The organism is Pectobacterium polaris, from assembly GCF_002307355.1.
Lineage (GTDB): Bacteria > Pseudomonadota > Gammaproteobacteria > Enterobacterales > Enterobacteriaceae > Pectobacterium > Pectobacterium polare.
In genome coordinates this window covers 3,975,718-4,437,090 of record NZ_CP017481.1, presented here as the reverse complement: position 1 = coordinate 4,437,090, position 461,373 = coordinate 3,975,718, and the positions used below count along the sequence as shown (strand labels likewise).

Annotated in this window: 407 protein-coding genes, 8 tRNA genes, 1 other RNA gene and 16 pseudogenes (2 of these 432 cut by a window edge); 276 read left to right on the top strand and 156 right to left on the bottom strand. The window is 51.4% G+C overall.

Annotation, left to right across the window (positions count from 1 at the left end; all coding sequences use genetic code 11):
- Both BJJ97_RS20010 and dgcA read right to left on the bottom strand, forming a co-directional pair.
- Positions 1-698: the 5' portion of a D-amino-acid transaminase gene (locus BJJ97_RS20010; RefSeq protein ID WP_095995089.1), read on the bottom strand. The gene continues 163 nt to the left of window position 1, outside the view; the window shows 698 of its 861 coding nt (coding positions 1-698); the start codon lies at positions 696-698; its stop codon lies off the left edge, out of view.
- Positions 699-740: 42 nt separating this feature from the next.
- A complete protein-coding gene (dgcA, locus tag BJJ97_RS20005; protein WP_095995088.1) occupies positions 741-1,721 on the bottom strand; it encodes an N-acetyl-D-Glu racemase DgcA in 981 nt (326 codons plus the stop codon).
- 367 nt (positions 1,722-2,088) lie between these two features.
- On the opposite strand from dgcA, the gene alaC reads away from it, so the two are divergent.
- Both alaC and gspS read left to right on the top strand, forming a co-directional pair.
- Positions 2,089-3,330, top strand: a complete 1,242-nt coding sequence (alaC, locus tag BJJ97_RS20000; protein WP_095995087.1) for an alanine transaminase — start codon at positions 2,089-2,091, stop codon at positions 3,328-3,330.
- Positions 3,331-3,451: 121 nt separating this feature from the next.
- Positions 3,452-3,865 carry a type II secretion system pilot lipoprotein GspS gene (gene gspS, locus BJJ97_RS19995; RefSeq protein ID WP_095700124.1) on the top strand — a complete coding sequence of 138 codons (414 nt, stop codon included), beginning with the start codon at positions 3,452-3,454 and terminating at the stop codon, positions 3,863-3,865.
- On the opposite strand, the gene gspB is transcribed toward gspS, so the two are convergent.
- Positions 3,862-4,431, bottom strand: a complete 570-nt coding sequence (gene gspB / locus BJJ97_RS19990; RefSeq protein WP_095995086.1) for a type II secretion system assembly factor GspB — start codon at positions 4,429-4,431, stop codon at positions 3,862-3,864. The genes gspS and gspB overlap by 4 nt on opposite strands.
- 530 nt (positions 4,432-4,961) lie before the next feature.
- Here gspB and BJJ97_RS19985 point away from each other — a divergent pair.
- The 15 genes and pseudogenes from BJJ97_RS19985 to BJJ97_RS19915 all read left to right on the top strand — a co-directional run bounded on the left by BJJ97_RS19985 (position 4,962) and on the right by BJJ97_RS19915 (position 20,930).
- Positions 4,962-6,530: a pectate lyase family protein gene (locus BJJ97_RS19985; protein ID WP_095995085.1), complete on the top strand. Its 1,569-nt coding sequence runs from the start codon at positions 4,962-4,964 to the stop codon at positions 6,528-6,530.
- Positions 6,531-6,670: 140 nt separating this feature from the next.
- Complete coding sequence (locus tag BJJ97_RS19980) at positions 6,671-8,650, top strand: glycosyl hydrolase family 28 protein (protein ID WP_095995084.1); 1,980 nt, start codon at positions 6,671-6,673, stop codon at positions 8,648-8,650.
- A 50-nt stretch (positions 8,651-8,700) separates the two neighbouring features.
- Positions 8,701-9,564, top strand: coding sequence for a type II secretion system protein GspC (gspC, locus tag BJJ97_RS19975; protein ID WP_095995083.1), 864 nt, complete (start codon positions 8,701-8,703; stop codon positions 9,562-9,564).
- An 88-nt stretch (positions 9,565-9,652) separates the two neighbouring features.
- Complete coding sequence (gene gspD / locus BJJ97_RS19970) at positions 9,653-11,605, top strand: type II secretion system secretin GspD (RefSeq protein ID WP_167385230.1); 1,953 nt, start codon at positions 9,653-9,655, stop codon at positions 11,603-11,605.
- A pseudogene (gene gspE / locus BJJ97_RS19965) lies at positions 11,602-13,097 on the top strand (type II secretion system ATPase GspE). The gene gspD and the pseudogene gspE overlap by 4 nt, the downstream one beginning before the upstream one ends.
- Position 13,098: 1 nt before the next feature.
- Positions 13,099-14,325, top strand: a complete 1,227-nt coding sequence (gspF, locus tag BJJ97_RS19960; protein WP_095700117.1) for a type II secretion system inner membrane protein GspF — start codon at positions 13,099-13,101, stop codon at positions 14,323-14,325.
- A gap of 32 nt (positions 14,326-14,357) precedes the next feature.
- Positions 14,358-14,828 (top strand): type II secretion system major pseudopilin GspG, encoded by a 471-nt coding sequence (gspG, locus tag BJJ97_RS19955; RefSeq protein ID WP_095995082.1) that lies wholly within the window; start codon positions 14,358-14,360, stop codon positions 14,826-14,828.
- A gap of 100 nt (positions 14,829-14,928) precedes the next feature.
- Positions 14,929-15,495 (top strand): type II secretion system minor pseudopilin GspH, encoded by a 567-nt coding sequence (gene gspH / locus BJJ97_RS19950; RefSeq protein ID WP_095995081.1) that lies wholly within the window; start codon positions 14,929-14,931, stop codon positions 15,493-15,495.
- Entirely contained in the window at positions 15,492-15,857 is a 366-nt protein-coding gene (gene gspI, locus BJJ97_RS19945) for a type II secretion system minor pseudopilin GspI (protein ID WP_095995080.1), read from the top strand. The genes gspH and gspI overlap by 4 nt, the downstream gene beginning before the upstream one ends.
- A gap of 50 nt (positions 15,858-15,907) precedes the next feature.
- The gene (gene gspJ / locus BJJ97_RS19940; RefSeq protein ID WP_223806356.1) at positions 15,908-16,507 is read left to right on the top strand and encodes a type II secretion system minor pseudopilin GspJ; all 600 of its coding nucleotides are present in this window, start codon (positions 15,908-15,910) and stop codon (positions 16,505-16,507) included.
- On the top strand, positions 16,504-17,490 hold the full coding sequence (gspK, locus tag BJJ97_RS19935; protein ID WP_095995078.1) for a type II secretion system minor pseudopilin GspK: 987 nt from the start codon (positions 16,504-16,506) through the stop codon (positions 17,488-17,490). The genes gspJ and gspK overlap by 4 nt, the downstream gene beginning before the upstream one ends.
- Positions 17,487-18,764: a type II secretion system protein GspL gene (gene gspL, locus BJJ97_RS19930; protein WP_095995077.1), complete on the top strand. Its 1,278-nt coding sequence runs from the start codon at positions 17,487-17,489 to the stop codon at positions 18,762-18,764. The genes gspK and gspL overlap by 4 nt, the downstream gene beginning before the upstream one ends.
- The gene (gene gspM / locus BJJ97_RS19925) at positions 18,761-19,255 is read left to right on the top strand and encodes a type II secretion system protein GspM (protein ID WP_095995076.1); all 495 of its coding nucleotides are present in this window, start codon (positions 18,761-18,763) and stop codon (positions 19,253-19,255) included. Before gspL ends, gspM begins: the two co-directional genes overlap by 4 nt.
- On the top strand, positions 19,245-19,991 hold the full coding sequence (locus tag BJJ97_RS19920; protein WP_095995075.1) for a type II secretion system protein N: 747 nt from the start codon (positions 19,245-19,247) through the stop codon (positions 19,989-19,991). Before gspM ends, BJJ97_RS19920 begins: the two co-directional genes overlap by 11 nt.
- Positions 19,992-20,084: 93 nt before the next feature.
- Positions 20,085-20,930, top strand: a complete 846-nt coding sequence (locus BJJ97_RS19915; RefSeq protein ID WP_095995074.1) for a prepilin peptidase — start codon at positions 20,085-20,087, stop codon at positions 20,928-20,930.
- 145 nt (positions 20,931-21,075) lie between these two features.
- Here BJJ97_RS19915 and ypdK read toward each other — a convergent pair whose 3' ends face one another.
- Together ypdK and BJJ97_RS19910 are read right to left on the bottom strand one after the other, a co-directional pair.
- Positions 21,076-21,150 carry a membrane protein YpdK gene (gene ypdK / locus BJJ97_RS21935; protein WP_099606229.1) on the bottom strand — a complete coding sequence of 25 codons (75 nt, stop codon included), beginning with the start codon at positions 21,148-21,150 and terminating at the stop codon, positions 21,076-21,078.
- Positions 21,151-21,507: 357 nt separating this feature from the next.
- Complete coding sequence (locus BJJ97_RS19910; RefSeq protein WP_095995073.1) at positions 21,508-22,533, bottom strand: LLM class flavin-dependent oxidoreductase; 1,026 nt, start codon at positions 22,531-22,533, stop codon at positions 21,508-21,510.
- Between the two features lie 350 nt (positions 22,534-22,883).
- Here BJJ97_RS19910 and BJJ97_RS19905 point away from each other — a divergent pair, with 350 nt between their 5' ends.
- The 6 genes from BJJ97_RS19905 (at position 22,884) to BJJ97_RS19880 (ending at position 28,621) form a co-directional block, all read left to right on the top strand.
- A complete protein-coding gene (locus tag BJJ97_RS19905; protein ID WP_095995072.1) occupies positions 22,884-23,948 on the top strand; it encodes an ABC transporter substrate-binding protein in 1,065 nt (354 codons plus the stop codon).
- Entirely contained in the window at positions 23,945-24,982 is a 1,038-nt protein-coding gene (locus tag BJJ97_RS19900) for a FecCD family ABC transporter permease (protein WP_095995071.1), read from the top strand. Before BJJ97_RS19905 ends, BJJ97_RS19900 begins: the two co-directional genes overlap by 4 nt.
- 1 nt (position 24,983) lies before the next feature.
- Positions 24,984-25,754 carry an ABC transporter ATP-binding protein gene (locus BJJ97_RS19895; RefSeq protein ID WP_095995070.1) on the top strand — a complete coding sequence of 257 codons (771 nt, stop codon included), beginning with the start codon at positions 24,984-24,986 and terminating at the stop codon, positions 25,752-25,754.
- Complete coding sequence (locus BJJ97_RS19890; RefSeq protein ID WP_095995069.1) at positions 25,751-26,485, top strand: molybdate ABC transporter substrate-binding protein; 735 nt, start codon at positions 25,751-25,753, stop codon at positions 26,483-26,485. Before BJJ97_RS19895 ends, BJJ97_RS19890 begins: the two co-directional genes overlap by 4 nt.
- 120 nt (positions 26,486-26,605) lie before the next feature.
- Entirely contained in the window at positions 26,606-27,988 is a 1,383-nt protein-coding gene (dbpA, locus tag BJJ97_RS19885) for an ATP-dependent RNA helicase DbpA (RefSeq protein ID WP_095995068.1), read from the top strand.
- Between the two features lie 60 nt (positions 27,989-28,048).
- Positions 28,049-28,621 carry an alpha/beta hydrolase gene (locus BJJ97_RS19880; protein ID WP_095995067.1) on the top strand — a complete coding sequence of 191 codons (573 nt, stop codon included), beginning with the start codon at positions 28,049-28,051 and terminating at the stop codon, positions 28,619-28,621.
- 104 nt (positions 28,622-28,725) lie between these two features.
- Here BJJ97_RS19880 and BJJ97_RS19875 read toward each other — a convergent pair whose 3' ends face one another.
- Entirely contained in the window at positions 28,726-29,265 is a 540-nt protein-coding gene (locus BJJ97_RS19875) for a hypothetical protein (protein ID WP_095995066.1), read from the bottom strand.
- A gap of 525 nt (positions 29,266-29,790) precedes the next feature.
- On the opposite strand from BJJ97_RS19875, the gene BJJ97_RS19870 reads away from it, so the two are divergent.
- The 3 genes from BJJ97_RS19870 (at position 29,791) to BJJ97_RS19860 (ending at position 31,968) form a co-directional block, all read left to right on the top strand.
- Positions 29,791-30,057 (top strand): hypothetical protein, encoded by a 267-nt coding sequence (locus BJJ97_RS19870; RefSeq protein ID WP_095995065.1) that lies wholly within the window; start codon positions 29,791-29,793, stop codon positions 30,055-30,057.
- A 125-nt stretch (positions 30,058-30,182) separates the two neighbouring features.
- Positions 30,183-30,944, top strand: a complete 762-nt coding sequence (locus tag BJJ97_RS19865) for a hypothetical protein (protein WP_167385210.1) — start codon at positions 30,183-30,185, stop codon at positions 30,942-30,944.
- A 232-nt stretch (positions 30,945-31,176) separates the two neighbouring features.
- Positions 31,177-31,968: an NPP1 family protein gene (locus BJJ97_RS19860; protein ID WP_095995063.1), complete on the top strand. Its 792-nt coding sequence runs from the start codon at positions 31,177-31,179 to the stop codon at positions 31,966-31,968.
- A 253-nt stretch (positions 31,969-32,221) separates the two neighbouring features.
- Here the strand turns inward: BJJ97_RS19860 and BJJ97_RS19855 are convergent, their stop codons facing one another.
- Both BJJ97_RS19855 and BJJ97_RS19850 read right to left on the bottom strand, forming a co-directional pair.
- Complete coding sequence (locus BJJ97_RS19855; RefSeq protein WP_095995062.1) at positions 32,222-32,407, bottom strand: hypothetical protein; 186 nt, start codon at positions 32,405-32,407, stop codon at positions 32,222-32,224.
- Between the two features lie 206 nt (positions 32,408-32,613).
- Positions 32,614-33,546, bottom strand: a complete 933-nt coding sequence (locus BJJ97_RS19850; RefSeq protein WP_095700098.1) for a hypothetical protein — start codon at positions 33,544-33,546, stop codon at positions 32,614-32,616.
- 208 nt (positions 33,547-33,754) lie between these two features.
- Here BJJ97_RS19850 and BJJ97_RS22425 point away from each other — a divergent pair, with 208 nt between their 5' ends.
- Positions 33,755-33,901 carry an AsnC family transcriptional regulator gene (locus BJJ97_RS22425; protein WP_227003606.1) on the top strand — a complete coding sequence of 49 codons (147 nt, stop codon included), beginning with the start codon at positions 33,755-33,757 and terminating at the stop codon, positions 33,899-33,901.
- 136 nt (positions 33,902-34,037) lie between these two features.
- On the opposite strand, the gene BJJ97_RS19840 is transcribed toward BJJ97_RS22425, so the two are convergent.
- From BJJ97_RS19840 to BJJ97_RS19825, 4 genes are all read right to left on the bottom strand, one after another.
- On the bottom strand, positions 34,038-34,841 hold the full coding sequence (locus BJJ97_RS19840; RefSeq protein ID WP_095995061.1) for a hypothetical protein: 804 nt from the start codon (positions 34,839-34,841) through the stop codon (positions 34,038-34,040).
- The gene (locus BJJ97_RS19835) at positions 34,838-35,635 is read right to left on the bottom strand and encodes a lysozyme inhibitor LprI family protein (protein ID WP_095995060.1); all 798 of its coding nucleotides are present in this window, start codon (positions 35,633-35,635) and stop codon (positions 34,838-34,840) included. Before BJJ97_RS19835 ends, BJJ97_RS19840 begins: the two co-directional genes overlap by 4 nt.
- A gap of 22 nt (positions 35,636-35,657) precedes the next feature.
- Positions 35,658-36,278: a hypothetical protein gene (locus tag BJJ97_RS19830; protein WP_095995059.1), complete on the bottom strand. Its 621-nt coding sequence runs from the start codon at positions 36,276-36,278 to the stop codon at positions 35,658-35,660.
- A gap of 106 nt (positions 36,279-36,384) precedes the next feature.
- Entirely contained in the window at positions 36,385-36,837 is a 453-nt protein-coding gene (locus BJJ97_RS19825; RefSeq protein WP_095995058.1) for a GNAT family N-acetyltransferase, read from the bottom strand.
- Between the two features lie 1,028 nt (positions 36,838-37,865).
- On the opposite strand from BJJ97_RS19825, the gene BJJ97_RS19810 reads away from it, so the two are divergent.
- Positions 37,866-39,425, top strand: coding sequence for a GmrSD restriction endonuclease domain-containing protein (locus BJJ97_RS19810; protein WP_095995055.1), 1,560 nt, complete (start codon positions 37,866-37,868; stop codon positions 39,423-39,425).
- 5 nt (positions 39,426-39,430) lie between these two features.
- Here BJJ97_RS19810 and BJJ97_RS22345 read toward each other — a convergent pair.
- From BJJ97_RS22345 to BJJ97_RS19795, 3 genes and pseudogenes are all read right to left on the bottom strand, one after another.
- Positions 39,431-39,763, bottom strand: a pseudogene (locus BJJ97_RS22345) (tyrosine-type recombinase/integrase); the annotation flags it as partial.
- Between the two features lie 213 nt (positions 39,764-39,976).
- Positions 39,977-40,051, bottom strand: a tRNA-Arg gene (locus tag BJJ97_RS19800).
- Between the two features lie 76 nt (positions 40,052-40,127).
- Positions 40,128-41,066, bottom strand: coding sequence for a formate/nitrite transporter family protein (locus tag BJJ97_RS19795; RefSeq protein ID WP_095995054.1), 939 nt, complete (start codon positions 41,064-41,066; stop codon positions 40,128-40,130).
- A 412-nt stretch (positions 41,067-41,478) separates the two neighbouring features.
- On the opposite strand from BJJ97_RS19795, the gene mlaA reads away from it, so the two are divergent.
- Both mlaA and mqo read left to right on the top strand, forming a co-directional pair.
- Complete coding sequence (gene mlaA, locus BJJ97_RS19790; protein WP_095995053.1) at positions 41,479-42,240, top strand: phospholipid-binding lipoprotein MlaA; 762 nt, start codon at positions 41,479-41,481, stop codon at positions 42,238-42,240.
- A gap of 362 nt (positions 42,241-42,602) precedes the next feature.
- Entirely contained in the window at positions 42,603-44,186 is a 1,584-nt protein-coding gene (gene mqo, locus BJJ97_RS19785; protein WP_095995052.1) for a malate dehydrogenase (quinone), read from the top strand.
- A 189-nt stretch (positions 44,187-44,375) separates the two neighbouring features.
- Here the strand turns inward: mqo and fadL are convergent, their stop codons facing one another.
- Complete coding sequence (gene fadL / locus BJJ97_RS19780) at positions 44,376-45,677, bottom strand: long-chain fatty acid transporter FadL (protein WP_095700087.1); 1,302 nt, start codon at positions 45,675-45,677, stop codon at positions 44,376-44,378.
- Positions 45,678-46,058: 381 nt separating this feature from the next.
- Between fadL and BJJ97_RS19775 the strand changes: the two genes are divergently transcribed.
- Positions 46,059-46,355, top strand: coding sequence for a YfcZ/YiiS family protein (locus BJJ97_RS19775; protein ID WP_095700086.1), 297 nt, complete (start codon positions 46,059-46,061; stop codon positions 46,353-46,355).
- Between the two features lie 113 nt (positions 46,356-46,468).
- Here the strand turns inward: BJJ97_RS19775 and BJJ97_RS19770 are convergent, their stop codons facing one another.
- Positions 46,469-47,233 carry a class I SAM-dependent methyltransferase gene (locus BJJ97_RS19770; RefSeq protein ID WP_095995051.1) on the bottom strand — a complete coding sequence of 255 codons (765 nt, stop codon included), beginning with the start codon at positions 47,231-47,233 and terminating at the stop codon, positions 46,469-46,471.
- 168 nt (positions 47,234-47,401) lie between these two features.
- Between BJJ97_RS19770 and fadI the strand changes: the two genes are divergently transcribed.
- Positions 47,402-48,715, top strand: a complete 1,314-nt coding sequence (gene fadI, locus BJJ97_RS19765; RefSeq protein WP_095700084.1) for an acetyl-CoA C-acyltransferase FadI — start codon at positions 47,402-47,404, stop codon at positions 48,713-48,715.
- Positions 48,712-50,948, top strand: a pseudogene (gene fadJ / locus BJJ97_RS19760) (fatty acid oxidation complex subunit alpha FadJ). Before fadI ends, fadJ begins: the two are co-directional and overlap by 4 nt.
- Here the strand turns inward: fadJ and BJJ97_RS19755 are convergent.
- The 5 genes from BJJ97_RS19755 to BJJ97_RS19735 form a co-directional block, all read right to left on the bottom strand.
- A complete protein-coding gene (locus BJJ97_RS19755) occupies positions 50,941-51,951 on the bottom strand; it encodes a Csu type fimbrial protein (protein WP_095995050.1) in 1,011 nt (336 codons plus the stop codon). The pseudogene fadJ and the gene BJJ97_RS19755 sit on opposite strands and share 8 nt — an antisense overlap.
- A 4-nt stretch (positions 51,952-51,955) precedes the next feature.
- Positions 51,956-54,322 (bottom strand): fimbria/pilus outer membrane usher protein, encoded by a 2,367-nt coding sequence (locus BJJ97_RS19750; RefSeq protein WP_095995049.1) that lies wholly within the window; start codon positions 54,320-54,322, stop codon positions 51,956-51,958.
- Positions 54,323-54,380: 58 nt separating this feature from the next.
- Positions 54,381-55,154 (bottom strand): fimbrial biogenesis chaperone, encoded by a 774-nt coding sequence (locus tag BJJ97_RS19745; protein WP_095995048.1) that lies wholly within the window; start codon positions 55,152-55,154, stop codon positions 54,381-54,383.
- 35 nt (positions 55,155-55,189) lie between these two features.
- On the bottom strand, positions 55,190-55,726 hold the full coding sequence (locus tag BJJ97_RS19740) for a Csu type fimbrial protein (RefSeq protein WP_095995047.1): 537 nt from the start codon (positions 55,724-55,726) through the stop codon (positions 55,190-55,192).
- A gap of 183 nt (positions 55,727-55,909) precedes the next feature.
- Entirely contained in the window at positions 55,910-56,458 is a 549-nt protein-coding gene (locus tag BJJ97_RS19735) for a Csu type fimbrial protein (protein ID WP_095700078.1), read from the bottom strand.
- A 1,133-nt stretch (positions 56,459-57,591) separates the two neighbouring features.
- Between BJJ97_RS19735 and sixA the strand changes: the two genes are divergently transcribed.
- Entirely contained in the window at positions 57,592-58,074 is a 483-nt protein-coding gene (sixA, locus tag BJJ97_RS19730) for a phosphohistidine phosphatase SixA (RefSeq protein WP_095995046.1), read from the top strand.
- 87 nt (positions 58,075-58,161) lie between these two features.
- On the opposite strand, the gene smrB is transcribed toward sixA, so the two are convergent.
- On the bottom strand, positions 58,162-58,704 hold the full coding sequence (smrB, locus tag BJJ97_RS19725) for an endonuclease SmrB (RefSeq protein WP_095700076.1): 543 nt from the start codon (positions 58,702-58,704) through the stop codon (positions 58,162-58,164).
- 171 nt (positions 58,705-58,875) lie between these two features.
- Here smrB and prmB point away from each other — a divergent pair, with 171 nt between their 5' ends.
- The 6 genes from prmB to BJJ97_RS19695 all read left to right on the top strand — a co-directional run bounded on the left by prmB (position 58,876) and on the right by BJJ97_RS19695 (position 63,809).
- Positions 58,876-59,808 (top strand): 50S ribosomal protein L3 N(5)-glutamine methyltransferase, encoded by a 933-nt coding sequence (prmB, locus tag BJJ97_RS19720; RefSeq protein WP_095995045.1) that lies wholly within the window; start codon positions 58,876-58,878, stop codon positions 59,806-59,808.
- A 319-nt stretch (positions 59,809-60,127) separates the two neighbouring features.
- Positions 60,128-61,213 (top strand): chorismate synthase, encoded by a 1,086-nt coding sequence (gene aroC / locus BJJ97_RS19715; RefSeq protein ID WP_095995044.1) that lies wholly within the window; start codon positions 60,128-60,130, stop codon positions 61,211-61,213.
- A 6-nt stretch (positions 61,214-61,219) separates the two neighbouring features.
- The gene (gene mepA, locus BJJ97_RS19710; protein WP_095700074.1) at positions 61,220-62,065 is read left to right on the top strand and encodes a penicillin-insensitive murein endopeptidase; all 846 of its coding nucleotides are present in this window, start codon (positions 61,220-61,222) and stop codon (positions 62,063-62,065) included.
- Between the two features lie 52 nt (positions 62,066-62,117).
- Positions 62,118-62,918 (top strand): sulfite exporter TauE/SafE family protein, encoded by an 801-nt coding sequence (locus BJJ97_RS19705; RefSeq protein WP_095700073.1) that lies wholly within the window; start codon positions 62,118-62,120, stop codon positions 62,916-62,918.
- A gap of 27 nt (positions 62,919-62,945) precedes the next feature.
- Positions 62,946-63,491: an elongation factor P hydroxylase gene (locus BJJ97_RS19700; RefSeq protein WP_010285076.1), complete on the top strand. Its 546-nt coding sequence runs from the start codon at positions 62,946-62,948 to the stop codon at positions 63,489-63,491.
- Positions 63,492-63,524: 33 nt separating this feature from the next.
- The gene (locus tag BJJ97_RS19695; protein ID WP_014916053.1) at positions 63,525-63,809 is read left to right on the top strand and encodes a YfcL family protein; all 285 of its coding nucleotides are present in this window, start codon (positions 63,525-63,527) and stop codon (positions 63,807-63,809) included.
- Positions 63,810-64,218: 409 nt separating this feature from the next.
- Here the strand turns inward: BJJ97_RS19695 and mnmC are convergent, their stop codons facing one another.
- Positions 64,219-66,246, bottom strand: a complete 2,028-nt coding sequence (gene mnmC, locus BJJ97_RS19690) for a bifunctional tRNA (5-methylaminomethyl-2-thiouridine)(34)-methyltransferase MnmD/FAD-dependent 5-carboxymethylaminomethyl-2-thiouridine(34) oxidoreductase MnmC (protein WP_095995413.1) — start codon at positions 66,244-66,246, stop codon at positions 64,219-64,221.
- 173 nt (positions 66,247-66,419) lie between these two features.
- On the opposite strand from mnmC, the gene fabB reads away from it, so the two are divergent.
- Positions 66,420-67,637 (top strand): beta-ketoacyl-ACP synthase I, encoded by a 1,218-nt coding sequence (gene fabB / locus BJJ97_RS19685; RefSeq protein ID WP_039284831.1) that lies wholly within the window; start codon positions 66,420-66,422, stop codon positions 67,635-67,637.
- Between the two features lie 141 nt (positions 67,638-67,778).
- Here the strand turns inward: fabB and flk are convergent, their stop codons facing one another.
- Complete coding sequence (gene flk / locus BJJ97_RS19680; protein WP_095995043.1) at positions 67,779-69,035, bottom strand: flagella biosynthesis regulator Flk; 1,257 nt, start codon at positions 69,033-69,035, stop codon at positions 67,779-67,781.
- Positions 69,036-69,128: 93 nt separating this feature from the next.
- The gene (locus tag BJJ97_RS19675) at positions 69,129-70,112 is read right to left on the bottom strand and encodes a DMT family transporter (protein ID WP_095995042.1); all 984 of its coding nucleotides are present in this window, start codon (positions 70,110-70,112) and stop codon (positions 69,129-69,131) included.
- A gap of 190 nt (positions 70,113-70,302) precedes the next feature.
- Here BJJ97_RS19675 and pdxB point away from each other — a divergent pair, with 190 nt between their 5' ends.
- The 9 genes and pseudogenes from pdxB to purF all read left to right on the top strand — a co-directional run bounded on the left by pdxB (position 70,303) and on the right by purF (position 79,940).
- Complete coding sequence (gene pdxB, locus BJJ97_RS19670; protein WP_095995041.1) at positions 70,303-71,439, top strand: 4-phosphoerythronate dehydrogenase PdxB; 1,137 nt, start codon at positions 70,303-70,305, stop codon at positions 71,437-71,439.
- Between the two features lie 161 nt (positions 71,440-71,600).
- Complete coding sequence (locus tag BJJ97_RS19665) at positions 71,601-72,611, top strand: aspartate-semialdehyde dehydrogenase (RefSeq protein WP_095995040.1); 1,011 nt, start codon at positions 71,601-71,603, stop codon at positions 72,609-72,611.
- Positions 72,611-73,461: pseudogene (gene truA / locus BJJ97_RS19660) on the top strand (tRNA pseudouridine(38-40) synthase TruA). Before BJJ97_RS19665 ends, truA begins: the two are co-directional and overlap by 1 nt.
- Positions 73,462-73,654: 193 nt before the next feature.
- Positions 73,655-74,317, top strand: coding sequence for a DedA family protein (locus tag BJJ97_RS19655; RefSeq protein ID WP_095700065.1), 663 nt, complete (start codon positions 73,655-73,657; stop codon positions 74,315-74,317).
- A gap of 224 nt (positions 74,318-74,541) precedes the next feature.
- On the top strand, positions 74,542-75,459 hold the full coding sequence (accD, locus tag BJJ97_RS19645) for an acetyl-CoA carboxylase, carboxyltransferase subunit beta (RefSeq protein ID WP_039471294.1): 918 nt from the start codon (positions 74,542-74,544) through the stop codon (positions 75,457-75,459).
- Positions 75,460-75,561: 102 nt separating this feature from the next.
- Complete coding sequence (gene folC / locus BJJ97_RS19640) at positions 75,562-76,830, top strand: bifunctional tetrahydrofolate synthase/dihydrofolate synthase (RefSeq protein WP_095995039.1); 1,269 nt, start codon at positions 75,562-75,564, stop codon at positions 76,828-76,830.
- Positions 76,820-77,584, top strand: coding sequence for a cell division protein DedD (gene dedD / locus BJJ97_RS19635; protein WP_095995038.1), 765 nt, complete (start codon positions 76,820-76,822; stop codon positions 77,582-77,584). Before folC ends, dedD begins: the two co-directional genes overlap by 11 nt.
- 316 nt (positions 77,585-77,900) lie before the next feature.
- On the top strand, positions 77,901-78,401 hold the full coding sequence (gene cvpA / locus BJJ97_RS19630; protein ID WP_005969889.1) for a colicin V production protein: 501 nt from the start codon (positions 77,901-77,903) through the stop codon (positions 78,399-78,401).
- A gap of 21 nt (positions 78,402-78,422) precedes the next feature.
- Entirely contained in the window at positions 78,423-79,940 is a 1,518-nt protein-coding gene (gene purF, locus BJJ97_RS19625; RefSeq protein WP_095700062.1) for an amidophosphoribosyltransferase, read from the top strand.
- 104 nt (positions 79,941-80,044) lie between these two features.
- On the opposite strand, the gene BJJ97_RS22390 is transcribed toward purF, so the two are convergent.
- On the bottom strand, positions 80,045-80,170 hold the full coding sequence (locus BJJ97_RS22390; RefSeq protein WP_259391269.1) for a hypothetical protein: 126 nt from the start codon (positions 80,168-80,170) through the stop codon (positions 80,045-80,047).
- Between BJJ97_RS22390 and BJJ97_RS19620 the strand changes: the two genes are divergently transcribed.
- From BJJ97_RS19620 to BJJ97_RS19595, 6 genes are all read left to right on the top strand, one after another.
- Positions 80,157-80,729 carry a UbiX family flavin prenyltransferase gene (locus BJJ97_RS19620; RefSeq protein ID WP_010285043.1) on the top strand — a complete coding sequence of 191 codons (573 nt, stop codon included), beginning with the start codon at positions 80,157-80,159 and terminating at the stop codon, positions 80,727-80,729. The two genes, BJJ97_RS22390 and BJJ97_RS19620, sit on opposite strands and share 14 nt — an antisense overlap.
- Positions 80,730-81,144: 415 nt before the next feature.
- Positions 81,145-81,924, top strand: a complete 780-nt coding sequence (locus tag BJJ97_RS19615) for a lysine/arginine/ornithine ABC transporter substrate-binding protein (RefSeq protein ID WP_014916042.1) — start codon at positions 81,145-81,147, stop codon at positions 81,922-81,924.
- Between the two features lie 140 nt (positions 81,925-82,064).
- On the top strand, positions 82,065-82,754 hold the full coding sequence (locus BJJ97_RS19610) for a histidine ABC transporter permease HisQ (protein ID WP_095700061.1): 690 nt from the start codon (positions 82,065-82,067) through the stop codon (positions 82,752-82,754).
- Complete coding sequence (locus tag BJJ97_RS19605; RefSeq protein ID WP_039484021.1) at positions 82,747-83,463, top strand: ABC transporter permease; 717 nt, start codon at positions 82,747-82,749, stop codon at positions 83,461-83,463. The genes BJJ97_RS19610 and BJJ97_RS19605 overlap by 8 nt, the downstream gene beginning before the upstream one ends.
- Positions 83,464-83,480: 17 nt before the next feature.
- Positions 83,481-84,254 carry a histidine ABC transporter ATP-binding protein HisP gene (hisP, locus tag BJJ97_RS19600; protein WP_039471302.1) on the top strand — a complete coding sequence of 258 codons (774 nt, stop codon included), beginning with the start codon at positions 83,481-83,483 and terminating at the stop codon, positions 84,252-84,254.
- A 270-nt stretch (positions 84,255-84,524) separates the two neighbouring features.
- The gene (locus tag BJJ97_RS19595; RefSeq protein ID WP_095993303.1) at positions 84,525-85,544 is read left to right on the top strand and encodes an IS110 family RNA-guided transposase; all 1,020 of its coding nucleotides are present in this window, start codon (positions 84,525-84,527) and stop codon (positions 85,542-85,544) included.
- A gap of 318 nt (positions 85,545-85,862) precedes the next feature.
- Here BJJ97_RS19595 and BJJ97_RS19590 read toward each other — a convergent pair whose 3' ends face one another.
- From BJJ97_RS19590 to yfcG, 3 genes are all read right to left on the bottom strand, one after another.
- Positions 85,863-86,768, bottom strand: coding sequence for a TIGR01777 family oxidoreductase (locus BJJ97_RS19590; RefSeq protein ID WP_095995037.1), 906 nt, complete (start codon positions 86,766-86,768; stop codon positions 85,863-85,865).
- Between the two features lie 15 nt (positions 86,769-86,783).
- Positions 86,784-87,155: a dihydroneopterin triphosphate 2'-epimerase gene (folX, locus tag BJJ97_RS19585; protein WP_010278945.1), complete on the bottom strand. Its 372-nt coding sequence runs from the start codon at positions 87,153-87,155 to the stop codon at positions 86,784-86,786.
- Between the two features lie 125 nt (positions 87,156-87,280).
- Positions 87,281-87,907 (bottom strand): GSH-dependent disulfide bond oxidoreductase, encoded by a 627-nt coding sequence (gene yfcG / locus BJJ97_RS19580; RefSeq protein WP_095995036.1) that lies wholly within the window; start codon positions 87,905-87,907, stop codon positions 87,281-87,283.
- A gap of 262 nt (positions 87,908-88,169) precedes the next feature.
- Between yfcG and yfcE the strand changes: the two genes are divergently transcribed.
- Both yfcE and yfcD read left to right on the top strand, forming a co-directional pair.
- Complete coding sequence (gene yfcE, locus BJJ97_RS19575; protein WP_095995035.1) at positions 88,170-88,721, top strand: phosphodiesterase; 552 nt, start codon at positions 88,170-88,172, stop codon at positions 88,719-88,721.
- A gap of 123 nt (positions 88,722-88,844) precedes the next feature.
- Entirely contained in the window at positions 88,845-89,528 is a 684-nt protein-coding gene (gene yfcD, locus BJJ97_RS19570) for an NUDIX hydrolase YfcD (protein WP_095995034.1), read from the top strand.
- 72 nt (positions 89,529-89,600) lie between these two features.
- On the opposite strand, the gene BJJ97_RS19565 is transcribed toward yfcD, so the two are convergent.
- From BJJ97_RS19565 to ackA, 3 genes are all read right to left on the bottom strand, one after another.
- On the bottom strand, positions 89,601-90,461 hold the full coding sequence (locus BJJ97_RS19565; RefSeq protein ID WP_095995033.1) for a DUF817 domain-containing protein: 861 nt from the start codon (positions 90,459-90,461) through the stop codon (positions 89,601-89,603).
- A gap of 119 nt (positions 90,462-90,580) precedes the next feature.
- Positions 90,581-92,719, bottom strand: coding sequence for a phosphate acetyltransferase (gene pta / locus BJJ97_RS19560; RefSeq protein WP_039484035.1), 2,139 nt, complete (start codon positions 92,717-92,719; stop codon positions 90,581-90,583).
- Between the two features lie 78 nt (positions 92,720-92,797).
- A complete protein-coding gene (gene ackA, locus BJJ97_RS19555) occupies positions 92,798-94,000 on the bottom strand; it encodes an acetate kinase (RefSeq protein ID WP_039484037.1) in 1,203 nt (400 codons plus the stop codon).
- 441 nt (positions 94,001-94,441) lie between these two features.
- On the opposite strand from ackA, the gene yfbV reads away from it, so the two are divergent.
- The 4 genes from yfbV to BJJ97_RS19530 all read left to right on the top strand — a co-directional run bounded on the left by yfbV (position 94,442) and on the right by BJJ97_RS19530 (position 98,391).
- Positions 94,442-94,897, top strand: coding sequence for a terminus macrodomain insulation protein YfbV (gene yfbV, locus BJJ97_RS19550; protein ID WP_039484039.1), 456 nt, complete (start codon positions 94,442-94,444; stop codon positions 94,895-94,897).
- A gap of 165 nt (positions 94,898-95,062) precedes the next feature.
- Positions 95,063-95,557: a YfbU family protein gene (locus BJJ97_RS19545; RefSeq protein ID WP_039484041.1), complete on the top strand. Its 495-nt coding sequence runs from the start codon at positions 95,063-95,065 to the stop codon at positions 95,555-95,557.
- 21 nt (positions 95,558-95,578) lie between these two features.
- Positions 95,579-96,235, top strand: coding sequence for a sugar phosphatase (locus BJJ97_RS19540; protein ID WP_095995032.1), 657 nt, complete (start codon positions 95,579-95,581; stop codon positions 96,233-96,235).
- A 323-nt stretch (positions 96,236-96,558) separates the two neighbouring features.
- Positions 96,559-98,391 carry an SLC13 family permease gene (locus BJJ97_RS19530; protein WP_095995030.1) on the top strand — a complete coding sequence of 611 codons (1,833 nt, stop codon included), beginning with the start codon at positions 96,559-96,561 and terminating at the stop codon, positions 98,389-98,391.
- A gap of 28 nt (positions 98,392-98,419) precedes the next feature.
- On the opposite strand, the gene yfbR is transcribed toward BJJ97_RS19530, so the two are convergent.
- Together yfbR and BJJ97_RS19520 are read right to left on the bottom strand one after the other, a co-directional pair.
- A complete protein-coding gene (yfbR, locus tag BJJ97_RS19525; RefSeq protein ID WP_095700051.1) occupies positions 98,420-99,019 on the bottom strand; it encodes a 5'-deoxynucleotidase in 600 nt (199 codons plus the stop codon).
- Positions 99,020-99,161: 142 nt separating this feature from the next.
- Positions 99,162-100,376 carry a pyridoxal phosphate-dependent aminotransferase gene (locus BJJ97_RS19520; protein ID WP_039484049.1) on the bottom strand — a complete coding sequence of 405 codons (1,215 nt, stop codon included), beginning with the start codon at positions 100,374-100,376 and terminating at the stop codon, positions 99,162-99,164.
- Positions 100,377-100,878: 502 nt separating this feature from the next.
- On the opposite strand from BJJ97_RS19520, the gene lrhA reads away from it, so the two are divergent.
- From lrhA to elaB, 15 genes are all read left to right on the top strand, one after another.
- A complete protein-coding gene (lrhA, locus tag BJJ97_RS19515; protein WP_095995412.1) occupies positions 100,879-101,829 on the top strand; it encodes a transcriptional regulator LrhA in 951 nt (316 codons plus the stop codon).
- A 676-nt stretch (positions 101,830-102,505) separates the two neighbouring features.
- A complete protein-coding gene (locus BJJ97_RS19510) occupies positions 102,506-102,946 on the top strand; it encodes an NADH-quinone oxidoreductase subunit A (RefSeq protein ID WP_010278904.1) in 441 nt (146 codons plus the stop codon).
- A 17-nt stretch (positions 102,947-102,963) separates the two neighbouring features.
- The gene (locus tag BJJ97_RS19505) at positions 102,964-103,638 is read left to right on the top strand and encodes a NuoB/complex I 20 kDa subunit family protein (protein WP_005969846.1); all 675 of its coding nucleotides are present in this window, start codon (positions 102,964-102,966) and stop codon (positions 103,636-103,638) included.
- A gap of 98 nt (positions 103,639-103,736) precedes the next feature.
- Complete coding sequence (gene nuoC / locus BJJ97_RS19500) at positions 103,737-105,536, top strand: NADH-quinone oxidoreductase subunit C/D (RefSeq protein WP_039484051.1); 1,800 nt, start codon at positions 103,737-103,739, stop codon at positions 105,534-105,536.
- A gap of 2 nt (positions 105,537-105,538) precedes the next feature.
- Entirely contained in the window at positions 105,539-106,084 is a 546-nt protein-coding gene (nuoE, locus tag BJJ97_RS19495) for an NADH-quinone oxidoreductase subunit NuoE (protein ID WP_010295381.1), read from the top strand.
- Positions 106,081-107,430 (top strand): NADH-quinone oxidoreductase subunit NuoF, encoded by a 1,350-nt coding sequence (nuoF, locus tag BJJ97_RS19490; protein ID WP_039484053.1) that lies wholly within the window; start codon positions 106,081-106,083, stop codon positions 107,428-107,430. The genes nuoE and nuoF overlap by 4 nt, the downstream gene beginning before the upstream one ends.
- 187 nt (positions 107,431-107,617) lie before the next feature.
- Positions 107,618-110,344, top strand: a complete 2,727-nt coding sequence (gene nuoG, locus BJJ97_RS19485) for an NADH-quinone oxidoreductase subunit NuoG (RefSeq protein WP_095995029.1) — start codon at positions 107,618-107,620, stop codon at positions 110,342-110,344.
- Positions 110,341-111,315, top strand: coding sequence for an NADH-quinone oxidoreductase subunit NuoH (gene nuoH, locus BJJ97_RS19480; RefSeq protein ID WP_010278889.1), 975 nt, complete (start codon positions 110,341-110,343; stop codon positions 111,313-111,315). The genes nuoG and nuoH overlap by 4 nt, the downstream gene beginning before the upstream one ends.
- 17 nt (positions 111,316-111,332) lie before the next feature.
- Positions 111,333-111,875: an NADH-quinone oxidoreductase subunit NuoI gene (gene nuoI, locus BJJ97_RS19475; RefSeq protein WP_010278884.1), complete on the top strand. Its 543-nt coding sequence runs from the start codon at positions 111,333-111,335 to the stop codon at positions 111,873-111,875.
- Positions 111,876-111,884: 9 nt separating this feature from the next.
- Positions 111,885-112,445, top strand: coding sequence for an NADH-quinone oxidoreductase subunit J (gene nuoJ, locus BJJ97_RS19470; RefSeq protein ID WP_095700048.1), 561 nt, complete (start codon positions 111,885-111,887; stop codon positions 112,443-112,445).
- Positions 112,442-112,744 carry an NADH-quinone oxidoreductase subunit NuoK gene (nuoK, locus tag BJJ97_RS19465; protein ID WP_005969835.1) on the top strand — a complete coding sequence of 101 codons (303 nt, stop codon included), beginning with the start codon at positions 112,442-112,444 and terminating at the stop codon, positions 112,742-112,744. Before nuoJ ends, nuoK begins: the two co-directional genes overlap by 4 nt.
- Positions 112,741-114,588 (top strand): NADH-quinone oxidoreductase subunit L, encoded by a 1,848-nt coding sequence (gene nuoL, locus BJJ97_RS19460; RefSeq protein ID WP_095995028.1) that lies wholly within the window; start codon positions 112,741-112,743, stop codon positions 114,586-114,588. The genes nuoK and nuoL overlap by 4 nt, the downstream gene beginning before the upstream one ends.
- A 100-nt stretch (positions 114,589-114,688) precedes the next feature.
- Entirely contained in the window at positions 114,689-116,224 is a 1,536-nt protein-coding gene (gene nuoM, locus BJJ97_RS19455) for an NADH-quinone oxidoreductase subunit M (protein ID WP_039484058.1), read from the top strand.
- A gap of 6 nt (positions 116,225-116,230) precedes the next feature.
- Positions 116,231-117,688, top strand: a complete 1,458-nt coding sequence (nuoN, locus tag BJJ97_RS19450) for an NADH-quinone oxidoreductase subunit NuoN (RefSeq protein ID WP_095700046.1) — start codon at positions 116,231-116,233, stop codon at positions 117,686-117,688.
- A gap of 259 nt (positions 117,689-117,947) precedes the next feature.
- On the top strand, positions 117,948-118,259 hold the full coding sequence (gene elaB / locus BJJ97_RS19445; protein ID WP_039484060.1) for a stress response protein ElaB: 312 nt from the start codon (positions 117,948-117,950) through the stop codon (positions 118,257-118,259).
- Positions 118,260-118,339: 80 nt separating this feature from the next.
- Here elaB and treC read toward each other — a convergent pair whose 3' ends face one another.
- The 4 genes from treC to BJJ97_RS19425 form a co-directional block, all read right to left on the bottom strand.
- On the bottom strand, positions 118,340-120,031 hold the full coding sequence (gene treC, locus BJJ97_RS19440) for an alpha,alpha-phosphotrehalase (protein ID WP_095995411.1): 1,692 nt from the start codon (positions 120,029-120,031) through the stop codon (positions 118,340-118,342).
- Between the two features lie 76 nt (positions 120,032-120,107).
- Positions 120,108-121,526 (bottom strand): PTS trehalose transporter subunit IIBC, encoded by a 1,419-nt coding sequence (gene treB, locus BJJ97_RS19435; protein WP_095995027.1) that lies wholly within the window; start codon positions 121,524-121,526, stop codon positions 120,108-120,110.
- A 574-nt stretch (positions 121,527-122,100) separates the two neighbouring features.
- The gene (locus BJJ97_RS19430) at positions 122,101-122,661 is read right to left on the bottom strand and encodes a GNAT family N-acetyltransferase (protein WP_095995026.1); all 561 of its coding nucleotides are present in this window, start codon (positions 122,659-122,661) and stop codon (positions 122,101-122,103) included.
- A gap of 14 nt (positions 122,662-122,675) precedes the next feature.
- On the bottom strand, positions 122,676-123,572 hold the full coding sequence (locus tag BJJ97_RS19425) for a PhzF family phenazine biosynthesis protein (RefSeq protein ID WP_095995025.1): 897 nt from the start codon (positions 123,570-123,572) through the stop codon (positions 122,676-122,678).
- A gap of 117 nt (positions 123,573-123,689) precedes the next feature.
- On the opposite strand from BJJ97_RS19425, the gene BJJ97_RS19420 reads away from it, so the two are divergent.
- Positions 123,690-125,282 carry an ABC-F family ATPase gene (locus tag BJJ97_RS19420; protein WP_095995410.1) on the top strand — a complete coding sequence of 531 codons (1,593 nt, stop codon included), beginning with the start codon at positions 123,690-123,692 and terminating at the stop codon, positions 125,280-125,282.
- 54 nt (positions 125,283-125,336) lie between these two features.
- Here BJJ97_RS19420 and BJJ97_RS19415 read toward each other — a convergent pair whose 3' ends face one another.
- A complete protein-coding gene (locus BJJ97_RS19415; RefSeq protein ID WP_405083394.1) occupies positions 125,337-126,140 on the bottom strand; it encodes a heme/hemin ABC transporter substrate-binding protein in 804 nt (267 codons plus the stop codon).
- Positions 126,141-126,172: 32 nt separating this feature from the next.
- Positions 126,173-128,341 (bottom strand): TonB-dependent receptor plug domain-containing protein, encoded by a 2,169-nt coding sequence (locus BJJ97_RS19410; RefSeq protein ID WP_095995023.1) that lies wholly within the window; start codon positions 128,339-128,341, stop codon positions 126,173-126,175.
- A gap of 408 nt (positions 128,342-128,749) precedes the next feature.
- On the opposite strand from BJJ97_RS19410, the gene hutW reads away from it, so the two are divergent.
- The 7 genes from hutW (at position 128,750) to fdhE (ending at position 135,495) form a co-directional block, all read left to right on the top strand.
- The gene (hutW, locus tag BJJ97_RS19405) at positions 128,750-130,063 is read left to right on the top strand and encodes a heme anaerobic degradation radical SAM methyltransferase ChuW/HutW (protein ID WP_095995022.1); all 1,314 of its coding nucleotides are present in this window, start codon (positions 128,750-128,752) and stop codon (positions 130,061-130,063) included.
- Positions 130,064-130,077: 14 nt separating this feature from the next.
- Positions 130,078-130,578 (top strand): heme utilization cystosolic carrier protein HutX, encoded by a 501-nt coding sequence (gene hutX / locus BJJ97_RS19400; protein WP_095995021.1) that lies wholly within the window; start codon positions 130,078-130,080, stop codon positions 130,576-130,578.
- Positions 130,575-131,204 (top strand): NAD(P)H-binding protein, encoded by a 630-nt coding sequence (locus BJJ97_RS19395; protein ID WP_095995020.1) that lies wholly within the window; start codon positions 130,575-130,577, stop codon positions 131,202-131,204. The genes hutX and BJJ97_RS19395 overlap by 4 nt, the downstream gene beginning before the upstream one ends.
- 159 nt (positions 131,205-131,363) lie before the next feature.
- Positions 131,364-131,840 carry a YlaC family protein gene (locus BJJ97_RS19390; protein WP_227003544.1) on the top strand — a complete coding sequence of 159 codons (477 nt, stop codon included), beginning with the start codon at positions 131,364-131,366 and terminating at the stop codon, positions 131,838-131,840.
- A gap of 206 nt (positions 131,841-132,046) precedes the next feature.
- Entirely contained in the window at positions 132,047-132,769 is a 723-nt protein-coding gene (locus BJJ97_RS19385; RefSeq protein WP_095995019.1) for a glutamine amidotransferase, read from the top strand.
- A gap of 107 nt (positions 132,770-132,876) precedes the next feature.
- Positions 132,877-134,328 carry an aminotransferase-like domain-containing protein gene (locus tag BJJ97_RS19380; RefSeq protein WP_095995018.1) on the top strand — a complete coding sequence of 484 codons (1,452 nt, stop codon included), beginning with the start codon at positions 132,877-132,879 and terminating at the stop codon, positions 134,326-134,328.
- Positions 134,329-134,565: 237 nt separating this feature from the next.
- Entirely contained in the window at positions 134,566-135,495 is a 930-nt protein-coding gene (gene fdhE, locus BJJ97_RS19370) for a formate dehydrogenase accessory protein FdhE (protein WP_095995016.1), read from the top strand.
- A 104-nt stretch (positions 135,496-135,599) separates the two neighbouring features.
- Here the strand turns inward: fdhE and BJJ97_RS19365 are convergent, their stop codons facing one another.
- From BJJ97_RS19365 to BJJ97_RS22340, 7 genes are all read right to left on the bottom strand, one after another.
- Positions 135,600-135,920, bottom strand: coding sequence for a DUF202 domain-containing protein (locus BJJ97_RS19365; protein WP_095995015.1), 321 nt, complete (start codon positions 135,918-135,920; stop codon positions 135,600-135,602).
- A gap of 3 nt (positions 135,921-135,923) precedes the next feature.
- Positions 135,924-136,289 (bottom strand): YidH family protein, encoded by a 366-nt coding sequence (locus BJJ97_RS19360; protein ID WP_039471932.1) that lies wholly within the window; start codon positions 136,287-136,289, stop codon positions 135,924-135,926.
- A gap of 168 nt (positions 136,290-136,457) precedes the next feature.
- On the bottom strand, positions 136,458-136,562 hold the full coding sequence (cydX, locus tag BJJ97_RS19355; RefSeq protein ID WP_095995014.1) for a cytochrome bd-I oxidase subunit CydX: 105 nt from the start codon (positions 136,560-136,562) through the stop codon (positions 136,458-136,460).
- Positions 136,563-136,581: 19 nt separating this feature from the next.
- The gene (gene cydB, locus BJJ97_RS19350) at positions 136,582-137,721 is read right to left on the bottom strand and encodes a cytochrome d ubiquinol oxidase subunit II (protein ID WP_095995013.1); all 1,140 of its coding nucleotides are present in this window, start codon (positions 137,719-137,721) and stop codon (positions 136,582-136,584) included.
- 14 nt (positions 137,722-137,735) lie between these two features.
- Positions 137,736-139,313 (bottom strand): cytochrome ubiquinol oxidase subunit I, encoded by a 1,578-nt coding sequence (gene cydA, locus BJJ97_RS19345; RefSeq protein WP_095995012.1) that lies wholly within the window; start codon positions 139,311-139,313, stop codon positions 137,736-137,738.
- 546 nt (positions 139,314-139,859) lie between these two features.
- A complete protein-coding gene (locus BJJ97_RS19340; RefSeq protein ID WP_095995011.1) occupies positions 139,860-140,477 on the bottom strand; it encodes a tail fiber assembly protein in 618 nt (205 codons plus the stop codon).
- On the bottom strand, positions 140,477-142,474 hold the full coding sequence (locus tag BJJ97_RS22340; RefSeq protein ID WP_227003543.1) for a phage tail protein: 1,998 nt from the start codon (positions 142,472-142,474) through the stop codon (positions 140,477-140,479). Before BJJ97_RS22340 ends, BJJ97_RS19340 begins: the two co-directional genes overlap by 1 nt.
- Positions 142,475-142,773: 299 nt before the next feature.
- Between BJJ97_RS22340 and BJJ97_RS19325 the strand changes: the two genes are divergently transcribed.
- The 8 genes and pseudogenes from BJJ97_RS19325 (at position 142,774) to BJJ97_RS19285 (ending at position 156,606) form a co-directional block, all read left to right on the top strand.
- Entirely contained in the window at positions 142,774-144,063 is a 1,290-nt protein-coding gene (locus tag BJJ97_RS19325; RefSeq protein WP_095995010.1) for a nitrate regulatory protein, read from the top strand.
- A 669-nt stretch (positions 144,064-144,732) separates the two neighbouring features.
- A complete protein-coding gene (locus BJJ97_RS19315; RefSeq protein ID WP_095995008.1) occupies positions 144,733-145,992 on the top strand; it encodes a CmpA/NrtA family ABC transporter substrate-binding protein in 1,260 nt (419 codons plus the stop codon).
- Between the two features lie 12 nt (positions 145,993-146,004).
- Complete coding sequence (gene ntrB, locus BJJ97_RS19310) at positions 146,005-146,919, top strand: nitrate ABC transporter permease (protein WP_095995407.1); 915 nt, start codon at positions 146,005-146,007, stop codon at positions 146,917-146,919.
- A 10-nt stretch (positions 146,920-146,929) separates the two neighbouring features.
- A complete protein-coding gene (locus tag BJJ97_RS19305) occupies positions 146,930-147,724 on the top strand; it encodes an ABC transporter ATP-binding protein (RefSeq protein ID WP_095995007.1) in 795 nt (264 codons plus the stop codon).
- A gap of 19 nt (positions 147,725-147,743) precedes the next feature.
- Positions 147,744-151,931 (top strand): nitrite reductase large subunit NirB, encoded by a 4,188-nt coding sequence (gene nirB, locus BJJ97_RS19300; RefSeq protein ID WP_095995406.1) that lies wholly within the window; start codon positions 147,744-147,746, stop codon positions 151,929-151,931.
- Positions 151,928-154,635: pseudogene (locus tag BJJ97_RS19295) on the top strand (molybdopterin-dependent oxidoreductase). The gene nirB and the pseudogene BJJ97_RS19295 overlap by 4 nt, the downstream one beginning before the upstream one ends.
- Before the next feature lie 25 nt (positions 154,636-154,660).
- Positions 154,661-155,623: a uroporphyrinogen-III C-methyltransferase gene (gene cobA / locus BJJ97_RS19290; RefSeq protein WP_405083393.1), complete on the top strand. Its 963-nt coding sequence runs from the start codon at positions 154,661-154,663 to the stop codon at positions 155,621-155,623.
- 26 nt (positions 155,624-155,649) lie between these two features.
- Positions 155,650-156,606 (top strand): Rpn family recombination-promoting nuclease/putative transposase, encoded by a 957-nt coding sequence (locus BJJ97_RS19285; protein WP_095995006.1) that lies wholly within the window; start codon positions 155,650-155,652, stop codon positions 156,604-156,606.
- Between the two features lie 116 nt (positions 156,607-156,722).
- Here BJJ97_RS19285 and BJJ97_RS19280 read toward each other — a convergent pair whose 3' ends face one another.
- Together BJJ97_RS19280 and BJJ97_RS19275 are read right to left on the bottom strand one after the other, a co-directional pair.
- A complete protein-coding gene (locus BJJ97_RS19280) occupies positions 156,723-157,187 on the bottom strand; it encodes a YehS family protein (RefSeq protein WP_095995005.1) in 465 nt (154 codons plus the stop codon).
- Positions 157,188-157,271: 84 nt separating this feature from the next.
- Complete coding sequence (locus BJJ97_RS19275) at positions 157,272-157,793, bottom strand: 1,2-dihydroxy-3-keto-5-methylthiopentene dioxygenase (RefSeq protein ID WP_095995004.1); 522 nt, start codon at positions 157,791-157,793, stop codon at positions 157,272-157,274.
- 239 nt (positions 157,794-158,032) lie between these two features.
- Here BJJ97_RS19275 and BJJ97_RS19270 point away from each other — a divergent pair, with 239 nt between their 5' ends.
- The 5 genes from BJJ97_RS19270 to BJJ97_RS19250 are packed head-to-tail and all read left to right on the top strand — an operon-like array spanning position 158,033 to position 163,551.
- Positions 158,033-159,013, top strand: coding sequence for a sugar ABC transporter substrate-binding protein (locus BJJ97_RS19270; RefSeq protein ID WP_043901888.1), 981 nt, complete (start codon positions 158,033-158,035; stop codon positions 159,011-159,013).
- Between the two features lie 4 nt (positions 159,014-159,017).
- On the top strand, positions 159,018-160,565 hold the full coding sequence (locus BJJ97_RS19265; protein ID WP_095995003.1) for a sugar ABC transporter ATP-binding protein: 1,548 nt from the start codon (positions 159,018-159,020) through the stop codon (positions 160,563-160,565).
- Positions 160,562-161,554, top strand: coding sequence for an ABC transporter permease (locus BJJ97_RS19260; RefSeq protein WP_095995002.1), 993 nt, complete (start codon positions 160,562-160,564; stop codon positions 161,552-161,554). Before BJJ97_RS19265 ends, BJJ97_RS19260 begins: the two co-directional genes overlap by 4 nt.
- Positions 161,551-162,549 carry an ABC transporter permease gene (locus BJJ97_RS19255; protein WP_095995001.1) on the top strand — a complete coding sequence of 333 codons (999 nt, stop codon included), beginning with the start codon at positions 161,551-161,553 and terminating at the stop codon, positions 162,547-162,549. The genes BJJ97_RS19260 and BJJ97_RS19255 overlap by 4 nt, the downstream gene beginning before the upstream one ends.
- A gap of 60 nt (positions 162,550-162,609) precedes the next feature.
- Positions 162,610-163,551: a carbohydrate kinase family protein gene (locus BJJ97_RS19250; protein ID WP_095995000.1), complete on the top strand. Its 942-nt coding sequence runs from the start codon at positions 162,610-162,612 to the stop codon at positions 163,549-163,551.
- A 49-nt stretch (positions 163,552-163,600) separates the two neighbouring features.
- On the opposite strand, the gene BJJ97_RS19245 is transcribed toward BJJ97_RS19250, so the two are convergent.
- From BJJ97_RS19245 to BJJ97_RS19235, 3 genes are all read right to left on the bottom strand, one after another.
- On the bottom strand, positions 163,601-164,629 hold the full coding sequence (locus tag BJJ97_RS19245; protein ID WP_095994999.1) for a 2-hydroxyacid dehydrogenase: 1,029 nt from the start codon (positions 164,627-164,629) through the stop codon (positions 163,601-163,603).
- Positions 164,626-166,173, bottom strand: a complete 1,548-nt coding sequence (locus BJJ97_RS19240; RefSeq protein ID WP_095994998.1) for an FGGY-family carbohydrate kinase — start codon at positions 166,171-166,173, stop codon at positions 164,626-164,628. The genes BJJ97_RS19245 and BJJ97_RS19240 overlap by 4 nt, the downstream gene beginning before the upstream one ends.
- A gap of 180 nt (positions 166,174-166,353) precedes the next feature.
- The gene (locus BJJ97_RS19235; RefSeq protein WP_072012378.1) at positions 166,354-166,659 is read right to left on the bottom strand and encodes an ArsR/SmtB family transcription factor; all 306 of its coding nucleotides are present in this window, start codon (positions 166,657-166,659) and stop codon (positions 166,354-166,356) included.
- Positions 166,660-166,755: 96 nt separating this feature from the next.
- Between BJJ97_RS19235 and BJJ97_RS19230 the strand changes: the two genes are divergently transcribed.
- Positions 166,756-167,844 (top strand): NADH:flavin oxidoreductase/NADH oxidase, encoded by a 1,089-nt coding sequence (locus BJJ97_RS19230; RefSeq protein WP_095994997.1) that lies wholly within the window; start codon positions 166,756-166,758, stop codon positions 167,842-167,844.
- A 388-nt stretch (positions 167,845-168,232) separates the two neighbouring features.
- Here BJJ97_RS19230 and BJJ97_RS19225 read toward each other — a convergent pair whose 3' ends face one another.
- The 4 genes from BJJ97_RS19225 to BJJ97_RS19205 all read right to left on the bottom strand — a co-directional run bounded on the left by BJJ97_RS19225 (position 168,233) and on the right by BJJ97_RS19205 (position 173,328).
- Positions 168,233-169,390, bottom strand: a complete 1,158-nt coding sequence (locus tag BJJ97_RS19225; protein ID WP_095994996.1) for a trans-sulfuration enzyme family protein — start codon at positions 169,388-169,390, stop codon at positions 168,233-168,235.
- A 44-nt stretch (positions 169,391-169,434) separates the two neighbouring features.
- Complete coding sequence (locus BJJ97_RS19220; RefSeq protein ID WP_095994995.1) at positions 169,435-170,802, bottom strand: pyridoxal-phosphate dependent enzyme; 1,368 nt, start codon at positions 170,800-170,802, stop codon at positions 169,435-169,437.
- 1,024 nt (positions 170,803-171,826) lie between these two features.
- Positions 171,827-172,501: a glutathione S-transferase family protein gene (locus BJJ97_RS19210; protein WP_095994994.1), complete on the bottom strand. Its 675-nt coding sequence runs from the start codon at positions 172,499-172,501 to the stop codon at positions 171,827-171,829.
- Positions 172,502-172,581: 80 nt separating this feature from the next.
- A complete protein-coding gene (locus BJJ97_RS19205; protein ID WP_039484118.1) occupies positions 172,582-173,328 on the bottom strand; it encodes an SDR family oxidoreductase in 747 nt (248 codons plus the stop codon).
- Between the two features lie 136 nt (positions 173,329-173,464).
- Between BJJ97_RS19205 and BJJ97_RS19200 the strand changes: the two genes are divergently transcribed.
- Positions 173,465-174,367 carry a LysR family transcriptional regulator gene (locus BJJ97_RS19200; RefSeq protein ID WP_095994993.1) on the top strand — a complete coding sequence of 301 codons (903 nt, stop codon included), beginning with the start codon at positions 173,465-173,467 and terminating at the stop codon, positions 174,365-174,367.
- Between the two features lie 239 nt (positions 174,368-174,606).
- On the opposite strand, the gene BJJ97_RS19195 is transcribed toward BJJ97_RS19200, so the two are convergent.
- The gene (locus BJJ97_RS19195; RefSeq protein ID WP_095994992.1) at positions 174,607-175,179 is read right to left on the bottom strand and encodes a TetR/AcrR family transcriptional regulator; all 573 of its coding nucleotides are present in this window, start codon (positions 175,177-175,179) and stop codon (positions 174,607-174,609) included.
- A gap of 198 nt (positions 175,180-175,377) precedes the next feature.
- Here BJJ97_RS19195 and BJJ97_RS19190 point away from each other — a divergent pair, with 198 nt between their 5' ends.
- The 3 genes and pseudogenes from BJJ97_RS19190 to BJJ97_RS19180 all read left to right on the top strand — a co-directional run.
- On the top strand, positions 175,378-176,262 hold the full coding sequence (locus BJJ97_RS19190; RefSeq protein WP_095994991.1) for an SDR family oxidoreductase: 885 nt from the start codon (positions 175,378-175,380) through the stop codon (positions 176,260-176,262).
- Positions 176,263-176,313: 51 nt separating this feature from the next.
- On the top strand, positions 176,314-177,465 hold the full coding sequence (locus BJJ97_RS19185; RefSeq protein WP_221885947.1) for a hypothetical protein: 1,152 nt from the start codon (positions 176,314-176,316) through the stop codon (positions 177,463-177,465).
- Positions 177,466-177,519: 54 nt separating this feature from the next.
- Positions 177,520-177,663 (top strand): annotated as a pseudogene (locus BJJ97_RS19180) (winged helix-turn-helix transcriptional regulator); the annotation flags it as partial.
- Between the two features lie 358 nt (positions 177,664-178,021).
- Here BJJ97_RS19180 and BJJ97_RS19175 read toward each other — a convergent pair.
- Complete coding sequence (locus BJJ97_RS19175; RefSeq protein ID WP_095994988.1) at positions 178,022-178,888, bottom strand: arylamine N-acetyltransferase family protein; 867 nt, start codon at positions 178,886-178,888, stop codon at positions 178,022-178,024.
- Positions 178,889-179,473: 585 nt separating this feature from the next.
- Between BJJ97_RS19175 and BJJ97_RS19170 the strand changes: the two genes are divergently transcribed.
- From BJJ97_RS19170 to BJJ97_RS19160, 3 genes and pseudogenes are all read left to right on the top strand, one after another.
- Positions 179,474-180,043: a TetR/AcrR family transcriptional regulator gene (locus tag BJJ97_RS19170; RefSeq protein WP_095994987.1), complete on the top strand. Its 570-nt coding sequence runs from the start codon at positions 179,474-179,476 to the stop codon at positions 180,041-180,043.
- Between the two features lie 186 nt (positions 180,044-180,229).
- Positions 180,230-180,706 carry a nuclear transport factor 2 family protein gene (locus tag BJJ97_RS19165; RefSeq protein WP_095994986.1) on the top strand — a complete coding sequence of 159 codons (477 nt, stop codon included), beginning with the start codon at positions 180,230-180,232 and terminating at the stop codon, positions 180,704-180,706.
- Positions 180,707-180,807: 101 nt separating this feature from the next.
- A pseudogene (locus BJJ97_RS19160) lies at positions 180,808-181,140 on the top strand (helix-turn-helix domain-containing protein); the annotation flags it as partial.
- A 167-nt stretch (positions 181,141-181,307) separates the two neighbouring features.
- Here BJJ97_RS19160 and BJJ97_RS19155 read toward each other — a convergent pair.
- The 7 genes from BJJ97_RS19155 to BJJ97_RS19125 all read right to left on the bottom strand — a co-directional run bounded on the left by BJJ97_RS19155 (position 181,308) and on the right by BJJ97_RS19125 (position 188,456).
- Complete coding sequence (locus tag BJJ97_RS19155; protein WP_095994985.1) at positions 181,308-181,922, bottom strand: LysE family translocator; 615 nt, start codon at positions 181,920-181,922, stop codon at positions 181,308-181,310.
- 94 nt (positions 181,923-182,016) lie between these two features.
- Positions 182,017-182,613, bottom strand: coding sequence for a DUF1989 domain-containing protein (locus tag BJJ97_RS19150; protein WP_095994984.1), 597 nt, complete (start codon positions 182,611-182,613; stop codon positions 182,017-182,019).
- 409 nt (positions 182,614-183,022) lie between these two features.
- On the bottom strand, positions 183,023-185,050 hold the full coding sequence (locus tag BJJ97_RS19145) for a toxin-antitoxin system YwqK family antitoxin (RefSeq protein ID WP_227003542.1): 2,028 nt from the start codon (positions 185,048-185,050) through the stop codon (positions 183,023-183,025).
- 218 nt (positions 185,051-185,268) lie between these two features.
- A complete protein-coding gene (locus tag BJJ97_RS19140) occupies positions 185,269-186,186 on the bottom strand; it encodes an aminotransferase class IV (protein WP_095994983.1) in 918 nt (305 codons plus the stop codon).
- Between the two features lie 28 nt (positions 186,187-186,214).
- Entirely contained in the window at positions 186,215-187,081 is an 867-nt protein-coding gene (locus BJJ97_RS19135) for an amino acid ABC transporter ATP-binding protein (RefSeq protein WP_226308688.1), read from the bottom strand.
- A gap of 23 nt (positions 187,082-187,104) precedes the next feature.
- Positions 187,105-187,770, bottom strand: coding sequence for an amino acid ABC transporter permease (locus BJJ97_RS19130; RefSeq protein ID WP_095994982.1), 666 nt, complete (start codon positions 187,768-187,770; stop codon positions 187,105-187,107).
- 8 nt (positions 187,771-187,778) lie between these two features.
- Entirely contained in the window at positions 187,779-188,456 is a 678-nt protein-coding gene (locus tag BJJ97_RS19125) for an amino acid ABC transporter permease (protein ID WP_095994981.1), read from the bottom strand.
- Between the two features lie 150 nt (positions 188,457-188,606).
- On the opposite strand from BJJ97_RS19125, the gene BJJ97_RS19120 reads away from it, so the two are divergent.
- Positions 188,607-190,016, top strand: coding sequence for an MmgE/PrpD family protein (locus tag BJJ97_RS19120; RefSeq protein WP_095995404.1), 1,410 nt, complete (start codon positions 188,607-188,609; stop codon positions 190,014-190,016).
- A gap of 35 nt (positions 190,017-190,051) precedes the next feature.
- On the opposite strand, the gene BJJ97_RS19115 is transcribed toward BJJ97_RS19120, so the two are convergent.
- From BJJ97_RS19115 to BJJ97_RS19105, 3 genes are all read right to left on the bottom strand, one after another.
- Positions 190,052-190,885, bottom strand: a complete 834-nt coding sequence (locus BJJ97_RS19115) for a transporter substrate-binding domain-containing protein (RefSeq protein WP_095994980.1) — start codon at positions 190,883-190,885, stop codon at positions 190,052-190,054.
- 317 nt (positions 190,886-191,202) lie between these two features.
- Positions 191,203-192,465 carry a sensor histidine kinase gene (locus BJJ97_RS19110; protein WP_095994979.1) on the bottom strand — a complete coding sequence of 421 codons (1,263 nt, stop codon included), beginning with the start codon at positions 192,463-192,465 and terminating at the stop codon, positions 191,203-191,205.
- Positions 192,466-192,473: 8 nt separating this feature from the next.
- Positions 192,474-193,163, bottom strand: coding sequence for a response regulator transcription factor (locus tag BJJ97_RS19105; RefSeq protein WP_095994978.1), 690 nt, complete (start codon positions 193,161-193,163; stop codon positions 192,474-192,476).
- A gap of 153 nt (positions 193,164-193,316) precedes the next feature.
- Here BJJ97_RS19105 and BJJ97_RS19100 point away from each other — a divergent pair, with 153 nt between their 5' ends.
- The 3 genes from BJJ97_RS19100 to BJJ97_RS19090 are packed head-to-tail and all read left to right on the top strand — an operon-like array spanning position 193,317 to position 198,318.
- On the top strand, positions 193,317-194,132 hold the full coding sequence (locus BJJ97_RS19100; protein ID WP_095994977.1) for a MipA/OmpV family protein: 816 nt from the start codon (positions 193,317-193,319) through the stop codon (positions 194,130-194,132).
- Between the two features lie 26 nt (positions 194,133-194,158).
- The gene (locus BJJ97_RS19095; RefSeq protein ID WP_095994976.1) at positions 194,159-195,241 is read left to right on the top strand and encodes an efflux RND transporter periplasmic adaptor subunit; all 1,083 of its coding nucleotides are present in this window, start codon (positions 194,159-194,161) and stop codon (positions 195,239-195,241) included.
- A complete protein-coding gene (locus tag BJJ97_RS19090; RefSeq protein ID WP_095994975.1) occupies positions 195,241-198,318 on the top strand; it encodes an efflux RND transporter permease subunit in 3,078 nt (1,025 codons plus the stop codon). The genes BJJ97_RS19095 and BJJ97_RS19090 overlap by 1 nt, the downstream gene beginning before the upstream one ends.
- 58 nt (positions 198,319-198,376) lie before the next feature.
- Here the strand turns inward: BJJ97_RS19090 and BJJ97_RS19085 are convergent, their stop codons facing one another.
- The 3 genes and pseudogenes from BJJ97_RS19085 to nifJ all read right to left on the bottom strand — a co-directional run bounded on the left by BJJ97_RS19085 (position 198,377) and on the right by nifJ (position 204,863).
- A complete protein-coding gene (locus BJJ97_RS19085) occupies positions 198,377-199,558 on the bottom strand; it encodes a mandelate racemase/muconate lactonizing enzyme family protein (RefSeq protein WP_005969746.1) in 1,182 nt (393 codons plus the stop codon).
- A gap of 108 nt (positions 199,559-199,666) precedes the next feature.
- Positions 199,667-201,166, bottom strand: coding sequence for a SulP family inorganic anion transporter (locus BJJ97_RS19080; RefSeq protein ID WP_095994974.1), 1,500 nt, complete (start codon positions 201,164-201,166; stop codon positions 199,667-199,669).
- A 185-nt stretch (positions 201,167-201,351) separates the two neighbouring features.
- A pseudogene (nifJ, locus tag BJJ97_RS19075) lies at positions 201,352-204,863 on the bottom strand (pyruvate:ferredoxin (flavodoxin) oxidoreductase).
- Between the two features lie 490 nt (positions 204,864-205,353).
- Here nifJ and nifH point away from each other — a divergent pair.
- From nifH to nifM, 14 genes and pseudogenes are all read left to right on the top strand, one after another.
- Entirely contained in the window at positions 205,354-206,235 is an 882-nt protein-coding gene (nifH, locus tag BJJ97_RS19070) for a nitrogenase iron protein (protein ID WP_095699982.1), read from the top strand.
- An 18-nt stretch (positions 206,236-206,253) separates the two neighbouring features.
- Entirely contained in the window at positions 206,254-207,702 is a 1,449-nt protein-coding gene (gene nifD, locus BJJ97_RS19065; RefSeq protein ID WP_095994973.1) for a nitrogenase molybdenum-iron protein alpha chain, read from the top strand.
- Positions 207,703-207,760: 58 nt separating this feature from the next.
- Positions 207,761-209,329, top strand: a complete 1,569-nt coding sequence (gene nifK, locus BJJ97_RS19060) for a nitrogenase molybdenum-iron protein subunit beta (protein ID WP_095699980.1) — start codon at positions 207,761-207,763, stop codon at positions 209,327-209,329.
- Positions 209,330-209,401: 72 nt separating this feature from the next.
- Positions 209,402-209,620 carry a putative nitrogen fixation protein NifT gene (nifT, locus tag BJJ97_RS19055; protein ID WP_095699979.1) on the top strand — a complete coding sequence of 73 codons (219 nt, stop codon included), beginning with the start codon at positions 209,402-209,404 and terminating at the stop codon, positions 209,618-209,620.
- Between the two features lie 12 nt (positions 209,621-209,632).
- The gene (locus tag BJJ97_RS19050) at positions 209,633-210,295 is read left to right on the top strand and encodes a NifB/NifX family molybdenum-iron cluster-binding protein (RefSeq protein ID WP_095994972.1); all 663 of its coding nucleotides are present in this window, start codon (positions 209,633-209,635) and stop codon (positions 210,293-210,295) included.
- A gap of 153 nt (positions 210,296-210,448) precedes the next feature.
- Positions 210,449-211,822 (top strand): nitrogenase iron-molybdenum cofactor biosynthesis protein NifE, encoded by a 1,374-nt coding sequence (gene nifE / locus BJJ97_RS19045; protein ID WP_095994971.1) that lies wholly within the window; start codon positions 210,449-210,451, stop codon positions 211,820-211,822.
- 10 nt (positions 211,823-211,832) lie between these two features.
- The gene (gene nifN / locus BJJ97_RS19040) at positions 211,833-213,218 is read left to right on the top strand and encodes a nitrogenase iron-molybdenum cofactor biosynthesis protein NifN (RefSeq protein WP_095994970.1); all 1,386 of its coding nucleotides are present in this window, start codon (positions 211,833-211,835) and stop codon (positions 213,216-213,218) included.
- Positions 213,205-213,672, top strand: a complete 468-nt coding sequence (locus BJJ97_RS19035) for a NifB/NifX family molybdenum-iron cluster-binding protein (protein ID WP_095994969.1) — start codon at positions 213,205-213,207, stop codon at positions 213,670-213,672. Before nifN ends, BJJ97_RS19035 begins: the two co-directional genes overlap by 14 nt.
- Positions 213,673-213,897: 225 nt before the next feature.
- On the top strand, positions 213,898-214,737 hold the full coding sequence (gene nifU / locus BJJ97_RS19030; RefSeq protein WP_095994968.1) for a Fe-S cluster assembly protein NifU: 840 nt from the start codon (positions 213,898-213,900) through the stop codon (positions 214,735-214,737).
- Positions 214,738-214,767: 30 nt separating this feature from the next.
- Positions 214,768-215,975, top strand: a pseudogene (gene nifS / locus BJJ97_RS19025) (cysteine desulfurase NifS).
- 14 nt (positions 215,976-215,989) lie between these two features.
- Positions 215,990-217,165: a homocitrate synthase gene (gene nifV / locus BJJ97_RS19020; protein WP_095994967.1), complete on the top strand. Its 1,176-nt coding sequence runs from the start codon at positions 215,990-215,992 to the stop codon at positions 217,163-217,165.
- Positions 217,134-217,391: a nitrogenase-stabilizing/protective protein NifW gene (locus tag BJJ97_RS19015; RefSeq protein WP_095994966.1), complete on the top strand. Its 258-nt coding sequence runs from the start codon at positions 217,134-217,136 to the stop codon at positions 217,389-217,391. Before nifV ends, BJJ97_RS19015 begins: the two co-directional genes overlap by 32 nt.
- On the top strand, positions 217,388-217,831 hold the full coding sequence (locus tag BJJ97_RS19010; RefSeq protein WP_095994965.1) for a nitrogen fixation protein NifZ: 444 nt from the start codon (positions 217,388-217,390) through the stop codon (positions 217,829-217,831). Before BJJ97_RS19015 ends, BJJ97_RS19010 begins: the two co-directional genes overlap by 4 nt.
- Positions 217,831-218,628 carry a nitrogen fixation protein NifM gene (nifM, locus tag BJJ97_RS19005; protein ID WP_095994964.1) on the top strand — a complete coding sequence of 266 codons (798 nt, stop codon included), beginning with the start codon at positions 217,831-217,833 and terminating at the stop codon, positions 218,626-218,628. The genes BJJ97_RS19010 and nifM overlap by 1 nt, the downstream gene beginning before the upstream one ends.
- Positions 218,629-218,980: 352 nt before the next feature.
- On the opposite strand, the gene BJJ97_RS19000 is transcribed toward nifM, so the two are convergent.
- Complete coding sequence (locus BJJ97_RS19000) at positions 218,981-219,511, bottom strand: flavodoxin (protein ID WP_095994963.1); 531 nt, start codon at positions 219,509-219,511, stop codon at positions 218,981-218,983.
- A 385-nt stretch (positions 219,512-219,896) separates the two neighbouring features.
- Between BJJ97_RS19000 and nifL the strand changes: the two genes are divergently transcribed.
- The 4 genes from nifL to BJJ97_RS18980 all read left to right on the top strand — a co-directional run bounded on the left by nifL (position 219,897) and on the right by BJJ97_RS18980 (position 225,053).
- On the top strand, positions 219,897-221,384 hold the full coding sequence (gene nifL / locus BJJ97_RS18995) for a nitrogen fixation negative regulator NifL (protein WP_095994962.1): 1,488 nt from the start codon (positions 219,897-219,899) through the stop codon (positions 221,382-221,384).
- Complete coding sequence (gene nifA / locus BJJ97_RS18990; RefSeq protein WP_095994961.1) at positions 221,381-222,955, top strand: nif-specific transcriptional activator NifA; 1,575 nt, start codon at positions 221,381-221,383, stop codon at positions 222,953-222,955. The genes nifL and nifA overlap by 4 nt, the downstream gene beginning before the upstream one ends.
- Before the next feature lie 176 nt (positions 222,956-223,131).
- Positions 223,132-224,538, top strand: a complete 1,407-nt coding sequence (gene nifB / locus BJJ97_RS18985) for a nitrogenase cofactor biosynthesis protein NifB (RefSeq protein ID WP_095994960.1) — start codon at positions 223,132-223,134, stop codon at positions 224,536-224,538.
- Entirely contained in the window at positions 224,538-225,053 is a 516-nt protein-coding gene (locus BJJ97_RS18980) for a nitrogen fixation protein NifQ (protein WP_095994959.1), read from the top strand. Before nifB ends, BJJ97_RS18980 begins: the two co-directional genes overlap by 1 nt.
- A gap of 44 nt (positions 225,054-225,097) precedes the next feature.
- On the opposite strand, the gene BJJ97_RS18975 is transcribed toward BJJ97_RS18980, so the two are convergent.
- Positions 225,098-225,424 carry an EthD family reductase gene (locus BJJ97_RS18975; RefSeq protein WP_095995403.1) on the bottom strand — a complete coding sequence of 109 codons (327 nt, stop codon included), beginning with the start codon at positions 225,422-225,424 and terminating at the stop codon, positions 225,098-225,100.
- Positions 225,425-225,739: 315 nt separating this feature from the next.
- Between BJJ97_RS18975 and BJJ97_RS18970 the strand changes: the two genes are divergently transcribed.
- The gene (locus tag BJJ97_RS18970) at positions 225,740-226,651 is read left to right on the top strand and encodes a LysR substrate-binding domain-containing protein (RefSeq protein WP_095994958.1); all 912 of its coding nucleotides are present in this window, start codon (positions 225,740-225,742) and stop codon (positions 226,649-226,651) included.
- On the opposite strand, the gene BJJ97_RS18965 is transcribed toward BJJ97_RS18970, so the two are convergent.
- The 3 genes from BJJ97_RS18965 to BJJ97_RS18955 form a co-directional block, all read right to left on the bottom strand.
- Complete coding sequence (locus tag BJJ97_RS18965) at positions 226,652-227,770, bottom strand: alkene reductase (RefSeq protein ID WP_095994957.1); 1,119 nt, start codon at positions 227,768-227,770, stop codon at positions 226,652-226,654. It abuts the gene before it with no gap.
- Between the two features lie 110 nt (positions 227,771-227,880).
- Positions 227,881-229,185, bottom strand: coding sequence for a lytic murein transglycosylase (locus BJJ97_RS18960; RefSeq protein WP_095994956.1), 1,305 nt, complete (start codon positions 229,183-229,185; stop codon positions 227,881-227,883).
- Between the two features lie 330 nt (positions 229,186-229,515).
- Positions 229,516-230,988 carry an efflux transporter outer membrane subunit gene (locus BJJ97_RS18955; protein WP_095994955.1) on the bottom strand — a complete coding sequence of 491 codons (1,473 nt, stop codon included), beginning with the start codon at positions 230,986-230,988 and terminating at the stop codon, positions 229,516-229,518.
- An 86-nt stretch (positions 230,989-231,074) separates the two neighbouring features.
- Between BJJ97_RS18955 and BJJ97_RS18950 the strand changes: the two genes are divergently transcribed.
- The 4 genes from BJJ97_RS18950 (at position 231,075) to BJJ97_RS18935 (ending at position 237,319) form a co-directional block, all read left to right on the top strand.
- Positions 231,075-231,689 carry a TetR/AcrR family transcriptional regulator gene (locus BJJ97_RS18950; protein WP_095994954.1) on the top strand — a complete coding sequence of 205 codons (615 nt, stop codon included), beginning with the start codon at positions 231,075-231,077 and terminating at the stop codon, positions 231,687-231,689.
- A gap of 75 nt (positions 231,690-231,764) precedes the next feature.
- Positions 231,765-232,874, top strand: a complete 1,110-nt coding sequence (locus BJJ97_RS18945) for an efflux RND transporter periplasmic adaptor subunit (protein WP_095994953.1) — start codon at positions 231,765-231,767, stop codon at positions 232,872-232,874.
- Positions 232,871-235,960, top strand: coding sequence for an efflux RND transporter permease subunit (locus tag BJJ97_RS18940; protein WP_095994952.1), 3,090 nt, complete (start codon positions 232,871-232,873; stop codon positions 235,958-235,960). Before BJJ97_RS18945 ends, BJJ97_RS18940 begins: the two co-directional genes overlap by 4 nt.
- A 111-nt stretch (positions 235,961-236,071) precedes the next feature.
- On the top strand, positions 236,072-237,319 hold the full coding sequence (locus BJJ97_RS18935) for a multidrug effflux MFS transporter (protein WP_405083412.1): 1,248 nt from the start codon (positions 236,072-236,074) through the stop codon (positions 237,317-237,319).
- A gap of 70 nt (positions 237,320-237,389) precedes the next feature.
- Here BJJ97_RS18935 and BJJ97_RS18930 read toward each other — a convergent pair whose 3' ends face one another.
- Together BJJ97_RS18930 and BJJ97_RS18925 are read right to left on the bottom strand one after the other, a co-directional pair.
- Positions 237,390-238,577: a CocE/NonD family hydrolase gene (locus BJJ97_RS18930; protein WP_095994950.1), complete on the bottom strand. Its 1,188-nt coding sequence runs from the start codon at positions 238,575-238,577 to the stop codon at positions 237,390-237,392.
- Between the two features lie 405 nt (positions 238,578-238,982).
- Positions 238,983-239,058 (bottom strand) — tRNA-Asn (locus BJJ97_RS18925).
- Positions 239,059-239,437: 379 nt separating this feature from the next.
- Between BJJ97_RS18925 and BJJ97_RS18920 the strand changes: the two are divergent.
- Positions 239,438-239,707 (top strand): annotated as a pseudogene (locus BJJ97_RS18920) (LysR family transcriptional regulator); the annotation flags it as partial.
- 393 nt (positions 239,708-240,100) lie between these two features.
- Positions 240,101-240,367 (top strand): anti-adapter protein IraP, encoded by a 267-nt coding sequence (gene iraP / locus BJJ97_RS18915; protein ID WP_095994949.1) that lies wholly within the window; start codon positions 240,101-240,103, stop codon positions 240,365-240,367.
- Positions 240,368-240,538: 171 nt separating this feature from the next.
- Here iraP and cycA read toward each other — a convergent pair whose 3' ends face one another.
- Positions 240,539-241,951, bottom strand: coding sequence for a D-serine/D-alanine/glycine transporter (gene cycA / locus BJJ97_RS18910; protein WP_095699953.1), 1,413 nt, complete (start codon positions 241,949-241,951; stop codon positions 240,539-240,541).
- A 336-nt stretch (positions 241,952-242,287) separates the two neighbouring features.
- Here cycA and BJJ97_RS18905 point away from each other — a divergent pair.
- Positions 242,288-242,363: transfer RNA gene (locus BJJ97_RS18905), tRNA-Lys, on the top strand.
- A 467-nt stretch (positions 242,364-242,830) separates the two neighbouring features.
- Positions 242,831-243,118, top strand: a complete 288-nt coding sequence (locus tag BJJ97_RS18900) for a basic helix-loop-helix domain-containing protein (RefSeq protein ID WP_014915937.1) — start codon at positions 242,831-242,833, stop codon at positions 243,116-243,118.
- A 93-nt stretch (positions 243,119-243,211) separates the two neighbouring features.
- On the opposite strand, the gene BJJ97_RS18895 is transcribed toward BJJ97_RS18900, so the two are convergent.
- Positions 243,212-243,436: a DUF2594 family protein gene (locus tag BJJ97_RS18895; RefSeq protein WP_010279363.1), complete on the bottom strand. Its 225-nt coding sequence runs from the start codon at positions 243,434-243,436 to the stop codon at positions 243,212-243,214.
- Between the two features lie 643 nt (positions 243,437-244,079).
- Between BJJ97_RS18895 and uvrY the strand changes: the two genes are divergently transcribed.
- The 18 genes and pseudogenes from uvrY (at position 244,080) to dpdD (ending at position 271,066) form a co-directional block, all read left to right on the top strand.
- Entirely contained in the window at positions 244,080-244,736 is a 657-nt protein-coding gene (uvrY, locus tag BJJ97_RS18890) for a UvrY/SirA/GacA family response regulator transcription factor (RefSeq protein ID WP_010279369.1), read from the top strand.
- On the top strand, positions 244,729-246,561 hold the full coding sequence (gene uvrC / locus BJJ97_RS18885) for an excinuclease ABC subunit UvrC (RefSeq protein ID WP_095994948.1): 1,833 nt from the start codon (positions 244,729-244,731) through the stop codon (positions 246,559-246,561). Before uvrY ends, uvrC begins: the two co-directional genes overlap by 8 nt.
- 58 nt (positions 246,562-246,619) lie before the next feature.
- A complete protein-coding gene (gene pgsA / locus BJJ97_RS18880; RefSeq protein ID WP_095699951.1) occupies positions 246,620-247,168 on the top strand; it encodes a CDP-diacylglycerol--glycerol-3-phosphate 3-phosphatidyltransferase in 549 nt (182 codons plus the stop codon).
- Positions 247,169-247,307: 139 nt separating this feature from the next.
- A tRNA-Gly gene (locus tag BJJ97_RS18875) sits at positions 247,308-247,383 on the top strand.
- A gap of 51 nt (positions 247,384-247,434) precedes the next feature.
- A tRNA-Cys gene (locus tag BJJ97_RS18870) sits at positions 247,435-247,508 on the top strand.
- A gap of 8 nt (positions 247,509-247,516) precedes the next feature.
- A tRNA-Leu gene (locus BJJ97_RS18865) sits at positions 247,517-247,603 on the top strand.
- Between the two features lie 203 nt (positions 247,604-247,806).
- Positions 247,807-249,032: pseudogene (locus BJJ97_RS18860) on the top strand (tyrosine-type recombinase/integrase).
- Between the two features lie 438 nt (positions 249,033-249,470).
- Positions 249,471-250,427, top strand: coding sequence for a hypothetical protein (locus BJJ97_RS22210; protein WP_193438345.1), 957 nt, complete (start codon positions 249,471-249,473; stop codon positions 250,425-250,427).
- Positions 250,428-250,489: 62 nt separating this feature from the next.
- The gene (gene dpdA / locus BJJ97_RS18845) at positions 250,490-251,740 is read left to right on the top strand and encodes a tRNA-guanine transglycosylase DpdA (RefSeq protein WP_095994946.1); all 1,251 of its coding nucleotides are present in this window, start codon (positions 250,490-250,492) and stop codon (positions 251,738-251,740) included.
- Positions 251,737-252,864 (top strand): DGQHR domain-containing protein DpdB, encoded by a 1,128-nt coding sequence (gene dbpB / locus BJJ97_RS18840; protein ID WP_095994945.1) that lies wholly within the window; start codon positions 251,737-251,739, stop codon positions 252,862-252,864. Before dpdA ends, dbpB begins: the two co-directional genes overlap by 4 nt.
- Before the next feature lie 443 nt (positions 252,865-253,307).
- The gene (dpdE, locus tag BJJ97_RS18835) at positions 253,308-256,472 is read left to right on the top strand and encodes a protein DpdE (RefSeq protein WP_095994944.1); all 3,165 of its coding nucleotides are present in this window, start codon (positions 253,308-253,310) and stop codon (positions 256,470-256,472) included.
- Complete coding sequence (gene dpdF / locus BJJ97_RS18830) at positions 256,469-259,036, top strand: protein DpdF (protein ID WP_095994943.1); 2,568 nt, start codon at positions 256,469-256,471, stop codon at positions 259,034-259,036. The genes dpdE and dpdF overlap by 4 nt, the downstream gene beginning before the upstream one ends.
- Complete coding sequence (dpdG, locus tag BJJ97_RS18825) at positions 259,020-259,925, top strand: protein DpdG (protein ID WP_095994942.1); 906 nt, start codon at positions 259,020-259,022, stop codon at positions 259,923-259,925. Before dpdF ends, dpdG begins: the two co-directional genes overlap by 17 nt.
- Positions 259,925-262,963, top strand: coding sequence for a protein DpdH (gene dpdH / locus BJJ97_RS18820; protein ID WP_095994941.1), 3,039 nt, complete (start codon positions 259,925-259,927; stop codon positions 262,961-262,963). The genes dpdG and dpdH overlap by 1 nt, the downstream gene beginning before the upstream one ends.
- Positions 262,960-263,745, top strand: coding sequence for a hypothetical protein (locus tag BJJ97_RS18815; protein ID WP_095994940.1), 786 nt, complete (start codon positions 262,960-262,962; stop codon positions 263,743-263,745). The genes dpdH and BJJ97_RS18815 overlap by 4 nt, the downstream gene beginning before the upstream one ends.
- 15 nt (positions 263,746-263,760) lie before the next feature.
- Positions 263,761-268,290 carry a protein DpdJ gene (gene dpdJ / locus BJJ97_RS18810; RefSeq protein ID WP_095994939.1) on the top strand — a complete coding sequence of 1,510 codons (4,530 nt, stop codon included), beginning with the start codon at positions 263,761-263,763 and terminating at the stop codon, positions 268,288-268,290.
- Positions 268,287-268,829 (top strand): phospholipase D-like domain-containing protein DpdK, encoded by a 543-nt coding sequence (gene dpdK, locus BJJ97_RS18805; protein WP_095994938.1) that lies wholly within the window; start codon positions 268,287-268,289, stop codon positions 268,827-268,829. Before dpdJ ends, dpdK begins: the two co-directional genes overlap by 4 nt.
- Positions 268,826-271,066, top strand: a complete 2,241-nt coding sequence (dpdD, locus tag BJJ97_RS18800) for a protein DpdD (RefSeq protein WP_095994937.1) — start codon at positions 268,826-268,828, stop codon at positions 271,064-271,066. Before dpdK ends, dpdD begins: the two co-directional genes overlap by 4 nt.
- Before the next feature lie 54 nt (positions 271,067-271,120).
- Here dpdD and queD read toward each other — a convergent pair whose 3' ends face one another.
- A complete protein-coding gene (gene queD, locus BJJ97_RS18795) occupies positions 271,121-271,483 on the bottom strand; it encodes a 6-carboxytetrahydropterin synthase QueD (protein ID WP_095995401.1) in 363 nt (120 codons plus the stop codon).
- A 361-nt stretch (positions 271,484-271,844) separates the two neighbouring features.
- Between queD and BJJ97_RS18790 the strand changes: the two are divergent.
- Both BJJ97_RS18790 and BJJ97_RS18785 read left to right on the top strand, forming a co-directional pair.
- Positions 271,845-272,212: pseudogene (locus BJJ97_RS18790) on the top strand (IS110 family transposase); the annotation flags it as partial.
- A 122-nt stretch (positions 272,213-272,334) separates the two neighbouring features.
- Positions 272,335-273,356: pseudogene (locus BJJ97_RS18785) on the top strand (IS110 family RNA-guided transposase).
- 442 nt (positions 273,357-273,798) lie between these two features.
- On the opposite strand, the gene BJJ97_RS18780 reads toward BJJ97_RS18785, so the two are convergent.
- The 4 genes from BJJ97_RS18780 to BJJ97_RS18765 form a co-directional block, all read right to left on the bottom strand.
- Complete coding sequence (locus BJJ97_RS18780) at positions 273,799-274,410, bottom strand: inovirus Gp2 family protein (RefSeq protein WP_095995400.1); 612 nt, start codon at positions 274,408-274,410, stop codon at positions 273,799-273,801.
- Positions 274,411-274,797: 387 nt separating this feature from the next.
- On the bottom strand, positions 274,798-275,175 hold the full coding sequence (locus BJJ97_RS18775; protein ID WP_095994936.1) for a putative zinc ribbon protein: 378 nt from the start codon (positions 275,173-275,175) through the stop codon (positions 274,798-274,800).
- 9 nt (positions 275,176-275,184) lie between these two features.
- Positions 275,185-275,718 carry a secretoglobin family protein gene (locus BJJ97_RS18770; RefSeq protein WP_095994935.1) on the bottom strand — a complete coding sequence of 178 codons (534 nt, stop codon included), beginning with the start codon at positions 275,716-275,718 and terminating at the stop codon, positions 275,185-275,187.
- A 105-nt stretch (positions 275,719-275,823) separates the two neighbouring features.
- Positions 275,824-276,036, bottom strand: a complete 213-nt coding sequence (locus BJJ97_RS18765) for a helix-turn-helix transcriptional regulator (RefSeq protein ID WP_095994934.1) — start codon at positions 276,034-276,036, stop codon at positions 275,824-275,826.
- 495 nt (positions 276,037-276,531) lie between these two features.
- Here BJJ97_RS18765 and BJJ97_RS18760 point away from each other — a divergent pair, with 495 nt between their 5' ends.
- The 14 genes and pseudogenes from BJJ97_RS18760 to vapC all read left to right on the top strand — a co-directional run bounded on the left by BJJ97_RS18760 (position 276,532) and on the right by vapC (position 284,777).
- Positions 276,532-276,948, top strand: a complete 417-nt coding sequence (locus BJJ97_RS18760; RefSeq protein WP_095994933.1) for a hypothetical protein — start codon at positions 276,532-276,534, stop codon at positions 276,946-276,948.
- Between the two features lie 15 nt (positions 276,949-276,963).
- On the top strand, positions 276,964-277,242 hold the full coding sequence (locus BJJ97_RS22115) for a hypothetical protein (RefSeq protein ID WP_157910788.1): 279 nt from the start codon (positions 276,964-276,966) through the stop codon (positions 277,240-277,242).
- Between the two features lie 301 nt (positions 277,243-277,543).
- Positions 277,544-278,412 (top strand): annotated as a pseudogene (locus tag BJJ97_RS18755) (GTPase family protein).
- Positions 278,413-278,496: 84 nt separating this feature from the next.
- The gene (locus BJJ97_RS18750) at positions 278,497-279,318 is read left to right on the top strand and encodes a DUF932 domain-containing protein (protein WP_095994932.1); all 822 of its coding nucleotides are present in this window, start codon (positions 278,497-278,499) and stop codon (positions 279,316-279,318) included.
- 224 nt (positions 279,319-279,542) lie between these two features.
- A complete protein-coding gene (locus BJJ97_RS18745; RefSeq protein ID WP_095994931.1) occupies positions 279,543-280,241 on the top strand; it encodes a DeoR family transcriptional regulator in 699 nt (232 codons plus the stop codon).
- 97 nt (positions 280,242-280,338) lie between these two features.
- On the top strand, positions 280,339-280,992 hold the full coding sequence (locus BJJ97_RS18740; RefSeq protein ID WP_227003540.1) for a hypothetical protein: 654 nt from the start codon (positions 280,339-280,341) through the stop codon (positions 280,990-280,992).
- A 35-nt stretch (positions 280,993-281,027) separates the two neighbouring features.
- Positions 281,028-281,501 carry a hypothetical protein gene (locus BJJ97_RS18735; protein WP_095994929.1) on the top strand — a complete coding sequence of 158 codons (474 nt, stop codon included), beginning with the start codon at positions 281,028-281,030 and terminating at the stop codon, positions 281,499-281,501.
- 16 nt (positions 281,502-281,517) lie between these two features.
- A complete protein-coding gene (locus tag BJJ97_RS18730) occupies positions 281,518-281,751 on the top strand; it encodes a membrane protein (protein WP_039494636.1) in 234 nt (77 codons plus the stop codon).
- An 85-nt stretch (positions 281,752-281,836) separates the two neighbouring features.
- Positions 281,837-282,310, top strand: coding sequence for a RadC family protein (gene radC / locus BJJ97_RS18725; protein ID WP_095994928.1), 474 nt, complete (start codon positions 281,837-281,839; stop codon positions 282,308-282,310).
- Between the two features lie 39 nt (positions 282,311-282,349).
- Positions 282,350-282,685, top strand: coding sequence for a type IV toxin-antitoxin system YeeU family antitoxin (locus BJJ97_RS18720; RefSeq protein ID WP_095994927.1), 336 nt, complete (start codon positions 282,350-282,352; stop codon positions 282,683-282,685).
- Positions 282,686-282,754: 69 nt separating this feature from the next.
- On the top strand, positions 282,755-283,075 hold the full coding sequence (locus BJJ97_RS18715; protein WP_095994926.1) for a TA system toxin CbtA family protein: 321 nt from the start codon (positions 282,755-282,757) through the stop codon (positions 283,073-283,075).
- 117 nt (positions 283,076-283,192) lie between these two features.
- A complete protein-coding gene (locus tag BJJ97_RS18710) occupies positions 283,193-284,026 on the top strand; it encodes a DUF4942 domain-containing protein (protein ID WP_095994925.1) in 834 nt (277 codons plus the stop codon).
- A gap of 92 nt (positions 284,027-284,118) precedes the next feature.
- Positions 284,119-284,349, top strand: coding sequence for a type II toxin-antitoxin system VapB family antitoxin (gene vapB / locus BJJ97_RS18705; protein WP_095994924.1), 231 nt, complete (start codon positions 284,119-284,121; stop codon positions 284,347-284,349).
- Entirely contained in the window at positions 284,349-284,777 is a 429-nt protein-coding gene (vapC, locus tag BJJ97_RS18700) for a type II toxin-antitoxin system tRNA(fMet)-specific endonuclease VapC (protein WP_095994923.1), read from the top strand. Before vapB ends, vapC begins: the two co-directional genes overlap by 1 nt.
- Positions 284,778-285,308: 531 nt before the next feature.
- Here vapC and blaCAR read toward each other — a convergent pair.
- A complete protein-coding gene (gene blaCAR / locus BJJ97_RS18695; RefSeq protein WP_095994922.1) occupies positions 285,309-286,322 on the bottom strand; it encodes a CAR family subclass B3 metallo-beta-lactamase in 1,014 nt (337 codons plus the stop codon).
- A gap of 111 nt (positions 286,323-286,433) precedes the next feature.
- Here blaCAR and BJJ97_RS18690 point away from each other — a divergent pair, with 111 nt between their 5' ends.
- Positions 286,434-287,333, top strand: a complete 900-nt coding sequence (locus BJJ97_RS18690; protein WP_095994921.1) for a LysR family transcriptional regulator — start codon at positions 286,434-286,436, stop codon at positions 287,331-287,333.
- A gap of 54 nt (positions 287,334-287,387) precedes the next feature.
- Here BJJ97_RS18690 and BJJ97_RS18685 read toward each other — a convergent pair whose 3' ends face one another.
- From BJJ97_RS18685 to BJJ97_RS18675, 3 genes are all read right to left on the bottom strand, one after another.
- Positions 287,388-287,657 carry a hypothetical protein gene (locus BJJ97_RS18685; protein ID WP_227003539.1) on the bottom strand — a complete coding sequence of 90 codons (270 nt, stop codon included), beginning with the start codon at positions 287,655-287,657 and terminating at the stop codon, positions 287,388-287,390.
- A gap of 303 nt (positions 287,658-287,960) precedes the next feature.
- Positions 287,961-288,179 (bottom strand): KTSC domain-containing protein, encoded by a 219-nt coding sequence (locus BJJ97_RS18680; RefSeq protein WP_072012404.1) that lies wholly within the window; start codon positions 288,177-288,179, stop codon positions 287,961-287,963.
- Positions 288,180-288,455: 276 nt separating this feature from the next.
- Complete coding sequence (locus BJJ97_RS18675; protein ID WP_095994920.1) at positions 288,456-289,871, bottom strand: diguanylate cyclase; 1,416 nt, start codon at positions 289,869-289,871, stop codon at positions 288,456-288,458.
- Between the two features lie 210 nt (positions 289,872-290,081).
- Between BJJ97_RS18675 and dsrB the strand changes: the two genes are divergently transcribed.
- On the top strand, positions 290,082-290,285 hold the full coding sequence (gene dsrB, locus BJJ97_RS18670) for a protein DsrB (RefSeq protein WP_095994919.1): 204 nt from the start codon (positions 290,082-290,084) through the stop codon (positions 290,283-290,285).
- Positions 290,286-290,352: 67 nt separating this feature from the next.
- On the opposite strand, the gene BJJ97_RS18665 is transcribed toward dsrB, so the two are convergent.
- The gene (locus BJJ97_RS18665) at positions 290,353-292,068 is read right to left on the bottom strand and encodes a methyl-accepting chemotaxis protein (RefSeq protein ID WP_095994918.1); all 1,716 of its coding nucleotides are present in this window, start codon (positions 292,066-292,068) and stop codon (positions 290,353-290,355) included.
- Positions 292,069-292,377: 309 nt separating this feature from the next.
- On the opposite strand from BJJ97_RS18665, the gene BJJ97_RS18660 reads away from it, so the two are divergent.
- The 15 genes and pseudogenes from BJJ97_RS18660 (at position 292,378) to BJJ97_RS18590 (ending at position 308,940) form a co-directional block, all read left to right on the top strand.
- On the top strand, positions 292,378-293,322 hold the full coding sequence (locus BJJ97_RS18660; protein ID WP_095699945.1) for a DMT family transporter: 945 nt from the start codon (positions 292,378-292,380) through the stop codon (positions 293,320-293,322).
- Positions 293,323-294,127: 805 nt separating this feature from the next.
- Complete coding sequence (gene flhD, locus BJJ97_RS18655) at positions 294,128-294,478, top strand: flagellar transcriptional regulator FlhD (protein ID WP_010279486.1); 351 nt, start codon at positions 294,128-294,130, stop codon at positions 294,476-294,478.
- Positions 294,479-294,481: 3 nt separating this feature from the next.
- Positions 294,482-295,060 carry a flagellar transcriptional regulator FlhC gene (flhC, locus tag BJJ97_RS18650; RefSeq protein ID WP_005970730.1) on the top strand — a complete coding sequence of 193 codons (579 nt, stop codon included), beginning with the start codon at positions 294,482-294,484 and terminating at the stop codon, positions 295,058-295,060.
- 134 nt (positions 295,061-295,194) lie between these two features.
- On the top strand, positions 295,195-296,082 hold the full coding sequence (motA, locus tag BJJ97_RS18645) for a flagellar motor stator protein MotA (RefSeq protein WP_039485770.1): 888 nt from the start codon (positions 295,195-295,197) through the stop codon (positions 296,080-296,082).
- Entirely contained in the window at positions 296,079-297,134 is a 1,056-nt protein-coding gene (motB, locus tag BJJ97_RS18640; protein WP_039485767.1) for a flagellar motor protein MotB, read from the top strand. Before motA ends, motB begins: the two co-directional genes overlap by 4 nt.
- A 39-nt stretch (positions 297,135-297,173) precedes the next feature.
- Positions 297,174-299,174: a chemotaxis protein CheA gene (gene cheA, locus BJJ97_RS18635; protein WP_193438344.1), complete on the top strand. Its 2,001-nt coding sequence runs from the start codon at positions 297,174-297,176 to the stop codon at positions 299,172-299,174.
- 31 nt (positions 299,175-299,205) lie between these two features.
- Positions 299,206-299,703: a chemotaxis protein CheW gene (cheW, locus tag BJJ97_RS18630; RefSeq protein WP_039359892.1), complete on the top strand. Its 498-nt coding sequence runs from the start codon at positions 299,206-299,208 to the stop codon at positions 299,701-299,703.
- 135 nt (positions 299,704-299,838) lie between these two features.
- Positions 299,839-301,524 carry a methyl-accepting chemotaxis protein gene (locus BJJ97_RS18625; RefSeq protein ID WP_095994916.1) on the top strand — a complete coding sequence of 562 codons (1,686 nt, stop codon included), beginning with the start codon at positions 299,839-299,841 and terminating at the stop codon, positions 301,522-301,524.
- Between the two features lie 517 nt (positions 301,525-302,041).
- The gene (gene cheR / locus BJJ97_RS18620) at positions 302,042-302,914 is read left to right on the top strand and encodes a protein-glutamate O-methyltransferase CheR (RefSeq protein ID WP_039485757.1); all 873 of its coding nucleotides are present in this window, start codon (positions 302,042-302,044) and stop codon (positions 302,912-302,914) included.
- Positions 302,914-303,965: pseudogene (locus tag BJJ97_RS18615) on the top strand (protein-glutamate methylesterase/protein-glutamine glutaminase). The gene cheR and the pseudogene BJJ97_RS18615 overlap by 1 nt, the downstream one beginning before the upstream one ends.
- Positions 303,966-304,003: 38 nt before the next feature.
- A complete protein-coding gene (gene cheY, locus BJJ97_RS18610) occupies positions 304,004-304,393 on the top strand; it encodes a chemotaxis response regulator CheY (RefSeq protein ID WP_039485752.1) in 390 nt (129 codons plus the stop codon).
- A gap of 9 nt (positions 304,394-304,402) precedes the next feature.
- Entirely contained in the window at positions 304,403-305,047 is a 645-nt protein-coding gene (gene cheZ, locus BJJ97_RS18605; protein WP_010279523.1) for a protein phosphatase CheZ, read from the top strand.
- 242 nt (positions 305,048-305,289) lie between these two features.
- On the top strand, positions 305,290-306,441 hold the full coding sequence (gene flhB / locus BJJ97_RS18600; protein WP_095994915.1) for a flagellar biosynthesis protein FlhB: 1,152 nt from the start codon (positions 305,290-305,292) through the stop codon (positions 306,439-306,441).
- Complete coding sequence (gene flhA, locus BJJ97_RS18595) at positions 306,434-308,518, top strand: flagellar biosynthesis protein FlhA (RefSeq protein WP_095994914.1); 2,085 nt, start codon at positions 306,434-306,436, stop codon at positions 308,516-308,518. Before flhB ends, flhA begins: the two co-directional genes overlap by 8 nt.
- A gap of 5 nt (positions 308,519-308,523) precedes the next feature.
- Complete coding sequence (locus BJJ97_RS18590; RefSeq protein ID WP_405083392.1) at positions 308,524-308,940, top strand: flagellar protein FlhE; 417 nt, start codon at positions 308,524-308,526, stop codon at positions 308,938-308,940.
- A gap of 72 nt (positions 308,941-309,012) precedes the next feature.
- On the opposite strand, the gene BJJ97_RS18585 is transcribed toward BJJ97_RS18590, so the two are convergent.
- From BJJ97_RS18585 to flgA, 3 genes are all read right to left on the bottom strand, one after another.
- Positions 309,013-309,450 carry a flagella synthesis protein FlgN gene (locus BJJ97_RS18585; protein ID WP_095994912.1) on the bottom strand — a complete coding sequence of 146 codons (438 nt, stop codon included), beginning with the start codon at positions 309,448-309,450 and terminating at the stop codon, positions 309,013-309,015.
- 5 nt (positions 309,451-309,455) lie between these two features.
- On the bottom strand, positions 309,456-309,752 hold the full coding sequence (flgM, locus tag BJJ97_RS18580; RefSeq protein ID WP_011093279.1) for a flagellar biosynthesis anti-sigma factor FlgM: 297 nt from the start codon (positions 309,750-309,752) through the stop codon (positions 309,456-309,458).
- Positions 309,753-309,893: 141 nt separating this feature from the next.
- The gene (flgA, locus tag BJJ97_RS18575; protein WP_095994911.1) at positions 309,894-310,562 is read right to left on the bottom strand and encodes a flagellar basal body P-ring formation chaperone FlgA; all 669 of its coding nucleotides are present in this window, start codon (positions 310,560-310,562) and stop codon (positions 309,894-309,896) included.
- A 165-nt stretch (positions 310,563-310,727) separates the two neighbouring features.
- On the opposite strand from flgA, the gene flgB reads away from it, so the two are divergent.
- From flgB to flgL, 11 genes are all read left to right on the top strand, one after another.
- Complete coding sequence (gene flgB, locus BJJ97_RS18570) at positions 310,728-311,144, top strand: flagellar basal body rod protein FlgB (RefSeq protein WP_010279550.1); 417 nt, start codon at positions 310,728-310,730, stop codon at positions 311,142-311,144.
- 28 nt (positions 311,145-311,172) lie between these two features.
- Positions 311,173-311,577: a flagellar basal body rod protein FlgC gene (gene flgC, locus BJJ97_RS18565; protein ID WP_010279553.1), complete on the top strand. Its 405-nt coding sequence runs from the start codon at positions 311,173-311,175 to the stop codon at positions 311,575-311,577.
- Positions 311,578-311,592: 15 nt separating this feature from the next.
- Positions 311,593-312,276 carry a flagellar hook assembly protein FlgD gene (gene flgD, locus BJJ97_RS18560; protein WP_095994910.1) on the top strand — a complete coding sequence of 228 codons (684 nt, stop codon included), beginning with the start codon at positions 311,593-311,595 and terminating at the stop codon, positions 312,274-312,276.
- Positions 312,277-312,350: 74 nt separating this feature from the next.
- Positions 312,351-313,553 carry a flagellar hook protein FlgE gene (flgE, locus tag BJJ97_RS18555; RefSeq protein WP_095994909.1) on the top strand — a complete coding sequence of 401 codons (1,203 nt, stop codon included), beginning with the start codon at positions 312,351-312,353 and terminating at the stop codon, positions 313,551-313,553.
- A 21-nt stretch (positions 313,554-313,574) separates the two neighbouring features.
- A complete protein-coding gene (locus tag BJJ97_RS18550) occupies positions 313,575-314,330 on the top strand; it encodes a flagellar basal body rod protein FlgF (RefSeq protein WP_039485730.1) in 756 nt (251 codons plus the stop codon).
- Between the two features lie 27 nt (positions 314,331-314,357).
- Positions 314,358-315,140, top strand: a complete 783-nt coding sequence (gene flgG, locus BJJ97_RS18545) for a flagellar basal-body rod protein FlgG (protein ID WP_011093286.1) — start codon at positions 314,358-314,360, stop codon at positions 315,138-315,140.
- Positions 315,141-315,320: 180 nt separating this feature from the next.
- Complete coding sequence (gene flgH / locus BJJ97_RS18540) at positions 315,321-316,034, top strand: flagellar basal body L-ring protein FlgH (RefSeq protein ID WP_014915904.1); 714 nt, start codon at positions 315,321-315,323, stop codon at positions 316,032-316,034.
- A gap of 16 nt (positions 316,035-316,050) precedes the next feature.
- Positions 316,051-317,160: a flagellar basal body P-ring protein FlgI gene (locus tag BJJ97_RS18535; RefSeq protein WP_039485727.1), complete on the top strand. Its 1,110-nt coding sequence runs from the start codon at positions 316,051-316,053 to the stop codon at positions 317,158-317,160.
- A complete protein-coding gene (gene flgJ / locus BJJ97_RS18530) occupies positions 317,160-318,122 on the top strand; it encodes a flagellar assembly peptidoglycan hydrolase FlgJ (RefSeq protein ID WP_095994908.1) in 963 nt (320 codons plus the stop codon). Before BJJ97_RS18535 ends, flgJ begins: the two co-directional genes overlap by 1 nt.
- Before the next feature lie 125 nt (positions 318,123-318,247).
- Positions 318,248-319,942 (top strand): flagellar hook-associated protein FlgK, encoded by a 1,695-nt coding sequence (gene flgK, locus BJJ97_RS18525; protein ID WP_095994907.1) that lies wholly within the window; start codon positions 318,248-318,250, stop codon positions 319,940-319,942.
- Between the two features lie 31 nt (positions 319,943-319,973).
- Positions 319,974-320,927 (top strand): flagellar hook-associated protein FlgL, encoded by a 954-nt coding sequence (gene flgL, locus BJJ97_RS18520; RefSeq protein ID WP_095994906.1) that lies wholly within the window; start codon positions 319,974-319,976, stop codon positions 320,925-320,927.
- Between the two features lie 373 nt (positions 320,928-321,300).
- On the opposite strand, the gene fliR is transcribed toward flgL, so the two are convergent.
- From fliR to fliF, 13 genes are all read right to left on the bottom strand, one after another.
- Entirely contained in the window at positions 321,301-322,095 is a 795-nt protein-coding gene (gene fliR / locus BJJ97_RS18515) for a flagellar biosynthetic protein FliR (protein WP_039485716.1), read from the bottom strand.
- Between the two features lie 2 nt (positions 322,096-322,097).
- The gene (gene fliQ / locus BJJ97_RS18510; protein ID WP_039485713.1) at positions 322,098-322,367 is read right to left on the bottom strand and encodes a flagellar biosynthesis protein FliQ; all 270 of its coding nucleotides are present in this window, start codon (positions 322,365-322,367) and stop codon (positions 322,098-322,100) included.
- Positions 322,368-322,387: 20 nt separating this feature from the next.
- A complete protein-coding gene (gene fliP, locus BJJ97_RS18505) occupies positions 322,388-323,083 on the bottom strand; it encodes a flagellar type III secretion system pore protein FliP (RefSeq protein ID WP_174866306.1) in 696 nt (231 codons plus the stop codon).
- 77 nt (positions 323,084-323,160) lie between these two features.
- Positions 323,161-323,583 carry a flagellar biosynthetic protein FliO gene (gene fliO / locus BJJ97_RS18500; protein WP_039485708.1) on the bottom strand — a complete coding sequence of 141 codons (423 nt, stop codon included), beginning with the start codon at positions 323,581-323,583 and terminating at the stop codon, positions 323,161-323,163.
- Positions 323,583-323,996 (bottom strand): flagellar motor switch protein FliN, encoded by a 414-nt coding sequence (gene fliN, locus BJJ97_RS18495; RefSeq protein WP_010279616.1) that lies wholly within the window; start codon positions 323,994-323,996, stop codon positions 323,583-323,585. The genes fliO and fliN overlap by 1 nt, the downstream gene beginning before the upstream one ends.
- A complete protein-coding gene (fliM, locus tag BJJ97_RS18490; RefSeq protein WP_095994904.1) occupies positions 323,989-325,002 on the bottom strand; it encodes a flagellar motor switch protein FliM in 1,014 nt (337 codons plus the stop codon). The genes fliN and fliM overlap by 8 nt, the downstream gene beginning before the upstream one ends.
- A 5-nt stretch (positions 325,003-325,007) precedes the next feature.
- A complete protein-coding gene (fliL, locus tag BJJ97_RS18485) occupies positions 325,008-325,487 on the bottom strand; it encodes a flagellar basal body-associated protein FliL (protein WP_010301685.1) in 480 nt (159 codons plus the stop codon).
- Positions 325,488-325,642: 155 nt separating this feature from the next.
- Positions 325,643-326,938, bottom strand: coding sequence for a flagellar hook-length control protein FliK (locus BJJ97_RS18480; protein ID WP_095994903.1), 1,296 nt, complete (start codon positions 326,936-326,938; stop codon positions 325,643-325,645).
- Positions 326,935-327,381 (bottom strand): flagellar export protein FliJ, encoded by a 447-nt coding sequence (gene fliJ / locus BJJ97_RS18475; protein ID WP_095699926.1) that lies wholly within the window; start codon positions 327,379-327,381, stop codon positions 326,935-326,937. Before fliJ ends, BJJ97_RS18480 begins: the two co-directional genes overlap by 4 nt.
- 8 nt (positions 327,382-327,389) lie before the next feature.
- Complete coding sequence (gene fliI / locus BJJ97_RS18470) at positions 327,390-328,760, bottom strand: flagellar protein export ATPase FliI (protein ID WP_095994902.1); 1,371 nt, start codon at positions 328,758-328,760, stop codon at positions 327,390-327,392.
- A complete protein-coding gene (gene fliH, locus BJJ97_RS18465) occupies positions 328,760-329,482 on the bottom strand; it encodes a flagellar assembly protein FliH (RefSeq protein ID WP_039485695.1) in 723 nt (240 codons plus the stop codon). The genes fliI and fliH overlap by 1 nt, the downstream gene beginning before the upstream one ends.
- Positions 329,475-330,467 carry a flagellar motor switch protein FliG gene (gene fliG, locus BJJ97_RS18460; protein WP_039311714.1) on the bottom strand — a complete coding sequence of 331 codons (993 nt, stop codon included), beginning with the start codon at positions 330,465-330,467 and terminating at the stop codon, positions 329,475-329,477. The genes fliH and fliG overlap by 8 nt, the downstream gene beginning before the upstream one ends.
- Positions 330,464-332,182 (bottom strand): flagellar basal-body MS-ring/collar protein FliF, encoded by a 1,719-nt coding sequence (gene fliF / locus BJJ97_RS18455; RefSeq protein WP_095994901.1) that lies wholly within the window; start codon positions 332,180-332,182, stop codon positions 330,464-330,466. The genes fliG and fliF overlap by 4 nt, the downstream gene beginning before the upstream one ends.
- Positions 332,183-332,442: 260 nt before the next feature.
- Between fliF and fliE the strand changes: the two genes are divergently transcribed.
- Positions 332,443-332,757, top strand: a complete 315-nt coding sequence (gene fliE, locus BJJ97_RS18450; protein ID WP_010279635.1) for a flagellar hook-basal body complex protein FliE — start codon at positions 332,443-332,445, stop codon at positions 332,755-332,757.
- 283 nt (positions 332,758-333,040) lie between these two features.
- On the opposite strand, the gene fliT is transcribed toward fliE, so the two are convergent.
- From fliT to fliD, 3 genes are read right to left on the bottom strand one after another with little or no spacing between them, the layout of a single operon-like run.
- Positions 333,041-333,421 carry a flagella biosynthesis regulatory protein FliT gene (gene fliT, locus BJJ97_RS18445; protein WP_095699923.1) on the bottom strand — a complete coding sequence of 127 codons (381 nt, stop codon included), beginning with the start codon at positions 333,419-333,421 and terminating at the stop codon, positions 333,041-333,043.
- On the bottom strand, positions 333,421-333,831 hold the full coding sequence (gene fliS / locus BJJ97_RS18440; protein WP_039485679.1) for a flagellar export chaperone FliS: 411 nt from the start codon (positions 333,829-333,831) through the stop codon (positions 333,421-333,423). Before fliS ends, fliT begins: the two co-directional genes overlap by 1 nt.
- Before the next feature lie 30 nt (positions 333,832-333,861).
- Positions 333,862-335,250, bottom strand: a complete 1,389-nt coding sequence (fliD, locus tag BJJ97_RS18435; protein WP_095994900.1) for a flagellar filament capping protein FliD — start codon at positions 335,248-335,250, stop codon at positions 333,862-333,864.
- A 326-nt stretch (positions 335,251-335,576) separates the two neighbouring features.
- Between fliD and BJJ97_RS18430 the strand changes: the two genes are divergently transcribed.
- The 11 genes from BJJ97_RS18430 (at position 335,577) to BJJ97_RS18380 (ending at position 349,502) form a co-directional block, all read left to right on the top strand.
- Positions 335,577-336,404, top strand: a complete 828-nt coding sequence (locus BJJ97_RS18430) for a flagellin N-terminal helical domain-containing protein (RefSeq protein ID WP_095994899.1) — start codon at positions 335,577-335,579, stop codon at positions 336,402-336,404.
- Positions 336,405-336,588: 184 nt separating this feature from the next.
- Positions 336,589-340,023, top strand: a complete 3,435-nt coding sequence (locus BJJ97_RS18425; protein ID WP_095994898.1) for an O-linked N-acetylglucosamine transferase family protein — start codon at positions 336,589-336,591, stop codon at positions 340,021-340,023.
- A 112-nt stretch (positions 340,024-340,135) separates the two neighbouring features.
- Positions 340,136-341,293, top strand: coding sequence for a DegT/DnrJ/EryC1/StrS family aminotransferase (locus BJJ97_RS18420; RefSeq protein ID WP_095994897.1), 1,158 nt, complete (start codon positions 340,136-340,138; stop codon positions 341,291-341,293).
- On the top strand, positions 341,290-341,937 hold the full coding sequence (locus BJJ97_RS18415; RefSeq protein WP_095994896.1) for a NeuD/PglB/VioB family sugar acetyltransferase: 648 nt from the start codon (positions 341,290-341,292) through the stop codon (positions 341,935-341,937). Before BJJ97_RS18420 ends, BJJ97_RS18415 begins: the two co-directional genes overlap by 4 nt.
- Before the next feature lie 23 nt (positions 341,938-341,960).
- Positions 341,961-342,197 (top strand): acyl carrier protein, encoded by a 237-nt coding sequence (locus BJJ97_RS18410; RefSeq protein ID WP_095994895.1) that lies wholly within the window; start codon positions 341,961-341,963, stop codon positions 342,195-342,197.
- Positions 342,198-342,206: 9 nt separating this feature from the next.
- A complete protein-coding gene (locus BJJ97_RS18405) occupies positions 342,207-342,950 on the top strand; it encodes an SDR family NAD(P)-dependent oxidoreductase (RefSeq protein WP_095994894.1) in 744 nt (247 codons plus the stop codon).
- Between the two features lie 13 nt (positions 342,951-342,963).
- Positions 342,964-343,704 (top strand): SDR family NAD(P)-dependent oxidoreductase, encoded by a 741-nt coding sequence (locus BJJ97_RS18400; protein ID WP_095994893.1) that lies wholly within the window; start codon positions 342,964-342,966, stop codon positions 343,702-343,704.
- A 581-nt stretch (positions 343,705-344,285) separates the two neighbouring features.
- A complete protein-coding gene (locus tag BJJ97_RS18395) occupies positions 344,286-345,698 on the top strand; it encodes an AMP-binding protein (protein WP_095994892.1) in 1,413 nt (470 codons plus the stop codon).
- A complete protein-coding gene (locus BJJ97_RS18390) occupies positions 345,685-346,767 on the top strand; it encodes a LuxE/PaaK family acyltransferase (RefSeq protein WP_095994891.1) in 1,083 nt (360 codons plus the stop codon). The genes BJJ97_RS18395 and BJJ97_RS18390 overlap by 14 nt, the downstream gene beginning before the upstream one ends.
- Positions 346,742-347,953 carry an acyl-CoA reductase gene (locus BJJ97_RS18385; RefSeq protein WP_227003538.1) on the top strand — a complete coding sequence of 404 codons (1,212 nt, stop codon included), beginning with the start codon at positions 346,742-346,744 and terminating at the stop codon, positions 347,951-347,953. The genes BJJ97_RS18390 and BJJ97_RS18385 overlap by 26 nt, the downstream gene beginning before the upstream one ends.
- A 133-nt stretch (positions 347,954-348,086) precedes the next feature.
- Positions 348,087-349,502 (top strand): hypothetical protein, encoded by a 1,416-nt coding sequence (locus BJJ97_RS18380; RefSeq protein ID WP_095994890.1) that lies wholly within the window; start codon positions 348,087-348,089, stop codon positions 349,500-349,502.
- Between the two features lie 42 nt (positions 349,503-349,544).
- Here the strand turns inward: BJJ97_RS18380 and BJJ97_RS18375 are convergent, their stop codons facing one another.
- Entirely contained in the window at positions 349,545-350,597 is a 1,053-nt protein-coding gene (locus tag BJJ97_RS18375; protein WP_095994889.1) for a tetratricopeptide repeat-containing glycosyltransferase family 2 protein, read from the bottom strand.
- A 449-nt stretch (positions 350,598-351,046) separates the two neighbouring features.
- Between BJJ97_RS18375 and BJJ97_RS18370 the strand changes: the two genes are divergently transcribed.
- The 3 genes from BJJ97_RS18370 to phoH all read left to right on the top strand — a co-directional run bounded on the left by BJJ97_RS18370 (position 351,047) and on the right by phoH (position 353,808).
- Positions 351,047-351,769: an RNA polymerase sigma factor FliA gene (locus BJJ97_RS18370; protein WP_039485657.1), complete on the top strand. Its 723-nt coding sequence runs from the start codon at positions 351,047-351,049 to the stop codon at positions 351,767-351,769.
- Between the two features lie 203 nt (positions 351,770-351,972).
- The gene (gene fliZ, locus BJJ97_RS18365) at positions 351,973-352,488 is read left to right on the top strand and encodes a flagella biosynthesis regulatory protein FliZ (protein WP_010306119.1); all 516 of its coding nucleotides are present in this window, start codon (positions 351,973-351,975) and stop codon (positions 352,486-352,488) included.
- A 531-nt stretch (positions 352,489-353,019) separates the two neighbouring features.
- Complete coding sequence (phoH, locus tag BJJ97_RS18360) at positions 353,020-353,808, top strand: phosphate starvation-inducible protein PhoH (protein ID WP_095699912.1); 789 nt, start codon at positions 353,020-353,022, stop codon at positions 353,806-353,808.
- A gap of 86 nt (positions 353,809-353,894) precedes the next feature.
- Here phoH and BJJ97_RS18355 read toward each other — a convergent pair.
- The 3 genes from BJJ97_RS18355 to BJJ97_RS18345 form a co-directional block, all read right to left on the bottom strand.
- Positions 353,895-353,984 (bottom strand) — tRNA-Ser (locus BJJ97_RS18355).
- A 216-nt stretch (positions 353,985-354,200) separates the two neighbouring features.
- Positions 354,201-354,839: an RpiB/LacA/LacB family sugar-phosphate isomerase gene (locus BJJ97_RS18350; protein WP_010287191.1), complete on the bottom strand. Its 639-nt coding sequence runs from the start codon at positions 354,837-354,839 to the stop codon at positions 354,201-354,203.
- 216 nt (positions 354,840-355,055) lie between these two features.
- Complete coding sequence (locus BJJ97_RS18345) at positions 355,056-357,089, bottom strand: choline transporter (protein ID WP_095994888.1); 2,034 nt, start codon at positions 357,087-357,089, stop codon at positions 355,056-355,058.
- 352 nt (positions 357,090-357,441) lie between these two features.
- Between BJJ97_RS18345 and betI the strand changes: the two genes are divergently transcribed.
- The 4 genes from betI to BJJ97_RS18325 all read left to right on the top strand — a co-directional run bounded on the left by betI (position 357,442) and on the right by BJJ97_RS18325 (position 362,081).
- On the top strand, positions 357,442-358,029 hold the full coding sequence (betI, locus tag BJJ97_RS18340) for a transcriptional regulator BetI (RefSeq protein ID WP_095994887.1): 588 nt from the start codon (positions 357,442-357,444) through the stop codon (positions 358,027-358,029).
- A gap of 68 nt (positions 358,030-358,097) precedes the next feature.
- Positions 358,098-359,570, top strand: a complete 1,473-nt coding sequence (betB, locus tag BJJ97_RS18335) for a betaine-aldehyde dehydrogenase (protein WP_095994886.1) — start codon at positions 358,098-358,100, stop codon at positions 359,568-359,570.
- 19 nt (positions 359,571-359,589) lie between these two features.
- Entirely contained in the window at positions 359,590-361,269 is a 1,680-nt protein-coding gene (betA, locus tag BJJ97_RS18330) for a choline dehydrogenase (protein ID WP_095994885.1), read from the top strand.
- Between the two features lie 158 nt (positions 361,270-361,427).
- Positions 361,428-362,081 (top strand): tellurite resistance TerB family protein, encoded by a 654-nt coding sequence (locus BJJ97_RS18325; RefSeq protein WP_095994884.1) that lies wholly within the window; start codon positions 361,428-361,430, stop codon positions 362,079-362,081.
- Positions 362,082-362,175: 94 nt separating this feature from the next.
- Here BJJ97_RS18325 and fabA read toward each other — a convergent pair whose 3' ends face one another.
- Positions 362,176-362,694 (bottom strand): bifunctional 3-hydroxydecanoyl-ACP dehydratase/trans-2-decenoyl-ACP isomerase, encoded by a 519-nt coding sequence (fabA, locus tag BJJ97_RS18320; RefSeq protein ID WP_039480199.1) that lies wholly within the window; start codon positions 362,692-362,694, stop codon positions 362,176-362,178.
- 91 nt (positions 362,695-362,785) lie between these two features.
- Positions 362,786-364,555 carry an AAA family ATPase gene (locus BJJ97_RS18315; RefSeq protein WP_095699906.1) on the bottom strand — a complete coding sequence of 590 codons (1,770 nt, stop codon included), beginning with the start codon at positions 364,553-364,555 and terminating at the stop codon, positions 362,786-362,788.
- A 177-nt stretch (positions 364,556-364,732) separates the two neighbouring features.
- Between BJJ97_RS18315 and matP the strand changes: the two genes are divergently transcribed.
- Complete coding sequence (gene matP, locus BJJ97_RS18310; RefSeq protein ID WP_039471498.1) at positions 364,733-365,191, top strand: macrodomain Ter protein MatP; 459 nt, start codon at positions 364,733-364,735, stop codon at positions 365,189-365,191.
- 80 nt (positions 365,192-365,271) lie between these two features.
- Here matP and ompA read toward each other — a convergent pair whose 3' ends face one another.
- Positions 365,272-366,357: a porin OmpA gene (gene ompA / locus BJJ97_RS18305; RefSeq protein WP_095994883.1), complete on the bottom strand. Its 1,086-nt coding sequence runs from the start codon at positions 366,355-366,357 to the stop codon at positions 365,272-365,274.
- Between the two features lie 362 nt (positions 366,358-366,719).
- Positions 366,720-367,226 (bottom strand): SOS-induced cell division inhibitor SulA, encoded by a 507-nt coding sequence (sulA, locus tag BJJ97_RS18300; protein WP_095699904.1) that lies wholly within the window; start codon positions 367,224-367,226, stop codon positions 366,720-366,722.
- Between the two features lie 223 nt (positions 367,227-367,449).
- Between sulA and BJJ97_RS18295 the strand changes: the two genes are divergently transcribed.
- A complete protein-coding gene (locus BJJ97_RS18295; protein WP_095994882.1) occupies positions 367,450-368,070 on the top strand; it encodes a TfoX/Sxy family DNA transformation protein in 621 nt (206 codons plus the stop codon).
- Positions 368,071-368,086: 16 nt separating this feature from the next.
- Here BJJ97_RS18295 and yccS read toward each other — a convergent pair whose 3' ends face one another.
- Positions 368,087-370,222, bottom strand: a complete 2,136-nt coding sequence (gene yccS, locus BJJ97_RS18290; RefSeq protein ID WP_095994881.1) for a YccS family putative transporter — start codon at positions 370,220-370,222, stop codon at positions 368,087-368,089.
- A 20-nt stretch (positions 370,223-370,242) separates the two neighbouring features.
- Positions 370,243-370,689 (bottom strand): YccF domain-containing protein, encoded by a 447-nt coding sequence (locus tag BJJ97_RS18285; RefSeq protein WP_039480214.1) that lies wholly within the window; start codon positions 370,687-370,689, stop codon positions 370,243-370,245.
- A gap of 196 nt (positions 370,690-370,885) precedes the next feature.
- Between BJJ97_RS18285 and helD the strand changes: the two genes are divergently transcribed.
- On the top strand, positions 370,886-372,943 hold the full coding sequence (helD, locus tag BJJ97_RS18280; protein ID WP_095994880.1) for a DNA helicase IV: 2,058 nt from the start codon (positions 370,886-370,888) through the stop codon (positions 372,941-372,943).
- A 77-nt stretch (positions 372,944-373,020) separates the two neighbouring features.
- Here the strand turns inward: helD and BJJ97_RS18275 are convergent, their stop codons facing one another.
- A complete protein-coding gene (locus tag BJJ97_RS18275) occupies positions 373,021-373,479 on the bottom strand; it encodes a methylglyoxal synthase (protein ID WP_039480219.1) in 459 nt (152 codons plus the stop codon).
- A 137-nt stretch (positions 373,480-373,616) separates the two neighbouring features.
- Entirely contained in the window at positions 373,617-374,141 is a 525-nt protein-coding gene (locus BJJ97_RS18270; protein ID WP_095699899.1) for a DUF2057 family protein, read from the bottom strand.
- 194 nt (positions 374,142-374,335) lie between these two features.
- Here BJJ97_RS18270 and BJJ97_RS18265 point away from each other — a divergent pair, with 194 nt between their 5' ends.
- Positions 374,336-374,749, top strand: coding sequence for a CoA-binding protein (locus BJJ97_RS18265; protein ID WP_095994879.1), 414 nt, complete (start codon positions 374,336-374,338; stop codon positions 374,747-374,749).
- A gap of 81 nt (positions 374,750-374,830) precedes the next feature.
- On the opposite strand, the gene hspQ is transcribed toward BJJ97_RS18265, so the two are convergent.
- The gene (hspQ, locus tag BJJ97_RS18260; RefSeq protein ID WP_095699897.1) at positions 374,831-375,139 is read right to left on the bottom strand and encodes a heat shock protein HspQ; all 309 of its coding nucleotides are present in this window, start codon (positions 375,137-375,139) and stop codon (positions 374,831-374,833) included.
- 225 nt (positions 375,140-375,364) lie between these two features.
- On the opposite strand from hspQ, the gene yccX reads away from it, so the two are divergent.
- Positions 375,365-375,643 carry an acylphosphatase gene (gene yccX, locus BJJ97_RS18255; protein WP_095994878.1) on the top strand — a complete coding sequence of 93 codons (279 nt, stop codon included), beginning with the start codon at positions 375,365-375,367 and terminating at the stop codon, positions 375,641-375,643.
- Between the two features lie 12 nt (positions 375,644-375,655).
- Here the strand turns inward: yccX and tusE are convergent, their stop codons facing one another.
- On the bottom strand, positions 375,656-375,985 hold the full coding sequence (tusE, locus tag BJJ97_RS18250) for a sulfurtransferase TusE (protein WP_095699895.1): 330 nt from the start codon (positions 375,983-375,985) through the stop codon (positions 375,656-375,658).
- 164 nt (positions 375,986-376,149) lie between these two features.
- Between tusE and BJJ97_RS18245 the strand changes: the two genes are divergently transcribed.
- On the top strand, positions 376,150-377,325 hold the full coding sequence (locus BJJ97_RS18245) for an IS4 family transposase (protein WP_095994877.1): 1,176 nt from the start codon (positions 376,150-376,152) through the stop codon (positions 377,323-377,325).
- 61 nt (positions 377,326-377,386) lie between these two features.
- Here the strand turns inward: BJJ97_RS18245 and yccA are convergent, their stop codons facing one another.
- A complete protein-coding gene (gene yccA / locus BJJ97_RS18240) occupies positions 377,387-378,046 on the bottom strand; it encodes an FtsH protease modulator YccA (protein ID WP_095994876.1) in 660 nt (219 codons plus the stop codon).
- Between the two features lie 288 nt (positions 378,047-378,334).
- On the opposite strand from yccA, the gene BJJ97_RS18235 reads away from it, so the two are divergent.
- Positions 378,335-378,422: transfer RNA gene (locus BJJ97_RS18235), tRNA-Ser, on the top strand.
- 382 nt (positions 378,423-378,804) lie between these two features.
- On the opposite strand, the gene BJJ97_RS18230 is transcribed toward BJJ97_RS18235, so the two are convergent.
- Positions 378,805-379,059: a biofilm/acid-resistance regulator YmgB/AriR gene (locus tag BJJ97_RS18230; RefSeq protein ID WP_095994875.1), complete on the bottom strand. Its 255-nt coding sequence runs from the start codon at positions 379,057-379,059 to the stop codon at positions 378,805-378,807.
- A 519-nt stretch (positions 379,060-379,578) separates the two neighbouring features.
- On the opposite strand from BJJ97_RS18230, the gene BJJ97_RS18225 reads away from it, so the two are divergent.
- The 4 genes from BJJ97_RS18225 to BJJ97_RS18210 all read left to right on the top strand — a co-directional run bounded on the left by BJJ97_RS18225 (position 379,579) and on the right by BJJ97_RS18210 (position 381,666).
- A complete protein-coding gene (locus BJJ97_RS18225; RefSeq protein WP_095994874.1) occupies positions 379,579-380,001 on the top strand; it encodes an NUDIX hydrolase in 423 nt (140 codons plus the stop codon).
- A gap of 87 nt (positions 380,002-380,088) precedes the next feature.
- A complete protein-coding gene (locus tag BJJ97_RS18220) occupies positions 380,089-380,613 on the top strand; it encodes an isochorismatase family protein (protein ID WP_095994873.1) in 525 nt (174 codons plus the stop codon).
- 4 nt (positions 380,614-380,617) lie between these two features.
- On the top strand, positions 380,618-381,073 hold the full coding sequence (locus BJJ97_RS18215; protein ID WP_095994872.1) for a GNAT family N-acetyltransferase: 456 nt from the start codon (positions 380,618-380,620) through the stop codon (positions 381,071-381,073).
- A 164-nt stretch (positions 381,074-381,237) separates the two neighbouring features.
- Entirely contained in the window at positions 381,238-381,666 is a 429-nt protein-coding gene (locus tag BJJ97_RS18210) for a universal stress protein (RefSeq protein WP_039480252.1), read from the top strand.
- 54 nt (positions 381,667-381,720) lie between these two features.
- Here BJJ97_RS18210 and BJJ97_RS18205 read toward each other — a convergent pair whose 3' ends face one another.
- Positions 381,721-382,227, bottom strand: a complete 507-nt coding sequence (locus BJJ97_RS18205; RefSeq protein WP_095994871.1) for a DUF523 domain-containing protein — start codon at positions 382,225-382,227, stop codon at positions 381,721-381,723.
- Between the two features lie 83 nt (positions 382,228-382,310).
- Positions 382,311-382,496, bottom strand: a complete 186-nt coding sequence (locus BJJ97_RS18200; RefSeq protein WP_095699887.1) for a GhoT/OrtT family toxin — start codon at positions 382,494-382,496, stop codon at positions 382,311-382,313.
- A 155-nt stretch (positions 382,497-382,651) separates the two neighbouring features.
- On the opposite strand from BJJ97_RS18200, the gene BJJ97_RS18195 reads away from it, so the two are divergent.
- From BJJ97_RS18195 to BJJ97_RS18185, 3 genes are all read left to right on the top strand, one after another.
- Positions 382,652-382,942, top strand: a complete 291-nt coding sequence (locus BJJ97_RS18195) for a hypothetical protein (protein ID WP_095994870.1) — start codon at positions 382,652-382,654, stop codon at positions 382,940-382,942.
- 167 nt (positions 382,943-383,109) lie between these two features.
- Entirely contained in the window at positions 383,110-383,391 is a 282-nt protein-coding gene (locus tag BJJ97_RS18190) for a hypothetical protein (protein WP_039480258.1), read from the top strand.
- 863 nt (positions 383,392-384,254) lie between these two features.
- Positions 384,255-385,919 (top strand): methyl-accepting chemotaxis protein, encoded by a 1,665-nt coding sequence (locus BJJ97_RS18185; RefSeq protein WP_095994869.1) that lies wholly within the window; start codon positions 384,255-384,257, stop codon positions 385,917-385,919.
- Positions 385,920-386,028: 109 nt separating this feature from the next.
- On the opposite strand, the gene BJJ97_RS18180 is transcribed toward BJJ97_RS18185, so the two are convergent.
- Complete coding sequence (locus BJJ97_RS18180) at positions 386,029-387,555, bottom strand: PepSY-associated TM helix domain-containing protein (RefSeq protein WP_095994868.1); 1,527 nt, start codon at positions 387,553-387,555, stop codon at positions 386,029-386,031.
- 102 nt (positions 387,556-387,657) lie between these two features.
- Positions 387,658-388,140: a DUF2946 domain-containing protein gene (locus BJJ97_RS18175; RefSeq protein WP_095994867.1), complete on the bottom strand. Its 483-nt coding sequence runs from the start codon at positions 388,138-388,140 to the stop codon at positions 387,658-387,660.
- 442 nt (positions 388,141-388,582) lie between these two features.
- Between BJJ97_RS18175 and BJJ97_RS18170 the strand changes: the two genes are divergently transcribed.
- Both BJJ97_RS18170 and mdoH read left to right on the top strand, forming a co-directional pair.
- Positions 388,583-390,085, top strand: a complete 1,503-nt coding sequence (locus BJJ97_RS18170) for a glucan biosynthesis protein G (RefSeq protein ID WP_095995398.1) — start codon at positions 388,583-388,585, stop codon at positions 390,083-390,085.
- Positions 390,078-392,642: a glucans biosynthesis glucosyltransferase MdoH gene (gene mdoH, locus BJJ97_RS18165; RefSeq protein WP_095994866.1), complete on the top strand. Its 2,565-nt coding sequence runs from the start codon at positions 390,078-390,080 to the stop codon at positions 392,640-392,642. Before BJJ97_RS18170 ends, mdoH begins: the two co-directional genes overlap by 8 nt.
- Positions 392,643-392,760: 118 nt before the next feature.
- Here the strand turns inward: mdoH and BJJ97_RS18160 are convergent, their stop codons facing one another.
- Both BJJ97_RS18160 and BJJ97_RS18155 read right to left on the bottom strand, forming a co-directional pair.
- Complete coding sequence (locus BJJ97_RS18160; RefSeq protein ID WP_095699881.1) at positions 392,761-393,681, bottom strand: Kdo(2)-lipid IV(A) acyltransferase; 921 nt, start codon at positions 393,679-393,681, stop codon at positions 392,761-392,763.
- Positions 393,682-393,941: 260 nt separating this feature from the next.
- Complete coding sequence (locus BJJ97_RS18155) at positions 393,942-395,036, bottom strand: NADH:flavin oxidoreductase/NADH oxidase (protein ID WP_095994865.1); 1,095 nt, start codon at positions 395,034-395,036, stop codon at positions 393,942-393,944.
- Positions 395,037-395,271: 235 nt separating this feature from the next.
- Between BJJ97_RS18155 and trhO the strand changes: the two genes are divergently transcribed.
- Complete coding sequence (gene trhO, locus BJJ97_RS18150; protein WP_095994864.1) at positions 395,272-396,339, top strand: oxygen-dependent tRNA uridine(34) hydroxylase TrhO; 1,068 nt, start codon at positions 395,272-395,274, stop codon at positions 396,337-396,339.
- Positions 396,340-396,413: 74 nt separating this feature from the next.
- Here the strand turns inward: trhO and BJJ97_RS18145 are convergent, their stop codons facing one another.
- The 6 genes from BJJ97_RS18145 to pyrC all read right to left on the bottom strand — a co-directional run bounded on the left by BJJ97_RS18145 (position 396,414) and on the right by pyrC (position 400,272).
- Positions 396,414-396,989: a YceI family protein gene (locus tag BJJ97_RS18145; protein ID WP_161503050.1), complete on the bottom strand. Its 576-nt coding sequence runs from the start codon at positions 396,987-396,989 to the stop codon at positions 396,414-396,416.
- A 29-nt stretch (positions 396,990-397,018) separates the two neighbouring features.
- A complete protein-coding gene (locus BJJ97_RS18140; protein WP_095994863.1) occupies positions 397,019-397,573 on the bottom strand; it encodes a cytochrome b in 555 nt (184 codons plus the stop codon).
- Positions 397,574-398,042: 469 nt separating this feature from the next.
- Positions 398,043-398,297, bottom strand: a complete 255-nt coding sequence (gene bssS, locus BJJ97_RS18135; protein WP_095994862.1) for a biofilm formation regulator BssS — start codon at positions 398,295-398,297, stop codon at positions 398,043-398,045.
- Between the two features lie 239 nt (positions 398,298-398,536).
- A complete protein-coding gene (locus BJJ97_RS18130) occupies positions 398,537-398,794 on the bottom strand; it encodes a hypothetical protein (protein ID WP_095699877.1) in 258 nt (85 codons plus the stop codon).
- Between the two features lie 88 nt (positions 398,795-398,882).
- Positions 398,883-399,122 carry a DNA damage-inducible protein I gene (gene dinI / locus BJJ97_RS18125; protein ID WP_095699876.1) on the bottom strand — a complete coding sequence of 80 codons (240 nt, stop codon included), beginning with the start codon at positions 399,120-399,122 and terminating at the stop codon, positions 398,883-398,885.
- Positions 399,123-399,228: 106 nt separating this feature from the next.
- Positions 399,229-400,272, bottom strand: coding sequence for a dihydroorotase (gene pyrC / locus BJJ97_RS18120; RefSeq protein WP_095994861.1), 1,044 nt, complete (start codon positions 400,270-400,272; stop codon positions 399,229-399,231).
- Between the two features lie 184 nt (positions 400,273-400,456).
- Here pyrC and BJJ97_RS18115 point away from each other — a divergent pair, with 184 nt between their 5' ends.
- Positions 400,457-400,744 (top strand): putative quinol monooxygenase, encoded by a 288-nt coding sequence (locus tag BJJ97_RS18115; protein ID WP_095994860.1) that lies wholly within the window; start codon positions 400,457-400,459, stop codon positions 400,742-400,744.
- A gap of 57 nt (positions 400,745-400,801) precedes the next feature.
- Here the strand turns inward: BJJ97_RS18115 and rne are convergent, their stop codons facing one another.
- A complete protein-coding gene (gene rne / locus BJJ97_RS18110) occupies positions 400,802-404,083 on the bottom strand; it encodes a ribonuclease E (RefSeq protein WP_095994859.1) in 3,282 nt (1,093 codons plus the stop codon).
- Positions 404,084-404,677: 594 nt separating this feature from the next.
- Here rne and rluC point away from each other — a divergent pair.
- A complete protein-coding gene (rluC, locus tag BJJ97_RS18105; RefSeq protein ID WP_095994858.1) occupies positions 404,678-405,634 on the top strand; it encodes a 23S rRNA pseudouridine(955/2504/2580) synthase RluC in 957 nt (318 codons plus the stop codon).
- Between the two features lie 61 nt (positions 405,635-405,695).
- Here the strand turns inward: rluC and BJJ97_RS18100 are convergent, their stop codons facing one another.
- Positions 405,696-406,280, bottom strand: a complete 585-nt coding sequence (locus BJJ97_RS18100) for a Maf family protein (RefSeq protein ID WP_095994857.1) — start codon at positions 406,278-406,280, stop codon at positions 405,696-405,698.
- A gap of 140 nt (positions 406,281-406,420) precedes the next feature.
- On the opposite strand from BJJ97_RS18100, the gene yceD reads away from it, so the two are divergent.
- The 14 genes from yceD to ptsG all read left to right on the top strand — a co-directional run bounded on the left by yceD (position 406,421) and on the right by ptsG (position 418,753).
- Entirely contained in the window at positions 406,421-406,945 is a 525-nt protein-coding gene (gene yceD / locus BJJ97_RS18095) for a 23S rRNA accumulation protein YceD (RefSeq protein ID WP_095699871.1), read from the top strand.
- A 12-nt stretch (positions 406,946-406,957) separates the two neighbouring features.
- On the top strand, positions 406,958-407,128 hold the full coding sequence (rpmF, locus tag BJJ97_RS18090) for a 50S ribosomal protein L32 (protein ID WP_005970518.1): 171 nt from the start codon (positions 406,958-406,960) through the stop codon (positions 407,126-407,128).
- Positions 407,129-407,157: 29 nt separating this feature from the next.
- Positions 407,158-408,204 carry a phosphate acyltransferase PlsX gene (plsX, locus tag BJJ97_RS18085; RefSeq protein WP_095699870.1) on the top strand — a complete coding sequence of 349 codons (1,047 nt, stop codon included), beginning with the start codon at positions 407,158-407,160 and terminating at the stop codon, positions 408,202-408,204.
- A gap of 6 nt (positions 408,205-408,210) precedes the next feature.
- Positions 408,211-409,164, top strand: a complete 954-nt coding sequence (locus BJJ97_RS18080; protein ID WP_095994856.1) for a beta-ketoacyl-ACP synthase III — start codon at positions 408,211-408,213, stop codon at positions 409,162-409,164.
- 17 nt (positions 409,165-409,181) lie between these two features.
- Positions 409,182-410,111 (top strand): ACP S-malonyltransferase, encoded by a 930-nt coding sequence (fabD, locus tag BJJ97_RS18075; protein WP_095994855.1) that lies wholly within the window; start codon positions 409,182-409,184, stop codon positions 410,109-410,111.
- 14 nt (positions 410,112-410,125) lie between these two features.
- The gene (gene fabG / locus BJJ97_RS18070) at positions 410,126-410,860 is read left to right on the top strand and encodes a 3-oxoacyl-ACP reductase FabG (protein WP_010276180.1); all 735 of its coding nucleotides are present in this window, start codon (positions 410,126-410,128) and stop codon (positions 410,858-410,860) included.
- Between the two features lie 154 nt (positions 410,861-411,014).
- Positions 411,015-411,251: an acyl carrier protein gene (gene acpP, locus BJJ97_RS18065; protein ID WP_005970506.1), complete on the top strand. Its 237-nt coding sequence runs from the start codon at positions 411,015-411,017 to the stop codon at positions 411,249-411,251.
- An 81-nt stretch (positions 411,252-411,332) separates the two neighbouring features.
- The gene (fabF, locus tag BJJ97_RS18060) at positions 411,333-412,574 is read left to right on the top strand and encodes a beta-ketoacyl-ACP synthase II (protein ID WP_095994854.1); all 1,242 of its coding nucleotides are present in this window, start codon (positions 411,333-411,335) and stop codon (positions 412,572-412,574) included.
- A 126-nt stretch (positions 412,575-412,700) separates the two neighbouring features.
- The gene (pabC, locus tag BJJ97_RS18055; protein ID WP_095994853.1) at positions 412,701-413,498 is read left to right on the top strand and encodes an aminodeoxychorismate lyase; all 798 of its coding nucleotides are present in this window, start codon (positions 412,701-412,703) and stop codon (positions 413,496-413,498) included.
- Positions 413,499-413,512: 14 nt separating this feature from the next.
- Complete coding sequence (gene mltG, locus BJJ97_RS18050) at positions 413,513-414,532, top strand: endolytic transglycosylase MltG (RefSeq protein WP_095994852.1); 1,020 nt, start codon at positions 413,513-413,515, stop codon at positions 414,530-414,532.
- A complete protein-coding gene (tmk, locus tag BJJ97_RS18045) occupies positions 414,522-415,181 on the top strand; it encodes a dTMP kinase (protein WP_095994851.1) in 660 nt (219 codons plus the stop codon). Before mltG ends, tmk begins: the two co-directional genes overlap by 11 nt.
- On the top strand, positions 415,181-416,191 hold the full coding sequence (holB, locus tag BJJ97_RS18040) for a DNA polymerase III subunit delta' (protein ID WP_095994850.1): 1,011 nt from the start codon (positions 415,181-415,183) through the stop codon (positions 416,189-416,191). Before tmk ends, holB begins: the two co-directional genes overlap by 1 nt.
- A gap of 19 nt (positions 416,192-416,210) precedes the next feature.
- Positions 416,211-417,008, top strand: a complete 798-nt coding sequence (locus tag BJJ97_RS18035; protein WP_095994849.1) for a metal-dependent hydrolase — start codon at positions 416,211-416,213, stop codon at positions 417,006-417,008.
- 311 nt (positions 417,009-417,319) lie between these two features.
- Entirely contained in the window at positions 417,320-418,753 is a 1,434-nt protein-coding gene (ptsG, locus tag BJJ97_RS18030; RefSeq protein WP_095994848.1) for a PTS glucose transporter subunit IIBC, read from the top strand.
- 60 nt (positions 418,754-418,813) lie between these two features.
- On the opposite strand, the gene BJJ97_RS18025 is transcribed toward ptsG, so the two are convergent.
- Entirely contained in the window at positions 418,814-419,611 is a 798-nt protein-coding gene (locus tag BJJ97_RS18025) for a helix-turn-helix transcriptional regulator (RefSeq protein ID WP_095994847.1), read from the bottom strand.
- A 122-nt stretch (positions 419,612-419,733) separates the two neighbouring features.
- Here BJJ97_RS18025 and BJJ97_RS18020 point away from each other — a divergent pair, with 122 nt between their 5' ends.
- From BJJ97_RS18020 to BJJ97_RS17980, 9 genes are all read left to right on the top strand, one after another.
- Entirely contained in the window at positions 419,734-421,188 is a 1,455-nt protein-coding gene (locus tag BJJ97_RS18020; RefSeq protein ID WP_095994846.1) for an MFS transporter, read from the top strand.
- 228 nt (positions 421,189-421,416) lie between these two features.
- Positions 421,417-421,767, top strand: a complete 351-nt coding sequence (gene hinT / locus BJJ97_RS18015) for a purine nucleoside phosphoramidase (protein ID WP_095699860.1) — start codon at positions 421,417-421,419, stop codon at positions 421,765-421,767.
- An 84-nt stretch (positions 421,768-421,851) separates the two neighbouring features.
- Entirely contained in the window at positions 421,852-422,232 is a 381-nt protein-coding gene (locus BJJ97_RS18010) for a YcfL family protein (protein WP_095994845.1), read from the top strand.
- Positions 422,233-422,253: 21 nt separating this feature from the next.
- Positions 422,254-422,835 carry a penicillin-binding protein activator LpoB gene (gene lpoB / locus BJJ97_RS18005; protein ID WP_039480336.1) on the top strand — a complete coding sequence of 194 codons (582 nt, stop codon included), beginning with the start codon at positions 422,254-422,256 and terminating at the stop codon, positions 422,833-422,835.
- The gene (gene thiK, locus BJJ97_RS18000) at positions 422,816-423,697 is read left to right on the top strand and encodes a thiamine kinase (RefSeq protein ID WP_095994844.1); all 882 of its coding nucleotides are present in this window, start codon (positions 422,816-422,818) and stop codon (positions 423,695-423,697) included. Before lpoB ends, thiK begins: the two co-directional genes overlap by 20 nt.
- A gap of 90 nt (positions 423,698-423,787) precedes the next feature.
- Positions 423,788-424,816, top strand: a complete 1,029-nt coding sequence (nagZ, locus tag BJJ97_RS17995; RefSeq protein ID WP_095699858.1) for a beta-N-acetylhexosaminidase — start codon at positions 423,788-423,790, stop codon at positions 424,814-424,816.
- A 28-nt stretch (positions 424,817-424,844) separates the two neighbouring features.
- The gene (ycfP, locus tag BJJ97_RS17990; RefSeq protein ID WP_095994843.1) at positions 424,845-425,387 is read left to right on the top strand and encodes an alpha/beta hydrolase YcfP; all 543 of its coding nucleotides are present in this window, start codon (positions 424,845-424,847) and stop codon (positions 425,385-425,387) included.
- A 367-nt stretch (positions 425,388-425,754) separates the two neighbouring features.
- Complete coding sequence (locus BJJ97_RS17985) at positions 425,755-427,059, top strand: NAD(P)/FAD-dependent oxidoreductase (RefSeq protein ID WP_095994842.1); 1,305 nt, start codon at positions 425,755-425,757, stop codon at positions 427,057-427,059.
- Between the two features lie 457 nt (positions 427,060-427,516).
- A complete protein-coding gene (locus BJJ97_RS17980; protein ID WP_095994841.1) occupies positions 427,517-428,056 on the top strand; it encodes a glycine zipper 2TM domain-containing protein in 540 nt (179 codons plus the stop codon).
- A gap of 99 nt (positions 428,057-428,155) precedes the next feature.
- On the opposite strand, the gene BJJ97_RS17975 is transcribed toward BJJ97_RS17980, so the two are convergent.
- Both BJJ97_RS17975 and BJJ97_RS17970 read right to left on the bottom strand, forming a co-directional pair.
- Positions 428,156-429,349 (bottom strand): MFS transporter, encoded by a 1,194-nt coding sequence (locus tag BJJ97_RS17975; protein ID WP_095994840.1) that lies wholly within the window; start codon positions 429,347-429,349, stop codon positions 428,156-428,158.
- A gap of 39 nt (positions 429,350-429,388) precedes the next feature.
- Positions 429,389-430,594: an MFS transporter gene (locus BJJ97_RS17970; protein ID WP_095994839.1), complete on the bottom strand. Its 1,206-nt coding sequence runs from the start codon at positions 430,592-430,594 to the stop codon at positions 429,389-429,391.
- A 135-nt stretch (positions 430,595-430,729) separates the two neighbouring features.
- On the opposite strand from BJJ97_RS17970, the pseudogene BJJ97_RS17965 reads away from it, so the two are divergent.
- Positions 430,730-431,319, top strand: a pseudogene (locus tag BJJ97_RS17965) (TetR/AcrR family transcriptional regulator).
- A gap of 51 nt (positions 431,320-431,370) precedes the next feature.
- On the opposite strand, the gene yegD reads toward BJJ97_RS17965, so the two are convergent.
- Positions 431,371-432,723, bottom strand: coding sequence for a molecular chaperone (yegD, locus tag BJJ97_RS17960; RefSeq protein WP_095994838.1), 1,353 nt, complete (start codon positions 432,721-432,723; stop codon positions 431,371-431,373).
- A 217-nt stretch (positions 432,724-432,940) separates the two neighbouring features.
- Here yegD and BJJ97_RS17955 point away from each other — a divergent pair, with 217 nt between their 5' ends.
- On the top strand, positions 432,941-433,384 hold the full coding sequence (locus tag BJJ97_RS17955) for a lysozyme inhibitor LprI family protein (RefSeq protein ID WP_095994837.1): 444 nt from the start codon (positions 432,941-432,943) through the stop codon (positions 433,382-433,384).
- Positions 433,385-433,462: 78 nt separating this feature from the next.
- Here the strand turns inward: BJJ97_RS17955 and mfd are convergent, their stop codons facing one another.
- Entirely contained in the window at positions 433,463-436,915 is a 3,453-nt protein-coding gene (gene mfd / locus BJJ97_RS17950) for a transcription-repair coupling factor (protein WP_193438343.1), read from the bottom strand.
- 142 nt (positions 436,916-437,057) lie between these two features.
- On the opposite strand from mfd, the gene lolC reads away from it, so the two are divergent.
- From lolC to cobB, 5 genes are all read left to right on the top strand, one after another.
- Entirely contained in the window at positions 437,058-438,260 is a 1,203-nt protein-coding gene (gene lolC, locus BJJ97_RS17945) for a lipoprotein-releasing ABC transporter permease subunit LolC (RefSeq protein ID WP_095994836.1), read from the top strand.
- Complete coding sequence (lolD, locus tag BJJ97_RS17940) at positions 438,253-438,960, top strand: lipoprotein-releasing ABC transporter ATP-binding protein LolD (protein WP_039480363.1); 708 nt, start codon at positions 438,253-438,255, stop codon at positions 438,958-438,960. The genes lolC and lolD overlap by 8 nt, the downstream gene beginning before the upstream one ends.
- Positions 438,957-440,204 carry a lipoprotein-releasing ABC transporter permease subunit LolE gene (lolE, locus tag BJJ97_RS17935; protein ID WP_095994835.1) on the top strand — a complete coding sequence of 416 codons (1,248 nt, stop codon included), beginning with the start codon at positions 438,957-438,959 and terminating at the stop codon, positions 440,202-440,204. The genes lolD and lolE overlap by 4 nt, the downstream gene beginning before the upstream one ends.
- Positions 440,205-440,288: 84 nt before the next feature.
- Complete coding sequence (gene nagK, locus BJJ97_RS17930; protein ID WP_095699851.1) at positions 440,289-441,203, top strand: N-acetylglucosamine kinase; 915 nt, start codon at positions 440,289-440,291, stop codon at positions 441,201-441,203.
- Positions 441,204-441,214: 11 nt separating this feature from the next.
- Positions 441,215-442,045, top strand: a complete 831-nt coding sequence (gene cobB, locus BJJ97_RS17925; RefSeq protein ID WP_095699850.1) for a Sir2 family NAD+-dependent deacetylase — start codon at positions 441,215-441,217, stop codon at positions 442,043-442,045.
- Here cobB and BJJ97_RS17920 read toward each other — a convergent pair.
- Together BJJ97_RS17920 and BJJ97_RS17915 are read right to left on the bottom strand one after the other, a co-directional pair.
- Positions 442,042-442,308, bottom strand: coding sequence for a hypothetical protein (locus BJJ97_RS17920; RefSeq protein WP_157910786.1), 267 nt, complete (start codon positions 442,306-442,308; stop codon positions 442,042-442,044). The two genes, cobB and BJJ97_RS17920, sit on opposite strands and share 4 nt — an antisense overlap.
- A gap of 218 nt (positions 442,309-442,526) precedes the next feature.
- Complete coding sequence (locus tag BJJ97_RS17915) at positions 442,527-443,243, bottom strand: Crp/Fnr family transcriptional regulator (protein ID WP_095699848.1); 717 nt, start codon at positions 443,241-443,243, stop codon at positions 442,527-442,529.
- A gap of 116 nt (positions 443,244-443,359) precedes the next feature.
- Here BJJ97_RS17915 and BJJ97_RS17910 point away from each other — a divergent pair, with 116 nt between their 5' ends.
- From BJJ97_RS17910 to BJJ97_RS17875, 8 genes are all read left to right on the top strand, one after another.
- Entirely contained in the window at positions 443,360-443,701 is a 342-nt protein-coding gene (locus BJJ97_RS17910; RefSeq protein WP_095699847.1) for a cupin domain-containing protein, read from the top strand.
- A gap of 75 nt (positions 443,702-443,776) precedes the next feature.
- Positions 443,777-444,541, top strand: coding sequence for a class I SAM-dependent methyltransferase (locus BJJ97_RS17905; RefSeq protein ID WP_095699846.1), 765 nt, complete (start codon positions 443,777-443,779; stop codon positions 444,539-444,541).
- 136 nt (positions 444,542-444,677) lie between these two features.
- Positions 444,678-445,715, top strand: a complete 1,038-nt coding sequence (btuC, locus tag BJJ97_RS17900; protein WP_095994833.1) for a vitamin B12 ABC transporter permease BtuC — start codon at positions 444,678-444,680, stop codon at positions 445,713-445,715.
- A 65-nt stretch (positions 445,716-445,780) separates the two neighbouring features.
- A complete protein-coding gene (locus tag BJJ97_RS17895; protein ID WP_095994832.1) occupies positions 445,781-446,332 on the top strand; it encodes a glutathione peroxidase in 552 nt (183 codons plus the stop codon).
- Complete coding sequence (gene btuD / locus BJJ97_RS17890; protein ID WP_095994831.1) at positions 446,333-447,109, top strand: vitamin B12 ABC transporter ATP-binding protein BtuD; 777 nt, start codon at positions 446,333-446,335, stop codon at positions 447,107-447,109.
- A 143-nt stretch (positions 447,110-447,252) separates the two neighbouring features.
- Complete coding sequence (locus BJJ97_RS17885) at positions 447,253-447,747, top strand: C40 family peptidase (protein ID WP_095994830.1); 495 nt, start codon at positions 447,253-447,255, stop codon at positions 447,745-447,747.
- 38 nt (positions 447,748-447,785) lie between these two features.
- Positions 447,786-448,802: a lipoate--protein ligase A gene (locus BJJ97_RS17880; protein ID WP_095994829.1), complete on the top strand. Its 1,017-nt coding sequence runs from the start codon at positions 447,786-447,788 to the stop codon at positions 448,800-448,802.
- A 176-nt stretch (positions 448,803-448,978) separates the two neighbouring features.
- Positions 448,979-450,430 carry a protein adenylyltransferase SelO gene (locus BJJ97_RS17875; RefSeq protein ID WP_095994828.1) on the top strand — a complete coding sequence of 484 codons (1,452 nt, stop codon included), beginning with the start codon at positions 448,979-448,981 and terminating at the stop codon, positions 450,428-450,430.
- Positions 450,431-450,450: 20 nt separating this feature from the next.
- On the opposite strand, the gene BJJ97_RS17870 is transcribed toward BJJ97_RS17875, so the two are convergent.
- The 6 genes from BJJ97_RS17870 to ppsR all read right to left on the bottom strand — a co-directional run bounded on the left by BJJ97_RS17870 (position 450,451) and on the right by ppsR (position 456,413).
- Complete coding sequence (locus tag BJJ97_RS17870) at positions 450,451-451,248, bottom strand: heme ABC transporter ATP-binding protein (RefSeq protein ID WP_095994827.1); 798 nt, start codon at positions 451,246-451,248, stop codon at positions 450,451-450,453.
- A complete protein-coding gene (locus BJJ97_RS17865; protein WP_095699838.1) occupies positions 451,241-452,245 on the bottom strand; it encodes a FecCD family ABC transporter permease in 1,005 nt (334 codons plus the stop codon). Before BJJ97_RS17865 ends, BJJ97_RS17870 begins: the two co-directional genes overlap by 8 nt.
- Positions 452,242-453,060, bottom strand: coding sequence for a heme/hemin ABC transporter substrate-binding protein (locus BJJ97_RS17860; RefSeq protein ID WP_095994826.1), 819 nt, complete (start codon positions 453,058-453,060; stop codon positions 452,242-452,244). Before BJJ97_RS17860 ends, BJJ97_RS17865 begins: the two co-directional genes overlap by 4 nt.
- Positions 453,057-454,106 (bottom strand): hemin-degrading factor, encoded by a 1,050-nt coding sequence (locus BJJ97_RS17855; protein WP_095699836.1) that lies wholly within the window; start codon positions 454,104-454,106, stop codon positions 453,057-453,059. The genes BJJ97_RS17860 and BJJ97_RS17855 overlap by 4 nt, the downstream gene beginning before the upstream one ends.
- A gap of 235 nt (positions 454,107-454,341) precedes the next feature.
- Positions 454,342-455,388 (bottom strand): 3-deoxy-7-phosphoheptulonate synthase, encoded by a 1,047-nt coding sequence (locus tag BJJ97_RS17850; protein WP_095994825.1) that lies wholly within the window; start codon positions 455,386-455,388, stop codon positions 454,342-454,344.
- Between the two features lie 203 nt (positions 455,389-455,591).
- The gene (gene ppsR / locus BJJ97_RS17845; RefSeq protein ID WP_095699834.1) at positions 455,592-456,413 is read right to left on the bottom strand and encodes a posphoenolpyruvate synthetase regulatory kinase/phosphorylase PpsR; all 822 of its coding nucleotides are present in this window, start codon (positions 456,411-456,413) and stop codon (positions 455,592-455,594) included.
- A gap of 300 nt (positions 456,414-456,713) precedes the next feature.
- Between ppsR and ppsA the strand changes: the two genes are divergently transcribed.
- Positions 456,714-459,092 (top strand): phosphoenolpyruvate synthase, encoded by a 2,379-nt coding sequence (gene ppsA, locus BJJ97_RS17840; protein ID WP_095994824.1) that lies wholly within the window; start codon positions 456,714-456,716, stop codon positions 459,090-459,092.
- A 172-nt stretch (positions 459,093-459,264) separates the two neighbouring features.
- On the opposite strand, the gene apbE is transcribed toward ppsA, so the two are convergent.
- From apbE to ydiK, 3 genes are all read right to left on the bottom strand, one after another.
- Positions 459,265-460,311: an FAD:protein FMN transferase ApbE gene (gene apbE / locus BJJ97_RS17835; RefSeq protein ID WP_095994823.1), complete on the bottom strand. Its 1,047-nt coding sequence runs from the start codon at positions 460,309-460,311 to the stop codon at positions 459,265-459,267.
- Positions 460,312-460,402: 91 nt separating this feature from the next.
- Positions 460,403-460,514: antisense sRNA RprA (rprA, locus tag BJJ97_RS17830), an RNA gene on the bottom strand.
- 326 nt (positions 460,515-460,840) lie between these two features.
- Positions 460,841-461,373, bottom strand: the 3' portion of a protein-coding gene (gene ydiK / locus BJJ97_RS17825; RefSeq protein WP_095994822.1) for an AI-2E family transporter YdiK. Its footprint extends 577 nt past the window's final position; only the last 533 of its 1,110 coding nucleotides appear in the window; its start codon lies beyond the right edge, outside the window; its stop codon occupies positions 460,841-460,843.

The following is a 461,373-nucleotide window of genomic DNA, read 5'->3' as shown; positions in this document are numbered from 1 at the left end:
TCCGGCGTAAAAAAGCGTTCTTCCAGCGCAATGCCATCTTTTTCTGCCAGCTTGAGCAGCGACTGACGCGTAATACCGTGCAGAATAGCATTGCTGAGTGGGCGCGTTACAATCGTGTTGTCATGCAGGACGATGTAGCAGTTGCAGGAGCTGCCTTCGGTAATGAAACCGTCTTCAACAAAGAAAGCGTCGTCGGCCTGATTAGCATGGGCATACTCTTTTGCCAGGCTGGCGGCGAGCAGGCTGACGGTTTTGATGTCCCGGCGATGCCAGCGAATATCCTCAGTGGTGACAACGTGCAGGCCCGTTGTGGCTTTCGGGTTACCGACCAGCGAACGTGCCTGAGTGAATAACACCAGTGTGGATTTGACGTCAGCAGAAGGGAAATAGAAATCACGATCGCCAGCATTACCGCGGCTAAGCTGTAAATAGATCGCGCCTTCTTTCAGATTGTTTTTATTGATCAGCGCATCGTGAATCTCTCTGAGCGCCTCAGGTGTGACAGGCAACGTGAGCGATAGCTCGCGGCAGGAGCGTTGTAGGCGAGTGATATGATCGGCGAAATCAACCAGCTTGCCATCGATGACCGCTGTCACTTCATAGACAGCATCGGCAAATAGGAAACCACGGTCAAATACAGAAATTTTTGCTTCATTTTCTTCTAAATACTGTCCATCAACATAAACAAGACGTTGCATCACAACACTCCTTAATAGTTGCTCAATGCAGGTTAACGCGCGTTATCCCCACAATAATGCGTTGGGCGGTAATATTTCGCTACCGTTATAGTGCAGTCCGTTAGTGCGGTCGCGCTGCAAGAGCAGCGGGCCATCCAAATCGACCACGGCGGCACCTTGTGCCACGACAAATGCCGGTGCCATCGAGAGCGATGTACTCACCATGCAGCCGACCATAATTTTTAAACCTTGCTCCTGCGCATATTTTCGCAGACGCAGGGCTTCCGTTAGTCCGCCGGTTTTATCCAGCTTGATGTTGATCATGTCATAGCGGCCGACCAGAGCGGCCAGCGACTGGCTGTCATGACAGGATTCATCGGCACAGACGGGAATCGGGCGGGGCAAGTCTGCCAGCACATCGTCTTTGCCTGCTGGAAAAGGTTGTTCGATCATCGTTACGCCAAGCGCCGCGAGTTCAGGAACCAGCGTCAGATAGCGTTCGGCGTCCCATCCTTCATTGGCATCCACAATCAGGCGAGCCGATGGCGCACCTTCGCGCACGGCAGCAACTCTGGCCAGATCGTCTGAATCGGCCAGCTTTAGTTTGAGGAGAGGGCGACTGGCATGATGCATTGCGGCGTGGCGCATATGGTCTGGCGTATCCAGCGATAGGGTATAGGCTGTCTCCAACGCCGTAGGCGAAGGGAGATTCAAACGCTGCCAAATGCGCTGCTGATGCTGTTTGCACTCCAGATCCCAGAAGGCGCAATCGAGCGCATTGCGCGCTGCGCCTGCGGGCAGGATGGTTTGCAGCGTCTCTCGATCTAAACCGTTACGGACGTCGCTGTGCAGTGAAGCAATCTGTGCCATTACGCTGTCGAGGGATTCGCCATAGCGTGAATAAGGGACGCATTCGCCGTAGCCTGTCACGCTGCCGGACTGGAGCGCCACCACAACGACATCCGCCTGACGCTTGCTGCCGCGTGAAATGGTAAATGCGCCTTCTATTGGCCAACTTTCGGTGAAATATCGCATCTCAGTCATAAGCTTACTCTCGGATTAACCATCCTGTGCCTCACTGGCATCAGTGCCTTATTTGCAAGGTCTGAACGGGTCATCAAGTGTAATGCTTCTTCCGGTGCGTATTCTCCATTTTTCGCGATCGTAGCCAGAAATCGATGAGGCTTAATTCCGGGTTGGAAAAATTTATGAGCACGGTATCGACAGGGCGAATTATCTGAGATAGCTTGAATAAGCTCATCACACTTCAGGTCGCCTGTACCCTTGTAGTTAACGAAAGCTGTCGTCAACAAAAACGGGTTAAAGCGATTTGAATGATGTTGAGTAGAGTGCCTTTACAGGCACTGCGTCGCTCGGACGGTCCGGGCGCTCACGTTAATCTGAGGATGTTATGGCTGATTCTACTTCTCCGCGCCGTTTTACGCGCATCGATCGTCTTCCCCCGTATGTATTTAATATTACTGCTGAATTAAAAATGGCTGCGCGTCGTCGCGGCGAAGATATTATTGATTTCAGCATGGGTAACCCTGACGGCCCGACCCCTCCTCATATCGTGGAAAAACTCTGTACGGTCGCACAACGCGAAGATACTCACGGATATTCGACATCCCGAGGCATTCCGCGCTTACGCCGTGCGATCTCCCGCTGGTACGCCGATCGTTATGAGGTTGATATCGATCCTGAAAGCGAAGCGATCGTCACGATTGGTTCCAAAGAGGGGCTGGCGCACCTGATGCTGGCAACGTTGGATCATGGTGATACGGTGCTGGTGCCTAACCCCAGTTATCCGATTCACATTTATGGTGCGGTGATTGCCGGGGCGCAGGTGCGTTCAGTACCGCTGGTGGAAGGCGTTGATTTCTTTAATGAATTAGAACGCGCTATCCGCGAAAGTATTCCAAAGCCGAAAATGATGATTCTCGGTTTTCCGTCGAACCCGACAGCGCAGTGTGTCGAGCTGGATTTCTTTGAACGCGCTGTGGCGCTGGCGAAACAGTACGGCGTGCTGGTGATCCACGATCTGGCTTATGCCGACATCGTGTATGACGGCTGGAAAGCGCCGTCGATCATGCAGGTTCCCGGCGCGAAGGACATCGCGGTAGAGTTCTTCACGTTGTCAAAAAGCTACAACATGGCGGGCTGGCGCATTGGCTTTATGGTCGGCAACCCAGAGCTGGTCAACGCGCTGGCGCGGATTAAGAGCTACCACGATTACGGCACGTTTACGCCGTTGCAGGTGGCGGCGATTGCTGCGTTGGAAGGCGATCAGCAATGTGTGCGGGATATTGCCGAGCAGTATCGCCAGCGCCGTAATGTGTTGGTGCGTGGTCTGCACGAGGCGGGCTGGATGGTTGATGAGCCGAAAGCGTCAATGTATGTCTGGGCGAAAATTCCTGAAGCTTATGCGCATCTGGGGTCGCTGGAGTTTGCCAAGCGACTGCTGGCAGAAGCGAAGGTTTGCGTCTCCCCCGGCATTGGCTTTGGCGATTATGGCGATACCCATGTTCGGTTCGCCTTAATTGAGAATCAGGATCGTATTCGGCAGGCGGTGCGCGGTATTAAGGCCATGTTCCGTGCTGACGGTCTCTTACCAACCAGCAAATCCTTACCCGGCAAGGGCACGGCTGCCTGATAGTGATTTCCTGATAACTGTGGCTTCCAGTCGGCTGACTGGGAGCACATAAACATGCCGTGACAGCGGCTTATCATTTGCTAGAATGCCTACCGTTAATCTCAATCAGGATGAGTTTGTCATGTCATTATCTCTGTCTAAAATTTCTGCGTTAACGCTGCTTTGCGTCACGCTGGCCGGGTGCCAACAAACAGGAACGTCTGCCCAAAAAGGAACGGTGGCAGGCCAGTCTTCTGCGGTAACGGTTTCTCCTAACGATCAACTGAATCAACTGGCGTCGCTGGTTGCGGCTACCCGCTACCTTAAATCGAAGTGTAACCGCAGCGATCTGCCCGATGATGCGACGATTGCCAATGTTGCGTTGGCTGTAGCGAAACAACGAGGCTGGAATGTCGCGAGCTATCAGGCTTTACCGCAGCGCAGTGAAAGCCTGTATCAAGGGTTATTGAAAGACAGTACGCCAAAAGAGGCGCAGTGTTCGGAATTTAACCGTACGCTGACGCCGTTTATTGAGGCCATTCGCAGCCAAGGCTAAGGCGTAGCACTTCCACTTTTACCGTCGGCGGAACGTTCATTCTCGTTGAATTTTCCGCCCGGCCAATCTTCCAGTGCTTCCAAAATAAACACTTCACCTTCTACGCTGAAAATGGTCATATCCTGCTGGATCTGTTCTATGGTCAGCCCTTCTATTGGCGAATCCCCTTCACGAAATTGCAGGCCGTTGAGCGTGATGCTGCGCTTGGTTTCATCCGACGTGTAAACATGTGCGCTGTAGGCCAGCGGCGGAATCTCACCATTGCTGATGGCGGGTAGCGGCAGTGTGGTCTTCTTCTCTGAGGAAGCAGGCGTATCGGTATGGGCCTCACTTGGGTGAGGTGTAGCGGCGAGTGCAGCTGGCGTTTGCTCCTCTGTCGCAGGCAAGGTGGCAGCTTGAGCCGCTAACGTGGTCGTCGGAGAAGCAGGGCTACCCCAGCGCTGGTGGCTGAACCAGCCGAGTGCGGTAAAAAGCAGTGCATAAATAATCATCAGATAACCGGGCATCGGGTATCTGGCAAGCAGTGCTGGCTGTGAGTGTGTCGTTGCGTCCGGTGCGTTGTCCACGCGCTCATCCTTAAGTGTTTAGGGCATATTTTAGGTCGTGTAGCATCACATCATAAACCAAAGTCGGGCGAGTAGGATGGTGCCGTCTGCCTTATTTTGCAAAAAATAGAAAGAGCCAGAAAACTGAATCTCTCGGTTATGTGACAGTTCCTCCATTTTGATTAAAAACTATTACAGTCATAATAATCACAGATGGAATCTTGATGCGGGTCGCAAAAAAAACGTGTGAATTTGCTTTAATGAAACCATGTTTTACCATTGTAGGTATAACGTTTCTTTTTGGTGTTCGATAATCAATCAGCGTGGGGTGGTGCCATCATCATTTAATTAACAGTCCCGAGTGCTAAATGGGCAGTATTATTATGTGGTTTTTGACTACAGATCGTGTGCTGCTTTTTCATCAATAAGGGACGTGTCAATCTGCCACAACATTAAGAATAAAAGTACTTTTAAAGTATGCGATTAATATCGCAGGGTTTTGTGCGGATTTATTTTTCTATTTTAATAATTAAAAAATACTGAGGGATAACATGTTTAGAACGGTTATTGGGACTGGTCGTTTACGTACCTGTGCGGTAGCTATTGCCCTTTCCGGGCTTGTGCTCTCCGGGTGTGATAATAGTCAGCAGCCAGTGGCAGAAACGACCCCGCCAGATTTGCAGGTGAAAACGGCACCGTTTGGCTGGGCTGCGCAATATCATAATACGGATGGTAAATTTTATGCGACGACGGGGGGCGAAGGCGCGCTTGAAAATAGCATTTATGTCGTCACCAGTCGTCAGGAATTAAAAGACGCATTAAATAATATCCGCAGCCCCCGCTATATCGCCGGTGATGCCGATGCGGAATTGAAAGCAAAATTAGAACCAAAAATTATCTACTGGCAAGGCACTATCCGTGGTGATGACTTAGGCAATGGACGCTATGCCAATGCTGAGGATTATAAAACTAAACCGAATAAAACAACGTTTGATTTTGACTTATACGTCAAAGCATTCGATCAAAATTATATGGCGCAGTTGAAAGCGACGGTGGATGCGGGTGGAAGTGACGCAGCGGCGGCCAGCACACAGCTTAACCTTTTGAAAAAGCAGAATGGTCAACGTTCGCAGTATGCCAACAACCAGAAGGCGCAGATTCAATTTCAGGTACCGCCAAATACCACGATTTTAGGTGTGGGTAGTGAAGCCAAACTGGTGGAAGGCTATTTATCCCTCAATACCCTGAGCCAGACGTTCGGCAAAACGGATAACAGCAACATCATTATCCGCAATATTACGTTTCAGGCACCACGTGACTTTGCTCCGGCCTGGGATGCGGGCGACGGCGATAAAGGCAACTGGAATGCACGTTATGATTCCGTGTCGATTAATGCCAGCAAAAATGTCTGGATCGACCACTGCACGTTTACGGACGGTGAATATCCAGATCATTTAGAACCGGTGCTATTTGGCAAGCATATCCAACGCCACGACGGCTTGCTGGATATAGAAGACGGTGCCGATTACCTGACGATTTCCTACAACATCTTCGACCAACATGACAAAACGGTATTAATTGGCTCCGGCGATGGTGATAAAGGGGAATACCGAATCACGTTTGAAGGCAATTTATGGGACAACAGCGTGCAGCGTTCACCGCGCGTGCGTTTTGGTCAGGTGCATTTGCTGAATAACTACCATCGTGGGGCAACGGATACGAATTACCCCATTCTGTATGCCATTGGGATGGGCTTCGATTCATCCATTCTTTCCGAAAGTAACGTGTTTAATTTCCAGGGCGGCGGGGCGGATGAAAAGCTGATTATCGGTGCCTACAAGGGAAGCAAATTTAAAGACAACGGCTCCTGGTTCAATGGCAATCCGGCAAGCAATTTGAATCAAATCGCATTAGACAAATGCAGCACATTACAAGAAGCCGAGAAGGCAGCCGCTACAAATTCTGGGAAAGCCGTACCCGCATGGGCGCTGGAAACCTGCACCAATGAACTGGAATGGAGCCCGCCTTATACGTATAGCGCCGGGAAATCCATTGCCGCCGTTGAGAAATACGTCCTGGACAATGCCGGTGCGGGGAAACTGGATATTGCTCTGCCGTAGATCGTCTGATTCAACCCGTTATTTTTTTATTTGATTTTTATCTGTAAACCCATCTGCCGATGTGTTTCGCCTTGTGGCAACGATTCTGCTGTAGGGCGAAATACATCGGGAAAAATAATAGTAAAAATACAGGAAATGCTATGACTGACTTTTTACCTCGTACCCGTCTTACGCTCTGCGCAACATTAGTCCTGAGCGGCCTGATTGCTGGATGCAGCGATAGCGACTCAACGCCGGATGTCGGTGTTGATCGTTCCGCCGCACCACAAAATCTTAAAGTACCGACGTTGGCTTATGATGACCACAGCGTGGTACTTGCCTGGGAAAAACCGACCAAACCTGCCGCTGGTATTAAGGATTACCGTGTCTACATGAATGGAACCTTGCTGGGCGGAACCATTGATAACCAGAACACCCATTCACCGGCCAAGCCCTATATCGATAATTTCTACAATTCGATCGATACCGATAACTGGCATGTCCGCGTCAGCTTCCATAATTTCAAGGTCGCTAATCTGTCACCGGAAACGGAATACCGCTTCACGGTGCGTGCGCTTTATGACGACGGCAAAGAATCCGTTGATAGTGAAACCGTCGTGCAGAAAACGACGGCGACGCCAGCTTCACTGAATGTGACCAACTATGGTGCGAAAGGCGATGGCTTAACCAACGACACGGTGGCGATTCAGAAGGCGATTGATGACTGTACGCCCGCCGCGTATCCGAAAGGGTGTAAAGTCGTGGTTGAAGGGGGAACGTTTAAAACGGGGGCGCTGTTCCTGCACAGCGATATGACGTTTGAAGTCGCGAAAGGCGCCACATTGCTCGGATCGGCAAACGGTGACGATTACCCGCTCGCACGCGGCTACTATCTCTACCCTTACAGTTCACCTAAATTGCCGAAGCGTCCGCCTTCTCTGATTAACGTACTGGAAGCAGACGATCAGGGCAGCAGCCATGCAGGCACCTTTAAAAATATTCGTATCGTCGGGCAGGGCACCATTGATGGCAACGGCTGGACGCGTGGCGTTAAAGCCACCGATACAAACATTACTGAAATTGATGAGTTAAAGAATGAATTGCCGCTCTACCGTGCGAGTAAAGCCGCCAACGTTGGCAGCGACGGTATTCTGGCAAAAGACCAAACGGCAAAAGCCGTTTCTGAAGGAATGCTACTGGATGAGGCGTACAAAAACCGACGCTCCAGCCTGATGACGCTGCGCGGCGTGAGCAACATGTACCTGGAAGGGTTGACGATTCTGAACCCAGCTTTCCACGGTGTGATGGTGCTGGAATCCGAAAATGTGGCGATGAATGCGCTGGTACACACGACGTACGATGCCAATAATGCGGATGGCATTGAATTCGGCAATAGCCAGAACGTCATGGTATTTAATAACTTTTTTGATACGGGTGATGACAGCGTAAACTTTGCGGCGGGATACGGTGCCGAAGTGGCAACGCTGGGGCAAAAAGCGCAGAGTGGTGCCTGGATCTTCAATAACTACTTCCGCCGTGGGCATGGTGCGGTGGTCACAGGTAGCCATACTGGTGCCTGGATTGAAAAAATTGTTGCTGAAGATAACGTAATGAATAAGACGGATGTTGGCCTGCGCATGAAGAGCCGACCCTATTATGGTGGTGGCTCGCGTGACGTGGTATTCCGTAATAACGCGATGCGTGATATTGTCAACGAGCCGTTTGTGTTCACGATTAAATATAAAGCGGACGTGAACGATACCCAGCCTGCCGCTGAACCCGCGCAGTTCCGTGATGTGACCGTTTCCAACGTCACGGTTGATGGGACAGCGAAGAAAAACAGCATCCTGGTCGATGGGATGACCGTAACTGAAATGGCTGATGCGTATAAGTTCTCTTTTGGACGTGATGCCTATCACCAAGGCTTGCATTTTGAGAATGTAAAATTCAAAAATGTAAAAGCGACGGACATTACGTTCCTGAAGAACAGTGAATTTAAAAATGTCATTTTTGAGAATGTACCGGGAGCCTGGAATTTCGGACATATTGAAAATATCAGGCTCGAAGACCGTGTAAATAATGATGCCGCGCTGACGACCAGCGGTGATGAGACCATCACCCGGGAAGCCGCAACGGAATAAGGCATTTTCCCCACGCTAATCGGCGTGGGGAGTATTATGGATGATTACCTATGGCACGATTGCAAGCTTTCAAAGATCCGTCTTTTCATTCGTTGGTTGCCACTTTTCGGTCACTGCCCGCTCCGCTGATCCGACGTATTGCGTTGGGGCTGATTTTGCTGCTGATTTGTCAGCAGTTGGCCGTATTGACCTGGCGCTTTCTCCTCCCTGAAGACTCACGCATTGCTGGCGTGTCGGTCGCGCCTGCCCAGGCGAAAGAAAAACCCGCTACGCCGGGTGATTTTACCCTATTCGGCCATGCCCCCGATGCCGATGCGTCTGCGGTTAACGACGCCGCATTATCCGGCGATATTCCGCTAACCTCGTTAAATATCAGCCTGACTGGGGTGTTGGCGAGTGGAGACGCCAAGCGTTCGATTGCCATTATCGCTAAAGATAGTCAGCAATACAGTCGCAACGTCGGCGATGCCATTCCGGGCTATGAAGCCAAAATTGTGACTATCTCTGCCGATCGTGTCGTGCTCCAGTATCAGGGGCGCTACGAGGCGCTGCATTTGTATCAGGAAGAAAAGGCGACTGACGCGCCGTCGTCGTCTGGCGCATTTAGCCAAGTGAAAGACGAGATACAAAAAGATCCCTTCTCGGCGCAGGACTACCTGACCATTTCTCCCGTCACGGAAGAAGAAGTACTGAAAGGATATCAGTTAAACCCCGGCAAAAATCCCGATCTTTTCTACCGCGCAGGCTTGCAGGATAACGATCTCGCCGTGTCATTAAATGGCATGGATTTACGCGATGCGGATCAGGCACAGCAGGCGATGGCGCAGCTAGCCGGGATGAGCAAATTTAATTTGACCGTCGAACGTGATGGTCAACAGCAGGATATATATCTGGCACTGGATGGAGACCACTAATTTGTTTAGCAAGGGACAGGGATTTTTTAAGCGTCAGGTTTTTTCGAAGAATAAAAACCAGTGGCTTGGTCATTTACGCCGCAAGGGCATGTTGTTGCTCAGCGGGAGCGTTTTGCTGATGGCGTCATCATTGGCGTGGAGCGCCGAATTCTCCGCCAGTTTTAAAGGCACCGATATTCAGGAGTTTATTAATACCGTCAGTAAGAATCTAAATAAGACGGTCATTATCGATCCGTCGGTCAGCGGAACAATTACCGTACGCAGCTATGACATGATGAACGAAGAACAGTATTACCAGTTCTTCCTGAGCGTGCTGGATGTCTATGGATTCACCGTGATTCCGATGGATAACAACGTCTTGAAGATTATTCGCTCGAAGGATGCGAAATCGACGTCTATGCCGCTGGCCACTGATGAACAGCCGGGCATTGGCGATGAAGTGGTGACGCGCGTCGTGCCCGTTAGCAACGTCGCTGCCCGTGATTTGGCACCGCTGCTGCGCCAGTTAAATGACAACGCGGGTGCCGGGAGTGTGGTGCATTACGAACCGTCGAACGTGCTGCTGATGACTGGCCGCGCGGGGGTGATCCAACGGCTGATGACGATTGTCGAACGGGTTGATCAGACGGGTGATCGGAATGTGACCAGCATACCGCTGTCTTACGCTTCCTCAACGGAAGTGGTGAAGATGGTGAATGAGCTGAACAAGATGGATGAGAAATCCGCCTTGCCCGGCATGTTGACTGCCAACGTGGTGGCGGACGAGCGAACCAACTCGGTGCTGGTGCGCGGCGAGCCGAATTCACGCCAGCGCGTGATTGATATGGTCAAGCAGCTCGATCGCCAGCAGGCGGTACAGGGCAACACCAAAGTTATCTATCTCAAATACGCCAAGGCTGCCGATCTGGTCGAAGTACTCACCGGTGTCGGCGACAGTATCCAAACCGATCAGCAAAATGCGTTGCCCGCGCTGCGTAAAGACATTTCGATTAAGGCACACGAGCAAACCAACTCCCTGATTGTGAATGCCGCACCGGACATCATGCGCGATCTGGAGCAGGTGATTGCACAGTTGGATATCCGCCGTCCGCAGGTCTTGGTCGAAGCGATCATCGCGGAAATACAAGATGGTGATGGGATGAACCTAGGCGTGCAGTGGGCCAATAGAAATGCTGGCGTAACGCAATTCACGAATACGGGATTACCGATCACGACAATGGTGGCAGGGGCAGACCAGTTTAGACGTGATGGGACGGTGAGCACAGCAGCGACAGCAGCACTTGGCGGTTTCAACGGGATTGCTGCCGGTTTCTATCAGGGCAACTGGAGCATGCTGCTGACCGCGCTGTCCAGCAACAGCAAGAACGATATTCTGGCAACGCCCAGTATTGTGACGCTGGACAATATGGAAGCGACGTTTAACGTCGGCCAGGAAGTGCCCGTATTAGCGGGTTCGCAGACGACATCCGGCGACAACGTTTTCCAAACGGTGGAACGTAAAACGGTGGGTATCAAACTGAAAGTGAAGCCCCAAATTAACGAAGGTGACTCCGTTCTGCTGGAAATCGAACAGGAAGTCTCCAGCGTGGCAGATTCTGCCTCCAGCAGCAGCTCCAATTTAGGGGCAACATTCAATACGCGTACCGTTAATAACGCGGTGCTGGTCAGCAGCGGCGAAACCGTGGTGGTGGGCGGCTTGCTGGATAAAAGTACCAATGAGTCTGCAAGTAAAGTGCCCCTGCTGGGCGATATTCCCGTGCTGGGGTATTTGTTCCGTTCCAACAGCACGGAAACGAAAAAGCGTAACCTGATGCTGTTTATCCGTCCTTCCATTATTCGCGATCGCAGCCAATACCAGAGCGCCTCCGCCAGTAAGTATCACTCGTTCAATGCTGAAGAAGAGAAACAGCGAAATGTGAATGGCAGTGAGGGAGGGCTGTTGAGTAACGATTTGCTGCGCTTGCCGGAAGGTGGAAATGCTTATACGTTCCGTCAGGTTCAGTCCTCTATTGTGGCGTTTTATCCGGCGGGCGGGAAATGAGTGACGCTGCCTCCCTGATAATAGAATTACGCCCCATACTGCCTTTTGCCTATGCGCGGTCGCAGCAAATTCTGCTGTTACAGAGGGAAAATGACGCGAGCCTGCAGACGATTTGCGTCGCGCAAACGCCGCCATCCGCCTTGCTGGAAGCGCGTCGGATTGCGGGCTGTTCGCTCGGGATTGAACGCGTTACGGAAGAAGAGTTTGAACGGCAATTAGTCATTAGCTATCAGCGCGACTCGGAAGAAGCGCGGCGTATGATGGAGGACATCGGTAATGAGATGGATTTCTATACGCTGGTGGAGGAATTGCCAGACAGCGATGATTTGCTCGATGCCGACGACGACGCGCCGATTATCCGCCTTATCAATGCCATGTTGACCGAAGCGATTAAGAATAAAGCGTCGGATATTCATATCGAAACGTATGAGCGCTATTTGCTGATCCGCTTCCGCGTTGACGGTGTGCTCCGTGAGATTTTGCGTCCACAGCGTAAGTTGGCTTCGCTGCTGGTGTCGCGTATCAAGGTCATGGCAAAGCTGGATATTGCGGAAAAGCGTGTCCCGCAGGATGGACGTATGGCGCTGCGAGTAGGGGGACGGGCGATTGACGTTCGTGTCTCCACGCTGCCGTCGAACTACGGTGAGCGCGTTGTGCTGCGTTTGCTGGATAAAAACAGCGTTAAGCTCGATCTTGAACTGCTGGGCATGTCGGAACGCAATCGACAGCTGCTGGACAGCCTGATCCATCGTCCCCATGGCATTATTCTGGTCACCGGCCCAACAGGCTCGGGGAAAAGTACCACGCTTTACGCCGCGCTAAGCCGCCTGAATGCCTCGGAACGTAACATCATGACGGTGGAAGATCCCATCGAGTATGAACTGGAAGGCATCGGGCAAACGCAGGTCAATACCAAGGTCGATATGACGTTTGCCCGCGGGCTGCGTGCCATTCTGCGTCAGGACCCGGACGTCGTGCTGGTGGGGGAAATCCGTGATGGTGAAACGGCGCAGATTGCCGTGCAGGCCTCGCTGACTGGTCACCTTGTGTTATCCACGCTGCATACCAATAGTGCGCTGGGCGCACTGTCCCGCTTGCAGGATATGGGCGTCGAGCCTTTCCTGCTGTCAACTTCTCTGCTGGGCGTACTCGCGCAGCGTCTGGTCAGGACGCTGTGTTCTGACTGTAGCCAGCCACAGCCGGTCGATCCGGTTCAGGCTGAACAGATGGGGATCGCGCCCGGTACACTGCTGCATAATCCCGTTGGCTGTCCGCAGTGTAGCTTTACCGGCTACCGAGGACGTATCGGCATTCATGAGCTGGTGTTGATTAATGACGACGTCCGCGCCGCGATCCACCGCAGTGACGGTGAAATGGCGATTGCGCAGATTCTGGGGGAAGTCGAACCACCATCCGTCAGGATGGGTTGGATAAGGTACTGGCGGGGCTCACGACCTGGGAAGAAGTGATCCGCGTAACCAAAGAGGAATGATATGGCACAGTACCACTATCAGGCGCTGGATGCGCAGGGGAAAAAATGCCGTGGCGCTCAGGAGGCCGACTCTGCCAGACAGGCGCGTCAGCTATTGCGGGAGCGCGGGCTGGTGCCGCTGTCGGTTGATGAAAACCGAGGCGACCAACAGAAATCCGGTTCTACAGGATTCTCCCTACGTCGAAAAATTCGGATCAGCACCTCAGATTTGGCGCTATTGACTCGTCAGTTGGCCACGCTGGTGGCAGCGTCGTTGCCGCTGGAAGAAGCGCTGGATGCGGTGGCGAAACAGAGCGAAAAACCACAGCTGAGCCAGTTGATGGCGGCGGTACGCAGCAAGGTCATGGAAGGTCACTCGCTGGCCGATGCCATGAAATGCTTCCCCGGCAGCTTTGAACGGCTGTATTGCGCGATGGTCGCCGCAGGCGAGACGTCCGGCCACCTGGATGCCGTGTTGAACCGATTAGCGGACTACACCGAGCAGCGCCAGCAGATGCGCAGCCGCATTCAGCAGGCGATGATTTACCCGTGCGTATTAACCGTGGTCGCGATTGCCGTGGTCAGTATTCTGCTGTCTGTCGTGGTGCCGAAAGTCGTCGAGCAATTTATTCATATGAAGCAGGCGCTGCCGCTTTCAACCCGCGTATTGATGGGGATGAGCGATGCCGTGCGCACGTTTGGGCCGTGGATGCTGCTGGCATTGTTAGCTGGATTTATGGCGTTCCGCGTGATGCTGCGGCAGGAAAAGCGGCGCGTCAGTTTTCATCGACGCCTGCTGCATTTACCGCTGATCGGCCGCATCGCGCGTGGCTTAAATACGGCACGTTACGCGCGGACGCTCAGTATTCTTAACGCCAGTGCGGTGCCGCTGTTACAGGCGATGCGCATTAGCGGCGATGTCATGAGCAATGACTATGCCCGCCATCGGCTCTCTCTGGCGACGGATGCGGTACGAGAGGGCGTCAGCCTGCACAAAGCGCTGGAACAGACGGCGCTCTTCCCCCCAATGATGCGCCATATGATCGCCAGCGGTGAACGCAGCGGCGAGCTGGACAGCATGCTGGAGCGGGCGGCGGATAATCAGGATCGGGAATTCAGTTCGCAGATGACGCTGGCGTTGGGGCTATTTGAGCCTCTGCTGGTGGTCAGCATGGCGGCGGTGGTGTTGTTTATCGTACTCGCGATTTTACAACCGATTCTGCAACTGAATACGTTAATGAGTTCGTAAGAGAACCAACAATTGAATGAGGAAAAGTAAGGATGCAACAGTCTCAGCGTAGTTGTGGACAAAATAGTTATGGTCAGAGCGGTTATCGTCAGCGTGGTTTTACCCTGTTGGAAATTATGGTGGTCATCGTCATTCTCGGCGTACTGGCGAGCCTGGTGGTGCCCAATCTGATGGGGAATAAGGAAAAGGCGGATCGGCAAAAAGCCGTCAGCGATATTGTCTCTCTGGAAAGCGCACTCGACATGTACAAGCTGGATAACAACCGCTATCCGTCGACAGAGCAAGGGCTGAAGGCGCTGGTGACGAAGCCGACGGTACAACCGGAACCGCGTAACTACCCAGCCGATGGCTATATCCGCCGCCTGCCACAGGATCCGTGGGGCACGGACTATCAGCTACTGAACCCTGGTCAGCACGGCAAACTGGATATCTTCTCTCTGGGGCCAGATGGCATGCCGGGAACGGAAGATGACATCGGCAACTGGAATCTTGATAAGAAATAAAGGCATGCGGCGATCTGCCTGTCTTTATTGATGACGGCTGTGGATGACTGTTGTGGGTAGCTGCTATCGATGGCGGCGGGAAAAGGACGGCAAAAGCGCAATGAAGCGGTCAACGAGGAAGCAGCAGGGATTCACTCTGCTGGAAATGATGCTAGTCGTGTTACTGGCGGGCATCGCGGCTAGCATGGTTGTCATGGCGTTTCCTCCCGAGCGCCAGGATGACAGCGCCTGGCAGCTGGCTCGTTTTCAGGCGCAGTTAGAATTTGCCGCTGAAAGCAGTCAGATTAATGAATACATGCTGGGTGTTCGTATCCATCCCGATCGCTGGCAGTTTTATCAACTCCAGCGACCCGCTGCATCGGAAGGGATGCCGATCCCAAGCGGCGATCGCTGGCAGGGCTACAAGTGGCAGCCGTGGCAACCACATCGGGTGAGCGCATCGGCGTCGTTGCCCGAGGCATTACGGCTTGAGTTACTGCAAGCCGATGGGAAAAAAGTGGATAAAACGCAGAGTGGTGACGACCCCGATATCCTGATTTTGCCCGGTGGCGAAATCACGCCTTTCCGTCTGCTCGTTAAGTCTAAAGACAAAGCGCTCTCGAATTGGCTCCAGGTGGATAACACCGGGCGATTTGTGACGTCGATGAGTCAGGGTAAGAAACGATGAAACGACAGAAAGGGATGACGCTGGTGGAGGTGCTGGTCGCGCTGAGTGTTTTTGCGTTGGCAGGCATTGCCGTTTTGCAGACGACAGTCAGACAAGCAAGCAGCCTGAGTCGGCTGGAAGAGAAGACGTTTGCAGGCTGGGTGGCGGAAAACCAGCAGGTTCAACTGCGGCTGGAACAGCGCTGGCCGGAAGCGTCGTGGGTGAGAGGCGAAACGCAGTTCGCTGGCCTGCGCTGGCATTGGCGCTGGCAGGGCGTAGAGACTGGCGACCCTCAGACCAAAGCACTGGATGTGGAAGTGCGACGTAATAAAGACGCCTTTGCCGCCGATGCTTCCCTGCGCACCTATGTGGTGAAGCAATAATGTTTAGTAAAACAAGGATGTGTAGCCAAGTAAGAAGGGGGCGAGAGCCCGTGCGACAGAAGCGCCAGCAGGGGTTTACGCTGCTGGAAATGATTCTGGCGATCGCTATTTTTGCGGCGCTGAGCCTCAGTGCGTTTCAGGTGCTGAACGGCGTGATGCGTAATGATGAAATTTCGCAGCGTAAAGCTGAGCGTCTGGCCGAAATACAGCGCGCATTTTCACAAATGGACAACGATTTCTCCCAGATGATCGCACGCGGCAGCAGAGGAAGTACCTCGATGTTTTACGCCGGTCGCGATCAGTTAAAAAGTGATGACTGGGGCGTCAGCTTTATGCGCAATGGCTGGCAGAACCCGTTTGGTATTCTGCCGCGCTCTGAACTTCAGCCTGTGGCCTATCGGCTGCGGGAACACACGCTGGAACGGTTAACGCATGTGACGCCTGACCCGATTGAAGGGCTCGATCCCGGCGTAAAACCGCTTCTCACACAGGTTGATGGTTTCCGCCTGCGCTTTTTCAGCAATAAAACCTGGCGCGATCGCTGGGACAACAGTACGCAATTGCCACAAGGGATTGAAGTGGTGCTGACCTTAAGGGATTACGGCGAGATGTCGCGTATATTTTTGATTACCACCGGACCGGTTAAATGAGGCCGCGTCAGCGCGGCGCGGCGCTGCTGGTGGTGCTCCTGATCCTGGCATTAATGGTGACAATTGCCGCAGTGATTACGGAACGCACAGGCAAAGCGTTTTTGCGTACCGAAAGTCATTTGAGCCGTCAGCAGGCGAAATGGTACGCATTAGGGGCGGAAACGCTAAGCGGGCAGATATTACAGCGAGATGCGCGGAGTATGCCGGGGCGCACGTTTGCCGGACAGAACTGGTCGCAGCCGGGGCACCGTTTTCCCGTGGACGGTGGCGAAATCACTGGCCAGATTAGCGATGCGCGTACCTGCTTTAATGTGAATGCGATCAATCAAGGCGTGGATAACGAAAGCACGCTGGTGAAGACGCCTTATCCGGCGCAGGTTTTCCGTTTGCTATTGAAAAATCTGGGCGAGGAAACAGATCGTGCAGAAAAAATTACCGCGGCGGTGCGTGACTGGATTGATGCAGATAACTATCCGTCGGCGAACGGCGCGGAAGACGACGTTTATGCCACACTGCCAGTGCCTTATCGTACTGCGAATCAGAGAATGAGTGAAATTAGCGAATTACGCTCAGTGTATGGCATCGACAGCGATCTCTATCGTCGGCTATTGCCCTATGTCTGTGCGCTGCCGGTGGATGCGATGTCCATTAATATCAACACGCTAACCGAATTTGATGCCCCGCTGTTATCCGCCGTGTTCCTGAACGAAATGACGATGTCGCAGGCAAAAGCGCTAGTGCAGCAGCGGCCACGTATGGGGTGGGCAAGTATTGAAGTTCTGCAACAAACTGGGCTATTGCCCCCGAATAGTAAAAATACTGCGCAGCGAGTGCTGGCAGTAAAAAGTGAATGGTTCTTTGTAAAACTCCAGGTGCGTGTCGGCGACAGTGATTTCCATCAACGTAGCTTGCTTCATCTGAGTGGACAAAAGATAGAGGTCGTGCAGCGGCAATATGGAGGATATAGGACGGTGAATCCATGAAAATAGCGGGAAAATGGAAGCGAAAAGCCGCAAAAACCCCATTAAATCGAGGAACGATCGCTCGGCATCCGTGCCTCATTGTTCGTCTTCCGGTAGAGGAGCTGGGAGAGATCGAATGGCAGGTGCGCTCATCCAATGGGGAAAGTTTACTGAGTCAGGGGCGCGGTAGCATAGAGCAGGTTCGTCAGGCGCTGGCAGCCTATCCGTCCGTGACGTTTACCCGCGTTCTGGTTCCGGCCACTGACGTAACGTTTTATACCCTGACGTTGCCCCGACAGGCCCGGCGTCAGCTGACGCAAGTCGTGCCGTTTATGCTGGAAGACCAGCTGGCGACGGAAATTGAAAAGCTGCATTTTGCTGTGCTGGAAATTCATGGCGATGACGGCACGGTTGCCGTGGTGGAAAAAAACCGGATGCAGCGTTGGCTGGCACAGTGTGATGCGCTGGGCCTCAGCGTCGATACGTTATTGCCTGACGCCCGCGTATTGCCGAAACATCAGGATGGCTGGAGCGCGTTGCAGCATGATGACATGTGGCTGTTTCGCCAGCCGACGGGCCATGCCATGGCGGCGGAGTCCTCCTGGTGCGGTGATCTGCTGAAAGCCGCTATGCCGTTGCCTGCGATATACAGCTACAGCGCGGCATCAGTCGGTGGTGAGCTGTCGCAGTACGAATGGCAGGAAGAGGGCGAGTGGAAGGCGCAGCCGGAAACGGATCTCTTCACGCTGGCGGCAACGGCACACTTACCTGCCTCGGTCGATCTGCGACAAGGAGACTATGCGCCGGAGAAAGCCTGGCAAAACACCCTGCTGCCGTGGCGCGGCGTCGGGATCGCGTTTGCCTGTTACCTCCTGCTGGTTGCGGCAGATGCTGGCTGGGCGCACTACCAGCTTTATCAACAGTCTGAACATTGGCGACAGGAAAGCGTGCGCACCTATCGGCAGATTTTCCCTTCCGAGACGAATGTCGTTAACCCGCGCGCGCAGATGCAGCAGCACCTGCAACGTACGGCAACCGGAGGCGCAGGGAAAGCGCTGCTGGATCAATTAAACCCCTTACAGCAGCTCATGACACAGAATAGTGCGATCAAAATTCAGTCGCTGTCTTACGACGGCGCTGCGGGTGAATTCCGACTGGCGTTGCAGGGCACGTCATATCAGGAACTCGAGCAGTTTCAGCAGCAGGCTGCCGCTTATTATCAGGTACAGGCGGGAGAGATGCGGCAGGAAAACGATCGGGTTGAAGGCCGCTTAACATTAAGGAGCCAGCAATGAATGAATTACGGCAACGCTGGCAGGCGATGAGCCCGCGTGAGCGTCAGCTTATGGTCGTGTGCGCGGCGGTGCTTCTGCTCTGTCTGGTGTATTACGCTATTCTCCAGCCGTGGCAGGAGCGGGAAGATCTGTGGGAGCGCACGATTTCCCGCGAGCAGCAGACCGTCAGCTGGATGCAGAAACAGGCTTCATTGATTCCGCAGGGAAATCAGGCGCAGGAGGACAATAGTCAGCGCGACGTCAGTCTGCCGATTTTGATTTCACAAAGCACCAAGCGTTACGGACTAAACGTCGTACGTTTGCAGCCGCAGGGCAGTCAGGCATCGGTGACGCTGGGGCAGAGTGACTTTAATAGTCTGCTGCGTTGGCTTGGCGAACTGGAACAGAAAAATGGCGTAAAAGTGATATCGCTGGACGTGAATGGCGTCGAGCAAAGCCCCGGAATGGTGGACGTCACCAGACTGATGCTGGAACGGGCGGATGAAGCTTAAGTCCGGCATCGGCGTAGGTATCGCTCTGGTTCTGGCCTATGGGCTGTTCCTGGCGAGCTATGCGCCTGCCCGTTTGCTCACCGCCGTGCCGCTGCCAGCCGGAATGGTGGTTGCAGAGGCTGCCGGAACGCTGTGGCAGGGGAATCTACAACGGTTTAGCTGGCGCACGTTAACGCTGGACGATGTGCACTGGAACCTCACCTTCTCGGGTTTTATGCCCGCGCTGGAAATTGCGTTTAAAAACCCAGAAGGCATTGCAGGCCGCGGGATCATTCGCGGCTGGCAGCAGCCGCAGTTTTATCAATGGCAGCTTTCTGTGCCCGCGGGCTATTTATTCAGCCATCTGCGTTTTATCGTGCCCATCGGCGCAGAGGGAAACGTGCAGCTCAATCTACAAGAGGCGACGGTAGACCGTTCAGGCTGCCAGTCGCTGGACGCCAACATAACCTGGCCGGGGGCGCGAGTGAAAACGCCGCTGGGTGGTCTGGTGCTTGCGACACCTCAGGCCACGTTACGCTGCCAGCAAGGCGCGCTAGAAGCGAACTTGCGGCAGACCTCCTCACATCTGCAATTGTCTGGCAAAGGCAGCGTCACCCCGAAAGGCGAATACCGTTTTACGGGGCGGCTGAGCAGCGGAAATGACTTACCCGCGACGATGAAAAAACTGCTGGCAACCACCGGTAAAGCCGACGAGCAGGGTGCCAGAACGCTGAATTTTCAAGGGCGCTTGCTGTAATTAATAGAGGTAAGCGTTGTTATTTTTGTGCCGTCGTGCGCAGAAATAAACTGCTCATTCATACCGTTTCTTTATCAACAATCAGGGACTAACGTGGACGATTTAAGGGAATTCGCACAGCTGTTTCCGGCGTGGTGGTTTGGGGCGCTGGGCGTGTTGGGGTTGATTGTTGGTAGTTTTCTGAACGTGGTGATTTACCGCTTGCCGATTATGCTGGAGCGTCGCTGGCGGCAGGACATCGAGCTTGAAGCGGGCATGGCCGATTCCGATCCTGATACGCGCTACAACCTGTGTTGGCCGCCTTCGTCTTGCCCGCACTGCCAGCAGGCTATTGCAGTGAAAGATAACATCCCGCTATTCAGTTGGCTGTGGTTGCGAGGCCGCTCCCGCTGCTGTCATCAATCGGTGTCTGTGCAATATCCGTTAGTGGAAGTCATCACTATGCTGGCTTTTCTGACGGCGGGTTTGCTCTGGTTGCCCGGTATGGCGTTGTGGGGGGCATTGATTCTGCTGTCTTTCCTGCTGGTGCTGACCGTTATTGATATCAAAACGCTGCTGCTGCCGGATGTGCTTACGCTGTCGCTTCTGTGGATGGGACTGCTGTTTAATCTATCGGAGACCTTTGTCTCATTGAATGATGCCGTAGTCGGCGCGATGGCTGGTTATTTATCTCTATGGCTACTTTATTGGGTATTCAAATACGCAACGGGCAAAGAGGCGCTGGGGTACGGTGATTTTAAGTTGCTGGCTGCGTTGGGTGCCTGGCTGGGTTGGCAGGCATTGCCGAATCTGGTTTTGGTGGCAGCGTTGAGCGGGTTGGTCGTTACTCTTGTCTGGCGTGGGTTGCGTAAAGAGGATACGGCTAAACCGCTGGCCTTTGGCCCCTGGCTGGCAATGGGCGGCGTGTTCAGCGTGATAATGAACGGATTCAATCTGTAGAGAATAACAAAGGCAATACGAGTCATCGGCTGAATGCCGATCGGCAGGCATAAAAATAGGCTGAGGGTATAAATACCATCAGCCTTTTTTATCTTTATCTGTGTGTGCCCTTCAATGAATAAATCTTTGCCGGGCAAATGACAGGTTATTCTACCATCAGCATAAAGGTACTCACCCAAACGACTAAACAGAATGAGATACCCATAAAAAAATACTTCACCGATTTATTCTCCAGCAGAAACCACGCCAGCAACGATCCCGATTGTGCGTTTTATTATGGAAGGAAATAATTACGCTGCCGGTGATGTCACCGAAGGGTAATCTTTCCCGTTGTCATCACCAGAGTCACACCAGTTATGACGGGATCGGCGCTAAATCTACGCCGAGTGAGGGGGGGAATTCAAGAGGTCCAGAAACTATATTTTCAAAATAGCATTAAAAAGCGTTGAACCGTTTCAGGGACTGGGAAAACCGGGAGAATTCGAGTGAAAATAGCTCCTCAATCTTCCCGATTTTTGATGGTGTTATCGTTGGTTTGGCACCTATTGGATAGGCTTGAATGCGTTAGTCTGCTGGACTACGCTCGCCACCCCATCGCGGGTGCGACATGTTTCAGGATTGATTCGATCACATGCGCATTGTAATCCACGCCCAGTTGGTTCGGCACCGTGAGTAATAGCGTATCCGCTTCGGCAATCGCTTCATCCTGTTTTAACTGTTGGATGAGTGCGTCCGGCTCGGCGGCATAGCTGCGGCCGAAAATCGCGCGTGTGTTTTCATCCAGAAAACCCACCTTGTCGCTATCGTTACTGCTTCCGCCGAAATAGGCGCGATCGCGGTGATCCATCAATGCAAAAATACTACGGCTGACGGAGACGCGTGGCGTGCGCGTATGCCCAGCTTCAGCCCAGGCGGCTCGATAGGCACGAATTTGCTGTGCCTGCTGGATATGAAAAGGTTCGCCCGTTTCATCATCCTTTAACGTGGAGCTTTGTAGATTCATGCCCAGCTTCGCTGCCCATACTGCCGTGGCATTCGATCCGGCACCCCACCAGATTCGTTCGCGTAACCCATCAGAATAAGGTTCCAGACGCAAAAGGCCCGGCGGATTCGGGAACATAGGCTGTGGATTCGGCTTTGCAAACCCCTCGCCACGCAACACATCCAACAGCACCTCGGTATGACGCCGTGCCATGTCCGCTTCTGATTCCCCTTCTGTCGGCTGATAGCCAAAATAGCGCCAGCCATCGATCACCTGTTCTGGCGAGCCACGGCTGATGCCGAGCTGCAAGCGTCCGCCGGCGATCAGATCGGCGGCGCTGGCGTTTTCAGCCATGTACAGCGGGTTTTCGTAACGCATGTCGATGACACCGGTGCCAATCTCAATGCTTTTGGTTTTCGCCCCAATCGCGGACAACAGTGGGAAAGGTGAACCCAACTGGCGGGCAAAGTGGTGCACCCGAAAATAGGCGCCGTCAGCACCCAACTCTTCAGCGGCAACGGCAAGATCGATAGATTGCAGTAGTGCATCAGCGGCGGAACGGGTACCAGACTGCGGCGACGGGGCCCAGTGGCCGAATGATAAAAAGCCAATCTTCTTCATAGGGTATTTATCCTTATATTCAGACAAATATTTAGCATATTCGTCCTGCACAGCAAGGTTCTATAGATCAGTAATAGAAGCACTCTACGCGATTAATAGTGAGAATAAATATCATTTTTTTAACGTAATAATTCAGTTTATCTGACTAATCGTTCGCAGAATTAATAGTCTATTGAACGGGCACTTTCTGATTTGCGTGGGTAAATAATCCTGTTGTTATTTGGGATAGAGCGTCACTCGGACTTCTCTACCTCCAAGTTGGTATCCAAATATTATTATGAGCGAGATCAGTATTTTCTTTGTCGCTATCGCTGTATCATTTTATATATAGCGAAAATCAGGATACCAACATGATAAAGAAATTTGGCTACACGCTGTGGGTTGCCGGGCTGTTTTTGGTGTTTTCTAACGCCTGGGCGGCGCGTCAGGTGACCGACCAACTCGGGCGCAATGTCACGATTCCCGACCACGTTAATCGCGTGGTGGTGTTGCAGCATCAAACCTTAAATCTTCTGGTGCAGTTGGATGCACAAGAGAGCGTAGTGGGTGTGCTGTCCAGTTGGAAGAAACAGCTGGGTGAGCATTACTTGCGGCTGGCTCCGCGTTTGGCGGATTTGCCAATGCCGGGCGATCTCACTCAGGTCAATATTGAAAGCCTGCTGAAGCTGTCACCGCAGGTGGTTTTTGTCGCTAACTATGCGCCGCCGGAAATGATTGCGCAGATTGAGCGAACGGGTATTCCGGTCGTGGCGATCTCGCTGCGTCAGGATCAGCCGGGAGAAGCCGACAAAATCAATCCTACGATGGGTGACGAAAACACGGCGTATAACGAAGGGCTTAAGGCTGGGATTCGGCTGATTGGTGACGTCGTTGAGCGTCAGAAACAGGCGGAAGCACTGATCGACTATACGTTTACGCAGCGGCAAAACGTGAGTGCGCGTCTGGAGTCTATTCCAGAAGAGAAACGAATCCGCGTGTACATGGCTAACCCAGACCTGACAACCTACGGCTCAGGGAAATATACCGGCCTGATGATGTCGCATGCAGGGGCGCTGAATGTGGCGGCGGCATCGATAAAAGGCTTCAAACAGGTGTCGATTGAAAATGTGCTGGCCTGGAATCCAGAGGTAATTTTCGTACAGGATCGTTACCCAGATGTGGTGAAGCAGATCGTCAACGATCCGGCCTGGCAGGCGATTGAAGCGGTGAAACAGCATCGCGTGTATCTGATGCCGGAATACGCCAAAGCCTGGGGTTACCCGATGCCGGAAGCGTTAGCGATTGGCGAACTGTGGATGGCGAAAAAGCTGTACCCTGAGCGCTTTGCTGATATTGATATGCAAAAAGCGGCTGATGCGTATTACCAACGCTTTTACCGTATGGACTACCGTGCGGACGCCTCCGCGGCACAATGAGTTATCGCACCTACCGGATCACGCTGCTCACGGTGGTGGTGGTCACGCTGTTGATCGCCGTGTGCTCACTGGGGATAGGGCGTTTTAGCTTATCCCCGTGGCGCATCGTCCAGATACTTGCCGAACCGCTGTCTGGCAACGATCTGCTGTTTGGAAAAAAACCGCTGCTTGGCGATATTGAACGGCAAGTGGTGTGGAGCGTGCGCTTACCCCGCGTGTTATTAGCCTGGTGTGCAGGCGCGGCGCTGGCGCTGAGCGGGGCCACGCTGCAAGGCGTTTTCCGTAACCCGCTGGTCGATCCGCATATCATCGGCGTGTCTGCCGGCGCGGCTTTCGGCGGCACGCTGGCGATTCTATTAAGCTGGACGCCGCTGCTTTTGCTGCTGTCTGCGTTTACGTTCGGCATGCTGGCGCTCTTGCTGATTTTCATAATGGCCGCCGCATTCGGCAGGCAGAACGTGCTGATCCTGATCCTGGCCGGCGTCATCCTCAGCGGCTTTTTCGGGGCGTTGGTCAGCCTGATGCAATATCTGGCGGATACCGAAGAGAAGTTGCCGAGTATCGTTTTCTGGCTGTTAGGCAGCTTTGCCACTGCACACTGGAACTCGCTGATGACCATGGCGGTGCCATTAGCCCTTGCGGGCGGACTACTGCTGCGGCTGCGTTGGCACATCAACGTGTTGTCGATGGGCGAGCAGGACGCGCGTGCGCTAGGTGTCGCCGTACAGCCCTTGCGCTGGCTGATTTTGAGCTTGTGTGCCGCGATAGTCGCCGCTCAGGTGGCGGTCAGCGGGAGTATTGGCTGGATTGGGCTGGTGATTCCCCATGTCGCACGCATGCTGGTTGGGGCCGATCATCGTCGCCTGCTGCCGGTGTCACTGTGGCTGGGTGGCGGATTCATGGTGCTGGTGGACGATCTGGCGCGCAATCTCAGTGAAGCGGAAATCCCGTTGGGCATTCTGACGGCGCTACTTGGCGCGCCACTTTTTGCCGTGCTGCTGTATAAAACACAGCGACAGGAGAGAGGACGCTAGCATGCTGACCATCAGGTTATCGACAGAAGAGCTGGTGTACGGCTATCAACAGGGGCAGGGCTTTTTTTCACCGCTGAATTTGTGCTGTCGGGAAGGGGAAATTACGGCGATTCTGGGCGCGAATGGCAGAGGAAAAACGACGCTGCTGAATACGTTGATGGGGCATTTATCGCCGCTTTCCGGGACGATCCAGCGTGATGGACACATTGGCTTTGTGCCGCAGATATTCACACCGCCGTTTTCTTATAGCGTTCTGGATATGGTGCTAATGGGGCGTGCGGCACGTGTTCGGCTATTTGCCATGCCTTCTGCGCATGACATCACCGTGGCGCAGAATGCGCTGGGGATGCTGGGAATCGCATCCCTTGCCGATTGTGAGTTTAGCGCGTTGTCCGGCGGGCAGCGGCAGCTTGTCTTAATCGCGCGAGCGTTAGCCTCGGAGTGTCAGACGCTGATTCTGGACGAACCGACGGCGGCGCTTGATGTGCAAAATCAGGCGCAGGTGCTGCGGTTATTGACGCATCTGGCTAAAACGCAGCGCCTGAGCATCCTGCTAACCACACACGATCCCTCGCACGCGCTGGCCATTGCCGATCGGGCGCTGCTGCTGATGGGCAATCAACACTATCTTTATGGCCGCTGTGATGAGGTTGTGACGGAGGATAACCTGTCGCAGCTGTATGGTATTCCGATGCGGCAGGTTTGCGTGGACATCGCGCCACAGCCGTATTATGCGCTGATACCGATATTGACCATGACGGAGTCACCATGACCGATCCCCTTCGCCTGTATGCAGCGGGCAGCCTGCGCCTTGCATTTGCTCCGCTGTTGGCAACGTTCAGCGAACGTTATGCGGTGGACGTGATACAGACTTTTGGCCCTGCTGGGCTACTGAGTGAAAAAGTGATGCACGGTGACGCGGTAGATATTTTCGCCTCGGCAAACTGTGCGCATCCTTTACGCTTGAAAGCGCTGGGGCTGGCGGAAGAAACCAGCGTGTTTACGCGCAACCACCTTTGTATTGTGATGCGTAACGTGCCGGAACTCACCACGCAATCCTGGCTGATGGCGCTCCTTGACCCACGTTTTGTGCTTTCAACTTCGACGCCTGGCAGCGATCCCGGAGGGGATTATGCGTTTGAGCTTTTTGATCGCATCGAACGTCTGCATCGAGGCTGGGGAAATCAGTTGCGCGACAAAGCGAAACCGCTGGTGGGCGGCGGGCTCGACCATGCCATTCCGGCTGGCATGACGGCGGGAAGTTACCTGATTCGGACTGGGCAGAGCGATATGCACATTGGCTATGCGAGCTATCTGCCGTTATTGCTCAATCAACCGGATCTGCATGTGGTTCATTTACCCGATCCCTATCGTATTGATGCCGAGTACATGCTGGCTGTTATGAAACCTGCACGACGTGAGGCGCGGCTGCTGGCGAACTATCTTTTATCTCCTGAAGGACAAGGCTTTCTGGTGAACAAAGGATTTGCCTCACTGTTTTAGTCGCAGAACGGGAGGTAAATCGGTCAATGATGACGAACTCTGCTATGATTGCGGCATATCTGCGCCGCTTTTTAGCGCGGCGTCACCTTTCGTTATCTCGTCCTTGGTAGAGTAATCACTGTGAGTACAACCTCTTTTTCTTCCCTCGCGCTGCCCGCAGAGCAGTTATCCAATCTTAATGAACTGGGCTATACCGACATGACGCCCGTCCAGGCGGTGACGCTGCCAGCCGTTCTGAGCGGCGCAGACGTGCGGGCCAAGGCGAAAACCGGTAGCGGTAAAACGGCGGCATTCGGCATTGGGTTGCTGGATCGTATTGTCGTGAGCGACTTTACCACGCAGGCGCTGGTGCTGTGCCCGACGCGTGAGCTGGCCGATCAGGTCAGCAAAGAGCTGCGTCGTCTGGCTCGTTTTGCACAAAACATTAAGATTCTGACACTGTGCGGCGGTCAGCCGATGGGCCAGCAGCTCGATTCGCTGGTTCACGCTCCGCATATTGTTGTCGGGACGCCGGGACGTATTCAGGACCATTTACGCAAGCAGTCGCTGTCTCTGGATAGCCTGAAAGTGCTGGTACTGGATGAAGCGGATCGCATGCTGGATATGGGCTTCACTGATGCCATTGATGATGTGATTTCCTACACGCCGTCCGATCGTCAAACCCTGTTATTTTCCGCTACGTACCCAGAAGAGATCGAACAGATCAGCGCACGCGTTCAGCGTCAGCCGCAACGTTTCGAGATTGCAGATGGTGTGGAAGAATCGGCTATTGAACAACGTTTCTATGAGACAACGAAAGATCAGCGTCTGCCGCTGTTGATTGCCATTTTGGGCCATTATCAGCCTGCGTCCTGCGTGGTGTTCTGTAATACGAAGCGTGATTGCCAGAGCGTATTTGACGCGCTGGACATGCGCGGGATTAGCGTATCCGCGCTGCATGGCGATCTGGAACAGCGCGATCGCGATCAGGTTCTGGTGCGTTTTGCTAACCGCAGCTGCCGTGTGCTGGTGGCAACCGATGTTGCGGCTCGTGGCCTCGATATCAAAGAGTTGGAGCTGGTGGTAAATTTTGAGCTGGCTTTCGACCCTGAAGTTCACGTTCACCGCATTGGCAGAACGGGCCGCGCGGGTACGAAAGGTCTGGCGGTGAGCCTGTGTACACCACAGGAAATGAACCGCGCTAATCTGATTGAAGACTACCTCGGTATGCGCATTAAATGGACACCGGCGGATGAAGTTAGTCGCAGTGGCGAGGTTGCGCTTGAACCTGAGATGATGACGCTGTGCATTGATGGTGGCAGAAAAGCCAAAATCCGTCCCGGCGATATCCTCGGGGCGTTAACCGGCGATGCAGGATTAACGGCAGCGGAAGTAGGGAAAATTGATATGTTCCCGATGCATGCTTATGTCGCTATCCGTAAAGCCAGTGCTAAGCGCGCGTTGCAGCAGCTCCAGAAAGGCAAAATCAAAGGAAAAAGCTGCAAGGCCAGATTGTTAAAGTAACCGGTGGCTGATATACCAGACAGAAGGGGCACGGGTAACTGACAGGAGCGTTAAGGGCGGATGCAGACAATAGAAATCGATCGGCGGCTAACGGAAGTGAGCCAGCAGCTAACGATGGTGCTAGTACCGGGATTGCGCGACAGCGATGACGAACACTGGCAAAGCCATTGGGAACGGCGTTTCCCTCACTGGCATCGTATACGCCAGCGGGAATGGTATCAGGCCGATCTGGATCGCTGGGTGTTGGCGATCCGTCGTGAGCTTAGCGTCTGTACACAGCCCGTGGTTCTGATCGGCCATAGCTTTGGCGCACTGGCTTCCTGTCATGTGGTGCAGCAAGGTCAGGAGGGAATTGCTGGTGTGATGCTGGTCGCCCCTGCTGAGCCGATGCGCTTTGAGATTGACGATCGCATTCAGGCTGCACCTCTGTCGGTTCCGACGCTGACATTTGCCAGTCATAACGATCCGCTGATGAGTTTCACTCGCGCCCAATATTGGGCGCATGCGTGGAACAGCGAACTGGTTGATGTCGGTGAGGCGGGGCACATTAATGCAGAAGCGGGATTTGGTCCCTGGGAATATGGTCTGACAAGATTAGCTGAGTTTTCAGAAACGCTCATTGAGACTCGTTAATCGGCCAGTTTCCATCAAGTAGTCATATTACATTATTAAGATAACGTTATATTTTTCTTTAATGCCAGGGCAATGAATATAGTTGTCTTGGCATCTATTTTTTATTAAGCCAGCTCTTCCTGATCGCCTGAACCATGCAGCATTTCCTGAATCTGCTGATAAACTTCGGCAGCAGACAAATTGCTATATGATGTTTTGCTCTCAAAATGTAATACCTGTTCGCCACCGGAACTATGAAGTGCGCCCATGAGTGCCAGATCTTCTTGTGTGATGCGCTGTCCGGTAAAGGCATCGAACATTTCAGAATTACCATCTGGGTACTTAACCACGGAAATGAGCTTGCCGTTGTACAAGGGAATACCCGTCATCGCCAGCGAGTACTCGGCAGTGGCTTTCTGCTGTGCCTTAATCTGTTCAGGTGAGGGAGTATCGTTCTCTGCGGCCGCACGTTTCTTTTGGGAAGACAGCGTGACTTTGGTGCTCTCGTTCGAGCCCGGCATATTTTGTGAGTCGGAGTTTGCTGATGTGTCGGTTTTATTCCCCGGGCTGATAGCTGCAACCACGGTCGGGTTAGCCGCTGCGCCAATCGGAGGCATGGTTGCCGGGGTAGTCGCATTCACGAGTTGAATATCTGGAATCACCACAGTATAACTCCTTCTTATATCTATTTAATGCTGGTAATGGTTTTTACCAGTGAGTTACTTCAGTGTGTTAAAACCACATGCACTAATGCCACAGTCGTTGAAATTCAGGCTATCAACACAAGCAGGATAATTATCTTCCTTGGAAGAGGGATCAGTCTGCTGGGGATAATTTCCTATCATTCAACAATATGACATTAACGAAATGGTTCAGTGAGAACACAGTTAATGTAAAACAGTATTTATGCCAAACACTATTTATGCAAAATGCAATTGCATTAAAAACACCCTATCGTAAAAGGTATCGGCTGTTTTTTCTGCTTCATTAATATCCAAAAGGCATAAGATTTAACTTTTTGATTACCAATCGTGCGAGCTTATGTGACCAAACTTCTCCATTTTTAAAAAATAGAAAACTATCAAGGTATTAGCGTGATGCAGTGATAACTCTTACCCCATATGTGCTCTACAAGCGCGGGGTAACGCGATACACTGGTTTTCTTGTTTTTTCCTCTGTTAAGAAGTGCTATGCCCAGTATTAAACTGACGGTCAACTATTTGTATCGGCAATCCGACGAAACGCGTGAAGCCTCACAGGCAACGGCTCGCGTTTTTGTTGGTGATGAGCTCATCGCCACCGAGGTGATTACCGGGATGACAGAAAGCCCAGTCGAGAAGTATTTGCACCACTCAGGGCGAGAGGCGCAGGCCATACGTGTCGAATGGGATTGCGAAGACACAACAGCCATGACGGTGGCTGAGGTAGAAATCTGCCCCTGCTGCCACCATGATTAGCCTGATACGTTAAGCTGTTTTTGAACGCTTCGACTTCATGATTGACACACTAAAAACACAACGCGAGTTGCAGACAAACCAACGTATAAGCAGCTTGAAGTATGACGGGTAGACAAGGTGAATGTATGAGAGCAGCGGTATCAACCTTAATAGCCTGTGGACTATTTACGGCAACATGGGGAGCGCAAGCCGGCTGGTATGTCGTGAGCAATTACGAAGGTCACATTGGGCCTTATCCGGTGCATTTTTCATTGCAGAAATACAGTATTGACCAGGATAAGAATCTGCTTGGGAGCTACTTTTACGATAAATACAGAGCGCCGATCCCTCTGTATGGACGGCTCTCGGAAACGTCGCTTGAAATCTGCGAAATCCATACCCCGCAAGATTATGATAAATATATTGTTCAGGGCGTTAAGTCCGGCATCGATATGACGCACTGCCCGTTTAAATTGACCGATATGGGGGAAGAACTGCGCGGCGAGTGGTCAAACGGAAAGACGCGTTATGATGTTAGCCTACGGCGCGTGGCATCCTTTGACGATAGCGAGCAGCCCGCCAAGGTCGAAGGGCAGGTCGATATTCCGTTCTGGGGGCAAACAGCGACTCACAGTTTTGTCGGCGTGTATCAAAACAGTGATACGGGCATGGTTGTTGAGGGAGTCAAGGCGATTAACAAGAAGAGCGGCAATGTCGACCAGCTTCTCCAGCCTGATTTTCAACAATGCCAGTTTGGCTTTTTCATGACTCCGGTTTATATGAATATTGAAAATGGCGGAGATAATCGCAGTATCCTGCTGAACTGCTATTCCCACGGCGGAGGCGATATTCTGCTGGAATACCGTTTTGATGCGGCAAGCCAGCGTTATGGTGTGATCGGTGAGTAAAAATGCTAACGGATCAGGAATGTTAGCGATTTTTAATATATAAATCCTCTGCATTATTTTGCAGGCTAAATATATTGATGTTCATTGTTGGAAATAAATGATTTTTATTTCCACTCCTTTCTTGTTAAAAATAATCCCGCCTTCATTTTTTTATCAATATTACGTTTTATCTTCATTGTAACTGCAAGGGTACAAGTCCATAAAAGGGCTATTTTCTGCTAAAGGAGTGAAAATGCTTTCAGGAAAGAAAACGATCATGGCGATATCCATATTATGTGTCGCTTTTTCTGCGCATGCGGATAATTTCTCTAAGTTGGATCAAGCGCTACCGTCAGGCATTAATGCGCTTGCGATTGCGCCAGTATTTGATTTCGACAGTGATGGCTGTTTGCCCAGTGCCGGGGTTAGCCGAGGCGGGGTACAAAATGGGGGGTTGAAGCCGACAGGAAGTCTGACTGGCGGGTGCCGATGGGGCAATTTTCTCGACTCGTCAAATACATTGCACCGATACGCCTGTGTTGATTCCGCGGGTTCTCGCTATTGCGGTAGCTTCTATGCGCTCTATTTCTTAAAAGATCAGGTGTTGGGCGGTTTGAACACGGGTCATCGACATGACTGGGAGCATGTTGCCATCTGGACTAAAAACGGCGCGGTAACACACGGCAGCTTCAGTGCGCACGGCAAACTGACGACGGAAACCGCAGCGAATATCGATAAGCAGGGCGGCCATCTAAAATTCGTGTACCACAAAGACGGTGCCTTAACGCACGCTTTCCGGTTTGCCAAAACGAATGAACAGGCAGAAAATCCTTACGGCAATTTTGTCACGCCGGATATTGTCAGCTGGTATGCGATGTCGGGTGACGGTATCAGTAATGAAGCGCTGCGTAATCAATTAAATGCATTTGATTATGGTTCCGCTTCGATTCCGCTTAAAGACAGTAATTTCCTGACTAACCTGAATAATGGCCGACCGGCTGGTTATCCAGAATTTACGGCGGCGAGTCTAACGGCGTCGAAATAGTCATCATAAGAGAGGTATGGTCAGACATACCTCTCTCTGTTTTCTTATTTCCTGTCGATAGATTTTCGATATATGGAAATATTGATTTTTATAATAATCAGGGGCGATCTGTCCTTGGAATGATGCCAGCCTAATTACACTACCATTTATATCATTGAATTCTGCATGCATAGTTCGTTCAGGAAAATATAAGACGCGTCTTTTTATTCCAGTCATGTGGCAAGGAAATAATATTGTTTATACTGTGACGTTCTTAGCTTTGTGTTCGCTTCTCGTCGAACTGTTCACGGCAATATTCATCATTGATGTCGTCCACGATCACAAGCGCCGTTAAGGCAACATTGCGGAGGGTTTCAAGTTCGGTTGAATCGTCGCAACTGGTCATTAGGTCAATAATTCCACGGAGCATGGTCAGCTTTACTTCGATCCCTTCCTTCACTTGCCTGTCCCCTGTTCCTGCGATTCACGGACTTCAGTATGGATATCGCTGACGCTCCCGATAGGGGCAGTGAGTTGAGGGGAACGAGGTATCGAGGGGTGAGTCATTTACTATCTCCTGTAGGGGGTTGCGGTCTACAGGAGAATGTTGACAGTGCTAGGTCTCTGGTGGGGTAATCTTACAAAGAGAAAATGCAATATTACGATTTATTCTATGTCAGACAGCCAGTTTTCGATGGTGACTCCGCTAGGACAGTAAAGGCTTTTTGCCTCCAGATCGGTTCTAATTTGTGCCATCTTTCCATCGATATGTTTTCTTGGATGTTCAGCGACATCTGCGCCATACATCACAGTGAGTAGATTTTTAATAAACTTGGCTTGAGCATTCTCAGTTTTCTTTGACTGTTTTGGTGTTTTTGTTACTGGAGTTGCATTGAGCACCTCAACTAACTTATCCAGGTTGGCCGTTCGGGCAACAAAATAGATATCATCTGGCACGGATGGCACGGGTATATACCTCATGTGGGCATCAGCATCCCACATGCTAATCGTGCTGAGATTTTTGAATATTTCGATAATGCTATCGAACGCGGGATGATTGGCATCCCCGGCGGCTTCCGCGGCTTGGTTAAGCTCCTCAATCTCATCGTCAACGTCGATAAAATGCTGTAGTTGGTAAAGACCCGATGGGCCAGCAGAGATGGTTACACCTCGAATGAGGTCTTGCTTTCTTGATGGCTTGGGGAGTCCAAGGCTCTTACAGTATTGTTCTTCAGCAAATAAGCGCTCAATACCTAACAGTGGCGTGTCTTGGACCCCACTCAGGCTTGTTATCTCATTGCTTGTTGCGATAGCAAAGTCTATTTCACGATCTGGGGAGAATGATTCACCGATATACACTCCCCAATTTTCACGCACATACACTTCCACATTCGTCGCTGTTTCAGCCATTTTTACTCTTTTTATTTCAACCTTTTTAGCGATTTTAGGTGACTGTAGGTTCACTGATAAAATCAGATGCCCATCCAGAGCAAAACGTAAAATATCTGTTATGGCCACTTGCTCATTAATTTTTCTTTCGAGGTATTTCGCTGACTCGTCGAGACTGAGCCATTTCCGTAAATTGTTCAACTTTGACAAAGGTGTTCCCCGTTACCCTCCTCCCTATTTTTCAACTGGCACCAACCGGTTGAGGTATCGGCTTTTGGAACGATCCTAGATGCCAGTTTAGCTATTCTATCATGCAGTTATTTCTTGGCATTATCTTGGTGTTCGTTTCCTAAAATAAACCACGAGCGGGCTTCCGCTGTTCTTCCTGGGGGTCATAGCGCCGATATACCATTGAGGTATTTTTTTATTAAGGGAACTGGTTGATGATGCCACGCTGAGCTATGCCGAACTGGGGGAAAAGGTCGCGCTTTCCGCTCCTGCCGCGCATGAACGGGTCAAGCGGTTTCGGCGCGATACGAAAAATTGTGCTGTCCACCTATCTTGAGCGCCCTGTACAGCCGAGTGATAGCTGATTCGCTGACGATTTGGCTGGGCCAAGTAGGGTAAACTGGGCGAGAGGTTTATATTCAGGCCATTGCTAAGATAGCAGGCAATAGCCTGAAGCAATATCGGTGTGACTATCACCCTTCGTCTGGATTTAAACTGGATATTTGTTCACTCATCGTTGCATTATGGCAGCGATAAGCATGAATCTGCTCTTTAAGTGAAAGATTATTCGTCTCTAAGGATTCGGTATTGCCGCATTTTTTATTTCTTTCTTTAACCCATGTTGCTTGAGAAGCATGGAATTTACTCTTTATGTCTTTAGGCGCGTCTTCCAATATTCCATATACATCGGTGAAAAAGAAAAGATATTGTTCCTTTTCACTTTCAAGCGTTTTCTCTTGTGCGGTTTTTGTGATTTTTTCGGCATTTTCACTGAGCCAGGCTACGGCATAAATTGCTTTGGATAGGGCATCATAGGATTTTTTTTCTACTTTTATTTCCTTTTCATGTTCAAGAATACTGAGGTCGTAGGCAAAGGACGGAATGACGATCTTGTTATCGCTGAGTCTATTATCTATTTTTTCGCCTGTTTTAGTAAAAATGTTATTGCTAATTTTACCCATTTCATCTTTTGTATACAAAAATTCATCTTTATTAAGAATGATGTCGACGATTTCCTGACTTACGGGAATTTCAGCCCGCAAACTACACGAGAATGCTTTTCCCCAGCGTGGCTGAGTTGATATTTTAGAGTAAATCACGTTTACAGTATCAACAGACTGAGAAGGGGACTTATAGAACATTTCTTTTGCACGGTCAGCAAACGTTTTTTTAACGGCTTCAACCGCGTTGGGATCGCTGCATTGAAAGTCGTCCTTTGCATACGCTGACGTACAAGTAAGGATAGTTCCAATCATAACATAGAGGAGCTGTTTCATTTCTTGTCCTTGTTTTCAGTCAATCCAAGCTGCACCAGCCTTTCCCTCGTCATCTGCTGTTGGCAGGTATAAATTTTTGCCTGATCTTCCATTGAGCGGTTGTTATTCGCGATAGTTTCTATTGCACCACATTTTTTATTTTTATTTTTTATCCACTGTCGTGCATCCTCTTTCAGTTGCCCTTTAATATAATCGGGCAGGTTACTCCAGTAAATATTGAGCGCACTATCAGCCTCTCTGAATTCGACAATGGCTTTAATATATTTAAAACGTGGTGATTGTTCTTCCAGCCTTGCCGCATTTTCTTGTAACCAGGCCAAGCCATAAAGTGTGCGTGAGACTGACTCATCGTGTGGATACATAATATTGGTTTCTTGCTGATTATCAGCAATATGAACATTATAATAAACACGGTCTAATGCGATGTATTCATCGCTTTTTTTGTGGGGAGGGATATTGAGAAGGTAAATGCTTTTTGCTTTAGGATCTCCATTCTCCAGAATAGGATAGTACTTTAAAAAATTTGCCACATCGGATGGGATTTTTATCTTGGCTTTGCCAACGCAGCTTAGGTTATTTTTTGTTTTAAGTTTTGTGATAATGATGTCGTATTCAAATTCAATTTTTTTAATTGTCTCTAAAGACACGCGGTCGCTGATGGGTTGTGCTTTCTCTTGATCTTCTTTGATTAACGATTGAATGACGAGGGGGCTACGACATACAAGATTATTTGCATTAACATAGTGTGATAAAAGCATTATCAATAATAGAGTTTTTATTATGATTTTTATCATTTTCAATTCCATTGAAATCACGTTAGCAGGACATGCAGATTCGTTTGTCTGAAGATGAATAGGCGTTGGCACTGACCATCTTATAGGTCTCATTTATTTTTTTGAATTGGTAAATATAAGCGCCTTCGCCTGCTTCTTGTCTAAGTTCAGATTCCCTTTCGTTAAGTATATTGATGACAATTCCTTTGAGGCCAGGAGGAGACACGATGTCCATCTGGATATTAATAGTGCCTGATGACAGCGTATAGTAATTCATGACGAAGACCGATCCTGCATCCGTGTAGGATTTTTCAAAATATTTTTCTGACGGCGGTAGGTTTTTTATCTCTTGCAGAAATGAAATAAAGGCCGATTTTCCATTTGAACCATTAAAGATAAAGCTGGCGTCAGATTCCAGTTTTGGCATTATTTCATTGTTTTTATAACTTATTTTATCTTTTTTCGCTATGTTTACACCATAGCTAGCGGGAATAAAATAGGAATCAGTGAGTTCAATAAATTGGTTATAGTCTTTTTGTGATAGTTTACTTTTTTGCAACACCTTGGTGAAATCTGTCACAAAAGTGGGGAAGTCTTGCGCATGTGCCGCGCTGGAGAGAAAAAGAAAAGGTAAAACGACGCTTTTTATATAACTCCGTTTCATAATAAACACGCATTCCTTACAAATAGTGAATAAATCCTTTTGATATTATAAGGTTATTCATGGTTGTGCGTATATATTCTTTGTCATTCACATTGTTGTTGATGTTCTACAGACGATCTTTTCTGTTGCGTTTCATCTTTACTGCACCATCAGCACTATCAATGACCTTAAAACCTACGCGTTGGTAGAGCGTTATTGCCCTGTTGCCTTTCAAAACACTCAGAGTGACGGGAACGTTGGCTTCATCTGCCTGCCGCAGGAATGTGTGTAATAGCCACGCCGCGATCCCTTGACCCTGATAGGTTGGCAAAATCTGGATCTGTATAATGGTCCACTCGTTGGCACCTTTGTGCCGTTTGAATAACCCAATACGTTCAGATCCCATCAGCACAATATAAGCGTCGTTATAATGATATTTGATTCGCTGCCAGTGCGCCGAATCATCAGCAATAACGCCGGCCTTGTGAAGATGCTCATCCATCGTTGCGCGACGAAGCTTAAATAGGAACGCTTCGTCTTGCGGCGTAGCCAAACGCAGCGTGATATTGCGCCATTCCATATAACCCTCTGTATCGTGAGATGAACGTTGTGTGAGTATTCCCCTCTATATTGACAAAATCAGATAGTTATCATCAAATAATCTTCAGGAATATATATAAATCAAGGGAATAAGTATGAGGTATTTAGGTTTAATGCTGCTCTGTTGTGCTGTTCTTTTCTCGCCATTTTCCCTTGCCGTCGATGTGTCTAAGGTTTATGGCAGAATTCAAATTGTTGATTCGTTTCCAGACTATAGAGTGCAGATTGTCAGCGCGCACGAACACCTAAGAGTACAAGAAGTTACTGCGTTCGCTAACCGAGCAGGGGAATGGGAAATTGTTGATAATTTTCCCGATTTTAAGATTAAAATTGTCGACGTTCACCCTGACTTCAAAATTAGGCTCGTCGATAACTTTCCCGGCCCAACCCGACGACGATAAGTGCCTTTCTTATGCAGGAAACCCTCAAACGCCTGCATATTGCCGATTGCTTCACTCCCTGCCGCTGTTGCTCACACCACTATTTCCTGTTGGCTAGGTGCTGTACCAACAAAGACACGCAGATGTTGGTACGATATTGTCGTTTGTAGCACGAAAAATTACATCATGTTTTAAGTCAAAGAAATAGCGTAGTTTTTGCTGGTTTCAGCAGCAACAAAATGTGGAAAAACTGAAATTCTTTTCAATGATTTCAGTTGGCATCGAAGTGCACAAACCCAGATACGGCGCGGGCTGGCGGGTTAGTTTGTAGAAAAATAAAACTGAAAAATTTTTATGATCCGAAAACCGCAGGCGGGTGCGGTGTAGCGCCGATTTTGTCATGTGGGTGCTTATTTTGTATGGGTAGTAGTTGCATTGTAAGAGTGTGGTTGATATATCATTGCATATGATAATTGAAGAATGCATAACAAATAGCGTGATAGATATGCTCTAAGTTTTTCTCGTGATTCTTTGAATTGATATTTTTACATACAGTTATCAATTTTAATAATTGAGAGCGATATCTATTAAATCGGAAAAATTAAATTTTCTCTAAAAGGATACTGAAATGGCTAGTAAAGCTAATCTTGTGAACTTGGATGCTATGATAAAAAGATCTGATTTTGCATCTAAACCAGATGAGGATACAACATTCGATACTATTCATAATATATCTGTTCGAGATTTGGGCGATTTTACTGCGATTTTAAGGAAGCCTGATTTTCAAAGAGAGACAAATCATTGGTCTCCTGAGCAAGTTACATCATTACTTGAAAGTTTTGTCTCTGGCGATCTTATACCATCAGTAATCCTTTGGAAGTCGAGTTCATTTTTGTTTGTTATTGATGGTGGTCATCGATTAAGTGTTTTAAGAGCATGGGTTGAGGACGATTATGGTGATGGATTAATATCATTAAAATATTTTGGTGGGGAAATATCTAAGGAGCAGAAAGCTACGGCAGAGAAAACGAGAAAGCTTGTTAATTATAAAGTTGGGAGTTGGGCTGATTTCAATAAAAAGAAAAATGATGAAGATATTTCTGATCCTGAACGAGCAAAAATATCTACTATACTTACTAGAGGACTATCTATTCAGTGGGTAAAAGGTGATGTTGATAAGGCAGAAACTTCATTTTTTAATATTAACATGAAAGGAACGGCATTAGATGATGTTGAGGAACTTTTACTTAGAAATAGGAAAAAACCCACATCAATTGCTGCTCGTGCTGTTATAAGGGCAGGAAAAGGGCACAAGTATTGGTCTTCATTCAGTGCAGAAAATTCTGTGAAAATAGAAAAGGCAGCATCAGAACTTCACTCAACCTTGTTTGATCCCGATCTAAAAAGGCCAGTTAAAACTTTGGATTTACCATTAGGTGGCTCTAGAGGGGTTAGAATAGCCTTACAATTATTAATTGATTTTATTCTTGTAGCGAACCAAAATAGCCAAGGTAACCCTAGAACCATTAATGAGCAGATAGATGATGATACGGGAAATGATACAGTTCAGTATCTTCAAAAAGCCACGAGGCTTGCTAACCGTATAACAGGTAACGACAATGGGAGTCTAGGTTTACATCCTGCTGTATACTTCTATGGCCCGACGGGTAGGCATTCAAGTCCAATGTTTTTGGGGACGGTCTCTTTAATTGCGAAAAAAATTTCGGCCAATGATAGTGGTTTTTTTAAAAAGTTCACAAGTGTTAGACAGGAACTGGAAGATATATTAGTTGGTGATAAAGATCTAATTGCAACCATTATGCAAAAGCATGTAAGTGGAAAACGTGTTGAGAAATATTCAGAGCTTCTTTCTATTTTTATTGATAAGTTAAGTAAAGGTGAAGATTTATCTGAAAGTGTAATTATTGAGGAGTCGGGATTACAGGGAAAGGTTGTCGCTGGAAATGTAAAATCGAGTAGCAAAAGTTTTTCAGATGATAACAAAAGTCAAGTTTTTATAATATCAGCGTTGAGGTCTGCTATTAAATGTCCAATATGTAATGGATATTTAGATCCAGAAAAATCTATATCTTATGACCATATTGTCAGAGCGCAAGATGGTGGGAAAGGGGATGTGAATAATTGTCAATTAACACATCCATATTGTAATATGTCTATTAAAAATTAATTTTACTAAAGTTCAGTGATATTAATTAGATTAGAATACCACTGCAACATTTTCCTACGGCCTTCCAAATATTGCGCATGGTTATAAGTTCCACGGATGGAATTTTTATCAACATGCAGCAAACTGGGTTTCAATCCATGCGCTGTTATATCCGTGCACCATGCAAAATGGTGCTCATTGTATGCCGGAAACCATGACCGGTAAGCCTGCCATGATAATAACCCAAGCATCTTGATCACTTTATTAATCGCGGCATCGCTCATCTGCTTTCTGGTGTCATTTCGGCTGGGGAAAACCAGTGGGTAATAGCTCGTAAGCACTTTCAGTTCTTTCGAAATTAGTCTATTCCCTTTGTTCAGCACCCGTAAACCGATAGCGGAAACGCCACCCTTTTTCCCTTTGGAATTGAGTAGTAAAAAAGTGCCGTTGCCGCTATTGAGTGTGTATAGCTTCTACACGATTTTATGGTATTAACTAAGACAATGAATTGAGTATTCTTGTTGTTTTTAAAGGGTTTTTTAGACTTTTGGAGAGTGTGTAAGAGGGTGTGATGGTGTCCCCAGCAGGAATCGAACCTGCAACTAGCCCTTAGGAGGGGCTCGTTATATCCATTTAACTATGGAGACGTGAAGCCCGACTATTATACGCATTTTTGCTCTGAGAATAAGCACTTAACGGTGCGTTTGCTCAAAGTGTCGGCAATCAGCGTTTCTGCCGATGTTCTTTTTCCTCATTCCCTTGCACCTTTTGGAGTTTTCCGTGGGATGAACGACTCATGTCGTTGCGGATTTGTGCGTGGCTGATGAGTGCGAAAATAAAGGTGCCGCCGATAATATTCCCCGCCAGCGTGGGCACAGCAAACGGCCAAATGAAGTCCTGCCAGGGGATGTGGCCAATGAACACCAGATAGAAAATCTCTGAGGCACCGGCCACGATGTGGGTGAGGTTACTGAAAGCAATCATCCAGGTCATGATGATGATAATCCACAGCTTGGCGGAGTAGGCACGCGGCAGCATCCAAACCATAGTGGCAATAATCCAGCCAGAGACGACGGCATTGGCGAACATCTCCGTTGGTGAGTGTTTCATGACCTTCATGGCGATGTCGATCAAGGCCTCCCGCGTTTCGCCATCAAAAACGGGCATGTAGGTAAAGGCGAGGGCGGCCAAGGCTGTGCCGATCAGGTTGCCAACCAGCACGACAAACCATAACCGACCGAGCAGGTAGAAATTGCTGCGCGTGGGCTTATGCATGATGGGAAGCACGGCTGTGACCGTGTTTTCGGTGAACAGCTGCTGGCGTGCCATGATGACAATCACAAAGCCGATGGTGTAACCGAAGCACTCCAGCAGAAAGCCGCCGGGCACGCCAATCAGGTGGTTGTGGAGCATACCGACCGCCATGAATGAGGTTCCCATGGAGATCCCTGCCGCAATCGCCGACCACAGTAACGCCATTGCATCGCGTTCCAGCTCCTTTTGCCCTTCCTGACGAATCTCTTCATGGATTGCGGCGGCGGGGGAAGGCAAGTGATCTTCATCTACATCGATCGTTCTTCCCTGCGTGCTTTCCTCACTCTCTACCGCCACGTCCTTTTCTTTCTCTTGCCGGATTTGTCTGGATTCTGGAGGTGGGTTCATAGCGATTCTCTCGACGAGTGGGCCAGTTGGTGCCTTGCTAACGGTACTGACGCTGAGGGGCAATGACCGACAACCCCGCTGATAAGCGTAGTCAGTTTTTACAACATGGGGCGTTGCGTGACTCACTGATTTAGGCTGGCGGTGCTAAGCTGTGAGGGGAACAAGGGAATACCGTGCTGTCGCCCACGCTGGAGCGCGTGTCGCAACGATGCTGCGTGTTGTCCCCATAAGAAAAATGGCAAACCTCTGAAAATGCAGTAATGCGTAAGCCAACGTAGCGATGGAGCGATAAAATGTTACACTGTTGGCCGATATCCCGTCCTTGTCGCTCAGCCTGATAGGCTGGGGCTGATACTGGGAATACCCATTTTCGGTCGCGGGTATAGCACACTATAAATCAGGGAGAACAGATATGAATTACCGCCTGAGTGGGGTGGTGTTTGCCAGCGTGTTACTGATCGGCTGCGCCAGTTCCGGGGATCGAGCTCAAGAAGGACGTTCTGATCCGCTTGAAGGCTTTAACCGTACCATGTTCAGTTTTAACTATGACGTTCTGGATCCTTATCTGGTGCGTCCTGCTGCTGTGGCCTGGCGCGATTATGTGCCGACGCCCGCGCGTAACGGACTGGGGAACTTCTTCAGTAACCTGGAAGAACCTGCAACGATGGTGAACTACTTCGTTGAAGGCAAGCCGTATAAAGCGATGATTCACTTTAACCGTTTCTTCCTGAATACCTTGCTCGGGATGGGCGGCCTGATTGACGTGGCCTCAATGGCGAACCCGAAACTGGCGAAAGAAGAGTCTCGCCGCTTTGGTAGCACATTAGGCCATTATGACGTGGGCTACGGGCCTTATCTGGTCGTTCCTGGCTACGGTAGCGTGACACCTCGTGAAGACGGCGGTGGCGTAGTGGATACGCTGTATCCGATGCTGAGCTATCTGACGTTCTGGATGTCCGCGGGTAAATGGGCTATCGAAGGGCTGGAAACACGAGCACAGCTGTTGGATTCTGACGGGCTGCTGAGTAACTCTTCCGATCCTTATCTGATGGTGCGTGAAGCCTATTTCCAACGGCATGATTTCCTTGCCAGTGATGGAAAACTCACCCCGCAGACGAACCCAAATGCGGCAGCGATTGAAGACTCGCTCGACGAGATCGATTCAGCGAAATAGTGTTGCGTCACATCGCTCATTTTACAGGCACCTGCGGGTGCCTTTTGCTTTTATAAAACACTGCTAAACTTACTTTTACCATGATGATTCTGTGGTTTGTTTCTTAAAAGTTATGGCATTGTTGTTCATTTATTTACTTACTAAAATTTATTTCCTCCCGCCAGATAACAATAATGCTACGTCGTTAACCCGTACCGATGTCCATCATGGTTGAAATGTGTCTGCACGCTGATTTTTTTGTTAGCAAGGTTATTAACAAAAAGGTCATAAGAATGATGCCTTTTACTGATGATGGCGTGGCCGTGTGTTAATGAATGCCCGGAATTCTATTTACCTGCACTTATAAAAATAGAGATATAAGCATGAAAAAACTACTTGCTATGTTCTTCTGCCTCAGCGTGGTGGTTAACGCCCCACTGGTGATGGCTGAAGATGCTAAAACGACAGAGAAGACAACGGATGTGGTACTGATCGGCGGGGGCATTATGAGCTCTACGCTGGGCGTGTATTTACAGGAGCTGCAACCAGACTGGTCTATCGACATGGTTGAGCGGATGGATAACGTGGCGGAAGAGAGCTCTAACGGCTGGAATAATGCCGGTACGGGTCACTCTGCTTTCATGGAACTCAACTACACGCCGGATAATCCCGACGGCCCCATCAATATCAGCAAAGCGCTGGAAATTACCGAAGCGTTTGAAGTCTCTCGCCAGTTTTGGTCCTATCAGGTGAAAAACGGCGTGCTGAATAATCCGCACTCCTTCATTAACAGTGTGCCGCACATCAGCTTTGTCTGGGGTGACGAGAACACAACCTTCCTGAAACATCGTTATGACGCGATGCAGCACAGCACGCTGTACCGTGGCATGGAGTTCTCTGACGATCCTAATACGATCAAAGAGTGGGCGCCGTTGGTGATGGAAGGTCGCGATCCAGCTCAGAAGATTGCAGCGACTCGTATGCCTATCGGCACCGACGTGAACTACGGCGAAATTACGCGTCAGTTGGTTGGTGCAATGAAAACCAAACCCAACTTTGCGCTGCACCTGAATTCAGAAGTGCGTGATATCAAACGTAATGCGGACAACAGCTGGAGCGTGACTTACGCCGATCTGAAGAACGGCGAGAAAGAAAGCGTGATTAAGGCGAAGTTTGTCTTTATCGGTGCGGGTGGGGCGGCACTGCAACTGTTGCAGAAATCCGGCATTCCTGAGGCCGATCTGTACGGTGGCTTCCCGGTTGGTGGCGAATTCCTGGTGACAGAAAACCCGGAAATCGTGAAGCGCCACATGGCGAAAGTTTACGGTAAAGCCTCGGTCGGTGCGCCACCGATGTCCGTTCCTCATCTGGATACCCGTATTTTTGACGGTAAGCCAGTGCTGCTGTTCGGGCCGTTTGCCACCTTCTCCAGTAAGTTCCTGAAAAATGGTTCTCTGTGGGATCTGATCGGTTCCGTGACGTTCTCCAACGTGATGCCGATGACGCACGTCGGTCTGGATAACTTCGATCTGGTGAAGTATCTGGTTGGTCAGGTCATGATGGATGACGACGATCGTTTCGCTTCGTTGCAGGAATACTTCCCGAACGCGAAGAAAGAAGACTGGAGACTGACGATTGCTGGCCAGCGCGTTCAGGTTATCAAGAAAGATGATGACAAAGGCGGCGTGCTGAAGCTGGGTACGGAGATTGTCAGTTCCCAAGATGGCTCGATTGCCGCGCTGCTGGGTGCCTCTCCGGGCGCGTCTACCGCCGCGCCGATTATGCTGAGCCTGCTGGAAAAAGTGTTTAAAGATAAAGTTGCGACGCCAGAATGGCAGGGCAAACTGAAAGAGATCATTCCATCTTATGGTCAGAAGCTGGACGGTAATATTGAAATGACCAATAAAATCCGCAGCTATACCAGCAGCACGCTGGACCTGGACTATATTGAGGTTAAGCCTGAGTAATCGGGGTTAGCTGGAAATAACGATGCAAGGCCGCGAAAGCGGCCTTTTTTGTGCCTTTTCGTCTGGTAGATACAGGCAATAAAAAAGCAGGTAAGTTGCCTTACCTGCTTTATCACGTTCTGACTGGTAGCAATGAGAACGTGTGCTTTATTTATAAACTCGTACGTTACTTAGAACGCCATTCTTTATTTAGAACGCATAGTTAAAGTTCACGCCGTACAGCCAGGCTTTACCTTTGGAGCTGAAGTTGTAACTTGGAGAACCTGCTCTATCAGAGATCGGTTCGCTGATATCAACTTGCTTACCATGCATGTAAGACACGCCAACATCCACAGACGCGTCTTTATTGAAGGCGTAGGTGGTGCCTGCGCTCAACCAGAAACGGTCCTGATCGGGGATAGAGATAGAACGTCTGTCGGCTGGTACCGGGCTGTCATCAAACGCGATACCGCTACGGAACGTCCAGTTATCGTCATGATAGTAGGTGGTGCCGAGTGCGATACGGTAGGCATCACGGAAGCCTTCCTCTTTCTGGAACAGCGTGTTGCCACCGTTACCTGTCGCTTTCAGTTCCTGGAAATGGCTCCAACTGGTGTAGGTCAGGCTGTAGTGAACTGCCCATTTCGGCGCTACACGGTGGTAGGCAGATGCTTCCCACATTTCTGGCAGATTGAGTGTTAACTGACCCGGCACTGTTGCGCCATTGAGGGCACCAGGTCCAGCGGTGCGTTGGTTACTGTAATCGCCATTGAAATCGATATCGACTTTGGAACGATAGGTCAGGCCGAGCCGATTATTTTCATCCACTTCATACAGAATACCGGCGTTCCAGCCGTATCCCCATTCTTTACCTTCTAGACGAGCCATCTCTGAAGACGGGCCAGCAACTGCACCCTGAGCGCCACCCGCACCGGCAGGAACATTAGCCAGTTCACCCGCGCGTCGGATAAATTTGGCATCGGCATAAACCGCGTTAACCCCTAAACCAAAACTGAAATGTTGGTTCAGGCGATACGCGGCGCTCAGGTTCAGGTTTGACGTCAACAGGTCGGTTTCTCCGCCGATAGAACCTGCTGCATAGTTATCATTAAATTTAGTCGCCAGACCATAGTTAGTGGTGGCGGAAGCACCAATCGCCCACTGTTCATTCAGCGGCATGATGAAATGCAGGTTAGGTACCCAAGCATGTGGTGCGATGTTTTTAGCGCTGGTATCTTGCCCGGTCAGGGAGTTTTTCCCCTGAACATCGATATCTGGGTTGATATAGGTGACACCACCGGAGAAGGACGGGCGGTCAAACATGGTCATGGTCGCCGGGTTACGGCTACCGGAGGTCGCATTATCGGCTACGGCACCTTCACCAGAAAACGCGCGTCCCAGACCAGATGATGAGTATTCATTTAGCTGGAAACCAGCCGCGGACACATTTGCTGAAAACAGGGCCACCGCAACAGCAATTGTGGATTGTTTGAACAGGTTTTTCTGGTTCATGACCAAAACCTCTTTATATGCTTGTTATTTAACTTTGTTACACGAAGTAACAAGGGACGCGCATTGTAGGGGGCGCACTCAGCCTGACAAATCAGACCAGTTGCCAAAGTATAAGTTGGGAATCCGACAATGTTGCGCTGGTGTGTTAAAAATATGTCCAAAATGATGCGAAATTTAGATCTGCTTAACGTTTTGGTTAATTTGTGTGAAGAGATATTACTCAGTCTTTACTGCTGTATAACACCGTAATGTGATTGATATCACTAAAATTACTGGTCAGCATGAAGTGCTGGCACTGCTTCGGGATGAGGGAGTAAAATATAAGGAAGATAAAAATATTTGAACTGGATCATATCTCCCGCGTTTTAAGAGGAAATAGGCATGACGAACGTAATCAACAAATGCAGTGCTGAAGAAACCGCAGCCTGCTGCTGTGTCGATGTCGGCACAATCATGGATAACACGGATTGCACGGCGTCTTACAGTAACGTTTTCGGCGATCGTGCTGAGGCGGAAGCGACTCTCGCCGCCCTGACGGAAAAAGCGCGTGCGGTAGAATCCGAACCTTGCGAAATCACCAGCACGCTGGAAGACGTAGACGGCGGCGTTAAACTGGACATTGATTTCACGTTCAGCTGCCAGGCTGAAACGATGATTTTCCAGCTCGGCCTGCGTTAAGTCTTCCTTCTGGCAGGCATTGCGTTATCGCAAAGTCTGCCAGACTCGCTTTATTTCTCTTTCGTTGTTTATTTCCCCTTCGCTGTTTATATCCACCCCTGTCGGTGGTGTTGTCACTTTTCAATTCTCCCAATGCGCATGTTAATCGGCCATAGAATCGGTCGGCATGTTGTCGGCGTTCCCCAGAGCGTCGCAATGTCTTCATAAAAACGGCACAGCATTTCCTCTCGCCCTGCTTCTCGGGCACTGGCGACGGCAGACCAGGTCGAAATATAGCCAATTAGGGCGTCTAGCGGCCATTCAAGGCGGATGTTCAGGGGAGGCGCGGCAATTTCATCAAAGGGAAAAGGGATGTCTCGATATCCATTGTCAACCAGGTGGCGTTCAGCAGGCCAAAACGGGCCAATCTCTTCGTAATAAAACTGACGAAATCTGTCGTTCAGATCGTCATCAAGCTGCATAACGCCATAGCTGATGAGAGCCAATATTCCCTGAGGGACTGCCACTCTGCGGACTTCCTGATAAAACGCGTCCAACTTGAACCAGTGCGCGGCCTGCGCTGCGGTAATCAAGCTGTAAGAGAGTGGCTGTCCGGGCAAATTTTCTGCGGGGGAACATGTGTAGTCGATACGATGGTGTGCAACGGCGTTGCCTAGCTGACTCGCGCTGGGATCGATACCTTTTACTGCGTCGAAATGTTCAGCCAACTGTCGCGTAAGCTGCCCAGTCCCGCATCCCACATCCAGCGCGTTTTGGGTATTTGGTGCGAGGCTGGAAAGGTATTCTGCCAGTTCGGGCGGATATTGCGGTCGGTAGCGAGCATAGCTCTCTCCACCTGAGGAAAACCAGTTCCTGCTTTCTTCGGTTGCGTTAGTCATCTTTATCACCTGAGTCTTGTCATAAGGTTGATGGTATCAGGGCTGACAATCGCATGCTCTTCACACTTTTGTGTTGCGCAGCTTTGCGTAATGTAACTATCTGGTTAACAATGAAATCAGGTCTGACCTGTTGTGCGCGTACTTTATTTTCGGTTAACAGGAGCGTTTATGAGCGAGGTATTACCTCTGATAACCCGCCGTGGCGATCGCATTGCGTTCGTGAGCGGATTACGCACCCCATTTGCCCGGCAGGCAACAGCCTATCATGGTGTACCAGCTATCGAATTAGGAAAGCTCGTCACCAGCGAATTACTGGTTCGCACGGGGATCGATCCTGAATTGATCGAGCTATTGGTGTTCGGACAGGTGGTTCAAATGCCTGAAGCGCCGAATATTGCCAGAGAGATCGTGCTCGGTACGGGCATGAGTGTGCATACCGATGCCTACAGCGTGTCGCGCGCCTGTGCTACCAGCTTTCAGGCGGTCGCCAATGTGGCGGAAAGCATCATGGCAGGCACGGTGGAAGTCGGCATTGCTGGCGGGGCAGATTCCTCTTCTGTGCTGCCGATTGGTGTCAGTAAAGCCCTGGCCAGAACGCTGGTGGATATGAACAAGGCTCGGACGCTGGGCCAGAAATTGAAACTGTTAAGCGGCCTGCGCCCGAAAGATCTGCTGCCGGTTGCGCCCGCCGTGGCGGAGTATTCCACCGGGCTGCGCATGGGCGATACCGCCGAGCAAATGGCAAAAACCTACGGCATCACGCGTGAAGAGCAGGATGAACTGGCGCACCGCTCGCACAAGCTGGCGGCTCAGGCCTGGGAATCCGGCGTGCTGCGCGATGAAGTCATGACGGCTTACGTCCCACCTTATGACAAGGCGCTGAGTGAAGATAACAACGTGCGCCATGATTCCGCACTGGATCAGTATTCCCGCTTACGCCCGGCGTTCGATCGCCGACACGGTACGGTCACGGCGGCGAACAGTACGCCGTTAACGGATGGCGCGGCGGCGGTGCTGATGATGAGTGAATCCAAGGCCAAAAGTCTGGGGCTCACGCCGCTAGGCTATCTGCGCAGCTATGCATTCAGCGCCATCGGCGTGCAGCGTGATATGTTGTTGGGGCCGGCTTATGCCTCCCCGCTGGCGTTGGCAAGGGCCGGTGTGACGCTGGCCGATCTCACACTCATTGATATGCACGAAGCCTTTGCAGCCCAGACGTTGGCAAATCTCAAACTGTTTGCCAGCGATGAGTTCGCTCGGAATCAATTAGGCAGAAACGCCGCGCTGGGCGAAGTGGATCGCGACAAATTTAATGTGCTGGGGGGATCCATTGCCTATGGGCACCCCTTTGCCGCCACCGGGGCGAGGATGATTACCCAAACGCTGAATGAACTGCGTCGTCGCGGCGGCGGGCTGGGATTAACCACCGCTTGTGCGGCTGGCGGGCTGGGTGCGGCAATGGTACTGGAGGTGACGCCATGAACGATCAACAGCCTTTCTCCGTGACAACATCGTCTGCAACGGAAAAAACATCATCTGCAACGGAAAGAACAGCGCCCGTAACAGAAAGCCCGACTGCTTTTTCCCTCACCATTCGGCCGGACAATATCGGTGTTATTTGCATTGATGTTCCCGGTGAGAAGGTGAACACGCTAAAGAGCGAATTTGCAGAACAGATTCTTTCGGTCTTCGAGCAGGCGCGGCAGCATGCGACGCTCAGAGGGCTGATTTTTATTTCCGCCAAGCCTGATTCGTTTATCGCCGGTGCGGATATCACCATGTTGAACCAGTGCAGCAGCGCCGAACAGGCAGAAAATCTGGCGAAGCAAGGGCAGGAAACGTTCGATCAGGTGGCCGCGCTGCCGTTCCCTGTGGTGGCCGCGATACACGGTGCCTGTCTGGGCGGTGGGCTGGAGCTGGCATTGGCCTGCGACTATCGCGTCTGCTCGCTGGATGAAAAAACGGTGCTGGGGTTACCGGAAGTGCAGCTTGGCCTTCTTCCCGGTTCAGGCGGAACACAGCGTTTGCCACGGTTAATTGGTCTGGATAGCACGCTGGATCTCATTCTGACGGGTCGACACCTCCGTGCGAGTCAGGCACTACGACAGGGGCTGGTTGATGAAGCTGTCCCGCACGATATTCTGCTGGAGACGGCGGTCGAGATTCTCAAAAAAGGAAAACGCAAAGCGGTGCCGCTGGGCTGGCGTTCGCGTTTGCTGAGCAGTCCGGGTATTCGCCATGTGCTGTTCAAAATGGTGAAACGCAAAACGCGTGCGAAAACACACGGCAACTATCCGGCCACGGAAAAAATCATTCAGGTGGTGCGGCGTGGCATAGAAAAAGGCCGTGAGGAAGGGTATCGGCATGAGGCGAAAGCGTTCGGAAAACTGGTGATGACGCCGGAATCGGCCGCGCTACGCCATCTGTTCTTTGCCTCCAATGCATTAAAGAAAACCTCCGGTGCGGCTTCTGAAGCGAAGCCGATCCACCGCGTCGGTATTCTCGGCGGTGGGCTGATGGGCGGTGGGATTGCCAGCGTGACGACGACGCGCGGGCAGTTGCCGGTGCGTATTAAAGATATCAATGAACAGGGCATTAACCATGCGCTGAAGTACAACTGGGAGCTGCTGACCAAGCGCGTTCAGAGTAAGCGGATGAAGCCGACGGAGCGCCAGCGGCTGATGACGTTGATTTCCGGTAGTACGGACTATCGTGGTTTTGAACATGCGGATATCGTCATTGAGGCCGTTTTTGAAGATCTGGCGCTGAAACGGCAAATGGTGGCGGAGATTGAAGATCATGCTGCACCGCACACGATTTTTGCGTCGAATACGTCCTCGCTGCCGATCCACCAGATCGCAGAGGGCGCCCGCCGCCCGCAGCAGGTTGTGGGTCTGCACTACTTTAGCCCGGTGGATAAAATGCCGCTGGTTGAGGTTATTCCCCACGCTCACACCAGCGCAGAGACGGTCGCAACGACGGTGGCTCTGGCGAGAAAGCAGGGGAAAACCGCGATTGTCGTGGGCGACAGCGCCGGTTTTTATGTGAACCGCATATTAGCGCCTTATATCAACGAAGCCGCTTATTGCCTGCTGGAAGGGGAGCCGATCGAATCGATTGACTATGCGCTGGTGCGTTTTGGCTTCCCCGTCGGCCCGCTTGCGCTGCTTGATGAAGTCGGTATTGATGTCGCGACCAAAATTGTGCCAGTGCTGAGTGAAGAACTGGGCAAGCGCTTTACCTCCCCGCCAGCGTTTGATGCGATCCTGAAAGATGGGCGCAAAGGGCGCAAGAATGGGAAAGGGTTCTATCGGTACAATAAAACGCGCCGTTTCTGGCACGCGGGCAGAGAGGTAGACAGCTCGGTTTATCCGCTGCTGGATGTGACACCGAAGGCCCATATCGACCCCGCGCTCATCAGCCAGCGTGCTGTGATGATGATGCTGAATGAGGCCGCGCGTTGTCTGGATGAAGGGGTGATCCAGTGTGCCCGCGATGGCGATATCGGCGCGGTATTTGGCATTGGCTTCCCCCTTTCCTCGGCGGGCCGTTCCACTATATGGATCGTCTGGGAGTGGAAACGGTAGTGAAAACGCTGCTGGTGTTGCAACAACAGTATGGCGATCGGTTCGCGCCGTGTGAACGTCTACTCGCGATGCGGGAAGGTCGGCGGACGTTTTATCCGCCAACCGATGAAGACCAGCGCGCTAGTTGATCGTGACGTTAATCGTGACGGTATCTTTATACGCGCCCTCCGGCTTGCTGGCCTGACTGGCGTTAATTCGGGCGGTATATGGGATATTCTGTGTGATCCCCGTCCCCGCCCCGCTGTAATCGTTAGTCTCGGTCCAGGCGATGTTCCCCGTGCGGTAGAGCTGATATTGCAAATAGTAAGGCGTGCCGCCGACGGTGGCCGTCATTCTACGCCAGTTGGCATCGTCGGGGTGGGTACTGACCAGCTTGACGGTATAGGCACCCAGCAGCGTACAGCGAACGCCGAGGTTATTGTTGACCGCCGCAAAATCGGCAGGGAACGCCGCCGTACCAAAACTGATATTCGGCGCGCTGGTGATCTGGCAATCATTGGTGATGTTCATGGTGATATTGAGGGTTGAGGTGGTTGTTCCCTGTTCGTAAACGCAAAGACCTAATGCCCCCAGCGAACAAAGTCGATAATCCCACTTGATGGTCACCGTATCGGTATAGGTTCCAGCGGCAACGTTGTTGCCGATACTGGTGCGGATATAGATCGGTATGGAGCCATCCGCTGAATTGAACAGACCTAAGATGCCCAGAAACGTAGTCCGAGACCAGGTGTAAGTTGAACCGATGTTATAGAGCGTCCCGCAGCTAGAATCGATACACAGACTATAGGGAACGTAGTCTGTGCTCGCCCCTCTGCGCATCCGCATGGCGGTATCGCTGGGGTTACTGTCATCGAGTATTGTGACGGTAATCGTATTGGTACTGGCTAAACTCAACACACTCCCTGTACAGCGGAATCCACTGCCTGATGTCACGATCTGGGGTGTCCCGTTAACGCCGACAACGGAAGAGGCATAAGGCCCCAGCGTAGTGGAACTCGGTGGCGTCGTGCAGGCGGCGTAGCTAAAGGGCGCGTAATACAGCGCCATCGACAGGAAGGCCAGACGTAGCCAACGGGCAGCTCGCCGGTTGGCAGGGAAGAAGTGCTGGATTTTCGGTATCGGGGTCAGCATCGTTTTATCCTTTTGAGTCAGTCTGGCAGGTAAGCGGGCCGATGGTCGCCATCATGGTTTGTGATTCCGGCAGTGAAAATTCCACTCGGCAAAGCCGCCCGTCTTCTTGTTTAAAGCGTAAGCGGTTCGAGGTTCCCAGATTGGTGAAATAGACCAGGCCATCGTAGCCGCTGATGGTGGTGTCCCCGCTGACCTCGTTTGTTATCCAAGTGCCGATGGTGAGTGAGTTGCCATCCGTATTGCGTAGCTTAATGTTGGCGGATCGCACAGCATGAACGGGGAACGTAACGATGGTGCCGCTGCCTTCTTTGACCGCCACGCGCGATTCCACCTGTGGCGTGGTGACGTTGGCTGGCAGTTGTAGTGTGTCGATTTCCACTTTCGCGGGGTAATTGGACACGACCCACGGCACAAGCAAATGACCGCGTTTGTTGGTTTTTCCTACTAACTGGTTTTCATATTTTACCGGGACGTCAGGGTATCCCTCGGTATCGACCACAATAAAAGCATCGTTGATACGGTTACTGGCGAAAAGCCCCCCGTTCATGTAGATCAGCGAGCCACTCAGTTCACCCCATTGCGTGGTGTTTCCTTCATTGCCATACGTACCACCAGCAACCATGGCATAAGGGCCGCGCCAGTTCAGCGAGCCTTGGTGATAAGGATTTTCCCCCGCGCCATAGGCCGCATTCCAGCCTAATCCACCTTCTGTCGGGGCGGTACGGTTCACCCCGACACGCGGTGAATAATCGCCATTGTTGTCGCGCTGAACGCCGGCATTGATGCTGCCGTTTGTACCAAAAGGCATCACGAACTGGATCTGGGCGCTGTAGCCGTTTTCTCCCAGCGCTTTGTTAAAGGCGAGATAAATAGAGCTGTCTTGCCAGACCTGACGGCTGAAAGAGAAGTTCAGCAGGCGAGTACGGGTGGAATCGTACGCGCGGATATCGAAATAACCCACGCCGAATGAACCGTTGCCTTCGCCGAACAGCTGGCTGCTGAGCGTTGCCTGATAGCTTTCTCGGCTGAGGCGGCCTTCTGCGAGTACGGCCGTTAAATCGCGGTATTCCTCACTGCGTTTGGCATGTTGAACATTCAGGCCAAACGCGGAAGCGTAGTAAGAGTAGCCCGTGGTGTACTGGTGTCCGGTGGCTTCCTTTTCGCTCTGACTGTAGGACGAACTCAGGGTGCCCCAGCGGCCAAGGGTAAAATCGGCTCCTGCACCGAGCAGATAGAGATCCTGTACGGCTTCGCCATGCACTGACACGGTCAGCTTATTGGTCAACCCATAGCGATAGATGCCGCTGACAGCAGGATCGTCAGTGTAGGCATTATTCTTTATGCCATAGTCCTGACGTAACACGCCAACGGACAGATCGAAATCGCTTAACCCCTCTCTTAACAATGCGTTGGAGACGTAAAACGGGATCGTGGTAGAAATCTGCCGCCCCTGAGCGTCAGTGGTAATGACGGTGGCTTCCCCTGCGCCGTTCAGGTAAGGCGTATTCGTGAGGGTGAAGGGGCCAGCATTCAGGCTGGTGCTGTTTGCTTTATACCCGTTGATAAACAGATCAAGCGTGCTGGGCACGGCGGCCGTACCGGTATATTGCAACATCGGATAGGTGACGATATCCGGGCGAAGGCCGAAATTGCGGGCGACGCGCAGACCGCCCATACGCACCGAGTTGCTCCACGTCAGCGAGTTGCTAATCAGGTCACCAACCTGATAGGTGAGCATGCGTTCGTTATCGTTATAGCGCCAATAGGTATCGAAACGCTGATAGCCATCTTGCTGTGCGGTATCGCTGCCCGAGGTGAAATAGTAGACCCCCGTATTGGATAAGGTACCGTAAGGGCTAAAAAAACGCTGTTCCATCCAACTGTTGAGTGAGTCTGAATTGCCGCGGGGTGAGGTGTAATAAAGGTTATAGTTGAACAATAACCCAGGGCTGCTGCGGGCGGGAAAGCGCATCATGTCCTGCCCGCCGCCTTCAACAGATTGCTCGGGTAGCCAGAGTGTAGGCACGGTGATTTTTAGCTGCTGTATGGCCTGATCGTAATCGGCGGTGACTTCTGGCAGGGCGCTGACATTCACCAGCCCCACGCTTTGCTCCGATAGACGGACATGATTCGAACGCAGTGTTGCTGCATCCACATAATAGTTTCCCTCACGATACGTGACAGGCACGACCAGATTATCGCTCTGCCCGTTGACGGAAATCGTTAAATAGTAAACGGATTCGCTGAGTGAGGGCATGGCGCTGGGGGGCGGGGGAAGATCGGTATAGTCTTCCGCGAGAATCGTCGCAGAATAAAACAGCGTAAACGGGGCATAGATGAGCAGGGGGAACATACCTGTTTTACTCTTCATGCCTGACCTCATCCTAGCGGTACGGTCAATAAACACGCCGCTGTCGTTAATCGACCCATCATTCGCGTTTTATCAAAATGGGGTCGGTGATATCGATCAGGCTGGTGAAGAGCTGCATTGCTGCACCCGGTGTGGATACGCCCGCAGGCAGCGGCCAGCGCATCTCTTGTCCCGGTAGCACATAGCCTAAAAAGCCGTCGGTTACCTTTATCCGGCTTCCTTTCCCGCTTTGGTCGGCTGACCAATAAACGTTGCTTAAGCGGGCATGGACGACGCCACGATTGCGGACATAAAGATAGTTTTTCCCCCCAACTGCGCTAACTCGCCAACTGAGCACGGGCAGCGTAGGCTCGGCGGTGGCGCGTCGTTTGTCCGGGCGACTATGTGTCCAAATGCCTGCACCATCAAGAAACAGCGGCAGCAGATAGCGCATCTGGAATTGCAGCCCCATCTGTGGTGCATCTTGTTGGTAGGGCGCGGAGATTTCATCAACGATGATGCGGTAAGCCTGTTCGGTATTGGCGGGGGCAGGGTTGACGCGAATCAGGCGTATCATATTGCGCTTGCCCGGCTCCAGCGTCATGAACGGCGGTGTGGCAATCACGTTACTTTGCTCGGCATAACGATCCTGAAAATCTATTTGCTTCCAGGACACAATACGAATTTGTAAGCCAACGGGCGCAGTGCCTTTATTTTCCAACCAGAGCGCTGAGCTGTTCTCATCGGACTCAATGACCTGATAAATCGGCCAAACGAGAATAGAACTGGCGGCAAAGCAAAATGCGCTGAAACCGCTTAATAAAAAAAACATTGCCCGAATAAAAAACGTCATTTTCCTTTTCATCCTGTGTTCACCCTGTTGTGTTTTTAATAAGTCAGGCTGACGGTCACGTTATCGGTATAAACCCCCGCAGGAGGCAGAGGCGTGCCGCCAAAATAGCGGGCGTAAACGGTGTAGGTCTGGGTTGTGGCGGGAAAAGAGACAATGCTGAGCGCCAGACTTCCCGTTCCCCAGACCTGTGTGCGTGCCGCATCGCGGTAAAGCTGGTAGGCCAACAGGCGTGTCCCGGCCGCGTTCTTCAGATAACGCTGCGCGCTGCTGCCGCCATTGGTACCGTAGCCCAGTTCAATGATGGCGTTAGTGCCAGGTGTACAGGTGGCGATAATCGACCCCCCGCCGCTGGTGCTGGCGACATCCACGTTGGTCGCCGTGGCGCTGCGCGTCCCAAAGTTAAGCGTTCCCATATTGGGCTGGCTGCTTGCTGTGCTGGTGCCAAATACACAGCCTTTTTGTATCGTTGCGGTGACATCGAATGTGCTGCTCACGGTGAGCGCCATCGCCACCGTGGGAACGATGGAACCAGACAGCAGGAACGAGAAAATCAATGCCGATGGAAAACGCATCGCAATACCCGCGGCTATCGAGCCTGAATAGCCGCACGGGAAACGCCCAAAGCCAGACAGAACGGCAGGGCGTAGGTAGTCAACGCGGAATCGCGTATGAGATGTAGTGACATAACGGCTCCTTTTCTTGTGGATCAATGACCCTAAAGAGGCTGGCATGCGAACATGCCAGCCTGTAAAAAATTACCATTCGATCGTGGCAGTGACGGTGTCGGTATAAGCCCCTGCGGTGGGCGATAGCACGGTCTGATCTGACGGCAGGATACGGGCATACACCGGAACCGGCTGTGGGTTGCCCGTTGCAACAATGGCAATGCCGGTTGTAGTACTGAGTGTGATTTCGGTCGTGCGGGTTGAATCACTGTATAAACGGTAAGGGACGTTGTAGGCTCCTGTGCCCGGCGCTAAGCGGCGTAGCGAGGCGGTGGCGTTTGCACCCGCACCGATGTACAACGTCGCCGGTGTGCCAACAGAGCAACTGACGGTAATCCCGTTGCCCGAGACACTGGTAACCTGAGAGTCAATACTGGCTGTCAGATCGGAATGAGAGCCAAAGTTGATTGTTCCCCATGTAGTGCCTGCGCCTCCCCCGTTGTTGACTGTGCAGGCGGAAGTAATCGTCAGTGATACAGGGATCTGACCACTAATCGTCACGCTGCTTGCGGTGGGGGATAGGCCGAATGTGGTAAATAGTGTGGCCAGAATAGGTAATGCTATACGTTTAGAATTCATAATGATTCCTTTATATGCCTCTCACTTATTTTCATCGAATGTGTTTTCACGACAGCACATTGATTTTCGTGAAAACAGCTCGTCAAGAATGACTATTACCAAAGTAATCATAACGAGTCGTTTTAATCAGTACGGATATTTATATGGCATAGATTAACCGACCGGGAAAATACAGAGCGTTTATTCTCTTTCCTGATTGGCAGAACCACTGACACTAAAATGTCGCACTACTGAAATATATCGCTACTACTTTCAGTACGTTCCGTATGGTGAAGGTAATGCTATAAAGAAAACGTATGACTAATTTTATCTTCCGTGGCGTGAATAATTGCGGGCATATAAATAACAGAGACGTTCTTCGAGCTTTATCCTGAATTGCACATTCGTCCATAAATAGAAGAGCAATCTATTTTAATTATATGGCGTTATATTCTGTGTAATGACCTTGTTTATAAAAAACGAATAGTAAAAAAAGATCTATTTAAGATAAAGATAGAACCAGAGTGGTTGTTTAACAATGTCGCAAAAATTGATATGCGTTAAAAAAGTGCAAGAAATCGACATTTTTGATTTTATCAGTGTTTTATGCTGATTTTTTGTTCATTGTTGAATTCTGTATCCTATTTTTTGATTTTATTGTAAGCGATCATAATGACCATTATAAAGATATGGTTATGTATTTCGAGTGGGTAGATTCTGCCGTATATCTATAAATTTTTTATTTATCATGTAATTAATGATGAGAAATGAGAGTGGACGAGTCTCATAACTTTGCTGATACATTACAATTACTGACCCATTAGCGATAGATGTGCTAACAACGCGTTTTCAGAATGGTTAATGTTATAACAGTATTGGGTTGCATTCACGGCAGATCTCAGTGGGTAGTCTGTGGTTGGGAAGCAAGTATGATGACGTTTTCTACCTAAACCTGACCTCAGGTGAGTTTACATAGCGAGAAACTCAGGTAACCTACAGCAATAAAGCGGTTATACCCGTCATACTTGAGTGATTTAGGGTATATACCTTATATGGCTTACATTGCAGGTATGCCAAAATGGCAGAGAAGCCAATGCTCATACAGCACTAAGTATGAGGATATATCATATATTTCATTAACATAGCGGTGTAATATGCAAGTGTTGATAATGCGTCATGGTGATGCGGTACTTGATGCAGCGAGTGATGCCGTCCGGCCGTTGAGCGACGCTGGTCGTGATGAATCCCGCCAGATGGCGTGTTGGTTGAATGAGCAAAATATCGATATTGAGCGCGTTCTGGTGAGCCCTTATTTGCGCGCCCAGCAAACGCTCGAGGTGGTGAAAAAAGCGCTGCCGTTGCCGGAAGAAGCGGATTGCCTGAATGAGCTGACGCCCGGTGGTGACGCCCAGCTTGTCAGCTATTATCTGCAAACGCTGGCGAGAGAAGGCGTGGGGGCGGTACTGGTTGTGTCGCATCTGCCGCTGGTGGGCTATCTGGTTGCTGAATTATGCCAGAATGAAACTGCGCCGATGTTCGCTACATCTGCTATTGCCTGCGTGAAAGTGGAAGCGGAATCCGGTCATGGCGTTCTGCACTGGCAAGTCAGCCCGGCCCAACTGAACGCGAAATCCTGATACGACTAACTCCACATTCCTGAATTCATACGGTATGAGGCGTGTAATGAACTTACACGCCTCATCGTTTTTTGAAGAAGGATGAGCTTATTCAAGCGAAGGGGCTTCCAACGCCACCAACACCAGCAGCGCGGCACTCCCACCAAATTCTTTCGGTGCCTGATGAAAAGCCAGCACGTCAGGGTGCTGTGCCAGCCAGAGTGGCGTTTGTTGCTTAAGTATATGTTTGCCGTGCCCGTGCATCACACAGGCGCAGTAAACATACTCCCGCCGACAGGCCGCTAGCAGCGCGCCCAATTCCTGCTTCGCCTGAAGCTGCGTCAGGCCATGCAAATCCAGAAACAGCTCCGGTGAATAATCTCCTCGTCGAAGCTTCTTCAATTCATAGGGGCTAGCACCCGGACGGATATAGCGCGTCGGGCCTTCTGCATCCAGCTGTGGCTGAAATTCATCCGAAAAATAGAAACTGGCATCAACCTGCTCCTGTAATGCCCGTTTGGCGGGTAATTCGCCCGGTTTTTTGCGCAGCGGTTTATGGGTATAGGTATCCTGACGCAATTTTTTTGTGCCAGTGATTGACGTGCGAAAAAGCTGTAATTCGTCGTCATTCAGCGAAAATTTATTACTCATGTTTCATTCATCTTGCGTCAACATTCGATCAGTTTACCTTGTCTCCCCGCTGTCGCTAAATAAAAGTCTGTATCGGGGCGCGTTCAGTCGGTTATATCTGCTGATTTGTCGCGGGCTTCATGGCAAACTAAGCGCCAATTTCCCATTCAGAACTGTCTGCGGAGGACACCCTTGGACAAAATTTTCGTCGATGAGGCCGTCAGTGAACTTCATACCATTCAGGATATGTTGCGCTGGGCTGTTAGCCGGTTTAACGCAGCCAACGTCTATTACGGCCACGGGACGGATAATCCCTGGGATGAAGCCATACAGCTGGTATTGCCTAGCCTGTATCTGCCGTTCGATATTCCTGAAGATATGTACACGTCCCGTCTGATCACCAGCGAACGGCAGCGCATTGTTGAACGCGTGATTCGCCGCGTCAATGAGCGTATCCCGGTTGCCTATCTGACCAACAAGGCCTGGTTCTGCGGCCTGGAATTCTACGTGGATGAACGCGTGCTGGTGCCGCGCTCTCCTATCGGTGAGCTGATCAACAACTATTTTGATGAGCAACTGCCAAAAACGCCAAACCATATTCTGGATCTGTGCACGGGCAGCGGCTGTATTGCTATTGCCTGCGCTCAGGCGTTCCCAGAAGCGGAAGTCGATGCGGTCGATATCTCCAACGATGCGCTGGCGGTAACCGAGCAAAATATTCAGCAGCACGGTCTGGAATACCGCGTGACGCCGATTCGCTCTGATCTGTTCCGCGATTTACCGGCGATTCGCTATGATTTAATCGTGACTAATCCACCGTACGTGGATGAAGAAGATATGTTCGATCTGCCGCAGGAATTCCGTTTTGAGCCTGAACTGGGGCTGGCGGCGGGTAACGACGGTCTGGATCTGGTGCGTCGTATTCTGGCCTGTGCGCCAGATTATCTGAGCGACGACGGCGTGCTGATTTGCGAAGTGGGCAACAGCATGGTGCACCTGATCGATCAATACCCAGAAATCCCGTTCACCTGGCTGGAATTTGATAACGGCGGTGACGGCGTGTTTATGCTAACGCAATCACAGCTGGTCGATTGCAAAGCGCACTTTAGCGCTTACCGTGATTAGGATAGTTGATAAACCTATTTGCGAAGTGGGGGCGGAAGTAACGGAATAGAAGAGTAAAGCGTTTGCGCCAGGGACAAAAACGTCAGGAGCGTTTTTGAACGTCGCTTGCGACGGCCCTGCAAGGGTGAATCTCAGGGATGAGATTCATATCTGCGCAATCCGAGCTTACAGGGATGTACTTGCAGCGTCTTTACGATCTATCCGTTACTCCCGCTCAACGACCTCTGTCAGCAGCCGTGATTAAACGGTCATAACGATATTTATTCGCCTTACCGTTTAGACGGTAAGGCAGAAACAGAACACATGCGAAGGAGTTGTGATGGCAGGCAACAGTATTGGGCAATTTTTCCGCGTCACTACATTTGGTGAATCCCACGGTATTGCTCTGGGATGTATTGTTGACGGCGTACCGCCGGGCATCCCGCTAACGGAAGCGGATCTGCAACACGATTTGGATCGCCGTCGTCCGGGGACCTCCCGTTATACGACGCAGCGCCGCGAACTCGATCAGGTCAAGATTCTGTCCGGCGTTTTTGAAGGCGTGACAACAGGGACCAGTATTGGCCTGTTGATTGAAAATACCGACCAGCGTTCTCAGGATTACGGTGCGATTAAAGACGTCTTTCGCCCCGGCCATGCCGATTACACCTATGAGCAAAAATACGGTCAACGTGATTACCGTGGTGGTGGCCGCTCTTCCGCGCGTGAAACGGCGATGCGCGTTGCCGCGGGTGCGATTGCGAAGAAATACCTGCAACAGCAACATGGTGTGAAGATACGTGGCTATCTGTCGCAGATCGGCGATGTCACCTGCGAGCTGAAAGATTGGGAACAGGTTGAGCAAAACCCGTTCTTCTGCCCGGATATCGACAAGCTGGAAGCCCTGGATGAACTGATGCGGGCGCTGAAAAAAGAAGGCGATTCCATCGGGGCGAAGGTCAGCGTCGTGGCGGAATCGGTGCCTGTCGGATTAGGCGAGCCGGTCTTTGACCGTCTGGATGCTGACTTGGCTCACGCACTGATGAGCATCAACGCCGTAAAAGGCGTCGAAATTGGCGATGGCTTTGCGGTTGTCACCAAGCGTGGCAGCGAAAACCGAGATGAAATCACGCCGGACGGTTTCCAAAGCAATCACGCTGGCGGCATCTTGGGCGGGATCAGCAGCGGTCAGAATATCGTTGCGCATCTGGCGTTGAAGCCGACCTCCAGCATTATGGTGCCGGGGAAAACGATCAACCGTCAGGGTGAAGCGACTGAAATGGTTACGCGTGGGCGTCACGATCCGTGTGTGGGTATTCGCGCGGTGCCGATTGCCGAAGCCATGATGGCGATTGTGTTAATGGATCACCTGCTGCGCCAACGCGCACAGTGTGGGGATGTGAACAGTCAGGTACCTCGCTGGTAAAAAATAATGAAACAAGGGTTAATCGGGGTTCTCGCGCTGGCACTGAGCGCGCCGTTGTTGTCGAATGTCGCATGGGCGAAAACGCCCTGGCAGGAGATAACGCATCCGGTCGCGGGTACGTCACAGTCAATTGGTAGTTTTTCCAATGGCTGTATCATCGGTGCCCAGCCGCTGCCATTGCAGTCGCTGGATTATCAGGTGATGCGCGTCGATCAGCGCCGCTATTTCGGTCACCCCGATCTTCTGGCGTTTATTCACCGCCTGAGCAACGAGGTTAAGCGTACGACCTCCGGTAATGTGCTGGTGGGGGATATGGGCATGCCTGTCGGTGGACGTTTCAGCAGCGGCCACGCCAGTCACCAATCCGGGCTGGATGTCGACATCTGGCTGCAATTGCCCAGACAGCGTTGGAGCGAGCAGCAGTTGCTGAAGCCGCAGCCTATCGACTTGGTTAACGCCAGCGGACTGAACGTTAATCCGCGCGTTTGGCGACCGGAAATCACCACCCTGATCAAAACCGCTGCGCTGGATAGCGACGTAACGCGCATCTTCGTTAATCCGGCGATTAAAAAACAGCTGTGTGTTGAAGCGGGTCACGATCGTGACTGGCTGCGCAAAGTTCGCCCTTGGTTTGCACACCGTGCACATATGCATGTGCGCCTGCGCTGCCCGGCGGACAGCCTTGAGTGTCAGGATCAGGACGAACCACCTGTCGGTGACGGGTGCGGTGCCGAGTTAACCAGCTGGTTCCAGCCAAAACAGCCGAGTACCGAAGCCCCGGAAAAAACCACGCCGCCGCCGTTGCCTCCATCTTGTCAGGCACTGCTCGACAGACATTTTGCCGCGAGATAACGAGTCACTATGCGAGATAACAGATAACTATGTCGCGAGATAAAAAATAATTATGGACTGGTTAGTTCTTGGGCCAGAAATGCTGGCCGTACTGTTTTTTGTCGGGGCATTGGCAGGGTTCATTGATTCGATTGCGGGCGGGGGCGGCTTATTGACGATCCCTGCCTTGCTGGCGGCGGGTTTATCCCCGGCGCAGGCGCTGGCAACGAATAAACTTCAGGCCGTCGGCGGATCCTTTTCCGCCAGCCTGTATTTCATCCGCCGCCGTGCGGTGAATCTAGGCGAGCAGAAGCTGGCGATTGCGCTGACGTTTGTCGGCTCGACCTTTGGTGCCTGGCTGATCCAGCAGATCAATGCTGATTTTCTGCGCCAACTGCTGCCATTACTGATTATTGGCATCGGTCTCTACTTTTTATTAACGCCAAAAATCGGCGATGAAGATCGGCAGCGTCGTCTGTCGCCACTTCCGTTTGCGATTGTGGCAGGCAGTTGTGTCGGTTTTTATGACGGTTTCTTCGGCCCCGGTGCCGGATCGTTTTACGCGCTGGCCTTTGTCACTCTGTATGGTTTCAATCTGGCAAAAGCGACGGCGCATGCCAAAATCCTGAATTTTACCTCCAACTTCGGCGGGCTGCTGTTTTTTATGCTCGGCGGAAAAGTGGTCTGGGTGGTCGGCGGCGTCATGCTGATCGGGCAAATCCTCGGTGCGCGGCTGGGGGCCAAAATGGTGATGACGAAAGGGCAAAAGCTGATTCGTCCTATGCTGGTGCTGGTTTCCGCCATTATGAGCAGCAAGCTGATTTATGACAGCCACGGGCACGAAATTGCCGTTTGGCTGGGACAGTTTTTATAACAACAAATTATGATAACAACAGATAACATGACAACGACGCACCATTATCAACAGCTGATTGATATTTTTAATGATTGCTTTGGCGATGAATACAATACCCGTCTGGTAAAAGGCGATGATGAGCCGATTTATCTGCCAGCGGATGATGATATTCCGTATCACCGGATTGTGTTTGCCCACGGTTTTTATGCCAGCGCGCTACACGAGATTTCTCACTGGTGCATTGCGGGTGCCCAGCGGCGCTTGCAGGTCGATTTCGGCTACTGGTACTGCCCAGATGGCCGCGATGCCTCGACGCAAAGCCAGTTTGAAGTGGTGGAAATCAAACCGCAGGCCTTCGACTGGCTGTTCTGTGTCGCCGCAGGCTTTCCGTTTAACGTCAGCTGCGACAACCTGAACGGCGACTGCGAGCCGGACCGTATTGATTTCCAGCGGCGCGTGCATGCACAAGTGATGCAGTATCTGGAAGAGGGGATTCCCGCGCGTCCGGCCAGCTTTATTCGTGCATTACAATCGTTTTACAATACGCCACCGCTGACGGCGGCGAGCTTCCCGTATCCAGCCGATCTGTGATGCGCGGGAACCGCAAAAATTTGAGGATAAGAAATGATCGCAGAATTTGAAACGCGCATTCTGGCGCTGATTGATGACATGGTAGAGCATGCCAGCGACGATGAACTGTTTGCCGGCGGCTATTTGCGTGGTCATCTGACGGTGTCGGTGGCAGAAGCGGAAGAGCATGGAGAACACACGCTTGAAGCACTGCATCTGCGCGTTAGCGACAGCATTAATAACGCCATCAAAAACGGTGAGCTGTCACCACCGGATCAGGTACTGGTTAACGGGATGTGGGAACGTCTGTTCCAGCAGGCGCAGAATAGTACCCACTAGCTTGAATTGTTTAGAATGAGTTTAGCCGAACTCGTTATGACCGCTCCCTACTCACTGTCTCTCAGTTACATTCCTATGCAGACTCAGAGACAGTTTCGTGCGCCACACTGCTGCTATTCATATGCGATACCGTATATGCGCCCGACGCATGGCGCTCAGTCGCCGCCGCCCTGCGAACCCAGGCTCCCGGCTAAATTATGCCGCTTCGCGGTGCCATCGGTGTTCATGACCGCTAATCGAGCCACCAGTGACGCGTTCCCGACGCGGCACTGGTTTTCGCGACGTCCTGTCGCTCACTCGGCGGCCAAGCTCACCGCTGCATAATTTTTTAAGCCGGATTCTGGCAAAAACTATTACAAGTCGTGGCATTTGTGCACAAGAGGCCGTTTGTCTGTGAAGAGATAGTTTATTAATCCTGAGCTACGGGTTTACCTTTCAGCAGTTTTCTTATCCAGAAACGATTTGGGTTGAGTGCGGCGAGCGTATCGCGGTCCAGCGGTAGCGGTTCGCCATACATCTGTGAGGCCAAAATTTCTGCTGCGAGTGGAGCAGAGCACAGGCCGCGTGAGCCTAACGCACCGATAATAAACAGATCCTGCCAATAGGGTGCGTTTGGCACCGCGTCGGTACGGTGTTGAGGATGCAGTCGGTCTTCATACTCGGTTAGCGTTTGTTCATAGTCTGGCACCGCGCCTAATAGCGGCAAATGGTCGCGCAGCGCGCAGCGGACGCCCTGACGCGCCTGCGCATCGCTGACATCGACCGTTTTCGCCCAGTCTGCGTCAGGCAAACAATTCAGCAGCCGTTGGCGGTTGTCTTGCTGCTCGTTTTCTCGATAATCACAGTGTGTTTCACCCCGTAAATAGCTCGCCCCGATGCAGTGCGTCTGATGCTGCGGACTCACCGGTGTCAGATAGCCGTCGTAGCATAGAACCTGTTTGAGCTGCCCTAGCACCGGGTTGGTCGGAACATGGCTGACCTGCCCGCGCACGGCATAAGCAGGTAAGTGGGAGGTCTGTGGCCAGTCGGTAATGTGATGACCATTTGCCAGCACCACGACCGCATGGTTTACCTGCTTGCCAGTACTCAGGGTGAGCGCCCAGCCGCCGTCCGTTTTGTCTAATGCGGAAACGGTAGTACTCATCTGTACCGACAGACCGTTCTGCTCTGCCTGCTTCAGTGCAGAAGCTGTCAGTTCTGCTGGGCACAGCCAGCCGCCGTCAGGATAAGTGATGCCGTTTACGCCGGGATTCAGGCCGCTCTGATTTTCCAGTTGCTGCGCATCTACGCTGACGACCAGCGCTTCCGGCCATTCGCCTTGCAGAATCTGCTCGATTTTACGCGCACTTTTTTCATCCCAGGCGAGCTGGCTGACGCCGCACCACTGATGCTCAAACGCCAAACCCTGCTGTGCCAGCGCGGTATAGCTGCGGTGGGCAAAGTCAAAGGCGAGAGAGAAAAAGCGGGACACGGCATCGTGCCGGTTATTCAGCAGAGGATACAGCGCCCCCTGACGATTGCCGGATGCGCCCGTAGCAGGCTGTGCTTCCGCGCAGTAGAGCGTGACGTTTGCACCGCGCCGTTGCAGAGCCAGTGCAGTGAGCACACTGGCGATGCCGCCGCCGATAATCGCAATATCGTCAGTCGTGCTGGCGGCAGGGCGCGAATACCACGGCGTCGGCGAGGTGACGGGAAGCGTGTCGGGAAGAATGCCGCTCAGCATCTCACGCTTCTGCCCGAATCCTTTGACTTTACTGACCTGAAACCCCGCCTGTTGCAGACCGCGACGCACAAATCCTGCGGCGGTAAAGGTGGCGAACGTACCTTCTTTACGGCACAGACGAGCCATTGCCTGAAACAGGTTATCTGTCCACATATCCGGGTTCTTGGAAGGCGCGAAGCCGTCCAGAAACCAGGCGTCGACCTGATGATTCTGAGTCTCATCCAGCTCAGGCAGTAAGACGTTAACGTCACCGAACCACAGATCGAGCGTGATAGTGCCTTGCGCCAGAATCAGACGATGACAGCCCGGCAGCGCTAGCGGCCATTGCTCACGTAGTTCATCTGCGAATGCGGCCAGCTCCGGCCACTGTGCGTGTGCGGCAGCCAAATCATGCCGACGCAGAGGGAATTTCTCGAAGCTAATGAAATGCAGGTGTCGCAAGGTCGCCTGTGGCTGTTGTTGACGAAAGTCGGCAAAAGCCTGCCACAGCGTCAGAAAGTTCAGGCCAGTGCCAAAGCCTGTTTCCGCTATCACGCAGGCTGCGCGCGGGTGCGTGGCGAAACGCTCAGGAAACTGATTGCCCTTTAAAAACACATAACGGGTTTCTGCCAACCCATCCTGATTCGAAAAATAGACGTCATCAAACTGTTGCGATACAGGTGTACCCTGAGCGTTCCAACTTAACGACGCGTGTTGGATGGGGAGGTTGGTCACGACAAAAAGCTCATTATTCAAGTGATGATGAGATTCTATCGGGCTGAATATTGTGGCGCAAATTTAGCAATGATTTCGCGATAGTTTGGCTGATCGGACTTGTTCAGCTTACAACTGTACGCTAAAGTGCGAAGCGAAATCCCAAACTCTATAAGTGGAAGAAGAGGTATTAAATGAAACGTGCAGTGATTACTGGCCTAGGGATCGTATCAAGCATCGGTAATAACCAGCAGGAAGTTCTGGCATCATTGCGAGAAGGCCGCTCGGGCATTACTTTCTCTCAAGAGCTGAAAGATTCCGGCATGCGTAGTCACGTCTGGGGGAATGTCAAACTGGACACCACTGGCCTCATCGACCGCAAAATTGTGCGTTTTATGAGTGATGCATCGATCTATGCCTACTTATCCATGGAGCAGGCGATTCAAGATTCTGGGCTGTCTGATGAGGTTTATCAGAATAACCCACGCGTTGGCCTGATTGCCGGTTCCGGCGGTTCTGCGCGCTATCAGGTATTCGGTGCTGACGCGATGCGTAGCCCGCGCGGTCTGAAAGCCGTTGGCCCTTATGTGGTAACCAAATCCATGGGTTCTGCGGTATCCGCGTGTCTGGCAACGCCATTCAAAATTCACGGCGTGAACTACTCCATCAGCTCTGCCTGTGCGACCTCTGCACACTGCATCGGTAACGCGGTTGAGCAAATCCAGATGGGCAAACAGGACATCGTGTTCGCTGGCGGCGCGGAAGAGCTGTGCTGGGAACTGGCCTGTGAATTTGATGCGATGGGCGCACTGTCGACCAAATACAATGAGACGCCAGAAAAAGCGTCCCGTACCTATGACGCCGGCCGTGATGGCTTCGTCATTGCAGGCGGTGGCGGTATGGTCGTCGTAGAAGAACTGGAACACGCACTGGCGCGTGGCGCACACATCTACGCGGAAGTAGTCGGCTACGGCGCGACGTCTGACGGCGCGGATATGGTAGCCCCATCAGGTGAAGGTGCCGTTCGCTGTATGAAGATGGCGATGCACGGTGTGGATACGCCGATCGATTACCTGAACTCTCACGGTACTTCTACGCCGGTTGGCGATGTGAAGGAACTGGGTGCGATTCGTGAAGTGTTTGGCGACAACTCGCCAGCTATTTCTGCGACCAAAGCGATGACTGGTCACTCTCTGGGCGCGGCTGGCGTTCAGGAAGCCATTTACTCACTGCTGATGCTGGAACACAGTTTCGTTGCACCGAGTATCAACGTGGAAAATCTGGACGAGCAGGCTGCTGGCCTGAACATCGTGACTGAACCGACGGAACGTAAACTGACTACGGTGATGTCTAACAGCTTCGGTTTCGGTGGTACGAATGCGACGCTGGTCATGAGAAAACTCGATAAATAATCGGTTTATCAGTCAAACATTCTCATTGAAACGTTCTCATTGAAATAAAGAAAACCCCGCTGGCGCAAGCCGCGGGGTTTTTTGTTGGCGCGGGTTTGTTTGATGATAGTCAGTCAGCGATAGTCATGAGCGGTATTGACGCTAGATCAATACCCAGAGCAAAAATGCGGCCACGCAGGTGCTGACAATCACCAAAAACATCGGCTTATGGAACAGGGATTGCCAACTGAGCGGCAATGACGCAATCAGCGGGTTAAACAGCGGATGCAGCAATTGTGAAGTCGTGGTCCAGTCCGTTTCCTGTGAACGCTGAATGCGCTGCGTAAACAGGAATGTCAGCAGATCGCTAACCTGCATCGGCGTCAGCGGGGTTTGCAATCCGATATTGAAGCGATTCTGCGTGTAATCCATCAATAAGTGCTGTTCCTGTGCGGTCATAGGCTGTTGCAGCAGAGCCTGCAACGGCGCGAGATTCGGGGAAAGCAGCGTGTTCTGTGCCGATAGCGGCTGTGATGATAGATTCGCTGTGGATGACGAATTCGCGTTAGCCGTATTGGTGGTGTTGGCTGTCAGCGGTTCTGGCGCAGCGCCTGTCGCGCCTGCATGGGTCGGTGTTCCCTGCTGCGCTGGTGGGGTGGCGCGCAACAGCGTCTGCGTCTGTTGTAGCTCAACTTGAGCTTGCAGGAACTGCGTGATCAGCGGCAGATGTTTTAACGGGATGGCGTCACCCGGGCTAAGATTCTGCATCATCATCAGATTGTTCAGCACTCTTGCAGGCTGTTCCCCGGTCATGGTCGCTAAGCGGGTGACTAACTGATTCAAGCCGCGTTGTTCCGCAGGAGAGAGCGGACGATCGGGCGAGTTGGCGGCCTGAGTGGTTTGCGATGCTGTGGCTGATGCCGTTGATTGCGGGATTTGCCCGTTTTGCAGCAGCGTAACAACCTGCTGTAGCTGCGTTTTATTCAGCGCGCTTAGCGTAGTGCTACCGAACTGTTGCTGGATGAAATTGCTGACCGCCTGACGATTATTTCCCTGAGACAGCATATCCGTCAGACGCTGAAGCAACTGCTGACGTCCACCGCTATCTTGTGCCTGCGTTAAACGCGTCTGAAGTATCTGCTCGGCAGGCTGGTAATGGCGGGACAGCAGTTCATTATTTTCTGCCAGCCCTAATCCCTGTTTTACCGTTGTCCAGACCTCCGCTGCCTTTGACGTTGTCAGTGCGGCAACTCTAAGCACCAGATTTTCTAACGTCGTACGCTGCGCCAGCGTCAGCGGGCGATCGCCGTTGGAGGAACCTGCGACGTTAGCGGATGAAGTAGAGGTTGACGATGTGGTGGTTGGCGTAACCGAGCGTTCGCCGGGCAGCGGGGCACCTGGGCCACTTACAGGTTGCATATCGGTTATCCTCACTGCCGTCATGATTGAGTTGAATCATAGCAATCTCCCGTGACGGCCGATAGTCAGACGTCGCCTAAAACGGCACTAATCTCATGGGGGGGCTGATGAGCTACGCGCTAGCGGGATGCGCAAACGCTGGGCGAGGATCACGCCGAGTAGCGTGATGCCACCGCCAACCAGATGATAATGATGCAAAGGCTCGTGCAAAAAGCCAATTGCGATCATCGCCGTAAAGATCGGCGTCAGATTCATAAAGATGGAAGCTTTGCTGGCTCCGAGGCGCATAACCCCCTGAATCCACAGAAAAGGCGCAAGGATTGAGGCCATGATGCCAGCGAAAATCACCAGCGGCAGATTTTCAGCATTGAGCTGCACATTGTCCGTCAGCAGGAAATTCGGAATCAGCACGACTACGCCAAAGGCAATTTGCACATAGAGCGACACCCAGTTGGGCAACGGGATGCTCCAGCGTTTGGTCAGCACGCCATAGAGTGCATAGGACAACGACGCACAAAACATCATGAGTTCACCGGGGCCGATGCCCTGCGCCAGAATTTGTTCGGGATGTCCCTCACCGATCAGCCAGACAATCCCGACCAGCGACAGCAGGCTACCGAGCAGCACGCCCAGCGTGGGAGCCAGGCGCAGCAGCGGAATGCTGAGCAGGACGGTGAGTAGCGGCACGAGTGACCCCATGATCCCCATCATCACGGCGCTGATCGAGTGCGCCGCGTAATAGGCCAGACTTTGGTACAACACCATACCAAGCAGACCCAACACCAGCAGTTTCCAGGCGTGTTGACGAATGGTCGCCGCGTGCTGACGAAGGGTTGGCAGCATGAACGGCGTCATGACGAGGAACGCCAGCAGCCAGCGATAAAACGAGATAGCGGCTGGGTCAATAACGCTTGCAGAGAGCTTGTTGACGATGACGTTAACTGACCAGATCAGGACGGCAATGGTAGGAAAGAGGGCGTTCAACGTTGGGTTTCTCATAACAGACCAGACGAAAAACGCACCAATTGCCTGTCTGGTCGATAAAAATGGGGCAAGTGCGGCAATGGCAAACAACATAACAGAGCCATGTGACGACTATCAACCTTGTATGGCGTCGGCTTTCTATAGCAACCATCTTGTCAGATCCTCATGGGTGCGAACCGATAACGGAAAGATATCGCGTCGTAATTGCCTTGGGTTTCTGCCCCATTCGGTGGCAAAATATCTCCCCGCTTTTTTTGGCTGGCTACCGATGTCGGAGAAGACAATGAAGATTCTGGTTGATGAGAATATGCCGTATGCCCGCGAGCTATTTAGCCGTCTGGGGGAAGTGCAGGCCGTACCGGGACGTCCTTTGCCGCGCGATCTGCTGGCGGACGCGGATGCGTTGATGGTGCGCTCGGTCACGAAGGTGAACGCGGATTTAGTGGCTGGTTCGGCGGTAAAATTTGTCGGCAGCGCGACAGCAGGCACCGACCATGTTGATGACACCTGGCTTAACGCCAACGGGATCGCGTTTTCTGCTGCCCCAGGCTGCAATGCCATCGCGGTAGTGGAATACGTATTTTCTTCTTTGCTGATGCTGGCCGAGCGTGATGGTTTCCAACTGCGTGATAAAACCGTAGGGATTGTCGGCGTGGGCAACGTTGGCAGACGTCTGGATGCGCGTCTGAAAGCCTGGGGCGTTAACACGCTGCTGTGCGATCCGCCGCGTGCCGATCGCGGTGAGGCGGGGGATTTCCTGCCGCTCGACACGCTGGTGCGTGATGCCGACATTCTAACGCTGCATACGCCGCTGTATCTTGATGGACCGTACCGTACTCACCATCTGGTTGATGCCGCCGTACTGAACGCGTTTGCGGACGGACGTATTCTGATTAACGCCTGTCGTGGCCCGGTGGTGGACAATGCTGCACTGCTTGAGGCGCTGCAACAAGGTAAAAAACTCAGCGTCATTCTTGACGTATGGGAGCCAGAACCCGCGTTATCGACCGATCTGCTGGCGCGGGTAGACATCGGCACGGCGCATATCGCTGGCTATACGCTGGAAGGGAAAGCGCGCGGCACCACGCAGGTGTTTGAGGCGTGGAGCGAGTTTATCGGAACCCCGCAGCAGGTCGCACTTTCGTCGCTTTTGCCTGCACCAGAGTATGCCGAAGTGACATTGACTGCGCCGCTGGATGAGGCGCTGCTAAAACGTCTGGTGCATCTGGTGTATGATGTGCGCCGGGACGATGCGTTGTTGCGCCACGTTGCGCATCAGGAAGGCGAGTTCGATCGCCTGCGCAAACATTATCAGGAACGACGCGAATGGTCGTCACTCCATGTTATCTGCGCTGATGCTGATAGCGCAGATTGCCTGAACGCGCTGGGGTTCACGGCGTCAGTGCGGGATGCACGTTAACGGAGCACCGCTGAGGTTCTCCGCTGGCGGATGCGTCGCATAAGCATACTATTTATTCATTAATAGACAGTTATTTATTCATGAACTGACAGACGGTGTCGCTATCGTCTGTCAGTTCCATTCATGATTTGTGTTTCATTCAAAATTTGGGAGAGAACCAAATGTCTGACGGCTGGAATATTGCTCTGCTGGGCGCAACGGGCGCAGTAGGCACGGCGTTACTGGAATTATTGCAGGAACGCGAATTCCCGGTGGGTGAACTGTATCCGCTGGCCAGTGAACGTAGCGCGGGTGAAACCATACGTTTTAACGGCAAATCCTGCCTGGTCACCGATGTGGCTGATTTTGACTGGTCACAGGCGCAGCTGGCGTTTTTTGTTGCTGGTCAGGACGTCAGCGCCCGCTATGCGGAAGACGCGGGGGACGCGGGCTGTCTGGTTATCGACAGCAGCGGTCTGTTTGCGCTGGAGCCGGATGTCCCGCTGGTGGTGCCTGGCGTGAATACGCATACGCTGGCAGATTATCGTAACCGCAATATTGTCGCGGTGGCTGACAGCCTGACCAGCCAACTGCTGACGGCGATTAAGCCGTTGACCGATGCGGCTGGGCTCTCACGCCTGCATGTCGTCAATATGCTGTCCGTTTCCGCACTCGGTAAAGCGGCGATAGACGATCTGGCCGGGCAAAGTGCGCGTCTGCTGAATGGTGTTCCGCCTGAGGCCGGGCTTTTCCCGAAACAGCTGGCATTCAACCTGTTGCCTTTACTGCCCGATGATGCGGGCAGCGTGCGCGAAGAACGCGCGCTGGTCGATCAGGTGCGTAAAGTCTTGCAGGATGACGGATTACCGATTTCAGTGACCTGCATTCAGTCTCCTGTGTTCTATGGTCACGCGCAGGTTGTTCATCTTGAATCACTGCGTCCGCTGTCTGCGGAAGAAGCGCGCGATGAACTGCTCAATGCTGGGAATATTGAGGTAAGCGACGAGCAGGATTACCCGACGCAGGTTGGCGATGCGTCCGGTAACGGGCACCTGAGCGTCGGCTGTCTGCGTAATGATTACGGTATTCCTGAGCTACTGCAATTCTGGTCGGTCGCCGATAACGCTCGTTTTGGCGGCGCGTTGATGGCGGTGGAAACGGCAGAATGCCTGGTGCAGGAGTATCTCGGGTAATGTCGGAAACCACTCAGGCAGAGGCTACTCAGGCCGATGCCGCTGCGGAAAACGAACGCGCCCCGCTGAAAATCGCGCTAGGCATTGAGTACGACGGCAGCCTCTATTATGGCTGGCAGCGTCAGATTGATGTCGCTAGCGTGCAGGCCTGTCTTGAAAAGGCGCTGAGCAAAGTCGCGGATGAACCGATAGAGGTGTTTTGCGCCGGGCGAACCGATGCTGGCGTTCACGGCACCGGGCAGGTGGTGCATTTCACCACGCACGCGATCCGAAAAGATGCTGCCTGGACGATGGGCGTGAATGCAAATTTACCGCCGGATATCGCGGTGCGCTGGGTGAAAACGGTAGATGAGGATTTCCATGCGCGCTTCAGCGCCACGGCACGTCGCTACCGCTATGTCATCTACAATCACCGCTATCGTCCTGCGGTGCTTTCGCGCGGCATGACGCACTTTTATCACCCGTTAGACGTAGAACGCATGGAGCGAGCCGGGCAATGCCTGTTGGGGGAGAATGATTTCACCTCTTTTCGTGCAGTGCAGTGCCAGTCACGCACGCCATGGCGCTATGTAAATCATTTAAAGGTTACACGTCACGGTGACTATATCGTGGTAGATATTAAGGCCAATGCGTTCGTTCATCATATGGTGCGTAATATCGTTGGTAGCCTGATGGATGTCGGCTGTGGCAATCGCCCAGAGTCGTGGATTGCCGAGCTGCTGGCGGCCAAAGATCGTACGCTGGCTGGCGCAACGGCCAGAGCCGAAGGGCTGTATTTGGTGGCGGTAGATTATCCGCGCGTTTTGCTTTGCCGCGGCCTACGATGGGGCCGCTCTTTTTAGCGGATTGACGTTTTTTGTTGTAACGAGTGCGTTTTTTACCTGTTGCACGCTGCCAGATGGCCGTAGGCCAAAGGTAGGGTGCGATGCGTATTAAGGACGAGGCTATTCAGCGTGCTATACGCAAGGCAACACGGAGAGTGCGGCTGCCTTGCGTATATCGACCGCGTGCGTTCGATAGAGACTTTGGGAGAAGAAGTTGTGATGGAATTTATACAGTTTATTATTGATTTTATTCTGCACATTGACGTTCACCTGGCGGAACTGGTGGCGCAATATGGTGTCTGGATTTATGCCATTTTGTTCCTGATTCTGTTCTGTGAGACCGGGCTGGTGGTGACGCCGTTTCTGCCGGGAGATTCGCTGCTGTTTGTCGCAGGGGCGCTGGCGGCGTTGCCGTCGAACGATCTGAATGTACACACGATGGTATTCCTGATGATCGTTGCTGCGATTACGGGTGATGCAGTGAACTACACTATTGGACGACTGTTCGGTGAGAAGCTGTTTAGCAACCCGAACTCAAAGATTTTCCGCCGCAGCTATCTGGATAAAACGCATGCGTTTTACGAGCGTCACGGTGGTAAGACAATAATTCTGGCGCGCTTTGTCCCGATTGTGAGAACATTTGCGCCGTTTGTCGCCGGGATGGGGCACATGAGCTATCGGCATTTTGCAGCCTATAATGTCATTGGTGCGCTGCTGTGGGTGTTGTCGTTTACCTATGCGGGCTACCTGTTTGGCGATTTGCCGGTGGTGCAGGAAAATCTGAAATTACTGATTGTTGCAATTATTTTTCTCTCTATCCTGCCGGGCATTATTGAGATTGCCCGTCACCGTAGAGCGGCCTCGCGCGGCAATGTGAAATAAGTGAAGTATTTTAACATCCGGTTTGACCAGTTTTTTATCCACAGTACCGGAACGTTATGGTTTAATGGGCAGCATTTATGGTCTGTTCTTGGGAACATCCTTGGTGCCGATGCCTTTGTACCGCGATTGTCGTGCGTCTCAGGCATTTTTTCATTGGCAATGTTGTCAGGGAATAACATGAACAGCGGACTGGCATTTGCCAGGTTCAAGCAGAAAGGTTATCAATGAGCTGGATTGAACGAATTCTTAACAAAAGCAATATCACACCGACCCGTAAAGCGAACATCCCTGAAGGGGTCTGGACAAAATGTGATAGCTGCGGCCAGGTTCTTTATCGTGCCGAGTTGGAGCGCAATCTGGGTGTCTGCCCGAAGTGCGATCACCATATGCGCCTTTCCGCGCGTGCCCGTCTACAGGCTTTTCTGGATAAAGAAAACACTGTCGAACTGGGAAGCGAACTGGAGCCGAAGGATGTCCTGAAATTCCGGGATTCCAAAAAATATAAAGATCGTCTGGTTTCTGCACAGAAACAGTCCGATGAGAAAGATGCGCTGGTTGTGATGAAAGGCACGCTATACGGCATGCCGATTGTCGTCGCGTCATTTGAGTTCTCTTTCATGGGCGGTTCAATGGCGTCTGTTGTGGGTGCGCGCTTTGTGCGTGCCGTTGAGCAGTCGTTGGAAGACGGTTGTCCGCTGGTGTGCTTCTCCGCCAGTGGCGGTGCGCGTATGCAGGAAGCGCTGATGTCGCTGATGCAAATGGCGAAAACTAGTGCAGCATTGGCAAAAATGCGCGATCGCGGCTTGCCTTACATTTCTGTGCTGACTGACCCAACCATGGGTGGTGTTTCCGCAAGTCTGGCGATGCTGGGTGACCTGAATATTGCCGAGCCGAAAGCGCTGATCGGTTTTGCTGGTCCACGCGTTATCGAACAAACCGTGCGTGAAAAACTGCCGCCGGGCTTCCAGCGCAGCGAATTCCTGATTGAGAAAGGGGCGATCGATATGATCGTTCGTCGTCCGGAAATGCGCTACAAGCTGGCCACGATTCTTGCCAAACTGACGAACCATCCAGAACCGGGCAACGATGATGTGGAAATCCGCAGCGATGCGCCGTCTGAATCATCACAGGATGACGCATAATTGACATGATGGGCAGGACGTGTGGTGCTCGACCACGTCGTTCTCGACCGAGTAGCATGCACGCTCTGCCCGCAATGAACCGTAAGCTAGTGAACGGGACTCATGGATACTCTTCAAATACCTCAAGCCACGTCACCTTTGGTCACGTGGCTTCATTATCTTGAGCACCTGCACGCTCAGGCCATTGATCTAGGCCTGGAGCGCGTTAAGCAGGTTGCTGAACATCTCCAACTGCTCCAGCCTGCCGCCACGATTTTCACTGTCGCGGGGACAAACGGCAAAGGAACGACCTGCTGTACGCTGGAATCCATTCTGTTAGCCGCCGGGCTACGGGTAGGCGTGTACAGTTCTCCCCATCTTGTTCGCTATACCGAGCGAGTGCGTATCCAGGGCAAAGAATTGCCTGAAGCACAGCATACGCAGGCGTTTGCGGATATCGAAGCAGGGAGAGGGGCGGTATCGCTCACCTATTTTGAATTCGGTACGCTGTCGGCACTGCAACTCTTCAAGCAGGCGAATCTGGATGTCGTCATTCTGGAAGTGGGGCTAGGCGGGCGTCTGGATGCCACCAATATTGTGGATGCGGATGTATCCGTGGTAACCAGTATTGCTATCGACCATACCGACTGGCTAGGTAACGATCGGGAAAGCATTGGCCGCGAGAAAGCCGGGATCTTCCGACAGGGTAGACCTGCCGTCGTTGGTGAACCGGATATGCCGGGCACGATTGCCGATGTTGCCGCAGAGAAAGGTGCACAGCTGCGCCGTCGTGGTCGCGACTGGGAATATTCCGTTCAGCGTGAGACGTGGAGCTGGCAGGATAAACAGCGCGAGTTGTCACGGCTGCCGTTGCCCAACGTCCCATTAGCCAATGCCGCCACGGCACTGGCTGCATTGCACTATTCTTCACTCAACGTGAGTGAAGAGGCGATTCGACAAGGCTTGCAGCACGCCGCATTACCCGGTCGTTTTCAGACCGTGCAGGCGTCACCGCGATTGATTCTTGATGTTGCACACAACCCTCATGCGGCGGCGTATCTGGCAAACCGTTTGGCCGCGCTGCCGAAAACTGGAAAAGTGCGAGCTGTCGTCGGCATGCTGTCGGATAAAGACATCGCCGGTACGTTGGCCCACTTAACGCCGTCAGTGGATGAGTGGTATTGCGCACCGCTGGAAGGGCCGCGTGGTGCCACGGCGCAGCAGATTGCCGAGCACCTGACGCGCAGCCAATCGTTCTCCAATGTCGTTGCCGCTTGGCAGCAAGCAATGTCCGAGGCGACGGAGCAGGATATCGTCATTGTGTGTGGATCTTTTCATACGGTAGCGCATGTGATGGAAGCGCTGGATGAGGAGAAGGCGAATGGCGAGTAAATTTCAGAATCGACTGGTCGGTACGGTTATTCTGGTCGCGCTGGGCGTGATCGTCTTACCCGGCCTGCTGGACGGCAAGAAAAAGCACTACGAAGACGAGTTTGCATCGATTCCGCTGATCCCTAAACCGGGTGACAGCAATGAGATGGAAGCGCTGCCTGCGCTGAACCCGTCGCTGCCGAGTCAACCGCCGGAAGGGGCGGAAGCGGCGATGCAAAACAGTGCGGAAGCCGAAGCCGCTGAAGCGAGATCGTCTGCATCATCTACAACGACAGGATCTGAAACCACGACGCAGACGCCGCCATCGTCCCATTCTGGCACGAATACGCCAGCCATGACGGCACCGCCAGTGGTGGTTGAACGTCCGCCGGTTCAGACGCCAGTGCCGGTAACACCGAAGCCTCAGCCAAAGCCTGAGGTGAAGCCAGAAGTGAAACCGAAGCCAGAGCCTAAACCGGAACCCAAGCCGGAAGTGAAGCCTGAAACACAGCCGACGCCGCAAGCGCCTGTCGGGCAGGCCTATATTGTGCAGCTTGGTGCGCTGAAAAACGCCGATAAGGTGAACGAAATTGTCGCTAAGCTTCGTCTCTCTGGCTACCGCGCGTATACCGTGCCATCAACGCCGGTTTCAGGCGAGATCACCCGTATTTACGTGGGGCCGGATGCATCGAAGCAGAAGCTAGAGTCTTCACTGGGCGAGTTGAAACAGCTCAGCGGGCTAAGCGGGCAGGTGCGAGCACATTCCGTTCGTTAACGGTCGTCGAGCGTGATGATTACGTGACGGATAGTTCGCCGTCGGCCACGTAAATAAGCAAAAGCAGGCAGCGGGGATGAGGTTCACATCAGTGATACGTTGCCCCGCAGCTGTTTTAAGATGCCTGTTGTGAGTTTTGAGATGCCGAGAGTTAATAGAATCAGGCATGACGTGTTGTCGGTTTTTTCGCCTGATTATCTATCGATGAAATCGGCGGAAATACGCTACGCAAACGTTTTCTTTTTCTGTTAGAATGCGCCGCGAACAGGATGACGTAGCGGCTTATCGGTAGCATCGTTCATTATTAGGATAGTTCATGGTTTGGGTTGATTACGTCATTATTGGCATCATCGGATTTTCGGCTCTGGTTAGCCTGATCCGGGGGTTTGTTCGCGAAGCGCTGTCGTTAGTAACCTGGGGATGTGCTTTTTTTGTTGCCAGTCATTACTACGCTTACCTCGCGGTCTACTTCACCCGTTTTGATGATGAGCTGGTGCGTAACGGCATTGCGATTGCCATTCTGTTTATTGCAACGTTGATTGTGGGAGCTATCGTCAACTATGTGATTAGTTCACTGGTTGAACGTACCGGATTATCCGGCACCGATCGCGTTCTGGGCATCTGTTTTGGTGCGCTGCGCGGGGTGCTGATCGTTTCCGCACTGCTATTCTTTCTGGATACGTTCACCGGTTTTTCACAAAGTGATGACTGGAAGCAGTCCCAGTTAATCCCGCAGTTCAGTTATATTATCAGGTGGTTTTTTGACTACCTGCAAAGCACGTCAAGTTTTTTGCCGCAGCATTTATCGCTGCGGTAGCGCTGATGAGGAAAAGACACCATGTGCGGTATTGTCGGTATCGCCGGTTTTACACCGGTCAACCAGTCGATTTATGACGCGTTAACGGTGTTGCAACACCGTGGGCAGGATGCTGCGGGTATTGTGACCATCGATGCCTTTAATTGTTTTCGCCTGCGTAAGGCCAATGGCCTGGTGAAAGATGTGTTTGAAGCGCGGCACATGCAACGCTTACAGGGCAACATGGGGCTTGGCCATGTGCGTTATCCGACCGCGGGCAGTTCCAGCGCCTCGGAAGCACAGCCTTTCTATGTTAACTCACCGTTCGGTATCACGCTGGCTCACAACGGTAACCTGACTAACGCCCACGAACTGCGTAAAAAGCTGTTCGAGCAGGAGCGTCGTCACGTTAACACCACGTCTGATTCTGAAATCCTGCTGAATATTTTCGCCAGAGAGCTGGACCGTTTCCAACACTACCCGCTGGAAGCCGATAATGTTTTTGCGGCCGTTGCCGCAACGCACCAGCAAATTCGCGGTGCCTATGCCTGTGTTGGCATGATTATCGGTCACGGTATGGTGGCTTTCCGCGATCCAAACGGGATTCGTCCTCTGGTTATCGGTAAGCGCGATCTGGAAGATGGCCGCAGTGAATATATGGTGGCGTCAGAAAGCGTCGCGCTGGATACGCTGGGCTTTGAATTTTTACGCGATGTGGCGCCGGGAGAAGCGATCTACATTACGGAAAAAGGGCAGCTGTTTACCCGCCAGTGCGCAGAGAATCCAAAGAGCAATCCGTGCCTGTTCGAATATGTCTACTTCGCGCGCCCGGACTCTTTCATCGATAAAATCTCGGTCTACAGCGCACGCGTTCGTATGGGCCAGAAGCTTGGTGAAAAAATTGCACGCCAGTGGGAAGATCTCGATATTGATGTCGTGATCCCAATTCCTGAAACCTCTTGTGATATCGCGCTGGAAATCGCGCGCATCATCAACAAGCCGTATCGTCAGGGATTTGTGAAAAACCGCTATGTTGGCCGCACGTTTATCATGCCGGGACAGCAGGCGCGTAAGAAATCGGTACGCCGTAAGCTGAACGCCAACCGTGCTGAGTTCCGTGACAAGAATGTGCTGCTGGTGGATGACTCCATCGTGCGTGGTACAACGTCAGAGCAGATTGTAGAGATGGCGCGTGAAGCAGGAGCCAAGCGTGTTTATCTGGCCTCAGCGGCACCGGAAATTCGCTTCCCTAACGTGTACGGCATCGATATGCCAAGCGTCAATGAGCTGATTGCCCACGGTCGTGAAGTGGATGAAATCTGTAAGATTATTGGCGCTGATGAGCTGATATTCCAGGATCTCGAAGATTTGATCGATGCGGCGCGTGAAGATAACCCGGATATCGCTCAGTTTGAATGCTCGGTGTTCAACGGGATTTACGTGACGAAGGACGTCGATCAAGGCTATCTGGATTATCTGGAAGTCTTGCGTAACGACGATGCCAAAGCGCTGCGTAGCCAGAATGAAGTTGAAGATCTGGAACTGCACAACGAAGGTTAACAGCTAGTCGTACATTAAGGCTGTATTGAAGGGGAGGACGCGAAAGTGTCCTCCCCCTTATTTTTTATGTAGAGAAAATTTTGTATGTAGAGAAAAATGGCATATCAAAAACAGGCTTTCGGCGCTTGCCCTTGCTTATCGCTAATCAATGCGGCAAAGTTTGCGCAGATGATTTTTCCGCGTTTCTGCTGACGCGGCCAGCCAGAGGCAGTATGAATGAAGCGACTCATTGTAGGAATTTCCGGTGCCAGCGGCGTCATTTACGGCATCCGACTGCTACAGGTTTTACAGACGCTGGAAGGTATCGAAACGCATCTGATCATGAGTCAGGCCGCCCGGCAGACGCTGGCGTTAGAAACGGATTTTAGCCTGCGTGACGTGCAGGCGCTGGCCGATGTGGTACACGACACGCGTGATATTGCTGCCAGCGTTTCTTCGGGGTCGTTTAAAACGGCGGGGATGGTGATTCTACCCTGTTCGATAAAAACCCTTTCCGGCATTGTGCACAGCTACAGCGATAATCTATTGACCCGCGCGGCTGATGTGGTGCTGAAGGAGCGTCGTCCTCTGGTGCTGGGGGTGCGTGAAACGCCGCTGCATTTAGGGCATTTACGGCTGATGACCACCGCCGTTGAGCTGGGCGCGATAATCATGCCGCCGGTGCCAGCGTTTTATCATCGCCCAGAAAGTGTGCAGGATATTGTCGATCAGACGGTGAATCGTATTCTGGACCAGTTTGACATCGACCTGCCAAAAGATCTCTTTATCCGCTGGCAAGGTGCGTCGTAGCAGGATAGAGACTCAGGCACGCTATTTTTTTCTCTCGGGGCGGTAAACGTTTACTGCCCTTTTTTTGTGCCTTTTTATCACATTGCACTAATTTTGTGCGTAAAGGCACCAAAATGGTGCGATTGAGTTTTTGTATTCATGCCAATGTTATCTATCCTTATTGTTACGCGCCAAAAAATATCCTCTGAAAATATTGCAGAATCAAATGGTTAACCCTTATTTTCTGCGCGCTTCGCTCATGGGGTTTTTACGACGTCCCTACGTTCATTGTGGCATGAAAACTGCTACAAAAACGATAATAGTCGGCGCAGAAAACAAATAGCACTCATATCGTTCATTTTTAAAGCAATAAATCGATAAATCGTTCCGACATTGACGACACATGACATCAATCACTCATGATAAGGGTAGCAATATGAAGAAACTGATCAAAGTCTTACCGTTGGCACTCATTCTGGCTGCGGGTAGCGCGATGGCGGAGATTCCTAAGAATATTAAAATTGGTACCGATCCTACCTATGCTCCCTTTGAATCCAAAAACGCCAGCGGCGAACTGGTTGGGTTTGATATCGATCTGGCGAAAGAGCTGTGCAAGCGTATTCAGACTAACTGTACGTTTGTAGAAAGTGACTTTGATGCGTTAATTCCGTCCCTGAAAGCTAAAAAAATCGATGCCATCATTTCTTCTCTGTCTATCACCGAAAAACGCCAGCAGGAAATTGCCTTCACTGAGAAGCTGTATGCAGCCAATTCACGCCTGATTGCGAAGAAAGGGACGAGCATTGAACCTACGTTGGCTTCTCTGGGCGGCAAACGTGTTGGCGTATTGCAGGCATCAACACAGGAAGCCTTTGCTAATGCTAACTGGCAGCCGAAAGGCGTTGACGTTGTCGCTTACCAAAATCAGGATCTGATTTATGCCGATCTGGCCGCAGGCCGTATTGATGCCGCTTTTCAGGATGAAGTCGCCGCAAGTGAAGGTTTCCTGAAGTTGGACGCGGGTAAAGACTATGAGTTTGCCGGCCCGGCGGTAAAAGATGACAAATTCTTCGGTGTGGGTACCGGTATGGGTCTGCGCAAAGCGGATACCGAGCTGAAAGCCGCGCTGGATAAAGCTTTTGAAGAAATGCGTAAAGACGGTACCTACGATACCTTCGCGAAAAAATACTTCGATTTTGACGTCTACGGCGGCTAATGTCGCCAAGGTGACGCTCATTTCTTTATCACATATGTAGCGGGATCGTAGGGCATGCGGCACGGGATCGTTCCTCCCGTGTCGTGTTCCTGACTGATGACGCAGCGTGCCATTAACCGCTATTTCAACGGATATCATTGATGCTCTATGGCTATTCCCAGCTAATTCTGGATGGTGCCATCATGACGCTGGAGCTGGCTGCAAGTTCGTTACTGCTGGCGCTGGCTATCGGCCTGATTGGTGCATCGGCGAAGCTGTCTTCCAACCGTCTGCTGGCGGGGTGTTTTTCCTGCTATACCACGCTGATTCGTGGCATTCCCGATCTGGTACTGATGCTGCTGATTTTTTATGGTCTGCAAATTGTCTTAAACGGCGTGACGGAATCGATCGGCCTGGATCAGATTGACATCGATCCGTTGACTGCCGGGATTATTACACTGGGCTTTATTTACGGCGCGTATTTCACGGAAACCTTTCGTGGTGCCTATCTTGCCGTGCCGCGCGGGCAAATCGAAGCTGCCGTCGCGTTTGGTTTCTCTCCCATGAAGGTGTTCCGTCGTATTCTGTTTCCTTCCATGATGCGTTTCGCGCTGCCGGGCATCGGCAACAACTGGCAGGTGATCCTGAAAGCGACGGCGCTGGTGTCACTGCTTGGCTTGAACGATGTGATTAAGGCGACGCAACTAGCCGGCAAGGGCACACACGAACCGTTTTATTTTGCGCTGGTTGCCGGGGCGATGTACCTGATTTTTACCACCGTTTCTAACGGCGTGTTGTGGTGGCTGGAAAGGCACTATTCGCAGGGAGTCAAAAAAATAAATTATGAGTGAGATCCTGCAACAATATTGGCAGCCGCTACTGTGGAGCGATGGTTACCGCCTGACCGGGATGGCGATGACGCTCTGGCTGCTCATTTCCTCGGTGGTTATCGGCGGGCTGATGGCGCTGCCGCTGGCGATTGCTCGCGTATCGCCGAGACGCCGATTCAGCTTTCCGGTTTGGCTGTTCACCTATGTGTTTCGCGGCACGCCGCTCTACGTACAGCTTCTGGTGTTCTATTCTGGCGTGTATAGCCTGGAGATCGTGCGCGGCACCGACATGCTGAATGCCTTTTTTCGCAGCGGACTAAACTGTGCCATTTTGGCACTGGCACTGAATACCTGTGCGTACACGACAGAGATTTTTGCGGGAGCAATCCGCTCGGTACCTCATGGGGAAATTGAAGCGGCCAGAGCATACGGCTTCTCCCGCTTTAAGCAGTACCGCTGCATTATTTTGCCGAGTGCGCTGCGTATTGCGCTGCCCGCCTACAGCAACGAAGTGATTTTGATGCTGCATTCAACGGCGCTGGCCTTTACCGTAACGGTACCGGATATTCTGAAGGTTGCCCGTGATATCAACGCGGCAACCTACCAGCCGTTTTATGCATTTGGCATCGCGGCGGTCATCTATCTGGCGATCTCGTTTGTATTAATTGGGCTGTTCAGAAAGGCGGAACGGCGCTGGTTACGTCATCTTTATACCCGTTCATCTCATTAAACGCAGGAAAAAAGAGTATGTCGAATAACAAATTGATGGTGACGGAACTGCGTAAACGTTATGGCCAGCATGAGGTGCTGAAAGGGATCTCATTACAGGCGAAAGCGGGTGACGTTATTTCGATTATTGGATCGTCTGGTTCCGGGAAAAGTACCTTACTGCGCTGCATTAATTTTCTGGAAAAGCCCTGTGAAGGGGCGATTTACGTCAGCGATCAGGAAATTCGCATGGTGCGCGATACTGACGGACAGCTGAAAGTTTTTGATAAAAAGCAGCTTCAGATGCTGCGGACACGCCTGACGATGGTGTTTCAGCACTTCAACCTGTGGAGCTTCATGACGGCGTTGGAAAACGTGATGGAAGCGCCAATTCAGGTGTTAGGACTCAGTAAAGCGGAAGCGCGTGAGCGGGCGGTGTTCTATCTGAACAAGGTCGGGATCACGGATGCGGCCCAACAGAAATACCCGTCAGATCTCTCCGGTGGTCAGCAGCAGCGCGTTTCCATTGCACGGGCGCTGGCGATGGAGCCGGAAGTCTTATTGTTTGATGAACCTACGTCAGCGCTGGATCCCGAACTGGTCGGCGAGGTGTTGCGTATCATGCAGCAGCTTGCGGAAGAAGGGAAAACGATGGTGGTGGTGACGCATGAAATGGAGTTTGCCCGCCACGTTTCGAGCCACGTTATCTTTCTGCATCAAGGCGTGATTGAAGAAGAAGGGCCACCGGATCAACTTTTCGGTAGCCCGAAAAGTGCGCGTTTGCAGCAGTTTTTGTCAGGTGCGTTGAAGTAGGTTTTGGGGCTGATGGTAATAAGCCACGGACGTTTCTCTCAAATAGAACGGTGATAATGGAATAGAAGAGTAAAGCGTTTGCGCCAGGGACAAAAACGTCAGGAACTTTTTTGAACGTCGCTAGCGACGGCCCTGCAAGGGTGAATCTCAGGGATGAGATTCATATCTGCGCAAGCCGAGCTTACAGGGATAATGAGATGGACGCTCCATCTTTACGGCATCAGATGTGCCAAAGTTTGAGTGTCAAATCTCAAAAGAAGGAGCGTCCAAATGCAAGTATCAACGATGGGTATTGATCTCGCAAAAAACCTCTTCGTGCTTCACGGCGTAGATCACAATGGTAAAACCGTCCTGCGAAAAAAGCTTTCCCGCAGCCAGTTTGTCCCGTTCATTATTCAGCTTCCGGCCTGCTTAATCGGTATGGAAGCGTGTTCATCCAGTCACCACTTTGCCCGCCTGTTCAGCAACGCCGGACATCGGGTAAAACTCATTCCACCACAGTATGTTAAGCCTTACGTTAAAACCAACAAGACGGATGCGGCTGATGCAGAGGCTATCTGCGAAGCAGTCACACGACCGAACATGCGCTTTGTTCAGATTAAAACAGCGGAGCAGCAGGGTGTGCTTGCCCTTCATACCGAACGCAGTTTTCTGGTACGCGAGCGGAACGGCTGCGCCAACAGCCTGCGGGCGATGCTCGCCGAGTTTGGCTGTGTGATGGCGACAGGATTCAGTGCACTTTATAAAGCGGTGCCTGAGATTCTGGAAGATGAAGAAAACGAACTGCCTCACTTTGTACGTGTCAGCGTACAGCGTCAGCTTGAACATCTTAAAGCGCTGGAAACGAGGATACGACAGACCGAACATGAGCTGAGTGACTGGGCACGGACCCAGCCGGCCTGCCAGCGGGTAGAAAAAGTGCCGGGCGTGGGGCTGATGACGGCAACATATCTGGTCGCATCCGTCGGCAATGGCAGGCAATTCGATACTGCGAAGCAGTTTGCTTCATGGCTGGGCCTGACGCCACGGGAGCATTCAAGCGGAGGCAAACAGAAGTTCGGCGGCATAAGTAAGCGCGGCGACAGTTATTTTCGCTGTCTGTTGGTTCACGGGGCAAGAGCCGTGCTGAGGCATATCAGTAAAAATGAGAAGACGATGCCGTGGCTGGCCGCGCTGGTCAGGCGTAAACACCGCAACGTCGCGGCCGTGGCGCAGGCGTGTAAAACCGCGCGTATTTTATGGTCAATGCTTTTCCATGAAACAGAGTATCGTCCACTGACGGGAGCCTGAGGACATCAGCACCAACGTTAACGATGTCATGTTGTCCGGTAGTTGCATGTGAAATCAGTAAGATGGCAAAACAGGTAAGACCGCAGGTGAGATATTCTGAGCGAGTACGAGGGCATCACAGCCCGAAGGGATGTTGAGAACTCACCTGGCGGCTTTCATCATGGTCGGGGAGCCCGAAGGCTCCCACAAGAGACCGGATATATGGTTGCAATACCTGCCCGCTTTTTTACTGAAAAACATTGCGATTTATGGGAGCGTCCATATATGTACTTGCAGCGTCTTTACGATCTATCCATTATCACCGCTCTCAGCACTGAGTCAGCTCGGTTTTTTGATGACGTCCTGCAGGGCTTCTTCTAGCTCAATGAAGCGGAAATTAAAGCCTGCGGCCTCTAACCGCTGCGGAATGGCGCGCTGTCCACCCAGTACCAGCGTCGAAGCTTCTCCCATCAGTAGTTTGATCACAAAAGCGGGAGCCCGCAGAAAACCGGGGCGATCCAATACGTGTGCCAGCGTGGCAGAAAATTGTTCATTATGAACCGGGTAGGGCGCAACCATATTGAAAGGGCCGCTCAGTATCGGCTGGTTCAGCAGGTAAATAATGCCGCTCACCATGTCATCAATATGAATCCACGGCATATATTGCTTGCCGGAACCCATCGGCCCGCCAAGCCCGAGGCGGAAAATCGGCAGCATTTTTGCCAGCGCGCCGCCCTGTGCTGAAAGAACAATGCCAGTGCGCAGCAGGCAGACGCGGGTTTTATCGCTTTCGGCGGACTGCGCCAGTGCTTCCCATCGGGCGCACAGATGATGTGTGAATTCATCGACTGGGGATTCATCTTCCGTGACTAGCGCTTCCCCCTGATCGCCATAATACCCGACAGCGGATCCCGAGATAAAAACTGCTGGCGGCTCACTGCTGGCCTTAATCAGCGTTGCAAGCTGCTCGGTGATGTTCCAGCGGCTCTTTGCCAGACGCTGCTTTTGCTGTGGCGTCCACCGTTTGTCGGCGATAGGTTCGCCCGCCAGATTGATGACGCCGTCAAAGTCGTTCAGTGAGGTGATATTACTCAGCGTGGACCAATATTCCACCTGATTACCGAGAACGCCTCGGGCGCGCTCAGGATCGCGTGTCAGTACCGTAATGTCATGGGAAAGCAGCTGTAATCGCTGGATAAGGTGACGGCCAATAAGGCCAGTGCCGCCTGTTATAAGTAGTTGCATCGCTCCCCCTTATATTTATGCCTTGTGATAACGCAGGGTCATGGAAACCGAATCGGCGTATCGCAGGGCAAACGGTTTATCGACTTCTACTTCAGCATAGGTGATCCATTCGTGATCGCTGGCGATGTTGAGCACATCCTGCGTTAATTTTTCCAGCAAAGCGAAGCGGTTATCTTCCACGTGGCGAATAATGCTTTTGGTGATGGTGCGGTAGTTCAGCGCATCAGCAATATTCTCGCTATTGCGTGCCTGTTCTGCTGGGTAGTGAATCACAACGTTGATGATCACATCCTGCTTATTCGTGATTTCCTCATCTTTGATACCGATGAAGGTGCGCAACCGCAGATTTTTTATACGAATAATGGCGTCAGAATAGTGATGTGGCATTGCTCGGCCCTCGGTTGCTTCTGTTACTGCGATTAAACCGCAGCGTCAGGGGGTATCGTTAACGACAATATGTTGATTACCATAGCAGAAGATACCCAAAGGCCGAATGAGATGATGCCAGAATTTTATTGCTCGGCGAGCTGGTAAGCCCGTTGCGTTGCCGGACGCTCACTGATGCGTGTATACCATGCCTTCACCGCTGGGTAGTCATCAAGATCGACGCGTTGACGGGCATAAGAAACCACCCACGGATAGGTTGCGATATCAGCGATGCTGTAATTTTCTCCTGCTAGCCAAGGGCTGTCTTGCAGATGTTTATCCAGCACGCGGTACAGGCGCTGCGTCTCCTGCTGGTAGCGTTCAATGGCGTAAGGCACGGGCTGAGGCGCATAGTGGTTAAAATGATGATTCTGCCCCAACATCGGCCCGAAACCGGCGACCTGCCAGAACAGCCATTGCAGTGTGGCTGTACGCTCACGTAGTGACGAACTCAGCAGCACGCCGTGTTTTTCCGCTAGATAGAGCAGGATCGCGCCGGATTCAAACAGGCTAATCGGCGTATCACCTTCCGCGGGCTGCGTATCGACAATCGCGGGGATTTTGTTGTTAGGTGAGATAGCCAGAAACTCCGGTCTGAACTGTTCGCCTTTGCTGATATTCACGCGGTGGAGCTGGTAGGGGAGATTAGCTTCTTCCAGAAACAGAGTGATCTTGTGCCCGTTAGGGGTTGGTGCGTAATACAGGTCAATCATGAATCAAGTCTCCGTTTTAATTCAGAAAAACATCATGGACTGTATGGCAGTTGATCGCTTCAGAGAGCGATGCGCTGTCAGAATAGCGTATTGAGGAACGGGTTCTTACCCTACCACTTCTGCGAGTGAAAAATAAGCGATGACGCACCTCGTTGCACGATCTTTACCGGAAGCGCGTTGCCAACTTTGGTAGACTACGTCCGATAAAGGATGCGGGTGTTGTAGGTGTAATATTGTTGATATAAACGTTGTGGAGATAACGATGAAGTTGATGTTTGCGTCCGACATACACGGTTCTCTCAGCGCGACGGATCGCGTGCTGGCGATCTTTGAGCAGAGTCATGCCGACTGGCTTATTTTGCTGGGCGATTTTCTCAATCATGGCCCGCGCAACCCGCTGCCGGAGAACTATCAGCCTGCGGATGTGGCTGCCCGACTGAACGCTTATGCATCACGCATCATTGCCGTACGAGGGAACTGCGACAGCGAGGTTGACCAGATGCTGTTGACCTTTCCGATAACGGCACCCTGGCAACATGTGCTATTGCCGCAGAATCGCCTTTTCCTGACGCACGGTCATCTTTATCATCCAGAGAATATGCCGCCGCTACACGCGGGGGATGTTCTGGTATATGGTCATACCCATATCCCGGTTGCTGAGCAACGCGGTGAATATTATTTTTTCAATCCCGGCTCAGCGAGCTTGCCGAAAGGGGGATACCCCGCGAGCTACGGTTTACTTGAACAAGACGAGCTGCGGGTTCTGCCGTTACACGGCGGCGAGCCTATTGCACAGGTCGCGATTAGGCACTAATTTAGCGTATACCCTGTTTTTGACCTTGAATAACGGCAAGGCAGCAGGGAATATTCACAGCAAAGTTCGATTATTTAAAACAGACGCGCGTAGCAACGTGCCAATACTAAAGGGTTTCAGAGGATGGCGGAACAAAGTCAGGCAGCAGGCACAGAGTGGGTTGATATCGTCAATGAAAACAACGAGGTAATTGCTCAGTCAAGTCGTCAGCAGATGCGTGCGCAGAGTCTTCGTCATCGTGCCACTTACATTGTTGTGCATGATGGAATGGGTAAAATTCTGGTGCAGCGCCGGACGAAAATCAAAGATTTCTATCCAGGCTGGCTGGACGCGACCGCTGGCGGCGTAGTGCAAAGCGGTGAGCAAATGCTGGAATCCGCACGTCGTGAAGCTGAAGAAGAGCTTGGCATTGCGGGCGTGCCGTTTGCAGAGCATGGCTTGTTCTATTACGAAGGCGAAAATTGCCGGGTGTGGGGCGGGCTGTTTAGCTGCGTTACCCACGGGCCGTTTGCGCTACAGGAAGAAGAGGTTGATGAGGTCAGTTGGTTGACGCCGCAAGAGATCACTGCACGCTGCGATGAGTTTACGCCAGATTCGCTAAAAGCCCTGTCGTTGTGGTTGACGCGTCATAGCGATCAGGAATATGGCAAGCCGATTTCACGTAAGCTGAACGAGGCAGTCGAAGCCGCTGCAACACCTGCTGTTAATGATAAAAACATTCATGACGAAAATTCTCATGATGAAATTGCTCATGATGAAAACGACAGCAATATCGTCACTTCATCAGACGCTGATTCGCAGAAGTAATACCGCTTCTCTCTTGCCGCTGCTTTTCCCCGCAGCGGCGTCTATTTTTTCCGAGTGATCAACTGCGGGCGATCACTCGGGAACATGAATACTCTTCTTAATGTCCTTCAGGTAAATCACGATGGTGAACGTCATGATCACCAGCAAAGCCCACGAGCTCCATTTCCCTACGTGAACCATCGACCAGGCTCCGAGCTGTTCCGGGTAGTTCCAGATACTGAAAAACGTACTGATATTTTCAGCTAGCCAGATGAAAAAGCCGATCAGAATAAAGGCCAATGACAGCGGCATCCGTCGTTCCCGATCGTAAGGCGTGAAAATGACGGTGGTACGCGCATAGAGCCCGACGGCCAGTGCAGCAATGTACCAGCGGTAGTCGCCGATGTAGTGGTGGGTGAAGAAATTGGCATAAATGAGTAGCGCAACCAGCGTCGCCAGCCAGTAGGGCGGGTGATGGCGAATTTTCAGATCGAATAGCCGCCAGGACTGAATGATATAGCTACCGACAGAGGCGTACATGAATCCGGCAAACAGCGGCACACCCAATACCTTGGTGTAGGCGAAATCAGGGTAAGACCAGGAACGAATACCTGATGAGGTTTTAAACACCTCAAGCGCAAAACCCACGAGGTGAAACAGCGTAACGGCTTTTAACTCATCCCAGGTTTCCAGCTTGCTGGCGATCATCCATCCCTGAATCACAATGGCAAATATCAACAGCAAATCATAGCGCGGAATAGAGAACCAGCCGGCTTTCGGCACGCTGAAAACGGCAAGAAAGAACAGGCCAACGAAGATACAAGCGCGGGCCTCCTTGACGCCGAAATAGAGAAATTCAATCAAAAAACGGGTTAACCCTTTTGGCGATGAAGGCGTGATTCCTTTTTCCAACTGCTGCTGAAAGTGTTGATCCAATAATCGTATTACAGTCATCCATAGACCCTGTTTATGGTTATTCTTGAGCCTGCTCAGTGTGATTTTTTGTGCGGAGAGCAATAAAAAATGCCAGCGCTGAGGCTGGCATAGAAGATAACAGAATTAATCTGGATAGATTAGAGCTGTGTAGCCTGAATTGCGGTCAGGGCAACGGTGTAAACGATGTCGTCTACCAGTGCGCCACGAGACAGGTCGTTAACCGGTTTGCGCATGCCTTGCAGCATTGGCCCGATGGAGATCAGGTCGGCAGAACGCTGTACCGCTTTGTACGTGGTGTTACCGGTGTTCAGGTCAGGGAAGATGAACACGGTAGCTTTACCCGCAACTGGTGAGTTCGGCGCTTTGGACTGTGCAACGTCAGCCATGATAGCGGCGTCATATTGCAGCGGACCATCGATGACCAGATCAGGGCGTTTTTCCTGCGCCAGACGGGTCGCTTCACGCACTTTCTCAACATCGCTACCCGCGCCGGAGTTACCGGTAGAGTAAGAGATCATCGCAACGCGTGGGTCGATACCAAACGCGGTAGCGGAGTCCGCAGATTGGATAGCGATTTCAGCCAATTGCTCTGCAGTTGGATCTGGGTTGATGGCGCAGTCGCCGTAAACCAGAACCTGCTCAGGCAGCAGCATGAAGAACACAGAAGATACCAGCGAGCTGCCCGGTGCAGTTTTGATCAGCTGCAACGGCGGACGGATGGTGTTTGCGGTGGTATGAACAGCACCAGAAACCAGACCGTCAACTTCGCCCTGTTCCAGCATCAATGTACCCAGAACCACGTTGTCTTCGAGCTGTTCGCGCGCAACCACTTCGGTCATGCCCTTGCTCTTACGCAGCTCAACCAGACGCGCCACATAGCGCTCACGCACGACAATCGGATCGACGATTTCGATGCCTTTGCCCAGTTCTACGCCCTGAGCGGCAGCAACACGTTGAATCTCTTCTGGGTTACCGATCAGCACACAGTGAGCAATGCCGCGTTCAGCACAGATAGATGCTGCTTTAACGGTACGTGGTTCATCGCCTTCTGGCAGAACGATACGTTTGCCTGCTTTACGCGCCAGCTCGGTAAGCTGATAGCGGAACGCTGGCGGAGACAGACGACGTGAACGCTCAGACGCTGCGCTCAGGGAATCGATCCATTGGGTATCAATGTGGCGTGCAACATATTCCTGCACTTTCTCAACACGTTGACGGTCATCAGCCGGAACTTCAAGGTTGAAGCTTTGCAGGCTGAGTGACGTCTGCCAGGTGTTGGTGTCGACCATAAATACTGGCAGGCCAGTCTGGAAGGCACGTTCGCACAGCTTGGCAATGTTCGGATCCATTTCGTAGCCGCCAGTCAGCAGCAGGGCACCGATTTCCACGCCATTCATGGCAGCCAGACAAGCGGCAACCAGAACATCAGGACGGTCAGCGGAGGTCACCAGCAGTGAGCCTGGACGGAAATGTTCCAGCATGTGAGGGATGCTGCGTGCGCAGAAGGTTACAGACTTAACGCGACGCGTCTGAATGTCACCTTCGTTGACGATACGCGCATTCAGGTGCTTCGCCATATCGATAGCGCGCGTGGCGATCAGGTCAAAGCTCCACGGGATGCAGCCCAGTACCGGCAGCGGGCTGTTAGCAAACAGCTGCTTCGGATCGATGTTGGCAACGCTGGCTTTCGTGGAGTCATCAAAGATTTCAGACAGGTCAGGGCGAGTACGTCCCTGTTCGTCTACTGGCGCATTCAGTTTGTTGATGATCACGCCAGTGATGTTTTTGTTTTTGCTGCCGCCGAAGCTGGAGCGTGCCAGTTCGATACGGTCTTTCAGCTGTGCTGGGGAATCGTTACCCAGCGCCAGTACGAAGACGATTTCTGCATTCAGCGTTTTGGCGATTTCATAGTTCAATGCGTTAGCAAACTGGTGCTTACGCGTAGGAACCAGACCTTCAACCAGAACGACTTCAGCGTCTTTGGTATTTTCGTGGTAGCGCGCGATGATTTCTTCCATCAGCACGTCTTGCTGGTTGGAGCTCAGCAGGGCTTCAACGCGGCTCATCGCCAGCGGCTCGGCGGCGCTGATGGCGGAATTAGCACGAATAATGGTGGTCGTTTGATCTGGCGTATTGTCGCCACTGCGCGGCTGAGCGATAGGTTTGAACACGCTCAGGCGGACGCCTTTCTGTTCCATGGAGCGGATGACACCCAGGCTGACGCTTGTCAGACCAACGCTGGTGCCAGTTGGGATCAACATGATTATACGGGACACGGCCGAACCTCTTTACGGTTGCTCGTTAGTCAAAACAACACCGTCAGCCTTGGCTGACGGTGTTGGGCGTTACGTGTTTTACGCGGTCAGACGGTAAGCGTCTTCGGCGATGACCAACTCTTCATTGGTCGGGATAACTAGCGCAGGGCGGGTGCCATCTTTAGCGATGTTGCCACCTTTACCGAAGCGTGCAGCCAGGTTGCGTTCGTGATCGATGTCAAAGCCCAGCAGGCCCAGTTTTTTCAGCGACAGTTCACGAACCATTGCGGCGTTTTCACCGATACCACCAGTGAAGATGACGGCATCCAGACGGCCTTCCATCAGTGCAGCGTAAGAACCGATGTATTTCGCCAGACGGTGGCAGTAAACGTCCATTGCACGTTTAGCGTCAGCTTTCGTCTCGTAGTTATCTTCAACGTAGCGGCAGTCGCTGGTCACTTCAGTCAGACCCAGCAGACCAGATTCTTTGGTCATCAGGGTGTTGATGCGATCAATGTCCATGCCCAGTGCATCGTGCAGGTGGAAAATCACAGCTGGGTCGATATCGCCGCAGCGCGTACCCATGACCAGACCTTCCAGCGGCGTCAGACCCATAGAGGTGTCAACGCATTCGCCATTACGGATTGCAGTAACGGAACCACCATTGCCCAGGTGGCAAGTGATCACGTTCAGCTCTTCTACTGGTTTGTTCAGCACTTTAGCGGCTTCACGAGAAACAAAGTAGTGGCTGGTACCGTGGAAACCGTAGCGACGGATGTGGTTTTCTTTATACAGTTTGTACGGCAGTGCATAAAGGTAGGATTCTTCCGGCATGGTCTGGTGGAACGCGGTGTCGAAAACAGCAACGTTCTTATCAGCCAGGTGCGGGAAAGATTTCAGTGCTTCGTCGATGCCGATCAGGTGCGCCGGGTTGTGCAGAGGTGCAAAAGGTACGGAATCTTTGATACCCTGAAGAACATCATCAGTGATGATCGCGGATTGGGTGAACTTCTCACCGCCGTGAACGATACGGTGACCAATAGCAACCAGTTGAGCTGACAGCTCAGGCTTCTGAGACAGAATGGTATTGACGATGAAGTTCAGCGCTTCGCTGTGAGCTGCACCGGCACCCAGTTCGGCGTCTTGTTTACCGCCGTCCATTTTCCATTTGATGCGGGCTTCAGGCAGGTTGAAACACTCGGCTAAACCAGACAGGTACTCTTCTCCGTTAATCGCATCGATGATCGCGAATTTCAGGGATGAACTACCGCAGTTAAGAACCAGTACTAACTTACTCGACATGGAAGTACCTACTTGTTATACATGGTTAAAAAAATGTCATCAGGGCATAGCGTATCGCATGCCGCCGCTGGCATTTATGATTAACATCATACCTTGGTGTGATACACCAGACACGATGATGAAATAGGGTCGATACTATGACGTAGGTTATATCGGATAACCGATACAACTAATCTCTACAACAACGTGACATCGACCTGATGTAAACCGCAGCTTTTAAAGCGATGGATAACCGCGTTATGGCCGTTGGCTGCGCTTATGTCGCGAAGGGAATTATACTCCTTGCGTGTAGTCATACTACTTTAGGTATACAGCGGCCAAAAGGCCGATCTAGGATACCGATAGCGTAGGCTAAACACAAAATATATTTTAACCTTATCAACTTGAGTTGTTGATTTGTGCAAAAGTTTTATTTTTTATCTGTAAAGTTGAGGTGTGGCTATGGCGACGAAACCAGACAGTAGAATCAGTTGGCTACAGCTACTCCAACGTGGGCAGCATTACATGAAAACGTGGCCAGCAGAAAAACGGCTGGCGCCGGTATTTCCTGAAAACCGCGTGGCGCGAGCGACGCGGTTCGGTATCCGCATCATGCCGCCGCTGGCGGTGTTTACCTTAACGTGGCAGATTGCGCTCGGTGGTCAGCTCGGTCCGGCTATCGCCACCGCGCTGTTTGCCTGTAGCCTGCCGTTGCAAGGGCTCTGGTGGCTGGGTCGCCGTTCTGTGACGCCTTTACCGCCGACGTTGGCACAGTGGTTCCATGAGATTCGCCATAAACTAGTGGAGTCAGGGCAGGCATTAGCACCATTGGAAGAAGCGCCGACTTATCAGGCGTTGGCGGATGTGCTGAAGCGTGCGTTTAACCAGCTTGATAAAACCTTCCTGGATGATTTGTGATCGGCGTCAGGCTGTGTGCGGGTTGATGGCTATTTTGTTCTTTCCCCTGTTTCAAATCAAAGAAGCGGTGGCTACCGCTACCGTGACACGATTCAGTATGCGATTCTGAGGCCAATACCTATTTAGCGATATTGGCTTACCCCAAAAAGGGTTCAGGAGAGCAACATGGAAATGACAAATGCCCAGAGATTGATCCTTTCAAATCAATATAAAATGATGACGATGCTCGATCCCGACAACGCCGAGCGCTATCGCCGGTTACAAACGATTATCGAGCGTGGTTATGGTTTGCAGATGCGCGAACTGGACCGCGAGTTTGGTGAGCTGACTGAAGAGGTTTGCCGCGCGATTATTAACATCATGGAAATGCATCATGCCTTGCAGGTGTCGTGGACCAATCTGAAAGATAAGCAGGATTTGGATGAACGTCGCCTGACCTTCCTGGGCTTTGATGCCGCAACGGAAGCACGCTACCTCGGTTTTGTACGCTTTATGGTACATGTCGAAGGTCGCTATCCCCACTTTGATGCGGGTACGCATGGGTTTAACGCTCAGACAAAAATGTGGGAAAAATACAACAGAATGCTGGCTGTCTGGCAATCCTGCCCGCGCCAGTATCACTTGAGTGCGGTTGAGATCGCACAGATCATCAACGCCTGATTAATGAAAAAGGGGCTTTCTGTGGAGTGTAAAGGTTTTCTGTTCGACCTCGATGGTACGCTGGTTGATTCACTGCCTGCGGTAGAACGTGCGTGGATTAACTGGGCAAAAGATCACGATATTGAACCACAGGAAGTGCTGGATTTTATTCATGGCAAGCAGGCAATCACATCCCTGCGCCACTTTCTTCAAGGGCAAAGCGAAGAAACGATTCAACAAGAGTTTGATGCGCTGGAGAAAACAGAAGCGTCTGATACGCAGGGCATTGTTGCCATGCCAGGGGCGAGGGCGCTGTTGGAACGTTTGGATGCACTGGATATTCCCTGGGCGATTGTGACATCGGGTACAGTGCCGATTGCCAGCGCACGCCATCATCGTGGAGAACTGCCTGCTCCCCGCGCCTTTATTACCGCGGAGCAGGTTGCCAAAGGTAAACCTCACCCTGATGCCTATCTACTTGGTGCACAGCAGCTAGGGCTGAAGCCGGAAGAGTGTGTCGTCGTTGAGGATGCGCCAGCGGGTGTGTTATCGGGCCTGGCGGCTGGCTGCAAGGTTATTGCGGTGAAGGCACCTGCGGATACGCCGAAACTGGAGCAGGTCGAGCTGATTCTTGATTCGCTGGAGCAGATAGAAATAGAACCATTACCGAACGGTGCTAAGGTGCTTCTGCGCCAGTAGGTCGTCTGTAACATAATGACAAAACTGTGACTAAATATGATCAAACCTCGCATCTGCGAGGTTTTTTTATGGCAGACTATACCCGTCATACTTCAAGCTGCATGTGCGTTGGCTTCCCTTACTCACCCCAGTCACTTACTTGTGTAAGCTCCCGGGGATTCGTGCGATTGCCGCCTTCCTGCAACTCGAATTATTTAGGGTATACCAATGTCTGCCACCCTTTGGGCCACCGCTGTGCGGTGTTGAAAAATGCTCCTGCATTTTTTTATGGCATGCTGAACTTTCACCTCTCAATATGCATTTTTTCCGTCAGGGGAACCGTTTTGAATAGCGAACTTCTCTGGGTTTTATCCCTGTTGCTGATCGCCATTGTGTTGTTTACCACCAATAAATTACGCATGGATGTCGTAGCGTTGTTGGTCATCATCGCGTTTGTACTGAGCGGCACGCTGACGCTGTCTGAAGCGTTGGTGGGGTTCAGCGATCCTAACGTGATATTGATTGCTGCCCTGTTTGTGATTGGTGAAGGGTTGGTTCGTACCGGTGTTGCTTATCAGGTCGGCGACTGGTTGGTTCGCGTGGCGGGCAGCAGTGAGATGAAAATGTTGATCTTACTGATGGTTACCGTTGCGCTACTGGGAGCTTTCATGAGCTCCACTGGCGTTGTCGCGATTTTTATTCCCGTGGTGCTCAGCGTTTCCGCACGGATGAAAATTTCCCCCGGAAGGCTGATGATGCCGCTGAGTTTTGCCGGGTTGATTAGCGGCATGATGACGCTGGTGGCGACGCCGCCGAATATGGTGGTGAGCAGCGAGCTGATGCGCGAAGGCGTTGCGGGCTTTGGATTTTTCAGCGTGACGCCGATAGGGATGGTGGTATTGCTGCTGGGCGTGGCGTATATGATGGTCGCGCGTTACTGGCTTGGCGACGCCGAGACGGCAACAGCAAAAGAGATGTGGAAGAGAAGAACGTTTCGAGATCTGATTCGTGATTACCGACTGACGGGCAGGGCGCGTCGGCTGGCGATTCGGCCAGGATCGCCTTTTATCGGTCACCGTCTGGATGATTTACGCCTGCGTCAGCGCTTTGGGGCGAACGTAGTCGGGATTGAGCGCTGGCGTAAATTTCGCCGCGTGATGATCAGCGTGGCGGGCAATACCGAACTTCGCCTGAATGATGTCTTACTGATCGACATGTCGGCCTCTGAGGTGGATTTACGCGAATTTTGCACTGCGCAGCGGCTTGAACCGATGGTGCTGCGTGGTGAGTATTTCTCCGAGCAGGCGCGTGATGTAGGGATGGCAGAAGTCTCTTTGATCCCTGATTCCGAGCTGCTGGGGAAAACGCTGTACGACGTCGGATTCCGAAGCCGCTACGGCCTGAGCGTCGTGGGGATTCGGCGGGCAGGTGAAACGATGGAAGGTATCCTTGCCGATGAACCACTCCAGCTCGGTGATATTCTGCTGGTGATGGGTGACTGGCGCATGATTCGACAACTGCACACGCAGAAAAACGACTTCCTTTTACTTAATCTCCCTGCCGAAGTAGATGACGTTGCGCCCGCGGTGAGTCAGGCGCCACACGCGCTGTTTTGCTTGGCGCTGATGGTAGCGATGATGCTGACGGATGAAATACCGAATGCGGTCGCCGCGCTGATCGCCTGTTTGCTGATGGGGAAATTCCGCTGCATCGACATGGAAAGCGCTTATCGAGCCATTCACTGGCCGAGTATTATTCTTATCGTCGGGATGATGCCGTTTGCGCTGGCGTTGCAGCAAACGGGTGGTGTGGCGCTGATTGTTAAAGGGCTGATGGACGTTGCCGGGAACGCCGGGCCGCATGTGATGCTGGTGTGTTTGTTCGTACTGTGTGCCGTGATCGGCCTGTTTATTTCCAACACGGCGACAGCGGTGCTGATGGCACCCATTGCGATTGCTGCCGCGAAACAGATGGGGGTATCGCCTTATCCTTTCGCAATGATCATCGCCGTGGCGGCATCTGCCGCCTTTATGACCCCCGTGTCGTCACCAGTGAATACGTTGGTACTGGGGCCGGGCGGCTATAAATTCGGGGACTTTGTGCGCATTGGCGTCCCCTTTACCATGCTGGTGATGTTGGTCAGCGTGGTGATGGTGCCGTGGCTGTATCCGTTCTGACGGTGTCTTTCCGTTATAGCGGAGCCCGTTATAAGGGAGAATCCTGACTGATTTCGTCAAGCGACAGGCTAAAGCTGGGCACGAAGACTGTCATGAAATAGTCCATTTCCGGGCTGTGGCGCAACTGCAATGTTTTTTCCAGTCGTGCTTTGGCAAGCGTGAATTCCGCATTGCCTGCCGATAACTCTTCCAGACATTTCAGGTAGGCGCACAGTGCGTCTGCCTGCTTAACGATAGCGCGCTCTTCTTCGCTGGTGTAGTTATCATCCAGCAGCATGCGATAATCCTGCTGTAACTCTTCCGGCAACATTTCAATCAGTTTCTGCTGTGCAATCTTCTCTATCTTCTTGTACTCATGTGCGATCTGCGCGTTGTAGTACTTGATCGGCGTCGGCATGTCACCAGTCAGCACCTCGCTGGCATCATGGTACATCGCCAGTAGCGCGATGCGTTCTGCATTTAGGCTACCGTCAAATTTGCGGTTTTTGATGACTGCCAGCGCATGGGCGACAAAGGCGACCTGCAAGCTGTGCTCGGAGACGTTTTCCGTGCGCACGTTGCGCATGAGCGGCCAACGGCTGATGAGTTTTAGACGAGATAAATGGGCGAAAAAGTGGCTCTGATTCATGGCGATCTCTCAGACAACAGCGCGGTGAAATAGCAATATCGTGGGCATCTATTGTGGGCACTTGCCAGAGATTATGCAAACGGAGGTGAAGTATTCGCCGAGCGGTGATTGCCCGGCGAGGATAGGCTCGGTGACTGCTGGGCTATTGGTGATAGTGCCCCAGAAAACGCCCTAACTTGTGGATTGCCATGTCCAGTTCATCAATACGCGGCAGCGTGACAATGCGTACGTGGTCCGGGTAAGGCCAGTTAAACGCGGTTCCCTGAACCAGTAACACTTTCTCCTGCAACAGGAGATCCAGCACCAGTTTTTGGTCGTCGTGGATATTAAAGCGCTTCGCATCAATGCGTGGGAACATATACAGCGCGCCGCGTGGTTTTACGCACGACACGCCGGGAATCTGATTGATCAGCTCCCAGGAACGGTTGCGCTGCTCGTACAGGCGTCCGCCGGGCTGAATAAATTCACTGATGCTTTGATAGCCACCTAGCGCGGTTTGAATCGCATGCTGCATTGGCACGTTGGCACACAAACGCATGGAAGCCAGCATTTCCAGCCCTTCAATGTACCCTTTGGCGTGCTTTTTCGGGCCGTTCAGTACCATCCAGCCTTGACGGAAACCCGCCACGCGGTAGGTCTTGGAAAGTCCGTTGAACGTAACGGTCAGCAGATCCGGCGCGAGAGCGGCAATAGAATGATGCTGCGCATCGTCATACAGAATTTTGTCGTAAATTTCGTCGGCGAAAATGATCAGGTTATGTTCGCGTGCAATCGCTACGATATCCAGCAGCAGCTCTTTGCTGTAGACCGCACCCGTTGGGTTGTTCGGGTTGATGATCACAATACCGCGAGTATTGGACGTGATCTTTTTACGGATATCATCGAGATCGGGGAACCAATCGGAGGATTCATCGCAGAGATAGTGAACGGCATTGCCGTTAGACAGGGAAACTGCGGCGGTCCAAAGCGGGTAATCCGGCGCAGGGACCAGCATTTCATCACCCGGATTAAGCAGCGCCTGCATGGATTGCACGATGAGTTCGGAAACACCGTTACCGATATAGACGTCTTCGACCGTCATATCGCGCATATCCCGCGCCTGATAGTGCTGAACGATAGCCTTACGGGCGGAATAGAGGCCTTTGGAATCACAGTAGCCCTGTGCCGTTGGCAGGTTACGGATGACATCGACCAGAATTTCGTCCGGTGCCTCGAAGCCGAAAGGGGCAGGGTTGCCAATATTCAGTTTAAGGACTTTATTGCCTTCTTCTTCAAGCCGCTTGGCTTCCTTTAAGACTGGGCCACGGATGTCATAGCATACGTTCTCCAGCTTCTTGGATTTTTCAATCGGAGACATAAATAGTACGAACCTTTTGCAGAGAGCGCATATTCCCAGACGGAATAGCATAACCTGCTTAATGTACTCCTCCTATAGTACCTTTTGAAGAATGATTATCGCTTTCGCTGCAAATGATTGCGCATCTGCACTATATAGTTGTGTACTCGTTGGATGGTGCGATATGGTAGGGGTGCGGACGACTGTTCATGCCGCACTTTTTTAGCGCCAAAATAGGGTGACAGGGAGATCTCGTTTATTTAAGTGTGGAGCGTATTTATTTCGCAAGATGAAATAAAGGGAAGGTGCCGTTGTTATTGAATTAAGGATTAAGGCTGGTGAGCCATTTAATTACATGATGTCTTACCAATGGAAAGGCGATAGTGGTAACGAAATATAAGTATTTTTTTGCCCTTATCGTGCGTCTGCGATAGTGTCTTTAAATGTATCGGTCATTACCTGTACATGTAATAAAACACCAGGAATATTTTGTTAAAATTAAAATAGATAAGTGAAAAATCGTATGACCAGTGCAAATCGACCAGTACTTAATCTCGATCTTGATTTACTGAGGACGTTTGTTGCCGTTGCAGATTTAAATACGTTTGCAGCTGCGGCGGCGGCAGTTAATCGAACTCAATCGGCTGTCAGCCAGCAGATGCAGCGGCTGGAGCAACTCATCGGAAAGGAGCTTTTTGCTCGACACGGGCGTAATAAACTGCTGACCGAACATGGTATTCAGTTTCTGGGTTATGCCAGAAAAATATTACAATTCAATGATGAAGCCTGTATTTCATTAATGTACAGCGATATTCAGGGTACGCTGACCATTGGGGCGTCTGACGATACTGCAGACACTATCCTTCCTTATATTTTACACCGAGTGACATCTGTATTTCCTAAACTCTCCGTCAATGTCAGCGTAAAACGTAGCGCTGAAATGATGGAGATGCTGAATGAGGGAAAAATAGATCTGGTCATTACCACAATGAACGGCGTGGTGTTTCCTCATGTGTTATTGCGTAGTTCTCCGACGCTATGGTACTGCGCCGCGGATTATCAGTTCCGAGCGCAAGAACCCGTGCCTCTGGTTGTTCTGGATGAACCGAGCCCTTTCCGTACGCTGGCTACGCAGCAGCTGACGGCCGCAGGGATCCCCTGGAGAATTGCTTATGTGGCTTCAACGCTGTCTGCGGTGCGGGCTGCGGTGAAGGCCGGCATGGGTATCACCGTGCGTTCAGTAGAAATGATGAGCCCGGAACTGCGGGTATTAGGCGAGGAGGAAGGGTTGCCGAGATTGCCTGAAACACGTTATTTCCTCTGCCAGAACCCTAACCAGGAGAACGAACTGGCGACGGCAATTTTCAATGTGATTGAATCAGGGAAGCCCTCTCACATTACGCCTGTCAGCATGTTAGCAAACAGCGCGAATGGAAAACTGTCTTCCGATCCGTCACTGAAGGACGCGATCTAATCGTAATGGGTAGTTAAGTATCATTCGGGAGGGTAGGGATGCACCCCGAATGATGATGATTTATGACTAACGTGTTAAACCCACATCGGCAGCGCCTTCTTGGCCTGATTTTTTCACGCCGATCCCACTTTGCATTTTCCATTTCACATCAATAGGCTAGGCGTGGCGAGATTAATGACCCTTTCCATTTTATAAAACGCCGGTTCTATTTTTTTAAAATAATGTTATGGAAAATAGCGTCAAACCTTGTCCAGCATCATCTTGATTTTTTTACTAACTAAATTGGTAAAAATGTGTGCTGGATCAAAAAATACCCCTAATAACCACATGGGGGAACAGGCATTTTCTGTGAAAATGGTATAGTGACGCAGTGAACTTGCTTCCTGTGCTGCTGCACATTGGTTAACTGACAAAAGTACTGACTCGATTTAGCTGCGGGTGAGAACACAAAATGTTAACAAAACAGCGTGCATGTAAAGTAATGTACTGTTATTTTTAGTAAGGTTGAAAAAAAGGTTACAAATTTAGGGGCTCAACCATACCAAGCAAGGCTTACCTGATACGTTTCCGTGCTTTTTTGTGGTTATTAATCCTTCCTTTTAATCGATGTGGCGCATTAACTGCCGATAATAGAGCAGAGATGTTACCCGCCACTTTTGATGAGTAAGCAAAGAGAATGTCAACAACTACTGAAATCCTCGCCCATCATTGGGCATTTGGGCTATTCCTTATCATTGCCGTAGGCCTTTGCGTCTTCATGCTGACCGGTGGATTCTTGCTGGGGGGAAGAGCAAAAGGCAGGGCCAAAAACGTACCTTATGAATCCGGTATCGACTCCGTAGGTTCAGCGCGGTTACGCCTGTCTGCTAAATTTTATCTTGTCGCTATGTTCTTCGTTATCTTCGACGTTGAAGCCCTCTATCTTTACGCTTGGGCTGTGTCTATCAAAGAAAGCGGCTGGATTGGCTTCATTGAAGCAACCATTTTCATTTTGGTGCTGTTGGCTGGTTTGATTTACCTGGTTCGCGTTGGGGCACTTGACTGGACCCCGGTACGTTCCAAGAGACAAGTCGTTAAATCAGACATCATCAACACTACCAACAATCATCCGCAGTAACAGCGAGGCATTTTAAGATGGACTATACGCTCACCCGCATAGAGCCGGACGGTGAGAATGACCGTTATCCCCTGCAACGTCAGGAGATCGTTTCCGACCCTCTGGAGCAACATGTTCACCGCAGTGTCTACATGGGCAAACTGGAACATGCATTACACGATACGGTGAACTGGGGTCGTCAGAACTCCCTGTGGCCGTACAACTTTGGCTTGTCCTGTTGCTACGTAGAAATGGTGACGTCATTTACCGCTGTTCATGACGTGGCGCGTTTTGGTGCTGAGGTTCTGCGTGCGTCGCCACGTCAGGCCGACTTCATGGTGGTAGCGGGAACCTGCTTTACCAAGATGGCCCCTGTTATTCAGCGTCTGTATGAGCAAATGCTTGAGCCTAAATGGGTTATCTCCATGGGTGCATGTGCTAACTCCGGCGGTATGTACGATATTTATTCCGTCGTTCAGGGCGTAGATAAATTCCTGCCTGTTGATGTGTATATTCCGGGCTGCCCTCCGCGTCCTGAAGCTTACATGCAAGCGCTGTTGCTGCTGAAAGAATCCATCGGTAAAGAACGCCGCCCTCTGTCATGGGTGGTGGGTGAACAGGGCGTTTACCGCGCCAACATGCAATCTGAGCGTGAGCGCAAACGCGGCGAACGAATCGCTGTGACTAACCTGCGTTCGCCTGATGAGATTTGACCTGTAGATGATAAACCCGGTGGCCGTGTAATACCCCGATAATAGTGTGCGGTCATTATCAGCTACAGAAATAGCACATTTAATGTGGTGACATATTTATGACAGATTTAACGACACACGATCTCGCTCAGCCAGGCTGGCAAACCCGCGATCATCTTAACGATCCGGTCGTTGGCGAACTGTGTAACCGTTTTGGACCAGATGCATTTACTGTACAGGCAACCCGCACAGGTATCCCTGTTGTGTGGGTCAAACGTGAGCAATTACTGGATGTTGTCGCATTCCTGAAAAAACAGCCAAAGCCTTATGTGATGCTGTTTGACCTGCACGGTATGGATGAGCGCCTGCGCACCCATCGTGAAGGTTTACCTGCCGCCGACTACTCCGTCTTTTATCATCTCATTTCTATCGAGCGTAACCGCGACATCATGCTGAAAGTCGCGTTGGCTGAAAATGATATGCATTTGCCGACCGTGACCAAGCTGTTCCCGAATGCCAACTGGTATGAGCGGGAAACGTGGGAAATGTTCGGTATGACCTTTGATGGTCACCCGCACCTGACGCGCATCATGATGCCGCAGACGTGGGAAGGGCATCCGTTACGTAAAGATTATCCGGCGCGTGCGACCGAATTCGATCCTTTCGAGCTGACCAAGCAGAAAGAAGATCTGGAAATGGAATCGCTGACGTTCAAACCGGAAGAGTGGGGAATGAAGCGCGGTACTGAAAATGAGGACTTCATGTTCCTCAACCTCGGTCCGAACCACCCATCTTCACACGGTGCGTTCCGTATTATCCTGCAATTGGATGGCGAAGAAATCGTCGACTGCGTGCCTGATGTGGGTTACCACCATCGCGGTGCGGAGAAAATGGGCGAGCGCCAGTCCTGGCACAGCTACATTCCTTATACTGACCGTATTGAATACCTCGGCGGCTGCGTTAACGAAATGCCGTACGTACTGGCCGTGGAAAAACTGGCTGGCATTGAGGTGCCGGATCGCGTCAAGACGATTCGCGTCATGCTGTCTGAGCTGTTCCGTATTAATAGCCATCTGCTGTATATCAGTACCTATATTCAGGACGTCGGTGCGATGACACCGGTGTTCTTTGCGTTTACTGACCGCCAGAAAATTTACGATTTGGTTGAAGCGATTACCGGCTTCCGTATGCACCCGGCGTGGTTCCGTATTGGCGGTGTGGCGCACGATCTGCCACGCGGTTGGGAACGTCTGCTGCGTGAATTCCTTGACTGGATGCCGGCTCGTTTGGACACCTATGTCAAATCTGCATTGCAGAACACCATTCTGAAAGGCCGTACTCAGGGCGTTGCTGCCTACAATGCGAAAGAAGCATTGGAATGGGGCGTAACGGGTGCAGGTCTGCGTGCTACTGGTATCGGTTTTGACGTGCGTAAATGGCGTCCGTATTCCGGCTATGAAAACTTTGACTTTGAAGTGCCAGTAGGCGACGGCATCAGCGATTGTTATAGCCGCGTTATGCTGAAAGTTGAAGAACTGCGTCAGAGCTTACGTATTCTGGATCAGTGCCTCAAGAACATGCCGGAAGGCCCGTTCAAAGCGGATCACCCGCTGACGACGCCGCCGCCAAAAGAGCGCACGTTGCAGCATATCGATACGCTGATTAACCACTTCCTTCAGGTTTCCTGGGGACCGGTTATGCCTGCCAATGAATCATTCCAGATGGTTGAGGCAACGAAGGGCATTAACAGCTATTACCTGACCAGTGACGGCGGCACGATGAGCTACCGTACCCGTATTCGCACGCCGAGCTATGCGCATCTGCAACAGATTCCTTCTGTAATTCGCGGATGTCTGGTATCCGACCTGATCGTTTACCTCGGCAGTATTGATTTCGTAATGTCAGATGTGGACCGCTAATTATGCATGATCACAACAATCACGATCATATTGACGCTCAGGGACAACCTGCTGCCGACTCGCTGACAAAAGACAATGCTTTTGTATTGAGTGACGCCGAACGTGACGCTATTGAGCACGAAAAACATCACTACGAAGATGCACGCGCCGCGTCAATCGAAGCACTGAAAATTGTGCAGAAAGAACGCGGCTGGGTGCCTGATGGTGCTATCCACGCGATTGCCGACCTGCTGGGTATCCCCGCCAGTGACGTGGAAGGTGTAGCAACGTTCTACAGCCAGATTTTCCGTCAGCCTGTCGGGCGTCATGTTATTCGCTATTGCGATAGCGTCGTGTGCCACATCAATGGCTATCAGGGCGTTCAGGCTGCGCTGGAGCGTAAGCTCAGCATCAAACCGGGACAGACAACGTTCGATGGACGTTTCACGCTGTTGCCGACCTGCTGCCTGGGGAACTGTGACAAGGGGCCGTCAATGATGATTGACGAAGATACCCATACCCATGTGACGCCGGAAGGAATTGAATCGTTATTGGAGCAGTATCAATGAGTAAAGACATTGTTCTGACTGCTGAGCAGCATCCTCTGACCTGGCGTTTACGTGCAGACAAACAGCCGGTATGGCTGGATGAATATCGCAGCAAAAACGGCTATGTCGCCGCGCAAAAAGCGTTAACCGGCATGGCGCAGGATGAAGTGGTCTCACTGGTTAAAGACGCTGGCCTGAAAGGGCGTGGCGGCGCGGGCTTTTCGACGGGCTTGAAGTGGAGCCTGATGCCGAAAGACGAAAGCATGAATATCCGCTACCTGCTGTGTAACGCGGATGAGATGGAGCCCGGTACTTATAAAGACCGCCTGCTGATGGAGCAAGAGCCGCATCTGCTGGTTGAAGGCATGCTGATCAGCGCCTTTGCGCTGAAAGCCTACCGTGGCTACATCTTCCTGCGCGGTGAATATATCGAAGCTGCCGTTCACCTGCGTCGCGCAATCGAAGAAGCGAAAGCGGCTGGCCTGCTGGGCAAAAATATTCTGGGCAGCGGATTTGATTTCGAGCTGTTCGTGCATACGGGCGCTGGGCGTTATATCTGCGGTGAAGAAACCGCACTGATTAACTCACTGGAAGGCCGTCGTGCCAACCCTCGCTCCAAGCCGCCTTTCCCGGCATCTGCGGGCGTTTGGGGTAAACCGACCTGCGTCAACAACGTGGAAACGCTGTGTAACGTACCGGCGATTATCGAACACGGTGCGGCGTGGTATCAGGGGCTGTCTGCGGGTAAAAGTAAAGATGCAGGCACGAAACTGATGGGCTTCTCCGGCCGCGTCAAGAACCCGGGCCTGTGGGAACTGCCGTTCGGTACGACTGCGCGTGAAATTCTGGAAGACTACGCGGGCGGTATGCGCGATGGTCTGAAGCTGAAAGCCTGGCAACCGGGTGGTGCCGGTACGGATTTCCTGACGGAAAGCCATCTCGATCTGCCAATGGATTTTGAGCACATTGCGAAAGCCGGTAGCCGTATGGGTACCGCGCTGGCGATGGCCGTCGATCACGAAATCAATATGGTTTCGCTGACGCGCAATCTCGAAGAATTCTTCTCCCGTGAATCCTGTGGCTGGTGTACGCCGTGCCGCGATGGCCTGCCGTGGAGCGTGAAGATTCTGCGTGCGCTGGAGAATGGCGAAGGCCAACCTGGTGACATTGAAACGCTGGAGCAACTTTGCCGTTTTCTCGGTCCGGGTAACACCTTCTGCGCGCATGCGCCGGGTGCGGTCGAGCCGCTGCAAAGTGCCATCAAGTATTTCCGGGAAGAATTCGAAGCGGGTATCTCTAAACAGTATTTAGGCAATCTTAAAGCGATTGGCGGTATTCAGCCTAACCTGTTGAAAGAGCGCTGGTAAGCTATCGATCAACACGTGCGAGATGCAGTGAATGTATCCGCAGGGTGGCGCAAATAAGCCACCCTCATAAACCCAATAGATTTCAAGGCGCAGGTAGCCAACGCATTTGCGGCTTGAAAGATGAGGGTATACAGAATTTTTGATTAGCGCTCGTGGTAACACGGGCCATTATGGAAGCATGCTGACTATGGCTACTATTCATGTAGACGGCAAAGAGTATGAAGTAAACGGAGCAGACAACCTTCTGGAAGCTTGCCTGACTCTGGGACTTGATATTCCTTACTTTTGCTGGCACCCCGCGCTCGGGAGCGTCGGATCCTGCCGCCTCTGTGCGGTAAAACAGTACCAAAACGCGGAAGACACCCGCGGTCGTCTGGTGATGTCTTGTATGACACCGGCAACCGAAGGAACGTTCATCGCGATTGAAGATGAAGAAGCGAAGCTATTCCGTAAGACGATAGTTGAGTTTCTGATGACCAACCACCCGCACGATTGTCCGGTGTGTGAGGAAGGCGGTAACTGTCATTTGCAGGATATGACGGTGATGACGGGGCAGAATTTCCGTCGCTATCGCTTCACCAAACGTACCCACCGCAATCAGGATCTCGGGCCGTTCATTTCTCATGAGATGAACCGCTGTATCGCGTGCTATCGCTGCGTGCGTTACTACAAAGACTACGCGGATGGCAAAGATCTCGGCGTTTACGGCGCACATGACAACGTCTACTTCGGTCGTCCGGAAGATGGCACGCTGGAAAGCGAGTTCTCCGGCAACCTGGTTGAAGTGTGTCCGACCGGTGTATTCACCGATAAAACGCACTCTGAGCGCTATAACCGTAAATGGGATATGCAGTTTGCACCGAGCGTCTGCCAACAGTGCAGCATCGGCTGTAATACCAGCCCCGGTGAACGCTATGGCGAACTGCGTCGTATCGAAAACCGTTTCAACGGTAGCGTAAACCACTATTTCCTGTGTGACCGCGGCCGTTTTGGTTACGGCTATGTCAACCAGAAAGATCGTCCGAATCAGCCGCTGCAACGTCGTGGTAATGACTGGATCGCGCTGAATGCCGATCAGGCATTGCAAGGTGCGGCGGATGTGCTGCGTCAGGCGAAGAAAACGATCGGTATCGGTTCACCGCGCGCTAGCATCGAAAGCAACTTCGCGTTGCGTGAACTGGTGGGTGCTGAGAACTTCTACACCGGTATCGCGCAGGAAGAACAAAATCGTCTGCAACTGATCCTGAAAGTGCTGCGTGAAAGCGGTGTGAGAACGCCAGCGCTGCGTGAGATCGAAGGCTACGATGCGGTTCTGATCCTGGGTGAAGACTTGACGCAGACGGGTGCGCGTATCGCACTGGCTGTGCGTCAGGCCGTGAAAGGCAAAGCTCGCGAAATGGCAGCCGCGCAGAAAGTGGCTGACTGGCAGATTGCGGCGATCATGAACATCGGTCAGCATGCCAAGCACCCGCTGTTTGTCACCAACGTCGACAACACCCGTCTGGACGATATCGCTGCATGGAACTACCGTGCGCCGGTTGCCGATCAGGCACGTCTTGGTTTCGCTATCGCACACGGTCTGGATAACAGCGCACCAGCAGTTACCGATCTGGCTGCGGGTCTCGACCAGAAAGTCGATATCATCGTACAGGCACTGGCCGGTGCGAGAAAACCACTCATCATCTCCGGCACCAATGCTGGCAGCGAAGACGTGATCTCTGCTGCTGCAAACGTTGCCAAGGCGCTGAAAAATCGCGGCTCTGACGTTGGCATTACCTTTGTTGCGCCTGCTGCTAACAGCATCGGGTTGTCAATCATGGGTGGCGGTTCGCTGGATGACGCGCTGACGCAGTTGGAAAACGGCGACGCTGACAGCGTGGTGGTTCTGGAAAACGATCTCTACCGTCATGCCCCAATCGCTCGCGTTGACGCGGCGCTGGAAAAAGCTGAGAACCTGATTGTGGTTGACCATCAGCGTACTCGCATCATGGATAAGGCCAGCATCATTCTGTCTGCCGCCAGCTTTGCTGAAAGCGACGGTACGTTGGTGAATCAGGAAGGCCGCGCTCAGCGTTTCTTCCAGGTTTATGACCCAACGTATTACAACGACAAAATTGTGATGCTGGAAAGCTGGCGCTGGCTGCACTCGCTGTATATCACCTATAACAGCCGTCAGGTTGACTGGACGCAGCTGGATAACGTGATTGATGCGTGTGTTGCTGAATTGCCACAGTTGACTGCAATTAAAGATGCCGCGCCTGATGCCTCGTTCCGTATTCGTGGTCAGAAACTGTCGCGTTCACCGATTCGCTCCAGCGGCCGTACTGCGATGCGTGCCAATATCAGCGTGCATGAACCGCGTCAGCCCGTCGATAAAGACACTATGTTTGCCTTCTCAATGGAAGGGAACAACAGCCCGACAGCTAATCGTCAGCAGATTCCGTTTGCCTGGGCGCCAGGCTGGAACTCACCGCAAGCCTGGAACAAATTCCAGGACGAAGTGGGCGGACATCTGCGTCATGGCGATCCGGGTGTGCGTATGATCGAAGCCGGAGAAGGTTCGCTGGCGTATTTCGACAACATTCCTGCGGCTTTCGTCCCACAAGCGGGTCAATGGCGCGTTGCGCCGTACTATCACCTGTTTGGTAGTGATGAAATGTCACAGCGTTCTGACGTGATTCAGCAGCGTATGCCAGAGCCTTACGTGATGGTGAACCCGGCTGATGCGGCAACGCTGGGCGTGAACGCCGGTACGTTGCTGGAATTGACCTGTGCAGGACAAACGCTACGTCTGCCACTGCGCTTAAGTGCGGCATTGAGTCAGGGACAGGTTGGTTTACCGCTGGGCTTACCGGGTATTGCACCGATGCTGGCGGGTGCAACCGTTGAAAATCTGCGGGAGGCCGCACAATGAGTTGGTTAACACCGGAATTAATCGAGATTCTGATCTCTGTCGGAAAAGCGATCGTGATTCTGCTGGTTGTGGTGACCTGTGGCGCATTCATGAGTATGGGTGAACGTCGACTGCTCGGCCTCTTCCAGGGACGTTATGGACCGAACCGGGTAGGTTGGGGCGGTTCATTGCAGCTTGTCGCTGACATGATCAAAATGTTCTTCAAAGAAGACTGGGTGCCGAATTTCACCGATAAGGTGATCTTCACACTGGCGCCGATGATCGCGTTTACGTCAATGCTGATTGCCTTTGCGATTGTGCCGATCACGCCAACCTGGGGTGTCGCCGATCTGAACATCGGTATCCTGTTCTTCCTGATGATGGCGGGTTTGGCCGTTTACGCGGTGCTGTTTGCCGGCTGGGCGAGTAACAACAAATACTCGCTGCTCGGTGCGGTACGTGCTTCTGCTCAGACCGTAAGCTACGAAGTGTTCATCGGCCTGTCGCTGATGGGGGTTGTCGCGCAAGCGGGCTCGTTCAACATGCGTGACATCGTCGATTCTCAGGAACACCTGTGGAACGTGATCCCGCAGTTCTTCGGCTTTATTACGTTTGCCATCGCAGGCGTGGCGGTGTGTCACCGTCACCCGTTTGACCAGCCTGAAGCTGAACAGGAACTGGCAGATGGTTACCACATTGAATACTCCGGTATGAAATTCGGTCTGTTCTTTGTCGGGGAATATATCGGGATCGTGACCGTTTCCGCGCTGATGGTGACCTTATTCTTCGGTGGCTGGCATGGTCCAATCCTGCCTCCGTTTGTCTGGTTTGCGCTGAAAACAGGCTTTTTCATGATGATGTTCATCCTGATTCGTGCTTCGTTACCCCGTCCGCGTTATGACCAGGTGATGTCTTTCGGTTGGAAAGTCTGTCTGCCGATAACGCTTTTGAATCTGCTGGCGACAGCGGCCGTCATTTTGTACAACGCTTAAGAAGGGGTGAATAAACCATGACATTGAAAGAGTTAGTGGTTGGTTTCGGCACCCAGATACGCAGTATCTGTATGGTGGGATCGAACGCTTTTAAGAAGCGCGAAACCAGAATGTATCCAGAAGAGCCTGTGAATCCACCGCCGCGCTACCGTGGTCGTATCGTGCTGACGCGCGATCCTGATGGTGAAGAGCGTTGCGTTGCCTGCAACCTGTGTGCGGTGGCCTGTCCGGTCGGCTGTATCTCATTGCAGAAAGCGGAAACCAAAGATGGTCGCTGGTATCCGGAGTTCTTCCGCGTCAACTTCTCGCGCTGCATTTTCTGTGGCTTCTGTGAAGAAGCATGCCCGACAACCGCTATCCAGCTGACGCCGGATTTCGAGATGGGCGACTACAAACGTCAGGATCTGGTGTACGAGAAAGAAGATTTGCTGATATCGGGGCCGGGTAAATATCCGGAATACAATTTCTACCGGATGGCTGGTATGGCAATCGATGGGAAAGACAAAGGCGAAGCTGAAAACGAAGCCAAACCCATTGATGTCAAAGGCCTGTTGCCCTAAGGAGCTAGCATGGAATTCGCTTTTTATACCACAGGCTTGATTGCGATACTGGCGACGTTGCGCGTCATTACGCATACCAATCCTGTGCATGCATTGTTGTATATGGTCACCTCGCTCATGGCGATTGCGGGCGTATTTTTCTCGCTGGGGGCTAATTTTGCCGGCGCGCTGAGCATCATTGTGTATGCAGGTGCCATCATGGTGCTGTTTGTGTTCGTGGTCATGATGCTCAACCTCGGTAATTCCGTAGAAGAACAAGAGCGGAATTGGTTGAAACCCAGCGTCTGGATTGGTCCGAGCATTCTTTCACTGGCGTTACTGGTGATTGTCGTCAATGCCATTCTTAGTCTGAAAGATCAGGGCATCACGGGTACGCCAGTTGAGGCGAAGGCCGTGGGTATCAGTCTGTTTGGGCCTTATGTGCTGGCCGTTGAATTGGCATCAATGCTGCTGCTGGCGGGATTGGTTGTCGCTTTCCACATTGGTCGTGAAGATAAACGTGGTGACGTTGTCAATAAAGAAGGCGCGAACCAGGACGTTGAGAAGAAAATAACGGGGGAACGCGCATGATTCCGTTACAACATGGGTTAATTTTAGCCGCTATTCTGTTTGTTCTCGGGCTGACTGGTCTGTTGATTCGTCGTAACCTGCTGTTTATGTTGATCAGTCTCGAAATTATGATCAACGCTGCCGCGCTGGCTTTTGTTGTCGCAGGCAGCTATTGGCAGCAGCCGGATGGTCAGGTTATGTACATTCTGGCGATTACGCTGGCAGCGGCCGAGGCCAGTATTGGTCTGGCACTGTTGCTGCAAATGTATCGTCGTCGTCAGACCCTGAATATTGATACAGTCAGTGAGATGCGCGGATGAACTTACTCTATTTAACAATACTCTTCCCGCTGCTCGGCTTTCTGTTGCTGGCATTTTCCCGCGGTCGCTGGTCGGAAAATACGTCCGCGACCGTCGGTGTTGGCTCGATTGGTCTGGCAGCGTTGGTTACCGCTTGGGTTGTGGTCGATTTCATGGGCCAACAGCACGGTGGCGTGACCTTCTTTAATCAACATCTGTGGACATGGATGACCGTTGGCAACTTCGACATCAGCGTAACGCTGACGCTCGATGGCCTTTCGGTGACGATGCTGTCCGTTGTAACGGGCGTTGGTTTCTTTATCCACCTGTTTGCTTCCTGGTACATGCGTGGGGAAGAGGGATACTCCCGCTTCTTCGCCTACACCAACCTGTTCATCGCGAGTATGGTTGTTCTGGTACTGGCGGATAACCTGTTGTTGATGTACCTCGGTTGGGAAGGGGTGGGGCTCTGCAGTTACCTGCTGATCGGTTTCTACTACACCAATCCGAAGAACGGTGCGGCGGCGATGAAAGCCTTCATCGTTACGCGTGTGGGTGACGTCTTCCTCGCCTTTGCCCTGTTCATCCTTTACAAAGAACTGGGTACGCTTAACTTCCGCGAGCTGATGGTATTGGCACCGCAGAAACTGGCTGAAGGTTCACCGGAAATCACCTGGGCTACGCTGATGTTGCTGGGTGGTGCAGTCGGTAAATCGGCACAGCTGCCGCTGCAAACCTGGCTGGCGGATGCGATGGCTGGTCCAACACCAGTATCTGCTCTGATCCACGCCGCGACGATGGTTACCGCGGGCGTTTACCTGATTGCACGTACAAACGGCCTGTTCCTGATGGCGCCGGATGTTCTGCATCTGGTCGGTATTGTGGGTGCAGTCACGCTGGTGCTGGCGGGTTTTGCCGCTCTGGTTCAAACCGACATCAAGCGCGTCTTGGCTTACTCTACCATGAGCCAGATTGGTTACATGTTCCTGGCGCTGGGCGTTCAGGCATGGGATGCCGCGATTTTCCACCTGATGACGCACGCGTTCTTTAAAGCGCTGCTGTTCCTCTCGTCTGGTTCGGTGATTCTGGCCTGCCACCACGAGCAGAACATCTTCAAGATGGGCGGCCTGCGTAAAACGATTCCACTGGTTTATGTTTGCTTCCTGGTCGGGGGCGCGGCGCTGGCTGCACTGCCGCTGGTTACCGCAGGCTTCTTCAGTAAAGACGAGATTCTGGCTGGCGCATGGGCAAATGGTCACGTCAATCTGATGGTGGCTGGCTTGGCCGGTGCTTTCATGACCTCGCTGTATACGTTCCGTATGATTTTCATCGTGTTCCACGGTGAAGAGAAAACCAAAGCGCATGCAGGAAAAGGCATTTCTCACCACTTACCGCTGGTTGTGCTGATGATTCTGTCCACCTTTATTGGTGCGATGATTGTTCCGCCGTTGCACGGTGTATTGCCGGCGACGACTGAGCTTGAACACGGCCAGTTGATGACGCTGGAAATTACCTCTGGCGTGGTGGCGATTGCCGGTATTCTGCTTGCTGCTGTGCTGTGGCTGGGTAAACGTCAGGCGGTGAATAGCATCGCGAAGAGTGCTCCGGGTCGTTTCTTCTCGACCTGGTGGTTCCACGCGTGGGGCTTCGACTGGTTGTACGACCATGTCTTTGTTAAACCGTATCTGGCTATCGCGAAGCTGTTGCAGCGTGATCCGTTAAATGCATTGATGACGCTTCCGGCTACGGTTACCCGTTGGGGTAACCGTGGGCTGGCGCTCAGTGCGAATGGTCAGTTGCGCTGGTACGTTGCTTCCATGGGCTTTGGTGCCGTACTGGTGCTGGCCTTGTTACTGCTGGTCTAAGGCAGTATCTGGTAACGTATAAAAGGTAGGGCATTCCGCAGATAGGGATGCCCGCCACGGCAAGTTTTCAGATTTCTTTAATTTAGGGACACAAAACGCCATGCTACTACCTTGGCTAATTCTTCTCCCCTTTATCGGCGGTCTACTGTGCTGGCAGTTAGAGCGTTTTGGTACGAAAGTACCGCGCTGGATAGCGTTGATTGCAATGGGGCTGACACTCGCACTGTCTCTGCAACTGTGGTTGCAAGGCGGTTACTCACTGACGGCGCCGACAGGCGTACCACAATGGCAATCCGAGTTTTATGTGCCATGGATCCCACGCTTCGGCATCGGCATCCATCTTGCGCTGGACGGCCTGTCGCTGCTGATGGTGGTGCTGACTGGTTTGCTGGGCGTGTTGGCAATCCTCTGTTCCTGGAATGAAATTCAGCGCTATCAGGGTTTCTTCCACCTGAACCTGCTGTGGATTCTGGGCGGCGTTATCGGCGTGTTCCTTGCCATCGACATGTTCCTGTTCTTCTTCTTCTGGGAAATGATGCTGGTACCGATGTACTTCCTGATTGCACTGTGGGGCCATAAAGGCTCTGACGGTAAAACCAGAATTACGGCGGCAACCAAGTTCTTCATTTATACCCAGTCAAGCGGCCTGATCATGTTGATCGCGATTCTGGCGCTGGTCTTTGTGCATCACAATGCTACCGGTGTTTGGACGTTCAACTATGAAGACCTGCTGAAGACGCCGATGTCATACGGTGTTGAATATCTGCTGATGCTGGGCTTCTTCATCGCGTTTGCTGTAAAAATGCCTGTCGTGCCGTTGCACGGTTGGCTGCCGGATGCACACAGTCAGGCGCCAACTGCGGGTTCTGTTGACCTGGCAGGGATCCTGTTGAAAACAGCGGCCTATGGTCTGCTGCGCTTCAGCCTGCCGCTGTTCCCGAACGCATCCCATGCCTTTGCCCCGATTGCTATGTGGCTGGGTGTGATTGGTATCTTCTACGGTGCCTGGCTGGCGTTTAAACAGACGGATATCAAACGTCTGATTGCTTATACCTCTGTGTCCCACATGGGCTTCGTGATGATTGCCATCTATTCTGGTAATCAACTGGCTTATCAGGGCGCGGTGATTCAGATGATTGCGCACGGCTTGTCCGCTGCTGGTCTGTTCATTCTGTGTGGTCAACTGTACGAACGTCTGCATACCCGTGACATGCGTGAAATGGGTGGCCTGTGGTCGCGTCTGAAGTTCCTGCCTGCGCTGTCTCTGTTCTTTGCTGTGGCGACCTTGGGTATGCCGGGCACAGGTAACTTTGTCGGCGAATTCATGATTCTGTTCGGCAGCTATCAGGTTGTGCCGGTGATTACGGTGATCTCAACCTTCGGTCTGGTCTTTGCGTCGGTCTACTCACTGATCATGATTCAGCGTGCTTATTACGGTACGCCTAAATCTGATGAACCATTGAAGAGTATGTCGCTCCGCGAATTGTCTATCGTGATGCTGTTGGTGGTATTACTGGTGTTGTTAGGGGTTTACCCGCAACCGATTCTGGATACCTCCAGTGCCGCGATGTCAAATATCCAGCAGTGGTTTATGTCGTCTGCTCCAGATTCAATTATTTCAACAACAAGGCCGTAATTCGCCATGACAATAACTCTTCAACAACTAATTGCGCTATCGCCGCTGTTGATCGTCGGATTGACGGTAGTGGTTGTGATGCTGTGCATTGCGTGGCGACGCAACCATTTTGTCAACGCAACCATGACGGTTATCGGCCTGAATATTGCGTTGCTGTCACTGTACTTTGTCGGCCAGGTTGGCCCAACGGACGTGACGCCGCTGCTGCGTGTTGATGGCTTCTCGATGTTCTATACCGGACTGGTTCTGCTTGCCAGTCTGGCAACCAGCACGTTTGCCTATCCGTGGCTGCAAGGCTACCCAGACAACCGTGATGAGTTCTACCTGCTGGTTCTCATCGCGGCGTTAGGTGGAATTCTGCTGGCGAGTGCTAACCATCTGGCTTCGTTGTTCATCGGGATTGAACTGCTTTCTCTCCCACTGTTTGGTCTGGTCGGCTATGCCTTCCGCCTGAAACGTTCGCTGGAAGCCAGTATTAAATACATGCTGCTGTCGGCGGCGGCGTCTTCCTTCCTGCTGTTTGGTATGGCGCTGATTTATGCTGAATCAGGCGATATGAGCTTTGCCAGCCTCGGTAAGAGCCTGAGCGATCATCAAATCCATGAGCCGCTGTTGCTGGCAGGCTTGGGGATGATGATTGTCGGTCTGGGCTTCAAACTGTCTCTGGTTCCGTTCCAGCTATGGACGCCTGATGTGTATCAGGGCGCGCCTGCACCAGTGTCTACGTTTCTGGCGACCGCCGGTAAAATTGCCGTTTTCGGTGCCGTCATGCGTTTGTTCCTGTACGCGCCGGTGGCTGACAGCGAATCTGTCAGAATCGTGCTGGGTATTATCGCGTTCGCGTCGATCCTGTTCGGTAACGTGATGGCGGTATCGCAAACCAATATCAAACGTCTGCTCGGTTACTCTTCCATCGCGCATTTGGGCTATTTGCTGGTTGCCCTGATCGCGGTTCAGAGCCATCAATTGGCGTTGGAAACCGTTGGCGTGTATCTGGTGGGTTACCTGTTCAGCAGCCTGGGCGCGTTCGGTGTGGTTAGCCTGATGTCCAGCCCGTACCGTGGCCCGGATGCCGATTCACTGTTCTCTTACCGTGGTTTGTTCTGGCATAAACCGATTCTGTCTGCGGTGATGACGGTGATGATGCTGTCGCTGGCCGGTATCCCGATGACGCTGGGCTTCTTCGGTAAATTCTACGTGCTGGCTGTCGGTGTTAACGCTGAGCTGTGGTGGCTGACTGGTGCGGTCGTGCTGGGTAGCGCCATTGGCCTGTACTACTATCTGCGCGTGATGGTCAGTTTGTTCCTGAATGCGCCGCAGGTGTTGCAGCGTGATACCCCAAACAACTGGGCTTTAACCGCTGGTGGTGTGGTCGTACTGATCTCCTCCATCGCAGTACTGTTCTTTGGTTTGTATCCGCAGCCGCTTATCTCTCTGGTGCAATTGGCGCAGCCAATGATGTAACCGCTGACGAGAGTCTACTTGAGTAATGAAGCGCCGTTGATGAGAATCAACGGCGTTTTTTATGGCGAGCTTCCTGCCCGCCCCCCTTCGGGCCGCCACAAGCGACGTTGAAAAACGCTCCCTGCGTTTTTTATGGAAGCAAAATACGTTTTAGGAATGATCTGGTCTGTTGAAGCCGTAGGAACGGCGCAAAATTGTCTATAGTTAAGAAGGCAACGACTTATAACTCATGACTTTTCATAACAGAAGGAAGCACTTTATGGCAGCGACAAAAAAACAGCCTGAAGATATTCGTGTTGATGATGACTTAAAACTTCTGTCTGAAACGCTGGATGAGGTATTGCGCTATACGGGCGATCAGGCAGACCAAGCCTACCTTGATTTGAAGAAGGGCGCGGAAAAAGCGCTGCTGGAAGTCAAAGCCCGCATTGGCGTCACTGACAGCTATTATGCACGCGCCAAGCAGGTAGCCGACAAAGCCGACGTCTATGTGCATGACAAACCCTGGCACGGTATCGGTATCGGTGCCACCGTGGGTCTGGTGTTAGGATTACTGCTGGCTAAGCGCTAGTTCTGCCAATCTCGTTTCTGGTAATTTAGTTTCTGGAAATATAATGTAGCGGGGTTGCCCGCTACATCTCTCGATATCCTCTAGTCCTGAATCTTATCCTCTTTCTCCGCCATTCCTTGTACCCAATAGATAGCTTCGAACGGGCGTAGCGCCAGTATTGCGGGCTGAGGCTGTGCGTCAGGGTAATTGCTGAGTAACAGTCGCCAGCGGCGGTCATGAGTATCAATGGGAGGCTGCCAGCGTTGAGGCTGCTTGCTGAGGTTTGCCAGAACCAGAAGCCGCTGTCCTTCCCAGATGCGCTGATAACACCAGACAGTAGGATGGTCTGGCAACAGATCCTGATAGTCGCCGTGCGTCAGCAGCGGAAGCGCTTTACGCATAGCGATAAGCTGCTGGTAGGTATAGAAGACAGATTCTTTATCCGCCAGCGCTTGCCCCGCGTTGATGTGGGTGAAATTCTGGCATGGTGTTATCCACGGTGTACCACTCGTAAATCCAGCATGCTTGCTGGCATCCCATTGCATCGGCGTACGGCCGTTATCGCGCGATTTGCTGGCGAGGATTGCTAAGGTTTGTGCATCTGGCTGGCCGCGATCGCGTTGTTCAGCAAACTGATTCAGGCTTTCAATATCTCGGTATTGTTCAATCTGCGTATAGCCGGGATTGGTCATACCCAGTTCCTCGCCCTGATAGATATAGGGCGTGCCCTGCATACCGTGAAGCACCATCGCCAGCATCTTGGCAGACTGCACACGGAATTCGCCTTCATCCCCAAAACGCGACACGATGCGCGGCTGATCGTGATTACACCAGAACAGCGCATTCCAGGCGTGGTTGTGCATTCCCTGCTGCCAGTGATTAAAAATCTGCTTGAGCTGGATAAAATCAGGTTCCGCCAGCGTCCATTTTTCCCCATTGGGATAATCGACTTTCAGATGATGGAAATTGAACGTCATGGAGAGTTCGCTGCCGTCCAGCGCGGCGTAGCGGCGGCAGTGCTCCAGCGAGGTAGATGACATCTCACCGACGGTCATCAAGCCACGGGGCTGAAAAACATCCTGACTGAATTCCTGCAAGTAATCATGAATCAGGGGGCCATCGGTATAGAAACGACGTCCATCGCCCTGAGCATCAGATGGGAAGTCTTGCTGCTTGGAGACCAGATTAATGACATCCAGCCGCAGCCCGTCGACGCCTTTATCCGCCCAAAATTCACAAACCTGTTTTAATTCATCCCGTACGCGTGGGTGTTCCCAATTCAGATCGGCCTGTTCGGTGGCAAAAAGGTGCAGATAATATTGTTTGCTTTCCGCGTGCCACTGCCAGGCTGGCCCACCAAATTTTGAACGCCAGTTATTGGGCAGTGCACCGTCATTACCATCACGCCAGATATAAAAATGACGGTACGGGCTGCGGCGATCTTGCGCGTTCAGGAACCAGTGATGCTGCGTCGAAGTGTGGTTGAACACCATGTCCATGACGACGCGGATACGGCGCTGATGCGCTTCCGCGATCAACGTTTCCATATCGGTCATCGTGCCATAGGTCGGATCGATGGCGCAGTAGTCGGCGACGTCATAGCCGTTATCAACCTGAGGAGAAAGATAGACTGGCGTCAGCCAGATCGCATCGACGCCCAGCTGTTGCAGGTAATCGAGTCGGGCGGTGACGCCAGCGATGTCGCCAATGCCATTTCCGGTACTGTCCTGAAAGCTCTTCGGATAGATTTGATAAATCACGCCGTTTTGCCACCAGGGAAGCGAGGCGTTCATCGTCATGAGGTCGCTCCTTTATTACAGTGGACCGTGTTTACACGGCCTGAGTTGAGATAATAATGATATGTCGCCGCTATGCAGGGTCGAGTGTGCCATTACGGATTTTGCGCTTATAGACCAGCGACGTCAGCACAATTGGAATGACGGTGGCAACCAGCGTGGCGATAGCGAAGATTCCCCAAAACTGTGGCTTGATGGAGAGGATGCCCGGTAGCCCACCTACGCCGATGCCATTTGCCGTTACGCCGTACAGGCCGCAAATCAGCGCGGCGGCGGCGGAGCCGATCATGGCGCACAGCATCGGAAAACGGTATTTCAGGTTGATACCGTACATCGCCGGTTCGGTCACGCCAAGAAAAGCGGAAATCGCCGCGGGAACAGAAATTTCGCGTTCGTTAGCTTTCCGGCTGACGAGAATCACCCCGACAACGGCAGCTGCCTGCGCAATGTTGGACAGCGCGATAAGCGGCCAAACTGGCGTGCCGCCCATACTTTGAATCATCTGCATATCAATCGCTAACGTCGTTTGGTGCACACCTGTGATGACCAGCGGTGCATACAGGAACCCAAACAGCGCTGCACCAACGGGGGCGAAGCTGCCAGTCATCACTGCCTTAACGGCCCAGGCGACGCCATCACCAATCATACGACCAAACGGACCAATTAAGGTATGTGCAAGGAACACGGCCAGAATGAGTGAGGTTACGGGCACGACCACCAGATAGAGGTAATCCGGCACGATTTTTTTCAGCCGTGTCTCTATTATCGCCAGCGCCATCCCGGCCAGGACGGACGGAATGACCTGTGCCTGATAGCCTATCTTCTCAATCGTGAACCAGCCGAAATTCCACACTTCAGGCGTTTGTTGGCCGATGAGATAGGCGTTCATTAGCTGCGGCGATACTAGCGTGATGCCCAGCACGATGCCGAGGATGGGCGTGCCGCCCATTTTGCGTACGGTTGACCAGCAGACCGCAACGGGGAGATAGAAGAAGATGGCTTCACCCAACAGCCAGAGGAAATCGTAGATGGTTTGCCAGGTTGGGTAGAGCTGTACCAGCGTTTGCCCGTCGCGCATCGGGATATCGCCAATCACGTTACGCGCCCCGAGGATCAAGCCCCCGCTGATGAGGGCCGGAAGCAGCGGAAAAAAGATCTCGGCAAAATGTGAAATGCTGCGTTCAAACCAGCTCATGTTTTGGCGAGCGGCGACTTTGGCTTCTTCCTTATTCATCTCGCCTTTGCCCGTGGTGGCGAGCAGCGCTTTGTAATACTCATCCACGTTGGTGCCGATCACGACCTGAAACTGTCCGGCGTTGGTAAAACACCCTTTAACAATACGCAGTTCTTCGATGTTCTTGGGATGGGCTTTGGACGAATCATGTAAGACGAAGCGGAGACGAGTGATGCAGTGCGTGACCGCCGCGATGTTCTCACGCCCGCCGACCAGTTCGATCAGACGGTCAATATCCTGTTGTTTAACTTTACTCATAGTCATGTCCTTTTTATCTTTTAGCGCAGACGTCGGGGACGCGAAGCAAGTACAGCTAGAGAAAAGCATAGTCTGTTAACGGTGGTTTTGCCGTGAAAGGAAAACGCATTGAGCTGTTTTTAAAAGAGAATGTTCAGGCATGCGGTGTGCTGCACAAATCTGCGACGTATGGGTAGACAAAAAGGAAAGGGGGATGAACAGAGTGAGAGAGAGGCTGAAAAAACAAAAGCCGCCTGTAGGAGGCGGCTTTAGAGATTGTTTATATCACAATCAGAACGGGCTGATGATTGACCCAATACGTTCACAGTAACTGACATAAACATCTCCCATTCTTTTAAAGAATTTGCTGATTTTACGAAACGTTTTCATTATCAGACTCCTCTAACGGGTTAGTTAAGTGTGATGTTCATCACGTTTTTAATGGTAGCGAAGATGAGAACGGATTTCAACATTTTTGTGATGTCAGTCACAAAAATATAACGATATGGAAAAGGAAATGCGTCGTGGAGCGAAAGAACCTGATGCGCAACCGGAAGGTCAGCGCATCAGGTGATGAAAGGCATGCGGAGTAATATCAGGCGGGATAGTGATAAATATTGTGATCGAACCACTGCTCGCCAATCTGCTCGGCGTCTTTCTCCGTGTGGTGAAAACGGAAGCCAAGCCGTTGAGCGACAGCGTTGCTACGCGTGTTGGCGGTTGAGGCTCTGATAACGCAGCGCTCAACGAGGTTCGCATCGGTATAGGCGGCTATCAGTGTGCTGACAGCCTGAGAAACGATGCCTTTGCCTTCAAAGGTTTCGGCGATCCAATAGCCGATGACGCCTTCTTTATCCTGAATCGTGTTGAAGGAAATAATGCCAGCCAGCGCATCGTCCCAGCGGATAACGTAGACGGCGGCTATTTTGTCGAAGAATGCCTTTCTGTTGGCGCGAATGGTTTCACGCGTGTCATCGACGCTCTTGACGGAATCCGGCCAGGGTAACGTACGTCGCAGACGCGCTTTTTCCTGCTGAATCAGAGTAAAGAGCGCATCGGCATCGCTTTCTTCCTGGATCGTTAGGCGCAGATGGGGCTGATGACGCAATTCATACAGTGCATCTATAAATGGCGTATCGACAACTGACGCTTCCATAAAATCGCACCCTTTTACCGCTGCAACGTTCCATCAACGATCGTGACGCTGTGTCCGCCGATCCACGGTTCATCATTCAGGTAGGTCACAGTAATGCGGCCATCGCGTTGCAGCATGGTGCCCTGTCGCGCACGGTAGCTGAGTGGCGCGGTGACGTTATTGATAGAATGCTGCTGACGAAGCAGTACCGCCAGGCAAGCATTGGCACTGCCGGTAACCGGATCTTCCTTGAGATGGCCGCGTTCGATGTAGAAAGCACGAACCTCATAGTCGGCAGGCGTTGCGCCATCGTGCGGGCCATAGACAGCGATGCCGTTGGTCTGGCTGAGGTTTTGCACGGCTGAGAGTGCTTCAGCATCCGGTGTGATGTTCAGACAGGTATCAGCGCTGTCTACGCGAATCACAAGCCAACGAATGCCCATCTGTACGGCAGTAGGCGGGTAGCGTTTATCGATACAGGGACTATCAACGCCGGTAATACCCAACGTTTTTTCTAGCAGTGGCGTGTGCTCATCGCCAAGCGGAACGAGGGTGGCCTGGGGCGCGTGAAAAGCGAGGCTCTCATCATCACCGATGTTGATCGGTACCAGACCAATACCACATTGTTGCACCAGTTGGCCCGGAGACTTAGGGCGCAATCCTTCTTCCAGCAGGGCATGTGCTGTGCCTAGCGTAGGGTGTCCGGCAAACGGAATTTCCGATTCTGGCGTAAAAATACGGACATGGTAATCCGCTAAAGGGTCGGTGGCTGGCAGGACAAACGTGGTTTCTGACAGGTTCGTCCAGCGAGCGATCTCCTGCATTTGCGCATCGGTTAATCCCTTCGCCTCCATAATGACGGCAAGCGGATTGCCCTTGAAAGACTGCTGGGTGAAAACGTCGACCTGTTTGAAACGACGTACTATAGGCATCGCATTTTTCTCCTGTATGCGCTATCGCTTAAATATTACTCAAAACTAACCGCGATCCTATCGCGCGCTTGTGGCATAATGCGCGCCAAATCACATTCCGACTCGAGTATAAGTGCTGTGTTAAGTACCAACAATATCACCATGCAGTTCGGCAGCAAGCCGTTGTTTGAAAACATTTCCGTTAAATTTGGCGGCGGCAACCGTTACGGTTTGATTGGCGCGAATGGCTGCGGCAAATCCACCTTTATGAAGATTCTCGGCGGCGATCTGGCGTCGAGCGGCGGTAACGTCTTCCTCGATCCTAATGAACGTCTGGGTAAACTGCGTCAGGATCAGTTCGCTTTTGAAAAATACAGCGTGCTGGATACCGTTATCATGGGCCACGGCGAGCTGTGGGCGGTAAAAGAAGAGCGCGACCGTATCTATTCATTGGCTGAAATGAGCGAAGCCGACGGCTATAAAGTTGCCGATCTGGAAGTGCAATACGGTGAGATGGATGGCTACAGCGCAGAATCACGCGCGGGCGAACTGTTGCTGGGCGTGGGGATTCCCGTTGAGCAGCACTATGGCTTGATGAGTGAGATTGCTCCCGGTTGGAAACTGCGTGTCCTGTTGGCGCAGGCGCTGTTTGCCGATCCTGATATCCTGCTGCTCGACGAACCGACGAACAACCTGGATATCGATACGATCCGCTGGCTGGAGCAGGTGCTGAACGAGCGTAACAGCACCATGATCATCATCTCGCATGACCGTCACTTCCTGAACATGGTTTGTACGCACATGGCGGATCTGGACTACGGCGAGCTGCGTATTTATCCTGGCAACTATGATGAATACATGACGGCAGCGACGCAGGCTCGTGAGCGTTTACTGTCCGATAACGCTAAGAAGAAAGCGCAGATTTCCGAACTGCAATCGTTCGTCAGCCGCTTTAGCGCCAACGCCTCTAAATCTAAGCAGGCGACATCGCGCGCACGTCAGATTGATAAAATCCAGCTGGATGAAGTGAAAGCGTCCAGCCGTCAAAACCCGTTTATCCGTTTTGATCAGGATAAGAAACTGTTCCGTAATGCGCTGGAAGTTGAAGCGTTGAGCAAAGGTTTTGATAATGGCCCGCTGTTTAGCAAGCTGGGTCTGATGATCGAAGTGGGTGAGAAAGTCGCTATTCTGGGTGCCAACGGTATCGGTAAATCGACATTGCTGAAAACGCTGGTCGGTGATGTCGAGCCAGATAGCGGTACAGTGAAATGGTCAGAAAACTCAAAAATCGGCTACTACGCGCAGGATCACGAATACGAATTCGATGAGACGCTGACCGTTTTTGACTGGATGAGCCAGTGGAAACAGGAAAAAGACGACGAGCAAGCCGTGCGCAGCATACTCGGCCGTTTGCTGTTCAGCCAGGATGATATCAAGAAGAAAGTGAAGGTGTTATCCGGTGGTGAAAAAGGCCGCATGCTGTTCGGTAAGCTGATGATGCAGCGTCCGAATATTCTGGTGATGGATGAACCGACCAACCACCTTGATATGGAATCCATTGAATCGCTGAATATGGCGCTGGAAATGTATGAAGGGACGCTGCTGTTCGTCTCTCATGACCGTGAATTTGTCAGCTCGTTGGCGACCCGCATTCTGGAAATTACGCCAAATAAAGTGATCGATTTCACCGGCAACTATGAAGATTACCTGCGCAGTCAGGGTATTCAGTAAGCGTTGTGATACGGCCTCATTATTGAGGCCGCATTATTTAGGGGATGTATTCGCTTAGTCAGGATAAAAGCCACGGTTCAGCGCTTCTACCGCTTCGGCGACGCGCGGCCCCATTCCCAATAAAATCGCCTGATCAAGCGCGATAATACGCTGGTTTTTCCAGGCTGCGGTTTGCGTTAGACCGGGTACTGTTGCCAGCGCCTCCACGCCGTTTTCCACACTTTGCGTTGTCACTACAACCACCTCAGGATTCGCCGCAATCATCGCCTCGCCGCCGTAAATACGATATTGGCTATGCGTGGCAATATTCTTTCCGCCTGCCAGCGCGATCAGGCCATCCACCACGGTATTTTTCCCCGCGACCTGCGCCGCATTGCTGCCAACACTCAGCAGAAACACGACGCTGACGTGATCTTTCCGCGTAGCCAGCCGCTCTGATACCGCACTCAACTGCTGAGAAAGGCGAGTGGCCAACTGCTCAGCAGCTTCAGCGCGATTGAGCAGCGCACCAGCCTGACGAATATTGCTAAGCAACTGCGCTGGCGTGCTGGGTGTGCGGGTAAAACGCGCTACCGTTACACCTGCCTGCTCAAGCTGATTGAGCACCTGCGGCGGGTTGGCATCTTGCCAGGTCATCAACAGTGTTGGGTGCAGCGACAAAATGCCTTCGCTCGTCAACTGTTGCCAGTTACTGACCTTTGGCAACGTTGCCGTTTGTGGCGGATAGGTGGTGGTCTGATCCACGCCGACCACCGTACCGTCTGCGCCGAGTGCATAAACGATTTCTACCAGCGAGCCACCGGCAATCACCACACGCGGCTCAGCCGCGCAGGTGAAGGAAGACAGCCCGAAAAGCATTAACGCAATTATCGCCTTCATCATCATGATTCTTAGAATGAGAACGCCGCACCAATCGCGGTGCTGAAGCCGGATGCAGGAATGCTTTCATGCGCGGTGGTATAGCGCTTATCCAGCAGGTTATTCAGCGCCAGCGTGATCTGATACTGATTCTCGCTACCGAAGGTGCTGGTAAATTCCAGATTGGCCGTTGCCCAACCGCTGTGTTGGACGGCGGTATCTGCCGTTTCATCCTTCGCGCGTGAGGCAGCCCGAAGGTAGAGATCCGATTCCAGCTCCATGCGATCAAACAGCATGATGTTTTTGACCCCGACGCGTCCGGTAAAGGTGGGTTCACCGGTGCGATAGGTGCTGCGCGTCGGCAATTCCAGCTCACGGCGGATGATGTTGCCGTTAACGTAAGGAGACAGCGTCCAGCCGAGGTATTCCGCATACATTTCCATCCCGTACGTGGTCGCACGGTTGGCGTTGGCGTAGTAGCGGCTGCTGCTGTCCGTACTGCCGGAACAGACGGCGTTACCAGCGCAGTTCAGCGTGGTGATGTAGTCTTTGGCGCGTGAATGGTAGATCGCGCTGTCCAGCAGCCAGCTATCGTCTTTATAGCGCATGCCGACTTCATAGTTATCCGACTTTTCCGCCTTTAGATTGGCGTTGCCGTAAGTGGTGCTCCCGCCTGCTGCCGTGTCGTAAAACTTATGCGTCAGGGTAGGGTAGACATAACCTTGTGCGAAGGAGGCGCGCAGCTGGATATTATCAAAGCCGGAATAGCGCAGGCTGCTGGCGGTGACTAATGTGCTGTCACTTTCCTTCGCGGCGGCGGACGTACTGTTGTTCGGCATCACCATCCCGTTCATTCTCACGGTGCCTGTCTTCTGGCCGCCGTAGGAGAGCGATTCAACCCAATATTGGCGAGCGCCCAACGTCCACGTCCAGTCCGGCGTTATTTTCCATTCATCCTGTGCGAACAGCGCCCAGCTATTCTGTCGCCAGTGGTTATTGGATATTGAGCTTGGGTTAACCGACAGAGAAGGCATTCCCATGGGCGATAATGATCCCGTTACCCGGACATCGGAGAAGGCATTTTGCTTCACGACATCGGAGAGCCATTGTCCCCCGGCGATCAGCGTGTGTCCGGCTAATGGCGTGATATCCGCTTGTAAGGTCAATCCCCGACTGGTCTGCTTGTCGTCGGTGCCTGTGCTCATCGCCATTTTGCCTTGATAAAGCGCCATGCCGTTATAGCGTAGCGGATTGCCGCTCTGCGACAGATCGTTACGGAATTCGCGTTTGATATTTTGCTGATAGGCATCCAGATGCAGGTTTTTCAGCACATCGCCGCCGATCTGCCAGTCATAAAACAGGCCGACCTTCTTTCTTTCCAGTTCAGGAATGCGCACGCTGAAGCTGTCGTATTCATCCGAGTCGGTGTAGGTCTGCGTGCTGAGCTTGAAGCTGTCCAGCGACAGGCCGAACTTATGCTCGCCAAGACGATAGCCGAGCCAGGCGGACTGTCCACTGTTGCGGAAGTGGGTATCCGGCAGACGGCCATCCGGCGTACTGCGGTTGCCCTGATCGCTATAGCTGCCGCTGAGGCGATAGTCAAAATTGCCGATGGAGCCGTAGGCTAACCCCGATTCCTGCCAGCCTGCGGTCGCGCTGTCATAAACGGCTTTGATTTTGCCGCTCAGCGGTTTATCTCCGCCTTTGCGGGTAATAAAGTTGATCACGCCGCCGATAGCCTGCGAGCCATATAATACCGAATGCGGGCCTTTCACGACTTCAATGCGTTCAATATAAGAAGGATCAATTAATAATCCGAGGCTGTAATTGGGTCCGGCGCGTTGATAGGTGACTTCCTGTCCGTCAATTAACACTAATACGCGTGAGGCTTCTTCGCCGCGAATACGTATTTGTTTCCGACCGGCCAATGCGGTATCGGTAATATCGACGCCGGGAATATCACGCAGCGCTTCAGCAATAGAATCACCCGTATATTTACTCAGCTTTTCATTATCGACAACCTGCATCGTGACCGGACTTTCCCATAAATTCTGTTCCGTTCTCCCTGCACTAATAACGGTTATTTCATCGCTGTTTGTGGTCGAATGATTCCTGGATGAATCGTTTGGGGCTGCATTAATTGCGCCGCTATAAATAGCAGGCAGCATAAAGAGAGCCCAGTGTGTGGCCTTTTTATTCATGGCTTTTTCTCTGAAAAGTTAATGATTATCATTAACGTTATCATTTGGGCGGGAGCGGCGATAATTAAATTTGAATGAATATTAAGAAATGTGACTGCAATCTCATTTATTATTAAATAAGGACTTGCAATATTTTATTGGTTGTTAAGTTAACGAATTTTAATGTAGTGATTTTTGTTTTCATTTATTTAACATTTAAAGTGGGTGCAGTGGATTAATGCTATGAAAGTAATGAGAAATAACCGTGTTTATTTATATCTGCTATTTTAACCAAAATAAGCAAATCGGTTAATTTAAAGAGAAAATGACGCGAAAAGAATAACCCGCCTCCTTTCTGCCTGCCGGGCAGGTTGCCAAATAAAAATAATTATCATTTAATTTATTTTATTGATTATTTGGGGGCTGTTAATGAACATCGATTTTACGCCGTATTATGCCGAGCCCGGTGAGCAGCCTTTTGGCGCCCGACGTATGGCAATGCCGTGGCGCAACCATGTGCCGCTTTCACCAGAACAAATTCCGGCCGGTTGGCAGGCGCTGAAGCAGCAGACCGTGCCTGCGCGTAAGCGCCTGCTCTACCTGCACATTCCTTTCTGCGCCACGCACTGCACGTTCTGCGGTTTTTACCAAAACAAACTGCGTGATGACAGCACGGCGACCTATACCCGCTATCTGTTGCAGGAGTTGGCGATGGAAGCGGATAGCCCGCTGCATCAGTCTGCGCCGATTCATGCGGTGTATTTTGGCGGGGGGACGCCAACGGCGCTGGCGGCCGATGAGCTGTCGCAGATCATTCGTGCGATTCGTACCTCTCTGCCGCTGGCACCGGACTGTGAAATCACGGTAGAAGGGCGGGCGATGGATTTCGACGATGAGCGAATCGATGCCTGTCTGGATGCGGGAGCGAACCGCTTCTCTATCGGGATTCAGACGTTCGATACCCGTATTCGTCAGCGTATGGCGCGTACGTCGGATAAGCAGCAGTCAATTCGTTTCCTTGAGCGCCTGTGCGAGCGAGACAGAGCCGCCGTAGTGTGCGATCTGATGTTTGGCCTGCCGGAGCAAACGCCGGAAATTTGGCGCGAAGATCTGGCGATCGTCAGCGATTTACCGCTAGACGGCGTCGATCTGTATGCGCTGAATCTGTTACCAACTACGCCGCTGGCGAAAGCGGCCGAAAACCAGCGTGTCGCGCTGCCTGATGTGGTTGCCCGCCGTGATTTTTACCGGACTGGCGCGGCATTTCTGGCCGACGCTGGCTGGCACCAGCTTAGCAACAGCCACTGGGCGCGCACCACGCGTGAACGCAACCTGTACAACCTGCTGATCAAACAAGGTGCGGACTGTCTGGCAATGGGAAGCGGTGCGGGCGGCAATATAAACGGGCAAGCCTACATGATGGAACGCAGCCTGGAGCGCTACTACCAGCAGATCGATCAGGGGCAAAAACCGATCATGATGATGACGCCAGCCAGTCCTACCGGGCCGTGGCAGCATCAACTTCAGGCGGGTATTGAGGTCGGTCGTATCAAGCTGCCTCAACTGACGCGACATGCCCGTGAACTTCAGCCGTTGCTCAGCCAATGGCATCAGGCCGGGTTGACCTGTGACGATTCCACCTGCCTGCGCCTGACCAATGATGGCCGCTTCTGGGCGAATAACCTGATGCAGGCATTACAACAAATTATCCCCCAGCTTAATGCCGAAGAGCATGCGCACTAACCGGAGACGCAACCATGACTATGACACTGAATGAATTACTGGCAACCAACCCTGATGGCACACTGGAAGAGATTGCCGGAAAATATAATACCTCGCTGTTTGCTGTCGTAGAGGCCTTGCCTGCGGGGCAGCGTACGCTGGCAACGGGCGATCGTTTCGATCAGGTGTGGGACACGATTGCGACCTGGGGTGAAGTGACACTAATCAGCCACACGGCGGACGCGATTTTGGAATTCAAGAGCGAGCTGCCAACCGGTACGCACCGCCACGGTTACTTTAACCTGCGCGGCAAAAATGGCCTGAGCGGACATATCCGCGCAACGAGCTGTCAGCACATTGCGTTTATTGAGCGTAAGTTCATGGGGATGGACACGGCGTCCGTGGTGTTCTTTAATGCCAGTGGTGCGGCGATGTTTAAAATTTTCCTTGGACGAGACAGCCACCGTCAGCTGCTGAGCGCTCAGGTTGAGGCGTTCCGCGCGCTGGCGAGTGAATTACAACCGGAGCAGGTATGACGTGGTTACTTTTCGGCGCGGGCAATGGGGTCGGCGCCTGCTTATTACAGCGCGCGATTGAGTGCGAGCAGGCGGTCGTACTCGTATTGCGTAATCCTGAACAGGCCAAACACTGGCGTGAGCAGGGAATGACGGTAGTGGAAGGCGATGCCTGCGACCCAGAAACGGTCGCAGAAGCCTGTCGTGTGGCGGGGCCTTCTGCCATTGTGGTATCGACAATGGGCGGCGGCACGGTAAATTATCAGGGCCACCGCTCGGTGATTGATGGCGCCGAGCAGGCAGGCCTTAAGCGTATGCTGCTGGTGACGTCATTGGGCTGCGGCGATAGCTGGCCGTTGTTGTCGCCACGCGCTAAAGCCGCGTTTGGTTTCGCCGTACGTGAGAAATCGCTGGCAGAAAGCTGGTTGCAAAGCAGTACGTTGGATCACTGTATTGTTCGTCCCGGCGGTCTGCTGGACGTGGTTGCGACGCACAATGCGAAACTGACACAGGGTGCTGCTACGCTGGGATTGGTGTCACGTTGGGATGTCGCGCTGGCGGTTGATCAACTGTTGCAGCAACCCGTGTTTGGCAATCACATCTACAATCTGATCGATCCCGATCTCACGATGCCCGCCATTCCATAATCTCACCATTCTGTCACCGCTGTTGCCGGGGTAATCCATCCCGGCATCCGGCAAACTGTTATAGTTAATCTGTCGAAAACTGTATCTGTTATCTCTCATGGGGCTATGTTCTAATCGATGCCAGCAGTGTTGTATTCCTCAAGCATGATGGTGATGACGATGGATGAAGTAAAACGCCTTCTGACCGAAGAGATCGAACGTATTAATCGGGAAGAAAAACGCGACAATAAAATACGTTTTAGCCGCAAATTCATGCAGTCACACCCCTATCTGTTTGCCGCGATGCTGGTGAGCTACGTGCCAGTTGCGATCATCCTCTTTTATGCCCCTTATTTCGGTTTGCCCTACCTGATTGGCTTCACTGTTTTCCTGCTGGTGATGACGCTGGCGCTCTCGGTAGATATCAACCCGACCTATCGCTTTGAAGACATTGATACCTTGGATCTCCGCGTTTGCTATAACGGCGAGTGGTTTACTGTCCGCCACGTATCGCAGGACACGCAGGATAAGCTGTTGTGCAGCGAGCAGGTGCCGTCAGCCGTGAAAGCAGGGATAGAGCAAATTCGACGCACGAAAGGTGACGTTGATTTCTACGATGTCTTCTCGCTGGCCTACCACCAACAGCCTTCCCGTTAGCAGACTCTTCCTGTCCTCAAACCGTCTCATTTCGCGATGATAAAATAATGCGCATGGCTTTTCCCATGCGCAGATTTTCATGGTGGCTGGTTTTCATGAAAGCATAGTGCTACGTTCGTTAGCAGCAGCGAGTGCCGCATTCTTGTGGTTTTTCAGACTGATGATTTTCAGGTTGATGGTTTTTCAAATACGGGCAGAACAGGACGATGAGCGAAAAGGTATTGCTGGTAATTCAGTTGGGCCAACCGCCGGAAGGCATTGCGTCTCAGGTTGGGCAACAGGGGAAGTGGTTTACCGATGCGGTTCAGGGTAACACGCTGCCGGTGCAGGTGGTCCGTCCCGATCTTGGGGAGCCGCTGCCGTCGTTTGATACGCTAGCGGCGGTGGTGATCTCCGGTTCCTGGTCGATGGTCACCGATCGACTGGAGTGGAGCGAGTACACCGCGGGCTGGCTGCGTGAAGCATATTACGCCGGTGTCCCGCTGCTAGGCGTGTGCTATGGGCACCAACTGCTCGCCGATGCGCTGGGCGGCAAAGTAGGGGATAACTCGAACGGCAAGGAAGTGGGCGTTCAGGTTGTAACAACCCATGAAGCCGCGGCGCAAGACACCTTACTGCGTGATTATCCGCAGCAGTTTGGTGCTTATCTGACCCATCAGCAATCCGTGCTGGAACCACCTGAAGGCGCGCAGGTGCTGGCAAGTTCCGAGATGGATGGCTGCCAGATTATCCGCTATAGCGATAAAGTCCTGACCGTGCAATTCCACCCGGAATTCAGCGCGGACATCATGCTGACGTGCCTGCGTCATAATGAAGCAGCACTACGACAGGGCGGCTGGGATGTCGATCGGATGATGGATATCCCGCAGGAACCTATCTGGGCGCGCAAGATTCTGCTGGATTTTGTGCAACGCTACGCGGCGAAATAGCCCTCGATCAACGTGTTGTTCTCGATAAAACATCCTTCTCGATCACGACCTGTCGGTGATGGTCGAGCTAAAATCATGACAGACTCACCTACCGAAACCGTAGCGCTATGGCAAAGTTTGAACAGCTCGCTCACCAGATCCGTGAGCAGCTTCAGGAAGGGATCTGGCAGCCGGGCGACAAACTGCCCTCGCTGCGGGAAAAATCACTGCATTCGGGCATGAGCCTGATGACCGTGCTGCACGCCTATCAGCTGCTGGAAAGTCAGGGGCTGATTGTGTCGCGTCCACAGTCGGGTTATTACGCGGCACCACAGCTGTCCGCGCTACCAGCAGACAGCCTGCATTCGCCCGTGGGACAGGAGCGCGTTCAACTGACCGAAGACGTGGACGTCAACGCGTTCATTTTTGATGTGCTTCAGGCCAGCAAAGATCCGGCGGTCATGCCGTTCGGATCGGCATTTCCCGATCCACAGCTCTTTCCACAGCGTCAGTTGACGCGCTCACTGGCCTCGGTGGCACGTCATATGCAGCCACATAGCGCGCTGGATAATTTACCGCCGGGTAATGAGAGCCTGAGGAAGAACATCGCCCAGCGCTATGCATTGCAGGGGATTGCCGTCTCGCCCGATGAGATTGTGATTACGGCGGGCGCGATGGAATCCCTTAATCTCAGCCTTCAGGCGCTAACGGAACCGGGCGATTACGTGGTGATCGAATCTCCCGCTTTTTACGGTGCGCTACAGGCGATTGAACGCCTTAAACTCAAAGCGATTGCGATTGCAACCGATCCGCAGCAGGGCATCGATCTTGACGCGTTGCAGCAGGCGCTGAACGACTACCCAATCAAAGCCTGCTGGCTGATGACCAATTTTCATAACCCGCTCGGCTGTACGCTGTCCTGGGAGAAGAAACAGCGGCTGGTGGCGATGCTGGAAAAACACGGCGTCGGGCTGGTTGAAGATGACGTCTACAGTGAGCTTTATACCGGCCTGCAACGTCCGTTACCCGCGAAGGCGTTGGATAAAAAAGGGAGGATTCTGCACTGTTCCTCGTTTTCTAAAAATCTGGTGGCGGGGTTCCGCATCGGCTGGGTGGCGGCAGGGAGCTATGCGGGCAGCATTCAGCGTTTACAGCTGATGAGTACATTATCAACTAGCGCACCGATGCAGCTGGCGATTGCAGATTATCTGGCGACCAGCAGCTATGACAGCCACCTGCGCCGCCTGCGCCGGGCGCTGGAACAGCGTAAACACGCGGCATTACAGTCGCTACGCCAGCACTTTCCGGGCGACGTCCGCATTAATCATTCTCAAGGTGGTTATTTCCTCTGGCTGGAATTGCCTGAAGGTGTCAGCAGCACGGAGCTATATCGCCGCGCGCTGGAGCGAGGCGTCAGCATTGCGCCGGGGAAAATGTTCACTACTGGCGACAAATACGATCGCTACTTCCGCTTCAACGCATCCTATGAATGGGACGAGCGCTGCGAACAAAGTGTGATCGTATTGGCATCGCTGATTCGGGCGCAGATAGGCGAGCGTTTGACCCGATCACCTCTTTAGAGGTGTGGAGATGTTTGCTGTTTTTCTGCTACTGTTCCCGTCATGGCGGAAGGTGACGGCATCGATGGCGAAAAACAGCCATAACCTTGCCGGAAATCAGGAAGTCGATAGGCACGATGCGTATAATCCCCGGCTAAAGGTGAGCTATACCCGCTATCTTTCGGACCGCGCTGGCGGCCTTCCTGCACCCCGAAATCTATCGGATAGACAACGTAAACAACAGGAAAAACCACCCTGATGAGTATTCGCATTGTTCCTCAGGAACAGTTAGAACAGAACGAAAAATCGATGCCGGAAGGGAACATCCCTCCGCTGCTTTTTGCTAATCTGAAAAGCTTGTACAGCAGTCGCGCGGAGCGTCTGCGCCAGTTAGCTGAAGAGCACCCGCTAGGGGATTATCTCACCTTCGCCGCAGGCGTGGTGGAAGCCCAGCAGAAGGTATTGCACGATCATCCGTTGAAGCTTGACCTGAGTGATGTGCTGAAACAGTCCGGCGAACGTCCGCCGCTCGATATCGCGGTGTTCCCGCGTGATGCGCACTGGCACACGCTGCTGCGTGCGCTGATCGAAGAATTAAAACCGGATGCCAGCGGGCAGGTGTTATCCACGCTGGAGAATCTGGAAAAAGCCTCGGAGCAGGAGCTGGAAGAACAGGCAACTGCACTGCTGCAACATGAATTTCGTGCCGAGAGCAATGATAAAGCCCCGTTCATCTGGGCGGCGCTATCGCTGTTCTGGGCGCAGATGGCAAGCCAACTGCCCGGTAAAGCGCGTGCCGTACCCGGCGAACATCGCCAGTTCTGCCCCGTGTGCGGCAGCATTCCGGTATCAGGCGTGGTGCAGTTAGGTACGTCCAGTGGGCTGCGTTATCTTCACTGTAATCTGTGCGAGAGCGAATGGCACATGGTGCGCGTGAAATGCAGCAACTGTGAAGAGTCGAGTGAGCTGAATTACTGGTCGCTGGATAGCGAAAATTCCGCTATCAAAGCGGAAAGCTGTGGCCACTGCGGCACGTATCTGAAGCTGCTATATCAGGAAAAAGATCACCGTGTAGAAGCCGTCGCCGACGATCTGGCTTCGCTGGTGCTGGATGTGAAAATGGAGGAAGAAGGCTTTTCTCGCAGTAGCATCAACCCCTTCTTGTTCCCGGAAAGTTCGATCGAATAACCCGCCTAATCGGTGAAGCGCGTTTGGGCTTCACCGCCTTTCTTTCAAAAAAACTTTCTTTCAGAAAACCGTTCTTTTCATAAAAGAGTACAGAAAATCGGGGCTTACCACACGCCGCTGAAATGCAGCAGCAAGACCAGCGCGGTGATGACAATCGATGATGATGTGAGCACGATCAGCCCGTGGCTGGCGCGTGATAGCACCGGTTGACAACGAGCATTAAAGCGGTAGCGCAGAATCGCCAGTATCGACATCAGGGCAGAAACACACAAGAGCAGAATAGCGCAGGCAAACACCACTCGGCTGCCGTCCACCATACTCAGACGAAAACACAGCAGGCTGTTGATTAGCATCACAAACAGCGTACGTGACCAGGCCATGCCGGTTCGCTGTGGCTGTAATCCCGGATCGCGTGTCGTGTCCATGCGCTACCCGAACAGAATCATCGCGGCAAGTGCGATGGCAATGAGGGTGATAAACAGCGTCACGATCAGCAGCATTGGCGTATACGGCATATCGCTTTCCTGACGCATCGCTTTCTCATTGCTGACCCAGCGACGATAGGCCAGACCGCCGAGCAATGCCGCACAGACGACCAGCAGTAGAGCCAGCCCCTGACGCACCAGCGGATCGATATGAACGGTGAATTGATCGATACCCACCGCACCCGCGAGAAATGCCAGCGCGGTGCGAATCCACGCCAGAAAGGTGCGCTCATTCGCTAATGAAAAACGGTAGTCCGGGGTTTTCCCCTGACTCCACCACGGCGTTTTGTCCTGTCTGGGTGTTGTCATGTCGTCGTCTGATTTCAGGTTAAAGGGGGCATCCGATTGGGCGCAGCGTCTGCATTCTAGCGCCCTTGGCGGGTTTCGTCTGCCCTGATGGCGGTATCAGCGACAATTGTTTTAGTGATGCTGTCTCAGCAAAGAATGATGAAGCGCCCGGTGAGGCGCTTCGTTTTCTCAGGAAGCGTCTTTTCCCGCTTCATGGTTCTCTACTGCCAGCGCGGTAACCAGCGCGAACGAGCAAGCCAGCAGCGTGCCAAGTATCCAGGCGAAATACCACATGCTCTTTCTCCTCAAGTCGTTAGTAAACGGAATGCTTATTGGCTTCGATGTAGCGTGCATCGATCCGGCCAAACATTTTGTAATAACACCAACTGGTATAAAGCAGGATGGTGGGGACAAAAATACAGGCCAGAATGGTCATCACCTGAAGCGTAAGTTGGCTGGATGTGGCATCCCAGATGGTCAGGCTGACGTTGGGATCGAAGCTGGAAGGCATCACGAACGGGAACAGCGTAATGCCTGCCGTCAGAATCACGCAGACAATCGTCAGTGATGAGGTCAGGAAACCCCAGCCGCAGCGGTCTACGCGAGAGAAGAGACAGGTGAACCACGGCAGAACCACACCCAGTGCAGGAATCGCCCACAGAGCAGGGTGAGCTGTAAAGTTGGTCAACCACGCCCCGGCCTGCTGGACCACTTCTTTATTCAGCGGGTTAGACGGGGCTGCTTTATCCAGCGTGGAGGTAATCAGGTAGCCGTCGATTCCGGTTAGCACCCAGAGGCCAGCCAGTAAGAAGGTGATGCTCATCATCGCGCTGGCGATCAGGACGGTTTTTTGCGCGCGACGCTGAAGCGCCTCTGTGGTACGCATTTGCAGGTAAATTGCACCGTGTGCGACGATCATGGCGACACTCACAACGCCTGCCAGCAGCCCAAACGGGTTCAGCAGGCCAAAGAATCCGCCGTGGTAGGTGAGGCGCAAATACATATCGACGCTCAGCGGCACGCCCTGCAACAGGTTGCCTAATGCGATGCCGAACACCAGCGTGGGGACGAAGCTGCCGATGAAGATGCCCCAGTCCCACATATTGCGCCAGCGCTGGTTTTCCAGCTTGGAACGATAATCAAAGCCAACCGGGCGGAAAAACAGAGCGGCCAGCACCAGAATCATGGCGAAGTAGAAACCGGAAAAAGCGGCGGCATACACCATCGGCCAGGCGGCGAACAGTGCGCCCGCTGCGGTGATCAGCCAGACCTGATTGCCGTCCCAGTGCGGGGCGATCACGTTAATCATCACCCGCCGTTCAGTATCATTCTTGCCCAGTAGACGCAGCAGAATGCCCACACCCATGTCAAAGCCGTCGGTGATGGCGAACCCGATAAACAACAGGCCAATCAATCCCCACCAAATCAGGCGTAATGTTTCATAATCCAGCATTATTATGGCTCCCGTTACGGTTTTGCAGGTGTCGCTAATGGTTGTGTTGTTGGTTGTTCAAAGTGGTAGCGGCCGGTTTTCAGGCTGCTTGGCCCCAGTCGGGCAAACTTGAACATCAGATACATTTCCGCGACCAGAAATAGCGTATACAGTCCGCAAATCAGCCCCATCGACAGCAGGATGTCGTGTGCTTCCAGAGACGAATTGGCGATGGCGGTAGGCAGAACCTCACCGACTGCCCATGGCTGGCGACCGTACTCGGCGACGAACCAGCCAGATTCAATCGCGATCCAGGGCAGGGGAATGCCGTAGAGCGCCACGCGATGCAGCCATTTACGCTGCCCCATGCGGCCGCGTATGACGCTCCAGAACGACAGAACAAAAATGCCGAACATCAGCACGCCGCAGCCCACCATCAGACGAAAAGCGATATACAGCGGCGCGACGCGAGGGATGGAGTCTTTGGTTGCCTGCTGGATCTGGTTTTCGCTGGCGTTGGCGACGTCATCGGTATAGCGCTTAAGCAGAAGGCCGTAGCCAAGATCGCGCTTGGCAGCCTCAAATTGCGCGCGAACGGCGGGGTCGGTGTTACCTGATCGCAGTTCCTCCAGCAGACCATAGGCCGTCATGCCGTTACGAATACGTATCTCATGTTGCGCCATCAGGTCTTTGATGCCGACGACAGGTTTGTCGAGCGAACGCGTGGCGATGAGCCCCAGAAGATAGGGAACGTGGATCGCATAATCGTTCTGCATCGTTTCCTGATTGGGGATGGCGAACAGCGTGAAAGAAGCGGGGGCGGGCTGCGTTTCCCATTCGGCTTCGATCGCTGCCAGCTTGGTTTTTTGCACATCGCCCATCACATAGCCGGATTCATCGCCCAGTACGATGACGGACAGCACCGAGGCCAGACCGAAACTGGCGGCAATCGCGAACGAGCGCTTGGCAAAGGCAATATCACGGCCTCTCAACAGATAGTAAGAGCTGATCCCGAGGACGAACATCGCGCCAGCGGTGTAGCCTGCTGCCACGGTGTGGACGAACTTCACCTGTGCGACTGGGTTCAGCACCAATTCGGCGAAGCTCAGCATTTCCATGCGCATGGTTTCGTAATTGAACTCAGCGGCAATCGGGTTCTGCATCCAGCCGTTGGCGACCAGGATCCACAGTGCGGAAAAGTTGGAGCCCAGCGCGACAAACCAGGTCACCAGCATATGCTGGACTTTGGTCAGGCGATCCCAGCCGAAAAAGAACAGGCCAATTAGCGTGGATTCGAGGAAGAACGCCATGAGTCCTTCCATCGCCAGCGGTGCACCAAAAATATCGCCCACGTAGTGAGAATAGTAAGACCAGTTGGTGCCGAACTGGAACTCTAGCGTTAGTCCGGTCGCCACGCCCAGCGCAAAGTTGATGGCGAACAGCTTGCCCCAGAATTTGGTCATGTCCTTATAGATTTGCTTGCCGGTTAACACATAGGTGGTGTTCATAATGGCGAGCAGGAAAGACAACCCCAGCGTCAGCGGGACGAAAAGAAAGTGATACATGGCGGTCAGGGCAAATTGCAGCCGCGACAGCTCAACGACATCAAACATGTTAGGCTCCTAGCTTCAGGCAGGAAAATGCACGCCATATTGTTATTCCGATGCTTGCCGGAATAAATCGTGACGAATAAAGCGAAAATAAATTACTATCGACGGTATTTGCATCCGTCAGAAATTAATTTCACTGATTGAGGTGAGATAAGAATGAATAGTGAATAAAACGTGCGGGGATTATAGCGTGCAAAAATGGAAGGATAAATAGTACAGTTTGTTGGTTTGGTTTTTTTATCTCTAATGTCATTATTTTGTTTTTATATTTCAATTTAACTTTGTTTTCTGGTTGTTAATTTTATTTAAATTTAATTATTGGTTTTTTATTCTGTATTTCTATCTGTGTTGGAAATTGAATTTAATTAAAATAGTACAGATCTGAGATGTATAAATATAACAGTTTCATTTTTTATTTAATTTTACATTTGGCGATGAAAAATAATTGGGAATTATCAGGCTCTCTTGCCTAAAGAGAGGGATATGAGGCGTGTGTGCCGTACGCTAAAATACGGCACACCTTATATAATGAAGTACTGGTACCGGCGATTACGCGGAGGGCGCAACTGGCCACACGATAGATGCAGCGGTGAGGTCAATGCGGTTCAACGTAACCAGATAAATTTTCCATTGGGTTAGCCGTTCTCGCTCTTCATCCGTGGCAATCGCTAAGTCCACTGCGTAGCTCAGTTCGGCAATTTGGGTATTTGCCGTCGAGCGCCGTGCCGCCAGTTCCTGCTGTAGGTTTTGGGTTGCGGCAAGCTGTTGCGCTTCCGGGTTTGTCACCCAGTTCGCTCCATTCCACTGATCAAACTCGGTTGTTGGAGCCTGAAATGTCATATTTTCCGGCAGTTCGCCGAACTGCATCACCGACTGCGCCTGTCGTGTTTCCGTACTGTAAACGGTCCGACCGCGATAGTCTGGCACCTGTTCCCATGCCTTACCATCTGCACTACGGCGCAAGGCTTGGCCGACAGGCGGTAATTCCGGTTCGTCTGCGTAGCTGTCGGCGGGCAGACCAACACCTTGCATCACATATTCATAGCTGGCGCTCTGATATTCCCGCGTAGCCGGATTCACGTGATAAACGGTAATCCATCCTGTGTTGATGGCTAATCCGCGTTCGTTCAGTTCTGCGTTTTTAATTTGTGTTGAATAGTTGCTCATTATGCTGCTCTCACGATGTAGTTAAATGCGATATTGCGGGGGCGGTTTTCTTCTGCTGTGGGTACAACTCTTGACGCATCAAATGTAAAGCGTGCTGAATCAGAATTAGCACCACCAGATGAACTCTGTCGGCCTACGTCGTACTTGAACAATGCTCCATCCCCGTAGGCACCGTTTCCTCCGGGGTTGAGGTACCCAGTTATGTTTCTGATCGCATCACCCTGTGCTGACATCAACGCACGCCCCGCATCAACCCCACGCGCATCATCCCAGCCGCGCACGAATTCGCCGCGTAAATCGGGTAGGAAACCGCTGGGATAGCGAGAGGTCAGAATAGGGTATCGCGCTTTGTCGAACTGTTGGCCGTTGCATTTCAGCCAGCCAGCAGGGGCAACAGCGCCGGGGAATGGGAGAGGGATGCCTGCGATATCACTAGCTGAAACAGGTGTGATTTCAGCGCTCCCCGGCGTCTTATAATACCCATTTGCATCTGTTACTGCGTTGACATTACGGATGAGGATGGGATTAGTCGTCACTACTGCGTTAGGGTTACCCGCAGGTGACGAAGAAACTGTAATACCATTTGATGTTATAGACAGAATATGTGAAGCGTTTGCTGCGTTTGACTTGTACCAATTGGTACCAGTGTAACCGCAGTTAACGGTAATGTATGCGTCAGTAGGCGAGCGTAAAAACAATGAGCTTATGTTAGCAAATAGCTCAGTTTTAGACTGGTCAGCTGGCAAACCACGCCAATATGAAACGTCCCTCGGCTCGGCTTCGTTTGTCCTGATGTGGTAGCCCGGCGCTCGCGGATACTGCGTAAACGTTTTTACGCCTGTAATTGTCTGCGCTGTATCGGTGTTCATCGGGTGAGGCAAATTGTTTTGTCCCCACAGCGAATACCAGCCAGAGTCAGTATCTGGGCGGATAGTAATAAATTGCATCCCCACGCCCATTGTTGTGCTAAATGCGATGACGTTGATTGTATTCGCATCCCAATGCTGTACTAAAAAATTCCACGCAACAGGCGATGGGGCACGCATGGTATTTGCAGGGCAGCGATAAAAACCATTTCTAGCTGAGCGAAGTTGAACAACAATATCGCTATTCTCTAACATAACTCCTGCACTACCCAGCCCAAACGGCCCCCCTCCTGTGTTCTGAAATTTCAGCACTCTACCCGCAGTACCATCCGTGTCAGATGATTGCGTCACCAGCCCCACGTTTTCACGGAATTTCGCCTTATCTGAAATATCCGCGCCGTTCTGATCTTTTGCCAGTTTCCCCGCCAGTGCATTCAGCACCGTTGTGCTGAAGTTCGGGTCATTACCCAGCGCTTTAGCCAGCTCTTGCAGTGTATCGAGCGCCGCAGGAGAACCATTAACCAATGCTGCTATGGCGGCTTTCACAAAGGCCGTTGTCGCCAATTGTGTGTCATTAGCACCGGATGCAGCAGTCGGTGCTGTTGGCGTGCCCGTGAATGCCGGACTCGCTTTTGGGGCATATTGAGGGTGCGCATCGAGGATGGAAGCATGGGCATTCAGCTTATTGGCTACGTCAGATTTCACATCAGCAATCGCCTTCAATACGGTTGTGCTGAAGTTAGGGTCATTACCTAACGCATTCGCCAACTCTTGCAGTGTATCCAGTGCTGCCGGAGAACCATTAACCAATGCTGCCACGGCAGCTTTCACAAATGCTGTGGTGGCAATTTGCGTGTTGTTTGCCGTTTGCGCGGTCGTTGGCGCGGTGGGCGTTCCTGTCAGCGCCGGACTATTTTTGGGGGCATATTGTGCATGCGGATCGCTGGCGGCGAGATGCTTTTGCACACTATCGCCAGTAGTTTCCTGCATTTTTTTCAGGTAAGCCGTGCGGCTGGCTAACTGCTCTGCCTGACGGTTGGAGATACCTCCAGGGCCTGCGACAACGGGATCCGATGTCTCAAGTTGATAAATTCCATCAATCCAACTTTCTTGTTCAGATAAATTCGCCATGCTCATGCGTTCCTATGGTTGTGACGTCGCTACGATGCGGCTTTTACAGCGATCCTTTCTGTTTCCATGCCGATGCCAGCATCATGCCGATGGCTATAAAACAGTTTTAGTAACGATGAAGAGAGTACCTTTTGCGATGGGGCTGGTTTAGTAACGCAGTTTAAAAATTGAGGTGAAACGTGTGCAGAGCGGCAGTAACCGTGCGGATGCTATGTCCTTGCTTCCTGATAACTGTGAGCTGATGCAAATGGCGCGCTAATTGCATATTCCTGATTGTGGTTTTTTCAGGAGAGAGAGCAATGGTGGCGGAGCCTTCAACGACAATTCGATTTTTACTTGCCTCGCGCCAGTGTGAGCTGAACAGCTTGCGTTACCTGCTGCAAAGCGGTGAGCTGGTGGGAAAAATTAGCCAGCTTGTCCATCTATTGCAGCGTGAACGGGGAACGGCCAACCTGTTTCTTTGCTCCGACGGCCGCTTGTTTGCCGACGAGTTGGCGCTACGTGAGAAAGACGTGCAGGCGGCGCAGACGCATTTGATGACGCATCTGGCAGGGTTGGAAAAAATGACGGCGGAATTGCCGCAGGCGAGCCGTTTATTCAGCCGCGTTGCCAGCGTGGTTTATGCGCTAAGTCTGCTGCCCGCGCTGCGTCAGCAGATTCGCCAGCGCTTGTTGCCTCAGCCGCAGGCGATGACGTTTTTCAACGACATTGTCCGCAACCTACTGGCGCTGGTTTTTGAGGTCTCGGACACGGCGGCCGATCCGGGAATTTCCCGCGCGCTGATTGCCATGTTCAGCTTTATGCAGGGGAAAGAGTTGGCGGGGCAGGAGCGGGCTATCGGTGCGGCGGCCTATGCGGCGGGCAGCGTCGATGAGGAAACCCGGCAAAAGCTGCTGGACTTGATCGAGCGGCAGGATCGCTGTTTCGATACCTTTCTGAATTTTAGCGATGAAGAAAATCAGCAGCGCTGGCGTGCTATCGCGGTAGACAGCGAGTTTGAGCGCCTGCGCCGCATTGTGTGCACCCGCAGCCCGATAGAAAAGCTATCTGAAGCGGATAGCCTGCACTGGTTTTCGATTGCCACTAAGCGCATCGATGAAATGAAGCAGATGGAAGATGAGTTGGAGCAGACACTGATGCAGCGCTGCCGTACCCGTATTGCGGCAGCGGAGAAGGCATGCAGCGATCAGCGCGCGGATCTCGACGCGCTGATGGTGCAGCAGGAGCATGACGATCCGGGCTATTCGATATTTATCGCCGGTCATGATCTGGAAGGGCAAAGTGCGCCGCCCGGCTGGCTGAATAGCGATGGCGTCAGTCCACAGCTGGGGCGATCTCTGTTGTCGCTGGTGCAGCAACAGTCGAGGCGCTTACAGGTGCAGGATCATGAACTGGCTGCGCTGCGAGCCACGTTGAATGAAAGAAAGCAGATCGATCGTGCGAAGGGTTTACTGATACAGCACCGTGGATTAAGCGAAGAAGAGGCCTACAAAACCCTGCGCCGCATGGCGATGAGTCAGAATAAAAAGCTGATTGACATCGCGACGGCGATGCTCGCGGTGGCCGATGTATTCGGAGATAACCCTTAAGAGGTATATGCACATGAACTGTGCGTGTTCTGCTTGCTCGCGGTGCAAGACTCCGTCTTGTTAGAGGGAAAATAGCAGAGCAACTGACAGTGTTAAGTGGTTTCGTGCGTAAAAATATTGGCTGGCTCCCACTGTTGTTGTGCTGTGATGAGCGTAAATAACGCTGAAGAAAAAACAGGCTTAGGATGAGCGGCAGGGAAGCCGCGAAAGTCGTTGCCGCGTCGGGAACGCGTCAACGGCGGTCCGTTAAGAGACTGTTTTTTCTGAAGGTATCGCGTAGCGACGTTATTTCTCGCGAAAAAGCCACGGGTCACGGGGCGGCGGCGACTGAGCGCCCCGTGTCGGGCGCGTGCTACGACGTAGCAGAGAAATGGCAATATTCTGGCGCACGAAACAATAACCTTAAATTACATATTGTTACCTAAATTTTAGTTCACCTCACGATTAAACCACTCCCCTCGGCAATATGTAAAACTGTGACATCTGGCACAAACCTTGCTTTAACTCATTAGCAACAACCAAACATTCATAATGCGTTTCGGGCCAACGGCGGTACGGAAGGTGTTAATCGGACAACGGCGTCCATAAGCGTGCAGATTCTGCATGGGCTTGTGGACGCCGTTTTTGTTTTTACCACCTGAAAAGGTGTTTTGCGCAAGGGTGTCGTTGATGAGTGATTCCAAAACCAAAAGCATGACCGTCTCTCGCCGCCAGTTTCTGTTGGGGAGTGCTGCACTGGGCGGCAGCCTGATGCTGCCAGGGTTGATGAATAGCGCCTGGGCCGCGGGTTCCGACGCACCGGAGAAAAAGGAAATTCGGGTTGGGTTTATTCCGTTGACGGACTGCGCCTCGGTCGTGATGGCCGCAGTGAAAGGCTTCGATAAGAAATACGGCATCACAATCGTTCCTAGCAAAGAAGCCAGTTGGGCTGCTGTACGCGACAAGCTGGTGTCGGGCGAATTGGATGCCGCCCACATTCTGTACGGCCAGCTGTACGGCCTGCAAATGGGGCTGTCTGGATCGCAGAGCAACATGGCGGCACTGATGACGCTCAACCAGAACGGACAAGGGATCACGCTGGCGAACCAGTTGCGTGCAGCCAACGTCACGGATCTCGCTGCGCTGCAAAAATATGTTGCCGCTAGCCCGGCGGGCACCTACACCTTCGCGCAAACCTTCCCAACGGGTACGCATGCCATGTGGCTCTATTACTGGCTGGCCTCCGCCGGCATTCATCCGCTGAACGACGTGCGCACCGTGGTAGTGCCGCCGCCGCAGATGGTGATGAACATGAAAATTGGCAACATGGTCGGCTATTGCGTTGGTGAGCCGTGGAACCAGCGTGCCATCAGCGAAAACATCGGTTTTACCGCTGCCACTTCACAAGACATTTGGCCGGATCACCCGGAAAAAGTGCTGGGTACCCGCGCTGACTGGGTGAACGCCAACCCGAATAGCGCCCGTGCGCTGACCGCCGCGATTCTTGATGCGTCGCGCTGGATTGATGCCTCGGACGACAACCGCCGCGAAACGGCAGGCGTCGTTGCCGGACGCGCGTACATCAATGCCAAAGAAGAAACCATCGTCGGACGCATGCTGGGCCAGTACGAGAACGGGCTGGGGAAAAGCTGGAAAGACGAACACGCGATGCGTTTCTACCACGATGGTTCCGTGAACTATCCGTATCTGTCCGACGGCATGTGGTTCCTCACTCAGCACAAACGCTGGGGCTTGCTCACCGAAGAGCCGGATTATCTGGCTGTCGCGAAGCAGGTTAACCGTATTGATATCTACAAGCAGGCGGCCGATGCCGTGGGGAATGTGCCATTGCCCGGTAGCGACATGCGCAGCAGCGTGCTCATCGATGGCCGTCGCTGGGATGGTAGCGATCCAGCGGGTTATGCCAACAGTTTTAGCGTGAAGAAATAAGTGAGGTTGATGATGAAAAACCAGGCCCAGGTCATTCCAATTACCGCGGATAACGCCCCGGAAACCGTGCGCAGCGCTGACATTACGCCGCTGCCAACTAAACCCGTCACGCCCGCAAAAGCACCCGTGGCTCCCACTTTCGCCTACCGTTTGCTGCTGCGTAAGCTGTTTCAGCAACTTTTCCCTGCGGTTCTCGGACTGGGGCTGCTGGTTGCGGTCTGGCAAATTGCCGCGCTTAACAGCGAAAACTTCCCGACGCCGTGGACGACCTGGCTTGCCGCGCTCAGTCTCTTTGCCGATCCGTTTTACGTCGCAGGGCCGAACGATCAGGGCATCGGCTGGAACGTATTGGCTTCGCTGCAACGTGTTGGCATTGGCTTCGGGCTGGCGGCACTGGTCGGCATTCCCGCTGGCTTCCTGATTGGTCGTTTTACGTTTCTGGCTAACATGCTTAATCCGATCATTTCGCTGCTGCGCCCAGTCAGCCCGCTGGCCTGGCTGCCTATCGGCCTGCTGTTGTTCCAGCGTGCCGAACCTGCATCCAGTTGGACCATTTTTATCTGCTCCATCTGGCCGATGATCCTCAATACCGCCGAAGGCGTGCGCCGCATCCCGCAGGATTACCTAAACGTGGCGCGAGTCCTGAAGCTCTCCGAATTCACCATCATGCGCAAGATTTTGCTGCCTGCGGTGCTGCCTAACGTGTTGACCGGCGTGCGCCTGTCGATTGGTGTCGCCTGGCTGGTGATTGTTGCGGCGGAGATGCTGACCGGCGGCGTCGGTATCGGCTTCTGGATTTGGAATGAGTGGAACAACCTGAATGTGGAAAACATCATCATCGCCATCGTGGTGATTGGCGTTATCGGTCTGCTGCTTGAGCAGGGACTGGTGTGGATTGCTAACCGTTTCAGCTATGACAACCGCTAAGGAGCCGACGATGCGTACAACACCGATTATTCAAGTGCAGCAGGTGAGCCAGCGTTTCAATACCGCCAGCGGTGAGTTTCTGGCGCTAGATCAGGTGAGTTTTGATATTCACACCGGTGAGACGATCAGCCTGATCGGCCATTCCGGCTGCGGCAAATCTACGTTACTGAACCTGATTGCCGGCCTGACGCTGCCGAGTAGCGGCGGCCTGCTGTGTGACAACCGTGAAATCGACGGCCCGGGGCCGGAGCGTGGCGTGGTTTTTCAGAACCACTCGCTGCTGCCGTGGCTGACCACCTATGAAAACGTTGCACTGGCGGTACGCCAGGTATTTCGCGGCCAGATGAACAAACGCGAAATGCACGAATGGATTACCCACAATCTCGAACTGGTGCATATGGAGCATGCGCTGAACAAGCGGCCGAATGAGATCTCTGGTGGGATGAAACAGCGTGTGGGGATTGCTCGTGCGCTGGCCATGAAGCCGAAAGTACTGCTGATGGATGAACCATTCGGCGCGCTGGATGCGCTGACCCGTGCACATCTTCAGGATGCGGTGATGGAGATTCAGCAGCGCTTGCAAACCACGATTGTGTTGATTACTCACGATGTTGACGAAGCGGTGTTGTTGTCGGATCGCGTGTTGATGATGACCAACGGCCCGGCGGCGACGGTCGGTGAAATCATGAAAGTCGATCTGGAACGTCCGCGCTCACGCGTCGTGCTGGCCGACGATCCGCGCTACCACCACTACCGTCAGCAGGTGCTGCATTTCTTATATGAAAAACAGCCTAAAGCAGCCTGACAGCGAGGCCGGAACGATGATGAAACCGCATCTGATTGTGATTGGTAACGGGATGGCGAGTGCGCGATTCGTCGAGGTGCTGCGCCAACTGGACGCAACGCGTTACCGCATTACCGTGATTGGTGATGAACCGCGCGCCAGCTATAACCGTATCCTGCTGTCGCCAGTATTAAGCGGCGAGAAAGCGTTTACGGATACGCTGCTGACGCCTGCGACTCTCGACGACGATGCGGCGCTGACGGTGAATTATTTGCTGGGTGAGCGGGTCACGCATATCGATCGCCAGCAGCGTGAGGTGACAACGACGCAACGGCAGCTGCATTACGATCATTTGGTGTTGGCAACCGGTTCCACGCCGTTTATGCCACCGATGCCGGGCATCGATCTGGCGGGCGTGTGCGGTTTCCGCACGCTGGATGATGTCGAACTGATGTTGGCGACGATTGGCCAGTCCGTTCCTGCGGTGGTGATTGGCGGCGGTTTGCTCGGCATTGAAGCCGCCGCGGCGCTGCAACTGCGCGGTGCTGACGTCACGTTGCTGCATCGCGTTCCGGTTCTGATGGAACGTCAATTGGATGCCACGGCGAGCGACCTGCTGTGCGACAGCCTGCGTGCTCGCGGTATTGCCTGTGAGACGGATGTGCAGGTAGTCGCGCTGCATGGCGATGACAAAGGCGTAACGGCTGTTGAATTGGCCGATGGCCGTACGATTCCGGCCGGGCTGGTGGTGGTGACTGCGGGTGTGATTCCTGCTAGCCAGCTGGCGCGCGACTGCGGCTTACCCTGTAACCGCGGCGTGCTGGTGGACGGACAGCTGCAAACTGCTGACCCGCATATCAGCGCAATCGGCGAATGCTGTGAACTCAATGGCGAAATCTTCGGGCTGGTTGCCCCGTGCTTCGCCCATGCCACGCTGGTGGCACAGCGCCTTGCCGGACACACACCGAAAGACTATCAGCGTGAACAGGCGGCAACGCGGCTGAAAGTCACAGGAATTGGCGTGGTCAGCGGCGGCGATATTAACGTGGCACCGGATGATGAGGTGTACACCCTTTTTGATCCGCAGACGCAGCACTACCGTCGTCTGCTACTGCGCGACGGGCGGCTTAGCGGTGTCCTGCTGTATGGCGACACCGACGACAGCCAGCGCCTGCTGGCCGCGATGGAGAGCACCACCGAAGGCGAGATGATTCCGCCTGCCTCGCTGCTTTTCGGCCTTTCTTCCCCTGATTCTGACCCACAGCCTGAAGCTGTAAGGATTCCTGTCATGAGCAAACCTATTTTGGTGGTTGTCGGCCACGGTATGGTCGGCCACTATTTTCTTGAACAGCTGGTTGAACGTGACCTGCATCAGCATTACCACATAGTTGTATTCGGCGAAGAACGCCATGAAGCCTATGACCGCGTTCACCTCTCCGAGTATTTTTCTGGCCGCAGCGCCGCCTCTCTGTCACTGGTAAAAGACGGCTTTTTTGCCGAGAGCGGCATTGAGCTGCGCAGTGCCAGTGAGATCGTGGCTATCGACCGTGAACGTCAATGCGTGTGTGATGCGCAGGGCCGAGAAACCGCCTACGACAAACTGGTGCTGGCGACCGGCTCTTATGCGTTTGTTCCGCCGATTCCCGGCAATACGCGCCCCGGCTGTCTGGTTTATCGCACGCTGGACGATCTGGACGCGATTGCAGCACAGGCGAAAAAGGGCAAGTCTGGCGTGGTGATTGGCGGCGGCCTGCTGGGGCTGGAAGCGGCAAACGCCCTGCGTCAGTTGGGGCTAGACACCCATGTGGTGGAATTTGCGCCGCGCCTGATGGCAGTGCAGTTGGATGACGGCGGTGCCACCATGCTGCGGCGCAAGATTGAGGCACTGGGCGTACAGATTCATCTCAGCAAAGAAACGCGCGAGATCACCGACGGCGAGCAGGCGTTGCACCGTCTCTGCTTTGCCGACGGCAGCGTATTGGAAACCGATTTGGTGCTGTTTTCCGCTGGGATTCGCCCGCGCGACAAGCTGGCAGACAGCTGCGATTTAGAGAAAGGGCCGCGCGGTGGCATCGTGATTGATGACCGCTGCCAGACCTCCGATGACGCGATTTTCGCTATCGGCGAGTGTGCGTTGTGGAAAGGGCAGATTTTCGGGTTGGTGGCACCGGGCTACCAGATGGCACGCAGTGTGGCGGATACGCTGGCGCAGCGCGATACGCCATTTACCGGCGCGGACATGAGTACCAAACTGAAGCTGCTGGGTGTTGACGTCGCCTCGATTGGCGATGCGCATGGGCGCACGGCGGGAAGCCAAAGCTACCAATGGACGGACGGCCCGAACGAGGTTTACAAGAAAATCATCGTGTCTGCCGACGGTAAGCGTTTACTGGGGGCGGTACTGATTGGCGACAGCAGCGATTACAGCACGCTGCTGCAAATGATGCTCAACGATATGCCGTTGCCTACACAGCCGGAAGGGCTGATTTTGCCCGCACGTTCTGGCGATGCGCCGAAAGGATTGGGCGTGGCGGCATTACCGGCTAGCGCACAGATTTGCTCCTGCCATAACGTCAGCAAAAGCGATATCTCGGCGGCGGTGGCAGGCGGCTGCGGCGAACTGGGCGCGCTGAAAACCTGTACCAAAGCCGGTACGGGCTGTGGTGGCTGTGTGCCGCTGCTGAAACAGGTGATGGAGTACGAACTGACGCAACTGGGCGTTGAAGTGAAGAAGGACATTTGTGAGCACTTCGCCTATTCGCGTCAGGAGCTGTACCACCTGATTCGTGTGCATGAGATCCGCTCGTTCGATAGCCTCCTTGAGCGTTACGGTCACGGCTTGGGCTGCGAAGTCTGTAAGCCGCTGGTGGGCTCTATGCTGGCCTCCTGCTGGAATGACTATCTGCTGCAGCCACAGCACCTGCCGTTGCAGGATACCAACGATCGTTTCTTTGCCAACATCCAAAAAGATGGCACGTATTCCGTCGTGCCGCGCGTTCCGGCGGGGGAGATCACACCGGAAGGACTGATCGCGATCGGTCAGGTGGCGCAGCGCTATAACCTGTACACCAAGATCACCGGCGGTCAGCGGGTGGATTTATTCGGTGCGCGCTTAGAGCAGCTTCCCGCAATCTGGCGCGAGCTGATCGATGCCGGATTTGAAACCGGTCATGCCTACGGTAAATCGCTGCGTACCGTGAAATCCTGCGTGGGATCGACCTGGTGCCGCTACGGCGTGCAGGATTCCACCGGGTTGGCGATCCAACTAGAGCACCGTTACAAGGGGCTGCGCTCACCGCATAAAGTCAAAATGGCGGTTTCCGGCTGTACCCGAGAATGTGCTGAGGCGCAAAGCAAAGATATCGGCGTGATTGCCACGGATAAAGGCTGGAATCTGTACGTGTGCGGCAATGGTGGTATGAAGCCGCGCCATGCGGATCTCTTCGCCAGCGATCTGGATACGGAAACCCTGTTGCGCACCATCGACCGGGTCTTGATGTTCTATATCCGCACTGGCGATCGTCTCCAACGCACCAGCACCTGGATGGATAATCTGGAAGGCGGTATCGACTATCTGCGTCAGGTGATTCTGGAAGATAGCCTGAATATCGGTGAAGAATTAGATAAAGAGATGCAGCGCGTGGTAGATGCCTACCAGTGCGAATGGCAAACCACGCTGGAAAGCCCGGAGCGTCTGGCGCTATTCCGTGGCTTCCTGAACAGCGATAGCCCGGATGAAGCGGTGGTGATGGTGCCGGAGCGTGGACAGATTCGTCCGGCGCAGGATCATGAGAAAGCGGTCTCGCCAGAACCCGTTGCTCTGAAACCCGCCGCGCATGAGGCGGAGTGGGTACAGGTGGCGACGCTGGGCGATATTCCGCGTCATGCTGGTATGGCGGCGCGCCTCGGACAGCAGCAGATCGCGCTGTTCCACCTGCCGGGGAGCGAGCAACAGGTGTACGCGTTGGAAAACCACGAACCGGGCAGCGGGGCAAATGTGCTGTCGCGTGGGCTACTGGGTGATGTCGCCGGTGAACCAGTGGTGATTTCACCGCTGTACAAAAAACGCTTCAAGCTGCGGGATGGTGTGAGCCCGGATGACAGCGCGCTGTACGTGCGTGCCTGGCCAGTACGCGTGGAAGACGACGAGATTTGGGTATGCCGGCAACCGCTGGCCGTGCCTGAAGGCGTCGTTTTGGCAGACACTGCCATGGCAAAAGCATCATGAACGCGCGCATCTGTCGGACAACCTGCCCCTATTGTGGCGTCGGCTGTGGCGTGCTGGCAGAACACGATGGACAAGGTGGGGTAAAGATCAGTGGCGATCCGGCGCACCCGGCAAATTTGGGTCGCCTGTGCGTCAAAGGCTCCGCTCTGGGAGATACGCTGGATTTGAAAGGTCGGCTCTTGTGGCCGCTGGTGGAAGGACGTCGCGTTAGCTGGGAGCAGGCGCTCGATACGGTAGCTGAACGGCTGCTGGCGACCATGCAGCAACACGGCCCGCAGTCGGTCGCGTTTTATGGTTCAGGCCAGCTGTTGACGGAAGATTACTACGTCGCCAACAAGCTGATGAAAGGCTTCATTGGCGTCGCCAATATGGATACCAACTCTCGGCTGTGCATGGCGTCTGCGGTGATCGGCTACAAGCGCGGGCTGGGGCGGATGCCGTTCCCTGTAATTATGAAGATATCGAGCTGGCGGATGTGGTGGTGCTGGTCGGTTCTAATACTGCCTGGGCGCATCCGGTGGTCTATCAGCGGCTGGTGCAAGCGAAACAGCAGCGGCCACAGATGCAGGTGGTGGTGATTGACCCTCGACGTACCGCAACCTGCGATATTGCCGATCTGCATTTACCGCTGCAACCCGGCAGCGATGCCGGGCTGTTCAACGGTCTGCTGCATTGGATTGCACAAGATCCACGCATCGATCGCGCCGAATTGGCCGAGCGTTTTTCCGGCGTGGAAGAGGCATTAGAGTCAGCGCAGGCGTGGTCGGTGGCGCAGGTCGCAGAGTTCTGTCGGTTAGATGAAGCCGATATCGAGTGCTTCTATCACCTGTTCAGCACCAGCGATAAAGTGGTCACGCTCTATTCGCAGGGCGTAAATCAATCGTCCTCGGGCAGTGATAAATGCAACGCTATCATTAATGCGCATCTGCTGAGCAGCAAAATCGGCGTGTCGGGTTCCGGCCCCTTTTCGATAACCGGACAGCCAAATGCGATGGGCGGACGGGAAGTCGGCGGGCTGGCCAATCAGCTTGCCAGCCATATGGGTTTTACGCCGCAGGACATCGACCGCGTAGGGCGCTTCTGGCAGAGCGATAATGTCGCGACGCAGCCCGGTCTAAATGCGGTGGACCTGTTTCGCGCGGTTGAACGCGGCGATATTAAAGCGGTGTGGATTATGGGCACTAATCCGGTGGTGTCGATGCCAGATGCCGACCGAGTGAAACAGGCGCTGGAACGCTGCCCGCTGGTGATCGTCTCCGAGGTGATGCGACATACCGATACCGCAGAAACCGCTGATATCTTACTGCCTGCGCTGGGTTGGGGAGAAAAAGACGGCACGGTAACCAATTCCGAACGCCGGGTGTCTCGTCAGCGAGCCTTTCTGCCCGCGCCGGGGGAAGCCAAAGCTAACTGGTGGATGCTGAGTCAGGTGGCGCAGCGTATGGGATTTGCTGAAGCCTTTGCTTATCAGCATCCGGCGGAAATTTTTCGTGAACATGCGGCGCTGTCCGGATTTGAGAATAACGGTAGTCGCGCGTTTGATATCAGCGGGCTGGCGACGCTCAGCAATCAGCAGTGGCAGCAGTTGGAACCGATACAGTGGCCGGTGAATGCGACATACCCACACGGGCGCGCTCGACTGGGTGACGATGGTCGATTCTGGCATGCCGATGGCAAAGCGCGGCTGGTGTCGGTAACGCCGTCGCTGCCGCAAAGCCCGTGGAGTGCGGCGTATCCGTTGGTGCTGAATACTGGGCGTATTCGCGATCAGTGGCACACCATGACGCGGACTGGCAAAGCGGCTCGGCTGATGCGTCATATCAGCGAACCCTACTGCGAGCTGCATCCACAGGATGCGCAGACGCATGATATTCAGGCGGGCGACTTGGTGCGCTTGTCGTCGGTACACGGCTGGATGCTGGCGCGGGCGCGACTCGACGCCGGACAGGCACGCGGCAGCGTATTTGTACCGATGCACTGGAATCAGCAGTTCAGCGCTCAGGCGCGGGCTGACAGTTTAGTTGCGCCGATTACCGATCCGTATTCCGGCCAGCCGGAAAGCAAGCACAGCCGGGTACGTATCCAACCTTGGCATACCGCCTGGCAGGCCACGCTGTTTTTTGCTGACGAACCGCCGACTGCACCATTAACGTTACCCGCAGAGCATGACGTTCTGCCGCCGCCCGCCACCTACTGGAGCAAAGTGCCTCATGAGGGCGTGACGCAGTATCTGTTTGCTGACCGCGTGCCGGTAGACGACTGGCAGGCATGGCTGACCGAGCATTATGGGTTGGAAAACATGCAGTGTCAGGTTGCGCAGGGCAGTGGCGTATTTCACCTGATTGGCTGGCGTGATGGCCGCGTGGCGCTGGCCTGCTATGTCAGTGCACAGGCGCTGCGTATTGACAGCGATGCGGTGCGTCAGGCGTTTATCACTCCACCGCAGCTCCCGCACGAACGCCACGCGCTGCTGGCGGGTCAGGCCCCACAGGGGCAAGTGACGCAAGGGGCAACGATTTGCAGTTGCTATAGCGTTGGCGAAGCGATCATTGTGGGTGCGATTCGTAAAGGCTGCCACAGTGTGGCAGCCTTAGGCGGCACGCTGAAATGTGGCACCAACTGCGGTTCCTGTATCCCCGAACTGAAAGCGTTATTGAGCCAGCATGTGCCGATAACGGTCAATGAATTGAAAAAAGCAGGTTGAGCGCCACGGCGTAATGAGGTGTGACATGATGACAACACAATCAATATTGGCGAAGGGCCAACGGCGTCAGCCTGTACTCGGCGGTGAAATCTGGCTAGTGGGTGCAGGGCCGGGTGATGTAGAACTGCTGACGCTGAAGGCGCTGCGGGCAATCCAGCAGGCGGATGTTGTGGTCTACGATCGGCTGGTGTCGGCGGAGATTATGGATTTGGTGCCCGAACAGGCACTGTGTATCGACGTCGGAAAAACGCGCGGCTGTCACCGTCTGTCACAGGAAAAAATCAATCAGCTGTTGGTCGAACTGGCGCAGGCCGGGCAGCGGGTGATCCGTCTGAAGGGCGGCGATCCCTTTATTTTTGGTCGCGGCGGCGAAGAGATGGATTATGCCCAACAGGCCGGAATCATCTGCCACGTCGTGCCGGGTATTACCGCTGCGACAGGCTGTGCGGCGGCTGTGGGGCTACCGCTGACGCACCGGGCCTGTGCCCAGTCGGTCCGCTTCGTAACCGGTCATTCACGCGATGGCGAGCCGCAATTGGACTGGCCAACACTGGCCGACAGCCAGCAAACGCTGGTGTTCTATATGGGGCTGAGCCACAGCAGTCGACTGTGTCAGCGTCTGATCGAACACGGGCTGTCCGCGCAGACGCCCATCGCGATTATCGAACGCGGCACCCAGCCGGATCAGCGGTTATTAACCGCGACGCTGGCGACCTTACCGGCACTGCTGGCACGCTATCAACCACAGTCGCCTAGCCTGCTGGTGGTCGGTGACGTCGTCCGCTTCTGCCGTCATCCGGCGCTGCAGGTCGACGCAGCCCCAACGCGGTTGACGATGGAAAAACATGAAGCCGCCCGACAGCAACGGCTCTCTGCCTACAGTCAGCGCCTCGAAATAAAGCAGTTTTTCTTCGAGGCGCTTTCCACTTTCTACGCTGTTTTCTGCTTTATTATCGTGTCCTCGTTACCCTCCCTACTGAATTTTTAGTCATGGCCTACAGGGAAGGGGACGAGATGCCATCGCATGATGCGATCTTCAAACAGTTTCTGAGCGACATCGCGGTCGCACGGGATTTTCTGACTATTCATCTGCCGGATGAAATCCGCAAACGATGTGATTTCAGCACGCTGCAATTGGAATCCGCGTCGTTTATTGATGAAAAGCTGCGTGCGCGGATATCGGACGTGCTGTACTCGCTACGTACCACCGCAGGCAAAGGGTATATTTACTGTGTGATTGAACACCAAAGTCGCCCGGAAAAACAGATGGCTTTCCGGCTGCTGCGCTATTGTCTGGCTGCTATGCAGCAACATCTGGATCAGGGACACGATCGCTTACCGCTGGTGGTGCCGCTGCTGTTTTATCACGGCAGAGCGCGTCCTTATCCTTACAGCCTTCGCTGGCTGGACAGCTTCGCCGATCCTGTACTGGCACAAGCGCTGTATGAACAGCCTTTCCCACTGGTGGATTTAACTGCTATTTCGGATGATGAGATTCGCACGCATCGCCGCATGGCGTTACTGGAACTGGTACAGAAGCATATTCGTACCCGTGATATGCTGGAGCTGGCGCGTGAGATTGGGTTACTATTTGAACGCTGGTCGGTGCCGCTGACGCAGCGTCGGGCGCTGTTATTTTATATTGCACAAGCGGGAAACACATCCAAACCCGCAGATTTCATTGACGCACTGGCAGCACCGCTATCAACCGGTCAGGAGGACATTATGACGATTGCAGAACAATTGAAAAAAATGGGATTCGACGAAGGAATCCAACGCGGTATTCAGCAAGGGTTAGCACAAGGATTGGAGCAGGGCATTGAACAAGGGATGAAAAATAGTGCCAGGCAAATTGCCCGAGAATTGCTGTTAACGGGTATGGATAAGGAAAAAGTGCGGCAAATTACCCGACTTGAAAACGAAGAGCTCGAGCAATTGGTCATGGCTATCCTGCATGACACACAGCACTGATACTGTATTAAACAATACTGTATTAAAATATACCGTACTAAAAACCGAGCGTTGCTGATGCCTTTACAAGAAAAGGTCAGTCAGGCAACGCTCCTGTCGTGTCGTTAACGGTGCTTTTAGCCTTTGCGTACTCGCGCCGTCAGCCCTTTCAGGAAGTAGCGGATCACCTGATCGCCGCAGGTGCGATAGTTTTTATGATCAGGCGCGCGCATCATCGCGGTGACTTCCGGTACTGAAATGCGAAAATTTTGTGCCAGCAGGATCGCCTGAATATCATCCGTTTTTAATGAAAATGCGATACGCAGCTTTTTCAGAATAATATTGTTGGTCATCTTGCGCTCAAACTGCGGTGCAGGCTGGTTTTCATCTTGCCCACGTTTTTGCAGAATCAGCCCATTCAGGAAATAACTCATCACGATGTCTGGGCAAGGTTGATAGCCTTCCTCTCCCTCTTTTTTGACGTAGCTCGCCAACTGCTGGGGAGGGACGGTCATCTCCACCAGCGCCAGGATTTTCAGCAGGTGGTCATTATTCAAATTCAGCATATAGCGCACGCTGCGCAGGACATCGTTATTCATCATTACGGAAGGGGTCTCGCCGTTCGTCTTGGTACAAAACGCACAGTATAAAGGGAACGGCGGAGAAATGCAGAAACGATCGTGGAATTAGTGAAACGTCTCCCGTCCGGTAAAGTGCCCAACCCAGCCTTCTGGATTAGTAAAAATGCGGATCGCGACAAAATCAGGAAATTCGCCGCAGTCAAACCAGTGCGGTGTGTTAGCGGGAACGCGTAAGAGATCGCCGGCCTCACAGGTAAGCTGGAAAACCTGTTCGCCAATCGGCACAAAGAAGCTTCCGCTGCCGCGCACGAAGAAGCGCACTTCATCTTCACTGTGGGTGTGTTCCTGAAGAAATTTTTCCCGCAGCGCCAGTCTCTCGGCATGATCCGGCGTCAGGCTGATCACATCGGCAGAGGTGTAGCCCTCCTGCTGTTTGAGACGTTCAATATCGGCATGATACTGCGTCAAAATGATTTCGCTGCTGGCGTCGAGCGGTGGTGCGTCGGTCTGCCAGTGTTCTAGCTGGATCCCAGCGCTGGCGAGCAGGGAAGCGATGTCATTAAACGTGGTGAGTTGCTGAACGGGTTGCGTGATGTGCGGACGGTGGTAAATCGATAATGTTGTCATGTCTGCTTTTCCCTTAAGTATAGAAGAACCTTAACCATTCCCTTTATAGGGATAAAAAACAAGATGCGTTTTTTATAACTTATTCCTGTAAATTCAATAAGTAAAAATCGCTACATCTGTTCATCAATGCTATTTCTATTTATTCACTAGCCATTATCATTTTTGTTATTTCGATTTAACTTTTCCCGTTGCTAATCTCTTTTCCTGCTAATTATTTTATAAAAATCGGGATAAAAATGATGAAGACTCGCTTTTCTCGTCTGGCTGCATGCGTGCTGGCTACAGGGGTAATGACCTCTGTTCAGGCAGCGGATGAGACACTGTCATTGAAGGGAAAAACCATTGGCGTTGCCGTGGTGGGAACACAGCACTTTTGGGACCGTGAGGCCTACAAAGGGGCGACCGAAGAAATTGAGAAACTCGGTGGGCAGGTCGTGGGGGTGGATGGGGGGCGTGATAATCAGGTTCATGCCAATAACCACGACATCCTGCTGGCGCGTAAGGTCGATGCGGTGATCAGTATTCTCGGTGACAGCGCGGTAGAACCGAAGTTTAAAGCGCTGCGTGAGGCAAAGATTCCGGTTTTCACCGTCGATCATGTTTCATCGTATTCCATCAATAACACGACGTCGGATAACTACGCGATCGGTTCGACGATCGGTCGCTATACCGCGGATGCGCTGGGCGGAAAAGGCAATATCGCGGTTTTCAATGCGTTCTCCAACGCGCTGCGCATCTGCGGTATTCGCTATGACCTGTGGAAATACGTTCTGCAAGATTATCCGGGGATCAAAATCATTCAGCCTGAGCTGGCTGAACAATATTCCAACTCGCCGGAAGACGCGCGCAAGAAAACCCTTGAGTTGCTGAGCCAGTACCCGAAAGGTACGTTGGATGCAATCCACGTTGCCTGCTGGGATCAGCCGGCCATCGGTGTGGTGCAAGCACTGGAAGAAACCGGGCGTGATAAGGATGTGAAGGTCACGGCGATTGATGCCGGGCCAGAAACGCTGGAAATTATGGCGGAGAAAGGCAGTCCATTTGTTGCCAACGTTGCGCAGCAGCCGCGTTTGATCGGCACCACATCGGCGAAAAACGTCGCGCGCTATTTCGCGGGTGCCACACTGCTACCGCAGACGTTTGTGCCAGTCTTGCCTGTCAAAGGGGAGGCGGAAGCCAAGGCAGTCTATAAACAGCTTGGCTATGGCGAACTGAAATAAGGCTATGGTGGCATATCACTCAGCCCCGTCGCCGTCCGGCGGCGGTCTGGCAATGACGCACATCAGCAAGCAGTTTGCAGGGATTCCCGCACTGGACAACGTATCACTAACGGTTCGGCCGGGAGAAATTCTCGGCCTGATCGGGGAAAACGGCGCGGGGAAATCGACCTTAATCAAGGTGCTGGCTGGCGTTTATGCCGCAGACGGCGGCGAGATCGCTGTCGATGGGCAGCGGTTGACCGCCGTGACGCCCGCGGTTATCCACGCGCACGGCATTCGTTTTATCCATCAGGAACTGCATCTTATTCCCCATTTTACCGTGGCGGAGTCGGTGTTTCTCGGTCAGGAACGAGTGAACTATTGGCGAGGCGTCGATCGTCGGACGATGCGGCGTGAAACGGAACAGTTCTTTCAGCACACGTTCAATCTATCGATAGACGCCAATCGACTCATCCGGGAGTTAAGCCTGGCGGAACGCAAACTGGTGCAGGTCGCTCGAGCACTCATTGACGGCAAGGCGCGGCTAGTGGTGTTTGATGAACCGACCGCGCCGCTGGAAGCGCGGGAAGCCACGCAGCTACTGCATACGCTCCAGGCGCTGAAACAGCGTGGGATTGCGATTATCTATGTCTCTCACTATCTCAATGAAATTGCAGATATCTGCGACCGCGTCACCGTGTTACGCAATGGTAAGGGCGTGACGACGCTGGACGATCCCGAAACAAAGGATATCGATGGAATGATTCGCCTAATGGTGGGGCGAGAGATTGCCAGCCTGTTTGACGGGAAACGCAAGACAGAGAAAGGTGGAATCCCGCTGCTACAGGTCGAACAGCTCACGGATCGGCAGCATTTTCAGCCAATCCGTTTTCAGGTTGCCGCGGGAGAAATTGTTGGTATTGCAGGGTTGTTAGGATCGGGACGTGAGGCGCTGATTGATGCGCTCTATGGTATTACGCCCGCCCGTGAGGGACATATTGTGATCGATGGTCAGACGCTACGACCGCGTTCTCCGGTACAGGCCATCGCGCAGCGAATGGCGCTGGTGCCGCGCGATCGTCGCCACGACGGACTGATTTTACCGCTATCGGTGGCAGACAATATCAATCTGGCTTCCTTGTCCGCTGTTGCCTGGCGCGGGTGGCTGCGGCGTAAGCAAGCGGTAGCACAGGCGAATCATCTGGCGCAGACGCTGGATATCCGGCCGCGCGATGTCAGCATACCCGTGCGCAATTTAAGCGGTGGTAACCAGCAGAAGGTGATACTGGCGCGCTGGCTAAAGACCGATACTCGCTTGTTTATTCTTGATGAACCGACGCTGGGCGTCGATATTGGCGCGAAAGCAGAAATCTATCAGCTTACCCGGCAACTGGCGGCGGAAGGGCGAGCGGTTATCGTTTCTTCCAGCGATGACGGTGAACTTCTGGGGCTATGCGATCGCATTCTGGTGATGTGGCGCGGTGAACTCATCGCCGATGTGCCGACGGAACGCCTCTCGCTGGATAGTCTGCTGGCGTTGACCAGCAGCGGTCGAACGCAGGAGGCGGTATGACTCGTGCCTTACAATCCCCCCGAGCGACGCCGCGTTTAGCCGGGCTTTTCAATCATATTCCCTTACTGCTGTTTGCGGCGCTGCTGCTGTTCCTCTGCCTGAGCGCACCTTATTTTCTCAGCTGGCAAAATATCACCATTATTTTACGGCAAAGCGCGCCGCTGGCGATCCTGTGCTTCGGGCTGGTCTGCGTCATTACGGGCGGCGGCGACGATGTTGTTTCCGGCGGTATCGATCTCTCGCTGCCCGCGATTGCGGTACTTGCGGTGGCGATAATCAGCGACGGTTTGACGAACGCAGGTATCAGCTACCCGTGGTTGATTGTGTGGATAGTGGGGGCTGCGCTACTGGCAGGTACGGTGAATGCGGCACTGGTGGTGGCGATTCGGCTACCGCCGCTATTGGCGACGTTAGCCTGCTCTGTGGCGGTTATCGGACTCACTAATTTGCTGACCCAGCAGCGGCGCATCAGCGTTAGCGATCCGCTGATTGTGGCGTTTCGTGATAGCAGCCTGCTCGGGTTGCCACTGGCGGTCTGGTTTATGCTGCTGGTCTTCCTCTTGTTTCAATTTATCGTTCACCATAGCCGATGGGGCCAGCACTTGCAGGCCGCAGGCGGAAACCGAGAAGCGGCACAGCTGTCAGGCATTTCCCACACCCCGCTGGTTATCGGTTCGTATCTGTTAGGTGCGCTGGCGGCGGCGCTGGCCTCGCTAACGCTGGTGGCACAAGGATCGGGTAGTTCGCCCGGCACGGCAGAGCCGTTGTTGCTGGAGATGGTATTAGCGACATTTCTTGGCGCGGCATTCTCTCGCCGTCGGGTGGTCACCATCTGGGGCGCATTGCTGGGCACGCTGCTGGTTAATGCCTTATCGAACGGTCTGGCGCTGCTGAGAGTCGATATCTTCTGGGTCGGCGCGATTAAGGGTGTACTGATTCTGGTGGTGCTCGCCGCCGCCTCGCTACGCAGGCAAAGGAGTCACGCGTGAAACCTTCTTCTTTGGCGGCGCAGCCTGCGTTGCCGGGCGGCAGACTGGGGCTGTCGTTCTTTATCCGCTATGGCTTTCTGGTCATCCTGCTGGCTTTTTTGGTGTTTTTCTCGCTGCAAAACCCAATATTTTTGACGTTAGGCAACGGGGCAAATCTGCTACAGGGCAGTGCGGTACTGCTGATTGTCGCGCTGGCTATGACGCTGGTGGTGACTGCGGGCGGAATCGATCTGTCCGTGGGCGTTGCGCTGGATTTTGGCGCCGCCTTCGCGCTGGTGGCGCTCAAAGTCTATGGCCTGCCGTGGCAGGCAGCGGTGCTGGCCGCATTAGCGGGAGGCGCACTGATTGGTTTGCTTAATGCGGTGCTGATTATTCACTGTCGAATTAAGCCGTTTTTGGCGACGCTAGGGACGTGGTTTATCGGTAGCAGCATCGAACGTATCTACACTGAAGGCGGTGGGCCGATCGCTTACCGCCGGATGGCACCGCAGTACCATGAGCTGGCCGTGGGCGACCTGTGGGGCATTCCGGTGCCGATCGTGATTGTGGCGGTGCTGTTGCTGGCTTATTACCTGTTATTTGAACGGACGATTGCGGGTAAACGTATCCATGCGATGGGATTGAATGCGCCAGCGGCACTGATTGCCGGCGTTAACGTACGGCGTACGATGTTCTGGCTGCTGATTGTCACGTCGGTGACGTGTGCCATCGGCGGCGTGGTGTTATCCGCCAATCTGCGGCAGTTTACGCCGTTGGCCGGACAGGCTTACCTGATGGACGCCATTGCCGCTGTTTTCATCGGCACCGCGTTTCATGCGCAGGGGCGACCCAACGTAGCAGGGACGCTAATCGGCGTGCTGTTTCTCGGTATGATCGCCAACGGTTTGAACCTGATGGGGCTGAACTTCATCGTAAAAGATGCGCTGAGCGGCGTGATTTTGGTACTGGCACTGGCGCTCTCTTTCCTGCAAGGGCGGCTGCGTCAGCGGCAATAAATGTTCAAGCATGAATAAAAGACAGAACATGAATAAAAAAACAGAGCGTAAGGAGTCAGCGTGAGCCAATTTGATGCGGTTTTTGTTGGATTAACCATTCTGGATGTCGCGGGTCGGCCGGTGACTGGTTTGCCCGAAGGCGGCGGCGTCCACTTTATCGATGAAATCCGCCTTAATCCTGCTGGGACGGCCAGCGGCGCGGCAATGAATGCCGCCAAACTGGGCATTCGCACGGCGACGGCGGCCTGTCTCGGTGAAGATGAAAAAGCTGATTTTATTCTGGCGGCCTATCGCAAGCTGGGCATCGACTGTTCGCTGGTACAGCGAACGACGGCGGCATCGACCTCGGCGACCATTCTGACTATTCGACCGGACGGCGAGCGTCCGGCGCTGCATTATCGCGGGGCGTCAGATCATCTTTTTATCGACGAGCAGGATTTTGACGCTGTGTGCAATGCGCGTTTCTTACACCACGGTGGCACGGGGCTGCTGGCGAAAATGGATCAGGGGCAGAGCGCGCGTCTGCTTCGACACGCCAAAGCAAAGGGGCTGACGACCAGTTTCGATCTTATCGCGCCAAACGCGGAGACGCTGTCGTTGCTGATACCGCTGCTGCCGGATGTGGACTACTTTATGCCCTCGCTGGACGAGGCGGCGTTTATTTCCGGCCTGACTAAACCCGCAGAGATTGCGGCTTTCTTTCTTGATCGCGGCGTCGGCACCTGCATTTTCAAAGCGGGAGCGGCTGGATCTTACGTGTTCGGCCAGGATGTCACGCTGCGCATTCCTGCCTATCGCGTGGCGGTATCGGATACGACGGGCTGCGGCGACAGCTACTGCGGCGGCTTTATTGCCGGTCTGGCAAAAGGCTGGGATCTGGAGCAGGCCTGCCAGCTCGGCTCGGCCGTTTCAGGGCTGGTGGCTACCGGATTGGGTTCCGATGCGGGCGTGATTGACTGGGAACATACGCTGCGGTTTATGGCAGAAGCGCCTACCTATTAGGAAGTGCTGACCTATTAAGAGACGCTGACCGACTAGATCAGTGCCGCGTCTATTTCCATTCGTAAAGCAGCGGTTCGCCGCGGATGAAGCGTTGCAGGTCGGCGGCGATCATCGCGGTGTGTTTCACCAGCGTCTCCCGCGTCGCGCCAGCAATGTGCGGCGTGAGTACCACGTTATCAAATTCGGTAATGAACGGGTGATGACGCCAGAGCGGTTCGCTGTCGTAAACGTCAAGTGCGGCACCTGCCAGCCACTTTTCGCGTAGCGCCGCAATTAGATCGGCTTCGACAACCACGGCAGCGCGCGAGGTGTTGATCAGATAGGCGGTGGGACGCATGGTTCTGAGCCTGTCGAGGTTGACCAGTCCTTTGGTCTGCGGTGTGCTGTTCAGGTGCAGGCTGACGAAATCGGACTGCAAAAACAGCTCGTCCAGCGTGGTTTTACGAATGCCCGGTTCGTCGATCTCTTCGGCGGCGACATACGGATCGGCAATCAGCAACTGCATTCCAAAGGCGCGCGCCAGTCTTCCGACCCGATGACCAATGCTGCCATAGCCGATGATGCCTAGCGTCTTATTACGTAGTTCGCCGCCTTTGAAAACCTCATATGGGCTGTCTTTGTCTACGTCCCACACCACATCTTGCCGTAACCCATTTTGCGTCTGTAACGCGGTGTCGGTTTCGCGCGTGAACTCCCCACGCTTCAGCGCGCTATGGGCTTGAGGGATGTGGCGTGCGGCATTCAGCATCAACGCCAGCGTTAATTCTGCGGCGGCATCGGCATTGCGTCCGGGCGTGTAGAGCACCGGAATTCCTCGGCGGCGTGCGGCCTCGATATCGATGTTGACCGGGTTGGCGCGGGTACAGGCGATAAGCCGTAGGTGAGGGCAAGCCTCAATGACGCGGGCGGTAATATCATCATAGCTGGTGATGATGACGTCAGCGTTCTCCGCCAGACGAGTTAGCGCCGCTTCGCTCAGTTTGGGCTGGCCGATAGCCCAGCCGTCCACAACCAGTTCTCCTAACGCCTGAAAGGCATCAAGGTTGCCGCCATATTCGGCGGTAAATACGATCTTCATGAGGCAAGACTTTCCTGTGAGGTGGGAACCGTGTGCGAATGCGCCGCGTTGTGATTGTCGAGTGCATTAAGCGCCTGAGCCCGCGCCTGCCAGAGTGGCTGTAGCTGGTCGCGCAGTTGGCGAAAAACCGGAAACAGTGTCTGGTACTGCCGATGGGTGTCGGCATCGGGGAGAAACGTTGACGCCTGTGTATTGGCGGAAGGAACCATGTTGGCGCTTTCGCCGATGGACAGAGCAGCAAGGCGCGCGGCACCGCATGCGCTCAACTCTTTGACCGAACTGGCGATCACTCGTCGCCCGGTGCAGTCCGCGATGATTTGCAGCCAAATCGCTGAGGCGGCACCGCCACCAGCAATGTAGAGATCGCCGTGGGCAGGGTAGCCGCTGAGCGAATCGGTAATCGCATACGCGAGTCCCTCAAAGACCGCGCGCAGTAGATGCGCGTTAGTCGTAGATTGCTCGATGCCAAAAAATCCCGCTCGTGCCGATGTACTGTAAAACGGTGCGCGTTCGCCATTGAGGTAAGGCTGGTAGAAGACGCCACCGCTGCCGGGTGGCACACGGGCAATGCGTGCATTGATCGTCTGAAAATCGGCATCGTCAGCCAGCGTGCTCAACGCCCAGTCAATATTCGGCGTGCCAGATTGCATGGCGAACAGGTTGAGATAGTGGCCCGGCCAGGCGTGGGCGACAAACCGGGTTTGCAGGCTCACCTGCGTTAAACCACGGCACACAATGCCGGTGCAGCAGGTGGTGCCGAGAATGGTGAAAATGTCGCCGTCGTGAATAGCGCCGATACCCAGTGCCGCAGCAGACACATCCAGTGCGCCCGCACAGACGGGAATGCCTGCTGGCAGACCTGTCTGTGCAGCGACGGCATCGCTGAGCGTGCCGGCGATGTCATCGGGATAAAGCAGCGGCGGAAAAAGCGGCCTAATCGCGTGTAAATCCAGTTTATCCAGCACGGTTTTTGACAGCGTCTCGCTATGCAGGTCCAGCAGCGACGTACCGGCATCCGTCAGTTCCAGATTCGCCTGTCCTGTCAGTCGAAAACGAATCCAGTCTTTGGCAAAAAAGAAGTAATCGGCATCGCTCAGCGCATCCGGCTGATGCTGTGCCAGCCAGCGTAACTGCTGCGCGCTGTTACAAGGGAGCAGGGGAGAACCGGTTTCGGGAAAGAGCGTCGCTTCCAGATTCGGGCGCTGTTTAAGCCGATGAACCTGCTCCGCCGTGCGGGTATCACTCCAGAGGATGGCTTGTCGTACCGGTTGCCCGAGGCGATCGCTTAGCCAGACCCCTTCACCTTGTCCGGCCAGCCCGATGGCGCGCACGTGACCCTGTTGTAGCAGTGGCGAAGTGGCCAGCGTTTTCAGGGTAGCGATCACGGCATCCCACACCTGAGACATATCTTGCTCGGCGTAGCCGGGCTGCGGGGAATAGGTCACGGTGTTGGCTGACGCAATCAGCAGTTCATTGAAATCGGCATCGAATAGCACCGATTTGACCTTTGAGGTCCCGATATCTATGCCAATGTAGTAGTCCATCCTGTTCTGATCCTGCCTCGTAAAACCCGTATCAGCATCAGAATAATGGAAAAATGGCGGCCGCTATATTCATAGAAATGCAAAGCAAAGCAGCAATATTGGAATAGCAGAGAGTGCGAAAGGGAAGGGGAATGTGCAATCAATATGCAATGGCGGAAAGCCGCCATTGACGTGATTATTTTACTCGGCGGGTTGAGACAGAATGGCGTCGAGTAGGCCGGGGAAGCGCTGTTGCATGTCGCTGCGGCGCAGCCGGTTGATGTGCGTGGTGCCGATGTTGGTGGTATGAAGCAGACCCGAGTCACGCAAGACGCGAAAATGGTGCGACACGCTGGATTTTGGGCGACCGCCGTCAAGCTCGCTGCATGTTGCTTCGCCCTGCATGGCCAGATGGCGGACGATTTCCATGCGCAGGGGATCGCTCAGGGCGTACAGGACGCGCTCAAGCGTAAACTCATCGGGGGTAGGGTGCTTAAAAGGTCTCATGGGCGAATTATAGCGTCAGGGTTGTCTGAAATCTATTATTCGAATAATATCGAAATATCGAAATATCGAAGTAACCTGACAAGGTAGGAAAATATTATGTCCGCACTGTTTCAACCCTTCAAACTGAAAGACATTACGTTACGTAACCGCATCGCCGTTCCACCGATGTGTACCTATTCCGCGAATGATGGCCTGATCAACGAGTGGCATCAGGTGCATTATGCATCTTTGGCGCGCGGTGGTGCCGGGTTGGTTATCGTGGAGGCGACTGCTGTCGCGCCCGAAGGGCGCATCACGCCGCACTGCGCGGGTATTTGGAACGATGAGCAGGCGCAGGCGTTTGCCAAGGTCGCTAAATCTATTAAAGACGCAGGCTCCGTGCCGGGAATTCAGATTGCACACGCTGGACGCAAAGCCAGCGCCAATATTCCCTGGGAAGGTGACGACCATATCCCCGCTGGCGACTCCCGCGCCTGGCAGACCATTGCCCCTTCCGCAGAGGCTTTCGGTGCGAATCTGCCAAACTTGCCGCAGGAAATGACGCTGGAAGATATCGCCCGCGTTCGTGATGATTTTGTCGCTGCGGCTCGCCGCGCGCTGGAAGCCGGATTTGAATGGCTGGAGCTGCACTTTGCTCACGGCTATCTGGCACAGAGTTTCTTCTCCGTTCACTCCAACAAGCGTGCCGATCAGTACGGCGGCAGTTTTGATAACCGCAGTCGTTTTCTGCTGGAAACGCTGGCTGCCGTTCGCGACGTGTGGCCGCAACACCTGCCGCTGACCGCCCGTTTCGGCGTGATTGAGTTTGACGGTCGTGATGAAGAAACTTTGCAGGAATCCATTGAGCTGACGCGTCGCTTTAAAGCCGCAGGGCTGGATATGCTGAGTGTCAGCATCGGTTTCTCTACGCCGGCAGCGAATGTTCCGTGGGCACCCGCCTTTATGGGACCGATTGCTAAACAGGTACGCGAGCAGGCCGATCTTCCTGTCTCTTCCGCCTGGGGCTTCGGCACGCCGGAACTGGCTGAACAGGCTGTGGCATCGGGTCAGTTGGATCTGGTGATGGTGGGTAAAGCGCATCTGGCGAACCCACACTGGAGCTATCAGGCCGCCCGCGAACTGGGCGTTGAACGCGCCTCATGGACACTGCCAGCGCCTTACGCTCACTGGTTGGAGCGCTATTAATCCCTGTTAACGATGACTGGCGGCGTTTGTTAGTTAAGACCACTGACAAACTTAAGCCAAATCGTATTGTTCATCGTATTTCTCAGCATGGCGTAAAAAATTATGCTGAGGTGAACATGAACGCCGAGTGAGCGACAGGACGTCGCGAAAGTCAGTGCCGCGTCAGGAACGCGTCACTGACGGCTCGAAGGGCGGGCATGGTCGCCGAAGGAACCGCGTTAGCGGCATAATTTCCGCTAAAAGCCTGGGTTCTTAGGGCGCTGGCGATTGAGCGCCCTAAGTCGGGCGTGGCATCAATGCCACAGAAAAACTCTGCTGCTTACCACGCACGAAACCTTGTTGCTTTCTTGCACTGGAATGTGTTCTGCATGAGCTAGGTTGTGTACAGTTAACTCACTGCGCTCGCATTCAGTGCCTGATACAGGTCGTCAATGAGATCCTGCACATTTTCAATCCCTACCGATAAACGCAGCAGCTGTGGCGTGATCCCTTTTTGCAGCCTTTTTTCCAACGGGACGGAAGCGTGAGTCATGGAGTAGGGCTGGCTAATCAGGCTCTCCACTCCGCCCAGACTTTCTGCCAGCGTAAATAACCGCGTGCGCTTAATGACGTCACGCGCATAGTCCTCATCGCCTTTCAACCGTACAGAGATCATGCCGCCAAAGCCGCGCATCTGCTGCTGCGCTAACGCGTGCTGCGGGTGATTCGGTAGCCCCGGATAGTAAACCTGCTCGACCTGAGGCTGGAGTTCCAGCCAGTGCGCGAGTTGAAGGGCGCTCTGATTGTGACGTTCAATTCGCAGTGCCAGCGTGCGGATACCGCGCAGCGTTAAAAAGCTGCTGAACGGATCGAGCACGCCGCCAATCGCATTTTGCAGATAGGCTAACTGTGAAGCGAGTTCGTGGTTATCTCCAACCACCGCCAGCCCGGCAATCACGTCTGAATGACCGTTGAGGTACTTGGTTGCGGAGTGCACCACGATATCAAACCCGACATCTAGCGGACGCTGAATCGCTGGTGAAGCAAAGGTGTTATCCGCCACGCTGATGAGCCGATGTTTTTTGGCTAACGCAGCGATGGCCGCCAGATCGGCCAGCTTCAGCAGCGGGTTGGTCGGCGTTTCCACCCAGATCATTTTCGTCTGCGGCGTAATGGCATGTTCCAGCGCGCGGAGATCGGCTGGGTCAACGTAAGTCACCTGTAATCCGGCAGTGCGTTTTCGGACATTTTCTAACAGACGCCAGGTGCCGCCGTAGAGATCGTCCACGGCCACAATATGGCTACCCTGATTGAGCAATTCCAGCAACGTGGAACTGGCAGCCAGGCCGGAAGCAAAAGCGAACCCTCGCGTTCCACCCTCCAGTTCGGCAATCGCCGCCTCCAGCACCGCACGCGTTGGGTTGCCGCTGCGTGAATATTCGTAGCCGGTATGCTCACCGGGGGCGGGCTGGGCAAACGTTGATGTCGCATAAATCGCAGGCATCACCGCACCGGTGCTATCCGGGGTATAGCCCGCGTGAACGGTTTGGGTATCGAATTGAGACATGGTCACTCCTGGATGAATAAGAAAAACGAAGCGTGGAAAACGTATCAGCGAAGCGTCTGCCGCCAGTGGTTCAGGACGTCTGTACGCGTAATTAAACCGAGAAACCGATCGCCGTCGAGAATCACGGCGACAAATCCCTGGTCGAAAATCGCCAGCAGATCGTCAGGTGATGCCTCTTTTGGCAGCGTCTTGACCTGATCGGACATCGCCTCGCGCGCCGTCAGTGAAAAATGCTGGGTATCATTTTTGAGGCTGTTGAGGAGATCCCATTCATCGATCACGCCGACGACGCGGTCGTTGTCCAATACGGGTAGCTGGGAGATGTCGTAGAGCCGCATACGTGCATGCACTACGCTGAGCGTGTCGTCGGGCGACACCGAAACAGTGGCCCCTTCATCATGGCGATAGGTGATGAGATCGCGCAGATCGCCGTGCGGCGGGCGCGTGATAAGTCCTTTTTCGATCATCCAATAGTCGTTGAACATCTTGGACAGGTATTTATTTCCGCTGTCGCAAACGAGGGTGACGACCCGCTTGGGCTCGGTTTGTGCCCGACAGTAGCGTAATGCGGCGGCCAGTAAAGTGCCGCTGGACGATCCCGCCAGTACGCCTTCTTTACGCAGTAATTCACGCGCGGTGTGGAAAGATTCGGCGTCATCAACCGCGTAGGCGTGGGTGACCTGAGTGAAATCGGCCAGCGCAGGCACAAAATCCTCGCCAATTCCCTCCACCAGCCAGCTTCCGGCCTCGCCATATTCACCGCGTTGCAGGTAGTCGGTCAGGATCGATCCTGCGGGGTCGGCCAGCACAAAGGCGGTTTGAGGGGATACCTCGGCGAAGTAGCGGCTCAGGCCGCCCAGTGTACCGCCAGAACCCACGCCGACGACGATTGTGTCAATCTGCTCCTCCATCTGCTGCCACAGTTCAGGGCCGGTAGTTCGGTAGTGCGCTTCCAGATTGGCCGGATTATTAAACTGATCGATGTAGTACCCATCAGGCGTTTCTTCTGCTAATCGACGGGCATAATCCTGATAATAGTCAGGGTGACCTTTGGCGACGTCAGAACGGGTGAGTTGAACCTCTGCGCCCAGCGCCCGCAGGTGAAAAATCTTCTCGCGGCTCATCTTGTCTGGCACCACCAGAATCAGGTGATAGCCCTTTAGCGCGGCGACCAGCGCCAGACCGAGCCCGGTATTGCCCGCTGTGGCTTCAACGATGGTGCCGCCCGGCTTCAACCAGCCCTGACGCTCCGCGTTTTCGATCATGGAGAGCGCGACGCGGTCTTTAATCGAGCCGCCGGGATTCTGGTTTTCCAGTTTGACGAACAATCGGCAGGGGCCGGTATCAAACTGGGTGAGCTCCAATAGCGGCGTATGGCCGATGAAGTCGAGAACGGATTCAGCACGTTTCATAGCATTTCACTCTGGCGATAATGTCGGATGCCACATAGTAGATCTGCTGCAAATTGAAATTGAACGAAGTAAATCACCAAAGAATATGCATTTAAGTAATATAATATTCTGATTGGCCGTAAGGATGTGCGGAGGCGTAGCGGTGTGGGTGTATAGACTGCCAGCGAAATGCTTAACAAATCGCTTTGTGACTGCAAACGTATTTCTGAGTTGTGTATCTCGCTCACGTAAGACTAAAAATCTACGTCATAATGCCGACACCTTTGTTCCTTAATTGATATATGAAGGAACATGTATGTACTGTCTTCGCCCTTTAATACGCCCTTTAATACGCCCTTTAATAAACATTGCGTCTACACGTCAGGTTGGCTAACGGGTATGTTGCCACCCGGTGCATCACTTGGTGGCAAGTCAGTACAAAACGCGTTGCGATTTTAATAGATTCAGAAATATTCCGTTTCGTGATTAGAAATCCAGATGAGGGTTGAGCCGTGATAGTCGTCATTAGTGGAGGTTATCAGTGAGCGTTTATCGGCGTTGCCATCAGCGGTGTAAGCACAGCTCTGCTTAACCCGGACAGTTAACTCCCCTCGTTTTGATACTACCTCTGAGTCAAGAAATTGCGCGCTTCCGGATGGGTAAAAGATGCGCTTGTCCTTTTGATTTTTGTAGTTTCTTATGCGTACAGGGAATTGACTATTATGATATTCATATCGTTCTACAACTTCGCCCGTGTTTCTGTCCACTATAGTTTCAAGTAACCCACGGACATTTATTAGTAGGATCGCATTCTAAGGTAATGGGGACTCAAGTTATCAAATTCTTTTCGAATAGCCATGAATAATCGAGATGCCTCTTATTCCGCAAGCTAATATTCGCTTCACGCTGTGAGTTAAATGAGTATTAAAGCATTCTTGGTACTATTGTCGACAGGTCGGTTGCTAATGATTAATCTCCAACTGAAAAATGCGTTTGGGCAACTTGCCGAATTTATATGTACACAACGGTTGCCCAGTTAATATCTTCAAGCGGCGAGAATTGCTGAATGCTGACGAAGATGATTTTGGAAAAGTTGTGCATAATCTGCTGGTACGGCAGCTTTTACGCTTTCCCTTTTTGCAAGTAATGCTTTCCATGCAGAAACACGCGGTAGTCCTTCAAAAATCGACTCAGATACTGAGGCATCGATGATTGAGAAGTAACGGAAAATCGGAGCGTATACCGCATCTACCATACTGAAGTTAACACCCGAGAAATAAGGCCCCGAGCCCAACTCAGCTTCAATACGTTCAAGCTGGTTACGGAACGACGCACGTTTGTTGTCAGCCACAGCTTGATCTGTGGCATTTAAAAATTGCCATGCATTACCAAGTATCGCTGTAGCGAATTCGATCCATCCGCGCTGTTTAGCACGTATTAATGCATCGTCTGCGTACATTGAAGTACCGCCTTGTGTTTCATTGAGGTACTCGCAGATCACCATACTTTCGAAAATAATGGCATCTTCACCGCTTGCTTGATGCACTTTCAGTACTGGCACCTTGCCAGTCGGTGACAGGGCTAGAAACCAATCAGGTTTCGCTGATAGGTCTACATTTATGCGTTCAAATGGCACATTTTTTTCGAGCAACACGATTTCTGAACGCTGTACAAAGGGACAGAGTGGGTGGCTAATAAGTGTTAGGTCATGGTTAGGCATTTCAAACTCCAGATAAAATAAAAGCCCGCCGCCATAGCAAGGTGGCGAGCTTGAAGAACCATATCGCTTATTTAGATGGCTTAGATTGAAACGCCGCCGTCAATGATGATTTCTGAACCTACGGTCCAGGCAGACTCATCAGATGCGAAATAAAGCACCGCTTGCGCGACTTCTTGAGGCTTACCAAAACGACCTGCTGGGATGGTTGCAATGATATCTTTCATCACTTGATCATGGTATTCCACTGGAATCCCTGCCTTATCGTAAAGCGGTGTGTCAACTGGGCCTGGGCTCACTGCGTTGATACGAATTCCACGAGAAAGTAATTCGTTAGAAAGTGTTTTTGACAGGTTCAGCAATGCCGCTTTGGTTGAGCCATAAACGGAAGAGTTCACGGGGCCGGTGTGAGCATTTACTGAGGTATTAAAAACCACTGATGCCGAGCTTGCGAACACGGGCAGCAGTGCCTGCATTAGGAAGTAAGGACCTTTAACGTTGATATCATAAATGCGGTCGAACGTCTCTTCTGTCCATACCTCGATTGGCATATACATTGATATACCCGCATTCAGGAAAGCGATATCCAGTTCACCAAAGTGTTCTTTAACCGTTTGAGCCAGAGCTTTCTGCGCATTCACATCAGCGGAATCAGCGCTCACGACTAACACATCATTACCCAGTTCTACTTTCGCCTTTGCGATAGAATCAGGGTTAACACCAGTAACAATTACGCGTGCACCTTCTGCAACAAACAGCTTCGCTGTTTCAAGACCAATACCACTTGTACCACCCGTAATCAGTGCGCGTTTACCTTGTAGTCTAGACATTTCAAATCTCCAAATAGTGTTATCAAGGAATCGGCGAATGACCGATTTGATAGCCACTATAAGTTCATGCGCATATGGTGATAAGATTGTATTTTTAAATATGTTTCATGCTTTAAAAGCATAGATGGGTTTTAGGATGGACAGATTACTTTTGATGACATGCTTTGTCCGTACCGCTGAAACAGGCAGCTTTTCCGCAGCCGGTAGGGATTTAGGCTTAGGGCAACCGAACGTGAGTCGCCATGTTGCCACCCTCGAAGAGCATTTGCAGACCAGATTACTTCACAGATCAACCCGCAAGCTTTCCCTAACTCCTGAAGGAGAACGTTATTATTTGGAAGCAAGGCGTATTCTGGAAGCCGTTGAAGAGTCAGAGTCTTCTTTCAGAGAAAATGTTACACCCACAGGGCTATTACGTGTTGCTTGCCCCACAGCATTAGCTCACACATTCTTAGTCCCGCACATCCCCGATTTTTTAGAACGCTATCCTGAGCTAACACTCGAACTACAGATTAATGACCGCTATATCAATCTCGTTGATGAAGGGGCTGAACTGGCAATCCGCATTGGACACCTGGAGGACAGTGCTATGCGTGCCCGCAGACTTGGCATGTATGAGCGAGTCTGTGTTGCCAGTAACAAGTATTTAGCTAAACACGGAACCCCTAATACCCCAGAAGATTTAAAAAAACATGATTGTTTGATCTATACCTTGCTAACAACAGGAGCTACCTGGAGATTTCAGGATATCAATGTCCCTGTTTCTGGTCGGCTCAGGGTCAATTCACCGGAAGCAGTACAGAAGTTTGTTAATGCAGGGGTTGGGATCGCACAAGGCCCAGAATGGCTGTTCGAGGAGGGACTGGAAAATGGCAACTTACAGCTATTACTGACTGATTACACTGCACCGCCCGTTCCCATTCAAGCCGTTTATGTTGCTAATCGACTTTTACCAAAACGGGCGATTGTGTTCATGGATTTTGTTGCTGAAATCTTTGAAAAAAATCCCGCATTCAAAGTTTACAACGCAATGAAATGAGCCTGAGATAACGGACATATCTGAATCATTAGTAAAATCTAGTCAATCTTAGGCTGTATCCCTTAAATGATACCAACCTAGTTTAGCAAGGACCGTACATATTGACTTTCATGAGCTTGTCGTCGCTCAGACAGAAACTTAACGGCAGACTTCATCATGATTGCAGTGCAAGGTTCCGGTTTCCATTGTGAGTCCTACAGCAGGCAGCTTCATGCCAGGAGCGGACACTGCAGGCTCGGTCAATGGGATCTGGTCAGCAGAACCGGTTTCATTTCCATCATCAAATCACTAAAAGCCGTGTATGAGATTTTTTCAGGCTGTCTGCCCTGAAATGCCTGCAGACAAGAAAAAGCCGAACGGATAAGTGCATTTACGGTATGCCAACTGAGGGAATCGTTATGCTGTGATACATACCAATCTGTAGCCTCAGACAGCAGGCCTTCAAAGATTTCAAACTGACGTGTAACCAGCGCGGGCGTTGCCCGGATAAATGCCTGTATGTCACTTTCCTGACTACTGGCACAGTTCAGCGCATACTCAGATAGCAGATTTTTCATGGCATCCCAGATGTCCTCAGACTCCAGTTGCTTCATAAATCCTTCGATAAAATGCTCTCGGAACTTATTAGTCTGCTCCATAAGCACGTCTTCTTTGGTGGGGAAATACCTGAAAAAAGTCCGTGTCGACATTCCTGTCGCGATGGCAATCGCTTCTACAGTGGTTTTGTCATACCCGTTTTTTTGAAACAGATCATAGGCTGCAAGAGCAATCTGCTCTTTAAGGGCTTTTTTAGCCAGGGTTCGAGTGTTCATTACTAAGCTCTGAAAATTTCACTGGAATCATTTTATCTATGTCACTCAATGACACAAATGTCATTGAGTGACATAATTGCGTCCTGACGCTCTGTACGCAGTCATAACATACCGTAAAGAACGTCATTACAGCTAGGCGGTGCACAGCACTACCCATCATAAACCAACATTCGTGATATTGATAAAGTGAGGTCAGCGATGGTTTCAAGAGTATTAATCCTGGGCGCTTCCGGTCGCGTTGGTTCCTGCGTGGTTCAGGCTTTAAAAGCAAATGATGACGGTATTGAACTGCGGGTGTCGACAAGCCGGGAAGAACTCGCTCAAAAATGGCGCAGTGAAGGTCGCGACGCCGTCGTCCTTGATCTCAACAGGCCTGAAACGTTTGCAGGGGCGCTAGAAGGTATTGACCGCGTATTCCTTTTGACAGGCTATACGTCAGACATGCTTTTCCAGAGTAAAAAGTTTGTCGATGCCGCGCGCGACGCAGGCGTCAGTCACCTTGTCCATCTGGGGGTATTTACGTCCCGCCGCGATGATATCCCCCATTTTGCCTGGCATGACCTGATCGAGACCTACATCGAGGCCAGCGGAATTGCCTGGACGCATCTGCACCCTAACGTCATAACAGATTCCGTGCTGGTCACTGAGCCTTCTATTAAGGAAACAGGGGCGTTCACCGTTTTCTGGGGCGACAGACCGCAGGGGTGGGTTTTTGCCGAAGACATTGGCCGCGTCGCTGCTGCCGTTTTACGTGAGGGGCCGGAAAAACATGGCAGTAATAACTACTGGATGAGCACCGAACTACTGACAGGCCCTGAAGTTGCGGCGATGCTGGCAGAAGCCGCCGGAAAGGAGATCCAGTGCAACATACTTGATGCCTCCGTACTTGAAGGGATGCTTGAACACATTCCTTCGGCCTCTGACCGCGCCTATATGGAAAGCGCCGTAGTGACAATGAAACTTGGCGCTGCAGGTAAAATGCAGGCTCAGACGGTGGTTCGTGATGATGTTAAAACCGTAACAGGATGTCCTGGAAAAACGATTTCAGAGTGGGCCCGTTCTTATTTCGACGCGGGTAGCTAAAGCCAACTGACTCACACTCAAAATGACCAATAACGCTAAGCCAGCTGAACCATGATGACACGCAGAACCGCCATAAAAATCACGGCAGCCGCAGCCGCCCTGGCTGCGCTTGCACCTTTATCACCCTTTACCTATGCAAAAGGAACCAACGCGATGAAATATCGAGGAGTTGTTTACGATGTGGGACTGAGATTTACCGAAGGTCTGCCCTATTCTGTTGAACATTTTGACCCTAAGCTCGTTGCCTACGATATCAAAACGATTGCCACCCAATTGCACGCCAACGCCATTCGCATCGAAGGCGAAGACATTGATCGTTTAGTGACTGCCTCGCGTCTGGCGCACGAAGCTGGTTTGACCGTCTTTTTCAATCCCTGGAAGATGAATGTACCAATTACGGAATTGCCAGCTTATTTTTCGGAGGCCGCACTTGCCGCAGAGCAACTAAGAAGTGAAGGGGTTGATCTCATTTTCGTGGCAGGCTGCGAGATGAGTTTGTTCAATCAGGGAATTTTCGCTGGATCGACACAATCAGAACGAACGCAAAAAGGGTTGATGCCGCTCGGAAACCTCCCTCAGGCTGAAGCATTAGAAATATTAGCCACGAAATCAGAGCTGTTGAACGAGGAACTTCATAAAATTGTGGTTTCGATCCGCGAAAAGTTCAATGGCAAGGTCACGTATTCGGCGGGAATATGGGAGCGGGTCGACTGGAGTTTGTTTGATGTTGTTGGCGTTGACCATTACCGCAGTAACGAGACAGCAGAAGCTTATGTCAAAGCGCTTGATCAGTATCGCGTCGGTAAGCCACTCATTGTCATGGAGGTTGGGGCATGCACATATGAAGGTGCTGCAAAACTGGGCTCTTCTGGCTATATGATCCTTGAAGGCATGAACCCCGACGGCACAGGAGTCTTTAAGGACGGTGTTGTGCCCAATCGTAGTGAGCAAGAGCAGGCTGATTATATTGAAGAACAGGTTCGACTGTTAAGCACTTCGAATGTTGACGGAATATTCATTTTTCTCTTCTCGTTCCCGTCCCTGTATCACGGCGAAGGTGCGTCTGATTTAGACATGGTCAGCTTTTCGCTGGTCAAGAACCAACCACAGAATCACCCTAAGTCACGTCAGATGCCGCCATGGGAACCTAAGGAAGCGTTCCACCGTCTGGCCAAAATCTACCAAGAGATGGAGACTCAGTAGTCGACGAAACCCTTCTTCACAATGCTCGCGGAAAACTTCCAGCTGTAGCAGATGCAGCATCTGCTACAGCTGGAAGCTGACGGGATTGTGTATCCCCAAGTGCCACCGAAAGTGGAATATCGACTAACCGAGTGGGGGCAAGCGCTCTATCCAGCTCTTAATGCAATGCTCAAATGTGCAGAAAAACGAGAAGTTTAGATATCACTTTCATTTTTGTCGCTTAGCAAAATGACGGCGGTCTGCTTTTCGCTCACAGCGGCCCATCACTCGATTCATAACGTTTTCAAATAATTCGTCACGGGCCACAGTCTTTCATACTGGCAGTTCACCTCAGATCCGAAGCGAGATACCACACTGACAGATTGCTCAGCGCTTATGATAGGTCTACTAAGCAAATGTCGACGACGACGTTCAAGAATGCCGCTCCGGCCACCTGTGGCCGACCACATCGTCGCTCACAGGTGGCATACACCAACTTCTTAGCACTCAGCTTTCCGCCAGATGCAATACCGATTTAGGGTGTTAAAGTATCAGGATCAACGAACAGATTACGGCTTTACCCATTATCACGGGACTGAAGCCATTCCTCATGGATCTTCTGTACTCTGGACCACAATGTTTTGAGTGATTCATCGGAAACATTGTCAAAAGTCAGGCCAAACTCTTCCCTCAGCACGTCCAGCCATTCCGGTAGAGACGCGGAGGTATGCGTGGTCACGACGTTGCCGTCAGTTTTGGTAAGAACACAACCCCGCATTACCGTTTTACCGTTAGGCTGTCGAAGTTGAGCAGTGACAACTTTGGCATAACCAGACTCTGGCGAAAACACATTAAAGTGATGGCGGTCTGATAAATTCCCCATATCAGTAGGCTCATCAGCCATACTTACACCTGCAATCCAGCAAGATGGATCGGCAGTGAGATGCCAGTCACCCACACCATCCTCACCAACGGCCTCCATTCCAAACTTCATTAATCCCTGGTGGACGGTTGCATTTATAAGAGGCATTTGTTCATGCAGCGCGTCGCCGAGGCCGATATCAACCCACCATCGGCCATTAGGGTTGCTTTCACACGGCATTCCCTCAGCGATAATGGCGACATGATTTTCCAGCTTAATCCGTTCAGGGCCTTCAACACCATGGACGTTTGCAGGGTTGAGACTCACACGATAACCAAGCTGGGTGAGTAATGTGTATAAGCCGCCATTCAACTGAAAACAGTAACCGCCTCGCCGCGTGGTCGCTGCTCTTCTGAAACTTTCAAGTGGATCAATTCCCCATCCTTCTTTGAGGTGAATCCAGAAGGTTTCGTAAGGTATCCGTTCAACGTGAGCTCGATGAATTCGGGTCAGTGCCTGTAGGGAGGGTGTCTCGGCATCAAGGCCAAGGCGATCCAGGTAAGCTGTTACTAATTGATTCATTCTAGATAAATTTCCTGTTCAGACCAAAAGTGCTTGCGAGTCAACTGGCTCGGATAAACCGTCAGTTCCAGGGGGAAGCTGTGCCAGCGCCTGCCATGCTTGCAGGATTTTTGTGCAAAGCCCTCCGGACTGGTGCTTGGGCGAGATGTTGTGACTCTTCATTCGATTTCGCGTCACTATCAGCAGGTACAACAATCACAACGTAAACCCTTTCACATTTGGTAATGAATTTGAAAAGATCCTGCGTAGGTTTTCAAAAGGATACCAACGCCATAAATAATGGTAACTTATTGTATTTATGTTATTTACATAACAATAAGCCCGTTATTTATTGAAAGTGGTTATATTCTAACTTCCTGTTATGGCTTGGTGTAGAGCCTAAAATGGAAGTGGTGTTTTCATATTTGAGAGGGTATGGCATCACCTTTAAGTGATAGCTCTGCCAGACGCGAACGTTCTCATGTCACGGTCTATCTATTTAGAGGGGCAGGGCGCTCTCCCGCACGGACTTCGCTTCTTCACTTTCTGAAAAATGTTTTCAGGCTGACGCTTGACTTGGTAGAACGATCGTTCTACCATTAATTCATGAACAAAAAGCCGAACGATACCCGAGAAAAAATCCTGGCGACCGCCGAGCAACTTATCTATCAGAACGGCATTCATGCCACAGGCATGGACCTTCTGGTTAAGACCTCTGGCGTCGCAAGGAAAAGTATTTATCGCTATTTCGCGACCAAAGATGACGTGGCAGCCGCCGCGTTGAATGCACGTGATGAACGCTGGATGCACTGGTTCAGAACTGAATGTGATAAAGGCACTACCCCTCAGGAGCGTATCCTGAATATGTTCACTGTACTCAAAGGCTGGTTTGAGTCAGATGGCTTCCGTGGTTGTGCCTTTATTAACACGGCTGGAGAAGTGGGTGACCCTGCCGATCCCGTTCGCCAGATCGCAAAGCTTCATAAACAAAAATTGCTGGATTACACGCTGGAACTCACCACGCAATTAAACATCGAGCAACCATCAGCCTTGGCCAAACAGTTGCTGATTCTGATGGAGGGCGCTATCACCATGTCACACGTGATGGGCGATGACAGTGCGGCCGATAGCGCAAGAGAAGTGGCGCAACTGTTGTTGAAGCAGGTCTCTCACTAGGGCCTGAGTTTCAAAAAAACCTCGTTCTACTGATATATACCCCAAATAATTCGAGTTGCAGGAAGGCGGCAAGAGAGTGAATCCCGATGAGCTTACTCAGGTAAGTGATTCGGGTGAGTGAACGCAGCCAACGCACATGCAGCTTGAAGTATTACGGGGATATCCAAATTTCCTGGAGGCTCTACCATGTCCGATAAACAGACTCGCCCGCCACTTCCTCCTTTTACTCGCGAAACGGCGATTGAGAAGGTGCGACTCGCTGAAGATGGCTGGAACAGCCGAGATGCCGAAAAGGTATCGCTGGCCTACACGCTGGACACCAAATGGCGTAATCGCGCCGAGTTTGCAACCAATCGTGAAGAAGCCAAAGGTTTCCTCACGCGGAAGTGGAAAAAAGAACTTGAGTATCGTCTGATTAAAGAACTATGGGCGTTTACTGACAACCGCATCGCCGTGCGGTACGCCTATGAATGGCATGATGATTCGGGCAACTGGTTCCGCTCTTATGGCAATGAAAACTGGGAATTTGAAGCAGATGGCCTGATGCAACGTCGCTTCGCCTGTATAAACGACATGCCGATTAAAGAGAGTGAACGCAAGTTCCACTGGCCACTGGGTCGTCGTCCGGATGATCATCCTGGTCTGTCGGAGCTGGGCCTGTAAGGTTCTACATTTTCTTCCGCTAAGCCCCCGACGACTGTCTCTCAGCCGGGGGCTTTTTCTCAACCTAAAAATGACGGCATATATTTCTCGCACTAATGATGCCATTCTTGCCTGCGGAACTCCCTATGCCGCGTGATGAACGTTTATTTCGTGCGGCAAGAGAACTGATGCTCAGCCATCGGTGGGAGGCGACCTTAATTGACATGGCTGATATTGCGAATATGTCGGGACGTACTTTTTCCCGCCATTTTTTACGTGACACAGGTTTCAGCTTCAGAATGTGGAAACAGAGAGCCAGGATATATACCTCATTAGACCTTCTATCTAACGGTGTATCCGTTAAGCAGATCGCTTATCAACTCGGTTTTTCCTGTCCTGCCGCGTTTTCTGCTGCATTTCGTTCAGTGATAGGGACAACCCCAAGCGAGTTCTAATCTGGCTTTGAGTGTTTCTACTTAATAGATTCACTCACTGTGGATACAGATGTCTGCTTTCGCTCTTAACTGACGGAGCGGTCCTTTTACCCGACTGCTAAGTGCCAAAGCGGACGTTGCGGCCTAAGAAATCTGCTAACCAATGGCCAGCAGATTTTTTTAGGATATTAGTTACGCGCAGCAATAACCGCAGCGGCACCGCCCATAGCAACAGCGCCAAGACGATTAGCAATTTTCACAGCTTTAGGAGTACGTAATAAAACTCGGGCCCTGTGTGCCATGAAAGTCCAGGTAAGATCAATTGCCGCTAATGTAACCAGCGTAATGCTTGCTAGGATTGCCCATTCACTTAAACCTGCTTTTGGCAAATCGATAAATGACGGAAGAAGCGCAAGGTAGAAAACCATGATCTTAGGGTTGCCCAAAGTTAATGCCATACCAGCGCTAAACATTGACCATGAAGATGTACGTTGCGGTAATTCGTCTGCCTTTTCATTTACAGGCTTACGCCACATTTTAAACGCAAGCCAGCAGAGATAGATGATGCTGACCCATTTCAGAATATAAAAGCCTGTCTGGAATGTTTGCGCAAGGGTTGTAAGACCTGCCATAGCCATAGAGAGCCAGATAACCTCACCGATCCACATTGCAGCGATGAAAGGTATTACATTGCGCCAGCCATTGGTAATCACCCTGGAAACAAGGGCCGCGATACTGGGACCAGGTACTCCTGCATTTAAAAAGAGAGCACCGGCAAATAGAAAATAAGGAATTAATTCCACAGTGACCTCGACTGATTGCGCCTCTAATGGCTAATTACACCCTAATTGCATAGTAAGAGAGCAGGTAAATGCTCGGTAATGAACTATCTGGAACTCAACCGACAATAATCTGGATACCAGTACATTGGCCCCCGTTGGTCGGATGGAAGTCAACAGAACAGGCTGTAACCACGACATATAGATCCGTTTCTGCCAGCAATATCACATTCCCTCCCGGGGGGTTATCAGAAGCCAGTACTTCAAGCTTACCGTCTGCCTGCGGTTCAGAACGCTGGAAGAAATTAACCGGGTCCGGGACGACAGGAAGTGAGATGTCCACCTTTTGAAGTGCTGAAAGCATGTTGTCGCGGCAGTTAGGATGATCGAGCAGGCCAGCACGTTCGTAAAGGCCAGGGTTACACGCTGGAAAAAGCATATCATGCGGGCACGGTGAATTATCCTGCACAAAGGTGAGAAAAGGTCTGCCTTTCTCGCTATAAAAAGATTCGCCGGTGGCGGGAAATAATCGCTCAGTTATGTCTCGTGTCTGTGATGTGCTGAGCCAGTCTTTTTCTCCAGCTTCAACGGAAATGGCCCACAAGTCAGCAACCTGCTGACCTTCTGGATCAATAACACAGAACGTTTGACCTTTAGTAACCCAAAAGCCCCGGCCTTCCTGTGCAGGAATATCAATCTTTAACTGCTCATTCATTTTCTAAAATCCATTCTGGTTATAAGCGTGAAAGATTAACAAAACTGATGTGGCATGCCTAATAAATGGTTAGGTAAGGTAAAAGCCAGCTTGGCAAAAACGAATTTGCCTTCAAAACGTCCGCACCCACCCAAAGCAGACAATCCCAAACGAGCTCTTAAATCTGAGGCGTCGCTGAATAATACCTCTGAACGACCCATAAACCCCGGCGGCTAACTCCCCGAGCAGACGTTGGGACTTATCGTTATCCCATTGAGTGGGTAATGGAAAGCACTTGCCTCCATATAACCTCACTCAATGCGGAGCCACTTTCGAAAGGATATGAATCACCCGCATACCCGTGCAGAATCATCGATTACTGAGCGTTTCTCCTGTGTGGGATATCAGCGTTCATACTCCCATTTCGGAATCACGCAGCCTTTAGGGCCGGGGCGGTCTGTTTTCCGTTCTCATCGAAACGGGTTTCACAGCTGGTGGTCAGCCTGCCGTCTTTCCAGACTCCGCTGCTTTTGACTTTGCCATCGGGGTAATAACAGGCGCTTTCGCCCTGGCGCAGCGCGCCCTGATAATCTTTGTACTCTTTGCCATCGACCACCAACGGTTTGAAACCCTGCGAGCGACTAATGCATTGCATCTGGCCGTTAGGGTAATAGCTGATTTGGGTGTAGCTGTCATCGGTGCCGATACGCGTTTCATCCTGACGTTGACCGTTCGCATACCAGGTATTATTGGTTTGCTGGCGGTTGAACAGATAATCGGCTTCGGTGAGCGGTGTGCCGTCAGGGTTGAAGGTTTGCTGTTTACCGCAGTAGCCGCGGCCGCTCATCGACCGAGGGCAGTAATTGCGCTCGGTAATTTTGACGCCAGTGGCGGTAAATTCCTGCATCAGTCCGACTTCATAACCGTGGTCATAGGTCGATACGGACTTCGGTTTTCCGTCAGGGAAATTATAGATATACAGGCCGTCGAGTTCGCCATTGCGGTAGCCGCGATCGGCGCGCAGAGTGGTGCCATCGTCATAATATTCGACTTCACGGCCCTCCAGTTTGCCCATGACATAGTCAGCCTGATAAACCATTTTTCCGGCAGCGTTGAACTTCTGGTACAAACCGTGAGGAAGATTATCTTTATAATGAATGATTTGTGTCAGACGGCCTTTCTCATCACTCCAGCGCAGTTCTCCCTGCTTTATGCCAGCCATCAGTTCGACCTGCTGGATCTCGCCGTCAGCCGTCTTTAGTTTCCACATACCGTTAGCCACGCCTTTCACAAACGGGCCCTCGCCGTTTTCGGTGATCCACATGCCTTCAGGCTGGTCATCAACATAATCGCCCTTCGAGCGCAGCACACCCGCCAGACGGCGCTCGCTGGGGCCATGACGCTGTCCATTGAGGTAGGTATCGAAGCCACCCAGCTCTGGTGTATTGCCATCCATTCCGTCGGTGATTTCCCAGCGGCCTTCACGCTCATCGTCTTTCATCAATCCCGTTGCCGTTTCTTGCCCATCGCTGATGGTCCACTGGCCTTGCTGTTGTCCCGCTATATAGCTACCTGAACTGCCGAAGTTCTCGCCGACGGTGGTCCATTTTCCGTCAGGAACGCCACGCAGGAAAAAACCTTTTACTAAGCCATATTGTGCCGAGTAATAGACATAAGGCCCATTCTCGCTGCCGCTGAATTTAGCCGGGTCAGCTTGCCAACTTATGGCTGTCACGCGAAATCCGGGGGTTGCGCTATCTTCCACGCGACGGAAAGTTACGGTGAGGAATAAACCGTCTTTTTCCGCAAAGGTTTTTTTATAAGCGTAGACGTTGTCTGCTGGCTGTTTCGCAGCATGAGAAGGTGTGCCATCGTCAAGATACCAGCCGACAACGTTGCCCTGAGTAAAGTCGATGTTATCGAAATCGTGATTATCGAACTTAGGGTACTGCGCGCTGTAGTCATAAGGTGGAAGCTTGCCGAGTGCGCGTTTCACCAGAGTTGAATTGAGATCCTTATTCTCGCGAACCAGCTTGTCGAGAACCGGCTGTAAACTTAGCAGCGGAATATAGCTGCCGTCTTCAATGTAACGCCAACCGCGCAGGGCGAACTTGCCGTGGCTTTTACTCAACACCAGCGTGATTTGACCAGCCTGGTCTACGTCGGCATAAAACACGGATTCAATGGTGGAATCGGGGAAGGTACCGAGCAGGTGGGGAAGGTGATCGACACTGTCATCCTCTTCACTACAGAAGCAATAATAGCCTTTGACCACCTGGTTTTCCTGAATGAAAACCAGAAGGGCGCTGCTTTCGCGTGCGCCCGAAATGATCGGATGCGCCAGCGTTTTACCCGCGTAAAAAGGGTGTGCGGTGTCGTCCGGGGCGGCGATAGCCGTGCTGACCCCTATGACCATATTCAGTAGTAGGATGCCAAACAGTAACTTTACGGCTTTCATTCCCTGACCTGCTCTTTTGAAAAAGTGGCGCTTAGGTTACATGAAATGTTTCTGACGGTTAATATTTCGTTGAATCAATTCGTTGATAAACTTAGCGCATTAAACCGCCGCGGTGGTCACCCACGTTTACGTCGAAGACATTCAGCAGGCAGAACAGGGGCATAACGAGGTTATCGCGTTCTTCTGGGAACGCCTTGTTTCACGACGATGCACCGCTATCACTGCGCATACAAATACGCCTCATACCAGCGGCTGAGCTGTTCGGTTACCGGTCGGTGCTCGGGGTTAAATGGGCGGCCGTCCAGCGCTTTTACTGGGGTGATACCCGCCAGCGTGCCGGTGACAAAGGCTTCGTCAGCGGTGAGGGCTTCTGCCAGCGTAAAATCTTGAGTCTTAACCTTCAGCCCGTTGGCCTCTGCAAGGTTGATAATGGTCTGGCGGGTGATGCCGTTGAAGCAGTAGCGGCCTGATGACGTCCACAGTTCACCGCGGCGGACGATAAAAAAGTTGGTGGAGTTACAGCTGGCGACAAAACCGTGCGGATCCAGCATCAGCGCCTCATCAGCACCGGCCTGCAACGCCTGTAGCAGCGCCTGAATCAGATTGAGTCGACTGTGCGAATTCAGCCGCAGATCGAAGACGTCTGGCGTACTGGTGCGATAGGTTGAGGTAAACAGCGTCAGCCCGCGTTTTTTCGCCGCCGTATCGACGACTTTATACTCCGCCACGCACACGACCGTTGCGCCGCCGATAATAAAGCGGGGATCCTGATTCGGCGTATGCTTTTTCCCTCGGGTAATCATCAGGCGAATATGCGCACCATCGGTCATACCGTTGATGGCGAGCGTTTGATAGAGAATATCGGTCAGCGCTTCCCGGCTATGGCCGATATCCAGCTGGATCGTGGCGGCACCGTCGAACAGGCGATCCAGATGCGAATCCAGCGCAATCAGGCGGCCGTTAACCAACCGCAGGCCTTCCCATACGCCGTCGCCGCACACGTAGCCGGAATCAAAAATTGACACCACCGCGTTGTCGCGATGAACAAACTCCCCATTCACATACACCTGTACGTCGCTGTTACGCGGATCCTGCAAATAGGCCTGGCTGCTCTGGCTGGATAGTGTGGGTTGCATCGTGCTGTTCCTGAATGTGAATGATGAGTTAAAAGGAGCGCTCGGCAAAGCGGGCAAGAAAGGCCTGGGTTCGGGGCTGCTGCGGGTTTTTGAGTACCTGTTCGGCGCTGCCCATTTCATGGATCACGCCATTCTCGATAAACACGACGCGATCGGCGAAGTGATAGGCAAACCCCAGTTCATGGGTGACCAGCAGAAGGGTGCGGCCTTCCTCCGCGAGCGCTCGGATGGTGTGCAGCACTTCGCCCACCAGCTCTGGGTCCAGTGACGATGTCGGTTCATCAAACAGCATGACTTCTGGCGACATCGCCAGAGCCCGAGCAATCGCCACCCGCTGCTGCTGACCACCGGACAGGCTGGCGGGGCGGGCGTCTTGTTTGTTGCCCAGCCCGACCTTTTCCAACTGCGCTTTGGCGATGATATCCGCGTCATGCCGTGGCATTTTCTTCACCGACAGCAGCGCTTCACGCACGTTTTCCAGCACGGTCATATGGGGAAACAGATTGAACTGTTGAAACACCATGCCTACGCGTTCCCGCACGGCGCACAGCTGCTTTTCCGGGTAGTCGCGCTGGCCTTTCGCATTGGTTTTTCCCAGTACCACGTCATCCAGTTCGATAGTGCCGGCGCTGGGGATCTCCATAAAATTCAGGCAGCGCAGCAGGGTGCTTTTTCCCGATCCGCTGCCGCCGATGATGGCAATTTTTTCGCCGCGACGTACATCCAGATCGATCCCTTTCAATACCTCAACGGCACCGAAGCGTTTCTGGAGCCCGCGAATGCGCAGGACGATATCGTCGTTCAGAGCTTCATTTCCACTCAACGTACTATTTTCATTCAACGTACCGTTTTCATTCAACGTACGATTTTTATTCACACTAATAGCTTCACGCATAGCAATCCTGTGGCACTGTCAGACTAGGGGGTTGAACGGAAACGACGTTCAAGTCGTGCGGCAAGGTAGCTCCCCGGCCAGATCAAAATGAAATAGAGCAGCGCGACCACCGTCAGGATTTCCAGCGGACGATAATAGGTACTGCTCAGCAGTCGTCCCTGATACATCAGTTCGTTGACGGCCAGTATGGAGGCCAGCGAGGTTACCTTGGCCAGTTCGATCATCCGGTTGGTGAGGGCGGGCAGCATGTTGCGTAATACCTGCGGTAGAACCACGCGCCGCAGGATCACCGTCTGCCGCATGCCCAGCGCTTTTGCGCCTTCCCACTGTCCGTGGTCGATGGATTGCAGCCCAGCGCGGAAAATTTCCGTACAGTACGCGGCGCTATACAGCGTCAGAGCCAGCGTGGCGGCGGCAAAGGTACTGAACTGCACGCCGACCAGAACCGGGAAAGCGTAATAAAACCAGATCAGTTGGATCAGAACGGGCGTATTACGGAAGATTTCGACAAAGACTCTGGCGGGCAGCGACAGCCAGCGTTTGCCAAATACGCGAAACAGACCGAGAACCAGCCCCAGCGCGGTGCCTAGTACACCGGCCAGCAGCCAGAGTTCGAGTGTGACGCCAAGGCCTTTCAGCAGCACGGGAAGGTTGTGCCAGACCAGCGAAAAATCCCATTGATAGTGCATGATGTTCCTTACGCGAGCCGGCGATCTGCCAGCGACAGCCGTTTCTCAATATGTTGACTGAACAGGCTAATCAGCAGCAGCAGGGTGAAATACATCACCGCCACCAGACTGTAGACTTCCAGCGGTCGGTAGGTCTGGCTGTTGATCTGCATCGCCTGATAAAGCAGTTCGCTATAGGCCAGTGATGACGCCAGCGACGTGGATTTGATGAGTTCAAACGAGCGCTCAATAAAGGGCGGGATCATCCGGCGTAACGCCTGAGGAAGAATAACCCGACGCAGTGCCGTTGATTTCGACATGCCCAGCGCTTTTGCGCCTTCCCATTGCCCCGCGTGAATAGAGGAAATCGCGCCACGGTAAACTTCGGCATAAAAGGCACCGGACTGGGCGGACAGCGCGATCACGGCAGCGGTAAAAGGCGAAAACGTTAAGGGCGTAATGACGGGCAGGGCGTAGTAAATCCAGAAAAAATGCACCAGCGCGGGCGTATTACGATAAAAGCCAATCAACATCGCGGCAGGCAGGCGCAAGAGTCGCCGAGGCGACATTTTCATGGCGGCGAGCACCATGCCAGCCACCATCCCGATCAGTATGCTGGTGGCACCGATCTTTATCGTTCCCCATAGCCCTTCCAGCAGCAGTTGGTGATAGGGCCAGATGGCGGAAAAATCCCACTGATACGACATAAAATAGCGCCCCTGGAAAATGCATAATTAGGAAATACGTTTCTTATTTTGTTAGAACTGATGCATCTTAGCAGGTCGAAAAAATGATAAATAAATAATAAAACGTGGTGTTAATATTCCTTTTATTTATAAAAGAATGGCGGAATGCTGATGCCTCACGCTGCTGAACTTCCTCTGACGTTGCGCCTCGCGACCTTTGCCCACCGATTGACGATTCAGGACATTCCCGCCGCGTTAAGACGAAAAATCGTGCTGCATTTTATCGACAGTCTGGGTTGCGGTATTGCCGGTGCGAGTAGCCAGGTGGTGCAGGACTGCGCGCGCGTCACCCGCCTGCACTATGCGGCGGGCAACAACCCAGTATTGGATGGCGGCGCGCCGCTGGCCGCCATTGGTGCGGCATTTTTGAATGCGGCGGCGATCAATGCGCTGGATTACGATGATGGCTATGAGGTTGCCGGACGTGGTATGGGGCACCCCGGTGCCACGCTGGTTGCCGCCGCGCTGGCGGCACTTGGATCGCGCCCGATCGACGGCGAAACGCTGATCTGTGCGCTGGCCGCCGCGTATGAAATTAATGGTCGGATCATTCAGTCTCAGCAGCCGAGTCAGGCGCGTTTTCAACAGGTTTATGGTGTGTGCCAGCATGAATCCATCGGAGCGGCGGTGGCTTACGGATTGCTAACGGGATGTGATGCCGCAGGACTAGAGAATGCCATCGGTCTGGCGGCGTCGCTGACGCCGTTGCCTAGCTTGCACAAATACAACTGGCAGCAGCGGCCGCTGGTGTCTTTCAAGGATTACAACGCCCCCGCGGCGGAGTCGGGCGTCCGTGCCGTCGAGTTGCACCGTGGCGGGATTATCGGCCCAAGAGATGTGCTGTCCGGCGAGCAGGGATTCTGGCGCATGATGGGATCTGACCGCTTTGATGAAGCGGCATTGATTACCGGATTGGGAGAGGCGTGGGCGATCCAGCATGCCAGTTTCAAGGCCTATCCGGCCTGCCGCTGGATACATACCGCGCTGGAATCCTTCGAACGCGTACAGCACGAACTGGCGCTGTCGCCGCAGGCTATTGACCTGATTCGGGTCAAAGGAAGCCAGAGGCTGGCCGCTGATTTTATGGATGCACGGCCGCAAAATGCGACGGATGCGCAGTTCAGCCTGCCGTTTACGCTGGCGTGTCTGGCTTATCGTATTCCGAGGCATCGCTGGAGTGCGGACGATACCTTAACCAACCCAGAACTTCTGGCGCTGGCCGATAAAGTTCACGTCGAGGTTTCTCCCGAACTTGACCAACTGATGGCGCAGGTGCGTCGGCCGGTGTTGCAGGTTGATGTCGTTACGAGTGGAAAAGTGGTGAGCGGTGAGCGTATTGCCTTCCCGCTGGGATGCGCAGAACACCCGCTGGCGGAAAGCCGCATCATGGCGAAATTTACGGAGAATCTCTCGTCCCGATTTGCCCCAACAACGGTGGCGGAGGCAACGGCGGCGTTATCCGAACTGGAACAATGTCAGGATGTCGCCGCGCTGCTGACCCCGCTAATGCAGATGTCCTGAATCCGTTCAGGACTGTCGTTTTAACCGTTTCCGATTTATTTCCAATCTTCTTTAATGACCGACGGCACTTTGCTGACGTCCACGCCGCGCAGTTTGAGAGCTTGTTCATAGTAGTGCTGCGTCTTGCCGGATTGATACAGCTTGGCAAATTCGTCATTCAGGAAGTTATGGAAGGTCTGGTCGGCTTCTTTACGGATTGCCCCGCTGGTGCTGACCTCAATAATCGGCTTCGGCAGAATCAAATTGCCCTTGCCGACTTTAGCCTGTTGCAGCGCCAGCGCCGGGTGGAAATAGGACAGCGCATCGACCCGACCCGCGTAGAACGCCGCCACGCCTTCATCCATATTCGGGAAGCGTACCAGCTGTGCTTTTGGCAGACGTTTGGTCAGAATCAGGTCCGGGCTGGAGCCCAGCGTGACGCCGATTTTAATATCTTCCCGATTGAGGTCGTCCCAGTTGGTCACTGCAATGCCATCGCGAATCAACACGCCTTGCGCATACCAAAAGAAAGGCTGCTCAGGAAAATCGACCGCTTTTTTCCGCTCTTCCGTTGGGTCGAGCACCAGCATGGTATCGATCTGACCGGTTTGTAAGGCTGCGATGGCGTTGCCCCACGTGGTTTCCACCGTCACCAGTTTTACCCCCAGATCGTTTGCCAACTCTTTACCGATGTTATAGCCGATGCCGTCCCATTCTCCGGTCGAGGGATTTTTAAAATACCAGGGCTCGCCCTGTGCCACGCCGATGCGTAACTCACCGGTCTGTTTGATATGTTGCCACGTCGAGGTTTGTGTTTCGGCGGCCTGACTAAAGAAGGAGGCGCTAATCAGCGTTATCGCCATGAATGCCTGGTGAAGTGAACGTTTCATGATAATTACCTTGGTGATTGAGTTTTAATCGAGGCGATATATTTCGCTCATGCAGAGTAGCGAAATACTTATAGCGAAATTAGTTCTTTTCGCCTTATCTCATTCCAGATAAATATAACGATTCATTGAGAGAAAAATCGCGGCGGCGCGCGGTTTGCCCCGCGGTAGGGCGCGGCGTCTGGGGTTGTTCTGTTTATCTCGTCAGGTAGCCGATGAGGATTGCCACGATTTACCGTGTTTTCCCCCCGCGGCAGGGCATAGCAATAATTTCGCTATGCTTTTTAATAATAGGCAATTACCCCGCGGCATGCGGCGTATTAGATGCTACGGGGCAGCGTCATCACGATGGTAAGACCGCCGTGATGATCGTGTTCTGGCGTATCGCTTTCTGCATGATTTTCTGCGTAATTTTCCGCATAAGCAGAATTTTCAGTACAGGCATAAATCGTGCCGCCGTGTGCCGTGATAATAGCTGAGGCGATGGACAGCCCCAGTCCGCTGCCGCCGGAGTGCCTTCCACGTGAATGCTCGGCGCGCCAGAAGCGGTCGAAAAGCAGGGGCAGCGATTCTGGCTCAATGCCCGGCCCGCGATCGGAGACGGTAATCTGCCAGCACGGTACGTTTTCACGCAGCGTCGTTTCACGCACCTCAATCGCCAGATAGCGACCATCGCTGGCGTAGCTTAAGGCGTTCTCGATCAAAATAGAGAACACCTGTCCTAACCGTTCGCGGTCGGCAAGGCAGAAGTCGTGTTGTTCGATATGCGTCTGTGTCTGAAATCCGGCCTGTTCTAACTGTGGCCGATACCAGGTTAGTCGCTCGGTGATGAGCTCGTCGAAGTAGAAAGGGGTCTGGACTAACTGCAATTGCCCGGCTCTGGCTAGCGACAGAAAATGCAGATCCTGAATCACGTGATTGAGCTGTTCGAGCTGTTTGATGACCATCGTCAGCTGTGCTTTATCTCGCGGGAAGACGTCATCAAGCATGCCTTGAACGCGACCCATCGCCGCATTTAACGGGGTACGCAGTTCATGAGCCAGCGCCGCGCTGGATTCACGCAGCTCTCGCTCGTAGCGCTCCAGTTGTGCGGTCATGTTGTTAAAGTCGTCCGCCAGCGTCACCAACTCCATCGGTGCCTGCTCGACCAACTGCGTGCGGGTATCGAATTTCCCTTGAGCGACATCGCGTGCGGCGCTGGCGATGTTGGAAAATTGCTGTGACAGCGGTCGCGCACGCCACAGCACCACGACCACCATGGTGGGCAAGGCGATCAGTACCATAATGGCGAGCACCAGCCAGTCGCTGCTGGCAATATTCGGCACAAAGAATTCCGGGCCGTAATACTGATTGATAATCTGTTGATAGCGCGGGTTGGCGTAGTCTTTCTGTTCGCTTAATTGCTGAAATTCGGTCCGTATCTCGACCGACATGTGCTGCTCGACGTAGAGATTGTTGACGGCGAAACGCAGCCACATGAGGCCCGCGATAATGACCACGGCGGCAAGCAGCAGAGAAATAATGCGAAAGCACAGCCAGCGCCACAGCGACATTTTTTCTGACAGAAAGATCGATTTTTTCATCGCAACATTTACCGGAATCGATAGCCGACGGAGCGGACGGTGACTAACACATTGATGATGTCGTACTGATTGAGCTTCTTCCTGAGGTTGTGAACGTGGGTATCCACCACACGCTCCAGCGCGTCACTTTCCGGTAGGCTGGCTTCCAGCAGTTCACCACGGGTAAAGGCGCGGTTGGGCGCTTTGAGCAGCGTCACCAGAATGTTGAATTCGGTCGGTGTCAGATCGAGCACCACGGATTCTGACGGCGATACCGCGATGCTTGCCGTGACGGAAGTTGGGTCAACCGACAAATTTTCGAATGTCAGGACTGCATCTTCTCGGATCGCATAGCCGGTACGTCGCAGCACGGCCTGCACGCGAGCCACCACTTCCTGTGGGTTATACGGCTTGACGACATAATCATCCGCGCCGTAGCGCAGCGCACCGATTCTTTCCGGTTCGTCGCCGATGGCGGTGACCATAATCACCGGAATATTACTGCGTTGCCGCAGGGCGGAGAGCACCTCTGAGCCATTCATCTTCGGCAGCATTACGTCCAACAAAATCAAATCGGGTTTACTGGTCAGCGCCATGTGCAGACCCCGTTGCCCATCAGACGCGATAGACACCTGATAGCCGTCGCGTCGCAGATAGGCCTCAAGCACGCTGGCGGCATCCATATCGTCTTCAATAATCAACACCCGTTTTTCTGCCATCGCACCCTCTTGATGAAATCTTAAAAAACCGCAAAGCGTTTCTTGACTAAACGTCAGCATAATCCGCCACGATGCTGAAAAGCCAACACCAATCACGCTGTACCCGTCGGGGAAACGCCACGGTGCAAGATTACCGCGTAAAAGAGGGGATGTATGAACATAACAAAAATTATTTTATCCACCTGCCTGTCCGCTGCCGCGCTGTCCAGTGCGGCCGTTGCCGAAGCGGCAGAAGACGCTGCGCCTTCATTCTGGGGTGACCACACGGATGTTGTCGTGGGTGTCGCTGCCCAGAATGCGCCGCGCTACAGAGGGAGTAAAGATCGTCAAACTACCGCGCTGCCTGTGCTGACCATTCAACGCGGCGCGCTTTATATAGATTCTACGCACGGTATCGGCTGGCAATACCAGTCGCCCTCCGGTTTTTATCTCGACCACGCGATTGGTTACGACCTGGGAAGGGATGACAAAAACAGCCAGTGGCGCGCGGGTTCAAACCGTCTGAAAGGGATGGGCAAGGTTAAAGGATCGGTAACGACCACTCTAACGGCGGGGTATCAGTTTGCGCCCTGGCTGGCGCTGGAAGCGAGCGGCGAATTTGCGCTGAGCGAAAGAGATAGGGGAAATCAGTACCGCATCGGAGCAAAGAGCACGGTGTGGCAGTCCGCGACAAAAGACGATGTGCTGGCGCTGTCGGCAGATGTGCTGATGGGGGATGCCCGCTTTAATCAAACCTACTACGGCGTAACGCAGCAGCAGAGCACCCGCTCCGGGTTGGCGGCCTATCATGCCGGAAAAGGCGTTTACGGCTATGCGCTGGGCGCGAACTGGACGCATCAGTTTAGCCCTGCGTGGTCAACGAACGTCGGGGTAACCTCAACCTGGCTCACTGACAAAGTTGCGGACAGTCAGGTTGTGGAACGACGCAATGATACCGGTGCCACGCTGGCCGTTCTGTATGCGTTCTGAGGCTATCTGATGAGTGAGAGGACGTAATGATGGTCAGCCGTTTTGCTTTCTGTCTGCTGTCGGCCGTGTTGCTTAGCGGCTGTGACAGCGCTGATGATGCGCCCGCGTCACCGCCCGTCAGGCCGGTGAAAACGCTGGTGGTCATGCCGGCGATGAGCCGGGAACCGGTGACGTTGACGGGGGAAGTTCGCCCGCATGAAGAAACCGCGCTAGGTTTTCGGCTGGATGGTCGCATCCTGAATCGTCTGGTGGATGTCGGGGCGTCGGTGAAGCGTGGCGATGTGATTGCGACGCTTGATGCCCGGGACAGTGAAAACCAACTGCGCAGCGCGCAGGCGGATTTAGCCAGCGCAATCTCGGCGGAACGGCTGGCAAAAAGCAACTTTTCCCGCATGAAGGCGCTGGCACCGGGCGGCGCGATTGCGCGCGTGCAGCTTGATGAAGCGCAGGCAAATTGGGACGCAGCGGTTTCCCGCCGCGAAAGTGCGCAGGCGACGGTGAAAGGCGCGCAAGAACGCTTCGGCTATACGCAACTCACGGCTGCGCAGGATGGGGTGATCACGACGGTCAGCGCCAATCCCGGTCAGGTGGTGAGCGCCGGACAAGAGGTGGTGAAACTGGCCTCCCTCGGCGGGCGCGATGCGGTGTTTGATGTGCCGGAACGGCTGGTCAATCAGTCGCTTTCCACGCGCGTGATCCGCGTTTCACTGCTGTCTGAGCCGAGCGTTCAGGCTGAGGGGCGCGTGCGGGATATCAGCCCACAGGCCGATCCCGTTACGCGAACCTTCAGGGTGAGAGTCACGCTAACCTCGCCACCCGCCGCGATGGTATTAGGTGCCAGCGTGAATGGCGCGATACAGCAGTCCGACGCGGCTGTTATTGAACTGCCTGCGTCTGCGCTCACGCGGCAGGGAGATCAACCTGCGGTCTATGTCGTAAATACCACAACCCAGACGGTACGTTTGCAGCCGGTTAGTGTGGCGCGCTACAGCGATACGGCAATCTTCATTGCTGGGGGACTGGAGCAGGGCGATCGCGTGGTGATCGCTGGCATCAGTAAGCTACGGCCGGATGAAAAAATTCGGCTGGATGAAGAGGAGCGTCGCTGATGTCACCAGAACCGCAATCGACCGCACGCTTTAATCTGTCCGCCTGGGCACTGGCGCATCAGCAACTGGTCGCGTTTATGATGCTGGTGATTATGGCGGCAGGCGTGATGAGCTATCAACGTTTGCCCCGTAACGAAGATCCGGCATTTACCATCAAGTCTGCCGTGGTGTCTGCCGCCTGGCCGGGCGCGACGGTGAGCGATACGGTCAATTTCGTCACCGATAAACTGGAGAAAAAATTACAGGAAACGCCGTATCTCAATTATGTCGAGAGCTACACCCGAGCCGGGGAGGCGGTGGTTTTCGTCAACCTGCGTGATGACACACCGCCGTCTGCCGTGCCGAATATCTGGTATACGGTGCGTAAGAAAATGACGGACATCGCCAGTTCGCTCCCTGATGGCGTCAGCCCGCCGGCTATTAATGACGAATTTGATGATACGTTCGGAACGATTTATGGCTTTACCGCCGACGGCTTTTCGCCGCGAGAGCTGCGCGACCGCGTCGAGGATATTCGCTCGGCATTATTGAGCGTGCCGGATGTCGGTAAGGTCGACATGCTGGGCGTGGAAGAAGAACAGATTGTGGTGACGTTTTCTCCCCGACGTCTCGCCGGGCTGGGGTTAGATCCGCAGCAGGTTATCGATTCACTGAAAGCGCAGAATGCGGTCACGCCCGCCGGTATTATTCGCACCAAGGACGATAAGATTGCCGTGCGCGTCAGCGGGGCGTTTACCTCCGAGCAAAGCCTGCGTCAGATTACGTTGCGCATCGGCGGCAAGTTTGTCCCGCTGGTCGATATCGCCACGATTAACCGTGAAACGGCAGATCCGCCGTCGCCGACGTTTCGGGTGAATGGCGAGAAGGCCATTGGGTTGGCGATCTCGATGGCACCCACCGGCAATATGCTCAATTTCGGTCAGGCGATTCGCGAAAAAATGAATACGCTTTCTGCACAACTGCCGCATGGGATCGAAATGACGCGCGTGGCCGATCAGGCCGAGGTGGTGAAAGGTGCGGTCGGCGGCTTCGTGAAAGTGCTGCTGGAAGCGGTGGCGATTGTGCTGGCGGTGTCGTTCGTCTCCCTCGGCAGCCGGGCCGGACTCGTGGTGGCCGCCTCTATCCCGATTGTACTGGCGATGACCTTTATTGGTATGGAAATCACCGGTATCGGGCTACAGCGCATTTCGCTGGGCGCGCTGATTATTGCGCTGGGGCTGCTGGTCGATGATGCCATGATTACGGTGGAAGCGATGGTATCGCGGCTGGAACAGGGCTGGGATCGCAAACGGGCGGCGGCCTGGGCCTATGAAAGCACTGCGTTTCCGATGTTAACGGGGACGCTGGTGATGATCGCCGGGTTCATTCCGGTGGGGTTTGCCGCATCCAGCGCGGGGGAATACTGCTTTTCGCTCTTCGTGGTGGTTCTGATTTCGCTCCTGAGTTCCTGGATCGTCGCGATTCTCTTTTCGCCGCTGCTCGGCGTCTGGCTGTTGCCAAAAACGTTTAGCCACCATTCCGACGAACCGGGACGCTTGGGACGCCTCTATCGTCAGTGGCTACAGCGCGCACTGGCAAACCGGGGGATGACGCTGGCGATCACGCTGCTCCTACTGGTCATTGCCCTGTTCGGTGCGACGCGGCTGGAAGGCGAGTTCTTTCCGGCTTCCGACAGGCCAGAGCTGTTGGTTAGCTTGACGCTACCGGCGAATGCCTCACAGGCGGCGACGGAAACGCAGGCGAAACGGCTGGAAGCCATGCTGAAAAACGATCCTGACGTTGACCATTTTTCCACCTATGTGGGGTCGGGCGCGGTGCGGTTTTATCTCCCGATGGATGTGTTGCTGAGCCATGAGAATATTGCGCAGCTGGTGGTGGTGGCAAAAAATCTGGCGGCGCGGGACGCGCTGGCGGCCCGGTTGAATCAGGTGCTTGAGCGGGATTTCAGTAACATTGTCGCGCGGGTGTCTGCGCTGGAGCTGGGACCACCGGTAGGTTGGCCGCTGAAATACCGAGTGGCGGGGCCAGATAGCCATCGTGTCCGCGATATCGCACAGGGGCTGGCGAGCCTGGTGGGGAAACAAGCTGATGTGCGTGAGGTGAATCTGACGGCGGGCGAGCCAGAACGCACGGTGAACGTGGTGCTGAATCAGACCGAAGCGCGCGCCGTTGGCATCAGTTCGCAGGATGTGGCCAGTATGCTGGCGGCGATATTTTCTGGTTCTACGCTGACGTCGGTACGCGATGGCAATCGGCTGGTGGACGTAGTGATTCGTGGCACGCCGCAGGAACGCAGAGACGTTGCGACGATCGCCAATCTGCAAATCCCGATTGCGGAGGGGCGCTCCGTTCCGCTGGGGCAGATCGCGACCGTGGCGTATGGCGTCGAGGATCCGATTATTTGGCGGCGTCAGCGCGAGCCGTTTATTGTGGTGCAAATGGATGTCGCGTCGGGCGTGCGGGCACCTGCGCTGTCTGAAAAATTGGCACCCGAGATTGAACGCTATCGCGCCGCGTTACCGGCGGGTTACCACATCACAGAAGGCGGCGTTGCGGCGGAGTCTGATAAGGGCAATGGCTCCGTGTACGCGGTACTGCCGGTGACGCTGTTGGTGATGCTGGTGCTATTGATGATTCAGCTACAGCGTATTTCCCGCATGGCGCTGGCATTCCTGACCGCGCCGTTCGGCCTGATCGGTATTGTCGCGGCGATGCTGCCGACTGGCACGCCGATGGGGTTTGTGGCGCTGCTGGGGGCAATTGCGCTGGCGGGCATGATCATTCGTAATGCGGTTATCCTGATTGGCGAGGTCGATCTGAACGTGAAAAACGGACAGCCCGCGACAGAGGCGATTGTGAATGCAGCCAGCCATCGATCACGCCCGATTATACTGACGGCGCTGGCAGCGATTCTCGGCATGATCCCGATTGCGCATCAGGTGTTTTGGGGGCCGATGGCGTACGCGATTATCGGCGGATTGATGGGGGCGACATTGCTGACGCTACTTGCACTGCCTGCGGCGCTGAGTTTGCTCATGCAGTGGGAAGGGCGGAAAACGGAAAACCCTACGGTGTAGGTGAAACGTCGGCAGGCCGTGGCGCGACGAGTGATCGCTACGGCCTGCCGACACACCGTTATTGATCGACGACGGAACCGTCGACGTGCAGTCGGGTTTTCAAGCCGCGGCGGCGATAAGGGAAGCGGTTCTCCAGATCGTCCGCCAGCTCGATGCCGATGCCAGACTGCGTCGGTATCTCCATGAATCCGTCCACGCATTTGAAGGTGTTCTTCACCACGTCTTTCTTCCGCACACCGTTTTCCACGCCTGTCGCGCCAAATTTTTCCGACAGCGCTGGCTGGTCATCGCCCGGATATTCCAGCAGCGCAAAGTTCGGAATACTGACAGCGATCTGCAAGCAGGCTGCGGTGGACACCGGACTGAGCGGGTTATGCGGCACCACCATCAAATCGTTGGCTTCTGCCAGCGCGGCCACTTTTTTCGCACCAGTGATCCCCCCGCACATGCAGACGTCAGGGCGCACATAGGCGACGGCGTTGCGGCGAATCAGCATCGCAAACTCCTGCGGGTTATTCAGGCGTTCACCGGTGGCGATAGGAATATTGATTTTGTCGGCCACTTCCGCCATCGAATCGAAGTTATCCGCGCCGATAGGATCTTCAATAAAATAGGGATAAAACGGCTCAATACCGCGAGCGAACACCACCGCATCGGCGGGTTTCAGACGGCGGTGGATTTCGATACACAGATCGACATCGTTACCGACCGCTTCCCGATAGAGGCCGATGCGTTCAATGGCTTCGCCGATCTCTTTGGCGTGAGTGGTGAAGTAAGGAGTATCGCGTGATTCATCGAGAAATGGCGTGAGGTGACCAATCGCGGTAAAACCGTCGGCTTTGGCTTTTTTCAGATTGGCGATGGTTTCTTCTGTAGTGCGACCGCCTGCATGCGCATAAACACGCGCTTTGTCGCGGCAGCGTCCACCCAGCAGGTTATAAACCGGCGTATCGTAATATTTGCCTGCGATATCCCACAGGGCGATATCAATGGCGCTGATGGCACCCATGATCGCGGCGCCGCGGAAATGCCAGCAGCGATACATATACTGCCAGTGGTGTTCAATACGCAGCGGATCTTGCCCAATCAGATACGTGCGCAGTGCCTCGACGGCACCTTTGGAGGCATCGAGAAAGCCCCAGGCACCGGATTCGCCAATGCCCGTCAGCCCCTCGTCAGTGGTGACCTCAACAAACATATATCGATTCGCGAGAATCACGCGCACGTCGGTAATTTTCATCAATGCTTTCCTTAAGTTAGCCTGCTTAGCATTGAGTCTAATCACAGAGGCGTGCGGGTTGTCAACGCTGGCGTCCGAGACGGTAGCCGTCTTCGAACGCCGGATGACTTAGAGATGCCCCGACAGGCGCTGGTGGATTTTGGTGCTATGGGTATCCAGCCCGACGATTGTGACTTTTGCATCGTATCGATGATAACGGGTTTCGATCGCGTCGAGTGCCGCCACGCTGGAGGCATCCCAGATTTGGGCGTGCGTCAGATCGATGGTGACGTTTTGCGGGTCTTGCGCATAAAGAAAGTGCTCGAAGAGATCGTTACTGCTGCCGAAGAAGAGCGGCCCACGTACCGTATAGTGCACCGACTGCCCGTCTTCGCTCACCTGACGCTCCGCGTGAATGACGTGTGCCACGCGGCGGGCAAACAGCAGGATGGCAAAGATCACGCCACCCGCTACGCCGATAGCCAGATTTCCCGTCGAGACGGTCGCGACAACCGTCACGATGACCACCAGCGTTTCCGACAGCGGCATACGCTTCAGCGTCGTCGGGTGCAGGCTATGCCAGTTCATCGTTTTCAGCGCGACGATCATCATAATGCCCGCCAGCACCACCATCGGAATCTTCGCCATGATGTCGCTCAGCCCCGTCACCAGCAGCAACAGCACCAGCGCGGCGGCGAGGGTGGAAATACGCGTGCGCGCTTTACCCAACTCCACGTTGACCACGGTCTGCCCGATCATCGCGCACCCGGCAATGCCGCCATAAAATCCCGCGAAGATATTGGAAATGCCGAGCCCCCAGCATTCGCGACGCTTGCTGGAGGGCGTATCCGTGATGTCGTCGACCAGTTTGGCGGTTAACAGCGATTCCATCAGCCCGACAAACGCGATACTCAGCGCGGTCGGCCAGATGATGTGCAGCGTTTCAAAATTGAACGGCACCAGCCACTGGGTGAAACCCGGCAATCCAGGCTGCATAGGGCCAGCATCGCCGACGTTAGGCACCGTGATACCAGTAAATAGGGCAATCGCGGTCACCGTCACAATGGCAACCAGTGGCGCGGGAATGCTTTTCACCACATAAGGCAGCAGCAGAACAATCGCGAGCGTCAGCGCAAACAGCAGCCAGACGAGTGAGGATTGCCCGTAAATATGCGGCACCTGCGCGGCAAAAATCAGGATGCCCAGCGCATTCACGAAACCGATCATTACCGAGCGCGGAATGTAGCGCATCATCCTTGCCAGCCCGGCCAATCCAAACAGGATCTGGATGATCCCTGCCATGATCACCGCTGGCAGAATATAGGCCACGCCGTGCGCGTGTACCATCGGGCCAATAACCAGCGCCACGGCACCCGCCGCCGCGGTCACCATTGCTGGTCTGCCGCCGAGAAAGGACATGGTGAAACACAGCACGATGGAGGCGAACAGGCTGACTTTGGGGTCAACCCCCGCAATGATGGAAAATGAAATCACCTCTGGGATAAGTGCCAGTGCGGTGATGGTGCCTGCCAAAACCTCGCGCATCAGCAGCGAGGGCGAGCGTAATACAGCAAGCGTTGACGTCGCAGAAGGCGCTGGCGTCGGCGTGGCGTCGGGTGATGAAATCATAGGTGCAGGCTCTTACTTTTTCTTATTTATCGGTCAATGACGAAAGGCGGGAGAGGATAAATTATCGGCAGTATAAAAGATACTGTCCGTCATCAGCAGGCAAGGAAAAGTCAGTAGGGAAACGAAGGGGCGGATAGCGCGTTGTTCTATCCGCCCGCTCGTTGTTTTTTCTGCTCTTGCGACGATCAGCCGCCCGCTAAACGTCGGTAACGTTCATATCGCTCTTTGGCATCCCGTTCGGTTTGCTCAAACAGGCTATTGGCGATGGCAGGATGCTGACGTTTTAAGGACGCATAGCGGACTTCGCCCATCAGGAAATCCTGGAAACTCTCTTCCGGCTCGTCCGAGTCGAGCGAGAAGGGATTTTTCCCCTTATCCACCCGCTGTGGATCGAAGCGATACAAATGCCAGTAACCGGCATCCACGGCGCGCTGGGTTTCACGCTGGCTGCACCCCATTCCGGCTTTCAAGCCGTGATTAATACAGGCGGCGTAGGCAATGATCAACGACGGGCCCGGCCAGGCTTCCGCTTCCGCCATCGCGCGTAGGGTTTGTGTCTTATCCGCGCCCATAGCGATCTGTGCCACGTACACGTTGCCGTAGCTCATGGCCATCATGCCGAGATCTTTTTTGCGCGTGCGCTTCCCTTCGGCGGCAAATTTGGCGATGGCGGCTACCGGTGTGGATTTGGACGATTGCCCGCCCGTGTTGGAATACACTTCGGTGTCAAACACCAGCACATTGATGTCTTCGCCGGAGGCCAGCACATGGTCTAGCCCACCATAACCAATATCGTATGCCCAACCATCGCCACCGAAGACCCACTGCGAAGGCTTGGTCAGGTAGTCACGGTTATGGTAGATATGGATAAGCAGGGGATCGTTACCGTGCTCTTCTGCCAGCATATCGATCACCGCATCGGCGCGTTCCCGTGAACCTTCGCCGCGATCTTTTAGTTCCAGCCAGTTGCTGAGTGCGGTATTCAACGCGGGGGTAATGGGTAAGGCCAGCGCAGCGTGAACATCCTTGGCAAGCTGATCGCGGATGGCGCGGCTCCCCAGCAGCATACCCAGACCAAACTCGGCGTTGTCCTCGAACAGTGAGTTAGCCCAGGCAGGGCCTTGCCCTTTATGGTTGGTGGTATAAGGAATCGAAGGGGCGCTGGCTCCCCAAATAGAGGAGCATCCGGTGGCGTTTGCCACCAGCATGCGATCGCCGAATAGCTGAGTCAACAGCTTGGCATAGGGCGTTTCGCCACAGCCCGCGCACGCGCCGGAAAATTCCAGCAGGGGCGTTTCAAACTGGCTGCCTTTTACCGAGATTTTGTTAAACGGGTTACCTTTTGGCGCAAGGGAAAGCACATGTTCCCAGAGCGGAACCTGATGACGTTGGCTATCGAGCGGCTGCATTGCCAGTGCTTTGCCGCGTGACGGACAAATATCGACACAGTTGCCGCAGCCGGAGCAATCCAACGGCGACACGGCTAGATGATACTCGTAGGCTTTTGCTCCCTGAGCCACCTTACTGAGCAGCGCCGTCGGGGCGTTACTTCGCTCTTCCTGACTGAGTAACGCGGGGCGAATGGCGGCATGAGGGCAGATAAAGGCGCACTGGTTACATTGAGTACAGCCTTCGGGTTGCCACTCGGGCACCTGAATCGCGATACCGCGTTTCTCATAGGCGGCCGTACCGAGAGGGAAGGTGCCATCCTCCATGCCGATAAAGGCGCTGACGGGCAGGCTGTCTCCCTCCTGACGATTCATCGGTTCCAGAATGTGGCGGATAAAATCGGGCAGGGCGCGTGCCGCTTTCTCCTCCACCTCCGGCAGCGTTGCCCAGGCGGCGGGGATGATCACTTCGGCTAGCGCCTGCATCCCCTCGTCTATCGCGGCGCTATTCATATCCACTATGTTTTGGCCTTTACTGCCATAGGATTTAACGACCGCCGCTTTCAGATAGTCGGCGGCGGTTTCTGGCGCAATGATCGCAGCCAGCTTGAAGAATGCCGCCTGCATAATCATGTTAAAACGGCCTCCCAATCCAAGACGCTGGGCAATCTCGACCGCGTTGAGGGTGTAGAAACGGATGGCGTGCTGCGCCAGATAGCGTTTCATGGCGTTGGGCAACTTCACGTCCAGTTCTTCCGCCGTCCAGGCGCAGTTCAGTAAAAACGTCCCGCCCGGTTTTAGCCCCACCAGTAAATCGTATTTCTCCACGTAGCTTTGTTGCGAGCAGGCGATGAAATCCGCGTGGTGAATCAGGTAAGGGGAGGTAATCGGGCTCTGACCAAAGCGCAGATGGGAGACGGTAATCCCGCCCGATTTCTTCGAATCATAGGAAAAATAGGCTTGAGCATAGAGCGAGGTGTGATCGCCAATAATCTTGATGGCGCTTTTGTTGGCGCCGACGGTGCCATCGGAACCCAGCCCCCAAAATTTACATGCGGTCGTTCCCGCCTTCGAGGTGTTGATCGACGCCGTTGAAACTGGCAGTGAGGTGTGGGTCACGTCGTCGATAATCCCCACGGTAAAGCCATCCTGCGGTAACGGGCGCTTGAGGTTATCGAATACGGCAACCACGTGAGCTGGCAGCATATCCTTTCCCCCAACGCGTAGCGCCCCCCGACAATCAGCGGCGGTTGCTCGTGGCGATAATAGGCGTTTCTTACATCGAGGCATAAGGGCTCCGCCTGAGCCCCCGGCTCTTTGGTGCGGTCGAGTACCGCGATGCGTTGCACGGTTTTCGGGATGTGGGCAAAGAAATGTGACAGTGAAAAGGGACGATAGAGATGTACCGTCAGCAGCCCCACTTTCTCGCCTTGTTGATTCAGATAGTCGACCGTTTCCTGAATGGTCTCGCATACCGACCCCATTGCGATAATCAGCCGTTCCGCATCCGGTGCGCCATGATAATTAAACAGATGATATTCACGTCCGGTGAGCTGGGTGATTTGCGCCATATAGCCTTCGACCATCTCCGGCAGCGCATCATAGAAGCGGTTCACGGCTTCGCGTTCTTGAAAGTAAATATCCGGGTTTTGGGCGGTTCCCCGAATGACTGGATGATCGGGATTCAGGGCGCGACGGCGAAAGGCATCCAGCGCATCGCGATCCAGCAGCGGTGCCAACTCTTCATACTCCAACAGTTCGATCTTTTGGATCTCGTGTGAGGTGCGAAAGCCATCGAAGAAGTTGATGAAGGGGACGCGGCCTTTGATGGCGGTCAGGTGTGCCACGGCGGACAGGTCCATCACCTGTTGCACGCTGCTCTCCGCCAGCATGGCGCAGCCCGTTTGCCGTACTGCCATGACATCCTGATGGTCGCCAAAAATGTTCAGCGAGTTGGCCGCCAGCGCGCGGGCGCTGACGTGAAACACGCCCGGCAGCAGTTCGCCGGCAATTTTGTACAAATTGGGGATCATCAACAGCAATCCCTGCGAGGCGGTGTAGGTAGTGGTCAAGGCTCCGACTTGCAGGGCACCGTGCACCGCGCCAGCCGCACCGGCTTCGGACTGCATTTCTATCAGACGAACCGGTTGACCGAACAGGTTCTTTTTCCCCTGAGCGCTCCATTCGTCTACGTTTTCCGCCATTGGCGTGGAGGGGGTGATGGGATAGATGGCTGCCACATCGGTGAAGGCGTAAGAGATATACGCCGCAGCGGCATTCCCATCCATCGTTTTCATTTTACGGGTCATGCGGGATTCCTCTTTATTTGGCGTGGATGAAAAGTCGGGCACAGGCGATAACGGAGCAACGACGGCCTGTACCGCTTCTTCACCGTCTCAGCGAGTCAGTAGCACAGCCTGTGCCATTTCACGGCACTGAGAAAATGATATTAATTTTTAACGAGTTATCTTCATGTGTCGTTGTGTGCCTCGCTGGAGGCGGTCGGAGAATTGCGCGGAATAAGACAGAAACGGCCACATCCTGTCGGGCTGCCAACAAACTGTCGTGGTGATGCGGGCTGAGCAAGCGCGGCGGCACAGTCTGTCGCTTCACCAGCCACAATTGTTCTCTTTACAACAATTGGTTCGCCGATTGTCTTGTGTTTGTCTCGCCCTCGGTGCCCGTTTTTTTATTAACGTGATTAAATTCAATGAATTAATGATGTTGGCCCGGCTGGTATGTTCCCTGCAACGGTTAGGGGGTGCATCACGCATTCAACCCGAAACAGGAGAAGACACCATGGCTATGCGTCAATGTGCCATTTATGGCAAAGGGGGGATTGGCAAATCCACCACCACTCAGAACTTGGTCGCCGCATTAGCGGAAATGGGCAAGAAGGTCATGATCGTTGGCTGTGACCCGAAGGCGGATTCAACCCGTTTGATTCTGCACGCTAAAGCGCAGAACACCATTATGGAGATGGCCGCAGAGGTCGGTTCAGTAGAAGACCTTGAACTGGAAGATGTGCTGCAAATTGGTTATGGCAACGTACGTTGTGCCGAGTCTGGTGGCCCAGAGCCAGGTGTCGGCTGTGCCGGTCGTGGCGTTATCACTGCCATCAACTTTCTGGAAGAAGAGGGCGCCTATGTGGAAGACCTCGACTTCGTGTTCTATGACGTGCTGGGTGACGTCGTGTGCGGCGGCTTCGCTATGCCGATCCGCGAAAACAAAGCGCAGGAAATCTACATCGTGTGCTCTGGGGAAATGATGGCGATGTACGCCGCCAACAATATCTGCAAAGGCATCGTGAAATACGCCAAAACCGGCAAGGTGCGTTTGGGGGGCCTGATCTGTAACTCACGTAACACCGACCGTGAAGATGAATTGATCATCGCACTGGCCGAAAAAATCGGCACCCAGATGATCCATTTTGTCCCGCGCGACAACATTGTACAGCGTGCCGAAATTCGCCGTATGACCGTGATCGAGTATGACCCGAACTGTAGCCAGGCCAACGAGTATCGCGAGCTGGCGCAGAAAATTGTCGCTAATACCATGAAGGTTGTACCGGTGCCCTGCACCATGGATGAGCTGGAAGAGTTGCTGATGGAGTTCGGCATCATGGAAGAAGAAGACACCAGCATCATCGGTAAAACGGCCGCTGAAGAGAAAGTCGCCTGACGCAGAAGGAACACTGGAATGACAAATGCAACGAGTGAACGCAATCAGGCGATCATCCAGGAAGTGTTGGAAGTTTTCCCTGATAAAACGCGTAAAGAACGTAAGAAACACATGATGGTGACCGATCCGACGCAGGAGAGCGTCGGAAAGTGTATGGTTTCTAACCGTAAATCCCAACCGGGGGTGATGACGGTTCGCGGCTGTGCTTATGCCGGTTCCAAAGGCGTGGTATTTGGGCCAATCAAGGACATGGCCCACGTTTCCCACGGGCCGATTGGCTGCGGTCAATATTCCCGTGCCGGGCGTCGTAACTACTACACCGGCGTTAGCGGCGTTGACAGCTTCGGTACGATCAATTTCTCCTCCGATTTTCAGGAGAAAGACATTGTGTTTGGCGGTGATAAAAAACTCACCAAGCTGATCGAGGAGCTGGAACTCCTGTTTCCCTTAACCAAAGGTATTTCGGTGCAATCGGAATGTCCGGTGGGGTTGATTGGGGATGATATCGAAGCGGTCGCGAATGTGAGCCGTGAGGCGATTGGCAAACCGGTGGTACCCGTGCGTTGTGAAGGCTTTCGCGGCGTGTCGCAGTCGCTGGGGCACCATATTGCCAATGATGTGATCCGTGACTGGGTGCTGGATAACCGCGAGGGCCAACCCTTTGAGTCAACGGCCTACGACGTCGCGATTATCGGTGACTACAACATCGGCGGTGATGCCTGGGCCTCACGTATTCTGCTGGAAGAAATGGGGTTGAGAGTTGTGGCGCAGTGGTCCGGCGACGGCACGCTGGTCGAGATGGAAAACACCCCCTACGTGAAGCTGAATCTGGTGCACTGCTATCGCTCCATGAACTACATCTCACGCCATATGGAAGAAAAGCACGGCATTCCCTGGATGGAATACAACTTCTTCGGGCCGACCAAGATCGCTGAATCGCTGCGCAAGATTGCGCTGCAATTTGACGAGACGATTCAGAACAATGCCGAAGCGGTGATTGCGCGCTATCAGGCGCAAACGGATGCGGTGATTGCGAAATATCGTCCGCGACTGGCGGGGCGCAAAGTGCTGCTGTACCTCGGTGGCTTGCGTCCACGCCACATTATCGGGGCGTACGAAGATCTCGGCATGGAGATTATCGGCACCGGTTATGAGTTCGGTCATAACGATGATTACGACCGTACCCTGCCGGATTTGAAAGAGGGAACGCTGTTGTTTGATGACGCCAGCAGCTATGAGCTGGAAGCGTTCGTCAAGGCATTGAAGCCGGATCTGGTCGGGTCAGGGATCAAAGAAAAGTACATCTTCCAAAAGATGGGGGTGCCGTTCCGCCAGATGCATTCCTGGGACTATTCGGGCCCTTATCACGGCTATGACGGTTTCGCCATTTTTGCCCGCGATATGGATATGACGCTCAATAATCCGAGCTGGCAAGCGTTGACGGCCCCGTGGCTGAAATCAGCCTGATACTTATTATCCTGACAGCCCGTTAGTTCACAGATGAGTGGCGCGGGAGGAGAACACCATGAGCCAAACTGCAGAGAAAACCCAATCCTGCTATCCCTTGTTCGAGCAGGAAGAATACCAAACGCTGTTTCGCAATAAACGCCCACTAGAAGAGGCGCATGATGAACAGCGGGTACGTGAGGTCTTCGAGTGGACCACCACGGAAGCGTATCAGGAACTGAATTTTAAGCGCGAAGCGCTAACCATCGATCCGGCAAAAGCCTGCCAGCCTCTAGGGTCTGTGCTGTGCTCACTCGGGTTCGCCAACACCTTGCCCTATGTGCATGGTTCACAGGGGTGCGTGGCCTATTTTCGTACCTATTTTAACCGTCACTTTAAAGAGCCAATCGCCTGCGTTTCCGACTCAATGACGGAAGATGCCGCCGTGTTCGGGGGGAATAACAATTTAAATGCCGGTCTGGAGAACGCCAGTGCGCTCTACAAACCGGAGATGATTGCGGTGTCGACTACCTGCATGGCAGAAGTGATCGGTGACGACCTTCAGGCGTTTATTGCCAACGCCAAGAAAGATGGCTTTGTGGATGCCAACATGCCGATCCCTTACGCCCATACGCCCAGCTTTATCGGTAGCCACATCACCGGCTGGGACAACATGTTTGAGGGTTTCGCGCGTACCTTTACCGTGGGGGAAGATAAACATTATCAGCCGGGCAGCCTGCCGCGCCTGAATCTGGTGACCGGATTCGAAACCTATCTGGGTAACTATCGCGTATTGAAACGCATGATGGCTGACATGGGCGTGCCCTGTGCCATTCTGTCCGATCCTTCCGAGGTGCTGGATACGCCTGCCGACGGTCACTACCGCATGTATGCCGGGGGAACCACGCAGCAAGAGATGCGTGATGCCCCGAACGCCATCGATACGCTGTTATTGCAGCCGTGGCACCTGACCAAAACCAAGAAAATGGTTCAGGACACATGGAATCAGCCTGCGACCGAGGTGTCAGTCCCTATCGGATTAGGCGCAACGGACAAACTGCTGATGACCATCAGTGCGCTGACCGACGTGCCGATTAGTGAGTCGTTGACGCTGGAACGTGGGCGTCTGGTGGACATGATGCTCGATTCGCATACCTGGCTGCACGGTAAGCGTTTCGGTTTGTATGGCGACCCAGACTTTGTCATGGGGCTGACCCAGTTCCTGCTGGAGTTGGGATGCGAGCCAACGGTGATCCTCTGCCATAACGGTAACAAACGCTGGCAGAAAGCGATGAAGAAAATGCTGGAAGCATCGCCTTACGGGCAGGACAGTGAGGTGTATATCAACTGCGATCTGTGGCATTTCCGCTCGCTGATGTTCACCAAACAGCCCGATTTCATGATTGGTAACTCTTACGGCAAATTCATCCAGCGTGACACGCTGGCGAAGGGCGAGCAGTTTGAAGTACCGCTGATTCGCCTCGGTTTCCCGCTGTTTGATCGTCACCATTTGCACCGTCAAACCACCTGGGGGTACGAAGGAGCTATGTCGATCCTCACCTCGCTGGTGAATGCGGTATTGGAGAAATTGGATCGCGACACCATGAAGTTGGGCAAAACCGACTACGGCTTTGATCTCATCCGTTAATGGCGTGGTTATGTTGACCGTCATATCGGCCCGGCTTTGTCCGGGCCGTCACGTGTAGCACAGGAGGACGCGATGCCGATGGTGATTTTTCGTGAACGTAATGCACAGCTGTATTGCTATATCGCCAAGCAGGATCTGGAAGCGAAAGTGACCGGAATTGAATTTGATAGCCACGAACGCTGGGGCGGTGAGGTTGAACTGGAAGGAGGGAAACGCTACTACGTTAACCCGCAAGCGGAGAAGCCCACTTTTCCGATCAGTTTGCGCGCCACTCGCCCCGATCTGGTATGAACAGGAGGGAGCATGTCTGATGATGATCGTCTGTTCTGGCGGTTGTTTGCGCTGATCCAATGCCTGCCCGAACTCTCACCGCCGCAGTTATTACACTGGCTGAATCAGGGAGAGGATATCTCGCTGGATGTGGAATTTCTTACGTCCCTTAATCAGCCGCAGCTGGCGGCCACATTTCCCGGCGACCCCGCTATCCTGACGCGTAGCCGTTGGCAGCGTGTGATGGCGTGCCTGCGTGGCGAACTGCCGCCACACCTTGCCGTCGTCTCGCTAAAGGGCCGTCAGCCACAGTTACTGGCGGCGTTTTCGTCACAGGATGGCATGACGATCAATGGGCATTTTGGTCAGTGTCGGCTGTTTTTTATCTATGCGTATGATGATGCAGGCTACTGGCTGCATGGGCTACGTCGTTACCCCAGCGAGTCAGGAGAAATCGAGGGGAATGAAATACGGGCGCAGCTGCTAACAGGCTGCCATTTGCTGTTTTGTGAAGCGATTGGGGGGCCGGCGGCGGCACGCATTATTCGTCATAATGTACATCCGATGAAAGTCCCGCCGGGCACGTCTATCCTGTCACAGTGCGAGGCGTTGCAGGCGCTGATGGCAAATCGTCTGCCGCCCTGGCTGGCGAAACGGTTGGAAAAAGGTAATCCGCTGGAGGACCGCGTGTTTTAACCCATCGTGACGGCCCTACCCCTCACTATTCCGCTATTGTCGCCTTTGTTACAAAGGCGACAAACCTATCTGATTGAAAATATTAAATTAATTTGTGGCCCGCGAATTGCAAAAATACCCGGTAAGGTCAATCGACTCGACGAGGGCAGCAAGATGAAGGGAAATGAAATTTTGGCGTTGCTTGATGAGCCCGCCTGCGAACATAACCATAAACAGAAATCGGGATGCAGTGCGCCCAAACCCGGCGCGACGGCGGGCGGCTGCGCGTTTGACGGCGCACAGATTACGCTGCTACCGCTGGCGGATGTTGCCCATCTGGTTCACGGCCCTATCGGCTGTGCGGGCAGCTCCTGGGATAACCGGGGGAGCCAAAGCTCCGGGCCCGCGATCAATCGACTGGGATTTACCACCGACCTCAACGAGCAGGATGTGATCATGGGACGCGGGGAACGGCGTCTGTTTCATGCTGTGCGTCATATTGTGGAGCGCTACGATCCCGCCGCCGTCTTTATCTACAACACCTGTGTCCCCGCGATGGAGGGGGATGATATTGACGCGGTGTGTCGGGCTGCATCAGTCGCAGTAGGCGTGCCGGTGATTGCGGTGGATGCGGCGGGATTCTACGGCAGCAAGAATCTGGGTAACCGACTGGCGGGGGAGGTGATGGCAAAGCAGGTGATTGGGACGCGTGAACCCGCCGCCTGGCCGGATGACACGCCGTTTTCCCCTGCCCAACGCCACGATATTGGCCTGATTGGCGAATTCAACATCGCTGGCGAATTTTGGCATGTGCAACCGCTACTCGATGAGTTGGGCATTCGCGTGCTGGGCAATTTGTCCGGCGATGGGCGTTTTGCCGAGATCCAGACGATGCATCGCGCTCAGCTCAACATGCTGGTGTGCTCGCGTGCGTTGATCAACGTAGCCCGCACATTGGAGCAGCGATATGGCACACCGTGGTTCGAAGGCAGTTTTTATGGTGTGCGTGCGATGTCCGATGCGCTGCGCCAGATCGCGGCGATGCTGAATGACCCTGACCTCAGCCTACGTACGGAAGCCCTGATTGCACGGGAAGAAGCCTCGGCGCAAAAGGCGTTGGCACCGTATCGCGCCCGTCTGCAAGGGCGCAAAGCTCTGCTCTATACCGGCGGGGTAAAATCCTGGTCGGTCGTCTCCGCCTTGCAGGATCTCGGCATGACCGTGGTGGCGACCGGAACACGTAAATCTACCGAGGAAGACAAACAGCGCATCCGTGAACTGATGGGGGAGGACGCCATCATGCTGGATGAAGGCAATGCGCGAACCTTGCTGGACGTGGCGTATCGCTATGGTGCCGACCTGATGATCGCCGGTGGGCGCAACATGTACACCGCGTATAAGGCGCGACTGCCATTTCTCGATATCAATCAGGAACGCGAGCATGCCTATGCGGGCTATCGCGGCATTGTCACGTTGGCAGAGCAACTGTGCCTGACGCTGGAAAGTCCGATTTGGGCGCAGACCCATCAACGTGCCCCCTGGCATTAAGGAGAAAACGATGGCTCAGGTTATTCGTAATAAAAAGCCGCTGGCGACCAGCCCGATTAAAAGCGGGCAGCCTCTGGGGGCGATTTTGGCTAGTCAGGGCATTGAGCACTGTATTCCGCTGGTGCATGGGGCGCAGGGGTGCAGCGCGTTTGCCAAGGTCTTTTTTATCCAGCATTTCCACGATCCGATTCCCTTGCAGTCCACCGCGATGGATCCCACCACGACGGTGATGGGGTCGGACAGCAATATTTTGACGGCATTGACCACCTTGTGTCAGCGCAATGCGCCTAAGGCGATTGTTATCATCAGTACCGGTCTGTCGGAAGCGCAGGGCAGCGATATGACGCGGGCGGTCAGTGAATTCCGCGCGGACAATCCGCGTTTTAAATCGACGGCGTTGCTCACGGTCAATACGCCAGACTTCTATGGATCGCTGGAAAATGGGTACAGCGCGGTGCTGGAGGGGGTGATTGAGCAATGGATCCCGGAAAAACCACCAGCAGGTATGCGCAATCGTCGCGTTAATCTGCTTCTGAGCCATCTGTTTACGCCGGGGGATATCGAGCTTATTCGCAGCTATGTCGAGGCATTTGGTCTGCAACCGATACTGCTGCCGGATCTGTCGCAGTCGCTGGACGGCCATCTCGCCACGGGTGACTACCAGTCCGTTACCCAAGGCGGGGCGGTGTTACGTAACATTGAGCAGATGGGGCAAAGCCTGAGCACCATTACGCTGGGCGTGTCGTTACAGCGTGCTGCGGGTTTGCTGGCGCAACGCAGCCGTGGAATGGCATTGAACTTGCCGCACCTGATGACGCTGGCGAGCATGGATGCCTTTATTCAGCACCTGCAACAGCTCTCCGGGCGTGAGGTGCCTGCGTGGATCGACCGTCAACGAGGCCAGTTACAGGATGCGATGATTGACTGTCATATGGCATTGCAGGACAAAGCCATCGCGCTGGCAGCAGAAGGCGATTTGCTGGCGGCCTGGTGTGATTTTGCCCTGAGCCAAGGCATGGTGCCGGGGCCGGTGGTCGCTCCCGTGAGCCAGCCGGGGTTATTGAGTCTGCCGGTTGAGCAGGTGCTGATTGGCGATCTGGAAGATATGCAGGATTTACTGATCAACACGCCTGCGCATCTGCTGGTCGCCAATTCTCACGCCGCCGATTTGGCTGAGCACTATGGCATTCCGCTGATTCGTGCGGGTTTTCCCATCTATGACCGGTTGGGTGAGTTCCGTCGTGTGCGTCAAGGGTATGCGGGCATACGGGATACGCTGTTCGAACTGGCGAATCAATTGCTGCACGAGCATCATCCTGTGCCCGCCTATCACTCGCCGCTGCGTCAGCAATTTCCGGTGGTTAGGCGTCAGGAGGTGGAACATGTCGCATGTTAACCGCAATCTCAGCACCATCAGTTCGGCAGTGTGGTCGATGCAGGTCGCCTTCGCCAGCTCGGATTATCACCATGTAGACCAGCATTTTGGTGCCACGCCGCGGCTGGTGGTTTATGGCGTCAAACAGCATGAGGTCAAGCTATTGAAGGTGGTGGATTTCAATGTGGAATACGGTCATGGCGAAGACAAACTCGCCAGCCGTATCGATGCGTTGGACGCGTGTGTCACCCTCTATTGTGTGGCGATTGGCGAGACAGTCTTTCGCCAATTGTTGCAGGTCGGCGTCCGTGCCATCCGTGTGCCAGAGGCGACATCGATTGCACAGCTGTTGCAGCAAATCCAACAATGCTGGGCGGATAGCGAACACGCGACCCGACGCCGTCAGCGCGATCCAGATCGCTTCCAGCAATTAATCGTGGAAACCGAGTGGCGTGAGGAGGATGACGCCTCCTGAGTCCTCACGGTCTACGGCGTGACAATGTCATCTGTACGACAAAACCGACATAAACCGCGACATTGATCGCGGTTTTTTTATGGGTAATTTTGCTATTGCTTTGATTACAAGGTGTTTTTGTGAATGGCATCACATTTGCTTGTTCTGAGTTACCCCGTCCATAACGCCTGTGTGGGAGCCGGAGCTTCAGAGTTCCGTCTCTCTGTATTGTAGGGAGCTGAGAGCATGTGGAACTATTCCGAGAAAGTGAAAGACCATTTTTTTAACCCGCGTAACGCCCGCGTGGTGGAGCAGGCGAATGCCGTCGGTGATGTCGGTTCGCTGAGCTGTGGCGATGCCCTACGGCTCATGCTGCGGGTGGATCCGGGAACGGAAACCATTCAGGAAGCCGGTTTTCAAACCTTCGGCTGCGGCAGCGCCATTGCTTCCTCTTCGGCACTGACTGAGCTGATTATCGGCCGCACCCTGCATGAAGCCGAGCAGGTCACGAATCAGCAAATCGCAGATTACCTCGATGGGTTACCGCCAGAAAAAATGCACTGTTCCGTGATGGGGCAAGAGGCACTACGCGCGGCTATCGCCAACTATCGCGGCGAGACGCTGGAAGACGATCATGAAGAAGGCGCACTGATTTGCAAATGCTTCGCCGTGGATGAAGGGCAGATTCGTCGTGCGGTGGTGACCAATGGCCTAACGACGTTGGAGGACGTGATCAATTACACCAAAGCTGGCGGAGGGTGCACCGCGTGCCATGAAAAAATCGAGCTGGCATTGGCGGCCATTATTGAAGAACAGGCGGCCTTGCCTGAAACAGTCAAAGCACCGGAAGCCGAGACGTCGACGTGGCGGCAGGTAGCCGATGTTGTGGCGGAACTGCGTCCGTACATTCAGGCCGATGGGGGCGACATGACGCTACTCAACGTCAGCGACCATCAGGTGACGGTAAGCCTGTCGGGCAGCTGTCAGGGTTGCATGATGACCGACATGACGCTGGCCTGGCTGCAACAAAAGCTGGTGGAACGCACGGGGCGCTATATGGAAGTGGTTGCGGCACAGGCCGCGTGAGCTTATTGACTGTTCAGCGAGGCAGCGCACATGAAAAACATCTATCTCGATAACAATGCCACCACCCGTCTCGATCCGATGGTGCTGGAGGCCATGATGCCGTTCCTGACCGATTACTACGGTAATCCGTCGTCGATTCACGATTTTGGTGCCCCTTGTCGCGGCGCGCTGGAGAGAGCACGTCAGCAGGTTGCCAGCCTGCTGGGCGCACGCTATGACAGCGAAATTATTTTCACCTCATGCGCCACCGAGGCCACCTCCACCGCGATCCATTCCGCCGTGGCGCTGGCACCGGAGCGGCGTGAAATCATTACCAGCGCGGTTGAACACCCGGCCACGCTGGAAGTCTGCGAACACCTCGCGCGGCAAGGTTATACCATCCATCAGGTCGGCGTTTCTGCGCAGGGTGAGCTGGACATGGCGCAATACCGTGCCCTGCTGAGTGACCGCGTGGCGCTGGTGACGGTGATGTGGGCCAACAACGAAACGGGCGTGCTGTTTCCGGTACGCGAAATGGCGTCACTGGCGCATGAACAAGGCGCGCTGTTTCACTGTGACGCGGTGCAGGCGGTTGGGAAAATCCCCATCGTACTGTCGAGCTGCGATATCGACATGTTGTCGTGCTCGGCGCACAAAATTCATGGTCCGAAAGGCGTGGGGTGCCTCTACCTGCGCCGTTCTACTCGGTTTCGCCCGCTGCTGCGCGGGGGCATCAGGAGCGCGGACGACGCGCTGGTACTGAAAATATCGCCGGTATCGTCGGGATGGGCAGCGCCTGTGAACTGGCGGATGTGCATTTACCGATGATGAGTGCGGCGGTGGAACCGCTGCGTGACCGTTTACAAAAGGGACTGGAACAGGTCATTCCCAGCGTGATCGTGATGGGCGAAGGGCAGCCGCGTACGCCCAATACGCTCAATATCGCCTTTGAATTTATCGAAGGGGAAGCCATTCTGCTGCTGCTCAATCATACGGGGATTGCCGCATCCAGCGGCAGCGCCTGCACCTCTGGCTCGCTCGAACCTTCCCATGTGATGCGCGCGATGAATATTCCCTATACGGCGGCGCATGGCAGCATTCGCTTTTCCTTGTCGCGCTATACCCGTGAGAAAGAGATCGATCAGGTGATTACGGCACTGCCGCCAATTGTTGAGCGGCTGCGCACGCTGTCGCCTTACTGGCAACAGGGCAAACCTCAGACGGTATCGGGCGGCGAGTTTTTGCCGACCTATGGCTGATAAAGGGAGCGGCAATGGCGGATATCATCATTAATGACACCACGCTGCGCGATGGTGAACAGAGTCCCGGCGTCGCGTTTCGCGCCAGTGAAAAGCTGGCGATTGCGGAGGCCCTGGTGGATGCCGGTCTAACTGCGTTAGAGGTAGGGATCCCCGCGATGGGCGGCGATGAGCGAGCGCGAATTGCCGTTATCCGTCGCCGCCTGCCGGACACGGAACTGATGACCTGGTGCCGGATGAATGCGCTGGAAATCCAGCAAAGCGCCGATCTGGGGATGAATTGGGTGGATATTTCTATCCCCGCGTCCGATCGGCTGCGTGAACAGAAGCTGCGCCAGCCGCTCAAGGCATTGTTGCCACAGCTTTCCACGCTGATTGAACAGGCTCGTCAGCAAGGATTACGCGTGTGTGTCGGCTGTGAAGATGCCTCTCGCGCTAGCGACGACACGCTGCGTCAGATAGCGACTACCGCCAGTGCGGCAGGCGCTGAACGGTTGCGCTTTGCGGATACGCTGGGCGTGCTTGATCCGTTCTCCACCTTTGCCCGTATCAGTACCTTGCGGCAAAACTGGGGCGGTGAGATTGAAATGCATGCGCATAACGATCTTGGGCTAGCCACGGCCAACACGCTGGCGGCGGTAGAGGCCGGGGTTTCCCATGTTAACACCACGGTGCTGGGGTTGGGGGAACGGGCAGGTAATGCCGCGTTGGAAACCGTCGCGTTGGCGCTGGAACGTTGCCTTGGCCGTGATAGCGGTATCCACTTTGCTCGCCTGCCCGCGCTGTGCCAGTTGGTCGCCAGCGCCGCGCAGCGCACGATCGATAAGCAACAGCCACTGGTGGGTGAGCAGGTGTTTACCCATGAATCCGGCGTACATGTCGCGGCCTTGCTCAATGACAGCTTCAGCTATCAGGGGATCGATCCGGCGCTGATGGGGCGCGAGTTCCGTCTGGTTCTGGGCAAACACTCGGGGCGGCAAGCCGTAGAGGGGATTTTTGCTCGTCTGGGCTATCAGCCGCAGGCGACCGAGACCGAAGCGCTGCTGCGTAGCGTCCGCGCTTTTGCGGAAAACTGGAAGCGTAATCCCCTGGATTATGAATTGCTGGAAATGTATCGGGAACTCTGTGGCAGCGATGCGGCAATGGGGAGGGCAAGCGATGGAATGGTTCTACCAGTTACCCGGCGTTGATGAGCTAGACAGTGCGGAAGACTTTTTTGATTTTTTTGCCGTCCCTTACGAAGCCCATATCTTGCAAACCTGTAGCTTATCGGTGTTGAGTGATTTCCACCGCCGCTTGCGTGCGGCAGTCCCTCTGCGTAACACGCTGGAGGCATTACAAGATGCGGACTGGCAGCTTGCGCGTCGGCTGTTGGCGGAAAGCTATCGCTGCCATCAGCGGGAGGTGACGTCATGATACCGCGCTTTGCATTTGGTGATGCGGTGCGCGTGGTGCGTTCACTGCGTAACGACGGCACGATGGCGGGCATGAAGCGGGGCGAACTGCTGGTGCGGCGCGGCACGGTAGGATATGTGCGTGAATGGGGCGTCTTTCTTCAGGACCAGCTGATCTATCAAGTGCATTTTCTGGATGACGATCGGGTCGTGGGCTGCCGTGAGCAGGAGCTGATCGCCGAGGCCGTGCCGTGGCACGCTGGGACTTTTCAGTACGGTGATGGCGTCCACAGCAGGCAAGTGCTCTCTATCAACGGTGAACAGGTGGTGGACGTCGGTCAGCGTGGACAGATTTTCGCGACGGGCCAAGGGGATCGGGGAGATTGTTACACGGTGATGTTTGGTGAGCGTTGGTTTCAGGTGCCGGCTAGTGCACTGGAACTGGCGGAGGAGGATCGCTGATGTTGGCCTGGCAGCGCTTCAGCGAATGGCGTCTGGCGCAAAAAATGTGGAACACCACACCGACGCAATTGCCGGTAGATCGCCAGCGGCTTCTCCAGCAGCAATTGGCTCGCCAGTTGCTGCTGGAACAAGCTGTGGTGGAGGCGGCGCAGAAAAGTGTCGCAGCGGTGACGCCAGAACTGGTGCAGGCGGTCACCCACGAGCTGGAACCTGATTTGCGGCAGTCTGGATTGTCTGCGGCCGATCGTACCGCGGTCATTCAACATCATGTGCTGATGGCAGGGCAGCTTGCGAGTATTTCCGAGCAGGTGCCGCTGCCGACCTCCGCAGAGGTTGAGCGGTGGTATCAGCGTCATGCCGCACGTTTTTGTCGCCCAGAACAGCGTTTAACCCGGCATATTCTGCTGACCACGGGGGACGACGATGCCGAAGCCGTCAACAGGCAGCTTCTTGTACTGCGTCGCCAGCTACAGTCGGATACCGCCGCGTTCGCGACGTTGGCCGAGCGCCATTCCCAATGTCCGACGGCGTTGGAGGGCGGTTTGCTGGGATGGGTTAGTCGTGGGCTGTTGTTTGCCCCACTGGAGCAGGTACTGTTTACGCTACACGAAGGAGAACTCAGCGCCCCCGTTGCGACTGACATAGGCTGGCACCTGTTGTTGTGCGAAGCGATTCGGCCGGAAATGCCGATGGAGCAAGAGGACGCGCTGGCAAAAGCCTATGACCACCTGTTGTTGCAGCGCCAGAAGGAACAGCAACGCCAATGGCTGGCGCAGTTGGTGGTAAATCGTGAATAGGAATAGAACGTGGTAAGTCGTGTGCCAGTGGTTTACTGAGGGAAGATAAAAAGGTGGAGAGCTGAAGATCTCCACCTCCTACCGTTAACGAAGCTATTTACCGAATGAAAACGGGAGTAACGGAATAGAAGAGTAAAGCGTTTGCGCCATGGACAAAAACGTCAGGAACGTTTTTGAACGTCGCTAGCGACGGCCCTGCAAGGGTGAATCTCAGGGATGAGATTCATATCTGCGCAAGCCGAGCGTACATGGACGTATTTACAGCGTCTTTACGATCTATCCGTTACTCCCGCTTTACGGACTTTGTCAGCAACCTCACGTGGAGAGCCGAAGATCTCCACCTTTTAGCCGATCAGCCGATTGCGGGTTTGAGTGTTTCCAGCCAGCTATCGAGCCGTTCATCGGTGAGGTCATACTGGTTATCCTGATCCAACACCAAGCCGACAAACTGGTCATCCACCAAGGCGGCAGAGGCGTTGAAGTCATACCCAGCATTCGGCCAGGCTCCGATAACCTTGGCACCGCACGCGGTGACCACGTCGTATAAGGTTTTCATCCCGCTGGCAAAATTATCAGGATAGCCTTGCTGATCGCCCAATCCGAACAAGGCCACCGTCTTGTCCGCCAGTGCTTCACCCGGCAAATCAGCAATAAACTCTTGCCAGGACTCATTCTCACACCCTGCCTCCATGCCTGGTAATTGGCCTTCACCCAGCGTCGGCGTGCCTAACAGCAGAACCGAATAAGAGAGAAAACTGTCCAGAGAGGTTCGGTTGATATTGACCGGCGAATCCGCCGCGTCACCCAATTTTTGATGAATCATTTTGGCGATCTTGCGGGTTTTTCCCGTATCGGTGCCAAAGAAAATACCAATGTTCGCCATAGTTCGCTCCTGACTGATATTGAGAAGGATCGCCGCCGTCGGCAGCCGGTATCTGTACAGGGCGTTGCGAATATCATGCCAGATTTAGCAATCCGTATTCTGGCGATATTTTGCACGTTTTTAGCGCAATACTGCACTATGGATGATCTTATTGGGGAGGTTGAGCCGTGAGTGAATCGTGATTTTTACCTGATGAAACAAGAGTTCTACGCGGATTAACGTGAAAACAGGGGGTACGATCAATGTTTAGTCAGGTTAATGAATAAAGGGCGTAATGTTTGCATGGTTATTGGGTGCCGGTAATCGACCGGAATAAGGATGTCGGTACGTGGCACAAATTGTTGCGAACCTGACATGGCGGCATCTGATGTTGTAAGGGTAGACCATGACCATAAACCTGATAATGGAGTCTTTCCCGCCGGGGGAGATTGTCAGTCATTTATCGCGCCAGCATCCGGCGCTGTTCTCTACCGTCGTGGAGCAATCGTCAGTGGCGATCTCTGTGACCGACCCACAGGCACGTATTGTGTACACCAATCCGGCCTTCTGTCGTCTGACTGGTTTTTCGCTGTCCCAATTATTAGGGCAAAACCACCGTATTCTCGCCAGTCAGCAAACGCCCGGGGAAGTCTACAGCGATATGTGGCAGACCTTATTACAGGGATCGGCCTGGCGAGGGCAATTGATTAACCGCCGTCGCGATGGCTCCCTCTATCTGGCTGAGATTGATATTACGCCGATCGTCAACGCGCAGGGCGAGCTAGAGCATTATCTGGCGATGCATAAAGACATTAGCGCCAGCTATGCCCTTGAACAGCGTTTGCGTAACCACATGACGCTCATGACCGCCGTGTTGAATAACATCCCCGCGGCGGTCGTGGTGGTTGATGAGAAAGACCGCGTCATTATGGATAACCTGGCCTATAAAACGCTGTGTGCCGACTGCGGTGGTAAAGAGCTGCTGTCAGTGCTGGATTATGGCAAGAATAAGGACACGCTGCGTGAGGGAAGGCCGTTGCCGGTGATGGTTCGTGGCGCGGTACGCTGGCTGATGCTGGGGAGTTGGGCGTTGCCGGGCGTGAACGAAGAGGCCAGCCGCTACTTCACCGATAGTGCCTTACCGCGCACCTTGATTGTCATTACCGACTGTACTGAACAACAGCAGCAGCAACAGCAGGGGCGATTGGATCGCCTGAAGCAGCAAATTGCGAATGGCATACTGCTGGCGGCTATCCGTGAATCTCTGGGGGTCGCCATGGTGCAGTTGAACTGTCCGCTCAATATGTTGGCGGCGGCACGGCGTTTAAACGGCGAAGATCGCAGCAATGTTGCGCTGGAATCGGCATGGCGTGAAGGGGAAGAGGCGATGGCGCGACTACAGGCGTGCCGACCTTCTCTGGCCTTCGAAACCGAGGATGAGTGGTCGGTAAAATCTGTGTTGGACGATCTGACGTCGCTATACCATTCTCGCCTGAGTCGTGACGACCGTTTGCAGTACGACGTGGCATCACCACAGCTGACTGGCTTCGGCCAGCGAACGCAGGTGCTGGCGTGCCTGAGCCTCTGGCTGGATCGCACGCTGGCGCTGGCGGCGGAAATTGCGCCTTTTCAACTGACCATACAAATTTACGCGCGCGAAGAACACGGCTGGCTGTCGCTCTATCTCGAAGACAATGTGCCTATGACGCAGGTTCGCTTTGCTCCCGCACCAGCAACGCTGAGTTCGCCGGGTAAAGGCATGGAATTGCGCCTGATTCAAACGTTGGTCGCGGACCATCAGGGCGCCATTGATCTGTCGGCAGGCGCACAAGGCGGAACCTGTCTTATCCTGCGCCTCCCTCTCTTATCTCCTCTGGCTGGAGGTGCAAAATGACGCAGGCTCCTGAAACAAACAATCTCGTTTGGCGATTTGATCTGTCGCAGCAGTTTACTGCCATACAGCGGATTAGTGCGGCATTAGGCCGAGCGACGGAGATTCGCGAGGCGCTACAGGCCGTATTGCGCGTGTTACATAATGATGCGTTCATGCAGCACGGCATGATTTGCCTGTATGACAAAGAGAATGGCGTACTGGCGGTGGAGGCGCTGCATGAAGCCGATGAAAAACTCATCGCCAGCGGAACGCACGTCCGCTATCGCCCCGGTGAAGGCCTGGTGGGGACGGTATTGTCACAGCAGCAACCGCTGGTTTTGCCTCGGGTGGCTGACGATCAACGCTTCCTCGATAAGCTGGGCCTGTACGATTACAACCTGCCGTTTATTGCGGTGCCGTTGTTTGGCGTTGAATCTCAGCCGATAGGCGTACTGGCTGCACAGCCGATGGCGCGCTACGAAGAACGCTTACCTGCGTGTACGCGCTTTCTGGAAACCGTTGCCAACCTGGTCGCGCAAACGGTACGTCTGATGCAGCCCGCTCGCCCACGGCCCGCGCCAGACCCTGTTGCGCCGACGGCGCGGGCGCGAACCTGTACCACGCCACCGCGTCCTTACAGTTTCGACAATATGGTGGGAAAGAGTCAGGCGATGCGCCAGACGATGGAGATTATCCGTCAGGTTTCACGTTGGGATACGACGGTGCTGGTTCAGGGGGAAAGCGGCACCGGCAAGGAGCTGGTGGCCAATGCTATCCATTACCACTCGCCGCGTGCCGCCGCGCCATTCGTCAAATTCAACTGCGCCGCGTTGCCGGACAATCTGTTAGAAAGCGAACTGTTTGGCCATGAGAAGGGAGCCTTCACCGGTGCCGTACGTCAGCGTAAAGGGCGTTTCGAACTAGCCGATGGTGGTACGCTGTTTCTCGATGAGATCGGTGAAAGCAGCGCGTCATTTCAGGCTAAGTTACTGAGGATCCTGCAAGAGGGGGAAATGGAGCGCGTGGGGGGCGATGAAACTATCCGGGTGGATGTCCGTATTATTGCAGCGACTAACCGCAATCTGGAAGAGGAGGTGAGAGCTGGTCATTTTCGTGAAGACCTCTACTACCGCCTGAATGTGATGCCGCTTGCGCTGCCACCGCTGCGTGAACGGCAGGAGGACATTGGCGAACTGGCGCATTTTCTGGTGCAGAAAATCGGTCAACATCAGGGACGCACCTTGCGGATCAGCGATGGCGCTATCCGTTTGCTGATGAGCTATAGCTGGCCGGGCAATGTACGCGAGTTAGAAAATTGTCTGGAACGATCCTCTGTGATGTCAGAAAGCGGACTGATCGATCGTGATGTGATTATGTTCAACCACCGTGAGGTTGCGCCAAAAGTGACGCATACCGCGCCTGCGTCGGATGAAGGCTGGCTCGATCCGTCATTGGACGAGCGGCAGCGGGTGATTGCGGCACTGGAAAAAACGGGATGGGTGCAGGCCAAAGCCGCACGTTTGTTAGGTATGACGCCGCGTCAGGTGGCTTATCGTATTCAGACGATGGATATCAATATGCATCGCCTGTAAACCGGTGACACAGGATTGTGGCATATGTCACATTGTCGGCCTACTGCCACAATCCTGACAAATTTAATAACGTGTGTTTTCTCTATCATGCTGTTTTAACTGATTTTTAATCGTTCTGCTAAACGGTATGGTCTTTGCACCTCTCTGCTTATGACTTCGCAACCGTAGGCACTATTATGGCATCTTGTTCCTCTGCATCCGGCACCACAGGCTGTCGGTCAGCCCCGACTGATGGGATTACCCCGTTGCAGGCCAGTAAAGCGGCACACCATCCTTGCTATTCGGTGAGCGGTCATCACCGCTTTGCCCGCATGCATCTCGCGGTCGCCCCTGCCTGTAATGTGCAATGTAATTACTGCAACCGTAAATACGATTGCAGTAATGAATCGCGTCCCGGCGTGGTATCGACACTGTTAACGCCGGAACAGGCCGTGGCGCAAGCGCGACAGGTTGCCGCCGCTATTCCCCAGCTTTCCGTCGTGGGGATCGCCGGGCCCGGCGATCCGCTGGCAAATATGAAGCGAACTTTTAGCACATTGCGGTTGCTGCGTGAGCAAATGCCGGACGTGAAGCTATGCCTTTCCACCAATGGGCTGATGTTGCCGGAGGCTGTGGCTCCGTTGCTGGATATTGGCGTGGACCACGTTACGGTGACCTTGAACACGTTAGACCCGGCGGTAGCCGCGCGTATTTATGCCTGGCTATGGCTGGAGGGAGAGCGCTACACCGGGTTGGAGGCGGGTAGAATCCTGCTCGCCAAGCAGGAAGAGGGCATTCGCCGCCTGACGGAGCGTGGCGTGTTGGTCAAGATCAATTCCGTTCTGATCCCCGATATTAACGAGGCCTCGATGCTGGCGGTGAGCGAGAAAGCACGCCACTGGGGCGCGTTTCTACACAATATTATGCCGCTTATCGCCCGGCCAGAACACGGCACGGTATTTGGCCTTGAAGGGCAAAGGGAACCTGATGCCGATTGCATGACGCGCGTGCGCGCAGAGTGCGGTCAGGTGATGCCGCAAATGTCGCATTGCCAACAATGCCGCGCGGACGCTATCGGCATGTTAGGGGAAGATCGCAGCCAGCAGTTTCCCCTCTCGGCGCTGCCGGAAAAGCCACAGCCGTATTTGCCTCTGCTGCATCAGCGGGCTCAATTGCATGCCAGCATCGCGTCACAGGGCGAATCTGAGGAACCGGAAGCCTGTTTGGTTGCCGTGGCGTCTTCACACGGTGAGGTTATTGACCAGCACTTCGGCCATGCCGAGCGCTTCCAGATCTACAGCCTGTCATTGGCCGGCGTGGTACTGGTGAACGAACGTTTTACGCCCAAATATTGCCACGGTGAAGGAGCCTGTCCTCCTGAAGAGAATGCTGAGCGACTGAGTGCGCTGTTGGCGCTGCTGGCCGATGTTGATGCGGTATTTTGTGCCCGCATTGGTTTCGGGCCCTGGAATCAGTTGGAGCAGCAAGGGATTCAACCCTGTGTTGAAGGTGCCTGGCAAAATGTCACAGACGTACTGGCAGCCTGGTGGCAACAGCGACAGGGCGAACACCGGAATCAGCACAAGGATAAGGGAGCGGCCTGATGGCACAGGCGCAACGCTGGCTACGGCGCTTATTGGATCGATATGAGACGGGAGCGGCCTGTTTTGCACACCACATGGGATTGTCGCTGCCGGAATGGCAGCGTCTTCTTGATGGTCTGGCGATGGTACCGCCAGCCTGTGGGCTCGAACGTGAGCAGCGCTATACGCTGTTAAGCGAATTGCAGTCGCATCGCGCAGAAGAGCGGGAGCAACTGGCAGACTGGCTGTTTGAGCATATGTCCGGTGATGCGGCCCCTATGCACCGAATTATCGCCAGCACGTCGCTGGGGTTTAATCATCTGTGGCAGGATTTAGGGTTAGATTCGCGCGATGAACTGCGTGAGTTGATGACCGACTGTTTCCCCGCGTTAGTGGCGATGAACGTCAATAACATGCGTTGGAAGAAATTCTTTTACCGCCAGCGTTGTCTGCACAGTGAAGGGGAACTGATCTGCCGTTCCCCGAGCTGTGATGACTGCTGTGAATGGGCGCATTGCTTTGCGCCCGAGGTGTGAACCGGTCGGCAAAGCGAAGGGGAAACGCGACGCAATAACGTCTCTCAGCGCTTTCTTATTTCCGTGATGTACGTGACGGCAACGTGGTCAGCAAAATTGGGAACATCCTCAAACGCTGCTTTACCCGTTGGCGAGTTGAAGGCTGTCATCGCGTCTTCGATGGAGTCAAACCACAGTTCAGAGAAGCCATCCACCGGCGAGTCTGGGTACTTTTCCCGATCGATAGGGTTCAGGACGTATCCCTTTAAGCCCGGCAGGCGCAGGGCGATTTCGGTATGCACCTCATTCCAGTGTTTCACAAACTCGTCAAAGCTCTGACCCTGCTTACGAGTAATAAAACCCACGTGTTTAAAACCTGTTACTGCTGCCATAACGTTCTCCGGTGTCGATGCCTTCTGGGTTATTCCCGCGATAACTGAGGCTGTCGAGCCTTTCATTGTTGCTGTTGCCTCACGGTTTTTCGCTTTGAGGCATCGCGGTAAATTCGGGCATCACTATGATTGTTTTTTATTTCATGATAAACCGGCTTTCATTCGCCTCTCTGTAGACATAAATTCAACAATCACGGCAGGAAGTAAACGGTATCGTGATGCGGAATGCAGTCTGGAGCCCGCGACGCTCGCAGGACGTTATCTTTCAAATCAGGCATGCGGGCTGAGCCTGATACGCTTAATGGACAATTGAGTATGCGTACAACCGATCATCTGGGCGGTATCAACGCCTTTGTTACCACAGCACAGCAGGGCAGCTTTACCGCTGCGGCCGAGCGGCTGGGCCTGACAAAATCTGCGGTGGGGAAGAGTGTCGGCCGTCTTGAGGAGCGGCTCGGGTTAAAGCTGTTTCAGCGATCTACGCGTCGTCTCAGCCTCACGCCGGACGGCGAACGCTTTCTGATCAGCTGCCAGAGCGCCATGGATATTCTTGAGCAGGCAGAAGCCGAGCTGACGTCTCACATCTGCCAGCCTGCGGGGCGGCTCAGGGTGGATTTGCCTGCGGCATTCGGCAGGCAGCGCATTCTTCCGGTTCTGCTGAACATCACCCGCAGCTACCCTGAATTGGCGTTAACCGTGACCTTCAGCGAACGGTTTGTTGACCCAATTGAAGACGGGATTGATCTTGTCATCCGCATCGGTGAACTGGCTGACAGCAGTGGTCTGGTGGCGAGGCGGCTGACAACCCAGAAGCTGGTTATTTGCGCTGCACCGGACTACCTGCTTCATCGCGGTGAACCGATATCGGTGGATGAATTGAGTCAACATCACTGTGTGGTGGGGTTTCGCCGGAATCAGCCTATCACCTGGCTTCTGAAGGACGATAACGGACAGACGACGCGTTATACGCCACCGGTAACGCATGAGTTTGCTGACGGTGACGCGATGCTGGCCGCCACGCTCGCCGGATGTGGCCTGTCTCAACTGCCACGGTGGCTGGTCGGTCAATATCTTGAACGTGGCGAGTTGAAAGAGGTGCTTGCCCGCCACGCTGGTGGTGAAATGCCGATCAGCGCGCTATGGCCTAAAAGCCGCCAACTGCTACCCAAGATACGTCACGTGGTGGATACGCTGATTAAGGCGGCAGAAGACGGCCAGTTGGACTGATTACTTTTTGTTGTCGGCGGCGTCAGAATAGAACGGATAATCGGTATACCCTTCCTCAGTGCCGCCATACATGGTGGCCCGATTGACGTCATTCAACGGCCAGTCGTGTGCCATACGCTCGGCGAGATCGGGGTTGGCAATGTACGGCCGACCAAACGCAATCAGGTCAGCTTTTCCTTCTTGCAGGTAGGCTTCGGCGCTTTGCTTATCGAAGCCGCCTGCGATAACCAGCGTGCCGTCATAGGCTGCCCGGAATTTCTCGACGAACCCGTCAGGAATAGCCTGTTGGCCGAGCGTTTTCTGATCGCTGAGATGCACATACGCGAGCGCACGTTCACCGAGTTTGTTTGCCAGCTGTAGCCATGTTTCTTCTTCACCCTCAAAGGCGTGCATATCGAAGAGGCGTCCGAAGGGGGCCAGCCGGATCCCCGTTTTCTCTGAGCCGATAGCGCGTGACACCGCATCGGTCACTTCCAGCACGAAGCGCAGGCGGTTCTCAATAGATGCGCCGCCGTATTCATCATCACGGGTATTCAGTCCGCCATTGATGAACTGTTCCAGCAGATAGCCATTGGCCGCATGGATTTCAATGCCGTCAAACCCTGCACGGATGGCATTCTCTGCGGCGGTGACGTAATCCTGTACCACGGATGTAATCTCAGTTTTTGTCAGCGCGCGCGGGGTTGTGACCGGCACAGGGCCGGGCTGACCGTTTTCATCCCAGGCGTAGCAGGTTGAATGCTGTGCTCTGACGGCAACGGAACTGACCGGCGCATTGCCATCATTCTGCAAACTGGTATGAGAAATGCGGCCGACGTGCCAGAGCTGAATGAAGATTTTGCCATTGCGCTCGTGAACGGCTCGCGTCGTTTTTTCCCAGCCTTTCACCTGCTCGTCGTTATAAATGCCCGGCGTAAAAAGATAGCCCTGACCCTGAACGGAGATCTGCGCGCCTTCGGTAATAATCAGCCCGGCGGAGGCGCGCTGCTGGTAATAGGTCGCCGTCAGTTCGTCAGCGGTGTCGCCCTGGCGTGCGCGAGATCGGGTCATCGGTGCCATCGCAATACGGTTAGTGAGTGCCGTATCGCCGACGATGAATGAGGTAAATAATTTGTCCATGTTTCGGTCCTTTTATTAAGTACCGACCATGATGGGGAAAGGAGGCGGAGGAGGGAACACCTGTCTGTTCCGAACAGATGTTCCATAAATTCTACCTGTTTTCACGGCGTTTACTGGCAGCGCAGCCTGTCAAGCAAGGCATGGTCGGGGTAGCCATCCGGCGGTAGCCCTTCCTGTTGCTGGTAGGTGCGGACTGCCTGCGTGGTACCGCGGCCAATGTTGCCGTCAATTGCGCCCTGATAGAGCTGCTTTTCCTGTAGCAGAATTTGCAGCGCCTCGCGTTCTTTGCGTGTTAACGGCGTTTCCTGACGCGGCCAGGGTTTGCGTACTGGCGTATCGTGCTGGTAGTTATCCGACAGCAAGCCGACAGTCAGCGCATAGGACACGTCATTGTTATACCGCAGAATGGCGCGGAAATTCCCCGTTACCAGAAACGCGGGGCCATTCTTCCCGACCGGCAACAATATCGAGGCTTTCTCCGAAGACAGCGATGTCAGATCTCTAGGTACAGCGGTTTTTACCCCGAGCGCCTGCCAGTCAGCGACGGTTTTCTGGTTATCCATACCGGAAAGAGAATAATCAAAACCGCTGGGCAGATTCACTTCAATCCCCCAGGGGACGCCCGCCTTCCATTTGGCCTGCTGCATATAGTTTGCCACCGACGCCAGCGTGTCTGGGAAAGAGGTCCAGATATCAGGGTGACGATCGCCATCAAAATCAACGGCGTATTGCAAATAAGAGGCCGGTATGAACTGAGGCATCCCCATGGCTCCGGCCCAGGATCCTTTTATCTGCTCTGGCCGCGCATTGCCGTTTTGAATCATACGCAACGCCGCAATCAGATTCTGCCGGTTAAACGCCCGCCGATAATTGTAGTAATCCAGCGTGGCCAGTGAGCGGATGACCGCTTTGTTGCCAGTATTGGCACCATAATGACTTTCAATGGAGAGGAAGGCGAACAGCAGTGGCGGATCCACCTGATAGCGCTGATTGATGCGCGTCACGACGTCCGCGTATTGCTTAAGCAGTGATTTCCCCTGCGCAATATTTTCCGGCGTGACCCGCTGTTCGAGGTAGGTCCACACGGGGGTGACCAACTCAGGCTGTTTTTGTGTGGCCGCTACCACGTCGCTGTCCGGCGTCAGATCAGCCAACGCCTTATCAAAGGTCTCCGCCGTGATGCCCTGAGAAAGTGCCGCCTGGCGCAGTTCCGCTTTCCATTGCTCCATGCTTTTGTCGGGCGTGGGAAGACCCGTGGACGTGTCAGTGACGCCGTGTGATTGTAGTAACCCGCTAATATCCTTGCATTCATGAGGTGTGTGAGCGCATGCACTTAACACACCGGAACCGATCATCAACACCATGACTCTCGACATCACCAGCATGGATGATGCCTGCGTTCTGTTATTGACCATGTGACTGTTCCATAAGAGAGATACCCATCACACCGCAACGCGAATGATGTAGGGTACAGATGCGTGTCGAAAGCAGGCCCGTAACGTCACTACCTAATCACCGTTGTCGGGCACCACCATGAAATCGTGCAACCTCTCTTAGAGTAATAATGCAGCAACACGTCAGAATATACAGACAACCATTGACACAAGTGTCACTAACCACACTCATCCGTAAGCATTACTTCTGTTTTCGTAACGGCGTATTACCGCTGGCTTTGCTCCCCGCCGCGACACTCGGTTTCGTGTAGCAGTGTCCACCTTTTGAACGATCTCAGGTTGGTGTGCATCTTATTCTGTCTTTGCTGTGTTTTCTGGCAGCTGCCAGCCGCCGCCGAGCGCCTTGAATGTGGCAACGGCCGCTCGTGCCGATTCGGTTTGCGCCTGAGCCCGGGCATCGGAGGTTTGTAGCAGGGTTTCATCGGCGTGAAGGACGTCAATCAGGCTGCTTGTTCCTTTCTGGTAGGCGATGAAAGACGACTGCCGCGCGCTGGCTAACGCGGTCTCACCGGCGGTTAGCGTTGCGGCTTGCGTCTCGCGATTAACCAAAGCCGAGAAGGCGTTCTCAACATCTTCGGTCGCACGGAGTACCGACAGGCGGTAAGCCGCCAGCGCTTCGGCTTCCTGTCCCTTCGCCTGATCGATCTGGGCGTTAATCCGGCCGAAATCGAAGAGTCGCCAGCGCAGTCCTAATATGCCCGTCGATTGACTGGCACCGTTGGAGAATAGATTGCCGCTCGACACCGATGTTGCGCTGCCGAGTAAGGCGCTGAGCGAGAATTTAGGATAGTACTCGCTGATGGCTACCCCGATGCGGGCGTTGGACGCCGCGAGATGGCGTTCGGCCACGATAATATCGGGTCTGCGGCGCAGCAGGTCGGCGGGTGTCCCTGTTGCTATGAGCGTCGGAGGTTGTGGAATGGCCTGTGAGGTGGACAGTTGGGCTCGATGGGTGCCGGGAGGCGTGCCGAGCATAACGTCTAATGCGTTCATCGCGGCATCAAGCCCTGTCTGGAGAATCGGCACGGTGGCCTGAACCTGCGCCAATTCCCCTTCGGTCTGGCGTACCTGATACTCGGGAGCCAGTCCTTTGCTGTGGAGTAACTGTACTTTATCCAGCAGTTCTTGCTGCGTATTGACCTGTCTAGTGGCGATCGCCAGACGCGTTTGTAATCCGCGCAGAGTGATATAGATATCGGCAGTCTGAGCGGCGACGGCCAGACGTGTGGCCGCGACGCCTGCCTCGGAAGCCTGATAGTCAGCCAGTGCCGCCTGACGACCGCGTCTCAGGCCACCGAATACATCAAGCTCCCAACTGGCGTTAAGGTCGGCTTCATAGGCATTGCCGTAGCGATTATAGCCAGGAACCGCGTTAAGTAACCGGCCCTGTGACGTTTCAATCGACTGATAGGCGCGAGCGCTTTGTCCGCTGATATTGCCCGATGGCAGCAGCGCCGCCGTTGCTGCGCCAAGCCCCGCTTGTGCCTGACTCATGCGTGCGGACGCCTGGGCCAAATCAAGATTCTGTGCGAGCGCACTTGAAACTAACTCGCTCAGTAAGGGATCATTGAAGCTTTCCCACCAGACCGCCACGTCGGCAGCCTGGGTCGCGTTCCCTGCCTTTGTGACAGATCGTTCTGCGGCGGATTGCGTTTGATAACGCGCCGATAGCGGCGCATCTGGGCGGTGATAATCCGGCCCAACGGCGCAACCTGCCATTAAGCTCGTGGTCACAACCAAGGAAAGGGTACGGAGGGATAACATAGGAATTCCTTGAGTCAAAAAGTGGTGACCATATTACCAATTGGTCACTTGTTGTCAATCAGGGCTCGGTGAGCTAAGCTTCAAAAATGACTAAACATACGAATACACATCCCCCACGCGGGCCGTCGGACCATAGCGTTCGAGATCAGGTCGTGGAAGCGGCCAAAGCGCACTTCGGACACTTTGGATATGAAAAGACAACGGTGTCTGATTTAGCCAAGGCGATTGGTTTTTCTAAGGCATATATCTACAAATTTTTTGATTCCAAGCAGGCGATTGGCGAGGTGATCTGTGCCAGCCGACTGGCGATGATTATGGATATTGTCAATTCAGCGATTGCCGATGCACCAACGGCATCAGAAAAACTGAGACGCCTGTTTAGATCCTTGACGGAAGCGGGCAGTGACTTATTTTTTCACGATCGTAAGCTATACGATATTGCTGCTGTCGCCAGCCGCGATCGGTGGCCTTCGGCAGCGGCACATGAAGAAAGACTACGCCAGCTTATTCAGCAAATTCTTCTGGAGGGACGGCAGTCTGGGGAGTTCGAACGCAAGACGCCACTGGATGAGGCGGCGGATGCTGTCTATCTGGTCATGCGCCCTTACATCGTCCCCGCCCAACTGCAATACAACCTGGATGAGGCGGCGTCTGCTGCGGTGTTACTGTCGTCGTTGATATTGCGTAGCCTGTCACCTTAAAAAAGTGACCATTGACAATATTGGTCACTAGTTGGAGAATGCGGTTTCTGTCCTGTTCATTTAAGAAGGGAACCCATGCTTCGGCTCAAATCCACCACTCTTGCTGTTTGCTTGTTGCCTCTCGCCCTGGTGGCGTGCGGCGACGCTACCAATATTGACGATCCACGCAATCAGCCTCCTTTAGTGAGAACGGCTACCGTGGTGAGTGCCGCCGAGACGTCGCGTTCGTTTACTGGCGTCGTTGTTGCCCGCATTCAAAGCGACCTTGGTTTTCGGGTGCAAGGCAAAATACTTGAACGTCTGGTCGATACCGGCGAAAGCGTCAAACGTGGTCAGCCTTTGATGCGTTTGGACCCCATCGATCTCAGTTTACAAGCACAAGCCCAACAGCAGGCGGTTACCGCTGCGCGGGCTCGTGCCAAGCAGGCTACCGATGATGAAGCACGCTATCGAGGTCTGGTTGCCGCAGGTGCCATCTCCGCGTCAGCGTACGATCAGATCAAGGCAACTGCCGAGACGGCGAAAGCGGAACTGAGCGCCGCACAGGCTCAGGCCGATGTGGCACGCAATGCGACGGGGTATGCCGTTTTGATGGCTGACGCCGATGGCGTAGTGGTCGATACGCTGGCTGAACCGGGGCAGGTGGTCAGTGCCGGGCAGCCTGTTATCCGGCTGGCGCGTGCGGGACAACGGGAAGCTGTCGTACATTTGCCTGAGACGCTACGCCCCGTGGTTGGGAGCGAAGCCATGGCGATGCGATACGGCTCTGGTCATCCTGCCATTCCCGTGAAACTGCGGCTGCTGTCCGACGCTGCCGATCCTCAGACCCGCACGTTTGAAGCACGCTATGTTCTTGAAGGCGCGCTGGCGAACGCGCCGCTCGGTTCCACCGTCACACTCAATATTGCAGAAGATAAGCTATCTGAGAAGGTTCTTCAGGTGCCTATCGCCGCGCTTTATGATGCGGGGAAAGGGCCGGGCATATGGAGTATTTCTGGTGAGCCCATGAAGGTGTCGTGGCATCCCGTCAGCGTGCTTGGGTTAGGTGATGACACGGCAAGAGTCACTGGCGGCCTACAGCCCGGTGAACAGATTGTGGCTTTGGGCGCGCATCTGCTGCATGAAGGCGAAGCGATCCGCATGGCAGAGTCGCGTGCTGCCGACACGGCGGGGAATCGACCATGAGTGAGCCACGCTTCAACCTTTCGGCGCTCGCGGTGCGCGAACGCGCCATCACACTCTTCCTTATTATCCTGATTACCGTGGCCGGTATTCTCTCGTTCTTCGAACTGGGGCGGGCAGAAGATCCACCGTTCACCGTCAAACAGATGACCATTATCTCCGCATGGCCGGGGGCGACTGCTCAGGAAATGCAGGATCAGGTGGCCGAACCGTTAGAAAAGCGGATGCAGGAACTGAAGTGGTACGACCGCTCAGAAACCTACACGCGTCCGGGACTCTCCTTCACCATGCTGTCGCTGCTCGATAGTACGCCGCCTTCGCAGGTACAGGAGGAGTTCTATCAGGCGCGTAAAAAGCTCGGCGATGAAGCCAAAAACCTGCCGGCGGGCGTTATTGGGCCGATGGTCAACGATGAGTTCTCGGATGTGACGTTTGCGCTCTTTGCGCTGAAGGCGAAAGGCGAGCCCCAGCGTTTGTTGGTTCGCGATGCCGAATCGTTGCGTCAGCGTCTGTTGCATGTGCCGGGCGTGAAGAAGGTCAATATTATCGGGGAGCAGTCTGAACGGATCTTTGTGTCGTTCTCGCATGACCGACTGGCGACGCTGGGGATTTCTCCTCAGGACATTTTCTCTGCGCTGAACAACCAAAATGTACTGACGCCTGCTGGTTCGATTGAAACAGACGGCCCGCAGGTCTTTCTTCGTTTGGACGGCGCCTTCGACACGCTGGAGAAAATTCGCAACACGCCGATTGTCGCACAGGGCAGAACACTAAAACTGTCGGATGTGGCGACGGTTAGCCGTGGCTATGAAGATCCCGCGACCTTTTTAGTCCGTAATCAAGGCGAGCCAGCGCTGTTGCTGGGAGTGGTGATGCGTGAGGGGTGGAACGGTTTAACGTTGGGGAAAGCGCTGGATGCGGAGACCACCAAGATCAATGAAGGCATGCCGCTGGGGATGACGCTGTCGAAGGTTACCGATCAATCGGTGAACATTAGCTCGTCCGTTGATGAATTCATGATCAAATTCTTCGTCGCATTGCTGGTGGTGATGGCAGTGTGTTTCGTCAGCATGGGCTGGCGTGTGGGGGTTGTTGTCGCGGCAGCGGTACCCTTGACGCTGGCGATTGTTTTCGTCGTGATGGAAGCGTCCGGTAAGAATTTCGATCGCATTACATTAGGATCGCTGATTCTGGCGCTGGGGCTGTTGGTGGATGACGCTATTATTGCCATCGAGATGATGGTGGTGAAAATGGAGGAGGGCTATGGCCGAATAAAAGCCTCAGCCTATGCCTGGAGCCATACGGCTGCCCCGATGCTGGCTGGTACGCTGGTAACCGCCGTCGGGTTCATGCCTAACGGTTTCGCGCAGTCCACCGCCGGTGAGTACACCAGCAACATGTTCTGGATAGTCGGCATTGCCCTGATTGCTTCCTGGGTGGTTGCGGTGGTCTTTACACCTTATTTAGGCGTGAAGATGCTGCCGGAAATCAAAACCGTGGAGGGGGGACATGCCGCTATCTATGACACCCGCCATTACAACCAATTTCGCCGCTTATTGACGCGTGTTATCGCGCGGAAATGGATGGTTGCCAGCACCGTTATCGTCTTGTTTGTTGTGGCTATTCTCGGGATGGGGATGGTCAAGAAACAATTCTTCCCAACGTCCGATCGTCCTGAAGTGCTGGTGGAGGTGCAGATGCCTTATGGCACGTCCATTGAACAGACCAGTATCACGACGGCGAAGATCGAAGACTGGCTGAAACAACAGGACGAAGCAAAAATCGTCACGTCCTATATCGGGCAGGGCTCACCGCGTTTTTATTTGGCGATGGCACCTGAGTTACCCGACCCGTCGTTTGCGAAGATTGTCGTGCTGACGGACAGTCAGGAAGCGCGTGAGGCGCTTAAATTCCGTATCCGTGAAGCCGCGGCTGGTGGGCTAGCGCCTGAAGCGCGTGTCCGCGTGACGCAACTGGTGTTTGGCCCGTATTCACCTTTTCCTGTTGCCTACCGCGTCATGGGGCCGGATCCTGCCACCTTGCGTGAGATTGCCGATAAAGTGAAAACGGTGATGCAGGCCAGCCCGATGATGAGGACGGTCAATACCGACTGGGGCCCGCGGGTACCGACGCTGCATTTCACGTTGGATCAGGATCGGCTGCAATCCGTAGGGCTAACATCAAGCACGGTGGCTCAGCAACTCCAGTTCCTGCTCTCTGGCGTCCCGATTACGTCTGTGCGTGAAGACATTCGTTCTGTGCAGGTCGTGGGGCGCGCCGCAGGGGATATTCGCCGCGATCCCGCCAAAATAGAAGGCTTTACGTTAGTTGGAGCGGCTGGCCAACGTATTCCTCTGTCGCAGATCGGTGAGGTCGAGGTACGAATGGAAGATCCTGTGCTTCGGCGTCGGGACCGCACACCGACGATTACCGTTCGTGGTGACATCGCCGAAACGTTGCAGCCACCGGATGTGTCCGCGGCCATTGTGAAATCATTGCAGCCCATCATTGATACGCTGCCCGCCGGATACCGTATTGAGCAGGCAGGCTCGATCGAAGAATCGGCAAAAGCGACCAAAGCAATGGCACCGCTGTTTCCTATCATGATTGCCATCACGCTGTTGATCATCATCCTACAGGTGCGCTCAATGTCGGCGATGGTGATGGTCTTCCTCACCGCACCGCTGGGGCTGATTGGCGTGGTGCCAACGCTACTGCTCTTCAACCAGCCGTTTGGTATTAATGCGCTTGTCGGACTGATCGCGCTATCGGGCATCCTGATGCGTAACACGCTGATACTGATCGGACAAATCCACCATAACGAGAAGGAAGGACTCGATCCGTTCCATGCGGTGGTGGAAGCAACGGTGCAGCGAGCCCGGCCCGTGTTGCTGACGGCGATGGCGGCGATTCTGGCGTTTATTCCGCTTACCCATTCCGTCTTCTGGGGCACGCTGGCGTACACGCTGATTGGCGGGACGTTAGGGGGAACCATCATGACGCTGGTCTTCCTGCCGGCGATGTATGCCATCTGGTTCAAAATACGCCCTGATAATCAGACGCATATCGATAAACCCGTATCGGTATAAGCCGCAATCCGTATGACAAGCCCTCGCGACACAGTACACCGTGTGGCGAGAGCCATCCCGCCTGCTGGCGTGGAACGTATTCCCACGCCAGTCACCGCCGTTGAGGTTACCATGAGTACTGAAAGTACATCCGCTGGAATGATGGCAAAACCCCATTCCTCCGAAGGCCCGCGACTGACCGGAAAAATAGTCGCGTTATTGGCTGGCCTTTCGGCTATTAGCATACTGTCTACCAATATCATTCTTCCGGCATTTCCCGATATTGGGGAGCAGCTTGGGGCGTCGGCGCGTGAACTGGGGTTAACACTCTCCTGCTTTTTTATCACTTTCTCGCTAGCTCAACTGGTCGTCGGGCCGTTGTCGGACCGCTACGGACGCAAGAAACTGGTATTGGGCGGCCTCTCGCTATTCATCGTGGGTACGGTAGTCGGTGGTTTAGCCGGTTCGTTTGAAACGCTGATCGTTGGAAGAGTGATTCAGGCGCTGGGCATCTGCGCGGCGGCAGTGTTAGCACGCGCAATTGCACGCGATCTGTTTGACGGTGAAACGCTGGCGCGAGCGCTATCGCTGACGATGATCGCAACAGCGGCGGCCCCCGGATTTTCACCGCTGGTGGGGAGCGTATTGACGATCACATTGGGGTGGCGAGCGATCTTTATATTGGTGGGGCTGGCCGCTTTTGTCATCGCCGTCTTCTATGCTAATGGGCTGGGGGAAACGCATCCCGCTGAGCGTCGCGCACCGAACTCCCTTTCGAGCGTCATCGTGGCGTACGGCAAGCTGGTTGTGGATGGGAAATTTATCCTTCCGGCACTGTCGATGAGTCTGTTGATGAGCGGCTTGTTTGCCTCTTTCGGGGCTGCACCTGCGATTCTGATGAGTGGGATCGGTCTATCTTCACTACAAGCTGGGTTCTATTTTGCCTCCACCGTGTTCGTGGTCTTTGGTGCTGGAATGGCCGCGCCGCGACTGGCTCGCCGTTATGGCCCGAGAAGGATTGCGTCGGTGGGGCTCGCTACCGCGTTAGCCGGTGGGTGCTTGCTCCTGCTTGGGCCAGAAGCGCCAAGTCTGAGTGGGTATACCTTGTCGATGATCGTATTTCTCTGGGGAATGGGCTTAGCCAATCCACTGGGAACAGCCATTACGATGGGACCTTTCGGGAAAGAAGCAGGCTTGGCATCCGCGCTGCTTGGCTTTTTGACGATGGGAATGGCGGCGATAACAACCTGGCTGGGCTCGGTACTGACGTTTCCCGCGGTCACAACGCTGGGCGGTATACAGGCGACAGCCTGTCTGATAGCGCTGATATTGTTTCTCAGCGGCTCACAGACGAGAGCAAATGGGCGCTCAAAGGCGTAATGCTGTAAAAAAACCTGCTTAATTAACTCGATGCGGAACCCCCGAAGGGGTTCCCGATGCCATGACAGATCTACTTTGCGACAACCTCATCATTGATGGCATAGACCGTGCAACTGGCTGCCCCTTTGCGCTGGAATGTTTCACAGCTTTTGACGGCTGCCGCAGCGGCCTCACGACCAGTTCGCGCCCAGTATGCCGTTCCCCATGCTCCGTCCTTGCCTGTCGCAAACGCTTTTTCATAAAGCCGCGCCGCTTCGTATTTTTTGAACGCCTTTTTGCCTGCGCTGTTATTAAGGTTTGCGGGGGAGGCAAGATGCATTACTGGTAAGGTGACGACTTCCTCGTATGGCAAGTGTTGCTGTGCAAGGAAGCCAGCCACGGTTTTCCACCAGAAACTTTCTGGAGCGGTATCCATAAAGACGTGTCCATTCTTGCCAAACGCAGGCATTTCAATAAATTCCGCTTTACCTCCTCCGCTGCGATAGGCCTCAGAAAAGGCTCTGCCCATTTCCGGGCTGAACGATTGATCATTGCTGGAATAGAGCCACAGAGAGGGGATGCGTGCCGTGAGGCCATACGTGGTGAATGCGTTAATCAAACCGGATCTATCACAAAGTGATTTGCCGTCGATGGAACCCCGGCCTCCGTCAAAATTGATGATAGCCTGAACGCCGGGTGGGTTAACCGCGCTGGTTGCCAGCACGGCAAAGCCGCCTGCGGACATACCGGCCAGCACCGCTTTATCCTGAGAGGCCCAGGGCTGGCGTCTTATTGCCGCAAGCGCGGCCAGCATATCTCGGGTGTCTTTTTCACCTGCCAGCTTATGCAGCGGCTGCTTACAGGAACCGCCTAAATACTCAGCTCCGCCGCTTGAATAACCGTATCCCTCCCGCAGGACGGTAACCGCAGCATAACCGTGGCGTGCAAAGGCAAGCGCTGTCGACGATGCGCGGTTTGGGTTCATTTCCCAGCGATCAAATTCGGCAGTACCTACGGTTCCATTCGTGATCACGACCACAGGGAGTGTTGTCTGGCTGACTGGCCGCGTGACAAATGCATCGAGTATGGCGGGCTTGCCATTATCCAGCGTGACCTGCAACGAAAGCGGCTCTCTGATCAGGCCGTCGAATTGCTGGTGTTGTAGTGAAGCATGTTGTAGTGAAGCATTCGGTGGTGCGGCGATGGAAGAGAAGGTGAGACCAAACAATGCAGTAATGACGGTTACTCTGGTAAAGCTGGCTATAGAGTGATGTCGCATTTTTGTTACCTTGGCTGGTGTTTGATGAGGTCTTTTCATTCAAAACTGCCGGATGAATATCAGGTATTCACTCCGGCCTCAACGGCAACAGAAGGTCTATTGAGCTGTGGTTTAACTTAAAGGTACAGCCCGTGTGAGTCGGACAGTTTTAGGGGTTATCAGAAGGTCTGGGCGCTGTGGTTTTTTGCGTTTTTACGAGACAGTTGTTACGAGACCGTCGCTAAGAGATTTTTTGGGGTCACTCCGTCATCGAACCAACGTGACCCCGAATCTGACCACCATATTCTTCCGATGCGAAGGAAAAGCAGAATGTGTACCGGAAAGACTTTTGCACGTGAAGGCATTGAATAAAGTGATAAAAACAAAAATCCCGCTTAAGTTTCCTTAAGCGGGATTTTCTAAATTTGGCTCCTCTGACTGGACTCGAACCAGTGACATACGGATTAACAGTCCGCCGTTCTACCGACTGAACTACAGAGGAATCGGTTAAGTGCGACGGATAATAGCGGGAGTGTTTCAGCTTGTCAAAGGCTGTTATCGCTTGGTGCGTTTGATTGCCGAACTAATAACCAACATATTGAAATTATTGCTCAAGTTGAGCACTGGAAAGCAATAAAATGCGCTGATTAACGGGCAGGCTTGCACTCTAAAATAGCAGGGACTGCTTTAAGATGGTGCAGGTTGGCATTGGCTTGATGACAAGTTTCCCAGACAAAATCGGAGGCGTTGGTTAGCAGAATCATTGCTTTTCCTTATTTTACCTGTGTCTTATCAATGAGGTATCACTTTTTCTTAGACATAGAGACATAATATGGCGCGCTTTTTGCTACCTCTTTAGGGTAACTACTCAGGAGGCAGACATGAATCTTAGACGGCTCAAGTATTTTGTGAAAATCGTTGATATCGGTAGCCTGACACAGGCTGCTGAGTTGTTGCATATTGCACAACCGGCGCTGAGCCAGCAGGTCGCGACGCTGGAGAGTGAACTCGAAAAACAGCTGCTGGTACGGAGTCGGCGTGGTGTGACGCCCACTGAGGCGGGGAAAATTCTTTATTCTCATGCACAGACGATATTGTCACAGTGCGAACAGGCAAAGGATGCGGTGAGTGGCGCACGGCAATCAATGAGTGCCTAAGCGTTAGCCATAGAGCCAGCCATTTCCCGATGGCTGGCTACTAATCAGACTTTGTGTCAGATGTTCTATCAAAACGGTGCTCTTTCTTATTTATTTTGTGAAGATCATCACAATTCATAGCCTTATCGATCTTCCTCAAAACAGAGATTTTTGCTCTTAAAAATAAAATGGTTTTTTAGTTTTTTTATTTATTTGGTTTATTTATCTGCAACTTCATTTTATTGCTGCCGTGTGAATATGATTTCCTTAAAATGGTAATAGACACTAGCGGTCAGGCCATTCACAGTGTTACATTAATCTTCGTTATGTTTTCTCTAATCCTGTGCACCAAGAACAGGTGTTGCCTTATGGGTGTATGACGGTTATTTTTTTGATTAAGGAGTTCAAATGAATAATATCCTCTCTCATCTTTTAATAAAGTTGGCAGAAAAAGAAGTTGGAGAAAAAGCGCTTAATGCGAAGGTTGAATCGTTAGAGATGCTTATTTCCGCTATTGTTTCAACACTTGATGACAGTAAAATCAATGAGTTAAACAGAAAAATAGAAGGTGTGGTTGCTGATGCCTCACAGCGGAAGGATGACCATAATTACTTAGCTTTCGAACTATTGGCAAAAAACATCAATCGAATCACAACCGTTTCATTGCGGGAATAACTTTCTTATATATCAATGGTGACGACATTAATTGTTCGCATATTAATTTTCGTATATCCAATTGAGAATTGTTTATATCCAATAATAGAGAATACTTGTGCTATGCGTGATTTTGCTGAAAAAAATTGAAGGCGCCGACGTTTGTCCGCGCCTTTCTTGCGTTTATACCTTTTACTTCACATCAACAGCCTGCTTCTTCCGACGAATAAACTGATAAGCAATAGCCAGAACAATAAACCACAGCGGCGTGACAATAAGCGCCTGCCGTGTATCTGGCTGTAATGTTAACAGTACAATAACAAAAGCGAAAAAGGCCAGGCATATCCAGCACATGAAAATACCCAACGGCATTTTATAGGATGATTCGGCATGTAGCTGAGGGCGCTTTTTACGGTATGTCAGGTAAGAGCACAGGATGATGCTCCAGATGAACATGAATAAAATCGCGGAGACAGTGGTCACCAGCGTAAAGACCGTCATCACGTTCGGAATCAGGTAGATCAGCACCACGCCCGAAAGCAAACAAATGCAGGAAAACATCAACCCAGTCGAAGGAACCGCGCGTTTAGAGAGCCTACCGAAACTTTTCGGCGCATCACCTTGTTTCGCCAGGCCAAAGAGCATGCGGCTGGTGGAGAATACGCCGCTATTGGCTGAGGATGCCGCCGACGTCAGGACAACAAAGTTGATCATACTGGCGGCTGCAGGTAGGCCAACCAGTACGAACATTTCCACGAAAGGACTGCGATCCGCCGTAATTGCCGCCCACGGGGTGACGGACATAATCATGACTAATGCAAAAACATAAAACATGATGATGCGAATCGGGATGGCGTTAATTGCGCGGGGCAGCACGACTTTCGGATTTTTAGTTTCAGCGGCAGTGGTACCAACCAGCTCGATACCGACAAATGCGAATACGGCGATCTGGAATCCGGCGAAGAAACCGCTTATCCCTTTAGGGAACATGCCACCGTCATTCCAGAGGTTGGTAAAAGAGGCGACGTTTCCTGATGGGGAAGAGAATTGCATCATCACCAGCGCGACACCGACCACGATTAACGCAACGATAGCGACAATTTTGATCATCGCGAACCAGAACTCCATCTCGCCAAACAGCTTCACGGTTGCCAGATTTAGCGTCAGTAATAGCAGAACGCAAAGCAGCGAAGAGACCCACTGCGATAAATCAGGGAACCAGAACTGCGAGTAGGCACTAATGGCTACGACATCGGCGATCCCGGTTACGACCCAGCAGAACCAATAAGTCCAGCCAGTAAAGAAACCCGCCCATGGCCCAAGGAGATCAGCAGCGAAATCGCTGAATGACTTATAGTTGAGGTTGGAGAGTAATAGTTCCCCCATTGCGCGCATGACAAAAAACAGCATAAAGCCAATGATCATATAAACGAAGATGATCGAAGGACCCGCCATGCTGATTGTTTTGCCCGAGCCCATGAATAACCCAGTACCGATTGCTCCGCCAATGGCGATGAGCTGAATATGACGATTAGTCAGATTCCGTTGCAGTCCCTCTCCCTGTTCAGAGGCAAGGTCTGCGGCTTCTTTTGATTGTTCGACCATGTAAGTACACTTTCCTGTTTCTGTCTGTGATGTTTTTTTGAGCTCTTTGGCGGCTCTCGTTTGCGAAAATCTAAACAAATAAGATAGCGCAACCGCAGTACTTATTACAGCGGATGTCTGAGATAGCCAGGCATAAAGAGGGCAGATAATGATGTAAGGTGATGCTGTATGTTTTTCGCCCTAAAATGAAGAGGATATAAAACGATGAGAGGCAGAGATAAATAGGTTGAGCAGGTTAACAAAATTACCAATCGCTAACAATGCTATTATCACGCATAAAAAATTAATATGAAGTGTTTGACAGGCGCGCCGGGGAGGAGAATAATCCTCCCCGTTGGGTCGTTAGCTCAGTCGGTAGAGCAGTTGACTCTTAATCAATTGGTCGCAGGTTCGAACCCTGCACGACCCACCAACAATTTCAATGGCTTACGATTTTTATTTCAGTTTGTTATTATTTTGTTTTCTTTGGTTAATTTATTTTTAATTATATTTTTTTTAACGTTAATCGTATTTTCTGCATTAATTTATACTCTCTTTTGCTTTATTCATCTCACTCTCATCACGATCTCCCTTGCTTAATAAATGTGACATTTCCTAGCATATTTTTATTCATATAACGCGTTAACGCTAAGTGGATAGATAAGATGGTTGATGATATCGCTGAACGTTATCACTTTTGATGGCGAGAATGTGCCTCATACGTCCTGAAGAGTGGCGAGAAGGTGCTATGCTTAACCGATGGAATCGTTGACAGATCGTTTATGATGTGACGAGTTGTTTGCACAGGGTTGTGTTCATATCCACTGGGGCGGCGTTTAGAGGTAGCTGGAGTTTCCTGGTTAGCCATAAGCAAGTTTCTGCTTGATTTCGGAGGTTCATATGGGATTCGAAAAATTACTGGCTGTCATAGAAAAAAGTCACCAGGATCCAAAATCGGTTATCTCATTGTCTGAACTGAGCCAGGCAATCCATGAGATAATTTGTACGGAAAGTTCAAAAGAGTACAAAATAAATGAATGCTTCACCGAGCTGAGGGAACTGGTTGATGAAAGAAAAGCACTTTCCAGAAAACAGTTCCTGGATAAAGCGCTGGTGATGGAATTAACGCTTTATAAAAAGAAAGAAGAGGCGCTGCTTTTGAAACTCATCAGTATCGGAAATAAATAGACTGGCGTCTCTATTTTTTAAATTAGGAAGGCAATACTAAATACTACTACACCGCCAGATCAAATTATTAAGATGGCGGTGTAGCAAATAGTGCTATTTACGGTAGCTGGTTTTGATTTGTTTAATCGTGTTATCAAAAACAGCGGCTTGCTCGGCATCTTCCAATTGAGCAATATATCTTTCCATATTGATGATAACTTTACCGGCATCTGCCTGGCCGATTGCTTTTAATAACAGCGTAACCATAGCCTTCAGGCAGGTAACCTCGTGGGCCAGTGTTTCAGCGGATGCAGCAGTAGAAAAATCTGCGTTGCTCATGTTTTCTCCTCAACAAGAAAAAGATGTTTTCCTTCGCCTGCTGCGGGCGTTACCGCTGACGCGACAGGCAAAACCAGATGGGCGGGAGTATAACATAAAGCATATTGTGGATTGATATTATTCGCGGATAAAGCCATTTTAGTGACTGTTTTTTATGCATTTAACTTATATAAATAGCGTCTATATTTTGGATGTTTTTTTGTGGTAAAGGCTATAGATGTGTTTCGTTTAATACATATGATGTTCACTATGGACGTTTTTCACTGAATATATTATTTGTATAATACAGTGGCAGACGATGATAAAATTTCTAATCACATCCTGATTACAATAGTGACTTTTTATTGACAATCAAGATGTAAAGCCAATTGCATGCCATTTGATTTGCCTTGTTTTTTATACATTTTGTGCCAGTGAAGTGTTTATACTGTGTGGCGTATTTGAAATGTTAAGAATGTGATCAGCATACACCATCAGGTTAACGATATATTGTTATGATCGGGAATGCGCTTTATTCCTTCTCGGCATATTTTAAAATAGATATTCATATAAGTCTGTGTTCATTATTTTTTGAAACCAACGTAGTATCACCTGCAAGCAACTTTTTATGTAAGTGTTACTCCCTTTTTTGGAGAATTATTCTTTGATTAGCGTTTTTCTTGTTGATGACCATGAACTGGTGCGGGCAGGGATACGACGCATTCTTGACGATATCAAAGGTCTGAAAGTGGTTGGTGAGGCATGCTGCGGTGAAGATGCCGTCAAATGGTGCCGAAGCAATGATGTGGATGTTGTCCTGATGGACATGAGTATGCCGGGTATCGGTGGGCTTGAAGCAACGCGCAAGATCCTGCGTTTTACGCCAGATATAAAAGTCATCATGCTCACTATTTATACTGAGAATCCGTTGCCCGCTAAAGTGATGCAGGCCGGTGCTGCGGGATATGTGAGTAAAGCTGCCGCCCCTCAGGAAGTGATCTCCGCCATTCGCGCTGTGCATGCTGGTAAACGGTATATTGCTTCTGATATTGCTCAACAGATGGCACTAAGTCAGTTAGAGCCGCAGACGGATGCGCCGCTTGAGTGTTTGTCTGAACGCGAATTACAGATTATGCTAATGATAACGAAGGGACAGAAAGTGACTGAAATTTCAGATCAGCTCAATCTTAGCCCTAAAACAGTGAACAGCTATCGCTACCGTATGTTCAGTAAGCTGAATATCAACGGCGACGTAGAGCTGACCCATCTGGCTATCAAGCATGGGCTTTTTACCGCGGAGACATTGTTAAGTAGTGAGTGAGAGTTTCGATGCTTCGGCATTTTTAAAAACGGTAACGAGCCAGCCTGGTGTCTACCGGATGTATGACGCCGGTAATACGGTCATCTACGTCGGTAAGGCAAAAGACTTAAAAAAACGACTTGCCAGTTATTTCCGCAGCCATGTCGCCAGCCGTAAAACCGAGGCATTAGTCAAAAGCATCAAGTATATTGATGTCACGATCACGCACACAGAAACTGAAGCCTTACTGCTGGAACACAACTACATCAAGCTTTATCAGCCGCGTTATAACGTCTTGTTGCGCGACGATAAATCCTATCCCATGATTTTCCTGAGCGGCGATGCTCATCCACGTCTGGCTGTTCACCGCGGCGCTAAGCATGCAAAAGGCGAATACTTCGGCCCGTTTCCTAACGGCAATGCCGTACGTGAAACGCTGATATTGCTGCAAAAACTGTTTCCGGTGCGCCAGTGTGAAAATAGCGTCTATCGCAATCGCTCTCGCCCCTGCCTGCAATATCAAATTGGTCGCTGCCTCGGGCCTTGCGTTAGCGGTTTGGTGAGCGAAGAGGATTATCAACAGCAGGTTGACTATGTTCGCCTGTTTTTGTCTGGCAAAGATCAGCAAGTACTGAATCAACTCATTTCCCGAATGGAAGCGGCCAGTCGCGATCTGCATTTTGAAGATGCAGCCCGGATTCGCGATCAGATCCAGGCGGTTCGGCGGGTGACGGAAAAACAATTTGTTTCCGGCGACGGCGACGATCTGGATGTGATCAGCGTTGCTTTTGATGCTGGCATGGCCTGCGTCTATGTCCTGTTCATCCGACAGGGAAAAGTGCTTGGCAGCCGCAGCTATTTCCCCAAAGTACCTGGCGGTACGGAATTGGGGGAAGTCGTGCAGACGTTTGTCGGGCAATTCTATTTGCAGGGAAGCTTAGGTCGAACGCTTCCTACAGAAATTCTGCTCGATTTCACTCTGCCCGATAAAGATTTGCTGACGGAATCTCTGACAACGGTCGCGGGAAAAAAAGTACAGATTCAAACCAAACCCCGTGGCGATCGTGCTCGTTATTTAAAACTGGCGCGAACAAATGCTGCCACGGCGCTGGTCACAAAACTGTCTCAGCAGTCCACCATTCACCAGCGTTTGGCTGCGTTAGCTAACGTCTTGCAGTTGCCAGAAATCCACCGAATGGAGTGTTTTGACATCAGTCATACCATGGGGGAACAGACTGTGGCATCCTGCGTAGTATTTGATGCCAACGGTCCGTTACGTTCGGAATATCGCCGCTATAATATCAGTGGCATTACGCCAGGCGATGATTATGCCGCCATGGCGCAAGTCCTCCGACGCCGATATGGTAAAGCGCTGGATGACAGCAAAATACCGGATGTCATTGTTATCGATGGCGGGAAAGGGCAGCTCGGTCAGGCTCAGGCCGTGTTTGACTCGTTGCAAGTATCATGGGATAAAAACAAGCCTCTGTTACTTGGTGTCGCGAAAGGCAGCGATCGTAAAGCCGGACTGGAAACGCTGTTTTTTGAGTCGACGGGCGAGGGTATGGCACTACCGCCTGATTCTCCCGCGTTGCACGTTATCCAGCATATTCGCGATGATTCGCATGATCATGCCATTGGCGGACATCGTAAGAAGAGAGCAAAAGTCAGAAATACCAGTACGCTGGAGCTTATCGAAGGTGTCGGCCCTAAACGTCGTCAAACCCTGTTGAAATACATGGGAGGGCTGCAACCTTTGATGAATGCCAGTATTGAGGAGATTGCAAATGTTCCAGGAATTTCGCATGCATTGGCAGAAAAAATCTTCCATGCATTGAAACACTAGGGACAATGTTGCAACATACTCTTAGTATCCACTCCAGCCAGATAGTTACCTAAGCGCTATGCAATTTAATATACCGACGTTGCTTACCCTGTTTCGTGTTGCTCTTATTCCGTTTTTCGTGCTGGCGTTTTATCTTCCATTCGTCTGGGCACCGCTGCTCTGCGCGTTGATTTTCGTGTTTGCTGCCGTAACGGATTGGTTTGATGGTTTCCTCGCCCGCCGCTGGAAACAGACCACGCGTTTTGGTGCCTTCCTCGATCCTGTTGCGGATAAAGTGATGGTGGCTGTCGCGTTGGTGCTGGTTGCGGAATACTATCATTCTTGGTGGATTACGCTGCCTGCAGCGACAATGATCGCGCGGGAAATCATCATTTCAGCATTGCGCGAGTGGATGGCTGAAATTGGTAAGAGAAGTAGCGTTGCCGTGTCGTGGATAGGGAAGGTTAAAACCACGGCTCAGATGATGGCGCTTTTTGCTTTGCTATGGCGCCCGGAAAGTATTGTTGAAGGCATTGGTGTTGTGGCGTTGTACATCGCCGCAGTACTGACTTTCTGGTCCATGTTTCAATATTTGAATGCTGCGAGACACGATCTGCTTGAACCTTGATCGAAGCGCCGCAAAAACCAGCAAACGAACACGGCTGCTTGATAATTTTATTGACTCACTGCGTCATGTCAGTAGAATGCACCGCATCAACAGCAACGCTGGTTTGTAAGAAGTTAAGATAATCAGTGAGTTCTGTGTTGCGGGAATAGCTCAGTTGGTAGAGCACGACCTTGCCAAGGTCGGGGTCGCGAGTTCGAGTCTCGTTTCCCGCTCCAATTTAAAACATCGGCAATTGCGGATGTTGGTCACTAAGACCTGAATATTTTGGCGCGTTAACAAAGCGGTTATGTAGCGGATTGCAAATCCGTCTAGTCCGGTTCGACTCCGGAACGCGCCTCCAATATTTATGCCCGGGTGGTGAAATCGGTAGACACAAGGGATTTAAAATCCCTCGGCGTTCGCGCTGTGCGGGTTCAAGTCCCGCCCCGGGCACCATTGATAAATCAATAGACGTCAACCGACGTCTATTTTTTTGCCTAAAATCCACGGTGTTACTGGCTTCCCCTTCATTCCATACTCTTCCTACGTCAACACAATTCAACTGACATCAACTTGCTTGTGCGGGTACAATTGCGGGTATACTTCAGTATGGTAAATCCTTGTACCCTCAATAACGCATTTATTGAAGGAAAAGCATTATGGCACTCACGGACATCAAGGTACGTTCAGCAAAACCGGAAGAGAAGCCTTATAAACTTACCGATGGAAACGGTATGTTTCTTCTGGCTCATACCAACGGGTCTAAATATTGGCGCTTACGCTATCGTTCGGATGGCAAAGAAAAGACGCTGGCGCTAGGTGTCTACCCTGAGGTTTCCCTTTCTGAAGCGCGAAAACTTATTGCTGCTGGCGTTGATCCTAACGAGCATAAAAAAGCAGTCAAAACTCAGCAGCAAGATGATGAGCAAACCTTCGAGGCTGTGGCTCGCGCTTGGCATACTGATAATAAGAAGTGGTCGGAATCCCATGCTGAACGTATCCTGAAAAGTCTCAGCGACAATATTTTCCCCGCCATCGGCAGCACACATATCGCAAGTCTGAAAACAAGCGACTTGCTGACACCGATTAAATGCGTTGAACGCTCTGGACGTTTAGAAGTGGCTAAGCGCTTAAAACAACGCGTGACCGCCATCATGACCTATGCCGTACAAAATGGACTGATTGACTACAATCCGGCGCAGGATATGGCAGGGCAATTATGCCAGGCAAAGTTGAACATCGCCCGGCATTAGAACTTGAACGTTTGCCTGAACTTCTTGGCCGCATTGACGGTTACAAAGGTCGTGAATTTACCAAGTGGGTTATTAACCTCTCCCTACTGATTTTCATTCGTTCCAGCGAGCTCCGTTTTGCTCGCTGGCCGGAAATCGACTTTGAACGAGCGTTGTGGACGATTCCTCCTGAACGTGAACCGATCCCTGGAGTGAAATTCTCCGAACGCGGTTCAAAAATGCACACACCACATCTTGTTCCATTAAGCCGTCAGGCGCTGGAGATCCTTAAAAAGATCAGAGAGGTGAGTGGGCATTGTGAGCTGGTTTTCATTGGCGATCACTCATCACGAAAACCTATCAGTGAGGGAACGGTAAACAAAGCGCTGCAAACTATGGGCTACAACACTAAAACGGAAGTGTGCGGTCACGGCTTTCGCACCATGGCCTGTAGTTCGTTAATTGAGTCAGGGTTGTGGTCTAGGGATGCGGTAGAGCGACAGATGAGTCATCAGGAACGTAACGGCGTCCGAGCTGCGTATATCCATAAGGCGGAGCATCTGGATGAGCGTCGGTTGATGTTGCAGTGGTGGGCTGATTTTCTTGATGCGAACCGGGAGAGGGAAGTAAGCCCTTATGACTTCTCTAAGTAGCTTTATAGATTTGGATATGCCAATGGGCTAACGATGAAATGCATTCTTGAATAGCAATCAATACTTTTTTATAAATGTATCATGCCGACTACTCTGAGGTGCACGATGAAAACTTTCGATACCCAACTTGCTATGAGGATTGTATCGCATTCGACTGGAGGTTTTAGTCACGACACTCTTGCTAGAGCTTTGATTTCTAATCATAAAAATGATATTCCGGAAGGTTTTCTTGAATTATGTCGAAATTTTTGCCTTTCTCTGGAGAAGAAAGGAATCTTGAGAAGATGTCATAAATGCTCGAATTCACAAGATGAGTTCTTCGAGTATATATCTCATTGAGATTTGCCCTCGAGAAAATTTTCTCGGGGCATCAATTCGTTTCTTGCAACATCTCTTTTTCTGAGGTAGCTTTGGCTACACAGTTTCAGGAGAACGATTGTGAGAAACATACACTTAATAACAACCTGCACAAATGGCAAAAATAGTGATGGCAATAATATATTGAGTTTAGCTCAGTATTCCTCAGTACGAATACCTTCAAATGTACTGGTGAGTTCTTGGTGTAATGCTCTAAATGAGGCTATGTCAACATCTGCAACTGTATGCGCTGTAGACCTTTATAAAGGTGGTCACTGGGCGACGGCGAAAGCAATTTTAAAAAAATATCCTGTTGATTTATGGATTCTTTCGGCCGGTTTAGGACTTCTGCACTATAAAGATAAAATCGTACCTTACAAAGCAACGTTTGCAGTTGGATATGATGAATCTATACCTTTGTACTCTCACGAGTATGTAGGCAAAACTTTCCATAGAACATGGTGGAAAGAAATATCCGAGAGATCTTTTTTAAAACCTCGCCACCCTACATCTATTGCAGAATTAATGAAAGAAAACAAGAAGGACTATTACATTTTTTGTGGTTCCCCCGATTATATTAATGCAATCGAGTTAGATATTATTAATGGTCTTGAATATCTGGTTAGTCCAAAAAAGCAGTTGTTGATTATAACTTCGAAAAAAATTAATGATAGGTTGGCGAGATATTTGTTTAAAACTAATAAAAATATGGCTCATTGGTTGAGGTGTAATATGCTTATGCTTAATATTAGTATGGCAAAATATATTGTTGGTGAATTCACTGATAAAAAATTAAATGATTTAAATGAGTTGTCTCTACAATTGTCAGATAAGTTAAAAGAATTACCAGAACGTGAAGCAAAAAAAGGGATTCGACGTAGTCCTGAAGAAGTTAATTATTTTATTTTAGAGATTATGCAACAAGAACCTAGTATCAGTGCAACACATGCCCTGCGTGTGTTTCGTGATTCTGGCAATTCATTCGAGGAAAAACGGTTCCGCACTGCTTTCAAGGCACTGTCTAATGGCAAACCTTAATGCTACTTGCTGGGTTTTCATGATAGAATCCTCCGTTTTTTAAGGCGTTGCAGGAGAGTACGTTGTCGAAGCTAAAATATTTTTTCCCGGATAGTCAGGATTTTATCGATCCTAGTTTCGACTTCTTCCGCGAAACGCGAAACGAACACCGCGTTCGCCAGCGTGACGATCATTATCCACATGAGGTATTCTTTCGTCCTTATGATGGCATGCTAGTTTCTAAAGCGGTAGTTGACGGCCTTGGTGGCGGGGAGAGTAAGTATACCCGCGCTCAACGCTTACGTTACTTCCGTAATGGTATGAAGCATTTTTTCCGACTGCCAGACGATATGGAAACTATGGGCGATTGCGGTGCATTCACCTACGTCAATCAGGATGCGCCGCCATATAGAGTAGAAGAAGTTATCGAGTTTTACGAAACTTCCCGTTTTAACTATGGCGTTTCCCTAGACCATATTGTATTTGGTTATGAGAAGCCTGGGGAGGTATTTAGTGGCGAAGTGTTGGCAGAATGTCGCCGCCGCCAAGATATCACGCTTACTCTCGCTCAGGAGTTTCTAAGCAAGTCGCAAAAGAGTTGTTTCACTGCATTTGGTGTTGCACATGGATGGAGCAAAACATCTTACCGCCAGTCGGTAGAATCACTACTGGCAATGGGTTACAAAAATATCACTATGGGGGGGATGGTGCCACTGAAAACGGTACAGATCCTCGAAACATTGGAAGAAATTAAACCCTTACTAAAGAATGACACTCGCGTACACTTGCTGGGAATTGCCCGCCCAGAGAGCTTTGTCGACTTTATCCAATTGGGCGTGACAAGTATCGATTCTACTACTCCGCTGCAACAGGCTTTCAAGGATCGGAAGAACAACTACCATACGACAGATGGGACGGCCTATACCGCTGTGCGTGTTCCCCAGTTTGATGCGAATCCAAGTTTGAGCCGGAAAATTAAGTCTGGCGTGATTGACCAAGACATAGCGCGGCATTTGGAAAAAGATGCACTGCATGCACTGTTTGAATACGATAAAGGCTCCATGCCACTTGCGCAAACATTGGAGGCCGTATTGGCCTATGAACGTCTTCATGCGGGTGAGAAAGAAGCTGATAAAATACGTTTAGACTACGAACGCACATTGGCCGAGCGGCCATGGAAGAAGTGTCAGTGTAATATCTGCAAGGCCATCGGCATCAATGTCATCATTTTCCGCGGCGCAGAACGCAATCGTCGTCGTGGTTTCCACAATATTCAGGTGCTGTACAGTCGCTTACAGCGAACTTTGTCACAACGCTCAGAGGAATTGTCATGAGTGAATATCGTGTTCCTGCCTTGCGAATCAGACAAGGGGAAGAGAGGCAGCTTTATAGCCTCGCGATAGAAGGTAAGCAGATTAGTAAAATCGCCGCGATATCTCGTATTCGCCGCGGCGAGGAGAGTCTGATTGGCTATCAACGTCCAGAAGTACGTAACCATATTCGCGAAATTCAGCGCTATATTGAGAGTGCTAACCCAATGATCCCTAATCCGGTGATTATCGCTTTTGATAGGCGTGTGAGTTTTGAGCCGCTATCAGAGAACAGCGATATGGGGTATCTCGTGATCCCATTCTCCGAAGATAAGGATTTTGAGAAGCCTGGCTTTATTGTGGACGGACAACAACGCACAGCTGCTCTGCGAGATGCGGAGATTGATTCTTTTATGATGCCGGTCTCAGCATTTATTGCCAATGATGCTGAAGAACAGCGTGAGCAATTCATGCTGGTCAATTCTACCAAGCCGCTGCCCAAAACGCTGCTGTACGAATTAGCACCACATACACACGGACGCCTGCCTTCTGATCTGCAGTTACGTAAATTCCCTTCGCTGCTGACCCAACGCCTTAATTTTGGTGAAGGTCCGCTGGCCGGCCGTATTAAAACTGCGACCAATCCGGATGGGGTTATTGCCGATAATTCGATGATCAAAATGATCGATGCGAGCCTTCGGGAAGGCGCGTTGTATCGCTTCCGTGATCCTGCTACAGGATTGGGGGATGAAGGTAAGATGGTCAGATTGCTCAATAATTTCTGGTCAGCTGTTGAAATCGTTTTTACTGACGACTGGGATAAGAAGCCTCGTAATTCTCGATTGTTGCATGGTGTAGGGATACTTTCTCTTGGCAGTTTGATGGATGAGATCGATCAGGTACATCAGGAGTATCGTGGTGAATCTGACTGGACGGACATACCCACAATCACTCGTTTCGTTGTAGAATTGAACCGAATTAAACAGTACTGTGCATGGAGCAGCGGTAACTGGAATTTGGGTAAAGATATCGACGGTCAGCCTATTATTCGCAAATGGAATGAAATGCAGAACCTTTCCAAGGATATATCGTCGGTCACAGATTACTTGGTGACGAATTATATTAAGGCTGTTAATGCAGAAATTTAAAAAAGGGTGAAAACCTAATCGGTATTAGGCGTATCGAGTGTCGATATATCAACATGAGAGTTACCGGATATGGTATGGGAGTTTAAATTCTGTACAAAAATAAGGTAACTTTCATGTTTTCAATCCTATCACCAAACGTTAAACTGGTTTACGATACCTCTTTAAGCTCAAAAAACTTACAAATCATGAGTCTCGCACTTTTGCCGTTGTCGGGACCTGAGTGTTGAAAGTCAGTGGATGAGTGATAAATCGTACTGGCATGCCTCTGGTCTCAGTAGACTAGCAATCGTGAGCGACCTTCTTGACAATCATCTGGATGGGTAGCAGTGTATGGCATTGCCCTTGCATTCAGTGATATTAAACGTATAAAAATTTAAAAAGAAAGCTAATAATCAATAAGCTTTAAAAGCTCTATTACGCACAGCTAAAATATGGATGGATATATGCCCCTTGAAGCAGGCGACCTCGTTGACTCGCCTTATGGAATTGGCAGACTTATTCGCATTAACCATGATGATGCGCTTATTCAGTATTTTGACTCTCCCGTAAATTATGAAGGTATAGAGCAAACTGTCGACGTAAAATATCTTAAAAAAGCCGAACTTTATACGGAGAGTCTGGTTTATCACTATGACTACGAACTTGCCCGCTGGCAGATTGCTCGTGTTATTGGAGTTGTCCCCGGTGGTGTACGTCTGCATTTTCCTAATAAACAGCAGGAAGATGTCATCATAAATGACATCTTTGTACGCTGGGATCGCCCCATCAGTGATGCTGCGGCCCTCCTGGCCGAGCGCATTACTTATACTCCCTTTTGGCAGGACGCGCGCTTGGCTTATCAGCATCAGATGCTGAAACAGCGAAACGCATGCGCTGGGATTACCTCTGCTCTGTCGTCCAGTATTGAACTTGAACCTTACCAGTTAGCAGTTGCACGCCGGGTGTTATCTGATCCCATTCAACGTTATTTGTTGGCTGATGAAGTCGGCCTCGGAAAAACCATCGAAGCTGGGCTGATCGTGCGTCAACACGTCACGGAAAATCAGTTCACCCACTGCGTGGTGATTGTGGCGCCCGGAGTTCTGCACCGCCAGTGGCAGCAGGAACTTTCTGCACGTTTTCACCTGGAGGAACTGCTTAATAAGTCGATCCATATCATTGATATGGCCGCCTTCAGCACAGAGGACCTCCTGCCGTTCCGCCCCGATATGCTGGTGATTGACGAAGCTCATCAGGTCGGTGCCTGGGCATGGGATGCAGAGCACGAGCAGCGCTACGCTAGTGTGAACTACTTGGCGCAGCAAAGTGAAAAATTGCTGTTGCTATCAGCGACGCCCGTAACTGGCAATGAAAAGAACTTCCTGGCCATGCTGCATCTGCTGGATGCTAAAAATTACCCACTGACTGACACTGGCTTACAGAAATTTCAGCAGCGTATCCAGCAGCGCGAAGAAATAGGTTCACTGTTCTACGCGTTTAACTGTGATAACGACAACATGACGCTGGAAGAGAACCTGGAAGCGTTGACCAGGTTGTTTCCTGAGGATGAAGTACTAAACGGGATGGCTTCACAGTTGCTTCCCCATTTAGATATGATGCAACCGCTGCGGAGTGAGGCGCGTGATCTGCTGATCAATAAAATCCGCCACTACATTGGTAACCGTTACCGCCTGCACCACCGGCTGCTACGCAACCGCCGCAGCAATCCCGCCATTAGTGTCCTGATGCCTGGTTTGTCCGGTCTATCACTAAAAAAATACACCACGGCGAACGCCAGCAACGACATGATGATCGCCTGGCGCGAATCGGCAATAATGATGCACCCACAAGACCCGACGCTGGCGGCAATTTATCAGTTACTGTTTGAAGCCGCTATCGCTACGCCGGAACTGCTGGCCCGGCTTGCAAACTGTCGCTTACAGCAGGAGTCACCTGGTGCCGCGCAGGGCTTTCTCTATAGTGATTCACAGCTCGCGCTGTTGCAGCATCCGCTGTTTGATGGCGAGAAGGAGATCCTGCTTGAGTTGATAGACCGCTGCAAAATGGAGTGTGACAGCAAGCGCCAGCGCTTAATTGAAGTATTGGAAAAACTTCTGGATAGTAACGTCAGAGAACTCCCTTATATTGTGGTGTTCTGTGACCAGCCATGGGTAGCCGACCAGGTATTTACCGACCTGATGATACCATTTATTGGCAAAATCCAGCGCCATAACCCCGACAAAGAAGTGCGCTTTGGCAAGGGAAGCAAATGCCAGATCTTAGTGTGCGATCGCCGGGCTGAAGAAGGTGTCAATCTGCACGGCGGGCGCAAGATAGCGCTGCATTACGACTTGTTGCTGTCGCCTAACCGTATGGAACAGCGTCTTGGCCGCTTGAATCGCTACTGCGCGACTGAGAGTGCGACTACTATCCTCAGCATGGCGCTGGTGAGTGAAGCAGAGGGGCTGCAAAATCAGTGGCTGACTATTCTCAATGAAGTGTTCGATGTCTTCGAAGAGTCGATTGCAAGCCTGCAATACCTGATTGATGAGGAATTACAGCGGCTTATTTCCAATCTTTACCCTCTGGGTGAAGAGAGCATGATGCAACTCAGCGCGCGTCTGGCTGGTGAAGATGGCCGCCTTACGGTGGAAAAGCAGCGAATCGAAATGCAGGAAGTCCTGCTGCAAATTGATGGCGATATAATCGAAGCCAGAGAGTATGCCGATGCACTGGCAGATATCGATGAGTATGAAGAGGAATTTCGCCGCTGCGCTCGTAATCTGATAGGTAAGGTACTGAAATTCGATTTTATTCCAGATGAGAAAGATCCAGCGATATTCAGCTATCGCTTCAACCCTGGTGAGCGAGGGACGGGCACCTTAGTCAGCCCACAGCGCCTACAAAAACACTGTCTGCTGGGCTTTGATCTCAACCAATCTAGCGGAAGTTCGCCCATGACTTGGCCGCTTAGCTACTACCGGGCTGATACCTCTCAGGGTAAAATCCGCCCGGCTCGCTTGGGAGAACCTTTCCATGATGCCATCCTACAAATGCTGGATTTTGAAGAACGCGGTGTTGCCAGCGCGGTTATCCGCATCACACCCGGCATGGGCGATGAGAATATTTTTTTCCGCTACGATTTTCTGATTGAAGCTGAAGTCAATACACCAGCACTGCAACGGCTGGCCGACCATCTGATGCCGCCTGAAACCATTATCTTGTGGCTGGACCAGGCTGGCGAGCTGGTCACCAACGCAGAGGTGTTGATGATACTTAATGAAGACTATAAACCGAAGGATAAGGGCGGACGCCACCTAAATCTCAATGAGGAACGCTGGGCGCAGATTTCCCATTGCATCAGCGCTAAAGAGTGGCGCACCTGGTGTAACGATAGCTATAGCATAGCCCAGCGACTGGCGGTGGAACAGTTCGCCACACAACAGGCTCTCAGCTTGAGCCGACTGGAGCATTATCTAAGCAGCGCCGTGCTGCATCATGCTAACCAGCAGGAGACGGGGCAGACGCTGCGCCAGGGTATTGCACAGCCGAAAATGACCTGCCTGGCGACGCGTGCCTTAATCATTGCATCAGAAGCCATATTGGATGAGGACTCACAAATCGGATGAATCTGGCACAACTTATTGATAATGATGGTATTTCATCAAGATTGAGGGAGTGCCTGTTGCCGGAGGCGACCGCCGGGCGCCTCGACCGCCGGGCGTTGATCCGTGACTGGCTGTACCGGGAAAAATATGCCCACCACAACGATAACGAACTGACCGTCCCTGATGACAGCCATCCTGGCTGGCCAAGACAGGAGGAGTGGGAAGCCAGCGGTATTAACTGTCAACGACTAGGTCAGACCTTTCTGCTCAGCGCTGGCCCTGCTTGGTGTCCGCAGTGGCTGGAGCAGGGAAACGGCATGCCTTTTCTCGCCAGCGATCAGCACCAACTCTGCCGCCAGGACACTCGAGTACCGATGGACTATGTCCTGCGCCGTTACTTCAAGAAGGACAGCTATATCAGCTATCAGGCACCGGGCCAGCGCGATGCGGTACGCCGGGCTCTGTTCGCCCCATCGGGCAGTACGTTGTTGGTCAATTTGCCCACTGGCACCGGGAAAACACTGGTAGCGCAAGCATTAGCTCTGACAGCCCCAACTCCCGGGGCACTTTGTGTACTGATTGCCCCGACCACAGCGCTAGTTTTTGAACTGGCTCGCCGTTTCCGGAAGTTGCTGATTGAAGCAGGGAAAAAAGCAGAATCGGTCACCGGCTGGTATAGCGGCTTACCGGCGCAGGATAAATACGATACGTACATGCGTATCCGTGTGGGTGAGCAGCGGCTGATCGTCACCTCTCCTGAAGCGACCTGCAGTTCCCTGCAGTTCGCCTTATTTGAAGCAGCAAAACAGGGAGGGCTGCGCCATGTTATTGTTGATGAAGCGCATATTGTCGCCAGCTGGGGCAACGGCTTTCGCCCGCATTTCCAGCAACTTGGTGGCTTAATCCGCGGGCTGAAGCGCATCAGTCGTGAAGCGAATCTTACGCCGTGCTCAACACTGCTGATGAGCGCGACTATCACCGAAGCCAGCCGTAAAATCCTGCGCGATACCTTCGATCAGGAGATGAGCGAAGTCCATGCCAGCCATCTGCGCCCGGAACCAGCTTACTGGTGTTATCGGGCAAAAGACCACAGCGACAAATGGGATAAGGTGCTGCAATCGCTGGCTCATGCGCCACGCCCGCTGATCCTCTACGTGACGCGACCGAAAGAAGCTGAAGAGTGGGCGCAACAGTTGCGTTTGCAGGGGTATCAGCGTTTGGCAACATTTACCGGTGATACGCCGAATGACGTACGCCGAAGCCTGCTGGAAAAATGGGATAAAAACCAGCTGGATATCATGATTGCGACCTCGGCATTTGGCGTAGGTATGGATAAAAACGACGTGCGCACAGTGATCCATGCCACAGTGCCGGAAAACATGGACCGCTTCTACCAGGAAGTGGGACGTGGTGGACGCGATGGCTATGCCTGCACCTCACTGCTAATTTACAATCATCAGGATGTCAAACAGGCAGAACATCTGTCCTCACAAAGGTTGATTGGTCTTGAGTTGGGCCTGGAACGCTGGAAAAGTCTATGGGACAGTGCCGAATTGGTGGGCGATAACCTGTATCGTATTGATATAGAGAGGATCCATAGCGGCCTTAATTTCCGCAGCAAACAAAATAAATTATGGAACCTGCGTACCGTACTGATGATGGTGCGTGCAGGAGTGCTGGAACTGGATACCGACCTACAAAACCCGCCTGACAAAAAAGACTTTGCCAATGTTAATCGCTACGAAGCTGCAAAAGAGCAAATCATCCGACAGAACGGAAACTCACTGGTAGTACGCATCCTGAGCAGTCACCACACCGGAGAAGAATTGTGGAAAACACGTATTATCCCCTCCCGTGAAGAGACGCTGCAAGCTGCAAGGTCTAACCATAATGCATTAATCAACTGGCTGCATACGCCACTGAGCAGACCGCTGTGCGAGGTACTTGTGGATCTCTACTCCATGGCGGAATTTATTCCGGGTCACGCCTGTGGTGGTTGCCCTGCCTGTCGCGATAATCAGGCGCTTACTAGTAATTATCTGAGCCCACCGCCGCTGTTGCTTAACCCGCCAGCGTCGGTGGCACAGCAGGCGTTGAGCCGCTGGCAGGCGCTCAGCGGCCTATCTTACTCCAGTTGCTTTATCACCTATCCGCCAGTTAACGACGATGAGTGGGAACGTGAGAACTGGTATCACCGCGTCGCGACGCTACTGGTGCAACTGCATCATAGAGGCATTGTCCAGCGCGTCTGGGCAGATCCTGCCTTGTTGCATAGTATATTTAGCGCCATTCCGCGCGGCGAGCGCCTGATCTTGTTGAGTGACGAATTGCCTGCACGTGATGAGCCTGCGCCGGATAACGATGTAATGGCCGAGTTGGCAGAGTTGGTACTTCCCACGCAAGAGTCCTGCGCCAACGGTTATCTGCCGCCGTTAAACCCAGCACCATTACAACTGACGCTGATCCCGCATGATATGCCCTATCCTCACCATCCCGGCGGGGCGCATTACGTTCTTCTCGATAATCACAATTGGATCACCATCGAACAACTTCAAAGGAAACTAGACAGTGTCGATTATCAATAATGCCCATGGTGGCAGTCAGTATGCCGTGCTGGCCGCATTTTATCAGGTGCTGAAAGCCAGCCCGAAGAACCAACTACCGCGTGAAAAACTGATAGCGCTCTGTGCACCGGAAACATTGCAAACCGGCGACTCACAAAATGCACGTGGTAAAGCGCCTCAGGAATTAAGAGCATGGCTGGACTTGGGGTTACTGATGGAAGAAAAAGTAGAAGAGACAACACAAATCAGTTTCAACGCGAACTATTTCAGCACAAAAAGTATGCCGCTGCGCCAGGCTGCACGCCGCTGTTTACAGGCTCAGGAAAATAACAGTGACCTGAGCTCACGCGATGAACGCGCCGTCGACCTTACCCTTTTGGCTGCGTTGCTGCTGGCGCTGGATGTCTATCAGAACACAGAAATCAAATCGGGCAACCTTGAAGTGCTGGTGAACACGTTTATACCTGATTTTCGTATCAACAGTAATGAGATTGCTGTCGTTCCGGGTTATCTCAGTTGGCTGGGCTTTGCTCAACAACTCACTCGCGACAGTTACGCCATTGACCCCACCGATTCTATTCGTGAAGAGTTACCGTTCCTTATGCGTGTTGGCGAACAGCTTTCCATCGGCGAAGTGCTGCAACGTCTTAATCGGGCGCTCCCGGTGCTAGATGGTGGCAGTTATCGCCAGCAGGTCGAGGAGCGTATCAGTCTGCATGGCTGGCACTCTCTTAGCCCTAACCGCCTTTCCACCTCGCTGTCGCGTGCGCTGCTGCGGCTTCAGCTTTCCGGAGTAATCAACATGAAGGCTGAGTCTGACGCCAGCGGCGCAATGCAGTTAACCGGCCGGAACGGCAGTGTGCTGCGTACCGTAACCCATCTGACCTTAAATGATGCGGGAGTCCACTAATGCCACAACTACAGAGCTACTGGCCCAGCGAGCAGAACGTTACTGCCTGCATCCTAACCGAGGCTGAGTCACTGGCCGACAGCCAGTTGCTGGCGGTGCATGAACCGATGCGTCTCGACCGCATTGAGTTTCAAAGTGGTAAGGTCACGCAGGTAGGAGAGGGGGCGCTGCTGGACTTTCTGCTTGAACATAACCGCCCGCTGCCGCTAATTGGCGCTTCTGGCGTGGGGAAATCCCACCTGGTACGCTGGGTTCATGCTCAGCTCAAACGCCGTGAAGATCATGCGAAATACCACATTATCCGCATCCCAAAAAATGCTTCTCTGCCACGTGTACTCACCGCCATTCTAGAAGGTCTTGAAGGCGAGGAGTATCAGAGTATTCGTGAAAAGGTTAACGGAGTTGGAAAGCAATTAATCCCCGAAAACGTCGCCGAACATATTGCTCTTAAATTGCGTCAAGCGCTAAACGCAGCATATACAGATGCCATTGAAGAGCTTCGCCAAGAGAAAATGGGAAAAATTCAGCTGGAAGAAAGCAGAAAAAAGCAGCTGGAAGAAATCCAACAACACGCAGCATCATCCCGACTGCCCGCGCTGTTTTTTGACAGCGTGATGACGCAGTATTTCACTGCTCATGGCGCCTGTCTTCACAATATTGCGCAGCGCTTCTGCCAGGGAGCTAACGACGACAGTATTGCCAACTTGCGGTATGAAATGTCTGCGGAAGACTTCACCTTCAATGGACTGGACTTCAGGCAGGTTTCACCAACAGTGCTTCCCTACCTGCGCAATCAACAGTTGCTTACCAGTGATGAAAAAAAGCAAGCAGCAGCTCGCGTTGTCAACGTGGTGCGCAGCCAAGCGTTAGAAGACACCTTCGTCGAACTGTTTAGCTTTAACCGGGCCAATTTCCAGGATCTGATGCGTATGATCCGCCGACAGTTGCTGGCAGAAGGTCGCGACCTGATCCTTCTTGTGGAAGATCTTACCGCCACCTCGGCGATTGAAGATGTCCTGATCGCCTGTCTGATAGAGGAAGATGAGTACGACGGCAAAAAGGTTTTATGTACTCTGAGATCGATTATTGCGGTTACTGAGGGTCACGACAGCTTTAAGCGCCTACGTAATACGCTAGGCACCCGCGCCCGCTACGAATGGGTGATCCAGCAGCATGCCAGCGAAAACGATGTCGCGCTGAAAAAACGCGTTATTGACTTTTGCGGCCGCTATCTCAACGCTGCCCGTCACGGCGCTGCTGCGCTGGAAACTTATCACCACCAGCAGGACGCGCAGTGTTATCAGGAGATTCCGGTATGGCAGGATCAGGAGGTGCTGGAGAACGAATCTGCTGCGCCAGCGCTGGCCAGTTTTGGCAGCAGTAGCATTGGTCATCCGCTGTTTCCCTTCAACCCAGCAGCCATTGGGCAGTTGGTAGAACGACACTGCAAAGTTAAAGAGCAAGGCCTGGTATTTATCCCGCGTAATATTTTGCATGAAATTTTGCGCGAGCCACTGAAAAAGTATCGCCAGAGTTATCTTGACGAGCAGTTCCCGCCGTCACAATTTGCTGAGATTGTATGCAACTCGGCATTACAGCAGCGGGTACGCCTGGAAAGCCTCAGCCAGCCTGAGCGGATTAATTCACTGCTGGCTGTTTGGGGGGGAAATAGTACAAACCTGGCAGGTCTGACGCCCGCCATCTGTAAAGAGTTTGGTCTGCCGGAGTCGGTAGTACTGTTGGGTGGCGGTCCACCGCCACCGAAACCGAAACCGGAACCAGAACCAGAACCAGTACCGGAACCACCATCACCACTTGATGAATGGAAACTCGTGCTGGATAAATGGCACCAGAGCAAGACGCTCGAGCAAACCAGAGCCCGCGACATTCGTAAGTGGCTCTTGGAAGCGCTGAATGCCCGTATCGACTGGTCAACTGAGCTGATCCAGACCTCTCTCATGGCCAGTTCAGCAAAAACTCAGGGTAGGATCCACTTGCCCGGCGTGCTTGTGGGGAATCAGTCACATCCGCTGGTGAAGCTTGAAGATACTCCCGAGTTACGTAGCGCCTGTCTGGCGATGGCGCACTTCAACCATTATCAGAGTTGGGATTATGACGGCAGTGAGATCGACTACGCCGCCTTTCATAGTTTTATGGATCGCATTGAGCACGAAGTAAAACTCAAGGTGCTGCAGGAAGAACGCGAGGAGCTTTCCAGTATCATCAAAGATCTGCAGTTAAGTGGTGCATTCCTCGGGCAGGATGGATTATCGGCATCCCACCCGGCCACGCTGGTGCAGGCACTGTTAACGGAACCGCAAGTCGCAAACAGCAACCATCCACTGCTGGATGAGTTCTTAACCCAGGCGCGCGATACCGTGATTGATGAGCATCAGAAACGTCGCGAGCGTTTAATCGCGCTTACGGCGGCGAAAAAACCGGGTGCTCAGCCGTATGCTATTAACGGCTTAATGCTGGTGGAGGCGTCTAAGAAACAACCGCCAGACGCTGGCAAACAACCGGGCAAGATCCATGAAGTCAAAAGTAAGCTCGGTGGCTACCGCACCCTGCTATTGAAGACCCAAGAGAGCATCACTGAACGCCTGAGCGACGGCAACAGCGCCAGCCTGGCAGCGGTGAACCTCTGCGACATCATGAAGGAGATAGTCGAACTGGCGAATAGCGCGGACGTCGCCCGTCCAGTGGGTGAAACTGTACCGGTACTGCTGAAGTTGCTGAAGAGCTGGAAAGATCCAGAGCTGAAAAAACTGATCAGACAACTGGAAAAACTGACGTTGCCAGCCGATAACTCGCACATGTTGATGAGAGAACTCCTTGCCATCAATGGCGAGCAGTTTGAGGCGTTTCAACAGTTATTAGAGACTTGGGGCAAGTTCGAAGACGCCACCGACAAGTATGTGCAACAGCGTATAAGCGATAAGGGCGGAGACCAGATTGAGGATGCAGAAAACCAAGTTACAGATACCTTGGCAAACCTGGCTGAACAGTTAACGCTGCTGGAGGCGGACTTATCATGAGTGAAGTAAGCATCAGTGAAGTGGTAATCTCCAGCGCGTCGGAAGAGATTAGCGTTTTTGCACGGCGCAGCGGCGAATTTAAAACGCGCCTTGAGCGCCATCAGCAACTGGAAAAGGCTCAGGAGATACGCAATCGTCTGCTGCAGGTGGCGCAAAAAATCGATGCCCCGGCGAAAAAACTGGCGCAGATCCTCACGAGCTATCTGCTGCTACGACAGGTTTGCGATAGTGAGAGCGGTAATCCAATTGTTGGCCTGTTTGACCGCGAAACATTTGGCAATCCGCAGGCCCTGCTGGCGGCCTTTCTTCAGCAGTATGGGGCGCGTACATACGATGTTGCTCAAGCCCAGGAGTTTGGTCTGCTAGTTCTGGAAATTGAGCGCTTAGCCAGTACTCTCAATGAACATACCAGCACTGCGTGGCGTGAATACATCCGTACGTTAAAAGCGCAGTGGGAAGTGGACCAGAGACTTTTCAGCAACCTTGCTCATCAGGAAGGACAACGAAAAGTACAACAGCACTACTGTGACCTTGTCGCTCAGTTCACCAACAGTAGTCGTGGGCTGCCAAAAACTGCTGACGAAGTTGAGGCCATAATCGACCTGCATGAGCAACTTTGCCACCAGCGCGACGCGCTCAAGCTGAACGTGCCGGAAGAGGTCAATCTCTTCCTCAAAGCCGTATCCGGGCAAGGTGCCACGCTCGATATGTTGACGCCTAATGTACTCAGTTGGCTGGCTGAAGAAGACGACCCGACGCGCTATCGTATAAGACGCCTGTAAGGAGCCGTAGTTTCAATGGAACAGATTATTCGCGCAGTACTTGATGGGCTGGAGTCGCAGGAGGCGGTACTGCTCACTTGGGGTAACACACAAGGTTTTTTCACTGAGACCGAGTTCCGTAATACTATTTCTCAGGTCCTACAGAACCACCCGCTCGACGCCAACGGCCTAACTAGTTTTGGCATAGCGAAAGTCATGATCGATCGCGGATTGCTGCTGCGCCACCAGCAAAATGGCGTTTCGGTGTTTCGTACCCGCATGGCTGAGTCAGTGCGACTTTACAGCCAGTTGCGCCAGATGTTTCCTAAACACGGCCTTAATGATAACTGGCGTACCGCACCGACGTTGGTGTCCGACTATCGTTTCCTCCGCCGCCAGCGCAAATACCCGCTACGCAACATTCAGGCTGCTGAGGTTCTGCAGCAACTTGATGAAACTTCCGGTTTTACTCCTACGCACCACCAACTACTGTCGGCCCTGATAAGCCACTCGAGCGGAATGTACAGTCTGGCTCGCTTTCAGCAGGATGCCTGCAAAAATGTACTGCGCGGGGTGCAGCAGAGCCAGCACCGCTCGACTGCTACCATTGTCTGCGCCGGAACCGGGACAGGTAAAACACTGGCGTTCTATTTGCCCGCACTGACCTTTATCGGCAGTGAACTGGTCGCCAAAAGAAAAGACGCGGTGAAGGCTCTGGCTATCTACCCGCGCAACGAACTGCTGAAAGATCAGTTTATTGAAACGCTGCGGCAGACGCGCAAATTGAACACTGAACTGGCAAAGAAAGGTGTGCGCAAAGTGCGTATCGCCGCACTGTTTGGTATGGTGCCAACTAATAAAGAGGCGATCCATCGCGACTACATGAAAGATGCCTGGTGCAGGCATCGCAATGGCATGGCCTGTCTGTACATTCCCTGTCCGACAGAGAGTTGTCGCGGTAAAATGGTCTGGCACACCGCCGATTATGACAAAAACCTTGAACGCCTGCATTGCGACGGTTGTAGCCAGACCATCGAGCCTGACGAAGTGATCCTGACGCGTAAGCGTATGAAAATCGAACTGCCTGACATTCTATTCACTAGCACCGAAATGCTGAATAAACAGATGGGCAACCCGTTTCTGGCATCGCTGTTTGGCATCGGCAAAAACGTCGTCCCGCCGTCGATGATGCTGCTTGATGAGGTGCATACCTATTCCGGCGTCAGCGGTGCACAGAACGGCATGCTGATCCGCCGCTGGCGGCATCTGTCCGGTGGCACACCGCACTTTGTTGGGCTGTCTGCAACGTTGGAGCAGGCGACGCGCTTTATGGCTTCGTTAACTGGGCTGGAAGAGTACCTAGTGGCAGAAGTTAGTCCGATTGAAGACGATATGGAGACAGAGGGCGCGGAGTACATGCTGGCTCTACGTGGCGACCCGGCGTCTCGCTCAAGCCTTTTGTCCACCACTATTCAGGCCTCCATGCTAACCAGACGTATGCTCGACAACGCCGCAGTGCCAGTCAGCAACGGTATGTACGGCACGCGCAGCTTTGTATTCACAGATGATATTGACGTCATTAACCGCCTCTATTTTCAGCTGCTAGATGCCGAGGGGCGTTACTCGAACGGCAATATCAATGCCAAAAAAGAACCGCTGGCGATGCTGCGCGGCGACGCTCCAAATGAAGAGAAATTTACCTTTGGTCAGCAGTGGCCGCTGGCCAAAATGATTGGCCATACGCTCGATTCCGCTGACCGGAGCAACGTTAAGCGCACCTCTTCGCAGGATGCTGGCGTCGACCATGCTGCGGATCTGATAGTCGCTACCGCGTCACTTGAGGTCGGATTTAACGACCCGAACGTCGGTGCCGTTATCCAGCATAAAGCCCCGCGCGATAACGCCCAATTCCTGCAGCGTAAAGGGCGTGCTGGACGTCAACGAACCATGCGCCCGTGGACCGTGGTTGTGCTGTCCGACTATGGTCGTGACCGCATGGCATTTCAGTGCTACGAAAACCTGTTTGAGCCGGTACTAAAGGCACGCCAACTGCCGGTCGGCAACAGCTACGTACTGCGTATGCAGGCGGCCTTTGCCACTATGGACTGGCTCTCCAGCCGTAACGAGTATCTTAATCAGTGGAATCGCGGTATCTGGGATGACCTATCCGTCCCGCAGGACAAAGGTAAGCCATCTGAAGCTCAGTCAAAGCTGGCCGATCTGATTGAAGGCCTTCTGAACAGCCAGAAAACCCAGCAGGAGTTTAACTCATGGTTGGCTGAAGCTCTGGGGATTAAGGACGAAAAACTGCTGCAGTCATTGCTGTGGCAACCACCGCGCGCGATTATGACCGCGTTTCTTCCTACGGTACTTAGAAGACTGCGCTCCAACTGGTCGCGCCTTGGCATTGAGCAGGCCGATAACTGCCGCAAAAGCACGCCGATGCCTGATTTTATACCGTCCGCGTTGTTTAACGACCTCTGTCTGCCGGAGTTACAGATTAACCTGCCAGGTGAAGTCGGTCAGGAACCCGATGCGCACAGCATGCCGATTTTGCAGGGGATGAAAGATTTCGCCCCGGGGCGTATTAGCAAGCGCTTTGCCATCAAAAGCATTCGCGAATGCCACTGGCTAGTGCCGAAAAAACTCGAGCTGAAAGATGGTTCGCATCCATTCCCGATTGATGATTACTGCCCGCCAGACAAACGGGAGTCCATGCCCGATTGTCACATTACCACTCGCACTGGCATGCAGGTTATCCCTTGCTTCCGCGCCTGGGAAGTGACTGCCAGCACGCCGCCAGATGACCTTAAACTGAGTGAAACCTCAAACGCGTTTCTTAACTGGCACAGCGAGATCCGTCCACCTCAGAACGGCATCCCTGCGGAAGTGCCATCCAACAATGTCTGGCAGAATATTTTCCAGCATGTGGAGTTTTACAGCCATCAGCAGCACTGTCCGATCGAAGCCGTGCGCTTTGCTACCGGATCACGTGCCAATATTAAATTCAGCGACCAGCGTGAAGACCTGCAGATTGACTTCAAATTTGAACACCAAGACGAACCCGCTGCGTTTGGCTTCTCACTATGGGTAGATGCGGTAAAATTCCAGTGTCGGCTACCTAATTTTGATTTCGCTAGCATCAGCAACAACCGTGAACTGGTGGCCGGATTGCGCACGGCGCGCTTCCTGTATGAGGTCAGCCACGACGAGGCCATCTGTGTTAATACTTTCCTCGGCGGTTGGCTGGCAGAAACTGTCCTGGCAGGTATTGGCAGCGAAGCAGTATTGAAAAACTGCACCCTGGAGCAGGCATTCCGCGCAATGGAACACAACAGCGCAGGGATCGCCTTGATTGACGTTCCTGCACGAATCTTCCAGACGTTGTATGATGCGCAGACCGGTAAAGAGATAGAGCAGGATCTACAGCAAAGCTTGCGTGAACTGTTGGCCCAGGCTCCGGTGATGGCAAGAATTGCCGACTGGGTGGAACTGCTGTGGCAACCGCTGGATAACACCTGGCTGGAGTGGTTTACCCTCAACTTCACCAACACGCTGGGTGCGGCGCTGCTGCAAACCGCTATGCAGTTGTGCCCGGATGCCGACGACAACGACCTAATCCTTGACCTCAACGGTGGGCCGGTGCGCACTGCGCTGCTCGCGCCTGACCAGCGCGAAATCTGGCTGTCGGAAACCACCGTGGGCGGTGGCGGCATCATTGAGAAGATCCAACAAATTTACCGTGAAGATCCGCGCAGTTTCTTCGAATTACTAGACTTTAACCTCAGTCCAGGCAACTACGAAACAATGGACAATAATGTCTGGCACCTGCTGCAAACCATGGTAAACCCGGCATCATCCCTGCCTGCGTGTATGAACGAAATGCGCCTTGCCAACAATCATGCCAGCCAGGTTCAGGCGCAGCGCAACTTGCTGGGAGAATTGCAGCGCAGCGGCTTTATGACCAGCCATAGCTTCCTGTCGGCGATCAACACCCGCCTATTACGGCCGGGGACCGATGCCAGCAGCGACGTCTTTTTACTACAACTGCAACAGGATTGGCGACAGCAGGAGCAGCGACTGGGCATTGAACTACCACAGCGTGTCTATGCCTTTACCTGTAGTCAGTCCAGCGCGCTTGACCAGCAACTACAACAAGCGAGCCAAGGGCAGCACAACTTGGAGAGTTGGCGTTTAAATACCTGTAATGGCCTACTGTGGCCACGCGGCCATACCATTCGTGATAGCTGGCTAACTTGGTACAACCCTTACAGCTTTGCCGGGCCAACCGAGCGCCTCCTGCTGGCCCATGTGGTGCAGCACAGTTGTGCTCAGGTGGAGCTCAGCCAACCAGACTGGATGCAGCAGTGTCACCAGCATCTGGAAAATAATGGCAAATGCGAGTTAGTGGCCGAACCGGGCAATGCAATAAATGAGGCCATCGCAACTCTATTAGTCACCCCAGTAGAAATGTATGGGTTGTTCTTCTACCCGCGCGTCAGTGCCCTGCGCCGCCACAACAATGACACCTTCGCCATGATTGAAATTCCGGAGGCGATCCAATGAATACCCGTCGTATCTTTAAATCCAGAACCTCACGCCAGAGTGAAGTTCTTGATGTACTCAGCTCCTTGTTGGTAGCGGAGATCGCTCAGCCCAGCGCGGAATTGTGGATTGTCTCGCCGTGGATCACCGACCTCGACCTGCTGGATAATCGCACCGGCCGTTTCGATTACCTCGAACCGGCCTGGGGACAGCGTCAGGTGCAGACCTCAGAACTGCTGGCGCGTGCGGTAGCCAACGGCGGTACGCTTAAAGTGATGACCAACGAAACCCAGCATAATGCACGCTTTATCCGCCAGTTAACCGAACGCGTCGCCAACTACGGCATGCTGGGTAACCTGTACATTGGCCAGAAAGAAGTGCTGCATACCAAAGGGTTCCTCGGAGATCATTTCTTCCTAAGCGGCTCAATGAATCTGACGATCGGCGGGATCGTGATCAATGATGAACAGATTAACTTGACCACAGACAAAACCGCCATCGTGCAGGCGTTGTTAGCATTTAACGACTTTTACCAACCGGCACAGGGAGGTGTGCAATGAACAGCGCTGATAGCGAACAGTTCCTGCGAACCTTTTTCCATAGAGAAAACAATATTATCTCTTGGGAAAAAATCGCGGGTGGCCTGCTAGAAGCATCAACCCAACAGCGGTTGACCCCCTGGCTTGACGATGTCCGCAACGGATGCTTCCCGGTGATCCTCCCAGTAAAGGGCAGCAACGATAAAGTCACTTGGTATGCAATGGCCGATGAGGAACGAGACTATGCGGAGTTGCGCGAGTTATTAAACGCGCACGTAGGCACCTCGTGGTCAGACTTTAACCGCCAGCGCACGATGCTGGATCCGAGCGACCCGGTGGAAAAAGCGTTGATAGACCACTATAGCGATAGAGTATATAAATTTAGCTCGCTTTCTCAGTCGAGGATCCCGGAGATTTTCAATGGCATAGAGCGCTTGCGCCAACAACTCGCCAGCCGCCCGAATCACCAGCTCATACTTCTGCGCCCGCGTGGCCGTATTCTGCGTGATGTCCGTGCCGCCTTGCGTCGTCGTGATGTGCCGCAGACTCGCCTCTATCTGCAGGAACTACGTGAAGCTGGTGGCATAGGCCATATTAACGAACTGTTTATCGAACTGCGCTGCATGGCTCTGGAAGGTGATGCCAAAAGCCTGCTAGATTCGACTCAGTTGCGACAGGTCTTGGATATGCCGCACCCGTTGGTGTTGGCTGAAGAAGTGATGACGGTCTTCTATCAGCAGTTTCTGCTGAAGTATGAGCAGTTGAGCGACCTCGCCGCCCAACTACAAGCATTTAATAATTTGCTGGTGAAGAACGTACCGCGCCTGTTCCAAGTGACGCAGGGTATCAACACACCATCGGCGATCAAAAATATCCTACTGTGGTTACTTTCTGACACACAAAGTGATCCGGCAAGACTGAGGGAACAGGCACAACAAGTGGTTGCCGGTATGAAGGGTGCAACAGACGATGACCGGCACTGGGTGGGCCAGTTGCTAGCATCTATCCCTCCAGTTGCTGTTCCAGTCATGTTACCGGCCACCATTGATGAGTTGCTCATTAGAACTGATGAACATCCCGAAAGCGTGTTGGAAGAAATACTGTTGTTGCCGATCAGCATGAGCACAGTCGCTATTGCTTTAAAATGCGCATGGATTGTGGGCAGTGTAGAAGCAGCAATTAGAACCATTAATTACTTTCAGAAGTTATCCGAACAGGAGCGAGAATCGCTACTGGCTAAACCTGCTTTCCAGCGTTACTACACATCACTAAAAGGGCCTTTACCTGCTACACGTGTTGCTGGACTCAATAACTGGCAGGAATGGCTACAGGAGGTGTTGGATAATCCACAGTGGCCAGGTGCAATCGAGGCCGTAGAACAGGCCAGCCACCAATGGTCCGCTGCCGCTTTCCAACCAGAAGCTTTCGTTGCGCTAATTGATAAAAGTGATAGCCGCACCAGCATGGTGATGCGGGATGCCATTCCGATATTGCTGGAGTGGTTGGATAACCATCAGGCCAGCGACTCATGGCAGTCAGTTCGTTTAGCGTTGTTGCAGCAATTGACGCTGGATGACAACAGCTCACGTGAAGATATCTTCATTGCCTGCGATCTGACTCGCGGATATTTAAGTGGCAATAGTACTGCGAAAGACTATTGTGAACTCGTAGAATACTTAAAGATGATGATCGAAAATTCCGGTACTTCTAGCGCGAGCGCTTGGCTGGATATGCTGGAACTGTTCCTGATTCATCCTACTGCTGATCAATCTGCTAGAGAACGCTTGTTCAATCTCGTGCTCGGTATGTTTTACACTAATCCTGCTCGTTACAGTACTCTGCAGTGGTGCTTGCTGGCGCAGTTTGCCGAAGAGTGCGGTCTGAGTTGTGATATCCCACCGCAGGTAGTCGAAGACGGTGATGATGGAGTAGAAACCTTTCGCACAGGAGCAACACTGAATGACAAGGTTGTAGGCATTTATACTCTGACTGACTCAGTGGCGCAGCGCGTAAAGCAGCAGTTGTTGGCTGAATATCCTCAAGCTGATATTCGCCTCAATAATGATAAAGGAGGATCGGTCATGCTGCGTTCACTGGCTAAAGAGGCTGATATCTTTGTCTTTGCTTGGCTGAGTTCCAAACACTCTGCTTATTACGCAATAAAAGAAGAACGCGGGGTAAAACCTTTACTACAGCCTTCTGGAAAAGGAAGTACTAGCATGCTCGATTGTATTCGTAATTATATTGAAGAGTCATAAAGTGATAATTAATTTTAGGTGGCGCGGGCACGCCACCTAGCAACTCATTTTTGGCTATTCGCCTCGGTAAATGCATCCAGCTGTGCACGTTTCTTTTACGACAACAGCACTCAGAATCGGCAATAGTGGCTTGATCTGGTTCCATATCCATTCGGCTAGCACTTCGCTAGTAGGATTATCAAGACCGGGAATGTCATTGAGATAGTAGTGATCAAGTCGGTCCAGAGTCGGTTTGAAAATTGCTTTCAGTTCGGCAAAATCCATAATCCAGCCGGTATCTTTATCGACCTTCCCAGTGATCTCAATGCGTACCACGAAAGAGTGCCCGTGCAAGCGGCCGCATTTGTGCCCATCAGGTACGTTAGGGAGTCGGTGGGCTGCTTCGAATGTAAAATCTTTATACAGAGTCGTTTTCATTGTTACCTCGTTTTTGTTATACAGTAACAATAAGATGCAGGGTTTCATAGCTTTTCCCAACTAACTTGTCCATTGGTCCATGAAAATTCACTTTTTGTCTCAGTAGTAAAAATCTGTTTTCATAGAAGGCGGCATTGATTACGCCCCTGAAGGGCGTACTAAAACGGTAATAAAGAAGCCCCTTGTATCTTGAAGTTTAGGTATAATTGACATGTAACAGGTTTGGCTAAGTTCATGTAGCTTGTTCGCCCCTGGGGTTTTTGAAGCCCGTCCCGAAACTGATAACACATGAATTGCGCCACTCATCAGAAACCCGAACAGATGTGCGACCTTATTTCGTATAAGCCAAGGAAGGGTAATAATGAGTCTGCCAAATCCTGTTTGTGTGGGTATTGATGTGTCCAAAGCCACACTGGATGTTGCCATTGGTACAGGAATCCCCTCGTTTACTGTCAGTAACGACCTCGACGGCTTTGATGCTATTATCGCTGAACTGAGAAAGCATAACGTTTCTCTGGTATGTATGGAGGCGACCGGTGGGCTGGAAGTGACTATTACCTGTTCGTTGCAGTCAGAGGGAAGTGATGTCGCTGTCGTGAACCCAAGGCAAGCAAGGGACTTTGCCCGAGCGATGGGGTATCTGGCGAAAACAGACCAGATGACGCCAGAATGTTATCTCAGTTAGTTGAAGTGATTGATCGGCACCCAGAGTGTGAGCGATTTATACGTGCTCAGCACGCTCTGGCTAAAGTGGAGCGATAATATGCGATAATGAAATGGACACCTCCCCATACTGGCTTCAGTGAACCATGCTGTAAGTGCAAACCAACAGCAAAATGAAGAGGTGTCCCATGGAACAAATTATCGGAATTGACCTGGCAAAGCGAGTTTTCCAGGTACATATCGTTTCTATACAGGGTGAAAAGAAAGCTAACAAAATGATCACCCGTGAAAAGCTGATGGCTTTTATTGCTCAGCAACCCTCGTCCAGAATTGTGATGGAAGCGTGTGGTAGCGCAAATTACTGGTCCCGTCAGTTTAAAACATTCGGACATGACGTCAGACAAATCAGTCCGCAGTACGTGTCGCCCTTCCGAATGGGAAATAAAAACGACAAAAATGACGCTACCGCTATCGTTGAGGCTGACAGTCGTCCGGGTATGCGCTATGTACCGGGAAAAAGCATTGAGCAGCAGGATATTCAGTGTCTGCACCGGGTTCGTCAGCGGCTGATGAAAAACAGAACGGCGCTGATTAATCAGATCAGGGGACTGAGTCTGGAATATGGTATCGCCATACCGGAAGCCGCCCATAAAGTCATGGCCTGCCTACCCGATTATCTGGAAGATGCGGAAAATGAACTCACCACGCTCAGCCGAGAACTATTCCAGGAGATGTTGCTGGAGCTTCAAGACTGCCAGCAACGAATTAAAACGCTGGATGTACGCTTGAAGCAGATGAGTGCACAAAACGAGGATACACGCCGGTTGGAGAATATTCCGGGTATCGGGTCACTGGGCGCATCGGCACTGACGATAGCTCTGGGCGACAGTAGGGATTTTACTAATGTTCGGCATTTTGCCAGTTATCTGGGATTAGTGCCCGGTGAGCACAGCAGCGGCGGTAAAACCAGACTTCTGGGAATAACCAAACGTGGTGATGGCTATCTGCGCGGCTTGCTGATTCATGGTGCCGCTCCGTGGTTTATCGTACGGTTAATCTTCCAGATGAACGGTGTAGTGCAATCCAGAGGTGGCTGAAGGGTATTATTGTTCGGAGCGGTGTGAATAAGGCCGTAGTGGCGCTGGCGAACAAGAATGCCAGGGTAGTCTGGGCTCTAGTGAACCAGAGAACAGATTATGTTGCCAGGTAACAGTATGATTTATAATAAGTCAAAAGTGTTGATGTACTGACAGGTAGAACCGACTCTCTGTAAACCTGACAAATAGCTGGGCCATAGCAGGCCATTGCGATAATGAGGCCAGAGAGTACGGATGTTCATCAGGGCTCACGAAGCCGGATATATGTGTGTGACTACTTTGTCAGAAAAAGATCTGCCCATGCTTGCACTAGGTCGGTGTCCATATAGCTATTTAGTTCTATTAGATTTAAATCTAAAGACAATAAGCCAGAGCCGAAATCAGTTGATGACCACACCATAGGACGTGGTTTTCAGTTATCAATAAAATGTTGCTTGGTAGGTTCATCCGATTAAGATCAATGACGGTGGACTTGGTTTCCTGTGCAGCATACTCTTAGATACTTTATTCATAGCCACTTACCAGTAATTCAACTACGGAGCCTATTTCTGTGCTTCAACGCTGACTGCACCCAAATGACCGTTCTTCCCTGCAATACGATTTGGTTCGCTCTTTGGCGAAGTAGCTAACTCTGAACGTCAGTCGATCATAAATCGTTTGATAATCTTTAGCGTTGATATCCAGATAATAGAGCGGGTTTTCAGGGAAGTGTACCAGCGTCCGGTAGCCTGGGCAGTTACTAAGACCTAGCCCACTAAGCCATGCGGCCTGTATCAACGATGCTAACCCCGTGCCGCTTTCGTCATAACTTCCAAGACAATTAAAGGTATCGTTGTTAACGAACAAGACTACATGATAATGCGACTTCTGGTTTTCCTCTCCTACCTCCCGTACCCAGATATGACGCAGGTGATTGGGATAGGTTCGTTTCCCTTGTTTCTGCTTACTCCGATATCGCGCTTCAATCTTTGCATCCAGTGATTCAATGAAACGGGACATCAAACCCTGACGTGCATTGCATTCATCATCTGGCAGGCGTAAATCTACCCGCATTGCCATGGTGCGCGGATGCTCGGCTACTGCGTTATTTATCACGTCAATCATGCGTTGCAGATAAGTCTCGTTAAACGGAGCATGGCTCTGATCGATACGAATGTTATTTATCATGGTTTTCACTTATAAGAAGATTGCTACAGGCAGAGCATAGCCTTACCTGTAGTGGGCTGATGAATGGGTTGAGTAATTTGCAGGGATAGTGCTGAAGTAGCAGTAAGAGGAATTACACCTGTATTATGTGAATGACTATCTTCCTGATAATCAGGTTGATAGATAATATAATTATATCAGTTAGTTAATAATACCAACCCGTCATCAAACACACCCGACAGATGCCTGTGGCGTATGGTGTTACCCGAGAAAATCAGGTCAATTTTTACTCCGAAGTTATCCTGCTCATACTATGGCTTGTTAACGTACCAAAACGTCTGAAGACGATTCGGTACGTGTTATGTTTGAGGGGCCTCTGTAGAGCCTGTATTTCAGCCTTTCAGGCAATTATATTTCCCGACTGTAAATGCCTGTCTTGCACAGTGAACACTGTTTCTTCCCCCGGGAGTGGCTACCACACATTGTGCATCGCCAGTGGGTAACCCGCTGAACGGGTGTTAGCTGTGCAATAAGCCTTTGCAGTTGCTTCATACTTGAGGACGTTTGATCCTTTGAGACAAGGTAAGTGCAATGTAATAGCGCTTCGGGATCACCAGCAGTAATGACATGCTCAAACCATGCAGACGACATTACCGTTGCAGGATGAAATATCAACGGACACCGACAGTGATGGCAGCACCACTCATCGTCAGCAGAGTCGACCTGACGGGCTGCAATGATTTCACCGGTATTCCTCTGTGCGAGGTGGCATTTTTCTATACGCATAGCTCACCTTCACAATGGCTGGGTGGCATCAATGTAATCCTTCGTCAGTGTTGCCAGCCCCCGGTAAGTTTTTTGTCGTACTGATATCCACTGTTTTAACTCGTCAGCATTAGGCAAGTGTAGTGAATACCATTCATCCAAATCGCTGCCAGTGGTGAAATCACACCAGCACAACAGTATTAGGGCATGACGCATCTCCAGTTGCGTATGCAATCGGAATAGCATTTTTAATTGTTCTGCCAGCTTTCTTTTTCCCAACCGACAACATTCACTAAATAGCACGCCTGGAAGCAAGGGGTAATAAATATGCTTAATCAGTTGGGGAATAATATTGCAATCTACTACCTGCTCCGTGCGTATAACCTGGAGCAGAGGCTGTGGAATGAAAATAATGGATATGCTGCCATCTTCTTGTTGGCCTGATGTAATCGTCAGTTTGTGCCAGTGCTCTATTTTCTGCTGACACAAGCCATGCCACAAATTTATTCGAGTAAAATCATCAAGCCAAGTTTGATAATGGTTAAGTAATGGGGCCTTTGTCATTATTGTATTCCTTCAATGCTGGATTTCAGGCAGCAGAAAACCGCCGCTGGCGCGGATAATGGTTATAGCTGACTAAAAAGGTGTTATTAGTGGATAAAAGGAGGGTTAGCGTTGCTTACGAGATTTGGCAATGCTCTCTTGTAACCAGGCCTCAACTTCACTCTTTAGCCAACGTGAACTCCGGCCAAATTTAACAGGTGCAGGGAAATAGCCACACTGAATCAGCTTATAAAACCATTTATCCGTCATCTCAGTGAGTGTGGTGATAAATTTCATATCGATAAACTGATCTTCCAGTAAGGTTGGTTGTGTTGCCATATTGATATTCTCCAGTTGGTAAATAGATATCAGAGTCGGGGGGGGGGGCTTATCTGCCGACTCCGCTATACCAACTGATCCATCTGTAAAAATGTTCGGTAGCCAACTAATATGCGTAAGCCTTACATCCTCTCAGATATGAAGAACTACCCATGATTGATTTTTCACCTAGCTTCACTTGGTTATACTGTCATACTTCAAGTTGTTTTTGCGTTGGCGATATTCTTTCACCTGAATAACTTTCCTGAGTAAGTTCATCGGAATTCTCTCCTTTTCCGCCTCCCAGACATTCGAATTACTTGGGGTATATATACTAATGAAAGAGATAATGAGAGTTAGACGTCTGCATAAATTGTCTCTTATGGTATTTTTGTAGAGGGGTTGTCTGTACTCTGCCTATGATCATCTACATGAAATCATCTAGTATTCATTGTGTTTTATGCGTAAACTTGCCAGAATTGCACATAAAATCACGTAGTGATAAGGGTGGCATATATGGCTAGGCTTCTGGATGGTAGAGATTCTGTACTTTTTTTGTTCTCGGCCTTGAAGGCGAAGGGAGAAATATTTCCTCCAGAATCTGGAGAGACTGATATAGGCAGTTATGAAAAAAGGGTAAAAAGATATCTTCTGAATAATGGGGAGGATGAAATTAAGGTCGATTATTTCCTCAACCGAGTCCGTGTTGATAGAGAAAATTTACTACCTGCTGAAAATGAATTGACATGGCTTAAAAATGACTCTCGAGCTAGTTGTTGGTTTCTTCTTAAAATTGATAGACCTAATTATAACGGTGAAAGCAATTTACTTCTGGAGAAAAATGAACTGGTATTCTTTGAGCCATCCTTAGGCCAAAAAATTCCCCCGGAACATGATGCAAGAATAAATTTTATTAAAGAGAAAATTCGGTAAAACATACCAAGAGCAGTGAAAGGATATTCAACCAAAGAATTAGTTATTAATGCACATAATGAATGGATTGATTTAATTTCCCATGATGATTTGTTTAGTGATATTAATGGAAGAACAGGCGTTACCATTGAATGGTTACTAAACTACCTCAGAGATAACGACATTGCAATTTTAAATTATCGATGTGGGGATAGTATAGATGAAAAAATAGCATATTGCTATGCGGTTTACTTTCATTGGTGCAATATAGTCACCTCGATTTCAATGACGCAAGAAAAAAATTATTCATACTGAAATTCAAAAGCGCATTAAGCACGCAGAAGTCTAGAGTTAAGAAAAAAAGCCGGTAAATATAAAGAGTTGAACGTTACTGCCTCACAAGAAACACATGATAAAATACGCGAGATTTCAGTAATGGAAGGGATTTTAAATTCGAAAGTTATTGGGTATGCTATTCATGTTTCTTGGCAGAAAAAGAAAACTCGGCAATTAAAATAATTTAAGATAGATATTATTCTCTTGAATATCCACCATCTACACGACGAATCTGCTGGTTCGTCGTTGATGTTTTATTTTCTATTCGAGGGAGTAATCGTTGAATAAGCAAGCTGGCATTAATGCTATCAATCAATCTCTATCCTTATTACCTGAGCATCTTTCCGACAAGATGTTGCAGCATATCTGTGAATTGATTGATTACGAACCCGTCATCGGCATTATGGGGAAGACCGGTGCAGGTAAATCCAGCCTATGTAATGCACTGTTTCAGGGGGAAGTGTCCCCGGTCAGTGATAGCCATGCCTGTACCCGGCAAGCTCTTACGTTCCGGCTGTCATCAGGACAACGCAGCATTCTGTTTGTTGATTTGCCCGGTGTCGGTGAGAGTGAGGAGCGGGACCATGACTATGCTGCGCTCTATCAGCACTGGTTGCCACGTGTTGATCTTGTTCTCTGGTTGCTCGAGGCCGATGACCGGGCGCTTGCCATTGACCAGCATATTTATCGCACTGTTATCGGTGAACGCTACCGTGACAAGATACTGTTTGTCCTGAATCAGGTTGATAAGCTGGAGCCCAGTCACGAATGGGACCGGGACACGCAGCAACCCTCATTAAAGCAGTCCGGTAATATCTATGCCCGGCGCGTCGCCGTGCGTTCCACTTTCTTTCCTGCCCATCCAGTTTGTGCCGTGTCGGTGAAAACCGATTGGGGTATGGCAGCAATGGTGGAAACGTTGTTTCAGAGTTTACCGCCAAAGGCCAGCAGTCCGCTCGGCTACGGCCCAACTGGCGGTCAGTGGCTATTGCGAGCCGGGCTCGGGATGATTTTACCCAGTCGGTCGGCGACATACTTGATAGCGTGATTGCACTGCCTGCTATTCCCTCACCGCTAGAAATATTTATCGGCAGCCTCAAACAAACAGTGCTGTCACTCGCCCGTTCATTGTGGTCACTGCTGTTCTAGGCAATACCTACGCTTTCCCATCCCGTCCGGCCCTGTCGCTTTTGCACCAGGGCTTTTGTTTATTCTTTTTCTGAGGACATTCCTATGGTTCGTTTAGCTTCCCGCTTTGGTGCTGCCAATGTTATCCGTCGTGACCGGCCGTTAACACGCGATGAGCTGTTTCGCGTGGTCCCCAGTGTGTTTAGTGAGGACAAGCACGCGTCACGCAGTGAACGCTATACCTGCATCCCGACCATTACCCTGCTGGATAATCTGCAACGTGAAGGGTTCCAGCCTTTCTTTGCCTGCCAGACTCGTGTTAGGGATATCGGCAAACTCGAGCACACCAAACACATGTTACGCCTGCGTCGGGAAGGACAAATCACCGGCCAGCAGGTGCCAGAGATTATCTTGCTGAACAGTCATGATGGCTCAAGTTCGTATCAGATGCTGCCGGGGCTGTTTCGCAGCGTGTGCCAGAACGGCCTGATTTGTGGTGAATCGTTGGGTGAGGTGCGGGTGCCACATAAAGGTGATGTGGTTGAAAGGGTGATTGAAGGGGCTTATGAGGTGCTGGACACCTTTGAACGTATCGATGAGAAGCGGGATGCCATGCAGTCACTGCTGTTGCCACCACCGGCTCAGGTAGCGCTGGCAAAGGCGGCACTGACCTACCGCTTTGGTGAAGACCACCAGCCGGTCACAGCGGCTCAGATACTGGCTCCACGCCGCTGGCAGGATGAATCCAACGACCTGTGGACCACCTATCAACGGGTACAGGAGAACCTGATAAAAGGCGGGTTGACCGGTCGCTCCGTGCAGGGCAGGCAGGCCCGGACACGTGCCGTCAAAGGGATTGATGGCGATATCAAGCTCAACCGTGCGCTGTGGGTGATGGCAGAAACCATGCTGGCGACATGCCTGTGATGGATAGGCCAAGTGTTATCACTCTGTAACCACCTGGACAGGGTGTGTCCGACAGTTAGCGTTTGCCCTCATAGCTTGTTTACCTCAATCGCCCTCAGGCCGCATCCCACCGGCTTTCTTACTGAAAATAAAAATATTTTTCATAGTGTCCATACCCTGACCACGCCCCTCTTTAAAGTAATCACAGGACTTTCATTCCGTTAACTGCCTCAGGAGGCTGCACCATGACACAGGCTGACCGCCGATATGACCGGCTGGCCGTCAGGCTGTCATTGATAATCAGCCGATTACTGGCAGGCGAAACACTGAGCGTTAGAAAACTGGCGGCAGAGTTCGGCGTCTCTACCCGTACCTTGCGGCGAGATTTCCGTGAACGGCTGATGTATCTCGACCTAGAATACCGCAACGGTCTTTGCCGTTTGCCGGAGCACCATAACCCGGCGCGGCATGGGCAGGATGTGCTGATGTTTGTCCGACAAACCGGGATGGAGAACGTGTTTCCCGGTCTGGATAACCGGCTGGTTAGCACCCTGCTGGACAGCGGCGAGGATGCGCCCTGCCTGGTCTGGCATCCTCCCTTGCGCGGTACGCCGACACTGCCGGGGCATTTTTACCGTCTGACTCGGGCAATTGGTGAGCAGCTACGTGTCACGCTTCTGGCCGACGGTCAGCGCTATGACGGGTTATCGCCTTACCGGCTTATCTGCCTGTATGGCGAGTGGTATCTGGTGGCCGAATCACTGGGGCATCTTCTGGTCCTGCCGCTGCATGAGATTCATGGGGTGACGGTCTCTACCGAGTCCTTCCAGCGCCGTGATGATATCAGTCACCTGACCACACAATCCGGCTTCATCACGGCATTGCCGCACTTTCGCTTTATTCACGATGTACTCACCACCTTCGGCACGTCTCCGGCCACATAAGTCAGGGACGCGATGCCAACACCAGAGAAAACCAGAAAGACGGATAAAAAAGGACAGTACCCGTAGCGGCACACAGAAGCCGTTACCGGGCAGTTCAGTGAAGAGCCACACCAGACGTCACAGGCAGACACCGTTCTGCCTGGACGATTTTCATAATGACTTCAACATAAAGGATACGATGATGTTTACATACCTTCCGGGCAAACGGGGATGGCTGATAATCGGGCTACTGGCAACCTTCTCCGCTCAGGCAGAAACCGAGCTTCCTGCTCAGGTCACCTGGCTTACCTTCAAAAGGCTTGGCTGGACCAACCCTGATGGGCTGAGTGATGACCAGTTAATCCGCATGACCTATAGAGGCAGAACGATTTTTAACTATCCCTGGACTGAGCAGTTTTTTGTCAGAGATGGCTACGGGCCACTGTTTCTGGCGAATAAAAAGGCCAAAACCCTTTCTCGGGTAAATATGAGTACGCGGTCAAAAACATCAGGTGACCTGGAGGTGGTCTATCGTGGTAACAAAACCAGCAACTGTACCTATGAAATTACCGACACAAAGGTCTATTTCAACGCCAATTTTGCCGACGGCAAGCCCGAGCAGCCGACGTTATTGCTGAGCATTCCAGAAAAGTGCATCGACCAGAAAAAGATGGCGGAAATTAAGGCGCAGAAACGTGAACAGGAGCAGAAACTGGGTAAATGGCTGGCAGACGGCTTCAACAAAGAGCACCACCGCCGTTACGGCTACTAACCCTGAGACAGATCCATTCACACAGAGGAACCCGCATGAAACACATCCCTTCGCTTCTGCTTGCAGGCGCACTGCTGTTGCCGTTATCCGCACAGGCCGTACCGAACCTGTGGAGCGCCGATTCTGGTCAGGGTGTCACCGAATATCGGATAGCCAACACTGAGGGTAGCGTCTTTACCGTTAACTGCACCGGTAACCCTGACGAAGACAACACGTTGCAACACAGCGTGGCGGTGTTGCCCGTAGGGAGACAGGGTGTCGATTCCCATTTTTCCACCGAGGTGTCTATCGTCGTCGTTATCGATGACCAGCAATACGGTATTCCGTCCTCGTTAGGATGGCGCAATGCGGATAATGCCTGGTTCGCATTTATTGAGGCGATTGGCAGCGCAACACAGTTTGACGTTTATCTCAATGACCAGCATGTGGGTACCTGGGAGCCGAGGCAGAAAAACGTGCAGAAGGTGCTGGCTGATATCTCGTCGTGTGTCACGACACACCGGGAATAATCGGGAGAGATAACCCATGCCCATTATTGCCATCATCGTTATTGTCGTGGTTGTCATTGTATTAAGTAAAACCGGTATCTCAGACAGCCTTATTGGACTGGTTATCGCCACCGTTGCCGGACTGCTAACTGGCAGCGGAACCGCAGGCGTTGCCAGCGTGGTGCTGACACCGTTTCTGGGTATCCCGATAGGACTGTTTATCGGTGTAACCGTATTCGCCAAAGTATTGCGCTGGTTTTCCCGACGCTAGTGATAGCGTTAACCACACAAAGTAAACCCATCCCTGCCCCTGTTGCTTATGCAGCGGGGGCATTTTATTTTATTAAGGAATCACTATGTCATGTAATTCATTGGCAGGCTGCGTTGCGTCCAGAGAGCAACGCATCATCCAGATGGCGCTGTGCCTGCTGGAAAAACGGGTGCGTAAAAATGCGCGGCAGTTCAAAACCTCGGAGGACACCAAAAGCTGGTTAATGCTGGAACTCAGTAGTCTGGAGCGCGAAGTTTTTATGGTGCTGTATCTGGATAACCAGCATCGCCTGATAGAAAAGGAAGTTATCGCGCTGGGCGGTATCAACAGCACCGAAGTGCATCCGCGAGAAATTCTCAAATCAGCACTACGTCATAACGCCGCTGCCGTAATACTGACGCATAACCATCCCTCCGGCTGGGCTGAGCCCAGTCAGGCCGACCGCCACATCACCGACAAGCTGAAGGACTCGCTCTCACAGCTCGACGTCAAAGTACTCGATCATCTGGTGATCGGTGGCGCTGAGGTGGTGTCGTTCGCTGAACGCGGCTGGCTGTGATGACTGCATTTACTACCGTGCTTTTATAAGGAAACAATCATGCCATCATCGGATACCCCGGAATGGGGACTAAAATGTGCCATCACGCCACGGTTCGGAGCCCGACTGGTTCAGGAAGGTAACCGTCTGCATTATCTGGCAGACCGGGCCAGCTTTATCGGTACTTTTAGTAAGGCAGAAGCCCGTAATCTGGAACACGTCTTCCCTGAGCTGATTAAACAGTTAGAGCAGAAAATGCGAACGGGAGAACTGAATCCCCGTCAACAAGGCTGCATCACGCTGCATTGCAACGAATGGACCTGTGAAGCCGATACGCTGGGCAGTTTTGGTTATGTGTATATTGTTATTTATCCCACTTCTGCTGCAACACACTAATCCACAGTTTCTCTACTCACCTTGTGCATTTCACTGATTTCATTGATCTAATCTGAAGGGAGTATACCCATGCAAACATCACCTGCAATCCCGCCACGGGAGGATATCCCTTGCCCGTCACCTGTAGCCGTTTGGCAGCAACTTCTGACCTATCTGTTGGAAAAGCACTACGGCCTCACGCTGAACGATACGCCCTTCTGTGAGGAAAATGTGATTCAGGAGCATATCGATGCTGGCATCACGCAGCTCAATGCCGTCAATTTTCTGGTGGAAAAATACGAACTGGTACGTATCGATCGCAACGGTTTTAACTGGCTGGAGCAATCGCCGTTTCTCACTACTGTCGATATCCTTCGCGCCAAACGTGCAACGGGCTTACATCACGCATAAAGACTCAGAACTGTTTTCCAGTAATCCCACACCAAACTTATTTATCTTTCTCCCCAATGCATAATGCGCCAGCCCTTACCGGCTGGCGCATTTGCTTATAGGTATGGATCACAAACTATGCAAACTGAACCCGAGGTTTTAACCGAACACACCGAGCTGATTTGCTCGACCAATATCGAACGCATCGTTACCGGACGTGATGCTGCGCTGCAACAGATAGAACAACTCCTCAAACAGCTACAGGCGATCTCAACACTTACAGCGACTATCGGTGGCGGCACCGCTGAAGACTGGGCGTTAAAGCAAGGGCACCGCTACGACTGCTGGCTAACGGAAACGCCAGACAAGGCGATGCCAGCCATCATCCGCACGCTGGATCGCAATATCTGGCGCGACCTGATGCTGAAATCCGGCATGTTATCGCTGATGGACGCTGAAGCCCGCAGCCAGTGGCACAAGAATCTGGACGAGGGCGACCTACCGACCATCAGCGAAGCCAATATTCTCAGCACGTTTGAGCAACTTCACCAGAGTAAACAAGAGGTATTCGAGCGCGGGGTCATCAACGTATTCAAAGGGCTGTCCTGGGATTACAAAACCAATCACCCTTGTTACTTCGGCAAGAAAATCATCATCAATAATCTGGTGACATATAATCGTTGGGGCTTTGGCCTGAACTGGGGTTGGCGGCGCGATCAACTGGCCGATCTGGAACGTATGCTGTATCTGTTGGATGGCAAACCCATTCCTGACAACCGAGGCGATGTCACCATCCGACTGATGGACCATATCCGCGATAATCCTCACAAGCAGGAATACGAGGATGAGTTCTTTAGTGTGCGTTACTTTCAGAAAGGCACTGGGCATCTCACTTTTAAACGCCCTGACCTGATCGAGCAGATGAATGACATTATCGCCAAACATTATCCTGGGATGTTGGCGGCAAGGTGATTAACCAATTAATTCAGATGGTATATCCCATTGACATATCCCATTAATATTCTATGCTATCGATAGTCCAAAATTTCTCCAAGGAGACTGCTATGGAAAAAACTACAGTATTTAAAAGTAACCGCAGCCAGGCGGTACGGCTCCCTAAAGCCGTTGCGCTTCCCGATGATGTGAAGCAGGTTGATATTGTTGCGATTGGTCGCACACGTATCATCACGCCAGCAGGGGAAAGTTGGGATAGCTGGTTTGAAGGGGAGGGTGTAACGTCTGATTTCATGATCACCAGAGAGCAGCCTGATGATCAGATCAGGGAAGATTTTTGATGCTGAAATATCTGCTCGATACCAATATCTGTATTTACACCATCAAGAACAAACCGCAGGAAGTCAGGGACGCTTTCTATCGTCATTACGGGCAGTTTGCTATCAGTTCTATCACGCTGATGGAACTGATCTATGGTGCGGAGAAATCGGTAAATCCAGAAAAGAATCTTGCCGTGATTGAAGGATTTTCTGCGCGTCTGGAAGTGCAAACTTATGGTTTTGACGCTGCCGTACATACCGGTCAAATTCGGGCGGAACTGGCAAGACAAGGAACACTCATCGGCCCGTATGATGTAATGTTAGCAGGTCATGCGCGGTCAGCAGGTTTGATACTGGTCACGAACAACGTGCGTGAATTTGAGCGTGTGCCTGGGTTACGAGTAGATAACTGGGTCGGTAGATCGGCCGACAATAACGAGCCTTTGTAATCATTTTGAATGATGGGCGGAAATCTGCGGGATAGTGAATAAAACGAAAGGGTAGCGAAGTTTGATCTCTCATCACTGCATGGGTATCATGCTGCCGTAGTTTAACAACTGGCGTTACTACTTGGTATTGTAGCGAACGGCAGGGTAGGGAATGAAGCAATGTGGGTTGTGGGTACATACACGTTATATTTTAAGTTAAAACCTTTAAATTCAATGCTTATGGCATGTTTTTCAAGTCCCGCCCCGGGCACCATTGATTTAACACGAATTAAAACAAGCACTTATGTGCAATGTCGTAGACCGCCGAAAGGCGGTTTTTTTGTGCCTGAAAATCCCTTTCCTAATATTCTTCCTAATATGATTTTTGCATTAGTGCTAGATATGCACTATTTTGGCTTTATTATTCTGACCACCAATCATCGGAGTTTTACGGCAGGTATTATCTCGCCTGGCTGATGGTCAGGAGTTTAATCTTTTCTTTTTTCGGCTTATTCCCCTTATCTATAAGGGCTATTTCTTTCCTCTAAACGCTTACTTTTTAATCTGAGCTTGTTCAGCCGCGAGTCTTTCTACAGCACTAGCGCGGAGCGTAGCTAGCTGTTCGAGAAGTCCTTTTGCATCCACCATAGGGTGAGGCTGGTCAGTCTGACGTACTTTTAGCTGATTTTGCACTTCAATTTGACCGTTACTGAAAGGATGTGCGGTGAGATGAACTGTAATGGGGAGTTTGGTATCTTCTACCATCGCTTTTATGCGATCTATGCTTTGAATATAGGCTTCAACCTGCTGTGGACTATCGATAGCGTTTAGACCTAATCCACCAATGGTAATTGCGCGGTAAGTGTTATTTTCCTCTTTGACATCGAATACATAAGATGTAGTTCCCCAAGTGTGACCGGGTGTCATGTAGGCGTGAAATGTCGTATCACCGATGGTCAACGCGCTACCATCTTTCACCAAAATATCTGTGGCAGCAGGAGCAGGTATCGTCCACGCGTTAGGTTTTCCCTGTGTACTTTTTGCATCCAACTGTGCTTCCTTCCAGCCTTCCTCAGACATGACAAAGCGTGCATTGGTTAGCGCTTTGAGTTTAGAAACGCCACCTACATGATCAAAATGCCCGTGTGTCAGCAGTACCATTTTGATCTCTGCCGGGTTGACGCCGATTTTCTTAATATTATCGATCAGTTGGTCCGTAAATTCACCATACAGCGTATCAATCAGTACCGGGCCCTCACTGGTTTTGATAAGCCAGGCTGAGACCCAACAAATGCCGACATAATAAACATTGTCAAAGGCTTGGTAGGGCTCGATAGTCTGTGCCTTTGTATCATTCAGCCAACGTCCAAGTTCCGTAGGCATTTTGCCGCTGCTTCCAAATTGGCTGAAAAGTTGGTTGATGGTTGATGATGGACCGCATCCTGTCAGTGTGGGGATGGTCGTGCTAGTTATTTCTGCATCCGGTGAGGGGAGTGAGTGAGCCGTAGCAGCCATATTGAATAAAAGTAAGAAAGTAGCCAGAGGTGTAAGACGTTGGTTCTTCATTCTTTATCTCTTGTCTAGATAATAAAGCCCAGACTATAGTTGCGAAATTCGGACGAATAAATACGAAGTAATGCAAATTAACGTTGCATATTTCGAACAATATGAGGGCTTATGGACCGCTTTGTTGCCATGCAGGTATTTGTGGATGTGGTTGAGTTAGGGAGTCTAACTGCCGCAGCGAACAAGTTGGATATCTCGCGTGCCATGGCTACGCGCTATATTGCGTCATTGGAGAAAGCATTTGGCGTTCGTCTATTGCATCGCTCCAGTCGTAGTTTGGGATTGACGAGTGCTGGGAGCGAGATTTTGTCCTATTGCCGACAAATTTTAGCGTTGAATGATGATATTGGCGCTGCCCTTGAGAGTAAAAGTCAAGAGCCTAATGGCTTGATCCGGGTTGCTAGCAGTATTTCATTTGGCCAATCCTATCTAGCCGATGCGCTGAGGCGCTACTCTGCCCAATATCCCAAAATTTCCATTGAGATGGTGTTAAAGGATGCGTCATTGAATCTGGTGGAACAGCGTATTGATCTAGCTATTCATGTCGGTGACAAACTCGATCCGACGGTGATTTCACGCCAGCTGACCCGCTGTGCTTCGGTTGTTTGCGCAGCGCCCGACTATCTGGCACGCAACGGAACGCCCCAACGGCCAGACGATCTCAGGCAACACAACTGCTTGTACCACACGCGTTTTGGTCGTGTCTGGCGCTTCCAAACTCCAGCGGCTAACGGTGTAGATCTGGTAATGGATGAAGTGGACGTTACGGGCAACTTTGCAGCGAATGATAGCATGGTGCTTCTGCATGCCGCGCTTGCGGGTGAGGGCATCGTTCATTTACCCGCTTTTACGACGGATCCTTACCTTCGTACCGGCGCACTGGTTCGCGTTCTGACAGACTACGCATTGCCAGAGCTAGGGGTCTATGCGTTATATTGTTCACGCAAATACTTACCCACCAGCACACGTACGTTACTGGATTTTTTGCTTAATGACTTGTCGAGCGGCTAGATTTATGGCGCTAAGAGGCTAACTATATCTCTGTAACAGGCGTGTTTATTGTCATTACGCGAGTTGTTGACCTTGTTCCGCCATTTCTTTTATACGTTCTTGTACTTTGAGATCTAACGCCATGCGTTCTTCTGCTTGCATTGCCTCGTATTGCTCCTTGGATATTCCCATGGAGGCGAGCACGGAGAAAAATAATCTTTCTTCATGAGACATGGAGACCCAATCCATAAACTCCTGTGCTGCTTTCGAGCGTTGAGGCTCAACTTTAGCGCTGGGTTCGTGTCTGGATATCTGGCCGCTATCCTTTGCTTTCTCAAGAGCCATTTTGAACGTATCTTCACTTGGCGCAATAGCATGCTTACTGGTCTGGGCAAATAACAGATTAGCCCCTGAATATCCGATGCGATCATATGAACTCTCCTTAGTTAGATAATATAGATACTCACACAGTCTGAAGGGGACTATCGAGGAGATACCATCTGGATATATGTTTAATTCACATGATTAGCTGTGATTTTGGAAGGCGGTTGGAGGATTAAGTGGCAAGCTGATGTGGCATAAAGCGATGTTTTCATCGCCGTTAAGGAACGGCGATAAATACCGATATTGTTATTGGTTAATTTTTATCTATCTGATTTTTCGGCATAAAAACTTATCTTTTATCACGCCATCAAAGAAACGACCTTTAGAGACGACAGCGTCAGAAATAAATTTTTTATAGATAGATTCAGGCACGCTAACATATTGATAGATATCTTTATTATTAAATTCTATCTCAAGGTTGTGCGTCTTTGGATCGTACCCAATGGAATAAATTCGTGACGATGATACCTGCTGTCGCTGCAATGTTCGTTCCTCCCTTGTGCAAAATAAGATCAAACTATAAAAAGATTCACTGCATGACATATTGTCGACGATCATGCTTATTTATTGAATATGTATCAAATTTTTGGCGGGTTGGTTAGTAAAATCGTTGGTTTATCGTTTTCATGCTATGAATTTGTTCAATGGAGGGCAATTCATCTGTTTGGCTAGGGGAATGATGCAAACCTGCGATGATGAATAGCGAGCTATTCTTTTCGGCTGTGAGCTGAAGTGCAGGCTTGCAACAAGCTAAAATGATTATTCTTCCGGCGCGTATTCGATCCTGTTTCTGCCGTTGGCCTTGGCCTGATAGAGCGCATCGTCTGCTGCTTTTATCAAGCATTCATAATCGGGATGACCGCTATAGACGGCGATGCCGGCGCTTATGGTCATCGTAACGCTTTCACCGTTTTGAAGATAAATAGGGTGATCCTGGATTTTCTTTCTCAGCCGCTCGATGATGGTATAGGCGGCGACTTTAGGCGTTTCAATAAGCACGATCATAAATTCTTCCCCGCCGTAGCGGAAAACATAGTCGCTGTTCCTCGTGCTTTCATATAGCACTTCTGCAATCCTTTTCAGGATGCTATCACCAGCGGCATGGCCATAGGTGTCATTCACAGTTTTAAAATGGTCAATATCAATCATGGCGATGCTGAGCGAGGTGCTTGAGTGCATTGCCAGCGATATTTCATGTCTAAGAATGGTTGGCAGGAAGCGACGGTTTAACAGAAGAGTCAACGTATCCTTACCGCTTTCCAGTTTTTGGACTTCGTCAAATAGCGATCCCAGCAGCATATTTATTTTATAAATTTTGCTTCTGACCGTTTTAAGTAGCGGGGCGTAATCCTGCTGTGTCAGTAGTACGGTAGTGCTATGGCTGCGAATGTAGTCATCCGTTTCTGTCATGATGGAGGCGATAGTGCGTATTCCCTGAATGTTGCTGAAACTGGATTTCCCCTTATGGTTAAACCACAGGCCAAATTCCGAATCACTCAGATCCTGGATGCTGGAAAGAGGCGTACCAGTGGCAACACTAAAAATAAAGGCATTTTCCCAATTTAGCAGCGATGCATTTTGGCGCTCTCTCTCCATGCTGGCATTTTCCAGAATAGAAAATAGCCGATAGGATTCTTCATTTTTAGCAGCCAGATCGTGCGATTGTGAATAGGTTTTGCTCATTATCTCTATGGCGATATCCATAGAGATAGAGGCAAAACGCATGGAATCAAAGCATAGCGTTTTATCCTCTGCCACCTGTGCGATGTCTTCATAAAGGTGCCATTTTAGACGCCGAGCTCCGCGCTCAACGAGATCGACGGGAATACCAATACGTGCATGAATCTGACCTATTTTCTTTTGGTGGTTAATCAGGTCAGCCAGACGATCTCCCGTATTCGTTAAAATGTCCGCTATCCATTTGCTCATCGATCCATGGAGTCGATCGTGGACTTGCTGACTGGAAAGAAATAGGGAGGCTTCTTGATCTTTGAGCATGTAGGAGTAGAACGCGTCAGCAAAGTCGGAGGCTTTCTGATCGGCGAGGGTTCGCAGTAGAGTAAAAGATTTCTGTGAGGTTGTAGCTATCAGTTGCATCCATTCTGATGTTATGACTTGATTGTAGTCTGACTCACCGTTATCTCTCTGTTCATTAACGTTCAATAGTTCGTTCAACTTTTAATCTCTTTTGCGAATATGTCGGATGTACTAGGATAGAAACGATCAATTTTTTGCCTGAATAATTGATATGTAATGACAGAGAGGGTCAATATGGCGTTGTTAAAAACAAATAAAATTAATCATTTCATACAGCTACTATTCCTACCGTAGTTGTAAATGATAATGCTGTTTTTTTGATGTTAGAAGCTATTTTGAGATAAATTTATGAAAGTTAATGATCTGGTTACGGTTAAAACCGATGGAAAGACGCGGCGGGAAGGGACGATTCTTGCTGTAGAAACGTTTCAGGAAGGGATAATGTATTTAGTTGCATTAAAAGATTACCCAGCTGGTATCTGGTTTTTCAATGAGGTTGATAGCAAAGACGGTACGTTTGTTGAGCCAAAGACCTTGCCAGAAAAAGAGTAAAGCGGAACGCCGCAGTATACGAGCATTGTCCGAGTGAACAATGCTCGCAGTGGCTTTGGTATCAGTATTAGAACGTTTCCCAGTTACCGTTTTCGGTATTAGCCTGACGGGGTAGGGCGAGTGATGAACGGCCCTTGGCGGCGAGAGCGTTCGGCCGAGCAGGAGCTGAATTTGATAAATGGCTGGATAGCTTAAATGTCGCAACGGCACGGGTAAGCAATGCTGCTTGCTCTTCTAGCGATGCCGCGGCAGCACTAGCTTCCTGAACGAGCGAAGCATTCTGCTGCGTCACGCTGTCCATTTCAGATATCGCCTGACCGACCTGAGTAATTCCCCGGCTTTGTTCGTCAGAAGCAGACGCAATCTCACCCATGATGTCGGTGACGTTAGTGACGGCATCGACGATCTCTTTCATCGTTTGACCCGCGTTATCAACCAGAACAGAACCACTGCTGACCAGATTTACCGATTCAGAAATCAGCGTTTCTATCTCTTTTGCGGCTTGAGCACTGCGCTGTGCGAGGCTGCGAACTTCACTTGCTACGACGGCAAAACCGCGACCTTGCTCTCCCGCTCTAGCTGCTTCAACTGCCGCATTGAGTGCGAGAATATTCGTTTGGAAAGCAATGCTGTTAATAACGCTGGTAATCTCAGATATTTTCTTTGAGCTACCTGAAATACTGTTCATCGTGTTCACAACGTTTGCAACGATCTCACCGCCTTGCTTGGCTTTTCCTGAAGCATTTGCCGCGAGCTGGCTGGCATGGTGCGCATTTTCTGAGTTTTGCTTCACGGTTGCGGTTAATTGCTCCATGCTTGCCGCGGTCTGTTCAAGCGCTGCGGCTTGCTGTTCGGTTCGTGAGGAAAGGTCAGTGTTACCGGATGAGATCTCCGTCGAACCTTGGTAAATAGAGTCTGCACTTTCTCGAACGGTAGTGACGGTCGTGACCAGAGAAGACTGCATTTGTTGAACGTTGCTGGCTAGCGTGCCAATTTCATTCCTGCCATAACGGTCCGACATTTGAGTCAAGTCACCCTGCGCAATGCGCTGAATTCTCAGGACCAATTGATTTATTGGTTTGATGAGGATCCCGCGCAGCAGGAAGAACGTCAAAAGCGTTAAAATGGTGGCCAGCGCAAAGCTGCCGCCCATCAACGAATATCCAAGCAGTGCATTTTTATGTGCGGTTTCGTTTAAGTCTTTCGCTCTTTGTGTGCGGTAAGCGACAGCCTCTAGCAAAAATTTGTTATAGGCCAAATCTAAAACCCGAGTTTCTTCGGATTCGAGAGTGATAACCTCTTCAAACAAGCCTTGTTTTGCCGCGGTGAGCATCAGCATAAGACCTTGGTTGACGTACGCGTCATAGGATTTACGCAGATCGCCGTCCAACGCCATATCTTGAGGTGTTTTAACTGGGCGTTGTTCATAAACAGTGAAGGCTTTTTTTGATTGTTCCAGGCGCTGCTCAGCCTGTTTCAGGTTGTCATTGAAGACCTGCGAATCACCAATACGAGCGGCTGCTGCGGCCTGAATGAGCAGCAGACGTGCAGTGCGAAGGTGGTTGGAACTGTTTGAGATCCCCATTCGGGTATCGATTTCTTGTGTGACGTCGTCTAATGACTGATTGCTGCTTTGTAGAAAATAGCTGGATGTGCCGATAGATGCTGCAAATAACAGCATGATACCACCCAGAATAATGATGAATAAGGGAACTAGCCGTAAATTGCTCAGCATGCCGGCCTCGGCGTGCTGCTCAGACCTTGACGTTATTTTCATATCCATTCGCTCATTCTCAGGAATTTATGATTTACCATGCCACTCGCTGCGGCATTGGCGTTTAGGTTTTAGTGTCTACATTAATGACAATTCATTAGCTAAACAACCAATGTAAAAGATAATCGGCATATATTGAGAAACCTTAATCAAATTCGATGCGATCCCGATCACGTTTTTAACTCTTTAAAAAGAAAAGAGAAATACGTGATGCGAAATCATACAGATTGATAATAAAAAATAAAGAGTCTACCTCCTAACTTTATTTGTCTGAGGTTCAACGCTATTATGGCGAGTCTATCTTCGGAGGGATTTTTCTTGGAAAAGCGTACGCATTTTTTTTCTGATAAAAAAGTTGTTTTTTTTATCGCCACATTATGCTGTTTGCTCTGGGGAAGTGCTTATCCGGCAATTAAAAATGGCTATGAGCTGTTTCACATTGCAGATAATGATATCCCTGGAAAACTCGTTTTTGCAGGCTACCGGTTCGCGTTCGCTGGGCTGTTGCTCTTGGTACTTGCTGTGTTAAGCGGACGCTCCATCGGGCGCTTTCAGCGTGGGCAGTTAGTTCAGTTAACTACCCTGGGAATATTCCAGACATCGCTACAGTATGTTTTTTTCTATATCGGTCTGGCTTATACCACCGGTGTTAAAGGTTCGATCATGAATGCAACCAGTACTTTTTTCAGCGTACTGCTAGCTCATTATCTATACCAAAATGATAAATTAAATATCAATAAACTCATTGGTTGCATATTAGGTTTCGTCGGTGTGATGGTCGTTAATATCAACAGTAACGGAATGAACATTGGTTTTACGCTGTTAGGTGATGGATTCGTTGTTATTGCCGCATTTATTTTGTCTGCATCGACTATATATGGTAAGCGAATATCACAAACGATGGATCCAACCGTTATGACAGGTTATCAACTGGCTATTGGCGGGATTATTTTGACCATATCCGGATACTGTACCGGCGGGACACTCATCATACCTGATTGGAAAGCGGTGCTGATGCTAGGCTACCTTATTTTGCTTTCTTCAGTCGCTTTTTCATTATGGAGCCAATTGCTGAAATATAATCGGGTCGGTATGGTCGCACCATTTAATTTCCTTATCCCTGTCTCTGGTACGCTGTTGTCAGCATTGTTTCTTAATGAAAGCATTCTGGAGTGGAAATATTTCTTTGCACTTGTCCTGGTATGTTCAGGTATTTGGCTGGTTAACCGAATGGTGAAAAGCGATCGGAAAACGCCTCTGTGATCCAACGCATCTATTGTCCTGAAGGCACTGTTTGTAGCGTGATTTTTGAGCTCGTTGAAGCCGCGAACCACTTCATGCTGCAGTGCCTGCACTCAATCCCAGAAAATCACTAATTTATTTAATATCAATGAGCTAACTCTTTACCTACCTTTTGCTAGTAGTTCGATTGCTTTGTTGCCATTGGTTTGTATTCTGATAGGGATAGATAAATATTGCTTCATAACATGAGGTTAAGAGTTTTTTGGGTAAAAAGTGTAAGTTTTTCGTGAAAGGTATAAACTTACATAAAGGAGTGTGTTCTGGGCTCAAGGGATTTTTTGTATATCTATCATTTATATAGCAAGCAAATTGTTTCTTTTTTATTATTTTCAATGCTCTTTTTTGTAACGTTTAGTGTGCGATTTTGGCGGGAAAATAGGCATAAAAGTGATCAGACCAGACAGGGTTTAGCTCATAATGCTTTCATTTGTGTGATCTGTGTCACATAATGGCCAAAATCATTCTTTAGTCGCGTTGTATGTGCTACGGATTAGGCGGTACAGTTGCGCTGTTTTAGGATTAATCCTATGCTTTGGTTGAAGCAAGTCTTCAGGGTGGAACTAGAAAGCAACGGATGAACGGATTCGCAGCGTGATGCGTAAAGTTGGCAAGTAACGATTGCCCGAATAAGAAATGATAAAGTAGTAACTCGCAGTATCTGGCACCGATAGTTTTTTATGCCATCAATGGAGAGTGATTTTCGAACTGGGCGATATGGTCTATCACCTAACTTATGTTTTAAACATAGCCTGTCGGGATGGGAAATATGGGTACCTCTGAATTACTCAAACACATTTATGACATTAATCTGTCTTATTTGTTACTGGCGCAACGCTTAATTAATGATGAAAAAGCTTCTGCAATGTTTCGTCTGGGAATCAATGACGAGATGGCAGATATCTTGATGCAACTGACTTTACCGCAGATGGTGAAATTGGCAGAAACTAACCAACTGATATGCCATTTCCGCTTTAACGATCACAATACAATCAAAGTCTTGACTCAGGAATCACGTGTGGATGATTTACAGCAAATTCATACGGGGATTTTGTTGTCGAGTAACTTATTACAACAGTTAACTTCGAAAGAAGAAAACCTGCCTAAGAAAAGGGCATAAGTAATGGCGGAGAAAAGTATTGTTCAGGAGGCGAAAGACATCCAATTGGCGATGGAGCTCATTTCGCTCGGTGCTCGTTTACAGATGCTGGAAAGTGAAACTCAGTTAAGTCGCGGACGTTTGATTAAACTGTACAAAGAACTTAGAGGAAGTCCGCCGCCAAAGGGAATGCTACCTTTTTCAACGGATTGGTTTATGACCTGGGAACAGAATATTCATTCATCAATGTTCTACAACGCTTACAGCTTTTTAATCAAGAATGGGCAGTGCAGCGGTGTTGAAGCGGTTATTAAATCTTATCGACTTTACCTGGAACAGTGTGCGCCGCAGAGTGATTCTCCACTGTTGGCATTGACGCGTGCCTGGACATTAGTCCGGTTTGTTGACAGCGGTATGCTGCAACTATCGTCATGCAATTGCTGCAAAGGGATGTTCATTACCCACGCTCATCAACCTAAAAACAGTTTTGTTTGTAGTTTGTGCCAACCCCCTTCCAGAGCGGTAAAAAGGCGTAAACTTTCGCAAAATCTTGCCGATATAATACCTCAACTGCTGGATGAACAGGTAAAACACGCAGTCTGAGCCTGTAGCGATTTGTGAATCTATCACTGTGTGTTGTGAAGGCGGTGATAGATTTCTTCCTCTAGAACGTCCTGGCTACGGCTCCGCAGTTTTATCTCTCTTTCCGCCCACCTTTTTTATTATAAGGATTTCTTGTGCTGGTTATATTGGGTTATATCGTAATTGTGGCCTCGATACTCGGCGGTTATCTCATGGTCGGTGGGGCCTTGGGTGCGCTTTATCAACCTTCGGAGCTGCTGATCATCGGTGGTGCGGCGGTAGGTGCTTTCATCGTTGGTAACAATGGAAAGGCGATAAAAGCAACACTACGTGCACTCCCTCTTTTGGTCAAAAGTTCCAAGTACAATAAAGCATTGTATATGGACCTCATGGCCTTACTCTTTCGAGTGATGGCCAAATCCCGCCAGCAAGGCATGCTTTCCCTGGAATTTGATATTGATAATCCTCGGGAGAGTGAAATCTTCTCGAGCTATCCGAATATTCTTGCTGACAATACCGTCGTTGAGTTTATTACCGATTATTTGCGTTTGATGGTCAGCGGTAACATGAATGCGTTTGAGATTGAAACGCTGATGGATGAAGAGATCGAGACAATTGAACATGAAAGCGAAGTACCCGCGTCCAGCTTGACGATGATGGGTGACGGTCTTCCTGCATTTGGTATCGTCGCTGCCGTTATGGGGGTTGTTCACTCACTGGCCTATGTTGACCGGCCTGCTGCTGAGTTGGGTATGATGATCGCTCACGCCATGGTGGGTACCTTCCTGGGTATTCTACTTGCTTACGGCTTTGTCTCCCCATTAGCCGCGTTACTGCGTCAGAAAAATGCAGAAAAAATCAAAGTACTGCAGTGCATTAAAATCACATTATTGTCGAGCCTTAATGGCTACGCTCCACAAATTGCCGTTGAATTCGGTCGTAAAACGCTGTACTCAACGGAGCGTCCTTCCTTTACCGAATTGGAAGAACACATTCGTCGTGTGAAATCGCCGACTCAGCAAGCGTCGGACAGTAACGCATGAAACATCAGCATCCCATTATTCGCAAAAAGCGTAAGTCTGGACATGGGGGCCACCATGGTGGCTCCTGGAAGATTGCCTACGCTGACTTTATGACAGCAATGATGGCATTGTTTCTTGTAATGTGGCTTATCGCAATTTCTACGCCAATGCAGCTCGCCCAAATCGCAGAGTATTTTCGTACCCCGCTAAAAGTTGCATTAACTTCTGGCTCTAAATCAAGCGACAGTTCCAGCCCGATTCCGGGTGGGGGGAATGATCCCACCCAGCAAGATGGTGAAGTGAAAAAGGCCATCAAGACAGATAACGTAGAAAAGAAGCTGGATCAGGTTCGACTCAATAGATTGCGTGAACGCCTTGATCAGTTAATTGAAGCCGATCCTCGCTTACGTGCACTCCGTCCCCATCTGTTAATTGAAATGATTGAGGAAGGGTTACGTATCCAAATCATCGATAGTCAAAATCGCCCCATGTTTAAAACCGGGAGCGCGCAGGTTGAGCCCTATATGCGAGATATCCTGCGTGCGATAGCGCCTATCATGAACGATTTCCCCAATAAGCTGAGTATCTCCGGCCATACCGATGATGTTCAGTATACGACAGGGGAGCGTGGTTATAGTAACTGGGAATTGTCCGCAGATCGTGCCAATGCATCACGTCGAGAGCTTATTTTTGGGGGCTTGTCTGATGGAAAAGTTTTGCGCGTTGTGGGCATGGCTGCGACAATGAGCCTCAAACAGGCGGCAGGTGGAAGTGATGCGATTAACCGACGTATCAGTTTGCTGGTATTGAGCAGACAAGCTCAAAAGGATATTGAAGAAGAAAATGCAGAAAGCTCTGCTGTAAATATAGACAAGGTGGAAAATTTACAAAATATGGAGTTGGATAAGCCTAAACCTACCACTCCGGCTGCCGAAAATAGTGATAACAACAATACGAGTGGAAGTGGTGGGGCATCGCCACAACCAACTAATGGAGTTCCTGCTCCAGAGCGTCAACAGCCAACCACCGCGTTGCCTGCTGCGCCCGATAGCCAGGCGACGCCTTCTCAATAAGCCGCGATTCACAGCAGAGGTGACCACGTGAGCATGGACATGAGTGCTTTCTATCAAACGTTCTTTGATGAAGCAGATGAATTACTGGCAGATATGGAACAACACTTATTGTTGTTGGATCCGTCAGAACCCGACACCGAGCAATTGAATGCGATTTTCCGTGCAGCGCACTCCATAAAAGGAGGTGCTGGCACATTCGGTTTTAAAGCATTGCAGGAAACTACGCACCTGTTAGAAAACTTACTCGATGGGGCAAGACGTGGCGAAATGCGTCTTAGCACTGATATCATCAACCTGTTTCTGGAAACAAAAGACATTATGCAGGATCAGTTGGACGCTTATAAAACCGCACAGGAACCCAATGCTGAAAGCTTTGAGTATATCTGTCAGGCCTTGCGCCAGCTTGCTCTGGAGTCTAAAGCTGATGGTGACGCAGCCCAATCTGATACGTCGGCTGTAACACAGCACTCTGCTAGCCCAGCATCTAATGGTAAAGGTGAAATGCGTATCGCATTAACCGGCCTGAAGTCTCAGGAAATACCTCAGATGCTGGAAGAGCTTGGTAATCTGGGGACGGTTAAAGATCCGCACCAGACTGACACTAGCGTAGAAGTGACATTAGTGACGTCTGAAAGTGAAGACGATATTAGTGCGGTGCTGTGTTTTGTTCTTGAGCCAGAGCAAATCAGCTTCAAGTCTGCCGTAGCCAGCCAACCTGCCGTCGCTGAAGTCGTAGAAACATTGGCTGTTGTTGAAGCACCTGTCGCCGTCGCTGCTCCAGTTGCGCCGTCTGCACCCGTTGCTGCAAAACCGCAAGCTGCACCGGAAAATGGAAAAAATAAAGCAAAAACCGGTGATACCAGTATTCGTGTAGCGGTTGAGAAGGTTGACCAGCTTATCAACCTCGTCGGTGAGTTAGTGATTACGCAATCCATGCTGGCACAACGCTCAAGCGAACTCGATCCTGTGGCGCACGGCGACCTGCTCAATAGTATGGGTCAGTTGGAACGCAACGCCCGAGACCTGCAAGAATCGGTTATGTCCATCCGTATGATGCCGATGGAATATGTATTTAGTCGTTTCCCTCGATTGGTTCGTGATCTGGCTGCGAAATTGGATAAGCAGGTCGAACTAACGCTGATGGGGAGTTCGACTGAGCTGGATAAGAGTTTGATCGAACGTATTATCGATCCTCTGACACACTTGGTGCGTAACAGCCTCGATCACGGTATCGAATCTCCAGATAAACGCGTTGCTGCAGGTAAAGCTGCTGTTGGTAACTTGACGCTTTCTGCGGAACATCAGGGTGGTAACATCTGTATTGAAGTTATCGACGATGGGGCCGGGCTCAACCGCGAGAGAATTCTGGCTAAAGCCTTGTCTCAAGGGCTAGCAGTAAGTGACTCGATGTCTGATGAAGAAGTGGGCATGCTGATCTTTGCTCCAGGCTTCTCAACCGCTGAGAAAGTCACGGACGTCTCTGGCCGTGGCGTCGGCATGGATGTGGTGAAGCGGAATATCCAGGAAATGGGTGGTCATGTTGAAATCCACTTCCAGGCTGGAAAAGGCACGACGATCAGAATCCTGTTGCCATTAACACTCGCCATCCTCGATGGCATGTCCGTTAAAGTTAACAAAGAAGTCTTTATTCTCCCGCTTAACGCTGTGATGGAATCCTTGCAGCCGCAGTCGGAAGACCTGTACCCGTTAGCTGGCGGAGAGCGAGTATTGCAGGTTCGTGGTGAATATTTACCTCTCGTTGAACTGTTCCATATCTTTGATGTGGATGGCGCTAAGACGGATGCTACTCAGGGTATTGTCGTTATCCTGCAAAGTGCGGGTCGACGTTATGCCTTGTTGGTTGATCAGTTGATTGGTCAACATCAGGTCGTCGTCAAAAACCTGGAAAGTAATTATCGCAAGGTACCAGGCGTTTCAGCCGCTACCATCCTTGGTGATGGCAGCGTTGCGCTGATTGTGGATGTTTCAGCGTTACAAGCGCTTAATCGTGAAAAGCGTGCGGTTGAAACTGCTGCTTAATAAAACAGATTGTTAATAAAGGGTGGAAAACATGACTGGACTTGCAAGCGTCACGAAATTAACTGGCGAAACAGTAGGACAGGAATTCCTGATTTTTACGCTGGGTGACGAAGAGTACGGCGTTGATATTTTAAAAGTACAAGAAATTCGCGGTTATGACCAGGTAACGCGTATTGCCAACACACCTTCCTTCATTAAAGGTGTCACCAACCTACGCGGTGTCATTGTACCGATCGTTGACTTGCGCATTAAATTTGCCAAGCAGGATGTTGAATACGATGACAACACGGTTGTTATTGTTCTGAACCTTGGCCAGCGTGTTGTCGGTATTGTCGTAGATGGCGTGTCTGATGTGTTGTCATTGACTACAGACCAAATTCGTCCTGCGCCGGAGTTTGCTGTAACACTGTCAACAGAGTACCTGACTGGTTTAGGCTCTCTGGGCGAGAGAATGCTGATTTTGGTTGATATCGAAAAACTGTTGAGCAGCGAAGAAATGGCGCTGGTTGATAGCGTTTTGAAAGCCTAATACATCGGCCTTCAGGGGCTACGAAAGTGGCCCCGAAAACCTTCCTTAGCTGTATCCTTGTCAGTTCAGAAATTCGTAAAGATATCCAGAATAGTGCCGATATCATCGGTGGTTGGTCTACTCAAAAGGCGTTATATGTTTAACCGTATAAAAGTTGTTACAGGTTTGATGCTTGTACTCGTGTTGTTTGGGGCACTTCAGCTTATTTCTGGTGGTTTATTCTTTAGTGCATTAAAAAATGATAAGGATATCTTCAGTTCAACGCAGGTGATTAACCAAAAGCGTTCCGAGCTGGATTCAGCATGGTCATATTTATTACAGACCCGTAATACACTTAACCGTGCGGGTACGCGTTTTGCACTTGATGCAAGCGGTACGGGCGCCGGTGCTGGCGGTAAAGAGCTTCTGGTTTCTGCTCAAAGGCAACTGTCTGTCGCAAACGATTTTTTCTCCCGTTATGAGAAAGTACCGCAGGATGCGCATCAGGATGAAAATGTTACTCGGAGCGTAAAAGAAAATTATGTGGCTCTGAATGGCGCATTAACTGAATTAATTCAGTTTTTGAATGCAGGGGAATTTAAGAAGTTTGTTGAGCAGCCAACACAGAGTTTTCAGGACAACTTTGAAAAAGCGTATTACGCCTATAAAGCTGAAAGCGATAAACTTTATCAGGCTGGTATAGCTAAAAATGATGCAGCTTACGATTCGGCGCTCTGGATCCTTGGCTTCATTATCGTGTTGGTTTTTGCGTTAGCCCTGATTTCCTGGATTGGTATTCAACAGCTATTAATAAGGCCGCTAAATAGTATTGTTGAGCACATTCGTCATATTGCGAAAGGCGATCTGACAAAAACCACTCACTTTCACAGCAGCAATGAAATGGGCATTCTGGCTGACAGTATCCGCCATATGCAAAGTGAGTTTGTTTCAACGGTTAGTGCGGTTCGACAAGGTGCTGATGCCATTTATACCGGTGCTACAGAAATTAGTGCTGGAAATAACGATCTTTCTTCGCGTACTGAGCAACAGGCTGCTTCACTAGAAGAAACGGCAGCAAGTATGGAACAGTTGACCGCAACAGTTAAACAGAATGCGGAAAATGCTCGTCAGGCCAGTCAGTTGGCACTGAGTGCATCAGAGACGGCGCAGAAGGGCGGCAAGGTCGTCGATAATGTCGTCAAAACCATGCACAATATTGCTGGAAGTTCGCAAAAGATTGCCGATATTACTAGTGTGATTGATGGTATTGCTTTCCAAACCAACATTCTTGCACTGAATGCGGCGGTTGAAGCAGCGAGAGCAGGTGAGCAAGGTCGCGGGTTTGCGGTTGTTGCTGGTGAAGTTCGTAATTTGGCACAGCGTAGTGCTCAAGCTGCGAAAGAAATTAAAAGTTTGATTGAAGATTCTGTAAGCCGAGTTGATGAAGGTTCTGTACTGGTTGAAAGTGCGGGCGAGACGATGGGAGAAATCGTCAGTGCAGTCACTCGTGTAACGGATATCATGGGCGAAATTGCCTCTGCTTCTGATGAGCAGAGCAAAGGTATCGATCAGGTTGGTCAGGCTGTTACTGAGATGGATCGCGTGACGCAGCAAAACGCCTCCTTGGTTGAAGAGTCTGCGACCGCAGCGGTTGCTTTGGAAGAACAAGTGAAAGTGCTGAATCAGGCGGTTGCTGTATTCCGTCTGTCTGAAGATGCCGGCTCGTTTAGAAGGACGACACCGGCGACAGCGGGTCAAAAACCTGCATTGTTGGCTTCATCAGCGAATGGTGGTAAGAAAGCGAAAGAAGGTTCACCAAATGATAATTGGGAAACGTTCTGATCAAAACCGTCGTATAAGCTATAAATAACCCAAGCTGTAGGGATATTGTTACTGAGCTAATCCCCAGCCGCTTACATGTAGGTGGCTGGGTGATGGTTTACTCGCCATAATTTAAAAAATGAACATGCGAGTAATCGATCAATGCACTCTTGGGGGTTGTAAGTGATACAGCACCTGGTGCTTTGAAGTAGGGTAATTCATGATATTGTTCAATCTGTAACGTATGTTATGGATATGATGGGGTGAGGTTGGCTTTGGTATTAAAGCCAAAGAATAAAGCAGGTAGCACAGCTGTGATGAGAGGGACAACGCCACCCGACAGCATGTGGCTTTGGTAGAACGAACATGCTGGCCGGTTCAGTTTGCAGAACTTGCAGTGTGTATTACCAATACAGTGTCAGTTTTAATCGTAATGCGATGAGTAATTGACGAATGACAATAAAAACCTGCGTTAGCTGTAAAGGAAAGTTCAGATTGAAAAAAACCATAGCAAAAAACACTATTCGAGCGATTTGATATGAAAAGCACACCGTCGCAAAATCGCCCTGAATCTGCCTCTATCCTGACGCAGATGGTTGACAGGTTGCCGTTGTCGGATACCCATTTCCGTCGAATCAGTCAATTAATATACCAGCGTGCCGGCATTGTTCTAGCCGACCACAAACGTGAAATGGTTTATAACCGTTTGGTTAGGCGTCTCCGTTTGCTCGGAATCAATGATTTCGGCCAGTATTTAGCATTACTGGAGTCAGATCTTAACAGCGCCGAGTGGCAAGCCTTTGTTAATGCATTAACCACTAACCTGACGGCATTTTTCCGTGAAGCCCACCATTTTCCTATATTGGCCGAGCATGTCAGAAAACGTCCAAATGGCTACACCATCTGGAGTACAGCGGCTTCTACAGGGGAAGAACCTTATTCGTTGGCAATGACACTTGCTGAGGTTTTAGGTAATAAGGCGAGTGGGTGTCAGGTATGGGCCAGTGATATTGATACTCAGGTGTTAGAAAAGGCAACGGCTGGCATCTATCGGCAAGAAGAATTGCGCTCTCTTTCTCCACAACAACTACAGCGGTTTTTTTTGCGCGGCACCGGACCACATAGTGGTTTGGTTCGTGTACGTCCTGAGCTTGCATCAATGGTGCATTTCCAACAACTAAATCTGCTTGCACCCGATTGGTCCGTTCCTGCACCATTCGATGCTATTTTTTGTCGTAATATAATGATTTACTTCGATAAAGAAACTCAAGAGCGTATTCTTCGTCGATTCGTCCCGATGCTTAAACCGGGCGGATTGTTATTTGCCGGGCATTCAGAGAATTTCAGCCAGATTAGTCGTGAATTCTATTTGCGTGGGCAAACTGTATATGGGCTGGCTAAGGAAAGATAATGAGCAAGATAAGAGTATTATGCGTTGATGATTCTGCCCTAATGCGCCAGATCATGACTGAAATAATCAATAGCCATCCTGATATGGAAGTTGTTGCAACTGCGCCAGATCCATTAGTTGCTCGTGATTTGATTAAAAAATTCAATCCCCAGGTATTAACGCTGGATGTTGAAATGCCTCGCATGGATGGACTGGATTTTCTTGAAAAACTTATGCGCTTGCGACCGATGCCTGTTGTCATGGTGTCGTCCCTGACGGGAAAAGGCTCAGAGATTACGCTTCGCGCGCTGGAGCTTGGTGCGATTGATTTTGTCACCAAACCGCAGTTAGGTATCCGTGAGGGAATGCTGGCATACAGCGAACTGATTGCGGAAAAAATTCGCATGGCAGCGAAGGCGCGACTTCCGCAACGTAGTGCAGCGGCAGAACCGACAAGAATTATTCAGCATATGCCGTTGCTCAGTAGTGAGAAATTGATCGCGATTGGTGCATCGACAGGGGGAACGGAAGCGATACGGCATGTATTACAGCCCCTGCCGCCGACAAGCCCTGCATTACTGATCACACAGCATATGCCACCGGGCTTTACGAAGTCTTTTGCCGAGCGTTTGAACAAGTTATGCCAGATTACGGTGAAAGAAGCAGAGGATGGTGAACGTGTTCTTCCTGGTCACGCCTACATTGCTCCAGGAGCACGCCATCTTGAACTGGCGCGTAGTGGGGCAAACTATCAAGTACGTTTAAATGATGGGCCCCCGTCAATCGGCATCGTCCATCAGTTGATGTGTTATTCCGTTCGGTTGCGCAATACGCCGGGCGAAATGCTGTAGGGGTAATCCTTACTGGAATGGGGAATGATGGGGCTGCCGGCATGTTGGAACTCCATCAGGCTGGTGCTTATACTCTGGCCCAGAATGAAGCAAGTTGTGTGGTTTTCGGGATGCCGCGCGAAGCGATTGCGATGGGTGGCGTCGATGAAGTGGTGGATTTGCACCAGGTGAGCCAGCGTATGTTGGCACAAATCTCTGCCGGACAGGCATTACGTATATAAGCAGCTCTCGGTGAGCAATAAATATTTTAGGAGTAGGTATGGCCGATAAAGAACTCAGATTTTTGGTAGTGGATGATTTTTCGACGATGCGCCGAATTGTCCGTAACCTGCTGAAGGAACTGGGCTTTAATAACGTAGAAGAGGCAGAAGATGGTGCTGATGCACTGAACAAGCTTCGCTCCAGTACTTTTGATTTCGTCATTTCTGACTGGAATATGCCCAACATGGATGGACTGGAGCTATTACAGACTATTCGTGCTGACGGCGCGCTTTCCAGCCTTCCCGTGCTGATGGTAACGGCAGAAGCGAAGAAAGAGAACATTATCGCTGCGGCACAAGCAGGTGCTAGCGGCTATGTAGTTAAACCATTTACTGCAGCTACCCTTGAAGAAAAACTGAGTAAGATTTTCGAAAAATTGGGTATGTAAGGGGATCTTATGACGCCACATATGCCGTCCGTGAACGACACAGCTTCAGCAACCGAGATCATTTCGCGTATCGGCCAATTGACTCGTATGCTGCGTGACAGTTTGAAAGAGCTGGGTCTGGATAATGCGATAGCAGAAGCAGCAGAGGCAATTCCTGATGCCCGCGATCGTCTTGACTATGTTGTCCAGATGACTGCGCAAGCGGCAGAGCGTGCTCTGAACTGCGTAGAAGCTGCACAGCCACGTCAAAACCAACTAGAAGCTGATGCCAAGTCTCTGAAAACTCGTTGGGATGAATGGTTTGAAAATCCAATCGAGCTGGCTGATGCGCGCGAATTAGTGACGGATACGCGTAGCTATCTTGAAGATGTACCACAGCATACCTCGTTTACCAACGCCCAACTGTTGGAAATTATGATGGCGCAGGATTTTCAGGACCTTACTGGTCAGGTAATCAAGCGTATGATGGATGTTGTCCAGGAGATTGAAAAACAACTGCTGATGGTATTGCTGGAAAATATCCCAGAAAAACCAGACGCGCCTAAGCGTGCAAATGATGGTCTGCTGAACGGACCTCAGTTGGATAAAGGTGCAGCAGGTATCGTCGCCAATCAGGATCAGGTTGATGACCTTCTGGATAGCCTTGGGTTCTAATGAATCTTGCTTCAAAAAAGGGAACTATTCCCTTTTTTGAAAGAATGATGAACACCATCGCCCGGTTATTTATGGCCAGTATTTATGGCCATAAATAGCTAAACTCGACTTTCCCGCCTGTGTATCCTCACTATTCGTTAAAGAAGCGTCGGTTTTTCTCTTTGTTCCAGCCATAAAACTTTCTCGTATTTGTCATGCTAGGCAGCAAATTCCTATCCTGAAAGTCGTAACAGGAACACATCGTGGCTGAAGATAGCGATCTAGAAAAAACAGAAGCCCCCACTCCCCAAAAAGAGGAAAAGGCACGAGAAGAAGGGCAAATCCCGCGATCTCGAGAGCTGACTTCTGTTGTGATGATGGTCGCAGGATTGGCTATTTTGTGGATAGGAGGTGATGTCATGGCTGGCCGATTGGCCAGAATTGTCTCACAGTCGTTAAATTTTGATTACGCAACGATTGGTGATGACACCCAAATGCTACGGCATGTTGGCTCATTACTGCGTCAGGCAGTATCGGCATTGATACCAATCATGCTAGGGGCTGTGTTGGTTGCGCTGTCTGCGCCGATGCTGCTGGGTGGGGTACTCTTTAGTACTAAGTCATTAAAAGTTGACTTCAAAAAATTAGATCCTATTTCTGGGCTGAAACGTTTATTTTCCGCTCAATCACTGGCTGAGCTCTTCAAGGCAATATTGAAATCAGTCATGGTCGGGATCATTAGTACCTTGTTCTTGATTCATAACTGGCCGAAGATATTGCATCTGGTATCCGAAGCGCCGATTGCGGCGATGGGGGATGCGCTGGAACTGGCCGTGATGTGTGGTTTCCTTATTATTATGGGGCTCATTCCCATGGTCGCTTTTGATGTGTTTTGGCAAGTGTGGAGTCACATCAAAAAATTACGGATGACGAAACAGGAAATTCGTGATGAGCATAAACAGAGTGAAGGCGATCCCCACGTTAAAGGCCGTATTCGTCAGCAACAAAGGGCAATGGCCCAACGTAGGATGATGGCTGATGTCCCTAAAGCCGATGTGATAGTCACTAACCCGACGCATTATGCGGTAGCATTACGCTATGATGAGAAAAAAATGAATGCGCCGAGAGTGTTGGCTAAAGGGGCTGGTGAGATCGCGTTACGTATTCGTGAGTTGGGAACCGAACATCGCGTTCCTATTTTAGAAGCCCCACCGTTGGCGCGAGCGCTATTTCGTCATTCAGAGGTCGGGCAGCATATTCCGGCCGCGCTGTATGCCGCCGTTGCAGAAGTCTTAGCCTGGGTTTATCAACTGAAACGCTGGAAGCGGGAAGGTGGATTAATTCCTAGAAAACCGAAACATCTACCAGTGCCGGATGCACTGGATTTTGCTAAAGAGAATACTACTGATGGCTAATTTGGCCTCTTTGCTTCGTTTACCGAGTAATATGAAAGGTACCCAATGGCAAATATTAGCCGGACCAATACTGATCCTGCTGATACTTTCCATGATGGTATTGCCGCTGCCGCCATTCATTCTGGATCTGTTATTTACCTTTAACATTGCACTGTCCATCATGGTATTGCTGGTTGCGATGTTTACGCAGCGGACGCTGGAGTTTGCTGCGTTCCCTACGATTTTGCTGTTTTCTACCTTATTGCGTCTTTCGCTCAACGTCGCTTCTACCCGTATCATTTTGCTGGAAGGGCATACAGGGACGGCTGCCGCAGGTAAAGTTGTTGAAGCATTTGGTCACTTTCTGGTAGGCGGAAATTTTGCCATTGGTATCGTGGTCTTTATCATCCTTGTCTTAATCAACTTCATGGTTATCACCAAAGGTGCCGGACGTATCGCTGAAGTCGGTGCCCGCTTTGTGTTAGATGGTATGCCAGGTAAACAGATGGCGATCGACGCCGATCTTAATGCTGGGATCATTGGTGAAGAAGAAGCGAAAAAGCGCCGTACTGAAGTTACTCAGGAGTCAGATTTCTACGGTTCAATGGACGGTGCCAGTAAGTTCGTGCGCGGTGACGCTGTCGCGGGACTGATTATCATGGTCATCAACATTGTTGGTGGATTGATCGTCGGTGTTGTACAGCACAATATGCCGGTAGGGCAGGCCGCTGAAAGCTATACGCTGCTTACCATCGGTGATGGTTTGGTTGCCCAGATTCCTGCTCTGATTATCTCTACCGCAGCGGGTGTGATTGTTACTCGCGTGAGTACCGATCAGGACGTTGGCCAGCAGATGGTCACTCAGTTGTTCAATAACCCACGAGTGATGGTACTGAGTGCGGCGGTTATTGGGCTTATTGGGATGGTTCCTGGAATGCCCAACTTTGTCTTTCTGTTATTTACCGCATCTTTGTTAGGGCTTGCCTGGTGGATGCGTGGTGAACAGCAAAAAGAACCTGTTATGCAGCCTATACCAGCATCAATGGAGAAACATCAGATTATTGAAGCCAGCTGGTCTGATGTACAGCTTGAAGATCCGCTGGGTATGGAAGTTGGCTATCGATTGATCCCAATGGTTGACGCACAGCAAGATGGCGAGTTACTGGGCAGGATTCGTAGTATCAGGAAGAAGTTTGCCCAGGAAATGGGATACTTACCGCCGGTGGTTCATATCCGGGATAATTTGGAACTTCAGCCTGCCAGCTATCGCATACTGATGAAAGGTGTCGAGGTGGGTAGCGGTGAGGCTCATCCCGGTCGTTGGATGGCGATCAATCCGGGCAATGCGGTTGGCTCTTTATCTGGCGATATCACGCAGGATCCTGCGTTTGGGTTGCCAGCAGTCTGGATTGATAATGCCCTGAAAGATCAGGCTCAAGCTCAGGGATTCACGGTAGTAGAGGCAAGTACCGTGGTGGCAACGCACCTGAATCACTTAATTGCATTACACGCCAGTGAACTGTTTGGACGACAGGAAGCTCAGCAACTGATGGATCGCGTTGCGCAGGAAATGCCAAAGCTGACAGAAGATTTCATTCCGGGCGTAGTGACGTTAACGACCTTGCATAAGGTTTTGCAAAATCTACTTAGTGAGAGAGTTTCGATTAGGGATATGCGCACCATCATGGAGACATTGGCTGAACATGCGCCAGTGCAGCCAGACCCTTATGAGCTCACCACAGTGGTGAGGGTTGCTCTGGGACGTGCGATTACCCAGCAGTGGTTCCCAGGAGACAGCGAACTTCAGGTTATCGGTCTGGAAGGATCGTTGGAGCGCCTTCTGTTACAGGCGCTTCAAGGCGGTGGTGGCCTCGAACCGGGACTTGCCGATCGTCTGCTTGAACAGGCGAAACAAGCGCTACAGCGGCAGGAAATGTTGGGTGCTCCGCCGGTGCTGCTTGTGAACCATGCTTTACGCGCTTTACTTGCTCGATTCCTGCATCGTAGTCTGCCAAACATGGCCGTACTGTCTAATTTAGAAATCAGCGATCATCGCCAGATTCGCATGACATCAGTTATTGGGGAAGCTCAGAAGTGAGGAAGATGGTGTGTACTCTGGCAGCAGCGGTGCTGCCACTGGTACTCCCGTTCTGTGCTATCGCGACGCCAGGTAGTTGGAACGGAAGCATGCCAGGAATAAAACTTGATCATCGTGGCGAAATGGTTACGACGTCAGCTTTTGTTCCTAACATAGCGGTTAATCCAGATGAAACGATTACGACAATATATTGGCGGCACGTGATTGATTCTGCGATACCTGTGGGGCTTGTTGTGAAACTGTGTTCACAATCGCCGCAGCGCTGTGTTGACTTAGACGGAAGTGGTGACGGGCAAACTCGAGCATTTGACGGATTAGCGGCTAATAATGAGTTTCGTTTTGTATACTACATTGAAGGGAGTGGACGTATTAATCATTCGTTCAGCGTGCGTACGATCGATATTGCGGTAAATTACAGGTAGGCTTTTAAACAGTAATTTAAATAACTGGCTGTTTTAAATGATGAAAAGTCTCTGCCAGAAATGCAGAGACTTTTAGAAAGTAATTTTTCTACCACCAACTGTCACGCCTTTCGATTGACCATCCGGACCATACAGTCCCTGACCATGGCGAGGCTTCAATATATTGATGGCTTCATTCGTGTAGGCAATATGTCGGTTAAGCAGAAGACCATTGTGCTGATTCTGGTCATTCAAACGTCTGGTTAACTTTTGCACTTGCTGCCAGTAAGCCGATAGTTTTTCAATACCGTCATAAGGCGCTTGCAGCTTAAGAGTCGACTCAGTCTCATGGCGCCGTGTTTCCAAATGCTGCATTGTCGCCAACAGAGAAGTTTTCTTCTCTGTCACCTGTTGCAGAGCAATGCTGTTAATGTGACCAGCGCAAAGCAGCGTTTGCTCTTCGGACATAACAACATCGAGCTCACGTAGGCTGCTCAGCAGTTGATCCAAAATCGATTGCAGATTTTCCATAAATATTAATTACCTGCTAAAAAATCCTGCGTCTCTTTAAGCAACGCATCCGCGATTTTTCCGGCATCAATTTTAAGTGAGCCATCACGAATTGCCTGCTTCAAGGTTTCAACGCGGTTCATGTCTATGTCCTGCGTACCCGGCTGCATCAATTTTGCCTGCGCGTCGCTCAGTTTTACCTGTGTTGCGCTAACTTCAGACTGAGCCTCAGCCTGTTTGCGTTTGGTCTTAGCGACATCACCAGATTCGCGTTGCTGAACTTGACTGACCGGCTTCAGTGACTGGGTGCGATCAATACTCATAATACATCCCTCTAATTTGAGGATAAGTGGTTAATCATCAATGTGTTAAAAAATATACATCACATTGGTGTTCAATTTTAAAACGTCGTCAGTAATGACTCTGTAACTATCATCGGCAAACATGAGCAAATCTTTAATTAATTACTGTGAGATCAGAATAATCCCATCTTCGTTTGTGATTCCGCTGACTATTTGTCCATTTGCCGTTCTGACTCTGACCGCTTGTCCGGCTGCCGCGTTGTTCATGGCCTTTCCTTCGCCATTAATTGTGAAGCCTTCCCCTTGGGCGATAATCTGCACTAACTGACCTGCCTTTACGACCCAGGCACGTCTGATCATGGAGGCGGTAATAACCTGACCAGGTGTGAGATCGCGCAAAAGGACTGCGCCCTGTGCACCAGGTAACGTCAGTATAGGGCGCAACGGTAATAAATCGAGCCTGCCTTTTGTCAAACGAATGTCTTTTTCCGTCAGCGTGGTTCCACGATTTATAGGCCGAGCACTGGTGACATAATTCCCTGTTACCTGAACTTCTGTTTGAATGAAGCGACGCTGTTGCCCGCAACGTATGGACAGGCTCACATTACCCCACATTTTCGTATTTCCGGGCAGTGTGATTTGAGGCGCTTCGCACTGTGGCCATTGCGATTCTGGCGATTTTACCACAACGTTTACTGTATTCGTGCTTCCCTGAAAGCGTGAGGCAAAAAATTGATTGATCTGCGCAGGAAGGTCGTTCGCATTGACAGGGGTACACAGGATAAAAAAACAGGACGCCGCCAGATAGAGGTAATAATGTATTGTTTTCATTCCTGTTCGGCTCTCCTGATTCAGATTATATCGGGCGTTAAGTGTAACGATGTCAGCGTGAGGTTAAGGCAATAAATAGCGCTGCATTTGGTGTCTATTCGTTCGATGGCATAGCCACCATGAGAATTATCCTACTCACTCCAAATTCTAACTTGCGGAGGGAGCATGCTTGATAAATTAGACGCCTCGTTGCGGTTTCAGCAGGAAGCGTTGAACTTGCGTGCCCAGCGGCAGGAAATCTTGGCCGCGAATATTGCTAATGCGGATACGCCAGGCTATCAGGCCAGGGATATCGATTTTGCCAGCCAGCTCAGTAAAACAATGGAGCAAGGGCGGGTGAACGGTACGGGTATCGCGCTGAAAACCACATCTGTACGGCATATACCGGCACAGAATTTTCAGCCGCCGGAACTTGATTTGCTTTATCGCGTACCCGATCAGCCTGCGTTGGATGGCAATACGGTCGATATGGACCGCGAACGCACTAATTTTGCCGATAATAGCCTGAAATATCAATCCAGCCTGACCGTTCTGGGCGGACAGATTAAAGGCATGATGTCAGTCCTGCAGTCAGGTTCGTGATCGTAGCGCGATAGGAAGGTAAAGATTCATGTCGTTATTAAATATATTCGAAATTTCAGGCTCAGCGCTTTCTGCGCAATCTCAGCGTCTGAATGTGAGCGCCAGTAACCTGGCTAACGCAGACAGCGTGACGGGCCCTGATGGCGAGCCTTATCGCGCCAAGCAAGTTGTATTCGAAGTGAATGCCGCTCCCGGGCAGTCTACGGGGGGCGTACGCGTTTCCAATGTTATTGAAGATCCATCACCTGCTCGTCTGGTTTACGAACCGGGTAATCCGCTGGCTGATGGGCAGGGATACGTTCGCATGCCGAATGTTGACCCAGTGGCTGAGATGGTAAACACCATTTCTGCATCGCGCAGTTATCAGGCAAACGTCGAAGTGTTGAATACGACAAAATCGATGATGCTGAAGACGTTAACGATCGGGCAATAATCGGGAGACGAAATAGTGTCTGTAACAATTAATGATACGTCCTCGGCAACGAGAACGCAGAGTACATCGAATACTTCGATATCTGCACCAGTAGAACAAAATAGCAGCGCCGATTTACAGAATCAGTTCCTGACGCTTCTGGTTGCGCAGTTGAAGAATCAAGATCCGACGAATCCGATGAGCAACGATCAGCTTGTAAGTCAGCTTGCTCAGCTCAATACGGTCAGCGGCATTGAGAAATTGAATACCACACTGGGTTCTATCTCTGGTCAGATCAATAACAACCAATCCATGCAAGCCACAACGCTGATTGGTCACAGTGTCATGATCCCTGGAAAAGACATTCTTGTTGGCAAAGAAACCAGTACTCCCTTTGGCGTGGAACTGGAAAAAGCAGCAGAGGTTGTTACCGTCACCGTTAATGATGCAACAGGTAAAGCTGTTCGTACGATCGAACTGGGCACGCTTTCTGCTGGGGTTCACTCATTCAACTGGGATAGTAAACTTTCTGATGGCACGGTTGCGCCTGATGGGGCTTATACCTTCACTGTTGCCGCCAGTACTGGCGGCGCACAGCAAGTTGTTCAGCCATTGAGCTATGCGGTTGTAAATAGTGTCGTTCGCGGCGATAACGGTGCATTACTGGATCTAGGGCTGCGCGGCAGAGCCACCATGGACGATGTCCGGCAGATTCTGTAACGGTGTAAATTTCATGTTATTCCAGTGAAATTCACTATCTGGAATATGACTTAATCAATTCTCTGGAGAGCGACATGGGTTTTTCTCAGGCGGTCAGTGGTTTAAACGCGGCATCTAACAACCTGGATGTTATTGGTAATAACATCGCTAACTCAGCGACAGTGGGTTTTAAATCCGGGACCGTCACATTTGCGGATATGTTTGCGGGTTCTAAAGTCGGTATGGGTGTGAAGGTTGCATCGGTATTGCAGGATTTTGGTAATGGTACTGTGACTTCGTCCTCACGAGACCTGGATATTGCGATTAGCGGCGGTGGTTTTTACCGTCTGCAGGACACCAACGGTTCGACTTATTACAGCCGTAATGGTCAGTTCATGCTGAATGGTCGTAATATCGTCAACGCACAAGGTATGCAACTGACGGGTTATCCGGTCGCCGGTACGCCGCCAACGGTGCAAACGGGGGCCGATCCAGTACCGTTGACTGTTCCTGATGGCGACATGCTGGCGAGTGCAACGACAGTCGCATCAATTCAGGCTAACCTGAAATCTTCAGACCCAGTTCCTACAAACGCCTGGGCTACAACGCCTGGTGCGGAAGGCACCTACAATAGCAAAACTGCACTAACAACCTACGATAGCCAAGGTAATGTGCATAACTTCACCCTGTATTTTGTTAAAACGGCAAACAATACATGGCAGACGTATGCTAAGGATGACTCCATTACTCCAGCCACGTATCAAAATGCAGGAGCATTGAACTTTGCTTCTAATGGTGCATTAACGGGGCATACGCCTTTCAACCTCAACCTTGTTGGGACGAATGGTGCTGCTACCGGTACATTCACTCTCAATTTGACTGGCAGCGTGCAGCAAAATACAGAATATAGCTATAAGAGCCCAACCCAGAACGGTTTCGCTCCAGGATCGCTGACCGGTTTTGCTATCAATGACGACGGCACGATCGAAGGCAGCTACAGTAACGGTCAGAAGCAGGCGCTGGGTCAGATCCTGCTGGCTAGCTTTGCCAACCCAGAAGGTTTATCGCCTGAAGGGGATAACGCCTGGTCTGAAACTGCGAGTTCTGGTCAAGCTGTCGTTGGTCTGGCAGGTACCGGAAGTCTGGGGAAACTGATCGGCAAATCTACCGAAAGTTCAAACGTTGACCTGAGTAAAGAGCTGGTCAGCATGATTGTTGCGCAGCGTAACTACCAGTCAAACGCGCAAACCATCAAAACGCAGGATTCCATTCTGCAAACGCTGGTTAGCCTGCGTTAATTATCCTAACGGGGACATTGCATGGATCACGCGATTTATACGGCAATGGGTGGCGCGAGTCAGTCATTGGAAAAGCAGGCAATTACTGCGAACAACTTGGCTAACGCCTCAACGCCGGGTTTCCGGGCACAGCTTTCCGCACTGCGTGCTGTACCGGTAAATGGGTTGACACTGCCCACCCGAACGCTGGTTGTCGCTTCAACGCCTGGCGCTGATATGACTGAAGGCGTGATGAATTATACTGGCCGTGCAATGGATGTCGCTTTACCGAAAGAGAGTTGGCTGGCAGTGCAAACGGCTGACGGCGGTGAAGCGTACACCCGTAATGGTAATATGGAGATCAGCGCTGATGGGCAGTTGACTATCCAGGGGCGTGTTGTGATGGGCGACGGTGGACCGATTGACATTCCTCCGCAGGCTCAGATCAGCATTTCTGCTGATGGTACAATTTCTGCGCTTAACGCTGGGGATCCACCGAATACGATTGCCCAGTTGGGGCGCTTAAAGCTTGTTAAGGCTACCGGACAAGAAGTTGAGCGGTCTGATGACGGATTATTCCGCTTGACGCAGCAGGCTCAGCAACAACGTGGTAATGTTCTGCAAAACGATCCTACCGTGCGTATTATGCCGGGTGTGATCGAGGGCAGTAATGTGAACACGGTCGATACTATGGTCGATATGATTGCCAATGCTCGTCGCTTTGAAATGCAGATGAAAATCATTAGCAGCGTCGACGATAATGCACAACGCGCTAATCAGATATTAGCAATGGGTTAAGCGCCGAGTGCGCACAGGAGTGAATAAATGATCCGTTCTTTGTGGATTGCAAAAACCGGCTTGAATGCTCAGCAAACCAATATGGACGTTATTTCCAATAACTTGGCAAACGTCAGCACCAATGGTTTCAAGCGTCAGCGTGCGGTATTTGAAGACTTGATGTATCAAACAATTCGTCAGCCTGGGGCTCAATCTTCAGAGCAAACCATGCTACCGTCCGGCTTGCAGTTGGGTACAGGTGTTCGTCCGGTATCAACAGAGCGTATTCATACTCAAGGGACCTTTTCCGAAACGGGTAACTCTAAAGACGTTGCGATTAAAGGTCAGGGATTCTTTCAGGTTCAGCTGCCTGATGGGACAACGGCTTACACGCGTGACGGCGCCTTCCAGCTTGATGGTAACGGCCAGTTAGTGACGTCCAGCGGTTATCAGGTTCAGCCCGCGATTACTGTTCCGGCGAATGCGACCGAACTGAATATTGGTCGTGACGGTATTGTCAGCGTTAAAGTGCAGGGACAGGCGGCAACAAACCAGATTGGCCAGCTGACACTGACGACCTTTATTAATGATAGCGGCCTTGAGAGCATGGGTGAGAACCTGTATCTGGAAACCGCGAGTTCAGGTGCGCCGAATGAAACAAACCCAGGTTTGAATGGCGCGGGCCTGCTGTATCAGAAATATGTCGAAACCTCCAACGTCAATGTGGCAGAGGAATTGGTATCGATGATTCAGACTCAGCGTGCCTATGAGATCAACAGTAAAGCAATTTCCTCTTCTGACCAAATGTTGCAGAAATTGACTCAGCTGTAATGGGTGACCCGCTAATTTCAGGAGCGAGAGCGGGTGCTCTGGCTGCCTGATAGTAGCAATGTAGACAGTGTTTAACGGGGTAATGATGACCATAGGCACCCGATGAGTGGGCCAGTATGGCTTTGATTTACCCCGTGAATATGTGAAATAGATTAATTTAAGGCGATATCCGCAGTGATAATGAATGCAAAGTCGGTTATCAAACCACTCCGCCGACACCGTCTGTTGGCATTGATCGCGATGTTAGCACTTAACGGTTGCGCCTATATTCCGCATGATAAAGTTGTCACTGGGCCTACGACTGCTCAGCCTGGATCGCCTGTATTAGCGGGTCCTAATGGTTCTATCTTCCAAACCGTGCAGCCGATGAATTATGGCTATCAGCCAATGTTTGAAGATCGTCGCCCACGTAATATTGGCGACACATTGACGATCGTGTTGCAGGAAAATGTGAGCGCCAGTAAAAGCTCGTCAGCCAATGCTGCTCGTAATGGTTCGTCAACGTTCGGTGCAACGGTGGTACCGCGTTATCTTGACGGGCCGTTGGGTAATAATCGTGCGTCTCTGAATGCGACAGGAACGAATGACTTCACTGGGCAGGGCGGTGCGAATGCGAACAACACCTTCAGTGGCACGATTACGGTCACGGTTGGTCAAGTATTAGCTAATGGCAATCTGCAGGTCGTTGGCGAAAAACAAATTGCAATTAATCAGGGAACAGAGTTTATCCGTTTCTCTGGGGTAGTTAATCCGAGAACCATTAGTGGTAACAACTCGGTACCATCAACCCAGGTTGCGGATGCGCGCATTGAATATGTCGGTAATGGCTATATTAACGAAGCGCAAAACATGGGCTGGTTACAGCGGTTCTTCCTCAATGTTTCTCCGTTCTAAGCTTAAGAGGCCTGCCATGCGGATTGCATCATTTTTCACTGTACTGCTGACGTTACTGACGCTGAATATTGCCCCTGCGTCGGCAGAGAGAATTCGCGATCTGGTGAATATCCAGGGCGTACGCGGTAATGCGTTAATTGGTTACGGTTTAGTTGTTGGTCTGGACGGCTCTGGTGACCAGACCATGCAGACGCCGTTTACCACGCAAAGCTTAACTAACATGCTTTCCCAGTTAGGGATTACTGTGCCTGCCGGTACCAATATGCAGTTGAAGAATGTGGCGGCGGTGATGGTAACGGCGGAACTTCCGCCTTTTGGCAGAACAGGCCAAAATATTGATATCGTGGTGTCTTCACTCGGTAATGCGAAGAGCTTGCGTGGCGGGACGCTGTTGATGACCCCATTGAAAGGGGTCGATAACCAGGTATATGCCCTCGCTCAGGGGAATGTTTTGGTTGGCGGAGCTGGCGCTTCTGCCGGTGGAAGCAGTGTTCAGGTTAACCAACTTGCTGGCGGTCGAATCAGCAATGGTGCCGTCATCGAGAGAGAGTTGCCAAGCACGTTTGGCACGTCAAATACAATAATGCTGCAACTGAAGAACGACGACTTCTCGATGGCGCAGAAAGTCAGCGATGCAATTAATCGCTCTGGATACGGTGGTACAGCGACCCCGCTGGATTCTCGTACCATTCAGGTACTTGCTCCGCATGGCAACAGTTCTCAGGTTCGCTTTTTGGCCGATGTCCAGAATATTGAAATCAACGTTGGTATTCAGGATGCCAAGGTGATTATTAATTCTCGTACCGGATCTGTCGTGATGAACCGTGATGTCACGCTGGATAGCTGTGCTATCGCCCAGGGTAACCTCTCTGTGACGATCAATCAGCAGGCCAACGTCAGCCAACCTAATACCCCATTTGGCGGTGGTCAGACGGTGGTTACGCCGCAAACAGAGATTTCGGTTCAGCAAGCGGGTGGGGCTTTACAGCGTGTCAATTCCAGCGCCAACCTCAACAATGTCGTGCGTGCATTGAACTCTTTGGGCGCAACGCCGATGGAGCTGATGTCTATTCTGCAGGCGATGCAAAGTGCTGGCTGCTTGCGTGCCAAACTGGAAATTATCTGATGGGTGATATGCAGACGCTGAATAACGCGGCCTATGATGCGCAGTCCCTGAATACGCTGAAGCGTGAAGTTTCAGGCAATCCTCAAAGCAAAGAGGGTATCAGGGCGGTTGCGCAACAAATGGAAGGCGTGTTTGTACAATTGATGATGAAAAGCATGCGTTCTGCGATTCCGCAGGATGGGCTTTTCAACAGCGATCAGACGCGTCTGTATACCTCAATGTATGACCAGCAAATTGCTCAAGAGATATCGACTAAGGGCAAGGGGCTTGGGCTCGCGGATGTTATGGTTGAGCAATTGACCCGACAATCGCCAGATGCTACGGCGGCTAAAGCCGCTGTTCCATCTGTTCCATTAACATTTGATGGTGATGTGCTTAAAAGCATGCCAATCGCAGCCGTGGAACAGATGGTACGTAAAGCGCTGCCCAAATTGCCCACTACGGGTTCAGCGTTGCCGCTATCCAATAGTAATTTTGTGTCTCAGATTTCCTTACCCGCTCAGATTGCCAGCCAGCATAGCGGTATACCTCACCACCTCATCATCGCTCAGGCTGCGCTTGAGTCTGGCTGGGGGCAGCGTGAAATCCCTACCGAAGATGGGCGACCAAGTCATAACCTGTTCGGTATCAAAGCAGGCAGTAGCTGGAATGGGCCGACAACAGAAATAACGACGACAGAGTATGAGCAAGGCGTGGCCAAAAAAGTAAAAGCCAGCTTCCGAGTATACGATTCCTATATTGAGGCTATTGGCGACTATGTGAAATTGTTGACCAATAACCCACGCTATTCTGCTGTGATGAGCGCCGGAACGGCTGAGCAAGCCGCTCATGCGTTACAAAAGGCGGGTTATGCGACCGACCCACAATATGCCCAGAAGCTGGTTAGCATGATCCAGCAAATGAAGAGTTCTGGCGAGAAAGTGGCGAAAGCTTACACTCACGATTTGAGTCGGCTATTTTAATTTTTTATTCAAGATTTGCGCTTCCTGACCGATAAAGTAATTAACTTATGTAGCGTATTTGCTGCTTTCAGCATTTGGTTAATCGCGCAGGGCGACAAAAGCCTGTGTAAAAGGAACAACACCCTATGTCCAATTTAATTAACACCGCGATGAGTGGCTTAAAAGGTGCACAGGTTGCGCTGAGTACAGTGAGTAACAACATTAGTAATCAGGCTGTTACTGGCTACAGTCGGCAGAATGCGATACTTGAGCAAGCTATTAGCAGCACCACATCGGCTGGGTATATTGGTAACGGTGTCAATGTTGTTAGCATTAATCGTCAATACAATGAGTTCATCACTAATCAGCTGCGTGCGGCACAAACGACAAGCAGCTCGGTTTCTGCTTACTACGAGCAAATCTCCAAGATCGATAATCTTCTGGCTAGCAGCACAACGAGCCTTTCATCAACGATTCAGGGGTTCTTTTCTAACCTGCAAAACCTCACCAGTAATCCAGGCGACTCGTCGACTCGCCAAACCGTACTGGGCAAAGCTGAAGGGCTGGTAAACCAATTTAAAGTTACAGATAAATATTTGCGTGACATGGACAGTGGGCTGAATACACAGATTCAAAGTACTGTTGGCCAAGTTAATACGTATACCGATCAGATTGCGTCTTTAAATAATGAAATCACGAAGTTAATGGGCGCGAATAGCGGCACGATGCCTAATGATTTGCTCGATCAGCGCGATCTTCTTGTCGATCAGCTTAACAAATTAGTAGGCGTTGACGTTACCGTTCAGGATGGAATCGTCTATAACGTAGCATTGAAAAATGGTACCAATCTGGTTCAGGCTGGAACAAGCAATGAACTGGTAGCCATCGGTTCAAGCAATGATCCAACGCGTCTGACTATTGGATATAAAGACCAGACAAACGATGTTGTCTCATTAAATGAGAGTACGTTAACTGGTGGTTCATTAGGCGGTTTACTTTCTTTCCGCACTGAAACGCTAGATGAAGCACGTGGCCAGTTAGGGCAGTTAGCGCTGGCATTTGCCGATGCGTTCAATACCCAACATCAGCAAGGTTATGACCGTGATGGTGTTAAGGGCGGCGATTTCTTCTCTTTTGGTAAGGCTGTCGTTCTGAACGACAGTAAGAACGGGGGTAACGCGACGTTAACTCCGTCTTACACCGATACCAAAGATGTGCAGGCAACTAATTATGCGATTAAATACGATGGCGCTAATTGGCAAGTAACCCGTTTGTCTGATAATTCAAAATTCACGGCGGCGGTGGATACCTCTGATAACAGCCTGAACTTTGATGGCGTTAAAATGGCTATCACAGGGACGCCGGCAACGAATGACAGCTTCCTGCTTAAGCCGGTTAATGACGTCATTATCGATATGGCAGTAGCTGTTTCAGATCCTAACAAAATTGCGGCGGCATCCGTTAAGCTTGACGAAAATGGTGCTCCGGTTTTGGACGCAAGCGGTAATCCTGTCTTTGGTGGGGTAGGTGATAATACCAATGCTAAGGCACTGCTTGCTCTACAAAATGAGAAAATTGTAGGCGGGAAAGCGAGCGTTTCCGGAGCCTATGCTAGTCTGGTAGGTACAATTGGTAACCAAACTAGCACGTTGAAGATAAATAATACATCGCAGCAAAACGTTGTTAAGCAGCTGACTGCAGAACAGCAATCCGTATCCGGTGTAAACCTGGATGAAGAGTACGGCGATCTGATGCGTTATCAGCAATATTATATGGCAAATGCTCAAGTCATCAAAACAGCACAATCTATATTCGATGCGCTTTTAGCTGCTCGTAACTAGTTTGACCATTTGATTGAGAGGAATTAATACCATGCGTTTAAGTACCAGCATGATATATCAGCAAAATATGCAAGGCATTATTAATGGTCAGGCAACGTGGCAAAAAACAGGTGAGCAGTTAGCAACGGGCAAACGTGTCGTAAACCCATCAGACGATCCGATTGCAGCAGCGAATGTTATTATGCTTGACCAGGCTCAGTCGGAGAACAGCCAATATACGCTAGCGCGTACGTTTGCTAAGCAAAGTATGTCTCTGGAAGAGTCTATTTTAAGCAAAAGTACTATTACGATCACTAGCGCATTAAGTGAAGTAATTAAGTCTGGTGGAACTAATAATGATGATAACCGCAGCTCAATCGCAGCATCGTTACGTGGCATGAAAGCTGAATTGCTTAATATGGCTAATAGTACCGATGGTAATGGTAATTATATTTTCGCCGGTTATGAAACTGATAAAACTCCCTTTGTCGAAGGTGCATCTGGTATCGAATATCAAGGTGGATATCAGGCTATTTCACAACAAGTGGACTCTTCTCGTTCTATGACGGTGAGCCATATTGGTTCTGACGTATTTATGCGCGCAACTGGTGGTGCAAAAACTGAACCTGATGGTAGCGTACAGGCTGATTTGTTTGAAAGCCTCGATATTGCTATCAAAGCGCTAGAAACTCCGCTTGATGGTGCAGATGATGCAACAAAGGAAAGTGTTGCTGCTGCAATGAATACGGCAAATCGCGGTTTAAATAATTCATTGAGTAATATTTCGTCTGCCCGTGCTGAACTGGGCATTCAGCTCAATGAAATTGATAATCTTGATGCTATTGGTAAAGATCGCGATGTAGCAAACAAAACGACATTGTCGCAATTGCAGGATACTGACTGGGTTGAGGCGATTTCTTCTTACATGATGCAGATGTCTTCTTTGCAAGCTTCTTACACAACGTTTCAGAACATGCAGGGAATGTCGTTGTTCCAGATGAAATAGTAGTAATAGAGGATATTCATCTATTCTACTTTACGATTTGAATACGCTTAAACCGGGCGTATTTTTTAGGCGTGTCACTCCTTTCATTATATTGAATGGATGACATGCCATTTTTTATTCCTCCGATCGTCCCCCACTTCTCTCTGGCATCTCGTTTATATAACACCTGTTTCTTTAGCGCATAGATTGTTTTAGTATATCGATTGTTCTAGTGCATCGATGTCTGGCGCAACTTCCTACGCGTGATTTGGCAAAGTTACAGCTTTGCATAGCCATATGACAAGTCGCGATAGGATGTTAACGTGAGGAATAAATATACGCGCACGATATCAGTATTGGCCTAACGTCGACCACTACGGATTTCTTAATTTTACTATTGGGAGCTAGGACTTGATAGCTGAGTGAGAATATCAGCGAGTAAGTCGAATACCTCGCTGAATAAATGCTCTGCAAAGGGGGGGACGAGTGGGAGTAATAAACCCAGCGTCATAATTCCCACCGTGAGGGTAATCGGGAAACCAACGACAAATATCGAGAGTTGAGGTGCCATACGGTTAAGCATACCTAATGCCAGGTTAATGGTCAGTAATAAGGTTATGATTGGCAACGCTAACATCAATCCATTAATAAAAATCAGCCCACCGGCACGTGCAAGAGCGAGAAATGCATAGCTGTTGATAGGGTTAGCACTGATAGGCAGGGTATAGAAGCTATCAGCTAACAGCGAAATCAGCCAGAGGTGTCCATCGAAGGTTAAGAACAATAAAATCGCGAGAATATTCAGGAAACGAGCGATTACCTGCATATTCGGGCCACCGGTGGGATCAAAGAAGGTCGCAAAAGCGAGCCCCATTTGTAAGCCAATAAGTTCGCCAGCATGGCGAATAGCAGCAAATGCTAACTGCATTGACAGGCCTAGCGTAACGCCGATGAGTATTTGCTGTATTAAGAGCCACACACCTGCGACGGAAAAAATAGGCGTGGTGTTTAACGGTAAATAGGGCGCAACGAGCAGGGTAATTAGTACACCCAGACCGATCTTCACCCGATTACCAATCGCTCTTTCGTTAAAGACAGGTGCGGTACTGATCAGTGCAAGAATTCTGACAAAGGGCCAAAAAAACTGGCTAACCCAATTCACCATGTCCCAACTGTTAAACGTCAGCATGCTTACCCAATAATATTAGGTAACTGGCCGAATAGCGTACGCATATAGTCCAGCATGAGGTTTAACATCCAGGGACCTGCGATCACTAAGGTAAGGAACACCGTTAGGATTTTAGGGATAAATGACAGTGTCATTTCGTTTATTTGGGTAGCAGCCTGCAAGAGGCTAATAGTCAATCCGCTGAGCAGTGCCGCCATCAGGGGAGGCGCCGCCAGTGCCAATGCTACTTTCATTGCTTCATAGCCAAGCGCCATCACCGATTCTGGTGTCATAGTCGCATTCCTCTATCCGTCTAACTATAAAAACTTTGGGCTAATGAACCGAGTAGCAGTTGCCAGCCATCGACTAATACGAAAAGCATGAGTTTAAAAGGCAACGAAATTGTCGCCGGAGGAACCATCATCATACCCAGCGCCATCAATACACTGGCAACAACGAGGTCGATGATAAGGAAAGGAATAAACACGGTGAAACCGATCTGGAACGCGGTTTTTAGCTCACTTGTCACAAATGCGGGGAGAAGTACACGCATGGGTACTGCTTCAGGCCCCTGAATCTCTGGAATTGCTGCCAGCCGGGTAAATAACGCTAGATCGGTTTCCCGGGTCTGCCGCAGCATGAACTCACGCACGGGTTCCGCGCCACGTTCTATGGCGACTTCCATGCTGATTTGATCCTGACTGAAGGGAAGATAGGCTTCGTCATAAACGCGGTTGAATACTGGCGACATGACAAAAAATGTCAGGAAAAGCGTCAACCCGAGCAATACCTGGTTCGGTGGTGCGGTTGGTGTACCCAGCGCATTACGTAACAAACTCAGTACAATAATGATGCGGGTGAAGCTGGTCATCATTAGCAATGCGGCAGGAAGAAATGTTAATGACGTGAGGAAAACCAGTGTTTGTACTGATAGCGTCCAACTCTGTCCACCGTTAGGTAGCGGCTGCGTCACAATTCCGGGAAGCTGTGCCCATACGGATGGTGCCATGAATAATAAACCGATAGCTAAACCATTGCGCAGTGTGCGAAGCAGGGCGGTGATACGAAAATAATTAGGCAAGACACTCATTCCGATTTTTCCGGACGCTTTAAAACTTTCTTTAACAGTTGATTGAAATCTACCGGCTTGGTATCGCCAGTGGAGGAACTGTCGTTGGTTGGTTGTGCCGGAAGTGTATGCAGCGGTGTGATTTGCTGAGCCGTAACACCTAACACCAGCCAGGTATTATCAACCTCTACAATGACGACACGTTCACGCTGCCCGATAGGGCAACTGGATACCACTTTTAGCAACTTGTTTTGCTTGGCTTGGGGAGCAAAGCCGAGTTTGCGAGCCAGCCAGGCAATCAGCAGAATAAATAATAAAATACCAGCGAGCACGCTACCAACCTGTGTCAGTAACATGCTGCCGGTAAGTGGTGGCTCAGTAACAAGTGTTGACTGCTGACTTGCTACTGGGGCCGGGGATGATATCGAGGCTGTTGCCATTAACGACTCAGGCGGCGCATACGTTCGGATGGTGTGATGATATCTGTAATACGAACACCGTATTTGTCAGATACAACAACAACCTCACCCTGAGCGATCAGATAGCCGTTAATCAGGATATCCAACGGTTCACCCGCTAAACCATCAAGTGCAACAACAGACCCCTGGGTCAGACGCAGCAGTTCTTTTATCGTCATTTTGGTTCGGCCAAGCTCAACGGTGAGTTTGACAGGAATATCCAATATCAGATCGATATCCTGCAGGGCACCCAGCGGATCATGACCGTCTAGCGACTTAAAAATGCCTTCCGTTGTCGCGGCCGGTTTTTCTGCAGCCTGCTGCTCGTTAAATGCATCAGCCCACAGATCGTCCACTGATTCCTTATCGTCGGACGGTTTCTTGGTGTCACTCATGGGGCTGTTCCTCGTTATCCAGAGAATTCAATATAGGGTTAATCAAATGTTCAACACGTAGGGCATATTGCCCGTTTAATGTGCCATATTGGCTGGTCAGCACAGGCACGCCGTCAACATGAGCAACGATTTTGTCAGGTTTGTCGATCGGTAAAACGTCGCCGGGCTGCAGCTTCAGAATCTTGGACAATCGCAGCGGAATATCAACAAAGCTTGCAACGAGTTCCAATTCGGAATGCTGTACCTGCTTGGCTAGGGTGTCACGCCAGCTCTGGTCTTCCTGACGAGAGTTTTCCAATGGCGGGTTCGCGAGCAGTTCGCGAAGCGGTTCGATCATTGAAAAAGGAATACAGATGTTAAATTCGCCAGTCAGTGAGCCGATTTCAACATGGAACGGTGTCGTTACGACGATATCGTTAGGCGACGTCGTGATGTTGGTAAACTTGACCTGCATTTCTGAACGTACGTATTCGATGTCAAGTTTGTAAATCGCATTCCAGGCTTCGCCATAGGCTTCCAGAGCCAAGCGCAACATACGCTTAACTACGCGCTGCTCTGTGTGGGTAAATTCACGTCCTTCAACTTTCGTCGGGAAGCGCCCATCACCGCCAAAAAGGTTATCTACGGCGATAAATACCAGGCTTGGTGAAAATACAAATAATGCAGTACCACGTAGCGGTTTTAAGTGAATCAGATTCAGGTTCGTCGGTACCGGAAGGTTTCTGGCGAACTCATGGTAAGGCTGGATCTTGATTCCACCTACGGTGATATCAGGGCTACGGCGCAACAGGTTAAATAATGACATTCTGAACTGGCGAGCAAAACGTTCATTAATGATCTCTAACGCCTGTAAACGCTCACGGATAACGCGTCGCTGAGTATTCGGATCATAGGGCTTAACGCCGCTATCCGTTTTTGATGCTGCATTTGCGTCAGCATCACTATCGCCGCTGTCGCCGTTTAATAATGCATCAATTTCTGCTTGTGAAAGAATACTATCGCCCATAATGGTTACCGCAGTATAAAGGCCGTGAACAGAACATCAGTAACGACCTGGTTAGGTTGACCAGGAACTAATGGTGGGCTTAGCACTTGCTTAATTTGCTCTATCAGCTTCTGTTTACCTTGCTCATTGGCAAGTGCAATCGCGTCCTGACGAGAAAGCAGTAATAACAGTCTGCTGCGAACTTCTGGCAGATAATTAGTAAACCGTGTACGCGTGGCTTCATCTGGTAAACGCAGCGTGAATCCAACATACAACACGCGGTCAGGGTCATTATCTGCATTGACGAGATTAACGGTAAAGGTATCCAGTGGCATGAAAACAGGCTCTGGCGGTGGCGGTGCTTCCTGCTCAGCCGTTGCCGCATTTTTCTGACTTAATAGCCACCACGCGGCGCCCGCAGCACCAGTTGCAGCGAGAGCAACGATAATCAGTAGTATTAGCCAAATAGACCGTTTACGTCCTGGTCGAACTTGCATATCAGACATAGCCAAAGATAGTTCCCGTTACTTATCGATATTTATTGCTGGATGAAACCAACAATAAATAAATGCGTAATGTCGATGATTATCCTGCCTATTGCAATGTTCAATACAGAGAATAGGCAGGGAAAATCGTGCTAACTTATTCGTTTACTTCACTTTCAGGCAAAGATATCAACGCCGTTGACCGATGATGCCATTGATCTTAACTGTTCTGGTACGTCTAATAATTCACTTGTGCTGTCTGATGAATGGCCAAATTGTTGTTGGTAAGACGGGCCACGGTTGTTGCCATCGTTGTTATTACCCGCCATTTGCTGCTGCCAGGCAGAGGAATCACTACCTACGCTGCTCTGGCCAAGGTTAATTCCGCTCTCTGCCATCGCATTACGCAGGTGAGGCAGCGCAGCTTCCAGCGCTGAACGAACCTGACCGCTTGCTGAAGCCAGATGAATTTGAGCTTGGTTATCATCAATTTTTAGACTGATGTGCAGGGCACCCAATTCCTGTGGGTTCAAACGTAACTCTACGGTCTGTTGACCATTACGGCTGAACATAATGATTTGCTGGCCCAATGCATCTTGCCATTGCGGTGAACCGAATGGTGCATTCAGTTGTGCGCTAGTTGCCTGAGGGGCTGGGGTGGTTGTTCCCACCGATGTCGGTTGAATATGCATCGCTTGTGCGACAGGCGGCGTTGTTTGAGACGCGCCGTTGCCTAACGTAGAGACTGATTCAGACACATTGCGATCGCCTGCAAGGGAGTTTGGCGTCGTTAGCGCAAACTTTGCAGCCTCATCCGCAGATTCGGTTGTTGCTGATGAGGTTTGCTTGGCTGCATGATGTAGATCGCGTGATAGGCCTGCATCTTTATCTGGCATCACTGACGTGTCGAGTAATTTTGCCAGCGTGCCTTTAGCACTTTCGCCCGTATTGCTTAGTACCGATGCGGACGCCTCATTCTGGCGTTTAGCGTCAGTAAGCCCCGGAATCATTAACCCTGCATTTACGGCAGTTGCTGCAATACTATCAGCGGCAGGTTGTGTAGGAAGCGGCGCTGTCTGCAACATGGCAAGCAGTGCCTGCATGGCGATAGTGTCATTTGCCGTGCTGTCACTCTCTTTTTTGTCCAGATTCTTAAACTTCGCCTGCCCTATAATTTCTGGATTTTGCTTACCCGCTGTAATCGTTGCTCCCGTGAGAGAACTGAAGGAAGAAAGCAGGGCATTTAAATCGTCACGACTCAGCGAAGCATTATCTTTCCCTAACGCGCTTAGCAGGGCTTCTTCGTCTACTTTATCGAGCGTTTTTTTACCCGAAGTATCGGCTACTTGTGATATGCGTTTGCTCAACAGATCAACAAAATCTTTTGGCAGCTCACCCTGTGTCAGTAACGAAGCGGAAGAACCGCTTGTATCACTGGCAGTGGTAGCTATAGGTAACGCGGACAGATTCATGATTCTGCTTTCCTCTGTGAGGCCCGTTGGGCAAATTCATCCATTTGTTTTTGTTCTATTTTGTTCTCTTTGGCAAGCTGTCTTGTCAGTTCGCGATCCTGCAGTTTTTCAAATGCGTTCAAGCGTTGCTGTTTTTCTTGCCAGGTCTTCATTGCTAAATCTAAACGTGATGTCCACTGCGAGAGCTGTTGCCTGTGTTGCTCAATTGCACCGTCTAACGTTCGGATGAACTGCTGATAATTTTGCCAGCTATTATTTGCCATACCAGAGGACATCGTCGAGTTCAATTTTTGACGATAGTCATCCTGATAGTTTAACAGCATATTGAGCTGCTGCTCGGCCTGTTGATGTGCCTGACGCACTTGACCCAACTGGCCTGCTGCTTTCTCAACGTCCTTCTGCGCCAGTTCGCGTAGTGTAACCAGCGGTGACTGGGTTTTCATCTGCTCTCCTACTCGTTACGAGGGAAAATAGTGTGCAACGCCTGGCAGGACTCTTCATAGTTACTTTGTTCAAACATACCCTGCTGCAAGAAGGCTTCCAGGTGCGGGTAAAGCCGAATTGCTTTATCAAGCATAGGGTCGCTGCCTGCGGCGTAGGCACCAACACTGACTAAATCACGGTTACGTTGGTAGCTGGATAGTAACTGTTTAAACTGCCTTACAGAAGCATAATGACCTTCATCGATCAGCGCTGTCATCGCACGACTAATCGATGCTTCAATATCAATTGCCGGATAATGGCCTGATTCAGCTAATTGACGTGACAATACGATATGCCCGTCAAGGATGGCACGAGCGGAGTCAGCGATAGGATCCTGCTGATCGTCACCTTCTGTTAGAACAGTATAGAAGGCGGTGACTGAACCACCTCCATGAATACCATTTCCTGCGCGCTCTACTAGCGCAGGTAATTTAGCGAAGACAGAAGGGGGATAACCCTTGGTTGCTGGCGGTTCGCCAATCGCTAAAGCAATTTCACGCTGTGCCATGGCATAACGTGTGAGCGAATCCATGATGAGTAGAACGTGATGCCCGCGATCGCGAAAATCTTCAGCAATACGCGTGGCATACGCGGCACCCTGCATCCTTAATAATGGAGAAACATCAGCCGGTGCGGCAATAACGACGGAGCGCGCTCGTCCTTCCGTGCCCAAGATATTCTCGATAAAGTCTTTCACTTCTCGGCCACGTTCACCGATAAGTCCAACAACGATGACGTCAGCCTGAGTATAGCGTGCCATCATACCCAACAGCACACTTTTACCCACCCCGGAACCCGCAAACAGACCCATTCGCTGCCCCCGACCCACGGTAAGCAATGCGTTGATGGCTCGAACACCTACATCCAGAACACTGTCGATAGCCGTTCTTTGTAATGGGTTAAACGGTGGCGTAATCAGCGCTGCGCGATATCCTGTATCCGGCGCAGGTAAACCATCCAGCGGTTTTGCGCTACCATCCAGTACTCGGCCCAGTAATTCAGGGCCTAATGGTAATTGCTTCCCCTGGCTGCTGCTGTCTTGGCCGACGCGGGCGTAGACACGTGCTCCGGGGGTAATACCTTCAACTTCTTCCAGCGGCATAAGAAAGAGTTTTTGCCCGTTGAAACCGACAACTTCACTTTCGATTTCTTCAACCTGTGAGCCATTCTGCCGCTCAATGAGGCAGGTGGCACCCAGTGGCATATGTAACCCTGTCGCTTCCAATACCAAACCTGTCGCCCGGGTTAAGCGGCCGTAACGACGCACCGAAGGCGTGTCATCAATGCGCTTCTCAAATGAATCGAGAGAAGAAAGCCAGCGTCCGAGGCGCGAAGTCATCATAGTTCTCCTGGTGCGGCTAAACGGCAAAGTTCGTGCCAGCGTGTTGCCAGACTGGCATCCAAATCGCCTTCTTCCGCGCTGACTTTACAACCGCCAGGGTGAAGTTGGCTATCGGCAAGCAATCTCCAACCATGTAAGCTGAGTGTTGGGCCCAAAAACTGTTCAACACGTTCCAGATCTGAAGGGTGAACGCGCAACTGCGTTCTACCTGAAAACATAGGCTCTTGCTGAATCAATTGCTGTATCTGACCGAGCAGCGCATTACCGTCGCATACCGGAGGTTGCCCCAGAATCTGCTTGGCTGCGGTCAACGCCAACTGCATCAAACGAGCGGGGATCACACTGTCGAGTGTATCCAGCGTCTGTTGGAATTCGGTGACCATGTGCTGCATTTGTTCGATGATCGGCTGCTGCTGCTGCAAGGCGTTTTGTAAGCCCTGCTGTTGCCCTTTGGCTAAACCCTCCTGATAACCTGCGTCATAACCTTGTTGGTGGCCTTGCGCAAAACCCGTTTCTCGTGCCTGTTGCATCGTGCTTTCACGCAGAGAGGCGAGTTCGTCCTCTGCGGTAGAAAGGACGTTTTCTTCAGAGAAATTCTCGATGTCCGACAATTCAGGTTCATCACTTACCTGATAGGTTGGAACGGACTTTGAAACGGGTTCAGCCAAATCGTTAGGCTTCCAAGGCTGCCAGGCCAGGTTTTTGGGAGCGTTAGACATAAGCATCCTCGCCGCCACCGATAATCATCTCGCCGCTGTCTGCCAGTCGACGGACGATAAGCAGAATGGCTTTCTGTTCGTTTTCAACCTGCGACATACGTACTGGACCGCGAGTTGAAAGGTCGTCGCGAAGAATCTCTGCAGCACGCTGAGACATATTGCGCAGGAATTTCTCGCGTAAAGGCTCTTCGGCACCTTTCAATGCCAACAGCAGAGACTCGGACTCGACTTCTTGCAGAAGGCGCTGGATACTGCGGTCGTCCACGTCCACCAGATTTTCGAACAGGAACATTTCGTCGATAATTTTCTGTGCCAGTTCGCCATCGAATTCGCGTACAGCATCGATAACCGCTTCTTCCTGCTGGGTTTTCATCAGGTTGATAATCTCAGCCGCAGTACGAACACCACCCATTTTGCTGCGTTTGAGATTCTGACCATCCAGCAAGCCATTCAGAACGTCTGTCAATTCTGCCAGTGCGGAAGGCTGAACGCCGCCGAAGGTCGCGATACGTAGCATAACGTCATGACGAAGACGTTCGTCAAACAGGGCTAAGATATCGGCAGCCTGAGCACGCTTCAGGTGCACCAAGATTGTTGCGATAATCTGCGGGTGTTCGTCGCGAATAAGGTCTGCGGCAATCTGCGGCTCCATAAAGTTGAGTGTTTCCATTCCACTCGTAGAGTCGCGGCTCTCCAGAATATCTTCCAGCAGGCTAGACGCTCGCTCTTCACCAAGAGCTTTGACAAGCACTGAACGAAGGTAGTCACCCGCATTCACGCTGAGAGCGGCATATTGCTCTGAGTCAGCCTCAAATTCTCTCAGAATTTCGAGCAACTGCTGTTGTGATACCTGTCTCATGTTCGCCATTGCAGAACTCAGGTGCTGCACTTCTTTAGTCGAAAGATGAGTAAACACTTCCGCGGCGCGGTCTTCACCAATGGTCATCAATAAGATGGCGCTTTTTTCTGTTCCTGTGAGGGTCATAGTTCAGTACTCATCCATTGACGGATTACCAGAGCGACAACGCGTGGATCGTTCTCTGCCATTTCGCGTATGCGGTTACTTTGCATTTCTGCATTGACGCGTTGCTGCGATTTCCGCTGCTGTTCAACTTCCGAGCTACTCAAGTTGACCATAATATCTCTGTCTGTACCTTGAGATAGGGCCGCCGCCGCCAGCGCCGCTTCTTGTTGCTGTGCTTTTCTCTGCAATTGTGGACGAACCAGTTTACGCCACAGAATCCAGGCAACGATCAGAACCAGCAGCCAGCGACCAGCTTCCATCAGGAGATCGAAAAATGCCTGTTTTTGCCAGAAGGGGAGTTCGCCAGAACCGTCAGTGCTATCCATAAATGGCGTATTCACGACATTTAATGTATCGCCACGTTCAGTGGAGAAGCCCATTGCTTCGCGTGCTACTGTTTCAATCTGTTTGATCTGTTCTTCCGTCAGTGCAATCGGTTTGCCGTCCTCACCAGGAGGCTGGTAGTTAACAATAACGGCTGCAGACAAGCGCTTCACACCACCCGAACTGTGTTTGGTATGTAAAATCGTCTTGTCGACTTCATAGTTGGTTGTTGCATCGTTACGAACATTTGATGTCTGAATAACGGTATTTGCATTTGCCGCATTAGCTTGCGCACCTGCCGCATTGTTTTGGTTCTGCTGACCAGCCTGATTGTTCGCATTGGCATTATTTGGCGGTGTCGCGATAGGGGCTGTAGGTGCCGGTGCGGGTTGATTGGTTAATGCACCTGGAACGCCACCGACGTTCGGGCCACCTTTTTGCTCACTCTGGCTGGTTTGCTGAGAGCGAACAGCCGCTTTGTCTGGCGGTTGGTTAGGTTGATACTGCTCGTCAGTTTGTTCGCGAGCAGAGAAATCGATTTGCGCGGTGACCTGAGCATGTACGTTACCCATGCCAACCATCGGCGCGATGATTGACTCTATGCGGCGTTGGTACATCGCCTCGACTTCGTTGCTGTACTTCAGTTGCGCAGCATTCAGATCGCGGCTGCTGCCGCCTGCCTGGGTTAACAGGCGTCCTGTCTGATCGACGACCGTAACATTATCTGGTGGCAGGCCAGCAACGCTGCTGGAAACCATATAAACGATGGAATTGATTTGACCTTCATCTAATGCACGACCCGGCTGTAATGTCAGGGTGACAGAAGAAGAGGGGGCTTTTTGTTCACGAACGAACAGTGAAGGCTTCGGTATGGCAAGGTGAACTCGCGCATTCTGGACAGGGCCGAGCGTTTCTATCGTTCTGGACAGCTCACCTTCCAGCGCACGCTGGTAATTTATCTGCTCACTGAATTGGCTGATGCCAAATTTTTCCTGATCGAGCAATTCAAAGCCAACAGCACCGCCTTTTGGCAGCCCCAATTGAGCAAGTCGGAGTCGGGTCTCATAGACATTTTCGGCGGGAATCATGATCGCGCCGCCGTTCTCCGCAAAACGATAAGGAACATTCAGCTTTGTTAGTTCGCTGACAATCGCACCGCCGTCTCGGTCATTGATGTTGCTATAAAGAACCCGATAATCTGGGCCTTTGGCCCATAGAGTCAACGCAACGACGATGGCAATGGCCGCAGCTGCTGCGATCAATAGTGGGATCTTCGGATTGGCGCGTAACCGGTTGAGTATTTCGCCAAAGCTATTTTTACCGGTAGCGGAGCCGGTTAATGAGGCGTTCATACTCTATCTCTGCTTGGTTGTTGAACGATATACTTAACGTTGTGACGTGACAAAACAGAACTCCCTGATTGCGCAATCAATAAAACATTTCGCCTACATTTATCGGCATGTCATTATTTTCCGTAAAAGAAAAATCGATGGGTCGATAAGGTGGCATTTTTCGCGCTAATTGTGCGATTTATCTGAAAAGCTGTGTGGTAGGGTAATGCTGTCATAGAAAATGCATAAGCAGTCTACTCTGTATGATGTAGTGAGGTGTTATGTCAGTTCAAGGTATTGATGGTGTTTTACAGCAAATGCAGGTCAAAGCTCTGCAGGCTGCTGACACGCCAATAGCCAGACCATCGGTAGAGCCTGGTTTTGCCAGTGAGCTGAAAGCCGCGATCGATAAGATCAGCGACACACAGCAGACGGCTCGTACGCAGGCTGAAAAATTTACCTTGGGTGTGCCAGGCGTAGCATTGAATGATGTGATGGTGGATTTACAGAAATCATCCATTTCAATGCAGATGGGCATTCAGGTGCGTAATAAGCTGGTATCTGCGTATCAGGAAGTGATGAATATGTCTGTTTGATGTCGTTTAATGGCATCAATCGGCAACCAGTAAAGCCATTGTGCGTAATCTCACTGTTAATGCAATGAAATTACGCACAATCTTTATTTGTGCTGAGTACCCGCCTGTTTACTCCTTGTCTTCAAACCCTCCAATCTTCAAATTCTTAACGCGCACTGATTTTGTTATGCCAGATACTCTGAGCATGCAGAGTAAAAGCACCAGCACCGTTTGTGGATAAAAAACGCGTCTCGTATAAAACCAAAGACGCGCTGAAGACGGCATAACCTTAATCTATAGTACGTTATGAGTGTGTTTCGTCAGGAAAGGGTTCACCAGGTAGTAGTCGCTGCCCTGCAAATTCGCTATAAGTCGTATTAATTGACTTTTGCTTCAGTGATTGCCCCATTAACGAACTTAATTCGTCCATTCGCTTCTGCAGAAGTTGTTTTACTTTTGCTTCATTATCCATCACTTCCTGCAAAATTTGTCGCAGATGCAAACGCATCATACTGTCAATTTCATCAGGAATTGGCGTGTTAACTAAGCCTTCAACGGACTGAACATAAACAATCTCTTGCTCAACCAACGTATCCCATTGGCCGCTGACGGCCAAATGAAGAATTTTTTGACTCAGAGACAAAAGCTGTTGGTAATCTTTTAGAAGCCGATGGGGGGAGGCCATTAACGTACTTCCTGCTCTGGTTTGTAATTAGGGCCGATTTGCCGCCAGGCATCAGCGATATTTTCCAGTAATACTTCGACTTCTTCTATCGCTTTGGGATCGTTATGTAGATTAGCAATCAACAAACGTTGAGACATGTAGTCATACAGGGCGGACAGATTTTCAACGAGTTCCCCCCCTCTTTCCATGTCTAATCCCGCTTTTAGTCCGTTATTGATAATATTAATTGCTTTAGATAACGCCATGCCTTTACCTGGTATATCACCTTGCTCCATGAGGATGCGTGCGCGCACCATTGCACTACGCGCACCATCAAACAGCATGACGATAAGCTGGTGCGGGCTTGCGCTCATCACACTGCTTTCAAGGCCTACCTGAGCGTAGGCCTGGCTGCCTTTCATGTTGTACATCAGATTACCTATATGTCTTTCATCGAGAATTTAGAGTTTAGAGAACATGCTGGTCAACTGGTTGACGGTGCTGCTCATATTAGACATGGCTTTATCCAAGTCAGTAAACTGCTTCTGGTAGCGAGCAATTGTCTGTTCGATACCGTCACTGACTCGTTTGTACTGAGTATCTAACGATTTCAATGTACTGTTTATACTATCTTCTTTAGTCTTAATCGTTCCCTCTTTCGTATCGAGAACTTCTTTCAAATAACTCCGGGTCTGTGTTGCAAAACCGGTTTTATCATTGTTCCCTACGAAAAATTCTTGCACTTTTCCTGGCTCTTCTTTCAGCGCCTTGTCGAGAACCGTATTGTTTATTTCAAGCTTGCCTGTCTTAAAGTTTTGTGTAATGCCTAAATCAGCAAGAATGCGAAATTCGCCGCTTGAGCTCTGAACGGTCGTCAACTGGGATTTGAGTTTATCCTGGATACCACGGACGGTTGAGTCGCCTATCAGGGCTCCGTTGCTAGTGGACTGAGCTTCCCCTGCGTCAACGGCGGTGTATTTGGTTTGTGAAATAATGGTGTCTTGTAGAGCATTATAGGCATCAACCCATGCCTTAACCGCGTCTTTCATCCCAGTAATATCTTGATCGATGGTCAAGGTTTCAGGTTTGCCTGTTTCTGTTTTTGCTTGCAACGTTAGTGTGACACCTTCGAATGCATCATCGATCGTATTACTTTGGCGTTCAATTTCGATACCGTTTGCAATAATTACTGAGTTTTGTGCCGCGACTTTCTCGGTTGTTGAACCCAAAACATTGCCGCTATCAGTTAATGTAATCTCACCTTTTTCACCGCTATTTTTAGCGGTTAACATCAAATAGTACTCGTTATCTTTCGCCTTCACTACGCTGGCGGTCACTCCACCATTCGCTTTGTTTATCGCATCACGGACACCATTGAGTGAGGTTTCTCCTCCTTTAATGTCAATGGTCAGTGATTTTCCGTCAGCTTGAGCAATCTTAAGCGTAGTATCCGTTGCGCTTAATGCGGCTGTTGCACTGGTTTGAACCGAAGACGTAATCGAATGTGCTTGCGCTAATTGTTTTACTTCTACGCTATAGCTGCCTGCAACTGACTTGCTGGCTGTTGTAGCAGTGAAAGCCTTATTGGTGCTGGAGACCTTGGTATTAGTAATGCCATCAATAGAACCCGTCACGATACCAAAAGACTCGGACTTGGCTAAGGTGTTGTTAGCGGTATTGAATTTGTCGAGGGCACTTTTGAGTGAGCTAACACCCGTAAGTTGAGCTTTGTAACTACTTTGCTGACTGGTAATTGGTGTTAGGCGCTGGTTTTCAGCAGTCCTTAAATTAGTTAACAATGTTGATAAATCCAGACCTGAGCCTACACCTAATGAGGAAATGCTTGCCATGATCGAATCCTTTTATTCCGAGTTTAGCTGTCTATGTGAGAGTTATCGGCAGTATCAGTAATAAGTTTAGCAGGTAAGCTGACGTAGCTTTTACTGTGCCATACCGTCCCTTGGTGGGGCATCCTCATCATGCCGTAATTCCGATTGTGGATGAAGAAAAATCACAAGATGGCCTGGGCACTTATTAAAAGATGAGAACCTGTTTAAAAATAAATGTGGCAAAAAAAATTAAAGCTTCTGAAAAGCGTTCCGATAAATGTTAGCGACGGGGATGAACCCGTGGGTCTAACCCGAAACTTACACCTCATCGATTAAGGAATTCTATTATGGCCGGTATTAACACTAACGTAATGTCTCTGCTGACTCAGAACAACCTGAGCAAATCTCAGTCTTCTCTGGGTACTGCTATCGAGCGTCTGTCTTCTGGTCTGCGTATCAACAGCGCTAAAGACGATGCTGCTGGTCAGGCGATTGCAAACGGTATGACTGCACAGATCAAAGGTCTGACTCAGGCTTCTCGTAACGCCAATGACGGTATTTCTCTGGTTCAGACTGCTGAAACTAACCTGAACGAAATCAACAACAACTTGCAGCGTATTCGTGAGCTGTCAGTTCAGGCTGCAAGTGACACCAACACCACTGAAAACCGTGAATCAATCGCACTTGAAATCTCTCAGCGTGTTTCTGAAATCGACCGTATCACCAATACCGCTAAATTCAACGGTATCGATCTGCTGAAAGGCGATGCTAACCTTTCTATTCAGGTTGGTGCAAATACCGAAGCGGACGATGCCATCACTATCGGTTCAACCGCGCTGATTGGTTCTTCTTCTGGCGATCTGGGTGTTACTGGCCTGGATGTTTCAACCGCTGCTGCTGCAACAGCATCAATCAGCTCAATTGATGCTGCGTTGAAATTGGTTGACACTGCTCGTAGTAACTTGGGTGCGATTCAGAACCGTTTTGAATCTACCATCACTAACCTGAACAACACGGTTAACAACCTGTCTGCTGCTCGTGGTCGTATCGAAGATGCTGACTATGCAACTGAAGTGTCCAATATGAGCAAGGCTAATATCCTGCAACAGGCTGGTACTTCTGTATTGTCTCAGGCTAACCAGGTTCCACAAAACGTGTTGTCTCTGCTGCGTTAATTTTTCGACATACACCTTTATCATTACAATGATAATGCTGAACCAGCCCTCGGGCTGGTTTTTTTATATGTATTGCAGTGATGCTGATAATTGCCCTGCGAAGGCAGTGCTGTTCTTTCGATTGTTATTCCTGATTTTTGTTAGGTTAATAAGTTATTGTGAATAGAGATAGGTCTGCTCCCTAATGGTTCGTAATGCGCCCTCGTCTGTTGGTATTCCTTCATCTGCCAATAGTGCTGCTGTTTCTACTATCCTTCCTTATACCTCGCCGGCACATCTACAAGCCGTTGCGTGGTTACACGGCGTAAAATGTGCTGCACCTGAAAATGCAAGGGTGCTAGAGCTTGGGTGTATGGCTGGGGAGAATCTTCTTCCTTTTGCACTAGCCTATCCTCAGAGCTCGTCTATTGGCATCGATTTGGACGTGGAAAAGGTTGAAGAAGGGCAACAACTGCTGAGTGAACTCGGCGTTGAGAATCTCCAACTTGCGGCGACTGATTTAAACACCCTGCTGGAAAGCGAGTTAGGGCAGTTCGATTATATTATTGTGCATGGCATTTTTGGCTTGGTGAGCGGTGAAGCTCGAATTGCATTACTGCAATTTTGCCAGAAGCATCTTTCTCCTGTTGGTGCGATAAGCTTCAAATACGCTACGTATCCCGGCGGGAAAACAGCGGAGGTATTGAAGGATGCATTAATCCTTCATACAAGCCTGGCCGAAACAGTGGAACAACAGCAAGAAAGTGCCAGAGCTATGCTGACTTATCTGTCACTAGGGCTGTCCCCCAATAATGCTCAGGAAAAGGCGCTACGGAAATGGGTTGAACAGGCTGAACAGCAGAGTGATGTTCAGCTAGCGCTGAATTATCTACAGGGCCTGAATGAGCCATGCTATCTGCTAGATTTTAACACGTTAGCCACTGGAGCTGGCCTGACTTATGTCGGCGATATTCAGCCACATACAGAATTAGCTGAACATTACGGTGAAAATGTTTCTAGCATGCATCAGGTCATTTGTGCGTCGATGCACAAAGTGTTGAAGCAACAATATCTTGATTTTGCTGTTGGAAGAGAAAGTAGATTTACTTTACTTGTGGCACAAGAACGTTCAGAAGAAGTCTTACCTGAGCCGGATTGGTCTCGGTTGGCCGATTTTCACTGGGCTGGCAGTTTCCTTCCGTTTTATACAGAGCAGGGGACAAGCACTAACGGATGGCGTTCTGCCTCTGGCGTCATGGTTACAACCAGCCATCCTCTGACGCAGCGTGTGTTAACTACGTTAGGTGAATCTTGGCCATTAGCTCAGTCTTTTCAGCAACTTTTATTTAACACTCGTGAACCAGAAAAACCTGAAACAGATGAACGAGTTAACTTGCAGAATGCATTGAGAGCTTTGTTTGTCAAAGGGTTAGGTGAGTTGCATTTTAGACTTGGTGAATGTGTTTATCAGAAGAGTTCATTGCCTGCGCTCTGCCTGTTGCCTGGTGTCCTAAAGGTAAAAGACAACTTTAACTTCTGGCATGAACCCGTATCGCTAGAGTTGTCGGATGCTGAAAAGATATCTCTGGCTTCTTGGGATTTGTGGGGTTGTCAGCAAGATGAAAATTACTTCCCTGTTATGCGGCGTTTGCATCAGCACGGTGTTTTACAGGGGAGGGTTCGTGCATGGCACCGCTACTTCCAGGATGCATTACTAGCAAGTTCCGGCATAAAGGAGATTATGTCGTATATCGGTGCATTAGTGTTTTATGTCAGCGATCCTAAAACTGGTGGTGTGTACAAATCACCCTTACTCACAAATGGGAATTCGGTAAAAGCGATTAAAATTGCTGATAAAACGGTGAAGGAGATTGCTTGGTTAATTTCCAATGGTGACTTCATTCAGGCAAGGTATATTGCAGAGAGATTGACACAAAAAGATCCTGAGAATATTGAAAACTGGAACCTACTCGCCGACACATTAAGAAAAACAGGGGACGCAGAAGGCGCTTCCTTAGCATTAGTACAAATTATCTCCAGACATTTGTTCAGTTGGAGTGTCTATTACGATCTGGCAACCCAAAGCCAGGACGCAGGGCTAAAGCGCGAAACATTGAATTTGGTACGAAAAATTATCCGATGCGATCCAGCAAACGCACAGGCCTGGAATCTTTTAGCTGTTGTGCATTTAAGTTACTATAACTTAGAACAAGCGGAATTTTGCGGAAAAAAAGCTATTGGCCTGAATGAAAACGATGTATCTATATTGAATAGCATGGCGGCTATTTATGAGTCAAATTCTCAACAGGACGAAGCAAATAATTATTATCGGCGTATTATGGAGCTTTCTCCTAACGCTTCGAATCTGCATAGTAACTTTCTCTTTGGCTTAACGCATAGTAGTACGATTTCACCAGAAACCCTTTTCCAGGAACACCGCGAGTTTGGTCTGCGTACTGAGGCTAAAGTAGCGAAATTGAAGCTACAACTCCCTGAGCGCCAGTATGATAAAAATCCTAATCGGGTTTTACGTATCGGTTTTGTCTCTGGAGATTTAGGGCTACATCCGGTGACTAATTTTCTTGAACCAGTTTGGAATTCAATTAATCTTGACTGTTTTTCATTATATGTCTATGCAACATCAACATTGAATGATGAAGCCACCCAGCGTTTAAGAGAAAAAACTGCGGCTTGGCATTTTGTAAGAGATAAGAGCGATGTTGATCTGGCAAAGCTGATTGGTGAAGACAAGATAGATATCTTATTCGATCTTTCGGGCCATACTGCGTATAACCGTTTACCTATGTTTGCGTTGAAGCCAGCACCAATCCAGATTAGCTGGATCGGCTATCCGGGGACAACGGGGTTACAGGCCATGGATTATTTTATGAGTATTAATCTTGCTCCGCAGCCTGAAATTTTCGAAACCCAGTTTATTGAAAAAGCACTTTATGTGCCATTCACTCAGCAATTCAAACCAATCACAGACAGCCCTGATGTCGGGAAACTGCCGGCTCTTGATAACGGCTACTTTACATTTGCCAGTTTTAATCGCCCGAAAAAAATCAATGATCAGGTTTTAACGGTATGGTCAAAAATTTTGACGGAATTACCTACCAGCAAGATGATTATTGGCGCACTTTCAGGTCAACAGGTTATCGATAATATTCGTAATAAGATGGTGTCTATGGGGGTGCTAGCTGAGCAATTAATCTTCCGTGGAAGAACTAATGTAACGGGATATTTAGCGATGCACAACGAGATCGATCTTCTGTTGGATACCTTTCCTTATACTGGCGGAACGACGACAAACTATGCTTTGTGGATGGGTGTTCCTACGCTGACGATATCGGGTAAAACACTTGCTACCCGTCAAGGCGTTGCAACATTGAGTGCAGCTGGGTTATCCGAGTTCATTGCAACCTCCGAAGAGGATTACATCCGGCGGTCAACCAACTGGACTCAGCGTTTAGACGAACTCGCGTTAGTTCGTTCTAATTTGCGTGCTCAGCTAACGATAGACGGCAATGAAAAAATAACACCAGCAACCTACTTTGAGCGTGCTTTGCGGATAGTTTGGCAGCGCTATTGCGCAGGAGAGGCTGTGACAAGCCTTGCTATTGAACACGATATTGTATGAGTGATGCGGGCACAGGGCAGCAGCTGTGCTCTTTATTCGTCGGATTATGTTTTACCTGGCTGATTGGTTGTTTGTCTCAGTGCTATGACTATTAATCTTTGCGAGAACGATAATGAAAAGTCCAGTATATGTAACAAGCCCATTGCTTCCACCGTTAGATGAGTTCACGCCATATTTGGAAGAAATTTGGCAGAACAAATATTTGACAAACAACGGTGCATTCCATCAACAATTGGAAAAGGAACTGGCGCAATATCTGGGTGTTGAATACCTGAGCCTATTTAGTAATGGCACATTGGCACTGCTTACTGCTCTTCAAACACTACGAATCACTGGTGAAGTCATTACAACGCCTTATTCCTTTGTTGCAACGTCTCATAGTCTGTTGTGGAATGGTTTAAAACCGGTATTTGTCGATATCGATCCTGTTACCTGTAACCTTGACCCAGATAAAATTGAAGAAGCGATCACTCCTGCTACCTCTGCTATTTTACCTGTGCATTGTTATGGTATCCCCGCTAACGTCGAGCGTATTCAGCAAGTGGCTGATAACTATGGATTACGTGTAATCTATGATGCTGCCCATGCTTTTGGCGTTAAAAAAGAAGGGAGTAGTGTTTTAAACCATGGCGATTTGTCTATCCTCAGTTTCCATGCAACGAAAGTATTTAATACCATCGAAGGGGGCGCAATTATTTGCCGTGATGCTAAAACCAAGAAACGTATTGATTATCTAAAGAATTTTGGTTTTGCTGATGAGCTAACCGTCGTAGCTCCTGGTATCAATGGTAAGATGAATGAAGTACAGGCCGCCTTTGGCTTGTTGCAGTTAAAACATATTGACCATGCGTTGGCAAAACGACGCAGTATTTATCAACGTTATCGTTCTGCATTACAAAACATTCCAGGCCTACGGTTGATCGAAGTACCTGAAAATATTGATTGGAATCAGGCGTACTGCCCTCTGTTTATTGAGAAAACCTTCCCATGTACGCGTGATGAGCTTTATGATCTGATGAAGGGCGCGGGAATTTTCGCTCGCCGTTATTTTTATCCGCTCATTAGTGCGTTTTCTATGTATCGTGGATTAGACAGTGCTGCTGAGTCTAACTTACTGAATGCTAATAAAGTTGCTGATGCAGTACTTTGCCTACCTATCCATGCTGAACTGAATGAAGAAGATCAAGATAGGGTTATTGCAATTATCCTTGCACAAGTGGAACAGGTACAGCCGCCTGTGGGTATTGCTTCAATGGGAACTGGATCATGAAACTGGCTATCTATGGCGCAGGTGGATTAGGTCGAGAAGTCTTAATGTTGGCGCAACTCATTAATACACATCAGTCTCGGTGGAATGAAGTTGTCCTTATTGATGATTTTAATCCTGGGCGTGAGCTTAAAGGCATTGCCGTCAGGGATTTTGAATCTATCAGTATGGCTTGTGATGTTGAAGTTGTTATCGCTGTAGGCGAACCTTCTGCCAGAGAAAGCTTGGCAGATAAAGTTAAAGCTAGCGGGTTAACGCTGGCTACGCTGATTCATCCCAGTGTTTATCTGTCGGATTGTACGGTGGTAGGTAAAGGCAGTGTATTGTGTCAGGGAGTATATGTATCCTGCGATGTGATTATTAGAGATAATGCATTTTTGCAGCCGTATGCCAGTGTCGGTCATGATTGCGTGATTGGTGAGCATGCTGTGTTATCTACCTTTGTTACGTTGGCAGGGCATTGCACTATTGGTGAAAGAACATTTGTTGGGATGAGCGCGGCGGTCAAGGAAAACACTTCGATTGGCCATGATACTATTATTAGCATGGGAGCCGTGGTGTTTAATGAGATCGAAAGTGGTGTTATTGCGTTGGGTAATCCTGCCAGAGTAATGAGAAAAAATGATCTCGGCCGTGTTTTTAAATAATTTTAATAGTGAAGGTAATAGTAATGAGTAATTTAGAAAAGTATAACCATGTTTTTACTGAGGTTTTTTCTGTCGCAGAGGAAGCTTTACCTGAGTACAAGTATCAGGACTCGGCTTCTTGGGATTCAGTAGGGCACATGGCGATGATCGTTGCACTAGAAGAAACATTCGATATCATGATGGATACTGAAGATATTATTGATTTCTCCTCCTATGAGAAAGGCAAAGAGATCCTGAATAAATACGATGTGGAAATTTAAGGTACCGTTATGCTTCTGACAGGGAAAAACGCAGTGATTACTGGCTGTCTACAAGGCATCGGGAAGTCAACATTGGAAACATTTGCTAGCCAAGGTGCGAATGTTTTCGCCTGTTGTCAAGCCGAAGACGAGTCATTTACTCAGTACATTGCTGAGTTATCGGATAAGTATGGTGTTGAGATTCTCCCTGTCTATTTCGACTTACTTGATGAAGATGCTATAAAGAAAGGCGCTGGAGTGATCCAAAAAAGCAAAAAACCTATTGACATTTTGGTTAATGTTGCAGGTGTGACGCTAGATGCCTTTTTTCATATGGCAACGATGGAGCAAATGAAAAAGACGTTTGCTATTAACTTCTTTTCGCAGATGTTCTTTACCCAATATATCACCAAGTTAATGCTTAGAAATAAAAAAGGTAGTGTGGTTAATATTTCCAGTATTTCGGCTCTGGATGGCAACTCTGGACAACTCTCTTATGCCTCTTCCAAAGCAGCTTTGATTGCTGCGACTAAAACGTTGTCCGTAGAACTGGCGCCGCAAGGAATTCGTGTTAACGCTGTGGCCCCAGGAGTGATAGAAACGGCAATGACGGAAGGTTTGGCGCAAGAGGTAATAGAACGTCAGATGGCCCGCTGTAACCTTAAACGTCTCGGGACGGCGGAAGAAGTTGCGAAAGTGATCCTTTTCTTATCATCTGACAAAGCTAGCCATATCACGGGGCAAGTAGTGCGTATCGATGGCGGTATAGGGTGAGAACGAGGAATCTATGTTATTACAACACAAAAATGTATTAATTACTGGGACGCGACGTGGATTGGGGCGCGCAATGATTGATGCATTCGCTGCCAATGGTGCCAATATTTACGCTCATGCGCGCGAAGAAGACGCTGAATGGTTATCTGAACTGTCAGCAGTGGCGGAGAAGTATAACGTCAATATTTGGCCACTTTGTTTCGATATGACGGATTATGTAGCTATGAAATTGGTTATTAAACGTCTCGCGGCGGACAAGCGGCCTATAGATGCTGTTGTCAATAATGCAGGTATCATTCTTAACTCGTTATTCCAAATGACTACTGAAGAGGCACTGAGAAAGCAGTTTGAAGTGAATTTTTTCTCTGTTTTCTTGTTTACTCAGTATATCGCTAAGTTTATGGCGCGCCAAAGACAGGGCAGCATTATTAACATAGCTTCTACAGTGGCATTAGATGGTAATCCAGGTAAATCGGCTTATGGCGCTTCTAAAGCTGCTGTGATCGCAATGACGAAATCTATCGCAGCTGAGATGGGTGAGTTCGGCATTAGAGCGAATTGCATTGCACCAGGTGTTACCGACACAGATATGCTGGATACCTTGCCTGCACATATTTTGGCAGACACAAAAAACGCGACTGATTTACGCAGGGTTGGACAACCGATGGAAATTGCTGATGCCGCTGTTTTTCTTGCCTCTGAACTTTCCAGCTATATCACTGGGCAGGTTATTCGAGTGGATGGAGGTTTGTGACATCAGAAGACAGATCATTGACTGATATCGTGACAGCGTTTGGGGGCACCAAAAATGAATTGTTTTGTTCGCGCGGTAGTGCAGTTTGATTGAGACTGCTTTTCTACAGTAAAGACTATGTGCTGCTAGTTCTGTGTGGCGCATTATATTATTTTTTGATTGTGACTAAATGAGTGGCTCGATTTCTGATATTGATAAGTCTGTTTTTTGAACATTAATTCCTATCCTGATTGGATTGGATTGGATTGGATTGGATTGGATATCGATGTTTCTCAAGGCATTTGATATTTGGATTATTTATGGTGTTGGTATTGTTTTAAACAATGTGCATGGCACCTTTATACTTGCACTCGGTGTACTACTCGAGTGCAGAGATGGTTCTATTCGGGAACACAGTTTGCTTTTACAAACAGTTAACATGCAGCATAGGGCTTCATAAGCGAAAAACAAAGACAAAAGAATGATGAGTATCTGCATTACTCAACGGTATATTACCGTCTATGGCTATTTACTCACACTGTGTGGGTCGACGATCGATGAATCGTCGATTCAGTTCTACGACATTACGGATAACTGCAGTGATGTTTCTTAATCTGGATCAACATGATAAAGCGGCTTTGGCTGCCATTGATGAACAAGGGCGCCAACTGAGCTATGGTGAATTGTGCACTCAGGGAAAACTGTTGAGTGCACAGATTCCGGCTGGCTCTCTGGTGTTTTTATTCAGTGAAAATACGTTTGGCTCGTTAATTGGATATGTAGGTTTTCTAAACCATGGCATTGTTCCTCTCATGCTGGATAAAAATCTGGATAAGGAACTTTGTGAACGCCTGCTGTCCACCTACCGTCCTGCTTATCTTTGGCGCCCGCAAGGTGAAAATGGCCAGTGTCAGGATGCCATATTTAGTCTAGAAAATTATGAGCTGGTGCCGACGGGGCTAGTGCAATACCCGTTGCATCAGGATCTGGCATTATTGGTGTCGACATCTGGTTCGACGGGCAGTCCGCGTCTTGTACGCCAGAGTTACCGCAATATCTTGAGTAATGCGCATAATATTGCCGAGTATCTTGCCATCGACAGTCGAGAGCGCCCAGTGCTCAATTTGCCAATGAATTACGTTTATGGCATGTCGATAATTAACAGCCATTTGTTGCAAGGTGCTACGCTGCTACTGACGACGCGTAGCATCATGCAGAGAGAATTCTGGTCTTTTATAAAAGAGTATGAAGCTAGCTCTCTTGCGGGCGTTCCTTATACCTATGAAATGCTGAAAAAGTTGCGTTTCATGACAATGAAACTTCCTGCATTGAAAACGTTAACGCAGGCTGGCGGAAAATTATTGCCTGAGTTACATGGTGAATTTGCTCGTTATGCCCAAGATACTGGCCGGGATTTTATCGTTATGTATGGGGCAGCGGAAGCGACGTCCCGCATGGGGTATTTGCCTCCCGAGAAGGCGTTAGAGAAGTGCGGTAGTATGGGGATCCCCATTCCCGGTGGACGTTTTGACATCATTGATGAGAACGGTAACTCAGTTGAACGCGATAACTATGTAGGCGAGCTGGTCTACTATGGTGATAACGTAGCCCTAGGCTATGCTGAATGTGGTGCAGACCTGCAACAGGGCGATGAGCGCTGTGGTCGCCTAAATACTGGCGATATGGTTAAACGAGATAAAGACGGTTATTACTATGTCGTTGGCCGTAAAAAACGCTTTCTGAAGATTTTTGGTAATCGCGTTGGGCTTGATGAAGTGGAACTCATGATTCGTGGCGCTTTCCCTACGTTGGACTGTGCGTGCGGTGGTACTGACGATCGACTTTATATCTTTATTACTGACGACGCTTTCTCGGAACAGATAAAGCAGTTTATTGCTCTGAAAACACAGCTGAATCACACTGCTTTTCGGGTGAAAGTATTACCGTTGTTACCCCAAAACAACGCAGGGAAGATCTTGTACGCCAAATTGGAAGCTTACTATGATCCCCTATGATGACATTTTGAAACTGCAGCCTTATTCACTCGCCCAGGCTGACAAAAACTCGTTAATGCTTCAGCGTCTTGTAGGACTCACTCGGCATCACTATGCGCACTGTGAGTCTTATCAACGCATCTTGGATGCACAGGGAATTGTTATTGAGTCTATTCAGACCGTATCAGAAATCCCCTTTCTGCCAGTTTCCTTATTCAAGGAACGCGATTTATTGAGTATTACCACGGATCAGGTGGTAAAAACTATGACCTCTTCTGGTACCACCGGACAAGCAGTGTCCAAAATCTATTTGGATAAAATTACGGCGGCCAATCAACAAAAAACCTTGGTGCGAATAGTGAGTGATTTCACTGGTCCGTCACGTATGCCGCTGTTAATCATAGATTCTTCAGCTCTGATGAAGAATCGGACCATGTTTTCAGCACGAGGTGCGGGTATTCTAGGGTTTTCAATTTTTGGTGCAGATAAAGCTTATGCACTGGATGAAAATATGGCGCTGGACCTCCCGGTAATTCGCGCATTTTTGGATAAACATCAGGGGCGTAGAGTCTTGCTGTTTGGTTTTACTTTCATGATTTGGCAGCACTTCTATAAACAATTATGCGCCACTGGTGTGACGTTAGATCTATCTAATGCATTGCTGATTCATGGCGGTGGTTGGAAAAAACTTCAGTCTGAAGCCGTATCGTCAACTGAGTTTGCACAAGCGTTGCATCATGTTTGTGGCTTGCCATATATCTATGATTATTATGGCATGGTGGAACAAACTGGATGTATCTACATGCAGTGCTCAGAAGGGCATTTACACGCCAGTATATTCTCTGATGTCATTGTCCGCGATCACCGTGATTTCTCTGTGTGTCAGGTGGGGAAACCAGGCATTATCCAAGTGCTTTCTTTAATTCCTGAGTCCTATCCCGGTCATTCTCTGCTTACCGAAGACCAAGGTATCCTCCTTGGTGAGGACGACTGCCCTTGTGGGCGTTTAGGTAAATATTTTAAGGTACTGGGCCGATTAAAAAGTGCTGAATTGAGGGGATGCAGTGACACTTACGCCGTACAGTTTTGACGGTATTTCCTTTCTGGTCGGAAATGCTGTTTCACTACAAGAGATGCATCATCGTAAGGCGTTGAAACCATTTGATGGTAATGTGGTTTCATTCTTGGATCATTTCGCTAAACGTCTTTTTCGGCATCCACTCACCAAAGCGTATCCTGATGTCGCCAGCCTGGCTTTTTGGTGTCGTAGGGCTTCGATTCTTCAGATGCAGCAGCATTATCCCAACCTTGATCAGCGTGTGGGGCGTGGGCTAATTTTCCATATTGCTCCCTCCAATGTAGCGGTCAATTTTGCTTATTCGCTGGTTGTGGGCCTATTAAGCGGTAATAGCAATATCGTCAGAGTTCCCTCAAGGGATTTCCCTCAAGTGGAAATAATCTGTGAGGCGCTTACTGCATCGCTTGTTGAATGGAATAATGTTGCGCCTTACCTGTGTCTGGTCCGTTACGGGCATGAGAAAAGCATTAATGACATGTTCACCGCATGGTGCCATACACGCATCATTTGGGGCGGAGATGACACTATCGCTACGCTGCGTCAGTCTCCATTGCCAGCGCGTGGTTTGGATTTGGCATTTGCTAGCCGTTATTCTCTGGTATTGATCGATGCGGTCTCTTATCTAGCCATGAGTGATAAGGCATTAATTGCCGAACGTTTTTACAATGATACATTTTTAACTGATCAGAATGCCTGTACTTCTCCAGGGCTGGTGGTATGGCTGGGTGATGCACCGCAGATAGAGCAAGCGCGAATGCAGTTCTGGACGGAGTTTGAGCAATTTTCGCAAAAAAAATATGAACTTCAACCTGTGGTTGCAGTACGAAAATTGCTTGAATTTTGTAAGCTAAGCGCAGCGAAAGAGGGGGTATATAAGGCCTCAGGGGATCAGAATTTGGTCTACCGTGTGCTGGTTGACAGCTTGAATAACGATACGATGACCTATGCTTGCGCAGGAGGGTATTTTCTCGAATATCTAGCTGCCGATATCAGTGATATCTACCCAGTGTGTAATAGTCAGTGCCAGACCCTCGCGTTATTGGGTGTTGATAGAGATTTGGTTACTCAGTTTTTAGATGATTATCAACCAGCGGGTATTGATCGTGTTGTTCCTGTAGGACGCACATTAGATTTCGGTTTGCAGTGGGATGGCTATGACTTGATTTATTCATTGACTCGCACCATTGCACAGTTTTGAGCTTGCTATCAGAAGAGCCAGTTCACTAGTGCCACAATTTACGATCACCTTCAGGTTTTTAACCCGATTTTTCATATGTTTGTGGTCGAACGTGATTTTAATTTAGTAATATTTTCATCTAGGAGTATGGTGTATGACTGAGTATAAATATGCAAAATCCATGTCTCAGTTTTATCGTGATGTTTTTTCCCGTGAATTGGATCTAGGGGATATTGGGAGTTTACCCCAAGAGTTTGTTGCCGCTATTATTGAGGGAAATACAGATACTCTGTTAATTAATAAAAAAATTTATAGCTATGATAGTGGATTAGAAACAAACCATGATGAAGCCTTAAAGCAGTTATTACTTACTATATCACTGGCAAATATAGTGCTTGATGGGAAGTTTGAAGGGAGAAACGTAAGGTTACCAGTGGATTACATTGCAAATATACAAAATTCATTGGTGGAGATAATAAACCTTAAACCTTGCGTGGAATATCTTGTTGTTGCTATTCAATTACTATTTAGAATCGGTGCTGTAGAAGCAACAGTCACATTAATCAATAATAATTTCTCCGTCCTGAGTGATTCTCCCGCTGCATTTAGAATACTGCTCATGATTTGTATGATTGAAGAGGATTATGATCTGGCACTTCCATTAGTGCAAGAAATGACAACCAAGCAACACCTCATTGGCGATCACTGGTTTACGTTATTAATGGTGACTTGTGCCATTTATAAACTAGGCGGCCACCCTGACTCTTATATAGATTTCCGACCACTTTTAAGAGTCGATGAATTTCCTTCTGATGATGATTATAAGTGGCTAATTAAGCAGGAAGTAAGTAATGGAAAGGTAACGGTAATTATCTCGTGTGACATACGGTATTATTATGAACATGCTATATCAGCCTTGTATTCAATATATGAGACTAATAAAGATAATTTTAATGTACATTTCCATATTTATAATATAGATGATGAAACTTATAGTGATGTATTAAAGAAAAAAGCCTCTTTCCCTGAGTTAAATATATCGTGTACCACCGAGTATTTCCCTGGAATGAAGGGCATGAATGTTCACTACGCGTCAAGGCGTTTTATCTTTGCTCGTCATGCACTATCGGTGTTAAATTCACCAGTTTTAATCCTTGATGCCGACTGTTTATTTCGGAAGAATTTGTCAGACACCATTAAACAATGGCATTTATCAGACCTCGTCCTGACAGAAAGTGAAAGTGCACCGTTCTGGGAAAAAGCCCTTGGAGGGTTCGTTTATTTGGGCGGAGGGCTAACCTCAAAGATATTTATCGATAAGGTTGCATCTTTTATCCACAGTAATCTGCTAAGTGATAATAGTGTCTGGTTTTTAGATCAGGTTGCACTTTCTGCTGCCATTGACGCTGTCGGTACACCAGGTGATATTTCTAGAATAGATTCTGCTATCGTTTATGATGTCAACCATGTAGGTTATTCACTACTATGGATGGTAACGACAGTGAAAAATGCAAATGGGAAATATTCCGATTATAAAAAACAGCTGATTGAGAAATACCATAGCATTTAATACTTCTTATGAATAAGCAAGGCCGCTGTGCCTTGCTTATTCTTATTTTAATATTCGAGATATCCCAGCTTGCGCTGGCGCATAGTCCCCACACTTTCTATAAAATGTAACCGCTTCATTTAGCATGTTATGGCATTCTAGAATGACTGCAATATTGTGATTGGCTTTGTAAGAGTTGACACCGCTTTTTCTTCCGGAAGGCATGCTAATACATTTGTGGAAGTGATCCAATGCCCCCTGAAAGTCGGAGTTATTCATAAGCACTAAAGCTTTTAAAAAAACAAAATCAGTAGATGAACAGTATTTTTCATATTTTAATATATCTAATGACTTTACATACTCACCAATATTTATAAGGCTATATCCATAGCATTCAATTAAGTTTTCATTATAGGCAGGGAAGGCGCTTTCTTGGATTTCTAGTGCGATGGAGAAGCTTTTTATAGCAGCTAAATAATCTTTATTCAGGTAATGACTTTTCCCTAACTGATAATGAAGGTACGGTTCTTTTGGTGCGTCGCTAATCGCTTTTTCTAACATGCTAATATTTCTTTCTATTTTATTTGTTTGGCGCAGAATCTCTTGCTTATAACCAACGTGATTTAATACTATGGGAGCCATAAATCGTTTTACTGTACGCGATTTAATTTTTCTGGGGATAATTTGTTCGTGAATAATCCCTTCATAGTGATAGATTTCTTTTCTAAAAAGCCGATTAAAGCACTCTTTAACAACACTCTCCTCACCATCTTCGTCTAAATAATCCAATCTTTCTATGTTACCGATATGGGTCGTATGTTGGTGTATTAGCTTAGATAACATTGCTATATCAACTGATTGAATTTCTTCATCAGCATCGACAACTAAAACCCAATCATATTTGGCAAATTGTAGTGAGTAATTTCTCGCAGCGGAGAAATCTGATATCCATTCAAAGTCATAAACTTTATCAGTAAATTTTCTGGCAATATTTTTGGAGTCATCGGTTGAGCCGGTGTCAACGACAACAATGTCGTCAAAATATTTTGCGATTGCTTTCAGTGCGTTGCCTAAGTGCAAAGCTTCGTTTTTCACGATCATGCAGACTGATATCATTTATTATGTACCGCATTTTAAAGGCTTGATATTAATCAATACTATATCAATTTGTCAGTAATAACAATTTGATGCTTGCTTGCCATCGGCAGTTGAGAAAGGAGATGAATGCGTGGCAGTAGGGCGTTATATTATCGGCTATAATGCTTTCGGTATCATTAATATTTATATTATTGGCACTAAAAATTTCATAGGGCCTTATGAGCCCATAAGGAGTAAAAGTGGTTGCGTTAGAATTTTCTCCTTTCGGAAGAGATATGCGTCACAGATTTGCTGTCGCATTGCACCATCTGTACGTGCCATTTGTGTTTCTCTCCGCAGGCTCCTTACTCAATCCTGTCATACATGGCATGAATAACCCTCCTTTTTTGACGCTATTCAGGCGATTGGCTACCCTACCTAAAAGCATAATAGTGTCGATAACACTATCATCGTAGGTATTTGTCACTGTGAGCGATTTGTATACCGCCGAAGGCACAATGGATAAAAATTCCCTTTGGAAGCGCTATGTACCACTAGTGCGCCATGAAGCCTTGCGTTTACAGGTTCGTCTCCCCGCGAGCGTCGAGCTTGACGATCTGCTACAGGCTGGCGGTATCGGCTTGTTAAGCGCAGTTGAACGTTATGATTCGTTACAAGGTACGGCGTTTACCACCTATGCCGTCCAACGAATTCGCGGTTCAATGCTGGATGAATTACGCAGTCGTGATTGGGCTCCACGCAGTGTACGGCGTAATGCGCGGGAAGTGGCACAAGCAATGCAACAGGCTGAACAGCAGCTCGGTCGTACTCCAACGGAGCAGGAAGTTGCGCAGACCTTGAATATCACGCTTGAGGATTATCGTCAGATACTGCTGGATACGAACAATAGCCAGCTTTTCTCTTACGATGAATGGCGTGAAGAACATGGTGACAGCGCAGAGGCGTTACTGGAAGGCAATGAAGATGCGAACCCATTGCATCAACTGATGGAAGGCAATTTGCGCCATCGTGTAATGGATGCGATTGAAAATCTGCCAGAGCGCGAGAAGTTGGTGTTGACGCTTTACTATCAGGAAGAGTTGAACCTGAAAGAGATCGGTGCCGTTCTTGAAGTCGGAGAGTCGAGAGTCAGTCAGTTGCATAGCCAGGCGATAAAGCGCCTGCGCGTGAAATTAATGAACGATGTTTAATTGCGCTGCGTAGGAATACTGTTATCAAAGTATATCTTCAGTCACTGAAGCAGCAGGCCATGGCAATGTTTGAATATTGATGCGCCCCTTACATCAGTATTTAGATGATTAATGTCACCTGTTTTTAGCACACCAGATTCTCTGGCGTAATGAACGATGCTATCGCTTTACATTGAAGTTATATATTGTCATGGAATGGATTCATGCACCCATCAATTCGGAAGAAACAGCTCCTAAGCCGTTATCTGAAAGACTTCAAACACAGACAAACCAACTGTTCCCAGTGTGATAAAGAGCTCGACCGCGTTTCACTGGTATTTCGCAATCAGCTTATCAATAAAAAATCGATCGGCAGCATCGACAGGCTTATCGATGATGACATCTGGTCCGGTCTGCAACAGGAATTAATCCCACTTTGCCGCTTTTGTAGCGAAATATTATGCAATACCACTGCTAGCTATTTCGATATTAAAGCTTTCACACAGTATCTGATTGAGCAGACTGAAGTCCGTCATAGCACGATGCGCGAATATGTCATTCGTCTTAGACGCCTGGATGAGCTGCTGGCCGCCAATAATTACCCTGCAGAAACCTTTTCTCGGCACCGTGATGGAGTGCAGCAGCGCGTATGTGATTACCTTCCCGGCATTGAGCAAAATATTTACCGCAGCGCCTTACGAAAATACGATCAATATCTGGACTGGCAGCGGCATTTCTGACGTGCATCATGCGTCGTTTTCAGGCTGACATTGCCAAACCATGGGATACTGACTATAGGTAAATGTTATGACAGTGTAAAAAATGCTTGCATTGCAGAGGCAAATTATTGCACTGTCATACTACTGAAATCATTCGGCACTAATTTTTAGGCAATGGTTAGCAGTAGTTCTACGATGCGATCAATCATTATTCAGTGGAATAGTCGTTGTCACAGTGAGGAACGCGAATGGTAATGTCCTTTTCTGGACTTTGTAGTCGATGCCAAGATTCTACGCCGCTGACTCGCCGATGCGAGGGATGTTCCTCCCACTTATTTTCAACACTGCGCCATTCTCTCTTTACCCAAACTCTCCGTTTATTTTCTTTTTCTATCCATGAATGCTCGGCCCGTTTTTCACTCCGTTCGTGGATGAATCATGCGTATTCTCTGTCCGCTATTGGCTTAATAAGGAAGCCTAACCTCGTTAGTGAGTTAAACGTCACGCGCTGTAGAACAGTGCGGTAAGTGAAACAAACTGTAAGGTGCCACTATGGGAAGACAAAAAGCAGTGATCAAAGCTCGTCGTGAAGCCAAACGCGTTATCCGTCGTGACTCGCGTAGCCATCGTCAGCGTGAGGAAGAATCGGTCACTTCTCTGGTACAGATGGGCGGGATTGAAGCAATCGGAATGGCGCGCGAAAATCGTGATAATTCCGTTATTCAAGCACGTACCGTTGCCCAGGAACATTACTTGTCTGCGATAGAAAACAAACAGTTGATTTTTGCCACAGGTGAAGCTGGCTGCGGTAAAACGTATCTGAGCGCTGCGAAAGCGGCGGAGGCACTAATCCATAAAGAGGTTGAGCGTATTATTGTTACGCGGCCAGTATTACAGGCCGACGAGGATCTTGGCTTTTTACCCGGAGATATTACAGCGAAATTTGCGCCTTATTTCCGCCCGGTTTACGACATACTTTTGCGTCGGCTGGGGGCCTCTTTCATGCAGTACTGTTTGCGGCCGGAAATCGCCAAAGTAGAAATTGCGCCATTTGCGTATATGCGCGGACGGACATTTGAAAATGCGGTTGTGATTCTGGATGAGGCGCAAAACGTGACAGTGAACCAAATGAAAATGTTCCTGACGCGTTTGGGCGAAAATGTCACGGTTATCGTGAATGGTGATATCACGCAGTGCGATTTGCCATCTGGGGTTAAATCCGGCCTGCGCGACGCACTGGAGCGTTTTGTAGAGGATGACATGATTGGCGTGGTCTCTTTCGGTAAAGAGGACTGCGTGCGCTCGGCGCTGTGCCAGCGTACGCTCCATGCCTATGGCTGATGTCTGTGTAGCATGGGGATAAAAGTTCCTGTGATATCACAATAAAAAAACGCCCCTGATTTGTATCAGGGGCGTTTTCTTTTATATGGCGGTGAGGAAGGGATTCGAACCCTTGATACGTTTTCACGTATACACACTTTCCAGGCGTGCTCCTTCAGCCTCTCGGACACCTCACCGGGGGTTGCCTACAAGGGGCAACGGGGCGCTACTATAGGGAGTCGCTTAGCTTCGGTCAAGCAGTATTTAGCGCAAACGGTGCGTATGGCTAAGCATTGAACGGTAACGGATAGTCGGCGTAACTGGGTCGTTAAAATGTAGACAAACTGCATGGGGAATTGGCATAAAAAAACCACAGACCGCAATGGCCTGTGGTTTTTTTCAGCTATTGACGATTATGCCAGCAGCGTTTTGATGTAGCTGGTCAGTGCTTCGTCTTTGCTGTTAGCGAAGAAGTATTCCTGGAATTTAGGACCAGCAATCGCACCTTTAACCAGATCCTGATCGAGGCCTTTCAGGATGGTGATCAGATCGTTGTAGGTCACTGCTTTTACAGCATCCAGGATTTTCTTGTTACGTTGTTGAGGAGCAACGCGATCGCTCGGATAGCCTCGGCCGCCTTCTTCTTTGAACAGCTGGGTAAACAGGTTTTCCAGGTTCAGTTCAGCGCCCCAGCCAAAGCCTTTAGCGTAAGGAACGGATACAGCGTTACCGTTGTTGATCTGAGAGAACAGGTAAGCATCAGATGGGTCAACAACCAGACCGCAGATTACGCCTGGGAAAGAGTTACAAGCCAGCATTGCGCCCTGGCCAGTACCGCAACCGGTCACAACGAAATCAGCCGCGCCAGAGTTCAGCAGGATAGCTGCCAGAATACCGTTCTGGATGTAGGTCAGCTGCGCTGCATCTTCAACGGCGTATTGGCCGTAGTTGTGTACAGTGTGTCCCAACGGTGCAACCGCTTTGGTCAGAGACTCGGCGATGATGGCGTTTTTGGCAGCTTGGCTGTTCTCGTTAATCAATGCAATTTTCATGTTCGTTCCTTTTCTGTGACGGACAAATACATTTTTTAAAACTGTATTTCAATTTGTTGTGTGCAGTATACCGTTTCAAAAATAAAGCGCAAATCGTGGAAGCAAAGAATGCGGCACAGCCCATAGATTCAGGAAAAATACGATGCAAGAAAAAGAGAGAATAAAAGCATAACATATTGAAAATGGCGCTGTATTTCAGCGCCATAGGGGAGGGGATTATGCGTCAGGGAAGGTCAGCGTATTGCCCGGTGCCTCTCGATTAAGATGAAGAAAATTCAGGTGTCGTTCGTACTGATCCAAAATGTCGTTAATCACCTGTTCTTTGCTGTAATCCATCAGGTCATTCCCCTGACTTCCTTCTAACAGGAAGGTTTCAAGGCGGTAATAATCTGATTTACCCGAGCGGGCGCGGTAGGTAAACGCCGGGACGCTATAGCGCTGTGGCCAAATTTGGTAAAGAAAGTTCTGTTCATCACCCAAATCAACCAACAGTTCTAGATGATTCAAGCGCTCATCTTCGACAGGCGGCAAGTCGTTGACTTCAACGCTGGCACCGCGCAGGCGCAGTTCGCGCGCGACGTCATCCATGGCTGCTTTACAAACGTTATCCAGCATTTTTTGCGTATGGGTTGTACCGGGGAAATTCATTACACGTGAGATGCGTTGCTTCCAGTTCAGACGATCGTCGCCTGATATTGGCATCGGGGCTGATGTTTGTAAGGAGCTGGCTTTACGGTAATCCTCAACCCGCAGTGATTTGTACAATCCCGCCATAATAAAGAACATCACAAAGCTAAACGGTAATCCCATAATGACGGTGGTGTTCTGTAAGGCTGACACACCGTTTGTCATCAGCATGCCCAACGTCAGCAGGCCAATGGCGACTGACCAGAAAATTCGCAGCCAGTTTGGCGCATCATTGTTGATGTCGCCAAGACGAGAGGTGAAGTTGCCCAGCACCAGCGAGCCGGAATCGGCAGAGGTGACATAAAACAGTAAGCCGGTGATGGTCGCGACAGAGGCGCTCAGGCTGAAGCCGGGGTACTGTGCCAGCAGGCTGTAGAATCCGCGCTCTGGGTGCTGCATGACTTCATTGGCAAAATCCAGATTACCGTGGAGCACCTGATAAAGTGCGCTGTTGCCAAAAATGGAGAGCCACAGCAGCGTAAAGACAAACGGAATGATCAACGTGCCGACGACGAACTGTCGAATCGTTCTACCGCGTGAAATACGCGCCAGAAACAGCCCGACAAACGGTGCCCATGCGACCCACCATGCCCAGAAGAACAGCGTCCAGCTATTCATCCACTCGGTTGGGCGATCGAACGCAAAGCTGTTGAGCGTCATGCCTGTAAAGCGATTGATGTAATCCCCGACGTTAAGCACCAACGCGTTTAGCAGAAACTCGGTATCACCCCAGAAAAGCAGAAAGAGAATCAAGCCCAGTGCGAGCAGGACGTTAAGCTCGGAGAGGAAACGAATGCCGCGATTGACCCCGGACGTCACGGAAACGGTCGCCATGACGACGGAAAGCAGGATGAGCGAGGCCTGAACGGTGAGATTCTCTGGGATCTGGAACAGGACTTTCAGCCCATAGTTAAGCTGAACGACGCCAATGCCCAGCGTGGTCGCAATACCGAAGATGGTTCCGAGTACGGCCGCGATATCAACGCTGTGGCCAATTGGGCCATTAATACGTTTACCAAAGATAGGGTACAGAGCGGAGCGAATCGTCAGCGGCAGATTATACCGGTAGCTGAAGTAGCCTAGAGCAATGCCCATCAGCGCGTACATTGACCAACCCGTTAACCCGTAGTGAAACAGCGTCCAGACCATGGCCTGCCGTGCCGCTTCTATCGTCTGGCCCTGTCCTTCCGGTGGCATCATGTATTGCGTGATCGGTTCCGCAACGGAAAAGAACATTAAATCGATACCAATCCCCGCCGCAAACAGCATGGCTGCCCAACTCATCAGGCTAAATTCAGGTTTCGACTGTTCTGGCCCGAGCTTGATCGATCCAAATCGAGATGACGCAATGAAGATGACGAAAACGATGTAAAGCGTGGCGGCTAGCAGGTAGTACCAACCAAATGTGGCAGAAACCCAGTTAAGCGCGTGGGTAATCCAGGCATTCGCTTCTTGGTTAAACAACATGGTCATCAGCGAGAAGGTCAGGATGAGTCCCGCTGATGTGTAGAACACGACAGGATTCAGGCGATCCTGTTGGGTGGTCGTTTCTGATGCTGGCATGGTTATCCCTTGCGTGACGTGAACAGATACTCTGATTCCTCTCTCCACGAAGCGCGCTTAGCGCATATAAAGAATATGGCGCAGGACATCCGCTGAGTACGCTTTCCGTTGAAGAAGGTTGTCAGAACAAAAAAGAAATTATTCTTTTTAAGGCGGAGTTATCGTCTGAGCTCACACCATTTTTCATGATAATTGATACGAATTTTTAACCTTTCAGCAATAAAAGATATTCATTTTTTATTGAACGTTCAATCAAAAAAAAGTTTAATAGGACAAATCGGAGCATGAATCACCGTCGTTTACCGTGATTCATCAGGCAAAAATGAAGGGAAGAAAATGAAGAGGAAGTGCGGTGCCTAAAGTCGGAATGCAGCCTATCAGACGGCAGCAACTCATCGAAGCGACGCTGGCCGCGATTAACGATGTGGGGATGCATGATGCCTCAATCGTACAGATTGCCCGACGTGCGGGAGTGTCGAATGGGATCATCAGTCATTACTTCCGCGATAAAAATGGCTTACTGGAAGCGACGATGCGCTATCTGATTAGTCATCTGGGGCTGGCGGTAAAATCAAGGTTGCTGAACCTGACAGAAAATACGCCTCGCGCACGTTTGCGGGCGATTGTTCAGGGGAATTTTGATGATAGCCAGACGAATAGCGCGGCGATGAAAACTTGGCTGGCGTTTTGGGCCAGTAGCCTGCATTCCCCCATGCTCCATCGGCTACAGCAGGTTAACGATCGGCGACTTTACTCCAACCTGTGTGTCGAGTTCAGCCACTGTTTGCCGAAGGATAGCGCGCGTGTTGCAGCAAAAGGGCTGGCAGGTCTGATCGATGGGCTGTGGCTGCGTGGTGCGCTAAGCCATGAGGCCTTCAACCGCGAAGAAGCACTGAGCATTACCTACGACTATATCGAACAGCAGCTCGTCCGCACGTAACCCTTCCTTATCATTTTTGCCTTTTCTGCCCGGACGTGCGTTCGGGCTGCCATCAGACAGGAGAATTTATGTCTCACTACGGTTTACAACAGCTTTATATCAACGGCGCTTATGTCGATAGCACGGGTGACGATACGTTTGAGGCGATTAACCCCGCGAATGGCGACATCATTGCTCACATTCAGTCGGCCACTGCTGCTGATGTTGACCGTGCGGTCAGTGCAGCAACCGCAGGGCAGAAAGTATGGGCGGCGATGACGGCGATGGAGCGTTCGCGCATTTTACGCCGCGCCGTGGATATCCTGCGTGAGCGTAACGATGAACTCGCTTTGCTTGAAACGCACGATACCGGCAAGCCGCTCTCAGAAACCCGAACCGTCGATATCGTGACTGGTGCGGATGTTCTGGAGTACTACGCAGGGCTGATTCCTATGCTGGAAGGTCAGCAGATCCCGCTGCGTGATACTTCATTCGCCTACACCCGTCGTGAACCACTTGGCGTGGTCGCGGGTATCGGTGCCTGGAACTACCCCATTCAGATCGCATTGTGGAAATCCGCCCCTGCGCTGGCGGCAGGTAATGCAATGATCTTCAAACCCAGTGAAGTCACGTCGCTCACCGCGCTAAAACTGGCGGAAATCTATACCGAGGCTGGGCTACCGGCTGGCGTATTCAACGTGCTGACAGGAACGGGGAAATCCGTTGGTCAGGCACTAACCACGCATCCAGGTATTGCCAAAGTCTCTTTCACCGGTGGGATCGCCAGCGGGAAAACGGTAATGGCCAATGCCGCGGGCTCGACCCTGAAAGACGTCACGATGGAACTGGGCGGAAAATCGCCACTGATCATTTTTGCTGATGCCGATCTGGATAAGGCGGCGGATATCGCCATGATGGCGAATTTCTTCAGCTCAGGTCAGGTGTGTACTAACGGGACACGCGTCTTCATTCCGCAGGCATTGCAGGCGCAGTTTGAGGAAAAAATTCTGGCGCGTGTTCAGCGTATCCGGATTGGTGACCCGACTGACGAGCAGGTGAATTTTGGTCCGCTGGTCAGCTTCCCGCACAGAGAATCCGTACTGCGTTACATCGAAAGCGGGAAGCGTGAAGGTGCTCGCGTGCTGGTGGGCGGCGAACCGATGGCTGACGAGAAGTATGCGCAAGGCGCGTTCGTTGCCCCGACGGTGTTCACCGATTGCCGGGATGATATGAAGATTGTGCGCGAGGAAATCTTTGGCCCGGTCATGAGCATTCTGACATATCAGAATGAGGATGAGGTTATCCGCCGTGCTAATGATAGCGAGTATGGGCTGGCGGCTGGCATCGTGACCAGCGATCTGAATCGGGCACATCGGGTTATTCATCAGCTTGAGGCCGGGATTTGCTGGATCAACACCTGGGGTGAGTCTCCGGCTGAAATGCCTGTGGGCGGCTACAAACATTCGGGTGTCGGACGTGAAAACGGCATCACAACATTGGAACACTATACGCAAATTAAATCGATACAGGTTGAACTGGGTGAATTCCGCTCGGTATTTTAAACGAAGGGGAGAAAGCCTAATGGAATATGATTACATCATTATCGGCGCTGGTTCTGCCGGCAACGTGCTGGCAACGCGTTTAACAGAAGAAAGCGACGTAAGCGTGCTGCTGCTTGAGGCTGGTGGCCCGGACTATCGGCTGGATTTTCGCACGCAAATGCCTGCGGCATTGGCTTTCCCATTGCAGGGGAAGCGCTATAACTGGGCTTATGAAACCGACCCAGAACCTCACATGAATAATCGCCGTATGGAATGTGGTCGCGGCAAAGGGCTGGGTGGTTCATCGCTGATTAACGGCATGTGCTACATCCGTGGCAATGCGATGGATTTTGATAACTGGGCGACCATGCCGGGTCTGGAAGACTGGAGTTACCTTGACTGCCTGCCGTATTTCCGTAAAGCGGAAGCGCGGGATGTGGGATCGAATGACTACCATGGCGCAAGCGGTCCTGTTTCAGTGACAACGCCGAAGATGGGAAACAACGAACTGTTTCACGCGATGGTTGAGGCGGGCGTACAGGCGGGTTATCCGCGTACGGACGATCTTAACGGCTATCAGCAGGAAGGCTTTGGGCCGATGGACAGAACCGTCACGCCGAAGGGACGTCGCGCCAGTACCGCGAGAGGTTATTTGGATCAGGCAAAAAGCCGTAAGAATCTGACCATCGTGACGCATGCCTTAACCGACAAGATTCTCTTCGACGGAAAACGTGCCATTGGCGTGGCTTACTTTAAAGGGGAAAGTGCGCAGACGGCGAAGGCTCGCCGTGAGGTGCTGCTGTGTGCAGGTGCCATTGCTTCGCCGCAAATCCTGCAACGTTCCGGCGTGGGACCGAAAGACTTGCTTCAGCGTCTTGATATTCCCGTGGTGCACGATTTGCCCGGCGTCGGTGAGAACTTGCAGGACCATCTGGAAATGTATTTGCAGTATGCCTGCAAAGAGCCAGTATCGCTGTATCCGGCGTTGCAGTGGTTTAACCAGCCAAAAATCGGCGCGGAATGGTTGTTCAACGGCACTGGTGTTGGGGCTAGCAACCAGTTCGAAGCGGGGGGGTTTATTCGTAGTCGGGATGAGTTCACCTGGCCGAATATTCAGTACCACTTCTTGCCCGTCGCGATTAATTACAACGGCAGTAATGCGGTGAAAGAGCACGGATTTCAGGCGCACGTCGGCTCCATGCGCTCACTCAGCCGGGGGCGTGTACAGGTGCGATCCAAAGACGCCCGTGAGCACCCGAGCATCTTGTTCAACTATATGTCGACGGAGCAGGATTGGCAGGAATTTCGCGATGCGATCCGCATTACGCGTGAAATTATGGCGCAGCCAGCGCTGGATAAATACCGTGGGCGAGAGATCAGCCCCGGCCTGGAAGTTCAGACTGATGAGGAACTGGACGAGTTTATCCGCAATCACGCCGAGACGGCATTCCATCCCTCCTGTTCCTGTAAGATGGGTGAGGATGAGATGGCGGTGGTTGATGGGCAAGGCCGAGTTCATGGTATGGAAGGGCTACGCGTAGTGGATGCCTCCATCATGCCGCAAATTATTACCGGTAATCTGAACGCGACAACCATCATGATTGCCGAGAAAATTGCTGACCGAATCCGCCGGCGTCAGGCGCTGCCGCGCAGCAAAGCACGCTACTATGTTTCCGGCAATACCCCAGTGAGAAAAGCACCGCTGAAGCCAGCTTCGTAATGTTTCCTACATAGTAAGATGGAGCGCCAGATGGACCGTAGAGAAAGCGCGGTCCATACTTTTCATTGCTATACACAATCTGACAAACAAACACCTTCTGCACCATTACTATGAGTGACATCGCCATCAGTGATGTCACTTTTCCTTGAGGAATGAAAATGAATAATTGGCTGCAACAGATTCAGGGCTTATTAGGTTCCGTTAGCAAGCAGGGGAATCAGCATCAAGGGGGAAAAAACGGCAATTTGGGCGACATGCTGAAGCCTGCTGCGCTGGGTGGTTTGGCGGGTGTGTTGTTATCGAATAAATCCACGCGGAAAATCATGGGTTCATTGGGTAAAAATGCGTTGATCATTGGCGGTAGTGCAGCGGCGGGTGTGGTGTTGTGGAACCAGTATAAAAAACGCGTTCGCGACACACATCAGGACGATCCACAGTTTGGTACCCAGTCCTCAGCTGACAATATCCGCGCCCGTCGCCTGATTCAGGCTCTGGTTTTTGCTGCCAAGAGTGACGGCCATATTGATGCAACCGAGAAACAGCGTATTGATGAAAATATTCAGCAACTGCAACTGGGCAGTGAAGCTCACCGCTGGGTACAGGAAGCCATAGAACAACCGCTTGACCCGATTTTGCTGGCGAAAGATGTGAAGAATGAGGAAGAGGCGCTTGAGGTTTACTTCCTGAGCTGCGCGGTCATTGATGTCGATCACTTCATGGAGAAAAGCTATCTGGATGCGCTAGCGACTGAATTGAAGATACCGCAAGACGTACGGCAGTCGATCACCAATGAACTGAAAAGTCCATCATGATAGGGCGAGTGATTTAGGCTGTGGTGAGAGAATATCGGATAAATAAATGGATAACGCGGGCGAAAAGGTTTTCGCCCGCAGTGCTATCTGCTGCTTAGAAAGCGCTGGTGTCTTTGAACAGACCCACTTTCAGTTCGTCAGCGGTATAGATTTGGTGACCGTCAACCCACACTTCACCATCAGCAATACCCATCACCAAGCGGCGATTGATCACGCGTTTGAAGTGAATGCGATAAGTCACTTTTTTCGCTGTCGGCAGCACTTGTCCGGTGAATTTAACTTCACCTACGCCGAGCGCGCGGCCTTTGCCTTCGCCGCCCAGCCAGCCCAGATAAAATCCGACTAATTGCCACATCGCATCCAGACCGAGACAACCTGGCATCACCGGATCGCCGATGAAATGGCAACCGAAGAACCACAGGTCAGGCGTGATATCCAATTCGGCTTCCACATAGCCTTTGCCATACTTACCGCCGTCTTCCGTCATTTTAACGACGCGGTCCATCATTAGCATGTTAGGGGCAGGTAACTGAGGGCCTTGCGGGCCGAACAGTTCACCACGACTGGAGGCAAGGAGGTCTTCTTTTGTATAGGATTCGCGTTTATCTACCATGGTCTCTGTAAGCCTTGTTTTAATGAAGCACGCAGGTTAGCGTACACCTGTACGCTGGGCAAGTCTGTTGCGTCTGGTTGAACCAGTTGGTTTAACGGAAAAACCAAGGGAAACGTCTACGCTCTTGCGGTGAAATCTGTCCAATTCGCTCACGAATGGCGGACAACAGGTTTGGCTGCTGTTCATCGTCATAAGCGAAATTGGTCAATAATGACACCGCTTCCGGCGCAGTTTCTACCGGGAACAAATGGAATTTCCCTTCGCGTACCGCTTCAACGACATCTTCCTGTAAACAGAGATGGCGTAAATTAGCCGCAGGTAAAATCACGCCCTGCGTTCCCGTCAATCCACGACGCTGGCAGACTTCAAAGAAACCTTCGATTTTCTCATTCACGCCGCCAATCGGCTGCACATGACCAAATTGATCGACGGAACCGGTCACGGCGAACTGCTGATTGATCGGCCGCAAGGAGAGGGCGCTAATCAGCGCACATAGCTCTGCCAATGAGGCACTGTCACCGTCAACTTCGCTGTACGATTGTTCGAAGACCATAGACGCTGAGAAGGGAAGCTGTTGATCAAGTTCCAGTTCCGTAATCAGAAACGCCTGCATGATCATCATACCCTTGGCGTGCAAATTGCCAGCCAGTTCGGCTTTGCGCTCAACGTCGGTGAATTCACCGTCGCCAGCGTGAACTACGCAGCTGATACGCGTCGGCTCGCCAAAGGCAACGGGGTAGCCAGGGAATTCCAATACGGAAAGTCCATTAATCTGGCCGACAACTTCGCCTTCCGTTTCGATCAGGATCTGGCCTAATTCTATTTCATCCTGCATGCGCTCGCGGAGGTAGCCTTCACGCCATTGGCGGGCAGCAACGGCGTCAACCAGCGCCTGCTCCGTGATCTGACCATCTCTGGCGTACAGAGACGCATATTTTAACTGGCCGATTAGCCAGCGCGGACATAATGGCAAATTGCCCTGATCGCCGCTGTAGCGCACTGCAATGTTGACCAATGCAGGCCAGGCATCTGCGTCCAGCAGCGGTAGTTGATTTTCGCTGCACAGTGCATTGATGTAGGTACACCAGCGCGCCATATCATCCGTTTCAATCAGCTGCAATTGCGCTTCGAACTCGCCGTAAATAGCGTGTTCGCCTAATTCCGGTTCCATATCATGAATATCTGCCAGACTTTCGCGGTCACCGAGAATAATTAGGCGAATATCAAGCGGCATCGGTGGCACATCAACAGGAAGCGGCTTGCGCTCGTCTGGTGACTGCCAACGATAGATGCCTTCAGCCATAATCTGCTTCAGACGCAGCCACATCAGAGGCTGAGCCAGCAGTGCTCTGGCTGACAGGATCAACGTACCGCCATTAACCTGATGAATCAGCCCTGGGTGCAGCGTGATTTCATCGTGAAAACTGCGTACGCAGCCGAAGAGCTGTTCAGATTCAATCCATTCCTGATAGCCACAGAGCTGCTGTGCGGCAAAGTTGTCCGCAGGCTGTGTGGCGGGTTCGACCCGAATATGACGACCCTCAATGATATATTTACTGCCATGTATCGCCCCGGAGTCTGGCCTGATGGCGCTCAGCGCACGGGCGATCAATGCCATATATTCATCATTCTCTTGCGCTTTCAACAGCATAAAGCGCGAAGGAGATCGAGGGTGGCAAAAGAGCGTCAGGCTGTCTGCCAGACGCGACTGAATAGCGGAGAATTCAGCAGGAGCAAGTTGAGCTGCCTGAGTGAATAGCGTTTGATAAGGCGTATTATTAGGCAGTAAATGCTGCCATGAGAGTCGGTTACTGGTCAAAGTATCAATGTAATCGTCTGAAGGAAAAGCGTGATTATACAAGAATAATGCGCACTTCGCATAAGGAGAGTCATCTCTCCGTCATCTTTCATATATTGAGGCTTAGACTGCGTTTGGTTAATCGTCTTAAAAGCTGTCAGAAAGCCGCCAGAAAGCGGTCAAAATCAGGGAAAACTGTTATGCTGAAAGTCACGTTACGCGGTCACTGAAGAATTTAATATGAAATATCAACAACTAGAAAATCTTGAGTGCGGGTGGAAATGGAAATACCTGGTGAAGAAGCATCGGGAGGGAGAAGAAATTACGCGTTTTCTTGAGCAAAGCGCTGCGGATGACGCGGTACAGGCATTGCTTAAAATGGAAAATCAGCCGGTTAAAGTGCTGGAGTGGATTGCGCAATGCATGAATCCCACCTTAGAAAACCGGATGAAGCAAACGATTCGTGCACGGCGTAAACGTCATTTCAACGCAGAGCACCAGCATACACGCAAGAAATCGATCGATCTGGAATATCTGGTCTGGCAGCGCCTTGCTGCTCTCGCTCAAAGACGCGGAGTGACCTTATCAGAAACGATTGTGCAGTTAATCGAAGACGCTGAGCACAAAGAAAAATATGCCAGCCAGATGTCGCTGCTTAAACAGGATCTTAAAGCTATTCTGAATAAAGACGAAACGTGATTGGTTTTTTGTCATTTATCGCGCTGATAAACACGCAAAAAAAAACCTCGCAGGAGCGAGGTTTTTTTTTCGTTAATAACTTAAGCCTGAGGCTGAGTTACAACGTCTTTGATGCCTTTAACTTCGATCTCTACGCGACGATCCGGTGCCAGGCAATCGATCAGCGCAGCACGAGGTTTCACGTTGTCACAGGTAGAACCCGTAACTGGTTGAGATTTACCCAGACCACGAGCAGAGACTTTGTTCGCAGGGATACCTTTAGAAACCAGGTAATCAACTACGCTCTGTGCACGTTTTTCAGACAGGCCTTGGTTGTATTGCTCTGAACCTAAACGGTCAGTGAAGCCCAGAACAACAACGGAACCGTCTTTCGGATCCAGAGAGCTCAGCTGGGTGTACAGTTGATCCAGTGATTGCTGGCCTTCTGGTTTCAGCGTTGCTTTGTTGAAGTTGAACAGGACATCAGATTTCAGTGTGAAACGCTTGGTTTCAACAACTGGAGCTGGAGCTGGGGTCGGAGCCGGAGCAACAACTGGTGCTACGCGGTCATCCTGGCCGAAACGGTAAGACAGGCCAACGCTCATCAGCAGGTTGTCTGGACGGGCACCAACGGTACCAGCATCACCAATGTTGCTTACCCATTGGTAGTCAACACGAGTAGCCCAGTTTTTGTCGATAGCGTATTCAACACCAACTGCAGCCAGCGGGGAAACGCCAGTGTCGTCGTTGTTGATGTCGCCGCCACCGATAGCCGCGTGGCTGTCAGCGCGCCATACCATACCGCCCAGACGAGTATAAACGTCCAGATCAGGCATAACAGGGTAGCTCAGTTTGGCAGCCAGTTGGATGCCCTGTGCTTTGAAGCTTGCGCTGTCTGCTGCGTTAGCAGTAGAACCTGCATACTTCATGCGGCCCAGCCAATCGTAGCCCATTTCAAAGCCCAGGTACGGGTTGGCTTGATAACCAACAAATGCACCAGCGCCTAACTTGCTTTTGATCGGGTTATTGTTGATACCGGTGTAACCATTGCCGTAGAAACCAGTATCGTGGAATTGAGACACACCCAGTTTACCACCGGTGTACCAGGTATTGTCTTTAGGAGCTGCTTGCGCGACGGTCGCGAAGCTAGCCAGTGCCACTGCAACTGCGATAGCTGTTTTTTTCATTTTACGCCTCATTATCATCCAAATCGGCAATTAACCCGGAGGGCTAATAAACCTTTGGTTAAAATCCTTTGGTCGGAGACTTTGCCCTTATTTATGACTCACTGTCAGTCAACTGACGTTATAAAAGAGCAACTCCAGCGAGTTAAAGTCTACAACGTGATGAGAAAGTTACAAGTATGATGTGATTTACGTCATAAGAAAATCGCACGATTCATACATACTTGCTAACAAATAGTAGATGCTTTTGACAGATCTTACGCCTTTTAGCTGTATTAAATATACCCAAAAAGCCCGCAGAATACCGCTCTGCGGCGATCGACAAGACATATAACCTGAAGGGGCTGAGAAAATTCTTAATTTACTTAATGATACAATGTCGAATGAATTTTAAGGCTAGGAAACAGTCTATAGGCGTCACCGCCAGCACTTTCTGGCCGCATAATAAAGCCATACGTATTTCCTGCCTGTGCGGCGTGCCGCAACCGAACCTTCTCTTCTTCCGTCAATTCGTGCGGTAACCAGCATAAAACAGCGCTGTAATTCCCTGTCAGCAAGGCTCTTTCCATGGCATCAACCGTAAACAGCGGATTGATGTGATGGAGTTGCACCATTTTATCCAGCGGGAGCCCAGATTGCTGTACCCAAGGGCGGCTCAATTTTTGCTGAGGGGAAAGCCATAACAGCCACCGAGACTGCGTGCCTAGCTGCTGTAAGAGCGGTAATAACAGGTGTGTGACTATGGGCTGATCGGCGTTGTACACGATTTCGCTGATAATTCCACCTGTGGCAACCGAAGGCTCCGCAGCGTGTTGATTTGCAGAAAACGATGATGGCTCGATGTTGTGAGAGCGGATTGATTGCGTACGCATAATGAGTTCTACCCATAGTATTACTGTATGAACATACAGTATATGCTGTGTGCGTGAAAATCAACCTGATTTTTTGAAAGCGCTTCGCATATTCCTTATGCAAGAGACAGTAAACACATTTACTGTTTGAAGCCGCATCGGGGCTGTGGTTAATTATTTGTTCCTGCTACAGATATTTTTAATTGTTCAGGAAGAGATCATTTCAATACTAAGGATTATGGCAATGAAGCAATTATGCAAAAAAAGGATTTTGCAATCTCAGCAGTCTTTTTCATCTTTGGGGGACATCACTTCGCGTTCCCAATTTGGTGGCTACAGCATCGCAGCAAATAAAACGATTTTTGGACTGGTATCGGAAGGGGAGCTTTATCTTCGCGCCAGTAAGAAGGATGAAAAATATTTTCAACAGCGTGATATGCCTAATCTGATTTATACCAAACGCGGCATGCCTGTTCCTTTGAATTACTTTCTTGTCGATGAGGCATTATGGCAAGAATCTGAGCAGCTACTGTATTTCGCCCACCTGGCGCTGGGAGGCGCGCAGTATGATAAGGCAGTCAGAAGTACCAACGGGCGGTTAAAGGATCTTCCGAATCTTAACCATGATATCGAACGGCTGCTGTGGAAAGCGGGAATCAAGAATGTCGATGAGTTACAGCATTTCGGTGCAAAAAACAGCTATCTCAAGTTGCGGAAGGTTCGCGCTAATCTGAGCGTCAACGTGTTACTAGCGCTTGCTGGTGCCATTTGTGGTACGCATCAGGCGGCACTCCCTCGCGGTATCCGCAATGAACTGTTGGAATGGTATAAAAACAACGCCGTCTCCAAAGGGCCAAAGCACTAAGAGATACGTCATATTTTTACCGTGTCATCATGTCATTTTTTAGCTGTACGAGTTCAGGTAAGAGACCGATCAGCAGGCCGATTTGCTGAATAATTAATGATTCTTTACTGTCTGACTCGGGTGAAAGGGATTGAAGGCTGGCGGTAATGGTTTTCAATCCCTGATTGATACGCAAACTTTCCTCTTCGCTGCAGTGTAGCGCATCATCAACATGACAAACGGCATCATCCAGCAATTGCAGCGTTTCCGTTGAGGTAATTTTCCCGCGATGTGCGCCGAGCGTCGAAATATAGCTTAGTAACGTATGATTCAGGCACATGAAGCGGAATGCGCTGTCCAGCTTACTTCTGGTCGCATGAGGCTCTGAGGACATATTCGACACGACGGACGCTAGTTCGGCATCGCAGTTATGCGCATCGCGGCGGGCAATGCGATAAGGCAGGCTATTATCTTTCCCCTGATAATATTGAACCATGATCGCATCAAGATAGCGGCAGTTGGCGTCCAATGTCTTATTGATGACGGTTGGCAGACCGCGAAAACGCCAGTCCGGCCAGATAAAACTGACAGCAGCCCATGCGATGGCACACCCGAGTAGCGTATCGATAATGCGTGGCACCGCAACGTCAAAGCCTTCACCCAACAGGTTGAAACAGAGCAGGACAAGCAGCGTAATAAACATGGTCGCGTGGGCGTACTGCACGTTGCGAAAGGCGAAAAATAGTACGCCGCTAATAACGATCAGCGTTAGCTGTCCTTCCAGCGAAGGAACGAAATACAGGATGGGCAAGCCGAGTAAAATACCGGTCAATGTCCCGATAATTCTCAACGTCAGCCGCCGCCGAGTGGCGTTATAGTTGGGCTGACAAACAAACAGGCTGGTGAGCAGAATCCAATAACCATGTTGCAAGCCTGTGACCTGAATCAACGCGTAGCCGCTACAGAGCAGCACGGACATACGGATGGCATGACGAAACAGTGCTGACTGCGGTGTCAGGTGGCGGCTAATGCGTAAGCGGATGTCGCTCCAGCCCGTGATTTTGTCATCTGCCAGCGTGTTTTCTGGGTTGTTTTCTTGCTCAATGGCCTGTTCGGATTCGATAGTCGCGAGTTGGGCATCAATGGCGCGTAAATTATTTAAGAGATAGGTGAGCGCTTTGATTTGTGCTGCGTCTGCCATGTTGTTGGCCGCGATACGCGCAATAGCAGATTCGAGATGCACGAAAGCCCGCTCAATGCGGCTGTCATGCTGATACTTTTGGTGTAGCAGAATGGATTGCGACAGCTGCTGACAGGCTTTGGCCTGCATACTCAGCAGGCGTTGAAAGCGAAATAGGACGTCGCTATAACGCAGTTTCTCACGCAATTGTGGATAGTAAACATGCGATGAGCTGGCTCGTTCGTGAATATCCTGCGCGACGAAATAGTAGTGCAGTGTTTGACGCGTCCCACGCTGGCCGCGATCGCCACGCAGACGCGTTAACAGCGATGACTTGGTCTGATTGAGCGTCGCAACCAATTGGCTATTTGCCATCGCGACGTCAATCAAGGGCTTGTCGGTTTCTTCTTCAATATCAGGATCGAAGAGGTTGGCTTTGGCATCCAGATAGCGGGCCAACTGCTGATAACACTGCTCGAGGTTGTCCTGCAACGGGCGGATGGGAAAGATCAGATGACCGAATAGCGTCAGCAGATTGTACCAGGAAGCCCCTATCAACAGCATGATGGGCTGCTGATACCAGTTGTCGTAAAGGGATATGCCCAGCATGGTGTAAATCGCGATCAGCAGTGCGCCGAATGCGATGGTTGCATAGCGTTGCCCTAATGCGCCGAGCAAAATAAAACCGCAGGTCGACACCGCCAGACCGAGGCCAAACAGCCAGGGGTGGGGGAAAAGCAGTTCGATCGAAACGGAAGCGATAAAAAAACAGGCTAGCGTAATGAACAAATTACGCAGGCGCCCGGTGAGGCGGTCGTCAAGGTCAGTGAGAGCGGCCGCGACGACGCCAAGCGTAACGGGGATTGTCGATGTTGGCTGACCCAGCCACCAGGGAACTGCCGCCGCCCCACTCAGTGCAATGAGGATGCGAATGGTATACAGCCAACTGCTGTTATACACATAGCGGCGAATTCCCGGGGCGAAGGTGAGCAACGTAGTATCCTTAGATGCCGTTAGCGAAAGTGGCGGCGGGCATTGTTTTCCCGCGCTGCCTGCGCCAGTTCGACGGAAACCACGCGACGCCCGACTGGCCACAGCGCGATGGCGGCAATTTTAAAATTTGCGATGCCAACAGGAATGCCAATGATCGTAATGCACTGTGCGATGCCTGTAATGATGTGCGACAGGCAAAGCCACCAGCCAAAGAAAATGAACCAGAAGATATTCAGTAGCGATCCGCCAGCGCTGAGAATTGTGCTCTTGTCATCTGGGCGTAGCTCATCAACATGGATAGCCTCATTACCATAAGGCAAGAGCGACAGCTTGGTGATTTCCCAGCATGAGCGTGTTAGCGGTAAGGTAAAAATCAGCAGCACGCTGACAACTGTCGCCAGAAGCCAGGCTAACGTGGTGAAAAAACCACCTAATACGAAATTAAGGATGTTCAACACAGTACGCATAGTTTCTCCTGCACTTGTAAGGTCACCAGATAACGTCCCAAACTCGCTGATGGTAAAAGAATTATCACATTAAGCATCAGGATATCCTAACCTGTTTTTAAGGCTAGAGCGTGAAGTCCGATAACGGGTAAACTAGAGTCAGATAAACGACAAGAAATGGACGAATATCCTCTCACATAGTCATGGCGCGAACATCATGGAACTGAAATCTACCTCGTTAGGTAAACATCTGGCCCAGCATCCTTACAACCGGGTGCGGTTACTGAATGCCGGTGTCGAAGTGAGTGGCGATAAACATCAATATCTGATCCCCTTTAATCAGTTGCTGAGTATTCACTGTAAAAGAGGGCTGGTGTGGGGAGAGCTGGAATTTGAATTGCCAGCCGGAAAAGTGGTGCGTCTGCACGGAACAGAGTGGCAGGAAACGCAGGCTTTTTACCGCCATCTTCTTAAATCCTGGCTTGACTGGAGCGAGGAGATGAGCCTGATCAGCGCTGAAGTTTTGCAGCGCCAAACGGACAATATTCAAACGCTGACGCAGCAGGATAAATGGTTTAGCCGTCAGGCTCTGGTCACGTTGCAGAATGCCATTCGCGATTCGCTGGGGGCTTTGCCTCTGCCTGTTTCTCGTCTTGAAACCTTTGATAACTGCCGTGATAACTACCAGCATTGCTTGCGCTGGCTTGAGCAGGGCGATGAGATGCGCACTGTGGCGAATCAGGCATGGATGGATCGCACGCTGGCGGCAGAGCAGCCTTTCTTTGAAACGGTGGAGAGTTCGCCATTAAATGTGTCGCAGAGTAAAGCGGTGATCAATGGCGAAGACGGTGTACTGGTACTGGCGGGTGCCGGCAGTGGAAAAACCTCTGTGCTGGTGGCTCGAGCAGCGTGGTTAATGCACCGACAAGAAGCCACGGCCGATCAGATTTTGCTACTGGCATTTGGCCGTAAAGCGGCAGAAGAGATGAACGAGCGCATCCGGGAGAGGCTCCACACGGACGAAATTCAGGCTAAGACGTTCCATGCACTGGCATTGCACATTATTCAGCAGGCTAGCCGCAAGGCTCCGATGATAAGCCAACTGGAAAGTGATACCAAACAACGTCGCGAACTGCTGATTTCTCACTGGCAGCAGCAGTGTGCCGAGAAAAAAACGCAGGCTAACGGGTGGCGACGCTGGTTAACGGAAGAGTTGGAATGGGATGTACCAGAAGGCGATTTCTGGAACGATCCGAAGCTGGCGGGGCGGTTGGCCGGGCGACTTGAGCGCTGGTTAGGGTTGATGCGTATGCACGGCGGCAGCCAGAGCGAAATGGTTGAGCAGGCGCCAGAATCTATTCGGACAGCGTTTCAGCAACGAATTCGCTTGATGGCACCGTTGTTGAAAGCCTGGAAAAAAGCGCTTAAGGATGAGAACGCCGTCGACTTCTCTGGCCTTATCCATCAGGCCGTGAACTTGCTAGATAAAGGGCGCTTTGTCAGCCCTTGGAAGCACATTCTGGTGGACGAATTTCAGGATATTTCGCCACAGCGTGCGAGCTTGCTTGCCGCACTGCGTCGACAAAATAGCCGCACCTGCCTTTTTGCCGTCGGGGATGACTGGCAGGCAATTTACCGTTTTAGCGGTGCTGAGCTGGCGTTGACGACAGCATTTGAACAGCATTTCGGCGTAGGTGAGCAGTGCGCGCTGGATACCACCTATCGCTTTAATGAACGCATTGGTGAAATTGCGAATACGTTCATACAGCAAAATCCGTATCAGTTGAAGAAACCGCTTAATAGCCTGAGCAAGGGGGATAAAAAAGCGGTGACGATTCTGCCTCAGGATCAGCTTGAACCACTTCTGGATAAACTGAGCGGCTTTGTGAAAGCTGATGAGTGCATTCTTGTGCTTGCGCGTTATCACCATTTACGCCCGGCGATTTTGGAGAAGGCGGCAACCAAATGGCCGAATTTGCAGATTGATTTCATGACGGTGCATGCCAGTAAAGGGCAGCAGGCGGAATATGTCATTATCGTGGGTATGCATGAAGGGAGAGATGGCTTCCCGGCCCCGGCAAGAGAGTCCGTGATTGAGGCAGTGCTGTTACCTGAACCTGAGGACTTCCCCGATGCGGAAGAGCGGCGTTTGCTCTATGTGGCGTTGACGAGAGCGAAACATCGCGTCTGGTTGCTACAGGATGTGGCGAATCCATCGGCGTTTATTGAACATCTTCATCGTTTAGGTGTACCGACGCAGCGTAAGCCGGGATAACGAAAAGAGAGAAGTAGAACAGAAGAGACCAGCGTCGACGGTGTAGTACGCCGCTGGTCCAGTATGATGTACGGATATTATTTCAGTCGATCTTGCAGGTAGCGCTGATAATCAGGAATGGCGATTTGAACCTGCTCGTTAAATAGCGCTGAGTTAATCAGGAAATCCGCCGTTGCCCGGTTGGTAGCAACAGGAATGTTCCAAACCGTAGCCAATCTCAGCAGCGCCTTCACATCGGGATCGTGGGGCACGGCATTAAGCGGATCCCAAAAGAAGATCATCAAATCGATTTTCCCTTCGGAAATGAGTGCGCCAACCTGCTGGTCACCCCCCATCGGTCCACTTAGCATGCTTTTTACAGGCAGACCCGTGTTCAACTGAATCAGGTTACCGGTGGTTCCGGTAGCATAAAGCGTGTGCTCTGTGAGCTGTTGTTTATTCGTACCAACCCAATCCAACAAAGATTGTTTACAGTGGTCGTGTGCGACCAGCGCGATATGTTTTTGCGCAGGGATGGTACGGGTGGTGAACTCCATGGTTACGTCCTTCAATCTGGTGTAGTAAAGCTGACGCTAGGGTACAGACAGATTACGGAAACGTAGTTTCAGTGCAAAGCGATAAAAGCAGGAAAAGGCGAACGGGTATCAAAAATCAGATGTGACTGCGCGTAAAATCACCAGCTTACGGATTCATTCAGTGCGGTCGCAAAGCCCGCAACTGAAGCCCCTTTTGCCGCCGCGTTGTACTCTGACATTTTTCGCTCTATATCGAGTAGCTCATTGTCTGCGATCACAAACGCATCGGTACGCACGGGGATTGCCTGATTTTTTTCATCAAGCAATTGATATTGAGGCTGGTCGGTAAAGTTCTTGCGATCCTGAAGGGTTTGCAGCGGGGGTAGCTTAAATGACACTGATGCTACTTTTTCCGTGTTAAAGGTCGCAATAAAGGTTGAAGGGAAATAGGTCTCTGGTGCACCAGTCTGGGCATCGACAGTATCGACAACTTTGAACAAAATCTGGTGTTGCCCACTGCCAAGTTCGAGGCTATCGGCACCTTTCAGCAACGAGCCTGACATCTTTTGCCCGTCAACCATAAGGAGATCGATTTTCTGATCTAATTTCAACGTTGTTGCCGCCATTGCAGAGGTACTTAAACCTGCAATAAAAAGGCAGACAGTGATGAAGCCGAATTTCATAATTTTCCCAGATGGAACGTAATCCGAGTATTGTTGAGGAATTGTCTGAATGTGTCAAAGGTTTCAATTTGAAACAGGCTGTTATTGCATCTTTCGCGCTATAAGGCACAGATGGAGGCGATTTTAAGCCATTTCCTGCTATTCGTAGAATGTGAGATACACTGTAATCAATCACGCAAGAGAGGTTGAATAGTATGAATGACAGAGAGATTGAGTCTGTACTGACAACGGTAAAAACCATTGCGGTAGTGGGGGCCAGCGATAATCCATCCCGTCCGAGCTATGGTGTGATGGCGTATTTGCTTAAGCAGGGCTACGACATTATCCCCGTTAGCCCCAAACTGGCCGGCCAGACGCTGTTAGGTCAAAAAGCGTATGCCAGCTTAGAGGACATTCCTAAACCGGTTGATATGGTCGATGTTTTTCGCCAGCCGGAAGCGGCCTATGAGATTGCCAAAGAGGCCATCGCCATCGGCGCGACCGTTCTGTGGCTACAGATTGGCGTCATTAATGAGCAAGCCGCCATTTTAGCTCACGATGCAGGGCTGAAAGTCGTCATGGATCGCTGTCCGAAAATTGAAATCCCGCGGCTGGGGTTAGAAAAATAAGCTGCAGATAGTCGGCGATGCTGAATACCACAACATCGCCAATACTTACCTTTGGCGTCAGTATCAGCTTTCAGTGAACAACTAATGGCGCAGCTGTGGCGCGCGGCGTTGAATGACCTCGGCTAATTCGTTTAGCGAAGGGTGTTCATCCTCAGAAAGCTCTTCCTTCATCAACTGCGCTTCTGCCAGATAAGTATGAATCGGTTGGCCTTCGTCATCTTCCATCACAACGTGGTACCACGGTTCGGCGCGCGGCGTGTCATTGCCGCTAATTTCTTCCCAGGTGGGCGTGTCTAATGAGTATTCGGGATCGATATCAATAACGACCCCTGGAAATCCCAGTTGTCTATGACGAATCTGTTGTCCAAGACCGAATTTACAGATGATCATATAACCCCCTGGAAATAGATTACACTTTCTACTCGTTGCGGATGGCGTGGAGGAAAAGCAACCGCATCCGATAACGCCTTTTAGCGTATAGCGTTTTTTCAAATAATGAGTTCGTTGATGAATCGCAGGCTGAACACATTATTAATAGTATGGTGTAAATTTTTAGAAGATACAGGTCTGCTAATGAAATGTTGTGTGGTCGCAGGGCTGGAAAGGGGGAAGAAGATGGCAAAGATAGCGACGGCCGCCTATGTCTATGGCGTGGTCCAGGGCGTTGGATTTCGTTACAGCACGCAGCATCAGGCTATGCAGCTTGGGCTCAATGGCTATGCACGCAATTGTGATGATGGCAGCGTGGAGGTGGTAGCAAGCGGCGAACCTCATGCGGTAGACGCGTTGATTGAGTGGCTGAAGCAAGGAGGCCCACGAAGCGCCAGAGTGGATAAGGTGCTTATTGAGCCACATGGTAAGACGGACTATGCCGGTTTTACGATCCGCTACTGAAACGGGGGCGTGCTAGATGCATTTTACCGGTTTGGGTAAGCCGGCGATTTTGGTTGCCTGCTTGGCTGGCCCTTTCGGGAACAGTTTATACAGATAGCGGCTATTTCCTTTCTCCTCACCATACTTTTGCGCCATCGCCTTAACCAACATACGTATCGCGGGTGACGTATTGAACTCCTGATAAAAATTCCGCACAAACCGGACGACTTCCCAATGCGGTTCAGTCAACACGATGCCTTCCTGTTCCGCTAACACGGGAGCCAATGCTTCGCTCCATACGGTGCTGTCCATCAGGTAACCCTGCGCGTCAGTTGCGATTGTTCGCCCTTCAAACTCCAACATCTTCTCTCCGACTGCGATATCTCAGCCCGCAGTTTAACAAATTTTGCTGTTTGCACCGGAATAAAAAAAAGCCCCAGATGGGCTGATGGTTCCCCATAAATAAAGACAGGCATAGAAGGTTGTGATCTACTTAGTGTTCCACCAAAAAGTAAGGTCACGCCTCTATGCCTGCTTCACAAGTTTGCCATAAATTTTTTAGCCAGTCCCTGAACTCACTTCATCAGTACCGTAAAAATGCTCTGCTCGATATGACCGTCGCACTGACGCGTGGCGCATCGCTCTCTCTTACCAGCATCGGCAGGTATCTGCCAGGACCGGCACGGGTTAAGCACAAGATTAAGCGTGTTGACCGGCATCTCAACAGTGACCTGATGTTTAGCGATGTCCCCGCTGTTTATCAGAAGCTTGTATCCCGCCTCACCAGCAGCCTTTCATTATGCGTTATTGCCGTGGACTGGAGCGGCTATCCGTCATCGGAGCTCAGCGTTTTGCGGGCGAGTCTACTGTGCGATGGAAGAGCTATCCCGCTGATGAGTAAAGTCATTGCCTCTCAATACCAGAACAACGCTACCGTTCAGAACGACTTTCTCGATCAGATGGCTGCCGCCATCGGCAAAGATAAGCAGGTCATTGTTGTGACTGATGCAGGCTTTCGCAGCAGTTGGTTTCATCACATTCGCTCTCTGGGCTGGCATTTTGTCGGACGTGTCAGAGGTCGCCTTTACTTTCAGATAATCGGGGATGAGGAATGGAAAATGGCGCGGGATATTACGTCAAGAGCGAAGTCATGCTATCTGGGATTTGGGCGACTGGCACGCAACGCCAGCCGTGACTGCCTCGGGCATTTCTATACCGTGCATAAGCGGGCAACGGGCAGGAAAGGCAACCAGAGCTTCCCTAAAACGGACAAGATGTATCGTAAAAGCGCGCGTGAACCGTGGCTGCTTTTTACCAGCCTGATGGGATATAAACCACGTGAGATAGTTAAAATTTACAGTCGCCGTATGCAGATAGAGCAGAATTTCAGGGATGAGAAAAGTGAGCGCTATGGATTGGGGCTTAGGGCAAGTAAAAGTCGGGGCGAAAAGCGAATATCAGTGCTTTGCCTGATAGCGACACTCTACAGCATCATCATGTGGCTGACGGGTTATTATCTTGAAAGAAAAGGAATAAATAGATGGTTTCAGGCGAACAGTGAGAAATCTCGGAGGGTGTTGTCGTATCTGACATTGAGTGAAAATGTCATCCGTCAATCACCGAGGATCCTGTCGGGGATGAACCCCGACAGGGTATACGACGATATGGCGAGAGCCTATCGAAACATCATCATGGTGTATTGATGATGTTTCTGGGGATCTCTCAGCCCAGATGGGGCTTTCTCAGTGTGGCGATAGACGGAACTTAGTCGTTACGCATGATGCCCAGAATGCTCAACAGGCTAACGAAGATATTGTATATCGCGACATACAGGCTAACCGTCGCCCGGATGTAGTTGGTTTCGCCACCGTGGATGATGTTGCTGGTTTCCCACAGGATGGCACCCGCAGAGAACAGAATAAACAGGGCACTGATTGCCAGATGCAGTGCCGGAATCTGCAAGAACAGATTGGCGATAACGGCAACAACCAGAACAACGAATCCTGCCATCATCATGCCAGACAGGAAGGACATATCCTTACGTGTCGTTAAGACATAGGCTGAACAGCAGAAGAACACCACCGCCGTGCCGCCCAGAGCCAGCATGACAATATCGCCTGCGCCGGAGGAAATCAGCGAGCTTAAAATCGGGCCCAGCGTATAACCCATGAATCCGGTCAGTGCGAACGCCGCCAGAATACCCGCAGGGCTGTTAGCCAGCTTGTGCGTCAGGAACATCAGACCATAAAACCCAACCAGCATCAGAATTAAGCCAGGGGCAGGCAGATTAAATACGGTACTTGCCGTTGCGGTAACGGCGGAAAAGCCCAGTGTCAGCGACAGCAGGAAATAAGTATTACGCAGCACTTTATGGGTGCTGAGTAGCGAGCTTTCACGGGTAGAGGAAACAACAATACGATCCATAGTCAGCGACTCTCTCTTCAGGGTGCTATTATCCAACGTCAAAGAATAAATAGTTACAGGACGTTATTAAAGACGGTTTACCCTTCTTTACGCTGAAAGTTTTCATCTTTCGGATCAGCGCTCGTATTTTGCCCTGCTCGTCGTGTGATACCGGAGATAAATTGCACTATTTTATTTGTTGCATGGCGTTTTTGCGTCCAATTGCGTTGCGTTAGACTATTTTTCAGGCGATTGAGCGCTGTGATGCTTTACAAGATCTCATACACTGTTTATAGTTCGCGTCATTGCGGAGGAGTGGCCGAGTGGTTGAAGGCACCGGTCTTGAAAACCGGCGACGCGAAAGTGTTCTAGAGTTCGAATCTCTACTCCTCCGCCAAAAAAATTCAACGGGTTAGCTTAGGCTAGCCCGTTTTCGTTTCTGTTATCGAATCCCTGACTCGTTTTACCTTCGTAGCACTGATGTTTCTGCTGGCTGCGACGTCGTCTGCGTCGGCATGTACCGAAGAGATGATGCGGATGCTTTTTCCATTGCGTATTTATTTAGAAATGAATACTAACGATTAGTAAAAATAAATAAGCATTGTGCTATTCATCATTAATAAAATGATAGTTATTGCTCAAGAGTAATAACAACATAAATATCGGTGTTATTTGGCGGTCATATATTCATCATCAGTCGTGCGTACATTAAATAAAATGCCCAGATTGGAAAATATACACGTTACTGAAAAACGATAGATTGATGTATTGACTACAGATTAAATCAGGAAGTCATCCTGAGTTTTATAAACAACCAGATCTAGCAATGTGCGATATTTTTCCTGAAAAGCGGCATTGGCTTCTGTTTCAATCTTGTGGACTAATTTAGCGATGATGGCCTTGTTACTGACGGAATGGCCAGATTGAATGATCTCTTCCACAATGTTGCCAAGCATTTCCATATCGCTGATCTGAGAGTCAAGACTGAAGACATCAGATATCAGGAGCTCGTTTTGGGGCACTTCTGAATGCATTGCTTTTCCTCCCTTTAGCGCTTTCTGACGTGGTCAATGCACGCCTTGTCAGACAGCACGAACGCGTTATCCGCCAGACATGAAGAAATGGTTACTTAACTTTAGTCGATCATACGCATAAAACCAGTCGATAAGATAAATAAACACCGCGTTACTCAACGATGCTGCCAAACGTGAAAGGATGACGGCGATCAATGGTCAGGCGGATAAATATGAATTGATCGTTTCCTGACAATATTATGTCTGAAATAATTATGCGAGATACATGACTTCAATAAGTTAAACATAACGAGAGGAAAATAGACGGGGAAAAACATTAACTGAACATAAAGACTATTAATGCATTTGATTACATCCTATAAGATTTTGATCTGTACAAGAAGATGACATTTTCCTGCGATACATGCTGTTTATCAATAAATGTCTTTTTGTCAAAAATTGTTCGTTTACCCAAAAGTGTCTCTTTATCAAAAATGTCTTTTTATCAAAAGAGTGCTGTAGTTTACCTGGAGCGTTGGCATGCAAAAGATCAGAGCAAAAGCAGTTTGTCTTTTCCGCAATAATGGCAAGATTCTGTTAGCAGAAGGGCATGACCCGGTAAAAGATGAGCACTATGTGTTGCCGCTCGGTGGTGGCATCGATTTTGGCGAACTGTCGCAGGCTGCGGCGGAGAGGGAGGTTCAGGAGGAAATCAGTGCAGCGACCAAGGACTTTTCGCTGTTGGGCGTTTCAGAGAATATTTTCTTCTACAATGGCAAGCCGGGCCATGAGATTGTCTTTGTTTATGAGGCTCGTTTTCAGGATGAGTCGCTTTATCAACAAGATATCATTCATGGTATAGAGACAAACGGTGTTCCGATCGTTACCCGCTGGTTTGATATTGATTTGCTGCGCTCAGGGGAAATCAGGTTTTATCCTCATGGTATAGTAGACATGATCTAGCCGGAACTACGGGTTGGGATGATGGCAGACTGTTACCTCCGTGATGATAATGCGTGCCGATGTTAAGCGTCGAAATAAGGAAAGAAGATGCAGGTTTTGATAGTGATTGATATGCAGAATGCGGTGTTTGCAACGCCAAGAGCGCGACAAGCGCAGACAGTTGCATTGATAAACCAGCTTTCAGCTGCAGCAGATCGGACGATTTTTATTCAGCATGAAGGAGATGGCATGTTGTCAGGCAGCGATGGGTGGCAGTTATTGCCTGAGTTGCACCAGCCTGAGGGCAGTTTGTCGATCACTAAAACGGCGTGCGATGCATTTTACCGTACGCCGTTAGCCGATGTGCTGGCTGAGTTGAATGTTAGCCACCTGACGATTTGCGGATGCGCGACGGATTATTGCGTTGATGCAACCATTAAAAATGCCGCCAGCCGAGGCTATGCGTTGACGATCGCAGCTGATGCGCACACGACGGCCAATCGCGGCGAACTGAAAGCCGAACAGCTCATCACGCATTACAACGACGTGTGGCGGAATTTTATTATTCCGGGCAACACGATTACGGTAGAAACCACGGAGCACATCGTTGCTTCATGGAAGATGAGTCGTTAGTTCCATGTTGAATATTATTTCTGTCAGAAATCGCCCGGAATACAAAGAGTGGGCGATCCATTACTTCCAACGCCACTGGGCATCAGATGAGACGTTGATGCTTTACGAAGACTGTATCAGCCACTGCATTGATGCGGAAAACCCATTGCCAGATTGGTATCTGCTGGAAAAGGACGGGCAGATTATTGGTGGTGCAGGGTTAATTACCAATGATTTCATCAGCCGCATGGATCTTTATCCTTGGCTGTGCGCGCTTTATGTTGAAGAAAACCATCGTGGCAAGGGTTATGCGGGGCAGTTGATTGAGCATCTTACTCAGGAAACTCGCCGTGCTGGTTTTTCTGCGCTGCATTTATGCACCGAGCTGATCGGCTTTTATGAACGGTATGGATTTCACTTTACTGGAATGGGCTATCACCCTTGGGGTGAATCGTCACGTATCTATTCACGATCGCTTTAAAGCATTCATCCGTGACCTAACGGCTCGCTTTATGCGCCGATTGGGCTAAAAATTGCAGGCAACATGCGTAAAAGTGAACGGGATCATATTTTGCTGACGAGGGGCAGACTACGCTTCTTACATACTGACAGGTAATCAGTTATCCATGTAGGGGAGAGGTGATTATGTACACGAGCATCCTGGTGCCAGTAGATATAGAAGAAGATGAACTCACCAAACACGCGCTTACGCATGCAGTCAGGTTGGCTAAAATGTCGGGTGCCGCAATCCACCTCTTTCATTCCCTCCCAGATGCGTCGGCGTTTTTATCTGCTTATTCTTTTGGCATAAAAGAGTTTGAGAACGAAGCGGTGGTGAAAGCGAATGACAAGCTGAAATCACTGATGAAAACGATCGACCTTCCTGCATCGCGTTTGTCATGCAGCGTCAGCTTCGGATCGGCCAGAGACGAAGTGTTAGCGCTGGCGGAGGAGATTAATGCAGATTTAATCGTCATTGGTTCACGCCGACCGAATGTGAAAACCTATCTGCTTGGCTCAAATGCTGCCGCCATTGTTCGCCATGCGAAAATGTCGGTATTAGTTGTCCGTTAGTTTCTGCATAACGCTGCCGCCGCGTTTGGATTTGGTGACGGGGCTGCAGCGACACTATGCATAAGCATGGCGATCGCAATATTCAACACGTTCGATCAACCGTTCGATCTCGCGATCGGAAAATACTTCGATACCGTGATGACGCAGTAATTCAGCGGTGACGCCGCTGCCTGCTACTTGCGAACCGTCAAAGCGCCCGCTGTATATGATGTGTGTACCACAGGATGGACTCCCTTCGGTCAGGAGAGCGAAGCGGCAGTTATTCTGTTGTGCCATTTGCAACGTTAGCCAGGCACCCAGAATATAGCGCTCGGTTACATCGCCGCCAGTGGCTTCAACAACGTTGGCGCCAGCCTTGATGACCGAATGACCGCCCGAGGCGGGAATAATCTCCGCAGACGGTCTAGGCGTAGAGAAACCCGCAGCCAGTTCTGGGCAAAACGTAATCAGTCTCGCCTGTTGTCGCCACTGGGCAAGAGACTCGCCGACAGATTTCTTTTCAGTACCGTTATAGCGAACGGGAAAACCAGACAGACAGGCGCTGATCAGAATGTTATTCATCGTAGGGCATTCCCTCTAAAAGGTAAGCATAGGCGTGGCTGCATTGAGTCATCATGCTCGTTGTCTGGAAGAGAAACGCCGCTTCAAAAAATGGAGAACAGCAGGACAACGGGAAAACTCAACGGCCAGGTTAGCCCCACCATTAACGAGGCAAAGAATCGGATGAACAGGGATTTGTCTTTACTTAACAAGAACGTCACGATCAGGGAAACGACAAAGCCGATCATGTAGGTAAGTTTAATGAGTTCCCAAAGGGAGTGATGTGGCACGTTTGTTTCCTTTTATCCTCGAAGCGCCTGCATTTTATGTTGTTAATATTTTCTGATCAATTTTTTAACCCATAATGCGTCGTCGGGTGACATCGCTTTGCGGTGCGTATTTTGTACTACAGTTATTATCCTCTGGTTAAAATGAGACCCTCGGTATGAAAACAACGCTGGCTGTTGCGATGGTATGTGCTGTGGCCCTGCTTTCTGTTTCTACGCCTAGTATGGCGAAAAACGTCCGAATTTCTGATGAGCAGATCAAAGAACAGATCATTCAGGAATCTATTTCGTCTTATTCTGGTAATTGTCCTTGCCCTTATAATTCAGCACGTAATGGCAGCAAGTGCGGTAAGCGTAGTGCATGGAGTCGGGCAGGAGGCTATTCGCCAATTTGTTACAAAGAGGATGTGACCCGGAAAATGATTGATGACTGGAGAATGAGAAATTGAAATACATAATATTCGACAGGGAAATAAAAATAGCGAAATAATAATCTCTTTGCTAAGAGATCAATTAAACTATTTATGTGACAGAAATATTAAATTTTTATTTCAGTATGGACATTGTAGGCTGGCTGTCATAGCTTACTATTTTACCCCATGAGAAAGGTAATAAAATGAGTGAGATATCTAGCCTGTCCCTGAAGATTTCCCCAGAGCTGAAAGAAAAAATCAAAGCGGCTGCCCTGGAAAACGAAGTATCTATCAGTGCAGAAGTCAGTGCCCGGTTGCTGAGGAGCTTTGATGAAAGCCATCAGGCTTCTGAACTGTCTTCTGAGTCGGTGGACAGCCAGGGGACAGAAGAAGTCGGTGCAGAAGTGCCGCTGACGCAGAAAGAGCTAAAGAAAGTCCGAGAATTGCTGAAAGGTAAATCTAAAGCGACTTCCAAGAAAAAGTAATGTTGGAATGTGACTTTGAATCTCTGATTGATTCAAAAAGTAAATAGCAAAATACGCACCCAGACGTCTCGATAAAAGACATCTGGGTGCGTATTTTTGTTCAAAGCATTCTGCTTGTCATGTTGCTTGTATAGAAAGCAAGAATCACTAGAAAGTATGCGATCGCACCTTATTTGTTTAATCCCATCTATTCCCATTTCCCATGCGCGACATAATATAAACGTAGACAGTGTTTATTTAATTTTATAACGAATTGTTACCTTTTATTTTTGAGTTTATTGTTACATCCTAAATGCAATATTTATCCTCTCTGAAAAAACATATATCTTATAAATAGATAGATTATAAAAAAATGATCGATTTAATAGATATTAAATCCATAAGTTAGAAAATATAAAGATTATCTACAAAAGGCCGATACCCCCCTTCGGCGTAAGGAAAAATTGTTCTGGTTTTTATTCACCCTTATTGCTGCTATTTAACCCTAATTTCAGTAGCGATAATGTTCCTGAGTTTTATGGGACATGGGGATGTAAGAAGCCACTCATGGTACGGGAACGTGCGGTGAAAGATGAGGTGTAAAGGATGACATTTTTTCCACTGCCAGTATGTGCAGATATCTGGCATCAAGCGCGGTATCTGGCTAGACCCATTCGGCTGCATCGCGATGGATGTGGTTTGATGAGCATGCCTGACTACATATTTTTTATGTTTCTCACCAGGGCATATAAATAGTCTGTCCAGATATGTGTATTTTTTGTTATGAAAAAGGGTATTGGAGCTATCTGTATTTATTGAATAAATATTAATTTTTTAATTATATGTTTTTATACAGATAGAGAAAATTAATTAAGGAGATGTTAATGAATTTGTCCAACTGGCGTATAGGATATCGATTAGGGGCGGGGTTTTCTTTTTTGGTATTGATGCTTTTGGTAATTGGTAGTGTTGCCATCTCAAAGCTAAGTGATTTTCACGAAAAAATGGATGAGATTGTTTCGCAAAATTACCCACTCACCGTCAAAAGTAACAAGCTCATTGATGAGCTGAATAATTACCTCAATAACCAGCAGCTGCTTCTACTACTGAAATCAGAAAGCGAAATTAACAAACAGTTGGCGCTGAACAAAGAGCGTTCAGGAACGATATCTGAACTCATGGAGTATTTGAACCAATCGGTAAGCGACGATAAATCCGTTGCGATACTGCGTGATATTGGCGACATTCGCCGTGATTTCCTCGGCTCCGCGAATAAGCTCTCTTCACTGGTTTCGGCAGGAAACACCGACGCCGCTGCGGAAGAATACTTCAACGTAACGCGTGTTACTCAGGCGAAATACACCAGCAAAGTTCATGAGTTCATCGACGTACAGGATGACAAAATGTCATCCTCAGCGCGAGAGGTGGGTGACAGCTATAAAAATGCGCTGATGGTTCTCGCCACGATCATTATCATCAGTGCGCTGGCTGGATTGATCATTGCTTCGTTGATTACCCGCAGCGTCACTCAGCCGATAAAGGAAGCGCTGGGTGTTGCCGAAAATGTCGCGAAAGGCGATCTGACTTCTGAAATTTACACCGATCGTCAAGATGAAACCGGTCAGCTGTTATCCGCCTTGAATAATATGAACAGCAGCTTAAGGCAGATTGTCAGCCAGGTGCGTGACGGGGCAGAAACGATCTCCAGCGCTGCATCGCAAATTGCTGCGGGGAACCAGGATTTATCTGCCCGCACGGAAGAACAGGCCAGCTCGCTGGAAGAAACGGCGTCATCGATGGAACAATTGACGTCGACGATAAGAAATACCGCCGATAATACGACGCAGGCGACAGACCTTGCGGCTAGCGCGTCTGAAACCGTGAAAAAAAGCGGTATCATGATGGAAACAGTCACGCAGGAAATGCGCGGTATCCGTGATTCGTCACAGCGTATGGCGGAAATTATCGGCGTGATTGATGGCATTGCATTCCAAACTAACATTCTGGCGCTGAACGCGGCCGTTGAAGCGGCACGTGCTGGTGAGCAGGGCAGAGGGTTTGCCGTTGTCGCCAGTGAGGTACGTGCGCTGGCTCAGCGAAGCGCTACGGCGGCAAAAGAAATCAAAGAACTTATCGATGACTCGTTCAAGAAAGTGCAGGACGGCATGGGGTTGGTAGAAAAAACCGGCGTCACGATGAACTCGTTGGTGACGAATGTGCAGGGCGTAACGGGAATTATCAGCGAAATTGCGCAGGCCAGCCGTGAGCAAAGTGATGGGATCAATCAAATCAACCTGGCCGTTGGACAGATTGATACAACGACCCAGCAAAATGCGGCGTTGGTTGAAGAATCTGCCGCCGCTGCGCTCTCTTTACAGGATCAGGCGAATAGTCTTGCGCGTACGGTTAGCGTATTCAATCTGGGTGCATCGTATAAAAGTGCGGCGTTAAATAGAAAAGTAGAAACGCCTGCACTGGCTGCCCCTAAAAATGGCCGTACAGAAAAAACAGCAGCCAAAGGTGAGTTAGCAGACTGGACCACGTTCTAACGTCTTGTCGTTAACTGGTATTGCTGATTGACCGCCATTGTGTGCACAAATTGTGTAGCACAATGGCGGTTTTTTATTGCCGTGTCGGGCAATGATGGCAGTACGAAAATCAGTGTTTAGCGATGGTCTGCTTAGGGTGATTCATATACCACCGAACAACATCAATGAGCAGGAAGATGAGCAGGCTGATCCCCATAACGGGCAAGCTTACGGCCAGTAGTAGCGTAATAAGCGCAATCAGCACGCGGTGAAAGACTGGGACCAGTAATAATGCCGCAGTTAGCGTGTTGACCGGATTGGCGTCATGGCGAGATTTTGGACGACGTATCCACCACATCCGATAACCCCATACAATCATCGTACAGAGCCCAAGACCAAATGCCGCGAGGATGAGTTGATTGGGTAAACCGAATAACACGCCCATGTGTGCATCCACTCCCCAGCGGGTGAGCTTGGCGGCAAGCGGAAAGGTGTTGAAATCGGTTTTGTCTACAATCTCTAGCGTATCTGGATTAACCGACACGGCATCAACCTGCGTTGGCCAGGAACGATCGATCTCACTGACGGTCCAGGCACGGTGCGGCTTGGTGGCTGGGCGGATTTCGATTTTATTGGCATCAATCCCGGCATGACGTGCGGCAGCCAGCACCTCATCAAATAACGCCGGCGAATAGGCTTCAGCATCCCCCATTGGCATTGACGCATGGTGTTCAGCATGTTCATCCGTAGCCATCGCCGCCATATCGTGACCGTGCATCATATCGTGATGAGACATCGGTGCGGGCAACTGCGTGTTCACCGATGGGGTCTGCCACCCTAGCGCGGTACGCGCGACAGAAATGTTGCTTCCCGCCCACTGCGACCAGGTTAACCCCGTTACGGAGAAAAAGAGCAAACCCAGCACAAGGGTCAGCCCCATCGTGGCGTGCCAGTGGCGCAGACGCTGCGTCTTTGCTGTTGTCGTCTGGCTATTCTTCAATTTCCGCCGTCTGGTCGCTGACGACAGATGTCGGGTTGACCACCAGATAACAATGCCGCCCAGTGCCGCAACCCACAGCCAGGATGCTGCCAGCTCGCTGTAATTACGCCCGACATCGCCTAACAGCAGCCCGCGGTGCAGGTAATCAAGCCAGGTACGGAAGGGCAGAATACCGCTGGTGCCGTAAACAATCTCACTGCCGCGATTTTCCAGTGAAACGGGATCGATGAAAACGGCGCGACTTTCTGATGGCCCCAATTCCGGCAAGGCAAACATAACTCGGGTGGTTTCTCCGGCGGCAGGTGCAGGACGTATCGCAAGTAATTTTGCATCCTGATGGTGAGCGAGCCCCGCCTGTGCAGCATGGATTTGCTCAGCCAGAGAGTACGTCGTCCCCTGACTTTCGGTGAAAAGCTGGTGTGAATACAGCCGATTTTCAATCTGCGGCGTCAGGACATACAGCGTCCCTGTGAGAGCGGCGACAAAAATAAAAGGACCGACAAAAATACCGATATAAAAATGAAGCCGAATGAACAGGGCAACGATTGCGGCACGTGGCGATACGTTATCCATCGCGTGTTTATCCGACGCCGTTTCTCCGGCTGGGCGCGCGCCAGAGGCGGCAGCAGTGGCTGATGCCTGATTAGGGTGTGACATAGAACCCTCTGAAATCACTTAGCAAAAAAATGATCAAACGCCACACCTGAAAGGGTATAGCGCGATGCGTTATAAATGCACATAAGCATGATGATGCGTGATTCAGAAAGGCGGGGCGCGGACTACAGGGGAAGCATAACGTTCAGGAAGGACAATGCGGGAGATAAAGTGAATAACCAGCGCTTCAGATAAAGACGCGGTCAGTATGGGATTGAGAGATCCTGTTGCGAACAGCGCCGGCGTATACGAAAAGAGTACGCAATAACCGCAAGCGGCATGATCCATCATCATGGACGGTGATGAAGGCGAATGGTGTGATTGCGTCGCGTGATGCCGGGACATCTCATGTCCGGTATGATTATGACGCGGTTCGGCTATACTGCCGCTGTGGCTGGTGGACGCTGTTGTATCATGCGCGTTGGTCGTATGTGCAGCCGAGCTAGGCGGGTTTGTACCATTTTCATGAGCATGGGCCCCATGAAGCACCAGTGTTTGTGAAATCACTGGGGCAATGAAAATGGTCAAAATAGCGAAGATGCCGACCCAGGCTGGGAAACTTCGCCGTCGTAGCGCGGACAAAAGCATAGCAGTCTTAATTCAATAATACCGGGTTCAGCCAAGGAGTGTACTTTACTTGCCCTGGCATTGTTACACAAATGTTTATATCCACCCTACCTCACACGTCATGTGAACTGTCGTCGCTATCCGTTACGGTTTTTATCGGTGGGGCAAAGGAAATGGCGCGGGCGTAAACGGAATAATCCTACGCACGCGCAGGTCGATATTCGCTATAGTCCGTGGCTGTTTTCCATTTTTACAACCCGGTTTATCATGCTTTATCGTTCTCGTTGTTTAAACGCTGACCTATTATGATGAACAATATCTTTATCAAGTTGTCGGAAAGCTAACTTATCCATTAATATGGATTTTAGTTGATTGAAGCACACCAACAGGGGGAGCTGTGCTGGATAATAAATTTGGGTTTAAACAGCGGGTTGCTAGCCTTCGCTGGCTGTCCGCCGCCGTTATGCTGTCTGTAAGCGCAGTGCCTGCTTGGGCATTTTCTATTGATGATGTGGCACAGCAGGCTGAAAAGCTGGCACAAAAGGGTTTTGAAGCGCCGAAAAGTAATCTGCCTGCGCAATTCCGTGATATGAAATTTGCGGACTATCAGCAGATTCGTTTCAATAACGATAAATCATACTGGAATAATGTACAGACGCCTTTCAAGCTCCAGTTTTACCATCAGGGCATGTATTTCGATACGCCGGTAAAAATTAATGAAGTGACGGCGACAACGGTTGATGAGATTAAATACTCTCCTGAGTATTTTGATTTTGGTTCCGTTAATCACGATCCTGAAACGGTTAAAAATCTCGGTTTTGCTGGTTTTAAAGTTCTCTATCCGATCAATAAAGCAGATAAGAACGATGAAATTGTCAGCATGCTGGGTGCCAGCTATTTCCGTGTTGTAGGTAAAGGCCAGATTTATGGCTTGTCCGCCCGTGGTCTGGCTATCGATACGGCTTTGCCTTCTGGTGAAGAGTTCCCGCGCTTCCGTGAGTTCTGGATTGAACGTCCAAAACAAAATGATAAACACCTGGTGATTTATGCGCTGTTGGATTCGCCGCGCGCCGCAGGGGCTTACCGTTTTACCGTTTATCCAGGTCGTGACAGCGTCGTAGATGTTCAGGCTAAAGTCTTCCTGCGTGATAAAGTGGGCAAGCTGGGTATCGCTCCGCTGACTAGTATGTATCTGTTTGGGCCGAATCAGCCGTCACCAACGCTGAATTATCGTCCAGCGCTGAACGACTCTAACGGTCTGTCAATCCATGCCGGTAATGGAGAATGGATTTGGCGTCCGCTGAATAATCCTAAGCACCTGTCTGTGAGCACGTATGCGGTAGAAAATCCGAAAGGGTTTGGTCTGCTACAGCGTGGCCGTGATTTCGCTGCCTACGAAGATCTTGACGACCGTTACGATCTGCGTCCAAGCGGCTGGATTGAGCCGAAAGGCGAATGGGGCAAAGGGAAAGTTGAACTGGTTGAAATCCCTACCGCGGATGAAACCAATGACAACATCGTTGCTTTCTGGACGCCGGATGTGTTGCCTGAAACGGGCAAACCGCTGGATATTAAATATCGTCTGCACTTTACGCGCGACGAAGATCAACTGCACTCCCCGAACATTGCCTATGTTCAACAAACTCGCCGTTCTGCCGGTGATGTTAAACAATCTAACCTGATCCGCCAGCCTGACGGCACGATCGCTTACATTGTGGATTTTGTTGGACCGAATTTAAAAGAGTTGGATGAGAACGCTCCGGTAGCCTCTCAGGTCAGCATTGGCGACAACGGCGAGATTGTAGAAAATAATGTTCGCTATAACCCGGTAACTCATGGCTGGCGTCTGACGCTGCGTTTGCGTGTGAAGGATGCGAAACAGCCGACTGAAATGAGAGCTGCGTTGGTTAATGGCGAGACGACATTGACTGAAACCTGGAGCAATCAGCTGCCTGCTAATGAATAAGTCAACTTCTTCTCTCGATTACATTGAGAAACTTCCTCTGCCTGCTCCGCAGGCAGAGGTTCTTCGCGAAAAATTACCGCAAGCGGCCTGGAACGATCAGGCCGTTTTGCATCAGGCCTTGTCTGAAGGTAACCAGTCTGAAGGTAGCCAGGTCAATGTTCAGTCTGAAGAGGATGCAGCGTTGCATTCCGTGCAGGCTCGTCTTGAAATGGCCTGGGCTGATGGTCTGGACAACGGTAAGCAGCTCGGAACAGACAGGGAAGGGCGGACGGCATTAAAAGCGATGCCCGTCATTACCCGTGCCTCTATGTTCCCTGATGTTTGGCGGACGAACCCACTGATTCGCTGGTGGGAAAGTCTGCTGGGCCGTACCGTACCGCCTCGTCCTCATTACAGCCCGGAAGAGAAAATTTCCGAAAACCGCTGGCGTCTGGTGGGGACAATCCGCCGCTATATTCTGCTGGCGTTGACGCTGTTCCAGACGGCGATCGCAACCTGGTACATGAAAACCATCCTGCCTTATCAGGGGTGGGCGCTGATCGATCCGTTTGAAATGGCGGGTCAGCCGTGGACGCGCTCGGTGATGCAACTGCTGCCTTATGTGTTACAAAGCGGCATACTCGTTCTGTTTGCAGTGCTGTTCTGTTGGGTGTCGGCCGGGTTCTGGACCGCGCTGATGGGGTTCCTGCAACTGCTGATTGGTCGAGACAAATACAGCATCTCTTCCACGACGGTGGGTAACGAGGCGCTGAATCCTGAGCATCGCACGGCGTTAATCATGCCGATTTGTAACGAAGACGTAGAACGCGTGTTTGCGGGATTACGTGCCACGTATGAATCAGTTGAAGCGACGGGCAACCTTGAGCATTTTGATATTTACGTCCTGAGTGACAGTAACGATCCCGATATCTGCGTAGCAGAGCAAAAAGCCTGGATGGAACTGTGCCGTGATGTCGGCGGAGCAGGGCGTATCTTCTATCGCCGTCGCCGTCGTCGCGTCAAACGTAAGAGCGGCAATATCGATGACTTCTGCCGTCGCTGGGGTAACCAGTATAGCTATATGGTGATTCTGGATGCCGATAGCGTGATGAGCGGTGAATGTCTGACGTCTTTGGTCAGACTGATGGAAGCGAACCCGAACGCCGGTATCATCCAGTCGTCGCCGAAAGCCTCTGGCATGGATACGCTGTATGCACGCTGCCAACAGTTTGCAACGCGTGTTTACGGCCCGTTGTTCACCGCCGGCCTGCATTTTTGGCAACTGGGTGAGTCGCATTACTGGGGGCATAACGCCATTATCCGCGTTAAACCGTTCATCGAGCACTGTGCCTTGGCACCGCTGCCGGGTGAAGGTTCGTTCGCTGGTGCGATTCTTTCTCACGACTTCGTTGAAGCGGCGCTGATGCGTCGTGCAGGATGGGGTGTGTGGATCGCATACGACCTGCCGGGAAGTTATGAAGAGTTGCCGCCTAACCTGTTGGATGAACTGAAACGTGACCGCCGCTGGTGCCACGGTAACCTGATGAATTTCCGGTTGTTCCTAGTTAAAGGCATGCATCCGGTTCACCGTGCCGTTTTCCTTACTGGTGTGATGTCTTATCTGTCTGCGCCGCTGTGGTTTATGTTCCTGGTGCTCTCTACAGCCTTACAGGTTGTGCATACGCTGATGGAACCACAGTACTTCTTGCAGCCTCGACAGCTGTTCCCCGTCTGGCCACAGTGGCGGCCAGAACTGGCTATCGCACTCTTTTCAACGACATTAGTCTTGCTGTTCTTACCAAAACTATTGAGCGTGATTCTGGTGTGGGCGAAAGGGGCAAAAGAGTACGGCGGCGCTGTCCGAGTCTTCCTTTCTCTGTTGCTGGAAATGCTGTTCTCGGTTCTGCTGGCACCGGTTCGTATGCTGTTCCACACGGTGTTTGTTGTCAGTGCGTTTCTCGGCTGGTCGGTACAGTGGAATTCTCCACAGCGTGACGACGATGCGACGCCGTGGAGCGAAGCATTTGTGCGCCACGGTTCCCAGCTGATTCTCGGACTGGTCTGGGCGATTGGCATGGCATGGTTGGATCTGCGCTTCTTGTGGTGGCTATCACCGATTGTCTTCTCACTGATTCTGTCGCCGTTCGTGTCGGTTTATTCGAGCCGTGCGGCCTTGGGACTGAGCTGTAAGCGTGCGAAGCTGTTGATGATCCCGGAAGAGTTTAATCCGCCACGCGAACTGGTCGCTACGGATGAATATTGCCGATTGAACCACCAACGTAGGCTCGATAACGGGTTTATGCAGGCCGTCTTTGATCCGTCAGTTAACGCCCTTGCCAGTGCAATGGCAACGGCGCGTCATCGCTTCAGCCAGGCAATTGAAGACGTACGTGAGCAAAATGTGCGTGATGCTTTGAGTCGTAAGCCAGAAGAGGTGAGCAATAATCAGCGTCTGGCATTGCTTAGCGATCCCGTTACGATCTCGCGCTTGCACTACCATGTGTGGCAAAAACCGGAAGCGTATGCTGCGTGGGTTGAGTCTTACCAAAAACTGCCTGCACCTCATATCAAAAGCTAACTGCTTGTAGTGTAGAAAACTAGTGGTGTGAAAGATAAAGCAACGGCAATCAATGCCGTTGCTTTTTTTTCGTCTGTCATAAGGTGTCACAATGCCTGAAACTACAGGAGTGCATCAGTTAATAAAGGGATGGTTCACCTTCTGGGCGGGTTTTGAAACGGCGATGTAGCCACATGTATTGATCTGGGGCGAACAGAATATTCTTTTCAACAACCTTGTTCATCCAGGCGGCGGTCACGGTTTCATTATCTACAGGCGCACCCTGTTCAGCAGGCTGAATCAGTAATTCATAACCTTTTCCTTCGGGCAGTCGGCGTGGCACAAATGGGATGATTGCCGGAAGCGCCGTCTTTATCAGCATATAGCTCCCGCGGGTGGTTGCCGCGGTGTCTACGGCAAACAACGGGGCGAATACGCTACTGCGCGGGCCATAATCATGATCTGGGGCATACCAGATGATGTCACCCTGTTTGAGGGCGCGTATCATGCCCTTAAGATCTTTCCGGTCCAGCATGGATTTATTGGAACGCAGCCTTCCCCATGTCTGTAACCAGTCAATCAGCTTGTTATCATTCGGACGATACACGCCGATTCCCGGATTGTGCATCCCAAAAACTCGCGCACCGAGTTCCAACGTTAAAAAATGCAGCCCGATCAGTAATACGCCTTGCTCCCGCTCGTTCTCCGGGCGTATGTGCTCAAGGCCTGTAACCGTAAACCAGCGTTCAAGACGCCAATTTGGCCAAAACCAGGCCATACCTGTTTCAACTACGCCCATGCCGACCGATTCAAAATTCTTCCTGACTAATACATCACGCTCGGCCTGTGGCATGTCAGGGAAACACAGTTCAAGGTTGCGGGTGGCGATCTTGACGCGCTTTGGTAGCAGGCGTATAGCCAGATAGCCGAGCGCGGTACCGATACGATAAATAACGGGGTAGGGCAGCAAAACGATCAGGTAAAGGATACCGATGCCCAACCAGGTGAGCCAGTAGCGCGGATGTAGCAATGAACGATTAAAAGAAGGGATTTGGGTCATGGCCTCAGTATCAACATTTTGGTGCTGGTCAGCACGCGAACCGTTAAAAAAATCGAGTTAATGACTAACTGCAAGATAGATTATTGCGGTGCTTTGCCAATAAAACAAATTATCGCCGCCTTATTGGCTGATTTTTATGCAAAAAACCGGCTTAATCGTATCATTCCCAGAGAATGAGTTTTGACCTTTGGTGGCATGCCGCATGCAGAGAGAGGGACGCGGCGACCCTGATTGGGTCGCCTGGCACATCATACTTATCGCTATTGTTTGAAAATACCTCTGGCGTAACGTGGTTCGCTGCGCCAGTACTGTGGAGGAGCAGATACCTGTGCGCCCAGTCGGGCGGCGGCATGCCACGGCCAGCGTGGATCGAAAAGTATGGCGCGAGCCAGCCCGATAGCATCAGCCTCACCGGTTGCAACGATCGCTTCAGCCTGTTCCGGTTCGGTGATCAATCCAACGGCGATGGTCGTAATACCAACCTCTTGCTTAATTCGCTGCGCATACGGCACCTGATAATTTGGTGCAGGGTGAATCTGTTGTAACGGTGATAGCCCGCCGCTGGAAACATGGATGAAGTCGCAGCCTAATTCGTGTAGCGCTTTACTGAGCTGTACAGACTGTTCCAGATCCCAGCCTTCTTCCACACCATCTGTCGCAGAAATACGTACGCCAACGGCTTTATGTGCAGGGAAAACGTCGCGTATCGCGCGGTAAATTTCAATGACCAGACGCATACGATTTTGAAGCGAACCGCCATAGCGATCTGTGCGCTGATTTGTCAGCGGTGAAAGGAACTGGTGCAGTAAATAGCCGTGAGCCGCGTGAATCTCTATCAGGTCAAAGCCCAGACGGTCCGCACGTTTAGCGGAGTCAACGAACGAGTCAATTAGCGCACGAATTTGTGGTTCTGACATGGCCTGTGGTGTCGCATCACTGGCATTATAGGGAACAGCCGATGGTGCAATAGTCTGCCAACCCCCCTGTTCCGGGCGCAGAAATGCCCGTCCGCTCCACGGAACGCCCGTTGATGCTTTGCGACCCGCATGCCCCAACTGTATGCCGAGAGGTATAGCAGAATAGGTTTTTACCGCGTGAATCGCACCAGCAAGAGCGTGTTCGGTTGCGTCATCCCACAAACCAAGATCGTGCGGGGAAATCCGCCCTTCTGGTGAGACAGCGGTCGCCTCAATAATAAGTAGCCCTGCTCCAGAATGTGACAGGTTACCTAAATGCATGGTATGCCAGGATGTTGCCTTGCCGTCCTCAGCTGAATACTGACACATGGGGGCAATGATGATTCGGTTGGGCAGTTCGAGTTTACCGAGCGATACGGGGGAGAAAAGCTGACTCATAATGACAGATCCTTCGATGATGGTGCTTCATGAAAGCGAAAATGAATCCCAGAGGCTATTGGTTTACGGTAAGGTCATGGGTTTACGGTAGATCACTCTTTCTCGTTGCGCTATCCATTTCATGCCCTGACAGGCTTGGCGCTATCAGGTATGATGCCGGGCGATTCAGTATGTCGAGCCATAGCTCGATGATGAACGCCACACGCTAACCTCAATGAAGACAGGAACGTACACCATGCCAGTGTTACATAACCGAATTTCTAATGAGGAACTGAAGGCGCGCATGCTTGCGGAAACCGAGCCGCGTACCACAGTCTCCTTCTATAAATATTTTACGATTGACGATCCAAAAGCCTTTCGCGATCGTCTGTATATTCAGCTTGAGCAATATAAGGTCTTCGGACGAATCTATATTGCCACTGAAGGGATTAACGCCCAAATCAGCGTGCCTAATAATCAGTTCGATGCCTTTAAAGCCGCATTGTTCAGTGCGCATCCGGCACTCGATCAGATTCGCTTAAATATCGCTTTGGAAGATGACGGGAAATCGTTCTGGGTATTGCGTATGAAAGTACGCGAACGGATTGTCGCCGATGGCATTGACGATCCTACCTTTAACCCAGCAAATGTCGGGCAATACCTGAAAGCCGATCAGGTTAATGCGATGGCCGACGATCCTGATACCATATTCGTCGATATGCGTAATCATTACGAATACGAAGTCGGGCATTTCGAGAATGCGCTGGAAGTGCCGTCGGATACCTTTCGTGAGCAGTTACCGATGGCCGTGGATATGCTGGATGAGGCGCGTGATAAAAATATTGTCATGTACTGCACGGGCGGTATCCGCTGCGAAAAGGCCAGCGCCTACATGCTGCATCACGGTTTTAAAAACGTGTATCACGTAGAGGGCGGTATCATTGAATATGCTCGCCAGGCTAAAGCTCAAGGGCTACCGCTGAAGTTTATCGGCAAGAATTTCGTGTTTGATGAGCGAATGGGAGAGCGTATCTCTGATGACGTTATCGCGCATTGCCATCAGTGCGGAGTATCGTGTGACAGTCACACTAACTGCCGTAATGAAGGATGCCATCTTCTGTTTATCCAATGTCCGAGCTGTGCCGCAAAATACGAAGGCTGTTGCAGTACGCCGTGTCAGGAAGAGATGAAGCTGCCGCTGGAAGAACAAAGAGCGATACGCAGCGGGCGTGAGAATGGAATGAAGATTTTCAATAAATCCAAAGGATTATTGCAGTCAACGTTGCATATTCCTGCCCCTGCAGCGAAAGATAAGGCTAAATAGCCAACGGCTTATCGTGCAATATAAAAGCCCTTTCCAACGGAAAGGGCTGTGTACTGTTGATGCGTAGTGCCGGCTTATTTCTGGCGAACGCCTTCAACGGCAATAATCAGTTCTACATCCTGTGAAGCTGGACCCAAATCGGTCGTAATGTTGAAGTCTTTCAGCTTGATAGTGCCTTCGGCTTGGAATCCTGCACGATAGTTACCCCACGGATCATCACCCTGACCGATGAGTTTGGCATCCAGCTTAACGGGCTTGGTGACACCATTTAAGGTCAGGTTGCCGGTAATATCGTAATCTTCACCGTCTTTCTTCACTTCAGTGGACGTAAACGTTGCCTGTGGATGCTTGGTAACGTTTAAAAATTCTGCACTGCGAAGGTGCTTGTCACGTTCAGCGTGGTTAGTGTCAACGCTGTTGGTGTTGATAGTGACATTCACTTTATCCGCTGATGGGTTTTTCTCATCAAAGGTAAAAGCGCCATCGAAATCGTTAAAGCTACCGTAAAGCCAGCTGTAACCGAGGTGTTTAATGCGGAATTCGATAAACGCGTGCTGGCCTTCTTTATCGAACTTGTACTCTGCCGCCAGTGCAGAACCGGCAGAGGCAAGCATGGATACTGCAGTCAGGCTCAGTAGTGTTTTCTTCAGCATTGGTATTTCTCCATAAATCCAGAAAGTTAAGGAACGTTGCGACCCAACATCCGTTTCAACGTGTTATCACCATCGATAAAGTGGTGTTTTAATGCGGCTAAACCGTGCAGCACTGATAAGGCAACCACCGCCCATGCAAGATAAAGATGCACGTCGCCTGCTATATCGGCCTGATCCGTCAAGCCGCTGACAATGGCCGGAATAGAAAACCAGCCAAAAACTGAGATGGAATGCCCTTCGGCAGTGGAAATGAGATATCCACTAATGAGAATGGCGAAAAGAATGACATAAAGCGCAATATGAGCCAGCGTCGCGCTGACGCGGGTTAATGTGGAGTAGCTTTTCAACGGCGGAGGCGGTGGGGAGATAAAACGCCACACCACGCGAAAGATTAAGATGGCAAAGAACAGCACGCCAATCGCTTTGTGAATCTCTGGGGCACGGTGATACCAAATATTGTAGTACCCTAATGTGACCATCCACAGCCCTAAAGCGAACATGCCATAAACGGTTAACGCTGCAATCCAGTGCAACAGAATGCTGATATGGCCATAACGAGAAGAGGTATTACGCCAAAGCATGGTGATAACTCCTTATCAGATCGGTAACGCAGTCAATTCGGCGAAATTTAACAGGAAGAAACATAAAATCAATATAAACTTTCAAATTGTAACATTATCATAAACATGAACAATTTTTTTGAATTTAAATTCATAATTTATTCAGTTTGGTTATGGAAACTCTCTACTAGAAATAGATATTTCTGATACCTGTTTTCAGGTGAAAGATGAATAAAGATGGCGGCTAATTAAATTAATTGTGCCAGAAAGACACTCGATTAGTTGAATAATTATGTAGCGGGTGATTATTGGTATAAAAGCAACGAGTATAAAATCAGGCGAGTGTGACATAGTCTATTGATGCTATAAAAAGAAATGAGAACAAGCCTAAAATAACAACACCGCCAATAAGGCGGTGTTGTTATTAAAGCAATTGTCATTAACGTAAATCATTGGGTATTGAATATAATATTAATAACGTTATCAATTACTAATGTTTTCGATAATCACTGGCGTCACAGTCTGTTGATTCGATTTTTGCAATACCGGCTTCGAGTATGTGTATCAACTGCCTTGCAACATCTGTCGTTAGCCAAAGCGTCCGGTCTACCTGTGCTTCATCTGGTGCTTGGTCCGAGGTGGATAAGTAGTGCAAACGGATCATCATGGCGTCATAACTGTCAACGGTGCTGATGTCCCAACCTACAAGAGGATGTGTCTGAATAACTTCATTTTTTCTATCCATAAATACCCCTTATTGACTAGTTACTAACATGAGTGACTAACGAGGCTTCAGGTGGATCATTATTTTTAAACAAGCATTATCAGTATACTGTGGCTTATTTAATTTATGGGAAATATTTTCAATTTTTCGTAAAAAACATTAGACAGGCAGGTATGACGAAGGGATAAGCGATGCATCAGATAAAATATCGGGACGAATAGGCTTTCATCCCGAAGGTGTTGTTACAGGGCAGGCGAACATTATTCTACAGCAGGCCCTGAATTTTTCTCTAATGCGGCAGCAAGTCGGGCAAGGTATTTCTTCATTGCGGGATCCCGATTTTCATTTTGAGATTCCAGTGTCAGATTGTGAATCATCAGCTTGTTTGCTTTCTCATCAAGGCAGAATGCCAGGGACGAAAAGGCGAGTTCCAGAGCATCGATCTTGCGTTGTTGCTCGCCAATCAGCTCCAGCAGTTCCCCGAATGTCATTGCCTCTTCTGGTTTTTCTACCGTCATAACAGATACCCTCGGTCATAGCACATGGCGAAATGCCGCTTTAAACTGCCATTACAGCCTATATCTTCATTATCTTTCAAGCTTTAGATTACTCTGCCGTAAACCAGTCATCGGCACTTTCCCACGTTTCCTGCAAGATTTCAGAGATACGATCTTTGTCCTCTTTGCCAGCTCCCATTACCGTCAGGCTGTTTGCGGATGTATAACGAACCTGAATGGGGGTATCGGGATAAATTTTATGAATACGTTTTTCCAGCTCATGCCTGAGTGCTTCGATGGCACCGGCGGGTAAAGGCGTTGTCTTTGCAAGAGTGATTTCTACGCGCATGCTGACCTCCAAATTTTAAACTGTTTATTTATACAGTTATTGCAGGTGGAGAACAAGACGCGCAATAAAATTTAGCCCATCGGCATAATGCGGATGGGCTTGTCGATTAACGGACTGACCAGTTGAGGCTTTGTCCAGCGAGGAAGGGGATTAGCGACTCGTCGCCGAGCGCGATTTCTTCGGGGAATGTGACGGTTTCACGGTGAAGCTCAATCCAGTTGTCGTTCACCGGCAGGCCATAAAAACGCGGGCCGTTTAGGGAGCAGAATGCTTCGAGTTTATCCAACGCGTTCATTTCTTCAAAAACGGTGGCGTATGTACTTAATGCTGCCTGAGCATTGAACACACCGGCACAGCCGCAGCTGGACTCTTTTCTGTGTTTGGCATGCGGTGCGGAGTCCGTGCCGAGGAAAAGCCGGTCACAGCCGCTGGCGACGGCTTCACGTAGCGCCTGCTGATGCGTATTGCGTTTTAAGATAGGCAGGCAATACAAGTGAGGGCGAACGCCACCAACCAGCATATGATTGCGATTAAACATCAGGTGCTGCGGCGTAATGGTTGCGGCGAGGTAATCATTACCGTCAACAACATACCGCGCGGCTTCTTTCGTCGTAATGTGCTCAAGGACGACCTTCAGTTCAGGGAACTGTTGGCGTAATGGTTCCAGCACGGTTTCGATGAAGCGCGCTTCCCGATCGAAAATATCCACGGCGGAATCGGTCACTTCACCGTGGATGAGTAACGGCATGCCAATTCTCTGCATTTGTTCCACAATACCGGAGATATTGGCGATGCTGGTCACCCCATGGCTGGAGTTCGTTGTGGCATTGGCCGGATAGAGTTTTGCGGCGGTAAAGACGCCTTGCTCAAAACCACTCACGACTTCGTTGGCATCAAGCGCATCGGTCAGGTAGCACGTCATCAGCGGATGAAAATCATCACCCTGCGGGACTGCGGCCAAAATACGCTGACGATACGCGATAGCGCTGGCTACGCTGGTAATCGGCGGCGTCAGGTTAGGCATAACAATTGCACGGCCGAAGAAACGACTGGTATAGGGGAGAACGGTTTCCAGCATCCGATCGTCACGCAGGTGAATGTGCCAATCGTCAGGGCGACGGATTTTAAGAATAGTGGGCTGTGCGGTCATGGAATTGCGCTCCGGCGGTCAGTAGAAAAACAGCATCTTTCGGTTGGTTTTGGGACTGATACGGCGGGGGATAAGGATAAGCGCAAAGCCATTTGAATGCATCCGTTTGTTGATGAATGCTTGAAATTAACCGTGGATTGGCATTTGATAGCATTATCTTTTCATTGATAAATAAGGGATGTATATGGAAATTCGTATTGTGGCCACTATTCAGGCAAAAGCAGAGTTCATTGCAGATGTTACCACAACGTTGAAACGCGTGGTGGCACCTAGCCGACAGGAAGCGGGTAATGTGCAGTATGATCTGCATGAAGTCGTGGATAAATCCGGCTCGTTTGTGTTTTTCGAACGCTGGAAAGATCGCGATGCGTTGGCATCACATGAGCAGAGCGATCACTTCAAAAATCTGCTGGCGGAGTTGGACGGCAAAACGGACAGTGTAGATATCAAGCTATTGAATTTTCTAGGCTAAAAATTTATTTATAAAAAAGCCCGCCAATTGGCGGGCTTTTGTCTATAGAAGCTAGGATTACTCGCTGACTGGTGTAGGCTTGGTTGCTGGCGCAGTTGATTGGTTAACTGCGGCATGACCGCCTGCCGAACCTTTTCCTGAGAACGGATAGTCTGGACGTACCCAATCACTGTGTCGAGCAGGTTCAGCATGGTATGCCGGCGCTGGTGCTTTAGTCATTGGTGCTGTCGCATGAAGCTTATAGCGAGGCTGATCAACATCAACATCAACAACCGCTGCTGCTTTTGTTTCGCTCAATACCGGCTCTTCCACAATCTGCTGTTCGCTGGTCGTCGTTACAGGCTCATCCTGAACGCTTTGCAGCGGGCTGACTTCCTGTACTGCGGAAACTGCAGGGGTAGAAACTGGCTCTGCCAGATCGGCTTTCTCGGTTGCATTAGCGTCAACGGTTTGTACATCTTCAGTGACCTGAGTAGCGACAGTATCAGCAACTGGTGCTTCCTCAACGGCATTCACGGCAACTGCAGCGATAGCATCATCGATAGCGGTGTTCTCGGTAACTGGCTCGATGGCGGTTTCTTCGCCTGCGGTACTCAGCTCGACATCCGCTACATTGCTATCCTGAATAACGTCGGCAGACTGTGCTGTTGCGGTTACCGCGACATCTTCCTGAACCACTGCTTCAGTAATCACAACGTTTTCAACCGCGTTGGATTCCACTGTGTCTGCTTGTGCAGTCACGGCGGCTTCGACAACGGCTGGTAACAGCGGTGTTTCAATTGCTGCAACGTTCTCGTCCTGCTGATGCTGGTTTTCAGCCTGCTGCGGCTGTGCAAGAGGATAGCTAACCCACACTTTTCCTGATGCCATTTCCGGTGATGCGGCAGCAAATTCTAACTGCATTGGTGACTGAGACGGGTAACGCTCATCACGATAGCGGCGACGGCGCTGGCCGCTGACGCGCAGGTGACGCGGCGAACGACGTGAACGACGCGGCATACCGCCATTCTCGGCATTGGCACGATTTGTATCGTTCTGCTCGTTATCGACCTCGTTATTGTCTACCGCAGCATCGTTTGGCTTGACGTAAGCTTGAGTCTGCTGGGATGCATCAGCAACAGGCGCAGTGTTATCAGAGAGAGTATCCTGCTGAGTTTCAGACTGGACACGTACCTTCTGCGTCAACTGACGGCGTTGACGGCGTGGCATAACCTGAGTCGGTGTATCCTGCTCGGCTGCATTGTCATCAGAATCATCAATGACTGGCTGTGCTTTTGCCTCAGCCGGAGCCTGTCGGCGCTCATCCTGACGACGACGCTGACGCTCGGCACGTGGTTCACGACGCGGCTGTTCTTCCGAACTGGATTTCTCCGCATTTTCCACAGCGCGGGTGTCAGTAACGGCTTCCTCGTTTTGTCGCTTATTACGGCGCTGATCATCACGCTGTTCACGATTGTCACGATTGTCACGATTGTCACGTGAGCCACGATCGCGGCGATTATTACCCTGACGGCGTGAGTTCCGACGTTCAGAACGCTGACCCTCAGTAGACTTCTCTTCTTCTGCTTTCTTATCGTCAGCAGCATCCACTGTTTTTTCAACAGGTTCAGAAGCGAATACGCCTTTCAAGGCACTGAGGAAACGGCTAAAGAGGCCCGGTTGAGCATCCTCTGTGGCTTTCGCTACAACAGGAGCCTCTTTGGCAACTGGAGGCGTGGTTTCTTCTGGCATTTCAGCCATGCTAAACGTTGCTAAAGCCGGTTGCTCAGGCTGTTTACGCTCAATCGTTTGTTCGTCTTGCAACTGCTGCGTTTCCGTTTCCAAACGCTGAGGCAGCAAATAGCTGAGCGTCGGTTTTTCTTCGCCTTTACGGACGCGAACAACGGAGTAGTGCGGAGTCTGCATACCGTCATGTGGCACGATGATCGCGCGCACGCCGCCTTGACGTTTCTCAATGGCGTTAACGGCATCACGCTTTTCGTTCAGCAGATAAGACGCAATCTGAACTGGAACAATCGCGTGGACTTCTTTGGTATTTTCTTTCAGCGCTTCTTCTTCGATCAGACGAAGAATAGACAGTGAAAGTGATTCATTGTCACGAATCGTGCCTGTGCCGCTACAGCGTGGGCAGACGTGGTGGCTGGATTCACCCAGCGAAGGGCTTAGGCGCTGACGCGACATTTCCAGCAAACCAAAGCGGGAAATCCGGCCGATCTGAATACGCGCACGATCCTGACGTACAGAGTCGCGCAGGCGGTTTTCAACTTCACGCTGGTGACGAACGGGTGTCATATCGATGAAGTCGATAACGATCAGGCCACCGAGGTCACGCAAGCGCAACTGACGGGCAATTTCATCTGCGGCTTCAAGGTTGGTATTGAACGCAGTTTCTTCGATATCACCACCGCGCGTTGCACGGGCGGAGTTGATATCGATTGCTGTCAGCGCTTCGGTCGTATCGATAACGATAGAGCCACCGGACGGCAGGCGAACTTCACGCTGGAAAGCCGATTCGATCTGCGATTCGATTTGATAGTGGCTGAAAAGCGGAATTTCGCCACTGTACAATTTAATTTTGCTGCTGAAATCGGGACGACCCAGCGCAGAAATATGTTCTTTCGCCAGATCGAGAATTTTTGGGTTGTCGATCAGAATTTCGCCAATGTCCGGGCGCAGATAGTCACGGAAAGCACGGACGATTACATTACTTTCCTGATGGATCAGGAATGGTGCAGAGCGGCCTTCGGCGGCTTTTTTGATCGCGTCCCAATGTTTCAGACGGAAAGCCAGATCCCATTGCAGCGCTTCAGCGGATTTGCCCACACCAGCGGTACGAACAATAAGCCCCATGCCATCGGGCAGTTGCAACGATCCCAACGCTTCTTTGAGCTCGGTACGATCGTCACCTTCGATACGGCGTGAAATACCGCCTGCACGAGGGTTATTCGGCATTAAGACCAGATAGCTGCCTGCCAGACTGATAAAGGTGGTCAGTGCCGCGCCTTTGTTGCCACGCTCTTCTTTGTCTACCTGAACAATGACTTCCTGACCTTCACGTAACACGTCTTTGATGTTAGGACGACCGTGGGAAGAATAGTTGCTAGGGAAGTATTCGCGGGCGATTTCTTTAAGAGGGAGGAAACCGTGTCTTTCTGAGCCGTAATCAACAAAAGCGGCTTCAAGACTAGGTTCGATACGAGTGATTTTACCTTTGTAGATATTTGCTTTCTTCTGCTCATGGCCTGGACTTTCGATATCCAAATCATACAGCCGTTGACCATCAACCAAGGCAACACGCAACTCTTCCTGCTGAGTTGCGTTAATTAACATTCTTTTCATCTTCAACTTACTCGTTATTTTTACTTGCATTATTGATAGAGCTGCGGACAAAAGAACCGCATGACCGGAGTGAACCGATGGTCTCGTGGCTTATCGCAGGGACGTCAACCTCCCGGTTGTCGCCTGCATAGAGACGCATGTTTCGGTAGCCTGTGTTTCCTGATGGAAAACAGCGCATTTACTGAGGGAACAGCTTCTGAATTATGTCGCCAGATCTGATTCCATTTGCCGGCCAAGCTGCAATCCGCAGCCCGCTAACTGCTTGATATCACATTACGTCTTACGCCATTGCTGCGTGTGTGTGTCATCAGGCAAACTTAATAATTTCGCAATTTCCCCTTGTTCTATCGGAAATCCGCGTGGGAAACGCAAAAGCATTATTCCACTGCTGATACCGTTATAGCAAGGTGACTTTGCCTGTCTGTATAAAGATAGTTCTGTTGTTATCACCAAAACGGACAGGGTTTGATGCTATAGCCCAACTCACCCGCCCACTTACTCGACAGTGCAACAATATCTTCATAAGTCAGACACACAGTTAAGCACAGAAAAAGAAGTGGCGCTATCGGGTTGCTCTATTTAGAATCGCGCATCATGAAAACAGATAATCCTTCAGTACAATTTGTGACGATCTCCGCAGATGAAGCGGGGCAGCGCATCGATAATTTTTTACATACCCACTTAAAGGGTGTGCCTAAAAGCATGGTTTACCGTATCTTGCGAAAAGGTGAGGTAAGGATAAATAAGAAACGGGTCAAACCTGAGTATAAATTGCTCGATGGTGATGTCATTCGTATTCCGCCTGTTCGACAGGCAGAACGCGATGAAACCCCTGTTTCTGCCAATCTTGGTAAAGTGGCGGCGTTGGCCGAGTGCATTATTTATGAAGATGATTACCTGCTGGTGCTAAATAAGCCCTCGGGTACAGCCGTGCATGGCGGCAGTGGCTTAAGTTTTGGCGTGATTGAAGGGTTACGGGCTTTACGCCCTGAAGCGCGTTTTCTGGAGTTAGTTCACCGTCTCGATCGCGATACCTCGGGCGTTTTGCTGGTCGCCAAAAAACGTTCGGCCTTACGTTCTCTGCATGAACAACTACGGCTGAAAGGCATGCAAAAAGACTATCTGGCGCTGGTTCGCGGCCAGTGGCAGTCCCACTGCAAGGTCGTTCAGGCTCCACTGTTGAAAAATATCCTGCAAAGCGGTGAACGCATCGTACGGGTAAACAGCGACGGTAAACCGTCAGAAACACGCTTTAAAATAGAAGAGCGTTTTGAACACGCGACGCTGGTGCGGGCTAGCCCTGTTACTGGGCGTACGCACCAAATTCGTGTACACGCGCAGTATGCCGGGCATCCGATAGCATTCGATGACCGCTACGGCGATCGTGAATTCGATCAGCAACTGGTAGGCACAGGCCTAAAACGTCTGTTCCTGCATGCACAAGCGCTGCGTTTTGAGCACCCGAACACAGGTGAGACGCTGAGGGTCGAAGCACCATTGGATAGTGGATTGCGTCGCTGCCTGCAAGCGTTGCGCAAGACAAAAGCATAACCTCGCATACCTACATGCCTTATTTGTCGGGATAGCGCTTCATCGGCTATCCCGATTCATTTCACATCGTCAGTGGATTCACGCCTTCCTTTTGTAGCATCTGTGTTAGCGCGATCAGTGGCAACCCAATGAGCGTATTAGGATCGCGCCCAGATAACCGCTCAAAGAGGGTAATGCCCAATCCTTCACTTTTAAAACTGCCTGCGCAGTTCCACGGCTGCTCTTTCTCCAGATAACCGTCAATTTCCGCCTCCGTTAGCGTACGAAAATGCACGTCAAATGGCTCTGCGAGGCTCTGTATTTCTTGGGTCGCGCTATTGAAGAGTGCTAAACCGGTAAAGAAGGAAACACACTTTCCGCTGGCCTGCTGTAACTGGCGTGTTGCGTTACCCTTATTATGTGGTTTTCCTGTTATCGCGTTCCCCAGGACGCAAACCTGATCGGAACCGATAATCAGGTGATTGGGGTAGTGAGCGGCCAGCGCTCGCGCTTTGCTTTCAGCAAGGCGGATCACGAGATCGACGGCGTTTTCTCCGGGGTGAGGGGTTTCATCGATGTCTGGCGATGCGCAAACAAAGGGGATCGCCAGCTTTTCCAACAAGGCTCGGCGGTAAGGTGACGTTGAGGCGAGAACAATCTGCTGCATAATTTTTTGATAAACCGTAGCGTAATGATGAAAGGCATTTTAAACTGTGCGCCGCTCTGGAAGCGAATATTGGTGAAAGGTGGTGCATCACTGCCTTTTTCTTTGACTCTATGTCGTTACGACGTTAATATGCGCGCCCTATGCAAAAGGTAAAATTACCCTTAACCCTTGATGCGGTCCGCACTGCTCAGAAGCGTTTAGATTACGTTGGTATCTATTCAGCTGAACAAGTAGAGCGTGTTGCCGAATCAGTGGTGAGTGTGGATAGTGATGTTCAGGCCTCTTTATCTTTCAATATCGATAATCAGCGTCTGGCGGTGATTGACGGTAACGCTGATGTTACTGTCACTCTGATGTGTCAGCGTTGCGGAAAGCCGTTTGAACATCAAGTCCATGCGACATTCTGTTTCAGCCCGGTCGTCAATGATGAGCAGGCCGAAGCGTTACCGGAAGCGTATGAGCCGATCGGCGTCGATGGTTTTGGCGAAGTCGATCTGCTGGCAATGATTGAAGATGAAATTATTCTGATGTTGCCTATCGCCCCGGTGCATGATTCTGAACACTGTGAAGTGTCCGAAGCGGATATGGTATTTGGTCAACTGCCTGCAGAGGCGGAAAAACCAAATCCATTTGCCGTATTAGCCAGTTTAAAGCATAAGCAATAAGGAGTAAGGTCCATGGCCGTACAACAAAACAAACCTAGCCGTTCCAAACGTGGTATGCGTCGTTCACATGATGCGCTGACTACCGCTTCTGTATCCGTAGATAAAGTTTCTGGCGAAACTCACCTGCGTCACCACATCACTGCGGATGGTTACTACCGCGGTCGCAAGGTCATTGCTAAGTAATTCTTGCGAATTATTTGCAAGGCAATACCTTGACACGCCTAACTCTGGCGTTAGATGCGATGGGCGGGGATTTTGGTCCCTGCGTAACAGTGCCTGCTGCATTGCAGGCACTGGCTTCTAATCCAGCTCTCAATTTGTTATTAGTCGGCGATCCTGCTGCGATTACTCCATTACTTGCCAAAGTCGATTCTGATTTACTTTCCCGCTTAGAAGTTATACCGGCGGAGTCGGTTATTGCTAGTGATGCGAGGCCGTCGCAGGCTATTCGTGCGAGCCGTGGTACCTCAATGCGCATAGCGCTTGAGTTGATTAAAGACGGCAGGGCACAGGCCTGTGTAAGTGCAGGCAACACCGGTGCGCTTATGGGGCTGGCAAAGCTCCTGATTAAGCCACTGGACGGAATTGAGCGACCCGCGTTGGTGTCAGTATTACCTCACCAGCAACACGGAAAAACAGTCGTGTTGGATCTGGGGGCGAATGTTGACTGTGACAGCACGATGCTGGTTCAGTTTGCCGTGATGGGCTCAGTGATGGCAGAAGAAGTGCTGGAACTGACGAATCCTCGGGTCGCGTTGTTGAATATCGGTGAAGAAGAAAGCAAAGGGCTGAGCACTATCCGTGAAGCAGCGGCACAGCTAAAAGAGGCACCATCAATAAATTATATCGGTTATCTGGAAGGCAACGACCTGCTGACTGGGAAAACGGATGTGATGGTCTGTGACGGCTTTGTGGGCAATGTCACCCTGAAAACGGTGGAAGGCGTGGTAAGGATGTTCCTGTCACTGCTGAAATCTCCAGCTTCAGGCCCTGGGCAAAAACAAAAACGATCCTGGTGGTTGAAATGGCTAGGGCGTTTGTTACAAAAACGCTTATCAAAGCGTTTCGGTCATTTGAATCCCGATCAATATAATGGCGCATGCCTGCTAGGGTTACGGGGAACCGTAATCAAAAGCCATGGTGCAGCAAACCAGAGAGCGTTTGCGGTTGCTATTGAACAGGCAATGCAGACGGTACGGCGGCAGCTTCCCGAGCGGATTGCCGCTCGTCTAGAAGCGGTATTACCCAAGAGTGATTAAGCGTACATGTATACAAAAATAATCGGAACGGGCAGCTACCTGCCTGAAGAAATCAGGACGAACGCTGATTTAGAAAAGATGGTGGAAACGACGGACGACTGGATCGTCACACGTACTGGAATCCGTGAGCGCCGTATTGCTGCGCCGGATGAAAACGTGGCGACCATGGGATACCGTGCCGCGCAAAAAGCGCTGGAAATGGCGAATGTCGATCCTTCTGAAGTCGGTCTTCTGATTGTTGCTACAACATCATCAAGCCATGCTTTTCCTAGCTCAGCCTGTCAGGTTCAGCAACTGCTAGGGATCAAAGACACGATCGCCTTCGATCTGGCCGCTGCGTGTGCAGGTTTTACCTACGCGCTGAGCGTTGCCGATCAATACGTTAAAAGTGGTGCGGTGAAATACGCACTGGTGATCGGTTCTGATACGTTGTCTCGCGCATTGGATCCTGAAGATCGCGGCACGCTGATTCTATTCGGTGATGGTGCGGGTGCTGTCCTGTTAACGCCGTCAGAGCAACCGGGTATTCTTTCTACCCATCTGCATGCCGATGGCCGTTATGGCGAGCTGCTGACGTTGCCACATCAGGATCGTAATCATACTGATACGCCTGCTTACCTGACGATGGCGGGTAATGAAGTCTTTAAAGTGGCCGTGACTGAACTGGCACATATCGTTGAAGAAACGCTGCAAGCGGCTCAACTGGATAAAAGTGAATTAGACTGGCTGGTGCCTCATCAGGCTAACCTGCGCATCATTAGCGCCACGGCGAAAAAGCTGGGTATGGGGATGGACAAGGTGGTTGTGACGCTGGATCGTCATGGTAATACCTCCGCAGCCTCTGTGCCTTCAGCGCTTGATGAAGCGGTGCGCGATGGGCGTATTAAACCAGGGCAACTGGTGCTGCTTGAAGCCTTCGGTGGTGGTTTTACCTGGGGTTCCGCGCTGGTTCGTTTTTAATTAAACAGGATTGTGATATGACGCAATTTGCAATGGTGTTCCCAGGTCAGGGATCGCAGACGGTAGGGATGTTGGCTGAACTTGCTGCAGAATACCCGATCGTCACTGAAACGTTTGCTCAGGCTTCTGAAGCGTTAGGTTATGATTTGTGGCAGCTTACCCAGCAAGGGCCAGCTGAAGAGCTGAATAAAACCTGGCAGACGCAGCCTGCGTTACTGACCGCTTCTGTCGCTATCTGGCGTGCCTGGCAGCAGCAGGGCGGCAAAACACCTGCTCTGATGTCTGGTCATAGCCTTGGTGAGTATTCAGCACTGGTTTGTGCCGGTGTTCTGGATTTCCAACAGGCCGTTCGCCTGGTTGAATTGCGTGGCAAACTGATGCAGGAAGCGGTGCCGGAAGGCACGGGTGCGATGTATGCCATTATCGGGCTTGATAACGATGCCATTGCTAAAGCGTGTGAAGAATCCGCGCAGGGGCAGGTGGTGTCTCCGGTAAACTTCAACTCACCGGGTCAGGTGGTGATCGCGGGCAATAAAGACGCCGTTGAGCGTGCTGGTGCTGCGTGTAAAGCGGCGGGTGCGAAGCGTGCGCTGCCGCTGCCTGTCAGCGTACCGTCACACTGTGCGCTGATGGAGCCAGCAGCGAAGAAACTCGCTGTTGCGCTGGAATCCGTGACGTTTAATTCTCCGGTCATCCCCGTTGTGAATAATGTTGATGCTCGCATCGAAACCACGCCGGAAGCCATTCGCGATGCGCTGGTGCGCCAGCTTCATTGCCCAGTGCGCTGGACTGACTGTGTTGAATTTATGGCTTCTCAGGGCATTGAGTCGCTGCTAGAAGTCGGGCCAGGTAAAGTATTGACTGGCTTAACCAAACGAATCGTCGATACCCTGATAGCAGCAGCGGTGAACGATCCTGCTTCTCTATCAGCGGCGATTGAGAAATAAGAACGGAGAAGACAATGAGTTTTGAGGGGAAAATTGCACTGGTTACCGGTGCAAGCCGTGGTATTGGGCGTGCCATCGCCGAGACGTTGGTTGCCCGCGGGGCAAAAGTCATTGGTACCGCAACCAGCGAAAAAGGTGCTGAAGCCATTAGTGGCTGGCTGGGTGAGAACGGTAAAGGTTATATGCTGAATGTTGCTGATGCAGCATCAGTAGAAAGCGTATTAGCAGAAATTCGCGCAGAATTCGGGGAAATTGATATTCTTATCAATAACGCGGGTATCACCCGTGATAACCTGCTGATGCGTATGAAAGATGATGAATGGCACGATATTCTGGATACCAATTTAACGTCGGTATTCCGCATGTCTAAAGCAGTGATGCGTGCCATGATGAAGAAACGTTTTGGCCGGATCATTACCATCGGTTCCGTTGTGGGAACGATGGGCAATGCAGGACAAGCTAACTACGCGGCAGCGAAGGCGGGACTGATTGGTTTCAGTAAATCCCTCGCGCGTGAAGTGGCTTCTCGTGGTATTACGGTCAACGTCGTCGCGCCTGGTTTTATCGAAACAGATATGACTCAGGCATTGACAGAAGAACAGCGAGCAGGCATTTTGACGTCGGTTCCAGCTAACCGACTCGGTGATGCTAAAGAAATCGCCAGTGCTGTTGTATTTTTAGCCTCTGATGAAGCTGCTTACATTACTGGCGAAACATTGCATGTCAATGGCGGCATGTATATGATCTAAAAAGCTCGAAAACTATTTGCATTATTTGCGGTGATAACCGCAAAATAGCACAAAATCGTGGTTCAACCAGCCGAGATTTTGTTGCATCTTTTCAAACATTTTATACACTACGAAAACCATCGCGAAAGCGAGTTTTGATAGGAAATTTAAGAGTATGAGCACTATCGAAGAACGCGTTAAGAAAATCATCGTTGAACAGCTTGGTGTTAAGCAGGAAGAAGTCGTAAACAATGCTTCTTTCGTTGACGACCTCGGCGCTGATTCTCTTGACACTGTTGAGCTGGTAATGGCTCTGGAAGAAGAATTTGATACTGAGATTCCAGACGAAGAAGCTGAAAAAATCACGACTGTTCAAGCAGCCATTGATTTCATTCAGGCTAACCAGCAGTAAGCGAACATATCTAGGCGGTCATTCGACCGCCTAAGTTTTTTTGTCCCGCAGTGTCTTTTTTTCCCTCCCTGGAGGATAAGCGTGTCTAAGCGTCGAGTAGTTGTGACCGGACTGGGCATGTTATCTCCTGTCGGCAATACAGTTGAGTCTACCTGGAGTGCTCTTCTTGCCGGTCAGAGTGGTATCAGCCTGATCGACCATTTCGATACTAGTGCCTACGCAACGCGTTTTGCTGGCTTAGTAAAGAATTTTAATTCTGAGGAATTCATTTCGCGTAAAGAAGCACGCAAAATGGATGCCTTTATTCAATACGGTGTTGCTGCTGGCGTTCAAGCTATGCAGGATTCCGGTTTGGAAATCACGGAAGAAAACGCTCCGCGTATCGGTGCGGCGATTGGTTCCGGCATCGGCGGTCTGGGTCTTATTGAAGAGAACCACACTGCGCTGGTGAATGGCGGCCCGCGTAAAATCAGCCCGTTCTTCGTGCCGTCAACCATCGTCAATATGGTGGCTGGGCATCTTACTATCATGTACGGAATGCGTGGCCCGAGCATCTCTATCGCTACGGCCTGTACGTCTGGCGTACACAATATTGGTCAAGCCGCTCGCATTATTGCTTACAACGATGCGGATGTGATGTTGGCCGGTGGTGCAGAAAAAGCCAGTACGCCATTGGGCGTCGGTGGATTCGGTGCCGCTCGTGCGTTGTCTACGCGCAATGACAATCCTCAGGCGGCAAGCCGTCCGTGGGATAAAGACCGTGATGGCTTTGTACTGGGTGACGGTGCTGGCCTCATGGTGCTGGAAGAGTATGAACACGCGAAAAAACGCGGTGCGAAAATCTATGCAGAAATTGTTGGATTTGGCATGAGCAGCGATGCGTATCATATGACGTCTCCACCGGAGAACGGTTCTGGTGCTGCGCTGGCGATGGAAAATGCGCTGCGTGACGCGGGTCTGGCAACGAGCCAGATCGGTTATATCAACGCGCATGGCACTTCTACGCCTGCGGGTGATAAAGCTGAAACGCAGGCAGTGAAATCCGTATTTGGTGCAGACGCAAGTCGTGTGCTGGTGAGCTCGACAAAATCCATGACGGGTCACTTGCTCGGTGCGGCAGGCGCGGTAGAGTCTATTTTCAGTATTCTTGCTCTGCGCGATCAGTCTGTTCCGCCAACGCTCAATCTGGACAATCCAGATGAAGGCTGCGATCTGGATTTCGTACCTCATGAGGCGCGTCAGGTCAGCAACCTGGAATACGTACTCTGCAACTCTTTCGGCTTCGGTGGAACCAACGGTTCTCTGATCTTCCGTAAAGTTTGATTGCGATAGCGTTTTAAAAAACCCGGTTTCCGGGTTTTTTTTTGCCTGCATAAAATCAGACACACCTGCTTGTCTGCAACGCCGCTTTGCTGGCAAGCTGACGACGATGAATGATGCGGAGCTTATATGCTGTGGATTAATGGTCAGTTACAGGAACAGCTTTCGGTACTCGATCGGGGTACACAGTATGGTGACGGCTGTTTTACGACAGCCAGAGTATGCGATGGCGAGATTGTCTGGCTTGATCGACACGTCGCGCGTCTGCAACAGGCTGCTACGCGCTTGTTATTTCCGACGCTTGATTGGGAAAGCCTAATCGCTGAAATGAAACAGGCAGCGCTGGGGTGGGCGGACGGCGTAGTGAAAGTGATGCTAACGCGGGGTGTCGGCGGGCGAGGTTATAGTGCCCAAGGCTGTGCGCAGCCAACCCGAGTCGTTATGCAGGTAAGCTATCCTGCGCACTATGCCAGTTGGCGTGAGCAGGGTATTAGCCTGAATCTCAGTCCGGTGGCGCTAGCTAAAAGTCCGCTGTTGGCGGGGATAAAGCATCTGAATCGGCTCGAACAAGTGCTGATTCGCGCGCATCTTGACCAGACCTCAGCCGATGAGACCCTCGTGCTTGACACTTCTGGTGCGCTAGTGGAATGCTGTGCCGCGAATTTATTCTGGCGTAAAGGACATCGGGTTTATACGCCGAATTTATCCGAGTCAGGTGTGGATGGCGTTGCCCGACAGCATATTATTGCCTTGCTGGCAGATTCTGATTTCGAGCTACAGATCGTCAGCGAACCCCTGACCGCACTGTCCGATGCGGACGAAGTGCTGGTTTGTAATGCATTAATGCCGATCGTCCCTATAAATCAGGCGCACATCTGGCGTTATCACTCCCGAGAGCTTTATCAATTCCTAAGTCCTGACTGCTAGTAGATGGTTGATTTATGAAGAAAAAGAAAATTGGTTTGCTGATTATTGCTGCTGTTGTGCTGATATTACTGGTCGCGTGGCAGAAAATGCAGCGTTTTGCTGATTCTCCATTGGCTATCGAAAAGGAGGCTATCTTTACGCTTCCTGCCGGTACGGGAAGGGAAGGGCTGGAAACGCTGCTTCTCGATCAGAAAATCATTACTGATGACACATTTTTTCCGTGGCTGCTGCGTTTTGAACCTGAGTTGGCAAAATTCAAAGCGGGTACGTATCGCTTTACTGCGGGCATGACCGTGCGCGAGATGCTGGCGCTGTTGTCCAGCGGAAAAGAAGCGCAATTCTCCATCCGTTTTGTCGAAGGCTCACGCTTGAAAGAGTGGCTCGCCACGCTGCAACGAGCGCCTTACATCAAGCATTCACTGGCCGATAAAACCGAACAGGACGTTGCCACCCAGTTGGAAATCAAAGATAAGACGAACCCAGAAGGCTGGTTTTATCCTGATACCTACTCATACACGGCCGGTACGAGCGATAGCGCCCTGTTGCAGCGTGCGCATCAGCGCATGAAAAAAACGGTGGATGAGGTATGGAAAGGGCGTGAAGAAGGATTACCGTATAAGACACCGGACGAATTGCTGACGATGGCATCAATCATTGAAAAAGAAACAGCGATCAATGAAGAACGTACTCAGGTTGCTTCCGTTTTTGTCAATCGCTTACGGCTTGGTATGCGCTTGCAGACTGACCCCACGGTGATTTATGGCATGGGTGATGACTATAAAGGCGTGATAACCCGTAAAGCATTAGACACGCCGACGCCTTACAATACGTATGTCATTTCCGGCCTGCCACCGACGCCAATCGCGATGCCGGGGAAAGCCTCATTGGATGCGGCTGCGCACCCAGCCAAAACGTCATACCTGTATTTTGTGGCGGATGGAAAAGGCGGACACAGTTTTACCACTAACCTTGCAGACCATAATCGTGCTGTGAGGGTATACCGCTCAGCGTTAAAGGAACGGGATGAACAGTAAATTTATCGTCATTGAAGGATTGGAAGGTGCAGGGAAGACCACTGCACGCAATATCGTGGTGGAAACGCTGCGCTCACATGGCGTGAAAGACGTGGTGTTCACGCGAGAGCCAGGTGGTACGCCGCTGGCGGAGAAGCTGCGTGAGCTTATCAAGCAAGGCATAGCCGATGAGAAGGTCACCGACAAAGCAGAAGTCTTGATGTTATACGCGGCCAGAGTTCAGTTGGTGGATAACGTCATCAAACCGGCGTTGGAGAATGGAAACTGGGTCATCGGCGATCGTCACGATCTTTCTTCACAGGCTTATCAGGGCGGTGGACGTGGGATCGATCAGCAACTGCTGCGCTCACTGCGCGATACTGTGCTAGGTGATTTTCGTCCTGACCTGACGCTCTATCTTGATTTGCCGCCAGCCATCGGCTTACAACGCGCGCGTCAGCGCGGCGAGCTGGATCGGATTGAGCAGGAGTCGCTGGCTTTCTTTGATCGCACCCGCTCCCGCTATCAGGAACTGGCGGCGGAGGATGACAGCATCCTGACGATCGATGCCTCACAGTCTATTGATGCCGTCAGTGCGGATATTCAGGCGACGTTACAGCAGTGGCTGCAACAACAAGGGTTACAGCCTGTTGCACAGGGGCAGGGCTGATGGATTGGTATCCGTGGCTGAATGCATCCTATCGGCAGCTTATCGGGCAATATCAGGCGGGCAGGGGGCACCATGCGCTGTTGCTGCATGCATTGCCGGGAATGGGCGATGAATCGCTGATTTATGCGCTGAGCCGTTGGCTGATCTGCCAGCGGCCTGATGGGATGAAAAGCTGCGGCCAGTGCCACTCTTGTAACCTGATGACCGCAGGAACGCATCCAGACTGGCATGTGCTGAGCCCAGAGAAAGGCAAGCAAAGCCTGGGCGTCGATCCCGTGCGTGATGTCGTGGAAAAAGTGTATCAACACTCTCGACAAGGCGGAGCAAAAGTGATCTGGCTGGCTGCCGCTGAGCAACTGACAGAGGCTGCCGCCAATGCACTGCTGAAAACGCTGGAAGAGCCGCCGCAGAATACCTTCTTTTTATTTGGCTGCCGTGAACCAGCCCGGCTATTGGCTACGTTGCGCAGCCGTTGCCTGTATCACTATCTGGATGTCCCGAGTGAGACGCAGAGTGTGCTGTGGCTGAATGCTCGCCATCGCCATGACAGCAAGGCATTGCGCACGGCATTGAGATTACAATCGGGCGCGCCGCTAGCCGCCGAGGCGTTATTGCAGCCAGAGCGTTGGAAACAACGTAGCGCGCTGTGTCAGGCGTTCTCTGCCGCGCTGACTTCGCGAGATCAGCTCTCACTGATATCACAGCTGAATCATGACGATGCTGATGTTCGTATTCACTGGTTGGCTGCGCTACTGCTGGATGCCATGAAATGGCAGCAGGGGGCAAGCGAGCATTGGGTGAATCAGGATCAGATTGAATTGGTTGAGCGTCTGGCGTGTGAACCTTCCGCACATTTGCAGTATGAGCTGCAACAGTGGCTGACTTGTCGGCAAAAATTGCTGACCGTCACGGGTGTGAACCGTGAACTGCTGCTGACGGAACGCCTGCTTGATGGAGAGCGCACGTTTGCTTCATCGGTTAAGCGCGACAGCCACCCTTTTTCTGTTTAATTACTATCGAGTAAATATCATGTTGTTAGTGGATTCCCACTGTCATCTTGACGGTTTGGATTATGAGTCATTGCATAAAGATGTCTCCGATGTGCTGGATAAAGCGAAAAGCCGTGATGTCGGTTTCCTTCTAGCGGTGGCAACAACGCTGCCCGGCTATCGTGCCATGGTGGAGTTAATCGGCGAGCGCGATAACGTGGCCTTTTCCTGCGGCGTTCATCCGCTCAATCAGGAAGCCCCTTATGATTATGCCGAGCTGCGTGAGCTAGCCAGCGCCAGCCGTGTGGTGGCGATGGGGGAAACGGGTCTGGACTATTTCTATCAGCAAGAGACGAAAGCCCAGCAGCAAGAATCGTTTCGTGAACACATCCGTATTGGCAATGACCTGAACAAGCCGGTCATCGTGCATACGCGTGCTGCCCGTGAAGATACGTTGGCCATTCTACGTGACGAGCAGGCGGAGAAATGCAGCGGTGTGCTGCACTGCTTTACGGAAGATTTGATCACGGCAAAAGCGCTGCTGGACATGGGGTTCTATATCTCGTTTTCTGGGATTGTCACGTTCCGCAATGCAGAAGAATTGCGTGACGTCGCGCGTTACGTGCCGCTGGATCGGATGCTGATTGAGACGGATTCCCCTTGGCTCGCGCCGGTTCCATTCCGGGGTCAGGAAAACCAGCCTGCGTACGTACGTGATGTAGCAGAATATCTCGCTGTACTGAAAGGCACATCGTTGGAAACCCTCGCTGCCGCCACGACAGAAAACTTCTCCCGCCTGTTTCACATCGATCCGGCTCGGTTGACCGCTGCGCAATAGTGGCTGAGAATAGCCGAGTTTTTTTTATCCGTGTAATTAATAGCGCTTCATAATCCCCTTGATTAGGTTTTTCCTCTTCAGGGGACGTGTTTTTTAGCGATATATCACATAAAAGTGCAATATCTGTTCGATCTCAGCCTGTTGGCTTGTGGAAACGTGATAGCAATCAAACATTGTGAACGCTATTTATTTTACTCTGCGTAAAAATTAAAGGGGGCTAAGACACCCCAACTTGCAAAGGCATCCTCCCCGTCTTTGCTTATATGAAGTATCAGAAGTAAAAGCACTATTACTCAGGAGCACACTCAATTATGTTCAAGAATGCATTCGCAAACCTGCAAAAAGTAGGTAAGTCGCTAATGCTGCCCGTATCCGTACTCCCTATCGCAGGTATCCTGCTGGGTGTCGGTTCGGCCAATTTTAGCTGGTTGCCTGAAATTGTCTCCAGCGTCATGGCACAGGCCGGTGACTCGGTGTTTGCCAACATGCCGTTGATTTTTGCTATTGGTGTTGCCCTGGGCTTCACTAATAACGACGGTGTTTCCGCACTGGCGGCAGTGGTGGCTTATGGCATCATGGTCAAAACCATGGCTGCGATTGCGCCGCTGGTTCTTAATCTACCGGCTGCCGAGATCACGGCGAAGCATCTGGCAGATACCGGTGTTCTGGGCGGGATCATTGCCGGTGCGATTGCCGCGTATATGTTTAACCGTTTCTACCGCATTCAGCTGCCTGAGTATCTGGGCTTCTTTGCCGGTAAACGTTTTGTGCCGATTATTTCCGGCCTGACGGCAATCATTGTCGGTACGCTGTTGTCGTTCATCTGGCCACCGGTTGGTAGCGCGATCCAGGTATTCTCTCACTGGGCAGCGAATGAGAACCCAATGCTGGCATTCGGTATCTATGGGGTCGTTGAACGTTCTCTGGTACCGTTTGGTCTGCACCATATCTGGAACGTACCTTTCCAAATGCAGGTTGGTGAGTTCACCAATGCGGCGGGTCAAGTTTTCCACGGCGATATCCCTCGTTACATTGCAGGTGACCCGACTGCGGGTAAACTGTCCGGCGGTTTCCTGTTTAAAATGTACGGCTTGCCAGCAGCAGCTATTGCTATCTGGCATTCAGCGAAGCCAGAAAACCGCGCGAAAGTGGGCGGCATCATGATCTCTGCGGCGCTGACCTCGTTCCTGACGGGCATCACTGAGCCAATTGAGTTCTCCTTCATGTTTGTCGCGCCGATCCTGTATGTGATCCATGCGATTCTGGCGGGTCTGGCGTTCCCAATCTGTATTCTGCTGGGTATGCGTGATGGTACAAGCTTCTCTCACGGTCTGATCGACTTCGTGGTACTGAGCGGCAACGGTAGCAACCTGTGGCTGTTCCCGATTGTGGGTCTGTGCTATGCGCTGATTTACTACACCATCTTCCGCGTTCTGATTACTAAACTGAATCTGAAAACGCCGGGTCGTGAAGATAGCGCATCTGAGCAAACCTCACAGGACAGCACTGAAATGGCTGCCGCACTGGTTAGCGCGTTTGGTGGTAAAGAAAACATCACTAACCTGGATGCGTGCATCACCCGTCTGCGTGTTAGCGTAGGCGATGTGGCTAAAGTTGATCAGGCTGGCCTGAAAAAACTGGGCGCAGCAGGTGTGGTTGTGGCAGGTTCCGGTGTTCAGGCAATTTTCGGTACCAAATCCGATAACCTGAAAACCGATATGGACGACTACATCCGTACCCACTGATGTCGTGTTGGGGAGTGATAAAAAGGGGCGAAAGCCCCTTTTTTTATGGTCAGAACCGCCTTATTCCTCTTCCTGAGACTGCCGCGCGTAAACCACCAGACGCAGATGGCGATCTTCATCGATGGTCAGCGAGGTATGTTCGAAAGCTTCAGCCTTGCCGTCGATCATCAGTTGCCGCACGCCGCTACATGTGGCGTGTACCTCATGCTGCCGCCACCACATTTTGAAATCTGGCGATACCTGCTCCAGTTCGTCCACCAGTTCATGAATGTCTGCTTCCTGCGTCGCACGTGCGAAATCGCGGCGAAAACTCGACAGCATCTGTGGAGCCTGTTGCTCCCAGCCGATGAATCGCTCATGCAGCAACGGATCGGTGAATAAGAGCCAGAGCAGATTACGCCTTTCGGAAGGATGGGCGTCAAAGTTGAAAAGCTGATTCGCCGGTTCATTGAAGGCCAGCACATCCCAGCGCAGGTTGAGGATATAGGCCGGATGCGGAGCCAGATCGTGCATCAGACGCCGTACCAGCGGCGGCACGACGCACCACGTCTTACCCGGCTCGGCAGGCGGTCGCTCATGCGCCAATAGGAACAGATGGCGACGTTCGGCGGCATCGAGTTTTAGTACCCGTGCCAGACTGTCCAGAAATGCCGCCGACACGCCGATATCGCGTCCCTGTTCGAGCCAGGTGTACCACGTCAGGCCAACACCAGCCAATGCCGCCACTTCTTCGCGTCTCAACCCCGGCGTGCGCCGTCTTCCTCCGCTAGGCAAGCCTACGTCGGCGGGTGACACCCGTTCACGGCGCGCGCGCAAAAATGCAGCCAGATCATGGCGAGTTCTTTCCAATGTTCGCATCGTTTACCGCATTGCTTTTAGTAATAGCATAAGTGGTTAAATTGTAATTGTTTAAAAAGGATTTGAGAATGGCGGCGTCATCATTTTCGATACGCAACTTCTCGATATGCAAGGATATACAGATGAACTCAAATTATCGCGCGTCGGCATTGCCTACGCCAGCCGTCAACAGTCCGCCGTGGCTTGGCCTCTCTGTGCTGCTGATGGCCGGCTTTGTCACGATCTTCGACCTGTTCGTGGTCAATGTCGCGATTCCCAGCATGCAGGCGGATCTGGGTGCCAGCTTCGCACAGATCGGTTTTATCGTGGCGGGTTATGAACTGGCTTTCGGCGTACTGCTGATTACAGGCGGGCGGCTGGGGGATGTATTTGGTCGACGCCGCCTGTTTGTGGTGGGCATGGCCGGATTTACGCTCGCCTCTGCGCTGTGTGGTTTAGCGCCCAGTGCGGGGTTCCTGATTGGTGCTCGCATCTTACAGGGACTTGCGGCCGCTTTACTGTTTCCACAGGTTTATGCCTCTATCCGCGTCAATTTCGACGGTGACGATAGCCGCCTTGCCTTCGGTCTGTTGGGCATGACGCTGGGGCTCGCTGCTATCGCGGGTCAGATACTGGGGGGATGGCTGGTGCATGCCAATCTGTTCGGGCTGGGCTGGCGGAGTATATTTCTTATCAATGTACCCATCGGTCTGCTGGCTATCGCGGCTGCACGATTTATTCCTGAGTCCCGAACGCCGCAGCGTCCTTCGCTTGATTGGACGGGCGTAGCGTTGGTCAGCGTTGGGCTGATGCTGCTGCTGGTGCCGATGATTGAAGGGCCGGGGCAAGGTTGGCCAGCATGGAGCCTGTGGATGCTGTTCGCCGCGACTCTCTTGTTAGCGTTTTTTTACCGCCAGCAGGAACGCCGACAGCGGGCGGGGCATCTTCCGCTGGTGGATATGCGTCTGCTCGCACAGCGCCGTTTCCTGCTGGGTGTGTTGCTGGTGCTGCTGGTGTATTCCACATCCAGCTCATTTTTCCTGTGTTTTGCTTTGCTGGTGCAAACAGGGTTAGGGCTTGATCCGTTTCTCGCGGGCAGCATTTTTGCGCCGTGTAGCGTGGGCTTTGTTCTGGCATCGCTGGCTGCGCCGCGTCTGGTTGCCCGCTGGGGCACGGCTGCTATCGTTGCGGGAGCGCTGGTTTACGCTGTCTCGATCGGCCTGTTGATTATGCAGGTGCAGATAGCGGGAGCCGATTTGGTGGCTGTACAGCTGATCCCTGTGTTGGTGGTGGTCGGTGCGGGTCAAGGCTTCATCATGACGCCGCTGTTAAATCTGGTGCTGGGCTTTGTGGATGAGGTTCAGGCGGGGATGGCATCGGGAGTGATCTCGACGGTTCAGCAGGTTGGGGCGGCGCTGGGTGTGGCCGTGGTGGGTATCCTGTTTGGTACTGCGCTGGCGACAGGTGATGACGCGGTTGCGCAAGCGGGCCAATACGTTTCAGCCTTTGTGGCGGGAATGCTCTACAACCTGGTCGCGGCTCTGCTGGTCTGCATCCTGTTGCTGATGCTGGTAAGAACGCAGCGGTCATTCGGTTGATGAGAAGGCGCGCACACGAATTTTCGATGGACGGTACGAAAGCCTTACCGCAGCGGCAATAGCGTCCCTGTTTTCGGGAGAAGGTTGGCGTATTTCTGGTTTTTACTGGAAGCCGTATTTTGACCACCCGCACCAGAAATAGACGAAGAAGGTTGAAAGAAATGGAATATGTCACTCATACTGCCTACATGACGTCGTTCAACGCCAGCTTTAACAAGGAAATCAATCATGGCTGAAGAAACCATCTTTAGTAAAATTATCCGCCGGGAAATTCCTGCCGATATCGTGTATCAGGATGAACTGGTCACCGCCTTCCGTGACATCGCACCCCGCACGCCAACCCATATTCTGATCATCCCGAATGTTTTGATCCCTACCGTTAACGACACGGCTCCCGAGCATGAAGCGGCGCTGGGACGTATGGTGACGGTTGCGGGTAAAATTGCGCAGCAGGAAGGGATTGCAGAAGACGGCTATCGCCTGATCATTAACTGCAACCGACACGGCGGGCAGGAGGTTTATCACATCCACATGCATCTGCTGGGTGGTCAGGCATTAGGGCCTTTGCTGGCGAACTAGATCCTATAGGACTAGATCTTATAGAACCAGGTTCGATAGTCATGGGTAGACTGTCGTGCGAGAAAACCATCATGCGAGAACATCATGCGTAACCCGATGCTTTTTCTGTCCGCGTGTTTGGTGGCTGGGCTGCTGGTGGGCTGTAGCGCGCCAAAGGTGCTGACCATCAATGAGCGGCAGACGCTGGTATTAGATGCACCTGTGCTGTCGGCCGGTATTACCGCGGGGAACCCGTCGCTGGATTCAGAAAATGGCCGGCTGCGTGCGTCTTCCGTTGTCAGCAACGACGCCTCACAGGCGGTGACCGTGCATTACCGTTTCTATTGGTATGACGAAAACGGGCTGGATGTGCTGCCTTTTGAAGAGGTGCAGTCCATTGAAATCCCGCCACAGACGGAAATGACGGTTTTTTCCACGCGCAGCAGTCCCAATGCGCGTCAGGTCCGTCTTCATCTGTTTTTGTAATGGTGTGCAGAGAGAGAATATATGAAAAAGTATCTAGGGGTGATGGTGGCGGTATTGGTACTGACAGGGTGCCCCAGCCGTCCGCCAGAACCGACCGAACCGCCTGCGACGATTGAGCCCGTTGAGCCGCAAGTGCCGACTACGCCAACGCCGCCGCCGGGTGAATCCGTACCGCAGCCGCCAAAAATCCAGACGTTGAACTGGGAAGCCAGCATTAATCCGCTGGTGGCGCAGATGCTGAAAGCCGATGGCGTCACGCCGGGCAGCATCCTGCTGGTGGATAGCGTGAAAAACAACACCAACGGTTCACTGCCGATAGCGAAAGCGACAGGGGCATTGTACAGCGCATTATCTTCCGGCAAGGCGTTTACGCTGGTGCCGCGCGAGCAACTGGCTGCCGCGAAACAAACGCTGGGTCTGTCGGTTGATGACAGCTTAGGATCGCGCAGCAAGGCAATTGGTCTGGCGCGTTATGTCAGCGCGCAGTATGTGCTGTACAGCGACGTCAGTGGCGATGTGAAATCGCCACAGCTCGACATGCAACTGATGCTGGTGCAGACCGGTGAAATTGTGTGGTCAGGCAATGGCGCCGTTCAGCATTAAGCCAGCAGGCATCCAGCAGCAGCTGACTGCGACAATCCAGAAGCATTTCCCGACCGTGGAGATGGCGGATATTCGCTTTGAGCTGGTTGGCGGGCTGAGTAGTAAAAGCTGGCGTATCCGTGGGCCGGACATCGAATGGCTTGCGCGTCGGCAATCGCCAACCGAGCGGAAAATGGGCGTCGATCGCCAGCGCGAGTTCGCCTTACTGCGGCAGATGTCGGCGATAGGTCTCGCGCCACGGCCGCTGCTGTGGCGTGATGACTGGCTGATTGTCGAGTGGGTGCCAGGGCGCATTGCCACATCGGATGAGTTTCTGATGATGCTGGCTAATGGTGAAGTGGCACGAATATTGTCTCAGCTCCATCGCCAGCCGCGTAGCGGCCATCCTCTCGATCTCAAAGTGCTATTCGCGCAGCACTGGCAGTTGATGGATCCGCACCGCCGTTCGCCCGCGTTGTTGCGTGCTCACCATTATTTTCAGGGCGCGGCGCTACCCACGCCTTTGGCGCTGGTGCCTCTCCATCTCGATGTGCATGCTGAAAACCTGCTGATTACTCCACAAGGAACGATGCTGATTGACTGGGAATATGCCTCAGATGGTGATATTGCCTTTGAGCTGGCGTTCATTGTGCGAGCCAGTCAGATGGAAAGCCTGGCGCAAACGCATTTTCTACAGAGCTACCAGCGACATCGGCGAGGGCTTTCCGTGAGCCGCCTCCAGCAACAGATGATGCAGTGGTTCCCCTGGGTCGATTATCTGGTATTGATGTGGTTTGAGGTTCGCTGGCAGCAAACGAAGAACCCCGAGTTTCTAGCGGAAATTCCCGCGCTATATCATCGGTTACAACAATATCATTTATAGCCAAGTCATCACCTACCGCTAGGCTGACGGTGTGGCGTTTGTAGTAAAGATCATTTCATTAAGCAATACACTCTAAAGAATGAGGTTTTTGTGGGTCCGGTAATGTTAGACGTTGCCAGCTATGAGCTGGATGCAGAAGATCGTGAAGTGCTGGAACATCCGCTGGTTGGCGGCGTGATTCTGTTTACCCGTAATTTTCATGATGCAGCGCAGTTACGGGAATTAGTGCGTCAAATCCGCGCGGCCTCGCGCGAACGTCTTGTGGTGTCTGTGGATCAGGAAGGCGGGCGCGTTCAGCGTTTTCGTGACGGGTTTACTCGTCTGCCTGCAGCGCAGGCGTTTGCGGCATTAAACAGCGAGTCAGAAGCCCTGCGTTTGGCGGAAGAGGGCGGCTGGCTGATGGCGGCAGAAATGATCGCCATGGATATCGATATTAGCTTTGCGCCAGTGTTGGATATCGGCCACCAGAGCGCGGCGATTGGCGAGCGTTCATTCCATGCCAATCCAGAGACGGCGCTGGCCGTCGCGCAGAGTTTTATTCGCGGCATGCACAGCGCGGGCATGAAGGTCACGGGTAAGCACTTCCCCGGCCACGGTGCGGTCAGCGCCGATTCACATAAAGAAACTCCGCGCGATCCGCGTCCGCTTGCAGAAATTCGCGCCCACGACATGTCGATTTTTAAAGAACTGATCCAGCGCCAGCAGTTGGATGCGATCATGCCTGCCCACGTGATTTATACGGAGGCCGATCCGCACCCCGCCAGTGGTTCGCCCTATTGGCTCAAAACGGTGCTGCGTGAAGAACTGGGTTTTGATGGCATCATTTTCTCCGACGATCTCTCGATGGAAGGCGCTGCTGTGATGGGCAGTTATCCCGAGCGGGCGCAGGCGGCGTTGCAGGCAGGATGTGACATGATTCTGGTTTGTAATCATCGTGAAGGGGCGGTCAGCGTGTTGGATAACCTGTCCCCGGTCAAAGCGGAGCAACTGACGCGCTTATATCATCAGGGTTCGTTTTCTCGTCGGGAACTGCTGGATTCGCCGCGCTGGAAGCAGGCGAATCAGGCGCTCACATTGCTCAGCGAGCGCTGGCAGGCGCATAAAAATGGCGAGAAATAGGCAACTTAGTCTGCGGTGAGGATGAAAGATGATTATCTATTTACACGGTTTTGACTCGACCAGCCCCGGCAACCATGAAAAGGTCCTACAGCTTCAGTTTATTGATGAAGATGTACGGCTGATTAGCTACAGCACGCTGCATCCGCGTCATGATATGCAACATCTGCTAAAGCAGGTGGATAAGACGATTCAGCAGTCTGATGACGATCGTCCGCTGATCTGTGGCGTAGGATTGGGGGGCTTCTGGGCCGAACGCGTCGGTTTCCTGTGTGATATACGACAAGTCATCGTTAATCCTAACCTTTTCCCGCAGGAAAACATGAACGGGAAAATTGATCGACCGGAAGAGTATCTGGATATCGCCACGAAGTGCGTGGCGAACTTTCGCGAAAAGAACCGCGATCGCTGCATGGTGATGCTTTCTCGTCAGGATGAAATGCTCGACAGCCAGCGTAGTGCGCAGACGCTGGGAACGTATTACGAGATCGTCTGGGACGATATTCAGACGCATAAATTCAAAAGCATCTCTCCCCATTTGCAGCGGATAAAAGCCTTCAAAACGCTCGGTTAACCCTGCGTTAGCGATGACCTGTTAATGGATGCTGTCGTTCCTTCTGATACTCTTGTTTGATAGGGGATCAGGAGGCATGACGCAATTTATTTACTTTTCTTAGTTCATCCAGCGGCGCATTTGCGCACGATTCAGCATTTTCTCTTCCCACCGATTTTCGCTAATTCACTGAAATAAAGATGGAATTTTCGAGCTAAAAACCTGCGCAGCAAAATAAATTGATATATATCAATTTTGGTATGACCAAATAACCTAGCGTGCTATTCTTGCAGCAGATATCAGGCTTAACTTACGCGAACCCTATGTTATATAAGGATATTATTTTTTACTCTTTATTAACGATTGGTTCACATTTTAGGGGGTCATTTTGACATCACCAACCAAAAAAATTGTCATTGTCGGCGGGGGAGCTGGCGGACTTGAACTCGCAACGAGTTTGGGCCACAAGTTAGGACGCAAGAAAAAAGCGGAGATTACGCTGGTGGATCGTAACCATAGCCACCTGTGGAAACCACTGCTGCACGAAGTAGCGACCGGCTCGCTGGACGACGATATGGATGCGCTGAGCTATCTGGCGCACGCTCGCAATCACAATTTCCAGTTTCAACTGGGCATGCTGACGGATATCGATCGTAAACAGCAGCAGATTCAACTGGCCGAAGTGTGTGATGAACAAGGCGACGTACTGGTTGCGGCGCGCCGTATCCCGTATGACATTTTGGTGGTGGCATTAGGCAGTGCCTCCAATGATTTCGGCACACCGGGCGTGAAAGATCACTGTATTTTCCTGGATAATCCGAAACAAGCCCGCCGTTTCCATAATGAAATGCTGAATTTGTTCCTGAAATTCACAGCAAATCAGGACGAAAAAGAGCGTGTGAATATCGCAATTGTGGGCGGCGGTGCGACAGGGGTCGAACTGTCTGCTGAGTTACATAACGCGGTGAAACAGCTGCACAGCTACGGTTTTGACGGGCTGGATAATCAAACGCTGAACGTGACGCTGGTGGAAGCGGGTGAGCGTATTCTGCCTGCGCTGCCGCCACGCATTTCAGCGGCTGCACATCAAGAGTTGAACAACATTGGCGTCCGTGTGCTGACGAAAACCATGGTGACCAGCGCAGAAAGTGGCGGTCTGAATACCAAGGACGGTGAATTTATTGAAGCCGATCTGATGGTTTGGGCGGCAGGCATCAAGGCACCGGATGCGATGAAAGAGATTGCAGGTCTGGAAACGAACCGGATTAACCAACTGGTGGTTGAGCCGACGTTGCAGACGACGCGCGATCCCAACATTTTCGCCATTGGCGACTGTGCCTCCTGCCCGCAGGAAGGCGGCGGTTTTGTGCCACCACGTGCGCAGGCCGCTCACCAGATGGCATCACGCTGCCACAGCAATATCATCGCGTTGCTGAACGGACAAACGCTGAAACCTTACGTCTATAAAGATCACGGTTCACTGGTTTCACTGTCTAAATTCAGTACGGTTGGCAGCCTGATGGGGAACCTGATGCGGGGCTCCGTGATGGTAGAAGGGCGGATTGCGCGTTTCGTGTATATCTCCCTGTATCGCATGCACCAGGTTGCTTTACATGGCTATGTTAAAACAGGCCTGATGATGCTGGTCGGTGGGATCAACCGGGTGATTCGCCCGCGTCTGAAGCTGCATTAATCCACCGCTACTGATACTTTCTGATACGGGCGTGAACGCGATTTCATGCCCGTATTCTTTTTGTAAGCGACCATCTTATTTTTACTCAATAACCCTCCCTTTTCGCCAATCCACTCATAAGACCCTGTTTCTAAGTCGTAGCGCTATTGGTCACCTCGCTGATATATCAGTATAAAATATCGTCCTATTAGCAATTCCAGTTAAGATAATTCTCAAATGACGGATTTATGTTACGAATCTGACACTTTTGGTTAATTAGTCTTATTGCGAGAGTGTGAAACATTGTGCAGACTTTCCACTGTTTACAGATGGCGTAGCACGCACGTCGAAAATTCTGAATGCTGATATTCAGAAGGAACCATCGGATTCATCGCGTTAAACGCGAGCTGGCGTAAAACAAGATTTACGGCAGGATTGCAGGTGGGGAATGCGTGAGAATAGATTCGGGAGGTATCCTGTGAACAAATCCATGTTAGCGGGTGTAGGTATTGGTGTGGCTGCGGCATTGGGTGTGGCAGCGGTGGCGAGTATGGAAGTTTTTTCCTCTAAACCTCAGTTTGCACAGGTGCTAACAGCAACACCGATTAAAGAAACGGTCAAAACGCCTCGTCAAGAGTGCCGTAATGTCAATGTGACTCACCGTCGTCCGGTACAGGATGAAAACCAGATTGCTGGCTCGGTACTGGGTGCCGTAGCGGGTGGTGTTCTGGGGCATCAGTTCGGTGGCGGACGCGGTAAGGATGTCGCAACGGTAGCGGGTGCACTGGCTGGCGGCTATGCGGGCAACCGTGTACAAAGCGGCATGCAGGACAATGATACGTACACGACGCAGCAACAGCGCTGTCAGACGGTGTACGACAAATCACAAAAAGTTCTGGGTTATGATGTCACCTATAAAATCGGCGACCAGCAGGGTAAAATCCGCATGGATCGCGATCCTGGTACACAAATTCCAGTAGATCGGAATGGTCAATTAATCCTGAGCCAACAGGGCTAATTTACTCTGAAGTCTACGTTTTTGCGCTGACACCGCTCTAAAAACCGCGAGACACCTGAAGAAGGTGCTCGCGGTTTTTTCATTCTACGTTCTTTCTGCTTATACGTTCTTCCTACTTTCGGTTAGCTTCATGCTCAGGGATAGCAGCAAGGCGGCCGCCGCGAATCCACCCGCCAGCCAAAGTGTCGCGATCGGGCCTGAGCTATCCACGACTTGACCACCGACCCACGATCCGAGAGCAATGCCAACATTGAAAATGCCAACATACAGCGCGGAGGCAATCTCTACGGCGCGTGGTGCCGCTTTCATCATCCATGTCATCAAACCGACAGACACGCCGCCGTAGGCCAATCCCCAGACGAGCAGCGCCACACCGCCGCCAAAATGCGAGCCCCCGATGGTCAGGAACAGAATCGGAGTCAACAACAACCCCAATGTGATCGCCATCAAGGTTAACGCCGTACGCTGCGCTGTGATGATACCTGCCAGAAAATTGCCGATGATGCCTGCCATGCCATAGGCGAACAGCAGTGCGCCGATCCATCGGGCATCGAATCCCGACACCGATAGCAGCAGCGGCCGCACGAAGGTAAAGGCCATGAAGTGTCCGGCTACCAGCAATAGCGTCAGGGTTAGCCCAACTTGCAGCTTACGGTTGCTCAACTGTTCGCCGAACTGGCGTAGGGTGACCGAATGGGCAACGGGCAAGGCAGGAATAACCGCGAGGTGAAGCACTAGCACCAGCCCGCAAAACACAGCCATGCAACCGAAGGCCCAGCGCCACCCAGCGAGATCGCCAATCAGTGCGCCGAACGGCACACCCAGCACAGATGCCGCTGCGACACCGCCAAAGATGATGGATGTCGCCAGACCGATGGCGTGCTCGGGAACGAGTCGTGCCGCCAGACCACCAGCAATCGCCCAGATACCGCCCATACAGAAACCGACCAGCACGCGTGCAGCCAGCATCCAACCGATGTCTGGTACCAATGCCGAGGCAATGTTGGCGATAACCAGCAGCGTCAGCAGTCCGCACAGGATCCTGCGTCTATCCATGCCGCCGGATGCGATCACCACCAACGGGGCGAATAGCGCAGCCAGCAGCGCGGGGAGTGAAATCATCAGGCCGGCGGTTCCGGTAGAAGTCTGTAGCGTATCGGCAATCGGTGTTAGCAAGCCGACCGGAAGCATTTCTGTCGTGACGACAGAGAAGGTCGCAAGGCCGACGGCGACGACGGCCAGCCAGGAATGCTGTGCAGCAGCACCTAGAGGGATAGAGGAAGACGTGTTCATGGTTCAGTCCTTAACAGGGGGAAGCAGGCGATGTAACCGTCAAACGGCATGGGGAAGAGGAGGAATCGTCCGCAGGCGTTGATATCCCCACAGCGCAACCAGCAGCACCAACACGCCAGCGCATAGCGCAACGGCGAATCCGGCTCGGGCACCGCTGTCGTCAACAACGTAGCCTGATAGCGCAGCGCCCAGCGCCACGCCGATATTCAGCCCCGCCAGCAGCCAGGTCATGCCCTCGGTAAGACGATGCTCGGGAACCAGACGTTCGACCAGCGACATTGCCACGATCATGGTGGGGGCGAAGAACAGCCCGGCGATCAGCACGGCCGCAGCTAGCGCGGGAATGCTGCCAACCAGCAGTAGAGGCAACGTGGTTGCTGCCGTTGCTAAACCGCCCAGCAATAACAACTGATGCAATGCGGTTCGCAGCTTGAGAGCGCCGAACACCAGCCCGGCCAAGCATGAACCGACCGCATAAGCCGACAACACCAGACTGGCCGCCGCCGGCTGACCATACTGTTCGGCGAAGGCCACGCTGACGATATCCACAGTGCCGACGATGACGCCCATCGCGACCATCAACAGTGCCAGCAAACGCACATTCGCCTGTTTGATCACCGACCCCGAACGATCCGTGCGGACATCCTGCGCTTCTACTGGCGGCTCGGTGCTGTGCTGTGTCACCAGAGCAAACACGCCGACAATCAGCAAGAGCGCCGCTGCCAGCGGGCCAGCCTGAGGAAACACCGCGACGGATAGCCCGACAGCCAGCGGTGGCCCGGCGATAAAGGTGACTTCATCGAGTACCGTCTCCAGCGAGTAAGCGGTCTGTAAACGAGGCTGACCGCGATAGATGGCCGTCCAGCGCGCTCTTACCATTGCGGACATGCTGGGCATGAAACCGGCCAGCAAGGCACCGATGAATAAGCTCCAGTCGGGTGCTTGCCTCCAGGTGCTGGCGAGCAGAAGCAGCATGCCGATCGCGCTGATAGTGGTTGCAATCGGTAGCACGCGGCCTTGCCCGTGGCGATCGACCAGACGGGAGATCTGCGGTGACAGCAGCGCGTAGGTCAACACAAAGGTGGCGGAGACAGCACCCGCTAGCGCATAACTGCCACGTAGCTGCGACAGCATGGTGATAATGCCAATGCCCGTCATGGGCAGCGGAATCCGCGCCAACAGGCCAGCCAGCGCAAAGCCCTTGGTGCCGGGCGCAGCGAAAAGTTCTCGATAAGGATTGACCATCTCATTCTCCAAAGTGAATCCACTTGCCACCGCACGGTGGTACAGCGACAATACATACAGAGCGTATGAATAAAAGCATATATTCATACGGAATGAATGTAAATAATCATACGATGTGTATGTAAGGATGTGTCGATGGTTCGTCGTACTCGTGCTGAAATGGAAGAAACTCGCGCTACGCTGCTGGCGACCGCCCGTAAGGTCTTTAGCGAACGCGGCTATGCTGACACCTCAATGGACGATCTCACCGCACAGGCGAGCCTGACCCGTGGGGCGCTTTATCACCATTTCGGTGACAAGAAGGGATTGTTGGCGGCAGTAGTGGAACAGATCGATGCCGAGATGGACGCACGACTGCAAGTCATCTCCGACACCGCCGAGGATGGCTGGGACGGTTTTCGTCGCCGCTGCCGCGCTTATCTGGAAATGGCGCTGGAGCCGGAGATTCAGCGCATTGTGCTGCGTGATGCCCGAGCGGTGCTGGGGGCGCGTCACCAGATTCACAGCGCCATTGCGTTGAGTCGATGCAGCGGCTGATCGATAACCTTATCCGACAGGGCGTGGTGGCTGATGCCGATCCACAGGCGCTGGCATCGTTAATCTACGGCAGTCTGGCCGAAGCGGCGTTCTGGATAGCGGACGGAGAGGATGGAAATGCGCGGCTGGCACAAGGTGTAGCCGCGCTGGAGTTGCTGCTGCGTGGGTTATTAGTCAAGCCACGGTAGCGATCAAAAGAATAGCCTGACGAGACACGTGGTTGGCGTCCCGTCTTTGGCTTAACGACGGAAAATAATCTCTGCCCAGCGCGCCAGTCCGGCGGTAACGGAACCAAAATCGTTGCCGCTGGCGATAGGAATATCAGGAAGTAACTGCTGAATAGCCTGACGCAGCAGCGGAGAACGGGCGCTACCGCCGGTCAGGTAGATCACTTCCGGGCGGGTTTGACTGGTTTCTAGCGCCAGCGTCACCTGTTGCTGAATACGCATGAGCGGATTCTCGATGGCGGCATTGAGTTCATCAGCATGAATGCGCGTTGCCAGACCCGATTCGATAAAGTGCAAATCGGCTGCCGTTTCCGACTGATTGGACAGCGCAATCTTGCTCTCTTCCGCCAGTTGAATCAGACGGTAGCTTAGGCGCTGTTGCCAGACGGTCAGCAGTCTTTTTACCAGTTCGGGCTGACGGGCATCGCGGATCATTTCGTTGATTAACGCGCGGCTGGCGGTGCTATGAAACTCTTTTTGCGCCGGAATATCGTTAATCGCAACCGCATTCCACCAGGTCATGAGTGGCAGAGCGATGCCTTTTTCCGATTCACTATTCATACCAAGCAGTGGCATCAGCTGTTTGAACGCGAGCATGATATCCAGATCGTTACCGCCAACGCGGCAGCCGCTGTGCCCTAATAGGCTTTGTGAACGTTCATGCTGCTTATGCCACTCTGGGCCCATCAGCAGCATGGAGCAGTCGGTGGTTCCGCCGCCGATATCCACGACCAGCACGCGCGTTTCTTTCGTCAGCGTGGATTCGAAATCCAGCCCAGCGGCCACGGGTTCAAACTGGAAGACGACGTCTTCAAACCCGGCACGGTGTGCCGCACGATCTAAAATGCCTTGCGCCTGCTGGTTGGCTTCTTCGCCGCCGATGCTTTGAAAGTTAATCGGGCGGCCGATGACGGCCTGACGAATAGGCTGATCAAGCTGGCTTTCCGCCTGCGTGCGGATGTGCAGCATCATGGAGCAGACCAGATCTTCAAACAGCGCAATCTGCTGGGCTTTCAGCCCGACGGCACCGAGGAAGGACTTCGGTGATTTAACGAACCACGTCTCTTCCGGGTCATCCATATAGTGGCGCAACGCATCACGTCCGAATTTCACGCTATCAGGCTGCACGCGAATATCTTCTTCGCGGTTGTAGCTGATGGCGCGCTTCAGCAGCAGCGCGTTCTCACCCTCAGCATTGACCTGATGGTGTCGCCATAACCACTCGCTAACCGCTTCGCGCACGGGCGCGCACAGCAGGGAAGAAAGATAAGGCGAGCCATTTTCCAGCGACAGGAGCCGTGGCGTTCCTGCATCCATAACCGCCACTGAACAGTTGGCTGTACCGTAGTCAAAACCGATAAACATAGTGAGGCCCATGCCATAGAAATTTTCCGGGAGACATTTTTAACGTCGCACCCGCGACGGCCCGGAAGGGAGGCCGCCAAGGATGGCGGACCATAAAAAGGGTGGCGACTTTACTGCGTTACGACGGTGCTTGTAAAGGCGGATATATTGGTTAATGATAATGCGTTGATATAGCAGTTAATAATGGAAAAAACACTAAGAAGGAACGGTGAATAAAATGAAAAAGGCAATACTTGTAACACTTCTGGCCATGGTGTCTTCGGCTCACGGTGCGAATAACACTAACGAGTCACCTGATGATCGACTCATTACTTGTACTGCGTCAGCTCAAGCGATTTCCGAGAGTAAAGCTTGTTTTGAGGCCGCTTATCAGGGATGGGAAGTGATTATGAATCAGCAGTACCAATCGCTGATGCGGGATAAGTCGCAAACGGTTAAAGACTCGCTGAAAAAATCACAAGACGCCTGGATTCAATACCGCGATGCCTATATTGAGGCAGCAGAAAATACGTATTGGGAATTCGAAGCGATGGACGGGCAGAAAAAAGATGAGAAAGTAGAAGGAACTTGGCAAGTGTTAACCTACGACATGAAGGTACGCATGGTTCGCGAAAGAGCCACCGAATTGTTACAGGTGCGAAGAAGTATTCTTGATTTCTAATTCACAATGCCGATGAATGTCGATATGAATTCATAAAATAACGGGAACCCGCAGGTTCCCGTTTATGTTGAAAGCGAGTTACGCCGCCAGCGTATGCTGCGCCATGTTCCCCAGCAGTGAACCGATAAATTCGATGCGCTGCGGACGGTCACTCAAATCCTTCATGAATTTCAAGCGAGTTGGGCCATCAAGACGGTAGGTGCCCGGATCGCGCTGTAACAGGCCGATAAGATGGGACGGATCGACGCGATTTTGCTCGCTGAATTCGATAAATCCACCTTTTTCATTCCCTTCAATACGGCGAATACCCAGCGCCTGTGCCTGCTGACGCAAAGCGGCAATCTGCAACAGATAGCGGCTTGCATCGGGGAGGAGACCGAAGCGATCGATCAGTTCGACCTTCAACTCATCCAGCTCGGCGGTGGTTTTCGCGCTAGCGATACGTTTGTATAACGACAGGCGCGTATTGACGTCGGGGATGAAATCGTCAGGCAGCAGGGCAGGCAAACGCAGTTCGACGTCGGTCTGGCTGTTGATCAGATCTTCCAGCGATGGCTCCCGACCCGCTTTCAGAGCCTCGACGGCGCTTTCCAGTAGTTCCATATAGAGCGAGAAACCGACGCTGGTCATTTGTCCGCTCTGATCGTCCCCGAGCAGTTCGCCTGCGCCACGGATTTCCAGATCGTGCGTTGCCAACGCAAAACCGGCGCCGAGGTCTTCCAATGAGGCAATCGCTTCCAGACGCTTCTGCGCATCGGTGCTCATCGCTTTAGGATTCGGCGTCAGCAGGTAGGCGTAAGCCTGATGGTGGGAACGCCCGACGCGACCACGCAACTGGTGCAGCTGTGCCAGACCGAAGTGATCGGCACGCTCGATGATAATGGTGTTAGCGCTCGGGATATCGATCCCCGTTTCGATGATCGTGGTACATACCAGAACGTTAAAACGCTGGTGGTGGAAGTCGTTCATGACCCGTTCCAGCTCGCGTTCGCGCATCTGACCGTGGCCGATCGCGATGCGTGCTTCCGGCACCAACTCTGCCAGCCGCTGGGTGGCTTTCTCGATATTTTCGACGTCGTTATAGAGGTAATACACCTGCCCACCGCGCAGAGTTTCACGCAGAATCGCTTCACGCACCACCAGATTGTCATATTCGCGGACGAAGGTTTTCACCGCTAAACGACGGGCGGGCGGCGTGGCGATGATCGACAGATCGCGCATTCCACTCATGGCCATGTTGAGCGTACGCGGAATTGGCGTAGCGGTCAGCGTCAGGATATCGACATCCGCCCGCATCGCTTTGATCCGCTCTTTGTGCCGCACGCCGAAGCGGTGCTCTTCGTCCACAATCAGCAGCCCTAAATCACGCCAGTGCACGTCGCTCTGCAACAGCTTATGGGTGCCAATCAGAATATCGACTTTGCCTTCCTGCGTTTCTTTCAGCACCTGAGTTTGTTCACGCGCGCTGCGGAAGCGGGAGATCATTTCAATCTTCACCGGCCAGTTGGCAAAGCGATCGCGGAAGTTGTCAAAGTGCTGCTGCGCCAACAGCGTTGTTGGCACCAGAACGGCAACCTGCTTATGGTTTTCAACTGCCAAAAACGCGGCGCGCATCGCCACTTCGGTTTTACCAAAGCCGACATCGCCACACACCAGACGATCCATCGCCAGCGGCTGGCACATGTCGCTCAGCACGGCGTTGATAGCCTGAGCCTGATCGGGCGTGGTTTCGAAGGGGAAACTTTCGCAGAAAAGCTGATACTGCGTTTTATCATGCTTAAACGCAAAGCCGCTTTTCGCCGCACGCTGGGCATAAATATCCAGCAGCTCGGCGGCGACATCGCGCACTCTTTCTGCCGCTTTTTGCCGCGCGCGTGACCAGGCATCGCCACCCAGTTTATGCAGCGGCGCATTCTCATCGGCACCGCCCGCATAGCGGCTGATCAAATGCAGCGAGGAAACAGGAACGTACAGCTTGTCTTCGCCTGCATAGGTCAAAATCAGGTATTCGGCCTTGATGCCGCCCGCTTCTAGCGTGGTCAGCCCAGCATAGCGGCCAACGCCGTGTTCGAGGTGGACGACGGGCTGTCCCGGCCGCAGTTCCGCCAGATTGCGGATCAGCGTATCGGTATTAATCGTGCGGCGGCTATCCTGACGGCGGCGACTGACACGCTCACCCAGCAGATCGCTTTCGCAGATCAACGCACGCTGACGCAGCGTGTCGATAAAACCGTGTTCGCTGGCACCGATGATCAGGTAAGTGCCGCGCTCCTGAGCCTGCTCCAGCGTGTTGATGAGTGTCGGATTCAGTTTGATACGCGCCAACAGCTCTTGCAGCGTTTCGCGTCGGCCTTCGCTCTCGACGGAGAAAATAATCTGGCCTTCGAACTGTTCGATAAAACGGCGTAGCGCGTCCAGCGGGGATTTCTGCTGATGCTGAATCGCCAGCTCCGGCAGCGGCAGATAGGCCAGATTCACGTTGGCGGCTTTTTCCGGCAGCGTATCGGTTCTTAATTGCACGCGCGGCCACGCTTTCAGCTCCGTGAACAGACCGTCTACGCGCAGCCAGAGTGAATCCGATGGCAGCAGCGGACGCATCGGATCGACACGACGGCTTTCAAAGCGCTGCTGAATATCCTGCCAGAAACGCTCGGCGCTCTGTTCGATATTGCCCGTGTTGACGATCAGCGTGTTGGTCGGGAAATAGCTGAACAGCGACGGCAGCGGTTCACTGAAGAATAACGGCTGCCAGTATTCGATCCCGGCAGGCCAGACGCCTTTGCTGACCTGCTGATAAATGTGCTCGGCATCGCGTCGCACCTCAAACTGCTCGCGCCACTGGCTGCGGAAAAGTTCGATGGCGGTTTTATCGGTCGGAAATTCGTGGGCGGGCAGCAGATTAATGTGCGGCACTTCATTCAGCGTGCGCTGCGTATCCACATCGAACAGACGCAGGCTGTCGATTTCGTCGTCAAAGAAATCGATACGGTAGGGCTCTTCGCTCCCCATGGGGAATAGGTCCAGCAGCGCGCCGCGCGTGGCATATTCACCGTGTTCCATGACCTGATCGACGCTGCGGTAGCCCGCCTGTTCTAATTGCGAACGCAGCTTATCGCGCGAGAGGCGCTGGCCTTTTTTCAACACCAACGCATGGCCGTGCAGGAAACTGTGCGGACAAATGCGCTGCATCAGCGTGTTGACCGGCAGAATCAGAACGCCGCGCGTCATGTTGGGCAATTGATAGAGCGTGGAAAGGCGGGTCGAAATAATTTCCTGATGCGGAGAAAAACTATCGTAGGGCAGCGTTTCCCAGTCAGGCAGGGTGGTGACGTGCTGGTCGGTAAATTGCTGAATTTCATCACGCAATCGCAGAGCGTTTTGCATATCCGGCGCGATAAGCACCACTAGCCCGGCGTGGCGTTCAATGATTTCTGCACATTCAACGGCGCAGGCAGCGCCGGTTAACTGGCCCAGCAGGCGCTGCTCACCCGCTTTGGGCGGCAGCGAATAACGGTAATTTTCAGGCATCATCTGATTATCGGGTCTCGCCTCCCTGCATCCGGCCAGGAATAAGAAAAAGCCGTAGAGTGAGGGTGTTAGGGTTCCATAAAGCAGTACTACCCTTTATTATCCTTGATCACTTTGCTTTGGCAACCTTATCCAGACGGATTTCATGTATCAACCTGTCGCTTTATTTATTGGCCTGCGTTACATGCGTGGGCGTGCATCAGACCGCTTCGGCCGGTTTGTCTCCTGGTTATCCGCCATTGGCATCACGCTGGGCGTGATGGCGTTGGTCACCGTGCTTTCCGTGATGAATGGCTTCGAGCGCGAACTGGAAGGCAATATTCTGGGCGTGATGCCTCAGGCAGTTATCTCTACGCCACAAGGTTCGCTGAACCCGGCGTTGATTCCTGCATCCTCCTTAGACTCGCTGGAAGGCGTAACGCGCGTTGCGCCGCTGACGACGGGCGATGTGGTGCTACAAAGCGCCCGCAGCGTTGCGGTGGGCGTGATGTTAGGCATTGATCCTGACGAACAGGAACCGCTGTCACGCTATCTGGTTAACGTCAAACAGCAGCAACTGCAATCCGGTCAGTATCAGGCCATTTTGGGCGATAAACTGGCCGCACAGCTGGGTGTTAAAGCTGGAGATCAAATTCGCATGATGGTAACCAGCGCCAGCCAACTGACGCCGATGGGCCGTATCCCCAGCCAGCGTATTTTCACCGTTGCCGGCACCTTTGCCGCGAACAGCGAAGTGGATAGCTACCAACTCTTAGTGAACCAGCAGGATGCTTCACGGCTGATGCGCTACCCCGCGAACCAGATTACCGGCTGGCGTTTGTGGCTGGAAAAGCCGCTGTCGGTCGATACGCTGAGCACGCAAACGCTGCCGGAAGGTACGGTCTGGAAAGACTGGCGTGAGCGTAAAGGTGAGCTGTTCCAAGCCGTACGCATGGAGAAAAATATGATGGGGCTGTTGCTCAGCCTGATCGTCGCCGTGGCCGCATTCAATATTATTACCTCGCTGGGTTTACTGGTGATGGAAAAACAGGGAGAAGTCGCCATTCTGCAAACGCAGGGGCTGACTCAACGTCAGATTATGGCGGTGTTTATGGTGCAAGGGGGGAGCGCTGGCGTGATTGGCGCGTTGTTAGGGGCATTGCTGGGGACGTTATTGGCCAGCCAACTGAATACGCTGATGCCGATATTGGGCGTATTGCTGGATGGTGCCGCGTTGCCTGTAGATATTGATCCCATGCAGGTCGTGACCATCGCCATTTCTGCGATGGTCATTGCCCTCTTATCGACACTTTACCCGTCATGGCGCGCTGCCGCCGTTCAACCCGCTGAGGCTTTACGTTATGAGTGATTTACCGTTATTGCAGTGTACTAACCTGTCGAAGCGCTATCAGGACGGCAAGCTGTCTACCGACGTGTTACGTGATGTCTCATTCGAAATGAGCAGCGGCGAGATGATGGCCATCGTCGGGAGTTCTGGCTCGGGCAAAAGTACGTTGCTGCATGTGCTGGGCGGGTTAGATACGCCGACATCAGGTGAGGTTATCTTTAAAGGCCAGCCGCTGAATACGCTTTCAGCGGCGGCAAAATCGGATTTACGCAACCGCGAGCTGGGCTTTATTTATCAGTTCCACCATCTGCTGCCGGATTTTACCGCGTTGGAAAACGTAGCAATGCCGTTGCTGATTGGTAAAGTGCCGACGTCACAGGCGCAGGATAAAGCCCGCGAAATGCTGGCGGCTGTTGGGCTGGAAGCACGCAGCCACCACCGTTCATCAGAGCTGTCCGGCGGTGAACGACAGCGTGTCGCCATTGCCAGAGCGTTGGTGAATAGCCCGTCTCTGGTATTGGCAGATGAGCCAACCGGTAACCTCGATCAGCGTACGACCGACACCATTTTTGAACTGCTGGGAGAACTGAACGTCCGTCAGGGCACAGCCTTTCTGGTGGTGACGCATGACCTGCAACTGGCTAGCCGACTGAACCGCCAACTGGAAATGCGCGACGGTCAGTTGCAGCAGGAACTGACCCTGATGGGAGCGCGGCAATGAGATTTCCTCCGCTCTCGTTGCTGATTGGCCTGCGCTTTAGCCGCGGCCGTCGGCGTGGCGGCATGGTTTCGCTGATTTCGGTCATTTCGACGCTCGGGATTGCCCTCGGCGTAGCGGTGTTGATTCTTGGCCTGAGCGCGATGAATGGCTTTGAACGTGAACTGAATAACCGCATTTTGGCCGTGGTTCCGCATGGTGAGATCGCACCGGTCAATCAGCCTTTCGACGGCTGGCAGGACATTCTTCCGAAAATAGAACAGGTGCCCGGCGTTGCGGCTGCGGCACCTTATATCAATTTCACCGGACTGCTGGAGAACGGTGCCAAACTTCAGGCGGTTCAGGTAAAAGGCGTCGATCCACAGCAGGAGAAACGTCTTAGCGCGCTGCCCAACTATGTGTTGAATGACGCCTGGCAGCGGTTCCGCGCGGGTGAACAGCAGGTCATTATTGGTCAGGGCGTGGCAAAGGCGCTGAATGTGGTGGAAGGCGACTGGGTCACGGTGATGATCCCGAACAGCGACCCGGAAATGAAGCTGATGCAGCCGAAACGCATCCGGTTGCACGTCAGCGGTATTTTACAGCTGAGTGGCCAGCTCGATCACGGCTTAGCGCTGATTCCGTTGGCGGATGCCCAGCAATATCTGGACATGGGGCAGAGCGTAACGGGGATCGCCATCAAGGCTAACGATGTGTTCTCTGCCAATAAGCTGGTGCGCGATGCGGGCGAAGTCACGAATGCTTATGTCTCTATTCGCAGCTGGATTGGCACCTATGGTTATATGTACCGAGACATCCAGATGGTGAGAACCATCATGTATCTGGCGATGATCCTGGTGATTGGTGTGGCCTGTTTTAATATTGTGTCAACGCTGGTGATGGCGGTGAAAGACAAAAGTAGCGACATTGCGGTCTTGCGTACGCTGGGCGCTCCAGACGGGCTGATTCGGGCTATCTTTATTTGGTACGGGCTATTGGCTGGGCTGCTGGGTAGCGTGATAGGCGCTGTCATTGGCGTGATTGTGACCTTGCAACTGACGCCAATTATTCGCGGTATTGAGGCACTCATCGGCCATAAACTGCTGTCCGGCGACATCTATTTTATCGATTTCCTGCCATCGGAATTGCATCTGATGGACGTCTTTATCGTATTAGGCACATCGCTGGTGCTGAGTTTGATTGCCAGCTGGTATCCGGCACGACGCGCCAGCCGGATTGATCCTGCTCGCGTGTTGAGCGGACAGTAAGCCAAGCCAACGCACATGCGGCTTGAGATATGACGGGGATATTCCCTATCGTGTGGGAAAGCGATCACACCCTAAGGAGCAGTCATGTACTACGGTTTTGACATGGGCGGCACGAAAATTGAGCTGGGCGTGTTCGACGCGGAGTTGAACAAGGTGTGGCAAAAGCGGGTGCCGACGCCGCGCAATAATTATGATGATCTACTCTCGACGCTGGTCAATCTGGTGCATGAAGCCGATGCTCAGGTTGGTATGCAGGGGAAAGTCGGTCTCGGCGTACCGGGCATGGAGACAGGTAACGACGGTGCACTATTCACCGCTAACCTGCCTGCGACGATGAGAAAACCGCTGCGTACGGATTTGTCGCAGCGTTTGCAGCGGGATATTCGCATCAGTAACGACGCTAATTGCTTTGTGCTGTCGGAAGCCTGGGATGCGGAATTTCGTTCCTATCCTATCGTGCTGGGCATGATTTTAGGCACGGGGCTGGGCGGTGGTCTGGTGATTAACGGGCGTCCGGTCGACGGGCGCAACGGCATCGCGGGCGAGTTCGGCCATCTCCGTCTGCCGTCCGACGCGCTGGATATCATCGGCGTGGATATTCCCCGCGTGAAGTGCGGCTGTGGTCAATCAGGCTGTATCGAGAATTATATTTCTGGTCGCGGTTTTGAATGGCTGTATGAGCATCTGTATGGTGAAGCGCTGCCTGCCGTGACCATCATCCGACACTATCGCGGCGGAGAAGAAAAGGCGCAGGCGTTTGTCGATCGCTTTATGGATTTGTTGGCGGCCTGTCTGGGCAATCTGCTGACCCTGTTCGATCCGCACCTGCTGGTGTTGGGCGGTGGACTGTCGAATTTTGATGAAATCTATCAAATTCTGCCGACGCGCCTTCCTTCACGACTTTTACCGATTGCGAAACTGCCACGTATAGAGAAAGCGCGTCATGGCGATGCGGGCGGCGTACGTGGTGCGGCGTTGCTACACTTAATGGATAACTAGCTGGAGAAAGTATGTATACGCGTCAACGATTAGGGCGATTTCATAAGGGAAAGCGTATGCGGCAACAGCGTCTTCGTGCGCGTATTTTCCATCGTGATTATCTGGCAGCAAGCGAAGTGAAAAAACCGCGCGTGGTGATACTGACGGGCGCAGGTATTTCAGCAGAGTCGGGCATCCGTACCTTTCGTGCGGCCGATGGCCTGTGGGAAGAGCACCGCGTTGAGGATGTTGCGACGCCCGAAGGCTTTCAGCGTAACCCCGAGCTGGTGCAGGAATTTTATAACGCCCGTCGTCGTCAGCTACAGCAGCCGGAAATTGTACCCAATGCTGCGCATCTGGCATTAGCGAATCTGGAAGCAATGCTGGAAGACAACTTCCTGCTGATTACGCAAAATATCGATAACCTGCATGAACGTGCTGGCAGCAAGCGCATCATTCATATGCACGGTGAGCTACTGAAAGTACGCTGTACCCAAAGTGGACAGATTTTTGAGTGGCCGGACGATCTCGCCGTCGGCGAACGCTGCCACTGCTGCCAATTTCCCGCGCCGTTACGCCCGCATGTGGTGTGGTTTGGTGAAATGCCGCTGCACATGGATAAGATTTACCATGCGCTGTCGCAGGCCGATTACTTCATTGCGATTGGCACGTCTGGGCATGTCTATCCTGCTGCCGGTTTTGTCCATGAGGCTCATTCGCACGGTGCCTACACGCTGGAACTGAATCTGGAACCGAGTCAGGTAGAAAGCCAGTTTGATGAAAAAATGTACGGCCCCGCCAGCGCCGTGGTGCCAGAATTTGTCGCTGCCTGGTTGACGCGCGGTCAAAGCATTAAGTTTTAAGCGTCCACAAAAAATTTTAAGCGCCCGCAAAAAGAGAAAACGTCATGAATCGTATGAGGATGGCGTTTTCTCTTGCCGATCGTTGCTGCAGCAACATTCATCAAGCTGATCGAAGGGCAACATCGCAGCGTGGTTAAAGAAACAATATTCACTCTCGCTACAGCGAGTATGCGCAGCGGTTTCTGTCGGCGAGTCCACCTGCGGATGTGGCGGCTGTTGGCTGTCATGGCGTGATGATGTTCCATGAAGCGACCGTGTTCCATGAAGCGATAAGGTTCGTCGGAAAAAGCCTAGCATAGCGTTACCCTCACGGTATCTCATCACAAGATGAATGAGATAATTATGTTAATGAGAGCTATTCTCATTAATGTAAGCTAAGCCTAGTTGATAATGTGATGATGTGGGAATGACAATTGTCAAAAAGTATATCCAAAATTGTTCTATCCCCCGTTGTGCTTGAATCAACAAAGGGTTAGATCGATCAGAATGTCCGTCGGGCCTCTGCCGCCAGCGCTTTCAGATAATTCAAATCGCACAATTCCACCTGATGACCCCGGTAGGTAATGTGGCCTTGCCGCTTCCAGTCGGACATCAATCGACTCAATGTTTCACTTCGCATCCCTAATGACGTCGCGAGCTGGCCCCGACTCACCGGTAATGTCAGTTGCTGAGTTTGCTGAATGTGGTGCTGGCGCAGCAGGTAATCTGCCAGACGCTGTGGTGCGGAGCTGGACGTCAGCCAATCGATTTGGTTGATCGTCGAGTAGAGCTTCTTGCCCAGATAGTTGAGCAGACGTAGTGCCAGCTCCGGGCGCTGCAAGCAAAACTGATGAATATCCTGCCGTGGGATCATCAGCGTGTGGCCATCGCTCTGTGCGCGGATATTCATCGGGAAGCGGCCGTGATCCATAAACACCGCGGCGATGGCGACAAACTCTCCGCGTTCAAACTGCCCGAAAATCTTCTCATCGCCGCCATAGGTATGGCGAAAAGCCTGTAATTTTCCTGCTTCAACCAGCAAACAGTGCTGCATTTTGTCGCCTTCGCGAAACAGAACATCATCCTGACGGAAAAACAGACGCTCGCTTTTTGCCAATAGCTCACACACCACATCGTTGGGTTCACCGCGCATCCAGTCATGCTGAAACAGCACCTCGCCGTATTCATCGGGCGATAGCGCTTTTTTGACAAATGTCATTTGCCCTCCCAGAGGCTGGTATTACCATCAAGCTAGTAAATGAAAATAATAATCACTTGCATGAATTCAGCAAGCAAAATCACGGCGCGCTGAATCGAGAATAGCGGAGAGTTTCCATGAAAGAAAATACCCTTCCAGCGGCACAGGCGCTGGTTCTCCATGAATTGATTACCCCAACCGAACACGGTATTGCCAGTCGCGTGTTGGCCCGTACCGACGGCGGCAATGTCACGCTGTTTGCCTTCGATCAGGGGCAGGGGCTGAGCGAACACAGTGCCCCTTATGATGCACTGGTTATGGTACTTGAAGGTGAATTATTGCTGACGATTGGTGGTGAGCCGGTTGTCGCGCAGCCCGGCACGCTGGTGCGTATGCCAGCCAATGTTCCGCATGCCGTTGATGCGCAGCAGTCGTCACGTATGTTGCTGACGATGTTGAAGACGCTGAAAACCAACTAAGCGCTATTCCATTAAGCACTATTCCATTAAGCGCGAAACGGCTACCGCGTTAACACCGAATTAAGGAGTGACAGTATGAGCGATCATGAAGCAGGACATAAATTTTTAGCCCGCTTAGGGAAAAAACGTCTGCGCCCCGGCGGCCGAAAGGCAACTGAATGGCTGCTCAGTCAGGCTGGGTTCCAGCAGGACAGCGTTGTGCTGGAAGTCGCCTGCAATATGGGCACCACGGCGATGGAGATTGCGCGTCGTTTTGGTTGTCAGGTTATCGGCGCGGATATGGATAAAGTGGCGCTACAGAAAGCGCAGGAGAATGTCGCGGCGAACGGTCTGGCATCGCAGGTCACGATTATGCAGGCAAATGCGCTGGAGCTGCCGTTTCCCGATAATCACTTCGACGTGGTGATTAATGAAGCCATGTTGACGATGTATGCCGACAAGGCCAAGAGCCGCATTATTGCCGAATATTATCGGGTGCTGAAACCGGGTGGTCGCCTGATTACGCACGACATCATGCTGCTTTCCGAGAAGGATACCGGGGCCTTGCAGGCGGTAGAACAGATGCACAAAGCGATCAATGTGCATGCTCAGCCAATGCTGCGTGAGCGCTGGGTGACGCTGTTTCAGGAGTGTGGTTTTAGCAAGGTTAGCTACGATAACGGCGCAATGACGCTGCTGACGCCACAAGGGCTGATTTATGATGAAGGCGTAGCGGGTGCGGCGCGCATCGTAAAAAATGCGCTGAAGAAAGAGAACCGCGACATGTTCTTCAACATGTTTCATACTTTTCGCCGCAATCGCAACCAGCTTAACTATATTGCGGTATGTAGCACCAAGTAGTGGCCGTATTCCTTTTGACCGCGTCGCGGTAACAAGGAAAAAGCGTGTAAGGCAGGCGAAATCGTTTAACATACGTGACAATACGTTATCTTAACTGCGCTTTTTTATTGCGCTGGATTCCTTGTTACGGTGAACAATGCAGCCATTATCGCCGGGTGATATCCCGCTAAAGTACGCGACGCAGTTACCGCATTACAGCCAGCTAAAGCAACAGCAGTGCAGACGCGATCGTCGGAGTCTGGCACTGCTGTTGGCGTTTTTCGTGCTCACGCTGGTCGTCAGCCTGTGTGCGGGGGAACGCTGGATTTGGCCGACGGCCTGGCTGGATGACGCTCAGCAGCTCTTTGTCTGGCAGCTGCGCTTGCCCAGAACGCTGGCCGTGATGCTGGTGGGGGCGAGTCTGGCGATGTCAGGCACCGTGATGCAGGCCGTTTTTGATAATCCGCTGGCGGAACCGGGGTTGCTGGGTGTCGCGAATGGCGCAGGCGTGGCCTTGGTGCTGACGGTACTGCTGGGGCAGGGATTGCTGCCTGTCTGGATGTTAAGCCTGAGCGCCATTGCTGGCGCGCTGCTGATTACCTTTCTGTTACTCCATTTTGCCCGTCGTCATATTTCCAATACCCGTTTATTGCTCATCGGCATTGCGCTCGGGATTATCTGTAGCGCGGTGATGACCTGGGCCGTCTACTTCAGTTCCAGCCTCGATTTACGCCAACTGATGTACTGGATGATGGGCGGCTTTAGCGGCATTGACTGGCGGCACGGCTGGCTGATGTTGACGCTCTTGCCGCTGCTACTGTGGCTGAGTCGTCAGGGCGCGGTACTGAACGGGTTGACGCTCGGTGAGATTCAGGCGCGTCAATTGGGTATTCCAGTCTATCGCTGGCGCACGATTCTCGTGCTGGTCATGGGCATACAGGTCGGGCTGAGCGTGGCGCTGGCCGGCATCATCGCGTTTATTGGTTTGGTGATCCCACACATGTTGCGGCTGTGCGGGCTGACCGATCAACGTTATTTATTGACCGGATGTGCGCTGGCCGGCGGTGGTGTTCTGCTGCTGGCGGATACGGTCGCGCGCGTTGCGCTGAGTTCAGCCGAGTTGCCGATAGGCGTGGTTACCGCTACGCTGGGATCGCCATGGTTTATCTGGCTGCTATTACGTAATCGACTGTAGCGATATGTCTTGTTCTATCCACTTTTGTTTATCAACTCTGTTTTATCACTGAAGGGAGCAAAACGATGAGCACTGAAATCCATGCTATTCCGCTAACCACCATTGATGGGAAAGCGACAACGTTTGAGGCGTTTAAAGGGCAGGTGGCTTTAGTCGTCAACGTCGCTTCTCAATGCGGCCTGACTAAACAATACGACGCGTTGGAAAAACTCTACGAAACCTATCGCGACAAAGGTCTGGTCGTGCTGGGATTCCCTTCCAATGAATTTGCGGGACAGGAACCGGGTTCGGAAGAAGAAATTCAGGAATTCTGCCGTGGGACGTTTGGCGTGCAGTTCCCGATGTTCAGCAAGATTGAAGTCAATGGCGATAACCGTCATCCGCTGTACCAAGTGTTGATTCGCGAGCAGCCGGAAGCCAACGGGACCTGGAAAAGTGATTTTTTTGCCCGTTTGGTCAATAAAGGCCGTAAGCCTAAGAACCCAGAAGACATTCTGTGGAATTTCGAAAAATTCCTGGTGGATCGCGAAGGGCGCGTGATTGATCGTTTTGCGCCGGATATGGCACCTGACCATGACACCATCGTGAAAGCGATCGAAGAGGCGCTGGCAAAATAAGTGACGCAGCAGACTTCCCCAGAATTACAGCTGTTGCAGGCCAGCGTCTTGCCGCGTTTGTCGCCGACGAGTGCGGAGTGCCATCGTGGTGAACTGTTGCACATCATCGGCCCGAACGGCGCAGGCAAGAGTACTCTGCTGGCAAGAGCGGCTGGCTTGCTGGCGGGGGAAGGAGAAGTCTGTCTGGCCGGCACGCCGCTGTCGCAGTATACGGCAGCGGATCTGGCCGTGCGGCGCGCCTATCTGGCACAGCAGCAACCGCCGCTGGCGCTGATGCCGGTATTCCAGTATTGGCAACGGCATCAGCCGCCGCTGGCTCAGGAAGATGCGGTTGAAAAGGTGGTGCATTTTCTGGCGGAACGTCTGATGTTAACCGACAAGCTGGCGCGCCCGCTCACGCAGCTGTCGGGAGGCGAATGGCAGCGCGTTCGGCTAGTGGCGGCGCTGTTGCAGATTTGGCCGACGATCAATCCGCACGCGCGTCTGTTGCTGCTGGACGAACCGACCAACAGCTTAGATGTGGCTCAGCAGGTGGCACTGGATTCGTTACTGAGTGAACTCTGTCGTTTGGGCATCGCGGTCGTGGTTTGCGCACACGATCTGAACCACAGCGCCCATCATGCGGATCGCGTATGGCTGCTGTCAGCAGGAGCGTTGGTGGCGCAGGGCGAGACGGCGGAAGTCATGCTGCCGGAGGTGCTGTCCCCTGTGTTTGGTGTGGCGTTTCAGCGGCACGTGGTCGATGGCAGAAACTGGATCATCACGCGCAGTGCCTAGCGCAGCCAGAAAATGGCGTCGTCAGAAAATAGGAAAAATCGCCTTTACTTGCCAGTCACCCCGATTAAACGCTAAATTAATCCAATACCTAGCATTTTCAAACGCTAGAGGACGATGGCCTCGGCGGTTTTATGGTAATCACGATGATACGTTTACGATCTGGTTTGCCCCTACGATATGGTTTGCTCCTCGCCAGCCTGATTTTGGTCGGCTGTAGCAGTAGTCGGCATAATAATCCGCCGCCGAACGCGCGTCTGAGCGATTCGATTATGGTGATGGTGCAGCTAAACGACCAACTGGGGCAATGGTACAGAACACCTTATCGCTATGGCGGGCTGGATCGTAACGGCGTTGATTGTTCCGGCTTCGTCTACCTGACGTTTCGCGATAGGTTTGGCATGCAGCTGCCGCGTACCACGGAAGCACAAACCGAACTGGGCGAGCGTGTTGACCGTGACAACCTGTTACCGGGCGATTTGGTCTTTTTCAAAACGGGCAGCGGCAGCAGTGGGCTGCACGTCGGCATTTATGACAAAGACGACCAGTTTATTCATGCCTCCACCAGTCAGGGCGTAATCCGCTCATCGCTGGATAACGTGTACTGGAAACGGGCGTACTGGCAGGCCCGCCGCATCTAATTTCCCCCCTTTATTATGCTTACAGCACGGAGCTGCTCATGTCCTCTCTGCGTTTATTGATCTCTGACTCTTACGATCCCTGGTTTAATCTGGCCGTTGAGGAGTGCATCTTTCGCCAGATGCCCACCACGCAACGGGTACTGTTTTTATGGCGCAATGCGGAAACCGTAGTCATTGGCCGTGCCCAGAACCCGTGGAAAGAGTGCAATACGCGGCGGATGGAAGAGGATGGCATCAAGCTGGCACGGCGCAGCAGCGGCGGTGGGGCGGTCTTCCACGATCTCGGCAATACCTGCTTTACCTTCATGGCGGGTAAGCCGGAATACGACAAAAGCGTCTCAACGCAGATTGTGCTGGATGCACTCAGTTCACTGGGGTTAAAGGCTAGCGCGTCGGGGCGTAACGATCTGGTGGTGGAAACCACGGATGGCGTACGCAAGGTGTCCGGTTCGGCCTATCGCGAAACTAAAGATCGCGGCTTTCATCATGGCACGCTGCTGCTGAACGCCGATCTCAGCCGCTTAGCCGATTATCTGAACCCGGATGTTAAGAAGCTACAGGCAAAAGGGATTACGTCCGTGCGTTCCCGCGTCGCCAATCTGGTGGAATTGCTGCCCTCTGTCGATCACCAGGCCATTAGTCAGGCGGTGACGCAGGCCTTCTTTGATTATTTCGGCGAACAGTGTGAACCAGAAATCATCTCGCCTTCTGCCTACCCGGACCTACCGGGATTCAGCGAACAGTTTGCGCGTCAAAGTAGCTGGGAGTGGAACTTCGGTCAGGCTCCGGATTTCTCGCATTTACTCGATAACCGCTTTACCTGGGGCGGCGTTGAATTACATTTCGATGTGGAACGCGGCGTCATTGTCCGCGCGCAGATTTATACCGATAGCCTGAACCCCGCGCCGTTAGAAGCACTCGCTTCTGCATTACAGGGAACGGCGTATCGCCCGGAAACCTTGGCGGCAGCGTGTCAGACACTGATTAGCGCGTTCCCCGAACAGCAAAACGAATTGCAGGAACTGGCCGATTGGCTGGAGCAGAGCTTGCGCTAGGCGTCCTGTTTTTCTCAACGAATCGATGACAAGGAAACGTAAGGGAAATAATACCCCTGCGTTTCCTCCGTGTTAATTCGATTGCCATCCCTCTACACTTTCTGTTTACCCATGAGTCGTTGTGTGATGAGCGCGTGGCTCTCTTCACTTGAACCGAGTGGTATTAGGGAGACAGGATGCAGCAAACACCGTTATTCAATAATCACTATTTTCACCAGTTGCCGGGGTTCTACACCGCGCTACAGCCTACGACGCTGCATGGCGCTCGCCTGCTTTATCACAGTGAGGGATTGGCCGCGGAACTCGGGCTGTCTTCCGACTGGTTTACGCCAGAACAGGATGCCGTCTGGAGCGGCGAACGCTTGCTGCCGGGAATGGAGCCGCTGGCGCAGGTTTATAGTGGGCATCAGTTTGGCGCGTGGGCTGGTCAACTGGGTGACGGACGCGGAATCCTGCTGGGAGAACAACAGTTGGCGGATGGCCGCAGCATGGACTGGCATCTCAAAGGTGCGGGGCTGACGCCGTATTCGCGCATGGGAGATGGTCGCGCGGTGCTGCGCTCGGCGATACGCGAATTTCTGGCTTCGGAAGCGATGTATCATTTGGGTATTCCCACCACTCGGGCGCTGACGATTGTCACCAGCACACATCCGGTCCAGCGTGAGCAGGAAGAAAAGGGCGCGATGCTGCTGCGTGTGGCGGAAAGCCATGTACGCTTCGGCCATTTTGAGCACTTCTACTATCGACGTGAACCGGAAAAAGTGCGTCAGCTGGCTGAGTATGTGATTGCCCGTCACTGGCCACAGTGGGAAAACGATGAGCATCGCTATGAACTGTGGTTCGGCGATGTGGTAGAACGTACCGCTCGGCTGATTACACACTGGCAGGCCGTCGGATTTGCGCACGGCGTAATGAATACGGACAACATGTCGATTCTGGGACTGACCATCGACTACGGCCCTTATGGCTTTTTAGATGCGTATCAACCCGATTTCATTTGCAATCACTCTGACCATCGCGGGCGCTACGCGTTTGACAATCAGCCTGCCGTAGGGCTGTGGAATCTGCATCGTCTGGCGCAGGCGCTGTCGGGGCTGATGGACACGGAAACGCTGGAACGCGCGCTTGCCCGCTATGAACCGGCGCTGATGCAGCACTATGGTACGCTGATGCGCGCCAAGCTGGGCCTCTTTACCGCGAGCGCCGAGGATAATGATGTGCTGGTCGGGCTGTTGCGTTTGATGCAGCAGGAAGGCAGCGATTACACCCGCACGTTCCGCCTGCTGGCCGATAGCGAAAAGCAGGCATCACACTCGCCGCTCCGTGATGAATTCATCGACAGGGCCGCGTTCGATAGCTGGTTTGCGACCTATCGCCAGAGGCTGATGCAGGAAGATCAGGGTGATGAAGAACGTCGTCGGCTGATGAATGCGACGAACCCAAAATATATTCTGCGTAATTATCTGGCGCAAATGGTGATTGAACGGGCGGAAAACGACGACATTAGCGTGCTGGCACGTCTGCATCAGGCGCTGTGCCAACCGTTTGATGAACAGCCGGAGAATAACGATTTGGCGGCGTTACCGCCAGAGTGGGGCAAGCATCTGGAGATTTCCTGCTCCAGCTGAACCGGAGCAGGGGGACTTGGCTATTGCCGCAGATAAACCTGCGGAATGGTGTAGTCAGGGTGTGAACCGACGCTGAGATCGGCGCGATACCAGTGAGTCAGCGTGTCCGCCTGTAATACCTGCGCGGGCGTGCCTTGTGCGACCAGCTTCCCTTCATGCAACAGCAGAATACGGTCGGCATACAGCGCGGCCAGATTCAGGTCGTGCAGGACGCAGCATACGGATAACGGCTGTTTGCGCGTAAGCTGCTTGAGCAGCCGCAAGAGGTGCTGTTGATGGTACAGATCCAGCGCCGACGTGGGTTCATCGAGGAACAACCAACCCGGCGTCGGTTCTGGATGCCACAACTGCGCCAGCACGCGAGCGAGCTGTACGCGCTGCTGCTCCCCGCCAGAAAGCTGGCGATAGTCGCGCGTAGCCAGTTCCAGACAGCCTGTTTGCGCCATGACCTGCTGAATCACATCATCATTTTTCGGGTAGCGACCATGAGGGGAGCGGCCCATCGCAACGACATCCCGCACGCTAAACGCAAACGCCATGCCACTATGCTGGCGCATCACCGCACGCGTTTTGGCGAGCGCGCCGGGTTGCCAGTGTGAGAAAGGCTGTCCGGCTAACAGGCACTCGCCTTCATCTGGCGTTAAATAACCGGTCAGTAAACGGAGCAGGGTCGATTTCCCTGCGCCGTTAGGACCGATAATCGCGACGATTTCCCCGCTGTGCAATTCCAGAGAAACGTCATCCGTCAGATAACGACCGTTGGTCTGAAAGCGCAAATGGCGTGCGACTAACGTCCGATCGAGCGCTGAATCAGTCATTGCCCCGTCCTTTATGCTGAACGATCAGCCATAAGAAATACGGCCCGCCAATCAGGCTGCTTAACAGCCCAACGGGCATTTCTGCCGGAGCAAGTAGCGTGCGCGCCAGCGTATCGGCAAACAGCAGCAGACAGGCACCGCCAAGGATAGATCCGGGAATAAGCCAGCGATGGTCGGCACCCAGATGCAAGCGTATCAGGTGCGGGATGATGAGCCCGACGAACCCGATCACGCCGCTCACTGCCACCGCGACACCCACCAACAGCGAGCTGAGCAGCAGCAGAATGTGCTTAGTGCGCTTCACGTTGACGCCAAGGTAATGTGCTTCCTCATCCCCTAGCTGCAACAGGTTCAGACGACGTGCATAGTACAGCGTCGCGATCATCGCAGGGATGGTCAGCGTACTGGCAACCAGCAACATCGGCCACTGTGCCTGCCCGAGACTGCCCATGCCCCAGAGCGAAAACTGGCGCAGCTGTTGGTCGGTGCTGATGTAGGTCAAAACGCCGATCAGCGCGATACACAGCGCATTGAGCGCGATGCCTGCCAGCAGCAGCCGGGTTAATCCACCTTGTTCGGAGCGACTGAGGATGAAAATGATCGCGGTAATCGCCAGACTGCCCGCGAAAGCAGCGAACATCGGGCCATAAAGCGCCAGCAGAGGGGGAAGGCCGAGCGGCAGCACGATAGTTATCGCGACGCAGAGTGCAGCACCGCTGCTGATCCCTAGCAGGCCGGGATCGGCGAGCGGATTGCGAAATAACCCCTGCATAATCGCGCCGGAACAGGCCAACGCGCCGCCGACGAGGATCGCCAGCAGCACACGGGGCACGCGGATATTCAACCAGATATGCCAGATCGGATCGTCAAGCGGTGTTTGCCATAACATCTTGAGCGATAGGGTCAGTGCGCCCATGTTGGCGGCACCCACCATCAGTGCCACCATCAATAACAACAGCGCGATCAACCACGTGCGTGGGTGAAACCGTGACGTCATTTTATCGCTTCAGCTGTCTGACGCAGCGTCGCCATAAGCGTTGGGGTTTCGAGCGTAAAGCCCAGCATCGCCATATCATCGACCACTAACAGACGCTTGTTCTTTCCTGCTGGTGTCAGTTCCAGACCGGGTAATTTCCAGACTTGCGCTTCACCGCCCAGCGTTTTCAGCCCCTGACTGGAGATCAGAATCAGGTCCGGTGCGCTGGCAATCACGCCTTCCTGCGACAGCGGTTGGTAGCGTTCAACGTTCTGCATGGCATTCTTCAACCCAGCATGGCGGATAATCGTGTCCGCAGGGGTGTTTTTGCCTGCTGCCATTGCGGTCATGCCGCCGTGGCTGAGAACGAACAGCACGTTAACCGGCAGCGGTGACGTTTTGACGGCTGCCAACTGCTGCTGATAGGTTTCCGTCAGCTTTTTACCTTCTGCGTCTTTACCCAGCGCCTGTGCGATGACGCCGATTTTCTGCGGCACCACATCCAGCGAAGGCTGAGCAGGAACGTGAATCACTTTGGTCCCGCTGTCCGCCACCTGCTGCAAGATGAGCGAAGGTTGGGACAGATCGCTGGCGACCACCAGAGACGGTTTCATCGCCAGAATGCCTTCGGTGTTGAGCTGACGCATGTAGCCCACATCAGGCAGTTTCTTCACGGCTTCCGGGTGTAGGCTGGTGCTGTCGCGTGCCACCAGATCTTTCTCCGCACCCAGCGCATAGATAATTTCCGTGACGTCGCCGCCGATAGAAACGATACGCTCGGCAGCAGACCCCCCCAGCGGGAGTGTCAATAGCAGGGGGAATAGCCAGTTTTTCATGCGGCGAGATCCTTGTATGGTTTCAGAGCATCAACCTGGTCGCGCCACTGCTGTTGTTCCGGCGTGCCTTCGGTACGTTGCCCAAAGAGTTGTGCAATTTGAGAGCCGTCTGCGGCATAGAGTTCGAGGCTGGTCACAATGCCGTCGGCCGTCGGTTTACGCGTGATCCAGCTTTCTGCGATCGCGCCTTCGATCAGATGCAGGGTGAAATCTTTATTAAAGATGTTAATCCACTCTGCATGTTGTTCCATACGCTCTACACGCTCAAGCGTACCGGTGAAGATTTGCACACAGCCACGGTTACCGACAAATACCATGATCTCGTTCTGATCTTCACGCGCGGCAAACAGAATCTGTGACAGCGCATCGTTGTCTACACGGTAGGCCAAATCGTCAGCAACCGAGTTAAACGCCTGCTGGCGCGTCAGGTTATGGCGCTTAAGCAGAATGAAGAAATCATGCACGTCCGTCATTGCACGCCATTCCGCTTCAAGCTGAGGATTATGGGCAACGACCTGCTCGGCTGCTGCGCTGTTTGCTGGACGAAGTACCAAGGCGGGGTTTTCGCTGCTGGTAAACTTCTCAACAAATAGCTGCCAGGCGGCCATGTCCGTGGTGTCGGTTGTGTATACCTTCAGGATGGCATCACCCTGATGATCGAAAAATTGAATGCTCTGACGCTCACCGCGTGCGGTGTTTTCACGCATCGCAAAAGCGGAAGCCCATTGAGAAAGGAACAAACGCAGGTCCAGCTCGCGTGGGTTGAGGATAAGGCCCGCATGCCCATCAAGCGTCTGGTTCTGATAGTAACCAGTATGCTCATGCACGGCGTATTCGTTACGTGTGATCGACTTGGTATTACCAACCTGCTCCAGCGCGCTTAACCAAACTTTGGCATCACCCTGTAGGCGCTGCGCATCGTGTCCGACACGGGCGTGGGTCAGTTCCGCTTCGCTGATGCCGAGTTGCGCAGCCAAATCGCGAGCGTATTTACGCGGATGTTCAACTTTCGCCTGGAGGTATTGTTGGTAAATGGACGTCTGCATCTCGTTCGTTCCCTTAATCGTTGTCGTATTAATCATAGCAATGAATGAGAATCATTTTCATGTAACAAAAACGCAACCTCAAGTGAAGTTTTCTTAATAAGTGGAATAAGAGGAATCGTAAGAGGTATTTACGTACTGCGGTTACATACGACGAGATAGCGGAATAAGTGACGGGAAAGCTGGAAAACGGCTGGCACACTACCGGGGGAAGGTGAGTGTGCCAGCGTATATCGGATTAAAAACGACTGTCGACGGCGTCCGCCAGACGTGCCAGCAGCGTTTCGGTGTCCTGCCAGCTCAGGCAAGGATCGGTAATGGATTGCCCATATGTCAATGCCAGAGGATTGATCGCTGGCTGATTGCCTTCAATTAAGAAACTCTCCGCCATGATGCCCGCGATGGCGCGTGAACCGGCACGAATTTGCTGACAGATATCATCGGCTACGTCGAGCTGACGGCGATGCTGTTTCTGACAGTTGGCATGACTGAAATCGATCACCAGATGCTCGGACAACGAGAATTCACGCAGGTGAGCACAGGCCGCGGCGATATCTTCCGCGTGGTAATTCGGCTTTTTCCCGCCACGCATAATAATGTGGCCGAACGGATTGCCCTGCGTTTTGTAGACCGACATGAAGCCCTGCTTATCCGGCGAGAGAAACATATGCTGGGCGCGAGCGGCACGAATGGCATCAACGGCGATACGTGTATTACCGTCCGTCCCGTTCTTGAAGCCGACAGGGCAGGACAGCGCAGAAGCCATTTCGCGGTGGATCTGGCTTTCGGTGGTTCTCGCGCCAATCGCACCCCAGCTAATTAAGTCGGCGATATACTGGCCGGTGACCATATCGAGGAATTCCGTCGCGGTCGGCAATCCAAGCTGATTGACGTCCAGCAGCAGGCGGCGCGCAATCTCCAGCCCTTCATTCACCTGAAACGTTCCATTAAGTGCGGGATCGGAAATGAGTCCTTTCCAGCCCACCACCGTGCGCGGTTTTTCAAAATAGGTGCGCATGACGATTTCCAGTCGATCCTGATACTGCGTGCGCAGCGCGGCTAGACGGCGTGCATAATCTAACGCGCTGTCGGTGTCATGGATCGAACAGGGGCCAATCACGACGAGCAGGCGGGGATCTTGACCGGTTAGAATGGCTTCAATGTTTTTGCGTGACGAGGTGACATTTTCGGCAACGGCAGGGGTAATCGGGAGTCTGGCGAGTAACGTTTGAGGCGTAACCAGACTCTCGATGCGCGCGCTCCGCAGTTCATCTGTTTGCAGCATGTTTTATCTCTGAATACGGTCAAGCCGAAAACCTGCCGTCACCGAAATGAATAAACATGGCGGTGTTTTCAGACAGCGTTTTCAGGCTATGTTTCCGACTAAAAGGTTGCTTCGCAGCGGCGAAATGCCGGGAAGTGATGGAGCACACAATAAACGAACTGGCGCACATTACAACCGCATCAGGGTAAAAAATCTCTCATGTACTAGTACATTCTTCGGCTCATGCCGAGAATGTCGATGATTTTGGCGGAAATTTCCTCAACGGAATAATTGGTGGTATTGAGATATTTAATCTGGTGTTTGCGAAATAGCGCTTCAACTTCACTAAGTTCCATGCGGCACTGGCGCAACGAAGCATAGCGACTGTTGCCCCGGCGCTCTTCCCTAATGGCCGCCAACCGTTCGGCATCAATGGTGAGCCCGAATAGCTTGTGCTGGAAAGGTTTCAACGCGTCGGGCAGGCGCAGGTTATCCATATCATCAGCAACAAAAGGATAGTTGGCGGCGCGAATGCCGAATTGCATCGCCAGATACAGGCTGGTCGGCGTTTTGCCGCAGCGCGACACGCCCAGCAGAATAACCTGTGCCTGATCGAGATTGCGCAGCGAGATACCGTCATCATGCGCCAGCGTATAGTCGATGGCGGCGATACGGGCGTCGTATTTGCTCAGGTTATTGGCCGTTAAACCGTGAGTGCGGTTGGCAATCGGTGTCGGTGGCGTGTTCAATTCTTCCTGCAAGGGAGCAACTAGCGCTTGTACGATGTCCTGGCAAAACCCTTCGCTGCTGGTAATAATGTTACGCACGGTCGGGGTGACGATGGAATAAAACACCAGCGGTCGCACACCGGTTTGCTGATACAGCGTATTGATTTGCTCACACACGGCTTTGGCGCGCGCTTCACTTTCCACGAAAGGTAAGGTATAGCTAACCGTGTTCACAGGGAACTGGGACAGCACCGCATGGCCCAGTACTTCTGCCGTAATGGCCGTACCGTCCGAGACATAAAATACGCTTCTTTCCACATAACCCCCTGTTGATATTTTAGACAACTCGAACACGTTAACCTCGTCAAAAATTGCGTTTAAAGAATACTTTTATTAAAACGCCATTTCATTATCTTCATGATAAAGAATACTAATCTTCTACGATATTGGATTTTTACCGCGTTAAGCAATCATTCACCGTGAAATCAGTTTTTTTTCATAGGTTGATCGATTCACCTGTCCATGTTCATCAAAACGCTATGCTAACCTGATTGCGTTGAGGCGATTCTCAACCGAACTCTTTCATACCCTAATTGTATGCAGAAAGGATTATTTTCGATGTCCAATAACGGCCCTGATTTGCGTAATGTCCTTTGGTATAACCAGCTCGGTATGCACGACGTTGAAAGGGTGGGAGGCAAAAATGCCTCTCTGGGTGAAATGATCACCAACCTTTCAGGATTGGGCGTAGCCGTTCCCAACGGCTTTGCGACAACGGCGCAGGCGTTTAATGATTTTCTTAATCAAAGCGGGATTAACCAGCGCATTTATGAGCTGCTCGATCGCACCGATATTGACGATCTGAGCCAGCTGTCGAGCGCTGGTACGCAGATCCGCCAGTGGATTATTGATACGCCTTTCCAGCCAGAGCTGGAGCAGGCAATCAGTGACGCCTACCAGCAACTGGCCGACGGTGAGAAAGACGCCTCGTTTGCTGTGCGTTCTTCCGCTACGGCAGAAGATATGCCGGATGCGTCCTTTGCCGGTCAACAGGAAACCTTCCTGAACGTGCAGGGCATTGATGCGGTGATGGTGGCCGTGAAGCACGTATTTGCATCGCTGTTTAACGATCGTGCGATCTCCTATCGTGTACATCAGGGGTATGACCACCGTGGCGTGGCGCTGTCGGCAGGTGTGCAGCGCATGGTGAGATCCGATCTGGCCTCTGCGGGCGTGATGTTTACCATTGATACCGAATCCGGTTTTGATCAGGTTGTGTTCATTACGTCGGCTTACGGTTTGGGTGAAATGGTGGTGCAGGGCGCGGTGAACCCAGACGAGTTCTATGTTCATAAGCCAACGTTGCAGAACAATAAACCTGCGATTGTGCGCCGTAATATGGGATCGAAAAAAATCCGTATGGTGTATGCCGCGAGCCAGGAACATGGCAAGCAGGTGCGGATTGAAGATGTGCCGACAGAACAAACGACGCGTTTCAGCCTGACGGATGATGAAGTGCAGGCGCTGGCGCGTCAGGCACTGCTGATTGAAAAACACTACGGCCGTCCGATGGACATCGAGTGGGCGAAAGATGGTCATACCGGCAAGCTTTATATTGTGCAGGCGCGCCCGGAAACGGTTCGCTCCAACGGTCAGGTGATGGAGCGTTACCACCTGCCGGCCAGCGGTACGGTGCTTGTGGAAGGTCGTGCGATCGGTCACCGCATCGGTGCGGGCGAAGTGAAAGTGATTCAGGACATCAGCGAGATGCACCTGATCAACGCGGGCGATGTGCTGGTAACCGACATGACCGACCCAGATTGGGAACCGATCATGAAGAAAGCGGCGGCGATTGTCACCAATCGCGGTGGACGTACCTGCCACGCGGCGATTATTGCACGCGAGCTGGGCATTCCGGCCGTCGTGGGCTGCGGCGATGCAACCGAGCGTTTGCGCAAAGGGCAGAAAGTGACGGTTTCCTGTGCGGAAGGCGACACGGGCTATGTCTATCAGGATCTGCTGGACTTCTCCGTGAAGAGTTCACAGATTGATGAAATGCCAGCACTGCCGCTGAAAATCATGATGAACGTGGGTAACCCTGACCGCGCATTTGATTTTGCCTGCTTGCCAAACGATGGCGTCGGTCTGGCGCGTCTGGAATTCATCATCAACCGCATGATTGGCGTACACCCGCGTGCATTGCTGGAGTTCGACCAGCAAGCTCCTGAAGTGCAACGTGAGATCAAAACGCTGATGCAGGGCTACGACGATCCGGTGGAATTCTACGTAGGTCGTCTGACGGAAGGGATTTCGACGCTGGCAGCCGCATTCTCGCCGAAGCGCGTTATCGTCCGCCTGTCCGATTTTAAATCGAACGAATACGCCAATCTGGTCGGTGGTGAGCGCTATGAGCCAGAAGAAGAGAACCCAATGCTGGGCTTCCGCGGTGCGGGTCGCTACGTGTCGCCGGACTTCAAGGCCTGTTTTGCGCTGGAATGCGAAGCCGTCAAACGCGTGCGTAACGTGATGGGACTGAAGAACGTCGAGATCATGATCCCATTCGTGCGTACTGTGGCACAAGCGGAAGCGGTGGTGGCTGAACTAGCGAATCAAGGTTTGCGCCGTGGCGAAGACGGTCTGAAAATCATCATGATGTGCGAAATTCCGTCCAACGCGCTGTTGGCCGATGAATTCCTGCAACACTTTGATGGCTTCTCTATCGGCTCAAACGACATGACGCAGCTCGCGCTGGGCCTGGATCGCGACTCTGGCGTGGTATCGTCGCTGTTTGATGAACGTAACGATGCGGTGAAGGCGCTGCTGTCGATGGCGATCAAGGCCGCCAAGAAACAGGGCAAATACGTCGGTATCTGCGGTCAAGGTCCGTCAGATCACGAAGATTTCGCGATCTGGCTGATGGAGCAGGGCATCGATAGCCTGTCGCTTAACCCGGACACCGTGGTGCAAACCTGGCTGAATCTGGCTGAGCACAAGTAATCAGTACGGTGAATGCTATGACGCTCGGTGACTGCCGGGCGTCATAGTAACCGACGATGTCAGATTTTAGGGGAAACACGGAGATGAGGTTCCCGCAGGGATGCCTCACTTCGTGGTCGCCCCGTGTATCTCGATCTCATCGCGATGGGGTTGCCGTTGGCCTTTTCGTTTCTTACGGTGCTGCAATCAGGAAGGATTTAAACTGTGGTGTCATCACCGCGCTAAAGCCCTTATCCGTTTTGGTAATCAGATAAACCGCTAGCCCCTGTTGTTCTGCCAGTTTCAACGCCTTCTCCGTTCCCAACACCATCAAACCGGTATCCCAACCATCGGCTTCCAGCGCGGTTGGTGCAATCACGGTTGCAGAAACTAGCTGATGAGTAATCGGTCTGCCCGTCTCGGGATCGATAACGTGCGAATAGCGCTTGCTGTCCTCTTCAAAATAATTCCGATAGCTGCCGGATGTGCTGATTGCATACCCCTGCAAATTCACCGCCGCCTGTGCTGCATTTTCCTGATCGGTGGGTTTCTGTATCGCCACGCGCCACGGCGTACCCTCGGCGTTCACTCCACGGCTGGAAACCGCGCCACCGACGGAAACCAGATAATTGGTGATCCCTTTACGCGTCATTAACTGCGCGAGAACGTCGGCACCGTATCCTTCGCCTAGCGTGGAGAGGTCCACATACAAATCTGGGAGATCTTTTTGAATCCATTCTCCCTTTTCGTCACCGATCAGCTTCAGGTGACGCAGCCCGACATTTTGCCGCGCTACATCGATCTGCTGCTGGCTGGGAATCCGCGTAGGCTGCTTCTGTGGGCCGAATCCCCAGAGATTAACCAACGGGCCGACGGTGATATCCATCGCGCCGTGCGTGGCTTTACCGATACGCAGCGCGGCCAGAATGATATCCGCCATGCCATTGCTGATGGGCTGGGGATCCGTTCCTCGGTACTGGTTAAAACGCGACAGGACTGAATCGTCACGGTAGGTAGAAATATCGTCATTGGCTTGCTCCAGCAGGACATCGATTTCCCGTTGCAGCTGCGTTTTGTCTTCGGTGACGTCGCCGCTAATTTTTACGCTGTAAAACGTCCCCATGGTTTTGCCTTCAATGGTCAACAAAGGCCGCTGTGTCGTAGGCGTTGGATTATCGCAGGCTGTCAGAAGGCTGAATAAGCCACAGAGTAGCAATCTCTTCGCGGCAAGAGGCATCATGAAAAACTCCTGAAAAACTGAACTGAGGGTAGGCAGACAGGAGAGTAACAAAAAAGGGATGAAGCGTAATTGAATGGAAGACAAATGAAAGGAAAAAAAAGGCCCATCTCAGGGGATGGGCAAAGACTACACACAGCAATTCGTTACTAACTCTGACGAGGAGGAAACCTCATTGACAAACAGTAGGTTAATACTAGCTCCGGTATTTATCCTATGGATTATGCCCTATTCAGTCATTAAGAATCATCCTAATAGTTAATTATCTTTTAAGAATTGGCCTCTCGGAGTTTTTACATTGTCAATAATATTGATGCATTAGATAAATGATATCAAAATTTTTAGGACTAATCCCTAAGAATAGAGGGTTAATCATTAGCTATTTTTACCTATTGAAAAGGTAAGGGAATGATAGCACCGAAAAATAGTGTCAAAACCGTGCACGAAAGATAATGGCGGAGAAGCGATGCGAAGAGAGGGAATGCGTGGGCGGCGTACCGCCCACGGGAAGAGGAAATGGTGACTGTCGGTCTTACTCTTTATCTGTGGTGTTAGACGTATTAACGGGAAGGATGTTTTGCGGTTCGGGGATTTCACGCATCCAGGCAAACAGCAGACGATAGGAAACGGCGAGGACGACCGGGCCAATAAATATCCCTATCATGCCAAATGCCAGCAATCCACCAATCACGCCGGAAAGAATCAACAACATAGGAAGATCGGCACCCATTTTGATTAATACTGGGCGGATAACGTTATCGATGGTGCCAACGACGCAGCTCCAGACCAGTAAAATGGTGCCCCAGGTGTTATCGCCCGTCCAATACAGCCAAATAATGGCAGGAATCAATACCGGAAGCGGCCCTAGCTGTGCCAGACAACACAGAAACATCAGCACGGTTAATAGCGTGGTGTAAGGAATCCCAGACAGCCCCAGACCAACCCCGCCTAATACCGACTGCACGATGGCTGTTACCACCACGCCCAGTGCGACGGCGCGAATTGATTGCGCTGCCAGAATCACAGCGGCATCGCCGCGCTCCTGTCCCAGCCGGATAGCGAAAT

Bases quoted from the DNA above. Each gene is read 5' to 3' on its own strand.
- BJJ97_RS19140 (WP_095994983.1), bottom strand. From the start codon at position 186,186: ATGCAACCCACACTATCCAGCCAGAGCAGCCAGGCCTATTTGCAGGAT.
- trhO (WP_095994864.1), top strand. From the start codon at position 395,272: ATGCCAGTGTTACATAACCGAATTTCTAATGAGGAACTGAAGGCGCGC.
- btuC (WP_095994833.1), top strand. From the start codon at position 444,678: ATGCAGCCATTATCGCCGGGTGATATCCCGCTAAAGTACGCGACGCAG.
- dpdJ (WP_095994939.1), top strand. From the start codon at position 263,761: ATGGAACAGATTATTCGCGCAGTACTTGATGGGCTGGAGTCGCAGGAG.
- BJJ97_RS19195 (WP_095994992.1), bottom strand. From the start codon at position 175,179: ATGAACACTCGAACCCTGGCTAAAAAAGCCCTTAAAGAGCAGATTGCT.
- BJJ97_RS17850 (WP_095994825.1), bottom strand. From the start codon at position 455,388: ATGCTGCAAACAGATGAACTGCGGAGCGCGCGCATCGAGAGTCTGGTT.
- rluC (WP_095994858.1), top strand. From the start codon at position 404,678: ATGAAAACAGATAATCCTTCAGTACAATTTGTGACGATCTCCGCAGAT.
- betA (WP_095994885.1), top strand. From the start codon at position 359,590: ATGGAATATGATTACATCATTATCGGCGCTGGTTCTGCCGGCAACGTG.
- BJJ97_RS18955 (WP_095994955.1), bottom strand. From the start codon at position 230,988: ATGTTATCCCTCCGTACCCTTTCCTTGGTTGTGACCACGAGCTTAATG.
- BJJ97_RS18420 (WP_095994897.1), top strand. From the start codon at position 340,136: ATGAAAAGTCCAGTATATGTAACAAGCCCATTGCTTCCACCGTTAGAT.
- flgL (WP_095994906.1), top strand. From the start codon at position 319,974: ATGCGTTTAAGTACCAGCATGATATATCAGCAAAATATGCAAGGCATT.
- cheA (WP_193438344.1), top strand. From the start codon at position 297,174: ATGAGTGCTTTCTATCAAACGTTCTTTGATGAAGCAGATGAATTACTG.
- nifU (WP_095994968.1), top strand. From the start codon at position 213,898: ATGTGGAACTATTCCGAGAAAGTGAAAGACCATTTTTTTAACCCGCGT.
- dpdD (WP_095994937.1), top strand. From the start codon at position 268,826: ATGAACAGCGCTGATAGCGAACAGTTCCTGCGAACCTTTTTCCATAGA.
- flk (WP_095995043.1), bottom strand. From the start codon at position 69,035: ATGCAACCTGTAAGTGGCCCAGGTGCCCCGCTGCCCGGCGAACGCTCG.
- BJJ97_RS18715 (WP_095994926.1), top strand. From the start codon at position 282,755: ATGCAAACATCACCTGCAATCCCGCCACGGGAGGATATCCCTTGCCCG.
- nuoI (WP_010278884.1), top strand. From the start codon at position 111,333: ATGACATTGAAAGAGTTAGTGGTTGGTTTCGGCACCCAGATACGCAGT.
- fliR (WP_039485716.1), bottom strand. From the start codon at position 322,095: ATGCTGACGTTTAACAGTTGGGACATGGTGAATTGGGTTAGCCAGTTT.
- fliH (WP_039485695.1), bottom strand. From the start codon at position 329,482: ATGTCTAACGCTCCCAAAAACCTGGCCTGGCAGCCTTGGAAGCCTAAC.
- fadL (WP_095700087.1), bottom strand. From the start codon at position 45,677: ATGAACCAGAAAAACCTGTTCAAACAATCCACAATTGCTGTTGCGGTG.
- pabC (WP_095994853.1), top strand. From the start codon at position 412,701: ATGCTGTGGATTAATGGTCAGTTACAGGAACAGCTTTCGGTACTCGAT.
- BJJ97_RS18950 (WP_095994954.1), top strand. From the start codon at position 231,075: ATGACTAAACATACGAATACACATCCCCCACGCGGGCCGTCGGACCAT.
- BJJ97_RS17860 (WP_095994826.1), bottom strand. From the start codon at position 453,060: ATGAAAAACTGGCTATTCCCCCTGCTATTGACACTCCCGCTGGGGGGG.
- BJJ97_RS19170 (WP_095994987.1), top strand. From the start codon at position 179,474: ATGAACAAAAAGCCGAACGATACCCGAGAAAAAATCCTGGCGACCGCC.
- BJJ97_RS17895 (WP_095994832.1), top strand. From the start codon at position 445,781: ATGAGCACTGAAATCCATGCTATTCCGCTAACCACCATTGATGGGAAA.
- nuoF (WP_039484053.1), top strand. From the start codon at position 106,081: ATGAGTAAAGACATTGTTCTGACTGCTGAGCAGCATCCTCTGACCTGG.
- dsrB (WP_095994919.1), top strand. From the start codon at position 290,082: ATGAAAGTTAATGATCTGGTTACGGTTAAAACCGATGGAAAGACGCGG.
- BJJ97_RS19390 (WP_227003544.1), top strand. From the start codon at position 131,364: ATGGATGAAGTAAAACGCCTTCTGACCGAAGAGATCGAACGTATTAAT.
- nuoN (WP_095700046.1), top strand. From the start codon at position 116,231: ATGACAATAACTCTTCAACAACTAATTGCGCTATCGCCGCTGTTGATC.
- BJJ97_RS19880 (WP_095995067.1), top strand. From the start codon at position 28,049: ATGCAGACAATAGAAATCGATCGGCGGCTAACGGAAGTGAGCCAGCAG.
- phoH (WP_095699912.1), top strand. From the start codon at position 353,020: ATGGGAAGACAAAAAGCAGTGATCAAAGCTCGTCGTGAAGCCAAACGC.
- mfd (WP_193438343.1), bottom strand. From the start codon at position 436,915: ATGATGCCTGAAAATTACCGTTATTCGCTGCCGCCCAAAGCGGGTGAG.
- tmk (WP_095994851.1), top strand. From the start codon at position 414,522: ATGAACAGTAAATTTATCGTCATTGAAGGATTGGAAGGTGCAGGGAAG.
- yfcE (WP_095995035.1), top strand. From the start codon at position 88,170: ATGAAGTTGATGTTTGCGTCCGACATACACGGTTCTCTCAGCGCGACG.
- BJJ97_RS19105 (WP_095994978.1), bottom strand. From the start codon at position 193,163: ATGGCAGAAAAACGGGTGTTGATTATTGAAGACGATATGGATGCCGCC.
- BJJ97_RS18945 (WP_095994953.1), top strand. From the start codon at position 231,765: ATGCTTCGGCTCAAATCCACCACTCTTGCTGTTTGCTTGTTGCCTCTC.
- BJJ97_RS19865 (WP_167385210.1), top strand. From the start codon at position 30,183: ATGAGAGCAGCGGTATCAACCTTAATAGCCTGTGGACTATTTACGGCA.
- gspC (WP_095995083.1), top strand. From the start codon at position 8,701: ATGGCACGATTGCAAGCTTTCAAAGATCCGTCTTTTCATTCGTTGGTT.
- BJJ97_RS18130 (WP_095699877.1), bottom strand. From the start codon at position 398,794: ATGACGGTAGAAAAACCAGAAGAGGCAATGACATTCGGGGAACTGCTG.
- flgH (WP_014915904.1), top strand. From the start codon at position 315,321: ATGAATGCAAAGTCGGTTATCAAACCACTCCGCCGACACCGTCTGTTG.
- BJJ97_RS18035 (WP_095994849.1), top strand. From the start codon at position 416,211: ATGTTGTTAGTGGATTCCCACTGTCATCTTGACGGTTTGGATTATGAG.
- gspK (WP_095995078.1), top strand. From the start codon at position 16,504: ATGAGGCCGCGTCAGCGCGGCGCGGCGCTGCTGGTGGTGCTCCTGATC.
- ntrB (WP_095995407.1), top strand. From the start codon at position 146,005: ATGAAAAACCAGGCCCAGGTCATTCCAATTACCGCGGATAACGCCCCG.
- BJJ97_RS19425 (WP_095995025.1), bottom strand. From the start codon at position 123,572: ATGCCTATAGTACGTCGTTTCAAACAGGTCGACGTTTTCACCCAGCAG.
- lolE (WP_095994835.1), top strand. From the start codon at position 438,957: ATGAGATTTCCTCCGCTCTCGTTGCTGATTGGCCTGCGCTTTAGCCGC.
- BJJ97_RS19395 (WP_095995020.1), top strand. From the start codon at position 130,575: ATGACGTGGTTACTTTTCGGCGCGGGCAATGGGGTCGGCGCCTGCTTA.
- BJJ97_RS19120 (WP_095995404.1), top strand. From the start codon at position 188,607: ATGCCTCACGCTGCTGAACTTCCTCTGACGTTGCGCCTCGCGACCTTT.
- BJJ97_RS19315 (WP_095995008.1), top strand. From the start codon at position 144,733: ATGAGTGATTCCAAAACCAAAAGCATGACCGTCTCTCGCCGCCAGTTT.
- lolC (WP_095994836.1), top strand. From the start codon at position 437,058: ATGTATCAACCTGTCGCTTTATTTATTGGCCTGCGTTACATGCGTGGG.
- flgA (WP_095994911.1), bottom strand. From the start codon at position 310,562: ATGAAAACAATACATTATTACCTCTATCTGGCGGCGTCCTGTTTTTTT.
- BJJ97_RS18965 (WP_095994957.1), bottom strand. From the start codon at position 227,770: ATGGACAAATTATTTACCTCATTCATCGTCGGCGATACGGCACTCACT.
- fliP (WP_174866306.1), bottom strand. From the start codon at position 323,083: ATGGCACCATCCGTATGGGCACAGCTTCCCGGAATTGTGACGCAGCCG.
- BJJ97_RS19305 (WP_095995007.1), top strand. From the start codon at position 146,930: ATGCGTACAACACCGATTATTCAAGTGCAGCAGGTGAGCCAGCGTTTC.
- flgE (WP_095994909.1), top strand. From the start codon at position 312,351: ATGGGTTTTTCTCAGGCGGTCAGTGGTTTAAACGCGGCATCTAACAAC.
- BJJ97_RS19905 (WP_095995072.1), top strand. From the start codon at position 22,884: ATGATAAAGAAATTTGGCTACACGCTGTGGGTTGCCGGGCTGTTTTTG.
- BJJ97_RS18205 (WP_095994871.1), bottom strand. From the start codon at position 382,227: ATGAATAACATTCTGATCAGCGCCTGTCTGTCTGGTTTTCCCGTTCGC.
- BJJ97_RS19825 (WP_095995058.1), bottom strand. From the start codon at position 36,837: ATGGAATGGCGCAATATCACGCTGCGTTTGGCTACGCCGCAAGACGAA.
- flhD (WP_010279486.1), top strand. From the start codon at position 294,128: ATGGGTACCTCTGAATTACTCAAACACATTTATGACATTAATCTGTCT.
- BJJ97_RS17910 (WP_095699847.1), top strand. From the start codon at position 443,360: ATGAAAGAAAATACCCTTCCAGCGGCACAGGCGCTGGTTCTCCATGAA.
- BJJ97_RS19260 (WP_095995002.1), top strand. From the start codon at position 160,562: ATGACTCGTGCCTTACAATCCCCCCGAGCGACGCCGCGTTTAGCCGGG.
- BJJ97_RS18940 (WP_095994952.1), top strand. From the start codon at position 232,871: ATGAGTGAGCCACGCTTCAACCTTTCGGCGCTCGCGGTGCGCGAACGC.
- fliF (WP_095994901.1), bottom strand. From the start codon at position 332,182: ATGAACGCCTCATTAACCGGCTCCGCTACCGGTAAAAATAGCTTTGGC.
- elaB (WP_039484060.1), top strand. From the start codon at position 117,948: ATGGCAGCGACAAAAAAACAGCCTGAAGATATTCGTGTTGATGATGAC.
- BJJ97_RS18195 (WP_095994870.1), top strand. From the start codon at position 382,652: ATGAAAACAACGCTGGCTGTTGCGATGGTATGTGCTGTGGCCCTGCTT.
- BJJ97_RS18025 (WP_095994847.1), bottom strand. From the start codon at position 419,611: ATGCGAACATTGGAAAGAACTCGCCATGATCTGGCTGCATTTTTGCGC.
- BJJ97_RS18275 (WP_039480219.1), bottom strand. From the start codon at position 373,479: ATGGAGTTCACCACCCGTACCATCCCTGCGCAAAAACATATCGCGCTG.
- BJJ97_RS19275 (WP_095995004.1), bottom strand. From the start codon at position 157,793: ATGACAACATTATCGATTTACCACCGTCCGCACATCACGCAACCCGTT.
- fabD (WP_095994855.1), top strand. From the start codon at position 409,182: ATGACGCAATTTGCAATGGTGTTCCCAGGTCAGGGATCGCAGACGGTA.
- BJJ97_RS19740 (WP_095995047.1), bottom strand. From the start codon at position 55,726: ATGCGTTTTCCATCGGCATTGATTTTCTCGTTCCTGCTGTCTGGTTCC.
- BJJ97_RS19000 (WP_095994963.1), bottom strand. From the start codon at position 219,511: ATGGCGAACATTGGTATTTTCTTTGGCACCGATACGGGAAAAACCCGC.
- BJJ97_RS19205 (WP_039484118.1), bottom strand. From the start codon at position 173,328: ATGTCTAGACTACAAGGTAAACGCGCACTGATTACGGGTGGTACAAGT.
- BJJ97_RS17870 (WP_095994827.1), bottom strand. From the start codon at position 451,248: ATGACTGATTCAGCGCTCGATCGGACGTTAGTCGCACGCCATTTGCGC.
- dinI (WP_095699876.1), bottom strand. From the start codon at position 399,122: ATGCGCGTAGAAATCACTCTTGCAAAGACAACGCCTTTACCCGCCGGT.
- BJJ97_RS17970 (WP_095994839.1), bottom strand. From the start codon at position 430,594: ATGGTCAATCCTTATCGAGAACTTTTCGCTGCGCCCGGCACCAAGGGC.
- BJJ97_RS17855 (WP_095699836.1), bottom strand. From the start codon at position 454,106: ATGCAGACGTCCATTTACCAACAATACCTCCAGGCGAAAGTTGAACAT.
- BJJ97_RS19325 (WP_095995010.1), top strand. From the start codon at position 142,774: ATGGTGGCGGAGCCTTCAACGACAATTCGATTTTTACTTGCCTCGCGC.
- gspS (WP_095700124.1), top strand. From the start codon at position 3,452: ATGTCATTATCTCTGTCTAAAATTTCTGCGTTAACGCTGCTTTGCGTC.
- BJJ97_RS18390 (WP_095994891.1), top strand. From the start codon at position 345,685: ATGATCCCCTATGATGACATTTTGAAACTGCAGCCTTATTCACTCGCC.
- BJJ97_RS19985 (WP_095995085.1), top strand. From the start codon at position 4,962: ATGTTTAGAACGGTTATTGGGACTGGTCGTTTACGTACCTGTGCGGTA.
- cobA (WP_405083393.1), top strand. From the start codon at position 154,661: ATGATGACAACACAATCAATATTGGCGAAGGGCCAACGGCGTCAGCCT.
- BJJ97_RS18115 (WP_095994860.1), top strand. From the start codon at position 400,457: ATGGAAATTCGTATTGTGGCCACTATTCAGGCAAAAGCAGAGTTCATT.
- treC (WP_095995411.1), bottom strand. From the start codon at position 120,031: ATGAACGCCTCGCTTCCCTGGTGGCAAAACGGCGTGATTTATCAAATC.
- BJJ97_RS18590 (WP_405083392.1), top strand. From the start codon at position 308,524: ATGGTGTGTACTCTGGCAGCAGCGGTGCTGCCACTGGTACTCCCGTTC.
- BJJ97_RS19610 (WP_095700061.1), top strand. From the start codon at position 82,065: ATGCTCTATGGCTATTCCCAGCTAATTCTGGATGGTGCCATCATGACG.
- BJJ97_RS18665 (WP_095994918.1), bottom strand. From the start codon at position 292,068: ATGGATATGAAAATAACGTCAAGGTCTGAGCAGCACGCCGAGGCCGGC.
- fliM (WP_095994904.1), bottom strand. From the start codon at position 325,002: ATGGGCGATAGTATTCTTTCACAAGCAGAAATTGATGCATTATTAAAC.
- BJJ97_RS19130 (WP_095994982.1), bottom strand. From the start codon at position 187,770: ATGCACTATCAATGGGATTTTTCGCTGGTCTGGCACAACCTTCCCGTG.
- BJJ97_RS19050 (WP_095994972.1), top strand. From the start codon at position 209,633: ATGTCTGATGATGATCGTCTGTTCTGGCGGTTGTTTGCGCTGATCCAA.
- BJJ97_RS19655 (WP_095700065.1), top strand. From the start codon at position 73,655: ATGGAATTTATACAGTTTATTATTGATTTTATTCTGCACATTGACGTT.
- BJJ97_RS18245 (WP_095994877.1), top strand. From the start codon at position 376,150: ATGCCTGCTTCACAAGTTTGCCATAAATTTTTTAGCCAGTCCCTGAAC.
- BJJ97_RS19510 (WP_010278904.1), top strand. From the start codon at position 102,506: ATGTCAACAACTACTGAAATCCTCGCCCATCATTGGGCATTTGGGCTA.
- BJJ97_RS18720 (WP_095994927.1), top strand. From the start codon at position 282,350: ATGCCATCATCGGATACCCCGGAATGGGGACTAAAATGTGCCATCACG.
- nuoL (WP_095995028.1), top strand. From the start codon at position 112,741: ATGAACTTACTCTATTTAACAATACTCTTCCCGCTGCTCGGCTTTCTG.
- folC (WP_095995039.1), top strand. From the start codon at position 75,562: ATGGATACTCTTCAAATACCTCAAGCCACGTCACCTTTGGTCACGTGG.
- BJJ97_RS19895 (WP_095995070.1), top strand. From the start codon at position 24,984: ATGCTGACCATCAGGTTATCGACAGAAGAGCTGGTGTACGGCTATCAA.
- BJJ97_RS19870 (WP_095995065.1), top strand. From the start codon at position 29,791: ATGCCCAGTATTAAACTGACGGTCAACTATTTGTATCGGCAATCCGAC.
- cydX (WP_095995014.1), bottom strand. From the start codon at position 136,562: ATGTGGTATTTCGCCTGGATACTTGGCACGCTGCTGGCTTGCTCGTTC.
- flgC (WP_010279553.1), top strand. From the start codon at position 311,173: ATGTCGTTATTAAATATATTCGAAATTTCAGGCTCAGCGCTTTCTGCG.
- mdoH (WP_095994866.1), top strand. From the start codon at position 390,078: ATGAATAAGTCAACTTCTTCTCTCGATTACATTGAGAAACTTCCTCTG.
- fliL (WP_010301685.1), bottom strand. From the start codon at position 325,487: ATGTCTGATATGCAAGTTCGACCAGGACGTAAACGGTCTATTTGGCTA.
- BJJ97_RS19860 (WP_095995063.1), top strand. From the start codon at position 31,177: ATGCTTTCAGGAAAGAAAACGATCATGGCGATATCCATATTATGTGTC.
- nagK (WP_095699851.1), top strand. From the start codon at position 440,289: ATGTACTACGGTTTTGACATGGGCGGCACGAAAATTGAGCTGGGCGTG.
- BJJ97_RS18765 (WP_095994934.1), bottom strand. From the start codon at position 276,036: ATGGCAACACAACCAACCTTACTGGAAGATCAGTTTATCGATATGAAA.
- nifB (WP_095994960.1), top strand. From the start codon at position 223,132: ATGGCATCTTGTTCCTCTGCATCCGGCACCACAGGCTGTCGGTCAGCC.
- BJJ97_RS18345 (WP_095994888.1), bottom strand. From the start codon at position 357,089: ATGCCAGCATCAGAAACGACCACCCAACAGGATCGCCTGAATCCTGTC.
- fliI (WP_095994902.1), bottom strand. From the start codon at position 328,760: ATGACTTCGCGCCTCGGACGCTGGCTTTCTTCTCTCGATTCATTTGAG.
- BJJ97_RS19015 (WP_095994966.1), top strand. From the start codon at position 217,134: ATGGAATGGTTCTACCAGTTACCCGGCGTTGATGAGCTAGACAGTGCG.
- hutX (WP_095995021.1), top strand. From the start codon at position 130,078: ATGACTATGACACTGAATGAATTACTGGCAACCAACCCTGATGGCACA.
- ompA (WP_095994883.1), bottom strand. From the start codon at position 366,357: ATGAAAAAAACAGCTATCGCAGTTGCAGTGGCACTGGCTAGCTTCGCG.
- cobB (WP_095699850.1), top strand. From the start codon at position 441,215: ATGTATACGCGTCAACGATTAGGGCGATTTCATAAGGGAAAGCGTATG.
- sulA (WP_095699904.1), bottom strand. From the start codon at position 367,226: ATGCGTACGCAATCAATCCGCTCTCACAACATCGAGCCATCATCGTTT.
- iraP (WP_095994949.1), top strand. From the start codon at position 240,101: ATGAATAATATCCTCTCTCATCTTTTAATAAAGTTGGCAGAAAAAGAA.
- hspQ (WP_095699897.1), bottom strand. From the start codon at position 375,139: ATGATCATCTGTAAATTCGGTCTTGGACAACAGATTCGTCATAGACAA.
- BJJ97_RS18265 (WP_095994879.1), top strand. From the start codon at position 374,336: ATGAATGACAGAGAGATTGAGTCTGTACTGACAACGGTAAAAACCATT.
- nifT (WP_095699979.1), top strand. From the start codon at position 209,402: ATGCCGATGGTGATTTTTCGTGAACGTAATGCACAGCTGTATTGCTAT.
- fliJ (WP_095699926.1), bottom strand. From the start codon at position 327,381: ATGAAAACCCAGTCACCGCTGGTTACACTACGCGAACTGGCGCAGAAG.
- BJJ97_RS18285 (WP_039480214.1), bottom strand. From the start codon at position 370,689: ATGCGTACTGTGTTGAACATCCTTAATTTCGTATTAGGTGGTTTTTTC.
- BJJ97_RS19085 (WP_005969746.1), bottom strand. From the start codon at position 199,558: ATGAAAATTACCGACGTGCGCGTGATTCTCGCGAATCGATATATGTTT.
- BJJ97_RS18625 (WP_095994916.1), top strand. From the start codon at position 299,839: ATGTTTAACCGTATAAAAGTTGTTACAGGTTTGATGCTTGTACTCGTG.
- BJJ97_RS18100 (WP_095994857.1), bottom strand. From the start codon at position 406,280: ATGCAGCAGATTGTTCTCGCCTCAACGTCACCTTACCGCCGAGCCTTG.
- nuoH (WP_010278889.1), top strand. From the start codon at position 110,341: ATGAGTTGGTTAACACCGGAATTAATCGAGATTCTGATCTCTGTCGGA.
- BJJ97_RS19700 (WP_010285076.1), top strand. From the start codon at position 62,946: ATGACAACGACGCACCATTATCAACAGCTGATTGATATTTTTAATGAT.
- mepA (WP_095700074.1), top strand. From the start codon at position 61,220: ATGAAACAAGGGTTAATCGGGGTTCTCGCGCTGGCACTGAGCGCGCCG.
- BJJ97_RS18350 (WP_010287191.1), bottom strand. From the start codon at position 354,839: ATGAAAATTGCATTGATTAACGAGAACAGCCAAGCTGCCAAAAACGCC.
- BJJ97_RS19385 (WP_095995019.1), top strand. From the start codon at position 132,047: ATGAGCGAAAAGGTATTGCTGGTAATTCAGTTGGGCCAACCGCCGGAA.
- nuoJ (WP_095700048.1), top strand. From the start codon at position 111,885: ATGGAATTCGCTTTTTATACCACAGGCTTGATTGCGATACTGGCGACG.
- BJJ97_RS17865 (WP_095699838.1), bottom strand. From the start codon at position 452,245: ATGACGTCACGGTTTCACCCACGCACGTGGTTGATCGCGCTGTTGTTA.
- nifD (WP_095994973.1), top strand. From the start codon at position 206,254: ATGACAAATGCAACGAGTGAACGCAATCAGGCGATCATCCAGGAAGTG.
- BJJ97_RS19545 (WP_039484041.1), top strand. From the start codon at position 95,063: ATGGAAATGACAAATGCCCAGAGATTGATCCTTTCAAATCAATATAAA.
- BJJ97_RS18960 (WP_095994956.1), bottom strand. From the start codon at position 229,185: ATGGTCAATAACAGAACGCAGGCATCATCCATGCTGGTGATGTCGAGA.
- BJJ97_RS18020 (WP_095994846.1), top strand. From the start codon at position 419,734: ATGAACTCAAATTATCGCGCGTCGGCATTGCCTACGCCAGCCGTCAAC.
- BJJ97_RS19595 (WP_095993303.1), top strand. From the start codon at position 84,525: ATGCAAGTATCAACGATGGGTATTGATCTCGCAAAAAACCTCTTCGTG.
- cheR (WP_039485757.1), top strand. From the start codon at position 302,042: ATGAAAAGCACACCGTCGCAAAATCGCCCTGAATCTGCCTCTATCCTG.
- BJJ97_RS18425 (WP_095994898.1), top strand. From the start codon at position 336,589: ATGGTTCGTAATGCGCCCTCGTCTGTTGGTATTCCTTCATCTGCCAAT.
- BJJ97_RS19775 (WP_095700086.1), top strand. From the start codon at position 46,059: ATGACGAACGTAATCAACAAATGCAGTGCTGAAGAAACCGCAGCCTGC.
- nifV (WP_095994967.1), top strand. From the start codon at position 215,990: ATGGCGGATATCATCATTAATGACACCACGCTGCGCGATGGTGAACAG.
- BJJ97_RS18970 (WP_095994958.1), top strand. From the start codon at position 225,740: ATGCGTACAACCGATCATCTGGGCGGTATCAACGCCTTTGTTACCACA.
- nirB (WP_095995406.1), top strand. From the start codon at position 147,744: ATGAAACCGCATCTGATTGTGATTGGTAACGGGATGGCGAGTGCGCGA.
- fabG (WP_010276180.1), top strand. From the start codon at position 410,126: ATGAGTTTTGAGGGGAAAATTGCACTGGTTACCGGTGCAAGCCGTGGT.
- cheY (WP_039485752.1), top strand. From the start codon at position 304,004: ATGGCCGATAAAGAACTCAGATTTTTGGTAGTGGATGATTTTTCGACG.
- BJJ97_RS19010 (WP_095994965.1), top strand. From the start codon at position 217,388: ATGATACCGCGCTTTGCATTTGGTGATGCGGTGCGCGTGGTGCGTTCA.
- BJJ97_RS18760 (WP_095994933.1), top strand. From the start codon at position 276,532: ATGGCTAGGCTTCTGGATGGTAGAGATTCTGTACTTTTTTTGTTCTCG.
- apbE (WP_095994823.1), bottom strand. From the start codon at position 460,311: ATGATGCCTCTTGCCGCGAAGAGATTGCTACTCTGTGGCTTATTCAGC.
- BJJ97_RS19150 (WP_095994984.1), bottom strand. From the start codon at position 182,613: ATGAATGAGCAGTTAAAGATTGATATTCCTGCACAGGAAGGCCGGGGC.
- BJJ97_RS19240 (WP_095994998.1), bottom strand. From the start codon at position 166,173: ATGGACTACTACATTGGCATAGATATCGGGACCTCAAAGGTCAAATCG.
- BJJ97_RS19795 (WP_095995054.1), bottom strand. From the start codon at position 41,066: ATGAACCCACCTCCAGAATCCAGACAAATCCGGCAAGAGAAAGAAAAG.
- dpdH (WP_095994941.1), top strand. From the start codon at position 259,925: ATGCCACAACTACAGAGCTACTGGCCCAGCGAGCAGAACGTTACTGCC.
- BJJ97_RS22390 (WP_259391269.1), bottom strand. From the start codon at position 80,170: ATGAGTCGCTTCATTCATACTGCCTCTGGCTGGCCGCGTCAGCAGAAA.
- ptsG (WP_095994848.1), top strand. From the start codon at position 417,320: ATGTTCAAGAATGCATTCGCAAACCTGCAAAAAGTAGGTAAGTCGCTA.
- BJJ97_RS19380 (WP_095995018.1), top strand. From the start codon at position 132,877: ATGGCAAAGTTTGAACAGCTCGCTCACCAGATCCGTGAGCAGCTTCAG.
- BJJ97_RS19430 (WP_095995026.1), bottom strand. From the start codon at position 122,661: ATGGAAGCGTCAGTTGTCGATACGCCATTTATAGATGCACTGTATGAA.
- holB (WP_095994850.1), top strand. From the start codon at position 415,181: ATGGATTGGTATCCGTGGCTGAATGCATCCTATCGGCAGCTTATCGGG.
- motB (WP_039485767.1), top strand. From the start codon at position 296,079: ATGAAACATCAGCATCCCATTATTCGCAAAAAGCGTAAGTCTGGACAT.
- fliO (WP_039485708.1), bottom strand. From the start codon at position 323,583: ATGGCAACAGCCTCGATATCATCCCCGGCCCCAGTAGCAAGTCAGCAG.
- BJJ97_RS18415 (WP_095994896.1), top strand. From the start codon at position 341,290: ATGAAACTGGCTATCTATGGCGCAGGTGGATTAGGTCGAGAAGTCTTA.
- BJJ97_RS19080 (WP_095994974.1), bottom strand. From the start codon at position 201,166: ATGATTTCATCACCCGACGCCACGCCGACGCCAGCGCCTTCTGCGACG.
- BJJ97_RS18930 (WP_095994950.1), bottom strand. From the start codon at position 238,577: ATGCGACATCACTCTATAGCCAGCTTTACCAGAGTAACCGTCATTACT.
- sixA (WP_095995046.1), top strand. From the start codon at position 57,592: ATGCAAGTGTTGATAATGCGTCATGGTGATGCGGTACTTGATGCAGCG.
- BJJ97_RS19980 (WP_095995084.1), top strand. From the start codon at position 6,671: ATGACTGACTTTTTACCTCGTACCCGTCTTACGCTCTGCGCAACATTA.
- thiK (WP_095994844.1), top strand. From the start codon at position 422,816: ATGGCGCCGTTCAGCATTAAGCCAGCAGGCATCCAGCAGCAGCTGACT.
- BJJ97_RS18750 (WP_095994932.1), top strand. From the start codon at position 278,497: ATGGTTCGTTTAGCTTCCCGCTTTGGTGCTGCCAATGTTATCCGTCGT.
- BJJ97_RS18215 (WP_095994872.1), top strand. From the start codon at position 380,618: ATGTTGAATATTATTTCTGTCAGAAATCGCCCGGAATACAAAGAGTGG.
- yfcD (WP_095995034.1), top strand. From the start codon at position 88,845: ATGGCGGAACAAAGTCAGGCAGCAGGCACAGAGTGGGTTGATATCGTC.
- BJJ97_RS18155 (WP_095994865.1), bottom strand. From the start codon at position 395,036: ATGAGTCAGCTTTTCTCCCCCGTATCGCTCGGTAAACTCGAACTGCCC.
- nifN (WP_095994970.1), top strand. From the start codon at position 211,833: ATGGCTCAGGTTATTCGTAATAAAAAGCCGCTGGCGACCAGCCCGATT.
- fliG (WP_039311714.1), bottom strand. From the start codon at position 330,467: ATGACCCTCACAGGAACAGAAAAAAGCGCCATCTTATTGATGACCATT.
- BJJ97_RS19125 (WP_095994981.1), bottom strand. From the start codon at position 188,456: ATGTCGTATCAGTGGGATTTTTCCGCCATCTGGCCCTATCACCAACTG.
- tusE (WP_095699895.1), bottom strand. From the start codon at position 375,985: ATGTTGGAGTTTGAAGGGCGAACAATCGCAACTGACGCGCAGGGTTAC.
- BJJ97_RS19415 (WP_405083394.1), bottom strand. From the start codon at position 126,140: ATGCTTTTCGGGCTGTCTTCCTTCACCTGCGCGGCTGAGCCGCGTGTG.
- BJJ97_RS18730 (WP_039494636.1), top strand. From the start codon at position 281,518: ATGCCCATTATTGCCATCATCGTTATTGTCGTGGTTGTCATTGTATTA.
- dedD (WP_095995038.1), top strand. From the start codon at position 76,820: ATGGCGAGTAAATTTCAGAATCGACTGGTCGGTACGGTTATTCTGGTC.
- cydA (WP_095995012.1), bottom strand. From the start codon at position 139,313: ATGTTTGATGTCGTTGAGCTGTCGCGGCTGCAATTTGCCCTGACCGCC.
- BJJ97_RS19185 (WP_221885947.1), top strand. From the start codon at position 176,314: ATGATGACACGCAGAACCGCCATAAAAATCACGGCAGCCGCAGCCGCC.
- fliE (WP_010279635.1), top strand. From the start codon at position 332,443: ATGTCAGTTCAAGGTATTGATGGTGTTTTACAGCAAATGCAGGTCAAA.
- BJJ97_RS17880 (WP_095994829.1), top strand. From the start codon at position 447,786: ATGTCCTCTCTGCGTTTATTGATCTCTGACTCTTACGATCCCTGGTTT.
- BJJ97_RS19235 (WP_072012378.1), bottom strand. From the start codon at position 166,659: ATGAGACCTTTTAAGCACCCTACCCCCGATGAGTTTACGCTTGAGCGC.
- BJJ97_RS19705 (WP_095700073.1), top strand. From the start codon at position 62,118: ATGGACTGGTTAGTTCTTGGGCCAGAAATGCTGGCCGTACTGTTTTTT.
- BJJ97_RS18140 (WP_095994863.1), bottom strand. From the start codon at position 397,573: ATGCTTTGGCGTAATACCTCTTCTCGTTATGGCCATATCAGCATTCTG.
- nifA (WP_095994961.1), top strand. From the start codon at position 221,381: ATGACGCAGGCTCCTGAAACAAACAATCTCGTTTGGCGATTTGATCTG.
- mltG (WP_095994852.1), top strand. From the start codon at position 413,513: ATGAAGAAAAAGAAAATTGGTTTGCTGATTATTGCTGCTGTTGTGCTG.
- BJJ97_RS18815 (WP_095994940.1), top strand. From the start codon at position 262,960: ATGAGTGAAGTAAGCATCAGTGAAGTGGTAATCTCCAGCGCGTCGGAA.
- gspH (WP_095995081.1), top strand. From the start codon at position 14,929: ATGAAGCGGTCAACGAGGAAGCAGCAGGGATTCACTCTGCTGGAAATG.
- BJJ97_RS19230 (WP_095994997.1), top strand. From the start codon at position 166,756: ATGTCCGCACTGTTTCAACCCTTCAAACTGAAAGACATTACGTTACGT.
- BJJ97_RS19920 (WP_095995075.1), top strand. From the start codon at position 19,245: ATGAAGCTTAAGTCCGGCATCGGCGTAGGTATCGCTCTGGTTCTGGCC.
- BJJ97_RS17975 (WP_095994840.1), bottom strand. From the start codon at position 429,349: ATGAACACGTCTTCCTCTATCCCTCTAGGTGCTGCTGCACAGCATTCC.
- vapB (WP_095994924.1), top strand. From the start codon at position 284,119: ATGGAAAAAACTACAGTATTTAAAAGTAACCGCAGCCAGGCGGTACGG.
- yfbR (WP_095700051.1), bottom strand. From the start codon at position 99,019: ATGAATCAGAGCCACTTTTTCGCCCATTTATCTCGTCTAAAACTCATC.
- BJJ97_RS18775 (WP_095994936.1), bottom strand. From the start codon at position 275,175: ATGCGTATAGAAAAATGCCACCTCGCACAGAGGAATACCGGTGAAATC.
- fdhE (WP_095995016.1), top strand. From the start codon at position 134,566: ATGAGTATTCGCATTGTTCCTCAGGAACAGTTAGAACAGAACGAAAAA.
- ppsA (WP_095994824.1), top strand. From the start codon at position 456,714: ATGTCCAATAACGGCCCTGATTTGCGTAATGTCCTTTGGTATAACCAG.
- BJJ97_RS19110 (WP_095994979.1), bottom strand. From the start codon at position 192,465: ATGAAAAAATCGATCTTTCTGTCAGAAAAAATGTCGCTGTGGCGCTGG.
- gspI (WP_095995080.1), top strand. From the start codon at position 15,492: ATGAAACGACAGAAAGGGATGACGCTGGTGGAGGTGCTGGTCGCGCTG.
- mqo (WP_095995052.1), top strand. From the start codon at position 42,603: ATGAAAAAACTACTTGCTATGTTCTTCTGCCTCAGCGTGGTGGTTAAC.
- BJJ97_RS18780 (WP_095995400.1), bottom strand. From the start codon at position 274,410: ATGATAAATAACATTCGTATCGATCAGAGCCATGCTCCGTTTAACGAG.
- BJJ97_RS19675 (WP_095995042.1), bottom strand. From the start codon at position 70,112: ATGTTGTTTGCCATTGCCGCACTTGCCCCATTTTTATCGACCAGACAG.
- pdxB (WP_095995041.1), top strand. From the start codon at position 70,303: ATGAAGATTCTGGTTGATGAGAATATGCCGTATGCCCGCGAGCTATTT.
- flgM (WP_011093279.1), bottom strand. From the start codon at position 309,752: ATGAGTATTGATCGCACCCAGTCACTGAAGCCGGTCAGTCAAGTTCAG.
- hinT (WP_095699860.1), top strand. From the start codon at position 421,417: ATGGCTGAAGAAACCATCTTTAGTAAAATTATCCGCCGGGAAATTCCT.
- radC (WP_095994928.1), top strand. From the start codon at position 281,837: ATGTCATGTAATTCATTGGCAGGCTGCGTTGCGTCCAGAGAGCAACGC.
- BJJ97_RS18170 (WP_095995398.1), top strand. From the start codon at position 388,583: ATGCTGTCTGTAAGCGCAGTGCCTGCTTGGGCATTTTCTATTGATGAT.
- bssS (WP_095994862.1), bottom strand. From the start codon at position 398,297: ATGGATAGAAAAAATGAAGTTATTCAGACACATCCTCTTGTAGGTTGG.
- dgcA (WP_095995088.1), bottom strand. From the start codon at position 1,721: ATGACTGAGATGCGATATTTCACCGAAAGTTGGCCAATAGAAGGCGCA.
- BJJ97_RS18270 (WP_095699899.1), bottom strand. From the start codon at position 374,141: ATGAAATTCGGCTTCATCACTGTCTGCCTTTTTATTGCAGGTTTAAGT.
- BJJ97_RS18180 (WP_095994868.1), bottom strand. From the start codon at position 387,555: ATGTCACACCCTAATCAGGCATCAGCCACTGCTGCCGCCTCTGGCGCG.
- nifL (WP_095994962.1), top strand. From the start codon at position 219,897: ATGACCATAAACCTGATAATGGAGTCTTTCCCGCCGGGGGAGATTGTC.
- BJJ97_RS18010 (WP_095994845.1), top strand. From the start codon at position 421,852: ATGCGTAACCCGATGCTTTTTCTGTCCGCGTGTTTGGTGGCTGGGCTG.
- BJJ97_RS18395 (WP_095994892.1), top strand. From the start codon at position 344,286: ATGTTTCTTAATCTGGATCAACATGATAAAGCGGCTTTGGCTGCCATT.
- BJJ97_RS19360 (WP_039471932.1), bottom strand. From the start codon at position 136,289: ATGACAACACCCAGACAGGACAAAACGCCGTGGTGGAGTCAGGGGAAA.
- lpoB (WP_039480336.1), top strand. From the start codon at position 422,254: ATGAAAAAGTATCTAGGGGTGATGGTGGCGGTATTGGTACTGACAGGG.
- BJJ97_RS19810 (WP_095995055.1), top strand. From the start codon at position 37,866: ATGGCTAGTAAAGCTAATCTTGTGAACTTGGATGCTATGATAAAAAGA.
- BJJ97_RS18430 (WP_095994899.1), top strand. From the start codon at position 335,577: ATGGCCGGTATTAACACTAACGTAATGTCTCTGCTGACTCAGAACAAC.
- cycA (WP_095699953.1), bottom strand. From the start codon at position 241,951: ATGGTCGAACAATCAAAAGAAGCCGCAGACCTTGCCTCTGAACAGGGA.
- BJJ97_RS19590 (WP_095995037.1), bottom strand. From the start codon at position 86,768: ATGCAACTACTTATAACAGGCGGCACTGGCCTTATTGGCCGTCACCTT.
- pyrC (WP_095994861.1), bottom strand. From the start codon at position 400,272: ATGACCGCACAGCCCACTATTCTTAAAATCCGTCGCCCTGACGATTGG.
- flhC (WP_005970730.1), top strand. From the start codon at position 294,482: ATGGCGGAGAAAAGTATTGTTCAGGAGGCGAAAGACATCCAATTGGCG.
- BJJ97_RS19505 (WP_005969846.1), top strand. From the start codon at position 102,964: ATGGACTATACGCTCACCCGCATAGAGCCGGACGGTGAGAATGACCGT.
- flgG (WP_011093286.1), top strand. From the start codon at position 314,358: ATGATCCGTTCTTTGTGGATTGCAAAAACCGGCTTGAATGCTCAGCAA.
- fliT (WP_095699923.1), bottom strand. From the start codon at position 333,421: ATGGCCTCCCCCCATCGGCTTCTAAAAGATTACCAACAGCTTTTGTCT.
- BJJ97_RS17905 (WP_095699846.1), top strand. From the start codon at position 443,777: ATGAGCGATCATGAAGCAGGACATAAATTTTTAGCCCGCTTAGGGAAA.
- BJJ97_RS19245 (WP_095994999.1), bottom strand. From the start codon at position 164,629: ATGAAGATCGTATTTACCGCCGAATATGGCGGCAACCTTGATGCCTTT.
- rne (WP_095994859.1), bottom strand. From the start codon at position 404,083: ATGAAAAGAATGTTAATTAACGCAACTCAGCAGGAAGAGTTGCGTGTT.
- yceD (WP_095699871.1), top strand. From the start codon at position 406,421: ATGCAAAAGGTAAAATTACCCTTAACCCTTGATGCGGTCCGCACTGCT.
- smrB (WP_095700076.1), bottom strand. From the start codon at position 58,704: ATGAGTAATAAATTTTCGCTGAATGACGACGAATTACAGCTTTTTCGC.
- BJJ97_RS19835 (WP_095995060.1), bottom strand. From the start codon at position 35,635: ATGATAAAAATCATAATAAAAACTCTATTATTGATAATGCTTTTATCA.
- BJJ97_RS18210 (WP_039480252.1), top strand. From the start codon at position 381,238: ATGTACACGAGCATCCTGGTGCCAGTAGATATAGAAGAAGATGAACTC.
- BJJ97_RS18770 (WP_095994935.1), bottom strand. From the start codon at position 275,718: ATGACAAAGGCCCCATTACTTAACCATTATCAAACTTGGCTTGATGAT.
- BJJ97_RS17915 (WP_095699848.1), bottom strand. From the start codon at position 443,243: ATGACATTTGTCAAAAAAGCGCTATCGCCCGATGAATACGGCGAGGTG.
- BJJ97_RS19620 (WP_010285043.1), top strand. From the start codon at position 80,157: ATGAAGCGACTCATTGTAGGAATTTCCGGTGCCAGCGGCGTCATTTAC.
- gspL (WP_095995077.1), top strand. From the start codon at position 17,487: ATGAAAATAGCGGGAAAATGGAAGCGAAAAGCCGCAAAAACCCCATTA.
- flgJ (WP_095994908.1), top strand. From the start codon at position 317,160: ATGGGTGATATGCAGACGCTGAATAACGCGGCCTATGATGCGCAGTCC.
- BJJ97_RS22340 (WP_227003543.1), bottom strand. From the start codon at position 142,474: ATGGCGAATTTATCTGAACAAGAAAGTTGGATTGATGGAATTTATCAA.
- BJJ97_RS19910 (WP_095995073.1), bottom strand. From the start codon at position 22,533: ATGAAGAAGATTGGCTTTTTATCATTCGGCCACTGGGCCCCGTCGCCG.
- BJJ97_RS18375 (WP_095994889.1), bottom strand. From the start codon at position 350,597: ATGATATCAGTCTGCATGATCGTGAAAAACGAAGCTTTGCACTTAGGC.
- BJJ97_RS19100 (WP_095994977.1), top strand. From the start codon at position 193,317: ATGAACATAACAAAAATTATTTTATCCACCTGCCTGTCCGCTGCCGCG.
- dpdF (WP_095994943.1), top strand. From the start codon at position 256,469: ATGAATCTGGCACAACTTATTGATAATGATGGTATTTCATCAAGATTG.
- BJJ97_RS19365 (WP_095995015.1), bottom strand. From the start codon at position 135,920: ATGGACACGACACGCGATCCGGGATTACAGCCACAGCGAACCGGCATG.
- blaCAR (WP_095994922.1), bottom strand. From the start codon at position 286,322: ATGAAGAACCAACGTCTTACACCTCTGGCTACTTTCTTACTTTTATTC.
- dpdK (WP_095994938.1), top strand. From the start codon at position 268,287: ATGAATACCCGTCGTATCTTTAAATCCAGAACCTCACGCCAGAGTGAA.
- gspM (WP_095995076.1), top strand. From the start codon at position 18,761: ATGAATGAATTACGGCAACGCTGGCAGGCGATGAGCCCGCGTGAGCGT.
- BJJ97_RS18550 (WP_039485730.1), top strand. From the start codon at position 313,575: ATGGATCACGCGATTTATACGGCAATGGGTGGCGCGAGTCAGTCATTG.
- cydB (WP_095995013.1), bottom strand. From the start codon at position 137,721: ATGCTGGATTATGAAACATTACGCCTGATTTGGTGGGGATTGATTGGC.
- BJJ97_RS18185 (WP_095994869.1), top strand. From the start codon at position 384,255: ATGAATTTGTCCAACTGGCGTATAGGATATCGATTAGGGGCGGGGTTT.
- BJJ97_RS18325 (WP_095994884.1), top strand. From the start codon at position 361,428: ATGAATAATTGGCTGCAACAGATTCAGGGCTTATTAGGTTCCGTTAGC.
- mlaA (WP_095995053.1), top strand. From the start codon at position 41,479: ATGAATTACCGCCTGAGTGGGGTGGTGTTTGCCAGCGTGTTACTGATC.
- BJJ97_RS19175 (WP_095994988.1), bottom strand. From the start codon at position 178,888: ATGAATCAATTAGTAACAGCTTACCTGGATCGCCTTGGCCTTGATGCC.
- BJJ97_RS18480 (WP_095994903.1), bottom strand. From the start codon at position 326,938: ATGAATCTGTCCGCGTTACCTATAGCTACCACTGCCAGTGATACAAGC.
- acpP (WP_005970506.1), top strand. From the start codon at position 411,015: ATGAGCACTATCGAAGAACGCGTTAAGAAAATCATCGTTGAACAGCTT.
- BJJ97_RS19840 (WP_095995061.1), bottom strand. From the start codon at position 34,841: ATGAAACAGCTCCTCTATGTTATGATTGGAACTATCCTTACTTGTACG.
- vapC (WP_095994923.1), top strand. From the start codon at position 284,349: ATGCTGAAATATCTGCTCGATACCAATATCTGTATTTACACCATCAAG.
- cheW (WP_039359892.1), top strand. From the start codon at position 299,206: ATGACTGGACTTGCAAGCGTCACGAAATTAACTGGCGAAACAGTAGGA.
- BJJ97_RS19115 (WP_095994980.1), bottom strand. From the start codon at position 190,885: ATGAAACGTTCACTTCACCAGGCATTCATGGCGATAACGCTGATTAGC.
- BJJ97_RS19605 (WP_039484021.1), top strand. From the start codon at position 82,747: ATGAGTGAGATCCTGCAACAATATTGGCAGCCGCTACTGTGGAGCGAT.
- BJJ97_RS19145 (WP_227003542.1), bottom strand. From the start codon at position 185,050: ATGAAAGCCGTAAAGTTACTGTTTGGCATCCTACTACTGAATATGGTC.
- hutW (WP_095995022.1), top strand. From the start codon at position 128,750: ATGAACATCGATTTTACGCCGTATTATGCCGAGCCCGGTGAGCAGCCT.
- BJJ97_RS18535 (WP_039485727.1), top strand. From the start codon at position 316,051: ATGCGGATTGCATCATTTTTCACTGTACTGCTGACGTTACTGACGCTG.
- BJJ97_RS19770 (WP_095995051.1), bottom strand. From the start codon at position 47,233: ATGACTAACGCAACCGAAGAAAGCAGGAACTGGTTTTCCTCAGGTGGA.
- BJJ97_RS19410 (WP_095995023.1), bottom strand. From the start codon at position 128,341: ATGAATAAAAAGGCCACACACTGGGCTCTCTTTATGCTGCCTGCTATT.
- BJJ97_RS18380 (WP_095994890.1), top strand. From the start codon at position 348,087: ATGACTGAGTATAAATATGCAAAATCCATGTCTCAGTTTTATCGTGAT.
- yegD (WP_095994838.1), bottom strand. From the start codon at position 432,723: ATGTTTATCGGTTTTGACTACGGTACAGCCAACTGTTCAGTGGCGGTT.
- BJJ97_RS18745 (WP_095994931.1), top strand. From the start codon at position 279,543: ATGACACAGGCTGACCGCCGATATGACCGGCTGGCCGTCAGGCTGTCA.
- pgsA (WP_095699951.1), top strand. From the start codon at position 246,620: ATGCAATTTAATATACCGACGTTGCTTACCCTGTTTCGTGTTGCTCTT.
- nuoC (WP_039484051.1), top strand. From the start codon at position 103,737: ATGACAGATTTAACGACACACGATCTCGCTCAGCCAGGCTGGCAAACC.
- flgK (WP_095994907.1), top strand. From the start codon at position 318,248: ATGTCCAATTTAATTAACACCGCGATGAGTGGCTTAAAAGGTGCACAG.
- gspD (WP_167385230.1), top strand. From the start codon at position 9,653: ATGTTGTTGCTCAGCGGGAGCGTTTTGCTGATGGCGTCATCATTGGCG.
- BJJ97_RS19210 (WP_095994994.1), bottom strand. From the start codon at position 172,501: ATGCCTAACCATGACCTAACACTTATTAGCCACCCACTCTGTCCCTTT.
- BJJ97_RS19270 (WP_043901888.1), top strand. From the start codon at position 158,033: ATGAAGACTCGCTTTTCTCGTCTGGCTGCATGCGTGCTGGCTACAGGG.
- treB (WP_095995027.1), bottom strand. From the start codon at position 121,526: ATGAGTAAAGTTAAACAACAGGATATTGACCGTCTGATCGAACTGGTC.
- nifK (WP_095699980.1), top strand. From the start codon at position 207,761: ATGAGCCAAACTGCAGAGAAAACCCAATCCTGCTATCCCTTGTTCGAG.
- yccX (WP_095994878.1), top strand. From the start codon at position 375,365: ATGGCAAAGATAGCGACGGCCGCCTATGTCTATGGCGTGGTCCAGGGC.
- fadI (WP_095700084.1), top strand. From the start codon at position 47,402: ATGAGCGAGGTATTACCTCTGATAACCCGCCGTGGCGATCGCATTGCG.
- betB (WP_095994886.1), top strand. From the start codon at position 358,098: ATGTCTCACTACGGTTTACAACAGCTTTATATCAACGGCGCTTATGTC.
- nifM (WP_095994964.1), top strand. From the start codon at position 217,831: ATGTTGGCCTGGCAGCGCTTCAGCGAATGGCGTCTGGCGCAAAAAATG.
- BJJ97_RS19750 (WP_095995049.1), bottom strand. From the start codon at position 54,322: ATGAAGAGTAAAACAGGTATGTTCCCCCTGCTCATCTATGCCCCGTTT.
- BJJ97_RS19265 (WP_095995003.1), top strand. From the start codon at position 159,018: ATGGTGGCATATCACTCAGCCCCGTCGCCGTCCGGCGGCGGTCTGGCA.
- BJJ97_RS18710 (WP_095994925.1), top strand. From the start codon at position 283,193: ATGCAAACTGAACCCGAGGTTTTAACCGAACACACCGAGCTGATTTGC.
- BJJ97_RS19665 (WP_095995040.1), top strand. From the start codon at position 71,601: ATGTCTGACGGCTGGAATATTGCTCTGCTGGGCGCAACGGGCGCAGTA.
- nifH (WP_095699982.1), top strand. From the start codon at position 205,354: ATGGCTATGCGTCAATGTGCCATTTATGGCAAAGGGGGGATTGGCAAA.
- BJJ97_RS18410 (WP_095994895.1), top strand. From the start codon at position 341,961: ATGAGTAATTTAGAAAAGTATAACCATGTTTTTACTGAGGTTTTTTCT.
- BJJ97_RS18980 (WP_095994959.1), top strand. From the start codon at position 224,538: ATGGCACAGGCGCAACGCTGGCTACGGCGCTTATTGGATCGATATGAG.
- BJJ97_RS17955 (WP_095994837.1), top strand. From the start codon at position 432,941: ATGAAAAAGGCAATACTTGTAACACTTCTGGCCATGGTGTCTTCGGCT.
- hisP (WP_039471302.1), top strand. From the start codon at position 83,481: ATGTCGAATAACAAATTGATGGTGACGGAACTGCGTAAACGTTATGGC.
- BJJ97_RS18405 (WP_095994894.1), top strand. From the start codon at position 342,207: ATGCTTCTGACAGGGAAAAACGCAGTGATTACTGGCTGTCTACAAGGC.
- fliQ (WP_039485713.1), bottom strand. From the start codon at position 322,367: ATGACACCAGAATCGGTGATGGCGCTTGGCTATGAAGCAATGAAAGTA.
- BJJ97_RS19225 (WP_095994996.1), bottom strand. From the start codon at position 169,390: ATGTCTCAATTCGATACCCAAACCGTTCACGCGGGCTATACCCCGGAT.
- lrhA (WP_095995412.1), top strand. From the start codon at position 100,879: ATGACCAGTGCAAATCGACCAGTACTTAATCTCGATCTTGATTTACTG.
- BJJ97_RS18220 (WP_095994873.1), top strand. From the start codon at position 380,089: ATGCAGGTTTTGATAGTGATTGATATGCAGAATGCGGTGTTTGCAACG.
- accD (WP_039471294.1), top strand. From the start codon at position 74,542: ATGAGCTGGATTGAACGAATTCTTAACAAAAGCAATATCACACCGACC.
- BJJ97_RS18295 (WP_095994882.1), top strand. From the start codon at position 367,450: ATGAAGCAATTATGCAAAAAAAGGATTTTGCAATCTCAGCAGTCTTTT.
- BJJ97_RS18935 (WP_405083412.1), top strand. From the start codon at position 236,072: ATGAGTACTGAAAGTACATCCGCTGGAATGATGGCAAAACCCCATTCC.
- BJJ97_RS19165 (WP_095994986.1), top strand. From the start codon at position 180,230: ATGTCCGATAAACAGACTCGCCCGCCACTTCCTCCTTTTACTCGCGAA.
- BJJ97_RS19735 (WP_095700078.1), bottom strand. From the start codon at position 56,458: ATGAATTCTAAACGTATAGCATTACCTATTCTGGCCACACTATTTACC.
- BJJ97_RS19890 (WP_095995069.1), top strand. From the start codon at position 25,751: ATGACCGATCCCCTTCGCCTGTATGCAGCGGGCAGCCTGCGCCTTGCA.
- fliZ (WP_010306119.1), top strand. From the start codon at position 351,973: ATGCACCCATCAATTCGGAAGAAACAGCTCCTAAGCCGTTATCTGAAA.
- BJJ97_RS19695 (WP_014916053.1), top strand. From the start codon at position 63,525: ATGATCGCAGAATTTGAAACGCGCATTCTGGCGCTGATTGATGACATG.
- dpdE (WP_095994944.1), top strand. From the start codon at position 253,308: ATGCCCCTTGAAGCAGGCGACCTCGTTGACTCGCCTTATGGAATTGGC.
- nuoE (WP_010295381.1), top strand. From the start codon at position 105,539: ATGCATGATCACAACAATCACGATCATATTGACGCTCAGGGACAACCT.
- ycfP (WP_095994843.1), top strand. From the start codon at position 424,845: ATGATTATCTATTTACACGGTTTTGACTCGACCAGCCCCGGCAACCAT.
- BJJ97_RS18160 (WP_095699881.1), bottom strand. From the start codon at position 393,681: ATGACCCAAATCCCTTCTTTTAATCGTTCATTGCTACATCCGCGCTAC.
- yfbV (WP_039484039.1), top strand. From the start codon at position 94,442: ATGGCGACGAAACCAGACAGTAGAATCAGTTGGCTACAGCTACTCCAA.
- BJJ97_RS19340 (WP_095995011.1), bottom strand. From the start codon at position 140,477: ATGAGCAACTATTCAACACAAATTAAAAACGCAGAACTGAACGAACGC.
- queD (WP_095995401.1), bottom strand. From the start codon at position 271,483: ATGAAAACGACTCTGTATAAAGATTTTACATTCGAAGCAGCCCACCGA.
- BJJ97_RS19520 (WP_039484049.1), bottom strand. From the start codon at position 100,376: ATGTCTCCGATTGAAAAATCCAAGAAGCTGGAGAACGTATGCTATGAC.
- nuoG (WP_095995029.1), top strand. From the start codon at position 107,618: ATGGCTACTATTCATGTAGACGGCAAAGAGTATGAAGTAAACGGAGCA.
- nuoK (WP_005969835.1), top strand. From the start codon at position 112,442: ATGATTCCGTTACAACATGGGTTAATTTTAGCCGCTATTCTGTTTGTT.
- BJJ97_RS18585 (WP_095994912.1), bottom strand. From the start codon at position 309,450: ATGGAAAATCTGCAATCGATTTTGGATCAACTGCTGAGCAGCCTACGT.
- ackA (WP_039484037.1), bottom strand. From the start codon at position 94,000: ATGTCGAGTAAGTTAGTACTGGTTCTTAACTGCGGTAGTTCATCCCTG.
- fabB (WP_039284831.1), top strand. From the start codon at position 66,420: ATGAAACGTGCAGTGATTACTGGCCTAGGGATCGTATCAAGCATCGGT.
- cvpA (WP_005969889.1), top strand. From the start codon at position 77,901: ATGGTTTGGGTTGATTACGTCATTATTGGCATCATCGGATTTTCGGCT.
- BJJ97_RS17920 (WP_157910786.1), bottom strand. From the start codon at position 442,308: ATGGAACACGGTCGCTTCATGGAACATCATCACGCCATGACAGCCAAC.
- BJJ97_RS18685 (WP_227003539.1), bottom strand. From the start codon at position 287,657: ATGGCTCTTGAGAAAGCAAAGGATAGCGGCCAGATATCCAGACACGAA.
- BJJ97_RS19900 (WP_095995071.1), top strand. From the start codon at position 23,945: ATGAGTTATCGCACCTACCGGATCACGCTGCTCACGGTGGTGGTGGTC.
- nifE (WP_095994971.1), top strand. From the start codon at position 210,449: ATGAAGGGAAATGAAATTTTGGCGTTGCTTGATGAGCCCGCCTGCGAA.
- BJJ97_RS18190 (WP_039480258.1), top strand. From the start codon at position 383,110: ATGAGTGAGATATCTAGCCTGTCCCTGAAGATTTCCCCAGAGCTGAAA.
- BJJ97_RS18735 (WP_095994929.1), top strand. From the start codon at position 281,028: ATGAAACACATCCCTTCGCTTCTGCTTGCAGGCGCACTGCTGTTGCCG.
- BJJ97_RS18080 (WP_095994856.1), top strand. From the start codon at position 408,211: ATGTATACAAAAATAATCGGAACGGGCAGCTACCTGCCTGAAGAAATC.
- BJJ97_RS19755 (WP_095995050.1), bottom strand. From the start codon at position 51,951: ATGCTGACCCCGATACCGAAAATCCAGCACTTCTTCCCTGCCAACCGG.
- fabA (WP_039480199.1), bottom strand. From the start codon at position 362,694: ATGGTAGATAAACGCGAATCCTATACAAAAGAAGACCTCCTTGCCTCC.
- BJJ97_RS18225 (WP_095994874.1), top strand. From the start codon at position 379,579: ATGCAAAAGATCAGAGCAAAAGCAGTTTGTCTTTTCCGCAATAATGGC.
- BJJ97_RS18900 (WP_014915937.1), top strand. From the start codon at position 242,831: ATGGGATTCGAAAAATTACTGGCTGTCATAGAAAAAAGTCACCAGGAT.
- yfcG (WP_095995036.1), bottom strand. From the start codon at position 87,907: ATGATTGACCTGTATTACGCACCAACCCCTAACGGGCACAAGATCACT.
- nuoM (WP_039484058.1), top strand. From the start codon at position 114,689: ATGCTACTACCTTGGCTAATTCTTCTCCCCTTTATCGGCGGTCTACTG.
- yccA (WP_095994876.1), bottom strand. From the start codon at position 378,046: ATGGATCGTATTGTTGTTTCCTCTACCCGTGAAAGCTCGCTACTCAGC.
- fliN (WP_010279616.1), bottom strand. From the start codon at position 323,996: ATGAGTGACACCAAGAAACCGTCCGACGATAAGGAATCAGTGGACGAT.
- BJJ97_RS19615 (WP_014916042.1), top strand. From the start codon at position 81,145: ATGAAGAAACTGATCAAAGTCTTACCGTTGGCACTCATTCTGGCTGCG.
- BJJ97_RS19090 (WP_095994975.1), top strand. From the start codon at position 195,241: ATGTCACCAGAACCGCAATCGACCGCACGCTTTAATCTGTCCGCCTGG.
- BJJ97_RS19280 (WP_095995005.1), bottom strand. From the start codon at position 157,187: ATGATGAATAACGATGTCCTGCGCAGCGTGCGCTATATGCTGAATTTG.
- BJJ97_RS19745 (WP_095995048.1), bottom strand. From the start codon at position 55,154: ATGACGTTTTTTATTCGGGCAATGTTTTTTTTATTAAGCGGTTTCAGC.
- BJJ97_RS19035 (WP_095994969.1), top strand. From the start codon at position 213,205: ATGTCGCATGTTAACCGCAATCTCAGCACCATCAGTTCGGCAGTGTGG.
- gspG (WP_095995082.1), top strand. From the start codon at position 14,358: ATGCAACAGTCTCAGCGTAGTTGTGGACAAAATAGTTATGGTCAGAGC.
- cheZ (WP_010279523.1), top strand. From the start codon at position 304,403: ATGACGCCACATATGCCGTCCGTGAACGACACAGCTTCAGCAACCGAG.
- alaC (WP_095995087.1), top strand. From the start codon at position 2,089: ATGGCTGATTCTACTTCTCCGCGCCGTTTTACGCGCATCGATCGTCTT.
- BJJ97_RS19220 (WP_095994995.1), bottom strand. From the start codon at position 170,802: ATGAAACGTGCTGAATCCGTTCTCGACTTCATCGGCCATACGCCGCTA.
- BJJ97_RS18895 (WP_010279363.1), bottom strand. From the start codon at position 243,436: ATGAGCAACGCAGATTTTTCTACTGCTGCATCCGCTGAAACACTGGCC.
- BJJ97_RS19095 (WP_095994976.1), top strand. From the start codon at position 194,159: ATGATGGTCAGCCGTTTTGCTTTCTGTCTGCTGTCGGCCGTGTTGCTT.
- BJJ97_RS19565 (WP_095995033.1), bottom strand. From the start codon at position 90,461: ATGACTGTAATACGATTATTGGATCAACACTTTCAGCAGCAGTTGGAA.
- matP (WP_039471498.1), top strand. From the start codon at position 364,733: ATGAAATATCAACAACTAGAAAATCTTGAGTGCGGGTGGAAATGGAAA.
- purF (WP_095700062.1), top strand. From the start codon at position 78,423: ATGTGCGGTATTGTCGGTATCGCCGGTTTTACACCGGTCAACCAGTCG.
- fliD (WP_095994900.1), bottom strand. From the start codon at position 335,250: ATGGCAAGCATTTCCTCATTAGGTGTAGGCTCAGGTCTGGATTTATCA.
- folX (WP_010278945.1), bottom strand. From the start codon at position 87,155: ATGCCACATCACTATTCTGACGCCATTATTCGTATAAAAAATCTGCGG.
- BJJ97_RS18230 (WP_095994875.1), bottom strand. From the start codon at position 379,059: ATGCATTCAGAAGTGCCCCAAAACGAGCTCCTGATATCTGATGTCTTC.
- BJJ97_RS19200 (WP_095994993.1), top strand. From the start codon at position 173,465: ATGGACAGATTACTTTTGATGACATGCTTTGTCCGTACCGCTGAAACA.
- helD (WP_095994880.1), top strand. From the start codon at position 370,886: ATGGAACTGAAATCTACCTCGTTAGGTAAACATCTGGCCCAGCATCCT.
- BJJ97_RS19190 (WP_095994991.1), top strand. From the start codon at position 175,378: ATGGTTTCAAGAGTATTAATCCTGGGCGCTTCCGGTCGCGTTGGTTCC.
- gspF (WP_095700117.1), top strand. From the start codon at position 13,099: ATGGCACAGTACCACTATCAGGCGCTGGATGCGCAGGGGAAAAAATGC.
- aroC (WP_095995044.1), top strand. From the start codon at position 60,128: ATGGCAGGCAACAGTATTGGGCAATTTTTCCGCGTCACTACATTTGGT.
- BJJ97_RS19285 (WP_095995006.1), top strand. From the start codon at position 155,650: ATGCCATCGCATGATGCGATCTTCAAACAGTTTCTGAGCGACATCGCG.
- BJJ97_RS19830 (WP_095995059.1), bottom strand. From the start codon at position 36,278: ATGAAACGGAGTTATATAAAAAGCGTCGTTTTACCTTTTCTTTTTCTC.
- BJJ97_RS18690 (WP_095994921.1), top strand. From the start codon at position 286,434: ATGGACCGCTTTGTTGCCATGCAGGTATTTGTGGATGTGGTTGAGTTA.
- flhA (WP_095994914.1), top strand. From the start codon at position 306,434: ATGGCTAATTTGGCCTCTTTGCTTCGTTTACCGAGTAATATGAAAGGT.
- dbpB (WP_095994945.1), top strand. From the start codon at position 251,737: ATGAGTGAATATCGTGTTCCTGCCTTGCGAATCAGACAAGGGGAAGAG.
- BJJ97_RS18400 (WP_095994893.1), top strand. From the start codon at position 342,964: ATGTTATTACAACACAAAAATGTATTAATTACTGGGACGCGACGTGGA.
- flgB (WP_010279550.1), top strand. From the start codon at position 310,728: ATGCTTGATAAATTAGACGCCTCGTTGCGGTTTCAGCAGGAAGCGTTG.
- BJJ97_RS18975 (WP_095995403.1), bottom strand. From the start codon at position 225,424: ATGGCAGCAGTAACAGGTTTTAAACACGTGGGTTTTATTACTCGTAAG.
- BJJ97_RS17875 (WP_095994828.1), top strand. From the start codon at position 448,979: ATGCAGCAAACACCGTTATTCAATAATCACTATTTTCACCAGTTGCCG.
- fliS (WP_039485679.1), bottom strand. From the start codon at position 333,831: ATGTACAACATGAAAGGCAGCCAGGCCTACGCTCAGGTAGGCCTTGAA.
- BJJ97_RS17885 (WP_095994830.1), top strand. From the start codon at position 447,253: ATGATACGTTTACGATCTGGTTTGCCCCTACGATATGGTTTGCTCCTC.
- lolD (WP_039480363.1), top strand. From the start codon at position 438,253: ATGAGTGATTTACCGTTATTGCAGTGTACTAACCTGTCGAAGCGCTAT.
- BJJ97_RS19135 (WP_226308688.1), bottom strand. From the start codon at position 187,081: ATGCGTGAAGCTATTAGTGTGAATAAAAATCGTACGTTGAATGAAAAC.
- rpmF (WP_005970518.1), top strand. From the start codon at position 406,958: ATGGCCGTACAACAAAACAAACCTAGCCGTTCCAAACGTGGTATGCGT.
- BJJ97_RS18175 (WP_095994867.1), bottom strand. From the start codon at position 388,140: ATGCTTTTGTCCGCGCTACGACGGCGAAGTTTCCCAGCCTGGGTCGGC.